Here is a 323176-nt window from a genome sequence, read left to right as displayed (position 1 = left end):
TTTTTTATTTATATTCAATTACTTAACAGATAGTATTTCTACTTTGATATTAATTCCATTTGGTAATGGTACATCAACGGTATCACCAACCTTGTGATTGATCAATGCATTAGCCATAGGTGATTCGTTAGAAATCTTACCTGATAGTGGATCTGCTTCTACTGAACCAACAATCGTGTATGTTTCAGCTTCTTCATCGGGTAATTCTTTAAATGTAACAGTTTTACCTAGAGAAACTTCGTCACTAGCTGTATCTGCAACATCAATAATCTCTGCATTTTCAATCATCTTTCGAATGGTTTGAATACGACCTTCGACAAAGGCCTGTTCATCTTTAGCAGATTGATATTCTGAATTTTCTGATAAATCGCCGTAAGAACGAGCGATTTGAATGCGTTTAGTAATTTCTGGGCGTTGAACTGCGATGAGGTTGTCTAATTCTTGCTCCAATGATGTCTTGCCTTCAAGCGTCATTGGAAATGTTTTTTCTTCAGACATGTTATTTATCCTTTCAAGTACGCATTGACGCGTAAAATATAGCGTACAAAGCATAGCATGCTCAACAAGGAGTTGCAAGTATTATTTCATATTTTCAATGTAGGTGACGCTGACTTTTTCGATAGAATATATCTATTAGTAATAGCAGAATAGCGATAATAGAAAGTATGATACCTTCACGTAATAACGGTGGTGTATAAGTTAGCTTGATGTGGTGATGACCTGCTTTTGTAGGTATGGTAATGAAGTAATTTGCACTCTTCTTAATGGCGATAGCTTTGCCATCGACTTCAGCGTGCCATCCAGGCGCTGCAGGAATTGTCGTGAAAATAGTTGGTTTGCGCGTCGTCGTCGTAATGGTACCCGAAATTTGGCGTTCATTACGATGCGTTATAGTCAGCGCGTTAGATTTGATGTTAGCAACGTTATCTTGGAATTTTTTTGATTTAGAGCATATAATGTCACATTTTCAAGATTCAACTGCTGCTGGTTTTTGAGCTGAAAGGTTAGTGTTTGTGGTTTGTTTTTTACATTTCTTGCCAGATTAATAATGACTGTGTGTCGATAAGAGTCGAACTGTTTAATAACTTGATTGTTCAGCAAAATATTAAAATCACTAATTTTCATTGAACCACCGAGCGTGAGGTAGTAACTACCAGAAGACTGTGGTGTAAATGTTAAATCTAAACTTGCTGGTTGCTGTTTGTTTTGACGTCTAATTACAGCATTAGTGATAACATTAGGGGCGTTCACATTATGGCCAACCGCTGAAGTAAAGTTTACGGCTTGTATAATTGAATCTCCCGTTATGGATTGCCATAGATTATTTTGATTTTGAACGGGGCTGTTTGAGAGCATTTTAACTGATGTCACAGCCTTAGGTGCGGCGAAGGCAACGGGCAGACTATAAGGGTTTTGCCAAATGACATTTTTAGCTGTTACTTTTTTAAGCTTGTAGGCAGATGTATCTGGTCGATTAGCCATAATATGTGTAGTGGGGTCACCAGGCTGATTTTTATCTTTACCATTAGGTGAAACGATGTATTTCATCCCCAGCAGACTATCACTGAGTAATGTACCGTTACTATACAGCACATAATTATCACCCTCAGCTTGTCCGAAATGATTAAAGAATAGTGGCGTACTCTTGGATAAGGCTGAGCTGAAATGTGCCGCACCATAGAAGTCAAGCATCATCCCATCGCCACGTGTTCGTTCATATGTTTGTGCGACGCGATACCAGTTTTTATCTTGTTTTAAGACATTTGTGGCTTCTTGGAGTGCGTTAACTGTGCGCTTATATTCTGTGTTGGTTAAATAGGAAAAGTTATCCAATGTAAGCTTAGTATTAACACTTAATTCAGTGATAGTTAAGCAAGTGATAATGATGAGCCACAAATGGTCGTGTTGCTTGCGTGAGAGTTGGTAGAGCATGACAAGAGCTAATGCGGCAAACACTAAAATACTAGTGTGATTAATATAGTTAATGGTTTTATCTTGTTGCCAAGCATAAAGAATGATACCAGCATAGCTAAGCAATAAAACAAACACCGTTTTATAGGATAAGGACTCTGTTTTTTCCAAGCCATTGCGCCTAACCAAATCAAGAAAAAGCTAATCATAAAGCTGAAACGATAAGGATACCAGACGGGATATTGCATACCATGAAAAACCAATGTCAATGGTGCCCATGTTGTAGCTAAAATCAGAATCGATAAGAGACATAAGGCGCCTAGTTTAACGGACTTTGAGAAACGATGGCTGATAAAGAAAAGTAATGCAGTAATCAGAATGAGGCTACTAACGAAGATATTAGCGACGCCTTGTTGCATTTGATCAAAATTAAAACTACCAGGAATTAATTTGAAGAGCAAATGCAGCGGGTTGTTATCAAAACCATTGTGCCATGTTGATTGATACTGCGCTTTGCCCAGACGAAGTTGATAAAAGGTTGGTAGAATTAGCCAGGCACTTAGGCCACCAGCTACTAAGCTACCCATGATAAAATGACGAATTGTTAGCCAACGGGATTGTATCTGATTTGTCCAAGTTAAGCGCCAGATGAAATATAGGCAAACAAAGAGTGCAATCATATAACCAATATAATAATTACTAATAATAGTAGCAGCTAATATTAAACTATAGCGCCACCACTTCTTTTGTGTAAATAAACGTTCAAGATGATAAATTACCAGCGGTAGGAGAATAGCGGCGTCCAACCAGAGTAGATTGAGATCGTTTGCAATAAACCAACCGGATAATGCATAATTAATGGCAAATAGTAGCGTGCTGTAGCCATTTTGGAATTTTAATTTCTGAATAACCCAGCCAAAACTAAGGCCAGCAGCACCAAATTTTAAGACAGTGACAATTAGGATCATAGATGGTAATTGTTGTGGTGTGACAAGTAAAAAAGTAGATTAAAGGGGCTCATCAAATAATATGCCCATTCGCTAAGCATATCGCCACCTAGCGCATTACTAAATGAATAGAAGAAACTACTAGGATGTGCTAATAGCGTATGTCTAAACATTGCAAATTGATCAATATATTGTTGACCCAAATCAACAGTAAGAATGGAGTTAGTACCGAAAGGTGCCATATGGCGATAAGCAAAATAACTTATCATGACAATAAGTGGAATCCAGAAACAGAGTGCTAACGGCGATAAGATGATTTTTTTAATATTTTCAGCATAATAAACTCCTATTTCAAGTTACAAGTTAAGCATAACAAATCGCCATTGCTTATGGGGGTTTTTTAGCGATTTGCTATGACTTTGTGGTACACTAATTTGAGTGTAAAGTGCATTAGGGGAAGCTATTATTATTATGATGCAACGAAATCCATATTTAAAAGATAAGAACGGCAAACAAGACGCCAGAGTTAATTTACCGGCAAGACTCAAACTATTATTAGCAATCACTTTAACATTAATGATTGCTTTGATTTTACAATTGGCTTTTTTGACAATCAAACAGGGTGCTGATTTTCAAGCGGAAGTCAATCGTAGTGATGAGACTGTTGAGAAGGGGAATCAACCAAGAGGATTGATTTATGATGCCAAAGGTCAAATCATTACAGGCAATAAAGCACAAACAGCGATTACGTTTACGCGTGGTACAAATATGAATAGTGCCTCGATGCGTAAAACGGCAGTTGGCTTAGGTAAATACTTAACCGTTGACACGCAACGGTTAACAGATCGTGCTAGAATTGATTTCTATTTAGCCAATACAGAAAATGCCGAAAAGATACAAAAGATTGTTACGAAAGATCATAAAAAAGGTGAGACGTTAACAACGAGTGACGTTTTAAATAAAGAAGTCGCTTACTTAAAAGCCAATAAGTCGTTGTTGAACGGTCAGGATGATAACGAAGCAATGATTTTCCAACGGATGTCAGGAGCGTATCAGTTATCTACAACCTTTATTAAAGAAAGTGATTTAACATCTGTTGAATTAGCTAAAATTGGTGAACGGTTATCGCAATTCCCGGGTATTAAAATTGGTATTAGCTGGACACGACAGTATCCACAAGGTGAAGAATTTAAGTCATTAATCGGAAATGTTACAAACGAAGCAACGGGGCTACCAGAGAATCGTGTGAATACACTACTTGCACAAGGTTATTCTCAAAATGAACCTGTGGGTAATTCAAGTTTGGAACAAGCTTATGAGGCAACCTTAAAAGGCTCTGCTTCGCAAACTGTGGTTAAATCATCAACTGATGGTAGTTCAGTTGTTTCCAACATTAAATATAAAGGTCAGGCCGGCGATAATTTAAAGCTGACAATTGATGCTAAATTCCAAAAATCTGTTCAAGAAATTCTTGAAAAGAACATGCCTGATGGCGATACTGAGGGTGCTTATGCAACTGTCATTAATCCTTATACGGGTGGTATTTATGCCATGGCAGGTGTGGATCGAGATCACACAACGAATAAGCAAACAACTAATCCATTGGGAAATATTAATCATCCCATTGTCATGGGGTCAGCAGTTAAGCCTGCCATGCTTGCAACTGGTTTGCAGCATGGTGTGATTACACCAGAAAATAATACTTTAACAGATCAGGCAATTAAACTGTCTGGAACGCCTTCTATCACATCATATTGGAATAAGGCAGGAACACCGAAATCCATATCAGCTCAAACAGCTTTGGAAGTTTCTTCTAACACATACATGGTACAGCTGGCTATGATGATTGGTGGTCAAAAATATGTTTCGGGTGCAGCCTTGGGATTGAAATCAGGAACATTCCAAGTGATTCGAAATGGATTTGGGCAATTCGGCCTGGGATCAAAAACAGGGATTGATATTGTGGGTGAAACGGCTGGATATAAAGGACCCACTGATGGTAATTCAGACGGTAAGTTATTGTATGAATCATTTGGTAACTTTGATTCATATACCGTTTTGCAAATGGCACGTTATGTTTCTGCCATCGCAAATGGTGGTTACCTCGTTCAACCGCATTTGGTTGGTTCAATTACTGAATCAACCGCCAATAATGATCAACAAAAAACCGTATGGTCTTCTTCACCAACATTGCAGGGTCAAGTAAAATTGACATCTGAGCAATGGCGCGTTATTAAAGAAGGAATGCACTTGGTTGCCAATGGTTCTAGTCCATGGAACACGGGTGGCACAGACTTGCACAAATTATCACCAAAAGTGAATGCAAAGACAGGAACTGCCGAAACAACAACGAATGGTAACTCTACAGTTACGGAATCAGTTATTTTATATGTACCAGGGCAACCGATGGCCTTAGCACTAGCTATCCCAGGGATGAATAATTATTTGGATGGTACAGATACCAAAATTGCTGCAGAAATCGTGAACGCCTTTTGGAAAAATGTAATGAGTAAACCGAAATAAGGTTTCAATATTCACTGATTAATAGTTAGCAAGATTCGATGACATGGTAGAATATTATTATGGCAAAAAAACAAACAATGATTGAACGAACCTTGCTTGCGATGGCAGTTGGTGAAAGTTTAGCGTATTTACCTAGTAGCAAACAAGAGATATTAGTTCATCAACCTGACAATTTTACAGATCCTTTAAAGTGGGGCGCTAATACAAGTATGTCGCTGGCTACGGTATCCAGTTTGTCACGTGGTTATCAATTCAATGATGTGATGTTACGGTTGCAGAATTGGTATAAAAGACGGCAATATGCACCAGCACAAACTATCCAATCAATTGATGATGTTATTCAAAGTTCGATGCTTCGTTTCAGCAAAAATCGCGATTTACTAGCTAGTGGTGGTGTCGACGAAGCATCCAATTCAGATAGTGTTTTGGCGCGAATGATACCCGTTGCGTTGTATTTACATCATCGTTTTGGTTCTGCTTTTATTAACGATGAACGTGCGATGTTACTATTGCACCGTGTGGCTGGTTTGACGCATAATCATGAAGGTGCTCTGGTATCAGTTGGTATGTTAAGCTTGATTATTAGCCAAATATTAGACGGGAAGAATTTATTTGACTCGGTCGAAAATGGTTTGGCTTTTGGTTTTGAATACTATTCAAGACATCAGGTATTTGCGGGTGAACTGAAAGATTTTGATGCAATGAATTTGCCTGACTTTTCTAATAGCTCTGCTGCTGATTTTAAGTTAGACGGGCAGGCATCTAACACGTTAGAAGCAGTAGTTTGGAGCTTATTAAATAGCGAAAATTATCAAGATGCATTAAACAAAGCTTTGATGCATGGGCATGCGAATACCATGATTCCAACATTAGCAGGAACTTTAGCGGGTATTTATTATAAAGAAGATGAACAGCTGAATATAATTAGCCAGCAACTTGTTTCGAGAAAATTAATTATTAGTATTTCTCATTTGGCTAATCGTCTTGGCCGATTTAATTAAAAAGTTAAGCCTTAGGCTTAGCTTTTTAATTTGTTTTTGATTAATTGTGCTAGTTATCACAAAACAGATCTGATAAAATCAAATGAATAAAAGAGTGAAGAGAGAAGAAATATGGATATTCCAACTAACGCGCAGGTGTTACCTAAACGTGTGAAACGCGTTTGGTTATTAAAGCAATTAATCATCATGCTGGTGATTATTATTTGTTTAGTGGCAGCATGGTACTTTGCAATAAAAAGTATGCCCAACTTTTGGCAAAGATGGTTTCAAATCGTGGGAGGTGTGGCGGTTGTTATTTCAGTCATCCCCATGATACTGATACCTTACCGATATGCTTTTAATCGCTATTTAATGGCTGCTGAAAGTGTTGATATTTATCAAGGGTTCTTATTTCGAAAGGCTGAGTTAATCCCATTGAATCGAATCCAAAATGTACGAATTACGCAAGGCCCTATATCGCGGTTATTTCATTTAAACAATTTAACTATTGTGACGGCTGCACATAATTTTAGTATTAATTATATTGATAATCACACGGCGCAAAATTTACGTCAACGTTTAATTAATGCTGCATTGCAAGCACGCGAGGTAGCTGAAGATGAATAAGCGTCGTCGTCAACATCCGATTACAATTTTAATTGAATTAATAAGCTTGATTAAAGCATTTTTCTTCCCGATAATTATTTTTGTGATATTAAGGCATTCATTATCAGTTGGCGAAAAAGTACTAATTATGATTGGCTTTATTGTATTAAGCACGCTTTTTAATTTAATTAAATGGTTTTACTTTACTTATGAATTTAATGAGTCAGAAATAACAATTTATCATGGCATTGTGAATAAGCAACAAATTCATATCCCATTTGAACGTATTCAAACACTCACGCGTGAACAGCCCATTTACTTACAGCCTTTTGAATTAGTTAATTTACAAATTGATACTTCTGGGCAGGGTAAACCAGATGCAGTTTTAAAAGCAATCACAGTGAAGCAAGTCACAAAAATTGAGCAACAGCGACGTTTAATGCAAACGAAGGCAACAGATTTGACACAAAGTAGAAATGCAGAAGCATCAGAACCGTCAACTACGAAAAAGGCGCAACAGCATTCTGCACGTTACCAAATTAAATTTCGAGATTTATTCATTTATTCACTGACTTCTTTAAGTGGGTTTGGAATTGCTGGTGCAATGTTTGCGGCTTGGACGCAGTTTGATGACTTGTTGCCGAATCGATTTAAGACAATAGTCAATCAATTTCTATTACAATCATCATTTGTGCTCTTGGGTGTGTTGGGGTTGTTCGCACTAATTATTGCGACAATGATTGTGATGTTTAAAATCATCAATCGTTATTATCAATTTGTGTTGGTGCGTGATGGTCATCAATTGACAATAGCGCGTGGTTTATTGTCAAAGCATACCATGCAGTTACGGACATCAAGGATACAAGCCATTTGCGTGGCGCAAACATTGTTGCGTCGGCTATTTCGTTTACAAACAGTGACAGCAAATCTTGCTGCTAATAAAAAAGAAGATAGTGAAGATGAATCGCAAACGGTCATTGTTCCAGTAATTAAAACTAATCGTAGTCAGAAAATGTTACAACAGCTCTTACCAAATTTTAAATTTGATATACCAGTGCAGACCGATAGTCGAATAAAAGCTGCCTTGTGGTTGCGTTTACGCTTCATCTACGGTATTTTATTAGCAATTGTTTTATCAGTAGTTGTGGTTTTAGCTGTGTTGAGTCATCAATGGCAATGGCACATTTTACAACAAACAGAGGTGTTATCATTTATTGTCGTAATGATTATGGGTTTGTGTATTTTGATTTTGTCTCAAACATTGCTGTGGTCTCATGATCAAAGTATTGCTATAAAAGATGATATGCTGATGCTACAGACGAATCGCTTGTTTACTAAACGAACGTATTATATTAAGCGAGATCGTATTCAAGGTATGCAAACTAGAGCGTGGTATGGGTTGTTGAAACGACGCCAAGGCGCACATATGACAATCGTGATTCGTGATAGTGATGCGTTCCAACTTATTAAGGTATACTATATACAAACGGCTATCGTTGAAGATATTAAAACGTGGTTGCTTACTGATAAATAAATCATAGTATGAATTGACCAGCTTGCCTTATTTTTGAATATTTTATGTTCAGTTAAATAAAACACGGTATAATGGAAGTTATTGGATTATAAGGAAGCTGCCATCTTTGTCCAAAATTATGTTGTCTCCTCATTAATTGAGGACCAGATAATTAAAAAGAAAGTTGATGCTTTCGAGCATGTTAGAAAGATGTTGAATATTAAGCCAAAGTATAAGGCATATCTTATTGCCAAACGTATAATCGATATTGTATTTGCTTTATTGGGGATAATGGTGTTATCGCCAATTTTTGTCGTGATTTTTATCCTGCTAAAAGTTGATAGTCCGCATGCGTCTGTTATTTTTGCTCAGGAACGTGTGGGGCGATATGGTCAACATTTCAAAATTTATAAGTTTCGTTCAATGATTCCAAATGCTGAACAAGTTTTGAAATCTAATCCTGAACTTTACCAGAAATTTGTTGCCAGTGGTTATAAATTACCAACGAATGAAGACCCTAGAATTACTAAGTTGGGGGTATTCCTACGAAAATCTACACTAGATGAAATTCCACAATTTTGGAATATGTTACGTGGTGATATGAGTTTAGTTGGACCACGGCCAGTTGTTCAAGAAGAACTAAAAGAGTATGGTGATCGCGTTGATATTTTCCTATCTGTACGACCAGGCGCTTTAGGCTTATGGCAGGCGAGTGGGCGTTCATTGATTGAATATCCAGAACGAACGGATATTGAATTGGAATATGTTGCGAATGCAGGATTTTGGTACGATATCGGTATTGTGTTTAGGAATCTCATTGCTATATTTAAATCTAAAGGAGCATATTGATGCCTGACGAGAAGAAGCTGAAGGTTTCAGCAAAGTATATAACGAAAACCTTTGATTTGGGTAAAACAAAATCTGAAAAAATTCGTGCCATTTTAAACCCTTTAAGTAAGGGACCACAAAAATTTTGGGCATTAAAAGGCATTAACTTTGATGTGTATGAAGGGGATGTTGTTGGTATCGTTGGTGTTAACGGTTCTGGAAAATCAACGTTACTCAATATTTTGAGTGGGCTATTATTACCTGCTTCCGGCGAACTCACAATTAATGGTGAAACAAGCATGTTGACCATTGGTGCCGGATTACGTGGTAACCTGACAGGGCGCGAGAATATTCGTTTGAAGTCCTTGATGATGGGGCGCACAAACAAAGAAATCGATGAACAGATGGATGAAATTGTTGAGTTTTCTGATTTGGGTGACTTTATCGATCAACCGGTTAAAGATTATTCGTCTGGTATGAAGTCCAAGTTAGGTTTTTCGATTGCTGTCCATCAAGATCCAGACATTTTAATTATTGATGAAGCATTATCAGTTGGTGATCAAACATTCTCGCAAAAGGCGTTGGCTAAGATGAATGAATTCAAGGCACAAGGGAAAACGATTTTTTTTGTGTCACATTCCATGCGTCAAGTGCGTGATTTCACGGATAAAACCATTTGGATACAATATGGTGAAATGCGAGCAATGGGACCAACTGAAGAAATTGTTAAGGATTACGAAAAGTGGAATAGCTGGTTTAAAGGGCTTGGCAATAAAGAAAAGTCAGACTATCAAAAGCAACAAAAGGCAAAGCAAGTTTCTTTCAATGAACAAGAATTGGCTAAGCGAATTAGTAATGATGAACGATTGTCAGCAGAAGATAAACAGCGTTTAAGCACACATCTAGCAGTTGGTGATTATCTACCAGTAACATCATGGGTTGTTTTGGCAGCTGCAACGGTTGGTTTTTTATTTACTATTTATCAATATGTGATGTGGGGGTAATAACTGGTTATGAAAGAAGTTTGGCTTGTTTTACAAGAACAATTTAAATATGCACCTGTAATGGTGCGCTTGGCCAATTACGAGAAAAAAGCGCGTTACCAAAATCATGCGCTAGGTAATCTATGGTTATTTTTGAACCCGTTTATGCAAGTTGCGACTTATTGGATTGTTTTCGGACTTGGATTTAATTCTTCCAGTAATGTGACAGGCATTCCGTACATGCCCTGGTTAATCGTTGGTTTGGCTACATGGTTATTCATTAATACATCATTTATGGATACGACTTGGAGTATTTCAGCTAACATCTGGCAAATTGCTCGGATGAAGTTCCCGATGAGTATCATGCCGATGATGAGAACATTGATGAACTTTAATGCTTTCCTTTACATGTTAGTCATTGGTGTTGTGATGTCAGTCTTCTATGGCTTACCCGTCACTTTTTATTGGTTACAGGTATTCTATTATATGTTTGCTGCGTTTGCTTTCCTTTATGCATTTGGTATTTTTAATGCGACGATTACGGTACTAATTCGTGATTATCAACAAATTATGCAAACTGTGATGCGTTTTGTTTTCTGGGTATCTGGTGCGTTATTCTCAGTTTCAGATCGTTTTGGACATGGTCATGAACGCTTCGTGCGACTCTTAGAGATGAACCCATTTTATTATTTAGTAGATGGTATGCGTAATTCTTTCTTTGGACATCAATGGTTCTGGGAAAATACGTATCCAACGATTGCCTTTTGGTTATTTGTGATTATCATTTTATTCATTGGATCGCACTTACATTTGAAATTCCGTTCATATTTTGCGGATTTGGTATAAATTCATGACAGAAAAAATTGAAATTATGGTTGCGGCGCACAAAATAGCCCCCATGCCAGTTGCATCAATTTATACGCCGCTCCAGGTTGGGGCGGCTTTGTCATCTGAACATTTTCCTGAATATACATGGGACGATACGGGTGACAATATATCAATAAAAAATAAACAATATAATGAATTAACGGCTTTATATTGGGCGAGACATAATAGTCAAGCAGATATTGTGGGATTGGTACACTATCGACGATACTTCACTTTCAATCGTCAAAAAATTTGAATACTATATTAAGTGAAGCGCAATTACGTGATTTGTTACAACACGTTGATGTCATTGTACCTAAAAAAGACATTACTGGATTGAAAGCAGTGAATCGCATTATCGACATGCGCATCACGGGCAATCTTTAGATATACTGCGTGAAGTCATCCAAACAGATTATCCAGATTATAATGAGGCGTTTGAAGCCAATATGGCAAGCACGTCTGCGCACATGTTTAATATGTTGATTATGCGTCGTCAGCTCTTTAATGATTATGTGGATTGGTTGTTTGATATTCTCGATAAAGTAGAACACCGCTTATCACCAGAAGTACAAAATTGGTCAGTATATGAGCGCCGTGTTTATGGTTTCTTGAGCGAACGGTTGTTAGATGTTTGGTTAACTAAACATCAAATTAAATATCAAGAAGTCCCAGTTGTGTTTATGGAACATCAAAATTGGTTAAAAAAGGAACTAAATTTTTAGCACGCAAATTTGGTTTTGGTCGTGTACAATAGGTGCTGAGGTTAATTAAATGGAATTTAATACTAAAAACTATGATTATTTAATTGTTGGTGCGGGTCCGTTTGGGATGATTTTTGCATATGAAGCAGCCAAACGTGGTAAGCGCTCTCTCATTATTGAGAAACGCCCGCATATTGCGGGTAATACTTACACACATACAGAGCATGGTATTACAGTTCATGACTTTGGTGCGCATATTTTCCATACTGATAATAAAGAAGTATGGGACTATGTTCGTCAATTTGCGACATTTAATGGTTTCCAAAATCAAGTGATTGCAAATTATAAGGGTAGTTTATATAATTTGCCGTTCAATATGAACACCTTTTACGAAATGTGGGGAACGAAAACACCACAAGAAGCTAAAGATAAAATTGAAGAACAAAAGCAAGCAGCCTTAAAAGATTTAGGAGACCGCCAGCCACGTAATTTGGAAGAACAGGCGATTTCTTTAATTGGAACAGACATTTATGAAAAACTCATTAAGGGTTACACCGAGAAACAATGGGGTAGAAAGGCAACAGAGTTACCAGCTTTTATCATAAAGCGCTTGCCAGTTCGCTTTATCTATGATAATAATTATTTCAATCATCGTTACCAAGGTATTCCTGTTGGTGGATATACCCAAATTTTTGAACAAATGGTTTCTGATAGTAATGGGTTAATTGATATCTTAACTGATACAGATTTCTTTGATCACAAAGAAACATTGCTCAGTGAATTTCCAAGAATTATTTATACGGGTATGATTGATCAATTTTTTGATTATCAATATGGTGAACTTGAGTATCGTTCATTACGCTTTGAAAGTGAAGTTTTAGATAACGATAACTACCAGGGAAATGCTGTTATCAATTATACAGATGCACAGACCCCTTACACGCGGGTTATGGAGTGGAAACACTTTGACGGCTTGGCTGATGATGGTAAAACAATTATTACACGGGAATATCCGCAGGACTGGGATCGGACTAAAGAAGCTTATTATCCTGTTAATGATGAGCGTAATACACAGATTTACAAGCAATATGCTAAGATAGCACGTCAAACGCAGTCTAATATTTTGTTTGGCGGTCGTCTAGGTAAGTATCGTTATTTTGATATGGATCAAGTCATTAATGATGCATTGAATACGGTACGTCAAGAATTCAATATCCCTCAAGACTTTAATTTTGCTCATGATAAGATTGAAAGCAATCAATAAGGAGAAATGATGAAACGCATTATTACATACGGAACATTTGATATGTTGCATTATGGTCATATTAATTTATTGCGCCGTGCTAAAGAGATGGGTGACTATCTGATTGTTGCTTTATCAACTGATGAATTTAATTGGAACTCTAAACAGAAGAAAACATATTTCTCTTATGAAAAGCGGAAACAACTCTTAGAAGCTATTCGTTATGTTGATCTTGTTATTCCTGAAGAATCATGGGATCAAAAAGTAGCCGATGTTGATCTATATAAAGTAGATACTTTTGTAATGGGGGATGATTGGGCTGGACAGTTTGACTTTATTGCCAACGAAACTGATGCTGAAGTGGTTTACTTAGCACGGACACCGGAAATTTCAACAACTCAGATTAAAAAAGATTTGAATTCTAAAAATATGGCAACTGAACATGAATCAAAAGTGAACTAATGATATAAATCAAGTATAATGAAAAGGCGAGTGGTCGCCTTTTTATTATGCAAAAATTAATTAAACAAACAATCTATAAATGGCGGGATTGGCAGTGGCAACGACAGAATAAGTTAGCCTTGCAATCACCTGAAAATAAAGCGAAGCAATACTACGATAATCATTATGATGAGTGGCCATTGGATGAAAACGTGGCTTTGTATGATATGCGTGATGGGCAACAATTGAGTGATTCGCCCCGTGCTATCTTATTGCATTGGTTAAATAATAAACCAAAAATGCAACACATTATTGTGGCAGAATCCCAATATTTAACAGAAATACAAGCAACCTTAGCGTATTTAACTTTATCTGATAGGTCACAGATTCATGTGGTGATACAGTTTTCTGATGAACATATGCATGCCTTATTAACAGCAAAGTATGTTGTGACAAATGCAATGATTTTTTCTGATATCTTTGTTAAACGATCAGACCAGATTTTTATTAACACTTGGCATGGCACGCCATTGAAAAAATGGGATATGCGATGCCTGGTGGCGTAATGGGGTCTTGGAATGTATTGAGAAATCTGATGATGACAGATTACTTAGTTATGCCTAATGCTTATACGACAACTATTTTTCGTCGGGATTATCGTCTAGATAATTTATATCGCGGGCAACTATTAAATGTTGGTTATCCGAGAAATGATGTCTTAGTTAATGGCCTCAAGCCAATGCTTGAAAAAAAGGTTAGAGCATTAGTACATAGCCAACAAAAGGTTATCCTTTATGCACCAACTTGGAGCGGAGATGCGACAACTTTAACATCTAGTTATGAAGAAATACAAAAATATTTAGTTGTGCTAAAACAATTACAGCAGCAATTACCGCAATATGATATTCGTTTTAAGGCGCATCCTTATGTGTATCAATTAGTTGAAAGAGATGAAGCATTTGCCTCATATTTAGTACCGAATTATTTAGATACCAACGATGTATTGGCTATCACAGACATTTTAATTACGGATTATTCATCATTATTTTTTGATTATTTGATTACGCAACGCCCGATTCTATTCTTGGATCAGAATGCAGATTATCAGACATCAAGAGGAACGTATTTAGCTGATAATCAACTTCCAGGACCATATACACGGCAGGTAGAAAATATTGTAGATTGGATACACCATCTATCTGATATTCAAATAAAATTCAGTGTTCAATATCAAAATTTTTATCAACGATATGTGGCGAACGATGATGGCTTGGCTACTGAACGGGTGGCGACAGTCATTCAAAAGCAACCAGCAATACAACCCGTTAAGACAATACGCATGCTTATTAATGGTGAAGATTTTTCAGAATCTCAGTTTGATGATGGCATAGTGGCAAGAATACCTCAAAATGTGGATCAAAGTTTTGTCATCTATGAGCGACATTTGTTGGATAATTGGTATGGCTATCAGTTCTTTACACATGTTGATCAAGTCATGCCGAATAGTCGTATCTTTGTTAATAAATCACCGCAAGATAACACCTTATCCCCTGAACAAGCAAAAATTAAGGGCCAACGTATTGTTGGTAATGCTCATTTTGATATACTGGTAATAGGTCAGACGAATGCGTCTACCCATCAGAAGGCCATTATGATGTTGGCTGATCAGGTATTGATGCGTGCTAATACAAAACGCAGTGAGTGGTTATTAAATATTGGCTATCAACGCGTTTGGCATCATAATACTTGGGAGTTATGGCAACAAGAATTGACAAAGATTGATCAAACATTAATAGAAAAAGTAATAGGTGATGCATAATATGTCAAATTTGACAGTAACAGCAGTGATTGTGACTTATAACCGTCTTGACTTACTGAAAGAGTCCATCCAAAAAGTACTCAATCAAGACACGGATGCATTAAAGCATTTAATCATTGTCAATGGTGCTAGTACAGACGGTACTTTTGATTATCTGAACACGCTAACGGATAAGCGAATTATTGTTGAACATTTAGAACAAAACTTAGGTGGTGCGGGTGGTTTTAATTGGGGAATGAAAACGTTCTACCATAAAACACAAGATGATTTGGTTTGGGTAATGGATGATGACTCAATGCCCACGCGTAGTTCATTGAGCCGACTATTAGACATGTTTAACGAAAAGCCAGAGGCTGGATGGGGTGCTAGTAAGGTCAACTGGCTAGATGGTGAATGGGCAAAGATGAATGTACCAGCACCCGCTGATGGTGGTAAAACTGCTGTTTTTTATGGACATGATAATTTGGTTGAAATTAAGCATGCAACTTTTGTGTCAACAATTTTCAAAAGAGAGTTGATTGAAAAAGTTGGCTTACCTCAAAAGGAGTATTTCATTTGGGGGGATGATATTGAATTTACAGAACGTTCACATCGTACGATGCCAGGATATTTTGTGAGAGATTCTATTGTTATTCATGCTAGCAAATTAAATCCTAATCCCGGTGATATTGTGGGCGAGGTTCAAGAAGAACGGTTACCAAGATATATGTTAGAGTATCGTAACCGACTATTAACGTCGCGTCGTCGCCATTCAATGGTAAAGTACATTAAAACCCTTGGGCATGGTGGATTAGACTTCGTCAAAACATTATTTTTACCACGTGTTCAGTTTCGTGGTAAAAAGTTAAGGATTATTATTCGTGGCTCATTAAATGGATTTAAGTTTAATCCAGCGATTGAATATGTTGAAACAAAAGATAAGGGATAAGAGCGCTTTGGCGCTTTTTTCGTATAATAAAAAATGATGAAGACGATTACTAAAATTAGTACACAAAAAAACAGGGCCGATATAATGTTGATTTAAATGGGCATTTTGCCTTTGGTATTGCGGAAAGCGTTTTGGTGAAATATGGATTAGCCAAAGGACGTGAATTAGATGATGAAACCATTCAACGTATTAAATATGATGACGAAATTGCCAAAGCTTTACATGTTGCAGTTAATTATCTGGGGCATACATTAAGAACGGTTCATCAGGTACAAAAAAGTTACATGATAATGATGTTGATGTAACGATTCAAGATCAGGTTATTGCTAAGCTTAAAGAGCAGAGCTATTTAGACGATTTGAACTATGCAAAGCATTACGTTGCAACAAAAAAACATATCGCACCTAAAGGACCATTAGTTGTTGCTCAGGAGCTTAAACAAGCCGGGGTAACTGAGGATGAAATTGATATAGCACTACGCGATTATACATATGAAGAACAGCTAGCTATTGCTGAAAAGTTGGGTGCGAAGTTTGCTAAAAATTATCAACGCCAATCGTCACGTGCTAAGCAACAAAAGGTGATTCAAGCACTACTTAACAAGGGATTTTCTTATGATATTGCACAGATTGTGATTGAGCGTTTTGTCGATAGCAATAGTAATGAAGTCGAGTTAGATAATGTTATGCGTGAAGCAACCAAGTTATGGCATCGTTATCGACATGAGGTACCAAGCCAACGTAAATATCGAACCAAGAATAATCTATATGCTAAAGGTTATACCAGCGAATTGATTGACCAATCAATTGATAAGTTAATGCTTGATGAAAGCTAACATTTGGTTGTGAGTTCTGGTACAATAAAATAGGACTTCGATGTCAAAAGAGCAGGTAGAATTATGAGTAATGATGAACATTTTCGCGGACCGCGTGAGGGTGATTATATTACGATCAAAAGCTATAAGCACGACGGCTCATTACATCGAACTTGGCGAGATACAATGGTGCTAAAAACCAGTGAGCATGCAATCATTGGTTTAAATGACCACACATTGGTTACAGAAGATGATGGTAGGCGTTGGGTAACACGCGAACCTGCTATTGTTTACTTCCATAAGAAGTATTGGTTTAATATTATTGCAATGATACGCGACAATGGTGTCTCTTATTATTGTAATTTAGCCTCACCTTACGTTCTTGATAAGGAAGCGTTGAAATATATTGATTACGATCTCGATATTAAAGTTTTCCCAAATGGGGAAAAACATTTGTTAGATGCTGATGAATATGCTGTCCACAGCAAAAAATGGCATTATTCGGCAGATATCGATAAGATATTAAAAGCACATGTTAAAATTTTAGTTGATTGGATTAATCATGATATTGGACCGTTTTCTCAAGGGTACGTCGATGTGTGGTATGCACGGTATCAAAACCTGATGCAGGAGCGGTCACAAGATCGTTAATATCAAGTAAAAGCACGAGTTAGCTCGTGCTTTTTTGTATGATTTTGCATATGTTATGATAATAACATTGCATTATTAATGGGAAGAGAGAAATTTGCATGAATCAAATCGTTAAAGCTGGACTATCTTTTAGTACAACTTGTTTTTTGCGCTAGCGGGAGCGTCAGTTGCGCACGCAGATAATTTGAATGTTACAACGCAGCAAGATGATAAGATGGTGTTTATTAATCAAATTGCACCTGATGTTCGAACAATATCACAGCAATATCAAATTTATGGCTCTGTTCAATTAGCACAAGCCATCTTGGAATCGAATTATGGTCAGAGTAAATTAACACAGAGCGGTAATAATTTTTTGGTATGAAGGGCGCTTATAATGGTCAATATTTGAGCTTTCCAACCTTGGAGGATAACGGAAAAGGTAAGTATACTAAAATACAGGCGAAATTCAAAAAATATCCTAGCTTTTATCATTCATTAGAAGATAACGCACGATTAATTCGTAATGGCTCAAGTTGGGATAGCTTATACTATGCAGGTGCTTGGAAAGAAAATGCGTCGACATATAAAGAAGCAGCTAAGGCGTTAGAGGGAAGATATGCGACGGATACACGATATGCCGATAAAATAATTCGCGTTATTAATATTTATAAATTAGACCAATTAGTTGATGTTCAATATAAAACGATGCAATCAGTGATTGATACTAACTATACTGCGCTGATTACTCAAGTTAATCGAAATGATGGCTTATATTGGAGCGGACCATATATGACCTCTGCACAAAGTGTAAAACGTGATGATTCGGCATCTAAGTATCGTGGTACCACCGTTCGTGTAGTGAAAGAAGCTATGGTAAGTCAGAGTAGATGGGCAAAGGTGCTGTTAAATAATCGTGAAGTTTGGATAGATAAAAATGGTTTGCGCCCACTCAATCAACTAGCTAATACGCGTTATGTTAATTATTATGCAAAAATTAATCAAACTATGCGTAATGATGGACTCTACCGCTCTGGTCCGTATAATACTTCGGCAAATACGGCAGTTCGTGATGATAGTGCTAAAAAATATCATGGTTATCGAATCCGTGTGGTAGCAGAGACGGACGTTAATGGTAAAACAAGGTGGGCAAAAATAATGCTTCCAAATCAGCAGACCTATTGGATAGATAAAAACGGATTGAAATAGCGTATACTGAAGCGATTTTGAAATTATGGATTATTAGGTACACGGTCTGCTTTTGATTGCTGATATCTTCGTATGGTATAGAATTTGTTTTTATAATATAGACGGATTACTCATAACAAAGTTATAATGAATATTGTATGTTATCAGTTACTTTTAGTATCAAAATAGGGCTGATAGCTATTTTTGCGAATTCATTTCACTTAGAAATTTAACAATGAACAATTAGATATCTATATATAGAAATAGTGAGTGTATCCTATTATGTTAGAAGTACAAAAAGATAAGTTACCAAAAGTAACGGCAATAGTTGCAGCTTATAATGTTGAATATTACATAGAAGAGACTTTAGATTCTTTAGTGAATCAAACATATCCTAATCTAGAGATACTTGTGATAGATGATGGTTCTAGTGATGATACTTTAAATTTAGTTAATTATTACGCTTCAAAGTATTCACAAATAAAAGTAATGACGCAACAAAATTCAGGAATTGCTAGAACTAGAAATAAAGGCATTATGGTAGCAAATGGTAAATATATTACCTTTGTGGATGGTGACGATGTTGTGCCAAAAAATGCCTATGAAAAAATGGTAGAGAGCTTATTAATATCTGATTCAGATATGGTAAGCGGTTTTGTTAAGCATATTAATTCAACACACACCTATCCAGCTGGCATGTTTAAAGTAGCCATTAAAGATACGGTTCGTCAAACAAATATTCGACAGCATCCTGAATTAGTTTATGAAACTACTGTATGGAATAAGATGTATCGGCGTGATTTTTTGATTGATCATAATATTTTCTTTCCGGAAGATAGAGCGTTTGCGGAAGATATTCCTTTTACGATGATGGCTCATATGACTGCGCGTACTGTAGATATTATTAGTAACACGGTTTATTTTTGGCGTATTCGTGATCGTGGAGATGTTTCTGCAACTCAAGATCGTGCCAATCTCGACTTCTTTGATCAAAGAATAGAAATGTTATTGTTAGCTAGAAACATCATTTTATCTAAATCTGAAACAGATAATGTATTGAAATCTTTTGATTTTAAGTTGTTTGATCATGATTTAAACATTTATTTACAAATGTTTGAGAATAGATCGGAGAGTTTTTTACTCAAGTTCCATCAACGTATTGTACGTCTTGTAAGACAAGTAGGTGAAGCATCTATTAAAACAATGCCCTTAAATAAGCAAATTTATTATTTTGCTTTTTTAACGCTGATTTCACAACATATAGGCGATACATCAATAGAAGATTGGACCAAACACCTCTTGAATTAGTTAAGGGGCATTTACAAATAAAAGATAGTGCATTATCTAAAGATATTTTAAGCCAAATTTCTTTATACAATGCGCTTTTACCGCACTATTTACTAACTGATGTGTATTTTGATGAGGAAAGTAGTAATGCTGTTATTAAAGGAGAATGGTTCTTAGAGGGTTTCCAAGACATCACTCCAAATTCTGAAGAAATACATGCGCGAATCGTGAATATCGATAATCATCAATCTGTAGATGTGGAGATTATCCGTGGTAAGCGTTATGAACGTAAGGGATTGCGATACATTAAGCGTTTTGATCCGTTTACTATTAATTTAGATTATCAGAAAATTGCTCATGTGATTAGCTCGGGTAGATGGAAGATAAAATTAACTAATCGTATTGGTGAGGCAACATGTGAAGAATTTGTTGGCAATCCATTATCAGCTAAGACTCAGAAATTTTCTAAAATAGAAGAAGCGTCTAGAATCTCATCATCATTTAATCATTCGTGGGAATTAGTGCTAAATGTTGCTGATAAAGTTGATATCCAGAACGAAAAAGATAAGATATTGATAAGTGTTGATGCAATTCAATATAACCATCAGAACATTCGTATTGTCTTTTCTACGAATAAGACAGTTTCATTATTAAAGATTATTAGTAGAAAATCCAATGACATATCAGAATTGGAAAAGTTGGATGATAATCAGTATGTTTGGGAAACAACGGTTAACGATGCTGATATGACTTTTGATCACATTAGCAATTTCAGTATTGAATCGGATAATAATAAAACATTATTGTTATCTAGAACAGATGTATCAGTTACTGAGCAAAATGAAATATTGACACTATCCAGCACGGTAAATAATCATTTTAATTTATTGTTAAATACAAATAAACTACTTGTTGATAATGGTTACTTTAAGAAAAATAAATTATACCTTCAATTACACGACGTTGTTAATGTTAAAAATGTAGTTGCTGTTAACTCAGATGAAGAAGTTACTTTACCGATTCAACAAAATCATCATAATATTATCGTTCAACTTGATACATCAAATGGTGATTATGTACTACAAAATATGAATTATGACTTATATTTAAAAGATGCACAAAGTAAGATGTACGTATTACATTTAGATAATGTGATGATTGATTTTACTAAAGAGCATCGTTACAAGCACCAAAGGCACGTAATTTGGCGAAGTAGAATGGGAACATTGAGGATTAAGTCTAATATAATTTGGCATTTATTTTGGGACAAAACACCGCGTCGTCGTAAATTTACAGAATGGGTATTATATCCACTGATGCGTTTGTTACCGCTCAAAAAAAATATTTGGGTATTTGATAGTTATTGGTCTAGCAAGTTCAGTTCAAATGAAAAGGCGATTTACGAATATATACAGGAAAATCATCCAGAGATTAAAAATATTTGGATATTTAATGATCCTAATGTACCTATTACTGGAAATGGTAAGAAAGTCAGAAAAGGTAGTATTGAGTATTGGTGGTACATGGCCCGTGCTAAGTACCTTGTACAAAATACGAACTTCCCTCAAAATTATGTAAAACGTGTAGGACAAATCGAAATTGAAACATTACATGGAACATTTATGAAAACCATGGGGTTTGATGAACCTAATTTCAGATTTGCATCAAGATGGACACAGGAACGTTTTGCACAACGTAATGAACGATGGGATTATCTCGTTTCACCTTCAAAGTTTATGGATAAAGTTGCCCCTGAGGCCTTTCGTTATCAACATAAAGTTTTGCATACTGGTTTTCCTAGAAATGATCAATTAATAAAAATAACAATCCCTCATCAATTGGTAAATTAAAGCACAAATTATCGTTACCGTTGAATAAAGAAATCGTACTATATGCACCAACTTACAGACAAACTAATGGTTTTGATTTTCAAATTGATTTAGATGAATATGTAAAAAATTTAGGTGACAAGCAAATCTTGTTAGTACGTTTGCATTATTTTATTGCGAGTCAACTAGACCTGAGTCAATATGCTGGTCAAGTTATTGATATGAGTAGTTATCCTGAAATAGAGGATTTATATTTAGTAAGTGATATATTAATAACGGATTATAGTTCGGTAATGTTTGACTATGCTATGCTTCATCGACCAATGGTCTTTTATGCTTATGATTTAGAGTGGTATACAAACCCTAAAAATAGGGGAACATATTTAGATTATGTTGATACAGTACCTGGTCCTATTGTTAAGACTAATCAAGAATTGATGGAAGTTTTAAGTGATACTACGAGATTAAAGCAATTTGATAGACAAAGGCTTCAAAAGTTTTATGAAGAATTTACGACGTATGGGCAAACAGGTAATGCTGCACAAGAGGTTGTTGAGCAGGTATTAAATGGTGATATTGAACCTAGTAGCCAAGTATATAATCAACATGCATTTCGAGATGCTATTTGGAAACTATTACAAGTGAAAAAACCATTCATTACGTTACTAAATTATTGGTCCAAAAAGTTAAAACGTGATGAAAAATTGGTGATTTTTAGTAGTTTTGGTGGCACACAAACATCGGATAGTCCCAAAGCTATATTTGATATGATGAAAGCTAAATTCCCTGACTATAAATTGCTTTGGCTAGCTAAAGATAATCAATATCAATCGTTATTTAAAAAAGAAGGCTTCAAAACCTTATCTATGGAACAATATCGTAGTATACGTTTGTTAAGTAAGGCAAAATATTGGGTAATAAATGATGATTTCTTATCAGGATGGCAACCGCCACAAGATATTGTTGTTTTGCAAACAGGACAAGGAACATCTCAAAAGTTAATTGGTGCTGATATTAAGAAAGTGATTTCGGCTGGGAAAACTAGAAATAACTACGTGAAGGAAATATTAGCTAATGCTAGTCAATGGACTTATACATTATCGAATAGCACTTTTGCGTCACAGCAAAAAATATCAGGATATCAATTAGAAGAACATCAAGTTTTTGCTACAGGGTATCCCAAGAATGATGTATTAATTCGAGAAAAAGATAATACTAATTATCAAAAGCAATTACGCCGACAGTTTAATATTGATGATAGTAAAACTGTCTTTCTTTATGAGCCCACTTGGCGGGATGATGATGCTATTAGACATGGCCATTATCAAGCAAAAGTACGTTTTGATATAGAGGATTTACAGCGTAAATTTGGTGATAGAATACAGTTGGTTGTTAAGTGGTCCCATACATTCGATGAACTACCAGATTTATCACAATATCATGATTTTGTGATAGATTTGTCGAGCGAACAAGATACTACAAAACTATATCTATTAAGTGATGTATTAATAACAGATTATAGTGCTGGTATTTTTGATTTTGCATTGCTAAACCGTCCAATTTTGAGATATACACCCGATTTTTCTAGTGTTAGTAATAACTCTGGGTTAATAGATGATAATTTATTACCAACTAAATTAATGACATATGATAGTTTGTGTGATGCCATTGATTTAGTGATTTCTAAGGATACTCATGACTTTTTACCAACACGAGAAATGAAAGATAAGTATCTCACATGGGATACAGGTAGAGCTACTGAAAACGCAATAGATTTACTGTTAGGTCGGCTTTCTAATAGTTGGGTTGAAGAAGAAAGTGATAACAAATTAAAGCGTGTTAAAATAATTGATGGTGCCGTGCAGTGGTCGTGGAACACAAGTGATTTTTGTGTTCAAGGTAATTTTAATAGTAGTAACAATGATTTATATGACGTTATCAAGACTAAAGTACAAGTTTCAGAAATGAATCATCAGATACTTTCCGGGCCATATCTTTTAGTTAGATTACCTAATCAAGATAATAAATGGGTGTTGCTTGAAGAAACGTATGATATGAATTAAAAATATTAAGGTAATCAAGATGGCTGAGTAGTGAGTAAGCAATCATACAGTATTTGTGTAATAAAATAGAATACACTGTTATCCTGAATCAACTTTGGATGATAGAAACGGAAAATGATTAATAATGTTTAAAAATTTAAAGAATAAGGAATTATTATTTTTATTGGTAATAATTTTAGTAAGTATTGTATTCATCTTTTTTCGCGTGAGATATGATTTTTTTCGGGTATTAACGATTCAGTTTTTCATGTGAGTCGAGTATTTGAAATTAGAGAGTCATTTCTAAATGGTCATATACCGGGATGGACAAATATATATAGCTTTTCACATACAGGGCAGGCTATATCAGGCATGTATCCCGATTTTACATTATGGCCATTTATATTGGTTACATCGTGGCTATCACCAGTGCATCAATGGCAATTAATTCTAGGTTTAGTGATGATAGTGACCTGGATTATTCATGCCAGAGCTTGTTACTTGATAACTAAAAATATTAAAGAATCTATTCTACTTGCTTATGTTAGTTCATTTTCAGGTGTTACATTGTTATCTTTTCATTATGGACAATTAGCCTCAGGTATAGCTTATGCATTATTCCCATTATTGATAGTGTATTGTATTGAAATCCTTAAAAGTACTCAATTTAACTATAAGTTATCATTGTATTTTGGTATTACAATGAGCTTAATTGTTTATTCGCATGTTATATCAACAATTATTGCATCTACTGTTTTGATAATTTTATGTGTCGGATATCTATGGAAGAATTATTTTGATAATATCGGTATGATTGTCAGACATTTACTATCTGCTATAATAATAGTGCTTATCTTAAGCTCACCTATATTATATAGAATAGTTTATATATCGAAATCTGGCCTTTTACCACCAATTAAATTACCTTTCTCAGAGTATCCGTATACAAAAGATTTATTAGATATTTTAACAACTTCGCTAGTATCTCGATGGGATACATATATTTCGTTAAGTATTTTAGTCTTATCAATATATTTATTCAGTCATTGGTATATTACTAATAAAGACACAAGACTACTTTTAATGCTATCAATAAGCATACTCATACTGGGTTCTCAAATTTTTCCTTGGGTATTTTTGAAAGATACACCGATTGCATTAATTCAAGCCCCAACTTGGCGATTTTTACCATGGTTTAGTGTTTTCATTATACTAGCTATGGCTTATCTTTTAAGAGATAATAAAAAAGTGGATTTTACTCATAAATTGTTACTTATTCTATCCGTTATAACATTCTTATCTTTCTTGGGAAACACAGAAAGAATAGATAAAAGTATGTTATCCAAACCAACGTATATGAAAAAACATTTTATACTTCTACCAAGATACAAAGTAGAATTAAATTTTCGAATGAGAATATCGAAGCTCTCAATGGTATTAGAGCTTATTTTGATTATGCTCCTAGAGTGGCAGGGAACAATAAAAAAAATCCCTGGCAACCTAGTAAGGTTGTGATGAATACATATCGACATATTGGGGAAAATAACGATAAGAAGAAAGTATTCAAAATATTACCAACTACTAATCAAGAAATTAAATTAAAAGTAAAAGATGTAAAACGTGGTACGTTAACTATTCCTATCTGGAATTATAGTTCGTTAAAGTATAATGTTAAGGTTAACGGTAAACAGGTTAAGTATTCAGCGACCCCACATGGAAATATAGCAATCAGTCTTGATCAAAATATAAAATCAGCGGTTATCTCGGTCCATCATCTTACACCAAGAACTTATATTGGATTAGTTATTTTTATAGCAGTACTATGGGGAGCACTTATTTTGATTTATCTCATTAATTTTTTTCGTAATCATTTTAAAAATAATTTAATGAGGCATAGTGCTAAATAAATATTTAGGGGGAAATAGAAATGACAATTCCAAAATTAATGATCGTCATTCCTGCATATAACGAAGAGGAGATGCTTAACAAATCACTAGGCGAGATAGATGAAGTTTTAACTACGTTAATTAAGCATGGCGAGGTTGCCTCATCTAGCAAATTATTAGTGGTAAATGATGGTTCAGCAGACCTTACTTGGCAAATTATTACTGATAATGCAGCTAAGAATGAGCATATTACAGGAATCAATTTTAGTCGAAACTTTGGACATCAAAATGCCATTATAGGCGGTTTAACTGCCGCACTGGATTATGGCGATATTTTTATAACAATTGATGCTGATTTACAAGATGATATTAATGCTATTTATGAAATGGTACAGCAATATCATGCAGGTTATGATGTGGTTTATGGTGTGCGTAATTCACGTAAAACAGATACTGCTTTTAAACGAACAACGGCTGAGAGCTTCTATACTTTGATGAAAAAAATTGGTGTGGAAATGGTTCCAGATTCAGCTGATTATCGTCTCATGTCTAAGCGAGCAGTAGAACACTTACTAGAATACAAAGAAAGTAATCTCTTTCTGCGCGGTATTGTACCTAAAATTGGTTTTCCGAGCACTAAAGTTTACTATGCTAGAAAGCCGAGAGAAGCGGGTACCTCAAAATACCCATTAAAGAAGATGTTACTCTTTGCCTGGGATGGTATTACATCATTTTCTGTGGCGCCAATGCGATTAATTCTTAGTTTGGGGATTATCACTGTATTCATTTCAATTGTGATGACATTGTATACTTTAGTCCAACATGTCGGTGGTAATACCAAAGATGGTTGGTCGTCTCTCATGGTGTCTTTGTGGTTTATTGGTGGTGTCCAGTTAGTCAGTCTATCTGTTCTAGGTGAATATATTGGTAAAGTTTTCAATGAGGTGAAGCACCGCCCAAGATTTATTATTCAAGATAATTTATTAGATGGGGCTAACAAATAATGAAAGTTTCTAGAATTATCTCAATTATGATACCGATAATATTGTTAATCATATTGGGTTTGTTTAGTATTGGCGCTTCACCAGTCTTTTATACGAATCAATGGTTGGACACGAATGCTATGATGACTATGGGTAGAGCAATACATGAAGGCGTTTTACCTTTTAGAGATATCATTGATCAGCGTGGACCAGTATTATATGGCATATATGCATTAGCCGCATTTATTTCTTCCACTAATTTTTTCGGTTTATTTATTCTTGAAGTCATCAATGTACTATTCGTTTATTTCATTACATTTAATATGGCACGGCATCTAAAGATTGGCTATCTGAAACCTGAATGGCTTGGGTTAATTGGACCGGCCGCTTTACTTGGTAATAATGCCTTTGTCTTAGGCGGATCACCAGAAGAATTTGCCTTTGCACCGATTCTGTTTGTATTACTTGTTTATATTAAGTACCAGAGTCATATTGAGCATATTTCATTATTATCTTTCTTTTTTGTTGGTATCGCTTTTGCACTTGTTTTCTGGTCAAAGTATTCTTTAATTGCGCCCTTCGTTGTATTCTTTATTTGGACGGCAGTTGCATTATTAATTAATAAACATTTTTTGAAATTGTTGTATGTCATTTTATGTTCTTTAGCTGGTTTTGGCTTAGTTACTGCTATTATTGCGTTGATTTTTAGTATGAACCATGCATTGCCACAATTGATTAATTTTTATTTTTATCAAAATTTAAATGCTTACGGTGCTAATGAAAATGGATTTGTATTCCAGATAGTACAGCTGATTCGCATACTAGCACGTCTTGTCGGAGACCATTTTGTTGCAACCTTAATACTTGTTGTGTGCTGGAGCATTTTGGGACTAAAGAACAAGGCGATAACTTTAGAAATTGTCATGTGTTTGGTGTCTCTGATATTTGTTGCGGAACAGCATATTTTTAGAACTTATTATCCATTGGTACTATTTCCATTTCTAGTGACAGGCATTATACGGCTGCTAGCAATTAGTGATGCTAGAATGTTACTAACATCTCGTCGAATGTTACCTCTGATTATTTGTGCAGTGACAGTATTGGCACCTTTTGTGAATAATAGTAGTTTACGAAGCGCACCAATTATTGATCAGAAGAAGGCTTTTAATGGGCAATCTAAAAGTGTTCAGGAGCGTTTTGCAAAAATAATGCATGCAAAATATCATAAGCCTAGTATTTTAATGGTTAATACGTTGGATAGCGGTTTTTATCTATCAGCTAATAGTGTACCCAATACGCCTTATTGGCATCGTTTAAATATGACGTATGAACAATTACCAGAGATGTATCATTCATTTAATCATACTTTAAATGATAAAAGAGTAGATTATGTTGTTGTGCGAGTTCCTGTTAATCAAAAGGTGAGTCCCAAGCTCGTTAAAGCATCTGTTGCACCAATTAATCGTCAAAATTTATTTAATAATTATCGAATAATTACTGCCGGTACGCAGATGACACAAGGTAATAATATACAATACGTTCTAATGGAAAAGAAGACACTTTCCAAAGTTAAACACCATGACAATAAGATACCAATATATGAAAAAGAGTAATTCTGAAGAATTACTCTTTTTTGTAAGCGTTTATTTTGAGAAAAGGTCATGAACATGTTAATATATTGGTATAGACCAATATAGGAGATTATCATGAAAATAATTAAAGTTAAAAATCAAATAGAAGGCGCACAAATTGGATTTGATATATTTAAGCAGGCGTTAGAAAATGATGCTAAAGTATTTGGTTTAGCAACTGGCTCAACACCTATTAAACTATATGAAGTACTGCGGAATAGTGATTTAGATTTTTCAAATAGTATCTCAATTAATTTGGATGAGTATTTAGGTTTATCAGGGGATAATCCGCAAAGTTATCGCTATTTTATGACACAACAATTATTTAATCAAAAGCCTTTTCAACATTCATATGTTCCTGATGGTGTAAAAACGGATACAGCATTAGCCACTAAAGAATATGACCAAATTATAGACAAACATCCAATTGATTTACAATTACTGGGTATTGGGCATAATGGTCATATTGGTTTTAATGAACCTGGAACATCTTTTGAGAGTAAAACGCATGTGGTTGATTTACAACCATCAACAATTGAAGCGAATGCACGTTTCTTTGAAAAGCCAGAAGATGTCCCTACACAGGCGATTTCTATGGGTATTGCTTCTGTGATGTCTGCTAAACACATTCTGTTAATGGCTTATGGTGAATCGAAGGCAGAGGCTATTTCAAAAATGATTAATGGCCCGGTGACTGAAGAGATGCCTGCTTCAATTTTGCAGAAACATAATAGTGTGACGATTATTGTGGACGAAGCAGCAGCAAATAAGCTAAATTAAAATATCATATTACAAAGATGGGGTTAGTTTGATAGGGATTAATATGGTAGACTTTTTATGGGATATAACTATTTTGTTGGGGAGTTAGCTACGTGAAAATGTATATTCATTTTTTAAAAAGTCAAACTTAAAGTCAATTTCAATTATCATCTTATTGAGTATTATGATGATGTTACCACAAATATATGATCAATCAGTTATTTTTGGTGCCGATTCAATTTTTCATTTTAATCGCTTTTATGATACAGCTATGCAAATTAAAACAGGACACTATAGCTACTTTATGAGTTTATTTGGTTTTAATCAAAGTGGGCGTATTGTAAATGCATTATATGGTCCTATGTTTGCATACTTGAATGGACTACTATTGTTAATATCTGGAAGTTGGTTTAAGTACCAAGTATTATCTGGGATTTTGATTAATATTGTATCTGGTATTGGCTTTTATAAGCTCGCTCGAAAATTAGGTAGTCATAATGAAATTGCTATTGGAATAGCTTTTTTGTATATGAACACATACTGGATTACAAGTTGGAGTCATTCGCAACAATTTACTTCGTTTGGGGCATCTTTAATGCCATACGTGGCTATGCAAGCCGTGGGCATGATTAGTAAACGACAACCCAAAATTAATATACTAGCTTTAGCTATTGTTATGGCAATAGTCATTCAGACGCATATGTTAAGTGCTGTATTTGCTGTTTGCTTATTGATACCATTTGCGTTAGTAGGGTTTTATTTAACGTCTGAAAAATATTTGTTTATGCGTAATGGTGTGGCATCCGTATTGCTCACATTATGTTTAACCGGAAATGTTTGGATGGGATTTTTAGACGTTTCAAGTAATAATAAATTAATTCAACCTCATCCTCAAACAGATTTATTGTCATTATCAACTAATCTATCACTGGATGGTGGTGATTCATTTGGTAAATTGGGTATCTTATCATCATTTTTATTCATTACTCAAATTGTACTTGTTCTTCAAAAAACATCTCTAATTTCTTTTGAAAACAAGTTAATTACCATAATCGGTACATTATTTTTAATAATCTCTAGTAGTCTTATACCTTGGAATATTATTGGTGATAGCATTCCAGCGCTTGATTCGTTTTTACAATTTCCTTTTAGATTGGTTGTTATTTCGAACATATTGCTTCTATTGTCAATTAGTTTGACGTTATCTCAGATAGAACTGGTTAAAAATTTTCAAACAGTTAATCTTCCAATTGCTATTGTGAGTGTATTGTCTATAGTATTTTTTACTTTAAATTTTCAAGGTTTATCAGGAATCAGTAAAAGTTGGAATGGAGATTATGTATTATCGAATAGGATAAATATTAACTTTAAGAAAACTGATCCTGCAGTTATCAGATCTGCATTTAGAGACGATAATTTAGGGAAACCCTTTACGATTTTACAAAAAAGTACACCTGATTATTTACCAGCTCATAAAGATAGTAAATTATGGGATGATAATAATTTCCATCCCTATAATGAAAATATTAAGGCAACATTTTTTAACCCCCTAAAGGTAACAAAATCAATTGATAGCCATAATCAATTAATATTAAAATGGCAGGGTAATAGCAAAAAAGTTGTTACATTGCCTGTTTATAAATATGCTGATAGTAAAATGTCTTTGAATCATCAGGCGCTTGATAATTCAAAGGTTCAAACAACAGTGGTAGGTGCCGTTAGAGTTAAACAGGTAAAAGGCAAAAATACTTTTAAGATAGATTACCGGCCTAGTCGTGCATTCCGTTATATGAGTGGATTGACGGTCATCAGTTGGTTCATTTTAATAGGATTTGGTGCTATAAAGCTATTTAATCATATTCGATTTTTATTAACTAAAAATATGGTGTTAAAATGAAATGATTAATATTTAATGTAGGAGTACTAGTAGATAAATAAAATGGGCAATCAAACATTCAACTTAATAGAAGAAATAACGCGCTTAGATGGTACGAAGTATTATGAACTTGGGAGTATTCCTCACAATGGTCGAGCAGAATATGCAGCAGATCACGGCTACATTAAAGAAGTTCGAATACTGAAAGTGAATATTCCGCGAACACAGCATGTATTGGCTGTGGAAAAGTACATTAATGAGCATTACGAGGCATTACCATTAGAATATGATGGTTGGGAAGAATGGGTTAAGACACCTGAAATGCAAAAGGAAATGGACCGCATTTTACGCGATAATAAATTAGGCTAAGATATATTGAATATCAGCTGCTTAATATGAATTTCAATGGAGACATCAGGAGGTGTATCTTGAGAAGGCTAACCAAGTCCATTCAACAACATAAGATACAATCAGTTCTGATCATTTTGTTGTTTAGTATTTTGTTGATTGTGCCACAAATTTATTTTCATGCTATTATTTTGGGTGCGGATTCGATATTTCATTTTAATCGCTTCTATGACACGGCGATGCAAATAAAAACTGGGCACTTTAGCTATTTCATGAGTTTATATGGTTTTAATCAAAGCGGCCGAATTGTAAATGCTTTATATGGTCCTGTGGTTGCTTACTTGAATGGTGCGGTGCTTGCACTTGTTAATAGCTGGTTTAAGTACCAAATCATTACAAATATTTTACTCAATTTTGTAGCTGGTTTTGGCTTTTATAAGTTATCCAAATACGCCGGTGCGAAGAATAATGTTGCAACGTTAATGGCGATTGTTTATATGAACAGCTATTGGGTAACGGCATGGAGTGATTCACAGAAATTTAGCGCATGGGGCGCGGTCTTAATACCGTATGTCATTATGCAGGCGTTGCCAATGTTAAAACGCCAAGATGCTAAAATTCATTACGGTGCCTTAGCTATTGTTATGGCCATTATGATACAAACTCATATGTTGAGCGCCTTATTTTCGGTACTAGTGTTAATACCATTTGCTTTAGTGGGGCTTTTTACAACGCGACATAAGGTTGCTTTCGTGCGTGATGGTTGTTTAGCAGTGGGTTTAACGATTATCTTAACCGGTAATATCTGGGGTGGTATGTTGGATATTTATGGATCCGATAATTTACTAAAGCCATATCCACAGTATGATTTACAGGCTGTCGCAACGAGTTTTAGTTGGGGCCATGATAGTTTTGGTACTTTAGGCCTTATTTCTTCTTGTTTATTTGCGATACAATTGTTATTAGTATTCAAACGGGCATCTTTCATATCATTTACTAATCGTGTTTTAACTTACGTTGGTGCTACTTTTTTATTGTTATCCAGTGATATAATGCCATGGAATACAATTGGCAAGCACTTACCCGTTTTGTATTCCTTTTTGCAATTTCCCTTTAGGCTTGTTATATTATCGAACGTTCTATTATTATTGGCAGTAAGTCTGACTTTGAGTAGTAACTTTGGTCAAAAAATAAGCCATTTAACAACGGTCATGGTACTGATTGTGGTTTTATTAACGACATTCAACCTTCAAAAGAAGGTAACAATTAGCCAAAAGTGGTTGTCGGATAACGTTCTAACCTACCGTAATAAGATTATATATAAAGATAAAAATCCTGACGTTATTCGAGCTGCTTTTAAAGATAAAAATCTTGGAAAACCATTTACGATTCTTCAAAAGGGCACACCAGATTATTTACCGATTCAGCAACAAGGTAATTTATGGCAAAAAATAGTTTCAAACCATATCGTGCAAATATTAAAGCAACATTCTTAAACAATATTAAGGTCAATAAATCAGTTAACCAGCAACAGCATTTGGTATTATCCTGGCAAGGTAATCAAGTGAGAAATGTTATTCTACCAGTTTATAAATATACGCATAGTGTGACGACGTTTAATCATAAACGCATATCTAGTCGAGGATTAAAGGCCAATATCATTGGTGCAGTTGAGGTAAAGCAGCAGAAAGGTGCCAATATTTTTGAAATTGGCTATCAGCCGAGTTATATTTTTAAGATGGTCAGCATACTTACTGCCTTAGCTTGGTTATTAGTCCTTGCGCGAAGCTTACAAATAATAATGGTAAAAGAAAAGTAGACGGGCTACCAAGGCTCGTCTTTTTAAGTTATACTGAATATTTGTAATAGTAGGAGTTCTTATGAAAAAAGTAATTTGTGACTACATTTTGTTAGGTGTGGGCTTGGTTTTAGGATTTGTATTGGTATCGCATACTGCTAGTGCCAATAGTATTAATATCGATGGTAATTTTTCGGATTGGGGTAGTGTAGGTTCTGTTCAAGAATTTGCGGCAAGCCCGAGTTATCCCAATAATATGCGTCAAGTAGGCTTGTTTGTTGACGAAGATAATATTTACATTTACATGAGTATGGCACCTAAATTATTTAGTCCGGATTCAAAGGAATCGACGAATGATTACGATGCTAAGTCAGGTAGTTATTATCTTTCAATTGGCGGGCATGACATGTACGTGCAAATTTATTTTCCAGGCTATCGCCCTGATAATAGTTCGGTCCATTTTTCTGTCGGTAATATTTACGATGCCAATTCGTATAAATCAGTTAATGGTGTAGGCGATGGGTACCTTGAACGTCAAGCTGCTAACGGTAAGTATAATGATCGCTGGGAACTAAAAATACCGATGGCTACAGTTAAAGAAGTATATGGCAGTGATTTACCATCACAAACAAATATCACTTTCCATGGCAGTAATGGTGGCACGATTTTCTTCAACGGTAATGTTTCAGCTGATTATTCTGGTGCTTCTTCGGGACCAATTCTGATTGCCATGGTTGGCTTAGGGATGGCTGTCATTAGCTTACCGTTAATGAAAAAGTATCGCTTACGAAAAAATGGAGCAACGATATGATTTTGAAAACAACCATTATTTTGATTATTATTGTTTGGTTATATTTATTGTCTGTTTTGAAACGTGCGAAAACCCATGCTTTTTATTTTTAGTTGGTAGTATTGGCTTGTTTATTATTTTAGCTTTATTGAGTAAACCTTATGGTATATGGTTATTTTCAACTATTGTAACCAAAGGCGTCAGTGTTGTCGGGTATTTAACAGGTCTTTTTAGTGTGCATTATGCATCACATTTGATTGAGATCATGAATCATCAACATATGAATTTATTATTTATTGATTATGAATGTTCCGGAATTATTGAAACAATGGCTTTTGGTTCATTAATTGCTTTTTATCCTGTATATACACTGAAAAATCGTTTTCTCTTAATGGTTGCTGGGACAATTTGGATTTTTTTGGCAAATATTATTCGTTTATCGTTTGTTGCCATTGTTATTTACTATTTCGGTTCAGATGCTTTCTACGTCGCACACTCTATTCTTGGCCGAATTATCTTCTATATTTTAGCGATTATATTATATTATCAAGTATTTACCCGTGGCCAAATTATTCAAAAATTTGGACGTGGTCTGCAGCAGGAGATCAGATAAATGAATATTGTATTTGACCATTTAATTTTTAATATGGGCTTTTGGTTAACATGGTTATTAATTCCAATTGTGTTTGAAATTTTACCAACTTCGTGGCATTTTTTAACACTCATGAAACAAGGGTATACCAAAAAAGACATCATTGTTCCTGAAAAATTGCCGATGATTTCGGTGATTCTTCCTGTTTATAATTCCTCAAAAACACTTTATGCATGTATTGCTTCAATCCATAATTCCACTTATCCGAATCAATTAATTCAAGTGATTGTGGCTAATAATCATAGTACCGACAGTAGTTTTGATGAATACAGCCGTGCACAACAAGCGTTTTCTGACTTACGTATTCAATGGATGAATACCAACAAGGGAAAGTCACAAGCATTGAATGCTGCCATCTATAATAGTACCGGGCAATATATTGTCAACCTGGATACAGATGGCGTTTTAGAAGAAAATGCGTTATACAATCTAGTTTTGCATTTTGAAAATAATCAACATGATGCTGCAGTAACGGGAACAGTTCTGACTAAAAAAGAAGATATCAATGCTACTAAAAATATCTTCTTGAGCATATTACGCAATAACGAGTATTATGAATATGCGCAATCCTTTCTGGCTGGTCGAAATATTGAATCAGCGCGCAATGAATTGTTTACGATGTCAGGTGCATTTTCAGCATTTCGTAGAGAAGCGTTGTTAGGCACTTATTTGTATAATACGCAGACAGTTGGAGAAGATGCCGATATGACATTTCAACTGCGAGAACGCTTAGGTAGCGCAGTTAAGCTCTGTTATGATGCAATTTTTTATGTCGAACCTATTTCAGGGTTGGATGAACTATACGTTCAGCGGCAAAGGTGGCAACGTGGCGAAATCGAAGTAACACGACATTTTATGAAAGACACACTAAGAATAACTGATTTCTTTCAGAACTTTATGGTGGGTCGCTTAATGTTTGATCATACATTCATTTTTCCAAGAACGATTTGGATTGCTGCGTTATTTGTTTTAATCTTCTTTGGTTATTCGCCGCTCATTATTGCGTTATCCATTATTTTCATGTACTTGTTATATGTGTTCAATTCATTAATTAATTTTATTAGTATTAGTATTTTGTTACGCCATTTTGATCAAGAAAGCCGATTTTTTAGAAAAAATGGTGGGTTATCTTTACATTGCCAACTTACAATATGCTTTGTGCAATGATACGATTTATTGGCATTATTAATACCATTATCATCCCTGCACAATGGCAATCTAGAAGTTTTGCAGATGAAAAAAAATCAGTGAAACAAGTGGTTTGGCATGATTATGATCGTTTTAAAAAAGGAATAAGAAATATGATGAAGAGTCGTAGTTATAAATTTAAAACCTATCTCAATGCAAGTCATGCTGTTCAATGGGATAGTGGGAGAGGCGTTGTCCATCCACATACTTGGGAAATCATTTGCGAAGTAAAAGAAGGTGATGATTTAGTAAAATTTGAAGTTGTTGAAGCGATTATTGAACAACAATTATCAGCTTTCTCAAATCAAACACTTAACGATGTCGCACCATTTAACGAAATTAATCCGACATTAGAAAACTTTACGGATTTTGTTTTTGATCGTTTATCTCAGTCATTAGTAGATATCAGTTGTCACCTTATCCGTATTGAAGTTTCTGAGTCACCAACTCGGACATGTTGTATTTCATTAGAATAATGATTGGTAAGGAGACAGAATGGCACTGAAATCTACCGCCTATAGCCTAATAAACAAAATTATTCTAGCACTATTTAGTTTTTTGTTTTTAACCTTATATTTTGCATTAGTATCGCCTAATTTGACTTTAGGTGATAATGTGGCGCGTCAAGTGATTGGTGAAAAAACAACATGGTTAAGTATCGCTTTTATTTTGTTAGTTGTTGGCGCAATTATTGGCATAGTGATTGATAAAAGAATTAGGTATTGCTTTAACTTTATATTTTATATTAAAGGTAAAATAACGGCACCAATTCTTTTTATGTTGGTTGTTGGTTTACAACTGCTCTTTGTTTTTGCGACACATCCAGCAATTGGTTTTGATCCGGGTGCTATTCATAGTGCATTAACGAATACGACTGATGATGAGCTGGTTTCTTATTTTAGTTTAAGTACTAATAATTTACCGTTGTTATTAATACAACATCATATTGCGGTATATTTTAGTAACCATTCATGGTTATTATTTGATATAGTGACTTTAATTTTGGTTGATATATCCATTATATTAAATACAATCACTATTAGTATTATCGATCGGACAAAAGTGATTTGGGCATTATATCTGCAATCCATTTTTTGTTGGTCTTCCCGATGATTATTGTGCCATACTCAGACACATGGGTACTACCGTTGGTGTCGAGCTATCTATTGTGCTATGTTATCGCACAACGACAACAACGTATGTCATCTATTCTAATAATGGGATTAGGTGGTATTTTAGTAGCTTTGACGTATTTTATCAAACCATCGGCTATCGTACCTGTTGTTGCAATTATCTTAATTGAATTGTTAGGTATGTTAAGGGCACTATATTTAAAGCAGTTCAAAATTTTGATTTATAGTATTAGTGCGGTTACCTTGATGTTACTAACTATGTTTGTAACGGTAACTTATGGGCAACAACAAATTAACAAGCAGGACTATATTCAAATTAGGAAAGGTGACAACATGCCACCAATTCACTTTATTAGCATGGGCCTTTCTGGGGATGGTGGCTATAACCCTAAAGATAATATCGAAATGGCTAAACGCTCAGCATATGAAGATAAAGTGACATATTCAGAAAATATTTTGAAGCAACGCCTTGCTAAACTTGGTATTTTTGGTTATCTAAAATTTTTACTGCATAAACATAATAAAAATACGAGCGATGGTACTTTTGCCTGGCTAATTGAAGGCCATTTTATCCAATCTAAATTAGATAAACAGGATAAATCTCGCTTCTTCAAAAACTTAGTTTACCCTAAGGGGAAGTATGTGGCAGATTTTAGATATATTGCACAATGGATTTGGATTTTTATACTTGGTTTAATGGCTTTTGGATTTAATTATCATCATAAGTTGGCTCAAGTACTGAGATTATCAATAATAGGTGCTTTCGTGTACTTGTTAATTTTTGAAGGTGGTCGAAGTCGTTATTTGATTCAATTTTTGCCTGTAATATTTATTTTAGCGACTTTGAGTAGTAGTTATACCGTCAATTTATTCAAAAGAACGTTTGCTTGGATGAGAATATGATGACGATTTAGAAATTTGTTAATGTTTTTACAAAAATGATTGTTTTTCTTAGATTATTCAGTAAAATAGGTAATGTTGTGTTATGTGTATTCACGATAAGCATAGTGCAATATTATACTTTGGTGATGTAGCCAAGTGGTAAGGCAGCGGTCTGCAAAACCGCCATCGCGGGTTCGACTCTCGTCATCACCTTAACAAAAAATCCTACCCAAATTTTTGGTAGGATTTTTATTTATTTCTAAAATATAGAATGTATGATAACTCTGATTAGACCACTTTCGATAATAACAAAAACACCAATCATGATGTATATAATGCGAGTCGTGAGTGAACCATACTTTTGAAGAAAGTGATCCACAACTTTTATTTTGTCGAAACGATCAGCGATAATTAACGACAAAAATACTAATAACATAAAATAGCCAGCAGTTAATACGGTTGCAAGTAAACTCATGGTTGACAATATAGGGACATAGACCGCCAAGTTATCAGCACCACAGGCAGAAAGATATAATGAAAAAACAGCTAAGCTGCCAGATTTGTATTTAAAATCTTTATCGGTACTATCGGTATCGTGGAATCCCATCCAAATGGGAATCAATCCAAGTAGGCCAATGAACCAGGTAGGAATCAAGAGTTGTAAAGTTTGTCCTAGGAGCGCACCGATAATCCAGCTACTCAGAACGCCTAATGAATAGCCTAACCATACTGATGTAAAGTGATAGCGTTGTAGTAATACGAGGAGCAAAATAAAGAAATCTATATTAACACCAAAGAACAATAACGTTAATAAACCTAAATCCATAATTAACCTCAGGAATAATTCCTAGAATATACCATGGCAAGTAACATTTAATATCAAGTAAAGAATACCATGGGCAAGGTATGATTTTATATTTTTTGAACGATATTATTTAAATGACATTTAAATAATAGACCCGTGATCTTTATTCGATAGTTTGAGACTATGCCAAATGATTAATGCGATAATCCAACTTATTGCAAATAAACCAACGAGAATAAAGCCGAGCTGATTGAAGTCAAGTGCTTGCACCCAACTTGTTAAACCGTTGTTCCAATCAAGCAAAGCACTCAGTGCTTGAATTAGATCAGCAAACCCAATAAAACCGGCTGCTAAAATTGAAATACCAGTAATCGTTAAATTGAAATATACTTTTCGATAGGGGGATGAAAAGACCCACTTGTAAGTAGAACTCATGAAGAGGCCGTCTAATGTATCCATAAAACACATACCGGCTGTGAAAAATAGCGGAAAGGAGAGAGATACATACCAAGCAGCGCCTGAATTTGTGGCTGTTGCAGAAGAAGCGAGTACTGCAATTTGCGTTGCCGTATCAAACCCTAGGCCAAATAGGAAGCCGACAATCATAACTTGCCAATTATGCTGGATTAGATTGAGCAGTTTAAGAAAGATTTTATTGATTTTTGATGTGCTATCATTTCTGGTTAATGTTGTATCTTGCTGTGAATTTTTGAAGTTTAACCAAATATTGACAATGATGAATGAATTGACGACGGCTAAAAAATTAGCATAATTGCTGCAATTAGTGTACCCATTGCCCCACCCAATGCTTCAAATATTGGCATTGTATTTTTTGCCCATTCAACAAGCAAAACAGTGATGAGCGCCATAATAATAACAACTAATGAGTGCCCTAAGGAAAAATAAAAGCCAACGCCGCGTGTATTTTTCCGTCATTTAGCATTTTACGTGTCATATTATCGATGGCGGCAATGTGGTCGACATCAAAAGCATGTTGCAATCCAAATGTGAATGAGATAATTGCCATGCCAACCATTTCTGGTGATGCCTGGCCAGTGGCATTCAATAGTAATAAGGCGGCCCCCATAATGAGTGCAATCATAGTAGCATAACGTAATATGTCATGCTTAAATGCAATGTGCTTCGTCTGTTTCAATATCCAAATCTCCTTGTTGATAGAATAGTAGAAATTGTAGTCTGAAATGAATCCGAACGCAACGTTAATAGTTGTCTTCACAAGCAATAGGGATCACTTATATTGATATAGAGGTAAAACAATTATGGGATTCACAATGTTTAAAAAGAAGTGATTTTTATACACCTATTCGGCACATAGTGCTAAATCGGTGTTAGTTGTTTTAAGAGGACTAGTTTATAATATATAGCTCATCTTGATATCTATTGCCAAAGGGGAAAAAATGGGGAATTTACATTTATTACCAGACGATGGTTTTAAGATTATTTGTCAACCTGTTAATATTTACAAAGCTTCTGCTGGTTGGGTACGGCCAATTGCTATTTTGCCATAGGAACTAGGTGCCATGCTCCTTTTCATTTGGTGTATTTTTGTATAGCAAAAGCACTATTGAACTTAGAGTCTATACTTTAAGTTCAATAGTGCTTTTATTGTTAGATATTGTTTCAAGAGTTATGATTGAACGAGTTTTGTAAGCGGGGTTTTGGTTAAGTGTAAAAAGGTTTGGCGAAATTCTTCGGGCGGTGTTGGCAGTGGCTGTGTTAGCCAAGTTGAAATAATGGATAATGTCATTTTAACGGTTAATTCAATGGCAAAAGTTCGCGTGATTGGTGCCGTATTCAAGTTATAATGATCAAAAAATGGTGTTGCCCATTTAATATATTCTTTTTTAAAAATAAATCCATTCACCATTGGCATAGTTGCCGGAATAGAGCACTTTTAGTGTGTGGTTATTGTCATACAAAACAGGTAGTACTGTATCAGCAATCATCTCAAATGGGTCGGTTGTAGTAGCGGTGGATAAGGCTGCGACTACCTGTGCATCAAGCTGTTGCGCGATGTATTGTAAAATGTCTGATGGACTACGAAATAACGTTTTGGCTCTATGGGGATGGATACCTGATTCTTGAACAATTGTTGCCATATCACAATAGGTACCATTAGTACGTGACAATATGGATAAAAAAGCATTCGCAATGATTTGCCGCTCAGCAGAATGATTACTATTTGCTTGATTACCTTCAAGTGCCATTAATAATTCAGGAAGCGCTACATTAAAAGTATTGGCAATGATACTTAGGGCAGAAACTGGTGGTGTGCTAATCCCGCGTTCCCAATTAGAAGCAGTTTGACGAGAAACAAAAATTTGTTGTGCAAACTCTGTCTGAGTAAGGTTATTTTTTATTCTAATATTTTTAAGTGTTTGTTGTATCGTATTAATTTTCATATAAAGCCTTTCAAATCAGCTTTAAGTGTATCAAATTTTGCGCTGTTTGTCATAAAAATGATAAACGTTTAGCATAAAGTGTGAATTTTGTCGATAAAGAATAATGGGCACAATCTGATTAATGGCAAAAAGTATTGGCATAGTTATATGGGAAAAGTTGATATACTATTTTGTATTCAATAATGTTAATAATTGAGCAATAGTGAACATTTATTAACAAATATCTATATTTTAAAGAGAAGCGGAGATGAATGAATGAGTAAGAAAAATCAGGTTATTATTGCAATTGTTGGTACATTAGTAGCTTTGGGAATTACTGCAATTAATATACTTAATACAAATGAAGTTGACGGCATGAAGCTTGATAGTAAATTGTTACCAATGATCCTTATTGTAGGGTTATTGAGTACTTTTATTTTTACATTGGTTTCAGCACTAATTAACAAATTATTTATTTGGCTATCACAGCTGGGGCAAGAAGAAGCCCAATCGGTAACGTTTATGACATCATGGTACGCAACTATCGTTTCGCAATTACCCGTTATGATTATTAATGTGTTTGCCATTATCGTTCTGAACTTGTATAAAGCAGACAATGGCATTGCTGCGATTATTGGTGGTGTGGTAAGTGCAATTCTCTTCACATTTATTTTGCGTCAAAATAATACGATTACTAAACGTACACAAATTATTTACGTTATTATTATGGTCATTTTGACATTAGCGTTGAACTTTAAGGTATTCATGGGACAATAATTGTCATTTTTTCATAAAGCCTAGGGGAGTATCATGAAACGACGGACAAAAATTGCACTTATTACGACAGGCAGTCTTGTGGCTGTGGGATTGATAGCAGTAACTGGCCTAACAACGTACAATAAAATAACGGGGAAGACACAGTCAACCCAAAAAACAGGCTACCAAACTTATGTCGCGACATATACACCGGCACTTACTATGACCGGAAAAGTGATGGCTAGTAAAACACAGACACTTAATGTACCGTCAGGTAAATTACAGACACTTAATGTAACTGATGGACAAGTTGTAAAAAATGGGGATGTTTTATTAACTGTTACCAATACTGAGATTCAAGATGCCATCGATGCACAAAATGATGTTATTAATAAAGCGAATAGAGCTGCTACAAATGCAGCAACATCATTAAAGAATGTCCAACAAGGGTACGGGCAAGCAAATACTGACACAAAATCTTCATTAAAAGGGGAAGTTGTGCAAGCGCAACAGACAGTAAATGATGCAAATGCTGAATTACAAGAGGCGCAAAATAAATTAGTAGAGTTACAGAATAAACAAACGACAAATTTGACGGCACCTTTTGATGGTATTATTTCTGTTGATAATAATACAAAAGATGGTATTCCAGCGTTAACATTGAATGCCTCACAGAAAATATTACAGGCTAATATTTCAGAATATGATTATCATAAGATTCATAGTGGGGATCAATTAGTTGTTAGTGGTATTGACGGTTCACCAACACAATCAACAACTGTAGATAAAATTCAACAAATCCCAAATGGTGACGGTAAAGGCACGACATATTATCCTTTTACAGCTAATGTAAAAAAGACTTTTTATATGGGCAAAGTATAAAAGTTGAGATACCGCAGCGTGATATCAAAATACCTAAATCTGCAATTTATAAAAACAATATATACAAAGTAATTGATGGTAAAGCTAGTCGTATTAAAGCAGACGTTACGCAATCAGGAACAAGTACTATTGTGAATTCAGGTATTGTAAAGGGTGAGAAAATAGTGCTCAATCCTGATAGTCATTTGAAAAATGGTGAATCAATAGATGATTAATTTATCAGCGATTAACAAAACTTATCGTCAAGGTAATGAAAATTATCAAATTTTACATGACATTGATTTGCATATTAAAGCTGGTGAATTTGTCGCTATTATGGGACCATCAGGATCAGGAAAGTCAACTCTAATTAATATTATTGGTTTCTTAGATCAAAAATTTGATGGTAATTATACATTTCAAGAAGTAATAGTAAATAGTCTTAATCGTCGACAACACGCACAATTACGAAATCGTTCAGTTGGTTTTATTTTCCAAAACTTCAAGCTGATTATGAATCAAAGTGTTGGTGAGAATGTCGGCTTGCCTTTGCTCTACGCGGGATTAAAACGCCAGCACATTATTCAACGCGTGAACGAAGTATTAGCGAAAGTTGGACTACCAGACAGTTACCATAAGTTACCTAAAAATTTGTCGGGTGGACAACAGCAGCGCGTTGCCATTGCACGAGCCATAGTTACCAATCCAAAATTTTTGGTTGCTGATGAACCAACCGGTGCGCTGGATTCAGCAACCTCTTCGGAAATTATGACCTTATTCAAGGCGTTGAATGATTCCGGCACAACACTGATTATGGTGACACATGATGCACAAGTTGCCCAAGAAACTAATCGCCTAATTAAAATATTAGATGGTCGTATTCAAAGTGACGAGGAGGTAATTCATGAAGGTACGTGAATTATTTGTGAGTGCTTTTCGATCTTTAATATCGAATAAAAGGCGTAGTATTTTAACAATGGTTGGTATTATTATCGGTATTGCGGCAGTTATTACTATTTTAGCTTTAGGCGATGGTGCGCGCGTTGCCATGATGAAAAATTTACAAGCTAGTAGTAGTGGACAACAGTCAACAGAAATTAACTTTGTGCCAAAAGACGATAGCAAAACTGCAGGTTTTGATGATAACGATCTCACTCGTGTACGAGAAAATAATAAATTAACACAGGTTAAGATACAATCAGATGATCATGGTATTTTATCAGCGGAAGGCACAATTAACAGTAAAACGATTTCATCAACACTTTATTTGAGCCAAGAGGCTAATAGTGAACATTTGATTGCCGGTCGAGGTATTTCAAAAAATGATATTTTAGTCAACAATCCTGTGGCGTTGATAAGCAAATCAACTGCTAAAAAAGGTTATAAAAGTGTTCAAAATGCCTTAAATGCAGCGATTGAATTGAATGGGACTACTTATACAATAGTTGGTGTTATTAGTAATGATGCACAACGTGAAGGCTATCATACTTATGATGCCGTTGTACCACGAAAAATATTTGACGTGAATAATGCTAATGTAACAGCTAACACACTAAAGTTAACATTTGTTGCGGGTACTGATGTATCTAAGGCAACACAACAAATTACCAATCAACTGAATGATAGTGGTTCGCAGCATAATGCCGGATCATACGAATTTTATGATACAGCCGCGATGCTTAAGGGGATTAGTGATGTGATTAAGGGCATTACTTATTTTATTGTGGCAGTTGCTAGTATTTCTTTATTTATTGCTGGTATTGGTGTTATGAATATGATGTATATTGCCGTTAGCGAACGTACTCAAGAAATTGGTATTCGGATGGCTGTCGGTGCTTCTCAACAACAGATATTATGGCAGTTTTTGATTGAAGCCATCCTGCTAACTTTGAGCGGTGGTATGATTGGTTATCTAAGTGGCCTAGGTATTGCAATGGGAGTATCTGCATTCTTGCCGTTTAAAGCAAGTGTATCGCTCTCAACATTCTTGTTAGCTTTTGGAACATCAACTATTGTTGGTTTAGTATTTGGTATTTTGCCAGCCAAAACAGCAAGTAACAAGAATTTGATTGATATTTTGAGATGATTGTCTCGAACCATAAAAAGGGTATCCAATTTTCGGATATCCTTTTTTATGACGACGTCACTTCAATTCCAATAAAACCTAGCATGTTATGTACTGAAAAAATGTTATTTGATATTTGATTTTAACCATTCAGCGCGCAATCAGCACCATTCGTGTTGTTTTGAAGTAATAGGCTGAAAGCTAGTTTATATTAAATATAGTTGTTGCGCAACAATACTAATAAATTAAGGAGTGGTAATTAATATGCAAAATCATACATTTTCAAAATTCAATAAGTTAAATGATATTCAACTTGAAAAGGTTGCAGGTGGACAGACGGCAGTGATTGTGTTGTTACCTCGTTTAATCAGAAAATATATCTTTAAATAGATTCTAACGACTTTAAAAAGTTATTTTACGCTATCATAATAAAAACTCAAGCTACCTGAAATGGCTTGAGTTTTTATTATATAAATTATAGAAGTAATTCTAATGCTTTAATTTTGCGTCGAGAAATTAAGCACGTGGCGTGATTTCTCACAACAACCACTTTGTTACGTTTATCTATTTTTTCAATATTATCAATGTTAACAATAAAACCACGATGACTACGAAAAAAGCGGTTATCCATATTTTCAATATCTTGCATTTTGCCGTTGAATGCAATGCGCTTATGTTTGGCAACCAGAACGATTTGTCGTGATCCTGAAAGGGTTTCAAAGTACAAAATATCTTGAAATGGTATTTGAAAATGTGCTTGAGCAGTATGATATTTAAATAAATCTAGAGAGGGTTCCTGTTCATTTTGTGACAGGATATGTAATAAGCATTTTTTAATCGCTCTTTAAATGCCTCACAGTTCTGACTTTTATCAATGAAATCAAGTGCGGATACTTGATATTGGAAAGTGAGTGCTATGAATTCAGAATGTGTCGTGACGAAGATAATTGTAGCGTAGGGGTCTTTATTTCTAATTGCTTGTGCTACGTGTAGTCCTTTTTTATCTGAACCCTTGATTTCAATATCTAAAAAGTATACATCATGTGACCCTTTAGTAGGTAAATCTTGAAGTAATTGTTCTGAACGGGAATAAGTGTTGATATCATGACAAAGCCAGTTATTTTCTTGTATAAGTTCCTCTAGATATTGTCGTAATCGTTGCTGCTGGATGATGCTGTCTTCTAAAATATTGATATGCATGAACGTTATCCTTATATGACAATTGGTTAAAGTTTATAACAGGTATCAGGGTATTATAGCTTGATGAGTAGTGGAAACTATAACAGCTTTATGATATGAAATAGTAGCTATCTTTTATATTGTTGGTTATTAATTTATAGGAATAACGGTATAAATGTTAGTAGTAAAAAAGATATTATTTAAAATCGTAAGCAATATTTTTTCGGCATTAAGATAGCTTATCGAGATGAATTCGGTTCACAACATCCGCAAGGGTAATCGTTGCCATTTCTTGTTCTGCCTTTTTTGAATGCTTGTATAATCAGTATCTAGAACTGTTTTGATCTGGCTACCAATAGGACAGTTAGGATTCGTTTGATCATCTATTTTTAAGAAAGTGGGCTCGTTTTCAACTGCATGATAGACATCTAACATACTAATATTATGTGAATCATGTGCAAGGCTAGGTGTGGCTTTACCGTTCTCTGACAAAAGTAGGTTTGCTTTTTTCAATTGTGACATAATACGTCTTATGACAACAGGGTTTGAATTAACACTTTGAGCAATTTGTGTACTGGATAAATCATGATTTGGATTAATTGCAATATAGGTTAGAATATGCATGGCATCACTAAGCTTAGTAGAGTTTTTCATAGTTTAATATCTGCTTTCTGTTAATAAGTACTGACTTTTTAAAAGTTATTCTTGACAAAGTGGCGGGAAATAGATTATGATTTAGCTGTAACATGTATAGTTACATGTATAAAATAAGTATACTATAAAAAGGGAATGGTGTCATATGATGAATACAGACTATATCGAAACGATTAAGAAACGTCGTTCAATTTATGCCTTGGGTAAGAACGTTGAAACACCTTATGAAGAAGTGGCATCTTTAATTAAAGCTGCTATTCGAGAATCGCCTACTGCATTTAACAATCAAACGGTCCGTGCAGTTATTTTATTTAATGAACACTCTGATCAACTATGGGAAATCGTCGCGGAGGCACTTAAACAGGAAGTACCAGATGAGGCGGCCTATGCTAAGACACGTGCTAAAATCGATAGCTTTAAGGCTGGTATTGGTACTATTCTATTATTTACAGATGAGGCTGTTGTACAACAATATCAAAACGATTATGCATTATATGCTGATAACTTTGCCAACTGGGCTGAGCAAGCAATTGGTAATGCACAAATTAATATATGGCAAGCGTTGGCAACTAATGATATTGGGGCTAGCAACCAACACTATAATCCATTAATTAATGAAGCAGTTCAGAAAACATTTGATTTACCAGCGTCTTGGACATTGAGAGCACAAATGCCATTCGGTTCAATTGAAGCGCCAGCTGGCGAAAAAGACTATCTGGCTGATGAGGATCGCTTTAAAGTTTTGAAGTAAGTCATTATTTTGATGACTTGCAATATATCTTCTTGTGAGATATCAGGCGGTTACTCATAACATTTTACTATTTATATATATTTCAAGAAAGTATCCAGTTGATAAAAACACTGCCTAATCATTTTATCAGGCGGTATTTTTTATGTCGATTCATATTAAATCGATTCAAACGTCACTTATGATAAAGTAATGACAAAAGGACATTATTCATGGTAGAAGAAATACAGGTTGTAACAATTGCAGGTTCAGATAGTGATGGGTCAGCGGGGGCTCAAGCTGATCTACACAGTTTCTTTGTGCAAAACACATATGGTATGACAATTTTAACAGCTGCAGTAGCAGGGAATTCTTATGGTATTCATGCTGTACAAAATATGCCCACTGAATTTATTACTGCACAGTTTAATGCTTTAGCTGATGATTTTCATATCCGAGCAACTAAAACGGGCATGCTAGCTAACACTGAAATTATGCATACTGTTGTAGAGAACTATCAACGCGTTGATTTTGGACCACTTGTGGTTGATCCTGTTATTACAACTAAACATGGTAATCGTTTGTTAGAAGTAGAAGCCATTGATACGCTTAAGCAACAATTATTACCACTAGCAACCGTTACGACACCTAATTTCTATGAAGCACAAATTTTAGCAGACATGCAGATTATGTCAATGCAAGATATTGAAACAGCTGCATTGCGTATTCAAAAGTTAGGCGTTCCAAATGTAATGATAAAGGGTCGTCATGATAACGACGATCAAGAAATAGTAGTTGATTATGTTTTGTTAGCAGATGGTCGACATTTTACATTATCCGAACCATTTATCAAGACACAACGTATTAATGGTACCGGAGATACACTTTCAGCAACTATTACGGCATGTCTGGCCAAAGGCGAAAGTGTTGAGCAGTCAATTAGGACTGCAAAGAAAGCAACACATAATGCTATTGCAAACGAAATTGAAGTTGGCCATAAATTTGGTCCTATTAATCATTGGGCAATTCAAAAATAATTTGATGAGAATAAAAAAATCACCAATGAATATTGGTGATTTTTTTATTTTTACTGGTTTGGCTTTAACAATATAGGCAGGATTACCGACGGCAGTACTATTATCTGGAATGTCTTGTAAGACAACAGCATTTGCGCCAATTTTACTATTGCTACCAATCGTGATATTACCCAATACTTGTGCATGTGCACCAATAAAACTACCACGTTTAATTTTGGGATGGCGTTGACCATGATGTGATTGCCGTGAGCCCAAGGTGACACCATGTAAAATAGTAACATCATCTTCAATAATTGCTGTTTCGCCAATGACAACACCGATACCATGGTCAATAAAAACACGTTTGCCAATTTGCGCACCAGGTGAAATGACAATACCGTTCCTTTTAGTCGACCATCGGCTAATTATTTCAGCTAATAAAAATAAATGATGTTTATAGAGCCAGTGGGCTAATCGATGGTACCAAAGCGCATGTAAACCAGGGTAGGTTAATAAGACTGTGAGCAGGCTATGTGCAGCTGGATCCCGCTTCAATATAGATTTAGCTGATGCAAACATGAGACCTCCAGTATTAAATGATTTGATCAAAAGCATGTGTCAAATCAGCCAGTAAATCACTGCTATCCTCTACGCCGACGGAGAGACGAATAAGCTCATCTCGAATACCATTTTCTAATCGTATTGCGCGGGGAATAGCACCGTGTGTCATTTTTGCTGGGATCTCAATCAAACTTTCCAAAGCACCCAGACTTTCAGCCAAGGTGATGAGCTGTAAGTTTTCTACAAAAGCTTCAGCGTCATAACCGGGTTGCAATTCAAAGGCAATCATTGCACCAAAACCAACCATTTGTTGTTTTGCAAGGGCATAGTCCGCATGCTCTGGATTGCCTGGATAATAGATATGAGCTACCTCAGGACGTTGCTTTAAATAATTAAAGATACTTTGCGCATTATTTTGATGGGCTTGCATGCGTAGTCCAAGTGTTTTGATACCACGTTGTAATAGCCAACTTTCTTGCGGTGCCAAGATTGCACCAATTGCATTTTGCAAGTAGCCAATTTTTTGACTAATTGTTGCGGTTTTTGTGACGACTAAACCAGCAATTAAATCACTGTGACCACCAAGATATTTTGAAGCGCTATGAATCACAATATCAGCACCTAAGTTCAGTGGTTTTTGGATATAAGGCGAAGCAAATGTATTATCCACGATACTTAATAGATGGTGTTGTTTGGCAATAGTTGTAATAGCGTTAATATCGGTAATACGGAGTAAGGGATTAGTTGGTGTTTCAAAATAAATGGCAACAGTGTGGTCATTTATAGCTGCTTGTACTGCTGATAAGTCACGCGTATCAACTACTGTAAAGGTAAGACCCATGCGTTTCAAAACATTATCGATTAAACGGAATGTCCCGCCATAGACATCATTACCAACAATAATATGGTCGCCTGATGAGAATAGTGTGAAAACAGTACTGATTGCTGCAGATCCTGAAGCAAAGGCAAAACCAGCATCACCATTTTCTAATTGAGCAATTAGTTTTTCGACTGCTTCACGTGTTGGATTACCGGAACGTGAATATTCATATTTAGCTTGACCGATTTTAGTTTGTTTAAAAGTAGACGCCATGTAAATTGGGACAGAAACAGCACCAGTTGTTACATCCGAGCTAATGCCACCGTGGATTAATTGTGTGTTAAATTTCATGATTGACTCCTTTTTATTTTGCATAGATATTTTCGCTCATATAGCGTTCACTGCTATCTGGGAAAATTGTCACGATATGACTATGATCAGGTAGTGTTTCGGCCATTTTTAGACTTGCTGCCAGTGCTGCACCACTTGAACTACCAATAAAAAGACCTAATTGCTTTGCGACAGAACGTACTTGATAAAAAGCATCGGCATCACTGATAGTCAACGTTTGATCAATACGAATATTTTTAAAGAACGGTGGGATAAATTCAACACCAATGCCTTCTGTGCGATGGGCATGCGGTTTACCACCATTTAAAATTGATCCCTCAGGTTCAACAGCGATATTTTGAATATGACTATTGTGTTCATTAAAGTATTTTGCAATGCCCGTAAAAGTACCGCCACTACCAGCACCTGCTACAAAGGCTGTAATAGGTATATCCTTTAGATCTTCTGCGATTTCTGGCGCAATAGTTTGGTAATAAGTTTCAGGGTTAGCGGGATTGGTGAATTGCATTGGCAAATAGCTGTTAGGCAACATAGCATGTAGTGATTTTGCTTTAGCAATAGCGCCTTTTATGCCATCTTTTGATGGTGTATTGACTATTTTTGCACCTAAAGCTTGCATGAGTTGTTGTTTTTCATAACTAAATTTTTCGGGTACGACTAAAATTGTTGGTAAATGGTACTGTTGTGCGGCTAAAGCCAGACCAATACCGGTATTTCCAGCTGTAGGTTCGATAATAGTTGTGCCGTCATGAATTAATTGCCGATTGAGGCCATCTTGAATAAGAAATTGACCAAGACGATCTTTGATGCTACCACCAGGGTTGAACATCTCTAACTTTGCAAATATTCTGCTGTGATTGGGTATATCGATTTGTAAATCAATTAATGGTGTATGACCAATGAGTTGTGAGGTATCTTTGACTAGCATAGTTGTCCTTCTTTCATTAAAAAGGGTAAAGAAAAAGCGCAAAAATTCGCTAGAATTTTTACGCTTTCAATAATTGGTCTGCTTTTAAAACAAGCCAACTATCGGATGATGTTTACCCAAATAGTTCATGCTCAATAAGCAGTACAACATCGAAAACGTGTCGTACTGCAGCAAGCAGAATAAAATATAGTATATTTGGGTGCCATAGTTAACTCCTCATTAATAATTGCTATTAATATACGCTATAAACAGATCAGCCGTCAAGCAAAATGTTATAACGTTAATAATTAATTGAGTTCAAAAGTTGTTTTATCTGTTGCTACTCTAGCAATTAGATGATGATCGGGATTGGGGTCAAAAGGTCCAAAATCAATGATGACATCACTACCATCTTCATTAACACTTATCAATCTATCGGAAATAATTTGCTTGATTTTATGCGCTAATGTTGAATATTGAGCAGCATGCTTAGCTGCAGCAGCAAGCGTGTAGCCCTCACTTTGGAAAATTTTGATACTACGTACTTTAAATACGGTACTAAAAGTGAATTTATTTTTCTTATCTTCACCGGCACTTTGAATATAACCTTGTGCTAACCAATAGCGTAATTGAGCAGGGGTTACACCAGTGGCTTTGGCTAATTCTGAAATACCAATTAAAACATTATTTTCTTGCATCATCGCATCTGTGAAACTTTGAAATCTCATCGTTGTGTGCGGTACTTGCTGTTCAGTCATGTTAACAACCTCCAATTTTATTATACTTTATTATAATTAATATGACAATTTATAATATTGATTATCACTTTTCGTGATAATGGTGGTATTATAGGTTACAGTGTTATTACTAAATATAATAATTTAACAACACGAATTACTAATGGAAGAAGGTATTGATTGTGTCAAAAGCTCTTGATGCTCAAGGAAAATCATACAATCGGCTAATGTTGGTCATTGTATTATTAGTCGGAACTTTTTGTACCGTGCTAAACCAGACAATTTTAGCTACTGCTTTTCCAACTTTAATGAAAGCATTTGATATCTCAACGTCAACAGTTCAATGGTTAACCACTGGATTTTTGATGGTTAATGGTATTATGATACCGGTATCAGCGTGGTTATCAACACGTTTTAATACGAAATGGCTCTATATTAGTGCCATGCTTATTTTTGAAGTGGGGACAATATTAGCTTGGGCTGCACCCAGTTATAGTGTTTTGCTATCTGGTCGTTTAATTCAGGCTGTCGGTGTGGGTATTTCAATGCCGCTATTGCAAAACATTATGCTATCCATCTTCCCAGCGAATAAACGTGGCGTGGCGATGGGATTGGCTGGTGTTGTTATCGGTGTTGCACCTGCAATTGGTCCAACGCTATCTGGATATATTATTGATACATGGGAATGGCGCTATTTATTTGGGATGATTATTCCTATTGTTGCTTTGGTTATCGTCCTAGCGTTCTTCTTTATGAAACCGGTATTAAAAACGGCAAAATCACAAATTGATTGGCTATCATTATGCCTCTCAACGGTTGGATTTGGTGCATTGTTATACGGCTTTTCTTCCGTAGGAGACAAAGGTTGGGGTTCAGCAATTGTTTTGACTTCCTTAATTATCGGAATTGTTGTGATTTCAATTTTCGTTTGGCGTCAATTAAAAATGGAAAAGCCTTTCTTAGAATTACGCGTATTTACATCCAAAGAATTTACAATAGCCACTGCTTTGAGTTCAATTGTAATGATTGCTATGGTCGGTGTTGAAATGATCGTGCCATTGTATTTACAAATGATACATGGCATGAGTGCTTTTAATTCTGGGTTATTGCTATTACCAGGTGCCGTTATGATGGCTGTTATGAGCCCGATTACCGGTCAAGCTTTTGATCGCATTGGTGCACGACGTTTGGCAATTGCTGGTTTATTCTTATTAACAGCAGGGACATTACCGTTTGTCGTATTGACTAAGTCAACGCCAATTATCTATATTGTGTTCTTGTATGCCGTTAGAATGTTTGGTATTTCAATGGTTATGATGCCAGCTACCACAGCGGGAATGAATGCCTTGTCATCACAACTCATCTCACATGGTACTGCTGTTAACAACACCGTACGTCAGATTGCGAGTTCGATTGGAACTGCAGTGTTGGTTTCAGTATTGGCTAACGTTACCAAAAGTCAAATGCCAGGTAAGCATTTGTTAACATCTGAACCCCTTGAATATAAAGTGCGTGCACTCAACGCAACAATGGCAGGCTATCAAGGTGCTTTCTGGGTTGCCGTTATCTTTTGTATTGTTGGTTTCGTGATTGCATTCTTTATGAAAAGTAGTGCAACACACCAGAAAGGAGTAAATTAATGATTATTGGGTTATTAGTCATCAGTGCGATTGCATTCTTTATATCATTTATTTACATTGATAAAATGACCACACGCTTAATAGCGACTGGTATTGCTGGTGTTATCCTCATTATCTCACTGTTCGCTATTGTGGCTAACTACCACAGCCATTATGGTATGGAAAAGGTTGAAACAGTGAAAACGCAACAAATTTATTCCGCTGATCGTACTGGTCGCTTAGATATGTTGTTGTTTCAGCCAATTGGGACGGCTGGTAAAGAAAATGTTTATATTTATTCAAAACATGATGATTCAAAAAAGTTAGCCACACACAAGCAAATGAGTTCACAACTAGTCACGTTAAACAGCATAATGTTGACAAAGCTGAGCTAAAAACAACAGAGATACGGTGGCGTTATAAGTCAAAGGCTTATCGTTTCTGGTTTGGTATTGCAGATAACAACCATATTTTAGTTAAAAGAACCAATACATTCTATTTGCCAAAAAATTGGCATACTTTATCCACAAGTCAGGCTAAAATGTTACAACAAAAGCTGACGAGTTCTGAATTTAAGCAACAAGCTAAAACGCAAGCAGCTGAATTTATCGGTAATAAAATGAAGGCTGCTATGAGCAAAAATCCAGAATTGATGACGGATAAAGCAAAGCAAGCAGCATTACAAAAGCAGCTCACTGCTGAATTTCAAGCACAATTGATTGAAAAAACAATAAGTGATATTGAAAACCATTAGCATAAATATTAAAAGGCATACAGAATAGTATGCCTTTTATTTTTGCATTGATATGAACAAATTTTATGAACGCTTGATGGCTAATGAGTGATTTTTTGTAATGCGATCACAACGAGCTGGCAAATAATTGCTGCACAACCTAGTAGTCCGAGTTGCAACCAAATTGTTGTGACATTTGGTCCGCCATATAAAATGTTGAAATTACCTTTAATAGCGTAGTAACAAGGGGAAATATAGCTTAATCCCTTGAAAAATTCTGGCAAAATTGTTTGTGGAATCAATCCGGCACCCGATACAACTTGTGTTAGCATGAATGGCATATTAATCATAATACCTAATTGGCCTAACATTAATGAGAAAATCAAGTTGAAATTAAGTGCAGTAAATAGTTCGAGCGTATGATTCCACCATAATCCCCAGTAAGTAGCAGTGTCGAAATGATTAATGTAACGACTTAAACCGACAATAAAAAGTGGTGCAATTAAAGCAATCAATACAATCGCTATTTGCGTTGATAAATAAGCGCGCCATTTACCAATAGTTTGTGCAAAAGTTTTGTACGATGTGACAATCAACATAGCTGCAATCATCGAACCAATGTAAAAGGATAGGGTCAAAAAGAACGGCGCCATACTATGATTCATACCCTTTGGTACGCGATGCATTTTAACGATGCTATACGTGTAACTATTTTTAACTTGATCGTAAGTATTATTAATATCATTGGCAACTGTTTTTTAGTAGCATCTGCTTTTTCTAAAATTGCTGCCTTAGCTTCAGGGTTTGCTTTAATCGATGCTGTCGTTGTTTGTTCTAACTGCTTGGCAGCGCTAGCTGATAGAATAGCTTTGCCTTGTTGCAGTAGGATATTTTTTGAACCTGATTACCAATTCGGTTGGTAACAGTTTCCATAGCTGATACAGCAGTCATTGGATTCGCATAATTAATATAAAATTTTAATTGCGCTTGCTCATCGTGTCCCAAATTAGCTAAATTATCACTGAATTTGTTTGGAATATTAATGATGAGATAAATTTTTCTATCATTGAGTTGCTTTTTGGCATCATTTAATGACAAATTTGTTTTTACGTGCTTGAATGGTAAATTATCTTTTAACTGGTTTTGTAGGGCTTGGCTGTTACTATCTTGATTGACAATGGCAACAGGTAGGCGGTCAATCTTATCAGGTACTGCTTTATACCCTGAAAAATAAATACCAACCATTAATAGACCGTAAAAAAGTACGACAATAAACGCACCAATGACACCTTTACTCAGTAAAAATTGTTTGAATTTCATCTTTTTCTCCTTTTCACTAGAACAAAGAATAGCATTTATCTATAATGCATGCAAGTACTTGCTTGCATTATAGATGAAAAATTACGTTATAATGAGTACATACACATTAAAGAAGGTGACACAATGGCAGTTGAATCAACGCAAGATAAAATTTTAAATGCTTTTATCAAACTATTAGGAGAGGTTGGCTTTAAATCAACAACGTTTAATCGAATCGCAGAAGAAGCCGGTGTTAACCCTAGTACTATTTTTAGAAATTTTCATGATAAAAATGGCTTATTGGATAGTGTGGTAAAACGCCATATTCAAGATATCGATCGTGTGTTTGATAATATTCAATTGCAAGGTGAATTGGAACAGGATTTAATAACGATTTCCGACAGTTTTCAAAAGTTCCAATTAGACCATCGTGAAATCATTTTAGTGGGGTTGCAAGCAACTTTCGAATTACCACAGGTTAAAGCGGCATCTGAAAAAGTACCGTTAGTTTTCAAAACGTATATCACCAACTATTTAAATCAAATGAAACATCAGGGTGTGTTACAGTCAGATGCTGATGTTGAGGCGATGAGCTTACATTTGCTATGGTTGAATTTTGGCTATTTTTTAACAATTATTCGCTTCACCGATAAAACGTTGTTGATATCTCAAGCACGTTTTTTGAAACACAAATTAAGCCGCTTGCACGTGCTTGGGCTAAATAAAAAATTATGCATTATTTTTGGTATTACTGATATAAAAAATTCCAAATTCTCGTGTTAATAGGTGTAGAATATGTGGTAATTACTGTTACACATAACAGTTCGAAGATTAGAAAGGAGTGCGTTAACCATAAACGAAATGATTAGCGCAAAAATAATATGGCAGAAGTTGAAAGTTTTACATTAGATCATACTAAAGTTTTAGCACCTTATGTGCGGTTGATTGAAGAGCAACAAGGACCACAAGGTGGTTCAATTGCGAATTACGATGTTCGCTTGGTACAACCTAATGAAACATCGATTGAAACAGGTGGTTTACATACTCTGGAACATTTATTCGCTGGCTTAGTGCGTGACGAATTGGATGGTATTATTGATATGTCACCATTTGGTTGTCGTACAGGATTTCATTTAATTAGTTGGGTAACGTATTCTCCTGAAGAATTAGCCAAAGTGATGAAAAAAGTACTTGAAAAAATTGCAAGTGATGAAATTACTGAAGTACCAGCAGCTTATATTGAAAGTTGTGGTAATTATAAAGACCATAGTCTTTTCTCTGCTAAAGAATGGGCAAAATTAATCTTGTCGGAGGGAATTAGCTCAGATCCTTTCGAACGTCATATTGTCTAATTTTTTATGAAAATTAGTGCATATTACCAATTAACAACCCGGCCGTTAATATCAGTTGAACTTTCACCGCAAAGTAACAGTCAAAATCATATGAGTGCCAGTATGGTATTGTCAGCATTGGATTTGAATCAGCTACCGATTGATTATGTCAGCATAACAAATCATATGGGAACATCTGATGACGGCGTTGCACAACTGGCGCATCATATTCAAATGCAATATCATATGCCTGTGTTGCAACATTTACCAGCCGTTGGACAAACACCACATACATTACCAGATCAATTAAGCCATTTAGTGCAACAAGGTATCCAGAATCTTTTAGTCATACGCGGTGATGGTGAAGCTGAATCAGGATCATTTACTTCAAGTGTTGCATTAATTGAAACCATTAAAGCAACACATGATATTTGTGTCGGCGCAGCCATTCATCCCCAACACATTTTAGATAATCCGAAAAAAGGTTTGGAAAATGTAGAGGCCAAAATAGCAGCAGGAACTGATTTTTTCATTTCACAGATGTTTTTTGATAATCGTGACTTTTTGCGTGTCGTTGAATTACTCAGACAACATGATATTCAAGTTCCTATTGTTGCCGGCATTATGCCAATTACTAATGCTGAACAATTAAAGTGGGTGCCTAAAATGACGGGGCAGCCTGTACCAGACCAATTAATGACACTGATGAGTAAACATCAGTCAGCATCACAATTAGAAATGGCTGGTATCGACTATGCTGCACAACAAATCAAAGCACTCATTGCGCATGATGTAGATGGCATTCATATTTTTTCGATGAATCAAGCGAATCATTTACAAAAATTATTAACAGCTATTGTTTAAAAAGACGTCTGAAGCAACTCAGCGTCTTTTATTTTGTACAGCATACGCAATGCACAATGTTACAATTATAATTAAGATTAAAGTAGAATAGAAAGTGTCATATAAAGTAGGTAATCATGAAGTATTTAGCAATTCTTGGGTCGCATAAAAGAGATGGGATAACAGGACAGTACTTGGATACTGTACTAGATGCGTTACCAGCTTCAGCAGAAAAGGAAATTGTTTTTTAAGAGATTATGATATTTATCCCGATACAATGCATGATAAATGTCCAGCTTTGGATGCTATCGAAGCTAAAATGGCGGCGTGTGATGTTTGGGTTATTGCGGCACCCACATATTGGTCAGGCTTGTCAGGTGTGATGAAGTATTTTTTGATTGTATGCGTTTTCGTATGGTCAGGATGACTAAAAAAATGGATACATTACCTGGGCAATTTAAAAATAAGCATTATGTTAGTTTGACCACTTGTTTTACATCATCTGTTGAAAATTTTGTAACAGGTGCGACAGACCAAACTTTTGTGACGATTGACCGAGTAATGACAAGTGCTGGTCTCATTAAAAAAGGTGAATTTGTTGGTACAGGGACATGGCAGTACCATGAATTACGGCCAAAAAAATACAAGAATGTCAACGCTTGGCTCAAAAAATAGCACATGCAGATCGAAAGGACGATGAAACTTTGAAACGCTATATTTTACTTTTTGGTATGATTGCTGTCACAACATTGGTTACAATGGGAATTCAAAATATATTTTTACATCTATTCTCAGCATCAGTTTTCTGGTTAGCTTATATTAGTTTTGTTTTGATTTTCTTCTTGTTGTTAGCGGGGTTATTACACTTCTTTACTTTTGTTAGGCATCGTCGCCGATAATTGATATGTATAGACATTAATTTTAATGTTCAATTATTTAAAAGCGTATACGATTAAAGTGATTATTTTATTGGGGAGTAGTATATTTTGAAGAAACCACTTATTATCATTCATAGTCTCATTGCTTTATTCTTTATTGTGATATGGCTATTTCCAACCGTCTATAACTTTTTAATCCTAAATGTGTGTTTGGCGTTGATACCTTTTGACGTGAGTATTTTAATTAAATATGTACCCAATCGAGTGATTAAATTTGCTTTAGGCTTCATATGGTTAATCTTTTACCCCAATACGATGTATATGATTACGGATTTTGTCCACTTGTATAGTATTGGTACAACTGTTGGTGCAATCCGTTTTAATTACGCTGTCTTGGCGATGGGGATTTTCATTGGTGTCTTATTGGGGATGCGTAGTATCGAAATGATTTATGAAACGTTTGTGGAACGAGATAGTTTATTGTGGCAAGGTGCTTTTTACGGGATTTTCTCACTACTGTCAGCATATGGTATGTACTTAGGTCGCTTTTTACGTCTGAATTCATGGGAAGTCTTAACCAATTGGCGTGAAACTTTTCAAATTATTATTAGCCAAATGAATATGCAGAGTTTTGAATTTGTCATTATATTTGGTGCTTTACAATTAGCATTGATATTAATTTATCAATCATTAAGGCGAATTAATTAAACTAGGGCAGTGATAATATCACTGCTTTTTTATTTGGCACAGTAATGCTAAATTAACCACTCCTAATTAATTAAGCGTATATTAGATTATAGATAGAGAGTTGCAATGTAACTGGTTTTGGGATTGAAAGATAGAGAGGCAAATCAATTGGATGATAGTAGTAAATTACGATTAAATAATCATGTATTGAATTATTCGGCCTATGTCATTGCATTAGGTGGTTTTTTATTTGGTTATGATACGGGTGTGATTAATGGTGCGCTAGCCTTTATGAGCTTGCCGGACCAGCTCAACTTATCGCCTGGGGCACAAGGCATGGTCTCTAGTGCCTTAATATTAGGTGGGTGTATTGGTGCTTTATCGATTGGTACTCTTGCAGATAAATATGGTAGACAACGTGCGTTACGTTGGATTGCTATTATTTTCACATTGTCAACAATTGGTTGCGCCTTTTCTGTGCATATGAGTATACTCATTAGTTTTCGTTTTTTGTTAGGGTTAGCGGTAGGTGCAGCTTCAAGTTTGTCACCGATGTATTTAGCTGAAATTTCACCTGCATCCCTACAGGTTAAAAATATTAATCGAAATGCAATTTCTATTGTATTAGGTCAACTGATTGCTTTTATTGTGAATGCTATTTTAGGTAATATATTTGGTAGTTGGCATGCGGTATGGCGTTTGATGATTATGGCCGCAGCGGTACCAGCAATCTTATTGTGGATCGGGTCATTTACAATTCCTAATAGTCCAAAATGGGAATCATTAAAAGGACACGTTAAAAAAGCAAGAGACATTTTATTGTCATTAGGTTTTACTAAACAATCGATTGCTCGTGCCAAGCAACGCCAAGTTAATCAAGATCAACCGTTGATAAGTTGGCAAAAAATATTACGACAACCAGCCCTAAAGTATCTATTAGTTATCGGTATTTTGTTAGCAGTTATTCAACAAATTTCAGGTGTGAATACGGTGATGTATTACGGTACTGTCATATTAGAAAAGGTAGGAATGACGAGAGGGACATCGCTTTATAGTAATATCTTGGTTGGTGTAACGTCCTTAATTGCAAGTATAGTTGGGACAAGATTATTGGCGACACACAATCATCGTAGGATGCTCATTACTGGATTAATGGGAAATGCTATCTTCATGAGTTTATTATCGCTTACCATGCAATTGCATTTTTTCTCACAATCGGTGACAAATGTCCTTGTTGTGCTTTGGATGACTTTGTTCTTAGCTAGTCATCAAGGAGTAGTTAGTCCAGGAACTTGGCTGATGTTAGCTGAACTTTTCCCTATACAAGTAGAAGCACGTTTTATGTCGGTTGCAACAGCCGTTCTTTGGTTAACCAATTTTGGTATTAGTTTTATTTTCCCTATATTGATTAGTTCTTTTGGCGCAAGTATCGTGTTCTTAATATTTGCACTGTCAAATTTATTGAGCGTTTGTCTCAGCCTTTTCTTCATTAAAACCGAAAGCAATTCATGCTGCTAGAAATTTTGATTAAGTTAAATGTTGTAAAGCTAGTGGTACCAAGCAATGAAATAAAACACAATATGGCTCAAAATTGTTATACTAGTTGTAAAATTTATTGGGAGAATGATGATGAGCAAAGAAACGATTGGGAAACGTTTTTGGCGCTACTTTAATCCAGCTAATATTTTGAAAGAATTGTTCATTGGCTGGACGCTGGCAGAAGCTACTTTATTATTGGTACTGCTTGCATTGCAACTAACGGTGTGGCTTATTGGTGTTGGGCAACATGGTAATTTTGATTGGTTTGGTTTAACAACAGGTATCATGAATATTATCACGGTTGTACTGGTAGCTAAAGGGAGAATCACCAACTATTTCTGGGGATTAATTTACTCTGCGATGTATATGCCACTAGCTTTTCAATCACAATTATTTGGTGAAGTTGCTTTAAGTGCTTTTTGGGTTATCATGCAATTTATTGGTGTTGCGGCCTGGTTGGGCTTTATGCAAAAAGATCAGACTTCTAAACAGTCCCAGCAGCATCAACAAGAAGTTGTAGAAACAAAATATATGACGCTAAAACAGTGGTTATGGGTTCTACCTATCTTTATTATTATCTTGTTAATTGTTGGTATGATTTTGCAACAGGCTGGATCAAGACAGCCCTACATGGATGGTTTAACGACAACAATTTCTATGGGGGCACAAATTTTACAGACTGCTAAATTCGCAGAATCTTGGTATGTTTGGCTACTTTTCGATCTCGTTGAAATCATACTTTGGACACGTGCTTGGACAGGACATGCTGACCCAAGTGCATGGGCAATGTTGGGTATGAATTTAGCATTAACAATCAATGCCATTTATGGTATTATTCAGTGGCGTAAACTAGTTAACAAAAATATAGTGAGATAGTTGGAGGCAATGTCATACACTCATTTTATGAGGGGCGTTGATCGATTTTATGGCAAGAATGATTGCAGGAAATTTATATAAGGATGATCTTAAAGGTGACCAGATTGGTGTTTTCTTTGGAACATTAGCACCGATGCACGTTGGCCATCAGGCTGAAATTTATAAAGCAGCTGCCTTAAATGATGGTGTGCTCGTTGTAGCGTCAGGATATACAGGCGATCGTGGTTACCAAATTGGTTTATCTGTAGAAAAGCGATTCCGTTATTTGCGTGAAGCCTTTGCGGATGAAGAAGATATTAAAGTGGATTATATTAACGAAGATGATATGCCACCTATGCCTGATGGTTGGGATGTGTGGACGGCAAAGTTAGTGGATGTTGTTCGCCGTAACATCGTTAATCCAAATGCTAAAATTACATTTTATACAGGTGAGTTATCGTATAAAAAAGAATTGGAAAAGCGTTTACCTCAAGATGGACAATTTAAGGTCAGTTTGATGGATCGGACGGTTTTGAAAATTTCAGCTACTGATATTCGACAAAATCCGATTGACAATTGGGATTTTATTAACCGTGTTTTTCGCCGGCATTTTACCAAAAAATTACAGTTATGGGGTCTGCATCTACTGGCAAATCGACTTTAGTACGTCGTTTAGCGCGGACAAGTAATTCACCTTTTTCTGAGGAATATGCACGTGAGTATCAGGAACGCTCTAATGTGAGTGATGATGAGTTAATTGTCAAAGATTATATTCGTCTGATTCAAGGGCAATATGATGCCAATTCACGTGAAATTAACAGTCCAGCAAATAACGGTTTAACTTTTTTGATACTGATGCAATGGTGACTAAGGTATACGCAAAATTATGGCTTACTGCGGCGGAGAACAAACAGTTAAAGCCATTATTTGATAATACAATTGAAGAAGAGCTGATTGATTTGATTTTGGTTATTCCACCTGTAACACCTTATGTTAATGATGGCTTCCGCAATATGGGAGAAGCAGATATTGATTCACGACAGTTATTCCATAATGAACTCATGACTGTTATTGAAGAATACGGCTTTACGGATAAAGTGGTGGTACTGGATGCTAAAGGTGGTGCTGATGATCCTTATGGATATTATGCGCGATACCTACAGGCGCTTGATGCTATTCAAGAACGTACCGGTTTTAATATTAAACATATTTAAAACAGCGCAAGCTGTTTTTTGTAATCAAATTTTCATAAGAGATGTGCTGATAAAGTGATAGAATGTCTTGAGATATAATGATTTGAGGATAGTATTTTGGGGAAGATAATGACACAACAAGCTAAGGCGGAAGCAAAGCTTGTAGCAAAATATAAAGCAACAATCAAGAAAATGGATAAAACATGGCGCGTTTTAGAGGATAATAGAGTGCCTTTTTTAAAGGAAGTATTATCCTGGATAGACCATCCAGAACAGCAGATGGATGTGATTCAAATCGCTGGTACTAACGGTAAAGGCTCAACCGGCGCTATCTTATCTGCAGTAATTAATGCAAGTCAGTTGAAAGTCGGCCATTTTTCAAGTCCATATGTCAATGACGATCGTGAACAAATTACCTTAAATGGTGAGCCAATTACGCGGCGCGATTTTTTAATATACTTTAAACAGGTGACAGATGCCTTGTTAAAACATGGTAAATCGACCAATGATTTATCTTATTTTGAGTATTTTATGATGATTGCATTGCTTTACTTTGAAGCTTCATCGGTTAACATTGCCATTATTGAAGCCGGCTTAGGCGGCTTGCGTGATGCAACTAATGCAATTGATAATGCCAAACTAACGGTATTTACAAAAATTAGTATGGACCATGAAAATTTGATGGGCCATAATGTCAAAGAGATTGCACAAAATGAAGCGGCCTTAATTAAACCCGGCACTTGTGTTGTGAGTTATGCGGGTCAAGATATTCAAGCTTTAAATGTTTTAAAGGCTCGTACAGCAGCAGTAGGTGCAGAATGGTTCTCTGGTAAAATTGGTCATATTATTGTTGAAAACACTTCTCCAAATGGTTTGAAACTCAAAATTGATGATGACAGTGGGTACCAACTCAACCTACCCGGTATGTTTCAAGCGCATAATTTAAATACTGTTTTGCAAGTTTTGGCAGCACTGCGGTTGTATGGCTACCAGACATCCAAAGAAGATTTAAATATCGGATTACATAATGCCCGTATGATTGGCCGCATGGACTATGATGGGGAAAATAACATTTTGTATGATGCCGCCCATAACGTAGATGGTATTCAGGCACTTGTATCAACCATTAATTCATGGCATCTCAAATTCAAACCAACACTAGTAATTGGTGTTTTGAAAGATAAGGATTACCATGAAATGCTAGATGAAATTGTTCCTTTCGTACAACGGGTCATTACATTAACGCCAAGTAATCCAACAAGAGCGCTTTCTGGGGATGAATTAGCAGCAGATATTTTGACAAATTATCCAAATATCGATGTTGAGATTGCTGATGATCCAACTGCAGCGTTATCTCTTGCAATGCGAACACGTGAATCATCACAGGCAATGATTGTGGTTACAGGTAGTTTTTACACATTACGTGCACTAAATCGGGAGCGATAATATGCAATTAGTTTTAGCTTCAAATAACACAGTCAAAACACAAGAAATAGCTAGCATGTTTGCCGAGTATCAGGTTGACGTCATCAATTATCGTGAATTATTAGCAGAACAAGTGTTTCCAAAAGAAACAACAACAGATTTACATCAAAATGCAAAAACCAAAGCATTATTTATTCATCGACTACTGCCGGATGCCTATATACTCGCAGATGATAGTGGCTTATTTTTAGATGCATTTCCTGACCAATTTGGCGTCACAACATCACGTGATTTTAAAGCTCTGGGTATTAAGGGTACCGAGAATGAGAATGCGTATATTGCACAACTGTACGATAATCCAGCTATTAATAATAGCGCACATATGACAGCTATCTATGTTTTGGTCAAACCGGATGGTCAAGTTTTGGAAAGCAGTGGTCAAAGTGGTATTCATATGTTAAATCATCAGTTGGGTGACTATGCTGCGGGGCTTGATCGGCTGTTGGTGACTGAAAATGGATTAACCTTGGCACAGATGCCAATAGTCCAACGTGTTGCATACCACCATCGTGGTCGAGCAGCCAAAAATTTATTAAAACAATTATCATTTTAAAAACAGCACTCGAAATGTGTGCTGTTTTTATATCACATCATAATCAAATTTGTGCATGAGTATCAGAGACTATGTTAAAATTTATTTTATGTATTTACTTGGATTGAGTAAGAAGGAGAAATCATGTCAGCAGCATTTAATCAATCTCAGAGTAGTTATTGGCAACAAATTGTGCAAAACGCACAGAAGGGTCATAACCAAGCTCAAAAAATACCTTTTTTAGTTTGGCACCAATGGAAGCTGTAACAGATACAATATTTCGCCGAGTAGTCGAAAAAGCAGCTAGTCCAGATGTATACTATACTGAATTTACTAATGCAAGTTCAATGGTCCATCCCAAGGCTAAGTTTTCCGTGCAAGGTCGCTTAGCTTATATGCCTGACGAACAAATACCTGTTGCGCAAATATGGGGATCGCGTCCAGATGATATTGCTGGTGCTGTGAAGTTGTTGCCAGAAATGGGTTATCAAGCGGTTGATTTGAATATGGGATGTCCAGACGGTACGGTGATTAAAAACGGTGGTGGTTCTGATTTGATTCGACATCAAGACCTTGCTTGTGACATTATTTCAGCTGCAAAATCAACACCTTTACCTGTGTCTGTTAAAACACGTTTGGGTTTTAATTCACCATTAGAGTTTCGTGAATGGTTACCGCTTATCCTTAAACAAGACGTTGCAGTATTAACAGTTCATTTGCGTTCGCGTAAAGAAATGTCTAAAGTACCAGCGCATTATGAATATATTGATGAAATATTAGCAATGCGTGATGAGCTAGCACCAAAGACACTGATTCAATTTAATGGTGATATTAAAGATCGACAAGAAGGATTGGCGATTGCTAAAGCACATCCGGGTATTGATGGCATAATGATTGGTAGGGGTATCTTTGAAAATCCCTTTGCTTTTGAAAAGGTGCAACAAAGTCATACATTACGTGAATCTATCGAATTGCTAAAATGTCAATTAACTTTATTTGATGAGGTTAACGCAACGGTAACACCTAAACACTTTGAGGCTTTGAAGCGGTTCTTTAAGATTTATTTGCGTGGCTTTCCCCATGCTTCTGGTTTACGGCAAGCTTTAATGGAAACACATGCAACTGATGAGGTACGTACTATTTTAGATGAAGCAGTTCCTCAGATTGAAACACGTGATTTAGATAAAATAATGGCTTAATTTATCCAAAGCAGTCAACAATTGTACTGCTTTTTTGATACTATATTTTCAGAGGCGGTTTTTATGCAATTAACATCTAAAAAATTGAAGCCATACTTAATACACATCAGTTATTAAAAACGGCACCAAAAGGCCAGACATTAACCTTTGACTTTTTGCATTACGATACACGACAGGTTAAACCCAATACATTATTTGTTGTAAAGGGAAATTTCAATCCTAAATATCTTGAAAATGCAGTAGGTATTACGGGAATTGTAACAACTAAGCCCTTAGACATTGATATCCCACAGTGGATTGTCAGTAACACGCAACAAGCACTTTCATTACTTTCAGCGGAATTCTTTGATCGACCACAAGATAAGTTATGGATTGGTGCCATTACGGGAACTAAGGGTAAAACTACAACAGCTTATTTTGCCTATTATATTTTAAAACATGCAACACAGAATCGCACAGCTCTCTTTTCCACTGTTGATCGGATTACAGGACCGCAAGCGAGTGATAAAAAGAAATCTGATTTAACAACGCCAGAATCTTATGAGTTGTTTAAAGATATGCGCCAGGCTGTCGATAATGGTATGACACATCTGATTATGGAAGTGAGTTCGCAGGCCTACTTAAAAGATCGTGTGTATGGCTTACACTTTGACGTTGGAACATTTCTCAATATATCTCCCGATCATATTGGCCCTAATGAACATCCGACATTTGAAGATTATTTAGCACATAAATTAATGTTGTTAGATCACTCTGATACGATTGTGATTAATGACGAAACGGATCATCATGATGAAATATTTTCACATGCAAAGCAAAATCATGAAGCTGGTAAAAGTTTGTATACTTACAGTTCTAATCGTCAAAATCAGGGTGATTATGTTTTTATATCAAACGATAGCGCTATTCATGAAAGTCATTTTACAGTTTCCGAGCAACATAAAGTTGAGCAACTATCAGAAATTATCGGACATTATCGGTTAAACATACCGGGGGATTTTAATGAAAGTAATGCATTAGCAGCGCTCATGATTGCTGGATTTGCTGGTGCTAAGCATCAAGATATGGTGCAAGGGTTAGACGAAGTATTTATTCCAGGACGAATGTTAAGCATGCCAATTCCAAGTCATGGTGTTGCTTTTGTTGATTATGCCCATAATTATGCTTCGATGCATGCCTTATTGAGTTTTGCCCAAAGTAAATATCCAACTGGTAAAGTCATTGTTGTTGTGGGATCACCTGGTAATAAAGGGGTGAGCCGACGTGCAGATTTTGGAAAAGTAATCGGTGAATTAGCTGATGTTGTCTTTTTGACTGCTGATGATCCGCAATATGAAGATCCAGCTGATATTGCTAATGAAATTGCGTGCCATATTAATAATGATCATGTTGTTGTTCATTTTGAAATGGATCGTATTAAAGCAATTCATGCAGCCATTGCTTCAGCAGGGGAACAAGATATTGTCATTGTTGCGGGCAAGGGTGAAGATCCGTATCAGAAAATTAATGGCCAAGATGTACCATATATTGGTGATTATGCTGTTGTGAAGCAGTTGACTTTTTAAATATATAGAAGCGTGATTTACGATAGTTATTATGGTCAGCATCGTATATTAAATTAATGTATAGTGAGGCTGCTATTTTAATAACTGAATATCAATATTGCATTGTAAAGTAAGCCGTTAGGCTTATTTTTTATTACAAATAATCATATTTATATACCATAATGATATTTATGTGATATCATTAAGATATGAAAGATAAAGATACAACTAAATCAGGGCATATTCCGTTGCGTATTGATCCCGCATTACATGAAGAGATTGCACGGCGTGCGGCTTTGGAAAATCGCTCGGTGAATAATTTTTTGCAACAAGTGATTGTGGATGGGTTAAAACCGCAGTCATTTGAAGATCGGCAATTTGTAGGGCAAGCAGTGCATGGCGAAAATATTGATTTAGAAAGTCGATTGGTTAAGGTAGCTGGTATTTATTATCGTTATTTAATCGATAATGCAGATGAGGCAAAGCATGACGCTGAATATGTCATTATTGAATCGAACGGTAACATATTGACACTACGGGAGATTAAGGAGAGTAATTGATGTTATTTTTTAAGATAGTACCTCAAAACAACGTCGGATTAAGAGAACAACTGGGGAAGTACAAATTACGCCAAGATGCGGGATTACATTTTTACGTGCCGTTTATTCAACGTATTCGCAATGTTAGTTTGGCTATGCGGCCGTTGCGTTTACCTGATTATTCTGTGATTACAGCTGATAATGCAGATATCAAGGCGAGTGTGACATTGAATTATCACGTGACTGAACCTGTTAAGTATATGTACGAAAACACGGACTCTGTTGAATCAATGGCACAATTAGTGCGTGGTCACTTGCGTGATATTATTGGACGTATGGAACTGAATGAAGCGTTGGGATCAACGACAAAAATTAATATCCAATTAGCTGAGGCGATTGGTGATTTAACGAATACATATGGTATTAACGTCGATCGAATCAATATTGATGAATTACGACCATCACCACAAATTCAACAAGCAATGGACAAACAATTAACAGCTGATCGTGAACGTGTTGCAGCGATTGCTAAAGCCCAAGGAGAAGCACGCTCAATTGATTTGACAGTAAAGGCTAAGAATGATGCCTTAATTGCGACTGCTAAAGCTGAAGCTGATGCAACAAAGACGCGTGCCGATGCAGAACGTTATCGTATTGATACTGTTCAGGCCGGTTTACGTAATGCAGATGACAAATACTTCCAAAACCAATCAATCAATGCGTTCTCTGATTTAGCCAATGCACCAACTAATATGGTTGTTGTAGATGGTAAAGATATGGCAACATTAGGTCAAATCCCAGTCGTTGGTGAATTATTGCAGCGTGGTAAATCAGCACGCTAATTTTGCTTTTTTGTACTAAAATTGCTATAATTAGTCGTTAATGCACAGTTTAATTGGAGGCAGACATGTCAGAAGAAGTAGAAAATAACTCTGGATTTAATATCGGGGACATCTTGTTAGCGCCAGCCTATGGTAACTTAGAAAAGCCATTTACTGGTGAAGTTGAGAAGATTTACGAAAATTCTTTGCTTGTGGTTATCACTGAAAATGATCCAGAAGATCAGCCCACAGTCAATGAGATGAATCATCGTGCAGTGGTTAAGATGAGCGATGTAGAAGTGATTAAAAAAGCACCTGCTGAGGCGACTCAACCAAAGGCTGATGATAATCAATAATATCAGGTCATCATTAGTTTGTATTTTAAATAAATGCAATGCTAGGAAACAAACAATGCGTACGTAACCGTCACTGAAGCGTGCTTTGAGATAATTTGAATGAAATGACGCTTGAGCATTGTCTCGCTTCTTGTTTTGTAAAGGACAAGGAGCGATTTTTATTAGGTTATTAAAACGATATAGATTATTGTTTGCATCTTAATGTGTGTCAATTTTTAAAAGTGTATAATGTATTGAAATTTATTAGAATAATAGGATTTATAGAATGATTGGACAACAAAAATTATTGCTGCGTTGGCAGACGTATTACCCGATTTAAACACAGCAACAATAGCTGAAAAATTGGAAGCACCAAAATCATCTCAATTAGGAGATGTAGCATTTCCGACATTTACATTAGCTAAAGCATTACGCAAAGCACCACAACAAATTGCGGCTGATATTGTAGCAACAATTAATCAAGAAGGTTTTGAGAAGATTGTTGCTACAGGCCCATATGTTAATTTCTTTTTGGATAAGGTATCTACATCTCAGGATATTTTAAGTGATGTTTTATCAAAAAAGAACACATTTGGTGATAATAATGATGGACAAACAGCAAATATCACAATTGATATGTCATCACCAAATATTGCAAAGCCAATGTCTATGGGACACTTGCGTTCAACAGTGATTGGGAATGCATTAGCTAATATCACTCAGAAGAATGGCTACCAACCAGTTAAAATTAATCATTTAGGTGATTGGGGAACACAGTTTGGTAAGCTGATTTATGCTTATAAAACATGGGGTTCAGAAGAAGAAGTGAAGTCTGATCCAATTGCGACTTTACTACGTTACTATGTTGAATTTCATGAAAAAGCTAAGGCTGATGAATCATTAAATGATGAAGGTCGTGCTTGGTTCAAAAAATTAGAAGATGGTGACGCTGAGGCCCACGAATTGTGGCAGTGGTTCCGTAATGAATCTTTAAAGGAATTTACGGAAATATATGATCGTTTAGATATTCAATTTGATTCTTTTAACGGCGAAGCTTTTTATAATGATAAAATGACACAAGTCGTAGATTTGTTAAATGAAAAACAGTTGTTAGTTGAAAGTCAAGGTGCACAAATTGTTGATTTGTCAACAGTTGATGAAAATCTAACACCAGCAATGATTAAACGTTCAGATGGTGCAACACTATATATGACACGTGATTTAGCTGCTGCATTATACCGTAAGAATACATACAATTTTGCTAAAAGTTTATATGTTGTGGGTGGCGAACAGCGTGAACATTTCCGTCAGATGAAAGCTGTTTTGTCATTGCTGGGATTTGAATGGGCAGATGATGTTGAACATATTGCGTTTGGCTTGATTACATTCAACGGTAAAAAGATGTCAACACGAAAAGGTGATGTTGTTTTACTTAAAGATGTATTAGATGATGCGCATGAGTTAGCTTTGAAGCAAATTCAAGAAAAAAATCCAACGTTGGCTAATAAAGATGAAGTAGCTGAAAAAGTTGGTGCAGGCGCAGTGGTATTCCACGATTTAATGAATGATCGAACAAATAATTTTGACTTTAGTTTAGAAGAAGTTGTGCGTTTTGAAGGCGACACTGGTCCTTATGTTCAGTATACGCGTGCACGTGCATTGTCTATTTTGCGTAAGGCACAGCAAGAGGTTGATATGGCATCGTTGAGCCTAGACGATCAAGCAACTTGGGATGTTGTGACGAGTTTAGGTCAATTCCCAACAGTTGTTCGTCAGGCCTGGCAACGACGAGAGCCAAGTATTATTGCTAAATACGCTTTGCATTTATCACGTGCTTTTAATAAGTATTATGCTAATTCTCGTATTTTAAACGAGGATGATCAGTTGAATGCACGTCTAGCACTGGTTAACAGTGTGGCAATAGTTCTGGAAGAAAGCTTACGCTTATTAGGTGTTAAAGCACCTGAAGAAATGTAATCATGCATTAAGCGGTATGTAGGAGGTTCAAATTTTGACCAAATCAGAACGACAACAATTGATTTTACAATTAATTGATGAACAAAGTATTGGTAGTCAAGAAGAATTATTGACTGCATTAATTGAAAAAGGATATAAAACAACGCAAACAACGATTTCGCGTGATATCCGTGCGCTAAATATTGTACGATCTAAAGATAGTCTAGGTAATCTACGTTATCAGGTGTTACGCCAGAGTGATGTAGAAACACCTGACGTCATTGAAACAGAAGCAATCGAAACGGCAATTAGTGAATATGCTGTAAAAATGACACATATTCAATTTATGATTGTTATTAAAACAACTGATTCTAGTGGTAATGTTTTGGCCGGTGTATTGGATGATGCTCATTTACCAGAAATAGTTGGGACATTAGCAGGATTTGACACAATCTATGTGACAAGTCACGATGAGCAAGAAGCGAAAACACTTTACAACAAGTGGTTGCCTTATTTGGCACAACATGAGTGAGTATTATGAAACAGTTGGGACGTGGATTTAAATCAGTTATGCAAGGTGGATGGCGACGATTGAGACCGATTTGGCGACGCTGGCAAATTGGGCGAGCCTTAATTGCGTTATTCTTGACGGTATTTCTGGCAGCTAGCGTTTATCTAATTGCAATTGCCAAGACCTCACGTGTTGAAAATTTACAAGCTACATTATCGCAAACCACGAATGTGTATGATGATAATGGTGCTAAAGCCGGTGAATTATATTCTCAAAAAGGGTCATATGTGAAGTATAATGATATTTCCCAAAACATGAGAGATGCCGTGTTATCTGTTGAAGATCGTAATTTTTATCACGAACACGGTTTTTCAATTAGAGGACTAGCACGCGCGGCAGTATCACTTGTTAAGAATCGACTAACAGGTTCTCAAGCCATATCTGGTGGTGGCTCAACACTAACGCAGCAGTTAGTTAAAAACGCCTACTTGAGTCAAGATCAGACGTTTAAACGAAAAGCCAAAGAACTGTTCTTATCCATGCAAGTTGAACAGATTTATTCTAAAAATGAAATTTTTACAATGTATCTGAACAATGCTTGGTTTGGAAACGGTGTTTGGGGTGTTGAAGATGCTTCACAAAAATACTTTGGCGTGCATGCTAGTCAATTAACGACATCACAAGCAGCTACGCTTGCTGGCATGCTGACGAATCCGAGTGGTTATAATCCGATTGATAATCCACAACGATCTAAATTACGACGTAATTTGGTATTGTCAACAATGGTTGAGAATAAAAAATTAACACAGGCACAAGCTAATCAGGCCAAATCAGCAGCAATTGTTCTGAATGATACTTATGATGATTCTGGTAATTATAAGTATCCTTGGTTCTTTGATGCAGTTATTGATGAAGCGATTAATATGTATGGCTTAAGTGAAAAAGACGTCATGAATCGGGGCTATAAAATTTATACAACCCTAAATCAAACAGATCAAACCAATCTGCAAGACGATTATCAACAGAATGCACTATTTTCTAATCAGGATGATGCTCAGGCTGCTTCGGTAATTTTAAATGCACAGACAGGTGGTGTGCGAGCTGTCATAGGTGGTCGTGAAGAAAATCATACATTTAGAGGTTTCAATCGTGCGGTTCAATCGCGTCGTCAACCAGGATCATCCATTAAACCGATTGTTGTTTATGCACCAGCATTGCAACGTGGCTATACCATTAATTCTCAATTACCAAACCACAAAATGAATTTTGGGACGAATAAGTATTCACCTAATAACGCGCTAAATGTTGAAACAGGTGAGGTGCCAATGTATTCCGCTTTAGCAAACTCCTACAATATTCCTGCTGTTTATCTTTTGAATAAGATGGGTGTGAATGTTGGATATGAAAGCGCGCAAAAGTTTGGATTACCAGTGACCAAGAAAGATAAAAACTTAGCCTTAGCCTTAGGTGGTTTGTCGGGTGGGGTATCACCACAACAGATGGCTCAAGCGTATACGGCTTTTGCTAATGATGGCGTAATGAGTGAGGCACACTATATTACTAAGATTGTAGATGCAACAGGTAAAACCATTGTTAACAATACTAAAGCAACGCAAAAGCGTGTCATTAGTTCGAAGGTTGCAGATAATATGACACGAATGATGCTTGGGACGTATACTAATGGTACAGGAGTTGGCGCATCACCAGCCGGCTATACGATTGCTGGTAAAACGGGAACAACTGAAGATCCGACGAACACAGAGTCTGAGTATACATCAAAGGATTCTTGGGTTATTGGCTATACCAAAGATATTGTTGCAGCCAGTTGGATGGGATTTGATTCTGATAAGAAGGGGCAATGGTTGCCAATTGGATTAACATCAACTATTGGGCCTCTAGCCAAAACTTATATGGAACAGATATTACCCAATACGGATCAAACAAGTTTTGATGTGACGAATCCGAATGTGACAACAAAAAGCAATAGTAGTAGTTCAAGTAATAATTGGAAAAAATTCCAAGATAATTTTAATAATGGTGTCGATAAAGCAGTTGACGAAGCCGGCAAAGCTTGGGATACTATTAAAGGATTATTTAATCGCTAAAAACAAGAAAGAGGCATTATATGATTAATATTTATGATAACGCTAATGAAATGGCAACAGCATTACAAAAAACAACCCAGTATACTGAATGGGAAGATGCTTTTAAAGCAGTGCAAAATGATGAAACATCAAAAGTATTATTTGCACAATTTCAAAACATCCAAATGACAGTACAACAAATGATGCAGTCTCAAGAACAACCAACTGCTGATCAGGAAAAAGAATGGGATGCAGTTGCCAACCAAGTGCAAAAGAACACTTTAATTAGTGAGTTGATGTCAAAGGAACAGGCATTGAATAGTTTACTTGGTGAGTTAAATGATTTGGTAACAAAGCCAATCTCACAGGCATACGCTAATCTTAAGAAGTAAGTATTAAAGGGGTCGAAACGCTAGTTTTGACTCTTTTTATAGCGGTTAACTTTATTTTCACGTATAATATAATGTAATTTAAGAAAGAGGTAAATTATGACATTGTGGATAATTATAGCCATTGTTGTTGTCATAGCCTTTGTATGGATTGTCACATATAACGGATTAGTTACAGCAAGAATGCGCACTCAAGAAGCTTGGAGTCAAATTGATGTCCAACTTAAGCGCCGGAATGATTTAATTCCTAATTTGGTCAACACCGTCAAAGGATATGCCAAGCATGAAAGCGAAACCTTAGAAAAGGTCACACGTCTTCGTCAAGATGTTGCGGCTGCTGCTAACCCTCAAGAAGCAATGGCAGCTTCTAATGAGCTAAGTGGTGTACTTTCTGGCTTCTTTGCTCGTGCAGAAGCTTATCCAGATTTAAAAGCCAATACAAATTTTAACAAGCTTCAAGAAGAGCTAACCAATACTGAAAACAAGATTGCTTATTCTCGCCAACTTTTCAATACAACAACTGCCACATATAATACGAAATTACAGTCGTTCCCAAGTAACATGGTAGCGAAGGTACATCATTTTCAACCTAGTGAATTTTTGCAGGTTCCTGAGGCTGAAAAAGAAGTACCTAAAGTTGAATTTTAATGTTATTTGAACAAATACAATCCAATAAGCGAAAAACGATTGTCTTGTTAGTGGCCTTCATTATTTTTGTGGCAATTGTTGGCGCTGCTGTTGGTTATCTCCTTTGGCGATCGTTGGAATTTGGTATTATTGCTGGTATCATCATTGCTGTTATTTATATGACCATTATGATTAGTAATTCAACCAGTGTTGTTATGGCGATGAATAATGCGCATGAGATTACCAGTTCTGATCAATCACCCGAATTATGGCATACAGTTGAAGATATGGCGATGGTTGCTCAGGTGCCAATGCCGCGTGTCTTTATTATTGATGACCAAAGTCCTAATGCCTTTGCTACGGGGAATAACCCACAAAAATCAGCTGTTGCAGCAACGACAGGATTATTGAGCACTATGAATCGTAGTGAATTAGAGGGTGTTATTGGACATGAAATTAGCCACATACGAAACTATGATATTAGAATATCAACTATCGCGTTGGCTTTATCAGCTGCTATTACCTTTTTAGTGAACATGGGATCTAACTGGTGGTTATGGGGTAGTGGCGATCGTCGTGATAATAACCGAGAAGGTGGCGGCGGTTTGCAAATTATTCTTATTGTGTTCTCTATTGTCATTATGATATTGGCACCATTAGCAGCGGCTGCAGTACAAATGGCAATATCACGTAATCGTGAATACCTAGCAGATGCTAGTAGTGTGGCGCTTACACGAAACCCTCAGGGACTAATTAGTGCTTTAGAAAAATTAGGGCGCGCACGGCCAATGAAAGATGTCGATTCAGCTTCAGCGGCACTTTATATTAGTAATCCGCTTAAAAATAAGCAACATTTATTTGACACACATCCGCCTTTAGAAGAACGGATAGCTCGATTAGAAAAAATGTAAAAAACTGCGATTATTCGCGGTTTTTTATTGAGCTAATAACCTGAAATCGATATAATTTAACTAACGAACATTTGTTCAAGATGAGGGTGAAATGAAATTTATACATGCAGGTGATGTTCATTTAGGTAATCCATTTTCTGGATTGGATCAACAATTACCATATGAATTAAAAAACAAATACAAAATGCCACAATTACGGCTTTTACAACCATGATCGATCAAGCAATCAATTCAGCAGTTGACTTTATTTTATTGCCTGGTGATTTATATAATTCAACACAAACGAGTCCGATTATTCAAGATGTCGTGAGTACTCAGTTTGAGAGATTAAATACAGCTAAAATTGCTGTTTATCTTAGTTTTGGTAATCATGATTTTGCAGCTGATACGCAGCCTCATTTACCATGGCCAGATAATGTTCATGTTTTTAATCAGGATGTCCATACTTATCAACTGTCAACCCAGGATGATAAATTAGTTGCCATTACTGGCTTTAGTTATCAAACGCAAAGACAAACCAAAGGATTAGCAGGTGATTTTCCTATACGCGATCGGCAGGTTGATTATCATATTGGTATGTATCATGGTACGGTTGGTACCGAAGGTGATGCGTATGCACCATTTAATGTGAGTGATATGTTAGCCAAACGTTATGATTATTGGGCCCTAGGGCATATTCATGTTAGACAAACTTTAAATCAAGTCCCTTTCATTGGCTATTCTGGTAACATGCAAGGCCTTAATCGTAAAGAAACCGGTGAAAAAGGTTATTATTTGGTTGAAGAAAACAATCAACAATTAATACCACATTTTGTACCGGTAGCACCAATTTTATGGGATACACTGTGCATTGATGAAATGAGTAGTGAAGATGAACTCATTCAATATTTAGCAACATTTCCTAGAGAAAAAATGACATTATTATCTGTCATCATTCAGGCCAATCATTTACCAGAAAGCTTTAAACAACGACTATACAGTCATATTATTTTAGATAAATTAAGACAAGAAGAGCTGGATCGGATTTGGGTTGTGAAATTAATTTATAATCCAAAAGACGTATTATCTTTTACAGATAATATTGACCAGCAATATTGGCAAGAGGCTTTTAATGAAATTGATCATCATTTTCGAATTGATGATTATCTTTCAAATCAAGTCCCAACTGATATCCGTGAATTTTTTCTTGATGGCGTGGGGATGGATAGTATCAAAATAAGAATGAAACAAATAATTGAAGAAAGACGTCAAAACCATGAGGATTAAAGCAATAGAAATTATTGGGTTCGGACGTTGGTCAAAGCAAAATTTTTTAGTGGATCGTCAATTACAGGTATTCACTGGTCCGAATGAATCGGGAAAATCAACAATTCGTGCCTTCATCGTTGGTGTCTTATTTGGTTATCCAAGTAAGAAAGCGCATCAAAATCTTTATACACCAAAGGATGGTAGTCAATATGGCGGTAGCTTAGTTATTGAAGCTGATCATCAAGATTTCCGTATCACCAGGATTGGTCGTACTAAAACGACATTGAAAATTCAAAATTTAACAGCAAATCAGGAAGTTGTTAGCCCAGAAAAATGGCTGTCAGAGCAACTTTCACCATTAACACGAGAAACATTTGATCATATTTTTAATTTTGATCAACGTGATTTAAACCGCATTGAAACATTAACAGAGTTAGATTTTCAGAAATTATTACTCAATATTGGTGCTGTGGGGAGTACACAATGGATAGATGTTGGACAAAATTTAGATAAGGCAGCTGATAAATTATTTGCTAAGCGATCAACTAAACGACCTATTAATCAAGAGATGCAACATTATCGTACAACGCAAAAAACACTTGAAAGTAAAAGCGAGGACTTGGTAGCTTATACAGCATTACAAAATAAAATTGATGATACGAATCAAGCAATCAAAAAACAGCAAAATAAAGTAAAATTGGCAGATCAACAGTATCAAAATCAATATTTATTGTTACAAAAATATGATTTATTTTATCAATTACAGCAATTACGTCAAAAAATAGCACGTTTGAAAGCGATACCGATTATTTCTCAGAATGATGTCAGCCAAGCGCAATCGTTGGACTTACAAATTAATCATTTACAAGCAGGCATTGATCGAGAAAAGAAGGCACTGAATATAACGAAAAAGCCTAAAAATAGTGATCTTGATTATGATCAATTACGCTTGATGTTATTACAAATACAGACTGATGTTCAAGATTATCATCAAACTGAAAGACAGCAAGAGGAAATTTTGACAGCAATTGAAGACATTGAACGTCAATTTTCAGATGAAGTACCTAGTGTATTGTCAACAGAACAGCAACAACAATTGACGCATGGCTATAATCGTAAGTTATGGTGGTTAACTGGCATATTTGGTGTGTTAGGTGCAGCTAGCTTCATATTTAATCCATACTTTGCCATAATTTTATTAGTATTGGCAGTGGGATCTGGCAGTTATTTTTGGCAAACACAAAAGAAACACCAGCAGCAAATCAATCATATTCTAAAAGCCTATGCGCCGTTAAACCAACAGCAAATATTAGATATACAACTCGATTTAAAGCAACTGCCACAGCTCGATGAAAAGCTTGATCAATGTGATAATTTAATTGATAGTCAGCGCTTTGCTATCGAACAAAGGTTGAATGCTGTACAAGATAGTATTGAAACGCATTATGAAAATGAACGACCTGAAATATTGATTAACCAGTTATTAAATGAATTGCAGAAACGTCAAATTGAAGAACAAAATGAAGCGGCATTATCAGCAACACATGAAAATGAGCGCTTAATGAGCATACAATTGCAACAGTCAACGCTACAAAAAAGAAAAGATGATTTATCAGAATTATTACATCAATATAAACTTGTCGATGTCAACGAACTATTAGTGCAATATAAGGCGTCTCAAGAACAGCAACAACAACAGCAACGTCTTGTTGATTTAAATAGTCAAATCACGGTTGAAGAACAACAGATACTCAGTCGCTATGATGATAAAATGGCTTTGTCTCAAAATATTGATCATCTAAAGCAAGGGGTACAAAAAGAGCGAACTATATTATCTGATTTACAGCGACAACTTGCACAGCAGCAAGCTAATCAAGCAAGACTAACGAGTGATGATGAATTTATGTCGTTACAGCAAGAAGTAGCCAATCAAAAGACCGCAATTTTAGATGATTTTACGGAATATTTGGCCTTGAAATTAAGCTCAAATTGGATTGATCAAGCACTTTCTAAAGCATCACAGAATCGTTTCCCAAAAATGTTAGAGAAAGCAACATACTTTTTTGAGATACTCACACAGCATAAATATAATAAAATTATTTTTGATGATCATAAAATTATGGTAATGGTAAAACAGACTAATGTTGCTTTTGAGATGATTGAATTATCTACTGGTGCACGTGAACAACTATATGTCGCATTACGGTTAGCACTTGCATTCGTCATTAATGATATTATACAAATGCCAATATTGATTGATGATAGTTTTGTTAATTTTGACGGTCAACGCAAGGCAAGCATTCTTAACATGCTAATGCATGAGATTAATGGACAACAAGTGCTGTATTGGACAACAGAAGCTACGATGTTTGATACCAAAAATATTTGTAATTTAACGAAGGACGTTACTTATGGCTAAATTAATTCAAGAATATATGGATGGGGATACTGTTGATAGTTTTGTACTAATCAAGAATGCTGATGTGCGTTTAACAAAGAATGGTAAAACTTATTTGAGTTTAGTGTTTTCAGATCGTTCTGATAATATTTCAGGTAACTTATGGGATGCAAGTGACGATCAAGTTGCACAATTTATTCCTGGTAAAATCGTAAAATTAGAGGGGAAACGGAGTAGCTATCGTGAACAACCTCAGATACAAATTACGCATTTACGTTTAGCCAATCAACCGGGGGAACCGGATAATCCTGGTGATTTCATGCAACATGCACCTATTAAAGAAGTTGAATTGCAAAATGAATTAAATGATTATGTTTTAGCAGTAACACAACCAATGTGGAATCGATTGATTCGTAAGCTCTTTACAGATTATCATGATCAATTTTTACGTTATCCGGCCGCTAAAAGTAATCATCATGCGTTTGCGGGTGGGTTATCGTATCATTCTCTTTCAATTGCACGACTAGCAAATGGTGTTGTTGCACAATATCCGCAAATTAATAAATCATTATTATTAGCAGGAGCGTTATTGCATGATTTAGGAAAAGTTTTAGAGTTGAGCGGACCAGTTGCGACACAATACACTGTGCCAGGTAATTTAATAGGGCACATCACATTATTAGATGAGCAAGTTGTCCTGGCAGCTCGAGAATTGAATTTTGATATAGAAGACGAAAATATGATTCTGCTACGTCATGTTATTTTAGCGCATCATGGTTTACTTGAATATGGTTCACCAGTAAGGCCAATGATTATGGAAGCAGAAGTATTGCATCGATTAGATGAGCTTGATGCTAGTATTGAAATGATGAGCGCCGCATTGGATAAAACAGAAACTGGACATTTTTCGGACAGAATTTTTGGATTAGACAATCGTCATTTTTATAAACCAAATTTAGAACAGTAAAAAACGTTCATTATTTGAACGTTTTTTATTTTACTTATTATTTGATGAAATACCAGCAGTGAGATAAGTGTTAAGTGAACTCTTAAGATCACTATCCTTAACAGAAACATCTGCCTTACGAAGAATCTTACCGATAATCGCTTGTACCTTAGAAGTATTATCAGAACTATTCATGAATTCTGTAATAATTTGTTCTGTTAACTTACTACGTAGGCTATTTAAGCTTGGCTTATCTGTCTTCTTTTCGAGTTTAAGGAGATAATAATTACCACTAGAATCGGAAGTAACAGCATAATCACCAACTTTGTTTAACTTGAACGCAGCATTTTGAATGGAACTGTCAACGCTAGTGCTGGTAGAATCGAAAGCTGAAATTTTACCTGTTGTTGACTTGTAGGTACTGTCTGTCGAGTATTTCTTATAAACTTCTGACCAGCTTTTGCCATCTTTAATATCATTGGCAGCATTTTTAGCATTCTCTTCATTCTTAGCTTTTAGCATTGAAATCGTAACTGCTGGCTTATAATCATCGTAAGCTTTTTTAATTTGCTTTTCTGTCACATTATAATTTGCTTTAATGGCAGCTTTAGTTAATAAATTATTTCTCAAACTATCCTTGAGCTGCTTCTCAGTCATATTATTAGAAGCTAATACTTCTTTAAAAGATGAGCCATACTGTGACTTTTGAGCTTCAAAAGCACTATCAACATCTGCTTTAGAGACGTTGTCACCGTACTTGTCTTCAAGCACTTTATTAATCACCATTTTAGCGAATTCCTGCTTACCAGCTGAAGATTTCTTGATTTGATTGTAGAAATCTTTTTCAGTGATTTTACCAGCTGTAGAAGTGGCTAATGTTTTAGATGAGTTAACAGATAAGAAGACCATACCACCAACAAAAATGACAACGAGTAGGCCCCATATAAATTTACGCATAAATTATAGTTTTTCCTTTTCAAAATTATAGTATCGCTAACCAGTGTAACATATTAACACATTTTATGCTGATTAACGGTACTTTTCAAGTTCCTGGGCGATATGTTGCTGAGCCTTTTCTATGCGTGCTAAATGAATCTCATTTTTGAAATTCATTTTATCGATGTCAACTTGAATATCATCTTGAAATTTTTTGATTTGCTCTAAAGAAGCATCTAACTGTGCTTTTTGTTGTGCCAGTTGTTGCGTTAAACGAGCAATATCTTTTAAAGCCTTTATGAGTATTTTTAAGTTATCAAAGCATTTCATTTTTAATCCTTAAAATTGCGTTTGGATACTATCTGCGATTGTTTGATATTTGTCATTATCATAATTAGAGGAGTTATCAATAGTTGGGGCTAAAGTCTCACCCAAACCATCATCCGCATAACGAGGGATCAGATGCCAATGGGAGTGGGGGACAGTTTGTCCAGCAGCGGCACCGTTATTAGAAACAATATTCATACCAACGATGCTATCGTCACTAGATTTAATAGCTTTAGCAATTTTTGGTAGTTTGAGTAGGGTACGTTGGGCAATGTCGTCTGTATAGTCAAAAATATCGCTTACTTCTTGCTTAGGGACGACAAGTGTGTGACCAGGCGTTACTTGAGAAATGTCTAAAAAGGCTACAACATCATCATCTTCGTAAACTTTGTAACTTGGGATTTCACCAGCAATAATTTTATCAAAAATATCTGTCATATCTAAACTCCATTCCTATTATTAGTCTAATTATAACAAATAATTGGAATATGCCTGCTATAATTAAACTATGGGATTAGATATTAATAATTTGTCTGGCGGTTATGCCGGACACAACATACTTAAAAATATAAGCTTTAAAGTACCAGATGGTAAAATTGTCGCTTTAATTGGACTTAATGGCGCTGGAAAATCTACGACAATTAATCATGTCATCGGTGAATTACAACCACAAATGGGTACGATTGCCCTTAATGACGTTGATCTTATCAAAACGCCAACAGAGTTCAAAAAGCAAATTGCCTATATACCTGAGCAACCTATTTTATATGATGAATTAACGTTAAGTGAACATTTGCATTTAATGTTATCAGCATACGAATTAGATGATGAGCAGCATTGGCAACTAGTTGAGAAGCTACTGACTAAATTTCGTTTGGAAAAAAGCAACATTGGTTGCCGACGCATTTTTCTAAAGGCATGAAACAAAAGGTAATGTTAGTTGCAGCTTTTATGCTAGAGCGCCCATTATTAATTATTGATGAGCCATTTTTGGGATTGGATACATTAGCCATCAAAGCCGTCATTGATTTGATGCAAGAACAGGCACGTAAGGGCAACAGTATTTTACTAACAACACACTTATTAAAAGAAGCGACACAGTTTGTGGATGAATTTGTTGTGTTGTACGATGGGCGTATTCGTTTCACAGGATCACCACATCATTTGGCTGCTGCATCTCAATTGAGTGTTGATAATTTGGAACAATTTTTTGAGAGTATTCAAGAGGAGTTAGATGATGAACGCTAAAGCTTTATACTACAAGCGTTTTCGGGTGGCTCAAAAAATAATATTAAATATTTTAGATTACTGTTTAACGATCATTTTGTCCTTTTTCTACTTATTGCTTTAGGTACTTTTATATTAGGTTATCGACAACTTCTAACATATGATACAATCAGTTCTTTTGGAAAACCTTGTTTGTGGCAAGTTTTTATTGTTTTATGGTTGTTATTAGGTTTACAAATTGGCAGTTTAATGACTTATTTTAAACCAGCTGATCGTTTATTTTTATTGAGTCAAGACACAAATATTTGCCATCAATATTTTAAATCGGCCCTCAAAGTGAGTGTCGCAGTGAGTGCGACTGTACAATTGATATTCGTCGGTTTACTAGTGCCAATATTACATCAGCTATACTATGAAAGTTATGACAGGATAATTTGTTTATTGGCATTTTTGATTGTCTTTAAAACTTTTATATTAGTATATGAGCGATATAAACAGCTCATGATATCACATAGTCGCATGCTCATGATTTTTGAGCCGAATTCACTGATTGAAAAAGTGCTATTTCGATTTTTAATGCCAATGGTATTTATTGTTTTGATATTAATTGTGCCATCATCAATGGTATTTATCTGTACTGCTATCTTACTGATTATTGCGATATTTATGATTTATTTATTTAGTATTTCTAAATCCTTATCGTATCGGGTGGCGATGAATTGGCAGAATGCTATTAAATATGAACGTAAGCGTCAGCAACGTATTCAAAGCTTTTATGCGTCCTTTGCTGATGTACCGAATAAAGAGACGGTGATCAAGCAAAGACCAATAATTAATTGGTTGATTCAACCATTGACAAAGTCAAGTACAGTCATGTATCGTTTGTACATGTTGCGTTTTATTCGCACACAAGAATTATTCCCGCTTATAGGTAGATTAGCGTTTGTTGGTGGGGTATTGATTTATATTTTAAAATCAGCACCATTATGGTTGATTTTGGTGACGAGTGCGTTATTTATCTATTTGGTTAATTTTCAATTTTTACCACTTTATCGTAGTACACAGATGAATCTTTGGACTCGATTAATACCAGTAACGGATATACAAAAGGAACGCGATTTTAGAAAATTAGCGCGCCAACTATCAATCATGACATCACTATACTTTATGATTTGTATTGTATTAGGACAGAATAAGTTGTCTGACATGGCGTTAGTTGGTGTTAGTATTATTTTAATCAATATCATTATTAATAGCATTTACTTACCTTTTATCTTGAAGCAAGTTAAGCGACATAAATAATAAAAGCAAACTTTATGAGGAGATACGATTATGCATCTACGATCAAAACCATGGGCGGCCGATTGGCTATTAGAACATCATGATATTGTGATTGACCAGGATCGTGCCGTCAAACAACGTGGTGATTGGCAGGCGCTTTTTGATGAACCGCAACCTATTCATATTGAGATTGGTTCAGGGAAAGGCCAATTTATTTTGGGGATGGCTTTAGCACATCCAGAAATTAATTATATTGGGATGGAAATCCAGGAAACGGCAGTGGCGATTGCTGCCAGAAAAAGTTTTGATAGTGTTGGTAAATTACCCAACTTAAAATTTATCTATGGTAATGGCGCTGGTGTTGAGAACTATTTTGAAAAAGAAGAAGTCAGTAAGTTATATTTGAATTTCTCTGATCCGTGGCCTAAAACACGTCACGAAGCGAGAAGGCTGACTTATAAGACTTTCCTAAAGGGGTATGAAGCAATTCTTCCTGAAAAGGGTGAGTTAGAATTTAAAACCGATAACCGTCATTTATTTGAATACTCATTAGTTAGCTTTATAGACTATGGTATGCGTTGGACAACCAGTGATTTTTCTTTGGATTTACATGCTGACGAAGATAAAGTGGTAGGTAATGTTGAGACAGAGTATGAACAAAAGTTCATGGCTAAGGGACAACCTATTTATTGGATTAAGGCTCACTTTTAGTTAACAATAGCAATGATGTCTATAAATAAAAGCACACGCTAAAGCGTGTGCTTTTATTGTTTTATGATATAAAAAAGCCAAGATACCACAGCTAAATAGGATGGAGGTTGCTCATAGCTCATTAACAAAATGACTTTGTTATTATTTAGTCGTATATCTTGGCTGACGAGAAGGAAATATCTGTTAAACATTACATTGTTAAAATCAAAATATGCTATCTCGTACGTCTATCGTATCATAGTCACGGTAACATGACATCAAAAATAAATTATTTTAACATTATTAATATTTATTTACCTTTAATACGGTTAATCAAAATAATACCGACAATTGGTACGATGATGAAACATTGACTTGTTAATGTGAGGGCTACAGTAAAATTAAAGCGCGTGTCAAAGGCGGTAATTAGTATTGACGCAACAACAACGCTAGTAGCACCAATAAACTGACGCATTGTGGTCACAATTGCGGTACCATGGCTCACTAAATCTTTTGGTAGAGCATTATTCGCAGCAGTTACAGCAGGCATCATAATAAAAGCATTACCACCTTCAAGCAACATCGCGGCGATGAGCGCTGCGATCCAGAATTTTGCACCTACAGTGCTAAGCAAAAGATAACCAAGAATCATCATCCCCATACCAATATAAACTAATTTTTAAGTCCAATTTTGTTGAGCATTTGCCCAGCACGTGGGTTGAGCTGACTTAAGAAAATGGCAGCGGGGACCATTAAGAGGCCTGATACAAGAGGACTGAAGTTAAAGATACGTTGATAAAATAGTGGGAGCAACACAGTCGCAATAATTAAACCACTATAAGATAGACCAGTTAGTAACATCGCTGGTGTATAGCCTGCGTATTTAAAGACTTGTAAATCTAAAAAAGGAACACGCAATTTAATTTGTCGGGTGATGAAAATTATTAATAATAAGACACTGATGATGATGATAGACCACCAGCGCCAATTTATTGTGGTGCTAGGTAAAATAGAGATACTATACAAAATACCCCCAAAACCAAGCAATGTTACAGCGGAAAACCAATCAAATCGGCTAGGTTTTAAAATATGTGTGTTTTCAATATATTTCTGTAAAAAATGGCCAAAATCAGAAGGACGATTAAAAAGAGTGCAAACAAGGCACGCCATGATACCCATTGCAGAATGATACCTGAAATGATGGGGCCGACTGCCAATGCTGATCCCATCACTAACCCAACAACGCCCATGGTCACGCCACGATTGTCTTTTGGTGTGTTCTCAATGATGACACTTTGAAAAGTGGGAAATAAGGCACCAACGGCAACACCTTCAAGTAATCGGCCAATGATAATTCCTGTAAAATTAGGTGTGATCATGGCAATGACAGTACCAACTAAGAAAACAGCGACAATGCCGTTTAATAACTGCTTTAGCTTGATATTATCTAAAAGCCAAGGACTAAGTGGCATTACTAATGTCATGGCAACCATAAAACCAGTGGTTAGCCACTGGACAGTTGTCGTATCAACATTGAAACTTTTCATTAAAATTGGGTATGTCGTCGTCATTGTCGATTGACTAATGGACATAATAAACGATATGGACAATAGGACCAACGAGAACGGCGTTAACTGACGAATATTCTTAAACATAAATTCCCTCTCAATATCTTCTAATATAGAATGATTCTAGAATAAAAACAAAATATTGCAACAAAAAAGCAGAATATTATTCCGCTTCTCGTTTGATATTGATGATACTACCAGTATGTGCATCGGCCATAAAAAGATAGTTTACAGGCACATTATTCTCTAAACGTGTGATACCACCACCATAAATGATATATTTAATTGCAAATTTTTGATAACGCTGTGGTGTGCGATTAATCCATGAACCAAGAATTTTGCCTTCTTGGCCAAATTGATGCTTAACATTGTCTAGAACATGGTGTGGTTTAGCAGCTTCAGCTGACTTAGAAAACAGCCACATCCCTAATGAGAAACCGGCTAAACCACAACTTAATTTTGTAACGATTGAAGTATTCATGTGTCGAGTATAGCATATTTGACTTTATAGACGCGCGATAATTTAGTAATATAGTAGTAGCACATTTAAAGAGGGTTAGAAAATGATAACAAGTTACAATTATCCAGCAATGGGGGATGCCTTAATTATTGTATTGGCACCAAACGTTACAAATCCGAAAATCAATCAGTTTGATAATGTTGTTGCAATAACGGATAGCAACACAAATCAAATAATTGGTATTAATGTTTTTGGTATGGGACAGCAACTCGGTATCCAAGAAGATCGCGGACAAATTTTTCTAGATGAAAAGCAGATCAATCAGCTTAATCAACTATTTAAGAGCGTTGGCTTGGAGACTGAATTAACTGTTTCACCATCAAAACTGGTTGTTGGTTATGTTGAGTCGATGCAAGCACATCCTGACTCAGATCATTTACACATTACACAAACACGTGTTACAGAAGATAAGACATTACAAATTGTTTCCGGATCACCAAATATGGCGGAAAATATTAAGGTTGTCGTCGCACAACCAGGAACGATGATGCCAAGTGGTGAGATCATTTGGGATGGTGCACTGCGTGGTATTGATTCTGCTGGTATGATTGTATCAGGCCGTGAGTTACGCTTACCAGGCGCACCTGATAAGCCAGGCGCACTCATCTTACCAGAAACGTTTGGTGAAGTCGGTGAACCATTTGATTTTGAAAAGGGTGCACAGTTATTTGAGGCATAGTGGATGGTCAACAAAAATGATTACCAGCCAACTTATATCGTTGACAAAAGACGCGTTTACCGTATATTGCATACTGAAGATACGAGATATCGCCAGTTGATTTTTGCATTACGGAAAGGTGAATTACAGTATTTTACATTTGTAAAAGAGGATGGAAATGAGTAAATATTATTTTATTGGCATAAAAGGGACGGGTATGGGACCGTTAGCTCAAATAGTACATGATCAAGGACATGAGGTCATTGGCTCTGATATTGAGCAGTATACTTATACCCAAGCACCATTAGAGGCTGCAGGTATTGAGATTTTACCCTTCTCATCTAAAAATGTAGATGCACATCAAGACGCTACTTTTGTAAGAGGCAATGCTTTTGGTGATGAACAAGTTGAGGTGGCTCGGGCATTAGCATTAGGGGTTAAGATGATTTCTTATCCAGAAGCTGTTCAGGAGCAGATTGCCCAGACAACGTCTATTGCTGTAGCAGGCGCTCATGGTAAAACAAGTACAACCGGTTTGCTCGCGCATGTTTTAAAGAATATTGCACCGACATCTTATCTTGTGGGTGATGGTACTGGACGTGGCGTTCCTAATTCACGATTTTTTGTGGTAGAAGCAGATGAGTATCGTCGTCATTTTAAAGATTATGCACCCGATTATGCCATTTTAACGAATATCGATTTTGATCATCCTGATTATTATACCGATATCAATGATGTGACAAGTGCCTTTTCTGATTTTGCCAATAATGTCAAAAAGGCGATATTTGCTTGGGGAGATGATAAGCATTTACGCCAATTGCACCCCAAAGCGGATATTTACTATTATGGCGTTAATCCGACACGCGATGATTTTGTGGCTCAAAATATTCGAAAGTCAACTAAGGGGTCTCATTTTGATGTTACCTATCGTGGCAAAGACTTAGGCGAATTCTCGGTACCGTTGTATGGTCAACATAGTATTTTAAATGCTTTAGCGGTAATCGCGGTTGCTTACATGGAGAAAGTAGACTTAGATTTACTAAGAGAGTATTTAATGACATTTACTGGTGTTAAGCGCCGTTTTAGTGAGAAGCACATTGCTGATATAACAGTAATTGATGACTATGCGCATCATCCTTCAGAAATTGATGCAACCTTGGATGCAGCACGTCAAAAATATCCAGATAAACAAATTATTGCAATTTTCCAACCACACACATTTTCACGAGTAATTGCTTATAAAGATGAATTTGCAAGAAGCTTAAATGCAGCTGATAAGGTATATTTAGCTAATATTTTTGGATCAGCACGAGAACAGTCGGGAACGATTACATCTGAAGATTTAGGCAAAGAAATTGAAAAATTTGGTGGTATTATTGAGGAAAGTAATATGGGCTTATTAATGCCTTACCAAAATGCCGTGATGGTGTTTATGGGGGCTGGTGATATTGAAAAGTACGAGTTTGCTTATGAAAAATTACTGGGCCAATTACGAACTGATTTACAATAACGGCTCACTTAATGCTCATTTAATTACCCTTACGTTATAATAGTGATTAGGTAGATAATAAATATTTTACGATTGGAGATTGCTTATGAATAATTACGATTTTAATACACGCCGTGATGTAACCGGTGTCGATGAGGGTATGCGTGCCTTCTTTAAACAAACGTATAGTTATATGGCGTTAGCTGTCTTGATTACTGGAATTACGGGATATATCGTTAAATCTTTTTTCTGGGAACAAATCGCTTCATTAATTTATGGTAATGCTGTTGGTGTTATTGGTCTAATCGGTGTTCAATTCTTGCTTATTTTCATGATTGGACGTAATACACTAAAAAATACTGCTAATGCATTTGGTTTATTAATGACTTTTGCAGTAGTAGAAGGTTTAACAACGGGTGTCTTACTTGGACTGTATACAACAGCTTCAATATTAGGCGTATTCGCAGCAACAGCGGCAGTGTTCGGCGGTATGTCAGCTTATGGCTTAATGACAAAGCGGAATTTAGGCGGTCTACGTCAAGCGCTATTTGGTTTACTAGTCGGATTGATTGTTGCTAGCTTAATTAACATGTTTTTCCCTAATGGTATTGTGAATTTGTTGATTTCTTATGTCGCTGTGGTTGTATTTTCACTTTATACAGCATATGACAATCAACGTTTGAAGCTAATGTATGCACAAACGGCAGGGCAGATGGACACAACAGGTCTTGCAATTAACGGTGCATTATCACTATATCTTGACTTCATTAACTTATTCTTCTACTTACTTCGTTTATTCGGTGTCATGAATACACGAGATTAATGATTTAAGGGCTCGCTTCGGCGAGCTTTTATTTTGACATTAATTAAATGGTAGAATAGATGTAACAGACTAAAGATGAGGCGAAATACATGACCAAACCGACACTACTCTTAATAGATGGCAATTCCTTAGCTTATCGTGCATTTTATGCGATGTATAAGCAATTAGACCGTATGGTAACTCATGATGGCTTGCACACCAATGCCTTGGTGGCTTTCAATAATTTTATGGATCAGATTGTGGATCCTATGTCACCTGACTATGCTGTTGTTGCTTGGGATGCGGATAGCGGTAAGAGTACCTTTCGAGGTGAACTATATTCAGAATATAAGTCCGGACGTGCGAAGACGCCAACGGAACTAGCTGAACAACTACCTTATATGCGTGAAATGGTTGCTTTTCATGGCCTACGTAACTATGAACAGCATGGCTTGGAAGCAGATGATATTATTGGAACGTTTAGTCGTGAAGGGGAAGCATTAGGTTATTCTGTGACCATTGTTACCGGCGATCGCGATTTAACGCAGTTAGCCACAGATAATATTACCGTTAATGTGACCAAAAAGGGTGTGACTGAAATTGAACGCTTTACACCAGAATATATTGCGGAAAAATATAATGGCTTAACGCCACAACAAATTATTGAGATGAAGGCACTGACTGGCGATACATCAGATAACTATCCTGGTGTTACCAAAATTGGTGAAAAAACAGCGTTAAAGTTGTTGGCTCAGTATCAAGATTTAGATCATTTATATGCTAATATTGATCAAATGAAAGCATCTAAAATGAAGGAAAACTTAATTAAAGATCGAGATCAAGCTTTTTGTTCTCGAAAGTTAGCGACGATTTTAACTGATGCGGATATGGCATTGCCGTTAGCAGAATTTGAATATCGTGGTATTGATTTTGACCGTTTAATTCCATTTTATGAAACGTTAGATTTTAAACAACAATTGGCTAAAATCAGGGCACTCAAAAAATCTGGTCAACTTGGTAGTGAAGATCAAAGTGAAGTTGAAGATAATTTGTCTTTAACGATATTGCAAAGTAATAATTTACATGCGGTGACCGAATTAGGGCATCAAGTTGCTTTGCATATTGAAATAGCGGGTGATAATTATCATACAGATGACATGATTGGTTTTGTCATTGGGGATGAACAACGTGGTTATTTTGCTAGTCGTGATTTTTCATTATTACAGTCTCCTGAAATTAAGGCAATTATTGAAAGCCCAACGGTTGAAAAACGTGTTTATAATGTCAAAGCGCAACGTGTATTATTCAAGCGATTAGATATTGAATTGCGCAACGCAACTTTTGATTTTTTGCTTGCTGCTTATTTATTAGATACAACGGATAATAATGCAGAGTTAGCTACTTTAGCACAAAAGTATGATATTTATCTCCAATTGGATGAGGATATTTATGGTAAAGGTGCAAAATTTAGTGTGCCGACTGATGAAGGTCGTGTGCTCATGCACATTGCCCATAAAGCTGATACACTCAATCAACTCATTGAACCCGTTATGGTACAACTTAAAGAACATGAACAATTAGCGTTGTATCAAGATATCGAACTGCCATTGGCAAGTGTGTTAGCAGATATGGAGTATACCGGTATTCGTGTTGATCAGAATCAACTGCAAGAAATGGGTGAAAGCCTCGATGCGCAAATTGTCGATGTTGAAAAAGCAATTTATGAAGAAGCTGGGGAGGAATTTAATATTAATTCTCCCAAACAATTAGGTATTTTATTATTTGAAAAAATGGGATTGCCGGTTATTAAGCGAACAAAAACAGGCTATTCAACGGCAGTGGAAGTATTAGAAAAGTTAGCTGATCAAGCACCAATTGTAGCGTATATTTTGCAATATCGACAATTGGCTAAGCTTAAATCAACCTATATTGATGGTTTGCTGGCAGTAGTCTATCGTCAAGATAGTAAAATACACACTCGTTACTTACAAACGCTGACACAAACTGGGCGTTTATCGAGTGTTGATCCTAATTTACAAAATATACCAATGCGTACAGAAGCTGGTCGACAAATTCGAAAAGCTTTTGTACCTAGCGAACCCAATTGGCAAATATTTGGTGCCGACTACTCACAAATTGAATTGCGTGTTTTAGCGCATATGACAGGTGATAAAAATTTGCAACGCGCTTTCTTAAATGACGAGGATATTCATTCAGAAACAGCACGAGCGGTATTTGGACTTAATGATGACGCACCAATTACATCATTGCAGCGTCGTGCAGCTAAAGCTGTGAATTTTGGTATTGTTTATGGCATTTCTGATTTTGGCTTATCAAATAATCTAGGTATTTCACGAGCTGAAGCTAAGCGCTTTATCGATACGTATTTCGAAAAATTCCCGCAGGTTCATGAGTGGATGGAAAATGCGAAAACGTTAGCCCATGAACAAGGTTATGTTGAAACACTTGCCAAACGTCGGCGATACTTACCTGATATTCATGCTAAAAACTTTAATCGCCGAAGCTTTGCGGAACGAACAGCGATGAATACACCTATTCAAGGGTCTGCAGCTGATATTATTAAAATTGCAATGATTAAAATGAATCAGGTGTTGCATGAACATCATTTGCAAGCACGTATGCTACTTCAAGTACACGATGAATTGATATTTGAAGCACCAACGAGTGAAATCCCTGAATTAGAAGAGATTGTTCCGCAAGTTATGGATTCAGCTGTTGCGTTAGATGTACCGCTAAAGGTGGAAAGCCGACATGGTAGTAATTGGTATAGCGCTAAATGAGATGTCAGGAAATCTAACACAAATTCGCTTTTAATAGAGCTAAACGTTACAATATAAGTATGTTGAGCGGAGGTTGTTGCATGAGCGAACGTGAATTGAGGCGGAATTTAGCTATTTTACCGATTGGTACTGTTCGAGAGTTAACGCTGTTGACAGACCGGCAAATTCGTTATTATGAGAAAAATAATCTAGTGCACCCAGAACGTGGTAAAGGTGGACAGCGTCGCTTTTCATTGTATGATGTTGATCAGCTACTAAAAATCAAAGATTATTTGGAAGCTGGTGATTCAATTAAGGACATCCAAGAGATATTTGCAAAGCAGCAACGCAAAGCACAAGAAAAACATAATTCACAGGATGCTTTACGACGTTCACTTCAAAGTGAATTCGCAAAGATTGGCCGTTTTGGTGTTAAGTAAGAAAGGGAGCAGTATGGCACGTAAGTCATTTACCAAAGAAGAAATCAAGCAAATCGTTTTAGATGAAAATGTGGAATTCATTCGTGTAACATTTACAGATGTTCTAGGTGCAGTTAAAAACGTTGAAGTACCTATTTCACAGTTGGATAAAGTGTTGGATAACAACATGATGTTTGATGGGTCATCTATCGAAGGATTTGTGCGAATTAACGAATCTGATATGTATTTGTACCCTGATCTATCCACATTTATGATTTTCCCTTGGGAAACTGATTCTCATGGTGGTAAAGTGGCACGCTTAATTGCAGATATCTACACTTCAGATCGTCAGCCATTCGCCGGTGACCCACGTTATGCTTTGCGCCGTTTGTTAGAAAAAGCTAAAGATGAGGGCTTCACATCATTTAACATCGGAACTGAGCCAGAATTTTTCCTATTTAAATTAGATGACAATGGCAAAATCACACAGAAGCTAAATGATAAGGGTGGTTACTTTGATTTGGCACCGTTGGATTTGGGTGAAAATGTTCGTCGTGACATCGTATTAACGCTTGAAGACATGGGCTTTGAAGTGGAAGCAGCGCACCACGAAGTGGCTGAAGGACAACATGAAGTTGACTTTAAGTATGCTAATGCCTTAGAAGCAGCTGATAATATCCAAACGTTCAAGCTTGTTGTGAAGACGATTGCACGTAAGCATGGTTATTACGCAACATTCATGCCTAAGCCGGTAGCTGGTATTAACGGTTCAGGTATGCATATTAACATGTCTTTGTTCACTAAGGATGGCAATGCTTTCTTAGATACAGATGATGAAATGGGCCTATCTCAAACGGCTTATAATTTCTTAGGCGGTGTTTTGAAGCATGCCACTGCCTTTACAGCATTGACTAATCCAACTGTTAACTCATACAAGCGCTTAACACCAGGATTTGAGGCACCAGTATATGTTGCCTGGTCAGCATCTAACCGTTCACCAATGGTTCGTGTACCAGCTTCTCGTGGTAATTCAACACGATTGGAATTGCGCTCGGTTGATCCAACCGCCAATCCTTACTCATCATTAGCAGCTATTCTAGCAGCTGGTCTAGATGGTATTGACAATGATTTGGAACCACGTGCCTCAGTTGACAAGAACATCTATTTGATGGATGAAGTTGAAAGAGAAAAGGCTGGTATTACAGATTTGCCAGATACATTGTTAGCAGCGGTTCGCGAAATGTCAAATGACAAAGTGATTCGTGCAGCTGTCGGTGAACATATTATTGATAAGTTTGCTGAAGCTAAAAAGATCGAGTATGCTGCTTACCGTCAATTCGTTACACAGTGGGAAACAGATACTTATCTTGAAAATTATTAAAATAAAGACAAGAAGTCAACTTAAGCGGTTGGCTTTTTATTTTTGATAAAATAAAATAAAAATACATTAATAGCCTATGAATTATCGTAAAAATATCGTATGCTAAACTTAATTTCTCAGTTGTGGAGGTCTTCGCAGTGAACGAAACACATCAAATGGTATCAAAAGCATTACAGGGTCAGTTGAGTATAAAAATAGATTATTTGAGTCAGGTACAGCAGGCTATTCAAAATGAAAAGTTGGCACCATTGTATCGCTTATTAGATAAGCAAAGATATGATGACGTAACACAATCTGATCAAGCTGATGACGCGCAGGAGAATTTAGCGTTTTTATTACAAGATAATCGCGCTAGTATTGCACAATTTTTAGCGCCGGATTTACTGGCTTATATTAAAAGTTATTATCCTTTTTTGAGCTGTATCCCTTAGATGCTGAATTAGTAACATATAGTGTTTTTATCGGAGATTGGTGGAATCATCGGCAAATTGGTGTTTTAGATATTATTAATGTTCGCTTTGATTTAAATGAAGAAGCAATTGATAAATTACGGCGTACGAGTCAATTGGAACACGATCAGTCAATTTATGATACCGATATTGATGAAATTAATAAGATCATGGTTGGACTGTCAGAGTTTTTGGATGATGCTACGAAACGACAGTTAGAAATCAGGGTCATCGACGATCAAATTGAACAATTGCATGAGGATAAAAAAGGTTTCTTTGTGAATCGTGCGGATCAAAAAACGCGTGATGAGCTACAAAAGAAACGCCAATTATTGCTTGCATCTGAGAAACGTGTACCAGCAGTTGAAGAAAAATTAAAAGAGCACCAACATGAACTATTAGAATTAGAAAAAGAAAGTACCTTGCTTGATTTAGAATTAAAAGTCGTGCTTGAAAAGTTTACAGATTATGCTACCTTTGAACAAACTTTGCATGATATTTATCGTGCTTATATTGCAAATTTATTAGGTAAAGAGAAGTAACATGTCACAGCTCAATTATTTTAATACAAAAGAATATGCACAACAATTGCGCAAAGATTTAAAGGTATTTTCGCGTTTTAGTGAATATATTACAGCACTCTCTCAATCGACCAATGTCACAGAATCTTTAGGCATGTTGGAAGGTATTCTATCTTTTGACAGCCACGAATCCGAAATGTTACGAATGGACAATCGCTTCTGGTATGCAACGACGCACTGGGTGAGTGTGGTTTTTGCGCAATTGATGAAGAGTACGTCAACTTTGGATATTAATGTGTTAATGCCACAAGGACAAAAAACAACGATATTACATTTTAAAGAATGGTCCAATGCAGAATTTCGTTTCGTTAAAGCACCATTGGCAGCTGGTGGATTCTATTTAGAAGAAGATACATATAATTTACGTGTAGCCTATTGGGATATTTATCAGAAGCGATTTTATATTGATACGACGGAATTAGCGATGTTAATGCAATCTAACGCAGCGCAGCTTGCTGGTGTGAAGACACTACTACAATTTCAGCAGCATTTATTTTTAATCGGCCATCAACTCGAGCAACTTGGGTATGATACTGATATTCATTATTTGAATGTCAATAACGCCGAACGCTTAGAAATGCGTCAGTTAGATCTCACAACAGAAGTATTTGATAGCTTATTTATACAGGCTGCACATTCTGGATTTGTTTTACGACTATTATCGGATGATCAAAATGAGGGGGCTTATATCGATTTTGAAGATGGTAGACTTTCCATTATTCATGAACGTGATCAAGAAGGGCACTCACATTGGTATTATGATTTAACACATTTAACACCAGACACAACTTTTTTTACACTGATACAAGTATTCCCATTTTTGGGAAAATGGTATAATGACTGGCAAAATCAAGTTGGTATTAATGATCATCGTGAAGTATTTACAACAGTATAAAAATAACGCCACTACTTATCTTGAGTAGCGGCGTTATTTTTATGCTATTTAATGTGCAATAATGACGAGGAAAATAATGAAAATGACAGCTAATACATACATCAATGGATGAACTTTTTTACCACGACCAGTTGCAATCATAGTAATGGGATAAAGAATAAAACCAAGTGCAATACCATCAGAAATTGAATAAGTTAATGGCATACCAATGACAATAAGGAATGCAGGAGCGGCAACTGCAAGATCATTCCAATCAATTTGACGAAGATTTTGTGCCATCAATACCCCCACAACAACCAAAGCTGGGGCAGTGACTTGTGACGTTACGACAGTTAATAATGGTGAAAACATCAAGGCGAAAATGAAGAAGATACCAGTGAAAACACTTGTTAATCCAGAACGGCCACCTACAGCAATACCAGATGAAGATTCAACATATGCAGAGGTAGGTGATGTACCTAAAATAGCACCAGCGGTCATACCAACAGCATCGGCCATTAAGGCCTTACCCGCACGGGGCATTTCATTATTCTTCATGAATCCAGCTTGAGTAGCTAAGCCAATCATTGTACCAGCTGTATCAAAGAAAGTAACTAGCAAGAAAGTTAGAACAACAATAAACAATTGAACGGAATTAATATCGCCAATATGCAACAGTGACTGACCGAATGTTGGTGCTAGAGATGGTGCCGGAGAAATTAAAGCACTGGGTAATTTAATTAGGCCGAAAATAATACCAACAATAGCTGTTACTACCATACCAATGAAAATAGCTGCTGGTGTACGACGGCTCATTAAGATGAAAGTAATAATAATACCAAAGATTGATAACAACGCGGTTGGGGTAGTTAAATGCCCTAAGCTCACCATTGTATCTTTGTTGGCAACAATCAATCCAGCTTCATGCAAACCGATGAAGGCAATAAATAATCCAATTCCGGCAGCAATAGCTAATTTCAAATTTTGTGGAATAATGTTAATAATTTTTCTCGAATTTTAAATAATGTTAAAATCAAGAAGATAATGGCAGCCACTAAAACACCGGCCATCGCTGTTTGCCATTTAACACCCATACCAATCACAACAGAGTAGGAGAAAAATGCATTAACGCCCAAACCAGGCGCAATAGCAATCGGGTACTTAGCGACAATACCCATGAAAATAGTGGCAATTGCTGCTGCAATGGCTGTGGCTGTGAATACAGCACCTTGATCCATTCCGGCAGCGCCTAGAACTGATGGATTAACAAACAAAATATAAGCCATCGAAACGAAAGTCGTAATACCGGCCACGAGTTCAGTCTTAATATTGGTTTGAAGTTCATCTAATTTAAAATAATTTGCAATCGACTCCATGATTGCCTCCCAAAAGATAGTTACACACTGTGTACGTATTTAAGTTTAGCAGTCATTTAAACGAAATTAAATCATATTACGTGATGAAAACGTACTATTTGTTAGATAACTACGATTGTGATGTATTGAAAACGGTTTAAAGACGAATTATAATTCTTGATTGTTCGTTTTTTGATAAGATATTTTGGTTCTTAAACTATTAACTATTTTAAGATAAGAAGGAATCATCACTGCAAGAGAACCAACCCATGCTAAGACATTTGCTAAACTAGCACCAAAGAATCCGAATGGTCCGACCAACACAATTGCAGTGATCGCACGCATAACAAGTTCAGCTACACCTGCATATGTTGGTGTTTTGGCATCGTTTAACCCTTGTAGGACATAGCGAATAATGAAGAGGGCGGATAAGAAGAAGTAGAACGTACCGTTTGCCCAGAAGTATTGTTGCGCTAAGTTTAAGACAGCATGTTGACCACGACCGACAAATAATGCAACAAGGAAATGACCAAATGTGATCTCTAAGGCACCTAGGATAATGGCTAAACTAATGGTCATGATTAATGATTGTTTAACACCGTCAAGTATGCGTTGGTACTGCTGAGCACCATAGTTTTGAGCAACGAAAGTTGCCATTGTAATACCAAACGACATTAATGGTAATGTTGCAACTTGGTCAATGCGTTGAGCAGCTGTTGTTGCCGCTACGGCATCGGTACCTAATGTGTTTAACGCACCTTGTAGTACCAAGGCACCAATGGCTACAATTGAACTTTGAAATCCCATTGGTAACGCCGCGTTGAGATGCACTTTGATATCTTGGAAGTCCCATTTTAAATCGGACTTTCTAATTTGCAACATAGGTATGAAACGATAAATATGCCAAAAGCTAAGAACAGCAGATAATGTCTGGGCAATGACAGTGGCCAATGCAGCACCAGCGACACCCCATTTGAAGACAAGAATGAAGAGCAATTCTAACCCAACATTGACAAACATACTAATAATAAGATAAATAAGTGGTGAGCGAGAATCACCAACGGCTCGCATAACATTGGCTGTAACGTTATAAGCCATAGTCGAGAAAAGGCCGGCTAAAATAATACCGATGAATGTTAACGCGTTATTAAATATGTCATCGGGTGTTTGCATGATTTTGAGTAGTGGATAGACTGCTATTAAGCTGACAGTAGTCACAACAACGGTTCCGATAGCTGAAACTATTAGTGTACTTGCCATGCTTTTTTAACTTCTGGTAAATCTTGTGCACCAAAACGTTGCGCCGTAATAATGGAAAGACCCGCAGTAAAACCTTGTACAAAGCCGATGACTAAGAACATGATTGAACCTGTTGAACCGACAGCGGCAAGTGCTTTAACACCTAAGGTTTGTCCAACGATTAATGTGTCTGAAAAATTATAAAGTTGTTGAAATAAATTACCAATCACTAAAGGTATGGTAAAGAAGAGTATTTGTTTTGCGGCATTGCCACGTGTTAAATCTTGCATATGTGTATTCTCCCAAAAATAGTCCGAGAATCATTGTAAACGAAAAGAAACGATTGCCTAGTTTGTTTGCTTAATTTGTCAAAAATTATTGCTATAATAGGAATAACCATCAAAAAGGAGTTGGAATATGGCAGCAACACTTGTAATTGTACGGCATGGTGAGTCAACAGCTAACCGTGATAATGAGTTTACGGGTTGGAGTGATGTACCGTTGACACCCAAAGGGTACCAACAAGCACATCAAGTTGGCCTAACATTACAGCATGCAGGTATTTTATTTGATGGGGTACATACGTCTTTATTAAAGCGTGCGATTAGTACAAGTAACGTTATATTAGAAGATATTCATCAGTTATGGTTACCTGTTAATAAGTCCTGGCGTTTGAATGAACGGCATTATGGCGCGTTACGCGGGAAAAATAAAGATGATGCACGTGAATTTTATGGCAAATCTCAGGTTGCGTTATGGCGTAGAAGTTATACGGCAATTCCCCCTTTGTTATCAACAGATGATTTAATACATGAACGCCGATATCGCCATATTGAAGAACCATTAGGTGAAAGCCTTTCAATGGCAAGTGCGCGCCTATTACCTTATTGGCAAGACGTGATTGCACCAGCATTAAGAGATGGTAAAAATCAACTGGTGGTTGCGCATGGTTCGACGTTGCGTGCCTTAATTAAATTATTAGAAGAAATTCGTGATGAAGATATCGATGGCCTTGAAATTGGTAATGGCGAACCCATTGCTTATTACTTTGACGATGATTTTCAGATGAGTGAGCGACATTATTTAATGTCGTAGGGACTAGGCATCATTCAAGTAGGTGTGATATGAACAATAAAACATGGCAACGTATTAAAAAATATACTGAATTACAAGGTACATCTGGCCAGGAATTTATGGTACGGCAACAATTTAAGCAAGATTTAGCACCATTAGTTGATGACATAAAAAGTGAAGGCTTAGGTGGTATCTTTGGTGTCAAACATCATGATAATCCCAAAGCACCTCGCGTAATGTTTGCTGCGCACTTAGATGAGGTCGGTTTCATTGTAACGCAAATTCTACCGAGTGGTGCATTACAAGTCACGCCAATTGGTGGGTGGAATCCAACAGTCGTTAGTTCACAACGTTTTACATTATTTACGCGATCAGGTGCGTATCCTATTGTATCAAGCTCTGTTTCGCCTCATTTATTACGAGGCAATGCAAATCAGTCCGGCGTACCGACTATCGATAATATTTTATTTGATGCGGGCTTTATGGATAATAAAGAAGCAGATGCTTTTGGTGTCCGTGTGGGTGATTTTATTGTGCCAAAAGTTGAAACCGTTATGACAGCTAATCAAAAACGTGTAATGAGCAAGGCTTGGGATAATCGTTTCGGTGTCGTGACGGTTTTAGAAGCGCTTGAGACGCTAAAAAATGAAGTAACACCAAATACTTTAATTATGGGTGCTGATGTTCAAGAAGAGGTTGGCTTGCGGGGAGCACATGGCGCGGTTAATTTAATGAAACCAGATATATTCTTTGCTATTGATTCAAGTGCAGCCGATGATACAAGAAGTGCTCAAGGTACTCAAGGTGTTCTTGATCAAGGCACATTAATTCGTGTTTTTGATCCTAGTGTGATTATGCCTGTGAGATTAAAAGAGTTCTTATTAGATATTGCATCTGATTATCATATTCCGTACCAATATTTTGTGTCTAAGGGTGGAACAGATGCTGCCGCTGCGCAAAGTGAATTAACTGGAATACCTAGCGTGGCCTTAGGAGTGGCTTCTCGCTATATTCATACACACCAGACTGTATGGTCGATTAAAGATTTTGAAGCGGCAAAAGCGTTGGTAGTAGCGATTGCGCAACAGCTTGACGCCAGCACACTTAAAACGATTATGGAAGGATAGCTACTTGGCAAGACAACCCAGAAAAGTTGAATTGTTCGTAGCGGGTTATATAAACTTGTGTTTAAAAAAGTTACAAAAATTAGATTATTGGATACTGGTGCCCTTTGCTGTTTTGAGTGCTTTAGGTATCGTAATGGTATTCTCAGCTAGCCAAAGTAGTGCGATTATCAATTTTATTAAGCAGCTCATTTTCGTTGTGATTGGTTGTATGGGCGCCTTTTTCTTTTTCCACATGAATTTAAATGTTCTACGTGGTAAGAAAATTTTAGAGCGTATACTCTGGATAATTATCGTTTCGCTTCTTTTAGCACGCTTTGCGTTTCCACCCGTTAATGGGGCGCATGGCTGGATGAACTTTGGATTAATTACAATTCAACCAGCAGAATTTTTAAAGTTAGCATTAATTCTTTATTTTGCAGATTATTTATCAAAAAATCCTTGGAATGAGCGATTGCGCATTAGATCTCAGCAGATTATCCAATTTAGCGCATGGAGATGGCCTGCAGCAGCTTTAGTCTTGGTTATTTTTATGCCGGATAATGGTAATGCAATGATTACATTAATGATATTATTAGTGATATTGCTTGCTTCAGGGATTTCACGTTTATGGGGTGCGACAGTTGTTGCGTTATTTTCACTTGGTTTTGCTATTCTTCCTACATTAATTAAATTAGTGGTGCCAGCAAGTTATTTTAATAATACGAGTCAACACTATGCAGTGTCACGATTGATTAACTTTGTTAATCCTTGGGAAAATCCAGATGCCAGTCGACAATTGTTATATGGTTACTATGCGATTGCACACGGTGGATTATTTGGTGTCGGATTGGGTAATTCGTTAATTAAGCCCTATTTGCCTGAATCCAATACGGATTTTATTATGGCTATCTTTGGTGAAGAGATGGGTGCAATTGCGACTATTGCAGTATTAGTATTAATGCTAATATTAATTGTGCGTATCATTTTAATTGGTATTAGAGCATCTCAACAGTATCATCGTCTCATGATGTTTGGTATTGCAACCTTATTGTTTATGCAGACATTTGTTAATTTGGGCGGTGTTATTGGCCTACTGCCAATAACTGGTGTTGTTTTCCCATTTATATCTGGAGGTGGATCTTCCTATATCGTGATGAGCGCTGGAGTAGGAATGAGTCTTAATATTGCGGCTCATCAAAAGAAATTAGTACGCGCACATCGAGATGATATTATTGCTAGAAAGGAGCGATTATGACATTTAAAATTCAGCCCCGACGCGCATTATATATATATTTAAAAAATATTCGTCATGCTCAACAATTAAAAAATTTGGTCGCATTGTCTATATATCTAAAAAAATGGCGCTTGTAGCATTGTATGTTGATGATGATGAATTAGATAAAAAGATTAGTCATATTATGAGCTATAAATTTGTTAAAAAGGTGACAACCTCACCTCGTCCAGATATTGATCCAGATTTTGATAATGTTCATGATGATATTTTCTTTGAAAGTTATGATGAACAAGAAAGCGAGTCACAGCATTATGCGCATAATAGCCGGTAAATTTCGTGGTACACGCCTCGAAGCAGTTAATGGTAGCAAGACAAGACCAACAACAGACAAAGTAAAAGAGGCCATGTTTAGCATGCTCATGCCATACTTAGATGATGGGCAAGCGCTCGATCTTTATGCTGGTACTGGTGGGTTAGGATTGGAAGCCGTTTCACGAGGCATGACACATGCTACGTTGGTTGATCGTCAATTTCAAGCGATTAAAGTGATTGAGCAAAATGTTCAGAAGACACATGCTGAGAACCAATTTACAATTTTGAAGGCACCCGCACAGGCTGCATTACAAAAGTTAACGGCACAACAAATTAAGTTTGATATGGTTTTTTGGATCCACCATATGCTAAAGAAACCATTGCTGATGATATGGCATATTTATATGCGCATGATTTATTACAAAATCATGCTATTATTGTCGCTGAAAGTGACGACGCTGCTAATCTACCAGACGCAACAGAACATTTTTCGATTATTCAACAAAAGCACTATGGTATTACGATCGTGACAATATACCAGGTTGAAAGGTGAAATTAATTCATGGCAAAGGCACTATTCCCAGGTAGTTTTGATCCACTAACGAACGGGCATTTAGATATTATTGCACGTGCTAGTAAATTATTTGATGAAGTGGTTATTGGTGTGGGAACGAATACATCTAAAAAAGCGTTATTTTCAGCTACAGAAAAATTACAATTGATTGAGGGCGCAACTACACAGTTTGATAATGTGAGTGTGTCATTAATGTCTGGGTTAACGGTTGATTTTATGGCGGAAATTAATGCTGAGTATTTAGTTCGTGGTTTACGTAATGCAACTGATTATGAATATGAGCGTGATATTGCCGAAATGAATCGGCAGTTAGCAGGTATCGAAACGATTTTGCTCATGGCAAAACCTGTTAATCAAAATATCTCGTCATCAATTTTAAAAGAAGTTGCAAAGTTTGGTGCTAACATCGATCATTTAGTGCCAGATAATATTAACAAAGCTTTACAGGAGCGTTTCCATGAGAAAAAAGAGTAAAGTTATCGCCATTATTTTGGCTAGCCTTGTAACATGTGTGCTAGTTGGTGGATTTTGGCCAGTCAATGGATACATCGAATCACCGGGTGGTGCGGATGATTTATCACAATTTGTACGCATTGATAATAAGCAAGATACGCAGAGAGGGGCTTATCGTATTACCTCTGTGTATCTTTCAGAAGCCAATGGTTTTAGTTATTTGAAATCAAAAATTAGTCCACATGAAAGTTTTGAAAAAGCGTCAGATATCACGGGTGGTGAAAGTACCGAAAATTTTGACAAAGTACAAAATTTTTATATGTAAAGTGCGATTGCTAATGCTCAAATTGTTGCCTTTAAGCAAGCGCATAAAACAATCAAAGCAACGTATCGTGGTATCTATGTATTAAGTGTTTCGAAAACATCTAATTTTAAGAATCGTATTCGCATTGGTGATACAATTACCGCAATTGATGGTCATCACTATACTAATTCAGATGGTTTTATTAAATATTTGGCGAATAAGGATAAAAACAAAAAGGTTACGGTTACCTATCAAAGAAATAATAAACTAGGCAACACATCTGGAAAGACCATGAAATTACCTGGTACTAAGACGAAAGAATTTCCTAATGGTCGTACGGGCATCGGTATTGTCTTGACTGATAATGTATCGATTAAAACAGTGCCAAGTGTTAAGGTTGACGCTGGCCAAATCGGTGGTCCTTCGGGGGGCTTGATGTTTTCATTACAAATATATGATCAATTAACGAATCAAAATTTGAGAAAAGGCCGTAATATTTCCGGCTCAGGTACAATTTCTTCAGAGGGTTATGTAGGCGAAATTGGTGGTATTGATAAGAAAGTTATTGCAGCTAATGCAGCCGGTTCAAAGGTATTTTTTGCACCATATATTAAACCTAGTCGTGCGCTATTAAAGTTAGAGGAGCAGCATAAAACAAATTATATGTTGGCGCGTGATACTGCTAAAAAGTATGCACCAAATATGAAAGTTGTACCTGTTGAAACCTTCCAAGACGCACTGAATTATTTGAAAACAGGCAAAGTTATTCAAACAACTGATAAAGTTCAATAATCATTAAAAACTTGTATTCAATACAAGTTTTTTTATTGCGTACGTAATATATAGCAGAGGCGTACGTTATATGAATCAGTGGGATCAAATCAAACAATTTATCATGACTCATAAGAAAATAGTGATGGTTTCTGTAACCCTAATTATTTTTTAATGAGTTTAATTGGCATATATTTTTATAGTGGTGTTACGAACCCAACATCACCAACTAGTACACTAAGCAGTATTGATAAAAGTTCCAAAATTAATCAATCTGGTCAATCAGGAGAAGCAGTTCACGGAGGAAATCACGTCGATCATAAAATTATTGTAGATGTTAAAGGTGCCGTTAATCATCCAGGTGTGTATAAAGTATCCGACTCGGCCCGAATTGAGCAAATTGTGCAACTTGCAGGTGGATTCAATAAAAGTGCAGACCAATTACACATTAACCTGGCGCAAAAAGTAGCGGATGGGCAAGTCGTTTATATACCAAGCAAGGATGAAAAAACGCCTGATATTTATCAATCTCAGCAACAAAGTGTCGCCAGCTCATCAACCGCGACAACAATTAATCTTAATACAGCAACAGTTGAAGAACTACAAAAATTAGATGGTATTGGTCAAAAAAGGCAGAACAAATTATTGCCTATCGTACTGAAAACAACGGCTTTAAGCAGATAGAAGATATTAAAAAAGTATCCGGAATTGGTGATAAACGCTTTGAAAAATAAAGGATATGCTTTCAATCTAATGCACCAAAGAATACTTTTATTAACTAGTTTAATTGTAGCCACAGTAAGTGGCCTTGTGTATCAGTGTAATAGTGTGACGATAACATTATTTCTATTGATGGTTGGTATTTTGTTGAAGTTAAAATCCTTTAAATTATTACTTGTGATTACCATGATTACTTTACCTTTTTTAAGCTATTTTATTTATGATAATCATCAGCTTGAACAGATAAATAAAATGCAACCGGATAGTTATGTTACTGGATATATGTTTGCGGATGATATTGAGGTTGATGGCGATAACTTAAAAGCAGTTGCATATTTAAGGCATCATGAAAAGGTGAAACTATACTGGAAAGTCCCAACACAAAAAGAAAAGCAGTGGCTAGAAACGAATACCAGCACCTTATATTTTCACGCTAATGTTAAGCAAACAGTAATACCGCCAGCCACTAATTTTAACCAATTTGATGCTCAGAAATTTTATAAAACGCAAAAAATAGTACATCAAGCGACGGTTCAACAGTGGTCATATTCCAAACAATCAGATGATAATTTTAAGCCGAATTTTTTGATCGATAATTTAAGACAATGGCATGCAAGAGCTTTGGGACAAGTAGCACAATTACCACAGCCATTAGCTAACTATGCTCAAGCATTGTTATTAGGTACAACACCGAAATCTTTATATAGCGATAATCCAGGTATTTCGACTTTGGGGCTAATTCATTTATTTAGTGTTTCTGGCTTTCAGGTCAGTTATATTATTACAACTTTGATGAGTTTAGCACGACGGCTACGTATGATTAAAGAATACGCTGTTATTTTTTAATGATGATTTTAATTATGTTTTATATATTTGTTGGTGCACCAGCAATATTAGTACGCGCTGTTGTCGCAGGAGAATTAGCTTTATTATCGTTAGGATATAAAGGCTTTAATTTATCAGCGACTAGTATTTGGGCAATTAGTTTATTAGCTAGCTTAGTAGTGGCACCACAATTATTGTTGACCCTTGGCGGGCAATTATCTTTCTTATTGACATTTTGTTTACTGTTTTCTCGCCATTTATCTTTTTGGCAATCTAATTTATTAATGGGCATCGTGATGTTTCCATTAATTACACATCAGCAATTTACCTGGCATTTGTTGGAAATACCGATTAATTTTTTGGCGATACCATTGTTTGAAATCATCATTGTGCCTAGTATTTTTGTTGGCGTGTGGCAAATACCTTTTATCACTTCATTTGTTAACCAGTTAATTCATTTATTTGCGTCAATTATTGACACGGTGGCATCGTTACCACTTAATTGTGTGGTTGGTAAATTAGCTTGGCCTTTTGTACTGTTGCTACTCATTTTAGCTATGCTATCGTTTACCAATAAGAAAACAACCGCACGCATTGCTCGCATGACTTGGTTGATAACGTTAATTTTAGGTATCATTTGGGTCCGCTTTCCTCTACATGGTGAAGTCAGTTTATTTGATATTGGTCAAGGGGATGCGATATTAGTTCGATTACCATTCAACCAGAATGTTACGCTGATTGATACAGGCGGAAAAGTGAACTTTGGTGAAGAAAATTGGCAAAGATTAAAGTATTCACGGCCAAAGGGAGAGACGGTTATCATTAATTATCTACACAGCCGTGGTATTTCTAAAGTAAATCAATTAGTTTTAACGCATCAAGATCAAGATCATATTGGTGATGCGTATATTATCTTGCAAAAGATGGCAGTAGATCGTGTGATTATACCAAAAGGGATGCGGCAACAACCTGCTTTTGCTCAAAAAATAAAGCCGTATCTTAAGCAGAGAACACAAGTGATTGAAACCACGGACAATGATACGCAACAGAATATGCCTTTAAAGGTACTTTATCCTTTTGAATCTGGGCATGGTAAAAATGAAGATTGTATCGCCTTATACGGTGAATTTGGTGGTAAACGATTTTTGACATCAGGAGATTTAGATAAAGCAGGTGAAGAAAAAATATGTCAAAAATATCCAAATTTAAAATTAGATATTCTAAAATTCGGACATCATGGGTCGAAGACATCTACTAGTAGTGAAGCAATAAAGCAATGGTGCCCGCAATATGGTTTAGTATCAGCTGGCCGAAATAATCGATATCATCATCCCCATCAGGAAACCTTAGATCTGGCGCAACAACAAAAATTAATCGTTTATAATACCCAGATAAATGGTATGATAACATATGTTCCACGGATTTGAGCTTAAGATAACCTAAAAGGCAATATACCAACGTTTTAAAATTTATAATATTCGTTTATGCTTTTAAAATGTTGGGTAGGGTTGGGAAAAAGTTGGGAACTTTTAGAACATGTTTCCGATCTTAGTAATCACATTCTGTTTGCCTTCATCAGTTCCGTTGTTATAGAACATGGACATGTCCAACTTTGAGTGTCCTAAAATATTGGCAATGTCTCGTGGATTTATTCCCTCTATTCCAAAGGCTATGGTAGAAAATGCGTGACGTAGTTTATGTGGCCAAACATGAATACCGGTATCTTGACTTATTCTTTGGAACACTTGGGTTAATTGAGTATAGCGAACGTGATTTCCCCAGTGGCTTACAAATATGAAGTCATCAGGGGACATGATTCTGCCTTTCTTGGCGTAGACTTTCTTAGTTTCCTTAATAGCTTGATTAACATATTCCTCTACAAGAGGAGTCATAGGTACCCAACGTTTAGATGAGTGTGTTTTAGGTTCTGTTACTTCTCCGTGAAGATTAAGAACTTCAAATACACCAATCATGTTGTCTTTAACGTATTTCAACTTAATACCGTCTATCTCTTCATGGCGTAGTCCTAGAGTAGCCAACATTGCCATGGCTCGTTCTTGAGTGGATAAACTTGGCGATAACTTGATATAATTGAATACTTTTTCAAACTCCGATCTAGTCATTGAAGTATCACGTGGTTTTGTACCTGATATTTTGATTTTCTGGATCGGATTTTTTGGTATGTCATCATTGACTAATGCGTCTGCAAACACACTAGAAACAATATGACTAAATGTAGAAGCAGTATTGTGAGCGTAGTTCTTGTCTTTGATGAGTTTAGTTATCCAACGTTGATAATCACCACGTCTAACATCAATCATTAGCGTGTCGCCCCAATCAGGGTAAAAACGCTTTTTAAACATTGATTTTGATCGTGCATATGTTGAATAACGCCAAGAACCATTGTTTAGTTTCTCTTCACAATATTGTTCAAAATACTCCTCAACAGTAAGCGTTGTATAACCAGTTTCAGATTCAAGATCAGATATGATTGACTGCTTCATAGAACGCGCCATATCAAACGAAGTAATGCCTTGGCGTTCTACTTGATGACGCTTACCACGAATAGTAATAGTAAATCTAATACGCCAGCGTTTCCCTTTATCAGTCATATAACTTTGTATTTGGGGATCACGGCGTTCTTTTTTATAAGTATATTTCAAAATAATTGTCCTTTCTAAACCACTTTTGTCGATAGCAAGGTGTTTAGAAAGAGGGCAGTTTAACGGCATGACTTTGTGGCCTATGTACGCCCAAAGAGGGCATTAATTATTTATTGAGATTTGCTATTGCATAGTCAGCTTGTGCAGTAGTGAATTTTTCACCAGCAGCGGACACTAATTGATCATGAATTGAATCTACTGACATACTCATTTTTTCTTGATAGGTTTTTGCTTTATTTAACGCATTTTTATTGTAATCTGCTTTAACATTATCAATGGCATACTGTGCAGCATCAGCAGGAAATTTTTCACCGGCTTCAGATGTGAGTTGGTCATAAATTCCTTGTTTAGACATACTCATTGTGTCAGAGTATGTCTTTGCTTTTGCCAAGGCAGCACTGAATTCTGCTGAAACTTTTGGCTTGGAAGATGAACTACTTTTGGATGATGATTTTGATGGTGAAGAAGATATTGTTTTGGAGGAAATGTTTTTAGTGGCCATGCTACCAAACATTACAATAATAACAATCGCTACAATCCAAAACAAAACACGTTTGTAAATGGGCTTCTTTTGCACATATGTGTTGCCGTTCTCATCTACAATCTTTTTACTCATAAAAAACTCCTTTGCCTTTTAACGTGGTTGCTTGGCACGTACTACTTATTTTATTTAACGTTTAACAATTTCTGATAAAACAATGGGCTCTAAATAACTGCCAATTCCAAATACGTGCATAAATTCTAAATAACGCTCTGGTAAAAAATCACCATCTGGAAAATACATATTCAGTAATCTAATAATAGCATTTCGGTTGGCACGTCGTTCTTCGCTACGTTTACCCAAGGGAGAGAAATTGTAGATCTGAATGTTACCATGATCTGCATTGATAACATGATCCAACTCATGGGCTAATCTGAACGGAATTGAGTAATTTGTATCAAAATTGGGATTGATATTTATCCAACGTAAAGAGGGTGTTGCTGTATCTGGTTCACTAGATGGACCAGATATTTTACTAACATAAATATCATTGCTTCTAGCTAAATCTTGTAGTTCTTCATAATAGTGTTCGTGTAATGCTTCATGCTGCATACATAGTAGGTCTCCTGGTGATTATTTCTTACTAGGCTTACGATTACCGTTTTCGTCAATTTCCCATTGCCCAGTATCAATCATTGTCTGAGCAAAAGCACGTAACTGTGCTACATATTCTGGAGACAATTCAGCACCATCAAATGAGAGGATATCATCAATAGCCAAATCAGAAGGGTGATTTTTATTCTCTAGGGGCATAGTCATTTCATCTGTACGACCAAGAAGATAATCGGTTGAGACGTTCAGGACATCGGCTACCTTTTGAATAGTTGAAGGTTTTGGTTCGTGAATATCCCACTGGTAGATACCTGATTTTGATATACCAACTTGTTTGGCTAGTTTTTCTATAGATAATCCTCTTTTTTAGCGGTATCTTTTGTACGTGAAAGTAGCGTCATAATAATCTTTTCTCCAAATGTGTACAAGAAAAGTCTAATAAGTTAGAAATATATGTTTACAAGTCTAACTAGTTGTACTATAATAATTCTTGTAAGTTACTTAGTAAGCTAAAAGCAAAACAAAAACACTTACGTATTATCTATCTTGGCGGAGGGATAAAGGCGTTTAGTACATTTGTTATGCGTATTTACTATGTCATTATAGTCTAAATTATCAGACTTGTAAATAAAAACTTATAAGTAATCATACAAAACTTAGTAAGTTTTAGAGGAAGGAGACACCATGACAGAACAAATGATTGTTAACGCTGCCCGTGAATTTAAAAAGCGTGTCAAAGATGCGCTTTACGATCGAGAGATGACACAGCGAGATTTGGCCAAAGCTATAGGTGTTAGTGAAGCGACATTGAGTTTAGCTATCAACACATACGCTGTTAACAAGCAATCGCGAGAAGTTAGAAATAAGGTACGTCAACTTTTGAATATTGAAGATGTATAAACGACTTTCCAACTATGGTCATTGAAATATTGAAGAGTATGGATATAGTCGTCTTCGAATATTTCTCCTTCTCCTTCGGAAGAAAGATAAAATTTTTTATCGAATGTATTGCGTTTCATATTATTATTTCCTTTTTTACTAGGCACTGCAATGCCAGTAACTAAAGGATAGCGCTGTAATAACCACAAAAGATAGCAAGGTGTAAATATGGAAACAAATGAAACGATTGAAGCATTGTCCCGGCTGTTGAACGAAACAGTCGGCGAGCTTCAAAAGTTAAAAGAACAAGACGTTGCCTATGTTTGGAATAGTGATAAAAAAGCTTATGAAGAACTTGGCATTGGTAGAACGTATTTTGAAAAGATACGTCACAAACTACCACACATTGAAATACCTGATGAAAAACAGGAAGCGTAGGGATTGTATATCCGAAGAAAGCCGTTAAGCAATGGCTAGACGAACATACAACAACGTATTAATCGCAACAAAAAAGCACCTAAACGGACGAGGTTTAGATGCGGAAGCTGTAATCTAGATTAGGATTTACAGCTCCGATTATATCAAAAATAAGAGGAGAAAACAAAATGCAAGAAGTTATCAAAATTAATCAAAACGAACAAGGTGAGGCACAAGTGAGTGCTCGAGAGTTATACCAAGCATTAGGAGTGAAGAAACGTTTTAGTGCCTGGTTTACACAAAACAGTGACCAATTAATTGATGGTGCAGATTTTACAGGTGTACTTGGAGGTACACCCGTTAAAGGTGGTAATGGAAATGTTCAATATTTACAGGATTACTCGTTAACGGTAGACGCTGCAAAACAAATTGCTTTAATGTCTGGTACTGAAAAAGGTAAGCAAGTCCGTATGTACTTTATTCAAGTGGAAAAAGCATGGAATAGTCCAGATCAAATCATGGCTCGAGCGTTACAAATTAGCAAAATGAAGCTTGAGAATAGGGATAAGCTAATTGCCGAAATGAAACCAAAGGCATTGTTTGCCGATGCAGTAGCGACTAGCGAAACAAGTGTATTGGTAGGGGAATTAGCTAAAATACTTAAACAAAACGGTGTCGACACTGGTGCCACACGATTATTCAGTTGGTTACGTAATAATGGCTACTTAATCCGTCGCAAAGGCACTGACTATAATATGCCAACGCAGAAAAGTATGGAATTAAGATTATTTGAAATTACCGAAACATCAATCACTCGAAGTAATGGCAGCATCACAGTATCAAAGACACCAAAAGTGACGGGTAAAGGTCAACAATACTTCATCAACAAGTTCTTGAAAGAGAAGGTGGGCTAATATGATCGCAATTAATATCTTAATCGTAGTAATCGTTGTTGGGTGGTTCATCTACAAAGAAAATATTGATTGGTGGCTCACGATCAAAGCTATCAAGCGTGAATTGCGAAAAGGCAAGCCAGTACATTTCTATACAGAAAATGATGAAATATGCATTAGTAACATTGCTGATTTGAAGCAAGAAACCGTGTGGTGGTGGATATGAGATATGTACCAGATATCACAGAACGACACGATAGCACGTGGGGTGATCAATTCTATTACGAAAAACAAGACAGGCGAGAGTTTTTAGAACATGAAATCGAAATATCTAAGCAAGAAATAGATGGTTGCAATGATTACATTGCTGAGTGTGAAGAAGAGTTATCAGAGATGGGAGCAGATTAATGGCAAATGATGTAGCGAAAATGCAGAAGATGATTAACAGCGACAAAATGACAAAACATTTTGAAGATATTTTGAAAGACAATGCTGCTGGTTTCTTAAGTGGGCTATCGACAGTAGTGGCGTTGAACCCAGACTTGGCCAAAACAAATATTGCCGATTTGACCAGTATTGCCATGCGCGCAGCAGTGCTTGATTTATCGGTTTTGCCTGACTTGGGTGAAGCCTATGTCATACCGTATGGTAAAAACCGGAAAATTGATGGCAAGTGGGTCACAACTGATGTTAAACCACAATTTCAGTTAGGTTATCGCGGCATTATCAAGTTAGTTCAGAATACGGGGCGCGTTGGTCGTATCGGGGGTAGCGTGGTCTATGAAGCGAATAAGCCACATTATAACTACGTGTTTGATGAGTTCCGAATGGATAACGAAGACTATGATCCCTATGTTGATGGTAAGAGTCCCGTTGCGGGTTATATTGCCTTTTACTATTTAGATGGTGAACGCATTGTTAAGTATTGGCCATTACAGAGAGTGGTCGAGCATGCCCTAGAATTTAGCCAAACATTTAAGGGATTAGATTACAAAGATAAGTATGGTAACAAACCTAAAACGCCTTGGTATTCAGACTTTGATGCTATGGCCATTAAAACAGTGATGAAGGATTTGCTTAAGTTTGCTCCCAAAACAACTAAGGTAGCACAAGCCATGGCCGAAGATGACCGTTCAGAACGAGAAGTTCGTGATGTAACGCCTGATAATGCACCGCAACAGCAAGTAGTTGAAGCCAATAATCAAACGAGTGCAAGTGCAGTCATTGAACCGGAACCAACTACTGAAACGCCTAAGGCACCTGCCACTGAACAACCACAACAAAATGCAAAAACAATAAGTGATAATCCATTTGCTGATGATGCTAATGCCGGGTCTTTGTTTAATAATTTGGAGGATGTGAAATGAGTGAAGTAAAAACAGTTTTACCAGTCGTAACTTTTGAAAATGGCGTTGCCCAAGGTTTTGAAGATTTGCGTGCCATGTTGCGTGGCGTTCAAGTTGTGGCTATTGAAGACAAGATTGATGCGCAACAGATGGCAGCTTTGAAAAAGGACATGAAGTTCGTATCGGATAACATCAAAAAGTCCACCAAACAAGCTGTTAAAGAGTATGAGAATCAACTACATGAACAGAATGGCACGTTGTTTGCTATTCAAGATACGGCAGACAGTATTATTGCGGATATTACTGAAAACCAAAATGTTTATAACACAGGCAGGCTTAAAGAATTAGAAGTTGTCTTACAAAAAGAAGTTGATGAACGTAATGAAAATTATCAACTAAAAGTACCGTTGACGATCAAAGCGGACTGGTTAAAGATGAGTAACTTTACGGCAACCGGTAAACCAACTAGTGCTTTAACAAAGTTATTGAATTTGGAATTTATCAAAGCAAAATCGGAAGAGAATAAAGTACCTGAAATTACTGAAGATGAACGCTTTAAACGAGCATTGAAATATCAGTTTGCTAAAGTGTGGGAACAAATTGAAGATGATGATATCTATAGTGGTGCTGATATCAAGAATCTACTGAAGCCGATTGCAAGTGAATTTGGTTAGAGGGATGATATATGGCTAATAAGAAAAAACCAATCTACTTTTGGCTGAGACTTGACAACAATTTCTACAAAAATTTAGCTATAAAAAAAGTTAGAAAAATGGCTGGTGGCGACACCATGGTAGTTATATACCAGAAAATGATGTTGAGCTCTCTAGACACCAGCGGAGTCATTTATTACGAAGGTATCTACGGAAAACTTGAAGAAGAATTAGCGTTAATGATTGATGAAGAGGTGGAGCAAGTTGCAATGACTTTATCATATTTCACCAAGGCTGGTTTAATCCAAATAGATGATAATCAAAACGTTGAAATGTCACAAGTATCAGCATTAATTGACCAAGAAACTAATTGGGCTAGATACAAAAGAGAACAACGAAAAAGCAATAAATTGGACAATGTCCAATCGTTGTCCAATGAGCGTCCAACAGAGATAGAGTTAGAGAAAGAGATAGAGATAAAGAAAGAGACAAAGTTAGAGAAAGATGTAGATGTAGAAGACGAAAAAGCAAAAGAGGACGACAACGCGAAAGCTTATGAATCTCTTGTTTCACTTTTCGAAGAAAATGGTTTCGGTACTATTGGTGGTTTGGTATCAACTGATATCTCTAACGAACTAAAAGATTTTGCTGAAGCTAATAATGATGATTATCGGGAAGCATACAAAGTAATTCTATTAGCGATTAAATTGGCAGTATCTAACGGAGCATGTAAGTTTAGCTATGTTTGGTCTATTACGAAAGGTTGGTACCAGAAAAAGTTATTCACGGTAAAAGACATTGAAGCCTCTGAACAAAAACGCAAAGATGAAAAATCTAAGCAAAGTCGAAATAGTTTTAACAGGCGTCCGCAAAAGCAGGAACCTGAGAAGGCTGTTATTAGCGAATCTGAGCAGGTTAGATCATATAGTGATGACGAATACCAAAAAGCAATGGAAAAGCTCAAGAACCTCAAAACAAAGGCAGAATAATGACAACCTAGATAGCAGGTAATTTGGACAATAAAAACCGAGCCAGAAATACACACCAATGGATTTAAGGATTGCACCTGATGGGCTGTGTGTATTCTGATTCGGTCATTCAAATGATTGCTCACTTGAATATAGTAAGTTTAGCATTTGGTGATTAACTCAAAAGTAAAACCAAGATAAAGATTTAATAACAACATTTCTGAGATGAGACTGGTCAGTCTTACATCGATAATGGGAGAGAGATGTCATGTTATTAAAAATTATCTTGGCTTGCAAGCAAATACATTGGTAAAAAATCTCATATAAACTTTTTAAAGGAGAGATCTTCTTGCAACTTCATGATAACACTTTCTGAAAATAAATGTTGTTTTTCATGAAAATAAAAAGCCGGAGCAAATACTCCAGCTTGAGAAGTGTAAAGAAGTTAAGAAAGTTGAGTAACTAATTCATTAGCAATAAACACTTCACCAGTAAAGGATAACACTAATACCTTGGTTAAGGAAATGAAATGGGTAAACGTGAACCATCTATCAGTATGCTTATATCTTTAGCGAACTATTTTGATGTCACGATTGATTATTTAATTGGGAGATAAAATTTGCTTGATACAACGACAAGCTTTGATTTTAAAACAGAATTGATTAACAAACCGCATCCCCATAATGGCATGGTTTTCAATACCAAACTAAAGCGCGCAATTCCAAATAAAAAAGAGCGGGCTTACCAAGCTGAATTGCAGTTACAAATTGCACGCTACATGCATAACAACAAAATCAGTATGTTTGGCAAGGTGCCACTCTACGTTGAATATGAGTTTGGTTTTGAGCCATTGAAGTCATTTAGTAAAAAGGACCGAGTAGCTGCCTTATTGAGAAAGTTATTGCCGGTTAGTAATCGCAATCAAGGTGACTTAGACAACCTTGAAAAAATCAACACAAGATGTTTTGAATGGTTTGGCCATTGATGATGATCGTTTTATCGTCGCCAAGTATTCAGTGAAATATTATACGGAGAAGCCATGCGTGGCTATCCGAATTAAGGAGTTAGAGATTTGAAATTATTAGTGATTGGACACCGATCAGGAACTGTTTATTTTACGGGCACACATCCCGAATGCACCCGTTTTATTAACGATAGGGCAATTAGACGTAAAACTAAAAAAGGTGTCTCAGGGGTATCAGCATTTGGTTTTAGTGAAGCGCTATGGATTCAGAAAGGGTAAAGCAATAATGACACACAGACCGGTTTATTATGATGTGCGCAGAAATGGTGAAACATTGTTTAGCGACACAGACAAGAATAAAGCGTTGGAACAGTTAAAAGCGTTTAACATGAGCGCTGAAGTTAACGGCGAGAGCAAAGCGGTGCTAGTAAGGGACTATGGGAGATAAATATGACACAAAATAAGTATTGTGAATTTTGTGAAGAAGTAACAAGGTGTTACCGAGATGACCAAATATGGTATGGAAATCTAGTTAAAACATACTTTTGTTCTGAATGCCAAAAGAAAGTTGAGTGATTATGCGAGAGACTAGATTTAGGGCATGGGATAAAGAGGAAAGTAAGTATATTAATATTGAAAAATTCTACATTAGTCCATATGACGGAGCAGTTATTGATATGGGCGGTTATGAATATCGAGACGCCGTTTTGGAACAATACACAGGACTTAAAGATAAAAACGGTGTCAATATTTATGAGGGCGATATCGTTCAACATTATGAAAGTAAAGAAGATATTTCGATTGTTAGATTTGGAGAATTTGGTGTTCCGAATATGGCAGAAGAGGTTTATCAGGACCGTGCGGTAGGCTTTTATTACGAAAATGCAAGCAACTTAAAAACGTAGCACCTTTTGATATGACCGTGCCGGTTAACACAATATACACACAAAATGCTGAAGTTATCGGTAACATACACAAGAACACGGAATTATTACAGGAGTGATTGCTAGAAATATAGCAGCGACCAAGAGAGAGTTACAAGAAGTCGTATAGAGCACTGTCCTGAGCATGACATTAAACTGTTACTAAACATATAACCCAGTGGAAAGAGTTCGTTTAGTATTAAGCCACAGAAGTACCCTGTGGCGTACATAACTATTTGGAGGAAGTATTATTTTGGCAGATAAGATTGATGCAGTATTGAGAGATTATTTTACCGGTGCTCTGGATTTGAAGATTATACAAAGAAAACGTGAGTTGGATAGCGTTGGCTCCACTGATGAAAATGTGGGCGGTGGTCGTGCGCAAAATAAGCACACCCGTCCGTTAGATGATATGCTTATCCGTTACGAAAGTGATTATGAGTTACAAGCTTTATTTCGGCAACGTCGTATTATGAAAGAGTGGTTATCATCTGGTGTGTGTGACAAGGAAACCAATGAGATATTGAAATTGCACTATGGTAAGAAGTATACATGGGACAAGATATCCAATGAGTTATTTATTGGGCGCAACACAGCGATTCGCAAGCGAAATTGGTTTAAGCGAGTGTTGGCGGTTCAGATGTGAATAGACTGTTAAGATAATGAAAATTAACCATTATTTTAAATTAAATTGCAATAAGTGAGTATTTTTATGTACAATAAAGGTATATCTAAGAGAATATTGAGGCTTTTGATGAGACTTGAAAATTCAGCTATTTTTCCCAGTAGCCTTGTAAATCAAGAATACAGACCCGTCGCGGACTATGTAAATAGTCCGCGTTTATCCATCATTGAAAAACAATTATTGAAATTTGTTCTGAAAAAGATCAATGGTTTAAGTAATCGTATTCTTTACCAATATTACATAGGTAAAAGAAATTCGACGTATCGTTTTATACCATATGATACTAGTAATGGAGATCCCATATTAGGTCAGAATTCTAAAGGTGAAGATAACTACATTGATGTTGTGGTGGTCAAGAGAATTTCTAGTTCGTCTGAAGACGTCTATGAGGCGCGTTTAGAATTAAATGAGAAAAATATACAAAGAATTTGTACGAGACTATTTTTTGGAATTCCAAGTAAAAATGGCGAATTAAGAACATATACTCACTACTTAGATAAAATACCCTTATTTTCACGTAGTGGTGCTACTAATCAGGAAACAAATGAGTGTGCTGATTCGTGTGGTTATGTCTTGAAGAATATAAATTATCAGCAGACACATATACAAGGTTATATACAAGAGAGGATAGAGATATGAAGAAATTGGATGAAAAGTTAGTGGATACATTATCTCAAGATATGTTCAATTACTCTTTGAAATATGATGTTGATTTAGTAGATATTTTAAGTGTAGCTCCTTATAATATTCCGGTTAATGATGTTCAGCGACTAGGTAGTGGGAATCCCTTTGTCTCTGAGTATTCATTTGAAAAAATAAGTAACGCACTCTCTTATTTGAGTATACAAAAAAACTAGATAAAAATTTTGGCAATGGTACTGCTAATGTGAGAGTTGAGCGTAAAGATATTTATGGTTATTTTAAAAATAATAATTCTTATCGTACACAGATCAATAGCACCACTACTATAAAAGAGGAAGATAGCTTTGCATACGCATAAGTTGTCTAATCATTGAGGAATATATCTATATGAAAATTAAGTATTGGCTGTATAGAATAAATAATTTGGAATACCACTTTAATGAGACGTTTCCATGGGATCGTAAAAAGGGAAATGAAAATTGTAACATGAATATTGATAATATTCGTGTTATATCTAATGAACAATCTAGTAAAGTTAGTATTGCTTTTAAAGTCACATTGATATCACACTATGATAATGTCGATGAGGAGTTTAGATTAATAAAGTTTGATTATAAATACATATTTGACATGGAAGATTTTCCGTTGAATGATGCTGAGTATATAAATAATTTTGTATTTAAGCACGGCTTAGAAGCAGCATTATTTAGTGTAAAAGATGTAATCAAAAAGATAACAGACTTAGATTATCAACCAAGAATAAATGTAAATATGATTGCTGTTCCTTTTGATGCAGAAAACGAAAGCACAGAAAATATCTAAAATGGTTTTTAAAACATTTTAGATATTAATATAAATGACAATTTTTTCTGTGGATAACTCAACCCCTAAATATGGTGGTACTATTTTGGTACTTTTTGCCTAAAAAATGGTGTTAATATTGTAATATCGAAAAGAGTCAGACAAAAGTATGTGTGGCTCTTTTTATTTGCGTATCATTATTCAGAGGATAATTGAGTATGAATGATGAATACGCAAAAATATAGTTAAATAGATGAAAGACACTCCATATTGTTGTGATTTTTATTGGATTAATTGTACGGTTCGTCTCTTGTTTGGCATAGTGATTTTGTTGTTCAACGTTTTCCAGTAGTACAATCATGCCATTGGAGGTTGAAAGTGTGAAAGACATAGGTAATTATTGGGAATACTTTATAGAATGGATTAAGAGATTAAATTGGGGTACCGTTCCAGATTGGTTCGGTGCGTTAGGAACGATTGCTGCTGTTTTTGTAGCCGTTTACTTACCGTACCGAGCAACCAGACCAAGAGGAAAAGCTGAATTGGAATCTATGTATTACACTCCACAAGTTGAGTTAATGGGGTTTAAAGTGTCTTTTTACAATACAGGGTCAACTGCAATAAATATCCGTAGCCTATCTATTGGCCTAGTTGGTAGTACAAAAATGTTGCTTTTATCTATGGAATTTTTAGGCGGAGTTATTCAACCAGGAGAGGGATATTCTACAGGTTGTAACGCAGTCGGTGTTTATAAGACTCTTAAAGACATTTATGGTCCGAATAAAAAAGTGAAAATATATCCCAAAGTAACTGATTCTATTGGAAATATATATACTGGAAAAGTAATATCTTTGAGTTTGAAATCTATGAGGGAAGATTTGAAGTTTCAGTATCAATATTATAATTTGAATCCACAAGCTGCTAACGCAGAAAATGAGGAATTATTTAATACTAAAAAAATCGATTGAGATATGAATCATGTTACTTAAATTTAATGTGAAAAATAAACTTATTTTAACAAATAGGATTTTAAAATTAAGAGAGAAAAAACTTTACGAGAAAGCGGGGGGTTACCAAATGTGGTAGCCTTTTTATTTTGTGACAAGAGTAAACATTTACTATCAAAAAATGTAGAAAGGAGAGCAGATTGGACAAATTAACAACAAAACAAAAACGCTTCTGTGAAGAATACGTGAAACTTGGAAATGCAACTAGAGCCTATCAAGTTGCTGGATACGCTGTGAAAAGTGAAACGAGTGCAGCATCGTCAGCAAACAGAATGTTAAGAAATGTTAAGGTTAAATCCTATATTGACGGGCTTATGGGCGATTTGAAAAAGTCAACGATTGCGGATGCTGATGAGGCATTGGAAACGATCACTAATATTATGCGTGGTAATACAACTGATGAGGTTGTGATGATGAACCCGATCACTGGTACGGTGGAACGAGTTGAGAAACGCGTGGATAAAACTGTTATTTTAAAATCTGCTGCCGAAATACTCAAACGCCATCCATTACCAGTGGATATTAATTTGAATGCACCAACAAAGATTAATATTGTGGCGTCGTTTGATGATGTTGAAATACCGGAGCCCGAATATGAGTAATGAACGTGTGCTGACGTTAGATTTAAAGGACATGATAGCGCCACGTTTTTATCATATGTATTATGACATGATGAGAATAGCGCATTCAAATTACTATTTTGTTGGTGGCCGTGGTTCTACTAAGAGTTCGTTTATTGCCGTTATGCTGATGTTAATGCTGGAGGAAGATAGTAACGCTAGTGCTGCAGTATTAAGACGAGTTGCTGATACCTTACGTGATAGTGTGGTGGCTCAATTAAAATGGGCAATTAATAAGCTAGGTTTATCTGCTAACTGGAAAGCAACAACATCCCCATTAGAGATAAAGAATATCTACACAGGTCAAAAAATTATCTTTCGAGGTGCTGATGATCCTGAAAAGATTAAATCAGTGAAGGTTGATAAAGGGCATATTAAATTCATTTGGTTTGAAGAGTTGTCAGAGTTCAAGGCAGCAGCTGGTATTCGTAATATTAAGCAGTCTCTTGGACGTGGTGGTGAGCAGATGTTTATCTTCTCGTTTAACCCACCAAAGTCACAGCGTAATTGGACCAATGAATTTGTGGAACAAGAAAAGGTGCGTGATGATGTATTAGTTCATCGTTCAACTTATCTGACTGTCCCTAAAACGTGGCTAGGTAATGTTTTTATCAGTGAAGCTAAGGCGCTTAAAGAAGTTAATCCAACAGCGTATGAGCATGAATATTTGGGCAAGGTTGTTGGTACTGGTGCTGAAGTATTTACTAATATCATTAATCAACGCATTCCAGATGAATTGGCTGCAACATTTGATACGATTTATCGTGGCCTCGACTTTGGTTTTGGTGCAGACCCACTTGGGTATGTTGAATTTTATTATGACAGTACACGACGTCGTTTGTATTTCGTGAATGAGATATACAAAACGGGGATGAAAAACCGTGTAGCAGTTGAAGCCATTATGAAACTTAACAAAGACAATAATGTAGTGATTGCTGATAGTGCCGAACCAAGAACGATTGCTGAATTTAGAGACTTAGGGCTTAATATTCAACCAGCCGTCAAAGGACCTGGTTCAGTTGAACATGGTATCAAATGGTTGCAAGACCTAAATGCCATTATCATTGATCCACGTAGAACGCCTAACATTTATCGTGAGTTCTCAGGTTATGAGTTAGAAGAGGACCGTATGGGTAACTTACGTGGTGAGTATCCTGATCACGATAACCATACGATTGACCCAACACGATATGCTGCTGAACGTATTATTCGATTAGGTGGCTTTAAGCAGTGGAAGAAGTAATACACAGAGGTAAGTATAATGGATATTGAAAAAATCAAAGAGCTTGTTAAAAATAAAACATCAGAGCGTATTAATATCTATGCAAAATTTGATGAAAGCCAACGTTATTATGATAACCAGAATGATATTACTAATCGTAATAATGGTGAAAGTAAGCTCAATTCAAAGGGTAAAGATGATCCATTACGACCTGCTGATAACCGTGTGAGCAATAACTTCCATCAGCCTATTGTTGACCAAAAGGCAGCTTATTTGGCTACAGTAGCGCCACAAATTGATGTAGGTAATGGCCAAGATATCAATGATAAGATACGCGATACATTGGGTGATGGTTTTGCTAATACATTATTTGATTTGGTAGTTGATGCAAGTAATGCTGGTTTGGTGTGGTTACATTATTGGATAGACAGAGATACCAATACTTTTAGATTTGGCATCATCCCCCCTGGAGAATGCACACCAGTGTATGATAACTATCTTGAAAAGAACGTTATCGGGATGTTGAGAACGTATAAAAAGCTAGATGGTGATACTGGTAAGAATGTTTACATTCATGAGTACTGGAATGATACCGAAGTACAGATGTACCAATCACAGCCATACGGTGAAAGTGGTTCACGAGTATTTCAAGAGTATCAGGGCATTAATATTATTGATATCAGTACACAAGAAACTGTTGGCACTAGTAACACTAGGCAACATGAATTTGGTGAAGTGCCATTTATTGCATTTAGAAATAATAAGCGGGAACGTCGGGACCTAGATAAGTACAAAGGTTTAATAGATGTCTACGATAAAGTTTATAACGGCTTTGTTAATGATGTTGATGACGTACAACAGGTTATCCTGGTGCTTAATAACTACAGTGGTACTGATTTAGGTGAGTTCAAAAAACAGCTCGTTGAAGATAAAGCCATTAAAGTTGAAACATTTGCGGGTTCTGAAAAAGCAGGGGTTGATACTTTAACCATTGATATTCCCGTTGAAGCTAGAGAAAAACTGCTGACTAATACACGTGATGCCATTTACTATAATGCACAGGCCGTTAACCCGAATAAGATTGAATTAGGGAACAACACAGGTGTGGCCATTAAAATGCTTTATTCACAGTTAGAGTTAAAAGCTAGCGTTGTCGAAAAACAGTTTAGAATTGGTATCTCACAGCTTATTAGAGCGATTATGCGTTACTTGAATGTATCTGATTATAATACTCGTAAAATCACACAGACGTGGACGAGAACATCAATTACTAACAACGTAGAACAAGCGACAGTCTTACAACAGCTTGCTGATGTATCTAGTCTTGATACCATTGCCAAGAACAATCCACTAGTTGATGATTGGCAGGATGAAGTAAAGCGTTTAAAACAAGAACGTGAGGCAGGACATGATAGCTATGAACCATAAAAAATAGGTGGAGATCATTCATGGATTATTGGCAAGAGCGTCATCTAGAAAACAAAAAGGCTAGTCTAGCAAGAAGTGATGATTATGAACGGTATATTCTCAATCAATCTCAAGCAGCATTAAAAGAAATACAGCTTGTTTTACATAAATGGTTGAATAAATATGCGTTGTCTACTGGTATGACTATCGAGAGTGCTAATAAGAAATTACGGGGTAAATCATTAGATAGCTGGTATGAAACTTTAGATCATTGGGAAGAATTGGCCAGAAATGGCAGATATGAAGGGCGACTTAATTTAGCCTACTACCGTTTACAAATTACTAGATTACAGGCTCTTGAAGCTGAGACACAATTTGTCATAGCTAAGTATGCTGATTTAGAAGTTAAGTCCATGGAAAACACACTAGTTAATGAATTCAAACAAAATTATTATCGTGATGTGTATGAGATACAAAGTGAGAAAGCAACCTATGACAGTAACTTTGACAAATACACTGATGCACAATTAGAAACCTTTGTAAATCAGCGTTGGCACGGTAAAAACTTTAGTGAACGAGTATGGGGCAACTTTGTTAATGACTTGCCACAAGAATTAACTACTGCGGTAAGACGTGGCATATTGATGGGGATGAGTAATTACAACATCATTAAACATGCCAGTGCAAAGTTTCAAGAGTTTGAGCAATATAAACAACATCGACTTATCATTACAGAAATGTCTCATGCTGCTAATGAAGCCAGCTATAAGGCATATAAGACGGAACATATTGAGGAATATCGATTTTTGGCCACGCTTGAAACAAAAACGTGTGCAATATGTGGTGACTTGGATTATGAAACTTTTGCAGTAGATGATAGAAAAATCAGTGTTAATTATCCACCTATTCATGGTCATTGCCGTTGCACAACGGTGCCAGTGGTTAAGGGAGAAGAACGATTAAGCCATCAACGTTGGGCTAGAGATCCTGATACCAATAAAGGGAAGTACATCCCTAAGCAAACTTATAATGAGTGGGCCAATTCTGTTGGCTTAAATGATATATAAACATTGTTATCAAATAATGGCGTACCGTTAATATACGGCACGCTGTACATAATATATTCGCCCGCTAGCATACCGGGCGTTACAAATAGTGTGCTTTTTGTATGCACTCAATCGCGGTCGTTCCGCGTAATAAATCACGAGAGAGGTAAAACAATGAAGCGAGAACAATTAATTAAGTTAGGTTTATCAGAAGATCAAGTTAATGGTGTTATGAAAATTCATGGCCAAGATACAGAGTCTCTTAAAGATGCTGTTGCCTTACAGGATAAGGTCAATGAATTAACCACTGAACGTGATGGATTTAAAGCGCAAATCAAGCAACGCGATAAAGATATGGCCGAATTGAAAAAGATGGTTGGAGATAATGCTGACTATAAAGAGAAGTACGATGAGTTGAAATCAAAGTATTCAGATGATACTCAAAACTTACAGTCTAGCATTGATAGCTTGAAGTTAGATACGGCCATTGCTCAGGCTTTGACAGGTTCTAAAGCCCGCAATAATGATGATTTGATGCGATTTATCGATAAAAGTGAACTTAAGCTTAATGATAAAGGGGAGGTAGAGGGGCTATCTAACAAGATTGAAGCAATTCAAAAAGACAAACCTTACTTATTTGATTTAGGTAAGACAGATTCAGGATATAAGCCGGCTGGTGGAGATCCTGCTAATCAAGATGCAACAGATGCCTTTATTTCTGCAATGGGTGGCACTGTTAATACACAATAACGGAGGTAAGACATGGTTTTAAACTATGCAACAAGCTATCAAGCTGCATTACAAGCAACAATTTATCAAACACTTCTACATTCAAGCGATTTATGGAATTCGCCTGCCAATGCATTAGTTAATTTTTCAGGTGCCAAGCATGTTAAGGTGCCTAAGTTAACCATTGAAAGTGGCCGACGTGATCGTAAGCGAGCAACAATTACACAACCTGTCATGAATTACTCAAATGATTATGATGATTACGAATTAAAGTTTGAGCGTGATTGGTCAACGATTGTTGACCCATTGGATGTTGATGAAACAAATCAAGTAACATCTATTGCTAACGTAACAAATGCTTTCAATACACAACAAAAGATCCCTGAAAAAGATCGTTTTATGTTCTCTAAGTTATATAAAGAGAAGAAGGCATTTAACGATAAAGGGATTATTACAGATACTCTGACTGAAGAAAATGTACTGGATCTCTTTGATGAGTGGATGGCGCAGTTGGATGAATTACAGGTAGCTAATTCATTGCAACGTATTCTTTATGTGACACCAACTGTTAATAAGATTTTGAAGTCAGCACAGGCACGATCACGTTCAATCATTTTGAGTTCCTCATCAAGTATTGATCGTCGTGTTTACTCATTGGATGATGTAACTATTAAGGTTGTGCCAGCACATCTTATGCATACAACTTATAACTTTGAAGTCGGTGCATTGCCTGTTGATGGTTCACAGCAAATTGATATGTTCTTGATTTTAAATGGTGTTCAAATTGCACCAGAAAAATATGAATTTGCAGGATTTGATGCACCTACTGCTGCAAACTCTGGTAATTATTTGTATTACGAAAATTCATATGAAGATGTATTACTTTTGAAACCACGTAAGGATGGTATTTTCTTCCATATTTCTGATCGTAAAACAGGGACAGCACCACAAGGATAGGGAGACAGATGATGGCAAAAAAGTATATTGTTCTACAAGACTTCACTGATAAGTTGGCTAATCGTTTATACAAGAAAGGCGATACATTCAAACATGTTGGTGTGCGTAGCGAAAGGCTAGAAGAATTGAAGTCAGAAAAACATCCCCATCACAATGGTGCGATCATTGCTTTGAATGAGCAGTTGGATGTTCAAGATGACGAAATGGAAGTAGCCGAAGAAGTAGCTATTGAAAACGATGAGGAAACAGCTGACGACGTTAAGGAGTAACTATGCTAGAGGAACAGGTAACTCATCCCCGATATGATCATTTGTTAGCGACATTGAAATTGGTATCTCCTAAAAAGATTCAGAATAATGAGGAATACAGTCAAATGTATGACAAAATTATTGATTTGTTACTCAACAAAGCGATTAAAGATGTGACGACTTATACCCATATACCCGTTAATGAGTTGCCTGCTGAACTTGATGAAACGATTGTTATGATCGCTAAAAATACGATTGATTTGTCGGGCTTTACTACACCTGTTGAACAAATGGTTAACCAGAATGTTTCAAATTTGACTGAAGGAGATACAAGTGTGTCTTTTAAATCAGACGGTGAAGTTATGGCCAGTTTATTAGGTGTCAATCTCATTACAAATAGTTACTATGGGCTTCTAAATACTTATAGGCGGTTGTTGAGATGAGTTTATTTGGCGGAATGGGAAGTATTTTGAATACATTATATCGGGATAAAGCCACGATATATGGTTCTGGTGTTGCAAAGTCTGGACCATTTACTGAAACTCAACCAAAGATTATTGCCGAAGATTATCCATGTAAGGTTTCTAAAATTACTCAAAATGTTGTTCAGACAGATAGTGTTGGCATGATAGATTCTTTTGATGCAGTGTTGTTTATTGATGCCAATATTAAGATACCTGCTGCAGCTACTATTGTGGTTACAGACGTTAATGGATATCAGACGACCTATAAACGTTCATCAAGCGGTTATATGGGATATGAGAGTCATCAAGAAGTACGCATGAAGTTAGACAGAAAGGCATCAGAGGTGACTAATGTCAAGAATGGGTAAATTTGACGATGGTGAAATAAAATCTTTCTTGAGTAACTTGCAAAACTCACTTCATAATCAAGATATCTTGCAAGCTATGATTAGTGAGATGAATGATGTAGGTAATTTAGGATTGATTGCTGTCAAAGAGCGAACCCCAACTGATAAAGGTCGTTTAAAGAGTGCTTGGCAAAAGACATCAGCCACTAAACGTGGCAACGCTGTTGTTGTTGAGCTTGTCAATAATACTGAATATGCTGCATCTGTTGAATTTGGTCATCGGCAGAAGGTAGGAAGATACGTACCTGCTATCAATGCACGCTTGGTTACACCATTTGTGCCTGGTAAATTTATGTTGAAAAATTCAATGACTGAGATTGAAGCGCTTATGACACAACGAGTAGATAAACGCTTCACAGCTGAAATTAATAAATTATTTGGTAAATAATATGACAGATATTACATTGCTTATCGGTAATACTTTAGCGGATATTGATCCTGACATGATTATTTATCGTGATAAACAGGAAAATGGTGCATATGAAACACCATGTTATCTCATTCAAAGATTACCGGTGACTATTGGAAGCTCAATTGGTCATCATGAACATCGTATGTATACGTATGATTTGGTATATATGCCGGCAGAGGACAGCCGTAAAAACTATCTGATATTGATTTAAAGAGTGAGTTATTGATGGAAAAATTCAAACTTATTCAACCTAATTTTGCACGATTATGGCATCGTTCACTAAACATAGTGGACGATGTTTTGCATTTTCAGTTTGATATTTATGTGCAAGACCATGTCTCAGATGATGGGCCAAAGATGAATAACAATTTAATTTATGAAGGAGGATTGTTGAATGGCAACAGATAATTCTAAAAATTCATCTAGTACTAAGCCTGATGATACAAAGGTATCAACTAGTACAGATAAGAATGATAAAGATGTTTCAACCAGTACGAAAAACACTGTTACGCCTAAAGCGCAAAATAGTGCCAGTAAAACTGTTGAAACAAAAGAACCGATAACTGAAAAAGCAACTTCTGGTATTGATCCAGAAGTTTATGACAGTATCGAATTTACTCGTGAACAATTATTAACAAGTAGTTTTAACGATACAGACATGTTGATGATAAAAATGCTGACAAGGCCTGGGAGAACGTACACACGCCCTCAGATTCGTCAATTGTTTGCAGATTTTAAGAAGAAAGGACTTTTTTAAATTATGGCAGGTGGAAATTGGACATCACAAAACAAAGCACGCCCTGGAGCATATGTTGATGTTAGCTCTAACTCATTAACGGCAGCAGGATCAGATACTTCACGAGGTGTTGTTTTCTGGATTCATAGCGGTTCATTTGGTTGGGGTAAGAATGGTGTAACAGAAGTTGGCGGTGGTAGCGACTTCAAAGCATTATTTGGCGTTGATATTAACTCTAACGAGTTAGCAGCATTGAATGAAATCTTAAAGGGGGCACCTAAGAGTGTTCTAGTATTTAATTCTAATGCTGGAAACAAGGCAACAGCCACAAGTGATGTATTACCTTGGGTATTCACAGCTAAGTATGCTGGAGAAAAAGGCAACAGTGTTAAGGTAAGCGTTTATCGTGATGCCACTGATACGACAAAGTTAGATGTGGCCACATTCTTTGGAACAGAGTTGGTTAATACACAGTCAGTACGAAATGCATCAGAATTAAAATCTAATGCTTATCTTGATGTACAGGCAACTTCTGCTTCACAAGGGGATGATGGCCGTGCATTGATTGATGCGGTGTCATCAACGATTACACTTAATTTGTCAGGTGGCACAACGGTTCTAAGTGAAGATCTATTAGCTGAAATTAACCATGCTACTGAAACAATGAACTTTAATGTATTGACTGCCGCAGGAGCAGATAAAGATGCAAATATTCATTTGATGGTTTACAACACAATCAAAAGTTTACGAGAGAATGATGGCCTGAAAGTTACAGGTGTTGTTCCTGGTAGTGATAACTTTGATTACGATTATGAAGGTATTAGTGTTGTTCAAAATGGTGTGAAGCTGTTAAACGACAATGAACTACCTGAAACGGTTGCAGCGGGTTATTTTGCTGGTGTGAGTGCTGCAGCTGATATAAATGAGTCATTGACATATCGCTCATATCCTGGAGCTGTGGACGTAGTACCACGCTTTAGTAACAGTGATACAGAAAAAGCGTTACTAGCTGGAAAGATTGTTTTTACAGCACGTCGTGATGGCAGTGTTGTTATTGAACAGGACATCAACTCACACCACACTTATTCAGTATCAAAGAACCAATATTTCCGTAAGAATCGTGTGCTACGTGTCTTGGATGAAATTGCTAACAATACGCATGACACTTATGAAAAGCAATTTATTGGGAAAGTGGATAACAACCCACAAGGTCGTGATGTGTTTAAGGCTAACCGTATTACCTATTTGACAGGGCTACAAGCACAAGGAGCCATTCAAAACTTTGTACCAGATGATATTACGGTTGAACCTGGTGCAGATAAAGATGCCGTTGTGATGACGTTGGCAGTTCAACCAACGGATTCAATGGAAAAGTTATACGCAAAGATCACAGTTCAATAATCTAAGGGGGACAACAAATGCGTGATGTGTTATCAGGTAAAGATGTTATCAATTCAAAATCAGGTATGGTGACTGTCAATATTGATGGCCAAAATATTGAATTAATTGAATTGACAGAATTTACTGCTCAAATCGATAAGAACAAGGAAGATGTTCAAGTTATTGGCTCATTGTGGACTAAGAAGAAAACAACTAGTATTGCTGGTTCTGGTTCCATGGGTGGCAAGGTTATTAATTCAAATTGGGCTAAATTAGGTCAAAAGATGGCTAATGAGGGTGTTGATACATTCTTTGATGCCACAGTAGTCGTTGAAGACGAAACAAGTTCAGTTGGAAAGCAAACAGTAGCATTCCATAACATTAATATGGATAGTATCCCATTGGTGGCATTAGAAGCAGATGATGGCGTTATGGAATGGGAAAGCGACTTCTCGTTTGAAGGCTTTAACCTTGTATCGGCTTTTAATGGCATTTAATTAGTATTTACAAATCAATTGATATCAGAATTTAAAATTATAGGAGAAATTTATCATGACAGAAACAGCATATAATGTATCAGATTTTTTGAAGGAAAACGTTGAGGCAACAGTTGAGCAAAAGGAAGTGAAGATTGATCGTTTCCCAAAGCCTTTTGTTATTAAGACAATCACTGAAGCTGAGAACACAGCCTTACGTCAACGTGCTACGGTCAAGTTGCGTAGCAAGAATGGCCAAGTACGCACAGAAACAGACGGAGATAAGTATGCTGGCTTGTTAGTTGTGGCATCAACGGTTGTACCTAACTTTTCAGATGCTGTTCTACAAGAAAATTATGGAACAGGATCAGCTGTGGATACTGCTCGTACAATGCTTCGTGCTGGTGAATTCGCTACTTTGGCAAAAGAAGTAACTGAATTCAACGGCTTTAATGAAGATGTTAATGATTTAGTGGAAGATGCAAAAACTAATTAAAGGCGGTAATGGAGATTTTGCTTACTATGCTCATATGCTCAATAATCACGGATGGTCACCTAAACAATGGTCATCCCTAAGTCGTTATGAAAAAGCACTTGTTATTGCATCAATTAACATCAAAGTTGAGCAAGAAAAGGCAGAAATGAAGCGAGCAGAACGTCAGGCAAAATCAAAATGACGCCAAATACGGTGGCAACACCGTGTACATAATGTGGAGGGATATTTATGGGGTCGGGAACAACACTCAGTGCGACGCTACAGCTATTTGATAATTTTTCTAACAAATTAAATAGTTTAGATAGCAATATTAGTCGTAGTACATCACAAATTGATAAATTTAAATCAGCGGTTGAATCCAACATCAATAGCTCAGCCATGACAAGTTTTGCTAAAGGTATGGGTGAGTCGTTCAATCAAGCATACGGTACTGCTACGAAGACTGTTAGGAGTATGACCGAGATGGTATCGCCTCTTGAACAAGCAAAAGGAAGGGCTACTTCTTTAGGACAGGAATTACAGCGTTCTCAACGCGTGACTGATTTGACATCCAAAGCGTTATCAGAGGCACAAAATCATGTCCAAGAATTAGCCAATGGTGGTAAGGCTTCAGCATCTGAAATGTTGAAAGCTGAGAATAACGTGGGCCAATTAAAGTCCCAATTACAACAAGCAGAAAACAATACCAAAGGTTTGGCTATTCAATTTACGTCAGCCACAGCTAAAGCAGCACAATTACAGCAAGCAAGTGGTACGATTGGTGCCAAACTTAGAAGTTCATTACAAAACACCGCCAGTAGTGGCGGTGTTTTTGGTAAGTTGGCTACTGCAGCGATAACAACAGGTAATACTGCCAAGAATGCTTTTACTGGTTTAGGCAATAAAATTAGGTCTGAAACTAACACAGGTGCTAGTGGATTTAGCCAATTGACACAAACGGCAACAAAGACCGGTAGCATGTTTAAAAGTATGTTAGGTGCGAACTTAATTGGCGCTGGTATTGGTAAAGCGGTGGGCATGGTTAAAGATAGTATCGGTGGTGCTGTTAGTCGTGTTGATACACTGAACGCTTATCCAAAAGTTATGGCACAAATGGGCTATGCAACACAGGATACCAATAAGTCTGTTGATATATTGAAAAAGGGTGTTGATGGATTACCTACATCCCTACAGGATTTAACAAAAAGTGCTCAAAGCTTTGCTATTTTGGAAAAAAGTGCTACTGGAGGTGCTAAGACTGCTACCGCCTTAAATGATGCTTTCTTGGCATCAGGTGCTAGTGCTGGAGATGCGTCACGTGGTGTTGAACAATATTCACAAATGTTAGCCAGTGGTACCGTTGATATGACATCTTGGAGAACACTTCAAGAAACCATGCCTTATGCATTGACTAAAGTCGCTAATTCATTTGGGTTGACTGGTAAAAGTGCAGAACGTGATCTTTACGCTAAGTTAAAGAATGGTGATGTCACAATGGATCAGCTTAATAAGCGATTTATTGAGCTTGACGGTGGTGCCAAAGGGTTTGCAAATACTGCACGTACTGCAACCGGAGGTATCGGAACATCATTTGCTAATATGAAAAATGCAGTTACCAATGCAACGGCTACTGTATTAGATGCCATGGCTAAAGGTGGCATGACCAAAGTAATCGATGGTATTACTAATACAATTAAGAGCTCCGTGCCTACTATCAATCGATTTGCAACCACAGCAGTAGATGGGTTATCTAAAGGCTTCAAAACTGCAATGAAGTGGGGTAAAGAGTTCTGGAGCGTACTTAAAGATACAGGCGCTATTGATGACTTACAGGGCGCTTTCTTACAAGCTGGTTTTGCCATTAATGCTATTAAAAGTGCTTTAGCAGGTGTTAAAGGGCAAAAAGCAATTAATCCTATTGCAACTGCAGCACGTTGGGCAGCAGGCGCACTTAAACTTTTGGCGGGAGCTATACAAGGCGTATCTAATTTTATACAGAGTTTAGATCCTAGTACTATTCGGCATTTTACACAGTCATTACCGTTATTAGCTGTGGGTGCTTTAGCAGTAGTAGCTGCATTTAAATTCTTTAAGCCTATATCATTACTACTTGATCTGTTTAGAGGAAAATTGAATAGCTTGTCTAAGGGGATGTTCAGCTTTGGAAAAAGTGCAAAGCCTGTTCAAAAAACTACGGGGGCACTTAGTGGATTGGCTAAGATGGCAGGTATAGCTCTAGTTGTTGCCTCCATTGCCTTATTGGCTAGAGAGTTGAGTGGTTTAGCTTCTATTGGACCATCAGCAGTTGCTCCGTTATTGTCATTTGGCGCAGTTGTGGGTGGCTTAGCCATTATATTAGGATCAATGGGAAGCAAGTTGCAAAGCAGTGCTGTTGGTATTGGTGTATTTGCTGCATCTGTTTCTGCTATGGCTTTGGCAATGGTACCACTCGCTTCATTAGGTAGCACAGCCATTGGGCCTTTAGTAACATTTGGCGTTGTAATAGCTGGCTTAGCAGCAGTATTTGCAACATTTGGTTCAGCATTAACCGCCAATGTATTAGGCATTGCAGTGTTTGCTGCAAGTGTTTCAATTTTGGCATTAGCTATGGCACCGATTGCTCAAACAGGAACTGCAGGAGCCGTGGCCATGGCAGCATTTGGCTTAGTTGTTGCAGGGCTGGTTATCACATTTGCTTTATTTGGTACAGCTCTAACTGCTGCAATACCGGCTATGTTAGCTTTTGGTGCAACTATCTTGATGATTGGTATGGGAATGGGCTTGGCAATACCAGCCATTCAAGCATTACCTCCAGTCATTAATGCGCTATCTATGGCATTTGCTGTTGCAGCTGCATCAATTGCTAGTGCAGTATCTATTATCGTCATGAGTATCGCTATGGCTGTAGCATTAATCATTTCTTCTATTTCTGAACTTGTTAGTAGCATTGCTAATGGTATTTCACAAGTAGTTAATTCTGTGGCTGATGGTTTTAGTCAGGTTGTTACTTCAATTGGTAATGCCATGAGCCAAGTTGTGGATTCAGTATCTGGAGGTATCAGTAAGGTAGTTGATGCTATTGGTAATGCAATATCAGGTGTTTTGAATGCATTAGCCAAAGTCTTTGATTCTATCGGCAATGCTGCGTTATCAGCTGGTAGAGGGTTTGAAATGTTAGCAAATGGTGTTAGTCAATTAGTTTCGTTGCCATTAGGAAAGCTAGCAGGAACTCTAACTGCTACAGCTGTTGGATTAGGTGCAGTAGCTGCAGCAGGTCCTGGTCTAGCGATTGCAGGTGCCGGTATGTCCTTGTTATCAGCTGGAATGGTAACGGTGGTAGCAATGGCGACTGTATTATCTGCAACATTACCAACTGTTGGAACAGCCTTTACAAATATGGCAGCGCAAATACCAACCTTAGGTGCGGCATTTATTAGTTTGGCCACGGCATCAACTGCTCTGTTATCAGCATTTGGTATTTTGGCAGCGGAAATGGCAGTCATGGGTGCTGCTTCTGTTGTTTTGAGTGCAACATCATTAGTGCTAGTAGCAACGTTCACTATGATTACTGCAACAATGATTATGATGTCTGCTACAGCATTGATGGCTAGTGCAGCAATGTTAATGATCGCGACAGGTAGCATGTTGGCCTCAACGAGTATGGCGTTGTTAGCCACTGGAACGATGGCTGTTGTTACAGGATTGACATTAATGTTAGCGACGGTAGCAATGGTTTCGGCAGGTCTATTGATGATTAGTGCCACTACAATAGCTTTGACCGCAACGCTGACATTATTAACCGCCATGTCTATGGCATCTAGTGTTGCATTAGGTATTATGGGTGCTGCCGGTTTTGTAGCTGGTGCAGGACTAATAGTAGCTGGTACTGGAGCTACAATAGCAGGCGCAGGTCTGATGGTATTATCGGCAGGAATTATTGCCACAAGCGCAGCTCTTGTAGCATTATCAGCTGGTATTCAAGCCCTATATACAACGGTATCTTCTGTATTTAGTTCAATAGTTAGCGCTGTAATGTCTGCAATGAGTAATGTCGTTTCATCTGTAAGTAGCGGTATGCAAAGTGCTGTTAGCACAGTTAGAAGCTATGGCAGTTCATTGGTTAGCGCTGGTACAGACTTTGTTATGGGATTTGTTAATGGGATTAAAGGTTCTATTGGAGCGGCAGTAGATGCAGCAGCAAGTATGGCAAAAAGTGCTGTTAACGCAGCCAAAAGCTTTTTGAATATTCATTCGCCATCACGAGTAATGCGAGATCAAGTTGGAAAGTTCGTGGCATTAGGTATGGCGGTCGGTATTATCGCTAATGCTTCTTCGGTAAGTGATGCCAGTGCTAATATGGCAGAATCTGCTGTTAAATCAGCAGAAGGTTATGTAATGCCTGATATCAATGGTGGTAACGTGACAGCATATACATTGCCAGATATTCCAGAAGTTAAGAATGATCAAGTAACAATGTTAAGGTACGTTAATGCCGTACCAACAGCGCCACAGTTACAAAATCAATCAGCTATAAACTATTATGAAAATAGCGTTGAAGGTACGCCTAATATCAGTAATCAAACTGCAACTGTAGATTATATGAATATTGTGCCAACACAGCCAAGTATTGAAAATGCAAATGCAGCTATTCAATATCACAATGCAGTGCCAGAATTACCAGAAATTGCTAAGCAAGTTGTTGGTATTGATTATGTTCTTAATAAAATGGCAACGCCTAATGTTAAGGATCAAAATTCTACCGTGTGCTATAACCAGGTTTTGCAAGATGTTCCAAATATTCGAGATCAAATAGCAAATGTTCAATACAAAAGTGGCGCTCTGGAAACGCCAAAAATTAGTGATCGAGTAGCTACTACTCAATATGTCAATTCAATCCAACCACTAAACGATATCCAAAATCAAACTGCAAATATTGAGTACAAGAATATTGTACCGATGGCACCACAGGCTAATGGCCAAACAGTTATCAATCAATATTTGAGCAGGGCGGAGCCGTTACAAAATGTTCGAGACCAAAATGCTCATATTAATTACAGTAATGTTATTCCGATGACACCGCAGATTAGAGATCAGCATGCAAATCTCAATTATGATGCGCATGCACCTGTAATACCTCAAATAAGTGATCAGAATGCAGCCGTTCGATATACAGCTTCAATACCACATCCAAAGGATTTAACTCAAAACACAACTATGACTCATCAGGAGAATTTTACGGGGAGTTTCGATAATAATCTTATTAATGCAATTATTAATGGGTTTGATTTGGCTACTCAAGCAGTTTTGAAGTTTGTATCAGCTATTAGTGGTATTGGTGGTAGTGACACTGTAAACGTAGAAAACAACCGTTTAAACACTGACACTATTGCTAGGAATGATGATCTATTAGGTGTTCAACAACCCAAACCGGTACTCAATCATGAACAAGGTGATGTTGATGTAATTATTCAACCGGGTGCTATTGTTATTCAAAGTGTTAATGAGAACTATGATGCGGAGAAAATGTTGGCACTGATTGAACAAAAACTAATGGAAAAGCGTAATAAAACTTTAAGAAGGTGAGTTTAATATAGTATGGCTACTCAAAATAAAAGAGCACCAACAAAGAAAGGTGCTTCAATAGTTTCAACAAAGTCCAATAAAAAGAAAATTCATATTGGTGTGTATTTGACTAACCACAAAAATAAAACGATTGAATTACCGGTTAATCCAAGTGATATTGCACATGAGGCTACTTTGGGAAGTGAGGCCAAAGATGTGTCAGCTATTGGAGAGGTTAATTTAATAGGTAGTCAAAAATTACGTGAGTATGAATTTTCTTTTTTATTCCCAAAAATCCAAAAAAGTAAATTATACAACTGCACAAAAATTGCCATTTTCAGATGGTGTTGAGTATATTAAATTTATTAGAGATTGGCAGGATAGTAGGAAGCCTGGTCGTATTTTAGTTACTAGTGGGTATATGAATCTATCGATGATGGTTACGAGCTTCAAATGGGAATTCAGCAATGGTTTTGATGGTGAATGGGTTGCAACAATTAAGTTAACGGAATACCGAAAGGTTGCAGTTCAGAAAATATCAAATAAAAAACTGCTAAGAAAACTACACCTAAGAAAGGGAAACAAAGACCCAAGCCCGCTAAGAAAATTGGTATTGGCTCTGTGGTTATGGTTAATGGTCAGTTACATCGAGACAGTTATGGTAGTGGACCAGGTCAAATTGAAAAAATGCCAAACGGAAGATTAATTTTGTGGCACCTGGAAGAAAATATCCTTACCATGTGACTAATTTAAATGGCGGTTGGCGTGGTTGGGTATCTAAAAATGCGGTGAAATCAACATGACAATTTCAAAATTTATTATTAAACGACGGACAACAAATGATAGTTGGGATGTGCGGAGTTTGGTTTTACCTCCTAAATGGACGACAGATACTACTTATGAAGCTGGTGAATTATCGTTTGAGTTGCTGATGATTGATAATACTTTTATACCTCAAATGGGAGATGCCGTTTACTTCGGATGGAACGGTAACAATGTCTTCATGGGATATATTTTTAGTGCGGAATACAGCAAGGATAATAAAACGATAAGTTGTGTCGCTTATGATAAGCTACGATATCTTAAAAATCAGGACTCGATTGTTTGGCCAGTTTCGACTTTGTCACAACGATTTGAACGTGTAACAAAGGCAGCTGGTATTACGCATAAAGTCGTAAATAATTCTACGTATAAGTTGAAAACAGAAGTAGCAGATCAAAAAACATACTTTGAAATGCTGCAGACAGGTATTGAAAATGTTTTATCTGCAACAGGGACACGCTATTATATTCGAGACAATTACGGCACAGTAGAGCTTCTTAAAGCGCAACAAACACAAACCGATTTAATATTAGGGGATGCCTCATTATTAACTGATTTCAACTATACGCAGTCTATTGATCAATCAGCAAACACGGTCAAAGTGATCCGTGAAGATAAGCATAGTAAGAAACGTAAAGTTGTAACATATGATGAAAAACTAAAAAGAAGAAAACCAAAACGGAAACGACGTCTTGGACTACTACAACAGTAAAACATGCCGATTCAGCAGATCATATTAAGCAATGGGGAAGATTACAGATTGTCGAAAAAGCTGATAACGATATGAACGATGCACAAATGTTAACCAAAGCAAAGCAACTTTTAAGAGAGAAGAATAAAATCTCTCAAACATTAAAAGTGACTGCTATAGGATTATTAGGTATTCGAGCAGGGACGAGCTTTTATTTTCGTTCTCAAGAGTTAAAGACATTTGGTTTTGGCCAAAAATTAGTTTTTCCAACCAAAGTCACGCATACCTTCGACCCAAATGATTGGACGATGGATATAGAGGTACTAATCTAATGGCAGGTGAAAAGTTAATTGATTTTATTATGCAACGTCATGGCAACAGTTCAGAATATGCCGATATTATATTTGGAATTGTGTCATCCATTAACCCGTTAACAATACAAGTTGGCGATAAACTAACATTGCCTTCAGAATTATTGATACTTGGTCAAAATGTCTCTAAAAGAAAAATTAAAATTGATGGTAAAAGTGTTGAAGTTGACCAATCTTTAAATACTAAGGATAGTGTGGCCATGATACGTATGGATGGTGGTCAAACATTCTTTGTATTAGAGAAGACAAGTTAGGAGAAATCATGATATGGATGATGACCAAATAGTACAAGAATATCCATCAGATGACGTTAATATCAATGATCAGGAATATACTGATGATGAATTAGACGATACCATAGCTGAAGAGATTGATGACAGTGAAGAACAGTCGTTACCGTCTTTGACGTATAGAGTTGAGAACGGGCGAATTCGTTCTATGGTTGATGGACAAGATGCAATTATGCAAGCTATTCAAAAAATACTTATGACAGAACGTTTTGTTTTTGTAATCTATGATGAACAGTATGGCCACGATATCAATGAGCTAATCGGTAAGGATATGGATTATGTTTATGATGATGTTGAACGCGTTATCCGAGAAGCGTTATTGGCAGATGATAGGATTGATGATGTTGAAATTTTAAAAAAGAAATTGTTGAAAAGAATAGTTTAGAAGTAGCAATAACGGCTTCCACCATATACGGTGAAGCCGTTTTTAATATGGAGGTAAAAACATGACAACTCCGGAACAATTAGCAGATAGTATGCAACTATTTACTGCTGATTACTTTATGAATAATGCTCTAGGTCGTGTACCGGATAATATTGATACTCGCCAGGGATCTATCATTTATGATGCTATAGCACCAGTGGCGCAATCATATCAAGAATTAGCTTTAAATATGCGTAATATTATTTTGGAAAGTTATATTCAAACGGCTTCAGGCGAATATTTAGATTATCGCGCACAAGAAAAAGGTACGTTCAGGAAGAAAGCAACATTTGCTGAGGTTATTGCTGAATTCTACGACGATAATGGTGAGCGAACTTCTGTAGAAATTGGTGATAGATTTGCAACTATGAGCGCCAATCCTGTGTTTTTCGCAGTCAAACAAAAAATGGTCAGGGTTCGGCTACTCTAATTGCTGAAACGTCTGGCATAACTGGTAATACCTATTTGGGCCAAATTTTACCGGTCACAGCTAATGATAGAGTATCGATTGCAAAGATTACGAGTATTACCGTCCCAGCTCGTGATAATGAAGCTGATGATGAATTAAGACAACGCTTATTAGAAACAGCAAACGTCATTAAGTATGGCGGTAATGTTGCAGATTATATTGATATGACGCTAAAGCAAAATGGTATTGGTGGTGTACAAGTTTATCCAGTATGGAATGGTGGTGGAACTGTTCGACTAGTCATTATTAATAACGAGTTTGATGTTCCAAGTCCAGAATTAGTCAATGAGATTAAAAACATTATTGATCCCAAACAGTACGAAGGAAAAGGGTATGGATTAGCACCCATAGGCCATAGTGTGACTGTTGCAGCGCCAACCATTAAGACAATTAGTATTTCAATGAAAATTGTAGTTGATAATACAACAACGTTTGATTTAGCAAAGGAAAACATTAATAAAATGTTATCCAAAATATTTTTGAATCTCCGTAAAAAATGGGACACCTTAGTTAATGCAAGAGACTATAACTTGACTGTATATAGGGCAGCAATCATCGGTGAAATAATCAAAATTGATGGTGTTGTTAACGTGGAAAGTTTACGACTAAATGGTCAAGATAATGATATCTCTCTTGTCTTTAGTAATGCTTTACAAGAACTGCCTGTTTTGGGGGAGGTCAATGTAAATGGCTAATTATAGATTGATGAGGTTAAAGAATTTCTTGCCAGAGTATTATGACGATATCTATGACATGCAAATGTTGCTTCAGGTGGAGCAATCTCAATTAGATGAGTTACAAGCAGCTTTTTCTCAATCACATCAGAATATGTTTGTCTTAACTGCTGATGAATCGGCCATTAATATTTTTGAATCTATTTATAACTTAAATGGTACCGGATTGAGCTTAGAAACCAGACGATATAACGTGTTAACGGCAATGCTGCCACCTGAACCAATAACACTCTTATATATCAATAACTTAATTAGGCGTCTTAATATTAATGCGAAAATCGAGTCTGTTTCAAAAAATTATCATGTTAATTTACAGATGTATGAAGTTGATGGAGAGTCTAGTCATCGATTAGATCAGTTACTCCAACGGTTTTTACCAGCAAATTTGACGTATACAAAGATACTTAATGAAACAAGTAATACACAACAAGATATTAATATTGGCGCAGCTCATGCCACATCTATTGAAATCGGGGGAAAGTGATGGAACAATTTCAACAACCAGTATTATCAAGTAAGTTTTTAAATTTATTGGCTAACTCATCGACAACGGCAGATAGCATCGTCTTTAAACGTGCTATTGTTAGTTCGGATAAACATAGTATTAGTGATTTGAAAGCGTTCGATGATACTTATATTCAAACAATAAAAAAGGTTTCAGAATCAACATTTTCAGATGTTCAGCAAAATGATAATAGCTTAGTTCTTGTGACAGTTTTCTCTTCAAACGGTAATCCTGTAAATTATGAGATTAACACGGTCATCTACACCGCAACGTATAAGGGACAAGAATTTTTAGCATTCTCTCAAATTGCTAATTGGCCTATTAAGGTTCCTGCAGGTAATGAAGCCGAAGTTTACAATTTAACGCTTAAGCCTAAATTAGTTATATCGTCTACTAGTGCTATTGCAACAACTGTTAGTCCAGACTCTTTAGCCACAAATGAACGAGTTGATAGTAAGGACACTGCTTTGCAGAAACAGCTAGATGATGCTTATAAAGATCGTCGAAGTATTTGGGATAATTTTTCAAAGTTTATGACAAAAAAGGTACCCAAACTATTGATGCTCTATTGACTTTTACCCAGAAGATACAAGGACGTATTACCTTGGCAGATAAAGCTGATAGTGCTGATAAATTAACTAAAACCAAAAAATTAAATGGATTTGATTTTGATGGTAGTGCTGAAGAATACAACATTCCAGCCGATTTAAAGCCAAATTATTTGTGGGATGGCGCTGACTTAGATAATCTGAAAGTTCCAGGTCTATATGTTGGTTATAAGGTTAAACCGAAAGGGTATAATGCACCAATTAATATCAGCATATTAATAGAAGCTACAGATGGCCGCTATTCTGTCAAACAGATGAAAACCGATTTTGATACCAAGATTATTAGTGCTCGTTTTTATAGCAATAACACATGGTCTACATGGGATAAGTTACCTTCTGAAAGTAGTACTAATGATTGGAGTGGAGATAATACTTTCCAAAAAGAAATTGTCGCGAAAAAAGGATTGAAAGGCAATGCCACGACATCTAGCACAGCTGATAAGTTAAAAGAGGGTGATCAGCAAGTGAAAGGTAGCTTCACCTTACCAAATGACAATTCAATGCTTAGAGTTGGTAATGACGGAGACATGGCCATTGTTAAAAAGCAGGGGAGTCAAGGCACATTTGTTGTTGGTGCTGGTCGCTCGTTTATTATTAATAAAAGTGATAAGTTGCCTGTTAATGTTACAGATAATATGAATAAAATATTTGAAGTAACGCCCACAGGGATAGTTATGGCTAATCGCTTTACTGGTTCTGCGGATAAGTTAACAGTCCAAGACAGCTCTAATACAGATCTTGATAAATTAACAACGGATGGTATATACAAGGTATGGGGCGTTAAATTAACAAATTATCGTGGTGGTTGGACCGTTTATGGGACAGTGGCTGTTACTACTTACGGTAATAATATTCAACAAATAGTTTTTGAAAATAGTGATAATACAATCAATGTTCGTTGGTTTTCAGCTAATAAGTGGACTGATTGGGGTGTCGTTGCTAGGGATAATCAAGCGACAATTTGGAAAAGCAGTCAAACTTTTCAAGGTGGATTAGAAATCAGTCACGCTACACCATTTATTGATTTCCATTTTAAGAATAGTACTAAAGATTTTACATCAAGAATTATTGAGGATATTGAGGGGCGTCTTGCCTTTAGAAAAAGCGATGGCAGTGTTGGCACTATATTAGCAAACTTGCAAGGTAATGCTGATACGGCAACTACTGCCCGTTCACCACAAGTTATTGGAATACTGCCAAATCAAAGCCTAAACGATTATAAAACACCGGGTTCTTACTCATTTCAAGACGGTAAAATTAATAATTCTCCCGTAAATAACTGGTTTTCACTTTCAGTTATTTCAATTGGGTCATATAACGGTACGCAAATTTTACAAGATTCTAACACGGGAACTATTTGGATTCGTGGTTGGAGTTCAACTAATACCTGGACAGAATGGACTCAAATATCCGGATTGAATAGCGATAATAAGTGGACTGGTAAACAAGAATTTTCTAAGGCCATTGTTGGTAATTTGCAGGGGAATGCTGATACGGCAACACGTACTGGAATGATTGATATTTCTAATAATACTAATCTCAATGATTTAAAGGATAACGGAAACTATTCATGTGGAACAAACAATACGTACAATAGCCCTGTTTCTAGGTGGTTTACCATTGTCGTTGTGCGAAATGGAGACTATAACGGAACTCAAACATTGACTGATACAAACAGCGGTAATGTTTGGGTAAGAACGTGGAGTAGTGGTAACCAATTTACAAATTGGGAAAAGATGAGTAAAGATAACACTGTCGTTCACAATAGTGGCGATCAGTACATCAATGGTCGTGTTGGTGCAAAGTCATTTGGTGGTAACGCTGACACGGCAACAAATTTGCAATTACAATATTTGCCAAAAGGTTTCCACGTTGATGGTATTAAAAGTAGTGGCACTTACACACAAATTGACGGTGATATAAAGGGATTGCCAGCATATCCTGTTTGGGGAATTATGGAAGTTACCAGTAACGGCAATGATGTTATTCAAAGATTTAACGTAACTAACGGGGCAGATGATATCGTATTTTGTCAAAGAAGGTTCGCATTAAATGAATGGTCTGGCTGGAAGAAGTTTTAGTAGCTGGAAACAGCAAAGTTAAGGAGTAAGCAAATGAAAATGCATAGGAGTATACATGGAACAATTATTACAATATTTATTCGTTAATTTAAACGGGGCTACTGAAACAGCAGTCCTTTTTATTTTGGTCTTTTTTGACACCTTCTTAGGGTCACTATGGCGTAAAAGAAATGGGGTTGCACGGACAAGTGGTGGTGGACTAGGTGGTTTAATCACGTCCATTCCACTGGCATTGATGCCGATTGTGATTTGGGGGTTCACAATTTTAATATCAGTTGTTCCCAATCATCTTGGTGGTCGTGATTTTACTTTTCAACCGCTGATTTTTGATGTGATTTCATTTATTGTCACGGTGATTATTGGTTCTTATATGTTGAAATCAATTTATGCCAATATGCAGCTGTCTGGTATGGATATCCCGCCATTTTTAAAAAAGTGGGTGGAAGATGAGTACCATGTGAAATTACAGAAAATTGAAGATGAACCGCAAGCAGCAAGCAAAGAAAGAGAGCAATGAGTATGGATTTAATTACATTTTTTAACCTGGCAACCGCCACTGTTTATGGCTTTATCGCCTTACTAACATGGGTGGCTATTCAAGCCGTTAAACAAACTAAAGTGGATAATCGTTATCTACCGTTAATTTCAATTATTTTAGGCACTTTGATTGGTTTTATAGCGGCCCACTTCATTTATGTCACAGATGCTTGGTTAGGGGCAGCGTTCGGCTTTATTTCTGGGTTTGCTGCTACTGGCCTAAACGAAACACTTAATCACTATGCTTTTAATCCTAAGGAGGAAAAATAATGGCTTATAATGTTGCTGCAGCGATTGCAAATATGCGATCAGGAAAAGGTCGCACGATTTATTCAATGAATTACCGTCAAAACGAGAACCCACGAATGCGAGATTGTTCAAGTTCGATTGCTGAAGCACTTTTGGCTGGTGGTGTTAATGTTTATTATGCTAACGGAATGGCACCCAACACAGTTGGTATGTTGCAAATGGAAGGAACCAAGTTCCAACGGATTACTGAGGCACAAGCCCATACAGGAGATATCTGTATTATGGGTGGTCGTGGTGGTAACGGGGGTGCTGGACATGTCTTCATGCTAACGTCTGATAGTGATGAAATTGAATGTACCCCCAATGGTTGGAATGGTGCGGGCGTCTATGTTGATGCCTCTTCAGTTGTTACTGCTTATGCTATTAATGAAGGTAACTATGGTTATTTGAAAACGATCGGTTGGCAAATGGATTGGTTCCGACCTATTGCCGGTGGTACTGCAACAAACGGTAGTCATGCCATTCAAAAGAGTAATAGTAATCCGGTCGACCAGGTACTGGATATTGGCTCTAAAGTACGCTTTGATGGTTTTTATCATTTGGATTCGATGCAAGAATATGGTGATGAGGGGAAGTACTATGCTTACAACCAACAGATTAGTTATGGTTTGCCCGACTATAATAACTACATCCCCATTAGTGAGTTAACTGAAGTTGATAAGAATGGAAAACCAACCAAGGATCAGTTGTTTGATTTCAAGCCAGGCTGGTTGGAAAATACTTACTTCCGCTTTAATGGTACTTACAAGGTGATCGATATTGATGAAGAGAACAATGCCGTATGTATTGAAATTGGTGGGGAACCCGTTTGGACTACAGCAGCAGTATCAGGACTAAAAGAAGTTAAATAGAAACTAAAAAACACCTCGCTTAGTTGCGGGGTGTTTTTATTTGAATTTCCTTACAAATTATATTTGTGTAAATCAACATCCTCTAAAATAAATGTGAATGTTTTTCCCGTTGGTAGGATACTTTTGAATTCTCTGCCTTGACATTTAATTGCAACTTCATCCGACTGTATATTTTTGATCAGTTGTTTTAAGTCCTCAGCTGTCTCTACGTTACCATTACTGTCGGGTGTAAAAGTTAAAGAATTATTATCAATTTCTATATTGTAGCGATAATTTGATTTCGTATCGTTATTTCCAAGATTGTCGGCTAACAAATTTTTTCTAGTAGAGAAAAGTAAGTCGATATGCTTAATAGGTAGTAGAGCATTATTTAGTTCATATAATATACGTTCTTTTTTCATAGAGTACCTCTCATTGAGGACAATGATACTACTATTTACCTTAAAAAACCGACAACAACTCCTACTAATATATTTTCAAAATTCAGATAACTGTTTTCAATTAAATAAAAAAGCACCTATGAGAAGTAGGTGCTTTAAATGGGAGAGGTTTTGCTTCATAATTAGGAAGGTAAAACCTAGAAGAAATCATCAAGTATTAAGGTACTCGAATGTCTACATTGTATCACTATCATGATATGTTGTGGGGACTTATAGGTGCTTTAATCGTCAAAAATGATTTTATAGAAATGTTTTGATAGTCTCAGGAATATTGAAAAAGGATGCCGTTTACCCACAAGTAACAGAAACACATCAAGAGGCTGATGACACTCGAGCGAAAGCAGAACAGTTAGCTAAGGCACAACAAACAAGCACTAACTGATGCGCAAGCTAAGGTTAATGAAGTACAAAACTGAATTAACCATTGACAACTAATAGGTTTTAAACTAGTATTATTCTCTGTTAGTTGTTTTAATTGCTCCATAGTTCAGCGGTAGAATAACGCACTGTTAATGCGCAGGTCCCTGGTTCGAATCCAGGTGGAGCAGTAATAAAAAAGCACCCAGTCGGATAATTCGGTTGGGTGCTTTTTATTTGGAATAGTATATAATTTCACTGTTAGCGGAGCAAAATCATATTAGGAGAAACCATCAAGCTGGGCTGCTTGACTATCCATAGTGTAGCACTAATTAAATTAATTGAAAAATAAAAGCGCATAATCTGTAAAATATGTACACCTTGCTATCAAATGATTGTACAATCATTAAAAGTGGTATTTATTGGGGTTGGGAAAAAGTTGGGAACAGCTGCCTCTAACACTGATGTATCAGGGTGTGTTATGATAACATATGAATATTTTGGTCATGAGGGCCGTTTTAAGGTGAAATGTCAACAAGATGAATTTAAAACAACTCCAGCAACAAATTGAAAATGATGCAGTGGCCAATTTTTATGTTGTGACTGGTGAAGAAGACGCGTTACTTGCATCAGCTTATCGTTTATTTCAAAGCCTGATAGCTGATGAAGATCGTGATATGAACTTGGCACAATTTGATTTAAGTGAAGTAAATTTAGACACTATGATTAATGACGCGATGTCAATGCCCTTTTTTGGTAATAAAAGAGTGACAATCGTTGATAATCCACAATTTTTGACAGCAACGGCTAAGGTTAATAACCATGACCAGGAGTTGCTATTAAAGCTATTACAACAGCCTAATGCAGAAAACGTAATTGTCTTTTTGTTAAACAATTAAAGTTAGATAAGCGAAAAAATAACAAAATTATTGTTGAAACAAGCTGAAATAGTTGACCTACCTTTGTTAAGTGAAAAGCAATCTCAACAAGCTATCGCTGGCTATTTGTCTCAGCGCAATTATCAAATGACACCAGAAGCAATGACTGAGTTACTAAAACGGACAAATGCCAATTATTCTAACATGCTTAATGAAATGCCAAAGTTATTGGCATTTGCACATAAAGCAAAGAAAATTGAACTATCAACCGTCCAAGCTTTAGTACCAAAAACCTTAACTGCTAATGTCTTTGATCTTGTTAATCATGTTATCCAAGCCAAAGTAGAAGAAGCCTTAGTGTTGTATCGTGATTTATTATTAAGTGGTGAAGCGCCATTGCGCCTCAATGCTGTATTAACTTCTCAATTTAGGTTGCTCTTACAAGTTGCAGGGTTACAGGGTAATGATAATGATATTAGCAAACAGCTTGGTGTCCACCCATATCGTATAAAGTTGGCAAAGCAGTCATTACGACAGTACAAGCTATATGATATTCGTAATGGCTATCTCAAAATGTTGGATATTGAAATCCAACTTAAAACAACACAACATAATCCGGAACGTTTATTTGAATTATTTGTTATGAATTTTTCTAAATAATCACGATATAATAATTTTCTAAGGAATAAGTAATGACTTTTTTGATTGATTTTATTTTACATATTGATACCCACATTTCTAATTTAGTAAGTGCCTTTGGCCCTTGGACCTACTTAATTTTGTTTGCAGTGATATTCATTGAAACCGGCGCCGTGATCATGCCATTTCTTCCAGGAGATTCATTATTATTTGCAGCGGGAGCCATTGCTGCATCACGGCCAGATGTCTTAAATCATTGGGTATTTGGTATCTTGTTTTTTGTTGCTGCTGTTTCTGGTGATTCACTTAATTTTTGGATTGGCCGAACGTTAGGCTACAAAGTGGTTAGGCATCGTTTTTTCGGTAAATTCATTAAAGAAAAGCAAATTAAAGAAACCGAAATGTTCTTCAATAAGAAAGGGGCTAGTTCAATTATTATTGCGCGTTTCTTACCGATTGTGCGGACATTTGTGCCATTTGTTGCAGGGGTTAGTCAATTCTCTTATACGCATTTTTTGAGAAACAATATTATTGCTGCTTTCTTATGGTCTTTAATCGGGACAGGTGCAGGTTATTTGTTTGGTAATATTCCATTTGTTAAGGCACATTTTTCGGTCATTATATTAGGTGTGGCGTTTGTGACGATATTACCAACGATTATTAGTGTCTTGCGTTCAATAGTTATTCAACGTCGGTCTAAATTAACTAAATAAGTTGCACTTTGAGAAGAGATATTGATAATGAATTGACGTGCGATGGCACGTTTTTTGTGCTAAAATGTAACATAAGTGCAGACGAAACAATAAGCAATATAAGCTATCTCATTTAATTTTTTACAGAAAGATTGGAGAAAAATGAAAAAAGCAGAACTTTTAACGGCCATTATTACACCTTTTGATGAACAGAATAAAGTTAACTTTCCAGCTATGGATCGTTTAATGGATGCTCTAATTGAACAGGGATCTGATGGCTTTGTTGTCGGTGGAACCACTGGAGAGTCAGCTACGATGACTCATGACGAACAGCTTGAAGTTTATCGTCATACGGCTGAATATATCAATGGTCGCGTACCTTTAATTGTGGGAACAGGTAGTAATAATACACAGGCATCCATTGACTTTACAAAAGAAGTGAGTCAAATTGATGGTATTGATGCTGCTTTGGTGGTCACACCTTACTACAATAAGCCTAACCAAAAGGGGATGTTGGCACATTTTAGTAAAATTGCTAATGAAGGTGGATTACCGGTTATATTGTATAACATTCCTGGACGTTCAATTGTAAAGTTAGATAATGAAAGTGTGATTGAGCTTGCTAAAAATCCAAACATTATTGGTGTTAAACAGGTAACCTCAGTTGAAGACATTAAGTTTATTGTTGAGAACACAGCGGATGATTTTCTAGTCTATTCGGGAGAGGACGCGCAAGCGTTAGCTGCTAAAAAAGTAGGCGCAAATGGTGTGATTTCAGTTGCAAGTCATGTTGTTGCAAAAGAAATGCATGATATGTATGCTGCATTTGATGCTGGTAATGTTGCAGACGCTGATGCAATAAATGCAGTATTAGTTGATAAAATGAAGGCGGTATTTATGTTGCCTTCACCAGCACCAGTTAAAGCTGCTTTGAACCATATGGGAATGCGTGTTGGAACACCAAGATTACCCATTCTGCCGCTTGATGAGCAGGAAGAAAAACAACTATTTAAGATTTTAGGAATATAATATATGACAGATTTAAGCATTATTCCATTTGGCGGCGTTCGTGAAAATGGTAAAAACATGTATGCGGTAACCGTGCATGACAAAATTTTTATATTAGATGCAGGATTAAAGTATCCCGAAACTGACCAGCTTGGCATTGACGTTGTTGTACCAGATTTTGAATATTTAATTCAACATAAAGAAGACATTGCTGGTGTATTTTTATCTCACGGTCATGCCGATGCTATTGGCGCTTTGCCTTATTTTTTGCAACAAGTCAATGCACCAATATTTGGTTCTGAGTTAACGATTGAATTAGCTAAGTTAGCAATTAAAGATCAAGAAGCACTTAAAGATTATGATGATTATCATGTTGTTAATGCTAAAAGTGAAATTGATTTTGGCGATGTGATTGTATCATTTTTCAGTACGACACACTCTATTCCCGAATCATTGGGAATTGTATTGGGAACAGAATATGGCCAAATTGTCTATACAGGTGATTTTAAGTTCGACCAAACAGCGGAGAGTTATTATCAAACAGATTATGCGCGCTTAGTAGAGGTAGGCCAAAAAAAGGTTTTGGCTTTACTAGGGGACGCTGCTGGTACAGAAAATACAGCAGAATCTGTTAGCGAGTCACACATTGCAGACTACATTTTGGAAACATTCCGAGACAACAAGAAAAAAGAATTATTGTTGCTACGGTAGCTTCTAATATTCAACGTATTCAACAAATTATTGATGCAACAGCCGCAACACGGCGTAAGTTGATTCTTTCAGGAAATGATATTGAAAATGTTGTGCGTACAGCTATTCGTTTGAAAAAGTTGAGATTACCAATTCCGGAAGCTCAATTGTTTGTGAACTTGAAACGATTAAAGGATATTCCAAATCACGAAGCAGTTGTGTTGGAAACTGGGCGAATGGGCGAGCCAATTAAGCATTTAAGTCGCATGGCCAATGGTGAAGATCCTCATGTTAGGATTGGATCAGATGACCTTGTATTTATCACAACGACACCTGCAACTGCCATGGAAGGTGTCGTTGCTAAAACAAGAGATGCATTGTTCAAGCAAGGTGCGGATGTGAAGGCTATCAGTACAGATTTGCGCTCTAGTGGTCATGCTTCTCGCAAAGACTTGCAGTTTATGATTAATATTCTTCATCCAGAATTCTTTATGCCGGTTCAAGGTGAATACCGTGTTATGAATACAGCAAATCATGCTGCCCAAGAAGTTAACATACCTGAGTCTCATATTATGATGGCGATGAAAGGTGATCAATTTAAGTGGCAAGAAGATCATTTCGAATTGAGTGATTCATTCACTGTTGGTGAAACATTGATTGACGGTGCCGGAATTGGTGATATCGGAAATGTTGTTTTGCGTGATCGCAAAATATTATCAGAAGATGGTGTGTTCATATCTGTTGTTACTATTGATCGTAAGAAGAGAGAAGTTGTATCTAAACCGAAACTAACATCTCGTGGCTTTGTATATGTTAAAGCTAATCGTGATTTGATGAAGGAAGCATCTGATTTAACTGTCAAGCAAATTGAAGATTATCTTCAAACAGCAAAGTCTTTTGACTGGAACGACCTAAAGAGCAGTGTGCGTGATGTTTTGTCAAAATTCTTATATGAACAGACACGTCGCCGCCCAATGGTGATGCCTGTGGTTATGGAAGTTAATCAAAATCGTCGTCCTAATCGTCGTCGCGTATCCACAAAAAGATTGAACAAAAGTCGGTTGTTAAACGCGGTAAGGTACCGACGAATAAAAAGAAAAAGTAACACAAAATACACATCAATCGCCTACAACATCTCCCAATAAGCCACATAAAAAAGTAACAAACAAGGAAAATAGTTCAGAGAAAACAAATAGTTAGATATTTGATGAGATTTCAACCAGTTTGCTTAATCTAGAAAGGAGTAAACATGGATGAAAACAAACCTTTAACCCCTGAAATCAAAGCGTTGATGAATCGTTCCCAAACCGAGATAGATCAAGAAAATTGGCATGACGCATCACAGACATTAAGTGAGTTGTATGAATCATTACCAACTTTTGAGGTTAATTATAAGCTTGTAACCACACTATTTATGGATGAGCAATATCAATTAGCAGGTTCTTACGCAGATGATTTTTTGGGTGAATATTTAGAGTATGAAGATAATTTCAGAATGCTTGTCGCCCTATCAGTTAAAACGCAAAACTTTGTTTATGCACATCAGCTGATTATGTTATGGGATGATGGGGATGACGGTAAATTACAACAAACGCTGTTGAATGAAGTAAAAGAGGCTGAAAATAAAGCCAAAGACAAAATGGCAGCGACGTTTCAGACAATTTCGCGTCAATTTTATCACATGAGTGATTATGATATTGCTGAGCAACGTAGTCGATATGAGTCTGCGCGCCATTTGCCAGTTGCTGATTTCATTAAAGGTGCTCGTTTCTTATTATTGGATCCGTATACTTTGCCAGTCATTCGTGCAACATTATTGGATGATTTACAGAAATTAAATATTAATGAAGTCATTCAATATCGTTGGTTAGACAACGATATTTACACGGTTAATTTGTCAGAAATTAATGCTTTGACAGATAACACGGTATTTTTAGATATTGCAAATGAATTAGAACAACAAGTTGGCCAAAATGATCCAAATGCAATGACCGCGTTAACACATGAATTACGTCTAGAGCTAACACTTTTATATCCACGTATAGCAGAAGTGATTACCGATGCAAAGCAGTGGGTTGCTGTTAGTTTGTCACATTATTATCAAAGAAGTATGCCAGACGAGCCCAAACAGCAGTCAGAATGGCATCACAAAGTATTACAGATGACGATGAACATTTTCAAAAATTAGTTTGAAAATGAGTTTACATTCTCTTAATAAGTCGATATAATACTATTTGGCTGCGGAAGCCGCAAAAAATGCAAGCTTTTAATATTGTCTTTTAATTGTTTGCGTTGTAAAATAATCTTATAAACATTTTGTGGAATTTAATTGCAAAATGAAATTTTGGAGGAAACTACATTGGCTAAGGAAACTTACGTTCGAACTAAGCCCCACGTTAATATTGGAACTATTGGTCACGTCGATCATGGAAAGACAACTTTGACTGCTGCTATCTCAAAAGTATTGTCAGATAAGGGATTGTCACAAGCAACTGATTTTGCTGCTATCGATAATGCGCCTGAAGAAAAAGAGCGTGGTATCACTATCAACACTTCACACGTTGAATATGAGACTGAAAAGCGTCATTATGCTCATATCGATGCCCCAGGTCACGCGGATTATGTTAAAAACATGATCACTGGTGCCGCTCAAATGGATGGTGCCATCTTGGTTGTTGCTGCAACTGATGGTCCTATGCCACAAACACGTGAACATATCTTGTTGGCACGTCAAGTTGGTGTTGACTACCTTGTTGTGTTCTTGAACAAGACTGATTTGGTTGATGATGAAGAATTAGTTGACTTGGTTGAGATGGAAGTTCGCGAATTGTTGAGCGAATATGATTTCCCAGGTGACGATATTCCTGTTATCAAGGGTTCAGCTTTGAAGGCTTTGGAAGGTGATCCTGAACAAGTTAAGGTCATCGAAGAATTGATGGATACTGTTGATGCATACATTCCAGAACCAGCACGTGAAACTGACAAGCCTTTCTTGATGCCTGTCGAAGACGTATTTACAATCACTGGTCGTGGTACAGTTGCTTCAGGTCGTGTTGACCGTGGTGTCTTGACTACTGGTACAGAAATTGAAATCGTTGGTTTGCATGACGAAGTTAAGAAGACTACTGTAACAGGTATCGAAATGTTCCGTAAGACTTTGGATGAAGCTCAAGCGGGTGATAACATTGGTGCATTGTTGCGTGGTGTTGACCGTAACGAAATCGAACGTGGCCAAGTTTTGGCAAAGCCAGGTTCAATTCACACACACAAGAAGTTCAAGGCCGAAGTCTATGTTTTGACTAAGGAAGAAGGTGGACGTCATACACCATTCTTCACTAACTACCGTCCACAATTCTACTTCCACACAACTGATGTTACAGGTGTTGTTGAATTGCCAACAGGTGTTGAAATGGTTATGCCTGGTGACCAAGTGACATTCGAAATCGAATTGATCGCACCAGTTGCCATCGAATTAGGTTTGAAGTTTACTGTTCGTGAAGGTGGCCACACTGTTGGTGCCGGAACTGTTACAGAAATCGAAGACTAATAACATCAAAAAGTACGTTTAATTACGTGCTTTTTTGTTATAAAAAAGCATGCGCGATAAGCACATACTTTCTTTTATATTTTAATTATTTATTTTTTGTCCAAGTGCCTTTTGACGCTTGTCATTTTCGTCATCACTTTTAGGTAAAGAAATAATGCTGTCTAATGTGTTGTTCAAATGTTCTTCTTGATTGATAATCTTAGCCATAGCAAGCCTCCAGTTCATTTTGATATAATCAAAATTTTATGCAATAATATACAAGGTATTCATGCTTATATGTATATTATACATACTATAGAATTTATTTGCTATACTAATAATCAGTAAATAGATGTGGAGCTCATTATGACAGAATTATTGAAAATACAAAATTAAAAAACAGTATGGTGAAAAAGTTATTTTTGATAACGTTAATGTTAACGTTACATCTGGAGAAGTTATTGCGGTCATTGGGCCGTCTGGTGCTGGTAAATCGACATTTTTACGGGCAATTAATATGTTGGATGCGCCAACTAGCGGTAAAGTTTTATTTGAAGATACTGATTTGACGCAGTTAAATGATAAACAGCTCGATAAATTACGTGAGAAGATGGGAATGGTTTTCCAAAGTTTCAATCTTTTTCCTAATTTAACGGTCCTTGAAAATATTAAACTAGCGCCGCTTAAAGTAAAGAATGAGTCTAATGATGTTGCAACTGAAACAGCTAAAAACTATTAGCACAAGTTGGCTTGTCAGATAAAGCTGATATGTATCCAGCTAGTTTGTCTGGTGGGCAACAGCAGCGTGTCGCAATTGCTCGTGCGTTGGCAATGTCACCTGATGTGTTATTGTTTGACGAACCAACTAGTGCATTAGATCCAGAAATGGTTGGTGAGGTGTTGTCAGTTATGAAGGAATTAGCAGAAGCCGGTATGACGATGATTGTTGTGACACACGAAATGGGCTTTGCAAAAGAAGTCGCTGATTCGGTTTGGTTTATGGCAGATGGTGGCATTCAAGAGATTGCTTCACCAAATGACTTTTTTAGCGCACCTAAAACAGAACGTGCTAAGGATTTCTTAGAAAAAATAGTATAAGCTAATTTTAACGTCCAGAAGGGCGTTTTTTATTTGGACTCATTGTATAATAGAGTTATGCTAGCTGGTATTTCACAACATATCGAACAAAAGCTTGCCTTGCTCCCTAATGAGCCAGGTTCTTATCAGATGAAAGATGAAACTGATAAAATCATTTATGTAGGTAAAGCTAAAAATCTTAAAAACAGAGTTCGTTCATATTTTAAACAGGATCATACAGGAAAAACTGCAGAATTAGTCAGTAAAATTATTGATTTTGATTTTATTGTGACAAATTCTGATAAAGAAGCTTTTTTACTGGAAAATGAATTAATTAAAAATATAAGCCTTATTATAATATTCGTCTGAAGTATGGTACAGGCTATCCTTATATTAAAATCACATATGAATTAAATCCGAAAATGGCGTTGGTTAATGAGGTTAAAAAAGATCGAGGCTTTTATTTTGGCCCTTATCCTAATGTTTATGCTGCACAAGAAACACTAAGATTTTTAGAAAAAATTATCCTTTACGGCGATGCAATGGTTACCAAGGAAGACCTTGTTTGTATTACAATATGGGACAATGCCTTGGTGCTTGTTGGCGTGAAGTACCGCAAGTGGAGTATCAAAATCAAATTCAAAAAATTAAGCGTTTCTTGAATGGTGATACAAAAGAAGTTAAACAAGCTATCACGCGAAACATGATTTTAGCGGCTGAAAATTTAGAATTTGAACGGGCTGCTGATTTAAGAGACCAGCTACACTATATTGATGAAACTGTTGAAAGCCAAAGGGTATTATCAAAGGATACAACACCACGAGACTTGTTTAATTTTTATATGGATAAAGGATGGATGACAGTAGAAGTATTCTTTTTGCGTCAAGCACGACTTATTCGTCAATTTAAACAGACGTTTGCAGTTATCGGTGATGCAAATGAAGAACTGACAAGTTTTATCCAGCAATTTTATTTGCAAAAAATATTCAAAAGCCACGTGAAATTTTGGTGCCAACTGGTATCGATGATAAGACGTTATCCAGTGCATTAGGTGTACCAATTAGGACACCACAGCGTGGTGAAAAAAGGCATTAATGGATCTAGCCCAAAAAATGCTAAAATCGCATTAGAAGAAAAGTTTAGGCTGTTAACACTCAATGAACAAAAAACAGTTGGTGCGATGAAGCAAATTACTGATGCTTTGGACATTCCAATGGGACATCGTATTGAGGCGTTTGACCATTCACATACACAAGGCACAGATATCGTGAGTGCGATGGTTGTATTTGAAGATGGTAAACCCAATAAAAAGCTCTACCGTAAATTTAAAATTAAAAGTGTCGCACATTCAGATGAATGGGCAGAAACACAAGAAGTCATTCGGCGACGATACTCACGATTACTAAAAGAAGGTAAACCATTACCAGATTTAATCTTAATGGATGGCGGTGAGATACAATTACATGCCGCTAAAGAAGTTTTGGAAGATGAATTGGGTTTAAGTATTCCAGTTGCAGCAATGGTTAAGAATATTAAACATCGAACGGCTGATTTAATTAATGGTAAAACGAAAGCAATTGTGACGCTAGATAAACAAAGCGAGGGATTTTTTTAGTACAACGTATTCAAGATGAAGTACATCGTTTTGCGATTAGTTTCCATCGGCAATTACGCTCAAAACATTCACTGGCGTCAAGACTTGATACGATTCAAGGTGTTGGACCCAAAACAAGACAAAAACTTTTGCGTCACTTTGGGTCACTATCAAAAATTGCCAATGCTTCCGTTGAAGAGTTATCAGCAATAGGTGTTAATGAGAAGTTAGCCAGGGTGATTCAACTTTCTTTGAATACAAACAAAGAATAAATAGTTGAGTTATGTTAAACTGGATAAGGCAATATTCGCATATTCTACCAAGTAGATGAAATAAGGAGAAATGTAGTGATAATGACTGCAGTAGTGTAGCTATTATCATACAAGTTAAATAATTATTATGGCATTTGTTGATCAAGCACAAATAGAAGTAAAAGCAGGTAAAGGCGGCGATGGTATCGTTTCTTTTCGTCACGAAAAGTTCGTGGCTATGGGAGGACCGTTTGGTGGTGACGGCGGTCATGGCGGTAGCATTATTTTTAGAGTTGATGAGGGACTAAGAACCTTAATGGACTTTCGTTATAATCGTCATTTCAAGGCGCAACCAGGTGGCAATGGCGGTACGAAAGGCATGACAGGCGCTTCTGCACAAGATCGTTATATTAAAGTACCCCAGGGGACAACTGTTACGGATGCAGATACCGGTAAAGTTTTGGGTGATTTACTTGAAAATGGTCAAGAACTTGTTGTCGCTAAAGGCGGTCGAGGCGGTCGAGGGAATATTCATTTTGCAACACCTGCCAATCCAGCACCAGAATTGTCTGAAAATGGTGAACCTGGGCAAGTCTTTAATTTAAAGCTAGAGTTGAAAGTATTGGCTGATGTTGGTTTGGTTGGTTTCCCTTCCGCTGGTAAATCAACTTTGCTGTCTGTTGTATCAAATGCAAAACCTAAGGTAGCAGCTTATCATTTTACAACATTGTCACCAAATATTGGTATGGTTCGTTTAGATGATCATAATGATTTTGTCATGGCAGATTTGCCAGGATTGATTGAAGGTGCATCACAGGGGATTGGTCTAGGTTTCCAATTCCTAAGACACGTTGAACGAACGCGAGTGATTCTTCATTTGGTTGATATGAGTGGTATTGAAGGAGAGGATCCTTACCAACAGTATCGCAGAATTTTATCTGAATTAGAGCAGTACGATCGTACTATATTAGATCGGCCACAAATTGTTGTGCCAACTAAAATGGATATGCCGGATAGTGAAGAAAATCTAAAAACATTTACGGAACAAGTAACGGCAGAGTCTGGATTGTCAACTGTACCTAAAATAATGCCAATATCAGCAATGACACGGACGGGTGTTGATAGTTTGATGCGTGAAACGGCTAATCTTTTGGCAACAGCACCATCACCAGAAGTTTATCAACCAGAAGTCGCACCAGTTGATGAGAAGGTTTATAAATTTGAGCCAGAACAACATGACTTTAAGGTTGAATGGGTAGAAGAAGAAGAAAAGTGGTTGTTGAGTGGGGATGAAATTGAAAAACTGTTCAAGATGACCAATCTCCAACGAGAAGCAACGATTATGCGTTTTGCCCGTCAATTACGCCACATTGGTGTAGATGATGCTTTGCGTGAAGCAGGAGCAAAGGATGGCGATAATGTTCGGATTAATAATAGTGATTTCGTCTTTGAATTTAGTGATTAATTGAATATTGAGATAAAAGACAGTTCAAGATTGTGAACTGTCTTTTATATTGTGAATTTTTGATCATTGATACTACAGTACTTTTCACAAAAAAATGTTTAAAAGTTAGTGAAAAGTGCTATTATTAAAGGCAATAAGTATTAAATATCAAAAATAATGATTGGACTGATACAAATGAACGAAATAAAAAGATATGGTGCAGATGTTGTTGTTGAAAGTTTAGTGAATCATGGTGTTGAAGTTGTCTTTGGTATTCCTGGCGCAAAAATTGATCGCTTGTTTGAAACTTTAGAGCATCCTAATGCTGGACAAAAAGTACCAAAATTAATTGTGACGCGTCATGAACAAAATGCGGTTTTCATGGCACAAGCTTATGCAAGAATTACTGGTAAAACAGGTGTTGTTTTAGTTACCTCAGGACCAGGTGTTGGTAATTTAGCAACGGGGTTAATGACAGCAACAGCTGAAGGTGATCCGGTACTTGCTATTGGCGGTCAAGTACCACGAAAAGACTTGTATCGTTTAACACACCAATCAACAAAATCAACAGCATTATTTGAACCAATCACGAATTTTAGTTCAGAAATTCAAGATCCTAATAATATATCAGAAATTATTGCTAATGCTTTTGTTGCAGCTAATGGTGCGAAAAAAGGTGCTGCTTTTGTTTCTTTGCCACAAGATATTGACGATGCTGAAGTGGATACACCAGTATTGCCAGTTATGCCAGAAATTTCAATGGGATCAGCAAATGATCGAGATTTAAACTGGTTAGCTGACAAAGTGAAATCAGCCGTGTTACCAGTTATTTTAATTGGCGCACGTGGTTCTGACGACGAGACGGTCATTGCTTTACAAAGTTTATTGAAAGAAACACAAATTCCTGTTGTTGAGACGTTCCAAGGTGCTGGTGTGATTTCTAGAGAATTAGAAAAAACTGCGTACTATGGGCGAATTGGATTGTTCCGTAATCAGGTTGGTGATAAGCTGTTGCATCAATCGGATTTGGTAATCACGGTTGGCTATGATGCAATTGAATATGAGCCACGCAATTGGAATAAAGAACAGCAACTCAATATTGTAGCCATCGATACTTTTCCAGTTCAAATTGATAATCATTTTGTGCCACAAAGGCAACTTATCGGCAAGCTTAGCGAAATTTTGAATGCATTAAAACAGGCTATTGTGGGCTATCAACTCGGGTCTAATAGTTTAGAGACACTAAAAGCTTTGAAACAACAATTGATAGCGTCAGATGAACCTAACTACACACCAGCTGTAGATCATTTGAATCATCCTTTAGATGTCATTCGCGCACTACAATCACATATTACCGATGATATGACAGTGACAACCGATGTTGGCTCTCATTATATTTGGATGGCGCGTCATTTTAAATCTTATGTTGCACGACATTTCTTAATTTCTAATGGTATGCAAACTTTGGGTGTCGGATTACCTTGGGCGATGGCAGCGGCAATGGTAAGGCCACAGGCAAAGGCAGTATCCGTTTCTGGTGATGGTGGTTTCTTCTTTAGCGCGATGGAATTAGAAACGGCAGTACGTTTGAAGTTAAATACGGTGCATATTGTTTGGAATGATAATGCACATTATGACATGGTAAAATTCCAAGAAGAAATGAAATACGATGGCCAATCGGCCGGCGTTGATTTTGGTCCAATTGACATTGTTAAATATGCGCAAAGTTTTGGTGCCAAAGGATTACGGGTGACGAGTCCGCATCAACTGGATGCGATTTTTGATGAGGCTTTTGCGACGAACGGACCAGTTGTGGTCGATGTACCTGTCGATTACTCACATAATGCTGAATTAGGCATGAATTTGCTTTAATAACATTGCATGGAATTTAGAAGAAAGAGCGCATAAAATGACAAAGTTATATGAACACGGGACACTAGCCATGCTCATGGACGGCATGATGGATGGGACTATGACATTAGCTGATTTAATGACACATGGTGATACTGGCATTGGTACGTTGACTGGGACGAATGGTGAATTGACCATTCTTGATGGCGAAGTTTATCATGCGAAGAGTGATGGTGAGGTCGTCCATATAACTGATTTAACAGTTGCGACGCCATTTTCTTCTGTGCACTTCAATGAACCCACAGTTATGTTAGCGTTTGATGTAGTCGATGCACAGTCATTGACAGCCCATTTGGGTGACCATGATTTAGCGAATGTATTTTCTGGTATCAAGTTGCATGGGACGTTCCAGCATATTCATGTGCGTGTTGCCAAAGAGCAGTCTCAACCTTATCCATCATTACTGGACGTCGCTGAGGGGCAAGCCGAGTTTCAAGCGCGTGATATAACGGGAACTCTGGTTGGCTACTATGCACCTGAAATTTTTGCTGGACCAACAACAGCTGGTTGGCATATTCATTTTATTAGTGATGATAAGCAGTTTGCAGGGCATGTATTAGATTTTTATGCATCCCAGTTGAAAGGATCGTTACAAATATTTGATGATTTTGTGCAACATTTACCGGTAGATAATCAGAGTTTTAGAAAAATGAAGCAAAATATGAATGGATTGAAAGAAAATATTGCCAAATCAGAGGGTGGACATCATTAATAGATGTTGCTGTGATTTAGCTAGACAATATGACTTATTTTTGTTAGAATTAAATTTGGCTATATGCCATATTAACGATAATCCGCTGTGCGTTTAGCCTAAGGGCAAGTATAAGATTGTCGACTAGGAGAATGACAATGCGTCAGAACAAAATTTTAGAGAATGTAACTTCATCACAATTGCGTAGCGATATTCCTGATTTCCGTGCCGGAGATACAGTTAAAGTATACGCACGTATTGTTGAAGGTTCACGTGAACGTGTGCAGTTATTTGAAGGTGTTGTGATTAAGCGTAAGGGTGCGGGTATCCAAGCTACTTATACTGTTCGTAAGATTTCTTCAGGTGTGGGTGTGGAACGTACTTTCCCATTGCATTCACCACGTGTTGATAAGATTGAAGTAACACGTCATGGTCGTGTACGTCGTGCAAAGTTGTACTACTTGCGTGCCCTACAAGGTAAGGCAGCTCGTATTCAAGAACGTCGTCGTGATGTTTAATTAATTGAGCTGAAAATCATCCATTTTTAATGGGTGATTTTTTATTTAAATAAAAGCTTGACGTTATCTAAAATTCTTGGTATTCTTATATAGTTGTTTGATACGAACAACGTAATTGACCATGGCTCGTTGGTCAAGTGGCTAAGACGCTGCCCTTTCACGGCGGAATCGAGAGTTCGATTCTCTCACGAGCTACTAACAAACCGTTGCACATTGGTGTAGCGGTTTTTTGTTTGGTAGAATATTGAGTAGAGGTACATATTTTGACACAAAGAAGACGTACAAGTTCAAAAAGAAAACAACTCGAACAAGGAATAAAGGGTCGCAAGACCATAAAATTACGCAAACCATTTGGTTGTTAATTGGTATTCTAGTCAGTGTACTTGGAATCTTTCAATTAGGATTAGTTGGTGTATATGTTGCCGACATTGTACGATTTTTCACGGGTAATTTATATATTGCTTGTTTAGCACCGTTGAGCATTTACTTAATTTACATCTTATTATTTAGACAACGCCCAAAAATAGCTGGTCATTATTGGTTAGGGGCAATAATGGGACTTATATCCTTGCTGACGATATCCTCTTTAATGCTTTTCACGCAAACACTAAAGGTTGAGGGGGGTTATGCCTCAGAAGTCATCCGGATTATTGGACAAGATTTTATGACACAATCAGCTAAAACTCCTGTAGGTGGGGGTATGATTGGTGCGTTATGTTATCAAGTTTTGCAGATGTTGGTTGCAAATATTGGTACCTGGATTTTGTCAATACTACTACTAATGAGTGGTGTTATTGTATTTTTCCGTATACCAGCACGTGATATTGCACAATTAGGATTAGAAAAAGTCAAGCAGATATTCTTAGCATGGCAAGATAAGCGGCAACAACAGACGAAATCTAAATCTGATCGGAAACAAAAAGATACAGCTGATGCAACGCCGGTTCGTGCTTCAAATACTGTTAACATGAGACCATCTAGCAAAACAGTACCTGATGATGAGGTGGCAACAACTGAATTCACACAACCTGAAATTAAATGGAATCGGCCAACGCCAGAGCCAGAGGCATCCATGGCGCCAAGTTTATCAAATGAAAAAGAAAATAAAACATCAGCCGATGATGATATAACGTTAGCAACGGAAATTTCAAGCAATGATAATCCAGATTATCAACTGCCTAATCCAGAATTGTTAACACCAATTCCACCAACAGATCAAACAGCAGAGTTTAATCAATTGACTGAAAAATCGCGTATCGTACATGACACTTTGAAAAGTTTCAATATTGATGCGGAAGTCACTAGTGTTTCACTTGGACCAACTGTGACACAGTATGAATTAAAACCAGCTGTCGGAGTGAAAGTATCACGCATTGCTAATTTAGCTGATGACTTAGCAATGGCCTTGGCAGCCAAATCAATTCGAATTGAAGCACCTATTCCAGGAAAGCCATATGTTGGCATTGAAGTCCCCAACGAAACACAAGCAACTGTTGGTTTTCGTGATATGGTTGAAAGTGCGCCACAAAATAATAAACCATTGACAGTACCTTTGGGTCGTGATGTTACGGGTAATATTATTATGGCGGATTTACAGGCGATGCCGCATTTATTGATTGCCGGATCCACAGGATCAGGAAAATCTGTTGCTATTAATGGAATCATTGCCTCGCTATTACTAAAGGCCAAGCCCAATGAAGTGAAATTGATGATGGTAGATCCTAAAAAGGTTGAATTATCAGTTTACAATGGAATTCCACATTTATTGACACCAGTGGTGTCTGAACCGCGAAAAGCAGCCAAGGCATTACAAAAAGTTGTGACCGAGATGGAACGTCGTTATGAATTATTTGCGCAATTTGGTATGCGAAATATTGCAGGGTATAACAAAGCGGTTGACCAACAAAATGAACAAAAGCCAGAAACAACAGATACGGTAATGCAAAGGATGCCTTACATCGTTGCAATTGTTGATGAGTTAGCTGATTTAATGATGACGGTTTCTGGGGAAGTGGAACCAGCTATCATTCGTATTGCACAGATGGGGCGTGCAGCCGGTATTCACTTAATCTTAGCAACACAGCGTCCATCTGTTGATGTTATTACGGGTCTAATTAAAGCCAATGTACCAAGTCGTGTTGCTTTTGCTGTTTCTTCAGGAACAGATTCACGGACAATTCTTGACGCTAATGGTGCTGAAAAATTGCTTGGACGTGGAGATATGATTTTTGCACCGTTAGGTAAGGTGCCACAACGTGTGCAGGGTGCTTTTATTAGTGATAGTGACGTTGAAAACTTAGTTGATTTTGTTAAGAGCCAACAAGAGGCTGAATATGTTGAAAGTATGACAGTTACAGATGAAGAAGTTGAACAGAATGGTCAAAATTCAGCAGCGAATAGTGAAGATGAGTTATTCCAAGATGCATTGAACTTTGTCATTCAGCAACAAAAAGCATCTACATCACTATTGCAAAGGCGTTTTCGTATTGGGTATAATCGTGCCGCACGGTTAATTGATGATTTGGAGTCAGGTGGTTATATTGGCCCAGCAGATGGATCAAGACCACGGCATGTCAATATACAAGATGGTAGTTCGGGTACAGAACATTAAAAAAAGAGATAGGCAATCTGCCTATCTCTTTTTTATTTAATATCAAATGTAATTTAACCCAATGCACTAATTGAAGCATATACAACAGAGCCAACCATCAAAATAATCATCACCCATGCCATAACGAGTGTTATTTTTTCAAGTCTTGTTCTTGATTTCTTTTCGGTTTTTGGCAATCTATTATGATGTTGATTTAATTTTGCATCAATCTCTGCTTGTAATTTTGCATTAACGGGCTGTTTTGGATGTTCTTCTGACATAGTCCACCTCGTTTTTTATTCTATAATAGTGTAACATGTTTATACAGTACAGACAAAACGTCTGCTATAGTATATAAATTAAGGCAAAAAAGTGGGGTGTCTCATGACAAATTGGTGGTGGTGGCCGATTGGCGTGTTATTATTTGATGTCGGTTGTTTTATCATTAACAAATTTCTAAATAAAAATCGTTTGAATATATTAGATATCATTGTCATACCAAATTGGATTGGCTTACATTATACAATGGGTTATGCATTTGGATTGTCATATATTTGGTGGTTACTATTAGCTTGGTTAATTGTAGGTCTTTTATTAGCAGGATGGTTAATGTCAAACACGAAACGTTGGCGCTGGCAAAAATTTTGGCGTAATTATTGGCGCCTAAGTGGTTTAGTGGCGGTGCTATTATTTATTTTTTAATCATCATAAAATTAATTATGGGATAATCTCCCACTTATTTATTATCTATTAAGAAAGTCATGTTGTTGAGATACAACATGGCTTTTTTGTAACCAAAATTTACTGAATGATAACAATTTTAAAATTGGGTGGTGGGAAGTGGTGGATTGTGGTAAATTAATAATATAGAAATTACTGGAGGTTCCTGCATGTTCATGGGTGAATATCAACATACCCTAGATACTAAGGGGCGCTTAATTATTCCAGCTAAATTTCGTAATCAACTAGGCGAAAAATTTATCATAACACGCTGGTTAGACCGCTCTTTACGGGGAATGCCTATCGAATTGTGGCATGAACTTGAAGCCCAGTTAAATGCTTTACCAGCTGGTAAAAGTGATGCACGAAAGTTTCGCGCTTTAGTTTTTGCTGGTGCGATGGCAGCAGAATTTGATAAACAAGGGCGTATTCTTTTACCTGCAAATCTAAAAGGCTATGCTGATTTAACAAAAGATGTTGCTGTAACTGGTAATGGTGATTCTTTTCAAATTTGGAATGCGCAACATTGGCTAGAATATCAGCGTGAAGCTGAAGCAAATTTTGATAGTATTGCCGAAGATTTATCAGATTTTGATTTTTAAATTTTTGTTAACAAAGGAATCTTGAATGAATTTTGAACATACAACCGTGCTATTACATGAAGCCATTGCGTTGCTTGATATTAATCCTGAAGGGATTTATGTTGATGCAACACTTGGCGGTGGTGGACATACTGGTGAAATATTAAAGCAATTGACCACTGGTAAATTGTATAGTTTTGATCAAGATGATACGGCAATCCATTATAATAAAGCCCAGTACGCTGATGAAATTACTGCTGGCAAACTAATTTTAGTACACCAAAATTTTAGAAACTTAACGCATGTATTGCATCAGGATGGTATCACTTCAGTGAATGGTATCGTTTATGATTTAGGCGTGAGTTCTGTGCAATTTGATGACGGGCAACGTGGCTTTAGTTATAATTACGATGCTGAATTGGATATGCGCATGGATCAACGTCAGGCATTAACAGCTAAAATAATTGTTAATGAATGGCCATTTAATGATTTGTTACGTGTACTCAGTCGTTATGGTGAGGATCGATTTGCTAAATCAATTGCACGTAAAATTGAGCAATATCGTGAAAAGCAACTGATCGAAACCACTTTTGAGTTAGTAGATATCATTAAAGATGCGATACCGGCGCCTGCTCGAAGAAAAGGTGGTCATCCGGCAAAACGTACTTTTCAAGCATTACGCGTAGCCGTTAATGATGAATTAGGTGCTCTAGAGGACTCTTTAACACAAGCAATCGATTTATTAGGTATCAATGGCAAAATTAGTGTTATTACTTTCCAGTCATTGGAAGATCGCTTAGTTAAACAAATGTTTCGAGAAAAAGTATCATTACCTGAATTGCCAGCAGGTTTACCATTATTACCAGAACAAATTGAAGTAGACTATCGATTATCAAATCGCAAGCCGATTTTACCAAGTCAACAAGAAATCGCTCATAATCATCGTGCTGAGTCCGCAAAGTTACGAGGTATTGAACGAATCCATATGAGTGATGAATAAATTTAATATGTATTTAAAAATTGAGAGGCAATATTAGTATGGCTCAAAATGCAACAAACTATTCGGCTACGGCGCATGCATTGCCGCAAAGTAAACAAAAGAGCAGAGTTAAATATAAAGCAGCGGTATGGACAAAGAAAGAAAAGTTCTTATCATTTGTCGTTGGTCTTGGTGTTTTGGGTATGATGATTGGTGTTGTTTATACAAGTGTTAGAATTGACGGTGTACAACGACAAATTCAGACTTTACAAAACAAAATCAGTACAACCAATCAATCTAATGATGATTTGCGAGATGAGGCTCAACGTATTACAAATAAACAAAATCTAGATAAGGTTGCAAAAAAATACAATATGACGCTATCTGACGGTAGTGTTCGTAATGTTAACCAGTAAATAATTATGAAAATCAAGAAAAAACGGGTATCAATGAAAATTATCACAAAAAACGCCAAAGTTTTTGGTGTCTTGTTGCTTATCGTAACAATTATTGTGGTAATAGGATTGGCTATCCGTTTTTTTCAGATTGCAGGAACAAAACAAGTTGATGGGCATAATTTGACCAGTGCTACTAGAGCCGCATTTATTCAAAATCAACAAGATCCGGCAACCCGAGGTAAGATATTCGATACTAATGGTAAAGTGCTAGCTGATAATACAACAACATATAATCTATATGCTGTTTTAGATAAAACACAAAAGCAAGGTAACAAGCCATTATATGTAGTGGATAAAGAAGAAACTGCAGAAAAATTGAGTCGTATTATTAATATGAAACGCTCAAAAATTTACAAAATTTTATCACAAAAAATCTTAAACAGGTTGAATTTGGGACAGCTGGTAAAAACTTAAGTATCGCTGTTCATAAGAAAATTGAAGATTTGAAATTATCAGGTATTAGTTTTACAGCCCAACCAGCACGAACTTATCCCAATGGTCGTATGGCATCTCACTTAATTGGTTCGGTGCAGTCAAAAGAAAATGCGACAACAGGTCAAACCAAGTTGAGTGGCTTGATGGGTATAGAGGCTGCTGAGAATAGTTTACTATCGGGTAAGGATGGAATTAAGAGTTATGCTGGTACAACAGCTGACGGACAGGCTAGTGAAGCAGCTAAGAATGGTGACAATGTTTATTTGACTTTGAATTCAGATTTGCAGAATACTTTAGAAACTAAAATGGATAAGCTATTTAGTGATACAAAGCCTTCTGGTATCGTTGCGGTTTTAGCTGAGGCTAAAACAGGAAGAGTGCTAGCTGCATCGCAGCGACCTAATTTTGATCCAAATACTAAAAAGGGCTTGCAAGATGAATGGCAAAATTTATTAACGCAAGGTGCTTTTGAACCAGGATCAACGATGAAGGGGATTACACTCGCTTCAGCTATTGAAACCGGTAATTGGCAACCTAATGCAACTTTCCAATCTGGAACAATGCTGGTCGATGGTAAGCAAATTAATGACTTTAACAAAGAAATGGGCGTTATTTCTTATCGTGAAGGATTCTGGCGTTCATCAAACATTGCGTTTGCTAAGACACAACAGAAAATGGGTGCAAATACGTGGTATAAATACCTAAAGAAATTCAAGTTCCTACAATCCACTAACTCTGGGTTATTAGGAGAAGAAAAAGGTAGTATTGCGTTCAATTATCCACTGGAACAGGCCAATACAGCATTTGGTCAGGGGATCAGTGTGACACCGTTACAAATGGTACAAGCTTATTCAGCTATTGCTAACGATGGTAAGGAGGTTAAGCCTTACTTTGTAGACAAGATTAGTGAAGCGGATACTGGTAAAGTAGTGAAAGAAGGAAAGACTGAGGTCGTTGCTAATCCAATCAAGAAGAGCACGGCACAAGCTGTAAGAAAAGAAATGATTGATGTTGTCAATCAAAAAACAGGGACAGCGCGTGAGTTTGATTTGCGTGATGCCGGATATCAAGTTGCCGCTAAAACAGGAACAGCACAGATTGCTAAAAACGGTCGGTATTTAGATGGTTTGTCTAATGCCATTCACTCAGTTGTTGTATTAGCACCAGAAAAAGATCCACAATATATTTTTTACATGGCGATTACAGCACCACAAAAATTTGTTGATACAGAAATTCAAGTAACAATGAATAAGCTCTATCGACCACTCATGTTACAAGCATTGAATAGTAGTACTAAAGCGGTTAAATCTAAAACAACCAAAGTAACAGTGCCTGATACAGTGGGTAAGTCAATTGATAGTGCTAAGCATACATTATCAAATAGAGGCTTACGTGTTGCGGTGATTGGTAGTTCAGGCAAAATAAAAGCACAGTCATTGAACCCAAACCAACAAGCCTTGAGCAATCAGTTAATTATTCTAACTGCCAAAGATGGTAATACCTTAATGCCTAATATGACAGGATGGAGTTTGACTGAGGTACAGGAATTTGCCAAAATGGCCAATATTAACCTTAATTGGACTGGTAGCGGATATGTGACGAGTCAGAATGTATCAGCGACACAACAGCTAGGCAAATGGTCTAATATTACGGTAAAATTAAAACAAAAGGAATAGTGAGGGCGTTATGTTATCTGATAATTTATGGGCATTTACCAGGGCTTTTATTGTCACTGTCATTTTTATGCCAGCGTTAATTAAATTTTTGAAGCAATCAAAGGAGCAAGCAGTTATTCGTAAGCTTGGGCCAGATCATCAATCCAAGGCAGGAACGCCAAGCATTGGGGGAGCACTGTTTATTGCAGCAGCTGCATTAAGTGCGATTATTGGTGGCTTTGCGATGGCAGATGGACAACAGAGTATCTTTCATATGCTCATTCTTGTCTTAGCCATGCTAGCTTTTGGCATTATCGGTGGCATTGATGATGTTTTGAAACTTATTAATCATACAGATGATGGTTTCCGTTTTAAGCCAAAACTTGCCGCACAATCATTAAGTGCATTACTTGTTATGCTCATCATGTGGGCATTGAAGATTCCGTTTATTGTGCAGTTGCCGCTGATTGGTACAATTAATTTGGGTATTTTCTATTTTATATTCCTTTGGTTCTGGCTAGTTGGTTGGTCTAATGCAACAAACTTAACAGATGGATTAGATGGATTACTAACAGGTATTAGTATCATTGTCTATGGTGCTTATACATGGATTGCAATGGGTATGCATAATAACATGGTTGTCATCTTTAACTTTGCGGTGATTGGTGCTTTGGCCGGCTTTATGTTATTCAATAAGCCAAAGGCAAAAATTTTTATGGGGGATACGGGCTCATTGGCGCTGGGTGCAGGTCTTGCTATTGAGTCTATTGTGTTGGGTATCCCATTTTCATTGCTTTGGTTTGGTTTAGTGTTTGTTGTTGAAACGCTGTCCGTAATCATACAGACTGTAGGTTACCATTTTTGGAAAAAAGAATTTTCCCTATGGCGCCCATCCATCATTCATTTGAAAAATTTGGTTGGGCAGAATGGCAGATTGATCTGTTGTTTTGGTTAATTACATTCGCTTTAGCATTTGTAGGCATCGCTTATATGAGCTAAAATTTAAGTGCGTTCGCGCACGTACATAAATATAGATAGAAATCAGGGAATCATAATGAAGGCATCAGATTTTGAAAATAAAAAATATTAGTATTTGGTTGGGCTCGTTCTGGTAAAGCTGCAGCGCAACGCTTATATGAATTAGGTGCAAAAGTTACAGTGGTTAATCGTGATGATTTTGAAAAAGATAAGGATTATCTGTCATTAGAGAAGAATGGCGTTGTGTTTATTAATCATGATGCAGCAGATATAGTAGATGATTCATTTCAATACATTGTGAAAAACCCTGGTATCAATTATCAACATCCCATTATTAAACAAGCAGAAAAGCTCAATATTCCAATAATAACAGAGGTAACAGTGGCCTTGAGTACTTTCAAAGGGCGCTTAATTGGTGTGACTGGGTCAAACGGTAAAACAACCACGGTTTCTCTCATTCGTGACATGTTACAAGCAGATGGGCAATCAGTTGTAACAGCTGGTAATATTGGGACACCTGTCTGTGAAGTCGCTGGGCAACTCAGAAAAGACGATACCTTATTATTAGAACTATCCAGCTTTCAATTATTGGGAACGCCAGATATTCAGCCTGATATTGCCGCAGTGACAAACATATTTGCTTCACATTTAAATTATCATGGTAGTCGTGAGAACTATGTTAAAGCAAAGTTTCAAATAACAAAGCATCAATTAGCCACACAGCACTTAGTATTGAATGCAGATATTGCGGACAGCCAGAGATTTGCACAAGATACACAAGCAGCCGTAACGATGTTTTCTAGACAACAATCTGGCTATTATGCTGGTGCAGATCAGGATAACTTATTAGTTGATAATCAGATAGTTATGCCACTAGATAATATTAAACTGGTTGGGCCCCATAACTTGGAAAATATTTTGGCGGCGGTGAGTGTTGCTAAATTAGCTGGTGTCAAAATTGAAAGTATGCGTCAAGTTTTGTCACAATTTGGTGGTGTTAAATATCGATTAGAATTCGTGTTTAGTCATAATGGTATTAAATTTTACGATGACTCTAAGGCAACAGATATTGAAGCGACCCAGCAAGCCCTTAACAGTTTCGATGTGCCAACTGTTTGGTTAGCTGGCGGCTTAGATCGTGGCGATGATTTAACACGAATGAAAGATAATTTAAAACATGTTAAATCAGTTATTGCTTTTGGCGAGACAGCAGATAAAGTTGTGTCATTGGCTAAAATCGCCGGTATTCAAAATATTACTGTGACTGAAAATGTTATGACGGCTGCACCAATAGCTATTGCGCAAGCAAAAGCAGGGGATGTGGTGTTGCTTTCTCCAGCAGCAGCTAGCTGGGATCAATATCGTTCTTTTGAGGAGCGTGGTGATTTATTCGTTAAAGCGTTAGAAGCAACACTGAATATTTAAATTGAAGGAGGGAATTATGCGAGTAATACTATCAGGCGGTGGTACTGGAGGCCATATATATCCTGCTTTGGCGCTGTCCGAAGCTGTGCTACACCATGAGCCAGATTCAGAATTTTTATATGTCGGTTCAGAACGTGGTGTTGAAGCAAATATTGTACCGAAAACGGGCATGCCATTTAAACAATTGGTAGTACAAGGCTTTAAACGGTCGCTATCATTTGAAAATATTAAGACGATTAGATTGTTTTTAAAAGCAGTCAAACAAGCTAAAAAATTATTCGTGAATTCCAACCAGATGTTGTTGTTGGTACTGGGGGATATGTCAGTGGCGCAGTCGTCTATGCAGCCCAACAATTACATATACCAACAGTTATTCATGAACAAAACTCTGTAGCAGGTGTAACTAATAAGTTCTTATCACGTGGTGCGACAAGAGTTGGTATTGCTTTTGAAATGGCCAAACATGAGTTTCCTAAAGGCAAGGTTGTTCTTGTTGGAAATCCACGAGCACAACAGGTAGCTAATATTAAATCTCATTTTTCATGGCGAACGCTTAGCTTAAGAGATGATCGACAAACATTGTTAATTTTTGGTGGTTCTCAAGGAGCACCAGCTATTAATCTAGCTGTCCTAGAGGCTATCCCACACTTCAATCAACAAACTTATCAGGTTGTGATTGTGACCGGCCCTAAACGTTATCAAAATATGCTGGATTTGTTAACTGAAAAGCAAATTGAATTATCAGATAATGTGCGTATTTTGCCATATATTGATAATATGCCTGAAGTATTATCTGAAACATCAGCTATTGTTTCTCGTGCTGGGGCAACATCAATTGCTGAGATTACAGCGTTAGGTATTCCTTCTATTTTAATTCCTTCACCATATGTGACTGGAGATCATCAAACGAAAAATGCGCAAAGTCTGGTTGATGCTGGTGCTGCTCTAATGATTAAAGAACCTGATTTATCAGGTATTAAATTAGCAGAAGCTAGTGATAAATTATTGTTGAATCAAGATTTTGGGGATGTTATGGCAGCTCAATCAGCTAAGATTGGCATGCCTGATGCCGGGGACAGATTGTACGCGTTATTATTGGATGCGGTTGCAGATAAGGCAGAGTAGTTTATGGCTAGTAAGGATTATTTTGCTGATAAATTATATATTTTGCTGAACTTCCTAAAACGGCAACCAAAACAATTATATTTGTCATTTTTTATTTTCTTGAGCTTAATAGCAATCGTAATCTGTATAATACAACCATGGCGTGTTGTTCAAAGCGTTAAAGTGAATGCTGTGTTATTAAACCCTAAAACAATTCAAAAGCAATTAAATATTAAACCAGGCACACCGCGCTGGCGTGTTGCTGGACAATTAGCTTTTATTGAAACAAATTTTCTTCAAAAAAATCATAAAATAGAAGATATTCATTTGGGACTGAATGGTAATCAAGTTAATGTGGAAGTTTCAGAACGTGTCACAGCTGGTTTCATCAATACAAAAGAAAAATGGTATGCCTTAGATCGTAAGGGCCATCGTGTAAAAGAAGTGACAACGCCGGATGGTAGTGCACCAATTTATAAAGATTTTGGTTCTAAAGGTAAATTAGCTCAGACTGCACAAAGTTTTGCAGATTTAGATTTGACATTAAGGCAAAATATTAGTCAAATTACATTTTCGCCAATAAAGTCTAATCCTAATCGTTTAGTAATTAATATGAATGATGGCAATACGGTATATGCCTCAATTGGGACCTTTGGTAAGAAAATTATTTATTATCCGGGTATAGCAGCTCAAATGCCACAAAAAGGTATTGTGGATTTACAATTTGGTGCTTACTCATATACTTATGGTCAAAATCATGACAAAAACAATACAAAGCGTTAGTAACGTAGCCTGATATGGTGATTTTATGTTAGTATTTATATTAGGTATCTTTTGTCCAAAATAAATTGTAAAGGGGCACGGCGAATGAATGATTCAGGCGTGACGGTTGGTATCGACATCGGCACAACTTCTATTAAGGTAGTGATTTCACAATTAATAGGTAACCAATTTAATATCATTGGTGCGGGAATTGCACAATCCAGAGGTTTGCGTCGCGGTATTATCGTTGACATCGATGCAACCGCCAATGCAATTCGAGAAGCAGTCGATCAAGCACAAGAAAAAGCAAATTATCAAATTAAAGATGTGGTAGTCGGTATAGCCGCTAACCAATTAGAAATTATTAAAGTAGATGGGCTGGTTTCAGTCGCAAATCAGAACAAACGTATTACATATCAAGATGTTCAAGCCGTTGCAGAACAGGCACTTTCAAGAAGTATGCCAGCAGATCGTGATGTCATTGATCTTGTTCCAGATGAATTTATTGTAGATGGTTTTGATGCCATCAAAGACCCTCATGAAATGATCGGTGTTCGTCTAGAGATGCGTGGAACAGCTTATGTTGGACCAAGTAAAATTATTGACAATACACGAATGGCAATTCAAAAAGCTGGTCTCGTGCTAAAAGAATTTGTACTAGCACCATTAGCCATGGGTAATAGTATCTTAGACGATGGCGAACAAGATTTTGGTACTGTTTTGATCGATTTGGGTGGTGGACAAACAACAGTTTCTGTTATTCATGACCGTAAATTGAAATTTACCTATGTTGATCCAGAAGGTGGAGATTATGTTACGCATGATATTTCTACCGTTCTAGGAACATCTTATGGTAATGCTGAGAAATTAAAGCGTAATTATGGTTTTGCTGATCCAAGCCAAGCCAGTGCAGATAATGAATTTCCGGTTGCTATTGTTGGAGAACCAAATCCTAAGTTAGTCGATGAAAAGTATTTAGCTGAAATTATTGCAGCACGCTTAGAACAAATTTATAGTAATATCTATCAACATTTAAGCCAGATCAATGCTTTACAATTACCTGGCGGATTTGTTTTGACGGGTGGTAATGCAGCATTGCCACGTATGGCAGATTTTGCAAAGAAAATTTTGGGTGAAAACGTTCGGTTATTCGTACCTGATCAGATCGGATTGCGACATCCATCTTACGCAAGAGCTATGGCCTACGCGCTTTACGCATCACGCGAAAATATGACACAGCTTGTCATTAAGCAGGTCATTATGAGCCGTCGGGAACCAGAGATTACAGCATACCCAAATCAAGTTATTGAAACCAATAACAACGAACCAGCTGATACACGATTAATTGTAAATGATCAATATGCTGGCGATAGCCGTGAATCGACTAATCAAAGTTGGTTTGCAAAGGCACGTCAAAAATTAAGTAATTTATTCGAAGATTAACGATATATTTTAAGGAGTAACCTCATGGATTTTACTGTAGAAGAAGCCATCGATAATGGTGCTATTATTAAGGTGATCGGTGTTGGTGGTGGTGGTTCTAATGCCATTAACCACATGATTGCAGAAGGCGTAGGCGGTGTCGAATTCATCGTTGCTAATACTGATGTTCAAGCTCTAGAAAAGTCTCAAGCTGATACCAAGATTCAAATTGGTCCAAAATTAACAGGTGGACTAGGTGCCGGTTCAAATCCAGAACGTGGTACAAAGGCAGCTGAAGAATCTACTGAAGCTATTTCAGATGCACTAAAAGGCGCTGATATGGTTGTTATTACAGCAGGAATGGGTGGTGGTACAGGAAATGGTGCTGCGCCAGTTGTTGCACGCATTGCTAAAGAGCAAGGTGCTTTGACAGTTGCTGTTGTCACACGTCCTTTCCAGTGGGAAGGACCAAAGCGTGCACGATACGCAGCTGAAGGCTTGCAAGCATTATCTGAAAGCGTTGATTCATTAATTGTTATTACCAATGAACGTTTGAAGGACCGTATTGATCTACGGACACCACTTTCAGAAGCCTTTAGAGTAGTTGATGAAGTCGTGGCGCAAGGCGTGCGTGGTATATCAGAACTTATCACAAACCCTGGATTTATTAATCTTGATTTTGCTGATGTGAAAACAGTCATGCAAGATGCTGGTCCTGCTTTGATGGGTGTTGGACAAGCAAGTGGTGAGACACGTGCTGCTGATGCAACAAAGCAAGCCATTTCATCTCCATTGTTAGAAGTAGATATGGCTGGAGCAGAAGACGTATTACTTAACATTACTGGTGGACCAGACATGTCTTTGTTTGAAGCACAGACAGCATCAGAAGTTATTTCTCAAGAAGCTGGTCGCGACGTTAACGTTATCTTTGGTACATCAATCGACGAAAACTTAGAAGATAGTATTCGTGTTACGGTGATTGCCACAGGACTTCAAAAAGCCGTTACTGAGCGTCTTGAAAAGAAAAATACTAGTGCAAGTGCAGCAACTAAACCTGCCTCAAGTGTATTTGGTAATGCTGCGGGTAATACACAACAGCAAGTGCCAAATACAGCACCAAAGAGTAATCCAATTAATCCTAATGCCGGTTCAAATTTCACACCAGCACCAGAACAACCAATGAATCAACAACCAGTTAAGCGTAATGATCCATTTGCAGATTGGAACATTGCCGATAACAACAAGAACGCGTTTACTGATGATAAGCGTTTTGACGGTGTTGAAAAGCAGTCATTTGATGTTTTTAAATCACCTGCACAAAATGATAATAATCTTGATTTAGGCAATAACTCACAAGATGATTTAGATAATCCCCCATTTTTTAAGAAGCGTTAGGAGTCAGTATGGCATTTGAAAAGATAAAGTCACTGTTTAATAGTGACGATGAATACTATGAGGATGATTACGAGAATGATTATTCAGAAACACCACATAATCAATCTCAGTCTGATTCACATCAGTATTTCAATCGGCCACAGGCAAGTGTACGGCAGTCAAATGTACATGGTGTAGCAGCTTCGTCTGGTAATAAAATTGCATTATTTGAACCTAAGGTTTATTCTGATTCACGTGCTATTTCTTCACAAATATTAAACGGCGAGGCAGTCATTGTTAATTTTACACAAATTGATGAGGACCAAGCTAAGAGAATTTTAGACTTTCTTGGTGGTGTTGTCTTTGCAGTTAGTGGTGAAATTGAACGTATTGGCCAATCAATCTTTTTGGTGACACCTAATACTTTTGAAATATCGGGAACGTTAACGGATAATTTAGAACCCAATAGTCGGTATTAACTATGACACTAATATTTAATTTAATCTTCAGAGCGATGATGCTTTATGAATATGCCATTGTCGTTTATATACTTATGACCTGGTTGCCTGGAGCAACACGATCACGATTACACCAATGGTTAGGCTCAATTGTGATGCCATATTTGAGTGTTTTTCGATTCATTCCACCAATTGGGATGATTGACTTTTCTCCAGTTGTAGCAATTATCGTATTGCAGTTTGCTAGAAGTGGACTTCAGTATTTAGTTTCCGCTTTTATTTAGGTTAATGATGCCCCATTCCAAACAACAATCACTTTTTAGAGAAGATGAATACCAATTTGTACAGCAATGCCATGATTGGTTATCACAATCCAGTGATGAATATAGACCTATTCTAACGCCGTTTTTAAATCCACGTGAGCAATACATTTTAAAGATGGTTGGACAACCTATTGAAGATCTTAATATATTTTTTGACGGTGGTAGTGTCGAGGCTGAAAGTCAGCGCGCAATCATTACCCCAGAGTATTTTTCAAAAGATAATTTAGACTTTGAGATGACGTTATTTCAAATTGATTATCCAATTAAATTCACTACTTTATCGCATCCACAAATATTGGGTGCCTTATTGGGATTAGGTCTTCAACGTAAGGCTATTGGTGATATTTTAAATGATGAGCATATTTGGCAAGTAATGGTAGATAAACGAATATTTACCTATATTCAGCAGAATTTTGTTAAAGTTGGGCGCACTACAGTAAAGGTAACAGCACTACCTTTAAATAAAATGATTGATACTTCGAAAGCGTGGGAAGAACAATTTTTACTGGTGAGTTCGCTACGATTGGACACGCTTGTTGCTGCCAGTTATCATCTATCACGCGTTGTCGCTAAACAAATGATTGAATCAGGACAGGTGCGGTTAAACTGGACAGTGGTTGAAAAGCCAGACAGCCTAATAACTATCAATGATATTGTCTCGGTGCATCATTATGGTAGATTTCAGTTAAAAGGTCTTGACGGTCGGACTAAAAAGGATAAAATAAAAGCAATCGAGAATATTATTCGGCGATAGTTGTCGGTGGTAATTAAGGAGATAGTAATGGCTTTAACACCTGATGAAATTTTAGAACATGAGTTTACAAAAAAGGTTCTAAGGCATATATAGCAAGTGAAGTTGATGAATTTTTAGATCGTGTTAATTCAGATTATGAATCTGTTTTAAATGAACGTAGTCGACTCATGCAAGAAAATGCTGCTTTGCAAGCCAAGGTAGATGAATTAGAATCTAAGCGTGACCAAGTTAATCAATCTATCTTGATTGCACAAGAAGCTGCAGATAGATTAAAAGCTGAAACGGATACAGAAGTTAAAAAGAAGTTAACACACGCACAAGAGTCAGCAACTAAAATTATTGATGATGCTCGGGTTAAGGCTTCACAAGAAGCCGAAAATTTGGCTCAAGAAAATCTTGATTTAGTAGCTGAGCAAAACCAATTGCGTGAAGAAGTTGAGAGCTTTAAAGATTCATTCTTGCAATTGTTAGATGAACAGCGTACACTACTAGAAAATGATGCGTTGGCTAGCGCCGTGCATCGTTTACCTCTTGGCAAAGCGACTGAAGAACGAGCAGCTAAGGTAGTAGAACCTTTACATATGGCTGATGAGCAAGAGGCTGATTCTGAAGAGGAAAACACTGAAGTGGTCGACGAATCAGAATCAGCACCTTTAGTTGAAGAAGTACAAGCAACGACCAACAATCATGTTGAAGGCCCCGTTGTGGTTTTCCCCGATGCAGAGGAAACTAAATAAACAGAGTTTTAATAGTATAGAAAGATTAATAAGTAAACGCCCAGCGAGTCATGATGGTTTGAGATGATCGTCCCTGTTATTAATCAGATCCACTATTTATAATGAAATTTTGAAATTTAAGTAAATTTTTCCGGTGCAGATCGTTAAAACTGTATAAGGATAGAATAGCCATAGGGCGTTATATCAATGATATTGTTTCTATCAAAAGTGGGTGGTACCGCGTTTAAAGACGTCCCATGTTGTTAAATTTTTTAACAGCATGGGACGTTTTTGTGATTTTAAAGCGATAAATATAGGAGATTGATATGAAATATAAAGATACATTGAATTTGGGAAAAACTAAATTTCCAATGCGAGGCTCATTGCCAAAAACAGAACCCGAACGTCAAGCTAAGTGGTATGCGAATGATTTATATCATGAAAGATTAACTCAAAATGAGACGAAACCTCATTTTAATTTACATGATGGACCACCTTATGCCAATGGAAATATTCATTTAGGTCATGCTTTAAATAAAATTTCTAAAGATATTATTGTTCGCTATAAAAATATGACAGGCTTTTATGCTCCCTATGTTCCAGGATGGGATACGCACGGGTTGCCTATTGAACAGCAATTAACTAAAGCAGGGCACGATCGCAAATCAATGCCAAAGTATGCTTGGCGAAATTTGGCTCGTGACTTTGCTCTGGAACAAGTGAAGAAGCAAAGGCAAGACTTTAAGCGCTTGGGTGTACTGGCTGATTGGGATAAGCCTTATATTACATTGCAACCAGAGTTTGAAGCAGCGCAAATTCGTGTTTTCGGTGATATGGCAGATAAAGGCTATATTTTCAAAGGTGCTAAGCCTGTTTATTGGTCATGGTCATCTGAATCAGCTTTGGCTGAAGCTGAAATCGAGTATCATGATATTGAGTCAACTTCTTTATTTTATGCCAACCGTGTTAAAGATGGTAAAGGTATTTTAGATAATAATACCTATCTCATTGTATGGACAACGACACCATTTACAATCACAGCATCACGTGGTATCACACTGGGACCAGACTTTGAGTATGCAGTAGTTCAACCAGCCAATGATGATCGAAAGTTTGTTGTGGCGGCTGGATTGTTAGCTGAAAGTGCTGAACGTTTTGGCTGGAATGATTATGAAGTTGTCGCAACACATTTAGGTAAAGAATTAGATCGCATTACAGCACAACATCCATGGGATCAAAATGTTGAAGAATTAGTGATGAATGCTGATCATGTTACATTGGATTCTGGAACTGGATTAGTGCATACGGCACCTGGATTTGGTGAGGATGATTATAATGTTGGTAAAGCATATGGTCTACCAGCAGATGTTACAGTTGATGCTAAAGGCTTTATGACTTCAGAAGCTGGTCCTGACTTAGAAGGCAAGTTCTATGATGATGTTGTTGATATTGTGATTGATAAATTAAAGCGTGCTAATTTGTGGATGGCAACAGAAAAAATAACACATTCATATCCATTTGACTGGCGTACCAAGAAACCTATTATTTGGCGAGCGGTACCACAATGGTTTGCATCAGTTGATCAGTTCCGCCAAGACATTCTAGATCAAATTGATCAAGTTAATTTTTATCCTGAATGGGGTAAGAAACGTCTCTACAATATGATTCGCGATCGGGGTGATTGGGTTATTTCACGCCAGCGTGTTTGGGGCGTACCATTGCCAATTTTTTATGCAGAAGATGGTACGGCAATTTTAGATCGTGATATTATTGAACATATTGCCCAGCTATTCGAAAAACACGGTTCAAACTATTGGTTTGAGCACTCAGCTCAAGAGTTGCTCCCAGAAGGATATACCAATGAACATTCTCCAAATGGTGAATTTACCAAGGAAGAAGATATCATGGATGTTTGGTTTGATTCTGGATCTTCATGGAATGGTGTCTTAAATACACGTTCAGAGTTAGATTATCCCGCTGATGTTTATTTGGAAGGTTCTGATCAGTATCGTGGTTGGTTTAATTCTTCGTTGATTACTTCAGTAGCAGTTAATGGTGTGGCACCTTATAAGAATGTTATTTCTCAAGGATTTACGATGGACCAAAACGGCAATAAAATGTCTAAGTCATTGGGAAATACTATTTCACCATTAGAAGTTGCAGATAAGATGGGAATTGAAATATTACGATTGTGGACGGTAACAGTTGATACGTCAGCTGATATGCCAGTTTCAAATGATATTTTAAAGCAAGTTTCTGAGAGTTATCGAAAGATAAGAAATACTTTGCGATTCTTACTTGCAAATACAACAGATTTCAATCCAGAGACAGATAGTGTCGCTTATGATGACTTGGCAGCTCATGACCAGTATTTTTATACGTTACTTAACGAATTGGTTAAAGATGTGCGACAAGCCTACGATACTTATCAATTTAAAGCGGTATTTAATCGCTTGATTAACTTTATTAATGTTGATTTATCAGCATTTTATCTTGATATTGCTAAAGATGTTGTTTATGTTGAAGCACCAACAGGACATGTACGTCGTTCAATGCAGACCGTATTCTATAAGACTTTGCTTGATTTGGTCAAGTTACTCTTACCAATTTTGCCACATACGGCAGAAGAGGTTTGGGAATATTTGCCACATGAAAATGAGGCTTTTGCATATCTAGCAGATATGCCTGAGGTGGAGAACTTAACTGGTGCTGAAGAACTATTAGCACGTTGGCATCAGTTTATGAAATTACGCGATAGTGTAAACAAGGCGCTAGAGCAAGCACGTGTTAATGAATTAATTGGGAAAAATTCTGAGGCAGCGTTGACACTGTTTGTAACTGATGAACAAGAAGCGTTATTAAATTCTCTAAATGCAGATGTTCGCTTAATTTTGATGACATCACAATTACATGTTTATCCAGCTAACCAAGCTGAAAATGCGACAGATTATGATGGCTTCTTAATTAATGTGGCACATGCTAAAGGTGCAGTATCACCACGTGATCGTATGTATCACGAAGATTTGGGCGCTGATCCAGCGTTTCCTGAATTATCAAAGCATGAAGCTGAAATTATACGTGAATTCTATCCAGAAGCTTTGGAGGAAGGATTCGAATAAAGAAGAGCGGCTCGTAGAGCTGCTTTTTCGATTTGAACCATGGTACAATACACATATGAATAATATTGAAAAAATTAGAACATTAACGGATTTAGATACACATACTGTACTTGAAACAGTGCCAATGCGCATTGATGAGTATAAAGCGGTGTGTCATGAAAAGACAGCTGCTTCTGTATCAATACTTGAAAAATTAAGTTTACTATTTTCAGAGCAACTTGATCAAAAGGGAAGTCAGGTTGCTTCAACAAAGCACCCGATTCATATTAGATTATCGGCAGATTATTTGTTGAATTTAGGCATTACGATTTCTGACTGGATTAGTTTGAAATGGGCTTTTGAGAGTGCATGGCATGGGGAACAGTTGGCTGTTGCTTTCTTTATTGATGGTAATTTAGAACGCTTAGTTGTAACATCTGAAGAGTTTGTTGAAGCCTTTGCTGGATACCTCATTTTACAAACTAATGGACAATTTGAGCCATATATTGATGAGTTTAATGATAATCAAGTTTATGATTGGCGTCTTGTAAGATTAACACAGTATAGTCAGCAATTATCAGAGGTCAACTGGCAAGATGTAACGGCACAATTCATTAATAGTACATTACCTGTCATGAATCAATAAAGTGGACTAAAAGACGTTTATTTTAATAAACGCCTTTTTATGCGTAAAAGAAATAATATGCAGTAATGAGATGTATAAAGGTAAAATAAGCTTGAATAAATATTTATAGCTAGGTATGATAAATTATGTTTAATTATATTTAATATTCGCATCTTAGGAGAATACATATGGGAAATAAATTATTTAAAAAATTGGTGTGATTTTAGCAACATTAGGGTTGTTAATCCCATTATTAATGGCGACAGCACCAGTTGCAAGTGCGCAAGAAACAGATCCTGCACTAGAAAAAATACAAAAAAGGGCACATTAGTTGTTGGACTATCAGCTGATTATGCACCTTTCGAATTTCATTCGACCGTTAATGGCCAAGATAAGATTGTTGGGTTTGATGTATCCATGGCTCAGCAGATTGCTAAAGATTTAGGCGTTAAATTGGTCATTAAAGAAATGGGCTTTGACGGGTTAATTGGTGCGCTACAAACTGGAAAAATTGATATTATTATTTCAGGTATTGTTGATACACCAGAACGTCAAAAAGTTGTAGATTTCTCAAAGCCTTATCTTTCTTCAAAGCAAACTGTATTGATTATGAAGAAAAACGAAAAGAAGTTTACAAATAATATCAATTCGTTCGATGGTCAAAAAATTGGGGCTCAACGTCAAACTACACAAGAAACTTTTGCCAAAAATGATATACCAAATTCTAAAGTTGTTAGCCTACAGAAAGTACCTGATCTTGTATCACAGTTGTCAGCAGGTAAGGTTAACGGTGTTGTTCTAGCAAGTCCCATTGGTGAAGCTTATGCGCAACAGAATAAGGCATTTAAATTGATTTATCCAAAGCCATCTTCTTCCGAAGGTAGTATGGCTGTTGCAATGCCAAAGAATTCCCCAGCATTACAAGCAAAAATCAATGCAACAATAGACGATATTAAGAACACTAATAAGTTTGAAAAATTCCAAAAAGAAGCCAACAAGTTAATGTTTGCCAATGATTCTTTTTGGGCAAAGTACGGTAATTTATTTATTAAAGGAACATTGTACACATTAGCCTTAGCTGCGATTGCGGTGATTGTTGGTGTTGGTTTGGGTACAGTACTTGCCTTGATGAAGTTGTCACGTGCTTTCATCTTAAAGGCTATCGCGAATATTTATGTTGAATATGTCAGAGGTACGCCGCTCTTGGTTCAGGCATTCATGGTATTTTTCGGAACACAGGTTATTGGTCTTAATTTGAGTGCGTTTGCTGCCGGAGCGTTAGCCATGGGACTTAACTCAGCAGCCTATGTGACGGAAATTATTCGTTCAGGTATTAATTCTGTTAGTGCCGGTCAAATGGAAGCGGCACGATCACTTGGTTTGTCTAATGGTAAAACAATGCGCTATGTTATTTTGCCACAGGCTGTTAAAAATATATTACCAGCGTTGGGTAATGAGTTCGTGACAGTTATTAAGGAAGGTTCAGTAGTCTCAGTGATTGGTGTAGGTGAGTTGATGTTCCAAACAGGCGTTATTCAAGGCGCATCATTTAAGCCATTTTTCCCACTGTTAATTACATCAGTTATTTACTTTGTTTTGACGTTTAGTATTAGTCGAGCATTAGGATTTGCTGAAAAAAGAATGGCACGTAGTAGTCGATAAGAAACATATATTGTAAAAGGCATAATACATCAGTATTATGCCTTTTTTTGTATAAAATTGAATAAAAATGATGATATTCATCGTTTTGGTGTATAAACAGAGAATTGTGTTGTATAAATAAAACAAAAGCGTTAAAGTAATAATATACAAAACAAACAGGAGGAAACGTATATCTGATCTTTTGACAGAAATGCGATTAAATATTATGACAGAGAAATTAGTTTTAGCTTATTCAGGTGGATTAGATACTTCGGTTGCTATTCCGTGGTTAAAAGAAAAAGGATATGACGTTATCGCTGTTGTCTTAGATGTTGGTCAACATGGTAAGGACATGCAGATGATTCAAGAAAAGGCATTGACGGTTGGGGCGATTCAATCTATTGTTATCGATGCCAAGTTGGAATTTGCAGATCAATATGTTGCGCCAGTGATTAAAGCTAATATGCTTTATGAAGGTGAATATCCTATGGTATCGGCATTGTCTCGTCCGCTCATTATTAAGAAGTTGGTCGATATTGCACATGAAAATGAAGCAACGACAATTGCACACGGTTCTACAGGACATGGTAATGATCAAGTGCGATTCGAGGCCGCAATTCATGCATTAGATCCAGATATGAAAATTGAAGCACCAATTCGTGATTTCCAATGGTCACGTGAAGAAGAGATTGAGTACGCTCATGCACATGATGTGCCAGTGCCTATTGACTTAGATTCACCATACTCTATTGATGAAAATTTATGGGGACGTGCTAATGAAGCTGGGATTCTAGAAAATCCATGGCATCAGGCACCAGAAGATGCTTATGCACTAACAAAGGCTATCGAGCATACACCTAACGAAGCTGAATTTATTGATATTACATTTGCAAAAGGTATTCCCGTTGCTTTGGATGGTGTTGAAATGCCACTATCTGACTTAATTATTAAGGTTAATGAAATTGCCGGTGAACATGGTATTGGTCGTATCGATCATATTGAGAATCGTCTTGTTGGGATTAAGTCACGTGAAATTTATGAGGCGCCGGCAGCAGCAGTTTTGATGACAGCGCACAAAGATTTGGAAGATTTGACGCTCGAAAGTGATGTGGCACATTTTAAGCCAATTGTTGAGCAACAACTCGCTAACCTAACCTATGAAGCTAAGTGGGTTTCACCATTATTCGATTCATTAATGGCCTTTATTGATGCTACTCAGAGTACAGTGAATGGTATTGTAAAGATGAAGTTGTTCAAGGGAAATGCGATTGCAGTGGCACGTCAATCAGCAACAAACTCTTTGTATGATGAAGATTTGGCAACATATACATCTTCTAGTTCATTTGATCAAGCAGCAGCCGTTGGCTTCATTAAGCTATGGACGTTAGGCAATACAGTATATGAACAAGTCAATCATGTACATTCTCAAAAGAAAAAGATGAAAGCGGAGATTTAATGTCAGATAAACTATGGGGCGGACGTTTTACCGCCAAAGCAGCAGAATGGGTTGATGAATTTGGCGCTAGCATTCATTTTGATCAAAAAATGGCAGCAGAAGATATTGAAGGTTCTCTGGCACACGTTAAAATGTTAGGTAAGCAACAAATTATTACAGCAGATGAAGCTCAAAAGATTACTGAAGGCTTGGAGCTACTACAACAAGATTTGTTGAATGGACAGTTAACATTTGATGTTAAAAATGAAGACATTCATATGAATATTGAAGCGCTGCTAACAGAAAAAATTGGGTCAGTTGCTGGTAAATTGCATACTGCACGTTCTCGAAATGATCAAGTCGCAACAGATTTTCATTTGTGGGTGAAGCACCGTCTGCCTCGTGTTTTAGATGCCTTAGATGAGTTACAGCATGAACTTGTTCAATTAGCTGATAAGTATAGTCATACGGTTATGTCAGGATATACACATTTACAGCATGCCCAACCTATAACTTATGGACACTATCTGTTAGCCTATTTTGAGATGTTCCAACGTGATTATGAACGTTTCGAATTTAATCAAAAACATACGAATATATTACCTTTAGGCGCTGCAGCTTTAGCCGGTACAACATTTCCTATTGATCGTGCTTTCGTTGCTGAACAGCTTGGATTTAATCAAATTTATCACAATTCTTTAGATGCAGTATCAGATCGTGATTTTGCTTTGGAATTTCTCAGTAATTCATCAATATTAATGATGCATTTGTCACGAATGGCTGAAGAAATGATCTTATGGTCAACCTACGAATTCAACTATATTGAAATCTCAGATGACTTTTCTACTGGATCATCAATTATGCCACAAAAGAAAAATGCAGACTTTGCAGAGTTGGTCAGAGGTAAAACGGGAAGAACTTTTGGGTCACTCATGGCGTTGCTGACAACCATGAAAGCACTACCACTTGCTTACAACAAGGATATGCAAGAGGATAAAGAGCAGGTCTTTGATGTTATGGATACTGTATTGGCATCTATCAAAATCTTTACGGGGATGCTAAACGGTTTAACAGTTCATGAAGAACGAATGCTTGAAAGTACAACACATGATTTTTCCAATGCAACTGAGTTAGCTGATTACTTAGCAACTAAAGGTATACCATTCCGTGAGGCGCATGCAATTGTTGGCCAATTGGTTCTACAAGGCATTCAACAGAACACAGCATTACAGGATATGTCCCTTGAAGTACTACAACAAGCTGCCAGTGTTATCGATGAAGATATTTATCAGGTGTTGGACGCTAAAGTAGCTGTTGATCGTCGTGTCTCATTAGGTGGTACAGCGCCTTCTAATGTACAAAATGAAGTTCAACGTGCATTAAATATCTTGCAGGAGCGGACACTATGACATCACATTTTCAAGGTAAAAGTTTTTTAAAAGAAATTGATTTTAGTACAAATGAATTAATGTATTTAATTGATTTTGCTGCCCATCTAAAATCGCTTAAACAGCAAAACATACCACACCCTTATTTATTAGGGAAAACATTGCACTCTTATTTGAAAAACATCAACTAGAACACGTTCTGCTTTTACAGTCGCAGCAAATGATTTGGGTGCGCATCCAGAATACTTAGGTAAAAATGATATTCAATTCGGCAAGAAAGAGTCACTATTTGATACGGCTAAAGTTTTAGGTAGTATGTATGATGCCATTGAATACCGTGGTTTTAGTCAAAATACAGTAGATGGATTAGCAGAATATTCTGGTGTTCCTGTGTGGAATGGGTTGACAGATGAGTGGCATCCGACGCAAATGTTGGCTGATTTCTTAACAATTAAAGAGCATTTTGGTAAAATTGAAGGGTTAACTTTAGCTTATTTGGGTGATGGCCGTAATAACGTTGCCAATTCGTTACTAGTGACGGGGGCTATTCTAGGCGTCAATGTGCATATTGTTGCACCAAAAGCACTACAACCAAGCACTGACATTCAAGCTATTGCAGAGTCAAAGGCACAAATTTCAGGTGCTGACTTAATGATTACAGATGATGTAGATCAAGGGGTCAATGGAGCTGATATTTTGTATACAGATGTATGGGCTTCGATGGGTGAAGAAGAAAGTTTTGCCGAACGGATTCGTTTGCTTTCTCCTTACCAAATTAATCAAGCCTTAGTTAAAAACAGCGAATTCAAATACCATTGTATTACATGATTTACCTGCTTTTCATGATTTAAAAACACAGATGGCACAAGATATTTATGCTAAATATGGTGTTTCAGAGATGGAAATTACAGATGAAGTTTTCATGCACCGTATGCTTATCAGTTTCAACAGGCAGAGAATCGCTTGCATACAATTAAGGCTGTAATGGCTGCAACTTTAGGGAACTTATTTATTCCAAACCAAATTTAAAAAGCCACCATACGGACGTGTGGTGGCTTTTTAATATGATTATTTTATTTTAAGCTGTTGAGGTAAATCAGCCGATGGTGTCACATATAATGTCTGTTGCCCTTCAAAAATAACAAAACCAGGCTTAGCGCCATTGGGCTTTCTGAGCTTCCCAGCAGGTAAGTAATCAACAGGCACATTAGCTGACTCGCGTGCTTTACTGAAATAAGCTGCGAGTTGTGCCGCTTCCATTAATGTTTTATCGCTTGGATTATCGTCATGAATAATGACATGCGATCCAGGTATTTTTTGAACATGTAGCCAAATATCGCGTCGATTAGCTTGTTTTAAAGACAATCGTTCATTTTGTAGGTTATTTTTACCAACTTCAATTAAAGCACCATCAGTACTCATAAAACGATCTGGTTTAGATATTTTTGGCTTTTGCTTTTTACGCTTATTTTGTCGAATATAACCTTCACCAATTAATTCTTGACGGATGTCGTCAATATCTTTTGGAGAGGCAACATCCAATTGGGATAAAATAGTTTCGAAATAATCAATTTCTTTATCTGTTAGCACGAGTTGTTCATCAACATAGGCTACGGCATTTTTTAATTTGCGATAACGATTAAAATATTTTTCGGCATTTTTAAGACCATCAAGTTTCTCATCTAAAGGAATTGTCAAAAGCTGATTATTATCATAATAATTCTCGATAGCAACTTTTTTCATTCCTTTTGACACAAGATGAGGGTAAGTAATGAGCAAATCGCCCATTACTTTGAGTTGATTAGCATTATCCGCATCGGCCAATGTTTGATTTAATTTCTTTTTCTTATTTTTATTTTTTTCAATTCATTCTTAATAATGCGAATAAGTGTACCGGCTTGCTGATTCACTCTTTCTCGTTCGGCTTTACCAATATAATAGGCATCGAGTAGTTCACCTAAACTTTGATAAGACTGTTGACTACGGTAAGTATTAGGCCAATTAAAAGCGGAAAAGCTCAATGATTGATCCGATTTAATACCTAGTGTTGGTGATAGGTTTTCAAATCCTGATAACCAATCTTTGGCTTGTTGCATGGTATTCGTGGCATTTTTTAATGCTAATGCCAGAGATTGAGCACTTTCTTTGCTAAATCCCTGATAAGTAGACTGAATGACTTTTGCCCAGTCTTCAGAAGGGTTATCAAGAACAAGTGGTGCTAATTTATCTAAACTTGTAAAGGGATTAATTAGATTTTGTTGTGGTGGTAAAGTGTATGTTGCGCCTGGCATTAATGAACGAACACGGTTTTGATCGGCAGGAACGTGCTTGATTAAATCAAGGATACGTTGATCTTGTTGGCGAACAAGAAAGAGATTGGAGTGGCGTCCCATCATTTCTAAGGTGAGGCGTACAGATTGAATATCTCCTAATTCGTCACGAGTATTAACGAAAAAGTTAATAATACGATCATTATCAATTTGTTCAATACTTTGTATTTTAGCGCCTTCTAAATATCGGCGTAAAAACATGACAAAATTAGGCGCAACCTGTGGGTTTTCGTAAGGGATGAAAGAAATTTGCGCACGGGCATAAGTAGGGTGAGCACTTAATAGGAGCGGGTAATTTGTACTGTTGTTACGGACAACAAGAACAATTTCATTAGGATAGGGTTGGTGTACTTTTGTAATTCGACCGCCTACAATCAGTTCATTTAATTCATGAACGAGGGCATGCGTAAAGAGACCGTCTAATGGCATTATAGAGACTTCCTTTTGTTATTTTAGTTAATGTTGATGTATTAGCGACGATAATATATTTATGCGCTTTATATATGTCATGATACTAATAGAGCGTAACATATTTAATCATGGATTCTCCACTATAAGTTATGTACTTTATGATAAATGAAAAGTATCTTAAGATAATTTAATTGAATAAAAAAACCTGTTCGATATGAACAGGCCAGAAATCATTTATTACTTCTTGTCAACAACTTGTTTCCCGTTGTAAACACCAGAAGGTGATACGCGGTGAGAAACACGGTATTCACCGGTCGTTTGATCCAAAACAATACTTGGAACATTCAAACCAATATGACCGCGACGATTGCGCTTGTGTGACTTAGAATTCTTGTTAGATGGGGTAGCCATAAAGCACACCTCCTTTCGTTTAAATTACTTAACGTATTTTGCCAAACGTGACTTGTCACGGTTAGCCTTGTTCTTCTTGATCAAACCTTTTGAGTAAGCACGATCAATAGCTGAAATGGCTGCTTTGTGTACTTCTTCTAGATTATCAGCATTGTCATTTACAGCTTTTTCAAACTTTTTAACAGCTGTACGATAAGCACTGAGTTGAGGTTCATTGCGGTCATGTTGCTTCTTTGTTAGACGGACGCGTTGAATTGCTGATTCAATAACAGGCATATGTCTTTTCTCCTTAAATTTAATACGGGTTTAAAGTTAATCTGTTGATTAACGACGCAAACCGAGGCGTTGGATTAGTTCACGGTAACGCGGAACATCTGTGTTACGGAGGTAACGCAATAAGTTACGACGGTGACCAATCTTCTTCATCAAACCACGTTGTGAGTGGAAATCATGTTTGTGAATACCCATATGAGTATTTAATTCGTTGATGTCGGCAGTCAAAACTGCAACTTGTACTTCAACTGAACCCGTATCGCCTTCGTGGCGAGCATATTCCTTAATGATCTCGTTCTTACGTTCTTGTGTAAGGGCCATATCATTAACCACCTTTCTAATTTGTCGCCATAATCCGAGAAAGACGACAGGTGAGACGTCAATCGCAGAGAATGGTCGAGTTGTTGATACAACAAATTTAATTATACAGAATATAAAATAAAAGTAAAGTTTAAGTGCTTTTTTTAGGGAAAATGCTAGTATGGCGGGAATCAGTTCAATCGCTTAAGGCTATAATGGTGTTCATTTCAATTTGAAATGATGGCGAAACATGTCAAACAACAATGACAAAGTGTGATAAAATTGGATAGTTAAAAGTTAGTACGTAGAGTTTGTTTTGAACGTACATTATATAATGAAGACTAATTTAGGAAATATACTTATGCAACTTGAATTCTTAGGAACTGGTTCAGGACAACCATCAAAATTTCGTAACGTTACAAGTATTGCACTTCGTCTACTAGAGGAGAGAAATGCGGTATGGTTGTTTGATGTCGGTGAAGCAACACAACATCAAATTTTGAAAACAACGCTACGGCCCCGAAAAGTTGAAAAAATATTTATTTCTCATTTACATGGTGATCATATTTTTGGTTTGCCTGGATTCTTGAGTTCACGCTCTTTTCAAGGTGCTAATAGAAATGAACCTTTAACAATCTACGGACCAAAGGGTGTTCAAGATTTTGTGAAGACTGCTTTACGTGTGTCGGAGACACGATTAACCTATCCAGTTCATTATGTTGAGACGACGAGCGGTATTATTTTTGATGATGATACATTTACCGTTGAAGCCCTACCTTTGAAACATCGTATTGAAACATGGGGATATCGAGTGACGGAAAAAGACCATCCTGGTGAATTGCAAGTTGATAAATTACAAGCAGCACATATTCCGGCTGGTCCCATTTATGGTCAATTGAAGGCTGGCAAGCAAGTCACATTACCAGATGGCAGGATAATTAATGGCCAAGACTTTATTGGTCAGGCACAAAAGGGTCGAATTATTACCTTTATTTTGGATACACGGCCAAACGATAATAGTCTGCAGTTAGCGCATAATGCAGACGTGTTAGTACATGAAAGTACTTACGGTAGTAGTCCAGAAGAAAATAAAATGGCCAAGGCTCACGGACACTCTACGAGTTTAAATGCTGCTAAGACGGCGATTCAATCTCATGTTGGCACGTTACTCTTAACCCATCTGTCAGCACGCTATATTGGGCCACAAGTTAATCAATTGATCCACGATGTACGTGATGTCTTTCCAAATACACGCGTCGTACGTGATTTTGATATTATTGAAATTCCATTTAAGAAGGTAGGCAATGACACAAAATAATTGGAAAATTTTACCAAAACCTAATCCAAAGGTTGTAGATGAATTAGCATCACGGTTGGATATTAGTCGGCTTACAGCAACTATTGTGGCGCAGAAGGGCTATACAGATGCCGAGAGCGCATATCAATATTTGTCGCCTAGTATTGAACAATTACACGATCCAATGCTGTTACATGATATGGATAAGGCAGTAGAACGGTTACAAGATGCAGCATTTGGTGGCGAAAAAATCGTTATCTATGGTGATTATGATTTAGATGGCTTAACCAGTACAGCTGTGATGTATGAGGCCTTGGCTATCTTGGGTGCGGATGTTTCCTATTATATTCCTAATCGATTTAATGACGGCTACGGTCCTAATAAAGCCGTTTATCAAAAATTAATTCAAGATGGTGCGCAACTTATCGTCACAGTTGATAATGGCGTGACTGGTTATGATGCTGTTAATTGCGCTAAAGCGTTAGGTGTTGATGTCATTATTACCGATCATCATGAGCTTGCACCAACATTGCCTGAGGCGTACGCTATTGTGCATCCCAGACATCCTGAAGGGCACTACCCTTTTAATGATTTGTCAGGCGTTGGTGTTGCTTTTAAAGTTGCACAAGCGTTATTAAGCGATGGGGAAGCAATAACAGATATCAGCCAATTACCCACGGAAATGCTTGATTTAGTGGCTATGGGTGAAATTGCTGATATGGTTTCGTTAACTGATGAAAATCGTGTTTTGGTGTCATTGGGACTCAAGCAAATGAACGATAGTCCAAGGCCGGGTATTCAATATCTTTTGAAAAACGCTGGGCAGGCCAAAAACCAACCCGTCATTTCAGAAACGGTGTCTTTTAAAATAGCACCACGATTGAATGCAGTTGGCCGTATGGGAGACGCTTCATTAGGGCTCGATTTGCTATTAAGTCAAGATCTAGATGAGTCAAAAGCTTTAGCTAAAGAAGTTGAAGCGATTAATAAGCAACGGCAAGAAGTCGTTGAAAAAGTTTTTTCAGAAGCTAAATCTTTAGCATTATCACCACAATATCAGAATGATAAGATATTGTTATTAAGTGGTGAAAATTGGCATGAAGGTATTTTAGGCATTGTTGCAAGTCGTATTGTGGAATTAACAAAGAAGCCGACGATTATCCTCAGTCAAAAAGATGATATATTAAAAGGGTCTGGACGATCATATGGTGCATTTGACCTATATCAGTTTATGGCGCTATTTCGAGATACGTATACTACATTTGGCGGTCATGCCAGTGCCATTGGGTTATCGTTGTCTGTAACATCTTTGGCAACATTACGTGAAAAAATCAAGGCTAAAAATAGTACAATTACCTTAGTGACTAAACCAATTGAAGTTAATTTATTATTACCGTCTGATACGATTAATAATAGTACGTATGAATCACTGACCTTGTTGGAACCATTTGGCACAGATAATCAACGCCCTGTTTTTGTATTTGAAGAACCTAAAATTATGAACGCGACGACGATGGGTAACTTGAAACAGCATGTTAAATTATCCTTAGCTAATTTGCAATCTGATGTCGAGGCTGTTGGTTTCAACCATCCGGATTGGGTACCAGTTGTAACACAGTCCACTAATATTTCGTTTGTGGCAACAATTGGTACAAATTACTTCCGTGGTCGGCAAACATTGCAATTGATGATGCTGGATATTAAACATGTGGCTTCAAACGATGACATAACGGTTAAACAACGTTTTGCAATGACTTATAAATATATCATGCAACATCAAAGTTTAAATTTTGCGCACCATTTACCTGATGTCGCGTCGCAACTTGGTGCTTCAGTAAGTGATTTGAAAGTTGTTGTACAAGTGTTTTTGGAGTTGGGATTTGTTAAAATCGATAATGGCTTCGTCAAAATTATTGAAAATGCACCACAAAAAGCATTATCACAATCCACAACTTATTTACGCTATTTTAATAAAGTAAAATAGCGTGTGTCATTTTTAAATAAAACGTGTACTTATAAAGGATTAAATGATAAATGGTAGACTTACATAATTACATTGCAACTGTGAAAAACTATCCAGAACCTGGTATTAGTTTTAGAGACATTTCACCGTTAATGGGAGATGGCGTGGCTTATCGGCAGGCCATTAATGCTATTGCTGATTTTGCTAAGGATTTAAATGTTGATTTAATTGCAGGTCCTGAATCGAGAGGATTCATTGTTGGCTCACCTTTAGCTTATACTATGGGTATTGGTTTTGTCCCTGCTCGTAAGGGTGGTAAATTACCGCGTAAAGCCATTCAATCAACTTATGAATTAGAATATGGCGGCGTTAACGTTTTGGAAATTCATGAGGATGCTATTCAACCAGGCCAACGTGTTTTGATCGTTGACGATCTTCTCGCAACAGGTGGGACAATTAATGCGACACGCGAAATTATTGAAAAATTAGGTGGTATAGTTGCTGGCGTTGCATTTATTATTGAATTGAACGATCTAAATGGTCGTGACAAGATTATGTCAAGTGGCGAAGTACCATTCTTGTCATTAATGACATACTAATAAAAAGACGTATCGGATATCCGGTACGTCTTTTTATGTGAGATTGTTAAACAAGTTTTGGTGACTTTTTAGAGAAAATTGTGTGCGCAGCTGGTAGGTTGGTTGGTGGTGTTTGCGCATCGGGTTCAAATAAAGCTTTTAGATCTTGTAAAGTACAATTTCTAAAACATTCAGCCAGATTTTGACGATAGTTCTCAATTAAAATACTAGGTGTTGTATGTGCAATATTATCTTTGACATAAGATTGTTCAGCAATTAAGGCATTAATTGTATCGATATCCATTCTGTTATGAAGGAAATCATCTGTATCCATATCCAAAAATTCAGCAACCTCTTGAACTAAATCTTCACTGTAATCTTTGTGTTTTGCTACTAATGCTTCTTGCATGTGCATCAAAAAATGGCGTGCCTTTTTATTACCTTCTAGCTGTGCTGCTTTAAAATCAAGGGCTAGTCGATAAGCAAGTTGCTGACGATTAACAGGTGGTTGTTGTGCCATTTTGATTTGTTCATGTTTAGAAAATGACAAGAATTGCTCGTCAATGACAGGAACAAAACGCAAGTGCATAACGCGCTGATTACTGTCGATGAGATATTGCAAGTACTTCTCTAGTTCTAAGCACTGCTTTGTTAATAATTGATCAAAGTGATAGACGTCTAACATAGTGATTTCTCCTAATACTTATATATAAATATTTGATATGATGATTTTTACCATATAAATTGTAACGCCTTCATGATAAGTTGTCGATGAATAAGTCTCAGATGAATATGTTTCGTGTTAAAATAATGAAGTATGAAAAACTTTTAACACACTCATAGGGGGTGTCAGAATGAATTGGAACACTTTTTTTGTGCCATATCAGCAAACGGTTAAAGAATTAAAAATTAAATTAAGAGGGCTACGCGCGCAATATGAAATGGATGGTGAAGATTCGCCAATAGAATTTGTCACAGGACGTGTCAAATCAAAAGCGTCCATAGAGGAAAAAATTATTCGCCGTCATTTGAAAGAAGAGCGGTTAGCTTTAGACTTACAAGATATTGCAGGTCTACGTATTATGACAAAATATGTTGAAGATATCTACCAAGTTGTGGACATCTTACGGCAAAGAACAGATTTCAAGATTTTAGAAGAACGAGATTATGTCACAAATGCTAAGCCATCAGGCTATCGTTCTTATCATATTGTAATCGAATATCCTGTACAAATGTATAATGGTGAGAAAACAATTTTAGCTGAAATTCAAGTGAGAACCATGGCAATGAACTTTTGGGCAACCGTTGAACACGATTTACGTTATAAACACGGCGAAGAATTGTCAGACGATATTGCACAGCGATTAACAGGATTATCTGAAATGACATTTGCACTTGATCAAGAATTATCTGAAATCCGTTCGTTAGAATAAATTCAAATGGGGAATATACACTATGCGTATAGGAATCTATCAAAATGATGGTCCCATCAGTCATAAAGTTGCTGATGAATTAGCCTTAGCGTTACGTCAGCATGGTATTGCATTAGATAACAAAACGCCCGATGTGGTGATATCAGTAGGCGGTGATGGGACGCTACTTGGTGCCTTTCGTCATTATATTAATCAAATCCATACCATCCGATTTGTTGGTTTGCATACTGGCCATTTAGGATTTTATACTGACTGGTTAAGTGATGAAATTCCAGCGTTAGTAGCAGCGTTAGTGCATGATAATGGACAAAGTGTAGATTATCCTTTATTATCATTAACTGTTGAATATGACAATGGCAAGCGACAAGAACACTTGGCTTTAAATGAAGCAGTGGTCAAACAACCCATGGGAACACTCGTTGCCGATATTTATTTAGGCGGCGAGTTATTTGAGCGTTTTCGAGGTGATGGTGTCTCTGTATCAACACCAACAGGCTCAACGGCTTATAATAAGTCTAATGGTGGGGCAGTGTTACATCCTAATCTTTCGGCTATTCAAATGTCGGAGATTTCATCGCTGAATAATCGTGTTTTTCGAACCCTTGGTTCACCTTTAATTGTACCTAAAGGCGAAGAAATTATCATAGAACCAGCTCACTCAAATTTTGCTTTGATGTTTGATCAAGGGATGATAGCGACAAATCATGTGAAACGCGTACGCTTTAAAGTTGCAGAACAAAGAGTACACTTTGCAGAATATCGTCATGTTAATTTCTGGCGACGTGTACATAATTCATTTATTAATGATATAGAATAACGGAGAAAATTGTGAAATTTACTTGGACATATCAAGGAGAAGAATTACGTAAGGTACGGACATTTTTACAAGGGCATGGGGTTTCCCATCGAATGTTTAGCCGAATGAAACATCATGGCGGTGCTATTTTGGTGAATGAAAAGCCAGTCTATACCTCTGATTTTTTAAAGCAGGGTGATAGCGTAACAATCATTATGCCTGTTGAAGAAAGTAATGACTTGGTGGTACCAGATTATCGACCAATGGATATTATTTTTGAAAATGAACATTGGCTCATTGTTAACAAACCTTTTGGTGTCACAACAGTTCCGGGACATGCAGATCGTTTGCATACGCTTGTTAATCAAGTGAAAGGCCACCTAGAAGAAATTGAAGCAGAAGATTTGGTACCACACGTTGTGACACGCTTGGATCGTGATACTAGTGGCTTGGTTTTGTTGGCAAAACATCGTTTTGCACATGCTGTTTTAGATGACCAGTTACAACGCCATGAAGTGGAGAAGTTCTATGTAGCTTATCCTAGTGGTATTTTGGAACAAAATCATGGTGAAATTAATGCACCGATTGGTCGTATGGATGGTGATTTCATTAAAAGAGAAGTACGCGAAGATGGGAAACCATCATTAACAGAATATTGGGTGGAGGACGTGATTGGTGCGGATACGCCTCATCCAATGACCAGAGTTAAAGTGCAATTACACACTGGTCGTACACATCAAATTCGTGTACATTTTTCAAATATTGGGCATCCTTTAGTCGGTGATGATTTATATGGTGGGCCATTGGTCCATAATATTCAACGCCAAGCGTTACATGCATATCATATGCGTTTTTATGATCCATTCGTTGAACAATATCGAGAATTCGAAACAGGGCTACCCGATGATTTGACGGCGTTAAATATTCAAAAATCATAAATCATGTATTGGAGAGGTAATGGCAGAAGAACAAAATCAACAATTAGAAGTGGCTATTCAACATCTTTCTGATCTATTACATTCAGGGCAGGATGAAACTTTTAAAGATAGTTTTGAAGCCTTACATGAATATGAAATGGGTCAAGCCTACGCAGGATTACCTGACCATTTAAGGTCTGTTGCATGGCGCTTATTAGATATTGAATTATTGGCGATGGCCTTTGATAACTTAGACAGTAATGATGATGAAACAATTGCATTACTTTTAGAAATGCCACCACAAAAGGCCGTTCAAGTATTGCGGAGCATGTACGCCGATAACGAGGTCGATTTATTGCAACAACTATCTTCACGTCAACTTGCCACGTACCTGAGTTTAATGCCGAAAAAAGAAGCTGAAGGTGTGCGTAACTTAATTGACTATGAGGAACAAACTGCCGGTTCTTTGATGTCAACGGAGTATATGGCAGTTGAAGAAGAGCTATTGGTTGGCGATGTGATGCAACTTGTTAAGAGGCATGCCAACGAAGCAGAATCGATTAGTTATGTTTATGTATTAGATAATCAAGCAAGATTAGTTGGGGTGATTTCTTTACGTGACTTGCTAACGCATCCTGATAAATTACGCGTTTCTGAAATTACTAATCCGCGTGTCATTAGTGTGAAAGCGGGGGATGATCAGGAAGATGTTGCTCAAATTGTTGCTGATTATAATTTTGTGTCCATTCCTGTAACTGATGATGATGAACACTTATTAGGTGTTATCACAGTTGATGATATTTTGGATGTTATTGGTGAAGAAGCGGTCGAAGATTATTCTGGATTGGCTGCGGTTAACGTTTCTCAAGTGGATGATTCTTTTTGGCAATCAGCGATTAAACGAATTCCTTGGTTGGTGGCATTGCTGATTTTGGGTATGTCTACAGCAACGCTCATTAATCATTTTGATGGATTAGTTCAGAAAGCTTCAATCTTAGCTGTCTTTATTTCTCTGATTACAGGAACGGCTGGAAATGCTGGTACACAAGCACTGGCGTTAGCCGTTCGACGTATTGCGATTGGTAATACTAAAACACCAGTCAAAACCTTTTTGAGTGAAATGCTAACAGGTGTGGTGGTTGGTGTTGTCACTGGATTAGCTGTATTTTTAATTGTGACCTTTTGGAAACACAACATGGAATTAGGATTAGCAGTTGGGTTAGCTATGATGATCGCTATTATGGTAGCAAATTTGGCCGGCTATTTAATTCCAGTTGCAATGGATCGTTTAGGTTTAGATCCAGCAGTTGCCAGTGGACCGTTTATTACTACACTATCTGATTTGACGTCGGTTTTAATTTATTTCTCAGTCGCACAATTATTCATTTCGCATTTTATAGGTAAATAAAAAGTGTTGGTCTAAAACCAACACTTTTTTGTTTATTCAATTTTAAAAATAGGCTGAATTTGTTGCGCAAAGCTACCATCAGGATCATAGACAAAAGTAGCATAATCGTGCCAGTACTTATCAGATAAGATAATGGGCTCAGCTATATTATCTGGTATAAACGCTCTAGGGATACCACCATTCTCAGATAAGGGGCCATCATAATTGTTAATGAAGTCCTGCATTTTCTTTTCAATAACTAATGCCTGCGGACCAAACCAATTATAAGGTTCACGATGTATGCGTTGATCATCAATAGCTGTTGTTTGTGTTGTACTGATTGGATGAATGAGTGATACAAATTCAATTTTATATTCAAATTGATCTGCTATGGGTGTGACATCTATTAAATTGACAATAGCTAAGGCTACTTCATTGGGCAGATTAAGCTGTTGTTGATGATCAGCTGCTAACATTAATTCGCCACGATAATCAGTATTATTGTGTGTTTTGAATTGTTGTTGTTGTCCAATTAAAATCGGCAACAAAGATTGGCTTGAAATTTTTAATAGTCGCATATTAGTCCTGTATGTTAATGAATTGGAATTTATCAAAATCGAATAGACCTTGATCAGTAATTTTTAGACTAGGAATAACAGGTAATGCCATGAAAGATAATGTTAAGAATGGATCAAAATCAATATCAGATAGCGTTGAAAAGGCAGCTAATAACTGTTGGTTAGTCTTAATTGCTTTTTGATAAGGTTGATCTGACATTAAGCCACCAATTGGTAATGGCAATGTTGTGACTTGATGCTGTGCGTCTACAACAACCAAACCGCCACCAATTTCTCGCAGTGTATTTGCTGCAATGATCATGGCTTCGTCATCACAACCGGCAATAATCAAATTGTGCGAATCATGGGCAATTGTTGAGGCAATGGCACCACTTTGAATGTTAAGACCTTTAATAATACCGATACCGTAACCTAGTTGGTGATATCGTTCCGCTACGACAACTTTGGCATAAGTGGCATTGGGGATGAAATAACCGTTTTCGACAGGGACGTTCGTGATCAAATGCTCCGTTGTAATGTGATGGGGCATAATACTGATAACATGTGCTGGACGATCAGCCTGTAATGGTAAAGATAAATCCGATAATGATAATTTAAAGTTGAGTGCTTGGTTAGCAATTGTTGTAACAGTTGAATCATGATCATGGTTGAGCCAGTGACCGTCAACCATGACCTTCTTTGCTTCAAAATGCTTAATATCGTTAAATAACACTAAATCTGCAACATAACCATCTGTTAAGGCGCCAACATTTTTGATGTGATGCGCTTTAGCGGCATTAAAACTTGCCATAGTAAATACAATAGCAGGATCAAGTCCCTTTTGGAGTGCTAAATTAACGCTGTAATCAATAGAACCTTCATGTTCGAGGTCGGTTGCTGATTTGTCATCTGTAGCAAATGAGAAAAATTGTTGATTAGCTACGTTAATGGCTGGTAAAATAGCAGCTTCATCACGTTCAACGGTACCTTCACGAACAAAGACACTAAATCCAGCATTCACTCTATCAAGCGCTTGGGCAGCATTTTCGCTTTCATGATCAGTATCAATACCATATTGTCGATATGTGGCTAACTGTTCGCGGCTCAAGCCAGCAGCATGACCATCGACATGCTTATTAGCAGCCAAGGCATCGTTGATTTTTTGATGCATATCTTCATCTTGATTAAAGACAGCAGGAAAATCCATAACTTCAGCCAAACCATTCACTTCAGGTACACTATAAAAAGGTTTTAAAGCAGCAGCATTTAATGTGGCACCTGCATGTTCAAATGGCGTGGCAGGTACTGAGGAAGGTAACATATAATGAATATGTAGTGGTGATTGACGTGCGTCTTCTAACATGTACTGTATGCCTGAAATACCAGCAACACTAGCGATTTCATGCGGATCAGCAAAGATACGTGTTACACCTTTTTTAAGGACTAACTTTCCAAATTCACTTGGTGCCAATAAAGAACTTTCAATGTGCAGATGCGCATCGATAAGACCGGGGATAATATATTGATGATTAGCATCAAAAGTTGCTTTTGCTTTATAAGTTAAATTAGCACCACGGTAAAAGATTTTGCCATCATTAATCCACAGTTCAGTATCATCAAATTTTAAATTGAAAACATCTAATACTTTGGCGTTGATGATATGCAAATCAACAGTTTGTGTCATGAATTATTGCTTCCTTTTGTTTTTTTAGTTTATCATGATTCTGATAATTCAGAACATTAATTTATAGCAATAATGGCTTTGAATATTTAGCATGATGTCTATACCAATTTAGATTTTTTATTTTGACATCATGTTATTTGTCTTATACAATAGGCATTGTTAGATTTTAAAATAACATACCAATTAAAAACGAGGTATCAATATATGTGTGGAATTGTTGGCGCTACAAGTGTAAGCGAAGTATTACCAATTTTATTAAAAGGGTTAGAAAAGCTAGAGTATCGTGGCTATGATTCAGCTGGTGTCTATGTCAATTACAGTGAATCAAAAGATTATCTTATCAAGGCAAAGGGACGTGTATCTGCATTAGAAGAAGAGACCAGTAAAGTAGAGATTCATGGTACATCAGGTATTGCACATACACGATGGGCAACACATGGTGGTGTTACTGTTGAAAATGCGCATCCCCATAAAAGTGAAGATGGCCGTTTCTATCTTGTGCACAACGGCGTCATTGAAAATTATGAAGCACTACGTGACACATACTTACAAGGTGTTACATTACAATCTCAGACTGATACTGAAGTTGCCGTGCAATTAATCGACAAATTTGCCAAGGACAACCAACTAAATGCACTTGAAGCTTTGCGTATGATGATTAGCAAATTAGATGGCAATTCGGCTTATGGCTTTTTGCTAATGGATCGTCAAGAACCTGGTATTATGTATGCTGCAAAACGTAAAAGTCCATTACTCATCGGTGTTTCAGAGGGGACAAATGTTGTCACTAGTGATGCAACTGCTGTTTTGGATATTACCCATGACTTCATTGAATTAATTGATGGTGAAGTTGCTATTGTATCTAAAGATAAAGTTACATTGTTAAATGAAGCTGGTGAAACCATTGTGCGTGCACCATATCATTTAGATATTGATGAATCTGCAACGGATAAAGGCGTTTATCCTTACTATATGCTAAAAGAAATTGATGAACAGGCCATTGTAGCGCATACATTGGCCCAACATTATTTCGATGAAGCTGGACAGATTATTAATATTGATGCCGATATTATTAGTCAAATCAAACGGGCGGATCGTTTGTACATTGTAGCAGCTGGTACTTCATATCATGCGGGTTTGGTTGGTAAGCGTTATTTTGAACAGTGGACACATACACCAACAGAAGTACATATTGCTTCTGAATTTGCTTATGATCAGCCATTACTTAGCGAGAATCCGTTCTTTATCTTCTTGAGTCAATCTGGAGAAACAGCCGATTCACGTGAGGTATTACAAAATATTAAGGCGCAACAATTCCCTACATTAACGATTGCTAATGTTATGAACTCAACGTTAACACGTGAAGCAGACTTTGCTTTACCGTTGTTGGCTGGTCCTGAAATTGCAGTAGCTTCAACTAAAGCTTATACTGCGCAAATTATTGTACAAGTCATTTTGGCACATGCCGTTGAAAATTCTGGTTTAGATTTGAAAGAAGAGTTAGCTAAACTTGCCATTGATATGCAAACAATTATTGATGATAAGGAAATTTTCAAGACAATTGCTGAAGAAGCATTAGATGGCCAACGTTCAGCATTCTATATTGGCCGTGGATTGGATGCTGCCGTTGCAATGGAAGCTGCATTAAAGTTAAAAGAGATTTCTTATGTGCAAACAGAAGGTTTCGCTGCTGGTGAGTTGAAACACGGTACAATTTCACTAATTGAAGATGCAACACCGGTATTTGGTCTGATTACGCAAAGTAAAACGGCTGGACTAGTACGTGGTAATATCGAAGAAACTAAGGCACGTGGCGCTAACGCTATTGTTTTGGCAACGCAAAGCTTGTCTAGACCAGGTGACGATTATGTACTACCTGATGTAAACGAATTATTGGCACCGGTATTGAGTGTGATACCTGCGCAGCTGATTGCTTATTATTCTACTTTGGCACGCGGCTTGGATGTTGATCGTCCAAGAAATTTGGCCAAATCAGTAACAGTGCAATAAACATTAAGTTAGAAAATGTAATAGGAGTGTGGTCTCTTATTACATTTTTTTGTTGTTCATCTGTTTATTTGGTAAAATAGATTAGATAATTGTGTAAAAATGGCCATTAAGGAGGAAAGCGTTTTGGCGCTTTTTAATTCAAATAGTGATACGGACAGTGTCGCGCTCAAAATTCCCAATCACATTGCTGTCATTATGGATGGTAATGGTAGATGGGCGAAAAAACGCTTTATGCCCCGTGTTGCAGGGCATAAAGCAGGTATGAATACAGTAAAACGTATTGCAATTGCTGCACAAAAATTAGGTGTTAAAGTTTTAACGCTTTACGCTTTTTCAACTGAGAATTGGTTACGTCCAACGGATGAAGTCAGCTTTTTAATGCAGCTGCCTATTGATTTTTAATGATTTTGTTCCTGATTTGGTAAAGAATGATGTCCGTGTTGAAGTAATGGGAGACATAGATGCTCTACCAAGTAATACACAAAAAGCAGTACGTCGGGCGATTACATTAACGCGCGAGTGCCAATCGATGGTTTTGAACTTTGCTTTAAATTATGGTGGTCAACAAGAGATTGTTAATGCGACCAGACAAATTGCAACTTTAGTTCAAAGCGGGCAATTAGCAGTTGAGGACATTGATAAGCAGGCGATTGAATCAGTGTTAGCGACACATCAATTGGGAGAATATGCAATGCCTGATTTGATGATTCGAACATCTGGTGAATTACGTACAAGTAATTTTATGCCTTATCAGTTAGCGTATTCTGAATTATATTTTACTGATAAGTTTTGGCCAGATTTTACTGATGATGATTTAAAAACAGCGGTTTTGGCTTATACCAAACGCGATCGTCGATTTGGTGGCTTGAAAAAATAATAGAGACAGAGGGCAGTATGAAATGAAAGTTCGCGTGATTACAGCGATTGTAGCGTTGATTATATTTATTCCAATTTTATTATTGGGTGGTAATACATTACTTATCTTAAGTTTATTGTTAGGTATTGTTGGTATTAGTGAATTTTTACGGATGAAGCATCGTTTTTTGTTTCCACAGAAGCATGGATTAGTTTTTTAGGTGTTATTGTCTTGATTTTACCGCGTAATTTCTGGCACCATATTCCGTTAATTCAAAGTTCTCATATTGTTTTTATTTCTTGGCTTTTTTGCTTTTATTACACACAGTCTTTAGTCGAAATCGTTTTAATTTTGATGATGCTGGCGCGCTAGCATTAGCTACCTTATACGTTGGCACGGGCTTTCATTACTTCGTACAAGCACGCGCCGTCGGCTTGGCTGTTATTATGTTTGGCTTGCTGATTGTTTGGCTAACCGATTCTGGCGCCTATATGGTCGGTCGTGCCATTGGGAAACATAAATTAGCGCCCAAAATCAGTCCCAATAAAACATGGGAAGGGTCAATTGGTGGCAGTATTGTTGCTGTTATTGTTGTCTCTGGATTATTTACTATTTTTAATTGGTTACCACAATATCACTTCTTTGAATTGTTAGTATTGGCTTTGTTGTTATCAATTGCTGGACAAATGGGTGACTTAATTGAATCAGGTTTTAAACGTCATTATGGTGTCAAAGATTCTGGTAATATTTTACCAGGCCATGGTGGTATTTTGGACCGATTCGATTCAATGTTAGTTGTCATGCCCTTGATGGCAATTTTAGGTATGCTAAGCTAATGATATGATATTTTTAAATCACTATGATAAGGAGAAAAAATGACCTCTATCATTGCCTTTATTTTGTTTTTGGTGTCTTGGTCACTGTTCATGAATTTGGACATTTTATTGCAGCCAAACGAGCTGGCGTGCTTGTTCGAGAATTTTCCATTGGTATGGGACCCAAAATCTTACGTTTTAATCGGCATCACACAGCCTATACAATACGTATCCTACCAGTTGGTGGATATGTACGTATGGCTGGCATGGACGAGGAAGCGGATTTAGAGCCTGGACAACGTGTACGTTTATTAACTAATGAGAATAATGTTGTCACACAAATTGACACGCAGGTCGACGTAGCGGGACAAGGAATTGCCTTTAATGTTGACCATGCTGATTTGGTTGATGATTTGGTACTTGTTGGTTACTTAGAAAATGATGATGCCATGCATCGTATGCGCGTCGATCGTGAAGCAACAATCATTGAAAAAGATGGTACAACACTTCAAGTTGCACCAAGAGAGACATGGTTTCAAAGTGCTAAAGTTTGGAAAAGAATGGTCATTAATATTGCCGGTCCTTTGATGAATTTTATTTTAGCGCTTATCGTTTTTTCGGGATTGGGCTTTACGTTACCGGCAGTTAATTTAAATGAACCGATTGTTGGTCATGTACAAGATAATATGCCAGCTAAAAGCGCTGGCCTCAAAACAGGTGATCGGATTACTGCGATTAATGACACGAAGATTAATGAGTGGGCTGATATTGCGAATGCGATTTCGACGAACCAAGGTGAAACAGTTAATGTCAAAGTATCAAGACAAGAGCAGCAACGAAATTTTAAATTAACACCTAAAACCATTTCTGAAAATGGACAAGAGACACATTTGCTTGGTATTGAAATCCAAATGCACAAGGATTTTAATTCACGATTGAAATATGGTTTTGTTCAGACGCTTGATACAACAAAAAGGGTGTTATATGCTTTATCACATTTGTTTGTTGGTGGCTTTAGCTTAGATAAATTGGGCGGCCCAGTGTCAATTGCTAAAGCAACTTCTAGCGTTGCTCAAACAGGATTTATCAATATTTTAGGGTTTATGGCATTGTTATCTATTAATTTGGGCATCATGAATTTACTTCCAATTCCTGCACTGGATGGTGGTAAAATCATATTGAATTTATTAGAGTTAATAAGGCGTAAGCCACTACCAGCATCGTTTGAAACGGGCGTAACGATTGTTGGTGCTATCTTTATGGTTTTGCTAATGCTCGCCGTGACGGTTAATGATATTTTACGCTAAGTTATTGTATGTAGAGATGAGTTCAAATAGAAAGAGAAAACAATGAAACAGTCAAAATTATTAATGCCAACTTTAAGGGAAGTACCGGCTGATGCTGAAGTGCGCAGTCATGCATTACTTTTAAAGGCGGGATATATCCGTCCAGTTGCAGCAGGTATGTTTTCATATCTACCATTAGCACAACGTGTTTTAAATAAAATTGAAGCCATTGTTCGCGAAGAAATGGCTAAAATTGATGCTAACGAAATGAGCGTACCAGAAATTTTACCCGCTGAATTATGGCAAGAATCTGGCCGCTATGCGACATATGGTCCAGCGCTTTATAAATTTAAAAATCGTCAAAATCGTGATTTTATATTAGGGCCAACGCACGAAGAAACCTTTACACAACTTATGCGTGATGACATAAAGTCATACAAGAAGTTGCCGTTGTTGGTTTATCAAATTCAAGCAAAGTTCCGTGATGAAAATCGACCACGTTTTGGTCTCTTGCGTACGCGCGAATTTATTATGAAGGATGCTTATTCATTTAGTGCCGATCAAGAAGGACTGGACGATGCTTATCGCGCTATGGAACAAGCTTATACGAATATTTTTGATCGTGTTGGCTTGACATATCGTGCAATTGTTGGTGATGCCGGTGCCATGGGTGGTTCTGATTCAAAAGAATTTTCAGCACCAGCTGATGCTGGTGAAGACATTATCGCTTATTCCGATGCTACTGACTATGCAGCAAATTTGGAAATGGCCAAAGACTTTTATGAGCGTCAAACTAGTGACGAGGCACCATTAGACTTAGTGACATTAGAGACACCAAATGTTAAATCAATTGAAGAATTGGCTGAATTTATTGATCAACCAGCAACTGAATTGGTAAAAACGATGTTATTTATGGCAGATGAGAATCAGCCAGTAGCAGTAGTGGTTCGTGGTGACTTTGAAGTTAACGATGTGAAGGTGCAAAATTTCTTAAAGGCAGATAGCCTTGAATTGGCGACCGACGAACAAGCAGCAGCAGTACTAGGTGCGCATTTTGGCTCATTGGGTCCGGTTGGCTTGCCAGAAAATGTTCGCTTGCTAGTGGATGAACGTGCAGCAGATATGGCAAACTTTACAGCTGGTGCTAATCATGATGATCAGCATCTGTCACATATTAATTGGCAACGTGATGTGACTTTACCTGAAGAGAATGTTGGCGACTTCCGTGTAGCGCGTGAAGGTGATCTATCGGTTGATGGCAAAGGTAAACTTGTTTTCACCAAGGGTATTGAAATTGGACATATTTTCAAGTTGGGCACACGATATTCTGAAGCTCTGGGTGCACAAGTATTGGATAAAAATGGCCGCCAAACAGATATGATCATGGGGTCTTATGGTATTGGTATTTCTCGTTTGCTAAGTGCTATTAGCGAACAGAAAGCTGATGAAGATGGTCTTGTGTGGCCAACAAGTGTTGCCCCATTTGATGTTCACATTGTGCCTATTAATTTGAAGGATACTGAGCAAGCACGTGTAACGCGTCAATTAGAATCGGAATTTCTAGCACAAGGGTTAGAAGTGCTTGTAGATGATCGTAAAGAACGTGCAGGTGTTAAGTTCGCGGATGCTGATTTAATTGGGTTGCCTATCCGTATAACAGTTGGTAAAAAGGCAGAAGAAGATATTGTTGAAGTCAAAGTTCGCGCAAGTAACACGAATATTGAAATGCGTGTGAGCGAAGTTGTAGACTCCGTAGCAGTGTTACTTCATGATGAAAATTAATATTATTTTCTGGTAAAATGATATTAACCACTAAAAGTCGGTTCGTTTGGATACGGCTTTTTGTTTGAAAGTATTTGAGGGCGACAATGTCATTAACACAACAAGAACAACTTAATCAGTTAATACAACAAATTGATTTACCTGAGGAAATACGACCAGATTTTCAAGAAGGATATATTGAACGGGTCGATGTATCACCAGTAAACAAGACCTGGTCTTTTGTAATACATCTGACAACATTTTTACCTGCTAATACATTTTTACAATTTGAACAATATCTTAAACAGAGTTTTACTCAAATTGCACAGGTACATATTCAAATTGAAACTGTATCAGAGACAATAGCTGAGCATGATATAACAGACTATTGGCACATTGCTTTGGACAAGATGGGTGTGAGTCATGCAATTGCTCATCAATTAACCAATAATACTTTGTTAAAATTAGCGCAACATGATGTCACAATTGGTGTTGGTGCGACAATTTTATATCAGAATTTAACACATGATTTACTGCATAATCTGACTAATATTTATCAGGAATTTGGTTTCCCGCAGCTTAATTTTACGGCAACACTCGATGAAGCGTTGGCCGCACAGATCCATGATAGCGTTGCCCAACATCACGAAAAAGTACAACAGGATGTTCAAAAGGCGATTGAAGCCAATAAACAATCTAAACCAAAAAAGTCCAATGATGGGACAGCTTTAACACTTGGCAAGAAAATTTCTATTGATACGGATATCAAGCAATTAGTAGACATTGTAGATGAAGAAAAGTTAGTTGTGGTTGAAGGCTATATTTTTGCTCAAGAGATTCGTGAGTTGCGTTCTGGTAGAAAGTTGTTAACGATTAAATTAACCGATTATTCGAGTTCAATTTCAGCTAAGAAATTTTCTAATAACGAAAATGATGAAGCAGTATTTGAAAATATTCAAAAAGGAATGTGGGTACGTCTGAGAGGAAACATTCAAGAAGATCAATATCAACGCGAGCTTGCCTTGAACATTTATGATTTGCAAGTTGTTGATCATCAAGAACGTCAAGAGCCTTATGATGGAGAAACGAAGCGAGTTGAGTTGCATGTGCATTCTAATATGTCAGCGATGGATGCAGTAACGGATTATGCAAAGGTAGCTCAACTTGCTAAAAGCTGGGGAGATACAGCTTTGGCGATTACGGATACTGGTAACGTACAAGGATTTCCTGAGGCGGTAGCGGCTGGTAAGAAAACCGGTATGAAAATGATTTACGGTATGGAGGCTAACTTAGTAGAAGATGGTGAACCAATTGCCTTTAATTTAGCGCCAGTTTCGTTATTAGATGCGGACACTATTTATGTTGCGTTTGATTTAGAAACAACCGGTTTATCAGCAGTTAGTGATCATATTATTGAATTATCAGCAGTTAAAATGCAACTCGGTAACGTTATTGATAAGTTCTCAGAATATATTAATCCTGGTTTTCCGTTGAGTGAATTCACCATTAATCTGACTTCCATAACGGATACAATGGTAGCCAATGCAGATCCTGAGGAAACAACACTGAATCGCTTTCGAGAATGGTGTGGCGATGCAATTCTAGTCGGGCATAACGTAACTTTTGATGTTGGTTTTATGAATGCAGGTTATGCCCGCTATCACCAAGAACCACTCGCTAATCCAGTCATTGATACACTGCCACTAACGCGTTGGTTATACCCCGATTATAGAAGTTATCGTTTGGGGACCATTGCTAAAAAGTTTAATATCAACTTGGAGCAAGCGCACCGAGCAATATTTGATTCGGAAACAACAGGACACATTGCTTGGCGTGAAATAAAAGAAGTCAAAGAACGTTTTGATATCCAATCTCATGATCAACTGAATGACCATATGACTGATGGTCATGCTTGGAAACACGGCCGACCGGTACATGCAACGTTACTTGTTCAAAATGAAACTGGTTTAAAGAATCTATACAAACTCGTTTCTCGATCTAACGTTGAATTTTTTAATCGGGTGCCAAGAATTCCAAGATCTATTTTAAATCAGTATCGTGACGGTTTAATTGTTGGATCTGGTGATACGGGTGGTGAAGTTATTGTCACTTTAATTGAAAAAGGACGAGCTGAAGCAGAAAAAAGGCACAGTATTATGATTATTTAGAAATACAGCCAACTGCTAACTATGCACCAATGCTGGAGAGTCAATTAATTGCTTCTCCAGAAGCCTTGCAAAGTATTTTGAAGGATATGATTAGTCTCGGTCATGATTTAGATAAGCCGGTTGTTGTAACTGGCGATGTTAAATATACCAATCCTGAAGATAAAATTTATCGTCAGATATTATTAGCAACGCAACCAGGAAATCCACAAAATCGAACAGAGTTACCCGATAATTACTTTAAAACAACGCAAGAATTATTAGACGACTTTAGTTTTCTTGGTGAAGCTTTAGCACGCGAAGTCGTCATTGATAATACGCATGTGATTGCAAATCGATTAGAAGCTATCATGCCATTAAAAGATGGTTCTTATCCGCCTAATATTCCAGGTGCCGATGAAGAGTTGAGGCAGATGACGTTGCAAACAGCAAAAGAATGGTATGGCGAACCAATTCCAGAATTGATACAGGCTAGAATTGATAAAGAGTTGAAGGCGATTATTGGTAATGGCTTTGCACCGCACTATATTATTTCGCAGCGTTTAGTGTCTAAGTCTAACAAAGACGGCTATTTGGTAGGCTCACGAGGTTCAGTGGGTTCGTCATTTGTTGCGACAATGGTTGGTATCACTGAAGTAAATCCTTTACCACCACATTATCGCTCTGTACATGGTGATTATCTTGAATTTGTTGATCCAAAAGAATATGAATCAGGTTATGATTTACCAGAAAAAGAGGATCCTAATCATTCAGGCGAATTTTTAATTGGGGATGGCCAAAATATCCCTTTCGAAACGTTTATGGGATTTACCGGAAACAAAGTGCCAGATATTGATTTGAATTTTTCGGGTGACTATCAACCATTAGCGCATAATTATATGAAAGTATTATTTGGTGAGCATAATGTTTATCGTGCCGGAACGATTGCGACAGTTGCTGAAAAGACAGCTTTTGGATACGTTAAAGGTTATGAACGCGATCATGAAGTAAACTATCGTGGGACTGAAGAAGAGCGTTTGGCTGCAGGGGTGACCGGAATTAAGCGAACCACTGGACAACATCCGGGTGGAATCTTAATTGTTCCCAGAGAATATGAAATTTATGATTTTACACCAGTCCAATATCCAGCTGATGATCAAAAGTCATTATGGCAAACAACTCACATGGATTATCATTCTATTCATGATAATTTATTAAAAATGGATATTTTGGGACATGATGATCCGACAATGATTCGAACATTAAAAGATATGACGGGTATTGATCCTAAAACGATACCAGCTAGTGATCCTGGCGTGATGAGCTTATTTACGTCAACAGAAGCATTAGGCGTGACACCAGAGCAAATATTTTCCAAAACCGGTACCTTGGGTCTACCAGAATTTGGTACTAATTTTGTTCGGGGCATGTTAGAGGAAACACAACCACATAGTTATTCAGAGTTGCTTCAAATTTCAGGATTATCTCATGGAACCGATGTGTGGTTGGGGAATGCTAATGAACTGATTCATAATGGTACAGCCACAATTGGTACAGTGATTGGAACGCGTGATAAAATCATGACGGATTTAATTAACTGGGGTATTGAATCAGCTGATGCCTTCAATATTATGGAAAAGGTGCGTAAAGGAAAAGGCATTACAGATGAATATCAAAAGGTATTGCGTGACGGTGGCATTCCGGAATGGTATATTCAATCTATGCTCAAAATTAAATATATGTTTCCACGTGCGCACGCGGCAGCCTATGTTTTGATGGCCTTGAGAATTGCTTATTTCAAAGTATATATGCCAACAATTTATTACGCAGCTTACTTCTCAGTGCGTGCTTCGATGTTTGATATTGAGGCAATGAGCCGTGGAAAGGAAACTACTAAGGCAGCATTGCAAAAGATTAAGTCATTAGGTAATGAAGGAACGGCTAAAGATAAAGAGACACAAACCGTACTTGAAATGGCGAATGAAGCGTTAGAACGTGGTATTATTTTTGATATGGTTGACTTAGAACGTTCACAGGCAACAGAATGGATTATTGATGGCAATCACTTGGTTGCACCGTTTAATGCAATTCCGGGCTTGGGCGATAACGTTGCTAATCAAATTGTTGCTGCTCGTGCTGAGAAACCGTTTTTGAGTAAGGAAGATTTAAAGAAGCGTGGTAAAGTATCTCAAACAATCATTGAATTCCTAACACAAAATAGTGCGCTAGATGGTATGCCAGATGAAAATCAATTGAGCCTATTTGACTTCTAAATGTATTGAATCGCATTGGAAATGAGGACATTAAGTTATGAAACATGAATGGCATCAACGTGTTGCACATTATATTGAGTATGTACTTAACGTTGCAATTTTAATTATTGGTATTATTATCTTCGGGTTTTTAATTAGAGAAATCATCAGTTTAGCACAACTCCTCACTGTTGCAAACATCAGAACGCACTTTACTGAAATTACAGAAGTAACCCTAGCTGTTTTTTGTTTTTTGAGTTTATGAGTTTGGTACGTGAATATTTTGTTAAAGATGCCCATATTTCTATGGAAAGTTTTCTTTATATTGGTGTCACAGCACTTATCCGTGCGATTTTGGTTTATCATGATCAGACAAATAAAACATTATTATTAGCGATTGCTATTTTCTTCTTAGTTATGGCATTAACATTTTACCGTTATTTCAGATCATTGATAAAAACTAAATCAAATTAATCTCATCTTATTTGATTTTTATTTATTACTTTTAATAAGTTAACCACCAGCAAATGCAATAGCTGGTGGCTTTTTAGTATGTTTTTAATTAAATAACTGCAAAATATACTCATTAAATTAATTTTTTGCCATTTTATTCACAACGTTTTAAAAGGTAGTACACGTATAAATGTGGTAATCTGAATTTAAAGTTAATTTTTATATAGGAGATAAAATGTATGACAGAATATGTCTCTGAATACATTGTTGAATCAATATGATGAAAATAGCAATTGCTGGTTTTGGTGCGCTAGGTTCCCGTGTAGGTATTAAATTGCAAAAAGCTGGTCATGAAGTGACTGGTATCGATGGATGGCCTGCACATATTGCTGCGATTAATACAAAGGGATTGAAAGTAGTCAATGATGCTGGCGAGTCAAAACGGTATTTCATGCCGGTCGTAACGCCCAAAGAGATTCATGGTACGTTTGACCTAATTATTTTACTCACTAAAACACCACAATTAAATCAAATGCTAACTGATATTGCCCATATCATTACGCCACAAACGAAGTTGTTAGTATTATCTAATGGATTAGGAAATATTGAAGTTATACAAAAACACGTTGATCGGGAACAGATATATGCCGGTGTAACTTTGTGGACTTCTAGTCTAGCAGCGCCAGGAGAAATTCATGTAACAGGTACTGGGTCAATTCGCTTACAGGCTATCGGTGGTGGAGATGCGGAAGATATTATCACCGCTTTAAATCAAGGAGAGCTTAATGCTGAATTATCTCGGGATGTGATGACTGATATTTGGCGAAAAGCCGGTATTAATGCCGTTTTGAATCCATTGTCTGTATTGTTAGATGCCAGCATTGCTGAATTTGGTACAGCTGGAAACCAAATGGAATTATCATTGGGCATCCTAAATGAGATTAAAGCTGTAGGAGAAGCAGTCGGCATTCGTGTCGATGTACAAGATATTATGGATACATTGGCTGAGCTCCTAAAACCAGAAGTTGCTGGTGCACACTATCCGTCAATGTATCAAGATATACAGGGTGCTAAGCGAACAGAAATTGATTTTCTAAATGGCTACTTTGCCAAATTGGGTGCGCAACATCAAATTTCAATGCCAATTAATAGCTTAATAACGCAATTAATTCATGCAAAAGAAGATATTGTTCGTGTAAAGCAAGCTAAAACGCAAGAAACTTTTGAGTTATAAGTTTGCGTCAGCGCTTTAAAAAATGGTATCATACTTTAAAATAAATAGAACCTTTAATTGGGTCCAGAGAGGCCTGCAAGGAAACGATATAATTGAAGTCGGGGATAGTGTATTCTCCGTACCTATTTTTACGGAACCGAGCAGGCTGTGAGCTGCTCGGTTTTTTGTATAAAGAAGGTATATATGCATAACTTATTGAATATAAATTCATTATCATCTGATATCGTGTTAGGATTAATTCAGCGGTCATTAGCATTGAAGCGTGGTGCGCAACCACATGCTAAGTCATTGACTGTTGCCAATTTATTTTTTGAAAATTCAACCCGAACACATAGTAGTTTTCAAATGGCAGAGTTGAAACTTGGGTGGCAAAATATATTTGTTAATCCACAAACGAGTTCAATGACCAAAGGTGAAAGTTTATTAGATACTTTAAAGACCCTGAAAGCCATTGGTGTGGATGTGGCAGTTGTTCGTCACTCTCAAAATGCTTGGTACACAACGGCATTACAAAATAGTGGGCAACCAACACCATATCTTGTCAATGCGGGTGATGGTAGTGGTCAACATCCGTCACAAAGTCTGTTGGATCTTGTTACAATTTATGAACAGTTTGGTCACTTTGACGGGTTAAATATTCGAATTGTTGGTGACTTAGCGCACTCACGAGTAGCCAGATCTAATGCTGAAATATTAAACCAATTGGGTGCTAATTTAACATTTAGTGGACCAGAATATTGGTATCATGATGATTTTAATCAATATGGTCAATTTGTTGCTATTGATGACATGTGGGAATCGTTAGATGTTGCAATGTTTTTACGAGTACAACACGAACGCATCACACAAGTTGAAAACCAAAACTTTTCAACAGCACAATACCATCAGGCATACGGGTTAACACATCAACGATATGATGCATTAAAGTCTGACGCCATTATCCTGCATCCAGCGCCGGTTAATCGTGATGTCGAAATCGCTGATGACTTAGTAGAAGCACCCAAGTCTAAAATTTTTGAACAGATGAAGAATGGGGTATTTGCGCGTATGGCTATTTTAGAGTGGGTAGGACAAGACAGCCGCGTTGATCATTCAGCACGTTAGAGCGAATTGAATTTATAGGAGCGAATCATGTTACTCATTAAAAATGCAAAAATTTTATCAGATAATCAACAAACCATTCAACGTGATATTTTAATCCAAGATGGTACGATTAAAGAAATAGGTGACAATCTATCTGATGTACAAGCAGACGTGTTTGATGCACAAGGTCACTTCCTAACACCAGGTCTGGTTGACGTCCACGTCCATTTCCGCGAACCTGGTTTTGAGTACAAAGAGACTATTCAGACAGGAAGTTTAGCAGCAGCTCGGGGTGGTTTCACAACAGTTATGGCAATGCCAAATCTTAATCCCGTTCCTGATGATCAAGCTAAACTAGCGGCCCAAATAGCGCGTAATCAAGAAAATAGTGTAATCCATGTCGAACAGATTGGCGCAATATCAAAGGATTTAACTGACCATACGATTAACGATATTCAAGGTATGACTGAAGCAGGTGCCATTGCATTCTCAAATGATGGCAAAGGTGTCCAAACAGCAGATACAATGTTGCAAGCGATGACTGCAGCAGCCAAAGCAAAACGCCCACTCATTGCACATTTGGAAGATGATACATTGTTACACGGCGGTGTTATGAATGATGGTGAGGTATCGCAACAGTTAGGTCTACCAGGTATTACAGGTCTTGCGGAAAGTTCACAATTAGCGCGAGATTTAGTCATTGCAAAAGTAACTGGCGTGCATTACCATGTGGCACACATTTCTACTAAAGAGAGTGTGGCATTAGTTCGAATGGCTAAGTCTCAGGGTGTCCATGTGACCGCTGAAGTGTCACCGCATCATTTATTATTAAGTGATGATGCGATTCAAAAAGATGATGCATATTTTAAAATGAACCCACCACTACGTGCGCAAGAGGACCGAGAAGCCCTAATTGCTGGCCTAATAGATGGCACAATTGACATGATTGCAACGGATCATGCACCACATGGTACAGAAGAAAAGCAAAAGTCGTTTGCTGTTGCACCATTTGGTATTACAGGTATCGAGACGAGTTTCCAGTTACTATATACACATTTGGTAAAGTCAGGATTACTATCTCTTGGAACACTGATTGATCGGATGTTGATTGCACCAGTTAAAGCTTTCCATTTAGACGCACCAACTCAAATTGCGGTGGGTCAGCGAGCAGATTTGGCCTTATTTGATTTAACACATTTGACAACTATTGCAGTGGACGATTTTCTATCTAAAGGTAAGAATACACCTTTCATTGGCTGGCAAGTTTATGGTGAAACACAGGCAACTTGGGTATCAGGTCAACAAGTATATCAACGTTAAAAATAAAAGGAGTACGCGATATGACAACGAAATATTTAGTTTTAGAAAACGGCTCAGTCTATGAGGGAGAAGGGTTTGGTGCGGACAAAGATGTTATCGCCGAATTAGTCTTCAATACAGGAATGTCGGGTTATCAAGAATCCATTACGGACTTATCATATCGTGGCGAAATGATTGTCTTTACCTATCCACTTATCGGCAATTATGGTGTCAATCGTGATGATTTTGAAAGCTTACGTCCAGCAGCGACAGCGATTGTCACGCATGAAGTTGCGCGACGCCCTAGTAATTGGCGAATGATGATGAGCTTGCCAGAATGGGCTGAACAAACGGGAATGCCTGGTATTACAGGCGTTGACACACGTGCACTCACTAAAGAATTACGTGAATATGGTGTGATGAAAGCAGCTTTGGTGAGCGAAGTTACACAAGACGTCTTGGCAAAGTTAAAAGCTTACGCAACGCCTACTGATTTAGTAGCGCATGCAACAACACAAAGTCAGTATCAAAATCCAACTGATGGCGTATCTGTTGCTTTGATTGATTTTGGCCTAAAGAATTCTATTCTACGCGCGCTAGCAAAACGTGGTGTGAATGTCATGGTATTTCCAGCGGATGTTAGTGCTGAAACAGTTTTAGCAGCACATCCTGATGCGGTCTTATTGTCAAATGGCCCCGGCAATCCGCAAAATGTAGCGTATGCAATTCCAATGATTCAGAAATTACAAGAACAGTTACCACTTATGGGCATTTGCTTAGGACATCAACTATTTGCCTTAGCGAACGGGGCACAGACGTTCAAAATGAAGTTTGGTCATCGTGGGTTTAATCATGCGGTACGTCACATTGGCAAAGCACGTTTGGATTTTACTTCACAAAATCATGGCTATGCTGTTGATCGTGAAAGTCTAGCGGACACGTCATTAACTGTCACACATGAAGAAGTAAATGATGGGACTGTCGAAGGGTTAACATTAAAGAATCATCATGCCTTTTCAGTACAATTTCATCCCGATGCTGCGCCAGGTCCGCATGATGCTGAATACATTTTCGATGACTTTTTGAAGATGATTGCAGAGAGCCAAGCCAAGTAAAACAAAAGAAAGTGAGTGCATACTAGAATGCCTAAACGTAATGACATTAAAAAGATATTAGTAATTGGTTCTGGACCAATTGTGATTGGACAAGCTGCTGAATTTGATTATTCAGGTACTCAAGCTGCACTTTCGTTAAAAGAAGAAGGCTATTATGTGATTTTAGTGAATTCTAATCCAGCGACTATCATGACAGATGCTGAGATTGCAGATAAAGTCTATATTGAACCGTTAAGTTTAGATTTCATGGAACGTATTCTTCGTAAAGAACGCCCTGATGCTATCTTACCAACACTTGGCGGACAAACTGGTTTGAACATGGCTAAAGACTTATCTGAAGCAGGTATCTTAGATGCGTTGGGCATTGAATTACTTGGTACGAAGTTATCTGCTATTGAAGAAGCGGAGGATCGTGAAGAATTCAAAGCATTGATGGAGCGACTCAATGAGCCTATTCCAGAGTCAACGATTGCCACAACTTTAGATGAAGCCTTGGCATTTGCTGATCAGCATGGTTATCCTGTGATTGTCCGACCCGCGTATACGTTGGGTGGTACTGGTGGCGGTATTGCAAAAGATCATGTCCAATTAGTTGAAATTGCAACGAACGGATTAGATTTATCACCGGTTACACAGATTTTGGTTGAACGTTCAATTGCTGGTTATAAAGAAATTGAATTTGAAGTAATGAGAGATTCTAGCGATAATGCGCTTGTTGTTGCTTCTATGGAAAATTTTGATCCCGTGGGTATTCATACCGGAGATTCAATTGTTGTTGCGCCAGTACAGACACTTTCTGACCGTGAATTGCAGATGATGCGTGATGCTGCTTTGAAAATTATTCGTGCGCTGAAAATTGAAGGTGGGGTTAATATTCAGATGGCTTTGGATACCCAAAGCTACAAATACTATATCATTGAGGTTAACCCACGAGTAAGTCGCTCATCAGCCTTGGCCTCAAAAGCAACGGGATATCCGATTGCTAAAATGGCTGCTAAAATTGCAGTTGGCTTAACACTTGATGAAATTGTTAATCCAGTGACAGGCACAACAAAAGCTGAATTTGAACCAGCTTTGGACTATGTTGTGGCTAAAATTCCAAGATGGCCATTTGATAAGTTCACTTCAGCCAATCGTCATTTAGGCACGCAAATGAAGGCTACTGGTGAAGTAATGGCCATTGGTCGTAACTTAGAAGAGGCCATATTAAAAGCAGTGCGGTCATTAGAAATCGATGTCATTGGTTTTGATGATATGACTTATCCTGATTTGTCGACGGATGAACTATTAGATATGCTGATGCCAGCACGTGATGATCGTTTGTTTATGATTGCTGACTTATTACGCCGTGGTGTTACTATTGAAACCATACAAGATAAGACAAAAATTAATGACTTTTTCTTAGATAAAATTGCACATATTATTGAAATTGAAAAAGCGTTAGCTGAACATGTTAATGATCTGCCAACACTAAAATATGCTAAAAAGAATGGCTTTGCTGATGTGACAATTGCAAAATTGTGGCACCAAACAGCTGCAGAAATTCGTGATTTTCGTCAATCCGCTGACTGTTTACCTGTCTACAAAATGGTTGACACAGTTGCGGCTGAATTCGATTCAAAAACACCCTATTACTATGCTACTTATGAACAAGAAAACGAGGCTATTGTGAGCCAACGGCCGTCCGTTTTGGTTTTGGGGTCAGGACCAATTCGTATTGGTCAAGGTGTTGAATTTGATTATGCGACAGTACATTCTGTTAAAGCTATTCAACGTGCCGGATACGAAGCCATTGTGATGAATTCTAACCCCGAAACAGTTTCAACAGACTTCTCAATCTCAGATAAACTATATTTTGAGCCACTAACGTTAGAAGATGTTTTAAACGTTACAGAATTAGAAAAGCCAATCGGTGTTGTTGTTCAATTTGGTGGCCAAACAGCCATTAATTTGGCGGAAGATTTGCAAAATGCAGGCGTTAAAATTTTAGGCACAACGGTTGAAGATTTAAATCGCGCTGAAGATAGAGAAGCCTTTGATCAAGTGATTAAGGACTTGAAATTACCACAACCAGTTGGTAAAACAGCAACAACTGTCGCTGAAGCATTAACATCTGCTGATGAAATTGGTTATCCTGTCTTAATTCGACCAAGTTATGTTTTGGGTGGCCGCGCAATGGAAATTGTTGCTAACGATGATGAGCTAAAAGACTACATGCAGCGTGCAGTTAAAGTATCCAATGATCACCCAGTCTTGATTGATTCATACTTGGAAGGACAAGAAGCTGAAGTAGATGTCTTGAGTGATGGTGAAACTGTTGTTATTCCAGGAATTATGGAACATATTGAACGTGCTGGTGTGCATTCTGGTGATTCGATGAGTGTGTATCCACCACAGTACTTATCACAAAAGGTACAAAATGAAATGGTCAATGCTGCTATTAACTTGGCTAAACGGATGCGCACAATTGGGTTGATGAATGTCCAGTTTGTGATTCATCAAAATACTGCTTATGTTATTGAGGTTAATCCGCGTGCATCACGAACAGTACCATTCATTAGTAAGGTCACACATTTGCCACTAGCGCAATTAGCAACACGTGTGATGTTGGGCGAAAAGTTAACTGATATGGGATTGACAACTGGTTTAGTGCCAGAGAGCGATATGGTTCATGTTAAAGCACCAGTATTCTCATTTACGAAGTTACCAGATGTTGATTCATTGCTTGGCCCAGAAATGAAATCAACCGGTGAAGTAATGGGATCCGATAAGACACTGTCAAAAGCATTGTATAAGGCCTTTGTAGCAGCTAATATTAAAGTACCGAAGTATGGTAATGTATTGTTTACAGTTGCAGATTCAGATAAAGCCGAAGCCCTAGAATTGGCTAAGCGCCTCTATGACCTAGGGTTTGCCTTGTTTGCCACTGCGGGAACTGGCGAGTATTTTGGACAAGAGAATCTAGCTGTTACGGTTTTGGATAAAATAGATGAATCTGATAACAATGCTGTGTCGGCAATTCGTTCACAATCTCTACAAGTTGTCATTAATACGGCTGAAGCTGATGAACGCGTTGCTGCTGACGGGCAATTAATTCGAGATGCAGCCATTGAAAATGCGGTGCCATTATTTACTGCACTAGATACTGTCAAAGCATTTATTGACATTTTGGAAAGCCGTAGTTTTTCAGCTGAGGAAATGTCTTAAAAATTAATGAGTGAGGGTAATGATGGATCATCCAATATTTATTGCATTAGATTTTGCAACTGCGGATTTAGCACGTCAATTTTTAAAAAATTTGAGCACGTTCAACCTAAGCCAGCTATAAAGATTGGTATGGAATTATTTTATGCGACAGGGCCAGATTTTGTCAGAGAACTACGACAAGCGGGATTTACCATCTTTTTGGATCTAAAATTGTACGATATTCCAAATACGGTTGCACAAGCAGTACGCACAATCACACGTTTAGACGTTCAATACCTTACTTTACATGCAATGGGTGGGGCGAAGATGTTAGAGGCAGCAGTGGCTGCCAAACAGAATTCTGACTTAAAACTATTGGCTGTGACGCAGTTAACTTCTTTAACTGAAGTTGAGATGCAATCAACACAATCAACCACGTTAACCATGACGCAAAGTGTTAAGCATTTGGCAGAGTTAGCTTATCAACAAGGCATTGATGGAACGATTAGTTCAGCTTTAGAAGCGACACCTATTTTACAAGTGACTGCACCGGAATTTTTGCGTATCACGCCAGGTATTCGCCTAGCAGGTGATAGCGCAGACGATCAAAAGCGGATCACGACACCCAGTCAAGCACGTGAATTGGCTGCGAGTGGTTTAGTTATTGGCCGTAGTATTACCAAGGCGCAAGATCCTGTGACAGCTTATATGCGAGCTAAAAAAGAATGGAGTGAATAATGATTGATTATGCACAGCGTGTAGCTAATGATTTATTAACAATTGGGGCTGTTAAATTTTCTCCTCAGGAACCTTTCACATGGGCTTCAGGCATTAAAAGTCCAATTTATACTGATAATCGGATGACGATTGGCTTTCCAGAAGTGCGACGTAACATTGCACAAGGTCTAGCACAACTTATCAGAGAATTGTATCCTGATGTTGAGATTATTGGTGGTGTTGCAACTGCTGGTATTCCTCATGCAGCCTGGGTTGCAGAAGTGATGCAGTTACCTATGATTTATGTGCGAAGTAAGCCTAAAGATCATGGCGCCGGACGTCAAATTGAAGGTGCCAATGTCAATAATCGTCATGTTGTGTTAATTGATGATTTGATTTCAACAGGTGGGTCAGTACTTGGCGCCGTTAAAGCTGTACAAGATGCCGGAGGTATTGTTTCGGGTGTGACGAGTATATTCTCTTATGAATTACCAGCTGGTGAGAAAAATTTTGCAGCAGCTGAAACACAATATGCGTCATTAACAAACTATACACAATTGATGGAATCCGCTATAGCACGTGGTGAGTTAGATAAAAATCAAATTGCTACGTTACAAGATTGGAAAAGAGATCCAGAGACTTGGGATAAAAAATAGAGGAAAGCGCGAAAATTCGCGCTTTTTCTGTTATGCTAGAGAAAGTGAAAAATACGCTGAAATGCGTTATTTTATGGAGGAATAAACCCTAATGATTACAGTCGCAGACATGAGTTTTAGTTTCTCAGGGAAAAAACTTTATTCAGATGTTAATTTGAAATTAACACCTGGCAACACGTACGGCATTATTGGTGCAAACGGTGCTGGTAAATCAACATTTTTAAAATTATTACAAGGTGAATTACAACCAACAGAAGGTACTATCGCTATTGGTGATAATGAACGTATGAGTTCTTTGCAGCAGGATCACTTTGCTTTTGATGAATTTTCTGTGATGGATACTGTGATTCAGGGGCACCAACGTCTATACCAAGTTAAACAAGAGATGGATGCTTTATACGCTAAGCCAGACTTTAATGACGCTGATGGTGCGAAAGTTGCGGAGTTAGGTGCAGAATTTGAAGAGTTGAATGGTTGGAATGCTGAAGTTGAAGCAGGTCAATTATTGAATAAATTGGGTATTGACGACAGCATGCAATACACAATGATGGGCGAATTGACAGAAAATGATAAAGTGAAAGTATTGTTGGCCCAAGCTTTATTTGGTAATCCTGATATTTTGGTTCTTGATGAGCCAACCAATGGATTGGACGTTCAAACGATTAATTGGTTAGAAGATTTCTTGGCTGATTTCCCTAACTTAGTCATTGTTGTTTCTCATGATCGTCACTTCTTGAATGCTGTTTCAACGAACATTTTGGATGTTGATTTTGGCAAAATTACGCCGTTTGTGGGAAACTATGATTTTTGGCGGGAATCTTCAGAATTAGCACAAAGATTACAATCTAACCAAAATGTTAAAAAAGAAGAGCAGATTAAACAATTACAAGAATTTATTGCGCGTTTCTCTGCCAATGCTTCTAAATCTAAACAGGCAACAGCGCGTAAAAAGCAATTAGATAAAATTACATTAGATGATATCAAGCCATCTTCACGTAAATATCCGTATATCAAGTTTGAGATTAATCGTGAACTTGGTAATGATATGTTACGTGTAGAAAATATTTCAAAATCTATTGATGGTGAAAAAGTATTAGATAATGTGTCATTTATTGGACGTCCCGGTGATAAAATTGCTATTCTATCACGCTCAGATTTAGCAACGACAACGTTGATGCAAATTATTGCCGGTGACTTAGAGCCAGATAGTGGTACAGTGACTTGGGGTGTAACAACGTCACGTTCATACATTGCGAAAGATTTGAATGATAATTTTGATAAACAAGATGCAGTCATTTTAGATTGGCTTCGTGATTTTGCAGATGAAGAGCAAAAGGACAACACCAGTTTACGTGGTATGTTAGGTCAGATGTTATTCCGTGGAGACGATGCGTTAAAGACAATTAATGTATTATCTGGTGGTGAAAAGGTACGTATTGTTTTGGCAAAGATGATGTTATTAAAAGCCAATGTTTTGCTAATGGATGATCCAACAAACCATTTGGATTTGGAATCGATTCAATCATTAAACGATGCGGTTGTTGATTTTAAGGGTTCAATCGTCATGACATCGCATGACCATGAATTCTTGGCAACGACAGCTAATCATGTCGTTGAAGTGAGCCATAAAGGTGCAGTTGATCGTATTGATACAACATATGATGATTTCATCAATTCTGAAAGTATTCAAGAAAAAGTAAAAGCATTGTACTAAATAATTGAGCAGCGTAATAGCGTTGCTTTTTTGCTAGATACATATGCAGAGAAGTAAATGAAGAAGGATCAAATAGATGACAGTAGTTGGTATTGACAAAATTGGTTTTTATACACCAGGCTATGTTTTAGACTTAGTCGCATTAGCTAAAGCCAGAGGGGATGAACCAGATAAGTATACAATTGGTATTGGACAGGATTATCAGGCAGTTATACCACCCAATGAAGATATTGTGACAATGGGAGCAAATGCTGCAAAACAAATTATTGATGATCAGGATCGCCAAAAAATTGATATGGTCATTGTAGCAACTGAATCAGGTATTGATAATTCAAAATCAAGTGCAATGTATATTCAACGTCTTTTGGGATTATCCGAATTCTCACGAACAATTGAAATGAAACAGGCATGCTATGCGGGAACGTATGGTCTAATGCAAGCTCGTGATTATGTTACCTTGCATCCAGAAAAGCGGGTATTGGTTATTGCGGCTGATATTGCACGTTATGGTCTAGCTACACCTGGAGAGGTTACCCAAGGTGGCGGGGCAGTTGCGATGATTGTTGCAGCAAATCCTAAAATCTTAAGTATTAATCATGATTCTGTTTATATGAGTCGCGATGTGATGGATTTTTGGCGACCATTAGATCGTAGTGAAGCAATAGTCGATGGACATCTATCAACAGATGTTTATAAAGAAATGTTTATGACATTGTGGCAACGTTATGTACAGCAAAATCACAAAAGTATTGATGAATTATCCGCTTTTGTTTTTCATTTACCTTATACTAAAATGGGTAAAAAAGCTTTATTACAAATTTTGCCACAAGCGACAGAACAACAACAAAGCCTATTAATGAATCATCTACAGGAAAGTCAACGGTTTAGTCGACAAGTGGGTAATTTGTACACTGGTTCAGTTTATTTGAGTTTGTTATCCTTATTGTGTCATGCGAGTGATCTACAATCAGGCGATGATATTGCGGTCTTTAGTTATGGCAGTGGCGCTGAAGCCGAACTTTATAGTGTCACGTTACAATCTAACTTTGAGGAATATGTTCCAAAGACGTTATTGCATGATTTATTAGAAAAACGTCAAGTAGTGTCTGTTGCAACATATGAAGATATATTCAAGCAACAGCTAACGCGTTCACAAATCGACACTACAACAGCTATGCGATCAACAGGTTATAATTTATTGGGTATTCAAGATGGCATGCGCATTTATGAATAAACTAAAAAACGTTTTGAAGAAAATTACAAAACGTTTTTTATTATTAAAGTTAATTGGCATGTTTTTCATGAAAATTGGTAATGCCATACTAATTTGCGTAGGCAAAGTGACATATTGCGTGATACTTAGTTCATCTGCAATCGCAGAATGCGTATAGACAGCAGCACCAACACAATCAACTAATTTTGCTGAATGGAATTGTGCAACAAAACTGGCAATGATACCAGCTAATGTATCGCCCATACCACCCGTTGCTTGATGCGGTCCACCAATTGTAAGGGACATGACTTGCTGTTGATGATAAATTTGTGTGTGATACTGTTTCAGTACCAAAACGGCATCAGGGAAAAGCTGTTGGAGTGCGCTTTGATTTCTTTCTAGGCTTTGATCATCAATTTTGATTTGACTTAGTCGCTGCCATTCCATTTGATGTGGCGTTAAAATCACATGCGTATTTGGTAAAGGGAAGTGATGTAGTGCAATGAGACTCAGTGCAGAACCGTCAATAATGAGTGTTTGATTTAAAGTGACTGCTGCTAAAGTGTCTTGTAATACATGATATGCGGTGTCATCTTCTCCTAATCCTGACCCGAGTAAGACAACATCGGCATTCTTAATTAATATTTGTAGCTGTGTCGTATCGTGATAATCGGTCACCATGGCTTCTGGGAGATGAGCGTGTAAAGCGGTGAAATTACTAGGATCTGTGGCAACAGTGACTAATCCAGCACCACCATAAACGCTTGCTAGCGCGTTCATTATGACAGCGCCACCATAATTAGGGTTGCCACCAATCACTACGATACGCCCATATGTTCCTTTGTAAGAATGTAGTGGTCGCTTTTTAATGACATTTTCAAGAATTTTATCTGTTAAAATTATCATTTTATTCTCCTAATTGAATCTCTTTCATAACAATTGTAAACCACAAACGCGTATAATAAAAATATTAAGTAAATGCGAGGCATAATTAAATGGTTACAATTAATTGGCAAAACGAAACTGAAAAACGTAAGACAGAATTTATTGAAGATTTAAGTACGTTGCTTGCTGTTGAAAGTGTTAGGGATGATAGTCAAGCAACAGATCAAGCACCGCTAGGACCTGGTCCAAAGGCTGCTTTGGATAAGATATTAGCAATGGCAAAGCGCGATGGGTTTCGTGTGAAAAATATTGATAATTTAGTGGGCTATATTGAAATTGGCCCGCAAGACGCTCAAGATTATGTCGCGATTTTGTCTCACGTTGATGTGATGCCTGCTGGTGAAGGCTGGCAAACAGATCCTTTCGAGGCTGTTGTCACGGATGATAAAATTATTGCGCGTGGTGCTTCTGATGATAAAGGGCCTGGAATGGCTGCTTATTATGCTTTCAAAATTTTAGCCGAATTAGATTTACCACTCAAACGTCGTGTTCGTTTGATTTTTGGTACGGACGAAGAAAATGACTGGACTTGCATGAACCGTTATTTTGAGGTCGAACCCGCACCAGCTTATGGCTTTTCACCTGATGCTGAATATCCGATTATTAATGGCGAAAAGGGTAACGTTCAAATCGAGATTAAAGATCAAGCGACCAATGGTGGTACCTTGACGCTTGACAATTTTGAAGCTGGATTAAGGACTAACATGGTCCCTGGTAAAGCACGTGCGACAGTTACCGGTGACACAAAAGATCTAGTTTCGGATTTTGAAACTTACTTGAGCCATCATCCAGTAATTTCAGGGAGCCTAAGCCAAGAAGACGGGAAAATATACCTGCTTATTAATGGTCGACAAGTGCATGGTGCAATGCCAGAGACGGGCGAGAATGCTGGTACTTATTTGGCACATTTCTTACAACAATATGACTTTGGTGGCACAGCCAAAGCATTCTTAACTTACCTAGGTACACCATCTCATGATGATACGATTGGCGAAAAGTTTGGCATAAACTATACGGATGATGTCATGGGCGCGCTTTCTATGAATGTCGGTATTCAACGCTTTAAAGCAGATGATACACTTTATATTAACTACAATTTCCGTTATCCAAAGGGGATTACACCAGAAGAAATCCAAAAAGGCCTGGCGAATCAACGTAACGGTTGGGCAGTAACACCACAAATCGGTGGGCATGCTCAAGTACCACATTATGTATCACCAAACGATCCTTTGGTTGCCACATTACTACGCATCTATCATGAGCAAACAGGCCTACCAGCACATGATCAAGTAATTGGTGGTGGAACCTACGGCCGGCTTATGGCACGCGGCGTTGCCTTTGGGGCTTTATTCCCAGATTCACCTGATACGATGCATCAGGTGAATGAATTTGCGATGTTAGATGACTTATATCGCTCAATCTCAATTTATGCACAGGCTATTTTTGAAATTACTAACTTTGATTGATTTATATTTAATCTTGCCACGCTAAAATGATAAAAAATAGACAGGAGCAACGCTTATGATTATTTCAATTATTACTGCTAGTGGTTTGATTCTCTTTTCATTAACTAAAGTACTACGTGTTGCGCAACCAGCGCGTGTAAAAAACAGCCGATGAGCTGTTTTTTATTACTTTTGATGACGTGCTGGAAATAATATCGCAGAGCGTCAAAATGCACGGAATTCATGTAAATAATCAGATAAAACGGTTGTGATAATTCCAAATTTAGTCTAAAATTATATGGTACTGAAAAATCGGAGGAAATATCATGTCTAACTGGACACCAGCCAAGGATGAAAAAACCAAGGCACATTAGAATTTGAAATCTCACGCGCACAAGTTGAAGAAGGTTTAGAACAAGCTTTCCAACGTAATAAAGATAAAATATCAGTTCCTGGATTCCGTAAGGGTAAGATTAGTAAGCAATTTTTCTTCTCAAAGTTTGGTGAAGAAGCATTGTATCAAGATGCAATGGATGCTGTTTTGCCAGCTGCTTATGAAGCTGCTGTTGAAGAAGCTGGTATTACACCAGTCGGTCGTCCAAACATCGCACCTGTTTCTATGGAAAAAGGTAAGGCTTGGACAATGCAAGCTGTTATTACAACTGCACCAGCTATCGAATTAGGCGATTACCTTAATCTTGAAGTTGACAAGCAAGATACAAAAGTAACTGATGAAGATGTTGCTGCTGAAATCAAGCGTTTACAAGAAGGCCAAGCTGAGCTTGTATTGCAAGAAGAGAGCACTAAAGCCGAAAAGGGTGACACAGTTATTATCGACTTTGATGGTTCTGTTGATGGTGAACATTTTGAAGGTGGACAAGCCAACGACTTTAGCCTTGAATTGGGTTCAGGACAATTTATTCCTGGATTTGAAGATCAGTTGATTGGACACGTATCTGGTGAAGATATTAACGTTAACGTTACTTTCCCAGAAGATTACCAAGCTGCTAATTTAGCTGGTAAGGAAGCTTTGTTTGAAGTGAAGATTCATGAATTAAAGCGTAAGGCTTTACCTGAATTGGACGACGAATTTGCTAAGGATGTTGATGAAGAAGTTGAAACTTTGGCAGAATTGGAAGCTAAAGTTAAGACACGTTTGTCAGATGAAAAGGCACAATCAGCTCAAGAAGCCTTCGAAGATGCTGTATTGACTAAGGCTGTAGATAATGCCAAGGTTGACGGTGACAAGATTCCTGAAGCGATGATTGATGAAGATGTTCATCGTCAAATGGATCAATATTTCGCACAATTACAACAACAAGGTATTTCACGCGAAATGTTCTTCCAAATTTCAGGTCAAACTGAAGATGACATGCATAAGCAATTCACAGATGGTGCTGAAAAGCGTGTTAAGACAAATCTTGTTCTTGAAGCTATCGTGAAGGCTGAAAATGTTCAACCGAGTGATGAAGAAGTTGAAGCTGAAATTAGTCGTTTGGCTGAGACTTACAAGATGGAAGTTGAACAAGTTCGTGCGGCTGTATCAGCAAGCATGCTTAAGCATGATATTGCAATGCGTGAAGCAATGAAGAAGTTAACTGATTCAGCTGTTGCGAAGTAACATACTGAGATAAAGTTAAAAAGTTGGACATTGTCCAGCTTTTTTATATCGTCAATGATTATAAACTGGTAAAATGGAACATGACGTGTGAGCGCCTATATTTTTTCATTGTATTTTGAATATGATGATTGATGATTTTTAAGAATAAAGGTTAAATGATATGACACAAACAACCGATTATGATGAAACGATTACTTGTAGTTTCTGTGGTAAATCAGCAGACGAAGTTAAAAATTAGTTGCTGGTCCAAATGTATATATCTGCGATGAATGTGTGGCATTGGCGCAAAATATTATCGACCAAGAGTTGAGTGCAGATCAAGCTGCTCAAGTTTTGTCATTGCCAACACCGCATGACATTGTGGCAAAATTGAATGATTACGTGATTGGTCAAGATGAAGCAAAGAAGACATTGGCAGTTGCGGTTTATAATCATTATAAGCGGATCAACGAAAGTTTAGTTAAAACAACAGACGTTGAATTACAAAAATCGAATATTGCTTTACTGGGCCCAACGGGATCAGGAAAAACGTATTTGGCCCAAAGCTTGGCACGAATTTTAAATGTACCATTCGCTATTGCTGATGCGACAACGCTAACAGAAGCAGGGTACGTTGGTGAAGACGTTGAAAATATTATTTTAAAGTTACTGCAAGCAGCGAATTTTGATATTGAATCAGCTGAGCGTGGTATTATTTATATTGATGAAATTGATAAAATCGCAAAGAAGTCTGAGAATGTGTCAATTACACGAGATGTATCTGGAGAAGGTGTCCAACAGGCACTCTTGAAATTACTAGAAGGCACAACAGCTAGCGTACCACCACAAGGTGGACGTAAGCATCCGCAACAGGAATTGATTCAAGTGAATACAACAAATATCTTATTCATTGTTGGTGGTGCTTTTGCTGGTATTGATACATTAATCAAAGAGCGCCTTGGTGAGCGGGTTATTGGTTTTGGTATGGATGCTAATCGAACGGATGAATTTTTATCTGGTAATATTTTACGTCATGTGGCATCAGAAGATTTAACCAAGTTTGGTTTGATACCTGAATTTATTGGCCGGTTACCAATTATTACAGTACTTGATGAATTAAAGATTGATGATTTAGTTCGGATTTTAACTGAGCCCAAAAATGCTGTCATTAAACAATACCAAGCGTTGCTCGGATTTGATGATGTTGATTTGGAGTTCCAACCAGAAGCATTACAAGCAATGGCAAGTCTGGCAATCGATCGGAAAACAGGAGCGCGTGGTTTGCGTTCAATTATTGAAAAGGTCATGAAGGATATTATGTATGATATTCCGAGCCGTGAAGATGTTGCAAAAGTAATCATAACTAAAGGCACTGTTGAAGATGGTGAGCAGCCAGAACTACAGTTGAAAAAGGTGACGCAATAATGGAAGTTCATAACGTAACAATGGAAATCAGTGCAGTAAGTCCAGCACAATATCCAGTCACTAATTTACCCGAAATTGCTTTAGTTGGTCGCTCTAATGTTGGTAAGTCTTCTTTAACCAATACTTTGATTAATCGTAAAGGATTGGCTAGAACAAGTGCGCAACCCGGAAAGACACAGACGTTAAATTTTTATAATGTGGAAGATGCGCTTTATTTTGTTGATGTGCCGGGTTATGGTTATGCGAAAGTTTCTAAGAAGCAACGAGAAGCCTTTGGCGAGATGATTGAAACCTATATCACATCGCGTGCACAATTGCGCGGTGTTGTTAGTTTGGTCGATGCACGACATGCACCAAGCGAAGAAGATATTATGATGTATGAGTGGTTACATTATTATAAAGTGCCAATTTTAGTCGTTGCAACTAAAGCTGATAAAATTGCCCGTGGTAAGTTTAACCACGCTGAAAGTGTTATAAAAAAGCGTTAAATTTCGATTCAGAAGATAGCGACTTTCAGTTCTTTTCATCACAAACTAAATACGGAAAAGATGAAGTATGGCAATGGATTGAGAATCATATGCCAAATAAAAAGAACGCCTAAGGCGTTCTTTTTATTTAAACTTTTTTAGTTTTTAGTTTGGGAATGGATAACATAACGATCAAACTCACCATATAAGCGGTTGATAAGAAGCCCATGACGATAACAAGGGTATAGTGGTCCATTAAGAAACCGATGAGAACGCTTGAAAAGCCACCAACTGCGCGGCCAAAGTTCATGATGGCGTTACTAGCTGTCGCACGTACTTCAGTAGGATACAAGAAGCCAAAGATAGCACCATAACCACCATACATACCATTAGAAAAGAACCCAACTAAAACTTGAGCGCCTAATAATTCCCATTTATTAGTTGCAAGTGTTAAAACATAGACCGAAATAGCAGCGGCAACTAGAAAGATTGTAAAAGCACGCCTAGCACCGAATCTATCCATCACAGTACCAAAGGTCATCATTCCAAAACTCATCCCAATAATTGTTGCAATCATCCAAAGCGATGAACTAGACGTTGTGAGCCCTAAGCGGTTTTGCATGATGGAAGGTAACCAATTCATCAAACCAAAGTAACCCGCAATTTGTACCATTACCATGATTGTTAAAGCAACTGTTTGCCAAGCTTGACTCGGTGTGGCAAAGAGGATTTTGAGTGACCCACTTTTAACGTGCTGTTGTGGCGATGCTTGTAATGCTTTAAATTCTGGACTTTCGTCAAGATGACGTCGAATAAAGAAAATCAAGATAACTGGCAGTAAACCGAAGAGATATAATGCATGCCAACTGAAGTGTGGTAGTATTACCGCGGCCAAAAGTGCTGCGAGAATGGCGCCAACTTGACCACCAACAGCAGAAATAGATGAAATTCGAGCGACCATTCTTTTTGGAAAACTCTCAGCGATGAGGGCCATGCCACTACCATATTCACCACCAGCACCAATACCAGCCAGAAAGCGTAGCGCATAAATCATATAGATATTTTTAGCAAAGAACATTAATGAAGTTGCAATGGCAAAAAATCCAAATCGTATAAGTAAATACACGAACCCGACCGTACTTATCAGCTAAAATACCAAAAAATAAACCACCGATGAGCATACCTAAGTTAGTAATCGAAGATATAAATCCGGCAGCTGTACTTGAGATACCTAAAGTCGCAATGATAGACGATAGTGTGAAGGATAGGAACATGATATCCATGTTTTCTAATCCAAATCCGGCAGCCGTTGAGAACATGACCTTTTTCTGGTAAGACCCAATATGATGGTCATTAAGTGGGGACATATCTTTTGATGCGCTACTTCGCATAATTTTCTCCTTAAAAATGGTTGCTCACAGGCAACCTTTATTTTTAATAACTATTGTGACCTCACGATAGTTAAACAAGTTAACGATACGCTTTTACTATGATGATGTCAATAAAAAACCAAGCGAACTTGGTTTTTAGTGTGATTAATTTTCAAAGATAACACGTACACTTTCAGGAATAGCAAAATCCTTTTGTAACAGTGTCAACTGACCATCTTGTGCGTTACGTTCAAATAATGAAACATTATCGGTGTTTTGATTAGGAACAATCAAGAACTGTTCGTTGGCATCCCAATTCATATCACGTGGGAAGTCACCCTCAGTACTAATCAGTTGAACACGCTTAATTTCTGCACCTTGATTAGATATTTCAAAAACAGCAACTGAATTGTGACCACGATTAGAAGCATAAATAAAGCGACCATCTTTGCTGATGCGAAGTGCAGCACAACCGTTGTGCTCTGTCCAATCATTTGGAATAGTTGAGGCTGTCATCACATGTTCAAATTGACCGGTTTCTTGATCATACTTTAAAACACTTAAGAGACTTGAAAGTTCGCCCAACAAGTAAGCATAGTGGCCATCTGGTGAGAAACGAATATGACGAGGCCCGAATCCTTCATCAGTACGATAACGCGCGATCTCTGTTAATTGGCCATCATCAGATACGTCAAAGGTGATCACTTCATCAGTACCCAAATCAACAACGACTAAGCGATTATCTGGTGTTAAGTGACTGAAATGAACATGAGCAGAGCCTTGCTCTGGGCGTGGACCTGATCCCTCGTTTTGGAAAGTATCACTCAGTGTTAGCTTACCATTGGCATCAATACGGTATACCTCAACACTACCACGATGGTAATAACCAGCATAAACAAGTTGGCGTGCTTCATCAACACCGATATATGCAGGAGCTGATCCTTCGCTGAGATGTACTTCTAGTTCCTGTAATGGGCGCGCGCTGTTGTCCATCGTTACGACACCACCTTGGCCATCACGATTTTCAACGGCATATAATTTATTAGCCTGTGAAAGCGCAAAATAAGTAGGATTAGTTAAGCTACCAATAAATTGCGGGTTAGTCAATTGTTTCGTTTCTGTGTTTAATTCTGCTTCGTAAATCCCTTTAGAGATACGCTTAGTATAAGTACCGAAAAGAATCTTATGTGTTGTCATGATGCTTCTCCTAAAATAGATTTGATATTGTGTTACACACCACAATTTTATCATATATGTAAGCCTTTTCACATAAAAAGCAAACATTTTCATGATAAAATAAGGGCATAACTCTGGGAGGTGTTTTATGAAATCACCATCAAATAAAACAAATTGGTATCAACGTTGGTTTTCTGGAAATAATGTTTTAAATGGCCTCATTATGGCACTACTCGTTTTGCTCATTATTTTCATGATTTATCAAATTCGATTTATCATTGAACCAATGCGTGCCTTATTTACGGCGGTTGGTGCACCCATCATTATTGCAGGTGTTTTGTATTATCTCTTGATTCCTGTTGTTAATTGGCTAAATACTCACACTAAAATGCCTAAAAAGTTTTCGGTAGGTTTAGTATTGGTGGCGGTATTGGCTATTCTAGCATTGATTGTCACGATAGCGGTGACGATTATTAGTGATCAAGTGAGCGGTTTAGTAGATAATTGGCCAAATTATTGGCAAAATAGTCAGCGGGTAATTAACGATACTTTTGCAACATCGGAATTTCAAACGGTGAGAGAATGGCTATCTAATACCAATTCTGACATTAACCAAACTGTGGCCGATTGGAGTCGCAAGTATCTGCAAAGCGGTGTGAGTGGTATTGGGCAAATTGCATCAACATTAACCACAGTTGGTGTGACACTAGTGGCTTCACCATTTATTTTATTCTATATGTTATTAGATGGAAATAAATTATCTAGCTTCATCGCTGATAAATTACCAAGTAAGGCACAAACATCCTTGCAAAGTGTTTTACAAGAAGTAAGCAAACAAGTTGCACAATATATTCGTGGTCAGCTGGGCGTCGCATTGGCTGTTATTATCATGTTTTCAATTGGGTATACGATTATTGGTTTGCCATACGGTATTTTATTGGCATTCATGGCTGGGCTGTTCAATATGATCCCGTATGTTGGCTCTATTTTGGCGCAAGTACCGATTTTTATCGTTGCTCTAGTTGCTGGTGGACCAAAGTTGGTATTGTTTGCACTTATTGTTCTCGTGATTGAGCAACCAATTGAAGGGCATGTCATTGCACCTAAAATCTTGGGAAGTGCACTTAAAATTCATCCAGTGACCGTTATTGTCGTTTTGCTAACAGGGGGACACATATTCGGTGTGTTAGGTATCATATTGAGTGTGCCAACCTATGCGGTTGTTAAGGTATTGGTTACGCACATTTATGAATGGTGGCGTACGAATTCTGATTTATTTGCAGAAGATGCACACGCTACGACATCGGAAATGGATAATTCAGTTAAAAAATTAGAAGGAAACACAAAAGAATCATGACAAATCATATCGTATTGTTTGAGCCGGTAATGCCGGCTAATACTGGGAATATTGCCCGTACAACAGCAGGAACAGATGCTGTCTTGCATTTAATTGAGCCGTTAGGTTTTGAACTAGATGATAAACATGTCAAACGTGCAGGGCTAGATTACTGGGAACATGTACAATTAGTTAAGCATCCAAGCTTACCCGATTTCTTGGACACATTAAAGCCAACGGATCATCTTTATTTGGTATCAAAATTTGCTAATCAAGATTATTCACAGCCAGACTATCAGGCAACTGATGGTGATCATTATTTCTTATTTGGGAAAGAAACGACTGGTTTACCTGAAGTGTTTATGCGCCAAAATCCTGAAAAAGCGATTCGAATTCCACAGGATGATACGCACATTCGGTCATTGAATTTATCGAATACCGTTGCCATTGTGTTGTACGAAGCCCTACGTCAACAAAGCTTTGCGAATTTAGAACGTATACATACTTATGAGCAAGATAAGTTAAAGTAAGAGCCTAATTGGGCTCTTTTTATTGTGGACTAAAAATGGGCTTGTAAACCTAAAGAAAATCTGTAGAATAGAATATCGGTTGGTCATTATTATCTGAATGACAGTATATGATCAAATAATATAAGGTATGGCAGAATTGGCTACATATCATGTCATAATAAATCGTGCTGTTTCAGCACACTAGGGGAGAATTGCGATGAAAAGATCAACACAAATTATCAGCGGTATTGCTGCAATTGCTATTATTGGTGGTGGTATTTATGCTGCAACAGGGAATAAGAAAGCAGCATCTAATGATACTGATAAAGCTAAATTAGCTTTGGTTTTAGATGTGGGTGGTGTTGACGACCATTCCTTCAATCAATCTGCTTGGGAAGGCGCTAAGCGTTATGCGAAAGCCAATAATATTCCTGCTGGATCTAATAAGTCAGTTGCTTACTTCAATACAACGGATCAATCTGAATTGGACCAAAACTTTAGTTTGGCTACAAAAGGCCAAAAGTATGATATTGTTTATGGTATTGGTTATTCATTAAACCAGTCCATTCAAAAATCAGCTAAGTTAAATCCTAAACAGAAATTTGTTTTGGTTGATGATATTGTGAACGGTAAGAAAAATATCGCTAACGTGATGTTTCGTTCAGAACAATCATCATATTTAGCAGGTGTAGCCGCAGCCACTCGAGCAACTGAAAATGGAGACAAAAAAGTTGGATTCATTGGTGGTATCCATGGTAATATCATTGATGCGTTTGATGCAGGTTTTGATGCTGGCGTTAAGGCAACAAATTCTGATTTAACTATTGTTAAGCAATATGCCAATTCATTTTCTGACTCAGCAAAGGGTAAGACAATTACTCAGACAATGTATGCCAGTGGTATTCATACAATTTTCGCAGCTGCTGGTTTTGTTGGTAATGGTGCTTTTGCTGAAGCAAAGGCTGAAAATTCAAAGTTGACGGCAACAGATAAAAATCGTTTATTGATTATTGGTGTCGATCGTGACCAAAAGTCAGACGGTAATTATACGTCAAAGGATGGGAAGAAGGTCACATCAACTATGGCCTCATCAATCACATCAGTGGGTGATGGTGTTAAGAATATTGCTGATGATTACAATAAGAACGGTAAGTTCCCTGGTGGTAAGACGATTGCTTATGGTTTGAACGAAAAGGGTGTTTGGTTAACTAAATCTGAATTAACAGATAGCCAAAAGAAAGCAGTTAATGAAGCTGAAAAGAAAATTAAGGATGGTAAGATTACAGTACCTAACCATCCAAAGGGATCTGATTTTAATCAGAAATTCTAATCTATAATAGACGTACTAAAAAGCCAATGATATTTATCATTGGCTTTTTGTTTTGAAAAAATCTAACATATATTGGTTGAATAAGTCCGGAAACTCAATATATGGCATATGCCCAGCACCATCAATAGTGATAGCTTCAATATATTTGGTATTGAGTTTTTGAGCAGCTTTAGCATGATCAGCAGACCATAATGGTGAATCACTACCAGCGATAAACAGTTGCGGTGTGTGTGTCATTTTAATCACATCACGCCAATCTTGCGCGGTGTGATCGCGAAGGAGTGGTAAATTGAGTTCAAAATCAAATGGTCGATATTCTTTGCCGATTGCAATCTTGATGTCAGATTTAATTTTGTGTCGGGTCATGCGTGTTGTTTCAATCTCACGGACACCGTTTGCATAATTTTCCCAAGTTAATCCTAACAGACCGTATTGCCAATCGTTCTCGCTAATAGTTTTTGGTGATTCGTCAATTGTGATAATGTGAGAAACATTTTGATCATACCAGAGAGATAGGTAGGCCCAGATGGTAGCAGCACCCATTGAGTGACCTACTAAATTAACGTTAGTGAGCTGAAGATGAGTAATGAGTTCGTATAAATCTTGCCCATGACGCGCAATACGCAAACCTTGTTGTGACGTTTGTGAAGCACCGTGATTGCGTCGATCATAAGTAATGACACGATAGCCATTGGCTAATAAGGCCTTTTTTGTTCAATCCATGAACCTTGAACGCCAGAATAACCACTGATTAAAATAACTGGTTGGCGATCATCTTGACCAGAATCAGAATAATTAATGCTAATATGATCATTTGTTAAAAAAGTAGACATCATAAAAACCTCCAATTCTATCATGCCACAAACCCAGGTAATAGTCTTGCATATTAGGGGGAAGAAAGTTACAATTAGGGCGTAGGAAAACGCTTTCATTTATGGTTGCAGTTTCCTAAAATGATAACAAATTCGTTGAATATGAAGGAGTAATGCATGCGCTACGTGATGAATAACCAAACAGATGCAACCCATAACATTGCCATGGATACATGGCTGTTAAATGATTTGAAACCAGATGAGCCAATTTTTACATTGTGGCAAAATCGTAATGCTGTTATTCTTGGACAAAATCAAAATACATTTCAAGAAGTCAACCAAGAATATGTCGATGATCATGGTATCCAAGTTGTAAGACGTGTTACAGGCGGTGGTGCAGTTTACCATGATTTGGGTAATTTGAATTTTACTTTCATCGTACCTGTTGAGCAAACGGCAGAAGTCAATTTTCACAAGTTTGTGCAACCCATGTTAGCCGCACTTCACTCATTGGATATTCCAGCTGAAATTACTGGTCGTAACGATTTGGTGATTGATGGCAAAAAATATCTGGGAATGCGCAACGGTATGCTAATGGTTATTTAATGCATCATGGTACTTTACTTTTTGATACGAATGTTGACACGATGGTACACGCTTTGAATGTGGCAGACGAGAAGTTCATGTCTAAAGCGGCTAAGTCAGTCCGTTCTCGTGTAGGTATGATTAAAAATTATGCACCTAAAGAAACGACAATGGATAGTTTCTTTGAAGCGTTACAGTATTATTTGTCTAACCAAGGTAAGGATCAAGAGATTATTTTGGATAGTGCACAAAATGCGCAGATTACTGATTTACAGAAACGACAGTTCTCAACATGGGATTGGAATTACGGTAAGTCACCGGCCTTTAATTTCCATAGTCATGAGAAGTTTACAGGTGGTGCAGTAGATGTCTTTGCACAAGTTGAGGAGGGAATCATTCGCGACATTCATTTTGAAGGTGATTTCTTAGGCTTGCTAGACATTACGCCACTTCGACAAAAATTAATTGGTCAGAAATTTGATGAAGCCAATATTAAACGTGTACTTGATGAAATGGATGCATCTGACAATTACTTTGGACACATACCAAATCATGATATTGCCAAAATGTTTGCCAGTTAATGATAATGAACTGAGATATCGGTTATAAGGAGGATGAACATGGTAGATATATTAGATTTTAAAGCACAACTTGAACGACAAGATTCCGAATTTAAGACATTCCAAATTTTGAATAATAAAGGCAAAATTGTTGACAAGCAGGCTTTAGAGAAGGTTGGGCTTAAAGATGACCAATTAGTCGAATTAATGAAACAAATGGTGCTATCAAGAACGCTAAATGATCGTTCTACTCGACTAGCCAAGCAAGGGCGCTTAGGATTCTTTGCACCAACAGCAGGACAAGAGGCATCACAAGTTGCCTCTAATTATGCTTTTGATTCAGAAGATTATGTCATGCCTGGATATCGTGATGTGCCACAACTTGTTTTAAAAGGATTACCAATTTACAAAGCTTTCCTCTGGTCACGTGGTCATTACGAAGGTAATGAATTTGGGGATGTTAAAGGTTGGTTTCCACAAATTATCATTGGCGCTCAATATGTTGAAACAGCTGGTATTGCATTAGGCTTTAAAAAGCGCGGTAAGAAGAATGTTGCTTATACCTACACTGGTGATGGTGGTACATCACAAGGTGATTTTTATGAAGGCATGAACTTTGCAGGTCATTATCAAGCGCCTGCTGTCTTCTTTGTTCAAAACAATGGCTTTGCGATTTCAACACCACGCCATACGCAAACAGCAGCAAAACATTTGGCTGCGAAAGGTTGGGCAGCTGGCTTACCAAGTATTGTTGTAGATGGTATGGATCCGTTAGCTGTGTATCTAGCTGCTAAAACAGCACGCCAGTGGGCCCTTGAGAATGGTCCAGTGCTCATTGAAACACTGACTAACCGTTTTGGTCCGCATTCAATGAGTGGTGATGATCCATTACGTTATCGTTCACAAGAAGATATCGACGAATGGCTAAAAATGGATCCATTAATCCGTTTCCGTAAGTACCTTGGCGATAAGGGACTATGGAATGAAAAAACTGAGGAAAGCTGGGTTAAAGAAGTTAATCAGCAGATTGATGAGGCAGTTAAGCAAGCTGATAATGTTGAAAAGCAAAAGGTATCTGACTTTATTAAGCAAACTCTGGCACAGCCTGGTCAAGCCCAGCAGGAACAAATTGCACATTTTGAAAGTGAGGGTAAGTAATATAAATGGCTGTTAAAACATATATACAAGCAATTACAGATGCGCAAGATATCGCCCTTGAACGTGACGAAAATGTTGTGATTTTTGGTGAAGATGTTGGTAAAAACGGTGGTGTTTTCCGTGCGACTGATGGTTTACAAGATAAGCATGGTGAGGAACGCGTCTTTGATACACCTTTAGCTGAATCCGGTATTGGTGGATTAGCTATAGGTTTAACAACGCAAGGCTTTAGGCCAATCATGGAAATCCAATTTTTGGTTTCTTGTATGAAGTGATGGATTCGCTTGCCGGTCAAATGGCTCGTGGTCGATTCCGCTTTCATGGCACACGACAATTTCCAATTGTTGTGCGGGCACCGTATGGTGGTGGGACTAAAACACCAGAAATGCATGCGGATAATTTAGAAGGGATTGTAGCCCAAACGCCTGGTTTACGTGTCGTTATGCCAGCTAATCCCGCAGATGCAAAAGGTTTGTTACTTAGCGCAATTGAATCTAATGACCCAGTTATTTTCTTAGAAAATTTGAAGTTATATCGTTCAATTAAAGGAGAAGTACCTGATGGTTACTATACGACACCTTTAGATAAAGCCGCTATTGCACGTGAAGGACAAGATATTTCAATTATTACGTATGGCGGTATGGTGCCTGTGTCGTTGGCTGCTGCTGAACAATTAGCTAAGTCTGGCATTAATGCTGAAGTTGTTGATTTGAGAACAGTAAGTCCACTGGATATTGAGACTATTGGTCAATCTGTTGCTAAGACTGGTCGTGTCGTCGTTGCTCAAGAAGCGCAGCGTCAAGCTGGTATTGGGGCAAGTGTGATGAGTGAAATTTCTGAACGCTTTATTCTTGACCTAAAGGCACCTATTGGTCGTGTTGCTGCACCGGACAGCATCTATCCTTTCGCCTTGGCTGAAAATGATTGGTTGCCAAATGCCGATGATGTCATTGCTAAGGTAAAAGAAATTGTTAACTTTGACTAATGTAATCAGGTAAAGGGAGGATATTTACATGACAGAAATTTTTAAAATGCCAGATATTGGTGAAGGTATGGCCGAAGGCGAAATTTCATCTTGGTTAGTCAAGGTTGGTGACACAGTTAAAGAAGAAGATGCTGTCGCCGAGGTACAAAATGATAAGCTTTTACAAGAATTGCTATCACCATATGCTGGTAAAATCACAAAGTTATTTGTAGATGCAGGAACAACCGTTAGTGTTGGAGATCCAATTATTGAATTTGATGGTGATGGCACGGGCACAGCAGAAAATGATACCCAATCGAAAGCTCCTGCTAAGGCAGTTGAAACAGAGTCTAATACTGTTGATAACCAGCAACCAACGAATAGCAATACATCAAATTCAGCTGATGACAAGGCAGGTGCACCAATTGTAAATGGTCGTGTACAAGCCATGCCATCGGTAAGGCAATATGCGCGCCAACATAACATTGATTTGACCCAAGTCCCAGCGACTGGTCGACATGGACATATTACTTTTGCTGATGTGCAGAGCTTTACAGGCCAGACGTCAGAACAACCAACTCCTGATACACAAAGGGCGAGCGCATCTGATCAAAGGACACCACAAGCAGAGCCTATTGTTCAAAGCGAATCAGTTAAACCGCCTAAAGTGGGTCGTGTTCCAATGACACCAATTCGACGTGCAATTGCGAAGAATATGGTGGCACAGAAACAGAACTTACCACATGTGACGGTATTTGATGAAGTTGAGGTTACTAAGTTAGTTGAACATCGTAGAGCCTTTAAGGCGACTGCAGCCCAACAAGACGTTAAGTTAACCTATATGGCGTACTTTACAAAGGCTTTAGCAGCAGTTGGTAAAAAGTTCCCAGAATTGAATGCATACATTGATGATGACAAGCAAGAAATCGTTTATGGTCAAGAATACAATGTTGGCATTGCAGTTGATACACCACAAGGTTTATTTGTACCTGTTATAAAAGGTGCCGATCACAAGTCGATCATGGCCATTGCTAAAGAAATAGAAGTTTTGGCACAAAAAGCGCGTGATAATCAATTGTCGCCGAAAGATATGTCTAATGGTACCGTAACAATTTCAAATATTGGTAGTGCTGGTGGTCAGTGGTTTACACCTGTTATTAATGTTAATGAAGCTGCTATTCTTGGTGTTGGTAAAATTAACAAAGAAGCGATTGTTGCAGAGGATGGTCAGCTTGCTGTTGGGCAAATGTTGAAGTTGTCTTTGAGTTTTGATCATCGTTTGATTGATGGGATGTTAGCACAACAAGCAGTCAATTACTTGAAGTTGTTGCTAGCTGATCCTGCATACATGTTAATGGAGGTATAGGAATGGTAGTTGGTGCACAGACACAAGCTGTTGATACATTAGTCATTGGTTCGGGACCTGGTGGCTATGTGGCTGCCATTCGTGCTGCCGAGCTAGGTCAAAAAGTAGCTATTGTTGAAAAAAATCAAATTGGTGGTGTTTGTTTAAACGTTGGCTGTATTCCATCTAAAGCACTTATCGGTGTTGGGCATGCATATCATGCCGCAACGCATGATACACCGTTTGGTTTGACTGTCGATGATCCAGAATTAGATTGGCAAAAAGCGCAATCTTGGAAACAAAACGAAGTAGTGAACACATTAACTACTGGTGTGAAAATGTTACTTAAAAAGCATCAAGTTGAGATTTATAAGGGTGAGGCACGCTTTGCTGATGATAAAGTTGTCAATGTGATGACAGATGATTCTTCCACCTTACTAGAATTTAATCATGCGATTTTGGCAACTGGATCACGTCCCGTAGAAATCCCCGGTTTTACTTTTGAAGGTCGCATTATTGATTCGACTGCTGCGTTATCATTACCTGAGATTCCCGAAGCATTAACGATTATTGGTGGTGGTGTGATCGGCTCTGAATTAGCAGGTGTTTATAGCAACTTAGGGACTAAAGTGACGATTATCGAAGGGTTACCTCAGATACTGAATGGTTTTGATAAAGAAATGATTCAACCTGTTTTAAGTCATTTTGAAAATAATCAAGTTAAAATTGTAACGAATGCACAAGCTAAGTCGTCACAACAAGATGATGATGGTGTTACAGTTACTTACGAAGTTGACGGTGAATCAGCAACCGTAAAAAGCGATTATGTTTTGGTATCTGTTGGCCGTCGCCCAAACACAGATGAGATTGGTTTAAATGCAACTGATGTTAAATTGACGGATCGTGGTTTAGTTGTGGTGAATGATCAGCAGCAGACCACAGCACCACATATTTATGCGATTGGCGATATTGTTGCAGGACCAGCTTTGGCGCATAAGGCAAGCTTTGAGGCAAAAGTAGCTGCTGCAGCTATCAGTGGTCAAGACATCACTAATGATGCGATTGCTATGCCATCAGTTGCCTATACGGATCCTGAGCTTGCGACTGTAGGTGAGACACTGATGTCAATCAAAGATAAAAATTTGGATGCTAAAGTTTCAAAATTCCCATTTGCTGCTAATGGCCGTGCTATTACAATGCATCAAACCGATGGCTTTATCCGCTTGATTACGGATAAAGAAACGGATATTTTGTTGGGTGCCCAAATTGTGGGACCTAATGCTAGTGATTTAATTAATGAAATGAGCTTAGCGATTGAAAATGGTTTACGCGCTGAAGATATCTCATTAACAATTCATCCACATCCAACATTGGGTGAAGCCATTATGGATACGGCTGAATTAGCCGATGGTTTACCAATTCATATTTAAAGTCTGAAATTGGAATAGAATCTGAAAATCAGTTAATGATTTTCGGTTTTATTTTTATTTTCGTAAAATGCGTCAAAATAAGGTATAATACATTGGTAAAAGACGTTGGTTAAAATTAAATAGTTCGTGTTTTATGAATACTAAAAGGTTAGGAAATGCTATAATGTCTGGTGTAATTGTTGTTGGATCTCAATGGGGTGATGAAGGAAAAGGAAAAATCGTTGATTTTTTCGCAGAACATGCTGATGCTGTTGTTCGCTATCAAGGCGGAAATAATGCAGGGCATACCATTTATCATGGTGACACAAAGTTTGAATTATCTGCTTTACCTTCTGGTATTATCACAGAAGGTCAATTAGCCATTTTGGGTAATGGTGTCGTTGTTAACCCGGATGCGTTATTGGCTGAAATTGCGGAAGTTGAAAGCAAAGGTATCTCAATCGAGAATCTACGTATTTCTAACCGTGCTCATGTGATTATGCCTTATCATATTGCTTTGGATAAAGCAGCTGAAGGGGCAACTAACAATCGTATCGGTACAACTAAAAAAGGAATTGGTCCTGCTTATACTGATAAAATTTCTCGAAATGGTATTCGCGTTGCTGATTTAATTGAACCAGAAATATTTGGTGAGTTACTTAAAAGTTACTTACCGCATAAAAATGATGAATTAACAAAATTGTATGGTGAAGCAGCACTTGATTATGATGAAATTTATCAACACTATGTTGAGATGGGTCAGAAGTTAAAGCCATATGTTACAGATACGGCTTATCTTTTGGGAAACTTGATGCGTGATGGTAAGCGTGTCGTCTTTGAAGGTGCACAAGGCGTTATGCTAGATGTTGATCATGGTACTTATCCATATGTGACGTCATCTAATCCTACTGCTGGTGGCGTATTAAATGGTGCTGGCGTTGGTCCAAAGCAAATTCAAGATGTTGTTGGGGTTATTAAGGCCTACACATCACGTGTTGGTGAAGGGCCTTTCCCATCTGAATTATTTGATGAAATTGGTGCTCATATTCGTGAAGTTGGTCATGAATATGGTGTGGTAACAAAACGTCCACGGCGTATTGGTTGGTTAGACACAGTAGCATTGCGCCATGCCGTACAAGTTTCTGGCTTAACAAAGCTAGCAGTGAATTCTTTGGATGTATTGTCTGGACTCAAAGAAGTTAAAATTGTGACTTCATACAACTATAACGGTGAGGAGATTCATCATTTCCCTGCTAGTGATACATGGTTTGAAGGCTTGGATATTAATTGTGAAACATTACCTGGATGGGATGAAGACATTACAGGTATCGATACTTTTGAAGCATTACCTGTTAATGCACAAAACTATTTGAAGCGTATTTCTGAATTATTAGAGGTACCATTATTAAGTTTTGCAGTGGGTCCTAAACCTGAACAAACACATCTACTAGGTGATGTTTGGAAAGCTTAATTTGCTAAAAAGCACTTAACATTGTTAAGTGCTTTTTTAATGTTCGTTTTTAGTTAAAAAGGAAGCGCTTATTTTCTTAACATTCGGATTCGATTATAATTTTATATAAATAGTTCGTTTATAACGAACTATTTTTTATATTGTGAGAAAAATATTATTTTAAAACGAACACATGATAATATATTTTTGGTAAATTATAGTTGTAAACGAACTAGAACACTAATCATATTTTATATAATGATCAATATCATTATAGCGAGGTAAAAAATAAGATGACACAAGTCGCCGTGGTAATGGGATCTAAAAGTGATTGGCCAATTATGAAGCAAACTGTAGAATTGTTAACACAGTTAGGCATTACATATGAGAAACATGTCATATCGGCACATCGGATGCCAGATCAGTTACAAAATTTTGGTAAGCAGGCACAAGACAAAGGACTTCAGGTGATTATTGCCGGTGCAGGCGGTGCGGCGCATTTACCAGGTATGTTGGCTGCTAATACAGTCATTCCAGTTATCGGCGTACCCATACAAACACGTGCCTTAAATGGTTTGGACTCATTGCTTAGCATTGTTCAAATGCCATCAGGTATTCCTGTCGCGACAGTTGCAATTGGTGAAGCAGGCGCTAAGAATGCTGCAATATTAGCCGCACAGATTGTGGGGTTGAGTAGTGAAAATGTGACATCGTTGCTTCAAAAATTTAGACAGCAACAAACGCAAGCTTCAATTGAAAGTGAGGCTGACCTGGTATGATCAAAAAAACAGATGCAAATGTTATTTTACCACCAGCAACGATTGGCATTATTGGTGGTGGTCAGCTTGGGCGAATGATGGCGCTAGCAGCTAAGCCAATGGGTTATCGTGTTGGTATTTTAGACCCGACACCTGATAGTCCAGCTGGACAGGTAGCTGATTTTCAAATTACGGCTGAATATAACGATGCAACAGCATTAGCTAAATTAGCAGATGAAAGTGATGTCATCACTTATGAGTTTGAGAATGTTGATCAAAATGCTTTAAGTCAACAAAGCAATGTACGTATCCCTCAAGGTATTGCATTATTGGATATTACCAGTAATCGGATACAAGAAAAACATTTATTCGCGATGAAGCGCAGGTACCTGTTGCTGATTTCGTTGAAATTAAAACGCCAGCTGACTTAGAAAAAGCAATTCTAAGCATGGGAACACCATTAATTCTCAAAACAACCAGTGGTGGCTATGATGGACATGGTCAATGGGATATCAATGATATAGCTGATTTAGCAGAAATGAAAAAGCACTGGCCCAACGCACAATTAATTGTAGAAAAGAAAATTCAATTTACCCGAGAGGTGAGTGTTATGGTCACGCGTTCAGCCAATGGCGATATTACAACTTGGCCCATTGCTGAAAATAACCATCAACATCATATTTTGAAGACCAGTCTAGCGCCGGCTAATATATCACATCAGTTAGCACAAAAAATTGAAGATATTGCAACAAAGATTGCAACAGCATTATCTTTGCGTGGCGTCTTGGGTGTTGAGTTGTTTATTAATGAATCAACTGAAGAAATTTGGGTCAACGAACTAGCACCACGACCACATAATTCTGGACACTATAGTATTGAAGCAACGACTATTTCTCAATTTGAAGGACATATCCGCAGTATTGTCGGCTTACCGATACCACAAATTGAATGTTTTAAACCAGCATTGATGTTAAATTTACTCGGAGACGAACTCATTCAAGCACGTCAAGCATTAGCCAATCATCCAGAATGGCATTTCCATGATTATGGTAAAGCAGTCGTCAAGCAACATCGTAAAATGGGGCATATCACTGTTTTGGGTGAGGATAACATCGCAAAGTTATTAAATTGGGCAGCAACACATCAGGAAGGAACTGAAGATGAGCAGTGAAAAATTTGAATTAGATGGTCAATTCATTGAAAAAAAGCACTGAAGTATGAAGGTAAGGCCAAACAGGTCTTTGCAACGAATAATGCTGATGTTTTATGGGTGCATTATATGGATCAAGTGACTGCCTTAAACGGTAAGCTGAAAGAAGACTTCCCAGAAAAAGGGCACTTCAACAATTTAATTAGTAACTTATTATTCGATTATCTCACGCAATCTGGTATTGCTAATCATTGGTTAGCTAATATTTCTGAAACAGATCAGTTAGTAAAACGGGTTGATATTATTCCTATTGAAGTTGTGACTAGAAATTACGCATCAGGGCATTTTGTTAGTCGTTTTGATGTTAAGCCAATGATGCCATTAACACCAACTGTCCAAGAATTTTATTATAAGTCTGATGCATTGGATGATCCGTTTATGAATGATTCACAAATTCTTGCTTTAAAGCTTGCCACCAAAGAAGAGCTAACTGATTTACGCATATACGCACGACAAGTCAATGAAAAGCTTGTTGCCCTGTTTAAAAATATTGGCATTACGTTGGTAGACTTTAAGCTGGAGTTTGGCCGGACAGCAGATCATCAAATTCTATTAGCTGATGAAATTTCACCAGATACAATGCGGTTAGTTGATCAATCAACAGGGGAATCATTAGACAAGGATGTCTTCCGTAAACATCAAGGTGACTTGCGTGTTGGCTATCAAGAAGTATTGAATCGCTTAGAACAGTTTCTAAACCAGTAATCAATGATCACATACGAAAATGGATAATATTCCAAGGAGAATAAAGATGTATCTTGCAAAAATTTATGTTACCTACAAGCCCTCTATTTTAGATCCCCAAGGTGAAGTGATTAAGTCTGCATTGAAGCGTATGGACTATTCTGGTATTGAAAAAGTTAGCCAAGGTAAGTACTTTGAGGTGAAATTTAATGCACGTGATGTCGATGCAGCTGCTCAAATCGTTGAATCCTTTACGGACGCATTATTGATTAACCAAAATACTGAAACATATCGCTACGATTTAACTCTGGTAACAGATGAGGTAAAAGCCCAATGATGAATAAAATACGTGCTGCAGTCATTAGCTTTCCAGGCTCTAATTGTGACGATGACATGTTGTATGCATTGCAAGATTTTGATATTGATGCCGATATTGTGGACGCAAGACAAGCATCATTAAGCGGTTATAATGCGATACTTTTACCAGGTGGCTTTTCGTATGGTGATTACTTACGCACAGGTGCTATTGCACGATTTTCACCAATTATGTCGGCGGTTGCACAAGCAGCCAATGAAGGTAAATTGATTGTCGGTATTTGTAATGGTTTTCAAATTTTAACCGAAGCTGGCTTGCTACCTGGACAGTTGTTAATGAACGAGCGACCTGGCTTTATCTGTGAAGAAGTTGCTATAACAGTTGCTAACCACCAAACAAGCTTCTCAAGTGATTATGCGCAACAAGAAACCGTCATATTACCTATTGCCCATGGTGAGGGAAATTATTATGCGGATCCGGAAACGTTAGAACGCTTGGAACAGCACGGTCAAGTCGTCTTTCGTTACGCGCAAAATGTGAATGGCTCTCTTAATAATATTGCTGGCATTATGAATGAAAAAGGAAATGTTTTTGGTATGATGCCACATCCAGAACGTGCAGTTGATGCCTTGACGGGTAATACAGATGGTCGGCAATTCTTTAAGAGTATCGTCAATAGTATTTTAAGTACAGTTGCTAAATAATTTGAACAGCATATTTTAGGAGATAAGTCATGCCCAAAAAGCCTTTAAATCCCATGGCAAATGAAGCAACGCCTGAACAGGTACGTGATCACAAAATTTATGAACAATGGGGATTAACTGAAAAAGAATATGCACTCATTGTGAAGACAATAGGTCGTTTACCTAATTATACAGAGACAGGTATTTTCTCTGGTATGTGGTCAGAGCACGTGTCATATAAGAAGTCTAAGCCAGCTTTACGCAAATTTTGGTCTCAAAATGATCGGGTTTTGCAAGGCCCTGGAGAAGGGGCTGGTATTTTAGATATTGGCGATAACCAAGCAGTCGTCTTTAAAGCTGAAAGTCATAATCATCCTTCATTTGTAGAACCATACGAAGGCGCAGCTACGGGTGTCGGCGGTATTTTAAGAGATATTTTCTCGATGGGTGCACAGCCCATTGCAATATTAGACTCTCTGCGTTTTGGTGAACTAGAAAATTCGCGTACCAAGCATATTGTTGATGGTGTGATTGCAGGAATTGCTGGTTATGGTAATGCTATCGGTATTCCAACTGTTGGTGGTGAAATTAGTTTTGACGATGTTTATGCTGGTAATCCATTGGTGAATGTTATGGCAGTTGGACTCATGGATCAAGCGGCTATGCAAGTTGGACAAGCCAAAGGTGTTGGTAACTCAATCATTTATGTTGGTGCTAAAACAGGCCGTGATGGTATTAACGGGGCAACCTTCGCTAGTGCTGAATTTTCATCTGAAGCAGCTTCAGATCGTTCAGCCGTGCAAGTAGGCGACCCATTCTTAGAAAAGCTAGTTATGGATGCGACTTTACGTGTCATTCGTGAACATGCTGATAAAGTTGTGGGTATTCAGGACATGGGCGCTGCAGGATTAGTATCTTCTAGTTCTGAAATGGCTGCCAAAGCTGGTATGGGCATTGATCTGAATTTAGATCTTGTGCCACAACGTGAAGCAAATATGACGCCGTACGAACTGATGTTGTCTGAATCACAGGAGCGTATGTTACTCGTTGTCACTAAGGGACAAGAAAAAGCAGTGATGGATATTTTCCAGGACATGGATCTTGATGCTGTGATTATTGGTCAAGTCACTGATGATGGCCGTTATCGTTTACGCTTTATGGATGAAGTCGTTGCTGATGTGGATGTTGAGTTTTTGACAAATCCACCTAAACAAGATTTACCACAAACAAAGCCACAACGCTTATTGTCAGCACATCAAGAACAATTTGTACCAGACGTAGTTGATGCAACAGCGACATTGAAACAATTATTAGCACAACCAACAATCGCTTCAAAAGCTGAATTATTTAGACATTTTGATTCACAAGTCCGCGCTGATACAGTTGTGAAACCGGGTGGTGACGCTGCTGTCGTTCGAATTCGTGGTACTAAAAAAGCATTAGCAATGACGACTGATGTTAATGCGCGTTATCTCTACTTGAACCCACGCATTGGTGCAAAAATGGCTGTAGCTGAAGCAGCTCGAAATATTGTTGCCACTGGTGCATTGCCTATTGGAATTACAGATGGTTTGAACTTTGGTTCACCAGATAATCCTGACGTCTACTATGAATTGCACGAATCAGTTGAAGGCATTACCGAAATTGCTAAGCAATTGAACACACCAATTATTTCTGGAAATGTGAGCCTTTATAATGAAACAGATGGTACAGCCATTTATCCAACACCAATGATTGGTATGGTTGGTTTGATTGAAGATAATCGTTATATCACAACGTCGTTCTTTAAAAAACCAGGGGATGTTATTTATTTAATCGGTGACACGCAAGACAGTTTCAATGGTAGTGAAATTCAAAAGCTGCAAACGCAACAAATTAGCGGTCAACTTTTTGAATTTGACGAACAAGCAGAAATCGCTAATCAAGGTTTTGTCTTAGATGCTATCCATGCTGGCTTAATCGAGAGTGCGCATGATTTAAGTGAAGGCGGATTGGCTGTAAGCTTAGTTGAAAGTGCAATTAAAAATAATCTAGGTATTGATGCCACTTTTGCTGGTAGTACATCACAACTCTTTGCCGAAACGGCTGGTCGCTTTATTGTGAGTGTTGCTGCTTCAAATGTTAAAACATTTGAAGCATTAGTACAAAATCATGATGTCTCAGTTTCTGAAATTGGAGAAGTAACTGCCACTGATCTCATCAATATCGGTACTGATCAGGGGCAAGTTATTGCATTACCAGTAGCAACTGCTAAAGACATTTATTTGCATAGTATTTCTGAAATGATGAAAGATTAAAAATGATACAGAACACTTGTTTTGGAGAAAATAATAATGAAACACAATGAACATGTATCACAGATTAACACTGGCGATGCCCATAGTGCTGAAGTTGAGCGGGCTTTAGATTTAAATACAAAATCACTTAATGAAGAATGTGGTATTTTTGGCGTTTGGGGACGTGATGATGCTGCACAAATTACTTATTATGGCTTGCATGCTTTGCAACATCGTGGACAAGAGGGAGCAGGCATAGTATCCAATGATGCTGGTCATTTATGGCAAGAACGTGGCCTCGGTTTACTTTCTGATGTCTTTCGTGACACAGCCCATATTGAAGCACTTCAAGGGACGGCAGCTATTGGTCATGTGCGATATGCAACAGCTGGTTCACATGGCGTTGAGAACATACAGCCACTAATGGCTAATTTTCATGATATGCAAATCGCTTTAGCGCATAATGGTAATTTAACTAATGCGTTATCGTTACGCCGTGAATTAGAACAACAGGGTGCAATTTTTCAATCTTCTTCCGATTCAGAAATTTTATTGCATTTAATTCGACGTTCAAAAGCAGATAGCTTTACAGATAAAATAAAAGAGGCCTTAGGTAAAATTCGAGGTGGATTCGCTTATTTACTGTTAACGCCTACAGCAATGTATGCTGTGCTAGATCCGCATGCCTTTCGACCATTTGTCATTGGACAGATGCCTGATGGTAACTATATTGTGACCTCTGAAACGGCTGCTTTGAGTGTTGTTGGTGCAAAATTTGTGCGTGATGTTCAGCCAGGTGAATTGATTACAATTGATGATGAGGGAATCACCATCGATACTTATACGACTAAAACAACACTTAATATTGATGCCATGGAATATATTTATTTTGCGCGACCAGATTCAAATATCTATGGGGTCAATGTTCATCAAGCGCGTAAGCGAATGGGATTGGCATTAGCTAAAGAACAACCAGTGCCTGATGCTGACGTTGTGGTTGGTGTTCCAAATTCAAGTTTAAGTGCGGCAATTGGTTATGCTGAGGGTGCTGGTATTCCCAATGAAATGGGATTAGTTAAAAATCAATATATCGCTCGCACCTTTATTGAACCAACACAAGATAAAAGAGAACGTGCTGTTCGGATGAAATTGAGTGTTGTTGATGACGTGGTACGTGGTAAAAACATTGTGTTAATTGATGATTCGATTGTACGTGGGACAACATCTATGTATATTGTACGTATGTTGAAAGAGGCTGGTGCTAAGTCAGTTCACGTGAGAATAGCTAGTCCAGTTTTCAAATTCCCATCTTTTTACGGCATTGATATGCAAACGACCAAAGAACTTCTAGGTGCTAATCATTCTATTGAATCAATGACGCGTATGATTGAAGCAGACTCTTTAGCTTTTCTTAGTGTTAACGCACTAATTAAAGCTATTGACCTACCTTATCATGGTGAAGGATCTGGCTTGACAACGGCTTACTTTGATGGACAATACCCAAGCCCAATTTATGATTATGCGCAATCCCTACAAACTTTTGTAGACAAAGGAGAAGTAACTTTCGCACCGGAACCTACTACAACTTATCATCCCCGACAAGTTGCTTCATTGCATAATCAAGAATTTTTACCGGATGGTACTATCCATGCAAATCCGCAGTGTGCAAAAACCAATATTTCATAAGGAGCAAATACGTGGCAAATCAAATCAATGATAATGAACAAAATGCTTACCAAAAAGCGGGTGTCGATATTGCAGCAGGTGAACGGGCTGTTGAATTAATGCAATCGGCTGTAGCCGATACATACACACCAGAAGTGATAAACGGTCTTGGTGGCTTTGGTGCGGCTTATGCCTTAGGGTCTAACTATCAAGATCCCGTATTAGTATCTGGGTCCGACGGTGTGGGCACTAAGTTATTGTTGGCAATTGCAGCTCAGCGACATGATACGATCGGGCAAGATTTAGTGGGAATGGTAGCTAACGATATCCTAGTACAGGGTGCTAAGCCAGCCTTTATGCTTGATTACTTAGCAGTAGATAAGATGCGCCCAGAAGTTGTTGCTGAAATTGTCACTGGCATTGCTAAGGCTTCTAAAGCTTCTGGTATGGCTTTAATTGGTGGAGAAAGTGCAGAATTGCCTGGCTTGTATGCTAAAAATCATTATGATTTAGCTGCATTTGCAGTGGGTGTTGCTGAGCGTCAACAATTGTTGAACCCACAAACTGTTTCAGCAGGAGACGTCTTGATTGGTTTGCCATCATCGGGTATTCATTCTAATGGCTATTCACTGGTGAGACATGTACTTGGTATTCAAGATAACGAAGATTTTCAACAATTAGATTCTGATATGCAAGAGGTACTATTAACACCAACACGCCTTTATGCAGAAACTGTCTGGCCTTTGATTGAAGCAGGTTTAATTAAATCAGCGGCGCATATTACAGGCGGCGGAATCGTCGAAAATCTGCCACGTGCTTTACCAACCAATGTACTTGCCAAAATTGAATGGGGATCATGGCCAATTTTACCAATATTTAATACATTGCAAACACGAGGTAACCTATCATTAGATGATATGTTGCTGACATTTAATAATGGTTTGGGTATGATTCTTGTTGTAGCAGCTGATCAAGTTGAGGTAGCTATGGCACAATTAACGCAACACGATCAGGAAGCCTATGTTATTGGCACGGTTGCTAATTGTGACAATCAAGAGCCTCAGGTTAAGTTTACTGGGGATGCACCATGGTAAATATTGGGAACAAAGAGCGTGAGGTGCGACTGGCTGTTTTCGCTTCTGGAACTGGCACTAATTTTAAGGCATTGCAAGCAGCTATTGCATCACGTCGCTTTAATGCCAAAATTGTGCGATTAATTGTTGATAAAGAAAATACAGGTGCTAGTCACTTAGCTGAACAGTTTGGCATTCCGATCACAGTGATCCGCTATGCTGATTTTGCTAACAAGGTAGATGCTGAAATTCATATTATTCAACAACTTCAAGCAGATCAGGTTGATGGTATTTTATTAGCAGGATATATGCGTATTTTGACCACAACATTGCTAGACGCATTTCCTCAAAAGATTATTAATATTCATCCAGCATGGTTACCACATTTTCCTGGGCGGCATGGCATACAAGATGCATTTGATGCTCATGTTCAAGAAACAGGCGTAACCATTCATTATGTTGATTCTGGTGTTGATACCGGTACGATTGTTGCACAGCAAAAAGTACCCAGATATTCAACTGATACATTAGAAACGTTAGAACAGCGGATACATCAAGTTGAACATACTTTGTATCCTGATACACTTGAAAAATTATTAGATGAAGGAGTATTTTTAAAATGACACGTGCATTGTTAAGTGTTTCCGATAAGACAGGGCTTGTACCTTTCGCGCAAAAGTTAATTGAATTAGGTTATGAATTGGTTTCAACGGGTGGTACACATCGCGTACTTGCTGACGCTGGATTGTCAGTAACGTCAATCGATGATGTAACAGGCTTTCCTGAAATGTTAGATGGTCGTGTTAAGACATTGCATCCTCGTGTACATGCTGGTCTATTAGCACGTCGTGATTTGCCAGAACATATGGCTAAGTTATCAGAATTTGACATTACACCAATTGACATGGTTGTTGTTAATTTGTATCCTTTCAAGTCCACTATTCAAAAAGAAGGTGTGACAGAAGCGGAAGCTATTGAAAATATTGATATTGGTGGCCCTTCCATGTTGCGTTCAGCTGCCAAAAATTTTGCAGCTGTATTGCCAATTGTTGATCCATCAGACTATGATATCGTCATCGAAAAGTTGCAGGAAAAAACGATCGATGGTGATTTTCGTAAGTTACTTGCAGCAAAAGTTTTCCAACATACAGCTGCTTATGATGCGTTAATTGCCAATTATTTGACCAAAACAGAATTCCCGCAGTCTTTGACATTACCTTATGATAAGTTTGATGATATGCGTTATGGTGAAAATCCTCATCAAGCTGCAGCAGTTTATAAAACAGCCTTGCCAGAGACATATTCTGTGCTTAACGCCGAAATTTTACACGGCAAGCAACTCAGTTATAATAATATTCGCGATGCAGATGCTGCATTACGTATTATTTCAGAATTTGAAGACACGACGGTTGTTACAGTTAAGCACATGAATCCTGCTGGCATAGGGCAAGGTGATACGGTTGAAGCTGCATGGGATAATGCTTTTGCGGCTGATGATATTTCTATTTTTGGTGGTATCGTGGCCTTGAACCGTGAAGTCGATGTTGCAACTGCTGAAAAAATGCACGCCATTTTCTTAGAAATTATTATTGCGCCTAGTTTTACACCTGAAGCTTATGAAATTTTGGCTGCAAAAAAGAACTTACGTTTGCTAACACTACCATTTAGTACAGACGTGCCACAAAAGTTAGAAGTAACCAGTGTTCTTGGTGGCCTCGTTGTGCAAGAACGTGATTTATTGAGTGAAAACCAAGCTGACTTTGAAGTGGTTTCTCAAGCACAGCCAACAGCAGAACAACTTGAAGCAATGGTTTTTGCACAGAAAGCTGTTAAGCATGTGAAGTCCAATGCGATTGTTGTTGCGCGTCAGGGCCAGACATTGGGTATTGGTGCGGGTCAACCTAATCGTATTGATTCTGTAGTGATGTCTATTGAAAAAGCAAGTCAAAAGCCTGGCTTTGACACGGCCGTATTGGCTTCGGATGCTTTCTTCCCAATGAATGATTCAGTTGCATATGCTGCTGAACACGGCATCAAAGCAATTGTTGAACCGGGTGGGTCGATTAAAGATAAAGATTCGATTGCTAAAGCAGACGAATTAGGGATTGTATTAGTCTTCAGTGGTAAACGTCACTTTAAACATTAATAATGATTTGATTTTATCATGCTTCAAAATCCAATAATCAGGATTTTGACTACATAATTTAGGGGAAGATCATGGCAAAAGTTTTGATTGTGGGTTCTGGTGCTCGAGAGCATGCATTAGCTCAAACATTTTTACGAAGTTCAATCGTGAGTCAGGTATATGTTGCGCCGGGAAATGATGGCATGACAGATGAAAATCTTGTCAGATTAGATATTCAAGCCAATGCAACAACAGCATTAATTGAAACAGTAAAAAATAATCATATTGATTTAACCTTTGTCGGCAATGAAGAACCCTTGACATTAGGGATTGTCGATTGTTTCCAAGAAGCCGGGTTAACAATTTTTGGTCCTAATGCGGTTGCAGCACAACTAGAGGGGTCTAAAGATTTTACAAAATCATTGCTGCATAAGTATCATATTCCAACTGCTAATTCCGCTACCGTAACATCTTTAACGGCCGCACAGTCGACTTTGTCCAAATTTGGATTACCAATTGTCTTTAAACTGGATGGTTTGGCATTGGGTAAAGGCGTTACAATTATTAACGATGTAGCACAGGCAGAGGACTATTTATCTGATGTATACACGCGTGATGCTGCAGCAAAATTAGTGATTGAAGAATATCTTGATGGTGTAGAATTTTCAATTTTCTCATTAGTTGGGGAAAATGGCGTTGTCACGCATGCCCCTATTGCGCAGGATCATAAACGTCGATTTGATGGCGATAAGGGACCTAATACTGGTGGTATGGGTGCTTACAGTCCAGTACGTTGGCTGAGTGACGCTGTGCGTGATCGCGCAATTTCAGAACTTGTGATGCCAACCATTGCAGCTATGGCTAACGAGGGTACCCCATTTATAGGGGTATTATATACCGGTGTTATGTTGACACAAGATGGGCCTAAAGTGATTGAGTTCAATGTCCGTTTTGGTGATCCAGAAGCACAAGTTGTGTTACCACAGTTGACATCTGATTTCTATCAATTAATTATGGACTTGCTCAATGGCAATCAACCTGTAGCCGAGTGGCAAGATAGTGATGTTTATGTTGGCGTGGTTTTGGCTGCTGCAGGATATCCCCAAGCACCAATTAAAGGCGCAAAAGTGCCAACAGCTGATGAGATTACGCCATTAATTATTAATTTTGCAGGTGTTAAAGCCGGTGTTGCTAGCGGTGGTCGTGTAGCGACTGTTGTGGCACATGACATGAATACGACATTGGCGCAACAAAAAGTTTATAATAAATTAGACCAATTGGGCACTGATTTACAGTATCGGCATGATATTGCTTATCAAGCCATACAACATGAAGTAAAATAATAGGTCAACAATCGTGACACATCATTATTGAGCGAGGAATTTAAAAGATGCAAACAGACATTGAAATTGCACAATCAGCAACAATTACCCCAATTATTGAAATAGCCAAGTCAGCCGGTTTAGCGACACATGAAATTGAACCTTATGGTTATGATAAGGCAAAAATAAAGCTTGATGACGATGTTGAACGTAAAACGCAACTTGGGAAATTGATTTTAGTAACATCAATTAATCCCACACCGGCTGGTGAAGGGAAATCAACGGTGACAGTTGGATTAGCTGATGCATTGCAATTAGCGCATAAAAAACGATGATTGCCTTACGTGAACCATCATTAGGACCAGTGATGGGGATGAAAGGCGGTGCTACTGGTGGGGGCTATTCTCAAGTCATCCCCATGGCTGATATTAATTTACACTTTACTGGGGATTTTCATGCATTAACTGCTGCACATAATATGTTAGCAGCCACGCTAGATAACAGCATTTATCAAGGGAATCCTTTAAATATCGATCCAAGAAGAATCCTTTGGAAACGTGTTTTGGATATTAATGATCGTGCTTTGCGGCATGTGACCATTGGGTTAGGTGGCCCTACAAGCGGTGTACCACGTGAAGATGGCTTTGATATTACTGTAGCTTCCGAATTGATGGCTATTTTAACACTATCAACGAATTTGCAAGACTTAAAAAATAGAATTAAGCGTATTGTCGTCGGATATACTTATGATAAAGAACCAGTGATGGTTGAAGATCTGCACGTTGCAGGTGCTTTAACAACTTTACTTAAAGATGCAATTAAGCCTAACTTAGTACAAACATTAGCACATACGCCTACCATTATTCATGGTGGTCCTTTTGCCAATATTGCGCAAGGAACTAACTCGGTTCTGGCAACAAAAACGGCACTTAAATTAGCTGATTATGTAGTTACAGAAGGTGGTTTTGGCGCTGATTTAGGTGGCGAGAAGTTCTTAGATGTCAAAGTGCCTATTTTGGGTAAAACGCCTGATACAATTGTTATCGTAGCAACCATTCGTGCGCTAAAGCATCATGGGGGTGTTGCACTAGACGATTTGAATACTGAGAACCTTGAGGCTTTGCAAGTCGGTTTAGAAAATTTGGGTAGACATATACAATCAATGCAGCGCTATGGGGTACCTGTTGTTGTGGCGATTAATCGTTTTACAGCTGATACCGATGCAGAAATGCAAACTATAAAGGCCTATACACAACACTTTAACGTAGAAGCTTATACCAGTGATGTGTGGGCCAAAGGTGGTTTGGGTGCGACTGAACTTGCCCAAGCAGTAGTTGAAAAAGCAAATCAGGTATCTGATTTTAAACCTTTATATGCAACAGAAGATACAGCAGTCGAGAAGTTAAACAAAATCGTTCAAACCATTTATGGCGGACAAGGCGTTGAATTAAGTGCTAAAGCAGAAAAGCAGTTATTAGAATTTGCAAAGTATGGTTGGGATAAATTACCCATTATTATGGCTAAGACGCAATACTCACTATCTGATAATGCTAAAAAACTTGGGGCACCAAGAGATTTTGTTATTCATGTCCGTGAGTTTGTCCCTAAGTTGGGAGCAGGATTCTTAGTAGCGCTAACGGGGTCAATTTTAACCATGCCAGGGTTACCTAAACATCCTGCTGCATATGACATCGATATTGATGAATCTGGCACGATTACTGGATTGTTTTAATGGTAAAGAATACATATAAAAAACACGAATGTCAATATTCTAATATTCGTGTTTTTTATTTATTATAATGGTTTAATGTTAAAATTATACGTGTTTTGTTTACAATTTAAACTTATTATGATTAAATGATAAGATAAACAAGTGATGGGAGAAGGTTTAATGGAAAACAAATGGGTACGAGCGGCGCTACCAGCATTATTAATTCACGGGAGTATCGGCACCGTCTATGCCTGGAGTGTTTTTAAGCAAGCTGTTGCGGACTATATTGGCGCATCGGTACCTAATGTTGAATGGGCATTTTCAATTGCAATTCTATTCTTAGGCTTATCTGCCGCAGCATTAGGCCATTTTGTTGAGCAGGATATTAAAAAGTCGGCACTCTTGTCCACGTTATTTTTGTGGTTGGGATGATTGGCACAGGTATAAGTATTCAGCAAAAGTCGCTCATTGGTATTTATATTTTTTATGGCGTCATTATGGGGATTGGTCTTGGTATTGGCTATTTAACGCCAGTAAAAATTTAATGCTATGGTTTAAAGATAATAAGGGCCTTGGTACTGGACTAGCAGTTGCTGGCTTTGGTTTAGCAAAAATGATCTTTTCACCAATTATGATGCGGCTACAGACGAGTGTTGGCCTGTGGCAGATGTTTATTGTGTTAGCTATTGTATTTGCAGTGATGATGTTGATTGGTTCTGTGCTGATTAGAAAACCACTCGATTGGCATGAAAAGCCACTTAAAAACAAGTTTAATCCAGTACAATTAGTTAAAAATACTAATTTCATTGGTATATGGTTAATGTTTTATCTGAATATTACTGCTGGATTAGCGATTATTTCACAAGAAAAGGATATTTTAGCTGGCCTAACCAATACGAATAATGTAGCTGTTTTCTCAGTTGGCGCCATTGCAACAGTTGTTAGTATTGATGCATTCTTCAATGCAGCAGGTCGAATTGGTTTTGCAACACTATCTGATCGATTGCTAGACCGTAACACTGTTTATCGTGTTATCTTTGCAATATCATTAGTGATGTCATTATTGGCATATTTCCTACCAAATACCAGCGGATTGATGCCAATTGTACTTGTGGCAGCATTCTTCTTAATTAACGCTGGTTATGGTGGTGGTTTCTCAGCCTTACCACCATTATTAGCAGATCGATTTGGAATGCATGCCATTTCTAAAATTCATGGTATTGCCTTGACGGCATGGGCAGCGGCTGGTTTATCAGGTAATCAATTAGCAAGTTTTATTGTTCATGGTTTGAATATGGATTATCAAATTGTGTTTGTTGCTATTGCTGTTTTGTACGCTATTGCCTTTTTGGTTTCGATGGTGGTTGTTAAACCAACGCAAACATTAATCAATTAAACGGTTACAAACTTAACGTTCGTTTAAGATGAATAAAAAGCTTAAAAGGTTCGCTATTTACGAACCTTTTTTATTTTTGTGAGATAAAATTAATAAAATGTCGAACTCAAAAATGAAATTAACTGGTACAATGATAGATAAAGACAGAATATAAAGGATTGTAAACATGTTAGAACGATATTCACGACCGGAACTTCGCGATATTTGGTCTATGCAAAACCAATATCAAACGTGGCTTGATGTAGAAATTGCTGTTGATGCTGGCTGGGTAGCAGAAGGACACATTCCTGCTGTAGATCTAGAAAAAATTCGTGCCAATGCAACATTTGACCCAAAGCGTATTGCAGAAATTGAATTACAAACGCGTCATGATGTTGTAGCATTTACACGAAATGTGTCAGAATCATTAGGGGAAGAGCGTAAGTGGATTCATTACGGTCTAACTTCAACTGATGTTGTTGACACTGCCCAAGCATTACGCTTGAGACAGGCTAATGACATCATTAAAGAAGATTTGCGTTTATGGCAAGCTGCCATTAAAAAGTTGGCTTTGACATATAAAGATACAGTCATGATGGGACGGACACACGGTGTCCATGCTGAACCAACGACGTTTGGTTTGAAAATGGCACGTTTTTATGCCTCAGCAACACGTGCCATTGAACGTTTTGACCGTGTATCAAAAGCAGTTGAAACAGGTAAGTTAAGTGGAGCGGTTGGAACTTTTGCCAATGTACCACCGCGTGTTGAAGAAGTGGCAATGGATGAACTTGGATTAACACCACAACCTATTGGTTCACAAGTTTTACCGCGTGACTTACATGCTGATTATATTCAAACAATTGCGTTAATTGGTACGCAAATGGAAGAGTTGGCAACAGAAATTCGCTCATTACAACGCTCAGAAATTCATGAAGTGGAAGAGGGATTTGCTAAGGGTCAAAAGGGCTCTTCAGCAATGCCACATAAGCGTAATCCAATTGGTGACGAAAATATCACAGGATTAGCACGTGTTTTGCGAGGGTACGCTGTAACTGCATTAGAAGATGTTGCTTTATGGCATGAACGTGACATTAGTCATTCTTCTGCTGAACGGATCATTTTAGCTGATGCAACAGCTTTGATTGACTATATGTTACATCGGCATACAGGTATTTTGAATAATTTAGGTGTTTTCCCAGAGACAATGCGTCGTAATATGGATCGTACATACGGTTTGATTTATTCACAGCGTCTATTACTGAGCCTAATTGATGCTGGATTATCTCGTGAGCAAGCTTATGATACCGTACAACCTTTGACTGCGCGTTCGTGGGATGAGCAATTAATGTTTAGAGATTTAGTGGACGCCGATGCAACAATTACATCGCATTTGACAAAAGAACAAATTGATGATGCATTTGATTATCATTATCATTTGCGTCATGTGGATGAGATTTTTAAGAGAGTAGGATTAACTGAATGACTTCATTGATTAATCATCCAGCAATAAAGCGAGTTATTGCTACCGAAACAGATATCCAAGCACAAGTGCAACGTGTTGCCAATGCGTTAACAACAAGGTATGAGCATAAAGCTCAAAGGCCGATATTTGTCGCCGTATTGAAGGGTGGCGTCATATTTGCAACTGACTTGTTACGTCGCATGCCACTTGATGTTGATTTTGATTTTATTGATGTTAAAAGCTATAATGGCACATCGTCAACCGGTCAAGTGAAAGTTGTTCATGATGTGAGTATGGATGTGACGGATCGTGATGTTGTCATTGTAGATGAGATTATCGATTCTGGACGTACAATGAAGTGGCTCATTAATTATTTCGAATTAAAGGGTGCTGCCTCAGTGACCTCTGTAGCTCTTGCTGATAAAAAGGATGCGCGTGTTCTTGATATCGACGTCGATTTTGCGGGGATGCTTGTACCAGACGAATTCTTAGTCGGGTATGGTATGGACTATAATAATCGTTTTAGAAATCTACCAGTTATTGCAGTTGTAGATTTTGATAAATTATGATGAATAAAAAACATCAAATTATATTTGATGTTTTTTGTGTCTATATTTAATTTTAGTCGATATACTTAACATCATCTTCAACACGCCAAGGTGCTGTTGTATTGATGTGGTCATAATAAAGATGACCGTGTAGATGATCAATCTCATGCTGGAAAATAATAGCAGGATAATCACGCAATTTGATGGTTTGTGTTTGACCTTGTTCATCTTGATAGCGAACTGTAATACGGTTGGCGCGTGTGACGAAACCGGGAACGTCTTCATCTACAGATAAACAGCCTTCTCCAACGTTAAGTGCACCGCGCTTCACTGATTCAGAAATAATGACCGGGTTAAAGATGGTACCTTGCCAATAAGGCTCATCACTATCTTCATCCAAAGGCGGAACAAGAATTGAAGCCATTTGGAGAGAGTAACCAACTTGTGGTGCAGCTAAACCGACACCCGGACGCAAGCCGTACTTTTCGTTTTGCTCATCATCTTGTGAAATAACAAGATAGTCCATCATATCCTGAGTTAATTGTTGGATTTCATCGCTAAGAGGGAATTCAACCTTTTTTGCTTGTGCACGTAAAACGGGATCACCATCACGTACAATTTTATCCATTGTAAAACGCATTTTTCATTTCTCCTATATGTCACATGACACATTTTTATACTATTTTAGTATAGCAAAATTTGATAGAATTGGTGTATGACAAATAATAATTATCAGCTGCCAATTGAACGACATTGGCATACACAGGATATCATTAAGGTTTCTAAGTTAGTAGATGATGTGCTCTCAGTTTATGAAACGAGTATGCGACGTTCCAATTTACTAACAGCATACCGTGATTTTTGTGATGTAATACCATCTAAGGGCGAACAGCGTAAATTTGATCGAGATTTTGAGCAACAAACGGGATATAGTATTTATAGAACGATACAAACAGCAAAAGCTTCGTCAAAAGATAGGATAAGATTAGGCTTATGAGTTTTCAACAATTTGAAATTCAAGAAATTGACCAAACAGTCATGTTATGGCTTGATGAGTTACGAACACAAACGATTACAGCAATGAATCAACAATTAGACGTTGATGTGAAATCAGACGCCAGCGATTTAGTAACGAATGTTGATCGAAACAATGAAAGAATTATTGTCGAAAAAATTCGGAGTTTTGATGCTGGCGCTGTTATTGTGAGTGAAGAAGGTTATGGCGATCGACCAACTAATATGGCAGGACACGTTTGGTTTGTGGATCCGATTGATGGGACGATGAACTTTGTTAAACAACGAGAAGATTTTGCTATCATGATTGCCTTATACGTTGATGGCGAACCAATTCTGGGTTGGATATTAGACGTAATGGGCAATGTAGTCTATCATGGTGGGCCACAAATTGGTGTTTATAGTAACCAATTACGGATGACTAATCCAGTAGATACACAACTCGAAAATGGTATCATTTTGTTGAGCGGTAAACGGCTACTATATAATATGTTCGGATATGACACAATTGCTAAGCATGCATTAGGATATCGTGTGATTGGTGCGGCGGGGCCATCGTTTATTCGAGTCATTCGTGGGCAATCAGTTGGCTATTCTTCCAAGATGATGCCCTGGGATTTTGCAGCAGGCAATGTCCTGGCAAGAACATTAGATCTTTTGGTAACAAACCTTGACGGTTCACCACTTGATATGTTAAAAATCAAACGTAGTATTAGTTGCTACACATCAGACGCATCGTAAAATTATGACGTTGCGAAAGAGCTAGGGTAATAAGCTATCTTGTTTCCCTAGCTTTTACTATGAGTAGCAGTAAGTTAAAGGAGCACTGGAAAATTGGCAAATCGCGAAGACATCCGTAACATCGCTATTATTGCCCACGTCGATCATGGAAAGACAACGTTGGTCAATGAACTTTTGAAGCAATCAGATACAATAGACTCTCGTAAAGATATTGGTGACCGTGCCATGGATACCAACGATATCGAAAAAGAGCGTGGTATCACGATTTTGTCAAAAACAACAGCTGTTAAAGTTGGCGACAAACAAATTAATATTTTAGATACACCCGGACACGCGGACTTCGGTGGTGAAGTTGAGCGTATTATGGGAATGGTTGATGGTGTTTTATTGGTTGTTGATGCCTTTGAAGGTACAATGCCACAGACACGTTTTGTTCTTAAAAAGGCGTTCGAACAACATCTAACACCAATCGTTATTGTGAACAAGGTCGACCGTCCAGGTGCTCGTCCTGATGAAGTTGTCGATGAAGTTTTGGATTTGTTCATTGAATTGGGTGCAGACGATGAGGGCTTAGAATTCCCTGTTATCTTCGCATCAGCTATGAATGGTACAAGTTCAATGAGTTCAGACGTAGCAGATCAAGAGCATACAATGAAGCCAGTCTTTGATGCAGTATTTGATACAATTCCTGCACCAGTTGATAATTCAGACGAACCACTACAATTCCAACCTGCAATGTTAGATTATAGTGATTTCGTTGGTCGTATTGGAATTGGTCGTGTTAAGCGCGGTACAATCAAAGTTGGTGATAATGTTGATCTATTAAAGCTTGATGGCACAACAAAGAGCTTCCGTGTAACTAAGTTATTTGGTTATATCGGTTTGGATCGTGTTGAAATTGAAGAAGCAAAGTCTGGTGATTTGATTGCGATTTCAGGTATGGAAGACATCAACGTTGGTGAAACTGTTACTGATCCAGAACATCCAGAAGCATTGCCAATTTTGCGTATTGATGAACCAACATTGCAAATGACTTTCCGTCAAAATGATAGTCCGTTTGCTGGTCGTGAAGGTAAGTTCGTTACTGCACGTCAAATCGAGGATCGTTTGAAGCGCGAATTGCATACTGATGTTTCTCTACGTGTTGTTGATACAGATCAAGCTGGTGCTTGGTTAGTATCTGGTCGTGGTGAATTACACCTATCAATTTTGATCGAAACAATGCGTCGTGAAGGCTTTGAATTACAAGCTTCACGACCACAAGTTATTTACCGTGAAGTTGATGGTCAATTATCAGAACCTTTCGAATCTGTACAAATTGATACACCTGACGAATATTCATCAACAGTTATTGATTCATTGAACCAACGTAAGGGTGAGATGATTAATATGGAAGCAGTTGGTAACGGTCAGACAAGATTAACATATATGGCGCCTTCACGTGGCTTAATTGGTTATTCTACTGAATTTATGACTGCAACACGCGGATACGGTATTTATAACCATACGTATGCTGAATACCGTCCTGTTATCCGTAACTGGGAACCTGGTCGTCGTAATGGTGCTTTGGTTTCAATTAATCAAGGGACTACTTCAAACTATGCCATCATGGGTGTTGAAGATCGCGGACAAATGTTTGTTGGTGCCGGCGTTGAAGTTTATGAAGGAATGATTGTTGGTATGAATTCTCGTGACAACGATATTTCTGTTAACGTAACAAAGTTAAAGCCACAATCTAACGTTCGTTCTTCTAACAAGGATCAAACAGCATCAATTAAGACACCACGTATCATGGGTCTTGAAGCTAGCTTGGAATTCTTGAATGATGATGAATATGTTGAAGTAACACCAGAAAACGTTCGTATTCGAAAGGAAATTTTGAATACTTCAGAACGTGAAAAATCAGCAAAGCGCCGTAAGGCAGCCACAAATTAATTAATAAAAAAGTAAGACCAATAAATTATTGGTCTTACTTTTTTTGTCGTTGCTGTATAAAATTATCGATAGTAGTACTTGTTATAAATTCTCGACTTTGTAACTCAGAAGTATTTTTTGGCGCCTAATAATGCATATATTAGCGGCAAATTCTGTTGCCATTCGTTTATTGTATGAACGAGGGCATCTTGCCCTTTAGAAACAAGCGTATGTAAAAAGTATCCTGCACTACTTGTAAGCGTAGCACCCAGCATCAGACTGGTAATCACATCTTGAATTTTTTGAATACCACCAGTTGCGATAAGCGGTAGCGTATTTTGGGACATTTTAGCATCTAATAAGCTTTCAACCGTTGAGAAACCATAGTTGTCTAAATTTAATTTCAGTTTATCTTGATTACGCCGATTTTCGATTTTTGCAAAATTAGTACCATTAGCACCACCTACATTTATAGCTGCAACTCCAGTATCTTGTAATAAATTAAAAGTAGCTTGACTCATGCCAAAACCAACCTCTTTAACAATTACTGGGACAGGGGATTTAGCTGCGATAGTTGCGATGTTATCTAACCAATAAAAACTACGATCACCTTCGTGTTCGCTCATGGTTAGCTCTTGCGCAACGTTAAGATGAAGCTCTATTGCATTGGCGTCAATCATATCTATTGCGTTACGTACATTGATAATGTTGTGATTAGCACCTAAATTAGCAATTAAGAAACCATCTTGATGCGTCTTACGCACTATTTTAAAGCTTTCTCTTTTGTCTGGCTCTTTGATTGCAATACTTTGTGAACCCACGGCCATTGCCAAATCTGTCTCTAGTGCTACTTCGGCAAGTTGTTGATTGATTTGGGTGGTCTTTTGTGAACCACCGGTCATTGCCTCAATATAAAATGGCCATGAGAAACGATGATTAAGCATAACGGTACTTGTATTAACATCTTGGACAGTTAATTCGGGTAATGCATTCGGAACCCAGCGGACATCATCGAAGGTAGCGCCGATAATTTGAGGTTGCTGTCGCCAAGAATGAACACCAAGTGATAAATGTTCATCTTTTCGATGTGATTGTTGAGATTCAGTCATAGTTACCTCCTATTTTTAGATCCTCATAAATGGTAACAGGTAGTACATCGAAATTTGTAGCGGGTAATGGCTCTTGAGTTAATGCAATGATATAAGCATTATCACCAAAACCTGCGCCACTTATTTTACCAGCTAATTGATGTTGTTGAATATATGATAGCACGGTAGCTAATTTTGATGTACTATACGTTGCAGGTAAATATTCTGTTAAGAGTGCTTGATTGTAAGCGATATACTGTTTGAGCTGTTGATAATTTTGACTTTTGATAGCGATTATAATTTTGTCAACAATGGTAATATTTTGCTTATAAAAGACGGCAGGTATCTGCACAGATTTTAAAGCTTTTTTAGTACTAGCGGCTTGATAAGTTGGTGCCAGATACAGTTGCCAATTCATAGGCCAAGTTAGAGGCTCAATATGGAGCCCAGACCAAGGAGAATCTACTATTTTGGCTGTATATGGTTGTTCGAATTTTGATAGATCAGGACTACTATAAGCAATGATGCCGTGATAAACGCCAACTGCAATATCGCCTAAGGAACCAGATTGTTGCACATTTAAATGTGCTAAAGCTGCTAATTTAAATAACTGAATACGTGATAAATGTAACTTAAAATAGCGATCTAATCCTTCAACAACGGCAACGACGACGGCTGCAGATGAGCCGAGACCAAGTTTTCCGGTTGAATGATCCAAATCACTATTAATATTGATATTAAATTCTTTTAATAGAGGCTTTTGATGATGATACATATAATCCTGTACGATATGCACAGCAGACAGGGCATAACACCATTTTGTGTCAGCTACTGTATTGGGTAAATGATCAATGTTAAAGGTTAAAGGGCTTTCAATTAAGTTGGATGTCATTGTTGATACATTGTTATGTGTTTCACTAATCGTTAACGTTAGACCTAAATTGATAGCCGCAACAATGGCTAGATTACCAGGCTGTGTAATGGCATATTCACCGGCTAAAAATAGTTTACCAGGCGTTGTGATTTTGATTTTATTCATAGGATATATCGGGACCACTTTGTGCGATTTCAAGTTTTAAGTTGGGTAGGGCATTGTTGAGCGTTTGAATAATCAATTGTGCGTGTTCAACATGTGTAATAATTTTGACGTTAGGGCCGGCATCCATTGTGGCAAAAGCAAGAAGACCTTGATGTTTTAAATCATCAACAATTTGTAAGATACGTTGTGTTTCTGCTGTGAAATATGTAAATGGATGCTGTGTGGCAGTTAGATTCAAATCATGCATGCTCATAGCATTGGCTTCTGCAATAGTCCCAATTTTTTCAATATCTGCGGCCATCACTGCTGACTGCATATCAATGAATTGCTGCTGACTATTGTTAACCCAATTGCCATAATCAGGTGAAGTGAGCGCACGCTGCATACCTTCAGTAGAACCCACTTTCTTTTGCTGACTAGAGACTTCTGCAACAACTAACGCAATCGGCATGGCTGGGGCATGTAAACTTTCAGCAAAAGAGGAATCGTTATCAATGCCAGCATGCCATACTGCAAAATGGCCGAAAAATGAACGACTAGCGGAGCCTGATCCACGGCGTGCTAATCGAGATAGCGTACAAGTATCCAAATGCAATCCCAATTCTTGAACGACTGCGCCAGTTAAGGCAGCAAAAGCAGAAGCTGAAGAGGCTAGACCAGCACTAGTTGGTACGTGATTATAGCTATTAATTTTTAATGTGGGGAAATAACCTAATTCGTCTCGTAAAACATCTAAAAACTGATGAACACGCGTCGCATCAACCTTTTGATTATTGAGATATAATACGTCGGTAGATAACGTATCATCAATGGTAACGGTTGTTTTGGTATAGAATTTATCTAGTGTTAAAGATAATGAACTTGTAGTGGGTAAATTGAGTTGTTGATTTTTTTACCCCAATATTTAATGAACGCAATGTTGGTGTGCGCTTTAGCTGTACTTGTCATGATAGTGGTTGTATCCATGTATTTTGTGCGCCCGCAGCATTGAGGGCGTTAGCAATTGTAATCGCATCGTTATTATTTTTGGCAAGTGCAAACATTGCACCCCCAACACCAGCACCAGTTAGCTTGGCACCAAGAGCGCCGGCATTTATAGCCGCTGTGACTAATTTGTCGAGGCGTGGATGTGAAACACCAAGTGATCGTAAGGTACGGTGTGCTTCGCTAAATAATTCACCTAAGTAAGCAGGTTGATTGTTGACTAATGCTAATCGAACCTCATCGCTTAATGAACCAAGATGTTCAATTTGCGCATAAGTTTCATCAAAATTAATTTTGAGTTGTTCTTTAATTACACTGATGGCTCGAATAGTTTGACCATGAATGCCAGTGTCAGCAATCACTAGTGTGCCACTCAGATGCATATCAAAAGACTGCATGATTTTGTTCTTAACGAACCAAACAGGGTTGGTTGCATGAACTGTGGCAGCATCTAAACCGCTTGGTGAACCGTGGGTAATAGTTTCTTCAATATCTGTAAAATAAGTACGCTCAGTTTCACTTAAACCAGTATTGAAATAATTAAAAAAGGCCTTAGTAACTGCTGTAGCTAAGGCAGCTGAAGCGCCCAAACCTCGTTCTTGTGGGATGTTAGTTTCGATGGATAATGTAAACGTCATATCCGGCACGCCGAATTTATCTAATAAACGTAAGATTAATTGGCGAAGGCCCTCAATATTTGCACCAATTTCATTTAATTCACCGTGAAAATGATTACCATCGAGGACTTGACCGCGGAATGCTGGTCGTAATGTAGCAGTCACTGTGAGATTTGGGAGTGGCATGGCAATAGCTGGTTGACCATAGACTACTGCATGCTCACCAATCAATATTACTTTAGCGTGTGAAGTACCAACGCCAATCATTTGACTAATCATAAATTTCTCCAAATAATACCTTACTATTGTAACGCAGACAGACTTTTTAGGCCAAATAAGTGTAAAATATAATAGAATTGCGTTGTTAAAAATAAGTCAGATTAATAATCGTAATGCTAAGATTTTGTAGCATACTGTGTAAATTATATACGTTCTTCTTAAAAAATAACAATAAAAATTAGCGATATCGTTAATTTTGGCTGATTTTTAACAGCGTGATTCAACTCTAAAATAGAAAGGTATCATGAACCTAATGATGAACGCCAATGACTCCTTTGTGGTAGTTGATTTGGAGACGACTGGTCAAAGTGTTGATCGTGGTGGCAGAATTATTCAAATTGGTATGACGTTTATTAAAAAGCGTAAGATTGTGGACCACTTTGAAACTTTTGTTAATCCTGGCCAATTAATTGATCGTCAAATCCAACAATTGACGCATATTTCGCAAAACGAGGTCCAGCATGCACCATATTTTGAAGAGATAGCACCTGTTATACACACGCTGTTAAAAGATAGTGTTATCATTGCACACAACGTTAATTTTGATTATCCTTACCTGAATGAAGAGTTTGAACGAGCGGGATTATCACCATTAGATATTCCTGCCATTGATACAGTGATGTTATCACAAATTTTGCTGCCTACAGCACCAGGGTATCGACTTGTTGATTTAACACAATATCTGGATATTAAGCTTTCCAATGCGCATCGTGCAAATGAAGATGCACACGCAACGGCAGAATTATTCTTATCTTTATGGCGTTTAGCAGAACAGTTACCTGCACAAACATTACAACAACTGCAGCAAGGACAGTGGCAATTATTACGCCAAACACAAGCTTTCTTGCAATTGGTTCGGCCAAAGAGAACCCATCATCAATTTACAATTTTTAATGAAAAAATTGCTTTACGTCAAACGTTCTTATCGAATCAAAAATCACCAAATAATGCATCACTCACTTTGCCACAAGTGAAGCAGCATATGAGCTTTAAACCCGCACAAGATAAATTAGTACGTCATGTGTCTGAATTTATCGATAAAAAGCATCATGGTGTATTGACGATTAATACACCACCTAAAAGTGGTAAAACAGTTGGTTACTTAATCCCGGTGTTGCTTAATGCGTTAAAAAAGCAGACTGTATTGTTGACTGATGATGTCAGCTTACAGCAGCAACAAATGCAACTAATTCATCAATATTGTCGCTTTTTCAAGTTGCCAATTAGGGCATCTATTTTATATGAACCCAATTGTTATATTGATTTAGAGAAATATAGTCAACTTTTGACGGATGATCAATATCCAGCTCAGGTACAGTTACTCAAGGCGCGGATTCTAGTTTGGCTAACGCAAACTAAAACTGGCCTGTTACAAGAAATAAAAATTGGTGCGAGTAATGTATCCTGGTTATCTGAACTAAAAGGTCATGAACAAACTTACTTTTTCAAACGTGCACAACAAAATGCACAGGTAAGCCAGATTGTCATTATGAATTTCGAAGCATACTTCGCCTTATCGCAACAATTATTGGTTGCTAAGCAACACGAAATATGGCCGATTGTTGTAATGGAAACGCCTAGTCGTTTTCGTAAAGATTTGAATTACTATTTCCATGTTGCCATTCCTTTAACCCAATTGAAACATCAATTAAGAGCGTTGGTTCTTGAGGAAATGAAAGGTATGACACATCGGCAACGTTTGTTAATGAAACAAATCATAAGCGAGACGTTGCACATTATTAAACAGATTAAACAAAATGGTACGGCTAACAGCAACTTAAAACGCGCACATAAGTTATTTGGCATCCTCATTAAATTACGAGATTTATTGGTTTATAGTCATAACGATGTGCCGCAATTTTTACTATTAGTTGACCACCAATTATTACGGAGCGAAAGATTACTTGCACAGCGTTATTTAGTCAGCCAAGACACGCATCAGTTGGATAATGGCGATCGTCAAGTGACATTGAATTTTGATATAGATGATGTGGCATTTTATCAGAGTCAGTTCTTAACGGCGATTGATAAGTTACTGATTGTGAGCGAATTTTTACCGGTAGATGTGAGTGAATTACTGATGGCTGTGCCAAAAACGCACACTTTCAAGCGTGAATTTATTCGAGATAATACGACCAAGGTTAATCTCGTGGCGCTAGGTGATTTTTCATTTTTGCAACATTTAGAAGCTTTGGTGCAAACTAAAGTAGGTCCCATTCTAGTCATTCTGCCGGATAAGGTTAGAGTGAATCATTGGTATCAAAAGATACGCTACGGATTAGAAACAGATTATGGCATTGTGGCCGAAGGCGTGACAGGATCATTTAATAAAATACATCGTCAGACACAACCTAATCAATTAGAGATAATCCTTGTGACTGATCAGATATTTGATCACTTATGGCAAAGAGAACAGTCTGTTCCAAAAATTGTTGTTGTACCTGAGAAAACAGTCTGGCAACCGGCGTCACGACTGGAATTATTATTGGGTAAAATGCAACGTAATAATACTAATGTGCTTGTGACACAACTTAATGCAATGCAACGCCATCGTTTTAAAAAGAAAATCGATATTAAAAAATTTGATCAAAAACCCGAAATATTAACTCAAAAATATTTGGAAATGATGAAAGAATATTAAATTTGTGATGCATTTCTTGATATAATATTTGAGTAAAGCAGTGGTATGTAGGAGATATTTTATGATGCAATTTAGAGAAGATATTAGGATCCGGCAAAACCAAAGGAAACCTAAGATTCATTGGGCACGTGTATGGTTTTGGTTAATAGGGGTAATGATTATTCTCTTAGCCGTTGTTTTGACTGTTTTTTATATCTCACTATCACCAGTACGACAAGCTGAACAGAAGGTCAATGCATTTGTTTTGCATAAAACTAAAATTACGAAGATTTCGTCAACGAGTATTGATAATCGTAAACATATAACTTATGCAGTGATTGGTGAAGACGCATCAAAACAAAAGCAAGTTGCTATTGTTAATGGCAGTATAAATCATGTGCGGGTTTACCGTCGTGATAGCGGTCTTTCAGATGATGCTTTACGGCAGTTAATCATTAAGAAGTATCAGCCCAAGAAAATTTATAGTGCTAATATTAGTCGTTATCAAAATGCTTTGGTATGGGAAGTGAGTTATTTAAACCAACGCCGGCAGTTGAATTATGTGACATTGGATTTTAAGACGGGCAAGCCGTATCGCACAATTGAAGGGATTTAAACAGATGACACTATCAAAAAGAATTTCTGAATTAACACCATCGCCGACTTTGGCTATGAATAAAAAAGCAAAAGAAATGCAAGCTGAAGGCATTGATATTATTAATCTTGGTGTTGGAGAGCCTGATTTTCAAACGCCAGACGAAATTGCCGAAGGCGCTATTCAAGCGATTCAAGCACAAAAAACAAGTTTCTATACAGCCACAAGCGGTATAACAGAGCTAAAATCTGCCATCGTATCAACTGTTAAAACCAGATATAATGCAACGATTTCACCACGGAATGTGACGGTTACTACAGGTGGTAAGTTATCATTATATGCGTTAATGCAGACATTACTAGATCCAGGAGATAGTGTTGTAACGGCTGCACCTTATTGGGTAAGTTATCAAGAACAAGTGAAATTAGCAGGGGGGCTTTTAGAAGCAATCCAACCCGCTAACCCTGCCTTGAAATTAACAGTAGCAGATTTAGATGCATTAACACATCCTGTAAAAGTGATTATCATTAATACGCCGACTAATCCAACCGGGCAAGTCTATACACGCAATGAAATCATTGCCTTATTAGATTGGGCTAATCAACATGACACTTACATTATTTTAGATGAAATTTATGGTCAGTTAGTATACAATGATACAGTATTTGTTTCAGGACTACAGATTCAACCAGTCGATGATAGTCGCATGATTATTGTGGATGGGGTGTCTAAAGCCTATGCAATGACAGGCTGGCGTATTGGGTGGACGATTGCTGATGCTAAAATTATTACAGCTATGAACAAGTTGCTCGATCATTTAACATCGAATCCAACGGCAGTAGCACAGTATGCAGCATTGGCAGCCCTTCGTTCTAATCCAGATAATATCGAAAAAATGCGTTTGGCTTTTGAACAGCGCTTAAACAAAACTTACACTGCACTCAACGCGGTTAAAGGATTGTCTGTTGCATTAAAACCACAAGGTGCTTTTTATTTATTCCCTAAAGTAGACAAAAATGTTATGGTTAATGTTGGTGTTAACAGCACTGAAGAGCTATCTTTGAAGCTACTTAATGAAGCACATGTTGCTTTGCCTGCTGGTGAAGGTTTTGGCATGCCAGGATACTTAAGAATCAGTTATGCTAAGAGTCAGGATACTTTAGATCAAGCGATTTCACGTTTGGCAACGTTCTTTAACCAATATTAAAATATTAATGATAGAAAGTTCAAATAATTCAATGTTACAAGAAATTCCTACGATTCAGATTACAGATGTTAAACATTACGTTAACCAAACTGTCCGCATTGGCGTATGGTTACGTCAAAAGCGTGGTAGCGGTAAAATTGCCTTTTTGCAACTACGCGATGGTACAGCCTTTTTCCAAGGTGTTGTGGTTAAAAGTGATGTCTCAGAAGAAACTTTTGAGATAGCCAAGAGTCTTAAGCAAGAAACCAGCATGTATGTTACTGGCGAAATTCATGAAGATACACGGTCTGATTTTGGTTACGAAATGGCAATTTCTGGTATTGAGATTGTTGGTGAAAGCCATGATTATCCGATAACACCTAAGGAGCATGGTGTTGATTTTTTGATGGATCATCGACATTTGTACTTACGTCATTTAAAGCCTTTCGCAACTTTGAAAATTCGTAACGAATTAATTCGTGCAACATATGAATTTTTCAATAAAGAGGGATTTACAAAATTAGATTCACCCATTTTAACAGGTTCTGCACCTGAAGGTACAACAGAACTATTCGAGACAGATTATTTCGGTGAATCTGCTTATCTTTCTCAAACGGGACAGTTATATGCCGAAGCAGGGGCAATGGCTTTTGGTAAGGTGTTTACATTTGGGCCGACATTCCGTGCTGAAAAATCTAAGACACGTCGTCATTTGACGGAATTTTGGATGATTGAGCCTGAGATGGCTTTTACAACCCAAGAGGAAAGTCTGGAAGTTCAGGAACGTTATATTTCATATTTAATTGAATCTGTTTTGAAAAATAATGAGCAAGAACTTGATATTTTAGGGCGTGATAAGGAGGTTCTGCGTTCATACACACAATTACCATATCCACGTTTGAGTTATGATGATGCGATTCAGTTATTGCAAGATAATGGCTTTGATGTAGAATGGGGTGTTGATTTTGGTTCGCCAGAAGAAACATTCTTGGCAGAACACTTCTCAAAGCCAGTGTTTATCGTTAATTTCCCTAAAGAGATCAAAGCATTTTATATGAAGCGCCACCCAACGCGTGACGATGTTGTGATTAGTGCTGATTTGCTTGCCCCTGAAGGGTATGGTGAAATTATCGGCGGATCAGAACGTGATACTGATTATGAGTATCTTAAGACACGTATTGAAGAGCAGGGTCTGGATTTAGCAGAATATCAATGGTATTTAGACTTACGTCAATATGGTACGGTACCACATTCAGGATTTGGCTTAGGGCTAGAGAGAATGATTACTTTTGTAACTGGTGAAGAACATATTCGTGAGGCCATTCCATTTCCACGTATGATTTCACGTATTCGACCTTAATTAGTGCATAAAATTTAAAATACGTCTGGGCACTGAGGTAGCGCTCGGACGTATTTTTTGAAAGGATGCGACGAATATGGAACAGCGTTTTGAACAATATATTAATGCTGGACATACCAGTATCAGTAATGATTTATTACTGCACTATCATGATATTGGCCTAGATAATGATGATTTTGCGTTATACTTACAAATACAACGCATCCAAATACAAGGCAACTTGGCTAATCCTAATGTTTTAGCGCAAGTACTACATACTACTGAAAATGTAGTGTTATCAAGGCTTAAGAGTTTAGTGAAACGCGGGTTTGTTAAGATTAAAGGGACATCACGACAAACCGAAACATATGATTTTTCACCGCTATACGATAAGCTGATTAACGGCGAAAGTCATCATGCTGCTACACCTTTATCTGATGGTAAACAAACACGTCGTGAAATATTACAAGTACTAGAGGTTGAATTTGGGCGACCACTATCACCAATGGAAATGGAAACGGTGGGCCATTGGTTTAGTTTAGATAAATTCAATCCAGAAATGGTAAAGTTAGCAATACAAGAAGCGATTGCCAATAATGTTAGGAATCTGCGCTATATCGAAACAATTCTAGTTAATTGGCAGAAAAAGAATATTAATACGCCACAAGCGGCCCAGGCGACTAAGGAAAAAAGACGAGGGATTGCTTATACTGATGGTATGCACGAATCTATTTCGTATGATGTGCAAATTCCATTGACAAAATTGGATGAAGAGCTCTAATGTAATATAATTTGAATGGGCTGTGTTGTAATATCGAGCTGAAATCCAAAAATACTGTCTTCGTTTGGGTATAATAAACGTGCATGACCTGATATTTGACGACTTCGTGTGGTCAATTGGGATAGGGTTATTGGTCTGTTGCCCGTGATTAAAATAATATCTAATTTATTAGGTGCAAATGCCAGTTGACTGATTGGCTTAATTTGATTATCATGACTGCGTAAATATAATTGTGCAGTTGGTGTCACATATTGTACTAAACTTTCAAAATCAATCATCTTCATAGTAACGTTCATTTTAACATGATTAAAGAGGAAATAATGACAAAAACTTATCAAATAATGGCCACAGCAGCTGCTGGTATTGAATCACTTGTTGGCAAAGAACTTGATCAATTGGGTTACAATCATCAGGTTGAGAATTATCGTGTTCGATTCCAAGGGACGCAGCGTGATATTTTAAATACCAATGTCTGGTTACGGACTGCAGATAGAATTAAAATTATTGTCGGTGAATTTGAGGCAACAACGTTCGATAGTTTATTTGAACAAGTTAAAGCACTGCCTTGGGAAGAGTATTTGAATTACGATTCGCAATTTCCAGTAGCTGGTCGTTCTAGAAAATCAACATTATTTAGTGTGCCAGATGTTCAAGCTATCACTAAAAAGGCCATTGTTGAGCGCCTAAAGCAAGCCTATCATGTCCGAACACGTCTACCAGAAACAGGATTTTTTGCACAACTTGAAGTTCAAATTGAAAAGGATCATGTTTTATTAACTTTGGATACAACCGGCGAAAGTCTATTCAAACGTGGTTATCGTGTCAATAAAGGGGGTGCGCCTCTGAAAGAAAACTTTGCTGCAGCACTTGTAATGTTAACGAATTGGCATCCAGATCGGCCATTTGTTGATCCCACGACTGGATCAGGAACGATACCGATTGAAGCGGCCTTAATCGGTCGAAATCTGGCACCAGGATTAACACGTCGTTTTGCAATTGAGGATATGGATTGGTTTGATGAAAAGTTATCCGACGAAGTGCGTGATGAGGCTGAAAGTAAAGCTGATTACGATAGAACATTGGATATTACAGGCTATGATATTGACGAAAATATGATTGCCATTGCCAATGAAAACGCAAAACATGCTGGGTTATCACAAGATATTACGTTTAAGCAATTAGCTGCCAAAGATTGGCAAACGGACCAATTAAATGGCGTACTTGTATCTAATCCACCGTACGGTGAACGTTTGGGTGAATTAGAAGCTGCCAGAGAGCTTTATGCGCAGATGGGCAAAGTCTATAAGCAGATGCCCAGTTGGAGTAAATATATTTTGACGAGTGATTTAGATTTTGAAAAATCATTTGGTCAAAAGGCAACGAAGAAAAGAAAGCTATACAACGGTGCTTTACGTGTTGACTATTTCCAATTTTGGGGTAAACGTGAAAGATAAATACGCAATGAAAAACAAGTCATATTTATGACTTGTTTTTTTGATGGAGCATTTGCAATGCTAAATGATGGGCACCGAGATTTTCCTTTTCACTTATCCATTCAATAGATACAAATTTAACTTGATTTAATATCAACCAAATATCATCAACATATGCTTGGTAATGTTTAGCATATTGTTTGTTAAGCGAATCAGCGACAATTTTTGAGTCAACGTATATCGTTAACATGGCGTCTTGCAATGATAATTGTTGTAAGATCCATAACAATGCAGTAAATTCGGCTGCATGGTTATCTGGTAACGGGCCCAAGGTAGTTTTGAATTGTTGCTGTTGTTTGTTGACGATGACAATGGCACCAGCGGTGCTGACACCAGAATGTTGCTGACGCGCAGCATCACAATATAAACGAATCATATTCACTATTTCCTTTAGGTTAAGTTTAACGTATATGTTAAATAATTACTGAATCAGTTTAGGTCATTCAGTAAATTCAGCACTAAACATGATAAAATAAGTTGGAGAGGTTTTAAAATGATTCCAAAACGTGGTTATTTCCAACCAATTGATGTGGTTGGACAAATTGGCTGGCTTTGGTGGGGCATTCTCATTGCCTTATCTGGTGCAATGTGGATTGAAGTCAACTTTAAGTTTAATTTATTATTGATTATTTTTACTATTGTTTCTATAGCAGTTGGTTTATTATTGATACTTCGTCGTCGGATATACATTGCTGGCGGAGAGGTCTTTTTGGGTCGCATATTTTTGACAGAATATGAACAATTCTCTTTAACAACTTTAAAAAATGTTCAATTGAAAGGACAAAAGCTGTCTTTTGAACGAGCAGGTCGGCAACGTAAGTATTGGGTGAGCCGTAATATTGCGGATTCAATTAGACAGTCTTTACCAAAATAGGGCAAAATAAATGCATGATATCATAATAGAACAGCAACAAGGGCGTATAGACGCGGTACTCGCAAAAGAAAATTTAGGATATTCTCGGTCTAAAATAACGGATTGGCTCAATAATGGACAAATTTTGGTCAATCAAAAAAAGTGAAGCAATCTTACAAAGTTAATAAAGGTGACATTATTGTCATTACACCACCAAAGGTCCAAGCGACAACAATTGAACCTGAAGCAATACCTTTGAACATTGTCTACGAAGATGACGATCTTTTAGTGGTTAATAAGCCGCAAGGAATGGTCGTACACCCATCAGCAGGTCATAGTTCGGGCACATTGGTGAACGCGTTACTTCATCATGCACCGCTTTCGACTATCAATGGGGAATTTAGACCAGGCATTGTACATCGTATTGATCGCGATACAAGTGGTCTGTTAATGGTTGCAAAAAATGATACAGCGCATCAAGCGCTGTCAGCCCAACTGAAAGCACATAAAAACCAACGAATTTATTACGCATTAGTTCGCGGTGAATTTAAGGAAAATAGTGGTACAGTAAACGCACCGATAGCACGGCATAAAATTGACCGTAAAAAGCAGGCGATTGTGTCAGACGGCAAGCCAGCTGTTACACATTTTGAAGTGGTACAGCGCTATGTCGGTTATACATTGCTGAAAGTACGTCTTGAAACGGGGCGTACACATCAAATTCGTGTTCATATGACATATATTGGGCATCCTATTGTTGGTGATCCAGTGTATGGTAATGCGCCGAAAATGCCTAATGTTACGTTGCATGGACAGTTATTACATGCCAAAACATTATCTTTGATGCAACCAACAACACAAGCAGAATTGACATTTGACAGCCCATTGCCAGTATATTTTCAGCAGGCTTTAGATACATTAACACCATTGTATGAGTAATTGAGAGTTAAGGAGAAGAAATGAGTAAAAAAGAAGTTCTAGATAATGCTTCACTCCAACGTGCACTAACACGTATTACATATGAAATTATTGAAAGAAACAAAGGCGGCCAGGATTTAGTATTAGTCGGTATTAAAACACGTGGCGAATATCTAGCACATCGCATTGGTAATCGCTTGGCACAATTGGAAGATATTTCTATTCCAATTATGGCGATTGATGTAACCAATTTCCGTGATGATGTAACGAATCATGATAGCGATAATTTAGGTTTGAATTCAGAAGATAAAATGAACATTACTGATAAAAATATTGTACTGATTGATGATGTTTTGTTTACTGGACGGACAATTCGTGCGGCTTTGGATGCGTTAATTCATGTAGGACGTCCTAAAAGTATTTCGTTAGCTGTATTAGTTGATCGTGGCCATCGTGAATTACCAATTCGCGCTGATTTTGTCGGTAAAAACATTCCAACAGCACAGGCAGAACATATTAAAGTCTTTGTCAAAGAAATTGATGGTAAAGACGCAGTTGAAATCATCAATTAATATGATGATTTGATGTAGAGGAGTTACCAATGCAACGGCATCTTATTTTAGAGGATGGAACGGTTTTTGCGGGTGAAAGTTTTGGTGCACCTGCAACGACATTTGGCGAAATTGTGTTTCATACAGCTATGACTGGGTATCAAGAAATCATCACAGATCCCGTTTATGATAATCAAATTATTGTATTTGCAACACCGATAGTTGGTGCGGCCGGTATTCATGCTGGTGCTTACGAATCTATGAAACCGACTATTCGGGGGATGATTGTCCACGATTTAGCTGAAGTTTCTGTTAATCGACAACGACGTATGAATTTGGACCGATTTTTAAAGCAACATAATATTCCTGGACTATATCATGTTGATACACGTAAATTAATTCGTCATTTACGTGAAACGGGTTCACAAAAGGCTTCAATTGTTGATTTTGCTGATGATCATGCTAAAGATCAATTAGTTGCCACGGTTTTGACCAATAAGCAAGTTGCTAATACTGCAACAGTTAAACCATATGCTAATCCAGGTAGAGGTCGACATATTGTTGTGATTGACTTCGGGTTAAAGCATGGCATACTACGCATGTTGGATGATTATGATGCAAATGTATCGGTTATGCCATATACAACAACAGTTGAAGAAGTATTAACCTTGGACCCTGATGGTATTGTATTATCCACTGGACCTGGTGATCCACGAGTGTTACCGGATAGTGTATTAACCTTGATTCGTGTTTTACAAACAAAAGCACCCATGCTTGGTATTGGTCTTGGACATGAGCTTTTTGCGTTGGCTAATGATGCAGAACTATTACCATTATCATCTGAACATCATGGTATGAATCATCCCATAGAAGAAATCGTTTCCAGACAGATGATGTATGCAATGCAAGGACAAGGTTATGCAGTTGATCCTGAGTCTATTGATCGCAACAAATTATTTGTAACACACCGTGATTTAGTTGATGGTGCCATTCAAGGATTACGTCATCGTGATTATCCTGCCTTTAGTGTTCAGTTTTTCCCAGATGGTGCGCCAGGACCGTTGGATGCGACAACAATATTTGCAGACTTTTTTGATACAGTAGAGGATTATGTCGAACACGTTCAGTCATAAAAAATAAAAAAGTGTTGTTTATTGGTTCTGGGCCTAATGATTTTGGCCGTGAATCAGAACATGATGCTGCTATTTTTCAAGTGATGCCAGAGTTGAATCAGTTTGGGTTAGAAGCCTATTTAATTGATGAAAATCCGTATTCACTTTCTTTGGAGAGCTTAGCAGCACAAGTTTTTTGGCAACCATTAACGACCAAAAATATAAAAAATATTATTCATCAAGAAGATATTGACACTGTTATTCCACTTTTTGGTGGCGATCGAGCCTTGCGTATTTGGACTCAGGTCGTGCAAGATTGGCAAAAGGGCGATGGTCCTTTGCCACAAACTTTGGGATTGAGCATTGAAATGATGCTAAAGACTGTCAACGTTGCGGCAATGACCGATTATTTAGCAGAAGCTGGCTTACCAGTTATTACGAATCACGTTGTTCATGCTCGAGATGAAGCTAATGACTTATTGCGTCAAGTGCGATTACCATTAATGATTCGCGCCTTGCATCCTATTGTTCAAAATACGAGACGTATTGTTGAACGAGTTGATGATTTTGATGAAATTTTTAACCAAGTTAAAACACAGTCGTTAACACAGGAAGTAGTCTTTTCTCGTGCTATTAATGGCTTAAAAGAAGTAAGCTTACAAGTTATGCGGGATAGACGTGGCAATAAGTTACGTGTTGGCGCAAGTGAAGATATGGATCCCATTGGTATTCATACAATTGACTCACTCAGCATTTCACCCGTATTAACATTGCAAGATCAAGTACTCCAAAAATTGAGAAAATATGCTTTTGACATCGCTGATTTGTTACAACTTGAGGGCACAATGCATGTGCAGTTTGCTGTTGATGACGATTCTGGCGAGATATTCATTATCAAGGTATCGCCTTATATCGATCAAATGGCGATGCGTACAACTTTGGCGACTGGCTATCCGACTATATTAGTTGCGATTAATCTTGCGATTGGTGTGCCATTGGATGAAATTAGGTTGCCCCATTATTTTCATACTAAAACTGCCATCATGGAACCGATGATGGATCATGTTGTGGTTAAATTACCAGTTTTTCCTTTTGGTGAACTGGCAGAATCAGGTGTTCAGGTTAACCGTCAGTTAAGTAGTATTCAAAAATCTGTTGGTACAGTATTAGGTTTTGGTCGTACCTTTATTGAAGCGTTAGAAAAAGCAATCCGTTCAGCACATTTCAATAACGCGAGTTTCTCACCCACTTTTATGCAGGGGATTAGTGATGATGAATTAATTCAGCAATTAATTCATCCACAAGATAATCGCGTCTTATTGCTAATTGAGGCCATTAAGCGGGGCTACGAGGTTGATGAATTAGCCGAATTAACGCATATTGATGAATTTTATTTTTATCAGTTACAGCGCTTATTACGTTTAGAAGAAAGCGTTGAGGCTGCTGTTGATAATATTGGTGCACTCAAAAACGCTAAAGAACACGGCTTATCTGATGGCCTTATTGCGCGATTCTGGCATACGAGTTTTGAAATCATTCGTACCTTAGCACAAGAAAATCAAATTGATGTGACTTATAAAGCTGTTGAGCCATCTGCTGGAGAATTTCCTGAACATGCACATCAGTATTATGCGACTTACGAAGAAGAAAACGAATCTACCCAAGTTGCGACAGATTCCATTCTAGTTATTGGTAATGGTGCTTTTAGAATGGGAGATTCTGCTGCGAGTGGCTATCTCATGACTACGGTGCTATCAGAATTGAGAAGATTGCAATATCATACGGTTATTATGAATAATAATCCGCATGATGCGACATTGATGCCACATTTGGCGGATAAGCAATACTTAGAACCGCTAGAAATTTCAGACATTATGAAAGTCGTAGAAGTTGAACAACCAAAAGCCATTATTGTGTCTGGTAATCGCCGAAAATTAATTCAAGCATTACGTGATTTGGAACAAAACGTGTTAATTATGCCCAAACAAAAGCACGTGCCTAGTGGTCCTACAACAGAACAGTCTGAGTTTGCTTTGAATTTCTTCTTTGATGGTCATGATATTTATCCGCTTAATATCACACAACATACAGTGGGTAAGTTGCGTATTTTAAAGCAAAAAATTACAGCACCAATTGGTATTGATCCTGAACAATGTCCGTCACCAGGAGTCTATCAAATTATATGGTATATCAACGATACTAAACCAATGGTGTCTGTCAACACGCAACCCATTGACCATGACACATGGTTACGACCAATGCCATTTGGCCAAGTTGCTTTTTTGAATAAGGCCATGCAAGTGCAATGGATTCGTCTAACAGTTCGGGCAATGTTAAATCGTTTGACAGAAGAAGATTATCAATTGTTATCCGAGTTAAATACAAAATGTCAAACGCAAACGCAAATTAAGATGATTGATGCGCATGTTGACTATAGCTTACACTTGCAGTCGCAAAATGATATTGATAGTACACGCTTTGAGATGGGAGTAAGTATTACTGATGAGTAAGTCAAAATATGACACACAAAAGTTTTTTGGTATTGTTGTCAAACAGGATGCATCTGGACAATATTTACCAGATGCTAATGCCAAAGTTAATGTATGGCGTACTGGTAAACATACGAAAGGTACTTTTTCCAAAATTGGTCAGGTCTTTCTCACCGAAAATAATCGTTTTGTAGCTGTGTTGCACACTGCTGATTTACCGTTTAATCAGCGTCACGATTTTGTACCATTACAACGTTGGACTCATGAAGTTGTTGCTGAAAAGTATTTAATGCATTTTTTATCTGAATTTCAATAAAGCATGTGCTACAATTAAATGCATATAAACTAACACTATTAACTATACTGTGGCCATCAGAGAATGGGCGGTGCTGAAAGCTCATCAAGCAAAGTAGTGAACTCGGTTAGTCAATCTGATAGTGAACGACTCAGTAGTTATCACGTGCAATCGCGTTAAGATTAAGATAAGGCGTTAGATGTATTGTTACATCTAGAACGTAAACGTAGGTGGTACCACGATTTTAATCGTCCTATGGTATACTTTTTTAGTATGCTATAGGGCGTTTTTTAATATTTTAAAATTTTTAAGGGGAATAATTATGGCCTATAATCACCAAGAAGTCGAAACCAAATGGCAAAAATTTTGGGACGACAATCATACTTTTGAAGTAACTGAAGATACAAATAAACCTAAATATTATGCAATGGATATGTTTCCTTATCCATCAGGACAGGGATTACACGTTGGACATCCTGAAGGATATACAGCGACTGATATTATGAGCCGTTATAAGCGAGCACAAGGTTTTAATGTGTTGCATCCAATGGGATGGGATGCTTTTGGCTTGCCGGCTGAACAATATGCGATTAAAACAGGAAATAATCCAGCCGAATTCACGAATCAAAATATTGAAGTATTCAAAAAACAAGTGAAATCTCTAGGATTTTCTATTGATTGGTCACGCGAAATTAATACCACTGATCCAGAATTTTATAAATGGTCACAATGGATATTTGAGAAGCTATACGAAAAGGGATTAGCTTACGAAGATGAAATGATGGTCAATTGGGCGCCGGATTTCCCGGGTGGCGGTATCGTCGTTGCCAATGAAGAAGTTATTAATGGTAAGACTGAACGTGGCGGGTATGATGTTTATCGGGTACCAATGAAACAGTGGGTACTTAAAATTACAGCCTATGCCGAGCGTTTGTTATCTGATTTAGACGATTTAGATTGGCCAGAAGCAATCAAAGAACAACAACGCAATTGGATTGGAAAGTCAACAGGAGCGTCGGTATTTTTTGATGTTGCTGGATCTAAAGATAAGCAAGTTGAAGTCTATACAACACGTCCAGATACATTGTTTGGCGCAGCTTATATGGTATTAGCACCAGAACATGATCTTGTTGATCAAATTACAACACCTGAACAACAAGCAGCGGTTAAGGCTTATAAAGAGCAAATTGCAACCAAGTCTGATTTAGAACGAACAGATTTAAATAAGGATAAAACAGGTGCATTCACAGGTGCATATGGTGTTAATCCGATTAATGGTGAACAATTGCCAATTTGGATTGCGGATTATGTTTTGTCGAGTTATGGGACAGGTGCAATTATGGCTGTTCCTGCACATGATGAACGTGATTATGATTTTGCTAAGAAGTTTGATTTGCCGATTCGCCCAGTTATTGAAGGTGGCGATGTCACACAAGCTGCTTATACAGGGGATGGACTACACATTAATTCTGATTTCTTGAATGGTAAAAATAAAGCAGATGCCATTGCTGAAACCATCACTTGGTTAGAAGAACATGAAAAGGGACATGAACAAGTTAACTATCGTCTTCGTGATTGGATTTTCTCACGCCAACGTTATTGGGGTGAGCCGATTCCTGTGATTCATTGGGAAGATGGTACGAAATCACTTGTTCCTGAAAATGAGCTACCATTGCGCTTGCCACATTTGACCCAAGATCAATTGAAGCCAACTGGTAACGGTGAATCACCATTAGCTAATGCCACAGAATGGTTAAAAGTGACTCGTGAAGATGGTATGAAAGGTCGTCGTGAAACGAATACTATGCCACAATGGGCAGGATCTTCTTGGTATTTCTTGCGTTATGTTGATCCGCATAACAATGAAGCATTGGCTTCTAAAGATAAACTAGATTATTGGATGAATGTTGACTTGTACGTAGGTGGTGCGGAGCATGCCGTTTTGCACTTGCTTTATGCGCGATTCTGGCATAAATTCTTATATGATTTGGGTGTGGTACCAACTAAGGAACCATTCCAAAAGTTGGTGAACCAAGGCATGATTTTGGGTGAAAACCATGAAAAAATGTCTAAATCTAAGGGCAATGTGGTAAATCCTGACGACATCGTGTCGACTTATGGTGCCGATACATTGCGCGTGTATGAAATGTTCATGGGACCATTGACGCAGAGTAAGCCGTGGTCTGAGGAAGGTATTAGTGGCTCACGCCGTTGGTTAGATCGTGTTTGGCGTTTACTTATTGATGATGAAGATCGTTTGCGAGATCATGTGACAACAGTGAATACCGGTGAGTTGGATAAAATCTACCATCAAACTGTTAAGAAAGTAACCGATGATTTGGAGAACATGCGCTTCAACACAGCGATTAGCCAGCTAATGGTGTTTGTTAATGAAGCCTATAAAGCCGAGGCGTTGCCTGTTCAATATATGAACGGCTTTATCCAATTATTAGCACCAATTGCACCACACATTGCGCAAGAGTTGTGGTCTAAATTGGATAATTCTGATGATTTGAGTTATGCTGCATGGCCAAAGTACGATGCATCACAATTAGTGGAAGATACTGCCGAAATTGTTTTCCAAGTGAATGGTAAGGTAAGAGGTCGAATGACTGTGCCACTAGATGCTGATCGTGAACAACTCATTGCGTTAGCAGAAGCAGACGAAAATGTTCAAAAAAGTATTGAAGGTTTATCGGTTCGAAAAATTATTGCTATTCCTGGTAAAATAGTTAATATTGTGGCGAACTAATGAACAGCCAACCACCAAGTATTCATTTGGTGGGTACATATTGAGGTACAGAGGAGTATTAAGATGACGAAGCAAGATCAGCTTGATGATCAACATAAACGTTCACACAATGGCGGCCGTGTTGATGAGACTGAGATTAATGGACAATCGCTCACAGCAGAAGAAATACTGGCGCGAGCAAAGATTCAGCTTCAAAAGCGGCAAGATGATCAACATCAAGAGCCATCGCGTATGCGTAAAAATGCGAATCGTTCACGACGTACAAAGCGTCGTTTATTACCCGAAAGAAGTATAGAAACAAAGCACCAGTCATCTTCAGATGATAATCATCAAGATGATGAACGAGCCACTACTCATACAACGCAACAGCGGATGATTGAAGCGCCAATTGAACCATCAACAACCGAAACAAGCCAAGCAACGTTGGTTAAAGGTTCTGCGTGGTTATCATTAGGAAATATCCTTTCTCGGGTGTTAGGCGCAGTTTATATCGTGCCATGGATGGCTCTTCTAGGTGTCTATGCCAATCAAGCTAATGCTTTATTTTCACAAGGATATAATATCTATGCTATTTTCTTAGCAATTGCGACTATGGGTATTCCAGCAGCAATATCTAAGTTAGTTGCTGAGTATAATGCGCGTCAGGCAGTGTACCAGTCACGTCAGTTAATGAGGCAATCCATTCTCTTGGGCATTGTATTGGGATTGGTATTTGGCAGTATCATTTATGTTGCAGCACCACAATTGTCGCAGTGGTCCATTAAAAATGATAGTTTAGTTCCTGTATTACATTCATTGGCACCAACAGTAGCCTTATTCCCGGTAATGTCAATGATTCGTGGCATGTTCCAAGGCTACCAACTCATGCACGTTTCAGCATTATCACAGGTGATTGAACAAATTGCACGTGTTATCTATATGATTGCAATGGCAGTCATCATATTGAACATAGATCCACAAAATTGGCGTGGTGTTGTTGTACAATCTACATTTGCTGCGTTTATTGGTGCAGTATTTAGCTTTACTGTTTTTGCTTGGGGATGGTTAAAATATCGCCATGTGATGTTACCAACGCCTCAAAATGATGATGCTGTTATTGAAACAGAATCAACGCGCCAAATTATTTTTAATATATTAGCTGAATCATGGCCGTTTATTATTATTGGTTCTGCAATCACATTATTTCAATTAGTTGATCAATTTAGTTATGTTCGTATTATGAGTCATTTCTTTACCGATTCACAAGCTGAATTATCAACAAAATTTGCTTTATTTAGTGCTAATCCTAATAAAATCATTATGATTATTGTCCCGTTTGCAACAAGTATCGCCTCAACAGCGTTACCTATGTTATCCGGTAATCGTGCAGTATTGTCTTTAAATGATATCCAAGGTCAATTAAAACAGGTGCTTAAGCTATTTGTTTTAGTTATGTTGCCCAGTGCTTTAGGGATGTTTGCAATTGCTGCACCACTATACAAAATGTTTTATCCGATTGATAGTACTAATCAAGAAGGTATTTATTTATTACAGTACTCTAGCATTATGGCGATTGCCTTTAGTTTGTTTATGCTTTTGTCGTTTGTTCTACAAGCCTTGTCAGAAGTTAATATTGTCATTAAATCATTTGCCGTTGGTCTTGTTGTCAAAATAATGTTGCAGATTCCTTTGGTTCGTTATTTTGAAGGAATGGGCGCACTAATGGCAAGTGTGGTTGGTATGGTTATTGCGATACTATATATGTTAGATTTTCTAAAGCGTGCTTATGGCGTGTCATTATATAGTATTAGCCAAGATATATGGTATATGTTCCTTGCAAATATCGTCATGATGATCGTAGCAGGTGGGTCAGCATTCATATTAGGCCATTTACTACTAAGCAATACGCGGTTATTTAATACACTAAATGCCTTAATCAGTGCAGCACTAGGTGGTGTCGTGCTCTTATTCTTCTACTTCAAGCAAGGACTTGGAGATGAGGTATTAGGCAGTAAGATGCGCTACGTTCCTAATTTCTTCAAAGCGAAAAAATAAAAAGACAATTCAAAAAACTGAATTGTCTTTTTTGTTTCAATATTTGATCATTCTAAATTAAAATCATTAATATAATTTTAATACAATACAAATGAAGCACAATTTGTTATCATATAAGTCATAAGGAATGTTAGTTAAGAGAGAAACAGTATGCTAAAGAATCGTAAATTATTGCTGACAGCATTGGTCTTCTTAGGTAGTTCGCTGATACAGGTATTAGCCATGAATGCCTTCTTAGTACCGAATAATGTATTTTCTGGTGGTTTTAATGGTGTTGCACAATTGCTATCGTTATTTGGTCAACAAGCTTTTCATGTGAGCCTGCCGACAGGTATTTTTATTTTACTTTTCAATATCCCAGTAGGTATTATTGGGTGGAAACTTATTGGTGGTAAATTTACTGCCTTAAGTTTTGCCAATGCTATCTTTGTTTCCTTGTTATTGATTTTTGTGCCGATTGATCCCTTAACAACTGACCCTTTATTATCAGCCCTGTTTGGTGATTTACTGATTGGTGTTTCGATTGGTTTAGCAATGCGCTATGGATTTTCAACTGGCGGTATGGACATTGTAGCAATGGTAGTACAGAAGCGTACTGGTAAATCAATCGGTGCATTAATGAATGTCATTAACTTTGCCATTGTTTTGATTGCCGGGTCGTTTATTGGTTGGCAAAATGCGCTTTTTACTTTAATTGGTATTTATGCAACTGGTCGGGCGATTGATGCATTGTACACTGGTTACCAGAAGCTTACTGCTTTGATTGTTACAACCAAAGGCGAAGCTGTCGCTGAAGCGTTGCATAAGGACTTGATTCGCGGGATTACGATTTTACCGTCTAAAGGTGCATATACCAAACGCGAATCAGAAACTTTGATGATGGTAATATCACGTTATGAGCTATTTGAAATGCAAGAAATTGTGCATCAAACAGATCCTAAAGCTTTTGTTAATTTGGTCAATACTGTGAATGTTTCGGGTGAATTCTTAGATGCGGATCGTCAGCTACAAATGAAACGGGCTGCTGCAGTACCAAAAGTAGATACGGTTGAGACTCAGATTGAAGCAGAAGAACAGCTAAAATCACAACTTGAAGAAGTTGATAAACAGCAACATTAGTCGGTATAATAATATAAAAAAGAGGACACGAATATGCCAATTGTACAAGTCGAATTACTAGAAGGTCGCACACACGAACAGCTTGCTAAAATGGTTAAAGATATCACAGATGTCATTGTTGCGGATGCTGGTGCTAGCCGCGAGGCCGTCCATGTTATCTTGCGAGAGATGCCTAAAGATCATTATGCTGTTGGTGGTGTATTAAAAAGCGATCAGAAATAATGAAGTAAGCGATAAAACAAAACTGGAAAATCATTTCCAGTTTTTTGTTAAAGGAGATTAGCAGATGTCAGAACAAATTACAGAACAAGATATAAATCAAGAGAACCATTTGTTGATTGGTGGCGCTGATGCCACACAATTAGCTCAGCAATTTGGTACACCATTGGTGGCGTATGATGTCTCTAAAATCCGCTCCCAAATTAAAGCTTTTAAACGTGTTTTTGAGGAAAAACAGGTACCATATGCGGTGAGTTATGCCTCCAAAGCATTTTCGGCTATTGGTATGTACGAAGTTGTTGCCCAAGAAGGTGGCCATACTGATGTTGTTTCTGGTGGTGAACTATATACAGCTTTACAGGCAAATTTTCCAGTAGAAGATATTAGTTTTAACGGTAATAATAAGTCTTATGATGAGCTAGTCATGGCGATTGATGCTGGTATTGGTGCGATTATTGTGGACAATTTTCACGAAATTGATCTCATTGAACAGATCTTGAGCACGAGGTCAACAAGCGTTAATGTTTTGCTACGTATCACACCTGGCATTTCAGCACATACACATGAATTTATTTCAACGGGGCAAGAAGATTCTAAATTTGGTTTTGATTTAAAATCTGGTCAAGCACGTGTAGCGTTTGAACGTGTGATGAAAAATTCTAAAATTAATATGCGTGGGGTTCATGCACATATTGGTTCACAAATTTTTGATGTCCATGGTTTTGTGGCTGCTGCTGAAAAATTAGTGGATATTGTTGCAGACTGGCGTGAATCTTTTGGCTATGAAGTTGAAGTGATTAACGTTGGTGGTGGTTTTGGTATTCGCTATACTAAGGATGATACGCCAATTCCAGCAGAGTCATTTGTAGCGGCAATCATTGATGCGGTTAAGGCTAAAACAGAAGCATTAAATATGAAGATGCCAGAAATATGGATTGAACCAGGTCGCTCTGTTGTTGGGCCGGCAGGTTATTCATTATATACAATTGGTTCTCGTAAAGACATTCCTGGCATTAACGCTTACTTAGCTGTAGATGGTGGCATGGGAGATAATATTCGCCCAGCTTTGTATCAAGCTGAATATGAAGCGCTTTTAGCTTCAAATGTTAATGCTAAGAGTGAGGAAGTTGTGCGTATTGCTGGAAAATATTGCGAATCAGGTGATATCCTAGTTTGGCAACAAGCATTACCTCAAACAAAACCAGGAGATGTTATAGCTATTCTAGCTACAGGTGCTTATGGTTATGCGATGGCTTCTAATTACAACCGTAATCCAAAGCCCGCTGTAGTGTTTGTTGAAGATGGTCAGGCGAAGTTGGTTATTGCGCGTGAAAGTTATGATGATTTAGTGCACTTAGACCGACATTATGTTTAAAAATATACTCTAATTTTATGAGATAATTTCTAATGTATATGAGCTATTTTAATGGTTGATTTTTCTAATAAAACCGTGTAAAGTATTGTCAACAACTAAAAATGATTTGCAGATATATCGCTGGATAATGGCCAGCAGTCTCTACCGCACACCTATGTCGTGACTATCCGCAAGTGCCAATTTTTTAATTTGCATTTGTGGATCTGTGCATCCCAAATGCTTTTTTGTTGTCATAAAACTGGCGGATCAGTTAATTGCTAACTAAAAGGCTGAGTTTCATATATATCAACTATTCCGGAGGAAATGATCACAATGGCTTCAAATACTTTTTCACCTAACGGTAAGTTCACACAATTGGGTTTAACATTTGATGATGTTTTGTTGCAACCAGCAGCATCACACGTACTACCTAACAATGTTGATTTATCAGTTGACTTAACCCCAACACTTCATTTGAATATTCCAGTTCTATCAGCTGCAATGGATACTGTTACAGAATCTCGTTTGGCAACAAGATTAGCATTAAATGGTGGCATGGGTGTCATCCACAAGAATCTACTTATTGCCCAACAAGCAGAAGAAGTAGCTAAGGTAAAAGCAGAAACATTTGACAGTTCTAAATTTCCGCTTGCGGCAACTGATGCTGATGGTAAGTTAATTGTTGCTGGAGCCGTTGGTGTAACATCCGACACTTTGGATCGTGTTAAAGCACTTGCTGAAGCTGGCGCAAATGCAATTGTTTTGGATTCAGCGCACGGTCATTCAGAAGGTGTATTGCGTAAGGTATCTGAAGTTCGTGAAGCGTTCCCAACATTGAATATTATTGCTGGTAACATTGCAACAACTTCTGGTGCACAGGCATTGTATGATGCTGGTGCAGATGTTGTTAAAGTGGGTATTGGACCTGGTTCTATTTGTACAACACGTGTTGTTGCAGGTGTAGGTGTCCCACAAGTAACCGCAATTGTAGATGCTGCTGTTGCAGCCGCTAAAAATAATAAGAAGATTATTGCCGATGGTGGTATGAAGTATTCGGGTGACCTTGTTAAAGCACTTGCTGCCGGTGGTAATGCCGTTATGCTTGGGTCAATGCTAGCTGGAACACTTGAAACACCAGGTGAATTATTAACTGATGAAGTGACTGGTGCACAATATAAAGAATATCGTGGCATGGGTTCTATCGCTGCTATGGAAAATGGTTCAAAAGATCGTTATTTCCAAGGCGAAGTTAATGAAGCTAACAAGATGGTTCCTGAAGGTATCGAAGCACGAACAACTTACAAAGGTCAATTAGACGATGTATTGTTGCAAATTCTTGGTGGTATTCGAGCTGGTATGGGTTATACTGGCGCTGCTAATATTCAAGAATTAATTGATAATGGACAATTTGTTCAAATTACGGGTGCTGGATTACTTGAAAGTCATCCTCATGATGTACAAAATATCAAAGCTGCACCGAACTATAATCATTAATTTTCGAGCACTAACTTATTAATATCATACACATGAAAGTGAGAATTACATGAGCGAACAAGCGCATGATAAAGTCCTTGTTTTGGACTATGGTTCACAATATAATCAACTCATCACACGTCGTATTCGTGAATTTGGTGTCTTTTCAGAATTAAAAAGCCGGAACATGACAATTGATGAAATTAAAGCTTATCAACCTAAGGCTATTATTTTATCTGGTGGTCCTAAATCAGTTTATGAAGAAGGCGCTTTTGGTATCGACCCTGAAGTAGTTAATTTGGGTATTCCCGTACTTGGTGTTTGTTATGGTATGCAACTTATGGCCAATACATTACCAGGTGGTGAAGTAAAATCTGTTGATGGCCAGGGTGAATTTGGTCAAACGACACTTGTATTATCAAAAGATGCTGGTCAGCTATTTGCTGATACACCAGCTGAGCAAACAGTACTTATGAGCCATGGTGATTCAGTCACTCAAGTTCCAGAAGGCTTCGTTGTTGCTGCTGGGTCAAAGACAACACCAATTGCTTCAATCGCTAACGATGATAAGAAGTTATATGGTGTTCAGTTCCATGCTGAGACAACATTAAGTAAACATGGTAAAGATATCCTTCGTAACTTTGTTTTCAATATTGCTGGCGCACAGGCCAACTGGAAGATGGAAAGTTTCATTGAGGAACAAATCCAAATCATTCGTGAAGAAGTTGGCGATAAGAAAGTATTGCTTGGCTTATCTGGCGGTGTTGATTCTTCCGTTGTCGGTGTCTTGTTACAACGTGCGATTGGTGATCAATTGACTTCTATATTTGTCGACCATGGTTTGCTTCGTAAAAATGAAGCTGATGCTGTGATGGAAAGTTTGGGTGGAAAGTTTGGCCTAAACATTATTAAAGTTGATGCACAAGAACGTTTCTTAACAAAACTATCAGGTGTTACTGATCCAGAGAAAAAGCGCAAAATTATTGGTAATGAATTTATTCAAGTTTTCAATGATGAAGCGCAAAAGCTTGATGGCATTGATTATCTTGCGCAAGGAACGCTGTATACTGATGTGATTGAATCAGGTACGGACACAGCACAGACAATTAAGTCACATCATAATGTTGGTGGTTTGCCTGAAGATATGCATTTCAAGCTAATTGAACCATTGAATAAGTTATTCAAAGATGAAGTGCGTGAATTGGGCGAAGCGTTGGGTATGCCACATGAATTAGTATGGCGTCAACCGTTCCCTGGACCCGGATTGGGTATTCGTATTCTTGGTGATATTACAGAAGACAAGTTAGAAATTGTCCGCGAATCAGATGCTATTTTACGTGAAGAAATTGCGAATGCTGGTCTAGAAGGGGATGTTTGGCAATACTTTACAGTTTTGACAGGCGTTCGTTCTGTTGGTGTTATGGGTGATTACCGTACGTATGATTACACCATTGCAATTCGTGCTATTACATCAGTTGATGGTATGACAGCTGACTTTGCTCGCTTACCATGGGAGCTTTTGCAGAAGATTTCTGCACGTATCGTCAATGAAGTGGGTCATATTAATCGCGTTGTCTATGACATTACCGCTAAGCCGCCTGCGACAGTGGAATGGGAATAACAGATCATTCTAAAACCTATAAAAATCCAGTTCAAGTAGAGCTGGATTTTTCAATTGTATCTATATCGCATTGTATAATCATATTTTTTATATTCGTTCATCAATCATGAGATAATAGCCTTAGTGAAACGAAACAAGCAAAAGCATTGATTAACATGGAGGTATATAGACATGACAAAAATGATATTTGTGAACTTGCCTGTTACAGATTTAAAGCGATCGATTCAATTTTATGAAGCGCTAGGTTTTAAACAAAATAAAGAATTTTCTGATGATAGTGGCGCAGGTATGGTTTGGGATGAAAATATTTGGGTCATGTTATTGACCCGTGATTTTTATCAGAAGTTTTTGAAAGATCAGACAACAGCAGATACGCATGAAACAAGCGGTTCAATGACAGCATTTAGCTTGCCAAGTGTTGAGGATGTTAAAAAATTTGCGCAAACTGCTGAAGCAAATGGTGGTGAATCTTATCATATAGATATTGGTATGCCAGAAGATCAAATGTACGAATTAGATGTGAAGGATCCGGATGGCAATGTTTTGTCAGCAGTCTGGATGGCAATGTAAGTCATATATGTTAAGTAATATAAAGTCTCTGTTTAGTAGCAGAGGCTTTTTTGCTTGTTTTATATAAAATAAGTTTATTTTCCAAAAAATCTAAAATGTTTTTTAAGCGTATCTAAACTTCGTGATAAAATACATGTGGTGCAAAGGACGGGAGGTACAAATGCACAAAACAATTATTTCGAAATGGCACATTATCTGTTTGGTGATGATGAACTTTTTAACGGCATTCATTACTAGACGTAAAATGATAATGGATTTTGTGAGTTGGCATGAACCGATGACAATTTATCTGATTATGACAGGTATTAGCGTAGTAGGGATATTGTTGGTTTTGTTGTTCAAATCATATCGGCAGTTATGGTTGATACAATTATGTTTTATTACTATTGTATTCTTTGTCGGATTTTATGTCGGTGTGTCATCATTCCACGAGGTCAGTAGCACATATCTCACCTTGATGAGTGCTATCGGTCTGACGATTTCTTTAGGTACATGTTGGCATGCTTTTAGACAAGAAGCTTCATTTTAAATTGACGTACTGACGTTGAATTTAGAATAAAATAAAAAGCGAGAATGACAAAAGCTATTCTGGTTTTTATTTTTGCCTAAATTTTGCTGTTGGCAATTGTATATCAAGGGCGTCTTTATAATTGTCTTGTGCATATCTTGTAATCGCGTTAGAATGCTAGTCTTAAGCAGTTTACTGTGCTAAAATTAAAAGGAAAAACAAATGCAAAAGAGGTTTGAACTTTTTGACTGCACAAATTCAAGTGACTTATCATTTCAAGAATAGTGAACAGCAAAGTGGGCTAGCGGGTGCTAACGATAGCTTCCTTCGTCTTCTTGAAGAAGGGTTAGATGTACGCCTTCATGCACGTGGTGATCAATTAACAATATCTGGTGATGAAGATGCGGCACAATTAACTTTACAAATTATCGAAGCGTTAGCGAGCCTTATTCAACATCAAATTACACTTTCAGCTACAGATGTTGTGAGTGCTATTACCATGGGAAAGCGTGGTACACTAGAGTATTTCGGTGATTTATATTCAGAAACATTGATTCGTGATAACAAAGGCCGAGCGGTACGTGTGAAGAATTTTGGACAACGGCAGTATGTCCAATCCATTCGTAAAAGTGATGTGACTTTTGGTATTGGACCTGCTGGGACCGGAAAAACTTTCCTGGCAGTTGCAATGGCTATTTCCGCACTTAAACGTGGTGAAGTAGAGCGAATTATTATTACACGTCCAGCTGTTGAGGCGGGAGAATCATTAGGATTCTTACCTGGTGATTTAAAAGAGAAGGTAGATCCATACTTACGTCCTATTTACGATGCTATGAACACCTTAATTGGTGCTGAGCAAACGCAGCGATTAATGGATCGCGAAGTGATTGAAATCGCGCCGTTGGCTTATATGCGTGGCCGTACATTGGACGATGCATTTATCATTTTGGATGAAGCGCAGAATACAACGAATCAGCAGATGAAGATGTTCTTAACACGATTAGGTTTTAGTTCAAAGATGGTGGTTAATGGAGATATTTCACAAATTGACTTACCAAAAGGCGCAAAATCTGGTCTCATTAGTGCGCAACGCATATTAAAAGATATTAATCGTATTTCATTTATTAATTTCACAAGTGCAGACGTTGTGCGTCATCCTGTTGTTGGTTTGATTGTGAATGCTTATGAAGCAGCTGATCAACGTATTAAAGATTTGAAAAAGGAGCAAACTGATAATGGATCTCGCAATTATTGATCAAACTAAAGATGGTGTTAGTCCATATCATCAAGATTTAGTCCGTTCGGTTTTAAACTACGCAGGACATTATCTGAAGTTGCCGGAAGACACAGAAATGTCAGTAACATTCATGAATAATGATGCAATTCATGAATATAATAAACAATATCGTGGTGTTGACAAGCCAACAGATGTCATTAGTTTTGCTATTGAGGAAGATGGCGATGACTTACCAGTGTTACCTGATGAAGAAATGGCAGAAACATTAGCTAAAAATATTGGGGACATACTAGTATCGATTGATATTGTTGATACTCAAGCTGACTATCTAGGCCATAGTTTTGAAAGAGAACTCGGTTTTCTAGTGGTCCATGGTTTCTTACATTTAAATGGTTATGACCATATGGATGAAGGCCCACAGGAAAAAGAAATGTTTGAATTACAGCGAAAGATTTTAGATGATTATGGCCTCGAAAGATAAATACAAATTAGAAAATGCGCCGAAAGACTATAATAAGAAAATAGAACGTAATAGCAATTTTTTCCGTGCTTTGAAAAATTCATTACGTGGAATATGGATGATATTGGTTCGCGAGCGTAATATGCGTATCCATATTGTGCTAGGATTTTGTATTCTATTAGCAGGTTTATATTATGATTTGGCACGTTCTGACTGGTTGTGGGTAGCTGTTGCTGTATTTACTGTTATTTCCAGTGAATTTTTAAATACAATTATTGAAGCACTCGTAGATTTGGTTGTTAACAAAACTTATCATCCACTTGCAGGTCTTGCGAAGGATGTGGCATCCGGTGGTGTATTAGTCGCAGCTATTTTTGAATTTATTATTTTAGCTATTATCTTTCAACCCTATATATGGCGACAATTCGGTATTGTTACCAATTTCTTCCATCATTAATAGACGTTGTGAGCAATTGAAAGGAAATGCAACAAAGTGTTGCACTTAAAATATGACAGAAAAAGTTTTTAAATCAGGTTTCGTAGCCATTATTGGACGACCTAACGTTGGTAAATCAACACTTTTAAATCGAATTGTTGGTGAAAAAATTGCAATTATGTCTGATAAGGCACAAACAACGCGTAATAAAATCCAAGGTATTTATACAACAGATGACGCACAGGTCGTTTTTATTGATACACCAGGTGTCCACAAGCCTCAAAATTCATTAGGTGATTTTATGGTTAAGTCTGCCTTTTCTTCATTGCATGAAGCAGATGCCATTTGGTTTGTAGTGGATGCTAGTATGCCAAGAGGTCGTGGTGACGATTTTATTATTGAACGACTTAAAGAAATTAAAGCAACACCAATTTATTTGCTTATTAATAAAGTTGACTTGGTTGATCCACAAACCTTACTAGACATTATTGCAAGCTATCAAGTCGAAGCGCCTGAATGGCAAGAAGTTTATCCAATTTCTGCTACTGAAGGTGATAATGTACCCCAATTATTAGAAAATATTATTAGCATATTGGATGAGGGGCCACAGTATTTTGATGCTGATCAATTGACAGATCATCCGGAACGTTTTGTTATTGGCGAATTGATTAGAGAAAAAGTGCTACAGTTAACACGTCAAGAAGTACCACATTCAGTTGCGGTGGTCATTGACAAAATTGCACGTGAAAATGAAGAAAAGATTCATGTGCAAGCATCTATCATTGTAGAACGACCAACACAAAAAATATCATCATTGGTAAGCAAGGTAAGATGATTAAGCAGATTGGAACACGTGCACGTCAAGATATCGAACGCCTTTTGGGTGATAAGGTATTCTTGGAAACATGGGTTAAAGTTGAACCGCGTTGGCGTGATCGTCCACAAGCACTACAAACACTGGGTTATAAGGAACAAGATTATTAAACTGGTTTGGTGCTTAGATATGGTGGATAAATCCTAGAAGAGTGTGTAGTTGAAGATGACATCATTTCATGGCATTGTGCTTTATACAAGGCAATATAAAGATAATGATTTATTAGTTCGTGTGCTAACGGAAACGGAAGGCTTGCGAACTTTTTTGGCTCGTGGTGCTAAAAAACAAAAATCAAAATTATCTGCTGGTGTACAAACATATACATTATCATTATTTGAAGGTGCACTACCTAAGCAAAATGGGTCTTTAGGTTATATTAATGATGTGCAAGATACCAAGCAATATACGCGATTGATAAAAGATATTGAGGCTAATGCCTATGTCGCTGTAATCGCTAGTTTGTTGGATGCGGCTTTTGAGGATGGAGAGCCGATAACACATTGGTATCAACAATTCGTCATCGCATTGGATAAAATCAATAACGGTGCTGATCCACAAATTATCACGAATATATTTGAAGTACAGTTATTAGTGCCACTAGGTGTAGCACCTAACTGGCGTGCAGATCCAATTGATGGTAATCAAGTTGGTATTTTTGACTACTCAGAAAAGTATAATGGTATTATCAGTGAAAATCATTTTGGCTTAGACGAACATCGGTTGCACGTTGATGCCAAAACCATTTTTTATTTGCGTCAATTTAGCACGATTAATTTAGCACAAGTTGGACATATTAAAGTGTCCAACATTACCAAACGTGGCTTACAACAAGTGATTGATTATATATATGATCGACAAGTTGGCTTCAAACCACGTGCAAAAAGATTCATTGAGCAAATGCATTCTTGGACAAATCAATTAAAAAACTTCGAAGAACGGATAATTAATTATGGCTAATAAGAAAATTTTGGTTTTACATACGGGTGGTACGATTGCGATGCATCAAGATGGCGATGGGGATGTTGAAACAAGTGAAGAAAATCCACTCATTCAAGCCATCATTAAAATACCGCAAAATGTCACATTACAAGTGGAAAATATTTTTAATTTACCAAGTGAGCATATTGGTCCTAAGCATATGTTGGTATTATATCAGCGTCTGTTGAAAGCTAACAGTGAAGGCTTTGCGGGAATTGTTGTGACCCATGGAACGGATACTTTAGAAGAAACAGCTTTTTTCTTAGATAGTACGTTGGATATTGAATTACCAATTGTTCTAACAGGTGCCATGCGTTCAGCTAATGAGTTAGGATCAGATGGTCTTTATAATTATGAATCGGCAATCCGTGTTGCTTCGGATGAACAATCAAGTGGACGTGGTGTATTAGTTGTACTAAATGACGAGATTCATGCAGCACGTTTTGTGACTAAAACACATACAACAAATATTGCAACATTTGGGTCACCAATTAGTGGTGTGATGGGGATTTTGACAAAACGTCAAATTATCTACCTATATAATTTACCTAAACGACATGTCTTGCCTATTCATAATGTGAATCGTAATATTCCGGTGCTAAAAGCCTATGCCGGGATGGATGGACAATTATTGGAGTTATTGGCTGCGACGAACATTGACGGTATTATTATTGAAGCGTTGGGTGCGGGTAATTTATCACGTGAAGCTGCTACAGGTGTGAGTTATCTTTTATCGCGCCATATTCCGGTTGTGATTGTATCTAGAAGTTTCAATGGTGTGGCAGAACCTGTGTATGATTATTTGGGTGGTGGCGTGCAGCTGGAACGTGCAGGTGCTATATTTGCGACAAGCATCAATGGACAAAAAGCACGACTTAAGCTATTAATTGGTCTAGATAATCATTTAATTGATGAACGTCTTAGAAAATATTTACAAACATTTTAGGATGAATGACAAATAGAAAGTAGAGTGACCACTGAATATGACACCGCATTTAGTTGAAACAACACAGGATAAAATTGTTGAAGTCGTCAGTCAGCATATGACATCGCTTGCCAAAAAACAAATTGCTAGTACTCTGACATTATTAGAGGAAGGTAGCACTGTACCTTTTATTGCTAGATATCGTAAAGAAATGACAGGTAATCTAGATGAAGTCCAGATTCGTGATATACAACAAGTAGCTAAAAAGGTGAGTGAATTATCGCAACGTCAAAATGCTGTGTTGAAGTTAATTGCCGATCAAGGTCAATTAACTAAGCAGCTGAACAGTGCGATATTGAACGCAACTAGTCTTCAAGATATTGAAGACATTTATTTACCTTATAAGCAAAAACGACGTACCAAGGCGATGATTGCTAGGGAAAATGGCTTACAACCACTTGTAGATTGGCTTTTAACACATTTATCAGCTACACGAAGTCAGATTAATGCACAAGTGAATGATTATATCAGTGAAGCACTACCAACATCAGAATCTATCTATGACGGTGTTCATGAAATATTATCAGAGCAGATTGGGCAACAAGCATTATTCCGACAATGGTTGAGAGCACGTTTGGTACGTGATGGTGTTGTTTCAACAACATTAAAACGCGGTGCAGCAGAAAAAGATGAACAACAAATTTATCAACAATATTATGATTTTTCGGAAACGGTACCACATTTGAAACAAAATGGTTACCGTATCTTAGCCATCGATCGTGGCGAAAAGACTGGTATTTTATCTGTTAAAGTCACGTTTTCCGACGAACGCGCATTTTTCTTTATGAAAACGCAACTGATCAAATCAGTAACTGGATATGCTGCTGATTTGGTAATAGCGGCTATTGAGGATGCGTATAAACGTTTTATTTTACCCGCTGTAACAAGAGAAATACGTCAAGAACTGACACAACTAGCACAAGAAGAGGCGATTAAAGTATTTGGTGACAATTTATATCATTTACTGATGCAACGACCGCTGAAAAATAAAATCGTGATGGGATTTGATCCAGGGTATCGAACGGGGTCAAAGTTAGCGATTATTGATGAAAACGGTAAATTTTTATGTAGTCAGGTGATTTATCCGCATAAGCCTGCTAACAAGCAACAGCGTCAAGAAGCTGTGACATTATTTCAACAATTGATTACACAGTATGGTGTCCAATTAGTTGCGATTGGTAATGGGACTGCGTCACGCGAATCAGAGGAATTTGTGGCAATGCATAAGCCCGACCATGTGCAATATGCTATTGTTAATGAAGCAGGTGCTTCCGTTTATTCTGCTTCGAAAGAGGCGAGGGAAGAATTTCCTAATTTGCACGTAGAAGAACGGAGTGCTATATCAATTGGTCGGCGTATTCAAGATCCACTTGCGGAATTAATCAAAATTGATTCTAAATCTGTTGGCGTGGGACAATACCAACATGATTTGAACGTTAAAGCTTTAGATGAACAAGTTGATGTTGTTATTGAAACTGCTGTTAACCAAATTGGTGTTAATCTTAATACTGCTAGTCCCCAATTACTGACACACATTGCAGGACTTAATAAGACGCTTGCACAAAATATTGTTAATTATCGTAATACACAGGGGACATTTGATTCGCGAGCACAGCTTAAATTAGTGCCAAGATTAGGTGCAAAGTCTTATGAGCAGTCTGCTGGATTCTTGAGAATTGTGGATGGTAAAAATCAATTAGATAATACTGATATTCATCCTGAAAGCTATCATATTGCGCAACAATTATTAGAAAGAGTAAAGGGACATGCAACAGATAGTGCATTAACGGCTTTAGACAACGAAATGATGGCTAAAACGCTTAATGTGGGCCGTGAAACGTTACGAGATATTATTACTTCTTTGCGCCGTCCTGGTCGTGATGGTCGTTCGGAAATGACAGGGGCGCTATTACGCGCCGATGTATTGCGTATTGAAGATTTAAAAGTTGGCATGAAAATGCAGGGAACAGTACGGAATGTTGTCGACTTTGGCGCCTTTGTTGATTTGGGGGTTAAGCAAGATGGCTTGGTACACATTTCAAAGTTAGCACAAAAACGTGTAACGCATCCTTCGGAAGTTGTTGCCGTTGGTGATATTGTGGATGTTTGGATTGAAAGTGTTGATGAAAAGCGTCATCGCATCGGCTTAAGCATGATTGGTATTAACTCTTTGAGTGAATAAAAAACGTGCAAATATTATTTGCACGTTTTTTATTCTATGATTTGCAGTTGTCCGCGTACTTGGTTGAGGTTATCATAACCTTTAGCTTTTAAAATAGCAGTCAATTCATCAGTCACTCTGTCAAATACAGGGGTACCTTCAATTGCTAACTGTGAACCAATCTCGATGAGATCAGCACCACATAAGATGAGATCATAAACATCGCGACCACTCGTGACACCACCAGTACCAATAACTTTGATTGAACTGTTAAGACGTTGACGGAGAGCACGAACGTTAGCCAGCGCAGTTGCTTTAACAATTGTGCCACCTAACCCGCCAAAGCCGCCTTTAGGTTTGATAACAACAGTATCAGTTTCTGGATCAATGACTAGGCCATTACCAATTGAATTGATGGTGTTAACAAATGCTAGTGGGAACTGATTAAGAACTTCCGCAATTTGGTTAAAGTGAACAATATCAAAGTAAGGTGGTAACTTCACACCAAGATCGCCTGTAAAGAATGCGAATGCTTCTTCAAGAATAGCTTGTGTTGCTTCAAAGTCATAGGCTGTCTGTGGCTTACCGGGAACATTTGGGCAAGATAAGTTCAATTCAACAAGGCCATTGAAGTTGCTATCTTGTAAACGATGCAACATATCAATGTTTTCTTGTTTAGTGAGTCCAGCGATTGAGAAGAAAATAGATTTTGATGTTGTGTTTTGTTTGTCTAGAACATAGTCTAGATAGTAATCAAAGCCTTCATTGGGTAATCCCATTGAATTAATCGTACCAAGATTGTCTTGCATTTCATGGTAACGTGGTTTAGGGTTACCTGGACGAGGAGCTGTTGTCGCAGATTTTGTGACAACAGCGCCAGTGTTGCTAGTCTCTATAATTTGGTCCAACTCTTCAGTTGTTTGGCACATAACGCCAGCAGCATTTAAAAGGATGTGATCAAAGTGGTGATCGCGGATTTGGGCAGATAGTGTCATGGTGTTCTCCTACACAAAAGTATTTAAATTAATATAACACAAAATTGCCAATCTAAAAAGATAAGATGTGGGTATAATACTATTATGAAACAATTTAGAGTAGATAATTTAACAAGTACATATGGCGAGAAAGTCCTTTTTGACCATATTTCTTTCTTGATCACTGAGGGTGATCATATTGGACTGATTGGTGTTAATGGTAGTGGTAAAACATCGCTACTTAATGCAATTGCGGGTGTTACTAAGGCCGATTCCGGAGATATTCTCACACAAAATGACTATCGGATTGGCTATCTGAAGCAGTTGCCTGATTTAGATCCAGATGCAGTAGTTATGGATGCCATTCTTTCAGGCGACCAGCCAGTCTTTAAAGTGATTCGAGATTATACTTTTGCCTTACAACGGTTTAGCGAGCAACCCAACGATGATAGTATTGCGAATCAGTTTGAAAAAGCACAAGCTGCAATGGAGCAAGAGGATGCATGGACGACTGAAGCTAAAATAAAAACGATTTTAACGCAACTACATATGCCGGACTTACAGCATCGTATTAGTGAGTTGTCTGGTGGCCAAAAAAGCGTGTTGGCTTAGCTCAAATTTTGATTCAAGAACCTGATTTGTTGATTTTAGATGAGCCAACGAATCATCTTGATTTTGATTCTATTGCGTGGCTGGAAAAGTACTTAGCTAACTATAAAGGCGCGGTATTAACCGTCACTCATGATCGTTATTTCTTAGATGCGGTGACAACACGTATTTTTGAATTGTCTTTTGGCAAATTATACGTGTATAAAGGGAACTACCAAGATTATGTTGTCGGTAAGGCAGAACGTGTCGAACAAGAAAAGGTGGCCGATCATAAGAAACAGCAATTGTATAAAAAAGAATTGCAATGGATGCGTAAATCTGCACGGGCACGAACGACGAAACAAAAGGGACGTGAAAATGCGTTTGCACAGCTAGAAAATGAAATGGGCCCTGTTGCTGTCGACGAAGATGTCCAGGTTAATCTTGGCCAGCAAAGATTGGGCAAAAAGGTTGTGGTCATCGAGGATGCCAAACTCCAATTTAATGATAAAATCATTTTGGATGGTTTTGACTTACGTGTATCTGCTGGAGATCGTATTGGTATCACCGGTGCCAACGGAGCAGGAAAATCAACATTTTTAAATGCCATTGCAGGTAAACAACCTTTGACCAGTGGGTTAATTCAACTTGGTGAAACGGTCAAAATGGCTTATTATACACAAATGACCGAAGCTATTCCTGATGATAAGCGCGTTATTGCTTATTTGAGTGATGTGGCAGAATCAGTCATTGATAAAGAAGGTAATCGGGTCAGTGTTTCAGAATTATTAGAACAATTTTTGTTCCCGAGCTTTATGCATGGGACACTGATTCGTAAATTATCTGGTGGCGAAAAACGCCGACTATATTTACTTAAATTATTATTACAACAGCCTAATGTTCTGTTGTTAGATGAGCCAACGAATGACTTAGATATTGGTACTTTAACCGTACTAGAAGATTTCTTGTCTCATTTTGCAGGTGCTGTCATTACTGTCAGCCATGATCGCTATTTCTTAGACAAGGTTGCTGATAAACTGTTTATCTTTAAGGGTGCTGGAAAAATTGAACGATTTGATGGTTTATTTAGTCAATATTTAACAACAGAAACACAGTCCGAACCATCGGTGAAAATACCTAAGAAGATCAATCATGAGACGCCGACAACACCAGTGAAAAAAAGCTCACTTACAACGAAAAGAAGGAATGGGCAACGATTGAAGATGATATTGAACAGTTAGAATCACAAATGAGTCAAGTAAGCGATGACATGACACATAATGGTACCGATTATGTTAAATTAGGTGAACTTCAAAAGCAAAAAGAATTATTAGAACAACAACTTGATGAAAAGATGGGCCGCTGGGAATATCTCAGTGAAATTGTTGAATCATAAAAAGCACTCTTAATGAGTGCTTTTTTCTTTTGATAGTACCAACCAAACGGGACGGTGCTTTCAGTACCGTTTTTAATACGCACAATGTTTGTGCGATGGCGATAAAAGACGAAGATGGTTAAGCTGACAGCGACAATTGTTAAAATCCAATCATGATAATATAAAGAGCTAAGGGTTGCAAAAGTAAAAGTTACCATAGCGCTCATGGATACCATTGAACTGATAAGTAGTGTCAACACAAATACCAACACAATAAGTAAGAAGAAACTTGGATTATAAGCTAATAACACACCAGCACTTGTTGCAACAGCCTTACCGCCTTTAAATTTGAGCCAAATGGGGTAGGTGTGACCAATAATAGCTGCGAGTCCAACTAACATTGCGTTAATATGACTGTCGAATATCATCGGCAACATACCAGCAAGAGTTCCTTTTAGCAAATCAAGTAGTAAGACTAATGTTCCAGCTTTTGGACCTAAAACACGAAAAGAGTTTGTCGTACCAATATTACCTGAACCGACTTTTCGGATATCAACATGATAAAATAGTTGACCAATCCACACGCCAGGAACTAATGATCCTAGTAAATAGGCGAGTATAAATATTAATATTGTGATAATCATTTTTTATTTTGCTCCTCAAATAATGCAAATTCAATTTTACCACATTAGTAGATGACATAAACAACATTTAAGTATTTCACAATAATTATGCTTGTCAGGGTTTGCTTTTTCAATTAATATAAAGTAGATTGTGTTTATAGGCAGTCAAGCACACATGCTATTAAAGTGAAAGTAAAATGTACGTCATCATATTTTAATTTAATGATTATTGGGTACGCTTAAGATATATGGTAAAAAATAACGAATATAATTCAGATTCAATTAAAATTTTAGAAGGCTTAGAGGCGGTTCGTAAACGACCAGGAATGTATATTGGTTCTACAGATGGCCGTGGCCTGCATCATTTAGTATATGAAATAGTGGATAATGCGGTTGATGAAGCGTTGGGCGGTTTTGGCGATGAAATCAATGTAACGATTCACGAAAATAATGCCATTACAGTTCAAGATTTTGGCCGTGGAATGCCAGTTGGTATGCACGAAAGCGGCAAACCAACACCTGAAGTTATCCTAACAGTGCTACATGCGGGTGGTAAATTTGGACAAGGCGGTTATGCGACATCAGGTGGGTTACATGGTGTTGGTTCATCAGTGGTTAATGCTTTATCTGAAAGTTTGCAAGTGACAATTGTTCGTGAAGGACATAAGTGGGAAGAGGACTTTGTAGACGGTGGTAAACCTGTAGGAACCCTGCGTGATTTAGGTAAAACCAAAGAACATACTGGGACTATATTGACGTTTAAACCGGATGCCAATATTTTTTCGACAACTGTTTATAAATATGAAACATTGGCTGAACGATTACGTGAATCGGCCTTTTTAATGAGCGGCGTTAAGTTCACTTTAACTGACGAACGCGTCGATCCAATTCGGCATGAGGCCTATCACTATGATAAAGGGTTAGAGGCTTTTGTTGGCTTTTTAAATGAAGATAAGGGCACCATTGGGTCGATTATGACTTTTGAAGGTCAGCAAGAAGGGATTATTGTTGACGTTGCCGCACAATACAACGATGGGTATTCTGAGACGTTATTATCGTTTGTGAATAATGTTCGAACACAAGATGGTGGTACTCATGAAGCTGGGTTCCGTTCGGCATGGACGAAAGCTTTTAATGAGTATGCACGTAGAACTAACTTATTAAAAGATAAGGACAAAAATCTTGAAGGTTCAGATGTGCGTGAAGGTCTATCTGCCGTCATTTCTTTGCGGGTGCCAGAACAATATTTGCAGTTCGAAGGCCAAACGAAAGATAAGTTGGGCACACCTGAAGCACGCGGTATCGTTGACGCCATTGTGAATGAAACGCTAAGTCGTTTCTTAATGGAAAACGGTGATTTTGGACAAAATCTTATCCGTAAAGCATTACGCGCGCGTGAAGCACGTGAAGCAGCACGTAAAGCACGTGATGAAAGTCGCACTGGCCGTTCTAAAAACGCCAAAGAACGATTATTGTCCGGTAAACTATCGCCGGCACAATCTAAGAATGCGGCTAAAAATGAACTCTTCTTAGTTGAGGGAGATTCAGCCGGTGGTTCTGCCAAGCAAGGTCGAGATAGAAAATTTCAAGCTATTTTACCGTTACGTGGAAAAGTTTTGAATACGGAAAAGGCAAAATTAGCAGACATCTTAAAAAATGAAGAAATTTCGACATTGATTTATGCTATTGGTGGTGGTGTTGGCGCTGACTTTAAGGTTGCAGATGCAGCTTTTGACAAAATTATTATTATGACTGATGCTGATGATGATGGTGCCCATATTCAAACGTTGTTGCTAACGTTCTTTTATAAATATATGCGACCACTAATAGAAGAAGGCAAAATTTATATTGCTTTGCCACCATTGTATCGTGTGAAGTTTGGTTCTAAAAAGCATGATGATCAGTTTGCTTGGACAAATGATGAGCTTGAAACGATTACAAGCCAGACAACTGGTCGTTATGAGCTAACACGCTTTAAAGGTCTGGGTGAGATGAACGCTTCATTGCTTTGGGAAACAACAATGGATCCAGAGTCACGGACACTGATTCGTGTGAAAATTGATGACGGTGTTTTGGCTGAAAAAAGAGTCACAACCTTAATGGGTGATAAAGTTGAACCACGCCGTAATTGGATTGAAGCTAATGTATCGTTTACTTTAGATGAAGCGGGATCGATATTGGATACCGTCGATGGCGACAGTAATAGTAGTGCTGTATTTGAAAAGACACGTCAAAAGCAAAAGAACATGCAGTCTAAGACAACAGCGACAAAGGCAATCCCAAAGCAATCTGATACTCAGCCTAAGATTACGACATGGCAAAACGATGCGACATCATCGGATACAAATGAATCGACCAACTTAAATTTATTTTAGAAACATGATGATATAGAGAGGAAAAAGTGTATTATTCAAAATACACAGTAACTATATGGCAGATCGTATAACCGAATTATCGTTAGAAGCTGTTATGGGAGAGCGGTTCGGACGTTATTCAAAATATATTATTCAAGAACGTGCTTTGCCGGATATCCGTGATGGATTAAAGCCGGTTCAGCGGCGTATTTTGTTTGCAATGAATCAGGATGGCAACACGTATGATCATCCGTATCGTAAGTCGGCAAAATCTGTGGGAAATGTTATGGGTAATTTTCATCCCCATGGCGATTCATCGATTTATGAAGCAATGGTCCGTTTATCACAAAATTGGAAAGTACGTGAACCATTAATTGATATGAATGGTAATAACGGTTCTATTGATGCTGATCCACCTGCAGCTATGCGTTATACTGAAGCGCGGTTATCAAAAATTTCTGGTGAAATACTAACAGACTTAGATAAAGAGACAGTTGATATGGTTTTGAACTTTGATGATACAACCTATGAACCAACTGTTCTGCCTTCACGTATTCCTAATTTATTGATTAATGGCGCAACGGGTATTTCTGCGGGATACGCAACTGAGATACCACCACATAATTTAAAAGAAATTAGCCAAGCTCTGATTTATCTCTTAAGTCATCCTAATGCAACGATTAAACAGTTAATGCGCTACGTGAAGGGGCCTGATTTCCCAACAGGTGGTATTATTCAAGGTTTAGATGGTATTCAAAAAGCTTATGAAACAGGACGCGGTAAAATTATCGTTCGCGCTAAGACAATCATTAGTGATCTTAAAGGTGGTAAGAAAAAATTGAGATTACTGAATTGCCATACGAAGTAATTAAGGCTAATTTAGTTAAGAAGATTGATGATATTCGTCTGAATAAAGAAGTTGCCGGTATTACAGAAGTGCGCGACGAGTCAGATCGTGAAGGGCTATCGGTCGTTATTGAACTTAATAAAGATGCCAATGCGACAGGAATTTTAACTTACCTATTTAAGAAAACTGATTTACAAATATCATATAACTTCAATATGGTGGCTATCCATAACCAACGACCAGTTCATGTTAGTTTACGTGATGGATTAGAAGCATTCCTGGACTTTAGAAAAGAAGTTGTTTTGAAGCGTTCAGCTTACGAATTGGCTAAAGCCCAAGCACGACAACATATTGTTGAAGGCTTGATTCGCATGTTATCGATTTTGGATGAAGTCGTTGCAACGATTAGAGCATCAAAGAATCGCAAAGATGCGACTCAAAATTTGATCACAGCTTTTGCGTTTACACAGCAACAAGCTGAAGCAATCGTCACGTTACAACTCTATCGTTTAACCAATACAGATGTGACTCAGTTGGAACAAGAGTTTGCTGATTTGAAAGCTAAAATTGATCGTTTGCAATTGATTTTGGATGACGAAGCGACATTAAATGCTGTGATTAGTGATGAAATTAAAGCGATCGTGAAAGATTATGCCACGCCACGCTTATCCGTAATCGAGGCGGAAGTGGAGAACTTAGTTATTGATAACAGTGTCATGATTAGTGAAGAGAATGTCGCTGTATTGATTTCACGTAATGGGTACTTTAAACGGTCTTCATTGCGTTCTCATCAGGCTTCAGGCAACGAAAACGGTTTAGCTGAAGATGATGTGGTTGTGTTGGAGTCAACACTTAATACAACGCAACATTTATATATGTTTACTAATAAAGGCAATGTCATCTATCGCGCAGTGCATGAATTGCCAGAAATGCGTTGGAAAGATTCTGGTGAACATTTTTCTCAACAACTAAGTAACTGGTCGAGTGATGAAGTGATTCTGAAAGTCATTGTTGTAGATGATTTAGCTGGTCAAGGGACATTTGTCTTGGCAACCAACGATGGCTATATTAAACAAACAGCACTATCTGATTTACAACCAAGTCGTACTTATAAGAAAAAGACAATTGTGGCGATGAAGTTGAAAACAGCAGCTAGCTATATTGTAGATATCGATTATGTGACAACATCGATAGATGTTGATGTCTTGTTACTATCACATGATAGCTTTGCTTTGCGTTATAGTCTTGATGAGGTACCTGTAGTTGGTGCACGAACTTCTGGAGTCCGTTCAATGGATCTCAAGGGAGAAGATGAAGTCGTTAGAGCATTGCTGATTCGCGATAAAAAACAGCAGGTCGCGATTACTGCCATGAATGGTGCATTTAAGTACATGCCAGTAAAAGAAATCACACCATCTTCCAGAGCGCGTAAGGGTGTTGCTATTTTTACTCAAAAGAAGACGGTTGCTTATCATGTTGCAACAGCGACTTTATTTGACGATCAAGTAAAAGCCTTGTCCATACTAACGAATCGTTATCAGTTGCAAGAGTTGCAGTTGAGTGATTATCATGGTTCTCAACGTGTTGGCAATGGTCAATACGTCGTTGACATTGAGAAGAATGGCACACCTTGGATGATTAAGCCGTTAACCTTAACAACGACAAATGCTTAATTATTTGGTAGAATGGAACTATAAATTTAGAGGAGAAAGGTGCGCGTCCACAGTTTGTGTGCCCAATAAGTATATGAATTGTGGCATAGCACACGATTAAATGATTATGGTAAACACACTTGTTTTTGGACACAAAAATCCTGATACGGATACAATTGCATCAGCTATTGGTGCTAGCTATTTATTGAACCATGCTTATGGTGAAGATACAGAAGCCGTTGCACAGGGTAAGCCAAACGCGGAAACACAATTTGCGTTGGATTACTTTGGTGTATCACCTTTACGTATTATTACATCAGCAGATACTGAAAATGTTGTGTTAGTTGATCATAATGAAGCAGCACAATCCATTGATAACCTAGCTGACGTTCATGTCGCTGGTATTTATGATCACCATAAATTTGCCTTTAGCACATCCACACCACTTTATATTACAGCTAAGCCATGGGGCTCAGTTTCTACTATTCTTTTTTATGAATATAAGCAAAATAACCTTGAATTACCACGGGAAATTGCCGGACTCTTACTCTCTGGTTTGATTTCAGATACTTTGCTGTTAAAGAGCCCAACAACGACTGACTTTGATCGTCAAGCATTGCCAGAATTGGCTAAAATGGCTCAGGTAGAGGATGTCAATGCCTATGGCCTTGGCCTCTTGAAGGCTGGTACTGATCTATCATCACGTTCTGATAAGGAATTGATTGATGGGGATGCTAAGTCATTTGAGATGGGCGGTAAGTCATTCCGTATTGGACAAGTTAACACTGTTGACATTGATGATGTTTTGGCACGTCAAGCAGGTATTGAATCAGAGATGCAAGCTGAACGTCAGGCAGAGGGATATGACAACTTCTTATTTGTTATTACGGACATTTTGAATTCTAATTCAAAGGCGATCTTTTTGGGTGATGCTAACGCAGAAGTTAAGGCAGCATTCGCTGGCGATCTGGTAACGAATGTTATCGATTTACCAGGTGTCGTTTCACGTAAGAAACAAGTTGTACCACCATTAGAAAAGCAATTCTAAACCCATTATTTTAACTAGAATATTCAAAGATGTTGTGCCGTGTGCGCAGCATCTTTTATTTTGTCCAAAATTAATACGAGTTGGTGAGTAGCGTGGACATCGCCCTTCAAACGACGTATACTCAAAGATGCATTTAAAAAATCAAAGCGATGATGCTTTGGACTGGTTCGAAAACTTCCCAGTAATAAAAAACCAAGAATCTTCAATCATTAATGAGAGGTAGGAAATTTAGATGCAGAAACAAAAAGTAATTATTGATGCTGATCCGGGCATTGATGATGCGATGGCACTTTTACTGGCTGTTAATTCACCAGAGCTAGACATTCTCGGCATTACAATAGCTGAGGGGAATGTCCCCACTGATTTAGGTACAACAAATGCTCTTAAAATTTTGAATTGGGCACAACGCTTGGATATTCCGGTGTATAGTGGTGCTAAATCCCCGCTTAAAAAGGCCTATGTTAGCGCTCAAGACACACATGGTGATAATGGCTTAGGCAATGCTGACATACCGCCTGTTACGGATGCACAGCCTCACAGCGATGCACAGCAATTTATCAATGAGATGCTGATGACGCACCGCGATATGACGATTATTGCTTTGGCACCACTAACCAATATTGCTTTAACTTTAAAAAACAATCCAAAAGCTTGGCAAAATATTCAACGGTTTATTGTGATGGGCGGTACATTTAAAAGCCATGGTAATACATCGCCCGTTGCTGAGTACAATTTTTGGGTAGATCCTGATGCCGCACAATATGTCTTTGATCATATGCCGGTTAAGGTAGAGATGGTTAATTTAGATGTCACGCGACCTATTGTGTTCACACCGAATTTATTATATTTTGTGAAACAATGTCATTCAGAAGTGGGCGAGTTACTAGGTAAAATTTTACCTTTCTATTTTGACTTTCATTGGGAACAAGAGCAAGTGATTGGTGCGGTAATTAATGATCCGTTAGCTATTGCTTATGCAATTAATCCTGACAGATTTGCTCGAGGGTTTGACGCTTACACGACAGTATGCACAGATGGTGTAGCGATTGGGCAATCTATTGTTGATGTCGGCGATTTTTGGCGCAAAACGCCTAATAGCTACGTACTAACAGATGTTGATGCCTCAAATTTTATGGTATTCTTTTTGTCTAGAATTACACATTTACCCGAAGAAATATTAGCTAAAACAATCACACAGATTATGGTGGAGACTAATACACATGGGTAAGAAGATTTCAACGCAAATTTTAACCTTGATGGCACTATGTATTGTCCTTAATATTGTTGGTGGTCATTTAGCATTATATCTGCATCTTGTGATTTATTTGGATACCATTGGTACGATTTTATCAGCGGCATTATTAGGGCCGGTTGCAGCGTTAATTGTTGGATTTTTAACGGCACTAATCAATGGTTTAACTGGTGATTTATTTTCAATCTATTACATGCCATCACAATTGATTGTTGCACTAGTAGCTGGCGTAATGTTTAGACGAATAGGCATTCAAAACAAAAAAGTTTATGGTGGCTGGCGTTCATCATATCTTTACCAGCGACGATTGTTAGTACTGTAATTACGGTTATCTTATTTCATGGGATTACGTCATCTGGATCCAGTTCATTAGTTCAAATTATGTCGGGTCTTGGTATGAATCAGGCGTTAGCTGTCTTTTTGGTACAAGTTGGCACGGATTATATTGACCGTCTTATTGGTATCTATATTGTTGCTGTAATTTATATCATTATGAAGAAAAGAATGATGATACATCGTTAAAAAAGAAAACATAATCAAATATGGTAAAAGCCCTTTACACCCGTACATTTGTTATGTATAATAAATATCTGTATTGACAAGCAAATTAATTTTTAATAAACCACACTAAGGAGCAAGGATTATGCGTATCCACGTCGTTTTAGGCAATGATGAAACTGGTGAGCGTATTTACTTGACGTCAAAAAATCGTCGTAATACGCCTGACCGCCTGGAGTTAAAGAAGTACTCACCAAAACTTCGCAAAGTAGTGACATTTAAGGAGATTAAGTAATTTATGGCAAAGAAGTCAAAGATTGCAAAGGCAAAAAAGATTGAAGCAATGGTTGCTAAGTATGCTGACAAGCGTGCTGAGTTGAAGGCCAAGGGTGATTACATCGCTTTGGCAGCATTGCCAAAGAACTCATCACCTGTACGTGCACATAACCGTGACCAAATTGATGGTCGCCCTCATGCTTATATGCGTGAATTCAAGATGTCACGTTTGAACTTCCGCCAATTGGCACACAAGGGTCAAATTCCTGGTGTGAAGAAGGCTTCTTGGTAAAATTCATTTTTTACAATTGATGAAGTGGTAAAAACGCCGAATGGCGTTTTTATTTTGGGCTCATCATAAATATGTTAGAGTAGACAATAGTGGTTCGTAACCATCCCACTTAAAAAACTAGGAGAATTGAAAATGAAACAAAATAGAGCACGTGAAATCACATTAACAGCAATTGTTGCAGCTATCTATGCAGCAATTACATTAAGTATGATGCCGATTGCTTTTGGACCAGTCCAATTACGTTTATCAGAAGGTTTGAATCATTTATCAGCTTTTAATAAACGCTATATATTAGCTTTGGGACTAGGCGTCTTTATTGCTAATTTCCTATCACCCACATCACTTGGATGGGTCGACTGGGTATTTGGTACGCTAGGAACGGTCATTATGACTGCTGTTACTTACTGGTTAACACGGCGTGTGACAAATACGATAATTAAGATATTAATTTCGACAATTGTGGTATCAACGTTAGGAATGGCAATATTAGCGGCTGAATTTGTTTTAGCCTTTAATTTGAGCGTTCACAATGCTTTTCCTTCAGGTAGCAATGGTGGTTTAGTGGCGCAATGGTGGGCATATTATGTGACTGTTGTACCTGGAGAATTGGCATCTTTGATTGTTGGTGCTGTTGTGATTTTTGCTTTAAGTAAGATTGTTGATTTAGCGAAATAAGATGATAGATCAAAATTATTCAAATCAAAATGTTCTGATAACCGGTGCAGCGTCAGGTATTGGATTAGAACAACTAAAATTATATTTAGAAGCGGGCGCAAATGTTTTTGCAATAGACCGTCAAAATATTCCGATAGAACATGCACAATTAACCAGCTACAAGTTAGATATAACAGATCATCAGAAATTATCTGAAATAGCAGCAGCTATTGTACAGCAAGTATCTCATATTGATATTTTGTTGAATACTGCTGGTAAGCTAGATGATTATACGCCTTCATTAGAAACAAGTTATGCATCTTGGCAAGATATGATTGCAACTAATTTAACGCCGATGTTTATCTTATCTAACAGTGTGCTACCTGGCATGTTAGCTAATGGCTATGGTCATATTATTAATATGTCCTCCATTGCAGGACTGGTTGCTGGTGGCGGTGGGGCAGGTTACACAATGACCAAACATGCGATTGCAGGATATACAAAACAATTAACATATGATTATGCTCATAAGGGGATTCATGCTAATGCAATTGCACCTGGTGCGATTCAAACACCCATGAATCATAAAGATTTTGAAAATGGCGGTGAAATGGCAAAACAAGTTGCTGATGAAACGCCAGCTGGGCGATGGGCGAAACCCGAAGAAGTTGCGCATTTAACACTCTTTTTAACTAGTCCTCAAGCAGATTATATTAATGGTTCAGTAGTACCGATTGATGGTGGCTGGACCGTAAAATAAAAAAGCGATAATGAATTATAATGGTTCATCATTGCTTTTTTATTTATTCTTGTATAATTTTTGCGTACTTTTGAAATGTTGTATCATCGAGTTGTGCTAGGGTATCAAAGACTGCATTAAAGAAAGAATAAGGTTGATTAGGATACTCTTGAGCAGCGATTTCACCGGCAACTGATAGCAGAGCAGTACCGAAAGCGCAGGACTCTAAGTTGAACTCTGTTGCCAATGCAACGCCGATAATACCGTCTAGCATATCACCAGCACCGACATTGGTTGCAAATTGTGGATTACCATTTTGAATGATAAAAACGCTATGCCCGTCGGTTACAATATCTTGTTCACCGGATATGATAATAAAGGCGCCGGTCTTAATAGCTGCAGTTTTGGCAATAGCTATTTTATCACCAGAATCTTGCCCAGCATCAATGCCTTTGCTAGCCCAAGCAACATCAGCGATATGTGCAATTTCACTGATATTTCCTCGAATGGCAGCGATTTTTACGCTTTCGCTCAGTAATTTAAAATTAGTATCTCTTATTTTGGAAGCACCAATAGCAACAGGATCGACAACCACTGGGATGTCCTTTTTATTTGCTTCCCGGCCACTGCTGATGACACTCTTGAATGCTTCAGGATTTGTGGAACCTAGATTAAGAACTAAAGCGTTAGAAATACCGGTAAGATCGCCAGCTTCACGAGGATCTGTGAACATGATGGGCGAACCCCCAATAAAATTAATGGCATCAGCAACGTGTTGAGGTGTTACCATATTAGCAACATTAAGGATGATAGGATTAGTGGTTCTGATTTTTCGATGGTCAGTGTCATAATAATGATTTTCCTTTTAACTGATATATGGTTGCTGCAACATTGCTACTATTCATGATTGCTGAAATGACTGCAACGCCATCAACTGGTGCCTGTCTTACTGATTGAACATTATGTTCATTAATACCGCCAATTGCTACCGTTGGTAAATCTGTTGCTTGGGATAGTTGGTGGAGATTTTGTGTTCCGATTGCTGGTGCTGCATCGCGTTTACTTTGGGTGGAAAAAATAGGACCGATACCTAGGTAGGCAATACCAGACACCTTTTGAGCATCATGTAATTCATCTTTTGTGTTGATGGATAAACCAACAAACATGTTATGCGCATCTTGCAAAACTTGTGAAATATCAGTATCGTTTTGCCCGACATGAAGACCATCTGCGTTTAATTGATTGGCGAGTTCAATATCGTCATCAACAATAAAAGGAACATGGTATTTCTGAGTGATATCATGTGCTAAGCGTCCGATTTCAAGTTTTCTTGTACCAGATAAAGCGCTAGGACCTTTTTCACGGTACTGAAATGCTGTAATGCCGTGACGGCAAGCTGCTTCTAATTGGGATAAAAAAGAATCAATATTACCATGAACGTTTTGTGTTCCAGCAACTAAATACATATCTAAAATAGCCTTATTAAATTTCATTTGGGGTACCTGCCATTTTCCAATGATTTAATGGTCCGTGTCCATGGCCAACAATAATATCTTGTTGAATGATTGTTTCGATAAAAGACTTCCCAAAACGAATTGCTGATGGGATGGTATCGCCTTTAGCCAGCGCGCTAGCAATGGCTGAAGATAAAGTGTCGCCTGTACCATGTGTTCGAATTGTGTCAACCTTTGGACTTGCCATCCAAAAGTCAGTCCCGTCTGATAGTAGTACATAGTCAGAAATAATATCACTGTCTTGATGGCCACCTTTGATGATGACGTTTTTAGCCCCCATACTAGCAATTTTTTAGCTGCAGTACGTGTATCTTCATGATTTTTGATTGTCATATTAGTAATGGCTTCTGCTTCAGGAAGATTAGGTGTCACAATAGTCGCTAAGGGAATGAGATCATGAATGACAGAATCTATAGCATCTTTAGATAATAAACGTGTACCGCCCTTGGCAACCATGACAGGATCAACAATTAGTGGTTGTATATGATATTTTTTAATATTTTGCACAACACAGGCAACGTGTTCAGCATCAGCTAGCATACCGGTTTTGGCCGCTTTAATATCAAAATCCTCATAGATAGAGGCGAACTGCGCATCCACCATATCGGTGGGGAGTGCAAAGGCTTTTTGCACGTCCAGCGTGTTTTGAGCGGTAACCGCAACAACCACATTAGTACTAAATACATGGCAAGCTTGCATTGTTTTAATATCAGCTTGAATACCAGCACCACCACCCGAATCGGTGCCGGCAATCGTTAGCGCTTGAGGATATTGTTTCATGATTGTTGTGCCTCGGGTTGACTAATGATTGATTTAAAATGCCAATCTTGTTGATAGAAAGCCTGTTCCCAGAATTGCCACTCTAGTTCACAACTCTTTAGGAAAAATTGTTTTGCCTGAGTTCTTTGCTCAGATGTTGCTTCTGAAGCGAGGCGGTCGATCCAGCTAAAGACCCGTTTTGATAAGGATTCATCAGCGTCATTTTCCGTACCGGCATAAAAATCAATCCAACTTTTAAATGGATTATCATCAGTGTTAGCGTTTTGAGCAACTTGTTGACGGGCGATTTCACCGTAAGTCCAAGGGCAAGGCAGAAAGGCAGCCAGAATATTCATGAGAGAACCCGTGTCAGCTGCTCGATACATATGTGATTCATATAAATAGGCTTTGGGTGCTGGGGTAGCGTGTTGTAAATCTTCGTACTGAACACCTGCCACATCGCAAAAGACATGATGGGGATGTATTTCACTATTCAAAATAAAATCAATTGAATTGGCAAAAAAGGTCATTTCATTACGATCGGTTAGTTTTGTAATAGCATTAGCATAAATTTTAATGAATTCACTTAAGTACTGATAATCTTGCTGTACATAAAAAATAAGTGCCGCTTTGTCGACGTGCCCATTTGTAATACCTTGTACAAATGGATGTTTGTGAATTTCCGCCATAATAGGCGCTGCTGCTAGTTTTAGTTCATCTGAAAACATAAATCCTCCTAGCTGCCACTAGTAGAATACAAATAAAAAACCTTCTTTACCTAGGTGAAATCTAAGTAAAAAAAGGTATCTTTTATCAGAATACCACTTTCCTACGCTAGTATTGACTAGATCAGGTTCAAAGGGATTGACTTTACATCATCTCAGCCAAAATGGCACCCCTAGTGGACAGCATATTATTATTTTTAATGACGTTAGCATAGCATAACTTCATCATTTATTGCAAATACTTTTCTGAACGATTTTGAATGGAAGGATAAAAAAGTTCTTGATTTAGGAAAAAGGATAACTTATACTAACGTCGTAGTTAAATTATTTATCTGGGGTACCGTAAGGTTGAGATAATACCCATTGAACCTGTAGGTTAATACCTGCGAAGGAAGATAAGCTAGATTGGTTTTTAGTGCCGTCTGTTGCATTTTTCTTTTGCAATAGATGGCTTTTTACGTTGATTTAGTCATCGGGCAATTTATTGATACATAAGGACCTCTTTCTCTAGGAGGAGTAGGAGATTATGGAAAATTCAGAAGCAGTACAAACATCAAGGGCGTACAAATGGTCACTTAGAGAAGTCATTTTGATGGCTTTAATCGGGATTGGATTCGGTGTCATTTATTTTATTATGGATCCGATTTATGCAGCGCTAGATGCGGTGTTAGTCCCAATGGGACTACATCCCTATGCAATTGCTATTACAATCGGGCCATGGATGATGGCTGCGCCATTAGCGAGTTACTTACTTAAAAGAGTAGGTGCTGGCTTGATTGGTGAAATATTAGCAGCCACTGGTGAAGCTTTATTGGGTGGCTATTGGGGTGTTGCGACAATTATTTCAGGATTTATTCAAGGGATTGGTTCGGAACTTGGTTTTACATTAACGGGTTATAAAAGTTGGAAATTAGGATTGATTTTATCAACATTAACGGGAACTGCCGTAACCTTTTTTGGTCATTGTTTCATGATGGCTACCTACAATTGAATATAGGTATGTTAATTGGTTTGTTTATTGTGCGTTGGATTTCAGTTGGCTTTTTTGCAGGCGTATTAGTTTACTGGATTGTTCGCTTATTAGAAAAGTCAAAATTGTTGAAGTGAACGTTGGTATTGAATGTGATTAAAGAAAGTTGACTGTAGGTATGAAATTAGAAACACATCAGCTAAGTATTCAATATGACAATCAAATTATTTTGAAGGACGTTGATTTTGAGCTGGAGAGTAAGCAATTTGCTTTGTTAGTTGGCCCTTCGGGATGTGGGAAATCGACTTTAATGATGGCACTTGCCGGTCTGTATCCAAAATACGGCGGGGTGTTAAGTAGTGCAGTGACATTAGATGGTCTTGCTGTTCACTCGATAAAAGCGAATCAACGCGCGCCACAAATCGCTATATTATTTCAACATCCTGAACAGCAGTTTGCGATGGACAATGTTAGAGATGAAATGATTTTTGCACTCGAAAATTTGTCGTTAGCTGCAGAAGAAATAGATAAACGAATTGATCAAGCGCTTCAATCGGTTGGTATAGCGTCATTGCAGCACCGCCAGTTGTCACAGTTATCGGGTGGTGAATTACAAAAAGTTGCACTTGCTGAAACATTAGCATTAGGTGCTGAAATAATTTTATTAGATGAACCATTTGCGGCAGTTGACCCGATACATCGTCGAGAATTACAGTTGGTACTCAAAAAATTAGTCGACGAAGGACACGGCATTTTAGTATCCGATCATGATAAAAGTAATTATGATACGCTCATCACGCATTTATATCATATGGAAAATCAGCAACTAGAACGAGTTGCTGATGCTGCATGGGGTGATTTTTTAAGTCAACGCAGCAACAGAATCGTGTAGATAATGCACCATTTAATCAAAATATTTTTCAAATGCAACATATGGGTTTAAGTAATGGCAATCAAAGGATACTCGAAAATACGGATTTAGTATGGCCAAAGGGTAAAATAACATTGATTACTGGACCAAATGGTATTGGTAAATCAAGTTTATTACGGGCAATGGCTAAATTACAGGCATATTCTGGTGATTTAACCTATCAAGACGTTCCACTGCATCGTATCAAATTAAAACATCATGCAAGACGAGTTGGAATGGTGTTTCAAAATGCGAGCCAACAGTTTCTAAATATTACTGTTGCCGAGGAAATCGAACAAGCACAACAACATAGCCATCGTAGTGATTACTGGACAGCTGAAGTGATAGCCGATGCAGTCGAAAAATTAAATTTAATTGGATTATCTCATCATTCAGTCTATGAGTTATCAGGTGGTCAGCAAAAAAATTACAAATCTTAATTATGATGATTATTGCACCAGAAACTTTATTAATGGATGAGCCATTAGCAGGTCTAGATGAGCATTCTATTCATGTATTAATGTCATTATTACAATACACAACTGCATTATTACATCAGAGCATTATCATGATTTCACATCAAACGCATAATCTGTTACCTTATATTGATTATCACGTGCATTTTGATAAAAATGGTTTGCACTATTGTCAGCAGGTAGCCTCATGAATGAATCACAGAAGTTGTTATTAGTTCTGCTCATCTCCGTTGAAATTGCTTTTACACATTCCGTCGTCGTGAATATGGCGCTAATTGTGATCAGTATTATGATTTTGATTCTGGTAAAATGTCCAATTAAGACATTAGTTCGTTTGACCATGATGTCGATTTTACCAGCCTTGGGATCATTTACATCTTTCTATTTTTTCGGTAGAGGTGATAGCGCTGATCGTTTACATTTTGCTTTAGTCATGACAACGCGTGTGTGGGCTTATATTTTTATGGGTGCAGCCTTTATGGAAACGATGGTGCTATATAAACTATTGAGAGCGTTGGAACAAAATGCTAAAATGTCAGCTACCTTTGTTTATGGTATTCTTGGAGCTTTTAATTTCATTCCTAAAGTTATTACGGCTGTTAAAACAACGCGAGCAGTAGCATTAATGCGAGGACAAGTGCTCAGTTTTTGGTCACCAATTTTGTACTTTAAGGCGATTAGCCAAGCTTTAGTATGGTCTAATAATCTAGCTATGGCTATGACATCACATGGTTTTGAAGAAGGAGAATCAAGGAGCTATTATCAATTATTACCGACAAAAATAGCGGGCTGGCTAATTATTTTATTTATTATGATAGCGCTACAAATTTGTCTGTTTGTGATTAAGTTGTGGTAATTAAGTCTCTTTAAATGAGATTAAAATATGATAATACTCATAAAAAGACTAATGAATATCCTTGAATAATTAGGATTTATTAGTCTTTTTATATGGTTTAAGTGGCTGAAATCGTCTCTTTTGTTATTTGACTTAAATAGAGTTAAGATAAAAACAAGGAAACTTATAAATGATATAGGATGATTGTAGTGAAGGGAGAACAAATGTCTGATAAAAAAGGTAGTCGATGTGCCGCAAGGTGATATTCATGTTTATGATGATATTATGCCTTATTTTAATTCAGATCCAGTGATTCAAAATACAAAAAAGCAGTATCAATCGGTGACGTTTGTCACGACGGGTATTATTGCTTTTGACGGTGGACAGACAACGATGTTGCATCTTGGAACAGCGTTGAGTAAGCAAGGTTACCAAGTCTATTATTTAAGTTATGTTGAACAGCCTGTTGAAGAAATGGAAGAGAACGCAGCGTTTAATTGCCCTGGATATCAAGGGACTTGTTTAGGTATTAATGATTTAGAACGACATCAATCTGATATTTGGATTGCAACATTATGGGAATCCGCTTATGTGATTAAAAATTTCAAAGGGTATAAAATGTATTTTGTTCAAGATTATGAACCTTACTTTTATGCCTATGGTGATCGTTATCAATTAGCCAAAAAACGTATGAACTTGGCTTACATATGGTGAGTTTAGGTCCATGGTGTGCTGATTTGATCGAAAAAATTGTGTGGTTAATAGTCCACTTGAAAGCATTAATTTCCCTGTTGATAGCTCAACATATCCTTTCCAAGAACGCGATTTTAGTCAATATTTAGATAAGAAAAAATTAAGTTGGCAGTTTACACAAAGTGGGTGAGCCCAAGACGAGCGCCCATTTACATTCAAATGGTATTGAATAATAGCCAACGACTGCTAAAAAAGAAAGGAATTGAATTAGAAATTTCTTATTTTGGGTCAGACAGTCAATACCAATTCATTAATGGTCGTAATTTAGGGAAGTTGAATCATTCACAGTTATTGCAACTTTACCGAGACAACGATTTTGGTATTGCACCATCTATGACAAACTTCTCATTAGTAACATTTGAGATGATGAGTGCTGGATTGCCTGTTATTGACTTTGCTGAAGGTTCCGGACCATGGTTTATGTCTAAAGACACTTATATATCAACGCACTTGGATGAATATCAACTTTCTGTAGCTATCGAAAAGGCTATAGCGTCACCAAGTCGTCGTTTGCAAAAAATGACACAGGATGCTAGAAACTATTTGCAACGTATCACATGGCAAAAAACAATTGATGATTTTATCGCTGTATTGGCTAATCTGTGAGATTGTCATTGGTTCATTGAGAAAGTAGACAGTCATTATGAAAAATAACAAGGTACTTGCAACTGTACAGTTTATTATTATTGTATTAGTTGTAGAAGGTATTGGTTGGTTATCTGGATTGTTAGCAGGTGACATTGCAACTAAGTATAATCATTTAACCCAACCGGTGTTATCACCACCTTCATATGTTTTTGGTATTGTTTGGCCATTACTTTACTTTATGATGGCTACAGCTTTCTTTATTGCATTGCGACAAAAAATAAGCGTTATCAAAATCGCTTTATTGGCTTGTTTGTTGTTCAATTAGCTGTTAATTTTATTTGGAGTATTATTTTCTTTGGCGGAAATGCTTTTTGGTGGGGACTACTGGTAATTATAGGTTTAGATGTGCTGGTTATGTTCACTCTGAAATATGCCTATCGTATTCACCGCTACGCTGGATACTTACTAGTGCCATATATGTTATGGTTGCTATTTGCAACGTACTTGACGATTGGTACTGCTATACTCAATTAAAAAAGGTCGGACATTAAGTCCGACCTTTTTATACTTGGATTATATAATATTAATACCAACCATTAGCTAACCAGAAGCTCTTGGCATTTGACCATGAACCATAACGATCACTAACGTAGCTGTCCGCAACCTTTTCTTGGTTGGCTGCAGAATAATCACCATTTAAGTATGATGAACTCAATTGGTATTTACCAATATATTGGCCATTACGGGCGCTATAAGAATTTGTTGATTCCTTATTAGCAATCCACGCTTTGGCTGAAGCATCGCTACCTGAAACAGAACTTGAGCTTGATGCTGTTTCTTCTGTAGACGTAG

The 323176-nt window shown here is 37.5% G+C and carries 275 protein-coding genes, 3 tRNA genes, 57 pseudogenes and 5 riboswitches; of the genes and pseudogenes, 280 read left to right on the top strand and 55 right to left on the bottom strand.

The genetic code is table 11. The features are described from left to right. Positions 1-18 precede the first annotated feature (18 nt). The gene (greA, locus tag LEUFL_RS0105355; RefSeq protein ID WP_010007983.1) at positions 19-498 is read right to left on the bottom strand and encodes a transcription elongation factor GreA; all 480 of its coding nucleotides are present in this window, start codon (positions 496-498) and stop codon (positions 19-21) included. Positions 499-592: 94 nt separating this feature from the next. After that, positions 593-3127 (bottom strand): annotated as a pseudogene (locus LEUFL_RS11650) (YfhO family protein). A 205-nt stretch (positions 3128-3332) separates the two neighbouring features. On the opposite strand from LEUFL_RS11650, the gene LEUFL_RS0105345 reads away from it, so the two are divergent. The 35 genes and pseudogenes from LEUFL_RS0105345 to LEUFL_RS0105175 all read left to right on the top strand — a co-directional run bounded on the left by LEUFL_RS0105345 (position 3333) and on the right by LEUFL_RS0105175 (position 38222). Further along, positions 3333-5381 carry a penicillin-binding transpeptidase domain-containing protein gene (locus LEUFL_RS0105345; protein ID WP_029508673.1) on the top strand — a complete coding sequence of 683 codons (2049 nt, stop codon included), beginning with the start codon at positions 3333-3335 and terminating at the stop codon, positions 5379-5381. Positions 5382-5440: 59 nt separating this feature from the next. After that, entirely contained in the window at positions 5441-6382 is a 942-nt protein-coding gene (locus LEUFL_RS0105340; protein ID WP_010007981.1) for an ADP-ribosylglycohydrolase family protein, read from the top strand. Between the two features lie 111 nt (positions 6383-6493). Beyond that, positions 6494-6988 carry a PH domain-containing protein gene (locus LEUFL_RS0105335; protein WP_010007980.1) on the top strand — a complete coding sequence of 165 codons (495 nt, stop codon included), beginning with the start codon at positions 6494-6496 and terminating at the stop codon, positions 6986-6988. Further along, positions 6981-8501 (top strand): PH domain-containing protein, encoded by a 1521-nt coding sequence (locus LEUFL_RS0105330; protein ID WP_010007978.1) that lies wholly within the window; start codon positions 6981-6983, stop codon positions 8499-8501. The genes LEUFL_RS0105335 and LEUFL_RS0105330 overlap by 8 nt, the downstream gene beginning before the upstream one ends. A 192-nt stretch (positions 8502-8693) precedes the next feature. Further along, entirely contained in the window at positions 8694-9329 is a 636-nt protein-coding gene (locus tag LEUFL_RS0105325) for a sugar transferase (protein ID WP_029508672.1), read from the top strand. Then, complete coding sequence (locus tag LEUFL_RS0105320) at positions 9329-10312, top strand: ABC transporter ATP-binding protein (protein ID WP_010007974.1); 984 nt, start codon at positions 9329-9331, stop codon at positions 10310-10312. The genes LEUFL_RS0105325 and LEUFL_RS0105320 overlap by 1 nt, the downstream gene beginning before the upstream one ends. Before the next feature lie 9 nt (positions 10313-10321). After that, positions 10322-11137: an ABC transporter permease gene (locus tag LEUFL_RS0105315; RefSeq protein ID WP_010007972.1), complete on the top strand. Its 816-nt coding sequence runs from the start codon at positions 10322-10324 to the stop codon at positions 11135-11137. A gap of 4 nt (positions 11138-11141) precedes the next feature. Beyond that, positions 11142-11915: pseudogene (locus tag LEUFL_RS11645) on the top strand (DUF4422 domain-containing protein). Between the two features lie 17 nt (positions 11916-11932). Next, positions 11933-13126 carry a UDP-galactopyranose mutase gene (gene glf, locus LEUFL_RS0105305; RefSeq protein WP_010007971.1) on the top strand — a complete coding sequence of 398 codons (1194 nt, stop codon included), beginning with the start codon at positions 11933-11935 and terminating at the stop codon, positions 13124-13126. 9 nt (positions 13127-13135) lie between these two features. Then, complete coding sequence (gene tagD, locus LEUFL_RS0105300; RefSeq protein ID WP_010007970.1) at positions 13136-13567, top strand: glycerol-3-phosphate cytidylyltransferase; 432 nt, start codon at positions 13136-13138, stop codon at positions 13565-13567. 47 nt (positions 13568-13614) lie between these two features. Further along, positions 13615-14112, top strand: coding sequence for a CDP-glycerol glycerophosphotransferase family protein (locus tag LEUFL_RS0105295; RefSeq protein ID WP_029508671.1), 498 nt, complete (start codon positions 13615-13617; stop codon positions 14110-14112). Positions 14113-14141: 29 nt separating this feature from the next. After that, entirely contained in the window at positions 14142-15365 is a 1224-nt protein-coding gene (locus LEUFL_RS0105290) for a CDP-glycerol glycerophosphotransferase family protein (RefSeq protein ID WP_373419072.1), read from the top strand. Position 15366: 1 nt separating this feature from the next. After that, positions 15367-16293, top strand: a complete 927-nt coding sequence (locus LEUFL_RS0105285) for a glycosyltransferase family 2 protein (RefSeq protein ID WP_010007969.1) — start codon at positions 15367-15369, stop codon at positions 16291-16293. A 36-nt stretch (positions 16294-16329) separates the two neighbouring features. Continuing rightward, positions 16330-17128, top strand: a pseudogene (gene recX, locus LEUFL_RS11640) (recombination regulator RecX). 63 nt (positions 17129-17191) lie between these two features. Continuing rightward, positions 17192-17758, top strand: a complete 567-nt coding sequence (ntdP, locus tag LEUFL_RS0105275) for a nucleoside tri-diphosphate phosphatase (protein WP_010007968.1) — start codon at positions 17192-17194, stop codon at positions 17756-17758. A 214-nt stretch (positions 17759-17972) separates the two neighbouring features. Then, positions 17973-18355: pseudogene (locus LEUFL_RS13530) on the top strand (glucosaminidase domain-containing protein); the annotation flags it as partial. Positions 18356-18445: 90 nt separating this feature from the next. After that, positions 18446-18946: an SH3-like domain-containing protein gene (locus tag LEUFL_RS13525; protein WP_373419075.1), complete on the top strand. Its 501-nt coding sequence runs from the start codon at positions 18446-18448 to the stop codon at positions 18944-18946. A 261-nt stretch (positions 18947-19207) separates the two neighbouring features. Beyond that, on the top strand, positions 19208-20233 hold the full coding sequence (locus LEUFL_RS0105260; protein WP_010007963.1) for a glycosyltransferase family 2 protein: 1026 nt from the start codon (positions 19208-19210) through the stop codon (positions 20231-20233). Beyond that, a complete protein-coding gene (locus LEUFL_RS12455; RefSeq protein ID WP_010007962.1) occupies positions 20209-22062 on the top strand; it encodes a CDP-glycerol glycerophosphotransferase family protein in 1854 nt (617 codons plus the stop codon). The genes LEUFL_RS0105260 and LEUFL_RS12455 overlap by 25 nt, the downstream gene beginning before the upstream one ends. A 20-nt stretch (positions 22063-22082) precedes the next feature. After that, positions 22083-24104, top strand: coding sequence for a CDP-glycerol glycerophosphotransferase family protein (locus LEUFL_RS11630; RefSeq protein ID WP_010007961.1), 2022 nt, complete (start codon positions 22083-22085; stop codon positions 24102-24104). A 249-nt stretch (positions 24105-24353) separates the two neighbouring features. Continuing rightward, a complete protein-coding gene (locus LEUFL_RS0105245) occupies positions 24354-25598 on the top strand; it encodes a putative glycosyltransferase family protein (RefSeq protein ID WP_141557413.1) in 1245 nt (414 codons plus the stop codon). Then, complete coding sequence (locus LEUFL_RS0105240) at positions 25598-25990, top strand: hypothetical protein (RefSeq protein ID WP_010007959.1); 393 nt, start codon at positions 25598-25600, stop codon at positions 25988-25990. The genes LEUFL_RS0105245 and LEUFL_RS0105240 overlap by 1 nt, the downstream gene beginning before the upstream one ends. Positions 25991-26010: 20 nt before the next feature. Next, the gene (locus LEUFL_RS0105235; protein WP_010007957.1) at positions 26011-26973 is read left to right on the top strand and encodes a glycosyltransferase family 2 protein; all 963 of its coding nucleotides are present in this window, start codon (positions 26011-26013) and stop codon (positions 26971-26973) included. Next, positions 26973-28565: a glycosyltransferase family protein gene (locus tag LEUFL_RS09910; protein WP_010007955.1), complete on the top strand. Its 1593-nt coding sequence runs from the start codon at positions 26973-26975 to the stop codon at positions 28563-28565. The genes LEUFL_RS0105235 and LEUFL_RS09910 overlap by 1 nt, the downstream gene beginning before the upstream one ends. 93 nt (positions 28566-28658) lie before the next feature. Then, positions 28659-29363 carry a glucosamine-6-phosphate deaminase gene (locus LEUFL_RS0105225; RefSeq protein ID WP_010007954.1) on the top strand — a complete coding sequence of 235 codons (705 nt, stop codon included), beginning with the start codon at positions 28659-28661 and terminating at the stop codon, positions 29361-29363. 163 nt (positions 29364-29526) lie between these two features. Continuing rightward, positions 29527-31239 (top strand): putative glycosyltransferase family protein, encoded by a 1713-nt coding sequence (locus LEUFL_RS0105220; RefSeq protein ID WP_133264352.1) that lies wholly within the window; start codon positions 29527-29529, stop codon positions 31237-31239. A 42-nt stretch (positions 31240-31281) separates the two neighbouring features. Next, positions 31282-31587 carry a hypothetical protein gene (locus LEUFL_RS0105215; protein WP_010007952.1) on the top strand — a complete coding sequence of 102 codons (306 nt, stop codon included), beginning with the start codon at positions 31282-31284 and terminating at the stop codon, positions 31585-31587. 59 nt (positions 31588-31646) lie between these two features. Next, a complete protein-coding gene (locus LEUFL_RS0105210; protein WP_010007951.1) occupies positions 31647-33062 on the top strand; it encodes a putative glycosyltransferase family protein in 1416 nt (471 codons plus the stop codon). Continuing rightward, positions 33008-33385 carry a hypothetical protein gene (locus LEUFL_RS0105205; protein ID WP_010007950.1) on the top strand — a complete coding sequence of 126 codons (378 nt, stop codon included), beginning with the start codon at positions 33008-33010 and terminating at the stop codon, positions 33383-33385. Before LEUFL_RS0105210 ends, LEUFL_RS0105205 begins: the two co-directional genes overlap by 55 nt. A 61-nt stretch (positions 33386-33446) precedes the next feature. Beyond that, positions 33447-34175, top strand: coding sequence for a Firmicu-CTERM sorting domain-containing protein (locus tag LEUFL_RS0105200; RefSeq protein ID WP_010007949.1), 729 nt, complete (start codon positions 33447-33449; stop codon positions 34173-34175). Then, positions 34175-34767 (top strand): annotated as a pseudogene (gene xrtG, locus LEUFL_RS11625) (exosortase XrtG). The gene LEUFL_RS0105200 and the pseudogene xrtG overlap by 1 nt, the downstream one beginning before the upstream one ends. Further along, positions 34768-36092: pseudogene (locus LEUFL_RS11620) on the top strand (TIGR03111 family XrtG-associated glycosyltransferase); the annotation flags it as partial. A gap of 15 nt (positions 36093-36107) precedes the next feature. After that, positions 36108-36470 carry a 6-carboxytetrahydropterin synthase gene (locus tag LEUFL_RS0105185; RefSeq protein ID WP_029508674.1) on the top strand — a complete coding sequence of 121 codons (363 nt, stop codon included), beginning with the start codon at positions 36108-36110 and terminating at the stop codon, positions 36468-36470. Positions 36471-36489: 19 nt separating this feature from the next. After that, a pseudogene (locus tag LEUFL_RS13620) lies at positions 36490-38030 on the top strand (TIGR03766 family XrtG-associated glycosyltransferase). Between the two features lie 121 nt (positions 38031-38151). Next, a tRNA-Cys gene (locus LEUFL_RS0105175) sits at positions 38152-38222 on the top strand. Between the two features lie 46 nt (positions 38223-38268). Here the strand turns inward: LEUFL_RS0105175 and LEUFL_RS0105170 are convergent. From LEUFL_RS0105170 to LEUFL_RS11605, 4 genes and pseudogenes are all read right to left on the bottom strand, one after another. Then, on the bottom strand, positions 38269-38835 hold the full coding sequence (locus LEUFL_RS0105170) for a cadmium resistance transporter (RefSeq protein ID WP_010007941.1): 567 nt from the start codon (positions 38833-38835) through the stop codon (positions 38269-38271). A 120-nt stretch (positions 38836-38955) separates the two neighbouring features. Next, positions 38956-39973, bottom strand: a pseudogene (locus tag LEUFL_RS11610) (HoxN/HupN/NixA family nickel/cobalt transporter). A gap of 489 nt (positions 39974-40462) precedes the next feature. Continuing rightward, positions 40463-40702 (bottom strand): hypothetical protein, encoded by a 240-nt coding sequence (locus tag LEUFL_RS13195; protein ID WP_237697907.1) that lies wholly within the window; start codon positions 40700-40702, stop codon positions 40463-40465. Beyond that, positions 40680-41237 carry a helix-turn-helix domain-containing protein gene (locus LEUFL_RS11605; RefSeq protein WP_237697906.1) on the bottom strand — a complete coding sequence of 186 codons (558 nt, stop codon included), beginning with the start codon at positions 41235-41237 and terminating at the stop codon, positions 40680-40682. The genes LEUFL_RS13195 and LEUFL_RS11605 overlap by 23 nt, the downstream gene beginning before the upstream one ends. A 255-nt stretch (positions 41238-41492) precedes the next feature. Between LEUFL_RS11605 and LEUFL_RS0105150 the strand changes: the two genes are divergently transcribed. The 5 genes from LEUFL_RS0105150 to LEUFL_RS13315 all read left to right on the top strand — a co-directional run bounded on the left by LEUFL_RS0105150 (position 41493) and on the right by LEUFL_RS13315 (position 45288). Continuing rightward, on the top strand, positions 41493-41993 hold the full coding sequence (locus LEUFL_RS0105150; RefSeq protein WP_010007939.1) for an MFS transporter: 501 nt from the start codon (positions 41493-41495) through the stop codon (positions 41991-41993). Between the two features lie 33 nt (positions 41994-42026). Then, on the top strand, positions 42027-42854 hold the full coding sequence (locus LEUFL_RS11600) for an efflux RND transporter periplasmic adaptor subunit (RefSeq protein WP_010007938.1): 828 nt from the start codon (positions 42027-42029) through the stop codon (positions 42852-42854). A 207-nt stretch (positions 42855-43061) separates the two neighbouring features. Next, on the top strand, positions 43062-43751 hold the full coding sequence (locus tag LEUFL_RS0105140; protein ID WP_010007936.1) for an ABC transporter ATP-binding protein: 690 nt from the start codon (positions 43062-43064) through the stop codon (positions 43749-43751). Continuing rightward, positions 43738-44919, top strand: coding sequence for an ABC transporter permease (locus LEUFL_RS0105135; protein ID WP_010007934.1), 1182 nt, complete (start codon positions 43738-43740; stop codon positions 44917-44919). Before LEUFL_RS0105140 ends, LEUFL_RS0105135 begins: the two co-directional genes overlap by 14 nt. Positions 44920-45162: 243 nt before the next feature. Further along, entirely contained in the window at positions 45163-45288 is a 126-nt protein-coding gene (locus LEUFL_RS13315; RefSeq protein ID WP_010007933.1) for a hypothetical protein, read from the top strand. 85 nt (positions 45289-45373) lie between these two features. On the opposite strand, the gene LEUFL_RS13190 is transcribed toward LEUFL_RS13315, so the two are convergent. The 3 genes from LEUFL_RS13190 to LEUFL_RS0105120 all read right to left on the bottom strand — a co-directional run bounded on the left by LEUFL_RS13190 (position 45374) and on the right by LEUFL_RS0105120 (position 46731). Continuing rightward, complete coding sequence (locus LEUFL_RS13190; protein WP_237697905.1) at positions 45374-45625, bottom strand: LytTR family DNA-binding domain-containing protein; 252 nt, start codon at positions 45623-45625, stop codon at positions 45374-45376. A 56-nt stretch (positions 45626-45681) separates the two neighbouring features. Next, positions 45682-46098 carry a response regulator gene (locus LEUFL_RS13185; RefSeq protein ID WP_237697904.1) on the bottom strand — a complete coding sequence of 139 codons (417 nt, stop codon included), beginning with the start codon at positions 46096-46098 and terminating at the stop codon, positions 45682-45684. 237 nt (positions 46099-46335) lie between these two features. Further along, positions 46336-46731 carry an Rrf2 family transcriptional regulator gene (locus LEUFL_RS0105120; RefSeq protein ID WP_010007932.1) on the bottom strand — a complete coding sequence of 132 codons (396 nt, stop codon included), beginning with the start codon at positions 46729-46731 and terminating at the stop codon, positions 46336-46338. A 148-nt stretch (positions 46732-46879) separates the two neighbouring features. Here LEUFL_RS0105120 and LEUFL_RS0105115 point away from each other — a divergent pair, with 148 nt between their 5' ends. Together LEUFL_RS0105115 and thiD (LEUFL_RS0105110) are read left to right on the top strand one after the other, a co-directional pair. After that, positions 46880-47482 (top strand): nitroreductase family protein, encoded by a 603-nt coding sequence (locus LEUFL_RS0105115; RefSeq protein ID WP_010007929.1) that lies wholly within the window; start codon positions 46880-46882, stop codon positions 47480-47482. A 209-nt stretch (positions 47483-47691) separates the two neighbouring features. Continuing rightward, on the top strand, positions 47692-48495 hold the full coding sequence (thiD, locus tag LEUFL_RS0105110) for a bifunctional hydroxymethylpyrimidine kinase/phosphomethylpyrimidine kinase (RefSeq protein ID WP_010007928.1): 804 nt from the start codon (positions 47692-47694) through the stop codon (positions 48493-48495). A gap of 57 nt (positions 48496-48552) precedes the next feature. Here the strand turns inward: thiD (LEUFL_RS0105110) and epsC are convergent. The 4 genes and pseudogenes from epsC to LEUFL_RS0105090 all read right to left on the bottom strand — a co-directional run. Then, positions 48553-49053: pseudogene (gene epsC, locus LEUFL_RS09870) on the bottom strand (serine O-acetyltransferase EpsC); the annotation flags it as partial. Positions 49054-49066: 13 nt separating this feature from the next. Then, the gene (locus LEUFL_RS0105100; RefSeq protein WP_010007926.1) at positions 49067-50206 is read right to left on the bottom strand and encodes a trans-sulfuration enzyme family protein; all 1140 of its coding nucleotides are present in this window, start codon (positions 50204-50206) and stop codon (positions 49067-49069) included. Between the two features lie 13 nt (positions 50207-50219). Next, positions 50220-51134 (bottom strand): PLP-dependent cysteine synthase family protein, encoded by a 915-nt coding sequence (locus LEUFL_RS0105095; RefSeq protein ID WP_010007925.1) that lies wholly within the window; start codon positions 51132-51134, stop codon positions 50220-50222. A 287-nt stretch (positions 51135-51421) separates the two neighbouring features. Next, positions 51422-51871 carry a MerR family transcriptional regulator gene (locus LEUFL_RS0105090; protein WP_010007923.1) on the bottom strand — a complete coding sequence of 150 codons (450 nt, stop codon included), beginning with the start codon at positions 51869-51871 and terminating at the stop codon, positions 51422-51424. Positions 51872-52032: 161 nt separating this feature from the next. Between LEUFL_RS0105090 and LEUFL_RS0105085 the strand changes: the two genes are divergently transcribed. From LEUFL_RS0105085 to LEUFL_RS13170, 3 genes and pseudogenes are all read left to right on the top strand, one after another. Continuing rightward, positions 52033-53490, top strand: a complete 1458-nt coding sequence (locus tag LEUFL_RS0105085) for an MDR family MFS transporter (RefSeq protein ID WP_029508667.1) — start codon at positions 52033-52035, stop codon at positions 53488-53490. Beyond that, positions 53490-53956, top strand: a pseudogene (locus tag LEUFL_RS13180) (DUF4811 domain-containing protein); the annotation flags it as partial. The gene LEUFL_RS0105085 and the pseudogene LEUFL_RS13180, both read left to right, overlap by 1 nt. 54 nt (positions 53957-54010) lie before the next feature. Further along, entirely contained in the window at positions 54011-54223 is a 213-nt protein-coding gene (locus LEUFL_RS13170) for a hypothetical protein (protein ID WP_010007919.1), read from the top strand. An 80-nt stretch (positions 54224-54303) separates the two neighbouring features. Here the strand turns inward: LEUFL_RS13170 and LEUFL_RS13165 are convergent, their stop codons facing one another. Both LEUFL_RS13165 and LEUFL_RS13160 read right to left on the bottom strand, forming a co-directional pair. Beyond that, the gene (locus tag LEUFL_RS13165) at positions 54304-54888 is read right to left on the bottom strand and encodes an ABC-2 transporter permease (protein ID WP_237697903.1); all 585 of its coding nucleotides are present in this window, start codon (positions 54886-54888) and stop codon (positions 54304-54306) included. A gap of 148 nt (positions 54889-55036) precedes the next feature. After that, positions 55037-55522, bottom strand: a complete 486-nt coding sequence (locus LEUFL_RS13160; protein WP_237697902.1) for a YhgE/Pip domain-containing protein — start codon at positions 55520-55522, stop codon at positions 55037-55039. A 123-nt stretch (positions 55523-55645) separates the two neighbouring features. On the opposite strand from LEUFL_RS13160, the gene LEUFL_RS0105070 reads away from it, so the two are divergent. The 25 genes and pseudogenes from LEUFL_RS0105070 to LEUFL_RS0104945 all read left to right on the top strand — a co-directional run bounded on the left by LEUFL_RS0105070 (position 55646) and on the right by LEUFL_RS0104945 (position 80373). Further along, entirely contained in the window at positions 55646-56284 is a 639-nt protein-coding gene (locus LEUFL_RS0105070; protein WP_010007918.1) for a TetR/AcrR family transcriptional regulator, read from the top strand. A 98-nt stretch (positions 56285-56382) separates the two neighbouring features. Continuing rightward, a complete protein-coding gene (locus LEUFL_RS0105065; protein ID WP_010007917.1) occupies positions 56383-56853 on the top strand; it encodes an S-ribosylhomocysteine lyase in 471 nt (156 codons plus the stop codon). A 6-nt stretch (positions 56854-56859) separates the two neighbouring features. Further along, complete coding sequence (locus tag LEUFL_RS0105060) at positions 56860-57696, top strand: methylenetetrahydrofolate reductase (RefSeq protein ID WP_081458718.1); 837 nt, start codon at positions 56860-56862, stop codon at positions 57694-57696. A 116-nt stretch (positions 57697-57812) separates the two neighbouring features. Then, positions 57813-58574 (top strand): annotated as a pseudogene (locus tag LEUFL_RS11580) (flavodoxin family protein). 87 nt (positions 58575-58661) lie between these two features. Then, positions 58662-59261: a DUF1361 domain-containing protein gene (locus LEUFL_RS0105040; protein WP_010007913.1), complete on the top strand. Its 600-nt coding sequence runs from the start codon at positions 58662-58664 to the stop codon at positions 59259-59261. A gap of 147 nt (positions 59262-59408) precedes the next feature. Next, complete coding sequence (locus tag LEUFL_RS0105035) at positions 59409-60758, top strand: sugar porter family MFS transporter (protein ID WP_010007912.1); 1350 nt, start codon at positions 59409-59411, stop codon at positions 60756-60758. A gap of 111 nt (positions 60759-60869) precedes the next feature. After that, entirely contained in the window at positions 60870-61655 is a 786-nt protein-coding gene (gene pnuC, locus LEUFL_RS0105030; protein ID WP_010007911.1) for a nicotinamide riboside transporter PnuC, read from the top strand. A 49-nt stretch (positions 61656-61704) separates the two neighbouring features. Continuing rightward, positions 61705-62848: pseudogene (locus LEUFL_RS11575) on the top strand (nicotinamide-nucleotide adenylyltransferase). 108 nt (positions 62849-62956) lie between these two features. Then, a complete protein-coding gene (locus tag LEUFL_RS0105020) occupies positions 62957-64273 on the top strand; it encodes a bifunctional folylpolyglutamate synthase/dihydrofolate synthase (RefSeq protein ID WP_010007910.1) in 1317 nt (438 codons plus the stop codon). Position 64274: 1 nt separating this feature from the next. Further along, positions 64275-64865 (top strand): non-canonical purine NTP pyrophosphatase, encoded by a 591-nt coding sequence (locus tag LEUFL_RS0105015; RefSeq protein WP_010007908.1) that lies wholly within the window; start codon positions 64275-64277, stop codon positions 64863-64865. 123 nt (positions 64866-64988) lie between these two features. Beyond that, a pseudogene (locus tag LEUFL_RS11570) lies at positions 64989-66043 on the top strand (tRNA dihydrouridine synthase). Positions 66044-66126: 83 nt separating this feature from the next. Further along, on the top strand, positions 66127-67608 hold the full coding sequence (gene murE / locus LEUFL_RS0105005; RefSeq protein ID WP_029508663.1) for a UDP-N-acetylmuramyl-tripeptide synthetase: 1482 nt from the start codon (positions 66127-66129) through the stop codon (positions 67606-67608). A 188-nt stretch (positions 67609-67796) separates the two neighbouring features. Beyond that, positions 67797-68147: a toxin-antitoxin system HicB family antitoxin gene (locus LEUFL_RS0105000; RefSeq protein ID WP_010007904.1), complete on the top strand. Its 351-nt coding sequence runs from the start codon at positions 67797-67799 to the stop codon at positions 68145-68147. Then, complete coding sequence (locus tag LEUFL_RS0104995) at positions 68147-68968, top strand: SPFH domain-containing protein (protein ID WP_010007903.1); 822 nt, start codon at positions 68147-68149, stop codon at positions 68966-68968. The genes LEUFL_RS0105000 and LEUFL_RS0104995 overlap by 1 nt, the downstream gene beginning before the upstream one ends. A 65-nt stretch (positions 68969-69033) precedes the next feature. Next, positions 69034-69303 (top strand): hypothetical protein, encoded by a 270-nt coding sequence (locus LEUFL_RS0104990; RefSeq protein ID WP_010007902.1) that lies wholly within the window; start codon positions 69034-69036, stop codon positions 69301-69303. 282 nt (positions 69304-69585) lie between these two features. Then, positions 69586-71259 carry an arginine--tRNA ligase gene (gene argS, locus LEUFL_RS0104985; protein ID WP_033192917.1) on the top strand — a complete coding sequence of 558 codons (1674 nt, stop codon included), beginning with the start codon at positions 69586-69588 and terminating at the stop codon, positions 71257-71259. Between the two features lie 31 nt (positions 71260-71290). Next, positions 71291-71770 carry an arginine repressor gene (locus LEUFL_RS0104980; RefSeq protein WP_033192916.1) on the top strand — a complete coding sequence of 160 codons (480 nt, stop codon included), beginning with the start codon at positions 71291-71293 and terminating at the stop codon, positions 71768-71770. Positions 71771-71775: 5 nt separating this feature from the next. Then, complete coding sequence (locus tag LEUFL_RS0104975) at positions 71776-73854, top strand: PBP1A family penicillin-binding protein (RefSeq protein WP_010007896.1); 2079 nt, start codon at positions 71776-71778, stop codon at positions 73852-73854. A gap of 20 nt (positions 73855-73874) precedes the next feature. Then, positions 73875-74225, top strand: a complete 351-nt coding sequence (locus tag LEUFL_RS0104970) for a YlbF family regulator (RefSeq protein ID WP_010007895.1) — start codon at positions 73875-73877, stop codon at positions 74223-74225. A gap of 96 nt (positions 74226-74321) precedes the next feature. After that, positions 74322-74870 carry a LemA family protein gene (locus tag LEUFL_RS0104965; protein WP_010007893.1) on the top strand — a complete coding sequence of 183 codons (549 nt, stop codon included), beginning with the start codon at positions 74322-74324 and terminating at the stop codon, positions 74868-74870. Continuing rightward, positions 74870-75760 carry a zinc metalloprotease HtpX gene (htpX, locus tag LEUFL_RS0104960; RefSeq protein WP_010007891.1) on the top strand — a complete coding sequence of 297 codons (891 nt, stop codon included), beginning with the start codon at positions 74870-74872 and terminating at the stop codon, positions 75758-75760. The genes LEUFL_RS0104965 and htpX overlap by 1 nt, the downstream gene beginning before the upstream one ends. Positions 75761-75851: 91 nt before the next feature. Continuing rightward, complete coding sequence (locus LEUFL_RS13405) at positions 75852-75974, top strand: hypothetical protein (RefSeq protein ID WP_010007890.1); 123 nt, start codon at positions 75852-75854, stop codon at positions 75972-75974. Continuing rightward, positions 75971-77026: a metallophosphoesterase family protein gene (locus tag LEUFL_RS11565; RefSeq protein ID WP_010007889.1), complete on the top strand. Its 1056-nt coding sequence runs from the start codon at positions 75971-75973 to the stop codon at positions 77024-77026. The genes LEUFL_RS13405 and LEUFL_RS11565 overlap by 4 nt, the downstream gene beginning before the upstream one ends. Beyond that, positions 77016-79427 carry an ATP-binding protein gene (locus LEUFL_RS09835; RefSeq protein WP_010007885.1) on the top strand — a complete coding sequence of 804 codons (2412 nt, stop codon included), beginning with the start codon at positions 77016-77018 and terminating at the stop codon, positions 79425-79427. Before LEUFL_RS11565 ends, LEUFL_RS09835 begins: the two co-directional genes overlap by 11 nt. After that, positions 79420-80373: a 3'-5' exoribonuclease YhaM family protein gene (locus tag LEUFL_RS0104945; protein WP_010007882.1), complete on the top strand. Its 954-nt coding sequence runs from the start codon at positions 79420-79422 to the stop codon at positions 80371-80373. Before LEUFL_RS09835 ends, LEUFL_RS0104945 begins: the two co-directional genes overlap by 8 nt. A 30-nt stretch (positions 80374-80403) precedes the next feature. Here the strand turns inward: LEUFL_RS0104945 and LEUFL_RS0104940 are convergent, their stop codons facing one another. The 3 genes from LEUFL_RS0104940 to LEUFL_RS0104930 all read right to left on the bottom strand — a co-directional run bounded on the left by LEUFL_RS0104940 (position 80404) and on the right by LEUFL_RS0104930 (position 82053). Next, positions 80404-81309 carry a peptidylprolyl isomerase gene (locus tag LEUFL_RS0104940; protein WP_010007881.1) on the bottom strand — a complete coding sequence of 302 codons (906 nt, stop codon included), beginning with the start codon at positions 81307-81309 and terminating at the stop codon, positions 80404-80406. A 72-nt stretch (positions 81310-81381) separates the two neighbouring features. Then, entirely contained in the window at positions 81382-81618 is a 237-nt protein-coding gene (locus LEUFL_RS0104935; RefSeq protein WP_010007880.1) for a hypothetical protein, read from the bottom strand. A 9-nt stretch (positions 81619-81627) separates the two neighbouring features. After that, positions 81628-82053: an HIT family protein gene (locus tag LEUFL_RS0104930; RefSeq protein WP_010007879.1), complete on the bottom strand. Its 426-nt coding sequence runs from the start codon at positions 82051-82053 to the stop codon at positions 81628-81630. A gap of 70 nt (positions 82054-82123) precedes the next feature. Between LEUFL_RS0104930 and LEUFL_RS11560 the strand changes: the two are divergent. The 3 genes and pseudogenes from LEUFL_RS11560 (at position 82124) to trmB (ending at position 84834) form a co-directional block, all read left to right on the top strand. Beyond that, positions 82124-82863: pseudogene (locus LEUFL_RS11560) on the top strand (ABC transporter ATP-binding protein). A 6-nt stretch (positions 82864-82869) separates the two neighbouring features. Continuing rightward, complete coding sequence (locus LEUFL_RS0104920; protein ID WP_029508661.1) at positions 82870-84144, top strand: ABC transporter permease; 1275 nt, start codon at positions 82870-82872, stop codon at positions 84142-84144. A 30-nt stretch (positions 84145-84174) separates the two neighbouring features. Continuing rightward, on the top strand, positions 84175-84834 hold the full coding sequence (gene trmB, locus LEUFL_RS0104915) for a tRNA (guanosine(46)-N7)-methyltransferase TrmB (RefSeq protein ID WP_010007875.1): 660 nt from the start codon (positions 84175-84177) through the stop codon (positions 84832-84834). Between the two features lie 289 nt (positions 84835-85123). On the opposite strand, the pseudogene LEUFL_RS11555 reads toward trmB, so the two are convergent. Together LEUFL_RS11555 and LEUFL_RS0104905 are read right to left on the bottom strand one after the other, a co-directional pair. Next, positions 85124-86468, bottom strand: a pseudogene (locus tag LEUFL_RS11555) (MFS transporter). A 76-nt stretch (positions 86469-86544) separates the two neighbouring features. Beyond that, entirely contained in the window at positions 86545-86862 is a 318-nt protein-coding gene (locus tag LEUFL_RS0104905; RefSeq protein WP_029508660.1) for a hypothetical protein, read from the bottom strand. A gap of 82 nt (positions 86863-86944) precedes the next feature. On the opposite strand from LEUFL_RS0104905, the gene ytpR reads away from it, so the two are divergent. From ytpR to LEUFL_RS0104860, 10 genes are all read left to right on the top strand, one after another. Further along, positions 86945-87580 carry a YtpR family tRNA-binding protein gene (ytpR, locus tag LEUFL_RS0104900; protein ID WP_010007871.1) on the top strand — a complete coding sequence of 212 codons (636 nt, stop codon included), beginning with the start codon at positions 86945-86947 and terminating at the stop codon, positions 87578-87580. A 3-nt stretch (positions 87581-87583) separates the two neighbouring features. Continuing rightward, a complete protein-coding gene (locus LEUFL_RS13155; RefSeq protein WP_010007869.1) occupies positions 87584-87745 on the top strand; it encodes a hypothetical protein in 162 nt (53 codons plus the stop codon). Beyond that, a complete protein-coding gene (gene murC, locus LEUFL_RS0104890) occupies positions 87738-89069 on the top strand; it encodes a UDP-N-acetylmuramate--L-alanine ligase (RefSeq protein ID WP_010007868.1) in 1332 nt (443 codons plus the stop codon). The genes LEUFL_RS13155 and murC overlap by 8 nt, the downstream gene beginning before the upstream one ends. An 85-nt stretch (positions 89070-89154) precedes the next feature. Further along, complete coding sequence (locus tag LEUFL_RS0104885; RefSeq protein WP_010007867.1) at positions 89155-89871, top strand: Bax inhibitor-1/YccA family protein; 717 nt, start codon at positions 89155-89157, stop codon at positions 89869-89871. 89 nt (positions 89872-89960) lie between these two features. Then, a complete protein-coding gene (gene polA, locus LEUFL_RS0104880) occupies positions 89961-92651 on the top strand; it encodes a DNA polymerase I (RefSeq protein ID WP_010007866.1) in 2691 nt (896 codons plus the stop codon). 80 nt (positions 92652-92731) lie between these two features. Next, complete coding sequence (locus tag LEUFL_RS0104875) at positions 92732-93070, top strand: MerR family transcriptional regulator (RefSeq protein ID WP_010007865.1); 339 nt, start codon at positions 92732-92734, stop codon at positions 93068-93070. A gap of 13 nt (positions 93071-93083) precedes the next feature. Next, complete coding sequence (gene glnA, locus LEUFL_RS0104870; protein WP_010007864.1) at positions 93084-94430, top strand: type I glutamate--ammonia ligase; 1347 nt, start codon at positions 93084-93086, stop codon at positions 94428-94430. A 137-nt stretch (positions 94431-94567) separates the two neighbouring features. Continuing rightward, complete coding sequence (locus tag LEUFL_RS12440; RefSeq protein ID WP_010007862.1) at positions 94568-94861, top strand: hypothetical protein; 294 nt, start codon at positions 94568-94570, stop codon at positions 94859-94861. Positions 94862-94995: 134 nt separating this feature from the next. Then, positions 94996-95421, top strand: a complete 426-nt coding sequence (locus LEUFL_RS12435; protein ID WP_010007860.1) for a hypothetical protein — start codon at positions 94996-94998, stop codon at positions 95419-95421. A gap of 1 nt (position 95422) precedes the next feature. Then, positions 95423-96355, top strand: a complete 933-nt coding sequence (locus tag LEUFL_RS0104860; protein WP_010007859.1) for a hypothetical protein — start codon at positions 95423-95425, stop codon at positions 96353-96355. 48 nt (positions 96356-96403) lie between these two features. Here LEUFL_RS0104860 and LEUFL_RS11545 read toward each other — a convergent pair. Next, a pseudogene (locus LEUFL_RS11545) lies at positions 96404-97710 on the bottom strand (NCS2 family permease). A gap of 147 nt (positions 97711-97857) precedes the next feature. Beyond that, positions 97858-99218: pseudogene (locus LEUFL_RS11540) on the bottom strand (MATE family efflux transporter). Positions 99219-99345: 127 nt separating this feature from the next. Between LEUFL_RS11540 and LEUFL_RS0104845 the strand changes: the two are divergent. From LEUFL_RS0104845 to LEUFL_RS12425, 11 genes and pseudogenes are all read left to right on the top strand, one after another. After that, entirely contained in the window at positions 99346-100023 is a 678-nt protein-coding gene (locus LEUFL_RS0104845; protein ID WP_010007858.1) for a 2,3-bisphosphoglycerate-dependent phosphoglycerate mutase, read from the top strand. A 29-nt stretch (positions 100024-100052) separates the two neighbouring features. Further along, positions 100053-101129: a glutamyl aminopeptidase gene (gene pepA, locus LEUFL_RS0104840; protein WP_010007856.1), complete on the top strand. Its 1077-nt coding sequence runs from the start codon at positions 100053-100055 to the stop codon at positions 101127-101129. Positions 101130-101133: 4 nt separating this feature from the next. After that, positions 101134-102363, top strand: a complete 1230-nt coding sequence (locus LEUFL_RS0104835) for an FtsW/RodA/SpoVE family cell cycle protein (protein WP_010007854.1) — start codon at positions 101134-101136, stop codon at positions 102361-102363. Then, positions 102360-102673, top strand: a pseudogene (locus LEUFL_RS11535) (YlbG family protein). The gene LEUFL_RS0104835 and the pseudogene LEUFL_RS11535 overlap by 4 nt, the downstream one beginning before the upstream one ends. Continuing rightward, positions 102654-103207, top strand: a pseudogene (gene rsmD / locus LEUFL_RS11530) (16S rRNA (guanine(966)-N(2))-methyltransferase RsmD). Before LEUFL_RS11535 ends, rsmD begins: the two co-directional pseudogenes overlap by 20 nt. A gap of 9 nt (positions 103208-103216) precedes the next feature. Continuing rightward, the gene (gene coaD, locus LEUFL_RS0104820) at positions 103217-103702 is read left to right on the top strand and encodes a pantetheine-phosphate adenylyltransferase (protein ID WP_010007852.1); all 486 of its coding nucleotides are present in this window, start codon (positions 103217-103219) and stop codon (positions 103700-103702) included. After that, a pseudogene (locus LEUFL_RS11525) lies at positions 103686-104777 on the top strand (SepM family pheromone-processing serine protease). The gene coaD and the pseudogene LEUFL_RS11525 overlap by 17 nt, the downstream one beginning before the upstream one ends. A gap of 153 nt (positions 104778-104930) precedes the next feature. After that, positions 104931-105440 carry an SLBB domain-containing protein gene (locus LEUFL_RS11520; RefSeq protein WP_010007851.1) on the top strand — a complete coding sequence of 170 codons (510 nt, stop codon included), beginning with the start codon at positions 104931-104933 and terminating at the stop codon, positions 105438-105440. After that, positions 105398-105490, top strand: coding sequence for a ComEA family DNA-binding protein (locus tag LEUFL_RS13520; RefSeq protein ID WP_373419074.1), 93 nt, complete (start codon positions 105398-105400; stop codon positions 105488-105490). The genes LEUFL_RS11520 and LEUFL_RS13520 overlap by 43 nt, the downstream gene beginning before the upstream one ends. Next, positions 105480-106322, top strand: coding sequence for a ComEC/Rec2 family competence protein (locus LEUFL_RS12430; RefSeq protein ID WP_141557411.1), 843 nt, complete (start codon positions 105480-105482; stop codon positions 106320-106322). The genes LEUFL_RS13520 and LEUFL_RS12430 overlap by 11 nt, the downstream gene beginning before the upstream one ends. A gap of 14 nt (positions 106323-106336) precedes the next feature. Further along, a complete protein-coding gene (locus tag LEUFL_RS12425; RefSeq protein ID WP_158004499.1) occupies positions 106337-107728 on the top strand; it encodes a DNA internalization-related competence protein ComEC/Rec2 in 1392 nt (463 codons plus the stop codon). Positions 107729-107830: 102 nt separating this feature from the next. Here the strand turns inward: LEUFL_RS12425 and LEUFL_RS0104795 are convergent, their stop codons facing one another. The 4 genes from LEUFL_RS0104795 to LEUFL_RS13615 form a co-directional block, all read right to left on the bottom strand. Then, a complete protein-coding gene (locus LEUFL_RS0104795; RefSeq protein WP_029508657.1) occupies positions 107831-108964 on the bottom strand; it encodes a tyrosine-type recombinase/integrase in 1134 nt (377 codons plus the stop codon). Between the two features lie 106 nt (positions 108965-109070). Further along, positions 109071-109580: an Ltp family lipoprotein gene (locus LEUFL_RS0104790; protein ID WP_010007848.1), complete on the bottom strand. Its 510-nt coding sequence runs from the start codon at positions 109578-109580 to the stop codon at positions 109071-109073. A gap of 54 nt (positions 109581-109634) precedes the next feature. Next, a complete protein-coding gene (locus LEUFL_RS09780; protein ID WP_010007847.1) occupies positions 109635-110057 on the bottom strand; it encodes an ImmA/IrrE family metallo-endopeptidase in 423 nt (140 codons plus the stop codon). Between the two features lie 21 nt (positions 110058-110078). Then, positions 110079-110366, bottom strand: a complete 288-nt coding sequence (locus LEUFL_RS13615) for a helix-turn-helix domain-containing protein (RefSeq protein ID WP_506736941.1) — start codon at positions 110364-110366, stop codon at positions 110079-110081. Positions 110367-110741: 375 nt separating this feature from the next. Here LEUFL_RS13615 and LEUFL_RS0104775 point away from each other — a divergent pair, with 375 nt between their 5' ends. The 49 genes from LEUFL_RS0104775 (at position 110742) to LEUFL_RS0104535 (ending at position 145068) form a co-directional block, all read left to right on the top strand. Beyond that, positions 110742-110957, top strand: coding sequence for a helix-turn-helix domain-containing protein (locus LEUFL_RS0104775; protein WP_010007844.1), 216 nt, complete (start codon positions 110742-110744; stop codon positions 110955-110957). A gap of 207 nt (positions 110958-111164) precedes the next feature. Then, positions 111165-111374: a hypothetical protein gene (locus tag LEUFL_RS0104765; RefSeq protein ID WP_010007842.1), complete on the top strand. Its 210-nt coding sequence runs from the start codon at positions 111165-111167 to the stop codon at positions 111372-111374. Positions 111375-111541: 167 nt separating this feature from the next. Further along, positions 111542-112267, top strand: coding sequence for a phage antirepressor KilAC domain-containing protein (locus LEUFL_RS0104760; RefSeq protein WP_010007840.1), 726 nt, complete (start codon positions 111542-111544; stop codon positions 112265-112267). 1 nt (position 112268) lies between these two features. Further along, the gene (locus tag LEUFL_RS0104755) at positions 112269-112472 is read left to right on the top strand and encodes a hypothetical protein (protein WP_010007838.1); all 204 of its coding nucleotides are present in this window, start codon (positions 112269-112271) and stop codon (positions 112470-112472) included. Then, positions 112469-112654 (top strand): hypothetical protein, encoded by a 186-nt coding sequence (locus LEUFL_RS0104750; protein ID WP_010007837.1) that lies wholly within the window; start codon positions 112469-112471, stop codon positions 112652-112654. The genes LEUFL_RS0104755 and LEUFL_RS0104750 overlap by 4 nt, the downstream gene beginning before the upstream one ends. Next, positions 112654-113613, top strand: coding sequence for a recombinase RecT (locus LEUFL_RS0104745; RefSeq protein WP_010007836.1), 960 nt, complete (start codon positions 112654-112656; stop codon positions 113611-113613). The genes LEUFL_RS0104750 and LEUFL_RS0104745 overlap by 1 nt, the downstream gene beginning before the upstream one ends. Then, positions 113610-114266 carry a hypothetical protein gene (locus LEUFL_RS0104740; RefSeq protein WP_010007835.1) on the top strand — a complete coding sequence of 219 codons (657 nt, stop codon included), beginning with the start codon at positions 113610-113612 and terminating at the stop codon, positions 114264-114266. The genes LEUFL_RS0104745 and LEUFL_RS0104740 overlap by 4 nt, the downstream gene beginning before the upstream one ends. A gap of 11 nt (positions 114267-114277) precedes the next feature. Next, positions 114278-115234 carry a phage replisome organizer N-terminal domain-containing protein gene (locus tag LEUFL_RS0104735; RefSeq protein ID WP_010007834.1) on the top strand — a complete coding sequence of 319 codons (957 nt, stop codon included), beginning with the start codon at positions 114278-114280 and terminating at the stop codon, positions 115232-115234. A gap of 508 nt (positions 115235-115742) precedes the next feature. Beyond that, positions 115743-115829, top strand: coding sequence for a helix-turn-helix domain-containing protein (locus LEUFL_RS12625; RefSeq protein ID WP_081458717.1), 87 nt, complete (start codon positions 115743-115745; stop codon positions 115827-115829). Between the two features lie 3 nt (positions 115830-115832). Further along, positions 115833-116198 (top strand): RusA family crossover junction endodeoxyribonuclease, encoded by a 366-nt coding sequence (locus LEUFL_RS0104730; RefSeq protein WP_010007833.1) that lies wholly within the window; start codon positions 115833-115835, stop codon positions 116196-116198. After that, a complete protein-coding gene (locus tag LEUFL_RS13515) occupies positions 116155-116289 on the top strand; it encodes a RusA family crossover junction endodeoxyribonuclease (protein ID WP_141557410.1) in 135 nt (44 codons plus the stop codon). The genes LEUFL_RS0104730 and LEUFL_RS13515 overlap by 44 nt, the downstream gene beginning before the upstream one ends. A gap of 174 nt (positions 116290-116463) precedes the next feature. Beyond that, on the top strand, positions 116464-116625 hold the full coding sequence (locus LEUFL_RS12865; protein ID WP_158004498.1) for a hypothetical protein: 162 nt from the start codon (positions 116464-116466) through the stop codon (positions 116623-116625). 130 nt (positions 116626-116755) lie between these two features. After that, positions 116756-117082, top strand: a complete 327-nt coding sequence (locus LEUFL_RS09775; protein ID WP_010007831.1) for a YopX family protein — start codon at positions 116756-116758, stop codon at positions 117080-117082. A 271-nt stretch (positions 117083-117353) separates the two neighbouring features. Beyond that, complete coding sequence (locus tag LEUFL_RS0104715; RefSeq protein ID WP_010007830.1) at positions 117354-117746, top strand: DUF722 domain-containing protein; 393 nt, start codon at positions 117354-117356, stop codon at positions 117744-117746. Between the two features lie 108 nt (positions 117747-117854). After that, positions 117855-118424 (top strand): hypothetical protein, encoded by a 570-nt coding sequence (locus LEUFL_RS0104710; protein WP_010007826.1) that lies wholly within the window; start codon positions 117855-117857, stop codon positions 118422-118424. Beyond that, the gene (locus LEUFL_RS0104705) at positions 118421-118642 is read left to right on the top strand and encodes a hypothetical protein (RefSeq protein ID WP_010007824.1); all 222 of its coding nucleotides are present in this window, start codon (positions 118421-118423) and stop codon (positions 118640-118642) included. The genes LEUFL_RS0104710 and LEUFL_RS0104705 overlap by 4 nt, the downstream gene beginning before the upstream one ends. Positions 118643-118814: 172 nt before the next feature. After that, the gene (locus LEUFL_RS0104700) at positions 118815-119249 is read left to right on the top strand and encodes a hypothetical protein (RefSeq protein WP_010007822.1); all 435 of its coding nucleotides are present in this window, start codon (positions 118815-118817) and stop codon (positions 119247-119249) included. Between the two features lie 359 nt (positions 119250-119608). Next, entirely contained in the window at positions 119609-120196 is a 588-nt protein-coding gene (locus LEUFL_RS0104695) for a hypothetical protein (protein WP_010007821.1), read from the top strand. A gap of 179 nt (positions 120197-120375) precedes the next feature. After that, positions 120376-120837: a terminase small subunit gene (locus tag LEUFL_RS0104685; protein WP_010007819.1), complete on the top strand. Its 462-nt coding sequence runs from the start codon at positions 120376-120378 to the stop codon at positions 120835-120837. Further along, positions 120830-122098 carry a PBSX family phage terminase large subunit gene (locus tag LEUFL_RS09770; RefSeq protein WP_010007815.1) on the top strand — a complete coding sequence of 423 codons (1269 nt, stop codon included), beginning with the start codon at positions 120830-120832 and terminating at the stop codon, positions 122096-122098. Before LEUFL_RS0104685 ends, LEUFL_RS09770 begins: the two co-directional genes overlap by 8 nt. Before the next feature lie 18 nt (positions 122099-122116). Then, complete coding sequence (locus tag LEUFL_RS0104675; RefSeq protein WP_010007813.1) at positions 122117-123505, top strand: phage portal protein; 1389 nt, start codon at positions 122117-122119, stop codon at positions 123503-123505. A gap of 20 nt (positions 123506-123525) precedes the next feature. Continuing rightward, positions 123526-124551 carry a minor capsid protein gene (locus LEUFL_RS09765; protein ID WP_010007811.1) on the top strand — a complete coding sequence of 342 codons (1026 nt, stop codon included), beginning with the start codon at positions 123526-123528 and terminating at the stop codon, positions 124549-124551. Positions 124552-124704: 153 nt separating this feature from the next. Beyond that, positions 124705-125280 carry a phage scaffolding protein gene (locus LEUFL_RS09760; RefSeq protein ID WP_010007810.1) on the top strand — a complete coding sequence of 192 codons (576 nt, stop codon included), beginning with the start codon at positions 124705-124707 and terminating at the stop codon, positions 125278-125280. 12 nt (positions 125281-125292) lie between these two features. Beyond that, the gene (locus tag LEUFL_RS0104660) at positions 125293-126216 is read left to right on the top strand and encodes a hypothetical protein (protein ID WP_010007809.1); all 924 of its coding nucleotides are present in this window, start codon (positions 125293-125295) and stop codon (positions 126214-126216) included. 8 nt (positions 126217-126224) lie between these two features. Then, complete coding sequence (locus LEUFL_RS0104655) at positions 126225-126485, top strand: hypothetical protein (RefSeq protein ID WP_133264388.1); 261 nt, start codon at positions 126225-126227, stop codon at positions 126483-126485. Between the two features lie 2 nt (positions 126486-126487). Next, a complete protein-coding gene (locus LEUFL_RS0104650; protein WP_010007807.1) occupies positions 126488-126907 on the top strand; it encodes a head-tail connector protein in 420 nt (139 codons plus the stop codon). Then, on the top strand, positions 126904-127296 hold the full coding sequence (locus LEUFL_RS0104645; protein WP_010007806.1) for a hypothetical protein: 393 nt from the start codon (positions 126904-126906) through the stop codon (positions 127294-127296). The genes LEUFL_RS0104650 and LEUFL_RS0104645 overlap by 4 nt, the downstream gene beginning before the upstream one ends. Next, positions 127280-127723 (top strand): HK97 gp10 family phage protein, encoded by a 444-nt coding sequence (locus LEUFL_RS12420; RefSeq protein ID WP_081458715.1) that lies wholly within the window; start codon positions 127280-127282, stop codon positions 127721-127723. Before LEUFL_RS0104645 ends, LEUFL_RS12420 begins: the two co-directional genes overlap by 17 nt. Position 127724: 1 nt before the next feature. Next, complete coding sequence (locus LEUFL_RS0104635; RefSeq protein ID WP_010007801.1) at positions 127725-127958, top strand: phage tail terminator family protein; 234 nt, start codon at positions 127725-127727, stop codon at positions 127956-127958. Positions 127959-128141: 183 nt separating this feature from the next. Next, the gene (locus tag LEUFL_RS0104625) at positions 128142-128504 is read left to right on the top strand and encodes a hypothetical protein (protein WP_010007799.1); all 363 of its coding nucleotides are present in this window, start codon (positions 128142-128144) and stop codon (positions 128502-128504) included. A gap of 3 nt (positions 128505-128507) precedes the next feature. Further along, complete coding sequence (locus LEUFL_RS0104620; RefSeq protein ID WP_010007798.1) at positions 128508-129884, top strand: phage tail sheath family protein; 1377 nt, start codon at positions 128508-128510, stop codon at positions 129882-129884. Positions 129885-129901: 17 nt separating this feature from the next. Further along, positions 129902-130360 carry a phage tail tube protein gene (locus LEUFL_RS0104615; protein WP_010007796.1) on the top strand — a complete coding sequence of 153 codons (459 nt, stop codon included), beginning with the start codon at positions 129902-129904 and terminating at the stop codon, positions 130358-130360. A gap of 55 nt (positions 130361-130415) precedes the next feature. After that, on the top strand, positions 130416-130835 hold the full coding sequence (locus tag LEUFL_RS0104610) for a phage tail assembly chaperone (protein ID WP_010007795.1): 420 nt from the start codon (positions 130416-130418) through the stop codon (positions 130833-130835). Then, positions 130819-131016, top strand: coding sequence for a hypothetical protein (locus tag LEUFL_RS09750; protein ID WP_010007794.1), 198 nt, complete (start codon positions 130819-130821; stop codon positions 131014-131016). Before LEUFL_RS0104610 ends, LEUFL_RS09750 begins: the two co-directional genes overlap by 17 nt. A gap of 47 nt (positions 131017-131063) precedes the next feature. Next, entirely contained in the window at positions 131064-136397 is a 5334-nt protein-coding gene (locus LEUFL_RS0104600; RefSeq protein WP_010007791.1) for a tape measure protein, read from the top strand. 12 nt (positions 136398-136409) lie between these two features. After that, complete coding sequence (locus LEUFL_RS0104595; RefSeq protein ID WP_010007790.1) at positions 136410-136727, top strand: hypothetical protein; 318 nt, start codon at positions 136410-136412, stop codon at positions 136725-136727. Then, entirely contained in the window at positions 136705-137082 is a 378-nt protein-coding gene (locus tag LEUFL_RS12930) for a hypothetical protein (RefSeq protein WP_193363723.1), read from the top strand. The genes LEUFL_RS0104595 and LEUFL_RS12930 overlap by 23 nt, the downstream gene beginning before the upstream one ends. Before the next feature lie 93 nt (positions 137083-137175). Beyond that, positions 137176-137910, top strand: a complete 735-nt coding sequence (locus LEUFL_RS0104585) for an XkdQ/YqbQ family protein (RefSeq protein ID WP_010007785.1) — start codon at positions 137176-137178, stop codon at positions 137908-137910. A gap of 23 nt (positions 137911-137933) precedes the next feature. Next, positions 137934-138221, top strand: coding sequence for an XkdQ/YqbQ family protein (locus tag LEUFL_RS0104580; RefSeq protein ID WP_444849019.1), 288 nt, complete (start codon positions 137934-137936; stop codon positions 138219-138221). Then, positions 138221-138514 carry a DUF2577 domain-containing protein gene (locus LEUFL_RS0104575; RefSeq protein ID WP_010007783.1) on the top strand — a complete coding sequence of 98 codons (294 nt, stop codon included), beginning with the start codon at positions 138221-138223 and terminating at the stop codon, positions 138512-138514. The genes LEUFL_RS0104580 and LEUFL_RS0104575 overlap by 1 nt, the downstream gene beginning before the upstream one ends. A gap of 13 nt (positions 138515-138527) precedes the next feature. Beyond that, on the top strand, positions 138528-138935 hold the full coding sequence (locus tag LEUFL_RS09745; RefSeq protein WP_010007782.1) for a DUF2634 domain-containing protein: 408 nt from the start codon (positions 138528-138530) through the stop codon (positions 138933-138935). A 61-nt stretch (positions 138936-138996) separates the two neighbouring features. Then, on the top strand, positions 138997-139404 hold the full coding sequence (locus tag LEUFL_RS13610) for a baseplate J/gp47 family protein (RefSeq protein WP_050792572.1): 408 nt from the start codon (positions 138997-138999) through the stop codon (positions 139402-139404). 35 nt (positions 139405-139439) lie between these two features. Then, positions 139440-140138, top strand: coding sequence for a baseplate J/gp47 family protein (locus LEUFL_RS13605; RefSeq protein WP_050792571.1), 699 nt, complete (start codon positions 139440-139442; stop codon positions 140136-140138). After that, the gene (locus LEUFL_RS0104560) at positions 140131-140661 is read left to right on the top strand and encodes a putative phage tail protein (RefSeq protein ID WP_010007781.1); all 531 of its coding nucleotides are present in this window, start codon (positions 140131-140133) and stop codon (positions 140659-140661) included. Before LEUFL_RS13605 ends, LEUFL_RS0104560 begins: the two co-directional genes overlap by 8 nt. Further along, entirely contained in the window at positions 140661-141254 is a 594-nt protein-coding gene (locus LEUFL_RS0104555) for a hypothetical protein (protein WP_010007780.1), read from the top strand. Before LEUFL_RS0104560 ends, LEUFL_RS0104555 begins: the two co-directional genes overlap by 1 nt. 32 nt (positions 141255-141286) lie before the next feature. After that, on the top strand, positions 141287-143371 hold the full coding sequence (locus tag LEUFL_RS0104550) for a pyocin knob domain-containing protein (RefSeq protein WP_010007779.1): 2085 nt from the start codon (positions 141287-141289) through the stop codon (positions 143369-143371). Between the two features lie 55 nt (positions 143372-143426). Continuing rightward, a complete protein-coding gene (locus LEUFL_RS0104545) occupies positions 143427-143888 on the top strand; it encodes a phage holin family protein (protein ID WP_010007778.1) in 462 nt (153 codons plus the stop codon). Between the two features lie 2 nt (positions 143889-143890). Then, the gene (locus LEUFL_RS0104540) at positions 143891-144178 is read left to right on the top strand and encodes a holin (RefSeq protein WP_010007777.1); all 288 of its coding nucleotides are present in this window, start codon (positions 143891-143893) and stop codon (positions 144176-144178) included. Further along, positions 144178-145068 carry a peptidoglycan amidohydrolase family protein gene (locus tag LEUFL_RS0104535; RefSeq protein ID WP_010007775.1) on the top strand — a complete coding sequence of 297 codons (891 nt, stop codon included), beginning with the start codon at positions 144178-144180 and terminating at the stop codon, positions 145066-145068. The genes LEUFL_RS0104540 and LEUFL_RS0104535 overlap by 1 nt, the downstream gene beginning before the upstream one ends. 50 nt (positions 145069-145118) lie before the next feature. On the opposite strand, the gene LEUFL_RS0104530 is transcribed toward LEUFL_RS0104535, so the two are convergent. After that, positions 145119-145469, bottom strand: coding sequence for a hypothetical protein (locus LEUFL_RS0104530; RefSeq protein WP_010007773.1), 351 nt, complete (start codon positions 145467-145469; stop codon positions 145119-145121). A gap of 515 nt (positions 145470-145984) precedes the next feature. Here LEUFL_RS0104530 and LEUFL_RS0104520 point away from each other — a divergent pair. From LEUFL_RS0104520 to tuf, 7 genes and pseudogenes are all read left to right on the top strand, one after another. After that, positions 145985-146056, top strand: a tRNA-Asn gene (locus LEUFL_RS0104520). A gap of 348 nt (positions 146057-146404) precedes the next feature. After that, positions 146405-147403: pseudogene (gene holA, locus LEUFL_RS11505) on the top strand (DNA polymerase III subunit delta). 32 nt (positions 147404-147435) lie between these two features. Continuing rightward, positions 147436-148095 carry a VTT domain-containing protein gene (locus tag LEUFL_RS0104505; protein WP_010007770.1) on the top strand — a complete coding sequence of 220 codons (660 nt, stop codon included), beginning with the start codon at positions 147436-147438 and terminating at the stop codon, positions 148093-148095. 141 nt (positions 148096-148236) lie between these two features. Beyond that, positions 148237-149103, top strand: coding sequence for a 4-hydroxy-tetrahydrodipicolinate synthase (gene dapA / locus LEUFL_RS0104500; RefSeq protein ID WP_010007769.1), 867 nt, complete (start codon positions 148237-148239; stop codon positions 149101-149103). A 3-nt stretch (positions 149104-149106) separates the two neighbouring features. Continuing rightward, positions 149107-150917, top strand: a pseudogene (locus LEUFL_RS11500) (ribonuclease J). 104 nt (positions 150918-151021) lie between these two features. Continuing rightward, a complete protein-coding gene (locus tag LEUFL_RS0104490; protein ID WP_010007768.1) occupies positions 151022-151960 on the top strand; it encodes a hypothetical protein in 939 nt (312 codons plus the stop codon). Positions 151961-152131: 171 nt separating this feature from the next. Continuing rightward, positions 152132-153319 carry an elongation factor Tu gene (gene tuf / locus LEUFL_RS0104485; RefSeq protein WP_010007766.1) on the top strand — a complete coding sequence of 396 codons (1188 nt, stop codon included), beginning with the start codon at positions 152132-152134 and terminating at the stop codon, positions 153317-153319. Between the two features lie 81 nt (positions 153320-153400). On the opposite strand, the gene LEUFL_RS13310 is transcribed toward tuf, so the two are convergent. Further along, positions 153401-153526 carry a hypothetical protein gene (locus LEUFL_RS13310; RefSeq protein ID WP_010007764.1) on the bottom strand — a complete coding sequence of 42 codons (126 nt, stop codon included), beginning with the start codon at positions 153524-153526 and terminating at the stop codon, positions 153401-153403. A gap of 138 nt (positions 153527-153664) precedes the next feature. On the opposite strand from LEUFL_RS13310, the pseudogene LEUFL_RS11495 reads away from it, so the two are divergent. The 8 genes and pseudogenes from LEUFL_RS11495 (at position 153665) to LEUFL_RS0104425 (ending at position 163395) form a co-directional block, all read left to right on the top strand. Beyond that, positions 153665-154396, top strand: a pseudogene (locus LEUFL_RS11495) (amino acid ABC transporter ATP-binding protein). Positions 154397-154453: 57 nt separating this feature from the next. After that, positions 154454-156241: pseudogene (gene uvrC, locus LEUFL_RS11490) on the top strand (excinuclease ABC subunit UvrC). A gap of 127 nt (positions 156242-156368) precedes the next feature. Next, positions 156369-157685 (top strand): GTPase ObgE, encoded by a 1317-nt coding sequence (obgE, locus tag LEUFL_RS0104450; RefSeq protein WP_010007763.1) that lies wholly within the window; start codon positions 156369-156371, stop codon positions 157683-157685. Between the two features lie 174 nt (positions 157686-157859). Continuing rightward, positions 157860-159536 (top strand): acetolactate synthase AlsS, encoded by a 1677-nt coding sequence (gene alsS / locus LEUFL_RS0104445; protein ID WP_010007762.1) that lies wholly within the window; start codon positions 157860-157862, stop codon positions 159534-159536. 37 nt (positions 159537-159573) lie between these two features. Continuing rightward, entirely contained in the window at positions 159574-160287 is a 714-nt protein-coding gene (budA, locus tag LEUFL_RS0104440; protein ID WP_010007760.1) for an acetolactate decarboxylase, read from the top strand. Positions 160288-160424: 137 nt separating this feature from the next. Continuing rightward, on the top strand, positions 160425-160784 hold the full coding sequence (rplS, locus tag LEUFL_RS0104435) for a 50S ribosomal protein L19 (protein WP_010007758.1): 360 nt from the start codon (positions 160425-160427) through the stop codon (positions 160782-160784). 123 nt (positions 160785-160907) lie between these two features. Continuing rightward, positions 160908-160979, top strand: a tRNA-Glu gene (locus LEUFL_RS0104430). A 49-nt stretch (positions 160980-161028) separates the two neighbouring features. Beyond that, the gene (locus tag LEUFL_RS0104425) at positions 161029-163395 is read left to right on the top strand and encodes an FtsK/SpoIIIE family DNA translocase (RefSeq protein WP_033192925.1); all 2367 of its coding nucleotides are present in this window, start codon (positions 161029-161031) and stop codon (positions 163393-163395) included. Positions 163396-163448: 53 nt separating this feature from the next. Here the strand turns inward: LEUFL_RS0104425 and LEUFL_RS0104420 are convergent, their stop codons facing one another. Further along, positions 163449-163655: a DUF4044 domain-containing protein gene (locus LEUFL_RS0104420; protein WP_010007756.1), complete on the bottom strand. Its 207-nt coding sequence runs from the start codon at positions 163653-163655 to the stop codon at positions 163449-163451. A 103-nt stretch (positions 163656-163758) separates the two neighbouring features. Between LEUFL_RS0104420 and LEUFL_RS0104415 the strand changes: the two genes are divergently transcribed. The 23 genes and pseudogenes from LEUFL_RS0104415 (at position 163759) to argF (ending at position 186734) form a co-directional block, all read left to right on the top strand. Next, positions 163759-164076 carry a DUF3397 family protein gene (locus LEUFL_RS0104415; RefSeq protein WP_010007753.1) on the top strand — a complete coding sequence of 106 codons (318 nt, stop codon included), beginning with the start codon at positions 163759-163761 and terminating at the stop codon, positions 164074-164076. Positions 164077-164264: 188 nt separating this feature from the next. After that, the gene (mraZ, locus tag LEUFL_RS0104410) at positions 164265-164696 is read left to right on the top strand and encodes a division/cell wall cluster transcriptional repressor MraZ (protein ID WP_010007750.1); all 432 of its coding nucleotides are present in this window, start codon (positions 164265-164267) and stop codon (positions 164694-164696) included. Positions 164697-164721: 25 nt separating this feature from the next. Further along, positions 164722-165675, top strand: a complete 954-nt coding sequence (rsmH, locus tag LEUFL_RS0104405) for a 16S rRNA (cytosine(1402)-N(4))-methyltransferase RsmH (protein WP_010007749.1) — start codon at positions 164722-164724, stop codon at positions 165673-165675. A 38-nt stretch (positions 165676-165713) separates the two neighbouring features. After that, positions 165714-166070, top strand: coding sequence for a cell division protein FtsL (gene ftsL / locus LEUFL_RS0104400; protein ID WP_010007746.1), 357 nt, complete (start codon positions 165714-165716; stop codon positions 166068-166070). A gap of 33 nt (positions 166071-166103) precedes the next feature. Next, entirely contained in the window at positions 166104-166526 is a 423-nt protein-coding gene (locus LEUFL_RS13400) for a penicillin-binding protein 2 (RefSeq protein WP_308736778.1), read from the top strand. Continuing rightward, positions 166475-168223 carry a penicillin-binding transpeptidase domain-containing protein gene (locus LEUFL_RS11485; RefSeq protein WP_308736779.1) on the top strand — a complete coding sequence of 583 codons (1749 nt, stop codon included), beginning with the start codon at positions 166475-166477 and terminating at the stop codon, positions 168221-168223. The genes LEUFL_RS13400 and LEUFL_RS11485 overlap by 52 nt, the downstream gene beginning before the upstream one ends. A gap of 10 nt (positions 168224-168233) precedes the next feature. Next, positions 168234-169201: pseudogene (gene mraY / locus LEUFL_RS11480) on the top strand (phospho-N-acetylmuramoyl-pentapeptide-transferase). A 55-nt stretch (positions 169202-169256) separates the two neighbouring features. Next, positions 169257-170605 (top strand): annotated as a pseudogene (gene murD, locus LEUFL_RS0104385) (UDP-N-acetylmuramoyl-L-alanine--D-glutamate ligase). Between the two features lie 16 nt (positions 170606-170621). Beyond that, positions 170622-170986 (top strand): annotated as a pseudogene (locus LEUFL_RS13510) (glycosyltransferase); the annotation flags it as partial. A gap of 72 nt (positions 170987-171058) precedes the next feature. After that, a complete protein-coding gene (locus LEUFL_RS13505; RefSeq protein ID WP_373419073.1) occupies positions 171059-171730 on the top strand; it encodes a UDP-N-acetylglucosamine--N-acetylmuramyl-(pentapeptide) pyrophosphoryl-undecaprenol N-acetylglucosamine transferase in 672 nt (223 codons plus the stop codon). A gap of 3 nt (positions 171731-171733) precedes the next feature. After that, entirely contained in the window at positions 171734-172492 is a 759-nt protein-coding gene (locus LEUFL_RS0104375) for a cell division protein FtsQ/DivIB (protein ID WP_010007742.1), read from the top strand. 84 nt (positions 172493-172576) lie between these two features. Further along, a complete protein-coding gene (gene ftsA / locus LEUFL_RS0104370) occupies positions 172577-173914 on the top strand; it encodes a cell division protein FtsA (protein ID WP_010007740.1) in 1338 nt (445 codons plus the stop codon). Positions 173915-173938: 24 nt separating this feature from the next. After that, positions 173939-175288, top strand: a complete 1350-nt coding sequence (gene ftsZ, locus LEUFL_RS0104365; RefSeq protein ID WP_010007739.1) for a cell division protein FtsZ — start codon at positions 173939-173941, stop codon at positions 175286-175288. 8 nt (positions 175289-175296) lie between these two features. After that, the gene (locus LEUFL_RS0104360) at positions 175297-175746 is read left to right on the top strand and encodes a cell division protein SepF (RefSeq protein WP_010007738.1); all 450 of its coding nucleotides are present in this window, start codon (positions 175297-175299) and stop codon (positions 175744-175746) included. A gap of 2 nt (positions 175747-175748) precedes the next feature. Then, positions 175749-176009, top strand: coding sequence for a YggT family protein (locus tag LEUFL_RS0104355; RefSeq protein WP_010007737.1), 261 nt, complete (start codon positions 175749-175751; stop codon positions 176007-176009). A 4-nt stretch (positions 176010-176013) separates the two neighbouring features. Next, positions 176014-176802 (top strand): YlmH family RNA-binding protein, encoded by a 789-nt coding sequence (locus tag LEUFL_RS0104350; protein ID WP_033192915.1) that lies wholly within the window; start codon positions 176014-176016, stop codon positions 176800-176802. Positions 176803-176829: 27 nt separating this feature from the next. Beyond that, positions 176830-177539, top strand: a pseudogene (locus LEUFL_RS11470) (DivIVA domain-containing protein). A 305-nt stretch (positions 177540-177844) separates the two neighbouring features. Further along, positions 177845-180637 (top strand): isoleucine--tRNA ligase, encoded by a 2793-nt coding sequence (gene ileS / locus LEUFL_RS0104340; protein WP_010007733.1) that lies wholly within the window; start codon positions 177845-177847, stop codon positions 180635-180637. A gap of 55 nt (positions 180638-180692) precedes the next feature. Next, positions 180693-181262, top strand: a complete 570-nt coding sequence (locus tag LEUFL_RS0104335) for a hypothetical protein (protein ID WP_010007731.1) — start codon at positions 180693-180695, stop codon at positions 181260-181262. A gap of 167 nt (positions 181263-181429) precedes the next feature. After that, positions 181430-182903, top strand: a pseudogene (locus LEUFL_RS11465) (ABC transporter substrate-binding protein/permease). Positions 182904-183108: 205 nt separating this feature from the next. Further along, positions 183109-184338, top strand: a complete 1230-nt coding sequence (locus LEUFL_RS0104325) for an argininosuccinate synthase (protein WP_029508646.1) — start codon at positions 183109-183111, stop codon at positions 184336-184338. Beyond that, positions 184338-185726, top strand: coding sequence for an argininosuccinate lyase (gene argH, locus LEUFL_RS0104320; protein WP_010007723.1), 1389 nt, complete (start codon positions 184338-184340; stop codon positions 185724-185726). The genes LEUFL_RS0104325 and argH overlap by 1 nt, the downstream gene beginning before the upstream one ends. Further along, a pseudogene (gene argF, locus LEUFL_RS11460) lies at positions 185723-186734 on the top strand (ornithine carbamoyltransferase). The gene argH and the pseudogene argF overlap by 4 nt, the downstream one beginning before the upstream one ends. Before the next feature lie 39 nt (positions 186735-186773). Here argF and LEUFL_RS11455 read toward each other — a convergent pair. The 4 genes and pseudogenes from LEUFL_RS11455 to rpsO form a co-directional block, all read right to left on the bottom strand. Then, positions 186774-188464: pseudogene (locus LEUFL_RS11455) on the bottom strand (NFACT RNA binding domain-containing protein). A gap of 219 nt (positions 188465-188683) precedes the next feature. Continuing rightward, positions 188684-188857, bottom strand: a complete 174-nt coding sequence (gene rpmF / locus LEUFL_RS0104305; protein ID WP_010007721.1) for a 50S ribosomal protein L32 — start codon at positions 188855-188857, stop codon at positions 188684-188686. Between the two features lie 24 nt (positions 188858-188881). Continuing rightward, positions 188882-189133: a 30S ribosomal protein S20 gene (gene rpsT, locus LEUFL_RS0104300; RefSeq protein WP_010007720.1), complete on the bottom strand. Its 252-nt coding sequence runs from the start codon at positions 189131-189133 to the stop codon at positions 188882-188884. A 48-nt stretch (positions 189134-189181) separates the two neighbouring features. Further along, complete coding sequence (rpsO, locus tag LEUFL_RS0104295; protein WP_010007719.1) at positions 189182-189451, bottom strand: 30S ribosomal protein S15; 270 nt, start codon at positions 189449-189451, stop codon at positions 189182-189184. 340 nt (positions 189452-189791) lie between these two features. On the opposite strand from rpsO, the gene rnz reads away from it, so the two are divergent. From rnz to LEUFL_RS0104280, 3 genes are read left to right on the top strand one after another with little or no spacing between them, the layout of a single operon-like run. Then, entirely contained in the window at positions 189792-190748 is a 957-nt protein-coding gene (gene rnz, locus LEUFL_RS0104290) for a ribonuclease Z (protein WP_010007718.1), read from the top strand. Continuing rightward, a complete protein-coding gene (gene recJ, locus LEUFL_RS0104285) occupies positions 190735-192711 on the top strand; it encodes a single-stranded-DNA-specific exonuclease RecJ (protein ID WP_010007717.1) in 1977 nt (658 codons plus the stop codon). The genes rnz and recJ overlap by 14 nt, the downstream gene beginning before the upstream one ends. Positions 192712-192761: 50 nt before the next feature. Next, complete coding sequence (locus tag LEUFL_RS0104280; RefSeq protein ID WP_010007714.1) at positions 192762-193289, top strand: adenine phosphoribosyltransferase; 528 nt, start codon at positions 192762-192764, stop codon at positions 193287-193289. Positions 193290-193335: 46 nt separating this feature from the next. Here LEUFL_RS0104280 and LEUFL_RS09680 read toward each other — a convergent pair whose 3' ends face one another. Continuing rightward, positions 193336-193953, bottom strand: a complete 618-nt coding sequence (locus LEUFL_RS09680) for a DsbA family protein (protein WP_010007713.1) — start codon at positions 193951-193953, stop codon at positions 193336-193338. Positions 193954-194122: 169 nt separating this feature from the next. Between LEUFL_RS09680 and LEUFL_RS0104270 the strand changes: the two genes are divergently transcribed. The 4 genes from LEUFL_RS0104270 to mgtE are packed head-to-tail and all read left to right on the top strand — an operon-like array spanning position 194123 to position 197822. Next, the gene (locus LEUFL_RS0104270) at positions 194123-194701 is read left to right on the top strand and encodes a GTP pyrophosphokinase (protein ID WP_010007711.1); all 579 of its coding nucleotides are present in this window, start codon (positions 194123-194125) and stop codon (positions 194699-194701) included. Positions 194702-194723: 22 nt separating this feature from the next. Further along, positions 194724-195518: an NAD kinase gene (locus tag LEUFL_RS0104265; RefSeq protein WP_010007708.1), complete on the top strand. Its 795-nt coding sequence runs from the start codon at positions 194724-194726 to the stop codon at positions 195516-195518. An 11-nt stretch (positions 195519-195529) separates the two neighbouring features. Further along, entirely contained in the window at positions 195530-196435 is a 906-nt protein-coding gene (locus LEUFL_RS0104260) for an RluA family pseudouridine synthase (RefSeq protein ID WP_010007707.1), read from the top strand. A 19-nt stretch (positions 196436-196454) separates the two neighbouring features. Beyond that, the gene (gene mgtE, locus LEUFL_RS0104255; RefSeq protein WP_010007706.1) at positions 196455-197822 is read left to right on the top strand and encodes a magnesium transporter; all 1368 of its coding nucleotides are present in this window, start codon (positions 196455-196457) and stop codon (positions 197820-197822) included. Positions 197823-197854: 32 nt separating this feature from the next. Here mgtE and LEUFL_RS0104250 read toward each other — a convergent pair whose 3' ends face one another. Together LEUFL_RS0104250 and ade are read right to left on the bottom strand one after the other, a co-directional pair. After that, positions 197855-198379 carry a hypothetical protein gene (locus LEUFL_RS0104250; protein WP_010007705.1) on the bottom strand — a complete coding sequence of 175 codons (525 nt, stop codon included), beginning with the start codon at positions 198377-198379 and terminating at the stop codon, positions 197855-197857. A gap of 1 nt (position 198380) precedes the next feature. Then, the gene (gene ade, locus LEUFL_RS0104245) at positions 198381-200042 is read right to left on the bottom strand and encodes an adenine deaminase (RefSeq protein WP_010007703.1); all 1662 of its coding nucleotides are present in this window, start codon (positions 200040-200042) and stop codon (positions 198381-198383) included. Between the two features lie 204 nt (positions 200043-200246). Between ade and glmS the strand changes: the two genes are divergently transcribed. From glmS to LEUFL_RS0104160, 16 genes and pseudogenes are all read left to right on the top strand, one after another. Continuing rightward, entirely contained in the window at positions 200247-202052 is a 1806-nt protein-coding gene (glmS, locus tag LEUFL_RS0104240; RefSeq protein ID WP_010007701.1) for a glutamine--fructose-6-phosphate transaminase (isomerizing), read from the top strand. 99 nt (positions 202053-202151) lie between these two features. Then, positions 202152-202929: pseudogene (gene uppS / locus LEUFL_RS11450) on the top strand (undecaprenyl pyrophosphate synthase). Between the two features lie 22 nt (positions 202930-202951). Next, positions 202952-203744, top strand: a pseudogene (locus LEUFL_RS11445) (phosphatidate cytidylyltransferase). A gap of 39 nt (positions 203745-203783) precedes the next feature. After that, positions 203784-205030: pseudogene (rseP, locus tag LEUFL_RS11440) on the top strand (RIP metalloprotease RseP). A 42-nt stretch (positions 205031-205072) separates the two neighbouring features. Beyond that, the gene (locus tag LEUFL_RS0104220; protein ID WP_010007694.1) at positions 205073-206791 is read left to right on the top strand and encodes a proline--tRNA ligase; all 1719 of its coding nucleotides are present in this window, start codon (positions 205073-205075) and stop codon (positions 206789-206791) included. A gap of 86 nt (positions 206792-206877) precedes the next feature. Beyond that, positions 206878-211187, top strand: a pseudogene (locus LEUFL_RS11435) (PolC-type DNA polymerase III). Positions 211188-211224: 37 nt separating this feature from the next. Further along, positions 211225-211640 (top strand): annotated as a pseudogene (locus LEUFL_RS11430) (phosphate-starvation-inducible protein PsiE). Positions 211641-211899: 259 nt separating this feature from the next. Beyond that, positions 211900-212853 carry a ketopantoate reductase family protein gene (locus tag LEUFL_RS0104205; protein WP_010007693.1) on the top strand — a complete coding sequence of 318 codons (954 nt, stop codon included), beginning with the start codon at positions 211900-211902 and terminating at the stop codon, positions 212851-212853. Positions 212854-213036: 183 nt separating this feature from the next. Continuing rightward, complete coding sequence (locus LEUFL_RS0104200) at positions 213037-213957, top strand: aspartate carbamoyltransferase catalytic subunit (protein ID WP_010007691.1); 921 nt, start codon at positions 213037-213039, stop codon at positions 213955-213957. 27 nt (positions 213958-213984) lie between these two features. Then, positions 213985-215256: a dihydroorotase gene (gene pyrC / locus LEUFL_RS0104195; RefSeq protein WP_010007687.1), complete on the top strand. Its 1272-nt coding sequence runs from the start codon at positions 213985-213987 to the stop codon at positions 215254-215256. A 20-nt stretch (positions 215257-215276) separates the two neighbouring features. Continuing rightward, a complete protein-coding gene (carA, locus tag LEUFL_RS0104190; RefSeq protein ID WP_010007686.1) occupies positions 215277-216350 on the top strand; it encodes a glutamine-hydrolyzing carbamoyl-phosphate synthase small subunit in 1074 nt (357 codons plus the stop codon). A 27-nt stretch (positions 216351-216377) separates the two neighbouring features. After that, the gene (carB, locus tag LEUFL_RS0104185) at positions 216378-219557 is read left to right on the top strand and encodes a carbamoyl-phosphate synthase large subunit (protein ID WP_010007685.1); all 3180 of its coding nucleotides are present in this window, start codon (positions 216378-216380) and stop codon (positions 219555-219557) included. Between the two features lie 22 nt (positions 219558-219579). Beyond that, positions 219580-220274, top strand: a pseudogene (pyrF, locus tag LEUFL_RS0104175) (orotidine-5'-phosphate decarboxylase). Next, entirely contained in the window at positions 220274-220909 is a 636-nt protein-coding gene (pyrE, locus tag LEUFL_RS0104170) for an orotate phosphoribosyltransferase (RefSeq protein WP_010007680.1), read from the top strand. Before pyrF ends, pyrE begins: the two are co-directional and overlap by 1 nt. A 91-nt stretch (positions 220910-221000) precedes the next feature. Beyond that, the gene (locus LEUFL_RS0104165) at positions 221001-222623 is read left to right on the top strand and encodes an ABC-F family ATP-binding cassette domain-containing protein (protein ID WP_010007678.1); all 1623 of its coding nucleotides are present in this window, start codon (positions 221001-221003) and stop codon (positions 222621-222623) included. Between the two features lie 76 nt (positions 222624-222699). Continuing rightward, positions 222700-223857, top strand: coding sequence for a hydroxymethylglutaryl-CoA synthase (locus tag LEUFL_RS0104160; RefSeq protein ID WP_010007676.1), 1158 nt, complete (start codon positions 222700-222702; stop codon positions 223855-223857). Here the strand turns inward: LEUFL_RS0104160 and LEUFL_RS0104155 are convergent. Then, a complete protein-coding gene (locus tag LEUFL_RS0104155; protein WP_010007675.1) occupies positions 223819-224742 on the bottom strand; it encodes an NAD(P)H-hydrate dehydratase in 924 nt (307 codons plus the stop codon). The two genes, LEUFL_RS0104160 and LEUFL_RS0104155, sit on opposite strands and share 39 nt — an antisense overlap. Before the next feature lie 89 nt (positions 224743-224831). On the opposite strand from LEUFL_RS0104155, the gene pepV reads away from it, so the two are divergent. The 4 genes and pseudogenes from pepV (at position 224832) to yihA (ending at position 229852) form a co-directional block, all read left to right on the top strand. Continuing rightward, entirely contained in the window at positions 224832-226247 is a 1416-nt protein-coding gene (pepV, locus tag LEUFL_RS0104150; protein WP_010007674.1) for a dipeptidase PepV, read from the top strand. 361 nt (positions 226248-226608) lie between these two features. After that, positions 226609-227847 carry a trigger factor gene (gene tig, locus LEUFL_RS11425; RefSeq protein WP_193363724.1) on the top strand — a complete coding sequence of 413 codons (1239 nt, stop codon included), beginning with the start codon at positions 226609-226611 and terminating at the stop codon, positions 227845-227847. A gap of 160 nt (positions 227848-228007) precedes the next feature. After that, a pseudogene (clpX, locus tag LEUFL_RS11420) lies at positions 228008-229251 on the top strand (ATP-dependent Clp protease ATP-binding subunit ClpX). Further along, a pseudogene (gene yihA / locus LEUFL_RS11415) lies at positions 229251-229852 on the top strand (ribosome biogenesis GTP-binding protein YihA/YsxC). Before clpX ends, yihA begins: the two co-directional pseudogenes overlap by 1 nt. 14 nt (positions 229853-229866) lie before the next feature. Here yihA and LEUFL_RS11410 read toward each other — a convergent pair. Then, positions 229867-231085, bottom strand: a pseudogene (locus tag LEUFL_RS11410) (MFS transporter). A gap of 168 nt (positions 231086-231253) precedes the next feature. Further along, positions 231254-232285: a lactonase family protein gene (locus tag LEUFL_RS0104120; protein ID WP_010007666.1), complete on the bottom strand. Its 1032-nt coding sequence runs from the start codon at positions 232283-232285 to the stop codon at positions 231254-231256. Positions 232286-232412: 127 nt separating this feature from the next. Between LEUFL_RS0104120 and LEUFL_RS0104115 the strand changes: the two genes are divergently transcribed. The 3 genes from LEUFL_RS0104115 (at position 232413) to LEUFL_RS0104105 (ending at position 235439) form a co-directional block, all read left to right on the top strand. Next, positions 232413-233621 carry an AI-2E family transporter gene (locus LEUFL_RS0104115; protein ID WP_010007664.1) on the top strand — a complete coding sequence of 403 codons (1209 nt, stop codon included), beginning with the start codon at positions 232413-232415 and terminating at the stop codon, positions 233619-233621. Then, positions 233618-234130, top strand: a complete 513-nt coding sequence (locus LEUFL_RS0104110) for a tRNA (cytidine(34)-2'-O)-methyltransferase (protein ID WP_010007663.1) — start codon at positions 233618-233620, stop codon at positions 234128-234130. Before LEUFL_RS0104115 ends, LEUFL_RS0104110 begins: the two co-directional genes overlap by 4 nt. A gap of 196 nt (positions 234131-234326) precedes the next feature. After that, the gene (locus LEUFL_RS0104105) at positions 234327-235439 is read left to right on the top strand and encodes a BMP family lipoprotein (RefSeq protein ID WP_010007662.1); all 1113 of its coding nucleotides are present in this window, start codon (positions 234327-234329) and stop codon (positions 235437-235439) included. A 36-nt stretch (positions 235440-235475) separates the two neighbouring features. Here the strand turns inward: LEUFL_RS0104105 and LEUFL_RS11405 are convergent, their stop codons facing one another. Both LEUFL_RS11405 and LEUFL_RS13145 read right to left on the bottom strand, forming a co-directional pair. Beyond that, a complete protein-coding gene (locus tag LEUFL_RS11405) occupies positions 235476-236117 on the bottom strand; it encodes an alpha/beta fold hydrolase (RefSeq protein WP_237697910.1) in 642 nt (213 codons plus the stop codon). Positions 236118-236134: 17 nt separating this feature from the next. Beyond that, entirely contained in the window at positions 236135-236275 is a 141-nt protein-coding gene (locus LEUFL_RS13145) for a hypothetical protein (RefSeq protein ID WP_237697898.1), read from the bottom strand. 153 nt (positions 236276-236428) lie between these two features. Here LEUFL_RS13145 and lplA point away from each other — a divergent pair. From lplA to hpt, 21 genes and pseudogenes are all read left to right on the top strand, one after another. Continuing rightward, positions 236429-237417, top strand: a pseudogene (gene lplA, locus LEUFL_RS11400) (lipoate--protein ligase). A gap of 39 nt (positions 237418-237456) precedes the next feature. Further along, positions 237457-238554, top strand: coding sequence for a thiamine pyrophosphate-dependent dehydrogenase E1 component subunit alpha (locus LEUFL_RS0104090; RefSeq protein ID WP_010007658.1), 1098 nt, complete (start codon positions 237457-237459; stop codon positions 238552-238554). 5 nt (positions 238555-238559) lie between these two features. Further along, positions 238560-239539: pseudogene (locus tag LEUFL_RS13305) on the top strand (alpha-ketoacid dehydrogenase subunit beta). A 28-nt stretch (positions 239540-239567) separates the two neighbouring features. Then, the gene (locus LEUFL_RS0104080; RefSeq protein WP_010007657.1) at positions 239568-240884 is read left to right on the top strand and encodes a dihydrolipoamide acetyltransferase family protein; all 1317 of its coding nucleotides are present in this window, start codon (positions 239568-239570) and stop codon (positions 240882-240884) included. A 2-nt stretch (positions 240885-240886) separates the two neighbouring features. Next, on the top strand, positions 240887-242293 hold the full coding sequence (gene lpdA, locus LEUFL_RS0104075) for a dihydrolipoyl dehydrogenase (RefSeq protein ID WP_010007655.1): 1407 nt from the start codon (positions 240887-240889) through the stop codon (positions 242291-242293). Between the two features lie 163 nt (positions 242294-242456). Beyond that, a complete protein-coding gene (locus LEUFL_RS0104070) occupies positions 242457-243743 on the top strand; it encodes an adenylosuccinate synthase (RefSeq protein WP_010007654.1) in 1287 nt (428 codons plus the stop codon). Between the two features lie 272 nt (positions 243744-244015). Next, on the top strand, positions 244016-244501 hold the full coding sequence (gene purE, locus LEUFL_RS0104065; RefSeq protein ID WP_010007653.1) for a 5-(carboxyamino)imidazole ribonucleotide mutase: 486 nt from the start codon (positions 244016-244018) through the stop codon (positions 244499-244501). Further along, positions 244498-245651 (top strand): annotated as a pseudogene (gene purK / locus LEUFL_RS11390) (5-(carboxyamino)imidazole ribonucleotide synthase). The gene purE and the pseudogene purK overlap by 4 nt, the downstream one beginning before the upstream one ends. A gap of 39 nt (positions 245652-245690) precedes the next feature. Further along, positions 245691-246395, top strand: coding sequence for a phosphoribosylaminoimidazolesuccinocarboxamide synthase (locus tag LEUFL_RS0104055; protein ID WP_029508644.1), 705 nt, complete (start codon positions 245691-245693; stop codon positions 246393-246395). Positions 246396-246441: 46 nt separating this feature from the next. Continuing rightward, positions 246442-246711 carry a phosphoribosylformylglycinamidine synthase subunit PurS gene (purS, locus tag LEUFL_RS0104050; protein WP_010007647.1) on the top strand — a complete coding sequence of 90 codons (270 nt, stop codon included), beginning with the start codon at positions 246442-246444 and terminating at the stop codon, positions 246709-246711. An 8-nt stretch (positions 246712-246719) separates the two neighbouring features. Further along, on the top strand, positions 246720-247394 hold the full coding sequence (gene purQ / locus LEUFL_RS0104045; RefSeq protein WP_029508643.1) for a phosphoribosylformylglycinamidine synthase subunit PurQ: 675 nt from the start codon (positions 246720-246722) through the stop codon (positions 247392-247394). A 29-nt stretch (positions 247395-247423) separates the two neighbouring features. Further along, positions 247424-249670 (top strand): phosphoribosylformylglycinamidine synthase subunit PurL, encoded by a 2247-nt coding sequence (gene purL, locus LEUFL_RS0104040; RefSeq protein ID WP_010007645.1) that lies wholly within the window; start codon positions 247424-247426, stop codon positions 249668-249670. 36 nt (positions 249671-249706) lie between these two features. Next, positions 249707-251335, top strand: coding sequence for an amidophosphoribosyltransferase (gene purF / locus LEUFL_RS0104035; protein WP_010007644.1), 1629 nt, complete (start codon positions 249707-249709; stop codon positions 251333-251335). Between the two features lie 11 nt (positions 251336-251346). After that, positions 251347-252408: a phosphoribosylformylglycinamidine cyclo-ligase gene (gene purM / locus LEUFL_RS0104030; protein WP_010007642.1), complete on the top strand. Its 1062-nt coding sequence runs from the start codon at positions 251347-251349 to the stop codon at positions 252406-252408. Next, positions 252402-253010 carry a phosphoribosylglycinamide formyltransferase gene (gene purN / locus LEUFL_RS0104025; RefSeq protein WP_010007641.1) on the top strand — a complete coding sequence of 203 codons (609 nt, stop codon included), beginning with the start codon at positions 252402-252404 and terminating at the stop codon, positions 253008-253010. The genes purM and purN overlap by 7 nt, the downstream gene beginning before the upstream one ends. Beyond that, entirely contained in the window at positions 253007-254533 is a 1527-nt protein-coding gene (gene purH / locus LEUFL_RS0104020; RefSeq protein ID WP_010007640.1) for a bifunctional phosphoribosylaminoimidazolecarboxamide formyltransferase/IMP cyclohydrolase, read from the top strand. The genes purN and purH overlap by 4 nt, the downstream gene beginning before the upstream one ends. 71 nt (positions 254534-254604) lie before the next feature. Continuing rightward, positions 254605-255855, top strand: coding sequence for a phosphoribosylamine--glycine ligase (purD, locus tag LEUFL_RS0104015; protein WP_010007638.1), 1251 nt, complete (start codon positions 254605-254607; stop codon positions 255853-255855). 47 nt (positions 255856-255902) lie between these two features. After that, positions 255903-257566 (top strand): annotated as a pseudogene (locus tag LEUFL_RS11385) (formate--tetrahydrofolate ligase). A 159-nt stretch (positions 257567-257725) separates the two neighbouring features. Beyond that, positions 257726-258941 (top strand): annotated as a pseudogene (locus tag LEUFL_RS11380) (OFA family MFS transporter). Positions 258942-259107: 166 nt separating this feature from the next. Further along, positions 259108-260406, top strand: a complete 1299-nt coding sequence (gene purB / locus LEUFL_RS0104000) for an adenylosuccinate lyase (RefSeq protein ID WP_010007635.1) — start codon at positions 259108-259110, stop codon at positions 260404-260406. Beyond that, the gene (gene hpt, locus LEUFL_RS0103995) at positions 260403-260954 is read left to right on the top strand and encodes a hypoxanthine phosphoribosyltransferase (protein ID WP_010007633.1); all 552 of its coding nucleotides are present in this window, start codon (positions 260403-260405) and stop codon (positions 260952-260954) included. Before purB ends, hpt begins: the two co-directional genes overlap by 4 nt. Positions 260955-261006: 52 nt before the next feature. Here hpt and def read toward each other — a convergent pair whose 3' ends face one another. Next, a complete protein-coding gene (def, locus tag LEUFL_RS0103990; RefSeq protein ID WP_010007632.1) occupies positions 261007-261573 on the bottom strand; it encodes a peptide deformylase in 567 nt (188 codons plus the stop codon). A gap of 75 nt (positions 261574-261648) precedes the next feature. Here def and LEUFL_RS0103985 point away from each other — a divergent pair, with 75 nt between their 5' ends. From LEUFL_RS0103985 to typA, 3 genes and pseudogenes are all read left to right on the top strand, one after another. Further along, positions 261649-261930, top strand: coding sequence for a UPF0223 family protein (locus LEUFL_RS0103985; protein WP_010007631.1), 282 nt, complete (start codon positions 261649-261651; stop codon positions 261928-261930). Then, positions 261927-262713 (top strand): annotated as a pseudogene (locus LEUFL_RS11375) (inositol monophosphatase family protein). The gene LEUFL_RS0103985 and the pseudogene LEUFL_RS11375 overlap by 4 nt, the downstream one beginning before the upstream one ends. Positions 262714-262781: 68 nt before the next feature. Beyond that, positions 262782-264623 carry a translational GTPase TypA gene (gene typA, locus LEUFL_RS0103975; protein WP_010007627.1) on the top strand — a complete coding sequence of 614 codons (1842 nt, stop codon included), beginning with the start codon at positions 262782-262784 and terminating at the stop codon, positions 264621-264623. A 34-nt stretch (positions 264624-264657) separates the two neighbouring features. Here typA and fni read toward each other — a convergent pair. From fni to mvk, 4 genes and pseudogenes are all read right to left on the bottom strand, one after another. After that, positions 264658-265711 (bottom strand): annotated as a pseudogene (fni, locus tag LEUFL_RS11370) (type 2 isopentenyl-diphosphate Delta-isomerase). Further along, positions 265704-266729 carry a phosphomevalonate kinase gene (locus tag LEUFL_RS0103965; protein ID WP_010007625.1) on the bottom strand — a complete coding sequence of 342 codons (1026 nt, stop codon included), beginning with the start codon at positions 266727-266729 and terminating at the stop codon, positions 265704-265706. The pseudogene fni and the gene LEUFL_RS0103965 overlap by 8 nt, the downstream one beginning before the upstream one ends. Beyond that, positions 266722-267677 (bottom strand): annotated as a pseudogene (gene mvaD, locus LEUFL_RS11365) (diphosphomevalonate decarboxylase). The gene LEUFL_RS0103965 and the pseudogene mvaD overlap by 8 nt, the downstream one beginning before the upstream one ends. Next, positions 267674-268609 carry a mevalonate kinase gene (gene mvk, locus LEUFL_RS0103955; RefSeq protein WP_010007621.1) on the bottom strand — a complete coding sequence of 312 codons (936 nt, stop codon included), beginning with the start codon at positions 268607-268609 and terminating at the stop codon, positions 267674-267676. The pseudogene mvaD and the gene mvk overlap by 4 nt, the downstream one beginning before the upstream one ends. A 256-nt stretch (positions 268610-268865) precedes the next feature. On the opposite strand from mvk, the gene LEUFL_RS0103950 reads away from it, so the two are divergent. The 5 genes from LEUFL_RS0103950 to LEUFL_RS0103930 all read left to right on the top strand — a co-directional run bounded on the left by LEUFL_RS0103950 (position 268866) and on the right by LEUFL_RS0103930 (position 275130). Then, positions 268866-271250: an exonuclease domain-containing protein gene (locus LEUFL_RS0103950; protein WP_029508641.1), complete on the top strand. Its 2385-nt coding sequence runs from the start codon at positions 268866-268868 to the stop codon at positions 271248-271250. 61 nt (positions 271251-271311) lie between these two features. Next, positions 271312-271845 carry a hypothetical protein gene (locus LEUFL_RS0103945; protein ID WP_010007619.1) on the top strand — a complete coding sequence of 178 codons (534 nt, stop codon included), beginning with the start codon at positions 271312-271314 and terminating at the stop codon, positions 271843-271845. 4 nt (positions 271846-271849) lie between these two features. After that, on the top strand, positions 271850-273031 hold the full coding sequence (locus tag LEUFL_RS0103940; RefSeq protein ID WP_010007617.1) for a pyridoxal phosphate-dependent aminotransferase: 1182 nt from the start codon (positions 271850-271852) through the stop codon (positions 273029-273031). Positions 273032-273062: 31 nt separating this feature from the next. Then, on the top strand, positions 273063-274370 hold the full coding sequence (asnS, locus tag LEUFL_RS0103935; protein WP_010007615.1) for an asparagine--tRNA ligase: 1308 nt from the start codon (positions 273063-273065) through the stop codon (positions 274368-274370). Between the two features lie 76 nt (positions 274371-274446). After that, entirely contained in the window at positions 274447-275130 is a 684-nt protein-coding gene (locus LEUFL_RS0103930) for a DnaD domain-containing protein (RefSeq protein WP_010007614.1), read from the top strand. Here the strand turns inward: LEUFL_RS0103930 and LEUFL_RS0103925 are convergent. Beyond that, positions 275127-275414, bottom strand: coding sequence for a hypothetical protein (locus LEUFL_RS0103925; RefSeq protein ID WP_010007613.1), 288 nt, complete (start codon positions 275412-275414; stop codon positions 275127-275129). The genes LEUFL_RS0103930 and LEUFL_RS0103925 overlap by 4 nt on opposite strands. Positions 275415-275450: 36 nt before the next feature. Here LEUFL_RS0103925 and LEUFL_RS0103920 point away from each other — a divergent pair, with 36 nt between their 5' ends. After that, positions 275451-276584, top strand: coding sequence for a THUMP domain-containing class I SAM-dependent RNA methyltransferase (locus tag LEUFL_RS0103920; RefSeq protein ID WP_010007610.1), 1134 nt, complete (start codon positions 275451-275453; stop codon positions 276582-276584). Positions 276585-276609: 25 nt separating this feature from the next. Here LEUFL_RS0103920 and LEUFL_RS0103915 read toward each other — a convergent pair whose 3' ends face one another. Beyond that, positions 276610-276999, bottom strand: coding sequence for a ribonuclease HI family protein (locus tag LEUFL_RS0103915; protein ID WP_010007608.1), 390 nt, complete (start codon positions 276997-276999; stop codon positions 276610-276612). 117 nt (positions 277000-277116) lie between these two features. Between LEUFL_RS0103915 and LEUFL_RS0103910 the strand changes: the two genes are divergently transcribed. The 22 genes and pseudogenes from LEUFL_RS0103910 to LEUFL_RS0103805 all read left to right on the top strand — a co-directional run bounded on the left by LEUFL_RS0103910 (position 277117) and on the right by LEUFL_RS0103805 (position 301643). Continuing rightward, a complete protein-coding gene (locus tag LEUFL_RS0103910; RefSeq protein ID WP_010007607.1) occupies positions 277117-277497 on the top strand; it encodes an EbsA family protein in 381 nt (126 codons plus the stop codon). Between the two features lie 10 nt (positions 277498-277507). Then, a pseudogene (locus tag LEUFL_RS11360) lies at positions 277508-278415 on the top strand (RluA family pseudouridine synthase). 20 nt (positions 278416-278435) lie between these two features. Then, a complete protein-coding gene (pyrR, locus tag LEUFL_RS0103900; protein ID WP_010007602.1) occupies positions 278436-278966 on the top strand; it encodes a bifunctional pyr operon transcriptional regulator/uracil phosphoribosyltransferase PyrR in 531 nt (176 codons plus the stop codon). Positions 278967-278995: 29 nt separating this feature from the next. Further along, a complete protein-coding gene (locus LEUFL_RS0103895; RefSeq protein WP_010007601.1) occupies positions 278996-280078 on the top strand; it encodes a carbamoyl phosphate synthase small subunit in 1083 nt (360 codons plus the stop codon). Positions 280079-280089: 11 nt separating this feature from the next. Next, positions 280090-282567: a carbamoyl phosphate synthase preATP-grasp domain-containing protein gene (locus tag LEUFL_RS0103890; RefSeq protein ID WP_010007600.1), complete on the top strand. Its 2478-nt coding sequence runs from the start codon at positions 280090-280092 to the stop codon at positions 282565-282567. After that, a complete protein-coding gene (locus LEUFL_RS0103885; RefSeq protein WP_010007599.1) occupies positions 282560-282862 on the top strand; it encodes a DUF7671 family protein in 303 nt (100 codons plus the stop codon). The genes LEUFL_RS0103890 and LEUFL_RS0103885 overlap by 8 nt, the downstream gene beginning before the upstream one ends. Positions 282863-283163: 301 nt before the next feature. Further along, the gene (leuS, locus tag LEUFL_RS0103880; protein ID WP_010007598.1) at positions 283164-285593 is read left to right on the top strand and encodes a leucine--tRNA ligase; all 2430 of its coding nucleotides are present in this window, start codon (positions 283164-283166) and stop codon (positions 285591-285593) included. Between the two features lie 63 nt (positions 285594-285656). Beyond that, a complete protein-coding gene (locus LEUFL_RS0103875) occupies positions 285657-287627 on the top strand; it encodes a putative polysaccharide biosynthesis protein (RefSeq protein WP_010007595.1) in 1971 nt (656 codons plus the stop codon). Positions 287628-287777: 150 nt separating this feature from the next. Beyond that, positions 287778-288746, top strand: a complete 969-nt coding sequence (locus LEUFL_RS0103870; protein WP_010007594.1) for a YitT family protein — start codon at positions 287778-287780, stop codon at positions 288744-288746. Positions 288747-288779: 33 nt separating this feature from the next. Then, on the top strand, positions 288780-288968 hold the full coding sequence (thmT, locus tag LEUFL_RS0103865) for a 2-hydroxymuconate tautomerase (RefSeq protein ID WP_010007593.1): 189 nt from the start codon (positions 288780-288782) through the stop codon (positions 288966-288968). Positions 288969-289032: 64 nt separating this feature from the next. After that, entirely contained in the window at positions 289033-290340 is a 1308-nt protein-coding gene (gene lysA / locus LEUFL_RS0103860; RefSeq protein ID WP_010007592.1) for a diaminopimelate decarboxylase, read from the top strand. A gap of 90 nt (positions 290341-290430) precedes the next feature. After that, positions 290431-290526, top strand: a riboswitch (purine riboswitch). Between the two features lie 126 nt (positions 290527-290652). Continuing rightward, positions 290653-291813 carry an IMP dehydrogenase gene (gene guaB, locus LEUFL_RS0103855; RefSeq protein ID WP_010007591.1) on the top strand — a complete coding sequence of 387 codons (1161 nt, stop codon included), beginning with the start codon at positions 290653-290655 and terminating at the stop codon, positions 291811-291813. Positions 291814-291862: 49 nt separating this feature from the next. Continuing rightward, a complete protein-coding gene (guaA, locus tag LEUFL_RS0103850) occupies positions 291863-293413 on the top strand; it encodes a glutamine-hydrolyzing GMP synthase (protein ID WP_010007590.1) in 1551 nt (516 codons plus the stop codon). Between the two features lie 171 nt (positions 293414-293584). Then, positions 293585-293983 (top strand): VOC family protein, encoded by a 399-nt coding sequence (locus tag LEUFL_RS0103845; protein WP_010007588.1) that lies wholly within the window; start codon positions 293585-293587, stop codon positions 293981-293983. Positions 293984-294143: 160 nt separating this feature from the next. Then, positions 294144-294512, top strand: a complete 369-nt coding sequence (locus LEUFL_RS0103840) for a hypothetical protein (RefSeq protein WP_010007587.1) — start codon at positions 294144-294146, stop codon at positions 294510-294512. A 223-nt stretch (positions 294513-294735) separates the two neighbouring features. After that, positions 294736-295746, top strand: coding sequence for a PhoH family protein (locus tag LEUFL_RS0103835; RefSeq protein ID WP_010007586.1), 1011 nt, complete (start codon positions 294736-294738; stop codon positions 295744-295746). Beyond that, on the top strand, positions 295727-296209 hold the full coding sequence (gene ybeY, locus LEUFL_RS0103830) for an rRNA maturation RNase YbeY (RefSeq protein ID WP_010007585.1): 483 nt from the start codon (positions 295727-295729) through the stop codon (positions 296207-296209). Before LEUFL_RS0103835 ends, ybeY begins: the two co-directional genes overlap by 20 nt. Then, entirely contained in the window at positions 296193-296645 is a 453-nt protein-coding gene (locus LEUFL_RS0103825; RefSeq protein ID WP_029508639.1) for a diacylglycerol kinase family protein, read from the top strand. Before ybeY ends, LEUFL_RS0103825 begins: the two co-directional genes overlap by 17 nt. Positions 296646-296697: 52 nt before the next feature. Then, positions 296698-297608, top strand: a pseudogene (gene era / locus LEUFL_RS11355) (GTPase Era). Positions 297609-297663: 55 nt separating this feature from the next. Further along, positions 297664-298455: a DNA repair protein RecO gene (gene recO / locus LEUFL_RS0103815; protein WP_010007581.1), complete on the top strand. Its 792-nt coding sequence runs from the start codon at positions 297664-297666 to the stop codon at positions 298453-298455. Next, the gene (locus tag LEUFL_RS0103810; protein ID WP_010007579.1) at positions 298448-299422 is read left to right on the top strand and encodes an asparaginase; all 975 of its coding nucleotides are present in this window, start codon (positions 298448-298450) and stop codon (positions 299420-299422) included. Before recO ends, LEUFL_RS0103810 begins: the two co-directional genes overlap by 8 nt. Positions 299423-299459: 37 nt before the next feature. Then, positions 299460-301643 (top strand): Tex family protein, encoded by a 2184-nt coding sequence (locus tag LEUFL_RS0103805; protein ID WP_010007576.1) that lies wholly within the window; start codon positions 299460-299462, stop codon positions 301641-301643. A gap of 29 nt (positions 301644-301672) precedes the next feature. On the opposite strand, the gene LEUFL_RS0103800 is transcribed toward LEUFL_RS0103805, so the two are convergent. Beyond that, complete coding sequence (locus tag LEUFL_RS0103800; protein WP_010007574.1) at positions 301673-302617, bottom strand: dihydroorotate oxidase; 945 nt, start codon at positions 302615-302617, stop codon at positions 301673-301675. Between the two features lie 84 nt (positions 302618-302701). On the opposite strand from LEUFL_RS0103800, the pseudogene LEUFL_RS11350 reads away from it, so the two are divergent. After that, positions 302702-304580: pseudogene (locus tag LEUFL_RS11350) on the top strand (ABC-F family ATP-binding cassette domain-containing protein). Here the strand turns inward: LEUFL_RS11350 and plsY are convergent. After that, a complete protein-coding gene (gene plsY / locus LEUFL_RS0103790) occupies positions 304496-305203 on the bottom strand; it encodes a glycerol-3-phosphate 1-O-acyltransferase PlsY (protein ID WP_010007572.1) in 708 nt (235 codons plus the stop codon). The pseudogene LEUFL_RS11350 and the gene plsY overlap by 85 nt on opposite strands. 227 nt (positions 305204-305430) lie before the next feature. Between plsY and parE the strand changes: the two genes are divergently transcribed. From parE to LEUFL_RS0103745, 9 genes and pseudogenes are all read left to right on the top strand, one after another. Beyond that, on the top strand, positions 305431-307557 hold the full coding sequence (parE, locus tag LEUFL_RS0103785) for a DNA topoisomerase IV subunit B (protein ID WP_010007571.1): 2127 nt from the start codon (positions 305431-305433) through the stop codon (positions 307555-307557). Positions 307558-307612: 55 nt separating this feature from the next. After that, positions 307613-310056, top strand: a pseudogene (gene parC / locus LEUFL_RS11345) (DNA topoisomerase IV subunit A). A gap of 106 nt (positions 310057-310162) precedes the next feature. After that, the gene (locus tag LEUFL_RS0103775; RefSeq protein WP_029508638.1) at positions 310163-311083 is read left to right on the top strand and encodes a manganese-dependent inorganic pyrophosphatase; all 921 of its coding nucleotides are present in this window, start codon (positions 310163-310165) and stop codon (positions 311081-311083) included. A 156-nt stretch (positions 311084-311239) separates the two neighbouring features. Further along, positions 311240-311285: riboswitch (PreQ1 riboswitch) on the top strand. Positions 311286-311315: 30 nt separating this feature from the next. Beyond that, the gene (locus tag LEUFL_RS0103770) at positions 311316-312311 is read left to right on the top strand and encodes a nucleoside hydrolase (RefSeq protein ID WP_010007569.1); all 996 of its coding nucleotides are present in this window, start codon (positions 311316-311318) and stop codon (positions 312309-312311) included. Continuing rightward, positions 312304-312857: pseudogene (locus tag LEUFL_RS11340) on the top strand (ECF transporter S component). Before LEUFL_RS0103770 ends, LEUFL_RS11340 begins: the two are co-directional and overlap by 8 nt. Before the next feature lie 121 nt (positions 312858-312978). Beyond that, positions 312979-313128, top strand: coding sequence for a 50S ribosomal protein L33 (rpmG, locus tag LEUFL_RS0103760; RefSeq protein WP_002815032.1), 150 nt, complete (start codon positions 312979-312981; stop codon positions 313126-313128). A 3-nt stretch (positions 313129-313131) separates the two neighbouring features. Then, positions 313132-313401 carry a 30S ribosomal protein S14 gene (gene rpsN, locus LEUFL_RS0103755; protein ID WP_010007562.1) on the top strand — a complete coding sequence of 90 codons (270 nt, stop codon included), beginning with the start codon at positions 313132-313134 and terminating at the stop codon, positions 313399-313401. Positions 313402-313484: 83 nt separating this feature from the next. After that, positions 313485-313528, top strand: a riboswitch (PreQ1 riboswitch). 5 nt (positions 313529-313533) lie between these two features. Further along, positions 313534-314076 (top strand): QueT transporter family protein, encoded by a 543-nt coding sequence (locus tag LEUFL_RS0103750; RefSeq protein ID WP_010007560.1) that lies wholly within the window; start codon positions 313534-313536, stop codon positions 314074-314076. 1 nt (position 314077) lies between these two features. Beyond that, positions 314078-314815: a 3-oxoacyl-ACP reductase gene (locus LEUFL_RS0103745; RefSeq protein WP_010007558.1), complete on the top strand. Its 738-nt coding sequence runs from the start codon at positions 314078-314080 to the stop codon at positions 314813-314815. A 43-nt stretch (positions 314816-314858) separates the two neighbouring features. Here the strand turns inward: LEUFL_RS0103745 and thiM are convergent, their stop codons facing one another. The 4 genes and pseudogenes from thiM to tenA all read right to left on the bottom strand — a co-directional run bounded on the left by thiM (position 314859) and on the right by tenA (position 317795). Further along, the gene (gene thiM, locus LEUFL_RS0103740; protein ID WP_029508637.1) at positions 314859-315623 is read right to left on the bottom strand and encodes a hydroxyethylthiazole kinase; all 765 of its coding nucleotides are present in this window, start codon (positions 315621-315623) and stop codon (positions 314859-314861) included. A gap of 16 nt (positions 315624-315639) precedes the next feature. Further along, a complete protein-coding gene (gene thiE, locus LEUFL_RS0103735; RefSeq protein WP_010007554.1) occupies positions 315640-316287 on the bottom strand; it encodes a thiamine phosphate synthase in 648 nt (215 codons plus the stop codon). After that, a pseudogene (gene thiD / locus LEUFL_RS11335) lies at positions 316277-317088 on the bottom strand (bifunctional hydroxymethylpyrimidine kinase/phosphomethylpyrimidine kinase). The gene thiE and the pseudogene thiD (LEUFL_RS11335) overlap by 11 nt, the downstream one beginning before the upstream one ends. Beyond that, positions 317085-317795, bottom strand: coding sequence for a thiaminase II (tenA, locus tag LEUFL_RS0103725; RefSeq protein ID WP_010007552.1), 711 nt, complete (start codon positions 317793-317795; stop codon positions 317085-317087). The pseudogene thiD (LEUFL_RS11335) and the gene tenA overlap by 4 nt, the downstream one beginning before the upstream one ends. 81 nt (positions 317796-317876) lie before the next feature. Beyond that, positions 317877-317977, bottom strand: a riboswitch (TPP riboswitch). Positions 317978-318115: 138 nt separating this feature from the next. After that, positions 318116-318203: riboswitch (TPP riboswitch) on the top strand. A gap of 115 nt (positions 318204-318318) precedes the next feature. Between tenA and LEUFL_RS11330 the strand changes: the two are divergent. From LEUFL_RS11330 to LEUFL_RS11315, 7 genes and pseudogenes are all read left to right on the top strand, one after another. Beyond that, a pseudogene (locus LEUFL_RS11330) lies at positions 318319-318899 on the top strand (ECF transporter S component). A 41-nt stretch (positions 318900-318940) separates the two neighbouring features. Next, complete coding sequence (locus tag LEUFL_RS13130; RefSeq protein ID WP_237697896.1) at positions 318941-319654, top strand: ABC transporter ATP-binding protein; 714 nt, start codon at positions 318941-318943, stop codon at positions 319652-319654. Positions 319655-319695: 41 nt separating this feature from the next. Continuing rightward, entirely contained in the window at positions 319696-320112 is a 417-nt protein-coding gene (locus LEUFL_RS13125; protein ID WP_237697895.1) for an ABC transporter ATP-binding protein, read from the top strand. Between the two features lie 2 nt (positions 320113-320114). Beyond that, positions 320115-320339 (top strand): P-loop NTPase family protein, encoded by a 225-nt coding sequence (locus LEUFL_RS13120; RefSeq protein ID WP_237697894.1) that lies wholly within the window; start codon positions 320115-320117, stop codon positions 320337-320339. Continuing rightward, on the top strand, positions 320336-321004 hold the full coding sequence (locus LEUFL_RS0103710) for an energy-coupling factor transporter transmembrane component T family protein (RefSeq protein WP_010007549.1): 669 nt from the start codon (positions 320336-320338) through the stop codon (positions 321002-321004). Before LEUFL_RS13120 ends, LEUFL_RS0103710 begins: the two co-directional genes overlap by 4 nt. A 207-nt stretch (positions 321005-321211) precedes the next feature. Next, positions 321212-322342 (top strand): annotated as a pseudogene (locus LEUFL_RS12405) (glycosyltransferase family protein). 37 nt (positions 322343-322379) lie between these two features. Then, positions 322380-322858, top strand: a pseudogene (locus tag LEUFL_RS11315) (TspO/MBR family protein). Positions 322859-322907: 49 nt separating this feature from the next. Here LEUFL_RS11315 and LEUFL_RS0103690 read toward each other — a convergent pair. After that, positions 322908-323176, bottom strand: a 269-nt coding sequence (locus tag LEUFL_RS0103690; RefSeq protein WP_010007548.1) for an aggregation-promoting factor C-terminal-like domain-containing protein, incomplete at its 5' end; no start/stop codon positions are given.

The sequence above is a fragment of the Leuconostoc fallax KCTC 3537 genome, from assembly GCF_000165675.1.
In the GTDB taxonomy this organism is placed as follows: Bacteria; Bacillota; Bacilli; order Lactobacillales; family Lactobacillaceae; genus Leuconostoc_B; species Leuconostoc_B fallax.
Note: the sequence above shows the minus strand (reverse complement) of the source record. Positions and strands in the feature narration are given on the sequence as shown.

Coding starts and splice junctions, on each gene's coding strand:
- greA (WP_010007983.1), bottom strand. CDS start 498: ATGTCTGAAGAAAAAACATTTCCAATGACGCTTGAAGGCAAGACATCA.
- LEUFL_RS0105345 (WP_029508673.1), top strand. CDS start 3,333: ATGCAACGAAATCCATATTTAAAAGATAAGAACGGCAAACAAGACGCC.
- LEUFL_RS0105340 (WP_010007981.1), top strand. CDS start 5,441: ATGGCAAAAAAACAAACAATGATTGAACGAACCTTGCTTGCGATGGCA.
- LEUFL_RS0105335 (WP_010007980.1), top strand. CDS start 6,494: ATGGATATTCCAACTAACGCGCAGGTGTTACCTAAACGTGTGAAACGC.
- LEUFL_RS0105330 (WP_010007978.1), top strand. CDS start 6,981: ATGAATAAGCGTCGTCGTCAACATCCGATTACAATTTTAATTGAATTA.
- LEUFL_RS0105320 (WP_010007974.1), top strand. CDS start 9,329: ATGCCTGACGAGAAGAAGCTGAAGGTTTCAGCAAAGTATATAACGAAA.
- LEUFL_RS0105315 (WP_010007972.1), top strand. CDS start 10,322: ATGAAAGAAGTTTGGCTTGTTTTACAAGAACAATTTAAATATGCACCT.
- glf (WP_010007971.1), top strand. CDS start 11,933: ATGGAATTTAATACTAAAAACTATGATTATTTAATTGTTGGTGCGGGT.
- tagD (WP_010007970.1), top strand. CDS start 13,136: ATGAAACGCATTATTACATACGGAACATTTGATATGTTGCATTATGGT.
- LEUFL_RS0105295 (WP_029508671.1), top strand. CDS start 13,615: ATGCAAAAATTAATTAAACAAACAATCTATAAATGGCGGGATTGGCAG.
- LEUFL_RS0105290 (WP_373419072.1), top strand. CDS start 14,142: ATGATGACAGATTACTTAGTTATGCCTAATGCTTATACGACAACTATT.
- LEUFL_RS0105285 (WP_010007969.1), top strand. CDS start 15,367: ATGTCAAATTTGACAGTAACAGCAGTGATTGTGACTTATAACCGTCTT.
- ntdP (WP_010007968.1), top strand. CDS start 17,192: ATGAGTAATGATGAACATTTTCGCGGACCGCGTGAGGGTGATTATATT.
- LEUFL_RS13525 (WP_373419075.1), top strand. CDS start 18,446: ATGCAATCAGTGATTGATACTAACTATACTGCGCTGATTACTCAAGTT.
- LEUFL_RS0105260 (WP_010007963.1), top strand. CDS start 19,208: ATGTTAGAAGTACAAAAAGATAAGTTACCAAAAGTAACGGCAATAGTT.
- LEUFL_RS0105240 (WP_010007959.1), top strand. CDS start 25,598: ATGAATACATATCGACATATTGGGGAAAATAACGATAAGAAGAAAGTA.
- LEUFL_RS0105235 (WP_010007957.1), top strand. CDS start 26,011: ATGACAATTCCAAAATTAATGATCGTCATTCCTGCATATAACGAAGAG.
- LEUFL_RS09910 (WP_010007955.1), top strand. CDS start 26,973: ATGAAAGTTTCTAGAATTATCTCAATTATGATACCGATAATATTGTTA.
- LEUFL_RS0105225 (WP_010007954.1), top strand. CDS start 28,659: ATGAAAATAATTAAAGTTAAAAATCAAATAGAAGGCGCACAAATTGGA.
- LEUFL_RS0105220 (WP_133264352.1), top strand. CDS start 29,527: ATGATGATGTTACCACAAATATATGATCAATCAGTTATTTTTGGTGCC.
- LEUFL_RS0105215 (WP_010007952.1), top strand. CDS start 31,282: ATGGGCAATCAAACATTCAACTTAATAGAAGAAATAACGCGCTTAGAT.
- LEUFL_RS0105205 (WP_010007950.1), top strand. CDS start 33,008: ATGGCAAAAAATAGTTTCAAACCATATCGTGCAAATATTAAAGCAACA.
- LEUFL_RS0105200 (WP_010007949.1), top strand. CDS start 33,447: ATGAAAAAAGTAATTTGTGACTACATTTTGTTAGGTGTGGGCTTGGTT.
- LEUFL_RS0105185 (WP_029508674.1), top strand. CDS start 36,108: ATGATGAAGAGTCGTAGTTATAAATTTAAAACCTATCTCAATGCAAGT.
- LEUFL_RS0105170 (WP_010007941.1), bottom strand. CDS start 38,835: ATGGATTTAGGTTTATTAACGTTATTGTTCTTTGGTGTTAATATAGAT.
- LEUFL_RS13195 (WP_237697907.1), bottom strand. CDS start 40,702: ATGGTGAATGGATTTATTTTTAAAAAAGAATATATTAAATGGGCAACA.
- LEUFL_RS11605 (WP_237697906.1), bottom strand. CDS start 41,237: ATGAAAATTAATACGATACAACAAACACTTAAAAATATTAGAATAAAA.
- LEUFL_RS0105150 (WP_010007939.1), top strand. CDS start 41,493: ATGAGTAAGAAAAATCAGGTTATTATTGCAATTGTTGGTACATTAGTA.
- LEUFL_RS11600 (WP_010007938.1), top strand. CDS start 42,027: ATGAAACGACGGACAAAAATTGCACTTATTACGACAGGCAGTCTTGTG.
- LEUFL_RS0105140 (WP_010007936.1), top strand. CDS start 43,062: ATGATTAATTTATCAGCGATTAACAAAACTTATCGTCAAGGTAATGAA.
- LEUFL_RS0105135 (WP_010007934.1), top strand. CDS start 43,738: ATGAAGGTACGTGAATTATTTGTGAGTGCTTTTCGATCTTTAATATCG.
- LEUFL_RS13315 (WP_010007933.1), top strand. CDS start 45,163: ATGCAAAATCATACATTTTCAAAATTCAATAAGTTAAATGATATTCAA.
- LEUFL_RS13185 (WP_237697904.1), bottom strand. CDS start 46,098: ATGCATATCAATATTTTAGAAGACAGCATCATCCAGCAGCAACGATTA.
- LEUFL_RS0105120 (WP_010007932.1), bottom strand. CDS start 46,731: ATGAAAAACTCTACTAAGCTTAGTGATGCCATGCATATTCTAACCTAT.
- LEUFL_RS0105115 (WP_010007929.1), top strand. CDS start 46,880: ATGAATACAGACTATATCGAAACGATTAAGAAACGTCGTTCAATTTAT.
- thiD (WP_010007928.1), top strand. CDS start 47,692: ATGGTAGAAGAAATACAGGTTGTAACAATTGCAGGTTCAGATAGTGAT.
- LEUFL_RS0105100 (WP_010007926.1), bottom strand. CDS start 50,206: ATGAAATTTAACACACAATTAATCCACGGTGGCATTAGCTCGGATGTA.
- LEUFL_RS0105095 (WP_010007925.1), bottom strand. CDS start 51,134: ATGCTAGTCAAAGATACCTCACAACTCATTGGTCATACACCATTAATT.
- LEUFL_RS0105090 (WP_010007923.1), bottom strand. CDS start 51,871: ATGACTGAACAGCAAGTACCGCACACAACGATGAGATTTCAAAGTTTC.
- LEUFL_RS13170 (WP_010007919.1), top strand. CDS start 54,011: ATGTTACAACAAAAGCTGACGAGTTCTGAATTTAAGCAACAAGCTAAA.
- LEUFL_RS13165 (WP_237697903.1), bottom strand. CDS start 54,888: ATGCATCGCGTACCAAAGGGTATGAATCATAGTATGGCGCCGTTCTTT.
- LEUFL_RS13160 (WP_237697902.1), bottom strand. CDS start 55,522: ATGAAATTCAAACAATTTTTACTGAGTAAAGGTGTCATTGGTGCGTTT.
- LEUFL_RS0105070 (WP_010007918.1), top strand. CDS start 55,646: ATGGCAGTTGAATCAACGCAAGATAAAATTTTAAATGCTTTTATCAAA.
- LEUFL_RS0105065 (WP_010007917.1), top strand. CDS start 56,383: ATGGCAGAAGTTGAAAGTTTTACATTAGATCATACTAAAGTTTTAGCA.
- LEUFL_RS0105060 (WP_081458718.1), top strand. CDS start 56,860: ATGAAAATTAGTGCATATTACCAATTAACAACCCGGCCGTTAATATCA.
- pnuC (WP_010007911.1), top strand. CDS start 60,870: ATGAGCAAAGAAACGATTGGGAAACGTTTTTGGCGCTACTTTAATCCA.
- LEUFL_RS0105020 (WP_010007910.1), top strand. CDS start 62,957: ATGACACAACAAGCTAAGGCGGAAGCAAAGCTTGTAGCAAAATATAAA.
- LEUFL_RS0105015 (WP_010007908.1), top strand. CDS start 64,275: ATGCAATTAGTTTTAGCTTCAAATAACACAGTCAAAACACAAGAAATA.
- LEUFL_RS0105000 (WP_010007904.1), top strand. CDS start 67,797: ATGAAAGATAAAGATACAACTAAATCAGGGCATATTCCGTTGCGTATT.
- LEUFL_RS0104995 (WP_010007903.1), top strand. CDS start 68,147: ATGTTATTTTTTAAGATAGTACCTCAAAACAACGTCGGATTAAGAGAA.
- LEUFL_RS0104990 (WP_010007902.1), top strand. CDS start 69,034: ATGTCAGAAGAAGTAGAAAATAACTCTGGATTTAATATCGGGGACATC.
- LEUFL_RS0104975 (WP_010007896.1), top strand. CDS start 71,776: ATGAAACAGTTGGGACGTGGATTTAAATCAGTTATGCAAGGTGGATGG.
- LEUFL_RS0104970 (WP_010007895.1), top strand. CDS start 73,875: ATGATTAATATTTATGATAACGCTAATGAAATGGCAACAGCATTACAA.
- LEUFL_RS0104965 (WP_010007893.1), top strand. CDS start 74,322: ATGACATTGTGGATAATTATAGCCATTGTTGTTGTCATAGCCTTTGTA.
- htpX (WP_010007891.1), top strand. CDS start 74,870: ATGTTATTTGAACAAATACAATCCAATAAGCGAAAAACGATTGTCTTG.
- LEUFL_RS13405 (WP_010007890.1), top strand. CDS start 75,852: ATGAAATTTATACATGCAGGTGATGTTCATTTAGGTAATCCATTTTCT.
- LEUFL_RS11565 (WP_010007889.1), top strand. CDS start 75,971: ATGATCGATCAAGCAATCAATTCAGCAGTTGACTTTATTTTATTGCCT.
- LEUFL_RS09835 (WP_010007885.1), top strand. CDS start 77,016: ATGAGGATTAAAGCAATAGAAATTATTGGGTTCGGACGTTGGTCAAAG.
- LEUFL_RS0104945 (WP_010007882.1), top strand. CDS start 79,420: ATGGCTAAATTAATTCAAGAATATATGGATGGGGATACTGTTGATAGT.
- LEUFL_RS0104940 (WP_010007881.1), bottom strand. CDS start 81,309: ATGCGTAAATTTATATGGGGCCTACTCGTTGTCATTTTTGTTGGTGGT.
- LEUFL_RS0104935 (WP_010007880.1), bottom strand. CDS start 81,618: ATGAAATGCTTTGATAACTTAAAAATACTCATAAAGGCTTTAAAAGAT.
- LEUFL_RS0104930 (WP_010007879.1), bottom strand. CDS start 82,053: ATGACAGATATTTTTGATAAAATTATTGCTGGTGAAATCCCAAGTTAC.
- trmB (WP_010007875.1), top strand. CDS start 84,175: ATGCATCTACGATCAAAACCATGGGCGGCCGATTGGCTATTAGAACAT.
- LEUFL_RS0104905 (WP_029508660.1), bottom strand. CDS start 86,862: ATGAATACTTCAATCGTTACAAAATTAAGTTGTGGTTTAGCCGGTTTC.
- ytpR (WP_010007871.1), top strand. CDS start 86,945: ATGATAACAAGTTACAATTATCCAGCAATGGGGGATGCCTTAATTATT.
- LEUFL_RS13155 (WP_010007869.1), top strand. CDS start 87,584: ATGGTCAACAAAAATGATTACCAGCCAACTTATATCGTTGACAAAAGA.
- murC (WP_010007868.1), top strand. CDS start 87,738: ATGAGTAAATATTATTTTATTGGCATAAAAGGGACGGGTATGGGACCG.
- LEUFL_RS0104885 (WP_010007867.1), top strand. CDS start 89,155: ATGAATAATTACGATTTTAATACACGCCGTGATGTAACCGGTGTCGAT.
- polA (WP_010007866.1), top strand. CDS start 89,961: ATGACCAAACCGACACTACTCTTAATAGATGGCAATTCCTTAGCTTAT.
- LEUFL_RS0104875 (WP_010007865.1), top strand. CDS start 92,732: ATGAGCGAACGTGAATTGAGGCGGAATTTAGCTATTTTACCGATTGGT.
- glnA (WP_010007864.1), top strand. CDS start 93,084: ATGGCACGTAAGTCATTTACCAAAGAAGAAATCAAGCAAATCGTTTTA.
- LEUFL_RS0104860 (WP_010007859.1), top strand. CDS start 95,423: ATGTCACAGCTCAATTATTTTAATACAAAAGAATATGCACAACAATTG.
- LEUFL_RS0104845 (WP_010007858.1), top strand. CDS start 99,346: ATGGCAGCAACACTTGTAATTGTACGGCATGGTGAGTCAACAGCTAAC.
- pepA (WP_010007856.1), top strand. CDS start 100,053: ATGAACAATAAAACATGGCAACGTATTAAAAAATATACTGAATTACAA.
- coaD (WP_010007852.1), top strand. CDS start 103,217: ATGGCAAAGGCACTATTCCCAGGTAGTTTTGATCCACTAACGAACGGG.
- LEUFL_RS11520 (WP_010007851.1), top strand. CDS start 104,931: ATGAGTTTAATTGGCATATATTTTTATAGTGGTGTTACGAACCCAACA.
- LEUFL_RS12425 (WP_158004499.1), top strand. CDS start 106,337: ATGTTTTATATATTTGTTGGTGCACCAGCAATATTAGTACGCGCTGTT.
- LEUFL_RS0104790 (WP_010007848.1), bottom strand. CDS start 109,580: ATGAGTAAAAAGATTGTAGATGAGAACGGCAACACATATGTGCAAAAG.
- LEUFL_RS09780 (WP_010007847.1), bottom strand. CDS start 110,057: ATGCAGCATGAAGCATTACACGAACACTATTATGAAGAACTACAAGAT.
- LEUFL_RS0104775 (WP_010007844.1), top strand. CDS start 110,742: ATGACAGAACAAATGATTGTTAACGCTGCCCGTGAATTTAAAAAGCGT.
- LEUFL_RS0104765 (WP_010007842.1), top strand. CDS start 111,165: ATGGAAACAAATGAAACGATTGAAGCATTGTCCCGGCTGTTGAACGAA.
- LEUFL_RS0104760 (WP_010007840.1), top strand. CDS start 111,542: ATGCAAGAAGTTATCAAAATTAATCAAAACGAACAAGGTGAGGCACAA.
- LEUFL_RS0104755 (WP_010007838.1), top strand. CDS start 112,269: ATGATCGCAATTAATATCTTAATCGTAGTAATCGTTGTTGGGTGGTTC.
- LEUFL_RS0104750 (WP_010007837.1), top strand. CDS start 112,469: ATGAGATATGTACCAGATATCACAGAACGACACGATAGCACGTGGGGT.
- LEUFL_RS0104745 (WP_010007836.1), top strand. CDS start 112,654: ATGGCAAATGATGTAGCGAAAATGCAGAAGATGATTAACAGCGACAAA.
- LEUFL_RS0104740 (WP_010007835.1), top strand. CDS start 113,610: ATGAGTGAAGTAAAAACAGTTTTACCAGTCGTAACTTTTGAAAATGGC.
- LEUFL_RS0104735 (WP_010007834.1), top strand. CDS start 114,278: ATGGCTAATAAGAAAAAACCAATCTACTTTTGGCTGAGACTTGACAAC.
- LEUFL_RS12625 (WP_081458717.1), top strand. CDS start 115,743: ATGGGTAAACGTGAACCATCTATCAGTATGCTTATATCTTTAGCGAAC.
- LEUFL_RS12865 (WP_158004498.1), top strand. CDS start 116,464: ATGACACACAGACCGGTTTATTATGATGTGCGCAGAAATGGTGAAACA.
- LEUFL_RS09775 (WP_010007831.1), top strand. CDS start 116,756: ATGCGAGAGACTAGATTTAGGGCATGGGATAAAGAGGAAAGTAAGTAT.
- LEUFL_RS0104710 (WP_010007826.1), top strand. CDS start 117,855: ATGAGACTTGAAAATTCAGCTATTTTTCCCAGTAGCCTTGTAAATCAA.
- LEUFL_RS0104705 (WP_010007824.1), top strand. CDS start 118,421: ATGAAGAAATTGGATGAAAAGTTAGTGGATACATTATCTCAAGATATG.
- LEUFL_RS0104700 (WP_010007822.1), top strand. CDS start 118,815: ATGAAAATTAAGTATTGGCTGTATAGAATAAATAATTTGGAATACCAC.
- LEUFL_RS09770 (WP_010007815.1), top strand. CDS start 120,830: ATGAGTAATGAACGTGTGCTGACGTTAGATTTAAAGGACATGATAGCG.
- LEUFL_RS0104675 (WP_010007813.1), top strand. CDS start 122,117: ATGGATATTGAAAAAATCAAAGAGCTTGTTAAAAATAAAACATCAGAG.
- LEUFL_RS09765 (WP_010007811.1), top strand. CDS start 123,526: ATGGATTATTGGCAAGAGCGTCATCTAGAAAACAAAAAGGCTAGTCTA.
- LEUFL_RS09760 (WP_010007810.1), top strand. CDS start 124,705: ATGAAGCGAGAACAATTAATTAAGTTAGGTTTATCAGAAGATCAAGTT.
- LEUFL_RS0104660 (WP_010007809.1), top strand. CDS start 125,293: ATGGTTTTAAACTATGCAACAAGCTATCAAGCTGCATTACAAGCAACA.
- LEUFL_RS0104655 (WP_133264388.1), top strand. CDS start 126,225: ATGATGGCAAAAAAGTATATTGTTCTACAAGACTTCACTGATAAGTTG.
- LEUFL_RS0104650 (WP_010007807.1), top strand. CDS start 126,488: ATGCTAGAGGAACAGGTAACTCATCCCCGATATGATCATTTGTTAGCG.
- LEUFL_RS0104645 (WP_010007806.1), top strand. CDS start 126,904: ATGAGTTTATTTGGCGGAATGGGAAGTATTTTGAATACATTATATCGG.
- LEUFL_RS12420 (WP_081458715.1), top strand. CDS start 127,280: ATGTCAAGAATGGGTAAATTTGACGATGGTGAAATAAAATCTTTCTTG.
- LEUFL_RS0104635 (WP_010007801.1), top strand. CDS start 127,725: ATGACAGATATTACATTGCTTATCGGTAATACTTTAGCGGATATTGAT.
- LEUFL_RS0104625 (WP_010007799.1), top strand. CDS start 128,142: ATGGCAACAGATAATTCTAAAAATTCATCTAGTACTAAGCCTGATGAT.
- LEUFL_RS0104620 (WP_010007798.1), top strand. CDS start 128,508: ATGGCAGGTGGAAATTGGACATCACAAAACAAAGCACGCCCTGGAGCA.
- LEUFL_RS0104615 (WP_010007796.1), top strand. CDS start 129,902: ATGCGTGATGTGTTATCAGGTAAAGATGTTATCAATTCAAAATCAGGT.
- LEUFL_RS0104610 (WP_010007795.1), top strand. CDS start 130,416: ATGACAGAAACAGCATATAATGTATCAGATTTTTTGAAGGAAAACGTT.
- LEUFL_RS09750 (WP_010007794.1), top strand. CDS start 130,819: ATGCAAAAACTAATTAAAGGCGGTAATGGAGATTTTGCTTACTATGCT.
- LEUFL_RS0104600 (WP_010007791.1), top strand. CDS start 131,064: ATGGGGTCGGGAACAACACTCAGTGCGACGCTACAGCTATTTGATAAT.
- LEUFL_RS0104595 (WP_010007790.1), top strand. CDS start 136,410: ATGGCTACTCAAAATAAAAGAGCACCAACAAAGAAAGGTGCTTCAATA.
- LEUFL_RS0104585 (WP_010007785.1), top strand. CDS start 137,176: ATGACAATTTCAAAATTTATTATTAAACGACGGACAACAAATGATAGT.
- LEUFL_RS0104575 (WP_010007783.1), top strand. CDS start 138,221: ATGGCAGGTGAAAAGTTAATTGATTTTATTATGCAACGTCATGGCAAC.
- LEUFL_RS09745 (WP_010007782.1), top strand. CDS start 138,528: ATGGATGATGACCAAATAGTACAAGAATATCCATCAGATGACGTTAAT.
- LEUFL_RS13610 (WP_050792572.1), top strand. CDS start 138,997: ATGACAACTCCGGAACAATTAGCAGATAGTATGCAACTATTTACTGCT.
- LEUFL_RS0104560 (WP_010007781.1), top strand. CDS start 140,131: ATGGCTAATTATAGATTGATGAGGTTAAAGAATTTCTTGCCAGAGTAT.
- LEUFL_RS0104555 (WP_010007780.1), top strand. CDS start 140,661: ATGGAACAATTTCAACAACCAGTATTATCAAGTAAGTTTTTAAATTTA.
- LEUFL_RS0104545 (WP_010007778.1), top strand. CDS start 143,427: ATGGAACAATTATTACAATATTTATTCGTTAATTTAAACGGGGCTACT.
- LEUFL_RS0104540 (WP_010007777.1), top strand. CDS start 143,891: ATGGATTTAATTACATTTTTTAACCTGGCAACCGCCACTGTTTATGGC.
- LEUFL_RS0104535 (WP_010007775.1), top strand. CDS start 144,178: ATGGCTTATAATGTTGCTGCAGCGATTGCAAATATGCGATCAGGAAAA.
- LEUFL_RS0104530 (WP_010007773.1), bottom strand. CDS start 145,469: ATGAAAAAAGAACGTATATTATATGAACTAAATAATGCTCTACTACCT.
- LEUFL_RS0104505 (WP_010007770.1), top strand. CDS start 147,436: ATGACTTTTTTGATTGATTTTATTTTACATATTGATACCCACATTTCT.
- dapA (WP_010007769.1), top strand. CDS start 148,237: ATGAAAAAAGCAGAACTTTTAACGGCCATTATTACACCTTTTGATGAA.
- LEUFL_RS0104490 (WP_010007768.1), top strand. CDS start 151,022: ATGGATGAAAACAAACCTTTAACCCCTGAAATCAAAGCGTTGATGAAT.
- LEUFL_RS13310 (WP_010007764.1), bottom strand. CDS start 153,526: ATGGCTAAGATTATCAATCAAGAAGAACATTTGAACAACACATTAGAC.
- obgE (WP_010007763.1), top strand. CDS start 156,369: ATGGCATTTGTTGATCAAGCACAAATAGAAGTAAAAGCAGGTAAAGGC.
- alsS (WP_010007762.1), top strand. CDS start 157,860: ATGAACGAAATAAAAAGATATGGTGCAGATGTTGTTGTTGAAAGTTTA.
- budA (WP_010007760.1), top strand. CDS start 159,574: ATGACAAAGTTATATGAACACGGGACACTAGCCATGCTCATGGACGGC.
- rplS (WP_010007758.1), top strand. CDS start 160,425: ATGCGTCAGAACAAAATTTTAGAGAATGTAACTTCATCACAATTGCGT.
- LEUFL_RS0104420 (WP_010007756.1), bottom strand. CDS start 163,655: ATGTCAGAAGAACATCCAAAACAGCCCGTTAATGCAAAATTACAAGCA.
- LEUFL_RS0104415 (WP_010007753.1), top strand. CDS start 163,759: ATGACAAATTGGTGGTGGTGGCCGATTGGCGTGTTATTATTTGATGTC.
- mraZ (WP_010007750.1), top strand. CDS start 164,265: ATGTTCATGGGTGAATATCAACATACCCTAGATACTAAGGGGCGCTTA.
- rsmH (WP_010007749.1), top strand. CDS start 164,722: ATGAATTTTGAACATACAACCGTGCTATTACATGAAGCCATTGCGTTG.
- ftsL (WP_010007746.1), top strand. CDS start 165,714: ATGGCTCAAAATGCAACAAACTATTCGGCTACGGCGCATGCATTGCCG.
- LEUFL_RS13400 (WP_308736778.1), top strand. CDS start 166,104: ATGAAAATTATCACAAAAAACGCCAAAGTTTTTGGTGTCTTGTTGCTT.
- LEUFL_RS13505 (WP_373419073.1), top strand. CDS start 171,059: ATGGCCAAACATGAGTTTCCTAAAGGCAAGGTTGTTCTTGTTGGAAAT.
- LEUFL_RS0104375 (WP_010007742.1), top strand. CDS start 171,734: ATGGCTAGTAAGGATTATTTTGCTGATAAATTATATATTTTGCTGAAC.
- ftsA (WP_010007740.1), top strand. CDS start 172,577: ATGAATGATTCAGGCGTGACGGTTGGTATCGACATCGGCACAACTTCT.
- ftsZ (WP_010007739.1), top strand. CDS start 173,939: ATGGATTTTACTGTAGAAGAAGCCATCGATAATGGTGCTATTATTAAG.
- LEUFL_RS0104360 (WP_010007738.1), top strand. CDS start 175,297: ATGGCATTTGAAAAGATAAAGTCACTGTTTAATAGTGACGATGAATAC.
- LEUFL_RS0104355 (WP_010007737.1), top strand. CDS start 175,749: ATGACACTAATATTTAATTTAATCTTCAGAGCGATGATGCTTTATGAA.
- LEUFL_RS0104350 (WP_033192915.1), top strand. CDS start 176,014: ATGATGCCCCATTCCAAACAACAATCACTTTTTAGAGAAGATGAATAC.
- ileS (WP_010007733.1), top strand. CDS start 177,845: ATGAAATATAAAGATACATTGAATTTGGGAAAAACTAAATTTCCAATG.
- LEUFL_RS0104335 (WP_010007731.1), top strand. CDS start 180,693: ATGAATAATATTGAAAAAATTAGAACATTAACGGATTTAGATACACAT.
- LEUFL_RS0104325 (WP_029508646.1), top strand. CDS start 183,109: ATGACAGAGAAATTAGTTTTAGCTTATTCAGGTGGATTAGATACTTCG.
- argH (WP_010007723.1), top strand. CDS start 184,338: ATGTCAGATAAACTATGGGGCGGACGTTTTACCGCCAAAGCAGCAGAA.
- rpmF (WP_010007721.1), bottom strand. CDS start 188,857: ATGGCTACCCCATCTAACAAGAATTCTAAGTCACACAAGCGCAATCGT.
- rpsT (WP_010007720.1), bottom strand. CDS start 189,133: ATGCCTGTTATTGAATCAGCAATTCAACGCGTCCGTCTAACAAAGAAG.
- rpsO (WP_010007719.1), bottom strand. CDS start 189,451: ATGGCCCTTACACAAGAACGTAAGAACGAGATCATTAAGGAATATGCT.
- rnz (WP_010007718.1), top strand. CDS start 189,792: ATGCAACTTGAATTCTTAGGAACTGGTTCAGGACAACCATCAAAATTT.
- recJ (WP_010007717.1), top strand. CDS start 190,735: ATGACACAAAATAATTGGAAAATTTTACCAAAACCTAATCCAAAGGTT.
- LEUFL_RS0104280 (WP_010007714.1), top strand. CDS start 192,762: ATGGTAGACTTACATAATTACATTGCAACTGTGAAAAACTATCCAGAA.
- LEUFL_RS09680 (WP_010007713.1), bottom strand. CDS start 193,953: ATGTTAGACGTCTATCACTTTGATCAATTATTAACAAAGCAGTGCTTA.
- LEUFL_RS0104270 (WP_010007711.1), top strand. CDS start 194,123: ATGAATTGGAACACTTTTTTTGTGCCATATCAGCAAACGGTTAAAGAA.
- LEUFL_RS0104265 (WP_010007708.1), top strand. CDS start 194,724: ATGCGTATAGGAATCTATCAAAATGATGGTCCCATCAGTCATAAAGTT.
- mgtE (WP_010007706.1), top strand. CDS start 196,455: ATGGCAGAAGAACAAAATCAACAATTAGAAGTGGCTATTCAACATCTT.
- LEUFL_RS0104250 (WP_010007705.1), bottom strand. CDS start 198,379: ATGCGACTATTAAAAATTTCAAGCCAATCTTTGTTGCCGATTTTAATT.
- ade (WP_010007703.1), bottom strand. CDS start 200,042: ATGACACAAACTGTTGATTTGCATATCATCAACGCCAAAGTATTAGAT.
- glmS (WP_010007701.1), top strand. CDS start 200,247: ATGTGTGGAATTGTTGGCGCTACAAGTGTAAGCGAAGTATTACCAATT.
- LEUFL_RS0104220 (WP_010007694.1), top strand. CDS start 205,073: ATGAAACAGTCAAAATTATTAATGCCAACTTTAAGGGAAGTACCGGCT.
- LEUFL_RS0104205 (WP_010007693.1), top strand. CDS start 211,900: ATGAAAATAGCAATTGCTGGTTTTGGTGCGCTAGGTTCCCGTGTAGGT.
- LEUFL_RS0104200 (WP_010007691.1), top strand. CDS start 213,037: ATGCATAACTTATTGAATATAAATTCATTATCATCTGATATCGTGTTA.
- pyrC (WP_010007687.1), top strand. CDS start 213,985: ATGTTACTCATTAAAAATGCAAAAATTTTATCAGATAATCAACAAACC.
- carA (WP_010007686.1), top strand. CDS start 215,277: ATGACAACGAAATATTTAGTTTTAGAAAACGGCTCAGTCTATGAGGGA.
- carB (WP_010007685.1), top strand. CDS start 216,378: ATGCCTAAACGTAATGACATTAAAAAGATATTAGTAATTGGTTCTGGA.
- pyrE (WP_010007680.1), top strand. CDS start 220,274: ATGATTGATTATGCACAGCGTGTAGCTAATGATTTATTAACAATTGGG.
- LEUFL_RS0104165 (WP_010007678.1), top strand. CDS start 221,001: ATGATTACAGTCGCAGACATGAGTTTTAGTTTCTCAGGGAAAAAACTT.
- LEUFL_RS0104160 (WP_010007676.1), top strand. CDS start 222,700: ATGACAGTAGTTGGTATTGACAAAATTGGTTTTTATACACCAGGCTAT.
- LEUFL_RS0104155 (WP_010007675.1), bottom strand. CDS start 224,742: ATGATAATTTTAACAGATAAAATTCTTGAAAATGTCATTAAAAAGCGA.
- pepV (WP_010007674.1), top strand. CDS start 224,832: ATGGTTACAATTAATTGGCAAAACGAAACTGAAAAACGTAAGACAGAA.
- LEUFL_RS0104120 (WP_010007666.1), bottom strand. CDS start 232,285: ATGACAACACATAAGATTCTTTTCGGTACTTATACTAAGCGTATCTCT.
- LEUFL_RS0104115 (WP_010007664.1), top strand. CDS start 232,413: ATGAAATCACCATCAAATAAAACAAATTGGTATCAACGTTGGTTTTCT.
- LEUFL_RS0104110 (WP_010007663.1), top strand. CDS start 233,618: ATGACAAATCATATCGTATTGTTTGAGCCGGTAATGCCGGCTAATACT.
- LEUFL_RS0104105 (WP_010007662.1), top strand. CDS start 234,327: ATGAAAAGATCAACACAAATTATCAGCGGTATTGCTGCAATTGCTATT.
- LEUFL_RS13145 (WP_237697898.1), bottom strand. CDS start 236,275: ATGATGTCTACTTTTTTAACAAATGATCATATTAGCATTAATTATTCT.
- LEUFL_RS0104090 (WP_010007658.1), top strand. CDS start 237,457: ATGGTAGATATATTAGATTTTAAAGCACAACTTGAACGACAAGATTCC.
- LEUFL_RS0104080 (WP_010007657.1), top strand. CDS start 239,568: ATGACAGAAATTTTTAAAATGCCAGATATTGGTGAAGGTATGGCCGAA.
- lpdA (WP_010007655.1), top strand. CDS start 240,887: ATGGTAGTTGGTGCACAGACACAAGCTGTTGATACATTAGTCATTGGT.
- LEUFL_RS0104070 (WP_010007654.1), top strand. CDS start 242,457: ATGTCTGGTGTAATTGTTGTTGGATCTCAATGGGGTGATGAAGGAAAA.
- purE (WP_010007653.1), top strand. CDS start 244,016: ATGACACAAGTCGCCGTGGTAATGGGATCTAAAAGTGATTGGCCAATT.
- purS (WP_010007647.1), top strand. CDS start 246,442: ATGTATCTTGCAAAAATTTATGTTACCTACAAGCCCTCTATTTTAGAT.
- purL (WP_010007645.1), top strand. CDS start 247,424: ATGCCCAAAAAGCCTTTAAATCCCATGGCAAATGAAGCAACGCCTGAA.
- purF (WP_010007644.1), top strand. CDS start 249,707: ATGAAACACAATGAACATGTATCACAGATTAACACTGGCGATGCCCAT.
- purN (WP_010007641.1), top strand. CDS start 252,402: ATGGTAAATATTGGGAACAAAGAGCGTGAGGTGCGACTGGCTGTTTTC.
- purH (WP_010007640.1), top strand. CDS start 253,007: ATGACACGTGCATTGTTAAGTGTTTCCGATAAGACAGGGCTTGTACCT.
- purD (WP_010007638.1), top strand. CDS start 254,605: ATGGCAAAAGTTTTGATTGTGGGTTCTGGTGCTCGAGAGCATGCATTA.
- purB (WP_010007635.1), top strand. CDS start 259,108: ATGTTAGAACGATATTCACGACCGGAACTTCGCGATATTTGGTCTATG.
- hpt (WP_010007633.1), top strand. CDS start 260,403: ATGACTTCATTGATTAATCATCCAGCAATAAAGCGAGTTATTGCTACC.
- def (WP_010007632.1), bottom strand. CDS start 261,573: ATGCGTTTTACAATGGATAAAATTGTACGTGATGGTGATCCCGTTTTA.
- LEUFL_RS0103985 (WP_010007631.1), top strand. CDS start 261,649: ATGACAAATAATAATTATCAGCTGCCAATTGAACGACATTGGCATACA.
- LEUFL_RS0103965 (WP_010007625.1), bottom strand. CDS start 266,729: ATGAATAAAATCAAAATCACAACGCCTGGTAAACTATTTTTAGCCGGT.
- mvk (WP_010007621.1), bottom strand. CDS start 268,609: ATGATTAGTCAAATGATTGGCGTTGGTACTTCACACGCTAAAGTAATA.
- LEUFL_RS0103950 (WP_029508641.1), top strand. CDS start 268,866: ATGAACGCCAATGACTCCTTTGTGGTAGTTGATTTGGAGACGACTGGT.
- LEUFL_RS0103945 (WP_010007619.1), top strand. CDS start 271,312: ATGATGCAATTTAGAGAAGATATTAGGATCCGGCAAAACCAAAGGAAA.
- LEUFL_RS0103940 (WP_010007617.1), top strand. CDS start 271,850: ATGACACTATCAAAAAGAATTTCTGAATTAACACCATCGCCGACTTTG.
- asnS (WP_010007615.1), top strand. CDS start 273,063: ATGTTACAAGAAATTCCTACGATTCAGATTACAGATGTTAAACATTAC.
- LEUFL_RS0103930 (WP_010007614.1), top strand. CDS start 274,447: ATGGAACAGCGTTTTGAACAATATATTAATGCTGGACATACCAGTATC.
- LEUFL_RS0103925 (WP_010007613.1), bottom strand. CDS start 275,414: ATGAAGATGATTGATTTTGAAAGTTTAGTACAATATGTGACACCAACT.
- LEUFL_RS0103920 (WP_010007610.1), top strand. CDS start 275,451: ATGACAAAAACTTATCAAATAATGGCCACAGCAGCTGCTGGTATTGAA.
- LEUFL_RS0103915 (WP_010007608.1), bottom strand. CDS start 276,999: ATGATTCGTTTATATTGTGATGCTGCGCGTCAGCAACATTCTGGTGTC.
- LEUFL_RS0103910 (WP_010007607.1), top strand. CDS start 277,117: ATGATTCCAAAACGTGGTTATTTCCAACCAATTGATGTGGTTGGACAA.
- pyrR (WP_010007602.1), top strand. CDS start 278,436: ATGAGTAAAAAAGAAGTTCTAGATAATGCTTCACTCCAACGTGCACTA.
- LEUFL_RS0103895 (WP_010007601.1), top strand. CDS start 278,996: ATGCAACGGCATCTTATTTTAGAGGATGGAACGGTTTTTGCGGGTGAA.
- LEUFL_RS0103885 (WP_010007599.1), top strand. CDS start 282,560: ATGAGTAAGTCAAAATATGACACACAAAAGTTTTTTGGTATTGTTGTC.
- leuS (WP_010007598.1), top strand. CDS start 283,164: ATGGCCTATAATCACCAAGAAGTCGAAACCAAATGGCAAAAATTTTGG.
- LEUFL_RS0103875 (WP_010007595.1), top strand. CDS start 285,657: ATGACGAAGCAAGATCAGCTTGATGATCAACATAAACGTTCACACAAT.
- LEUFL_RS0103870 (WP_010007594.1), top strand. CDS start 287,778: ATGCTAAAGAATCGTAAATTATTGCTGACAGCATTGGTCTTCTTAGGT.
- thmT (WP_010007593.1), top strand. CDS start 288,780: ATGCCAATTGTACAAGTCGAATTACTAGAAGGTCGCACACACGAACAG.
- lysA (WP_010007592.1), top strand. CDS start 289,033: ATGTCAGAACAAATTACAGAACAAGATATAAATCAAGAGAACCATTTG.
- guaB (WP_010007591.1), top strand. CDS start 290,653: ATGGCTTCAAATACTTTTTCACCTAACGGTAAGTTCACACAATTGGGT.
- guaA (WP_010007590.1), top strand. CDS start 291,863: ATGAGCGAACAAGCGCATGATAAAGTCCTTGTTTTGGACTATGGTTCA.
- LEUFL_RS0103845 (WP_010007588.1), top strand. CDS start 293,585: ATGACAAAAATGATATTTGTGAACTTGCCTGTTACAGATTTAAAGCGA.
- LEUFL_RS0103840 (WP_010007587.1), top strand. CDS start 294,144: ATGCACAAAACAATTATTTCGAAATGGCACATTATCTGTTTGGTGATG.
- ybeY (WP_010007585.1), top strand. CDS start 295,727: ATGGATCTCGCAATTATTGATCAAACTAAAGATGGTGTTAGTCCATAT.
- LEUFL_RS0103825 (WP_029508639.1), top strand. CDS start 296,193: ATGGCCTCGAAAGATAAATACAAATTAGAAAATGCGCCGAAAGACTAT.
- recO (WP_010007581.1), top strand. CDS start 297,664: ATGACATCATTTCATGGCATTGTGCTTTATACAAGGCAATATAAAGAT.
- LEUFL_RS0103810 (WP_010007579.1), top strand. CDS start 298,448: ATGGCTAATAAGAAAATTTTGGTTTTACATACGGGTGGTACGATTGCG.
- LEUFL_RS0103805 (WP_010007576.1), top strand. CDS start 299,460: ATGACACCGCATTTAGTTGAAACAACACAGGATAAAATTGTTGAAGTC.
- LEUFL_RS0103800 (WP_010007574.1), bottom strand. CDS start 302,617: ATGACACTATCTGCCCAAATCCGCGATCACCACTTTGATCACATCCTT.
- plsY (WP_010007572.1), bottom strand. CDS start 305,203: ATGATTATCACAATATTAATATTTATACTCGCCTATTTACTAGGATCA.
- parE (WP_010007571.1), top strand. CDS start 305,431: ATGGTAAAAAATAACGAATATAATTCAGATTCAATTAAAATTTTAGAA.
- LEUFL_RS0103775 (WP_029508638.1), top strand. CDS start 310,163: ATGGTAAACACACTTGTTTTTGGACACAAAAATCCTGATACGGATACA.
- LEUFL_RS0103770 (WP_010007569.1), top strand. CDS start 311,316: ATGCAGAAACAAAAAGTAATTATTGATGCTGATCCGGGCATTGATGAT.
- rpmG (WP_002815032.1), top strand. CDS start 312,979: ATGCGTATCCACGTCGTTTTAGGCAATGATGAAACTGGTGAGCGTATT.
- rpsN (WP_010007562.1), top strand. CDS start 313,132: ATGGCAAAGAAGTCAAAGATTGCAAAGGCAAAAAAGATTGAAGCAATG.
- LEUFL_RS0103750 (WP_010007560.1), top strand. CDS start 313,534: ATGAAACAAAATAGAGCACGTGAAATCACATTAACAGCAATTGTTGCA.
- LEUFL_RS0103745 (WP_010007558.1), top strand. CDS start 314,078: ATGATAGATCAAAATTATTCAAATCAAAATGTTCTGATAACCGGTGCA.
- thiE (WP_010007554.1), bottom strand. CDS start 316,287: ATGAAATTTAATAAGGCTATTTTAGATATGTATTTAGTTGCTGGAACA.
- tenA (WP_010007552.1), bottom strand. CDS start 317,795: ATGTTTTCAGATGAACTAAAACTAGCAGCAGCGCCTATTATGGCGGAA.
- LEUFL_RS13130 (WP_237697896.1), top strand. CDS start 318,941: ATGAAATTAGAAACACATCAGCTAAGTATTCAATATGACAATCAAATT.
- LEUFL_RS13125 (WP_237697895.1), top strand. CDS start 319,696: ATGGGTTTAAGTAATGGCAATCAAAGGATACTCGAAAATACGGATTTA.
- LEUFL_RS13120 (WP_237697894.1), top strand. CDS start 320,115: ATGATGATTATTGCACCAGAAACTTTATTAATGGATGAGCCATTAGCA.
- LEUFL_RS0103710 (WP_010007549.1), top strand. CDS start 320,336: ATGAATGAATCACAGAAGTTGTTATTAGTTCTGCTCATCTCCGTTGAA.